The organism is Streptomyces sp. G45 (genome assembly GCF_049542095.1).
In the GTDB taxonomy this organism is placed as follows: Bacteria; Actinomycetota; Actinomycetes; order Streptomycetales; family Streptomycetaceae; genus Streptomyces.
In genome coordinates this window covers 4,483,090-4,940,211 of record NZ_JBMUZU010000001.1, presented here as the reverse complement: position 1 = coordinate 4,940,211, position 457,122 = coordinate 4,483,090, and the positions used below count along the sequence as shown (strand labels likewise).

Genomic DNA, 457,122 nt, shown 5'->3' with positions numbered 1-457,122 from the left:
GCCGCCTCGTGGGCCGCCGCCAGGTGCCCGGCCGTGATGATCGCCAGCGCGCTGGACGCCACGGTCGCCATCAGGCCGTACATGCGCTCGTCGGCGCCCGCGCGGCTGCGCAGCTGCAGCACCAGGACGAGCAGCACCCAGACGCCGAGCGTGCCGAGGATGGCCGCCGGGGCCTTGCCCTCGCCGGTGGCGAGCAGCGCGACGTCGGCGACGACCCCACCGAGGAACGCGAGCGCGATGCCCTGCCGGGCGGGCCACATCCCATTCAGCCGGAACCATCCGGCGGCCGTCACGGCCTGGAGCACCACCAGCGGTACGAGCAGCGCGTACTGCCCGGCGGCGGCACCCCCCGCGAGCAGCAGGGCAAGGAGCGCGGTGAGCAGGGCGGGCTGCATCCCCGGCTCTATGATCGGCGACCGCCCCTCGGCCCGCGCCCGCTGCGCGTCGGTGATCCGGGCGTTCCCGGTGGTGGTGGCGGGCCCGTAGGCGGGCTCGGGTTCGGGTGCCGCTTCCTCTGCGGGCACCGGCGGTTCGCCCGTCCCCGCTGTGGGCGGCTGGTCCGCCCAGAGGGCGGAACGGGCGGGCACAGCCTGAGCGCCGGGTTCCGTGTAATAGGCCTCGGGGGAAGGGGCAGGGGCGGGCGCGGGCGCGGGCGCAGCCTCCGGCACCCACTGCGCCGCCGCCTGCGAAGGCAAGTACGCGGTCTCGGTCACGTCGACCGCGGGCACCGGCGGCTGGATCTGCGTCTCCCAGGTCTGCCCCACCCACTGCTGGGTGTGGTCCTCCTGCTGCTGCCCCGCGTAAGGGTCCTGGTACCCCCACTGCTGCGGCGCCTGCTGCTGGTACGGGTCATAGGGGTCGTACCCCTGATGCTCCTGATACCCCTGCGGCTGGCCCTGCTGCCCCTGGTACCCGGGGTACCCGGCGTACCCGTCGTACCCCTGGTGCGGCTGGTCGCTCAACGTCATCCTCCTGCGAACGGCGGGAGCACCTCGACCGTGCCGCCCTCGGCCAGGCGTACCGTCTCATGCGCGCGAGTGCCCACGGGGTCACCGTCGACGAGGAACGAGCACCGCAGCAGGACGCGGTCCAGCTCCCCGGGGTGCCGGGACCGCGCCGCGGTCAGCGCGTCGGCCAGCGTGGCCTCGGCGTACGGCTCCTCGGCGACGCCCGCCGCGGCCTTGGCGGCGGCCCAGTACCGGATCGTCCCGGACGCCATGCGTGCCCTCCTCCCACTCGTCACTCGGCGGTTGCCGACGTCCATGATGCCGTGACCCACGCGGCGATCCGCCCCAGGAGCGCGTCGTCCGCCGCGTGCTCGGCGTGCCCCATGCCCGCTTCCAGCCACAGCTCGGCGGCGCCGCCCGCCGCGGCGGCCAGCATGCGGGGGTGGTCCAGGGGGAAGTACGGGTCCCGGTCGCCGTGTACGACGAGCAGCGGGACCGGCGCGATCAGCGGCACGGCCTCGGTGGGCGACAGCGGCACCGGGTCCCACGCGCGGTGGTGGATGCGGGTGCGCAGGCCGAGGCGGCCCACGGCGCGGCCCGCGGGCCGGGTGACCAGCCAGTGCAGCCGCCGCATCGGCGCCGTCCCCCGGTAGAACCAGCGGGCGGGCGCACTGACCGACACGACCGCGTCAACCCGCGCTTCCGTGCGCCCCCTGTGCAACGCCGCCTGCCGCAGCACCACCGAGCCGCCCATGGAGAACCCGACCGTCGCCACCCGCGCGTGCCCCAGCGAGCGCGCCCAGGCCACCGCCGCCGCCAGGTCCAGCACCTCGCGGTCGCCGACCGTGGACCGCCCGCCGGACTCCCCGTGCCCCCGGAACGAGAACGTGATCACGGCCGCACGCTGCGCGAACACCGCCGCGGCCCGGCGCACGTGCGGGCGCGCCCGGTCCCCGGTGAAGCCGTGCGCGAGCACGATCGCGGGCCCGCCCACGGGCCCGGGACCCGGGTCGTACGCGGCGTCGATCCGTACCCCGTCCGCCGTACGGAGCACGGTACGGAGCGTGGCGCCCCGATGAACAGGAGTGATCTCAGGCACAGCGGACGGTGCCGTTCGACCTGCCGGACCGGAAGTCATGTGGGCTATTCTGCTGGGCAGAGGATCCGGGCAACGCAGCCCCCGGGTCCTTTCGTGCTTTCCGGAGCCTTCGCCGAACCGACGCCGACCCGTCGGTGACCGTAGCCTCGACAGCGGCGAGCGCGTACGCCTCCCCGGGCGCGGGAGGCGTAGCACCGTACGAAGCAGTGCCCCCACGTCCTCGCACGGGACCCGAGGAGGAACCGACGTAATGGGCGAGCGAAACGTGCACGGCGGCCGGACGCACCGGCCCGTCCCCAGGGCAGGTGGGGAGCGATGAGTTCGCTGCTGCTCCTGACCAACGCCCTCCAGCCGTCGACGGAGGTGCTCCCCGCGCTCGGCCTGCTCCTGCACAACGTGCGCGTGGCACCCGCGGAGGGCCCCGCCCTCGTCGACACCCCCGGCGCCGACGTCATCATGATCGACGGCCGCCGCGACCTGCCGCAGGTGCGCAGCCTGTGCCAGCTGCTGCGCTCCACCGGACCCGGCAGCCCGCTGCTCCTGGTCGTCACCGAGGGCGGCCTCGCCGCCGTCACCGCCGACTGGGGCATCGACGACGTGCTGCTCGACACCGCGGGCCCCGCGGAGGTCGAGGCGCGGCTGCGGCTCGCCATGGGCCGCAAGGAGATCGCCACCGACGACTCCCCCATGGAGATCCGCAACGGCGACCTCTCCGTGGACGAGGCGACCTACAGCGCGAAGCTCAAGGGCCGGGTCCTCGACCTGACCTTCAAGGAGTTCGAGCTGCTGAAGTACCTGGCGCAGCACCCCGGCCGGGTCTTCACCCGCGCCCAGCTCCTCCAGGAGGTCTGGGGGTACGACTACTTCGGCGGGACGCGGACGGTCGACGTCCACGTGCGGCGGCTGCGGGCCAAGCTCGGCGTCGAGCACGAGTCGCTCATCGGCACCGTCCGGAACGTGGGCTACCGCTTCGTGGTGCCGGAGAAGGTGGACCGCGGCGCCGACGAGGAGACCGCGACGGCGGCCCGGCCCCGGGCCGAGGGCGACCGGCCGGACCCGCGGCCGGTGACGCGGACGGACGCGCGGGCGGGCGGGCGGACGGACGCGCGGACGGCCGCCAAGGCCACCGCCGTCGCCGCCGCGGCGGCCGCCGCCGAGGAAGCCGCCGCACGGCCCGCTCAGGGCTGACTCCATCCGCGTAGACTGCGCGCGTGGCCAAGGTGACGCGGGACGATGTGGCGCGACTGGCGGGTACTTCGACCGCGGTCGTGAGCTATGTCATCAACAATGGACCCCGGCCGGTCGCCCCGGCCACGCGCGAGCGTGTCCTCGCCGCGATCAAGGAGCTGGGCTACCGCCCGGACCGGGTCGCCCAGGCCATGGCGTCCCGCCGCACGGACCTCATAGGCATGATCGTGCCGGACGCGCGCCAGCCGTTCTTCGCCGAGCTGACGCACGCCGTGGAGCAGGCGGCGTCCGAGCGCGGGAAGATGGTCCTCGTCGGCAACGCCGACTACGTCGAGGAGCGCGAGACGCACTACCTGCGCGCCTTCCTCGGCATGCGGGTCTCCGGCCTGATCCTGGTCAGCCACGGCCTGTCCGACCAGGCCGCCGCCGAGATCGACGCCTGGGACGCGCGGGTGGTGCTGCTGCACGAGCGCCCCGAGGCCATCGACGACGTCGCCGTCGTCACCGACGACATCGGCGGCGCCCAGCTCGTCACGCGCCACCTGCTGGAACACGGCCACGAGTACGTCGCCTGCGTCGGCGGCACCGCCGAGACCCCGACCGTCGGCGACCCCGTCTCCGACCACGTCGAGGGCTGGCGCCGCGCGATGCGCGAGGCGGGCCGCGCCACCGAGGGCCGCCTCATCGAAGCCCCGTACAACCGGTACGACGTCTACCGGCTCGCCCTCGGCTTCCTCTCCGGCCCCGACCGCCCCACCGCGATCTTCTGCTCCACCGACGACCAGGCCATCGGCGTGCTGCGGGCCGCGCGCGAGCTGCGCATCGACGTGCCGGGGGAGCTGGCCGTCGCCGGTTTTGACGACGTCAAGGAAGCCGCCCTCACCGACCCGCCGCTCACCACGGTCGCCTCCGACCGCCCGGCGATGGCCCGCGCCGCGGTCGACCTCGTCCTGGACGACGGCCTGCGGGTCGCGGGGTCCCGGCGGGAGCGGCTGCGGCAGTTCCCTTCGCGACTGGTGGTGCGGCGCTCCTGCGGCTGCGCTTTTCCGGCGGGGCGCCCTGAGCGGTGATCGGCGCTCCGCGCCTCGTCCTCAGGCGCCGGACGGGCTGGCTCCTGGCTCCTCGCCGTCGTCGGCTCTCCGTGATCCACGGGGAATAAGCCCGTCCGGCGTTTGAGGACGAGGCCGCCAGGCCGATGAACGGGGGTGCCAGGGGGCGGAGCCCCATGGTTTCGGTGAAGGGGCGGGGTTGGGGGCCTCCCGGCAGGGGCCTTATGCGCGGTGAACACCGTTCTGGTCGGGTTCTCAGCGGCACCTCAGGGCGTTCTCATATACGGGCGCGACGCTCAACGGCATGACAGAACCCCTCACCGCGCCAACGCGGCGCCGAGCCAAGGCCCCCGTAGCCCTGATCTCCGCCGTGGCCCTGGCCGCCGCGGCCATCGGCGGCGGCACCGCCTACGCCGTCGGCACCCTCACCGGCGGCGGCCACGCCAGCGACAGCGGTGCCAGGAACGTCAACGGCACCAGCGTCTCCACCGGCAGCAAGGGCACCGTCGCCGGGGTCGCCGAGGCCGTCACCCCCAGCGTCGTGGAGATCAACGCCAAGACCACCGCGGGCAAGTCCACCGGCTCCGGAGTGATCGTCACCTCCGACGGCGAGATCGTCACCAACAACCACGTCGTCTCCGGCGCCACCTCGATCTCCGTACGCACCAGCGACGGCAGGACGTACCGCGCGAAGACCGTCGGCACCGACAGCGGGAAGGACCTCGCGCTGATCAAGCTGGAGGGCGCGTCCGGGCTGCGGGCCGCGACCCTCGGCGACTCCGACGGCGTCCAGGTCGGCGACGAGGTCGTCGCCATCGGCTCCCCCGAGGGCCTCACCGGCACCGTCACCAGCGGCATCGTCTCCGCGCTCGACCGCGACGTGACCGTCTCCGCGGATCCCGGCCGGGGGCAGGAGCAGGGGCCGCGCGGGGAGGGCGGCGGCTGGCCCTTCGAGTTCGGCGGGCAGGAGTTCAACGGGGACACCGGGTCGTCGAAGACCACGTACAAGGCGTTGCAGACCGACGCCTCGCTCAACCCCGGGAACTCCGGGGGCGCGCTCATCGACATGAACGGGAACGTCATCGGCATCAACTCCGCGATGTACGCGCCCAGCTCGGCGGCGTCCTCCGGGGACTCCGGCAGCGTGGGGCTCGGCTTCGCCATCCCGGTCAACACGGTGAAGGCCGACCTGGCGAAGCTGCGGTCCGGCGCCGACGGCTGACCCTCGCGGGTGCGCCCCTGACCCGCCCCTTCCCGAACCAAGGGGCCAGCCCCCTGGCACCCCCGAGAATCGGCCTTCGGCCTCGTCCTCAAACGCCGGACGGGCTGAAACTCTGGCGCCGCCCCTGGTTCGGGAAGGGGCGGGTCCCGGGCGCACCCGCGAGGGCCGCGTGCGACGCTGAGAGGCGCAGCCCAGCCGACACCCACCCACCCCACCGAGGAAGCCCACCCCCATGACCCCCGCCGAAGGCGACCCGCGCATCCTGATCGTGGACGACGAACCCGCCGTACGAGAGGCCCTCCAACGCAGCCTCGCCTTCGAGGGCTACGGCACCGAGGTCGCCGTGGACGGCGCCGACGCCCTGGAGAAGGCCGCGGCGTACCGCCCCGACCTGGTGGTCCTGGACATCCAGATGCCCCGCATGGACGGCCTGACCGCGGCCCGCCGCCTGCGCGCGACCGGTTCGACGACCCCGATCCTGATGCTGACGGCCCGCGACACCGTGGGCGACCGCGTCACCGGCCTGGACGCGGGGGCGGACGACTACCTGGTCAAGCCGTTCGAGCTGGACGAGCTGTTCGCCCGGATCCGCGCCCTGCTGCGCCGCAGCTCCTACGCGGCGGCCACGGGCCAGGCCCCCGAGGGCGACGTGCTCTCCTTCGGCGACCTGCGGATGAACCTGGCGACGCGCGAGGTGACGCGCGGCACGCGCACGGTGGAGCTGACCCGCACGGAGTTCACGCTCCTTGAGCTGTTCCTGGCGCACCCGCGCCAGGTGCTGACGCGCGAGCAGATCCTCAAGGCGGTGTGGGGCTTCGACTTCGAGCCGACGTCGAACTCCCTCGACGTGTACGTGATGTACCTGCGCCGCAAGACGGAGGCGGGCGGCGAACCGCGCCTGGTGCACACCGTGCGGGGCGTGGGCTACGTCCTGCGCGCGGAACCCGCGGGGACCGGCGGTCGCGAGTGAGGCGCCTGCTCCACCGCTTCCGGGCCCTCCCGCTGCGCTCCCGCCTGGCGCTGCTCGTGGCGACGGCGGTTGCCGTGGCCGTCGCCGCGGCGGCGGTGACGTGCTGGTTCGTGGTGCGGAACGTGCTGGTCAGCTCGTTGGACGACGCGCTGAGCGACCGCCGCGGCATCGTGTCCGACAGCGACGTGCGCAAGATGATCAACCCCGTCACCCAGGAGTGCGGTCGCGCGTCCGTCGAGCGGACCGTCAACCCCGACCTGTACCAGCAGATCGTCCAGGTGGTCGACCAGCAGGGCAACGGCTGCATCATCATCGGCAAGCTGGGCATCACGCTCCAGCTCAAGAAGGCCGACACCGAGGTCGCCCGGCGCGAGCGGGACGAGGCGTTCCACGACGCCACCACGTCCGACGGCGTCAAGTACCGCGTCTTCACCTACCCGCAGCCCGACCAGCCGTACGCCATCTCCGTCGCCCGCCCCCTCAACGAGGTCCAGGACACCCTCAGCAACCTGGTCCTGGTCCTGTCCCTGGTCGCCGGGGCGGGTGTCGTGGGCGCCGGGATCGCGGGCCTGTGGGTGGCCCGCACCGGGCTGCGCCCCGTGGACGAGCTGACCGCCGCCGTCGAGCACGTCGCCCGTACCGAGGACCTGAGCCTGCGCATCCCCACGGACGACGGCAGCGACGACGAGATCGCCCGCCTGTCCCGCTCGTTCAACGCGATGACGTCCGCACTGGCCTCGTCCCGCGATCTCCAGCAGCAGCTGATCGCCGACGCGGGCCACGAGCTGCGCACGCCCCTGACCTCGCTGCGGACGAACATCGAACTCCTGGCCCGCAGCGAGGACACGGGCCGGGCCATCCCGCCCGACGACCGCAGGGCGCTGCTGGCGTCGGTGAAGGCGCAGATGACCGAACTCGCCTCGCTCATCGGCGACTTGCAGGAGCTGTCGAGGCCCGACGCGGCGCCGGGCGGCAAGGTGCAGGTGGTGGCGCTGCACGACATCGTGGACACCGCCCTGGAGCGGGCCCGCCTGCGCGGCCCGGACCTGACGTTCGAGGCGTCCCTGTCCCCCTGGTACGTGCGGGCCGAGCCGCCCGCCCTGGAGCGGGCGATCGTGAACGTCCTGGACAACGCGGTGAAGTTCGGCCCTGCGGGCTCCGCCATCGAGGTCGCCCTGAAGGACGGCGTCCTGACGGTCCGCGACCACGGCCCGGGCATCGCGGCCGACGAACTCCCGCACGTCTTCGACCGCTTCTGGCGCTCCCCCACGGCCCGGGGCCTGCCCGGCTCGGGCCTGGGCCTGTCGATCGTGGCCCGCACGGTCCGCCAGGCGGGCGGCGAGGTAACGCTGGGCCCGGCGGACGGCGACGGCACGGTGGCGACGATCCGCCTACCGGGGGCACCGCAGCCGCCGCCTGCGGCGCCGTAAGGCGGGGCCAGGGCGGTCGAGCTGGCGGACGTACGAGTGCCGGGGCGGCTCGCGCTGGACTCCCTGCATGTGCCCGCCGGTGGGCGACTGCTCGTGACCGGCCCGAACGGCACGGGCAAGTCCACGCTCCTGCGCGTCCTCGCGGGCGAACTCGACCCGGCGCCGGGCGCGCTCGTGCGCCACCCCGCCCGGGTCGGCCTGCTGCGGCAGGAGGCGGCGCCCCTGTCGTACGCGAAGGGGTCGCGTTCGCTGCTGTCCGCGTTCGGCGAGGACCGTGCCGACGAACTGCTCGCGCTCGGGCTCTTCGCCGAGCGGGACCTGGCCCGTCCCGTGCGGGACCTGTCCACCGGCCAGCTCCGCCGCCTTGAGCTGGCCCGCCTCCTGACGCGCCCCCACGGCCTCCTCCTGCTCGACGAGCCGACGAACCACCTGTCGCCGTCCCTGGTGGAGGACCTGGAGGCGGCCCTGGCCACCTACGCGGGCACGCTGGTCGTGGTCACCCACGACCGGCGGCTTCGGGCCTCGTTCACAGGGCCGGTGCTGCCCCTTGGCACCCGCTGACGGCGCGGACCCTACTTCCCTTCGGCAGTGGGAAGGCCAGGGAGAGGCGGCCGACATCCGAACGAACCTCCGGCCGCCGTCAGGGCCGTGCGCTCACGAGACGGCCGCGCCCGCCCCCACCGCCGCGACGAACACCGCCCACGCCGGGGCGGCGAAGATCAGGGCGGGGCCCTGTGGGGCCGTTTTGCTGTCGCGGACCGGGATGAGGTCGGGGTAGCCGTGGGCTACCTCGACGCAGTTGTTGTCGCCGCCGTCGCTGTACGACGACTTGCGCCACGTAGCGGTGGTGAGGTCGGGGGTCACGCCGACTCCCGTATCTCGTTCACGAACGCGGACCAGGACGCGGCAGAGAAGACCAGCGGGCGGGTGGTGGGGGACTTGCTGTCGCGGACCGGGACAAGGCCGTCGTAGTGGTCGGCGACTTCAACGCAGTTCGTTTGGCCGCCGTCGCTGTACGACGACTTGCGCCACACAGCGGTGGTGAGGTCGGGGGTGCGATTCATGATCGGTGCTCCTTCAGGACTCCCCGGATAAACGCCGCCGACTCCAAGGGCGGCAGCGCCATGTCTCGTACGCGATCGTAGGACAAGCGGTAGCCCAGGACTCTGTCCGGTTCCTCGATCAGCTCTCCAACTCCGTTGCCTTCCACATAGGCAACAGGGTCCCCGGTCCGCTGCCACAACAGCGACACGTGACTGCCCATGAGGCTGTGAAGGCCAGCAGCGAGCGGGAGCACCTGCAACGCGATCGACGGCTGTTCCGCTGCCTCGACCAGTCGCGACAACTGGTTCTCCCACACCAAGGGCTCCCGCGCCACACGCCGCAGCGCACCCTCGTCCAGGATGATGCGGATACTCGGCGGCGGATCGCGGTACAGCAGTTCCTGACGCCCGATGCGCGCGGCCACGTCCTCCTCAACCTTCTCGGAGTTCAGGCTTGTTGTCTGGTCAGCGGACAACACCTCACGAGCGAAGTCCTCGGTCTGCAACAGGCCCGGCACAGCCAACTGGAACATCCACATGACCCTCGCCGTCGCCTCCAGCCGCATGTACTCCTTGTACTGATCCTTGAACGCCTCCCTCCGCGCCCCCTTCCAATGCGTCACCAGCAAGTCCCCGGACCCGTAGTACCGATCAAGGTCCTCCATGACCGCCAGCTTGGACAGGCGCTCGCCGCTCTCCAGGCGGGACAGGTAGCTCTTGTCGTACGCGGTGTCCTCCGCCAGCTTGCCCAGGGATATGCCCGCCTTCTCGCGCAGGAACCGGAGCGTGCGCGCGAGCGACGCGCGGCCCGACTCCCCTTCCACGGCTTGCTGTTCGGACATCGCACGCCCCTCCTGTTGCCGCCCGCGAGGGCAACTCGCCGTCTCTGTCGCAGCGTACGCCGGAGCCGTAATCATCGGAACACGAACGGTAATCACCGGAATCCGGCACCGACGAGAGAAGCCTCCACCATGCGACTCCTCCCCTGGCCCAACCCTGACGGCGGGCCGTGCTACCTGAGCACGGACGACCCGACGAGTGTGATCTCCCGCCTCGCCGATGACATCGAGGAGGCCCAACTCGCCTCCGGGCGCCAGGTGTTGACCATCTCCGAGGCGATCCTCGCGGACGCCGCCGCCGGGGACCGGACGGTCCGCTTCGCGCTCACCCGTACCGTCGAGTCCCTGCGGGACGCACTCCGCGTCGCGGACAGCAGGGGCGACCGCATCGACCGCTGGCAGCCGAATCCGCCCGCTGCCGAAAATGACTGAGAATTCCGCCTGCCGACCGTGACAATTTGAGGGATACATCCAGCACCTCTAGGGGCACTCAATCGAAACGCTCCGCGCGTTCGCGCCGCACCCAGTGGATCCGGGAATCGGAATCCAGCCTACCTGGATCTTGAGATCGCAAATCTCCCATAACAGGTGCGCAAACATCCGCGCGGGGCGACACATGCGCTCCCACCCAGGCAATCTTGCTTGACGGTATAACTACTTTGCTGGCACAAAGTACAGCTTGGCCCAGCGGCACCCCTGCCAGCAATGCGGAACCCTCTCCCCCATTAACTCCGCGACTTCCCACCATCCCCGCACAAAAGGCACCGCAATCTTGATCGAGGTGGTTGGCTGAACACGCGCCCCTCGGAGGGTCCGAGGAACGTGGAAGGACACAATTGTGCCTAGATTAACCAGGCGCGCTATAGGAAGCGCCGCCGCGACAGCCGCCCTGGCGACTCTCGGCGTAACCGCCGCCATGGCCGACAGCCCCGCCACAAGCCTGCCGCCCGTATCGGGGGCTGACGAACGGCCCGCCGTCCGTGCCCTCACCCCTGACCAGCGCCAAGAGCTGCAATCCGAGATCGACGCAAGCCTCGCCAACTCGCAGGGTGGGCAGCAGGTGTCGGCGAACGAGATCGCGTTCCCCGGCAACGGAGCCGTCCTCGCCCTCCCGCTGCCGGGACAGGAAACCGCCCCGCCCTCCAGCGAAAGCACGCTCCGTGCGGTCGGCGGCGACACCTCTGAACCCTTGGCCGACTGGGAGGGGTGCCCCGCGGGGCAGGACGACAATCGCTGGTACTGCTTCTACCAGCACAAGGATTTCGGCGGTCGCCGGTTGCGGTGGAACTACGCGCACTGCCGGGAAGTCGTCAAGTTCAAGGACTTCGACTTCAAGAACCGCACCTCGTCTTGGGTCAACACCACGAGGAACATCGCCCACTGGGGCATGATCGTCAAGGTGTGGCAGGCGGACGGTCCCGACCGCCTGTTGTGGACGGAGAGGCCGTGGTCGAAGTCCTCCTACGTCGGGGACGATGACAACGACAAGGCTGATCATTTCGAGGCGTGCCGTAGATGACGTCTGAGCCACTCGGCGCATGAGCGGGGCCGGAGGAACGGTAAGGGTTCCTCCGGCCCACGGCCGGGATCCTACGGCCTCGACTCCGCGTCCCGCACGGGCCCGCGCGCGAGGGTTTCGCGGACGGAGAGCGTGGCCGGGACCTGTTTTACGTTGATCTTCAGGGGGTCGCCGAAGACGGCCTCCTCGCTGCCCATGACGGCCCCGGTCTCGGGGTTGAGGAGCAGCGTCTCGCGTGCGTAGTGCTTCGGGTAGTCGGGGTCGTGGCCGGGCTTCTGCTCCGTCACCACCGCCAGGGCCTGCTGGCCCTGCCACGTGCGTGTCGTGTACGTCTTCACCGGCCCGTAGCCCTCCGCCGAGGTCCCGAAGTCGAAGTACCGGTCGGGTTCGGCCAGCAGACGCAGCAGTGCCGCCCGCTGCCGTCCGGACAACTGCTGCGCGCTGTCCCCGCCCATCTTGGCCTCGCCCGCCCATTCGGCGAGGGCGACCAGGAGTTCGCGGTACCCGTTCTCCTCCACCGCCGGTGCCTTCGCCTTGATGAGCTTGGCGAGGGCGTACGGGTCGTCGGGGACCGGCCGGGGCGTGTCGTAGTGGCCGGGGCCGTACGTGTGGTCCCGCACCCCCGTGCCCGCGATCAGGCCGCGCTCACGAGCCGCTTCCTCCGTGTCGGGGTTGGGGAAGACGGGTTCGCCGAACTCGGACCGGTCGCGCCCGGAGCCGTCCTGGTTGAGCCACAGCTCCGACACCGTGGGGACAGCGGCTGTCGCGGCGCCCAGCGGCGCGTCGGCGTCGATGTTGAGGGACCAGCCCCACGTCTTCGTGTAGATCCACTGCGACGCTCGGGGTGCGGACTGCCTCCCGGCCTTCGCGGCGAGACCGAGCAGGGTGGGCTCGGCCGCCTCCGGCGTCGGGGTGAGCCGCAGCACCGGAGGGGTGACGGAGGCGACGTACCGGTATCCGTCCACGTTCTCGCGGCGGGGCAGTTCACCGAGGACCACTACGGCGGCCACCGCCGTCGCGGTCATGGCGGCCAGGCCGATGACGGACCGTCGGCGCACGAAGCTGCGCACCGGCGCATCAGCTCCGCCCACGTGTTCCGAAACGTCGGCGGCGCCGTCGAGGCGGGCCATGACGCGCGCTTCCACGCGTGTGCCGACGGCAGCGGTGTCGAGGTCCCTGGCGGGGTCGGGAGGCATCGTCATGTGCGGGTCCTCTCGGAACGGGCGGGGTAGGGGGGCTGAGCCGTCAGGTGCTGGGCGAGTCGTTTGCGGGCACGGTGGAGGCGTACGAGGAAGGCGGCACGGTTGCACCCGGTCACCGTGGCGGCCGCGGCGGGGGTCAGGCCGTCCCAGGTGGTGAGCATCAGTGCCTCGCGGTCGCTGGGGGACAGCGCGGCAAGGGCGTGGTAGGCGTGGACGCGGTCGACCGCGCCTTCCTCGGCCGACTGCACGACGGCGTCCTGCCACGTCGTGCGCATCAGGTCGAGGGAGTCCCGGACGCGCTCGTGCTGCGCCAGGTGATCGGCGATCTGATGGCGGGCGATGGTGTACAGCCAGGGCAGGGGGTCGTTGCCGCGGCGCTGTGCCCGAGCGTGCCACGCGCGGACGAATACGTCGGCGCAGACGTCCTCCACCTCGTCGAGCGGAAGACGGCGGGCGAGGTAGCGCAGGACGTGGGGGTGGAAGGTGCGGTACAACGCGGCGAACCGTTCACGCTCGTCCATCCGGCGGCCCTTCGTCGGGATGCGTCTGCATCGTGTATGACGCCTGGGCGGAGCCGGAATTACACCTGACGGCGAGCGCACCCGCGAGGCTCAGCCGAACCCGATGCCGTAGCCCTCCACGCCCACCCGGATGCCGTCGCCGCGCACCGTGACCCCGCTCAGCCGCACCGCGCCCTCGCCCGGCAGCTTCGGCAGTTCGAAGGAGAGGGAGAGGCGGTCGGTGAGGACGGGGCGGGTGAGGCCGTCGAGGCCCTTGAGGAGGGCGGGGTCGAGGCCGAGGCGGCGCAGCAGGGCGGGGTGCTCCATGGCGACGTCGAGGAGGTTGAGGCGCGTCACGTCGTCGACGAAGCGGGGCGAGCCGGTGAGCTCGTTGAGCTTGGCGTCGCTCTTCAGGGCCTCGCGTACGGCCGGTTCGGGGACGCCGAGGCGGTACGCGATCGCCGGGACGGCGAGGAGGGCCTTGGCGCGGGCCGACTCGCGCGCCACGCGCTCGGCGGACTTCCGGCTCAGGTGCAGGCCCTCGGCGGGGCGGCCGCCGGGCCGGTAGGTGGCCAGGTCGCCGATGTCGAGGCGCATCCGGTCGATGTCGGTGGCGACGCCGCGGTCACCGGTGCGCTCGATGCGGGCGTCGGCGCGCACCCGCAGGTCGTGCCCGGCGACCGGCAGGGTGCCGCGGGCGAGCACCTGGTCGTGGCCGTGACCGGTGAACGTGACCTGGGAGGCGCCGAGTTCGCGGTTCAGGTCGTCGAAGGAGAGCAGCACCTCGCCGCGCATGCGGTCGATGACGGCGCCGGTCAGGGAGGTGGGGCCGTCGCCCTTGAGGGTCACGTCGGTGGCGGTCGCGGAGACCCTGGCGAGCGAGACGCGGTCGGCGGCGACGTCCGGGACGGTGACCTCGACGCGGTCGAGCCGCTGGTCGAGGACCTGGGTGAGGAAGGGGAAGCCCGCGATGTCGACCTCGGGCGCCGCGCTGAGCCTCAGCTGGTCCTTGAGCTTGTCGGCGGCCTCGTGCTCGGCGTACAGCAGCGCCCAGCGGTCGGCGAGGACGAGGAAGGCGGCGCCGACGGCGAGCGCGATCAGCAGCTTCGCGGCCAGCGGGAGCGCGGCGAGGCGGTTGCGGCGGCGACGGCTGCGGCGGCGGTGGTTGGGGGAGACCACGGCTCGTCGGCGTCGGCGGCCTCGCTGCCCTCGGCGTCCTCGGCGTCGGCCTTCAGGAACTCGTCCAGCGGGTTCGGCGCCAGCTCAGCCAGTTCGTCGTACGGATTCGGCTTGGTTACGGGATCGGTGGTGACTATGCGGTGGGGGAACGCATCCGGTGATCTCACCATACGTTCACACCCCACCCCAAGCCTGTTCTCGGAGAGTTAGTTCACAACTGCTACGGCAGAAGTGTCTGCCTCGGACGCGCTACTTCACGACCGTGACGCGGTCCGCCTTCGGCGGTGCGATCGGCTTGTCCGCCGAGGAGTTGGCGGCGAAGTAGTCGTTGAGCGCCTTCAGGTCGTCCGAGCCGACCAGCGGGTTCTTGCCCTTGCCCAGCTCGGCGAAGCCGTCGCCGCCGCCGGTGAGGAAGGAGTTCATCGCGACGCGGTAGGTGGCGTTCGGGTCGAGCGCCTTGCCGTTGAGCTTCACGGAGTCGGTGACGATCCGGTCCGCGCCCTTCTTCGTCATGTCCAGGGTGTACGTGAGCCCCTGGGAGATCTGGAGGATCTTCGGGGACGCCTCGTTGGGGCCGCTGACCTGCTGGCGCAGGGCGGTCAGGAGCTGCGCGCCGGTCAGGTCGACCAGGTTCACGGTGTTGGCGAACGGCTGCACGGTGAACGCCTCGCCGTACGTCACCACGCCGTCGCCCTCGTCGCCGCTCGCCTTGTGGACCAGGTCGGAGCGGATGCCGCCCGGGTTCATCAGGGCCAGCTCGGCCTTCGGGTCCAGGGACTTGGCGTGGGCGAGCTGCGCGTCGGCGATCAGGTCGCCGAGCGGGGACTCGGGGGTGCCCGCGCCGCGGCCGGGGATGTCGCCGGAGATGTAGCCGACGGGCTTGTTGGCGATGGGCGCGGCCAGCTTGTTCCAGCGGTCGATCAGCCGGGTCATGTCGGCGGCCTTGGGCTGGGTCCGGCTGACGACGTGGTTCGCGGACTTCACGCTGGTCCGCACGATGTCACGGGTCTTGCGGTCGTACGTCAGCGTCGTGTCGGTGTAGAGCTTCCCGTACGAGGACGCCGACGTCACCATGCGCGGCTTGCCCGCGGGGTCCGGGATGGTGCACACGTACGCCTGGTGGGTGTGGCCGGTGACGAACGCGTCGACCTTCGGGGAGGCGCCCTTGGCGATCGCGGCGATCGGGCCGGAGATGCCGTCGCCGGGGCCCGGCGAGTCGCAGTCGTAGTTGTACGCCTGGCTGGCCGGGGAGCCGCCCTCGTGGATGAGGGTGACGATCGACTTCACGCCCTGCTTGTCGAGGACCTTCGCGTACTTGTTGATGGTCTCGACCTCGTCGTGGAACTTCAGGCCCTTGATGCCGTCCGCCGAGACGATGTCCGGGGTGCCCTCCAGGGTCAGGCCGATGAAGCCGATCTTCACGCCCTTGTGCTTCCACACCCAGTAGGGCTTCAGGAGGGGCTTGCCGGTCTTCTCGTCCGTCACGTTCGCCGTGAGGTACGGGAAGTCGGCGCCCTTGAACTTCTTCGGCTTGCCGTGCCGGTCCTTCTCGTAGCAGCCGTCCTTGGGGTGGCAGCCGCCGTTCTGGATGCGGGCCAGTTCCCTCGCGCCCTCGTCGAACTCGTGGTTGCCGACGCTGGAGACGTCGAGGTCCATCTTGTTCAGGGCCTCGACGGTGGGCTCGTCGTGGAAGAGCCCGGAGAGCAGCGGGCTGGCGCCGATGAGGTCGCCCGCCGCCGCGGTCACGGAGTACGGGTGGCCCTGGCGGGCCGTGCGCAGCGACGACGCCAGGTACTCGACGCCGCCCGCGTCGATCTTCTTCTCCGTGCCGTCCGGCTGCTTCTCGGTGACCTGGCCGGAGGAGCCCGCGGGCGGCTGGAGGTTGCCGTGGAAGTCGTTGAACGACAGCAGCTGTACGTCGACCGTGCGCTTCTTGGCGTGGCCCGCGGCCTGCATCCGGTCCCGGCTCGGGCTCTGGTCCTGGCCCGCGGTGGCGGGCAGCGCGGCGGTGAGCGCACCGACGGTGGCGAGCCCCGCCGCGACCGCGAGTACGCGGGCGGATCGCCGCCGGGGCCTGCGGGGCTGGGGTATGGCTGACACGGTCTCCCCTGGGGTGGTGTCGACGACTGGGGCCGACGCGAAGCCTATGGTCAACGCGCGTAGCGCAACAGGGCTTCGCCGGTTACAGCCTGATAGCCATTCACTGGCGTGGGCGCCGCCGCGGGGTTAAACCCCCGCGCCCCCCACCGGGCGTTCCCTCCGCGCGCCGACGCTCTGGGCGCGCCCTCTGCTCCCACCCACCCGCCCTTCATCAGCGCTCCGCGCCTCGTCCTCAAACGCCGGACGGGCTTCTCCCCCACCCACCCGCCCTTCGTCGCGCTGACGCGCTCGCCCTCAAACGCCGGGCGGGCTTCTCCCTCACCCACCCTTCGTCGCGCTGACGCGCTCGCCCTCAAACGCCGGGCGGGCTCGATCCCACGCGCTCGCCCCCGAGGGGCGCGGGTAGCCGACGACGGCGAGGGGGCGGGCGTTCCAGCCTGCCCGGCGTTTGAGGGCGAGGCGCGGAGCGCCGATCCGGGCGGGCGGGTGGGCACGACACGGAAGGCCGACGACGGCGCAGACGCGGACGTTCCAGCCTGCCCGGCGTTTGAGGGCGAGGCGCGGAGCGCTGAAGGAGGGCGGGTGGGTGGGGGAAGAGGGCGCGCCCAGCAGCCGAGGGCAGGGGTGAACCGCCCAGGGCCCAGGGGCCAGAAGAGGGCGCGCCCAGCAGCCGAGGGCAGGGGTGAACCGCCCAGGGCCCAGGGGCCAGCAGAGCGTATGGTCGCCGTATGACCGACGAGACCCCCGCCCAAGCCGCCGCCTCCCTCCGGCAGATCGACACCTACGACGCGCTCACGGCCGACCAGGCCACCGCCGTGCTCGGGCTGCTCTCCGACGCCGCCCGCACCGACGGCCAGCAGGCCGTGAGCGAGCAGGGGCGGCTCCAGTTGCGCGGCGGCGCCCGGCCCGGCGTACGGCACCTGCTGCTCACGGTCGGCGGCGAACTCACCGGCTACGCGCAGTTGGAGGACACCGACCCGGTCGAGGCCCCGGCCGCCGAGCTGGTGGTGCACCCGGCCCGCCGGGGGCACGGGCACGGGCGGGCGCTGGGCACGGCCCTGCTGGCGGAGTCCGGCAGGCGCCTTCGGGTGTGGGCGCACGGCGGGCACGCGGCCGCCCGGCACCTGGCCCAGGTGCTCGGCCTCACCCTGTTCCGCGAACTGCGGCAGATGCGGCGCCCGTTGACCGACCTGGACCTGCCGGACCCGGTGCTCCCGGACGGCGTACGCGTACGGACCTTCGTGCCCGGCGCGGACGACGCGGCGTGGCTCGCGGTGAACGCCGAGGCGTTCGCGCACCACCCCGAGCAGGGCTCGCTCACCCAGCGCGACCTCGACGACCGCAAGGCGGAGCCGTGGTTCGACCCGGCGGGGTTCTTCCTGGCGGAGCGCGCGGCCGACGGGGAGATCGTCGGCTTCCACTGGACGAAGGTGCACGCGGCGGAGCAGCTCGGCGAGGTGTACGTGGTCGGGGTGCGCCCCGGCGCGCAGGGCGGCGGCCTCGGCAAGGCGCTCACCACGGTGGGCCTGCGCCACCTGGCGGCGGCGGGCCTGCCCACGGCGATGCTGTACGTGGACGCGGACAACAAGGCGGCCGTGAAGGTGTACGAGCGGCTGGGGTTCGTGACGCACGAGACGGACCTGATGTACCGGACGGAGTCCTGAGGCACCGCGTGAGGCCCCGGCGGCGAACGGGGCCTGACGTACCGGGCGGAGCCCCAAGGCCCCGGACGAAGCCCACGGCACCGGGCGCGGCGCCGACGTACCCGACCGGAGGCCTGAGGGCGCCGAACGGAGGTCCCCAGGCATCGGCGAAGCCCCCGGCACCGGACGGAGTCCCGGCGTACCGGAGGCCCGCCCGGCGGGGTCACAAGCCGCCGGGCGGAGTCCCGACCCTCCCGGTTCGCGCTGGCGAAAGCCGCCGGGCGCCCCGGCGTTCCCAGGCGAACCCCCAGGCGTCATGTCGGCGTAACCAATGATTCAGACAGGCTTGCGACGCTCAGGCAATGCAGCCCCCCACCGTGCCCGACCCGGCGCCGGGCCGAGCGCGCCAGAACGGCCGGGCCCGCCCCGTGCCCCCGCCTTCCGGCGCGCCCGCGACGGGTGGAGCGCGGAAGAATAAGACCATGAGCGAGCCCACCGCGCAGACCGAAGTGACCAGCCCCGACGCCGACGGCATCCGGCACGCCCAGCCGTCCGTAGGCTCCCTGGCGGCCCACCGCCCGCACACGATCTCCGCCACGGTCTCCGACCTGGACCCCGACATCGACGCCGACCTGGACGCGTACGACGAGGACGCGCAGACCGGGGCCGACGGCACGGCCCTGCCGCAGGGCCGCTTCCTGGACCGGGAGCGCAGCTGGCTCGCCTTCAACGAACGCGTCCTGGAGCTGGCCGAGGACCCGAACACGCCCCTGCTCGAACGGGCGAACTTCCTGGCGATCTTCGCGTCGAACCTGGACGAGTTCTTCATGGTCCGGGTGGCGGGCCTCAAGCGCCGCATCGCGACGGGCGTCGCCACCCGTTCGGCCTCCGGCCTCCAGCCCCGCGAGGTCCTGGAGCTGATCTGGAACCGCTCGCGCGAGCTGATGGCCCGGCACGCCGCCTGCTACCAGGAGGAGGTCGCCCCGGCCCTGGCCGACGAGGGCATCCACGTGGTGCGCTGGCACGAGCTGACCGACAAGGAGCAGTCCCGGCTCTACACGCTGTTCATGCAGCGGATCTTCCCGGTGCTCACGCCGCTGGCCGTGGACCCCGCGCACCCCTTCCCGTACATCTCGGGCCTGTCCCTGAACCTCGCCGTGGTGATCGAGAACCCGGTCACCGGGCACGAGCACTTCGCCCGCGTCAAGGTGCCGCCCCTGCTGTCCCGCTTCCTGGAGGCGTCCCCGCAGCGGTACGTGCCCATCGAGGACGTCATCGCCGCGCCCAAGCACCTCCAGGAGCTGTTCCCGGGGATGAACATCCGGGAGCACCACATGTTCCGGCTCACCCGGAACGAGGACCTGGAGGTGGAGGAGGACGACGCGGAGAACCTGCTCCAGGCCCTGGAGAAGGAGCTGATGCGGCGCCGCTTCGGGCCGCCGGTGCGCCTGGAGGTCGAGGAGTCCATCGACAAGGACGTCCTGGACCTGCTTGTGCGCGAGCTGAAGATCAGCGAGTCCGAGGTGTACCCGCTGCCGGGGCCGCTCGACCTCACCGGCCTGTTCGCCATCGCGGGCCTGGACCGGCCCGAGCTGAAGTACCCGAAGTTCGTCGCGGGCACCCACCGGGACCTGGCCGAGGTGGAGTCGGCGTCCGCGCCGGACATCTTCGCCGCCCTGCGCGGCGGGCACGACGTGCTGCTGCACCACCCGTACGACTCGTTCTCCACGTCCGTGCAGGCCTTCCTCGAACAGGCCGCCGCCGACGACGACGTCCTCGCCATCAAGCAGACGCTGTACCGCACGTCCGGCGACTCCCCGATAGTCGACGCCCTCATCGACGCCGCCGAGTCCGGCAAGCAGGTCCTCGTCCTGGTCGAGCTGAAGGCCCGCTTCGACGAGCAGGCCAACATCAAGTGGGCGCGGAAGCTGGAGGAGGCGGGCTGCCACGTCGTCTACGGCCTGGTCGGCCTGAAGACGCACTGCAAGCTGTCGCTCGTGGTCCGCCAGGAGGGCGACCAGCTGGTGCGCTACTCGCACGTGGGCACCGGCAACTACCACCCGAAGACCGCACGCCTGTACGAGGACCTGGGGCTGCTCACCGCCAACCAGGAGGTCGGCGCGGACCTCTCCGACCTCTTCAACCGGCTCTCCGGCTACTCGCGCCGCGAGACCTACCGCCGCCTGCTCGTGGCGCCCCGGTCCCTGCGCGACGGCCTGGTCACCCGCGTCAACCGGGAGATCCAGCACCACCGCGCGGGCCGCCCCGCCTATGTGCGTATCAAGGTCAACTCGATCGTCGACGAGGCCGTCATCGACGCGCTGTACCGGGCCTCGCAGGCGGGCGTCACCGTGGACGTGTGGGTGCGCGGCATCTGCGCCGTCCGGCCCGGTGTCGCGGGCCTGTCCGAGAACATACGGGTGCGCTCCGTGCTCGGCCGCTTCCTGGAGCACTCCCGGGTCTTCGCCTTCGGCAACGGCGGCGAACCGGAGGTGTGGATCGGCAGCGCCGACATGATGCACCGCAATCTCGACCGCCGCATCGAGGCCCTGGTCCGGGTCACCGACCCGAACCACCGGGCGACCCTGAACCGGCTCCTCGAAACCGGCATGTCGGACACCACGGCCTCGTGGCACCTGGGGGCGGACGGCAACTGGACGCGGCACGCCACGGACCCGGAAGGCCAGCCCCTGCGGAACGTACAGGAGATGCTCATAGACGCCCGGAGGCGCCGGCGTGGCACAGCAACACCATGAGATGACGGCGGGCGAGGTCCTGTCGGTCTACCTTCAGCAGCAGGCGACCGACTTCCTCCGCTCGCTGCGGCTGCACCGCGAGTCCACCACGGACGCGCAGGGAGCCGAGGAGTCCCTGGCGGCGGCGCGCTCGCTGCGGCGCGCCGCCCGCCGCGTGGGCGCGACGCTGCACACCTTCCGGCCCCTCCTCGACCCGGAGTGGACGGAGTCCCTCCGCCCCGAGCTGGCGTGGCTCTCCGGCACGCTGGCCCGCGAGCACGCGTACGCCGCGCGGCTCGACCGGCTGCTCGGCGCGCTGCACCGCCTCTCGACCCCGGCCCCGGTCCCGGCGCCCGCCGCGGCCGTGCCCGCCGGGGGCGGCCGCCCCACGGGGCGGGACGAGTGGACCGGGGCCCCGGCGCCGGGCGCGGGGAAGCCCCGGGCGGGGCAGGGCGCCAAGAAGCCGAGCGGTCCCCTGGCGGTGGGCGCCGCCAAGGCCGCCGCGCTCCTCGAACGCCAGCTCACGCTGGCCCGCACCCGGGCCCACTCCGCCGCCCTCCAGGCCTTCGGCTCGTCCCGCTTCCACGCCGTCGCGGACAACGTCGCCGTCCTGGCCAGCGAGGTCCCCCTCCACCCCGCCCCCGAGGCCGACCTCAAACCGCTGGCCGCGGCGGCCGAGGCGCACCTGATGGAGGCGGTCGCGGCGCTGCCCCTGCTGCGGGCGGGGCACCCGTACAACGCGGAGGCCCTCGTCCACGGCCTGGCCGCCGACACGGCGCCGGAGGCCCAGGACGCGCCCTGGCTGAAGGTCCGCTCCCTGCTGCGGCTGCACCGGTACGCCCAGGAGGTCCTCCTCGGCGACGCCCCGCCGGACGCCCGGCTGCTCCAGGCGGGGCAGGCCCTCGACCACCACCGGGAGGCCGCGGACGCGGCAGCCGCGGCGGCGTCCGCCGCGCGCACGCCCCGCATCGCTCCCGCCACCGCGTACGCCCTCGGCGTGCTGCACGCCGACCAGCGCCACGAGGTGGAGGCGGCGAGATTCGCCTTCCAACGCGCCTGGCTCCGCGAGACGATCACGACCTAGCCCTGGCGTGGGCGCCCTTCACCGCCCTGATCGGCGCTCCGCGCCTCGCCCTCAAACGCCGGGCAGGCTGGATCGTCCCGCTTGCTCGCCGTCGTCGGCTTTCTGTGATCCGCCGCTGACGCGGCGGGGAAAGCCCGTCCGGCGCACTCACGGGGGTGCCAGGGGGCGGAGCCCCATGGTTTCGGAGAAGGGACGGGTCTGGGGCGCCCCCCCGCGAGGGACACCCGCCGCCCGAGGACAAGCACACAGCGCAACGATCCAGCCCGCCCGCCGCCCGAGGACAAGGCGCGCAGCGCAAGACTCAGCCCGCCCGGCGCTTGAGGACGAGCCGCGAAGCGGCAATTCACGGGGGTGCCAGGGGGCGGAGCCCCATGGTTTCGGAGAAGGGGCGGGTCTGGGGCGCCCCCCGCGAGGGACACCCGCCGCCCGAGGACAAGCACACAGCGCGACGATCCAGCCCGTCCGGCGCTTGAGGACGAGCGCGTAGCGCGAAGACTCAGCCCGTCCGGCGTTTGAGGACGAGGCGCGGAGCGCCGATCGAGGGCGGCCCAGGGCGCCCCCGCCAGAAAACGGCGCGCAGACACCCCCGCACGCCCCCACGACCTTCACGCGCCCGTAGCCGTAATCAGCCCGTGACCTAACCACAAAGTCCGCGTAGGTTCACCGCTCGTTCACTTACGACAATCGACCGCTTCACCTGTTCTGCCTAATTTCGGCCTTACGCGATGCGTGGCGCGACCGCCCAGATCGCCCCGGCACCGCGTATGGAACACAGCGACGACGCGTCGAAACCCGTGGCCGCCCAAGGCCTCCCGAACCACTTCGCACGCCGCCACCACAGGCCAGCCAACGGCCAGGCGGCTCCCGGAAGGAACTCCCGAAAGTGAAGCTTCAGCGCATGAACCGGCGGGCCCTCACCCTCGGTGCTCTCGCCGTCTCCGGCGCCCTGGCCCTCACGGCGTGCGGCTCGGACGACACCGGAGACAAGGACGGCGGCACCAAGACCTCCGCCAACAGCAACATCGACTGCGAGGGCGCCAAGGGCCAGCTCATGGCCTCGGGCTCGTCGGCGCAGAAGGGCGCGATCGACGCCTGGGTCAAGCAGTACCGCGCGTCCTGCAAGGAAGTGCAGCTCAACTACAAGCCGGACGGCTCCGGCGCGGGCATCACCGCCTTCCTCCAGGGCCAGACCGCCTTCGCGGGCTCCGACTCGGCGCTGAAGCCGGAGGAGATCGAGAAGTCGAAGGAGGTCTGCAAGGACAGCCAGGCCATCGACCTGCCGATGGTCGGCGGCCCGATCGCGGTCGGCTACAACGTCCCGGGCGTCGACACGCTGGTCCTGGACGCCAAGACCATCGCCGAGATCTTCAACAACAAGATCAAGACCTGGGACGACAAGGCCATCAAGAAGCTCAACCCCGAGGCCAAGCTCCCCAGCACCAAGATCCAGGCCTTCCACCGCTCCGACGAGTCCGGCACCACGGACAACTTCACCAAGTACCTGAAGGGCGCCGCCCCCTCCGCCTGGCCCTACGAGCCGAGCAAGAGCTGGGAGGCCAAGGGCGGCCAGTCCGCGAGCGGCTCCTCCGGCGTGGCCCAGCAGGTGAAGCAGACCGAGGGCGCCATCTCCTACATGGAGCTGTCGTACGCCAAGGAAGGCATCAAGACCGTCGACCTGAAGACGGACGCCAAGGAGCCGGTCAAGGCCACCGTCGACAACGCCTCCAAGGCCATCTCCGAGGCCAAGACCGTCGGCAAGGGCAACGACCTCGCCCTGGAGCTGAACTACAAGCCCACCGCCGAGGGCGCGTACCCGATCACCCTGGTGACGTACGAAATCCTCTGCGAGAAGGGCAACAAGAAGGACACGCTCGACACCGTCAAGTCCTTCCTGACCTACACGGCGGGTGACGACGGCCAGGCGGTCCTCAAGGAGAAGGACTACGCCCCCATCCCCACCGAGATCAACACCAAGGTCCGCGAGATCGTCAAGAACCTCAGCTGACCTGAGCGCGCGGCCCGCCTCCCGGCGGGCCGCGCCGTCCGGTGCACCGCCGCCAGGAGCCGCTCCCCGCCCCACCAGGGCCGGTCGGCTCCGCAGACCGGAGAATCCCATGGACATACCCACCGACACGACACCACCCTCCCCTCCCGTCGAAGACGCCAAGCCCACGACCGGCGAGCAGAAGCGCGCCGCCCGCGGCGCCACCCGCCCCGGTGACCGGGTCTTCCTCGCGCTCTCCCGCGGCTCCGGCATCGCCGTACTGGTGATCATGGCCGCGATCGCGGTCTTCCTCGCCTACCGCGCGTCCGTCGCCCTCTCGGACAACACCGGCAACTTCCTCACCACCTTCGAGTGGGACCCCGCCGGTGTCACCCACGACGGCAAGCCCTACTTCGGCATCGCCGTCCTGGTCTTCGGCACCATCGTCAGCTCGATCATCGCGCTCGCCATCGCCGTGCCCGTGGCCATCGGCATCGCGCTGTTCATCTCGCACTACGCGCCCCGCAGGCTGGCCACGCCGATCGCCTTCGTGATCGACCTGCTGGCCGCCGTGCCCTCGATCGTGTACGGCCTCTGGGGCGCCCTCGTGGTCGCCCCGCACCTCACCGGGCTCTACAGCTGGCTCGACGACTACTTCGGCTGGACCGGCATCTTCGAGTACGAGGGCGGCGCCCCGCGCTCCCTGATGACCGTCGGCATCCTGCTCGCGATCATGATCCTGCCGATCATCACCAACGTGAGCCGCGAGGTCTTCCTCCAGGTCCCGCGGATGCACGAGGAGGCCGCCCTGGCCCTCGGCGCCACGCGCTGGGAGGTCATCCGCATGTCGGTGCTGCCCTTCGGCCGCTCCGGCATCATCTCCGCCTCGATGCTGGGCCTCGGCCGCGCGCTCGGCGAGACCATCGCCGTGGCCACCGTGCTCTCCCCGAGCTTCGTGATCCAGGCCTCCGTGCTCGACTACGGCGGCGGCACGTTCGCGCAGAACATCGCCAGCAAGTTCAGCGAGGCCAGCGAGTACGGCCAGGACGCCCTCATCGCCTCCGGCCTCGTCCTGTTCGTCATCACGCTGCTGGTCAACGGCGCGGCCCGGATGATCATCGCCCGCCGCAAGGAGTACTCGGGGGCCAACGCATGAGCACCACGCCTGTCATCGAGCACGCGGGCCTCAAGACCGCCCGCCTGCCCCGCTGGACCCCGTACGCCGTCGCGGCCGGATCCGTGGCCGTCGCCGTGGGCATCGGCCTCGCCGCGGGCCTCGACTCCCGCGTCCAGTGGGGCCTGATCGCCGCGCTGCTGTTCGTCGGCGTCTCCTACGCCCTCGCCGCCTCCGTGGAGGGCACCCGCCAGGCCAAGGACCGCCTCGCCACCTCGGTGGTGTGGGTGATGTTCCTGCTGGCCGTGGTGCCGCTCGCGTCGCTGATCTACGAGACCGTCAAGCGCGGCACCAAGGTCTTCGACACCTACTTCCTGACCCACTCCATGGGCGTCGTCGCCGACGAGGAGCCGGGCGGCGGCATCTACCACGCCATCGTCGGCACCGGCCAGCAGGTGGGCCTCGCCTGCCTGATCGCCGTGCCGATCGGCCTGCTCACCGCGATCTACCTCGTCGAGTACGGACGCGGCAAGCTCGCCAAGGCCGTCACCTTCTTCGTCGACGTCATGACGGGCATTCCGTCCATCGTCGCGGGTCTGTTCGTCCTCAGCTTCTGGATCCTGATCCTGGGCTTCGACTTCTCCGGCTGGGCCGGTGCCATGGCACTGTCCATCCTGATGATGCCGGTGGTCGTGCGCTCCACCGAGGAGATGCTGAAGCTCGTCCCGAACGAGCTGCGCGAGGCCTCCCTCGCGCTCGGCGTGCCGAAGTGGCGCACCATCCTGAAGGTGGTCCTGCCCACCGCGATCGGCGGCATCACGACCGGCGTCATGCTGGCCGTCGCCCGCATCGCCGGTGAGACGGCGCCCGTCCTGCTCCTGGTGTGGACGACCCCGTTCATCAACACGAACCCGTTCGAGGACGCCCAGGGCTCACTGCCGCTGTACATCTACCAGCAGTACGCGTCGGGCTACAAGGCCGGTTACGACCGTGCCTGGGCGGCGGCGCTCGCCCTGATCGGCTTCATCATGATCCTCAACCTCGTGGCCCGCGCCATCGCCCGCTGGAAGGCCCCGAAGACCGGTCGCTGAGGCGGCCATGCAGCGACCGACAGCAGTACCCCTTCTTTTCCCGAAAGCAGTGATCCCCATGGCCAAGCGAATCGACGTCTCCGGCCTCAACGCCTTCTACGGGTCCCACAAGGCCATCGAGGACATCTCGATGACCGTCGAGCCCCGTTCCGTGACGGCCTTCATCGGCCCCTCCGGCTGCGGCAAGTCCACGTTCCTGCGCACCCTGAACCGCATGCACGAGGTCACGCCGGGCGGCCGCGTCGAGGGCAAGGTCCTCCTCGACGGCGACGACCTGTACGGCTCGGGCGTGGACCCGGTGAACGTGCGCCGCACCGTCGGCATGGTCTTCCAGCGCCCCAACCCCTTCCCCACGATGTCGATCTTCGACAACGTGGCGGCGGGCCTGCGGCTCAACGGCTCGTACAAGAAGTCCGAGCTGAACGACGTGGTCGAGAAGTCCCTCAAGGGCGCGAACCTCTGGAACGAGGTCAAGGACCGCCTGAACAAGCCCGGCTCCGGACTCTCCGGCGGTCAGCAGCAGCGCCTGTGCATCGCCCGCGCCATCGCGGTCGAGCCGCAGGTCCTGCTGATGGACGAGCCCTGCTCGGCCCTCGACCCGATCTCGACCCTCGCCATCGAGGACCTGATCGGCGAGCTGAAGGAACGGTTCACGATCGTCATCGTGACGCACAACATGCAGCAGGCGGCCCGCGTCTCGGACCGCACCGCCTTCTTCAACCTCGCGGCGGTCGGCCAGCCCGGCAAGCTCGTCGAGATCGACGAGACCGAGCGCATCTTCTCCAACCCGTCGGTCCAGGCCACCGAGGACTACATCTCGGGCCGCTTCGGCTGAGCCGTCACCCGACTCCCCGCGGTGCTGCATGGCGGTGCCACCGCAGGGGACGCAGAAGGGCCCGCCCCCTGGCTCCCGGGGGGCGGGCCCCGCCCGTTCCGGCCCCGGCACCCGGGCCTGACGTAACCCACGTCACACCAACTTTCGGCCTCCCCCAGCGGTCAACCCAGCATCGGGATCAGGCCACGCACGCCCTGCGGCCTGACACACACCTGGGGGGATCCCTCTCTTGCGCAGAACCACCTTCCTCGCGGCCGCCGCCTGCGCCGCCGCCCTGCTGAGCGTCACCGCCCCGGCCCAGGCCGCCCCCGCCGCCCCGAAGGCGGCCCCGGCCGAGCCCGCCGCCGACTTCAACGGCGACGGCTACCCCGACCTGGCGATCGGCGCGCCCAACGCCAAGATCAACGGCATCAAGCGGGCCGGGCTCGTCTCCATCGTCTACGGCTCCGCCGACGGCCTGAAGTACGACAAGCAGCAGCTGATCAGCCGGGCCACCCCCGGCGTCCCGGGCGAGCCCAGGCCCAGCGACTACGGCTGGGGCACCAAGGCCGACCACGGCGACCTCGACGCCGACGGCTACGACGACCTGCTGGTCAGCGACGGCGACGACCTGCTCGTGCTGTGGGGCGGCAAGGACGGCGTCTCCGGCGGCACCCAGGCCAGGGGCGGCGACGGCACCTCCCAGAAGTCCCCCGCCTTCCGCTCGGCCTGGCACGGCGTCGGCGACGTCAACGGCGACGGCAAGGACGACATCGTCGGCGCCGCCCAGGTCGGCCCGGAGAGCGACGCCCAGTGGGGCGTGGGCATGATGTACGGCCCGATCAGCCGCGCCACCGGCAAGCCCGCCGCGCTCGCCTTCCGGGACACCGAGGCCAAGGACGGGGTGTCCGTCAGCGGCGCCGAGATCGGCGACATGACCGGCGACGGCATCGACGACGTCGTGGCCATGGGCTCCGCCCCCGCCCCCGACTGGAGCGACCAGGCCCGCGTCCTCAAGGGCACCCGCGACGGCCTGGTCCCCGGCGGCAAGCTCAACTCCCGGCACACCGGCACCTTCGGCGACCTCAACGGCGACGGCTACCAGGACTTCGTCGGCACCCCGCAGGAGTACGACGCCGACAACAGCGGCGCGATCAGCGTCACCTACGGCGGCCCCGACGGCGTGAGCCGGACCCTGCCCGCGCGCGTCTACGACCAGGACAGCCCCGGCGTACCCGGCGTCGACGAGAAGGGCGACCGCTGGGGCACCGACGTGGCCATCGGCGACCTGGACAAGGACGGCTACGGCGACCTCGTGGTCGGCGCCTCCTGGGAGTCCGCCACGGACCCGGCCACGGCCGTGTCCGGCTCGGTGACCATGCTGCGCGGCAGCGCGTCCGGCGTGACCACCAAGGGCGCCAAGGTCCTCACGCAGAACTCCAAGGGGGTGCCCAGCACCTCGGAGAAGTCGGACCACTTCGGTGAGGCGGTCACCGTCGTCGACGCCGACAAGAACGGCGCGCCCGAGGTCTACGTGGGCGGCATGGGCGAGGACACCTGGGTCGGCCGCACCTGGCAGCTCCCGACCGGCCCCACCGGGATGACCGGCACTGGCGCCAAGAGCTTCAACCTGGGCGGCGGCTACGGCTCGGCCCACTTCGGCCAGTACTTCGGCAAGTAGCCCGTACCGGGGTGAGGGGTCTTTGCCGGGGTGAGGGGCCTCTGCCGAGGTGAGGGGCCTCTGCCGAGGTGAGGGGCCTCTGCCGAGGTGAGGGGCCTCTGCCAGAGTGAGGGGCTCTTACTGAGGTGAGTAGCCCTTACCCAGTGAGTGGCGCTTACCGAGGTGAGTAGCCCTTACCGGATGAGGGTCGCTTACTGGGGTGAGTGGTTCTCGCTGCAGTAAGTGCCCCTCACTGGGTGAGTAGCCCTCACTGCAGTAAGCGGCCCTCACCGGGTGAGTAGCCCTCACTGCGGTGAGGGACTCCCGCTCCGGCAAGAGGCACCCCGTACGGCTCCACACACGGCCGTGCCCCCGGCGGATCAGCCGATCCGGCGGGGGCACGGTCGTACCGGGAACCCGGGCCCTACAGGAAGGCCAGGTTCACGATCCAGAAGCTCACCGCGGCCACCAGGGCAGCCGCGGGCATGGTGATGAACCAGCCGAGGATGATGTTCTTGGCGACGCCCCAGCGCACGGCGTTGACCCGCTTGGTGGCGCCCACGCCCATGATCGCCGAGGTGATCACATGGGTGGTGGAGATCGGCGCGTGGAACATGAACGCGGTGGTGAACATGATCCCGGCGCCGGTCGTCTCGGCGGCGAAGCCCTGCGGCGGGTCCAGCTCGATGATCTTCCGGCCGAGGGTGCGCATGATGCGCCAGCCACCGGCGTACGTCCCGAGCGAGAGCATCACCGCGCAGGAGAGCTTCACCCACACCGGGATCGGGTCGCCGGGGTCCTCCACATCGGCGATGACCAGGGCCATCACCACGATGCCCATGGTCTTCTGGGCGTCCTGGAGGCCGTGCCCGAGCGCCATGCCCGCGGCCGACACGGTCTGCGCGATGCGGAAGCCCCGCTTGGCCTTGTGCGGGTTGGCCTTGCGGAACATCCACATGATCGCGCACATCACCAGATAGCCGACCACGAGGCCGACGATCGGCGACAGGAACATCGGGATGACGATCTTCTCGACGACGCCCGACCAGATGACGCCGATGCCGCCCGCGAGGGCCGCGCCCACCAGGCCGCCGAACAGCGCGTGCGACGAGGACGAGGGCAGCCCGAAGTACCAGGTGACGAGGTTCCACACCACGGCGCCGACGAGCCCGGCGAAGAGGATCCACATCCCCTTGGTGCCCTCGGGCGTCTCGATGAGCCCCTCGCTGACGGTCTTGGCGATGCCGCTGCCCAGGAAGGCGCCCGCGAGGTTCATCACCGCGGCCATGGCGAGCGCCGCGCGGGGCGTCAGGGCCCGCGTGGAGACGGAGGTGGCGATGGCGTTCGCGGAGTCGTGAAAGCCATTCGTGTACGTGAAACCGAGCGCGACGCCAATGGTCACGATCAACGCGAAGGTGTCCATGGACTGACTCAGGACTCCTTGACCGCGATGGTCTCCACGGTGTTGGCGACGTGCTCGAACGCGTCGGCCGCCTCCTCGAGGACGTCCACGATCTGCTTGAGCTTGAGCACCTCGATCGCGTCGTACTTGCCGTTGAAGAGGTGGGCGAGCAGCTTGCGGTGGATCTGGTCGGCCTGGTTCTCCAGGCGGTTGACCTCGATCCAGTATTCGGTGAGGTTGTCCATGGTGCGCAGGTTCGGCATCGCCTCGGCCGTCAGCTCGGCGGCCCGGGCGAGCACCTCGATCTGCTGCTCCACTCCCTTGGGAAGCTCCTCGACCTGGTACAGGACGACCAGGTCGACGGCCTCCTCCATGAAGTCCATGATGTCGTCGAGCGACGACGCGAGGGAGTAGATGTCCTCACGGTCGAACGGCGTGATGAACGAGGAGTTCAGCTGGTGGAAGATCGCATGCGTCGCGTCGTCCCCCGCGTGTTCCGCGGCCCGCATACGCTCTGCGATCTCGGCTCGGGCCGAGGCGTCGGCCCCGAGCAGTTCCATCAGGAGCTTGGAGCCCGTGACGATGTTGTCCGCGGATGCGGCGAACATGTCGTAGAAGCTCGTCTCCCTGGGGGTCAGACGAAATCGCACGTGGGGTCCTCGGGGTGCTCTGGATGCGGTCAGGCTGATGCTAGGCGCATCATCCGGCCACGGCTAACCGGCCAGACCCCAGTGTCGCCCATCAGGCACAGTGATCAGCACACCACCCGAGAAATCCGGTACCATATACCCACCCAGGGTATACGCCGGGGGATGCACAGGAGGACGCGATGACGACCACGGAGGCGGCGGCCGCGCCCGGCGGCGACCTCGGCGAGCAGCCGCAGGAGCAGTCCGCCCACCAGACGCACGGCTACCACAAGCAGAAGGACGAGCACCTCAAGCGGCTGCGCCGCATCGAGGGCCAGATCCGCGGCCTCCAGCGCATGGTCGAGGAGGACGTCTACTGCATCGACATACTCACGCAGGTCTCGGCGGGCACGAAGGCGCTCCAGTCCTTCGCGCTCCAGCTCCTGGAGGAGCACCTGCGGCACTGCGTCGCGGACGCGGCTCTCAAGGGCGGCGACGAGATCGACGCGAAGGTGGAGGAGGCGACGAAGGCGATCGGGCGGATGCTCCGCACGTGACGCCTGCCGGCGGGGCCCGCGGGATCCCCTGCCCCGCCGCGGCCTGTCTCCCACCCGCCCACCCGTGACCTCGCGCCCCGCAGTGGCCGCGTTCCCGGCCGTCGGGTCGTGCGGGGTAGCGGGCGGGAGACGAGCCGCGGCGGGGCGGGGGGTCAGAACCCCGGTGGGGGTTCGGTCGGGTCTCCGGTGCCGTCGGAGACCCTGAGCACCTCGTCGATCCGGTCCGCACTGAGCCGCTCACCACGCGCGGCGGACGCCGCGATGATCAGTTCACCGCACAGCTCGATCTCGGCGAGGGCAACGTGGTCCTGAACCGCTGTGCCGCCGATGGGAGCCACGTTCACCACCTCTTCCTGACCACGGTCGTGCCGGTACCGGCTTTCCAGAGTAGGGAGCGCCCTACGTACCGCGCATGACACGGACGGACCATATTCCGACTAGCGCTCGGCGATCTTCCCGGCGTAGATGTTCCGCTCCGCGGGCAGCCGCACGCCGACGCGGACCCCGAACCCGTACAGCGACGTCGTCGACGCCACGTCGGCGTCGGCGACCGCGAACCGGTGCCGGATCCGGCGCGGCAGGCCCCCCTCGTCGACGTACGCGTCGAACCGCACCCCGCCCTTGCTGAACCCTTTCGCCGCCGCGACCCGCAGCGCCCGGCCGTGGTCCGGTGCCGCGCCCTTCGCGGCGCGGGCCAGGTCGGCGACGCCGCGGTAGTGCCGGACGTCGACGCCGTCGAGCCGGGTCCGGCCCGCGTACGTCACCCGGCGGGCGCCGCGCAGGAGTTCGGCGGCGACGAGGGGGTCGGTGGCGCCGCCGGTGACGAGGTTCCCGTCGGACAGGGTGGCCGTCTCGACGTGCACCCACTTGTCGGCGGGGACTCCGGCGCCGCGGTTCTTCATGTACAGGTCGCCGCCCGCCATCACCTCGGTGACCGGCGGCTTGTGCCTGCCGCCGTCCGCCGGGTCCTGGGGCAGCACGACCTCGAACCGGCCGAGGCGCCGCGCGTAGTCGTACGCTCCCCGGCCGGTGATCGTCACGCGCGTGCCGCCGCTGGCCATCTCCATGGACGTACGGGCCTCGGAACTCCCCGCGCGCACCAGCGAGTCGGCGAGGCGGCGCACCGTGCCCGCCGGGTCGGCCGCCCTCGGGTCGTCGCTCGCCGCCGCGCCGCCGCCGGAGCAGCCCGTGACGAGCGCCATGAGCCCCGCCACGGCGGCCCCGACGGCCAGGCCGCCGCCCGTGTGCCTGCGCTGTCGCCCCATCGCCCTGCCGACCCCCAGCCTCTCCCGGCGTCAACCTGCCGTGTCGTCTCGACTAACGACCGGTACGGGGTGTTGTCACGCGGGGGTGTGTTCACCCGTTGGGCGTACGGTGGGGGTGTGCCCGAGTCGCGATCGCCCGAAGTCACGCATCGGACCTCCACCGTCGAGAACGGCCGCTTCTGCGCCGCGCGCTGTACGTGCGGCTGGCGGGGGCCCGCGCGGCGGGCCCGCAGCAAGGCCCGTACGGACGCCACCGCCCACGCCCTCCAGGAGGACGCGCCCTCCTGACGGCCTTGCCTTCACCCACCCACGGACCGGCAGACGCCGACGGCGGGCAACCCCCGCCAGGAGCGCCCACCTCGCGCAGCTGGGGGGTAACGGGCGGGCGGGTGGGAAAGGCAACCACCCACGGAGTGGCAGACGCCGACGGTGGGCAACCCCCACGAGGGGCGGTCCCGCGCAGCCAGGGGGAAACGGGCGGGTGGGCAAGGGGCCCCCGAGGGGGAACCCCGCGCGGCGCGGGGCCGTCTCGTTGGGCGGGAAGCAACGGGAGGGTTCCATGCAACGACGTACGTTCATCGGCGCGGCAACCGCACTGGCGGCGGCAGCCACCGCCGCCTGCACCAGCGGCACCAACGGCGGCCCCAAGGGCGGCACCAGCCCCACCGGCACAGCCCGCGCGGCGACCCGTACCACGCCCCTGAAGACCGCCGCGGCCACCGCCCCCGCCAGCCTCGCCGCCCTGGCCAGGGACCTGGACGGCACGCTGGTCCGCCCGAACGAGGCCGCGTGGGCCACCGCCCGCCAGCTCTACAACACCCGCTTCGACGACCTGAAGCCCACCGCCGTCGCGTACGTCGCGCACCCCGACGACATCCGCACCACGCTCGCCTACGCCCGCGCGCACGACATACGCGTGGCGATCCGCAACGGCGGCCACTCCTACGCGGGCTGGTCCTCCGGCACCGGCAGGCTCGTCGTCGACGTGTCGAAGCTCAACCGCGTCCGCGCCAGCGGCCGGACCGCCACCATCGGCGGCGGCGCCAAGCTCATCGACGTCTACCGCTCCCTGGCCGCGAAGGGCGTCACGATCCCCGCGGGCTCCTGCCCGACGGTCGGCATCAGCGGCCTGACGCTGGGCGGCGGCCACGGCGTGGTCTCCCGCGCGTACGGCCTGACCTGCGACAGCCTCACCTCCGCGACCCTGGTCACCGCGGACGGCAAGCTGATCACCGCCGACAAGTCGCGGCACAAGGACCTCTTCTGGGCGCTGCGCGGCGCGGGCAACGGCAACTTCGGCGTCGTCACGGAGCTGACGTTCCGCACGCACCCGGCGCCGCAGGCCGTGTCGGCGTACCTGACCTGGCCGTGGTCGAAGGCCGCGGCCGTGCTGAAGGCGTGGCAGGAGTGGGGCCCGGCGCAGCCGGACGAGATCTGGTCGTCGCTGCACCTCGCGGCGGTGCCCGGCGGCACGCCGACCATCTCCGTCGCCGCGTTCTCGCTCGGCACGTACGGCGGCCTGCAGAACGCGGTGGACCGGCTCGCCGACAAGGCGGGCTCCTCGGCCCGCAGCGTCTCCCTGAAGCGGCGGAGCTACGAGCAGGCGATGGAGGTGTACGCGGGCTGCGCGTCGTTCGCGTCGGACGCCCAGTGCCACCTGCCGGGTACGACGCCGGGCCGCACCCCGAGCGGCGCGCTCGGCCGGGAGACGTACGCGGCCCGCTCGGACTTCTTCGACCGCTCGCTGTCGGCGGCCGGGATCCGCGCGCTGCTCAACCAGGTCGAGAATGTGCGCGGCGCCCGCGGCACCGCGGGCAGCGTCGCCCTGACCGCGCTCGGCGGCGCCGTGAACCGGGTCGACCCGACGGCCACCGCGTTCGTGCACCGGCGCTCGCGGATGCTGGCCCAGTACATCGTGTCGTGGCGCGCGGGCACCTCCGGCACCACTTCGCAGGCGTGGCTGGCGTCGGCGCACGGCGCGATGCGGCGGTACGCGTCCGGGGCGGCGTACCAGAACTACACGGACGCGAGCCTGACCAACTGGCGCGAGGCGTACTACGGCCAGGCGGCGCCCCGGCTGAAGAAGGTCAAGAAGACGTACGACCCGACGCGGTTCTTCACCTTCCCGCAGGCCCTGTAGCGACGGCCTCCCGAGCACCTGGGGCACCCGGGGCACCCGGACGGCCCTCCCCGGAACCCGATCGGCCGCACCGGACCGGCTCCCGGGTGGCCCCGCACCCGTCGGCCCGCTGGCCTGGGGGCATGAACCCACACATAGCGAGGGGCGCCGCCCGGCTGCGGCGGGCGCTCCGCCGCGCGGCCATGCGCGGTGGGCACTGCGCCGCCCCGGACGCGTCTACGCCGCGAGGTCCTTCTCGTCCGACCCCGCGGACTCCGGCTCCGGAAGCGCCGCGACCGGCGCCGCCCCACGCGCCCGGCGCCACACGAGGCCAGAGCCCCTCGCGGAGCGCCCCACCGCCTTGGTGAGCGGCGTGAGCAGCGCCATGGCGAGCGGCGAGAGCAGCAGCGCCACGGCCGTGCCGAGCGCGAAGCCGCCGACGACGTCGGTCGGGTAGTGCACGCCCATGAAGACCCGGCAGAAGCCCTCGGCGACGGCGAGGGCGATCCCGGCGATGCCGAACCTGCGGTTCGCGACGAACAGGCCGACGCCGATGGCCATGGCGAGCGTGGCGTGGTCGCTGACGAAGGAGTAGTCGGTCTTGCCCTTGACGAGGACGTCGAGGTCCTGGTGGTCGACGAAGGGGCGGGGGCGCTCCACGAAGCCGCGTATCGGCACGTTCACCAGGACGGCGAGGGCGGCGGCGAGCGGTGCCCACACGACGGCGGCGACGGACGTCGCGGCGTCGTCGAGGGTGCCGCGCTTCCGCGCGCCCCACCAGCACCAGAGCACGAGCAGGACGAGGGCGAGCAGGATGCCGTACTCGCCGACGAACTCCATGGCGCGGGCGAACCAGCGCGGGGAGTCCTCGGCGAGGCCGTTGATGTCGTAGAGCAGGCTGACGTCGGGGTTCGACCCGGATTCATCGAGTCCAGCCATGGTGCCGCGGCCCCTTGTCCTCATCGCTCATGAGCGCGCTCCGCCGCGCGCCCTGCCACCAACCCCCGTGGTCCGTGCCGTACCAGTCAAAGGAACGCGCGGTCCCCTTCACTACGTTCCACTCTCCACCGAAAGATCACTCAGACGTTATCGAAGAGAGACTCATCACCGCAGCTCAGGGGGGTGCTTTGGCGCAGAGTTCAAGCCAGACCACACGGCGCGCGCGCCGGGCGCACGCCTCCGCTCCGCCGGGCGGTCACACCTCGGTGCCGGGGTCCGCGCCGGGTCCGTCGGGGTCGGCGGACGGCTCTCCGGGGGGCCGACCCGAGGGCCTGCCGGAGGGCTCCCCGGCGGGATCACCCGAGGGATCGCCGGAAGGCCGCTCCGCGGGCTCCCCCGACGGCCCGTCGGACGCCCCGCCCGAGGGCCTGTCCGAGGGCCTGTCCGACGGCTCCTCCGCGGGCCGCTCCACCCGCTTCTTCGGGGGCTTCGCGGGCAGCGCTTTTGCGCCATCTTCCGTGACACGGGTGGCACCGAAGTAGTCAGGGGTGTCAATGGGGTCGAAGCGGATCACCGCTCCCGGGCGCGGCGCGTCGATCATGTACCCGCCGCCCACGTAGATCCCGACGTGCCGGATGGCCCGCGGGTTGCTCAGGTCGTCGGAGAAGAAGACGAGGTCGCCGGGGAGCAGCTCGTCGCGCTTGGGGTGCGGCCCCGCGTTGTACTGGTCGTTGGCGACGCGCGGCAGGTCGACCCCGACGCTGCGGTACGCGGCGAGCGTGAGCCCCGAGCAGTCGAACCGGCCGCCCTGCTCGGGCGTCCCGTTCCCGCCCCACAGGTACTTGGTGCCGAGCTTCTTCTGCGCGTAGTAGATGGCGCCCGCCGCCTGCTGCGAGGGCCGCACCCGGCCGAGCGGCCGCGCGAAGCTCTTCTCCAGGGTCGTGATGATGCGCACGTAGTTCTGCGTCTCGCGGTACGGCGGCACGCCCCCGTACTTGATCACGGCGTACGCGCCCGCGTTGTACGCGGCGAGCATGTTCTTGGTCGGGTCGCCGGGCGCGTCCTTCACGTACTGGGCGAGCTTGCAGTCGTACGAGGCCGCCGACGGGATGGCGTCCTTCGGGTCCCACACGTCCCGGTCCCCGTCGCCGTCCCCGTCGACGCCGTGCGTCGCCCACGTGCCCGGGATGAACTGCGCTATGCCCTGCGCCGCGGCCGGGCTCTTCGCGCGCGGGTTGAAGCCGCTCTCCTGGTAGAGCTGCGCGGCGAGCAGCGCCGGGTTGATGGCCTTGCAGAGGTTGCCCCACTTCTGCACCAGCGGCTGGTACGAGGCGGGCACCGCCCCCTTGGCGAGCCCCACGGACCCACCACCGCCCCCACCCGCGAGGCTCCCCGCGGCGATGAACGTGCCCAGCACCAGCAACCCGATGAACCCCAGCGACCCCCCGAACGCCAAAGAAGCGAGCAGCCACGCCTTACGCACCGTCAACCACCCCTCGCCACCCGGCAGTCCACCGCGCTCAGTGTAGAGGCGGGGCCCCTGACGAGGGGCCTCTGAGCGCCCAGCTCACAGGCGTTTCCCGCCGAGCCCGGACGCGCGCCCGCGTCGGCGCGGGTTCACCGGTTGTAACGGATCGTTATAAAACAACGCAGAGTAACGAGTTATCCCTCAAGATCCGCCAAAGCGGCCGCAATCCTCGTGTGCACGGCATGCGCCGCCCACGCCGCGTAAAAGCGGAACGTTACGTTCAGATGGTCGCGCCCGCTCACCGGTTTGACCCCGCCACCTTCGTGATCAAAAGTGATGCCCGGCCTCTGACCAGCGCAAATGGCCAGAGACCGGGCATCACACACGTGGCTCGCCGTGCGGCAACACGGCGCGACCACCGCCACCGATCACCACGTTGGAGGACTCACGGTGACGAGAATGGGAAGCACGTTCCGGAAGCGGACCGGGGCCGTCATCGCCCTCGCGGCCGCCGCCACGCTGGCAGGCAGCGTACCCGCACACGCCGAGGGCAGCCGGACGTCGTACATCCAGGGCTGGAAGTTCGACCAGGAGTCCAGCCGCTGGCACGACGGCCACAAGGACGGCAACGCCACCAAGGTCCAGTTCAAGGGCTGCGACTCGGACCAGTCCAGCGGCTTCAAGGCGAACCTCAGCCTCTACCGGGCCAAGTCCCTCGCCCCCGACCCGAGCTACGGCAAGAAGCTCAACACGTGCAACACCAGCAACTGGGGCACGATGAAGACCGCCGGTGACTACTACTTCAAGTACCACGGGGCCGGTTACGTGATCTCCGTCAAGACGGTCAAGATCTCCTGGTGACCTCCTGGTGATCTCCGCACGCTGATCCCCCGACCGGGGGCGGCCCCGCGGCGCGGGGCCGCCCCCGGCTTCGCTTCACGAGGCCCCATGACTCTGGACATATCCCGCTGCACGTTCGGCTACCGGCGCGGCGGCACCGTACTCAACCGGCTCTCCCTCACCCTCGACCCGGGCTGCACCGTGCTGCTCGGGCCCAACGGCGCCGGGAAGTCGACCCTGCTCGGCATCGCCGCGACGGCGCTCACACCCCAGAAGGGGCGGGTGAGCCTGCGCGGGCTCACGCCCGACTCCCCCGCGCGCACCAAGGAGTACCGGCGCCGGGTCGGCTGGCTGCCGCAGCAGGTGCGCCCCGTGGCCGGGCTGCGGCTGCGCGAGCAGGTCGCGTACGCGGGGTGGCTGAAGGGCATGTCCCGGCGGGCCGCCTGGGACGCGGCCGGGCCCGCCCTGCACAGGGTGGGCCTGGGCGAGCTGTCCGGCCGGACGGGACGGCAGTTGTCCGGGGGCCAGTTGAGGCGCCTCGGCATCGCCCAGACCCTCGTCCACCAGGCCGAGGTCGTCCTCCTGGACGAACCGACGGCCGGGCTCGACCCCCATCAGCGCGGGGTGTTCCGGGACCTGCTCGCCGACCTCGCGCCCGAGACGAGCTTCGTCGTGTCCACCCACCAGACCGAGGACCTCGCCGAGATCTTCGACTCCGTGGTGGTGCTCGACCGGGGGACGGTCCGCTTCCAGGGGTCGGTGCCCGACTTCCTGGGCGCGGCGCCCCCGGACGCCGCGCCGGGACGCCTCGCCGAGGCGGCGTACGCCGGTTTCGTGCGCGGGGAGGTCTGACGATGCCCTGGCGCGCGCTGCTGCGTACCTCGGGGGCGGTGTGGGGGCTGCTGCCCGTCTGCCTGTGGATGTGGGTGTTCGCCCACCAGCCCGACTTCCCCGTCACGGACCGGTACTGGGAGGCCGCGACCGCGCAGATCACGTCGGTCGGCATCATCCCGGTCTCGCTGTGCGCCGCCGCCGGGGCGTGGGAGGGGGCCCGCCTCAAGCGCTCGCGCCTCGCCTCCGGAGCGGCTGCCCGCACCCCCCTGGTGGTGGCGCTCGCACAGCTCCGCGTGGTGGGGGGCGTCGGGCTCGCCTGCGTGCTGTGGGCGCTGGCGTGCGTGGCCGGGCGGGCGACCGGCGGCCCGACGGGACCGGATCTCCGCGTCGTCGGCCTGCTGTGTCTGCTCCTCGTCGCGTACACGGCGGTCGGGTACGCCGCCGGCTGGCTGTTCCCCGGAGTGCTCGCGGTCCCGGCGGTCGCCGTGGCCACGTTCCTGTGGCTGTCGTACCCCGTCGCCTTCGAGCCGTTCTGGCTGCGCCAACTCAACGGCACGAACCTCACCGAGTGCTGCGCCTACGACCGCACCCTCGATCCCCGCGCCCTCGTCGCCCCCGCCCTGGTCGCCACCGGGCTGCTCATCGCGGCGGTCGTCGCCGTCGCCGCCCGCGCCTGGACCACCCGGCTCGCGGGGCTGCTGCCGCTGGCCCTCGCCGTGCTCGTCGCCGTCCCCCTCGTGGACCCGCTCGGCTTCGACCCGACGAAGAGCCGCGACACCGCCGCCCTCACCTGTACCGGCGCCGCCCCGCGGGTGTGCCTGTGGCCGGAACAGGCCGACGACGCCGAGAAGTTCCGCACCTGGGTCGGCCAGAGCTCCGCGCGCCTGCGGACGGCGGGAGTGCCGCTGCCCAAGACGTACACGCCGACCTTCTCCCGCCCCACCCGTGCCGACGTCGCCGCCTCCTTCGTCAGCGCCCTGATGCCGTCCTCGCCACCGGCGTGCGCCGAACGCCGCCCCTGGGCGGGCGAGTCCGCGTACGGCCCCGTGGCCGCCTGGCTGGAATGGACGGCGGGTGCCCGCGAGTCCGACGTCGCCCAGCGGTTCGACGACGGCGGCAGGACGCTCGCCCTCGTCCGCGCCGTGCGGGAACTCCCGCCGCGCGCGCAACAGCGCTGGTACGACATCAACCGCGCCGCACTCACCCGCTGCGACCGCGAGCCGAAGCTGAGCCCCAAGGCGTTCACCGGTGATGCCGCGTGATCTGGTGGCTGCGCGTCCGGAGCGTACCCGCGCTCGTCGTCTCGCTCGCCGTCGTCTGCTGCACGGCGGCCCTCCTCCCCACCTCCAGCGTGCCGGTGCCCTCCCTCGTGGGCGGTCTCGCGGGCGGCCTGCCCTTCCGCTACCTCGTTCCCCTGCTGCCCGCCCTCCTCATCCTGCACGGCCAGGCACGGGCCGACCGCCTCTCCGAGAGCGTCGCCGCACGGCCCGTACGGCTGCTGGACTCCGGTGCCGCCATCGGCACCGTCGGTGCGCTGCTGCTCGCCTCACCCGTCGTGCCGGACTCCGTCGCGCTCGCCCGCAATCTCGCCGGGTACCTGGGCTTCGCCCTGATCCTGCGCTGGCTGTCGGCACCGCGGCTGGCCACGGCCGTGACGGCCTTCCTGCCGTTCGCCGCGGCCTCGCTCGGCGGCGGCGCCCACCCCGCGTGGTGGGCCTGGCCGCTGCACGACGGGCGCGCCCCGCTCGCGGCGGCCTGCGCCGCCACCCTGTTCGCGGCCGGTCTCGCTCTGTCCCTCCGCCCGCCGCTGCTGGGCGACCGGCACGACGCGGACGGCGACGACTAGGGCAGAGGCGGGTGGGCGCGGAGGCGGGGCGCACCCAGGCGCGGTCGGTGACGTCGCCGACGAGCGGCGGGTCCCTCGTCTTGCACCGGCGGCTGGACGGCGCCCGCTGACGGGGACGTGCCCAGGAGCGGCGGAAAACCGTCGCAAGGAGGCCGGAAGCAGACCGTCACGGGTGATGGACGGAGCGATAGCGTTGCCGGACCGTAAGGGAGTTGCGGGAGCCGGGCGTCTGGGGAGACGCCGCGCTCCGCTTCTCCGGGTGCTTCGGGTACCTCGGGCACTTCGGGTGCTTCAGGCACTTCGGGTACTTCGGTTGTTTCGTTCGGCGATCTACGTTCTACGTTGTTCTACGGCTGGGGGAAGCCGCCGGTGGGGTCCAACGAACCCAGAGACGAGCACAGAGGCGAGCCCGAGGACGCCCACGGCGGCGCGCCCGCTGAGCGGCGGGCCGGGGAGCAGCAGGCCGGGGGCCCGCCCGGCGCCCAGGCAGAGGGCCAGCCCGGAAGCACGCCCAGCGACCAGGCAGGCGCCCAGCCCGGCGCCTTCGGCCCACCGCCCTCCGCCTGGCCCCCGCCCACACCCACGCCACCGCCCCCGCCCGCCCGGGACCCCCGCCAGCCCGCGCCCCCGGCGCAGCCCGCACCCCCGGCAGCTCCCGCCGCCCAGCCCGCCCCGCCCGGCTACCCGCCGCCCGCGTACACCGCCCCTCCGCCGCCGCACCAGCCCCCCGCGGCCCCGCCCGCCACCCCCTTCGGCCCCCCGGAGCTGCTCGAACCCCCGGTCGCCGGACCCCGCCCCGAGCCCGCGCCGCCCGAGCCTCTGCGGGGCGTCGCCGCCGCGCTGCTCAACCTCACCGGGCTCGGCCTCGGCTATCTGCTGCTGCGCGCCTGGCTGCCCGCCCTCGTGTGCTGGGCGGCGACCGCCGGGCTGCTCGTGATCGCCCTGCCCGCCGACGTCGACGGCGTCCCCGGCGGCGTCCTCATCGGCTACGGGGCACTCCTCGTGCTCGCCGCCGCCGACGCCGCCCGCCGCGCCCGCCGCACCGCCATCGGCTGGCCCCGGCTGCGCGCGCCGCTCGCCGCCGGGCTCGGCGTGCTGCTGCTCGCCGTCCCGGCCTCCGGCGCCTTCGCCTACGAGGCCGCGCAGGACGAGGCCGTCGAGGACATGCTGCTCGACCGGCTCGACACCGCCGACGCCCTCGTCAAGCGGCAGGACGGCCGCCCCTTCACCGAGGCCCAGAGCGACTACCGCACCGCCCTCGGCATCTACCGCCGCCTCCTCGACGACCACGGCGGCTCCCGGGCCGCCGACCGCGTCCCCGACCGCCTCCGCGCGTACTACGAGTCCGTGGCCGCCCCGTACTCCGACCGGCAGTACTGCTCGGCGATCGCCCCCCTGAAGTACCTGCGCACCCTGCCCGGCAGCGTCGGCAAGGACCGCCTCGGCCGCCTCGCCACCTGGCCCGACGACCGGCTCGCCACATCCCTGTACGAGTGCGGCACCACCAAGCTCGCCCAGGGCGACGGCAGCGACTTCCTGGAGCTGACCGAGACCTTCCCGCGCTCCGCAGCCGCCGCGAAGGTCGTCCCCGCCCTCCGCGTCGCCATCGACGAGCAGCGGTCCGCGCTCCGGGGCGCCGAGCCCTGCCGGGCCACCGAACGGCTCAAGAGCCTCGGCCCCATCGCCCGCTCCCTGCCCGACCGCACCGGCGCCTCCCTGGAGTCCCGCGCCGACGACGCCGTGGAGTCCGGCGCGTACGCCTGCGGCGTCGACCGGTTCGAGGACGGCCGCTTCAGCGAGGCCGCCCGGCAGCTCAGGGACTTCGCCAAGGACTACCCGAAGAGCGGCAGGCGCGACCGCGCCCGGACCATCGCCATCGCCGCCGAGGTCGCCGCCGACCGCCCCCAGGCGGGCCGGAGGCTGCCCGCGCAGCGCGGACCCGGCTCCGGCCAGGAGTTCGTGGTCAAGAACGACGGGCCGAGCGCCGTCGAGGTCCTGTTCACCGGGCCGGCCACCGGCAGCGTCAGGCTCGGCGCGTGCGCGGGCTGCTCGACGTACCGCAGCAAGACCGAGGGCAAGGCCAAGGCCTGCAAGGCCAGCGGCAGGAGCTACCCGCAGCGCACGCTGCGGCTGCCGCCCGGCGAGTACCACTTCCTCTACAAGCGCGGCACCAGCGGCAGCGGCCTGGTCCGCGACCACAGCGACGGCGCCCGCGTGCAGAGCGGCTACCGCTACACCGACTGCACCTACGTCGTCAGCGGCGGCATCGGCGACCTCGGCGGCATCGGCCCGCGGACCTGACACCCCGTCCGACCGCCCGCCCCCAGGGGTGCCTGAATCGACGTCAGAGGCCACGCCGGGCATTCATTGCCCGGCGTCTAGTCGCGTGATACACAGAGTGACCATACGTTCCTTCGTACGCCGTTCCGCGCACCACGCGGCACGGCTACGCGGGTCGCGTACGACGAAACGTACGAAGTCGGCCAACGAAATGGCGTCAACGCGGCACGCTCCGGCCCGATTGTCGGCGACAATGAGCACCGTCCTCTGTCTGCGGCAGACAGAGGTGGGCAGAGGTGCACGAACAACCCACTAGGGGCGGTGAGTTACACATGCTTATGGCAGCCGAGAAGGGCGACATCACCACCATCATCGGTGGGATCGCCCCCGACTGGGGTCCCTTCGGGAGCCTGGGCAACGAGGCGCGCGTGATGATCGAGGTCGTGATGGCCGTCGCCATCCTGCTGTGCCTGGGGATCGCGATCTGGGGAGCGGCCAAGCAGCGCATCGGCGCGACCGCGCTGCGCGACACGTTCAGCGCGGAGCAGGGCAAAGGCCTGATCATCGCCGGGCTGACCGGCGTCTTCATCATCGGCTCGCTCGGCACGCTGTTCACCATCGTGTACGGCATGGCGGTCTGACCCCCGACTCCCCCCGTCCGTCATGCCCACCGGCTGAGGTAGCAACTCCCTGATGTCGAGTCACCACACCGCGCCCGCGCGGGAACCAGCACGGCTACCGTCGTACCTGGCGCACCTGGCGGACTCGGCGGTCGCGGTCAAGGAAGAGGTTGAGGGGACGTGCCCGGCATGAGCGATGACGATGACCTCTTCGGCGGCACCGGCGAGACCCGGACACGGCTTCCGCACAGCGAGGACGGCCGCAGACCGGGCCGCGGCGGACGCTCGTCCTCGCGCAGCCTCATCACCGTCGTGGGCGTCGTCGTCCTGCTCATCGCGGCCATCGCCTTCGCCAACCAGGACGACTCGTCGTCCGACGGCGACGAAGGCCGCGGGGGCGGCAAGGGCGCACAGGCCGCCCCCACCGCCCCCTCCGGGGAGCGACCGGTGAGCGGGAAGAACGGGGGGATTCCGGGGGGTACGCGAAGACCGAGCAGGGGGTGCAGAGCGCGGCCGCGAACTACGCGGTGGCACTCGGCTCCGCCGAGATGTTCGACAAGGACAAGCGCGAGGGCATCCTGGGGGCCATCATGGCGCCCGCCAGCGTCGGCCGGTTCAAGGAGTCCCTCGACAAGGCGTACACCGCGGACTTCTTCACGAAGGTGGGTCTGAACAAGGACGGCTCCACCCCGAGCGGCTACCAGTTCGTCTCCCGCACCAGCCCGATCGGCACCAAGGTCACCGCCTTCTCCGGCGGCAAGGCTACCGTGGAGACCTGGTGCGGCGGCCTGCTCGGGCTCGCGGGCGAGAACTCCACCAAGCCCGTCACCAGCAGCTGGTTCACCATCACCATGAAGCTGGTGTGGGTCGACGGCGACTGGAAGATCACCACGCACTCCCAGAAGGACGGTCCCGCCCCGGTCCCGGGCGACGACCGCGCGTCCGGCTCCGACGAGATCGCCAAGGCCGTCGAAGGGTACGGAGGGTTCACCTATGCCCGGTAGTCGTCGCTCCGTACTCAGGCTCGGCGCGGTCCTCGCCGCCGTACAGACCGTGGTGCTCCTCCACGCGGCCCGGGCCACCGCCGATCCCGACAACCCCTGCGAACTGATCCACGGCCCCGCCAAGAAGTACTGCGAGCAGGGCGACCGCGGCGGCGGTGGCGGCGGAGGCACCCCCAAGTCCCCCGACAGCGGGGCGCTGTCCGAGTTGGACCCGCTGACCTCGCTCGCCCGCGGCTTCGGTGACGCCGCGTCCTGGATCGTCAACAAGCTCACGGAGTACGTGAACGACACCGCCGCGGTGGACTTCACCAACCAGAAGTTCCTCCAGCAGTACGCCGTGGTGTTCGCGGCGTCGACCGTGCTCACGCTCATCGTGTGGCTGCTCGCGGTCACCAAGCGCGCCGTGCGCGGCGTGCCGCTGCTGACCGCGCTGTCGGAGGCCATCGGGTTCCTGTGGCTGACGGTGCTCGCATCGGCGTTCACCCCGCTGATCCTGTCCACCGTCGTGTCCGCGACCGACGGGATCTCCGAGGTGCTCGCCAAATCCGTCGGCGGCGAGACCGACCAGTTCTTCGGCACGTTCTCGCAGGCCCTCGACAAGGGCACGGACATCGGCGGCGGCCCCATCATGCTGATCGTCGTGTCCGCCGTGTCGATCGCCGCCGCGGGCATCCTCTGCCTCGAACTGGTGATCCGCGCCGCCATGCTCTACGTCGGCGCGCTCCTCGGCACCGTCGTGTACTCGGGGCTCGTCGACAAGAACACCTGGGGCCGCATCCGCCGCTGGGCCGGGCTGATGGTCGCGATCATCCTGGTGAAGCCCATCATCGTGATCGTGCTCGGCGTCGCCGGGGCGCTCCAGGGCGAGGACGGGCCGGACTCGCTGTCCGCCGTCGTCTCCGGGCTCTCCGTCATCCTGCTCGCCATCTTCGCCAGCGCCTCCATCTACCGCTTCATCCCGGGCTTCGGCGACGACATCATGGCCACCCGCAACAACCGCCTGATGCGGGGCGCCGAGAACCGCGCCGCCACCGCCCTGAACTCCCCCGCCGCCTGGGTCGCCCAGGGCATCCGCACCCACAGCGCCCGCCCGGGCGGCAAGGCGGGCGGCGGCAAGGCGGGCGGCGGCGACACCCCGCCGCAGCCCGCCGCGGCCCACGCCGTCGGCAGCGGCCTGTCCTCGCACGCCCACCGGCAGCCGGGCCCCGCCCAGAACGGCGGCGGAACTGTCCCCTCCGCCGCTCCCCCACCCCGTACCAGCCCGTCCAACACCCCGCACGCGGGCGACCGCGGCGGCAGTACCAACAGCACAGGAGGTGAAGGGCGGTGACGACCCAGTCCCATGTGTCCCCACCGGTCACGCCCCGCCGCACCTATCTGATCGGCCGCGCCCGGCCGAACGCCGTCATCGGCCGCAACCGCGAGACCGGCGAGATCGCCCTGATCATCGGCGGCGCCTTCCTCGGCATGATGTGCGGCATCCTCATCCCGTTCCTCGCGCTGCGCATCGTGCTGCTCATGGGCTTCCCGCTGCTCGCGATCGCCGCGGTGTACCTGCCGTACAAGGGCCGCACGTTCTACAAGTGGTTCGAGATCAACCGCAGCTACAAGCGGTCCCTGCGGCGCGGCACCACCTACCGCTCGGCCGCCGCCGAGGCGGGCGTACGCCTCGACGGGCGCGAGATCGAGATCGGCCCGCCGCCCGGCATCGGCCGCATCAGCTGGCTCGCCGCGCCCTTCGGCCCCGACGAGATCGCCGTACTGCTCCACGCCGACCGGCGCACCGTCACCGCCGCCATCGAGATCGAGGGCCCCGGCGTCGGCCTGCGCGACAGCGAGGACCAGGAGGCGCTGGTCGACCGCTTCGGCACGCTCCTCAAGCACGTCGCCAACGGCGACGGCTTCGTGACGCGCCTTCAGATGCTGGCCCGCACGCTGCCCGCCGACCCCGACGCGCACGCCAAGGACGTCACCGCCCGCGGCGACGACCGCGCCCTGCCCTGGCTCCAGCACAGCTACGACCAGCTCCAGTCGATGGTCTCCACCAGCAGCGAGCAGCACCGCGCCTACCTGGTCGCCTGCATGCACTACTCCCGCGACCTGGCCGCCGAGGCCCAGGCCATGGCCCGCGCCGCGCGCCCGCAGGGCGGCCGGAAGCTCGACCGCGACGCCGGACTCGCCGTCGTCATGGCCCGCGAGCTGACCGACATCTGCTCGCGCCTCCAGGAGGCCGACATCCGGGTGCGCCAGCCCCTCGGCCAGGGCCGCCTCGCCTCGCTCATCCACTCCATGTACGACCCGGACCACCCCATCGACCACATCCAGGCGATGACGAAACGCAACGCCTGGCCCGCCGAGCTGGACGCGGTGGAGCCCACCTACCTCCAGGCGAAGACCCGCGAGTCCGCCACCCGCGCCCCCTGGTGCCACGCCACGGCCTGGATCAAGGAGTGGCCGATGACGCCCGTCGGCGTGAACTTCCTCGCGCCGCTGCTCGTCCACACCCCGGACGTCATCCGCACCGTCGCCGTCACCATGGACCTGGAGCCCACCGAGGTCGCCATCGAGCGGATGCTCACGGAGAAGACCAACGACGAGGCGGAGGCCAGCCGCCAGGCCAAGATGAACCGCACCGTCGACCCCCGCGACATCGCCTCCCACTCCCGCCTCGACCAGCGCGGCGAGGACCTGGCGAGCGGCGCCGCCGGAGTGAACCTCGTCGGCTACATCACCGTGTCGTCCCGCTCCCCGGAGGCTCTGGCACGTGACAAGCGCACGATCAGGGCGTCCGCGGGGAAGTCCTATCTGAAGCTGGAGTGGTGCGACCGCGAGCACCACAGGGCGTTCGTGAACACACTGCCGTTCGCGACCGGCATCCGGCGTTGACGACGATGACGGCCACGACGACGGCCACGACGACGGTGATGGTGACGGTGACCGCTGCGGCGGCGCGGGCCACCGGTCCGAGGCGTAAGGGTGTGAAGGTGCCATGCGGGACCCGCTGACCGTCCTCACGGACGCGTTCACGTCCTTCCTCTTCGGGAAGGTCGAGACGACGCGCCTGCCGGTGCGCACGTCCACGGGCCAGGCCCAGGCGGTCTACCTGCCGACGGCCGCGCCCGGCCTCGGCGACTCCGGCGTGATCATCGGCCGCGAGGTGTACTCCGGCAAGGGGTACATCTACGACCCGTTCCAGCTGTACGGCCAGCAGCTCCCCGCCCCGCACTGGCTGGTCCTCGGCGAGTCCGGCAACGGCAAGTCCGCCCTGGAGAAGACGTACGTCCTGCGCCAGCTCCGCTTCAAGGACCGCCAGGTCGTCGTCCTCGACGCCCAGGGCGAGGACGGCGTCGGCGAGTGGAACCTGATCGCGCAGGAGCTGGGCATAACGCCCATCCGGCTCGACCCGACGGCCGCCCTCGACATGGGCATCCGCCTGAACCCGCTGGACCCGGCGATCACCACCACCGGCCAGCTCGCGCTGCTGCGCACCATCATCGAGGTGGCCATGGGCCACGGCCTCGACGAGCGCTCCGGCTTCGCCCTGAAGGTCGCGCACGCGTATGTGAACGAGACCATCGTCGAGCGCCAGCCCGTCCTCACCGACATCGTCGAGCAGCTGCGCCACCCCGAGCCGGAGTCCGCCGAGGCGATGAACGTCGACATAGACGACGTACGGGCCTGGGGCCTGGACGTCGCGCTCGTCCTCGACCGCCTGGTCGACGGCGACCTGCGCGGCATGTTCGACGGCCCGACGACGGTCGGCATCGACCTGGACGCGCCGCTCATCGTCTTCGACCTGTCGCACATCGACCGCAACTCCATCGCCATGCCGATCCTCATGGCGATCGTCGGCGTCTGGCTGGAGCACACCTGGATCCGCCCCGACCGGAAGAAGCGCATCTTCCTCGTCGAGGAGGCCTGGCACATCATCAACTCGCCCTTCGTGGCGCAGCTGTTCCAGCGCCTGCTGAAGTTCGGCCGACGCCTCGGCCTGTCCTTCGTGGCGGTGGTCCACCACCTCTCGGACGTCGTGGACGGCGCGGCGGCCAAGGAGGCGGCGGCCATCCTGAAGATGGCCTCCACCCGCACCATCTACGCCCAGAAGGCCGACGAGGCCCGCGCCACCGGCCGCGTGCTCGGCCTGCCCCGCTGGGCCGTCGAGATCATCCCCACGTTGACCCCCGGCATCGCCGTGTGGGACGTCAACGGCAACGTCCAGGTCGTGAAGCACCTGGTCACCGACACCGAGCGCCCCCTGGTCTTCACCGACCGCGCCATGACGGAGTCCGCGAGCGACCTGCTCGCCGACGACCCGATGGCGGCGGCCGAACGGGAGGCGGAGGAAAGGGCGGCGTACATGGAGCAGCAGATGGGCGAAGGCCCCGGGGCGTCCCGGTCGACGGTGGCCTGACATGCGGCAGGACCCTCGCCACGAGGACCGGCGCGGCGCGGGCGGCGGCGTCCCGGACGGACTGCTCATCGGCGCCCTGGCGTTCGTGGTCGGCATGGTCGTGCTCATGTGGTCGGCGACGGGCATCGCCGGTTGGTGGGCGCACGGCTCCTGGCCCGACCACGTGTCCTTCACCAACACCCCGCCCGCCGTGCGCCACCTGGTCCAGGAGCCCCACGACGTCGCGGGCGCCTGGCCCCGCACCCCCCGCGCCCAGCTCTCCGGCTACGGCCTGCTGTGGGGGTTCTTCATCGGCCAGGTGATGGTGCTGATCGTTCTGGCGATCTTCGTGCTGGGTACGGTGGCGCGGTTCAGGGCGGTGCGGCGAGCACGGCGGGCTCAGGGTCGGGCTCAGGACCGGGCTCAGGGCCGCGGGGCCGTGGAGCAGGAGGTGGCGGAACGGGAGCCTGAGGGGCCTGATCCAGCTGTGGGCGGGCGTCCCCCGTGCGGGAGGGGTGGGCACGGCCCACTCCGGTGCCGGGCGCCTCTTCGCCGGGCGCCTCTCCGCCGGACGGCCGCCCCGCCACCCAGCCCGCCGCACTCGCGGCCGAAACGGTCCCCGACCCGGCCCCGGCCTCGGACGCCCCGCCGTCACCGGCCCCCACCCCCACGCTCACCAAGCCCCCCACCGTCCCCACCCCCCGCACCCCCTTGGTCCTCGGCACCCCCGAGACCCGCCGCCCTCTGGCCGCCCAGGCCATCGCGGACGCCGAGTCGGCCGCCCTCATCGTCACCTCCGACCCCACCCTGTGGGAGGAGACCAAGGACGCCCGCGCCAAGCTCGGCCCCGTCCTCGTCTACGACCCCTCGCACCTGTGCGACACCCCGGCCCGCCTCCACTGGTCTCCCACCGCGGGCTGCGAGGACAACCCGACGGCCGCCCAGCGCGCCCGCGCCCTCCTCGCCCCCATAAGACCGAGCGCCAAGCTGGACACGGCCGTCGCGGACACCGCCGAGACCCTGCTGCGCAGCTTCCTGCACGCCGCCGCCGTGGACGGCCGCTCCGTCAAGCATGTGCACCGCTGGGCGCAGGGCACGCAGGTGCAGGACGCGGTGCGGATCCTGCGTACGCATCCGAAGGCGACGTCGGGCGCCGCGGGCGAGCTGGAGTCCGCGCTCACCGCGCACACCGAGCGCCGCGACGTCGCGCAGGAGCTGACGGCGCGGGCCCTGTCGGCGCTGTTCACGGTGAACGTACGGGAGTCCTGCACCCCGAACCGGGGGACGCCCTCGCGCTCGACTCCTTCGTCGACGAAGGGGGCACGCTGTTCGTGGTCGGCGAGGCCATCGAGGACCCCAAGGCGAACCCCGGCGCGATGCCGCTGCTCACGGCGCTCGCCTCCAGCGTGGTCGAGCGGGGGCGGCGCATGGCCGAGCGTTCGCCGTCCGGTCGGCTCGACCCGCCCATGACGCTCGTCCTGGACGACGTCGCCGCGGTGGCTCCGCTGCCGCAGGTGCCGGAGCTGCTCGCCACGGGGGCGGACCGGGGGATGCCGACGCTGGCACTCCTGAGGTCGCGCGAACAGGGGCGGGCGCGGTGGCCCCACGAGGAACTCCGGGGCTGACCTCGCCACCGCGCCTGCCTGCGGCGCCATCGGGGTGACTCGGGCCGTCGCCCACCTGCGGCTCCGCCGTGGTCGCTCGCGCAGTTCCCCGCGCCCCTTAAGGGCACTCCCCGCACCGGCCCCGAGCACGCGAGCCGCGGCCGCCATGCCCTCGCCCACCCGCGGCACCATCGTGGTTGCTCGCGCAGTTCCCCGCGCCCCTTAAGGGCACTCCCCGCACCGGCCCCGAGCACGCGAGCCGCGCCCGCCGCGCCCTCGCTCACCCGCGGCTCCGCCGTGGTTGCTCGCGCAGTTCCCCGCGCCCCTTAAGGGCGCTCCCCGCACCGGCCCCTTAAGGAGTTTCCCGGTCCAGCACCATCTCGTACTCCCGGGCGGCCGGATCGTCCGGTACCGGGGCGTGCTGGCCGCTGCGGGTGAAGCCGTATCTGCGGTAGAAGGCCTCGGCTCGGGGGTTGTCCTGGTGGACGAAGAGCCGTACGCGTTCGGCCGCGGCGCCGTCGGGGGCGAAGGCCCAGGTGACCGCCGCGTCGAACAGGTCCTCGGTGAGGCCCGTGCCGCGCGCCTCGGGGCGGACGTACACCCCCACCAGGTGCGCCTGCCGCCGGTCGATGGGCGCGCCGAGCAGGGTCGGCGTCCCCGGTTCCTCCACGAGCGCGGTCACCGAGCCCGCCCACGCGCCGTCGGGCCCCTCCGCGACGAACTGGAGCATCGCCCCGTCCCGCGCGGCGGCGGAGGCGGTGCGGTCCTTCCAGTACGCGTCGGGCCGGGCGGCAGCCCTCTCGTACGTCTCCAGGAACGCGACCCCCGCCGCGGGATCCCGCAGCGCGGCCAGCCGCAGCTCCCGTACCCGCCGCCACTCGTCAGCCCGCACGGTCCGTATGAGGTGTCCCATACAGCGATCTTAGGCAGCCGGGACGGCACAGGCCTGGGGAGCACCGCGCGGCGTCGTACCCCGGTACCACCCCGCCCCCGCCGGAAGGCCCCCCAGTCCGACGCCCCACCCCCCGCTCCCCGGCGACGATCGACCCATGATTCGGGCACACGCACTCACCAAGCGCTACGGCGGCAAAACCCCGAAGACCGCCGTCGACGACCTCACCTTCGAGGTCCACCCCGGCACGGTCACCGGCTTCCTCGGCCCCAACGGCGCGGGCAAGTCCACCACCATGCGCATGCTGGTGGGCCTGGACGCCCCCACCTCCGGCCGCTGCACCATCGGCGGCCGCGCCTACGCGAGCCACCCCGCCCCGCTCACCGAGGTGGGCGCGCTCCTGGAGGCCCGCGCCGTCCACCCGGGCCGCTCCGCCTACCACCACCTGATGGCGCTGGCGCACACCCACGGTGTCCCCCGCTCCCGCGTCCAGGAGGTCCTGGACCTGACGGGCCTCGGGGATGTCGCGGGCCGCCGCGTGAAGGGCTTCTCCCTCGGCATGGGCCAGCGCCTCGGCATCGCGGCGGCCCTGCTGGGCGACCCGGCGACGCTGATCCTGGACGAGCCGGTCAACGGCCTCGACCCGGAGGGCGTCCTGTGGATCCGCAACCTCCTCAAGGCACAGGCCGCCGAGGGCCGTACCGTCCTGGTCTCCTCGCACCTGATGAGCGAGATGGCCCTCACCGCCCACCACCTGATCATCGTCGGCCGGGGCCGCCTCCTCGCCGACACGACCGTCGAACGCTTCGTCCGCGACTCCGGCACCGGCTCCGTCAAGGTCGTCTCGCCCGAGGCGGCCCGCCTCGCCGAGCTGCTCGCGGGCCCCGGCACCACCGTCACCAGCGACACCCCCGGCACCCTCGACGTCCGCGGCGCCGACGCCGAGCACATCGGCCGCACCGCCGCCGCCCACGCCATCCCCCTGTTCGAACTCACCCCGCAGACCGCGTCCCTTGAGCAGGCCTTCATGGACCTGACGCACGACTCCGTGGAGTACGCCATGACGCCCGCGCCCCAGGAAGGAGCCGCGGCATGACCACCGCGCCCACCCCCACCGCGTCCACCGCGCCCGCCGAGCCCGCCGAGCCCGCCGCGCCCCGCACGCCCGCCGCCTACCGCGTCACCCCCGCCCGCGTCCTGCGCTCCGAGTGGCACAAGCTGTGGACGCTGCGCACCACCTGGATCACCCTGCTCACGGCGAGCGCCCTCGTCGTCGCCGTCGGCATCACCATGGGCTCCACCTACGACGGCGACGACTCCGACGTCGACACGGTCGTGTTCGTCCTCTTCGGCACCCAGCTCTCCCAGATCTGCCTGGCCGTCCTCGGCATCCTGGTGACCGCGGGCGAGTACGCGACGGGCCTGGTCCGCGCCTCGCTGACCGCCGTGCCGCGCCGGGTGCCCGTGCTGTGGTCGAAGGCCGCCGTGTTCGGCGCCGTCGCGTTCGCCTTCACCTTCGTCACGAACGTCGTCACGTTCCTCGTCGCCCAGTTCTGGCTCGACGGCACCGACAAGGAACTCGCCCTCACCGACTCCGGCGTCCTCGGCGCCCTCGCGGGCAGCGCCGCGGGCATCACCCTGATGAGCCTGATCGCGCTGGGCCTGGGCGCGCTGCTGCGGTCGGTGCCCGGCGCCATCGGCGCGTTCGTGGCGTGCGTCCTGGTGCTGCCGGAGGTCCTGACGACGCTGCCGTTCGACGCGGTCGAGACGGCCCTGCGGTACTTCCCCGCCCAGGCCGCCTCGTCGCTCGGTTCGATCGCCCGCGTCGACGACACGGTCGCCCCGGGCGTGGGCCTGCTCACCCTGGCGGTGTGGGCGGCCGCCGTCCTGGCCGCCGCGGCGGCGCTGCTGAAGCGCCGTGACGTGTAGCGGACGCGGATCCGCCGTGGCGCACACCGTGCCGTATAAGGGAGAGATGGCCGACCAGCACCCGCTCACCCAGCACGTCCAGCGCCTGGTCCAGCGGGTGCGCGCCGTCGACACGCGCCGCCCGCTGGTCTGGGACCTGCTGGTGACCGGCTTCTTCGTGACGGCCGCGATCGTCGACTACGGGAGCGGCGGCTGGCGCACCATCGCCCACAACACGGACGTCCCCGACTGGCTCGTCTTCCACCTGAGCCTGGGCCTCACCGTGCCGCTGCTGTGGCGCCGCCGCCACCCCCTGGCGGTCCTCGCCGTGATGCTGGCGTTCGGCACGGTCAACAGCGCCACCGGCGCCATGCTCCAGGCCGCCCTGGTCCAGCTGATCGTCCTGTTCAACATCGCGCTGCGGCTGCCGCTGCGGCGCCTCGGCTGGGCGGGCGCCATGATGCTCGTACCGCTGGTGGTGGGCACGGTCCGCTACCCGCGGGGCAGTTGGGACCAGCAGATCGTCCCGCAGGTGTGGGCGTACGCGATCGTGGCGCTCCTCGGCATCGCCGTCCGCTCCCGGCAGGACTACACGGCGGCCCTCGTGGAGCGCGCCCGCCAGCTGGAGGTGGAGCGCGACCAGCAGGCCCAGCTCGCGGCGGCCGCCGAACGCACCCGCATCGCCCGCGAGATGCACGACATCATCGGCCACAACCTGTCGGTCATCACGGGCCTCGCCGACGGCGGCAAGTACGCGGCGGCCAAGTCCCCCGAGCACGCCGCGCAGGCCCTGGACGCCATCGGCTCCACCAGCCGCCAGGCCCTCGCGGAGCTGCGCCGACTGCTCGACGTGCTGCGCGAGGACACCCCCGGCGCCGCCGATCTGACGCCGCAGCCCGCGCTCGCCGACCTGGACCGGCTCATCGACGGCGTCCGCGCGGCGGGCCTGCCCGTCCGCTCCACCGTGCGGGGCCGCCTCGACGGCCTTCCCCAGGGCCAGCAGCTCACCGTCTACCGCGTGGTCCAGGAGGCCCTGACGAACACCCTGAAACACGGCGGCCCCCAGGTGACAGCCACGGTCGAGGTGTCCTACGACGACGAGGACGGCGTGGCGGTGACGGTCACCGACACCGGTGTCGGCGCCCCCGCCCCGCCCTCCGGCACGGGCCGCGGCCTGACCGGGATGCGTGAGCGAACGTCCCTGTACGCGGGCACACTTGAGGCCGGACCGCTGCCCGCCCCGCAGGGCGGCTGGCGGGTCCACCTCCAGCTGCCGAGACCCAAGGAATCCACCCGGTGACGACGACCGTCCTCATAGTCGACGACCAGCCGCTCCAGCGCTTCGGCTTCCGCATGCTCCTGGAGAGCCAGGACGACATGAAGGTGGTGGGCGAGGCGGGCAACGGCTCCGACGCGGTCCGCATGACGGCGGCCCTGCGCCCGGACGTCGTCCTGATGGACATCCGCATGCCCGACCTGGACGGCATCGAGGCCACCCGCCGGATCGTCGCGGACGGCTCCCCGTCGCGGGTCCTCATCCTCACCACGTTCGACCTGGACGAGTATGCGTACGCGGGCCTGCGCGCGGGCGCCTCGGGGTTCCTCATCAAGGATGCCCTGCCGGAGGAACTCCTCTCCGGCATCCGCGCGGTCGCCACGGGCGACGCGGTCGTCGCACCCCGCCTGACCCGCCGTCTCCTGGACGCCTTCGCCGACCACCTGCCGACCGGTACGGAGGCCGAGACCACCGTGGACCCCTCCCAAGACCCCCGCCTGTCCGCCCTCACGGACCGGGAGCGCCAGATCCTCACCGTCATCGGCCAGGGCTGGACCAATGCGGAGATCTCCGCCCGTCTGCACCTCGCCGAGTCCACGGTGAAGACCCATGTGGGCCGCATCCTCGCCAAGACGGGCGCCCGCGACCGGGTGCAGGCGGTGATTCTGGCGTACGACACGAAGCTGGTACGCCCGTCCTGATACGCGAACCTGATATGCGAAAGGGGTGCTCGCCCTCCGGGTGAGCACCCCTGAATGCCTGAACGCAGAAAAGCCTCGATCCCCGAGCGGAACTCGGGGATCGAGGCTTTATCACATTTAGTTCGGCGGCGTCCTACTCTCCCACAGGGTCCCCCCTGCAGTACCATCGGCGCTGTAAGGCTTAGCTTCCGGGTTCGGAATGTAACCGGGCGTTTCCCTCACGCTATGACCACCGAAACACTATGAAACTGTGAACTACCGCACCACACACGCACGCGCGTGTGGGGTTGTTCGTGGTTTCAGAACCAACACAGTGAACGCGAGCAACTGAGGACAAGCCCTCGGCCTATTAGTACCAGTCAACTCCACCCCTCACGAGGCTTCCATATCTGGCCTATCAACCCAGTCGTCTACTGGGAGCCTTACCCCATCAAGTGGGTGGGAGCCCTCATCTCGAAGCAGGCTTCCCGCTTAGATGCTTTCAGCGGTTATCCCTCCCGAACGTAGCCAACCAGCCATGCCCTTGGCAGAACAACTGGCACACCAGAGGTTCGTCCGTCCCGGTCCTCTCGTACTAGGGACAGCCCTTCTCAAGACTCCTACGCGCACAGCGGATAGGGACCGAACTGTCTCACGACGTTCTAAACCCAGCTCGCGTACCGCTTTAATGGGCGAACAGCCCAACCCTTGGGACCGACTCCAGCCCCAGGATGCGACGAGCCGACATCGAGGTGCCAAACCATCCCGTCGATATGGACTCTTGGGGAAGATCAGCCTGTTATCCCCGGGGTACCTTTTATCCGTTGAGCGACGGCGCTTCCACAAGCCACCGCCGGATCACTAGTCCCGACTTTCGTCCCTGCTCGACCCGTCAGTCTCACAGTCAAGCTCCCTTGTGCACTTACACTCAACACCTGATTACCAACCAGGCTGAGGGAACCTTTGGGCGCCTCCGTTACCCTTTGGGAGGCAACCGCCCCAGTTAAACTACCCATCAGACACTGTCCCTGATCCGGATCACGGACCCAGGTTAGACATCCAGCACGACCAGAGTGGTATTTCAACGACGACTCCACACACACTGGCGTGCATGCTTCACAGTCTCCCACCTATCCTACACAAGCCGAACCGAACACCAATATCAAACTGTAGTAAAGGTCCCGGGGTCTTTCCGTCCTGCTGCGCGAAACGAGCATCTTTACTCGTAGTGCAATTTCACCGGGCCTATGGTTGAGACAGTCGAGAAGTCGTTACGCCATTCGTGCAGGTCGGAACTTACCCGACAAGGAATTTCGCTACCTTAGGATGGTTATAGTTACCACCGCCGTTTACTGGCGCTTAAGTTCTCAGCTTCGCCCCACCGAAATGGAGCTAACCGGTCCCCTTAACGTTCCAGCACCGGGCAGGCGTCAGTCCGTATACATCGCCTTACGGCTTCGCACGGACCTGTGTTTTTAGTAAACAGTCGCTTCTCGCTGGTCTCTGCGGCCACCCCCAGCTCCAGAGGTAAACTCCATCACCGGGTGTGGCCCCCCTTCTCCCGAAGTTACGGGGGCATTTTGCCGAGTTCCTTAACCATAGTTCACCCGAACGCCTCGGTATTCTCTACCTGACCACCTGAGTCGGTTTAGGGTACGGGCCGCCATGAAACTCGCTAGAGGCTTTTCTCGACAGCATAGGATCATCCACTTCACCACAATCGGCTCGGCATCAGGTCTCACCCTCCATGCGCGACGGATTTACCTACCGCGCGGGCTACACCCTTACCCCGGGACAACCACCGCCCGGGCTGGACTACCTTCCTGCGTCACCCCATCACTCACCTACTACCAGCTTGGATCAGCGGCTCCACCACTCCGAGATCACCCGAAGGATCACCCGGCGGCTTCACGGCCTTAGCATCACTGGATTCGATGTTTGGCGCTCCATAGCGGGTACCGGAATATCAACCGGTTATCCATCGACTACGCCTGTCGGCCTCGCCTTAGGTCCCGACTTACCCTGGGCAGATCAGCTTGACCCAGGAACCCTTAGTCAATCGGCGCACACGTTTCTCACGTATGTATCGCTACTCATGCCTGCATTCTCACTCGTGAACCGTCCACCACTGCCTTCCGGCGCAGCTTCACCCGGCACACGACGCTCCCCTACCCATCACAGTCCCCGTTAGAGGTATATACTGCAATGACACGACTTCGGCGGTACGCTTGAGCCCCGCTACATTGTCGGCGCGGAATCACTAGACCAGTGAGCTATTACGCACTCTTTCAAGGGTGGCTGCTTCTAAGCCAACCTCCTGGTTGTCTCTGCGACTCCACATCCTTTCCCACTTAGCGTACGCTTAGGGGCCTTAGTCGATGCTCTGGGCTGTTTCCCTCTCGACCATGGAGCTTATCCCCCACAGTCTCACTGCCGCGCTCTCACTTACCGGCATTCGGAGTTTGGCTAAGGTCAGTAACCCGGTAGGGCCCATCGCCTATCCAGTGCTCTACCTCCGGCAAGAAACACACGACGCTGCACCTAAATGCATTTCGGGGAGAACCAGCTATCACGGAGTTTGATTGGCCTTTCACCCCTAACCACAGGTCATCCCCCAGGTTTTCAACCCTGGTGGGTTCGGCCCTCCACGACCTCTTACAGCCGCTTCAGCCTGCCCATGGCTAGATCACTCCGCTTCGGGTCTTGAGCGCGCTACTGAACCGCCCTATTCGGACTCGCTTTCGCTACGGCTTCCCCACACGGGTTAACCTCGCAACACACCGCAAACTCGCAGGCTCATTCTTCAAAAGGCACGCAGTCACGACGTTGCATGCAAGCATGCAACGCGACGCTCCCACGGCTTGTAGGCACACGGTTTCAGGTACTATTTCACTCCGCTCCCGCGGTACTTTTCACCATTCCCTCACGGTACTATCCGCTATCGGTCACCAGGGAATATTTAGGCTTAACGGGTGGTCCCGCCAGATTCACACGGGATTTCTCGGGCCCCGTGCTACTTGGGTGTCTCACAAGCAAGCCGCTGACATTTCGACTACGGGGGTCTTACCCTCTACGCCGGACCTTTCGCATGTCCTTCGCCTACATCAACGGTTTATAACTCGCCTCATGACCGGCAGATCATGAAAGTGAGATCCCACAACCCCCCAAGCGCAACCCCTGCCGGGTCTCACACGCTTGAGGTTTGGCCTCATCCAGTTTCGCTCGCCACTACTCCCGGAATCACGGTTGTTTTCTCTTCCTGCGGGTACTGAGATGTTTCACTTCCCCGCGTTCCCTCCACACCGCCTATATATTCAGCGGCGGGTGACAGCCCATGACGACTGCCGGGTTTCCCCATTCGGAAACCCCCGGATCAAAGCCTGGTTGACGACTCCCCGGGGACTATCGCGGCCTCCCACGTCCTTCATCGGTTCCTGGTGCCAAGGCATCCACCGTGCGCCCTTAAAAACTTGGCCACAGATGCTCGCGTTCACTGTGCAGTTCTCAAACAACGACCAACCACCCACCACCCTGCTAGACAAGCCAGCAAGTTCACTGGGGTCGGCATTGAGGACGGGAACAAGTCCGTACCCTCAGACACCCAACAGCGTGCCCGACACCCTCAGCCTCTCCCCGTTCCGTTCCACGCCGAAGCAGTACTAGGAAGAGAAGCAAACCAAGTGTGCCGAGTAGTCAACGTTCCACCCATGAGCAACCAGCATCAGACGTTCGCTGATGTACTGGCCTCTGACCTCACCCCGAAGGGATCGGTAAGAAGTGCTCCTTAGAAAGGAGGTGATCCAGCCGCACCTTCCGGTACGGCTACCTTGTTACGACTTCGTCCCAATCGCCAGTCCCACCTTCGACAGCTCCCTCCCACAAGGGGTTGGGCCACCGGCTTCGGGTGTTACCGACTTTCGTGACGTGACGGGCGGTGTGTACAAGGCCCGGGAACGTATTCACCGCAGCAATGCTGATCTGCGATTACTAGCGACTCCGACTTCATGGGGTCGAGTTGCAGACCCCAATCCGAACTGAGACCGGCTTTTTGAGATTCGCTCCACCTCGCGGTATCGCAGCTCATTGTACCGGCCATTGTAGCACGTGTGCAGCCCAAGACATAAGGGGCATGATGACTTGACGTCGTCCCCACCTTCCTCCGAGTTGACCCCGGCGGTCTCCCGTGAGTCCCCACCACCCACAAGGGGCGTGCTGGCAACACGGGACAAGGGTTGCGCTCGTTGCGGGACTTAACCCAACATCTCACGACACGAGCTGACGACAGCCATGCACCACCTGTACACCGACCACAAGGGGGCGACCATCTCTGGCCGTTTCCGGTGTATGTCAAGCCTTGGTAAGGTTCTTCGCGTTGCGTCGAATTAAGCCACATGCTCCGCCGCTTGTGCGGGCCCCCGTCAATTCCTTTGAGTTTTAGCCTTGCGGCCGTACTCCCCAGGCGGGGCACTTAATGCGTTAGCTGCGGCACGGACAACGTGGAATGTTGCCCACACCTAGTGCCCACCGTTTACGGCGTGGACTACCAGGGTATCTAATCCTGTTCGCTCCCCACGCTTTCGCTCCTCAGCGTCAGTATCGGCCCAGAGATCCGCCTTCGCCACCGGTGTTCCTCCTGATATCTGCGCATTTCACCGCTACACCAGGAATTCCGATCTCCCCTACCGAACTCTAGCCTGCCCGTATCGACTGCAGACCCGGGGTTAAGCCCCGGGCTTTCACAACCGACGCGACAAGCCGCCTACGAGCTCTTTACGCCCAATAATTCCGGACAACGCTCGCGCCCTACGTATTACCGCGGCTGCTGGCACGTAGTTAGCCGGCGCTTCTTCTGCAGGTACCGTCACTTGCGCTTCTTCCCTGCTGAAAGAGGTTTACAACCCGAAGGCCGTCATCCCTCACGCGGCGTCGCTGCATCAGGCTTTCGCCCATTGTGCAATATTCCCCACTGCTGCCTCCCGTAGGAGTCTGGGCCGTGTCTCAGTCCCAGTGTGGCCGGTCGCCCTCTCAGGCCGGCTACCCGTCGTCGCCTTGGTGAGCCACTACCTCACCAACAAGCTGATAGGCCGCGGGCTCATCCTGCACCGCCGGAGCTTTCCACCACCAGACCATGCGGTCAGTGGTTGTATCCGGTATTAGACCCCGTTTCCAGGGCTTGTCCCAGAGTGCAGGGCAGATTGCCCACGTGTTACTCACCCGTTCGCCACTAATCCACCCCGAAGGGCTTCATCGTTCGACTTGCATGTGTTAAGCACGCCGCCAGCGTTCGTCCTGAGCCAGGATCAAACTCTCCGTGAATGTGAACCCGTAATCGGGTGCAACACCACGAGAGCGGAACAACCAGGAGGAATAATCCCGGTCGTTCACAGCGTCCTCGCTGTGCGCCTCCCCCAACGATTCGCGGGGAAGGACTTTTTCAAAGGAACCTCGTCCCAACCGGTGATCCGGCCGGAGACGGGGTATCAACATATCTGGCGTTGACTTTTGGCACGCTGTTGAGTTCTCAAGGAACGGACGCTTCCTTTGTACTCACCCTCGCGGGCTTTCCTCCGGGCGCTTCCCTTCGATATTTCGTGTTTCCGACTCTATCAGATCTTTCCGGCTTCCCGGTCCGTTCCGATTTCCTCGGTGCTTTCCGGCCTTTCGGCCTTCCGGCGGTGTTGACTCTATCAGATCCTTTCGGGCCTGATTCCCGGTCAACTTGGGGTGTCTTCCCGGCCGTTGGCGGGCCGTTCCGACGTCCCAAACTTTAGCGGAATCTCGCCGCGATTCATAATCGCGTCCTGGAATTCGAATTCGGGCACGCCGAAATCGACCCCGTTGGGAGATCGTGCTGGTGGTTTGGGTGCCGCCTCAGCGGCGAGAGTCGCTGTCGCAGAACCGTTACGGCCCCGCGACAACTCGAAGTACCTTACGGACCCGGCGGGGCGCTGTCAACCCCCGACTCCGTGAACAGGTCGGAACGCTTCAGTCCAGGTCGTTGAGGCGGCCGCCCGCGTCCGGCTGGGAGTCCTCCACCCGGCGCAGCAGGCGCGTCAGGACCTCGCCGAGGATGCCGCGCTCGGCGGACGTCAGGTCCTGGAGGAGGTCCTCTTCGAAGACCGTGGCGAGACGCATCGCCTCCAGCCACTTCTCCCGGCCCTCGGCGGTCAGCTCCACGATCACGCGGACGCGGTTGGACTCGTCGCGCTCGCGGGTGACCAGGCCCTCGCTGACCATGCGGTCGATGCGGTGGGTCATCGCGGCCGGGGTGAGGCCGAGGCGCTTGGCCAGCTCGCCGGGGCCCATCCGGTAGGGGGCGCCGGAGAGGACGAGGGCCTTGAGCACCTCCCACTCGGCGTTGCTGATGCCGAGGGTGGCGGTCTGGCGGCCGTAGGCGACGTTCATGCGGCGGTTGAGCCTGCCGAGCGCCGAGACGATCTTCTCGACCTGGGGGTCGAGGTCCTGGAACTCCCGCTGATAGGCGGCGATCTGCTCTTCGAGTGTCGGCTCCGTGGGGCCGGGGGTGTCGCCCATGGCCGCAGTATGGCACGGCCGTGGTTGGCGTCGAAGTCCTTCGGTGTGTATTGTTAAGGTCCTAACTTTAGCTTCGAAGTCTTCACTCCTAAGGTAGGTGAAAGTGACCATGGCGATGGGCGCCGCGATGCGCCGGATCCACGTGGGCAACGCGCTGAGCGCGTTCGGCCTCGGCTTTACCGTCCCCTTCCTGTACGTGTACGTGGCTCAGGTCAGGGACCTCGGCGCCGTGACGGCGGGCCTCGTGCTCGCCGCGTTCGCCGTGGCCGCGCTCGTGGTGCTGCCCTTCTCGGGCCGCGCCATCGACCGGCGGGGCCCGCTGCCCGTCCTCATCGCCGCCCTGCTCACCGCCGCCGTCGGAGCCATGAGCCTCGGCCTGTCGAGCAGCGCGCCGCTGGTGCTGCTGTCCGCGGGCGCGCTCGGCGCGGGGCAGGCCGTGATGCAGCCCGCGCTGGCGACGATGATCGTGGAGTGCTCCACTCCGCAGACGCGGACGCGCGCGTTCGCCATGCAGTTCTTCCTGCAGAACCTGGGCCTCGGCGTCGGCGGCCTGATCGGCGGCCAGCTCGTGAAGCACGAGCGGCCGAGTGACTTCACACTCCTGTTCGCCATCGAGACCGCCATCTTCCTGCTGCTGATCGTGGTCATGGTGAGCGCGCGCCTGCCGCGGTCCCAGCGGATGGCCGAGACGGCGCCGCAGGCCTCGGGCAGCATCAGGGACGTCTTCCGCAACCCGGTGATGCTCCAGCTCTGCGTGCTCGGCTTCGTGCTGTTCTTCGCCTGCTACGGCCAGTTCGAGTCCGGCCTGTCGGCGTACGGCGTGGAGGCGGCCGGGATATCCCCGTCGACGCTCGGCATCGCGCTCGCCGCCAACACGGGCGCGATCGTGCTCGCCCAGTTCGCGGTCCTGAAGTTCGTCGAGCGCCGCAGGCGCTCGCAGGTCATCGCGGCCGTGGGCCTCATCTGGGCCGTCGCCTGGATGGCCGCGGGGTACGCGGGCCTCGGGCACGGCAGCCAGGCCATGGCGACCGCCGCGTTCATCTCGACGTACGCGCTGTTCGGCATCGGCGAGACCATGCTCGCGCCGACCGTCGCGCCGCTGGTCGCCGACCTGGCGCCGGAGTCCATGGTCGGGCGGTACAACTCGGCGTTCGCCCTGGTCAAGCAGCTCGCCCTGGCGGTCGGCCCGGCCGTGGGCGGCCCCATGGGCGCCACGCTGCACGCTCCGTACATCGTGACGTTCCTGCTCTTCTCGCTCGGCATCACGGTGCTCGCGCTGCGCCTCGGCAAGCGCCTCACCCCGGCGCAGAACCACCCGTACGCGCAGAAGAGCCGGATCGTCGCGCAGGGCGCTCCGGAGGCCGTCGCCCCGCAGCACTCCTGAGCGAGTGCCACACCCCCGCCGGGGCCGTCCTTGACGTACGAGACAGACGAGACGTACGAAGGGCGGCCCCGTTCGCTCACGCGCGCGGCAGGGCGAACTCGCACCAGACGGCCTTGCCGCCGCCGGGCGTGCGGCGCGAGCCCCAGTTCGAGGCGATCGTGGCGACGATGGCGATGCCCCGGCCCGCCTCGTCCGCGGGCTCGGCGCGGCGGCGCCGCGGCAGGTGGTCGTCGCCGTCCGTCACCTCGATGATCAGGCGGCGGTCGGTGCGGCGCAGCCGCAGGCGCATCGGCGGCGTGCCGTGCTGGAGGGAGTTGGCGACCAGCTCGCTGGCGGCGAGGACGCCCAGGTCGTGCAGGTCCGGCGGGAAGCGCCAGCTGGTGAGGACGCCGCTGGCGAAGGCGCGTGCCCGCGGGGCGGCCTCCACACCGCCGAGCAGTTCCAGGGCGGCGTTGCGGAACACCTCCGCGTCCGTGCCCGTGCGGGCGGGCTGCTGGAGGACCAGGACGGCCACGTCGTCGTCGTGGTCGGCTGTCACTCCGAGGGCGCGGATGAGGCGGTCGCAGACCACCTGGGGCGTGCCGGTGGCGCCGCCCAGGGCGCGCTCCAGGGCGGCGACGCCCTCGTCGATGTCCTCGCTGCGCCGCTCCACCAGGCCGTCCGTGTAGAGCACGGCGGTGGAGCCGGGGCCGAGCGGGACGGAGCCGGAGGCGTGCAGCCAGCCGCCGGTGCCCAGCGGCGGGCCCGTGGGTTCCTCGGCGCGGTGGATCGTGCCGTTCTCGTCGCGCACCAGGATCGGCAGGTGGCCCGCGGAGGCGTACGTCAGGCTGCCCTCGTTCGGGTCGTGGACGGCGTACACGCACGTGGCGATCTGGCTGGCGTCGATCTCCGCGGCGAGGCCGTCCAGGAGCTGGAGGACCTCGTGCGGCGGCAGGTCGAGCCGGGCGTAGGCGCGCACGGCGGTGCGGAGCTGGCCCATGACGGCGGCGGCGCGCACCCCGCGCCCCATGACGTCGCCGATGACGAGGGCGGTGCGGCCGCCGCCGAGGGTGATCACGTCGTACCAGTCGCCGCCGACGGCGGTCTCCGTGCCGCCCGGCTGGTACGTGGCGGCGATGCGCAGGTCGTCGGGCTGCTCCAACTCCTGGGGCAGGAGGGAGCGTTGCAGCGTCACGGCGGTCTCGCGCTGGGTGCGCTCGCTGGCGCGCAGGCGCTCGGCGGCCTCCGCGTGGTCGGTGACGTCGGCGGCGAAGACGAGGACGCCCGCTCCGGAGTCGGCGCCGGGGCCGCCCAGGGGCAGCGCGACGGGCGTGCAGGTGAACGTGTACGACCGGCCGCCGGGGGCCTTGCGGGACTTGACGGTGCGGGGCCTGGAGCTGCGCAGGACCTGGTCGAGGAGCGGCAGCAGGCCGACCTCCGCCAGCTCGGGCAGCGCCTCGCGCGCGGGCGCGCCCATGGGGCGGGTGCCGAACGCCGTGGTGTAGGCGTCGTTGACGTAGGTGACGCGGTGGTCGGGGCCGTGCACCAGGGCGACGAGGGCGGGGACGCTGTCGAGGACCTCGCGGGCGGGCAGGGCGTCGACGCCTCTGGCGCCGCCGCCGTCGTCGTCCCCGGGGTCCTGCGCCGTCTGCTCGGCGCGGGCCGCGGGGACGGAGCCCTCGCCCCGCTGTGCCGGGGAGCCGCCGGTCTCGGTGCGCGCCGCGGCGCGGCGCTGTGTTCCGGGGAGCCGGGCGCTCCAGCGCGTGAAGTTCACTGCGGTAGGCCTCGTGGGTCGCTTCTGGATCGGGCGGGGGTGCGGCCGGGGGTCCGGCCCGTGACTCGGCGGCGTGCGGCGCCGCCTCCCGGGAAGGCGCAGCGTCACGGCGTGCGGCGGGCCTGTCGCTGTCCCGCGCCCGCTCATGGTCACACGTCCAGTCTGGCCGACCGGACTGACATCCGTCAGACGCCGGTCCTGTTCGGGGAGTTCCTGCCGCCGCCGGTGAGGACTCTTTCAGGACGCCATCAGGACCCCTTCGGGCGCTCGCCTCCGGCCGCGAGTTCGAACTCCGCGCGCGGATGTTCCAGCGACCCCAGGGAGACGATCTCGCGTTTGAACAGTCCGGACAGGGTCCATTCGGCGAGCACGCGGGACTTGCGGTTGACGGTCGGCACCCTGCTGAGGTGGTAGACGCGGTGCATGAACCAGGCAGGGTAGCCCTTCAGCTTGCGGCCGTAGACGTGTGCGACGCCCTTGTGCAGGCCGAGGGACGCCACGGAGCCCACGTACTTGTGCCGGTACTCCTGGAGGGGCCGCTTCCGCAGGGAGGCGGCGATGTTGTCGCCGAGGAGCCGGGCCTGGCGCACGGCGTGCTGGGCGTTGGGCGCGCACTCCTTGCCGGGCTCTTCGGAGGTGACGTCGGGGACGGCGGCCGCGTCTCCGGCTCCCCACGCGTGGGGGGCGCCCTCGACGGTGAGGTGGGCGGTGCAGGTGAGGCGGCCGCGGTCGTTGCGCGGCAGGTCGGTGGCGGCGAGCAGGGGGTGCGGTTTGACGCCCGCGGTCCACACGACGGTGCGGGTGGGGAAGCGGGCGCCGTCGCTGAGGACGGCGACGCGGTCCTCGCAGGAGTCGAGGCGGGTCTCCAGGCGTACGTCGATGTTGCGGCGGCGCAGCTCGCGGACGGTGTACCGGCCCATCTCCTCGCCGACCTCGGGCAGGATCCGGCCGGAGGCCTCGACGAGGATCCACTTCATGTCCTCGGCCGTGACGTTGTGGTAGTAGCGCGCGGCGTAGCGGGCCATGTCCTCCAGCTCGCCGAGCGCCTCCACGCCCGCGTATCCGCCTCCTACGAAGACGAAGGTGAGGGCGGCGTCGCGGACGGCGGGGTCGCGGGTGGAGGAGGCGATGTCCATCTGCTCGATGACGTGGTTGCGCAGGCCGATGGCTTCCTCGACGGTCTTGAAGCCGATGCCGTGGTCGGCGAGTCCGGGGACCGGCAGGGTGCGGGAGACGGAGCCGGGGGCCAGGACCAGTTCGTCGTACCTGAGGGAGAGGGGGCCGGTGCCCTCCTCCTCGGTGGCGAGGGTGGTGTAGGACGCGGTGCGCTTGGCGTGGTCGACGGACCGGACCTCGCCGACGACGACGCGGCACTTGTCGAGGACGCGGCGCAGCGGCACGACGACGTGGCGCGGGGAGATCGACCCGGCCGCCGCTTCGGGCAGGAACGGCTGGTACGTCATGTACGGATCGGGGGAGATCACGACGATCTCCGCCGTGCCGCGCCTCAGCTCCGGCTTGAGTTTCCGCTGGAGCCGCAGCGCGGTGTACATCCCGACGTAGCCACCGCCGACAACGAGAATGCGCACAGGTTCCGTCACCATCCCATGACGCACCCGCACTTCGTGTTTGTCCACAGGCTCAGCAATTTGTATGACAGGAAGCGACCGGCGGCACAGGCGGCTCCGCTTCCCCGACCGGGTGGAATGTGCGCAGGTCAGAGGGGGGAGGTGGGGGCGTAGTGACGGGTGCAATCAGGTCGGAACCGGTGCGTACTCCGATCGGGGGGCACCCCGTGCGGAACCCGCCTCTTCTGAATTGACCCTGGCTCAACTATGTTCGTGTGACGTCGGGGTGTAGGGGGATGCGCTCAGCGGATCCGGCTTGTCGGATTTGCCGGTTTCGCTCGACGGGCTCGCTCCCCACACGCCCGTACTTCGATGGCGGGGAGTGTCTCCGGGGGGAGACGTCATTACCGGGGGAACACATATGCACATTCAGGACTCTCACTGGACTTCCGCGACCGCGCAGGCGACCACGGTCGCCGCGGGCGGGACCGGACGCGACACGGGGGACGGAGGGCGAACAACACCGCTGCGCGTGGACGCGCAGCGAAATCTTGAGCACGTCCTGCGCGCGGCACGCGAAGTGTTCGGGGAACTGGGGTACGGGGCGCCGATGGAGGACGTGGCCCGCCGGGCCCGCGTCGGCGTCGGCACGGTCTACCGCCGCTTCCCCAGCAAGGACGTACTGGTACGGCGCATAGCCGAGGAGGAGACCTCCCGGCTCACCGAGCAGGCCCGCGCGGCGCTCGGACAGGAGGACGAGCCGTGGTCGGCGCTCTCGCGCTTCCTGCGGACGTCCGTGGCCTCGGGCGCCGGGCGGCTGCTGCCGCCGCAGGTGCTGCGCGTCAGCGTGGACGAGGCGGCCGAGGCCGCCGAGGCCAGCGAGGCCGCCGAGGCGGTCGACGGCATCGGGGCCGCCGACGCCGTGGAGCACGGGGCCCGGGTGCCGCAGCAGCGGCAGGTGCCCACGCCCGAGCTGCGGCTGGTCGAGCAGCGGCCCGCACCGGCCGAGGAGAGCGACGACGCGGGCGCCGCGGCGCTGCTCGACGTCGTCGGCCGCCTGGTCGAGCGGGCCCGGACGGCGGGCGAGCTGCGCGCCGACGTGACCGTCTCGGACGTGCTGCTCGTCATCGCCACGGCGGCACCCTCGCTGCCGGACGCGGCGCAGCAGGCGGCGGCCTCGTCGCGGCTCCTGGACATCCTGCTCGAAGGGCTGCGGTCGCGGCCCGCGTAGCGGTTCGCCGGGAGCCTCGCGCAACGGCTCACCGGGGTTCTCCGGGGTTTGCCCAAGGTTCTCCGGGGTTCTCCGGGGTTCTCCGGGGGACGCGCCTCGCGGTCTCCGGGGGACGCACGCGACGGTCCTCCAGGGGGCACGCGTGACCGTTCCCCGGGGGGCGCGGGTAACGGTTCTCCGGGGGGGCGCGGGTAACGGTTCTCCGGGAGTCGCGTCGGCGCGGATTCCGGGCCCGGACCGTCGCGCAACCTCGCGGAATGCTCAACTCCCCTTTTCTTCACGGGAGTTGAGCATTCCCCGCGGGGATGAACACTAGTGCTTGATTCCGGGAACTCGCCCCGGACGGGTGGTTGCTTGTCGGCGCTATTCGGCGGAGCGCGACCGTGTGGCACTCTTTCCCGGTGTCCGGGTCAGAGCGTGCGTGCGGGGGCTTTCCGCGATGAGTGTTGACGGGCGGGACGAACCCAGCTCCACCGGTGGTGAGTCGGGCGGACCGCCCCCTCGGCAGGTGCCGAACCAAGGCGGGCCCGGCAAGGGCGGCAAGAGCGCCACCGGCTCCTCAGGCGTGCCCGCGCAGTCCGGACCGCCCGAGCCGTCCGAGCCGCCCGCCCAGCCCGTCCAGCCCGTCCAGGCCCCTCAGGAAGCGGCGCCCGACCCCAGCGTGCCGCCGCAGCGCGAGGGCGGCTCGCTGGGGTCGGGCGCCGACGGCTCCCTGGCCAGCGCCCTGCTCGGCGAGGTGCCGCCGTCCGACGCCGACCTCATCGAGCGGATGCGCGCCGGTGACGACACGGCGTACGAGGAGCTGTACCGCAGGCACGCGGAGGCCGTCCGCCGCTACGCCCGCACCTGCTGCCGCGACGCGCACACAGCGGACGACCTCACGGCCGAGGTGTTCGCCCGCATGCTGGGCGCCGTGCGCTCCGGCTCCGGGCCCGAGCACGCGGTGCGCGCCTACCTGCTGACCACCGTGCGCCGCGTCGCCGCCGGGTGGACCAAGTCGGCCAAGCGGGAGCAGCTGGTCGACGACTTCGCGGTGTTCGCCGCGCAGGCCGCCCGCGGCTCCGAGGTCACCGGCGACACGGCGCCCGACGGCTCCTTCGGAGCGGGCCTCGACCTCGGCGCCGACGTGCGCGCCATGCACGAGGCCGAGCAGTCGCTGGCCATGCAGGCCTTCCGCAGCCTGCCCGAGCGCTGGCAGGCCGTGCTGTGGCACACCGAGGTCGAGGACGAGTCGCCGAGCGAGGTCGCCACGCTCTTCGGCCTCGACGCCAACGGCACCCGCGTCCTCGCCAGCCGCGCCCGCGAGGGCCTCAAGCAGGCCTACCTCCAGGCCCACGTCAGCGCCACCCTCACCGAGAGCGAGGAGTGCGCCCGCTACGCCGACCGGCTCGGCGCCTACGCCCGCGGCGGGCTGCGCACCCGCGCCGAGCGCGGCCTGCGCAAGCACCTGGAGGAGTGCGCCAAGTGCCGCCTGGCCGCGGGCCAGATCAAGGAAGTCGCCAGCGGCATCCCCGCGGTCGTGCCGGTCGCCGTCATCGGCTGGTTCGGTGCCGCCGGGTACGGCAAGGTGGCCGCGCTCATCGGCGGCGGCGCCGCGGGCGCGGGCGCGGCGGGAGCCGCGAGCGCCGCGGCGGGCGGCGGCGGCTCGGCCGGGAGCGCCGGAGCCGGGGGCGCCGCCTCCGAAGGCCTCGGCGCGCCCGCGAAGATCGGCATCGCGGCGGGCGTGGTCGTCGCCGCGGGCATCGGCCTCGCCCTCGCGCTCACCGGCGGCGACGACAAGAAGCCGCAGGCCCGGCCGACCGCCAGCGCGAGCCAGCCGCCGCAGCCGCCCTCCCTCGCGCCCGTCGAGCCCCGCAAGCCCTCCCCAAGCCGCCCGCGCCGAAGCCGCCCGCCCCGGCGCCGCCCGCGGCCAAGCCGCAGCCCAAGCCCACGCCGAAGCCGAAGCCGAAGCCGCCCGCGGCCAAGCCCAAGCCGCCGCCCGAGCCCCGGCCGAAGCCGCCCGCCCCGAAGCCCACGCCACCGCCCAAGCCCAAGCCCACGCCGCCCCGGCCGACCCCCAGGCCCCCGGAGCCGCCGCGGCCGAGCCCCACGCCGCCGCCCGCGCCCCGGGACTTCCCGTGGAACCGGCTGGAGTACGGCCTCACCGGCGACGGCACCAAGCCCGAGATGCGGCTCGGCGAGAGCAGCTGGGTCTGGCAGCGCTGGGGACTCTCCATCGGGGACAAGCCGTACGAGCACGGGGTGACCGTCCACGGACGCTCCTCGGTCACCATCGACCTCAACCGCGAGTGCACCGCCTACGAAGCGCTCGTCGGGGTCGACGACATGACGCTCGGCCTGGGGAAGGTGCGGTTCTCCGTGTACGGGGACGGGGTGCGGCTGTGGCGCTCGCCGCTGATCTCCGGCGGGGACCCGGCCGTGCCCATGCGGGTCGGGCTGACCGGGCGCAAGACGATCCGCCTCGTCGTCGAGCCGCACACGCCGTTCGACGGGGTGACGCTGGCGGACTGGGCCCAGTCCCGGTTCCGGTGCGTGTAGCCGCTCGTACGGGTGCGACGCCCGAGGGTCGCGCGGGTGGCCGTTGGCGCGGGTGCGCCGCTGGCCGTGCGCACGGATGCACGGGCAAGCCGGTCCCGCGCGTACGGATGCGACGCCCGCAGGTCGCGCCGGTGGCCGTTGGCGCAGGTGCCACAGGCCGCCGTTGGCGCGGGTGTGCGGTCGAGGGGCCGTGAGGGACCCGGCGGCCGGGCTCAGGGTCCGGGCGGCGGCGTCAGCAGGGCCAGCGCCTCCGTAGGGGACAGCTGGGCCTGCCGGGTCTGCCGCGCGTACGCACGCGGGCCCAGCGCGGCGCGCGCCTCGCGCTCCGCCCGGTCCGCCTTGGCCCGCGCCGGGTGGGGCCGCTCCAGGCCCCCGCGCCAGGCCGTCGCCACGGCGAGCAGCCGGGCCGCGCGGGCGTGGTCGCCGAGGCGGGCGAACAGCAGCGCCGCCTCGTCGAGCAGGGACGCCGTGACGGCCTCCGAGCAGCGCGTGCGCAGCGCCTGGCGCAGCGTGTCGGCGAGCCGCGCGATCCCGGCGGCGGGGCCCGACTCGGCGGCGACGACCAGGGCGTCCACCCGGCCCACGGCCGCGGCGAACTGCGGCGGCAGCGTGCCGTTGCGCCCCTCCGCGCGGGCCGCGTCGCACGCCTCGCGGGCCCGTGCGGCGTCCCCGTCGTCGAGGGCCATCTCGGCGTGCAGCAGCCGGATGAAGGCCCGGGAGTCCGCCACCCCGTACCGCTCGGACTCGACGCTCGCCTCGTCCAGGGCCTTCGCGGCCAGCTCCCGGTCGCCCTCGCGGTAGGCGATCTCGGCGAGGCGGGCCAGCAGGAACGGCGCCTCCGCGTACGCCCCCACCTCGTGGGCGAGCCGCAGCGCGTCCTCGTACCGTGCGCGGGCCTCCTGGTGGTGGCAGCGCACCATCGCCGCCTCGCCCGCCGCGCTGGATACCTGCGCGCGCAGCCAGCGGTCGCCCACGCGGGTGCTCAGCTCGCGCAGTTCGGCCAGGTCGTCGTCGACACCGGCGAGGTGGCCGGGCTGGTCGATGGCGGTGTGCACCCGGAACATCAGCGTGATCGCCACCTCCCAGTCGCCGCCGAAGCGACGGCACTGGGCGACGGCCTGGTCCAGGTGCGGCAAGTGCGCTCCGGGGCTGCCGTCCACGAAGAGCAGCGTGAACGGCCAGACGAGCCCCGGGAAGCGGCCGCTGGCGGGCACGGGCCGCGCGAAGACGTCCCGGACGCGCGCGATGTACTCCCCGTCCCGGCCGTCGACCTGGACGTCCGACGGGCGGGACTCCACCGTCATGAACAGGTGCAGCATCCGCAGGGACATCCGCGGCCAGTACAGCGGGTGCTCCTCGTCAGCGAGGACGGCGTCAAGGCCCAGGGCGCCCGCGGCGAACGCCGACCCCGTGGCCGTGTCCGTGGGGCCCTCGGGGAGCGGCATCGCGAGGACGCGGGCGACCCAGTCCAGGCCCTCGGCGCGGTAGTTGCGCAGCCACCAGAACCAGCCCATGCCGAGGGCGAGCGCGACGGCGCACTCCTCGTCGCCGCGCTCGATGGCGCGCTGGAGCGCCGCGCGGAAGTTGTCCAGCTCGGTCTCCAGGCGGCGGATCCACGGAAGCTGCTCCCGGGAGCGCAGCAGCGGCTCGGCGCGCTCCACGAGCGCGCGCACATACGCCCCGTGGCGGCGCTCGGCGGCGGCGCGCGGGCCCGGCGTCTCGGCGGCGCGCTCGGACGCGTACTCGTGGATGGTCTCCAGCATGCGGTAGCGCATGCCGTCGTCTTCGGGGGCGGGGGTGGCGACGACGAGGGACTTGTCCACGAGGGCGCCGACGACGTCCGCGGCGGGCCCGGTGCACACGGCCTCGGCGGCCTCCAGGTCCCAGCCGCCCGCGAAGACCGACACTTCGCGCAGCACGGTGCGCTCGGCCTCGTCTAGGAGGTCCCAGGACCAGTCGACGACGGCCCGCAGGGTCTGCTGGCGGGGCAGGGCCGTGCGCGAGCCGCTGGTCAGCAGGCGGAAGCGGTCGTCGAGGCGGTCGGCGATCTGCCGGGGCGTGAGCAGCCGCAGGCGGGCGGCGGCCAGCTCGATGGCCAGGGGCAGGCCGTCGAGGCGGCGGCAGATCTCGTCGACGGCGGCGGCGTCCCGCGCGGCGTCGAACCCGGGGCGGACCGCCGCGGCCCGCTCGGCGAACAGGCGGTGCGCCGGGTCCGGCGGCAGCGGCTCCACCGGGCGCACCGACTCCCCCGGCACGCCCAGGGGCTCCCGGCTGGTGGCGAGGACGGTGAGGCCCGGGCAGCGCGTGAGGAGGGTCTCGGCCAGCTCGGCGGCGGCGCCGATGACGTGCTCGCAGTTGTCAAGGATCAGGAGCAGGCTGCGCTGGGCGCAGTACTCGACCAGGAGGGTGACCGGGTCCTCCTGGTGGGCCGTCAGCTCACTGGTCATCAGCACGGTCTCGCGCAGGCCGAGCGCGCTGACGACGGCGCCGGGGACCGCCTCGGGCCGGTCGAGCGGGGCCAGCTCGGCCAGCCACGCGCTCGGATGCCCGGCGGCGGCTTCCTCGGCGAGGCGGGTCTTGCCGGAGCCGCCCGGTCCGGTGAGCGTGACGAGGCGGGCTCTTCTCATGTCCGAACGGATGGCGTCGAGTTCGGGTTCCCGCCCGACGAACGACGTCAGCCGGGGCCGCAGATTGCCCTGGCGCGCGCCTTGGCGCGCACCTTGGCGCGCGCCTTGGCCGCGCGGGTCGCGGGCGCCGGAGCGCGGGCCGCCGCCCTGGGCGTCCCGGTCCGGGGCGGCCAGCAGTTCCCCGTGCAGCGCCCGCAGTTCGGGGCCGGGGTCCGCGCCGAGGCCCTCGGCCAGGGCGCGGCGCGTCTCCTCGTACGCCGCGAGGGCGTCCGCGCCGCGGCCCGCGTCCCGCAGGGCGCGGATGAGCAGGGCGCGCAGCGCCTCGTCGTAGGGCTGGGCCGCGGTCAGCTCGCGCAGCTCCGGTACGACGTCCGGGGCGCGGCCGAGCAGCAGGTCCGCCTCGATCCGCGCGCGGGTCGCCTCCGCGCGCCGGGCCTCCGGGCGGGTGGCGGCCGTGCGGTCGGGCAGGTCGGCGAGCGCCGGTCCGCGCCACAGGGCCAGGGCCTCGCGCAGGGTGCGGGCGGCCGTCTCCGGGTCGCCGCGGTCGAGGGCGGCGGTGCCTTCGCGGGCCAGGCGCTCGAAGCGGTGCAGGTCGACGTCGTCGGGGGTGGCGGTGAGGCGGTAGCCGCCGGGTTCCGAGGCGATGGCGTCCTTGCCGAGGGCTCGGCGGAGGCGGCCCACGAGGGCCTGGAGGGCGGCGGGGGCGTCCGCGGGCGGGGCGTCCGGCCAGATCTCGTCGATGAGGGCGGCCACGGGGGTGGTGCGGCCGGGGTGGACGGCGAGCGCGGTCAGGAGGGCGCGCAGGCGGGCGCCGCCCACCTGGAGGGGTGCTCCCCGCTCGTCGTACGCCTGTGTGGCGCCCAGCACTCGATACCGCACGGGTTCATTCTGACGGGTGACGCGGGGCGCCGCGGAGAGCCGAGGGCGGCGGGCAGGCGGATGGTCCCGTCCGCGGGGGCTAGCGCGGGAGGGAGTGCGGGGTGCGGCCCGCGCCCAGGGTGCCCTGCTGGGGGACCACCGTCCCCGTGGGCACCGCCCGCTGCCGGGCGGGCGTCCCCGTCCAGCAGGTGCCGCGCCGCGACAGCAGCCGCCGCAGCCACACCTCTACGGAGACGAGGTCGGCGAGCCCGTCGAGCGGCACCTGCTCCCCCGCGGCGGCGGCCCGCAGCGCCTTGCGGACGACGCGCGCCTCGACGAGCCCCGCCTGGGCGAGCAGAGGGGTGTCGAAGAGCCCCACCAGACCGTCGACGGCGACGCGCAGCCCGGTGCGGGCGGCGGCAGCGGACGAGGCGTGGGAGGGGGCGCCCCAGCCGGGCGGCAGCTCGGTGACCCCGGCGCCTTCGAGGACGGAGCGCAGGATCTCCGCGCGGGCCCCGGGGCGCACCCGCAGGGACTCGGGCAGGGCGCGGCAGGCGCGCACCACCTGGTTGTCGAGGAACGGCGCGTGCAGCCGCTGGGAGCGGACCTCGGCGGCCTGTTCGAGGATGCGGAGGTCCGCGGCGTGCCGGTGGAGCGCCGCCCGGGCGCGGAACTCCCCGGGGCGCTGCCCGGGTCCCGGACCGGGGCGGGTCGTCGTCTCCTGAAGGCGAACCGATACTTCAGCGAGCGCCTCCCCGGTGAGCCAGCGCGCGGCGGGTCCGGGTCTGGCCCAGGCGAGGGCGGCGAGGGAGGCGCCGACGGCCCCGCCGGGCTCTTCGAAGCGGCGGTGCAGCAGCCGGTCGGCGAGGGACTCGACGCCCGCGCGGTGCGTGGTGCGGGCCAGGCGCCGCGCGGCGCCGTACACGCGGGCGGGCACCAGGACGGACCCCTCGGCCTTCGCGAGCGCGGTCACCGGCCGCACCAGGTGGCGCCGCTTGCGGTCCATCAACAGGTCGGCGAGGCGCGCGGGGTGGGCGTCGAGCACCTGCCGTGCGCCGTACCCGGTGAAGTGGTCGGCGCTGCCCGAGGCGAGGCGGGCGCGGTGGCGCTGGGCGGCGGCGAGCACGCCGCTCGGCTCGTCGGTGAGCGGCACGTCCAGGTCGGCGTACGGCAGCGCCTCCTCGCCCGCGGCGACGACGACGTGGTGCAGGCGCGGGTTGGCGGCGATGGCGCCCGCGCGCTCCATCTCGGTCTCCCGGCCCCCGGTGGCGAGGTCGTTGAAGGTGACGGCGAGGAGCCGCTCGCCCGCGCCGGTGCCGTGCCCGAGGACGGTGCCGGGCACTCCGGGGAGTCCGGCCGCCAGGAGGGCGAGGGTGCTCGACGCGGGCCCTCCGGAGAGGTCGGCGCCGATGCCGGGCACCGGCATGCCGCGGGCGGCGCGCCGCTCGGCGGGCCCCATTCCGGGGACGGGGCCGGGGTCGATGTCCGGCACGTGCCGCGGCGCCCTGAGGCGGGCGCGCACGGCCTCCACGAGGGCGTCGCGGACGCCGTCCAGGGCACCGGCCTCGTCCACGGGGGGCGCGGCGACGGCGAGGGAGGCGACGGGTTCGTACCCGGCGATCTCGCGGGCGCCCGCGCGCAGGACGAGGGCGTGCCCCGGAGGGACGCGGCACACTCCTTGGTACGGCGTCGAGTCCTGGAGGGCCTCGGGGACGTCGGGGGCGGCGAGGAGCGCCGCGAGGTGCCCGATGTCCAGGTCGGCCTCGATGAGGTCGGCGAGCGGCAGGGCGGCGGTGGCGTAGGCGGTGCCGCCCGCCCAAGGGGTGTAGAACACGGGCCGGGCGCCCGCGAGGTCCCCGGCGATCATGACGCGGCGGCCGACCTGGACGACCGCCGTGTAGCTGCCGGGCCAGGCCGTGAGGTGGCGCAGGGCGCCGCCGCGGGCGGCGAACAGGCTGACCCTCAGCTCCTCGTCGCTGGCGCCGCAGGTGCCGAGCACGGCGATGCGGGTCTGCTCGTCGGCCTCGACCGTGCGCACCTCGTCCGGGCGCCAGTCGCCGACCGCCCACAGGGGGTCGGGGTCGCCCCACAGGAGCTGGGATCCCACGGGGTGCACGGTCTCGCCGTCGTCGCCGGTGGCCCCTGCCGTGCCGAGGGCGGCTGAGGGCCTCGTGGTGGTACTGCTCCACCCCACCAACCACCGCATCGCCGCCTCCACAGGCTGTGGACCACCAGTGCACCTCATGAGCGAGGGCTCAGTACACCCGTATCACCCAGGGACTGGGGACCCATGCTGCCACGAAGGAGGCGCGCGAGAGGGACTGCGACGGCGCTCTCAAGGGCGCGAACACGCCCGCGAAGATCGGTCGTTGAGGCGGCAACGACATCAACAAGGGGACGTAGAAGGGCTGGCGAGCGCTAAGGAGGGGGCGATTTTCGGTCAAAGTGAGCGTGGCCGAACACGCCGCACGGCGGCTCGGCGGCCCCGTACGGCGCGCCTACAGCCCGGGAGGCGGTTGGGCGCCTCCCGGACCGCTCCGCCGCCCGCGGGGATGGAGGCGGCGGTGTCCCCCAGCCCACTGACTCCAGCGCAGCGGGCCGACCCACGCAGCACCCATGGAAACGCCCCCGGGGTGGCCGCAGAAGAGCGCACGCACGGGCGCACGGCACCACAACGGGAGCACGCCCGGGGGCCGCCGCACCTCCGTACGCACAACAATCTCGCCATACGGAACTGTGCCTCTTAACGCTTGGGATTCGCCGAACTACGCTGGGTGTGCTGATGTTTTCGCGGAGGCATATACCTGGGGGCTCGGCCAGCTGCTCTTGCGGCCGGGGAATCCGGGCCACGGCGCGCGACACGCCGAGGGACCGGTCCCCCGTCGACGCCCCCGGGGAACGCAGCACGAATGCCGCGCGGTCGAGCCACTGCCCGGCAGCCGTCTGTGTCGAGGGGTGGCGCATGTCCAGGGAGCAACGCGGGCCGAACGAAAAGCTCGGCACCGTTCTCGCCCTCGCGGGAATCAGCAACGCGGGCCTCGCGCGCCGGGTCAACGACCTGGGCGCACAACGCGGGTTGACCCTGCGCTACGACAAGACGTCGGTGGCCCGATGGGTGTCCAAGGGCATGGTGCCGCAGGGCGCCGCGCCGCACCTCATCGCCGCCGCCATCGGGCAGAAGCTGGGCCGCCCGGTGCCGCTGCACGAGATCGGCCTCGCCGACGCCGACCCGGCGCCCGAGGTGGGCCTCGCCTTCCCGCGCGACGTGGGCGCCGCCGTGAAGTCGGCCACCGAGCTGTACCGCCTGGACCTGGCGGGCCGCCGCGGGGGCGGCGGCATCTGGCAGTCCCTCGCGGGCTCCTTCGCCGTCAGCGCGTACGCCACGCCCGCGTCCCGCTGGCTCATAACCCCGGCCGACAGCTCCGTCGCGCGCGACGCCGGCGGCTCGGGGCCCCGGGACACGGCCCGCCCCGAGGACGGCGCCGCCCCGATGAGGGTCGGCCACAGCGACGTACTGAAGCTGCGGGAGGCCGCCGAGGACGCGCGCCGCTGGGACTCCAAGTACGGCGGCGGGGACTGGCGTTCGTCGATGGTCCCCGAGTGCCTGCGGGTCGAGGCCGCGCCGCTGCTCCTCGGCTCGTACTCGGACGAGGTGGGCCGCGCCCTCTTCGGAGCGACGGCCGAGCTGACCCGGCTCGCCGGGTGGATGGCCTTCGACACGGGCCAGCAGGAGGCCGCCCAGCGGTACTACATCCAGGCGCTGCGCCTCGCCCGCGCCGCCGCCGACGTCCCCCTCGGGGGGTATGTGCTGGCGTCCATGTCCCTCCAGGCGACGTACCGCGGCTTCGGAGACGAGGGCGTCGACCTCGCGCAGGCCGCCCTGGAGCGCAACCGCGGCCTGGCCACCGCGCGCACCATGAGCTTCTTCCGGCTCGTGGAGGCCCGCGCGCACGCGCGCTCCAACGACGCACCGGCCGCGGGCGCCGCGCTGCGCGCCGCCGAGGGCTGGCTTGAGCGGTCCCGCGAGGGCGACCACGACCCGTCCTGGCTCGGCTTCTACGGCTACGACCGGTTCGCCGCCGACGCCGCCGAGTGCTACCGCGACCTGAAGGCGCCCCGCCAGGTCCGCCGCTTCACCGAGAAGGCCCTCTCCCGGCCCACCGAGGAATTCGTCCGCTCCCACGGCCTGCGCCTGGTCGTCTCCGCCGTCGCCGAGCTGGAGTCCGGCAACCTGGACGCGGCCTGCGAGCAGGGCGTGCGCGCCGTGGAGGTCGCCGGACGGATCTCCTCCGCCCGCACCACGGAGTACGTGAAGGACCTGCTGCACCGCCTGGAGCCGTACGGCGACGAGCCGCGGGTCGTGGAGCTGCGCGAGCGGGCCCGGCCCCTCCTCGTGGCACCCGCCTAGCCCGGCCCCGGGCGGCGGGCGCCCGCCGTTCGGCGGCGGTTCCACGGCCGTTCGGCCAGGGTTGGGCGGCGGTTCGGCGGCCGCGGAAACCGGCCGCCGTCCCCGGCCGTCCACAGGTTTGGCGGCGTTGTCAGTGGTGCAGGGCAGTATCGGGGGTGGGAGGTGGAGGGTGATGGGTGTGGCGTACGACTGTGACGTGCTCGTCGTCGGGGGCGGGATCGTCGGCCTGTCGTCGGCGTACGCCCTGACGCGCGCCGCTCCCGGCACCCGCGTGACCGTCCTGGAGAAGGAGCCGGGCCCCGCCCGCCACCAGACCGGGCGCAACAGCGGCGTCATCCACAGCGGGATCTACTACCGCCCCGGCTCCCTGAAGGCCCGCTTCGCCACGCGGGGCGCCGCCGAGACGGTCAAGTTCTGCGCGGAGTACGGCATCGCGCACGAGGTCACCGGCAAGCTGATCGTCGCCACCGAGCGCGCCGAGCTGCCCCGCCTGCACGCCCTGGTCCAGCGCGGCCGGGAGAACGGCATCCCGGTCCGCGAGCTGGGCCCCGCCCAGATCGCCGCGTACGAGCCGGACGTGCGCGGCCTCGCCGCCATCCACGTCGGCACCACCGGCATCTGCGACTACGGCGCCGTCGCCGCGCAGCTCGCCCGCGCCTCCGGGATCGAGGTGCGGTACGACTCCGAGGTGGTCCGCGTCGACCGCCGCCCCGAGCGCGGCGTCGCCGTCCGCACGGCCCGGGGCGACGTCGTGCGCGGCCGGGTCCTGGTGAACTGCGCCGGGCTCCACTGCGACGAGGTCGCCCGGCTCACCGGCGACGACCCCGGCATGCGGATCGTGCCCTTCCGCGGGGAGTACTTCACGCTGGCGCGGCCCGAGCTGGTCCGCGGCCTGGTCTATCCCGTGCCGGACCCGGCCTTCCCCTTCCTCGGCGTCCACCTCACGCGCGGCGTGGACGGCGGCGTCCACGTCGGCCCGAACGCGGTGCCCGCGCTCGCCCGCGAGGGGTACGACTGGTCGGTGGTCCGGCCCCGGGAGCTGGCCCGCACGCTCGCCTGGCCGGGTTCCTGGCGCATCGCCCGGCAGCACTGGCGGTACGGGGCGGGAGAGCTGCGGCGGTCGCTCTCCAAGGAGGCGTTCACCGAGGCCGTGCGGCGGCTGCTGCCCGCGGTGCGGGCGGAGGACCTGGTGCCCGCGGACGCGGGGGTGCGGGCGCAGGCCGTGCTGCGGGACGGGACACTCGTCGACGACTTCCTCATACGGCAGGGGCCGCGGGCGGTGCACGTCCTGAACGCGCCCTCGCCCGCGGCGACGGCGGCGCTGCCGATCGGGCGGGAGATCGCCCGCCGGGTGCTGGCCGCCCTGTGACCTCGCGGGGGGCGCCCCAGTCCCACCCCTTCACCGAAACCATGGGGCTCCGCCCCTGGCACCCCCGTCGATCGGCCTTCGGCCTCGTCCTCAAACGCCGGACGGGCTAGAACTCTGCCGCACCGGCAGACTCCAGCCCAGCCCGCGAAGATCAAGCCCGTCCGGCGTTTGAGGACGAGGCGCGAAGCGCCGATGAAGCGGGGTGCCAGGGGCAGCCGCCCCTGGTTCGGGAAGGGGCGGGTCTGGGGCGCCCCGCGAGGGCCCACTGGACGCGCGGGCCCACTAAAATCGGGGCACTGTGTCTGAGAACTCCCGCCCGAAGGGCACCCCCCGCTTTCCCGAAGGCCCGGCGCCCGACCCCACCGGGAACCGCCACGAGCGCCGCATCCGCAGCTTCACCCCGCGCCGAAGCCGGGTGACCACGGCCCAGGGCGACGCCCTGCGCCGCCTGTGGCCCAAGTGGGGGCTGGACATCGACGGGGAGGGCACCCTCGACCTCGCCGAGCTGTTCGGCACCGACGCCCCCGTCGTCCTGGAGATCGGCTTCGGCATGGGCGAGGCCACCGCGCAGATGGCCGCCGCCGACCCGGACACGAACATCCTCGCCGTCGACGTCCACACCCCGGGCCAGGGCAACCTGCTGAATCTCGCGGACCGGAACGGCCTGTCCAACATCCGGGTGGCCAACGGCGACGCGGTGATCCTGCTGCGCGAGATGCTCGCGCCCGAGTCCCTCGCGGGCGCCCGGGTGTACTTCCCGGACCCCTGGCCCAAGGCCCGCCACCACAAGCGGCGCCTGATCCAGCCGGACTTCCTCACGCTGCTCGCGCCCCGCCTCAAGCCCGGCGCGGTGCTGCACTGCGCCACGGACTGGGAGCCGTACGCCGAGCACATGCTGGAGGTGCTCAGCGCGCACCCCGACTTCGAGAACACCCAGGAGGACGGGGGCTACGCGCCGCGCCCCGACTTCCGGCCGCTGACCCGCTTCGAGGGCCAGGGCCTGCGCAAGGGCCACGTCGTGCACGACCTGCTGTTCCGCCGCGCGGCCACGCTCGGCGGCGCCTGACGGGGCCGGACCGGGCCTGACCGGGCCGGACGGCGCCCGGCCCGGCCAAGCCGCGCCCCTGACAAGGCCAAAGGCACCGTCGCGGCCCGCCCCGCCCCTCGTTAGGGTCAAAGCCGTGGCCACCAGTCCCCCGTACCCGACCCACCCGACGCCACCCGGCGGCCCCGCCGGGGCGGACGGGTCGGCCGGGCTCGCCGGGGCACCCGGGCCGCGCTGGTGGCAGCGGGGCGCCATCCGGGCCACCGCGCTCGTCACGCTGCTGACCCTGTCCGGCCTCGTCATCCTCGCCCTGGTGCGCCAGCAGACCGGCACCGAGGGCTTCCTGGTCGGGCTGGGCCTGGCGACGCTGCCGGTGCCGCTGCTCATCGCCGCGTTCCGCTGGCTGGACCGGGTCGCTCCCGGGCCCTGGCGGAACCTGCTGTTCTCATTCTCCTGGGGGGCCTGCGCGGCGGCGCTGATAGCGATCGTCGCCAATAGCTTCGCGACCCGCTGGATAGCCACCGCCACCGCCGACCCCACCAGCGCCGACACCCTCGGCGCGACCGTCATCGCGCCCGTCGTCGAGGAGACGGCGAAGGCCGCGGCCGTGCTGCTGGTGTTCCTGTTCCGCAGAGCCGACTTCACCGGCGTCGTCGACGGCTTCGTGATAGCGGGCGTCACCGCCACCGGCTTCGCGTTCACCGAGAACATCCTCTACCTCGGCAACGCCTTCGGCACCGACCAGCTCAGCGGCGAGAGCGGTCTGGCCTCCGTGACCGCCGCGACGTTCTTCGTCCGCGTGGTGATGTCGCCCTTCGCGCACCCGCTGTTCACCGTGCTCACCGGCATCGGCTTCGGCATCGCCGCCACCGCCGCCGAGCGCCACACCGCGCGCCGCGTGCTGCTGCCCTGCGCGGGCCTGCTCCTCGCCATGGGCCTGCACGCCTTCTGGAACGGCTCGGCGGGCCTCGGCGAGTACGGCTTCTTCGTCGTCTACGCGGCGTTCATGCTGCCCCTGTTCGGGCTGCTCACCTGGCTCGCCGTCTGGCTGCGCCAGCGCGAGCTGCGCCTGGTCCGCGAGGTGCTGCCGCTGTACGTGGCGGCGGGCTGGTTCGCCCTGCCCGAGCCGTACGCGCTCGGCTCGATGCGCGCCCGCACCCTGGCCCGCGACTACGCCGCGCACCACCTCGGCAGACCCGCCGGGCGCACCGTCGTCGAGTACGAGACGTACGCGACGGCCCTGGCGCTGCTGCGCCACCGCGGCCGGGAGGGCCGGGCCGGGGCCGACTTCGTGACCCGGGAGCGGGCGCTGCTGCGGGCCCTGCTGACCCGGCGCGCCGTGGCGGGCCCCGCCCTGGTGTACGCGGCGCGGGCGACGGCGCCGGTCCTGGTGCCGCCGCCGTACGCCCCGTACGCGTACCACCATCCGTACGCGTACGCCCCGGCCGGGCCGCCGTACAACCCCTACCGCACCTGACGTCAGGCGGCGGCCGACGTCAGGGCGGCCAGCTCGTCCGGCGTCAGCTCCAGGTCGCCGACGGCGAGGAGCGCGGGGAGCTGCGCGGCGGTGCGGGCCGAGGCGAGCGGCGCCGCGACGGTCGGCTGGGCGGCGAGCCAGGCCAGGGCGACCGTGGCGACCTCGGCGCCGCGGGCCTCGGCGACCGTGGCGAGGGCGGCCAGGACCCGGCGGCCCCGCTCGGTCGCCAGGTACTCCCCGGCCTTGCCCGCGCGGGCGCTGTCGACCTGGGTGCCCGGGCGGTACTTGCCGGTGAGGAAGCCGGAGGCGAGCGCGTAGTACGGGACGGCGGCGAGCCCGGAGCGGGAGGCGATCTCCTGGAGCGGGCCCTCGTAGGTGTCGCGCGAGACCAGGTTGTAGTGCGGCTGGATCGCCACGTACCGCACCAGGCCCTCGCGGTCGGAGAAGTCCAGGAACTCCTGGAGGCGCTCGGCGGTGATGTTCGACGCGGCGATGGCGCGCACCTTGCCCGCGCGCACCAGTTCGTCGAGGGCGGTGAGGACCTCCTCGACGGGCACGGACGGGTCGTCGTAGTGCGTGTAGTACAGGTCGATGTAGTCGGTGCCGAGGCGGCGCAGGGACTCCTCCGCCGCGGACTTGATGGTGGCCGCGGCGAGGCCCTTGTGGTCGGGGTGGGCGCCGACCTTGGTGGCGATGACGACGTCGGAGCGGTTGCCGCGCGCGGCCAGCCACCGGCCGAGTATGGTCTCGGACTCGCCGCCCTGGTTGCCGTCCACCCAGGCGGAGTAGACGTCGGCGGTGTCGACGAAGTTGCCGCCCGCGGCCGTGTAGGCGTCGAGCACGGCGAAGGACTCCGCCTGGTCGGCGGTCCAGCCGAAGACGTTGCCGCCGAGGGCGAGGGGAAGACTTCGAGGTCGGACGGGCCCAGTGGGCGAAGAGTGGTCATACGGGTGATCAACGCCCTTGCGGACAGCGGAATTCCGGTGTCCGGCGCGGGAAGCGGGGCGGGGCGGGGCGGAGGGCGGCGCGGGTGTCGGGGCGCGGGGGCGTGACCGACGGCCCTGACGTCGGGGGGTCGTCGCCAGGGCCGCCGGAACCTGGGAGGGCCTTGGGGGCCGGGAGTCCCTTGGGGGGCCGGAAGGCCCTTAGAGGGTGAGGCCTTAGGGGGTGAGGCCCTTGTCGCGCAGCCACGCGAGGGGGTCGACGGTGCCGCCGCCGCTCGTGTGGACCTCCATGTGGAGGTGCGCGCCGGTGACGTTGCCGGTGGCGCCGACGCGGCCGATGACCTGGCCGGTGGTGACCTTCTGGCCGACGCTGACGCTCATCGAGGACTGGTGGCAGTACCAGATCTCGGTGCCGTCCTCCAGCTCCAGGACCGTGCGGTAGCCGTAGGCACCGGCGAGGCCCGCCTCCTTGATGGTGCCGGTGTGGACGGCCTTGAGGAGGGTACCCGCGGGGGCGGCGAAGTCGAGGCCGGTGTGGTGGCCGGAGGACCACATGGTGCCGGAGTCGCCGAAGTGGGAGGTGAGGGTGTACGACGAGGTGGGCAGCGCGTAGCTCTTGGCGAGCTTGGCGAGGCGCTCGGCCTCGCGCTTCTTGCGGGCCGCCTCCTCCTTCTTCCGCTTCTCCTCGGCGGCCTTGGCCTTGGCGGCGGCCTCCGCCTTGCCCTGCTGGGCCCTGGCCTGCTCGGCGGCCTTCTGCACGGCGGCGTCCTGGGCCTGCTGGCGCAGGGCGTCGTCGGCCTGGTGCCGCTGGTTCTCGGCCTGCTGGAGGATGCGGGCGCGCAGCGCCTCACCGGCGTCGGTGCCGCCCCGCTGGGCGTCGGCGTCGGGGACGCCCGCGGAGCTGAGGGGCGCGGCCGCGGCGGCCGTCTCCGGCGCCGACGGCGCGTCGTCGGATATCAGGGAGCCCACGCCGGGCAGCGACTCGGCGGCGGACGCCACGTCCGGCAGCGAGATGGAGACCGGCGGCTTGCCGCCCTGCGCCGTGGCGATGCCGCCCGCGCCGACGGCGGCGATGACGCCGACGCCGAGGACGGTGGAGCTGCGGGCGAGGCCGCCGCCGCCCTTCTTGTGGATGCGGTGCTTGCCGCGCACCGGCCGGACGGACTCCGCGGTGGGGTTCCACTCCTCCCAGGGCTGATCGGGCCCGGGGTAGGCGGCGTAGGGGGCGGTGTCGGCGAAGCCGGGGTAGTCACCGGGACCGGCGGTGGCCGGGTCGTCGTTCGGCACCTGAAGCGCTTGCGGAGCAGGCCGGTTGGACGCCACTGGGGCGCACTCCTTTCCTTCCTTCTCGCCTACCGGGTTAGCTGACGGGTTCGGAGCAGGAAGGTCTCCTACGGGCAGGCCGCGCGGACGCGGGGGCCTACGGGGGACGTAGACCGCGTACGCGAGAAGAGCCCGATTCACCCCAAGATGGTGGTTCCCCGGCTCCCTTGCGGGATTAGGCGTGTGCGCACGGAGCCGTCTCTCGTGACGGCTGGGACGACCGCGCTGCGTTATCGAACGTTAATAGACAGCGGGGCCGTATTCCAAGCCGTTCCGGTTGATCGTTAACGCTTACGCCACGAACACAACGGGACATCAGCGCCTGGAACGGGGCGAGTTGAGCCGCCCTCGTGACGCTGCGCGCCGGACTCGATCTCCGTACGCGGCTGACGCCCCGTCAAGTGCGGAGCACAGGGGCGTGGATCAGTCACGGGCTGTGACGGGGCCGCCGTACCGCGAGCAGCGCGAGATCGTCCGTGGCGCCGCCCCCGGTGTGTGCGATGACCTCCGCCACGAGCGTCGAGACGAGCGCCTCGGGGGCGTCGTCGCCCGCGAAGACCCGGCCGCCGAGCCGGGCCACGGGGTCGTAGAAGACGCCGTGCGCGTCGCGTGCCTCGGTGAGCCCGTCGGTGTACAGCAGCAGCGTGGAGCCGGGCGGGAACTCCGTCTCGTCGGCTCGGTCGGGCCAGCCGCCCAGCTCGCCCATGCCGAGCGGCAGCGCGGGCTCGGACGGCGCCAGGACGCACATCCGCCCGTCGTCGCGCAGCACCAGCGGCTCGGGGTGGCCGCGGTTGAGGACGCGTACGACGCCGTCGCCGCGCGGGATCTCGGCGAGCACGGCGGTGGTGAACCCCTCGAAGGCGTCCAGGCCGTCGCGCCGTGTGCCCTCCCGGGCGAGCGCCCGCTCCAGGCGCTGCGCGACCGCCTCCAGGGTGGCCTCCTGCTCGGCCGCCTCCCGGAAGGCGCCGATGACGACGGCGACCGCCGCCACCGCGCCCATGCCCTTGCCGCGTACGTCGCCGACGATGACGCGGACGCCGTGCGCGGTGTCCTGCACCGCGTACAGGTCGCCGCCGATGAACGCGTCGGCCTGCGCGGCCTCGTAGCGCGCGGCGACGTCCAGGCCGCCGATGCGGGCCTCCGGCTGGGGCAGCACGGCGCGCTGGGCGGCCTCGGCGATGGAGCGGGCGGAGGCGAGCCGGGCGTCGCCGCGGCGGACGACGCGGTTGATGACGACGGCGAGCGCGCCCACGGTCAGCATCGTCGCGAGCCCGGTGAGCACCTCCACGTCGCCGTCGGCGCCGCTGTTCAGGCGCAGCGCGAGCACGGCCGCGCAGGACACCAGGGCGGTCACGAGCGTGCCGCGCAGCGAGGAGAACGGGGCCGCGATCAGCGGCGCGGCGGCGAACAGCGGGGAGGCGGTGAACTCGGGCGGGGTGAGGGCTTCGAAGACGACGCCCGCGGTGATGAGCAGCGGGGGCAGGGCCCGCACGAGGGCCCGCTCCCGAGGGAGGGTGCGACGCTCAGCCCCCACGGCGCCCCCCTGGCCGGGGGCCCCGGAGGAGGGGCGGTCTGCGCCGGGAGGGCGTGCGCCGGGAGGGCGTGCGCCGGGCACGGGTGGAGGAGGGCCCGCGCCAAGAGGGGGACCCGCGCCGAGATCGTGACCCGCGCCGAGATGGTGACCGCACCCGTACCAGCTTCCCGTCCCGCCGCCGCGAGGCGACCGGGCGTACGCCGTACGGGTGAGCGCGCGGTGAGCGCGCCTTCACAGGCGTACGGAGAGACGGCACACGGCGTGCGGAGACACGGCGCGCGGAGACACGGCGCACGGCGTGCGGAAAAGGCGGAGGCCCGGAATCACGATCGGTTCCGGGCCTCCGGCCATCAGTAGCGGGGACAGGATTTGAACCTGCGACCTCTGGGTTATGAGCCCAGCGAGCTACCGAGCTGCTCCACCCCGCGTCGGTGAACCCAACAGTACGCCATCGGGGGTACCGAAAGCGAACCGCTCGTGAGAACCGGCCTCGCGCACCGCCCGAGCGCGCTCCGGGCGCTCGCGGATACTCATGGCGCCCAGGGCGCTCAGGTGCTCTCGGCGTGCGTCAGCGTCTCCCAGGCCACGAAGAGGTCGTCCGTGCCCTCAGGCCGCGCCTTCGCGGTCAGCTCCTGGGTGCGCGGCAGGTCCATGCCGAGGCGTCCGCGCAGGTGGTTGAGGGCGACCTCGGTGTCGGGGCCCAGGTCGCGCTGGACCCGGCCGCCGCACAGCCAGGCGGGCGGCGCGGCGCCGAGCTGGTACCGGGCGTGGAACTCGAGGGCGGCCCGCAGCCGGTCCTTGACCTCGTCGTACAGGTCGACGCCCTGGTGCCAGGCGGTCTCGGCGATGTGCGCGGTGGCGGCCAGCGAGTACCCGGCGTGCTTGAAGTTGCGGCAGGTCTCCTGCGCGAGTCCGTCCTTGAACGTCGTCTGCCCGAACCAGTAGCGGCTCAGCTCGGCGGCCGTGTCGATGCCGCTGCCGCGCGGCGCCACCGGGAGCGGCCCGTCGGACGTCAGGTAGAAGTACGCGGGCACGCGCGTGCGGAAGTGCCGCACCGCCTGCTCGAACGCCTCGTGGTCGTCGAGGAACACCGCCATGCCGATGGCCGCGTCGGCCTTCACGAGGTCCCAGTTGCCGTTGAAGTCGGCGGAGTCGGCGAGGACCTGCGGCAGGTAGGCGGTGCGCAGCATCCGCTCGAAGCGCAGCAGCTCGCCGTCGCTCCAGCCGTCGTAGGTGTAGCGCACGGCCTCGGCGGCGCGCGCCCAGGAGGAGGCGGCCCAGGCGGTCTGGAGCCCGGCGTTGGCCTCGGTGTGCCGGGTGATCACGCGGGACCAGGCGTCCATGATCTGCACGGCCTTCACGGCGTGGGCGCGCTCGCCGGTGATGTTGTAGAGCAGGGCCTGGGTGTACGCGGCCAGGGCGTCCTCGCGCTCCTCGACGCAGCCCCGCCCGGGGCGGGCGCCGGGCGGGCAGGCGACCGTCGCGTACGGGGTGGCCCGGTAGCCGTACGAGGCGTACTTGCTGGCCTCCAGCTGGCGGAACGCGTTCAGCCAGGGCTGGCGGTGGGCGGCGACGCGGGCGCGGACGCGGGCGAGCTGGGCCCTGCTGGTGAGGACGCCGGGGTGGGTGAAGGGGCGGTCGGCGGGGCGGGCCGCCCGGGTCGCGGGGTCGGTGGGGCCGCCGGAGCCGCCGCAGGCCGTCAGGGCCGGGGTGAGGGCGAGGCCGAGGGTGAGGGCGAGGCCGATGAGCAGGGCCGTCGGGCCCGTCGCGGGCCGGTGCCGCCGCCCGCCACCACCTGATCCAGCCGCCATGCCGCACCTCCGATCGGGTTACTGGCAGCGTGGCCCCCGGGCGGCGCGGGCGCAGGATCTGTTGGGCCGGTCGTGGTGACGTACGGCTCTGACGTGGCGATATGCGCCGCGCAGCGCCGTGACGCGCTGTGACGCGCTGTGACGCGCATCACCGTGCTCCGGGGCGGCCCGTGTCATCCGGATGCGGTCCGGGCGGCGTATGCCTGGTGAGACCGAGGAGATCCGGGAGCCATCTGTTGACCGTCGAGGAGTTCGAGGAGTTCTATGCGCGCGCGGCCGGGCGCCTGACGGGCCAGTTGTACGTGATGCTCGGCGATCTGCACGAGGCGCAGGACGTGGTGCAGGAGGCCTTCGTCAAGGGCTGGAGCCGCCGGAGCAGGCTGGACCGCGACGGGCAGCCGGAGGCCTGGATCCGCACGGTCGCGTGGCGGCTCGCGGTGAGCCGGTGGCGGGGCCTTCGCCGGTCGGCGGCGGCCTGGCAGCGCAGCGGCGCGCCACCGCACGCGGACGGGCCGGGGCCCGAGTCGGTCGCCCTGGTCGAACTGCTCCGGGAGCTGCCGCCGCAGCAGCGCCGCACGCTCGCGCTGCACTACATGTGCGACCTGACCGTTGAGCAGATCGCCGCTGAGACCGGGCTCTCCCCCGGAACCGTCAAGACCCATCTGTCCCGCGGCCGGGCCTCGCTCGCGCGCCGCCTCACCGACCCGCGTACCGAGGAGGTCTCCGGTGTCTGACCGCCACGACCCGCTGCGCTCCCTGTTCCAGGAGGCCGCGGCCACCGGGCAGGCCCGCGCCGAGCTGCCGCCGGTGGCGGAGATCGCCCGGCGCGGCCGCCGGGCCCACCGGGCGTTCGTCACGGCGGTCGCCGTCACGGCGACGCTGGTCGTCGCGGGCGCGGGCGCGGCGGCGCTGGCGCACCGCTCGCAGGCTCCGACGCCGCCCGCCACGGTGCCGTCGCCGCCCAGGCTGTCGCCGGAGTCGCCGAAGCCGCCGGAGCCGTCGCAGACGTCGCCCGAGTCGTCCGGGCCGCCGGACGCTTCGGGGACGCGGGACGCTTCGGGCACGCGGGGCGGCTCGGGCGCGCGGGAGGGCTTGGGCAGGCCGGACGCCTCGGGTACGCGGGATGACTCGGGCGCGCGGGATGCCTCGGGCGCGGCTGGGGAACCGGAGTCGCCCGAGTCGACCGCGCCGGGTCCGCCCACGACCTCGCCGTCGTTCACGCCGACGTCCACGCTGGTGCCGACGCACCCGTCGGGGTCGCGGCCGTCCACGGGGCGGGCCCTGCCGCCGCCGACGAGGAGCACCCCGCCGCTCACCTAGACCGCGCCCACCTCCCGCCCTGACCTCGTGTCGTACGGATTTCCTCATGCCGTACGGAGTTTCCCGTGTCGTACGGAGTGTCGTACGGACGACCGCCACGAGGCGATCCCGCACACCCCGACCGCCTCCGGAGGCACCCGTATGCCCGTTTCCTCCCCGCCGAGGCCGCCGAGGCCGGAGACCTGGAGCCACCTCCGCACCCCCAGGAACAACACCCGCTGCACGCAACGCACCAAGCGCCCCCACCCCACCCACCGCACACCGCACCGCGCCGGGCGGCACCCGCGCCCCCGCCTGACGGACCGCCTGCCCGCTCTCCTGCCCTCCCGCCTGGCCAGCCGCCTCACCCCCACCGCCCGCGACGACCTGGCCGTCCTCGCCGTCTACCTCCTCACCCGCGCGCTCCTCTGGGCCACGGCGTACTGCGCCACCCACCTCTTCCCGCGCGACCCGAGGACCCGCCGCGCCGCGTCCACGCTGTCGGCCTGGGAGCAGTGGGACTGGTGGCACTACCTGCGCATAGCGCAGGAGGGCTACTTCCCGGACGGCAGGGGCCCGTGGTCCGAGGAGTGGGACAACAGGGAGGCGTTCTTCCCCGGCTTCCCGCTGGCGCTGCGCGCGGTCCACACGGTGGTGCCCGACTGGGCGGCGGCCGGGCTGCTCGTCTCGTTCGTCTCCGGGGCGGTCGCGGTGCTCGCGCTGGCCCGCATCGCGCGGGAACGGCTGCCGGGCGTCACCGGCACGGGCCGCCGGGCGGTCCTGTACTTCCTGCTGTCGCCGTGCGCGGTGTTCCTGGCGGCGGGGTACACCGAGGCGCTGTTCCTGGCGTTCGCGCTGCCCGCGTGGCTGGCGGCACGGCACCGGGCCTGGCCGCGGGCGGCGCTGCTCGCCTGCCTGGCCACCACGGTCCGCGTCAGCGGTCTCTTCCTCGCCGCGGCGCTGCTCACGCACTTCCTGACCACCGTGCGCGTCCACCGCGACGGGCGCGCCCTGCCGTGGCTGGCGCTGCCCGCGCTGCCGCTGCTCGCCCACACCTGCTACCTGTACGTCCACACCGGCGACTGGATGGCCTGGAAACACGCCGAACAGCGCGGCTGGTACCGGGATTTCCACGACCCGCGGGAGACCTGGAGCAACACCTGGGACGCCGCGTTCGGCCACACCGTCGGCACCGGGTACGCCCTGGAGTTCCAGGCCGAACTCCTCGCCATGGTCCTCGGCCTGCTCCTGACGGCGTTCCTCCTGTACCGCCGCCACTGGCCCGAGGCCGTGTACACCGGCCTGACCCTGTGCGCCCTGGGCACGTCCTACTGGTACATGTCCCTGCCCCGCGCCACCCTCCTGTGGTGGCCCGTCTGGACCCTCCTGGCCGTCTGGACCCACCGCACCCCCCGGGCCCACACCCCCTATCTCTGCCTGACCATCCCCCTGACCACCCTCTGCGCCCTCACGTTCCTCACAGGCCGCTGGGCAGGCTGACCGGGGCCCTGAGAACCATACGGGCCCAGCTCGCGTGACCTACCGGGCGTCGCGTCGTTGGCTGGCCGTGAAAAAGATGATCACAGCAGCAGTGCTGGTGCTCGCCGGACTCGGTCCCGCCGCACCCGCCCACGCGGACAACGACAGCAACTTCGGCGGCGGAGTCAACGCGGCCAACAACTGGAACTTCACCGCCGCCGCTGTCTGCCTGCAAGAAGTGGCCGTGGTGCCCGTACTGGGCGACTGGACCGGCGACCACGTCAACAACTGCTCCAACGGCAACGTCATCGACCACAGCAAGAACTGAGTTCCCACACCCCTGCGGGCGCCACCCTCGCGGTCGCCCGCAGGGAGGAGGCTCAGGGCAACGCGAGGAGTTCCGCGAGGAAGGCCATGTTGTCCTCAGAGGCCGAGGGCGTCGAGCAGGCCCACGCCGATGGCGGCGGCGGAGGGCCAGGGGAGGACGCGGACGCCGTCGCCGTCGGGGCGGACGAGGACGCGGTCGTCGGCGAGGAGGCGCCATCCGGCGCGGTGCGTCGCCGACGCACCTGGGAGCACCGCCTCCCGACCCGAGCGGTCCTCGCACACCGCGGTGGTGGCGCCGCGGTCAGCGCTCAGCAGCTCCCAGAAGGCTCCAAGTACGACGCTGGGAAAGCCGGGAAGCCGGGAACGTGTCTGGTGCGGCCCGTCAGGTGGTCTGGAAACCCACTGTCTCCACGAGCTGGGCGCGGTTCCTGACACGCATCTTGCGGTAGACGCGGGTCAGATGTTGTTCCACCGTGCTGACGGTGATGAACAGCTTGTCGGCGATCTCGCGGTTGGCGTACCCCTGTGTCGCGAGTGCCGCGACGCGCTGCTCGGACGCGCTGAGGCCGCCGAAGGCGCCCTGGGCAACGCCCTCCTCGCTGCCCTTGCTGCCCTTGAGACCTGCGGCGTCCGCCGCCCCGACGAGCCGCCTGGGCACGGACGTCGGCAGCTGCGGACGGTATCTCGCCTCCGCCCCGCAGCTCTTGGCCAGCAGCCACGCCCGCCGGGCGGTCTGTCGTGCTTGGGTGGTCATGCCCAGCCCGTAGTACGCGCGGCTCAGGTCGGCCAGGACCGCGGCGGCCGCGTCGCGCGCGCCGACGGCGTTCAGTACGGCGAACGCCTCCTGAAGGGCGGCTGGTTGTTCGGGGGCGGGCTGGACGAGGGCCGAGAGGTGCAGGGCCTTTCCCCGCGAGCGGGTGAGTTCCGCGTCCGACATGGCCAGTTGTGCCTCGACGGCCCGGGCCGCCCGACCGCGCTCGCCCAGCCGCAACCGGGCCTCTGCCTCGCCCAGGCGCCAGGGCACGACGGTGGGCGTGTCGATCTTCCAGCGCCGCATCAGCGCACCGCACTCCAGAAAGTCCGACAGCGCCATGCGGGCACTGCCGGTCTCCAGGCGGTGGCGACCCCGCGCGTACAGGTAGTGCAGACCCGAGAGAGTGAGGAACAGCTCGGGCGGTGGTTCGGGGGCCAAGTACGCCGCGGCGGCCTGATAGTTGCCCATGGAGGTGTGGGACTCCACGAGGATCGCCACGGCCAGGGCGCCGCTGATGTTCCACCTGGGGCCGGACAGGCGGTCGTGGGCGGCCTGCGCGAGGCGTGCGGCGTCGGCCAGCTGCCCGCGCCGCAGCGAGAGGTGAGCACCGGTGCACTGGAGCAGCCCCTGCCAGGCCGACTCGGCATAGGTGTGCACCTTGGGTTCGAGCGCGTCGAACCATCGGGCGGCGGAACAGGGTTGATCGGCGTAGCAGAGGGCCGTCAGCGCCGCCAGCTGGCCCTTGAGCTGCCATGCCGACGGAGCCTGGCATCCCTGAAGCACCTGCTCGGCGGCGGCGATGGCATGCGCGTCCGCCCCTCGCTCAAGGGTGTGTGCGAGGGCCTGCCTGGCGCGCAGGTCGGAAGAGGAGGTGGCCGACAGACCGGTCGTGGGGAGCGGGCGGCGGGGCCGGTCGAGGAGCCCGAGGAATTCCGAAGCCAGGTACAGCCGGGTGCCGTTCAGCGCCGATACCGGTCCCTGGTCGCCGTTGTTGACGCGATCGATGATCTCAAGGGCGTTGTCGAAGTCGAGGTGGAACATCATTCCCTCCGCGACCTGCAGCGCATCGGCCGCCGCGAGCCTTCCTTCGAGGGCTGGCTGTTTGAGGTTGAGGAAGTGCTGGGCGGAGTGGGCGGGCCTGAACTGCCACTGGGCGGCGGCGTAGCGGGCCTTCACCAGGAGGCGCTCGGTCTCGTCCTGGCAGGATTCGCGGGCCAGGGCCAAGTACCGGCTGCTCTGTCCGGGGTCGCCGTCGATGAGTGCCTGGTGGGCGGCCTCCTGCAGGACAGGCACCACCCAGTCCTCATGCAGGGGGTCGATGCCGAGCAGGTGGGCGGCGACGGCCCGATACGGCGCTCCGGTGTCGTAGAGCAGGCGAGCGGCGCGGGCGCGCAGTTCGGCGGCCTCGTCGTGCGGCATCTCGGCGAGGACTGCCTGGCGGACGCTCGCGGATCGCAACAGGGGCCCGTCGAGGAGGCCGACGCTTGCGAGCAGCGACAGATGACGTTTGACCAGTTCTCCCTCGATGCCGCTCAACCGGCTGACCAGAAGTGGGGTGGTTGCTTCCGCCAGCAGGGCCACACACCGGGCCAGGCGGACCGATGCGGAGCCGAGCCGGTGCAGGCACGCGAGGACTGCCTGGTGGAAGACGGGACTGGCCGCCAGCCCTTCCTCGGGGTTCGGCGTGCTGGCAGGGGGTACGTCGGAGGTCGGCGCGGGCCCCGGTCTCGTTTCGAGCAGGGTGAGCCGGTGTCCCTCGATGAGTGAGGGGACGAGGAGCGGGTTCCCGCCGCTCAAGGTGCGGATCTCGGCGGCGATGGCCTCGTCCGACAGCAGCGCGGGGGCGTGGTGTGCGACCGACTCCCTGATGGCGGCGTACGAGAGCGGTCCCAGATGGAAGCGCCGCACGTTCGTCCGGTACAGCAGGTCCTCCAGGACCGGCGACGGCTCGTTGATGGGCGTGCGGTGGGTGAGCACAAGGGAAAGCGGAAGCTGAGCCAGACGTTGGGCGAGGTGGTACAGGCAGCGGAGCGTGGCCTCGTCCGTGTGCTGGACGTCGTCCACCGTGATCACCAGATGATGGTGAGCGGTGTGATCGACGATCAGCCGGTGCAGATGCTGCGCGACGGACAGAGGATGGTCACAAGGAGCCGGTGAGGCGAGCGCCGAGGCCGGTGTGTCTGGGGCGCGGTCCTGCCATCCGCGCTGCGGCACCTCGATTCCTGGGCTGTCACGCGCTGGTTCCTTACGGAACATGAGCGTGTCCTTGCGGAACATGAGCGTGTTCGTGGAGTGCAGGAGCTGGACGAGCGTGCTGTAGGGGGTGCGGCGACCGTTGGGGGAACTCACCGCGCTGAGTACGGTGCGCTTGGCCATGACGGCCCGCTCCACCACGGCGTTGAGCAGCGCGCTCTTCCCCATAGTGGGCAATCCACTGATGACGGCGACTCTCCCTCTTCCGTCTACGGACTGGAACAGGAGGTCGTCAAGTTGTTCGAGAATCTCTCCTCGCTCCACTAACATCAGTGAGCTTTTCCCTCGCTGGATACGCACGACCGGGCCGCCCTTTCCCGGATGGCCGGGCATGGGGGCGGGTCTGTCGTTGCAGAGGTTTCATGACGATATGTGAGTGGCCGGAGTTCGAGCGAGAAGCCCGTACCGCACCCTGGACGGAAGCCCGTACCGCACCCTGGATGGCGGTGAGCGGGCCGACCTGGGCAGCCGGATTCGTCGCCGCAGGTATGCGAGGGCAGGCCGGAACCGGCCTTTATCCCTCAGGGAGCGGCCCGACGGGAAACGCGTCACTTCCGTGGCGGTTCAGGACGGAAAGCAGTGTGGTGACGGCCGTGCCACAGGTCGCTCGCATTGCGCATCGAAGAACCAAGGAGCCGCCCGACGCTCCGTGTCGGGCGGCTCTTCGGTTGGCAGTCTCAGCAGCCGCCCTGTCGTAGTTCTCAGGAGACCGAGCTGAACGGGTCGCGGCCGACGAGGTGTTCGAGCACGGCCTTCTGCCACTCGTCGATCGAGACTCGGCCATCGTTGTCGGTGTCGATCAGGCTCAACACCTGCTGCGGCACATCACCGGTATGTCCGTAGAGCTGGATCATCTTGGTGAACTCGTGGGTGTCGAGGTAGCCGTCGCCGTCGGCGTCCGCCAGCGAGAACTCCAGCGCCGCGCGCTTCGCGGCACGCTCGAAGCCGACGCGAGGGGTGTTCTCAAGGGACGCGCGGAACTCGTCCTGCGTGACGCGGCCGTCGTTGTCGGAGTCCGCGGCCGCGGCCAGGTCGTCCCAGAGGGACGCGTACGCCTGCTTTACGGCCTGGACCTTTTCCGGGTCCGCCTGAGGGAATGAGCTGGTGATGTGGTCACTCAACTGCGTGAAGTCTTCTGCTGTGATCGAGCCGTCCCCGTCCCGGTCGAGCTTGGCGAACCAGAATTCCGACCGGCGCTGAACGTCGTTCATCGTTGCCATTTCCGACACCCTTCTCGAAGTTCACGGAAATTTCCCGAGCTGCGAAAGCTAGCCCATCGAAGTGCAGCACCGCGCTTCCATGGAGTTTTAACGCAACCCGGACTCTGTCCATAGAGTAGGCTTTGAGAGATCCCTCTGCATTCCCTCAAAAGAGTGAGAATATTGTCGAGAATCCATTTGGCATGACTTCTTCGGGCCTGGCGTTACCTTTCGACGGGCAGATCTTTCGACTGCGGGCAAACGGCAGTGAAGCAGCCATATCGATCTACGGGACGGTTTCGGCCAGCCTTCGAGAACCGCGGCACTTTCCCGTGCCCGCGAGGGCACCCCGGAGCATGAGTGGGCTCCGGCGTTGAAGCTCGGATGTGGGGCTATCGCCTCGCGTGAGGACGATGTGACGTGACCACGCCTGGCGCCAAGAGGTCGACCGCGCATGGGCCGCTGGTGAGAGAGAGCCGCCCGTCGGCTGAATGAACACGCTGAGCGTTACGGAGGGGCCTCTCCAGACGAATGCCTGGCCTGGTCTGGCGCGGCGGGCAACGCCGTGCGGATCGGAAGAGGCTCAGCTCAGCCATCAGACGGCAGAGCAAGCTCATACACGCCACACTGCTTGGTTCCCACGTAGAGGCTTTCTCTGTCGGAGGATAGGGACACCACGTCGAGATCAGAAGTTTCAGAAGAAAAGTCCAGCCACGACGCTCCATCATCCGTCGAGCGCAGCACACCCCTCGAAGTCCCTGCGTAAAGAGACGCTCCACTCCTCAGCAAGGAACGCACCAGAAGCGGGGCGCCACCTGTCCAGGCATCCCTGAAAGGGCCACCGCTCACACTGTATTGAATTTTCTTTCCACCGAGGATCATTCGATTGCCCCCATCCAGGAGAATCGCAGTAACCTCGCCCTCAAGGAGCTTTACCGCCGTCGCCCCGAAGTCATCCGAATAGTACAGTCCGTCCCGGCCGCCGAGCCACATACGATCCTGCTCGAAGGCCAATGCGGTGAACAGGTCGACCACCGGCCCATGAGGACCGTACGGCTCATCATTGGTCCAGCTTTCGCCACCGTCGTCTGTCTGCAGAAGTCCAGCAGAACAGCGACCATCCCTGTACGCAGACCAACTGACGACCACGCGGTAGGGGTCATCTGAATGCACCGCAATACCCTGTGGCATTAGCCCTAGGCGCAGTGGGGACTTATCGAGCCAAGTGACCCCGCCATCCCTGCTGAGCTGCATTCTCAGACCGGAAAGAATCCCGCCCGCGACACGCCAGACCACTGCTGGATCACTGGGAGACGCTTGAATCAGTCTCGGTCGCGGCGACGCATGAGCCGCGGAGCGGTCCATGCAGAGAAGCGCATTCCGTCGGGTGTCATGCGGGCCAACCGACTTGCCCTTGCCTTCCTTCTCGCCTGACACAACTCCCCCCGTTTTCTGGAACCACATCAGTGGCCATCCGTACAGCCAAATAGCGCCTGAGCCCAGCTGACGTCCTGATTTCAGCAGCCATTGGATGCACTCACCACATCAGCCCCGGATGCCGACCGGAAAGCCCGCCGGGACACATTCCCAGCTCCACTAGCGTGACACGCCAGAACATCCCGATCACCTGATCGGGGGATCACATTTTCGCCATCAGAACAGCGCGCTGGTGTCTGCATAAACGATTCTCTGCCCGCGTAAGCTCAGAAAGAGGATCAGCCCGCCGCTGCTACTGCAGCGCCCCCCCACACACAGACACCGGCGAACCGCTCGGCAAGCGGTGCCCCCAGCTCTCCAGCCTGACCCGAGGGGCGGGCTCATGACGCGCGGGCAGCTCCGGGCCGAGGGGCGGCGGTGGCGCCGCGGGCCGAGACGGCGCGGCCGGGAAGGACGGCGGGCCCGGGCCGAGCGGCGCGCCGGTGCTCCCGGAGCGCCGGGGGCCGACGGCGAGGGCGGCGCGGCTGGCCCGGCGGGTCCGCCTGGGCCGCAGGGCGAGCAGGGGCCAGCGGGTCCGCGGGGCGAGCCGGGGCCGCCGGGAGAGCCCGGCGAGCCTGGCCGCGATGGGCCAGACCTGGCCTGACGGCTATGGCCTCCAGCCTCCGCCTGACGACCCCGACGCCCTCATCTGTCGACGCCAGGGCGCGCCGAGCCCCGATCCCACCCCGAGCGCCGAAGCCCGCGGGCAGCCGCGCTCGATCCCAGCCGACGCCGGTACGCGTGAACGCGCCCCGATCCTCGCCTTCGTGGCAGGGGTTGGGGCGCTTCGTCGTGTCCGGGGTCAGGCGGCGGTGGCGATGTCGGCGCGCATGGCGGTGGCCCACTCCGTCAGAAGCCGCTCGTACGCGGCGCGTTGCTCGATGGTCAGGCCGACGCGGGGGGCTCGGGTGCGCCAGAGGGCGCGGATGTCCTCGTTCACGGCCGCGGCAGGGCGCACGGCGGCCCGAGGGCGGGAGTTGGGGGACGTGCCTGCCAGCGTAGGCGGAGGCACTGACAGCGGCCACGGGTCAGCCGCACACCGCCCGTGCAACGCCCTAGGCTCACAGGGGTGATTGAGACCATCGTCTTCGACGTAGGCGAGACCATCACCCGAGATGATCGCTACTGGGGATCGTGGGCGGACTGGCTCGGCATCCCCCGCCATACCCTCTCCGCGCTCGTCGGCGCCGTCGTCGCACAGGGCCGCGACAACGCGGACGCCGTGCGCCTGGCCCGCCCCGGCATCGACATCACCGCCGAGTACGCGGCACGCGAAGCCGCCGGGCACGGCGAGGCCCTCGACGAGACCGACCTCTATGACGACGTCAGACCAGCCCTCTCCGGGCTCCGGAAGCTTGGCGTACGCGTCATCATCGCCGGAAATCAGACCGGCCGCGCGGGCGAGCTCCTGCGCGGCCTGGATCTCCCCGCCGACGTGATCGTGACCTCGGGCGACTGGGGAGTGGCCAAGCCTGACCCGGAGTTCTTCGCCCGGGTGCTGGAGATCTCCCAGGCGGCCCCGCACGAGACCGTGTACGTGGGCGACCACCCCGCCAACGACGTGTTTCCGGCCAAGGCCGCGGGCCTGCGGGCCGCGCACCTCCGCCGCGGGCCCTGGGGCCATCTGTGGGCGGACGACGCGGACGTCGTGGCGGCCGCGGACTGGCGCATCGACAGCCTCACCGAACTGACGACCCTCATCGCCGACTGACGGCCGAGGAAACGGCCCCACCTACACAGGCAGGCGGGGCCATTCACGTATCCGGCACGTAGTCGCGCGGGTACGGTTCGGAGTGGACGCCCCGAACTGGAGCCCGTATGCCCGCCGACAGCAAGCGCGAAGTAGGCCGCCGCATCGCGACCATCCGCCACGCGCGCCGGATGACCCAGACAGACCTCGCCCGCACCGCGTACCTCTCCCTCGCCACGATCAAGGCGATCGAGCGCGGCGCCCGCGCGCCCAGCGATGGATCTCTCGAATCCATCGCGGCCGCGCTCGGCGTGGACCCTGGGCGCCTCATCACCGGCGACACCATCACCCTCAGCCGCATCCGTATGGCCATGCCCGCCATCTCCGCATCCATCGCCGCATACGACATCCCCATGAGCCCGCCACGCCGTACGCTCTCCGAGCTACACGCCGCAGCCGACGAGGCCGTCAACTGGCGCCTCGCCGCGCAGTACACCCGCATCGCCAAGCACGCCCCCACGCTGCTCGACGACGCCCTCCGGTCCCTGCACCACACGACGGGCCCCGACCAGCGGCACGCTGCACGCTTACTCGTCGGGATCGCACGAGCCGCCGACGCCGTCGCCTACAAGTACGGGCACCACGACCTCTCCGCGCGCCTCATCGAGCTGATGCGCTGGGCAGCACGCCACGCCGAGGACCCGCTCGTCGACGCCAGTACCGCCTACGTGCGCACCGAGACGTTCTTCGCCGCTCACGCCTACGCCCCCGGCTTGCTTGCCCTGGAGCAGGCCATCGACGCCAGTTCGTCGCCGACCGGCCCGGAAGGGCAGGCTGTCCTGGGCGCTCTGCACATGCGCGCCGCGGTCATCGCCGGGCGCGCCCAGGACGCTGACGCTGCGGACACGCACCTCACGGAGGCCCGCCGTCTCGGTGACGCTGTGCCTGAGGACGAGTACCACGGCACCGCGTTCGGCCCCGACTCCGTGCGCATCCACGAGGTGTCGGTGGCCGTAAGCCTCGGTAGCGACCACGTCGGCCGCGCCCTTGATGTGGCCAGCGAGTGGACCCCTCCCGGTGACCTACCGGCCGAGCGGCAGTCCAGCTTCTGGATCGAACTTGCGCGCGCCCAGCTCTGGGCCGGGCTGACCGACGACGCGTGGGAAAGCTTGCAGGTCGCCCGCCTTGTCGCCCCGCAGCACACCCGCGGGCACCCGTGGGCCCGAGAGACCGCGGCCACGCTACGGCGCCTGCGCCGTGCAGACGCTGAGGAACTGACGGCCTTCGCCGAGTGGATCGGCGCCGTGTAGGGCACCGGACGGGGGACTGGAAGGGATACACCCTGTAGTCCTTGTGGCCCTTGCAGGCGCCCATCATCTGTCTGTCCACGGACGTCAGGCAGATGGGAGTGGGGATGACCAGGGCGAAAGCCGTCGCGCCGATCCGGGTCGAAGGACGGGTGAGTATCGCTCGTCAGCACGGCCGCGCGTGCTGGGACTGCGGCACCGTCAGCAGGCGCCTCGTACCGGCCGGGCACGTCATGCTCCGCAGCAGCAGCCGTACATGGCCCATCGTGAGCTGCCGCTGGTGCCTCGCAGGAGGTGCCGCGTGAGAGCCGCCGTGAGAGCGCAACTCCCGTGGCTGCCGCCCACGGGCATGGTCTGGCACGTCGAGGCAGGCGTCCACTTCGACGCTGTCCGCACGCCCCGCACGCTCGGGCTGCGGACCATGGACACACTGGGCGATGCGTGCGGGGCCGTGATCTGCGACCCGTGGACGCGCATCCACTACTTCCTCGTGCCGCCTCAGTCGACTGAGGGCTGGGCATTGCCTCAGACCGTGCCGTGCGGAATGGCCACCTACATCGTCGTGCCTCCGCTGGGCGCGTCGGAGCCTGCCCTGCACTGGGCGGCGGAGCCGTCGACCCCACGCGTACTGACCGATGTGGAGCGGCTGCGAGGAGCGGTGCAGCAGGCGCTCAACACTCAGAGGAGGGCGGACTGATGACGGCCGCCGACCTGCCCGCGCTGGAGGACCGCGCCCAGCGCGCGTACGACGACCTCATGGCCCACCTGAAGGCCTGCTCCGAGTGCGCCCACAGCCCGAACGGCTGCCGCACCGGCGCCCTCCTGCGTCGAACGGCGCGCGACGCCAAGAACGTCGTACTGCGCGTCCGCCGCCTCGCGAGGCGGCGGTGACCAGTGCGCACATCGTGGCGAGCCTGCTGCTGACCATCGTGGAGCGCGGTCCCGCGCTCACCCTTCTCCAGACCCAGGGCAACCAGTGCGTGTGGTGCCCACAGCAGCTGCTGCCTGGCCGAGGTGTCGACCTCGGAGGTGACCAGGGCTGGCGCCCCCACGCCTGCCGACGGTGCCACGCTCTGCGCACCCGGGTCGTGGCCACCTATGTCGCCTGGAACGACCACATAGTGGACTGCGCGGTCTGCACGCACGGATGCTGCGCGACGGCGGCCACGCTCCGCATCGCGCACCTGGCGGCCCGCCAGCGCATCGACCGCAGCTCGGCCTGGTGCCTGCACTGCGAGACGCTGATCCGCGACGGCGCCTTCCGGCCGTACCTCTGGAAGAGCCAGCGCGGCCCCGTGCTCAGCTACGCGCACGCCCGCTCGTGCCCGGCGCCCCCCGCTGAAGCGCGTGCCTCCCACCCCGTGTGACGCCAGCGGAAGAGGTCAGCGAGCGGGATTCCGAGCGCGTCAGCGAGGCGGAAGAGGTAGTCGAGGTAGTCGAGCTAGTCGAGGCGCGGGCTTACGTGCCCCTGCTCCAGGCGGTTGACCGACTGACGGTCCAGCCCAACTCGCTCGGCGAGCTTCTCCTGGGTCAGGTCCGCGTGCAGCGGCGCGGCACGGTGCGCGGCCGCCCGCACAGACGCGGGCCCACCTGGAGGCACCCCGATCAGGCCGGTTCTCCATGATCCCCGGCACTTCGGCCGAGCACGGGCCGAGCCAACGATCTCCAAGGCCTCGAATTCAGCAGAAGGCCCCAGGTCATGTACCTCTGACCCGGGGCCTCGCCGTAGACCGTGTGGGACTCGAACCCACAACCAATGGATTAAAAGTCCACTGCTCTGCCAATTGAGCTAACGGTCCTCGCCGACACGGTGTCGGCGCACCCCTGAGCATAGCCGCCGCGCCTTCGGCATCCGATGGGGTATCGGATACTGCCCGGGCGCGTCGCCCGGCGGGGCTCGGGGCTCCGCCGGGCGGTGGGGGTGTCAGGAGAGGCGCTGGTACGCCCCCCAGCGGTCGGCGATCTTCGTGCGGGTGGTGAACGTGCCGTCGCCGCGGCCGTCGAAGCGGTAGAGCGCGCCGGAGGTGTGGCGGGCGACCAGGTCGGCGCGGCCGTCGGACGTGAGGTCACCGGCGCCGACGACGGCGTCGTACGCGCCCCAGGCCGAGGACAGCCGGACGCGGTCCTTCAGCGTGCCGTCGCCGCGGCCGTCGTAGCGGTACAGCGTGCCGTTCCTGTGCACGGCGAGGACGTCGCCGACGCCGTCGCCGTTCAGGTCGCCCGCGCCGACCAGCCCGCTGTACGACGACCAGGACGAGCGGATCTTCCTGCCGGGGGCCAGGCCGCCGTTCGCGGTGGCCGCGAAGACGTGGACGTCACCGGTGGACGCCTTGCGCGCGAGCAGGTCGGCGCGGCCGTCGCCGGTGAGGTCTCCGGGGGAGGTGAGGACGTCGTAGGCGTTCCAGCCGGTGCCGAGCGCGGTGTGGCGGGTCGACGGGGTGAGGGGCTGCCCGCACGCGGGGAGGTAGGCCCGCAGGGAGCCGTTGGGCATGCGGACCAGGACGTCGTTGCAGCGGTCCTTGTCGAGGTCGCCGACGGGCACGGCGAGCGTCTTCGCGGGCCAGCCGGGGCCCGGGACCTTCCCGGAGAGGCCGCCCCTGCCGTTGCCGGTGTGGAAGGTCAGCGTGCCCGAGGCGTTGAGCGTGAGCAGGTCGCCGGTCCCGTCGGGGTCGGCGGGCAGGCCCGGGCCCGTGTGGTCGTGGCGCACGGGCTGCCCGTGGCGCAGCCCGACGGTGCCCGTGACCGTCAGGGGCTCCCGCGGTCCGGTGGCGGGGCGCAGGGACAGCGTCCATCCGTACGCCCCGTTGGGGAGGTACCGCGAGCCCGGAGCGCGGTCGTCGGTGCCGTGCCAGCCGACGCTCAGGCGGCCCCGCGCCGGGCCGCCACGGCCGGTGTGCACGACGGTGCCGGTGGCCTTGTCGCGGACGGTCAGCTCCCAGTCGGCCACGGGCCGGGACGGCAGCACCTCGGTGAGCGTCTGCGGGGTGGCGTCCGCCTTGGTCGCGTACAGCCGCTCGGCGCTGTCCGCCGGTGCCAGCAGGCCCAGCGGCTGCGCGGGCCCGCCGGTGGTCACCACGTGCACCCGCTCCCGCGCGTCGACGTACGCGGCGAGGCCGCCGGTCCTGTCGACGGTCCAGCGCACGTGGCGCTGGGAGGCGCCGGTGTCGGGCAGGTCCCCGAGGGGCCGCGTGACGGCGGTGCCGCCCGTCACGGAGGTGAGGCGCAGCTTCCCGGCCTCCTTGTCGTGCGTGACGACGTGGCCGTCGCCCAGGAGTGCCTCTCCGGCGGGGACGGCGACCGACTTGTTCCTCGTGCGGTCGAACACGCCCGCCGGGCCGTCCGCGCCGCAGCTCCAGTACAGGAAGCGGCCCACCGCCTGGAGTTCGTCCGGCGAGCAGGGGGCGTCGGTGGTGAGGCCCGGCGCGGGCTTCCTCGCCGTCAGGTCGTACGCGTCGATCGCGCCCGGGGCGCGGCCCGCGGTCCACAGCACGTCGCCCCAGAGGGCCGCGGCGCCCGGGGCGCGCTTCACCACCGGGTCGGCGTGGTTGCCGAGGCGGTAGACGTGCTGCTCTCGGTCCGCCGTGTAGATCACGTACGCCCCTGAGGTGTCCGTGAGGGCGCCGCCGTCCGGGACACGGTGCTCGAAGAAGTCGGTGCGGCCCGGTCCGTTGGCCCGGAACCGGTCGCCGGTGCCCTCTCCCCGCGACACCCAGGCGATGCGGCCGTCGGTCAGGCCGTGGAGCTGGCGGCAGCCCACGTCCCGTACGGAGCAGTGGCCGTTCGGAGTCGGCGAGCCGTCCCTCAGGAAGCGGGAGCGGCCGCCGACCTCGGGGGCCCCGCCGGACGGCCGGGCGGTCACCTCGCGCACGTACGGATGCCAGTCGCCGCTCGACGCGTCGGCGGTGAGGAGCCTGCCCTGCGCGAGGGCCAGGCCGGAGATCGCGGCCGCCGGGCGGGGCAGCTCCCTGGCCACCGCCGCCTCGGGGCGTGCGGCGCCGTCCGCGGTGATCCGCCGCAGGGCCCGGCCGTCGCTGTCCTCGCTGATGACGACGGCCGTGCCGCCGGGGCCGTTGGCGAGGGCGGGGCCGTGCGCCCGGGGCACCAGCGTCACGGGGGTGCCGCCGCCGATCGGGACCGCTCTGACCGTGCTGGCGACCCGGCCGTCGGGGGTCAGGTACACCAGCCAGTCGCCCACGACCGCGAGGTCGTTCCCGACGGCGAAGGCCGGGGTCTCCATCCGGGTCGGCACGGGAGCCGCGGCCAGGTCGGAGCGGTCGAGGACGAGGGCGGTGGGGTCGTCGCGGCGGTACAGCGCGACGTGCTCCCCGACCAGGCCGCGTGGTACGGAGCGCCGCCGGGCAGCGGCGCCGACACGGCCCCGACCTCGCCGGTCCGCGCGTCGACACCGATCAGCCGGGCGGTGCCGCCGACCTCGCCGCGGAAAAACAGGGACGTCGCGTCCCCGCCCACCAGCTCGCCGAACGCGCCGCCCTCGGGCAGGCCGCGCACGGTGACGTCGCGCGTGGCGCCGTCCTCCCCGGGGGTCAGCAGGTGGTGGCGGGCGCCCGCCTCGGCAGCGGTCGGCGCCGTGGAGGTGACGACCGTCGTGCCGTACGCCTCCACGTAGTGCTGTCCCTGGGGGATCCGCAGCGTGCGCGACGTGCGGCGCACCGCGTCCCACAGCTCCACCTCAGAGTCGCGGGTCTGGCGTACGAGGGTGTCGCTGCCGGTGCCACGGGCGGCGGGCGGGGTCATGCCCTCGGGCGCGGGGAACGTCTCACCGTCCGCGTAGCGCGTCCAGACGAGGCCGCGGTGGCCCTCCAGCCTGTGGAACACGCCCTGGGCACCCGCGCCCTCCGCTCCCCTGCCGTTGTTCGCGGCGAAGAGGCTGACGGACACATGGCCGACCCGCCGCGCCGCCGGGACCACGGTCTCGTCGCCCGGTGGCTCCGGCGCCGCCGCCGCGGTGGGCGACAGCGGTCCGAGCGTGGCCGCGAGGGCGGCGCAGGCCGTGGCGGCGACGCCGAAGCGCCGGGCTGCTCGACGGCCGACGCGTCCGACGCTTCCGACGCGTCCGGCTCGACGGCGTACTAAGGCCACGAGGGCATAGCGGTGCACGAGGTCCCCTCCCTGCGGCCCGGCTCCCCACCAGGCCGTGAACTCACTGTGCACAGACAGTAACAAGCGGCACTGACAACGGCACGGGAATTTGACGCGGCAAGGTCAAAGACCGACGCGGCGAGCCCCCAGCGAAAGGCCCCCACGGCGAAGGCCCCCGCGGCAGGTGAGCCGTGGGGGCCTTCGTCAGGTCGGCGTGTCAGCCGTTGCGCTTCCAGCGGGGCTTGTCGTCGCGGCGGCCGAAGGAGCCGCCGGAGCGGTGGTCGTCGCGGCGGTTGTACGACGGGCGGTCGTGGCCGCCGGAGCGGTAGCCGCCCGAGGGGCGGTCGTCGCGGCGGTCGCGGTTGTACGGGCGGTCGCTGCCGCGGTGGCCGGACGGGCGGTCGTCGCGGCGGAAGCCACCGCCGCGGTTGTCGTCCCGGCGGAAGCCACCGCGGTCGTCACGGCGGTCCCGGTCGAAGGGGCGGCCGCCACGGTCGTCGCGGCGGAAACCGCCACCACGGCTGTCGTCCCGACGGAAACCACCACGGTCGTCACGACGGTCCCGGTCACGGTCACGGTCGCGGTCCCGGTCGAAGGAACGGGCCCCGCGGTTGTCGTCCCGGCGGAAGCCACCGCGGTCATCGCGACGGTCCCGGTCGAAGGGGCGGCCGCCACGGTCGTCGCGGCGGAAACCGCCACCACGGCTGTCGTCCCGACGGAAACCACCACGGTCGTCACGACGGTCCCGGTCACGGTCACGGTCGCGGTCCCGGTCGAAGGAGCGGGCCCCGCGGTCGTCGCCCCGGCGGTCGCGCTCGTAGTTGCCGCGCTCGTCGCGCTGCGGGCGGCGCTCCTCGCGGAACGACGGGCGCTCGGCGCGGTCCGCGTGCTCGGTGCGGTCGGCGGCGGCCGACTGCTCCGGCACCGACGCGTCGGCCTCGGCGATCGCCTGCTCGGCGGCCTCGGCCACGGCGGCCACCGCGGCCTCCGGGTCCTCGCCGCGCTCGCGGGCGGCGCGCGCCGTCAGGCGGTCGGCCTCCTCGCGCAGCTCGCTGGCGCGGCGCTGGGCGCGCTCCAGCTCCTTGGTGAGCTGGCGCACCTCGCGCTCGGCCTGCGAGGCCGCGTTGCCCGCGGACTCGGCCTGCACCTCGGTCATGGAGCGGGCGCCGGTGATCTCGGCGACCTCCGGGTCGAACGCGCCGCCGCTGTTGATGATGTGGCGCGAGGCGTCGACGCCCGCGTCCTCCATGAGGCGGAAGATCTGGCGGCGCTGGTGCGGCAGGGAGAGCGAGACGACCGTGCCCGCGCGCCCGGCGCGCGCCGTGCGGCCCGCGCGGTGCAGGTAGTCCTTGTGGTCACCGGCCGGGTCCACGTTCAGGACCAGGTCGATGCCGTCGACGTGGATGCCGCGGGCGGCGACGTCGGTGGCGACGAGGACGTTGACGTACCCGTCCTTGAAGTCCGCGAGGGTGCGGGTGCGGGCGCCCTGCGTCATGCCGCCGTGCAGCGCGTCGGCCTTCACGCCGGAGTCGCGCAGCTGCTCGGCGACGCGGTCCGCGCCGAGCTGGGTGCGGACGAAGATGATGGTGCGGCCCTTGCGGGAGGCGATCGCGGAGGTGACCGGCGCCTTGTCGCGGGGCTTCACGATCAGGATGTGGTGCGTCATCGTCGTGACGGCGCCCTGCGCGGCGTCGACCTCGTGCGAGACCGGGTCGTTCAGGTAGCGGTCGACGAGGGTCTTGATCTCGTTCTCCATGGTCGCGGAGAACAGCATGCGCTGGCCGCCCGCCGGGACCTGGTCGAGCAGCTCGGTGACCTCGGGCAGGAAGCCCAGGTCGGACATCTGGTCGGCCTCGTCGAGTACGGCGATCTGCACGTTCTCCAGCGAGCAGGCGCCGCGGTTGATGATGTCGCGCAGGCGGCCAGGGGTGGCGACGAGGATGTCGACGCCCTTCTCCAGGGCGTAGATCTGGTTGCCCATGGACGTGCCGCCGCAGACGACCTTCATCTTCAGGCCGAGCACGTCGCCGTACGGCTGGAGCGCGTCCGCGACCTGCATCGCCAGCTCGCGGGTCGGGGTGAGGATGACGGCGCGGGGCTTCTTCTTCTCCGTGTGGCCGCCCGCGAGGGTGGCCAGGGTCGGCAGGCCGAAGGAGAGGGTCTTGCCGGAGCCGGTGCGGCCACGGCCGAGGATGTCCTTGCCCGCCAGGGCGTCCGGGATGGTCGCGGCCTGGATCGGGAACGGGGTGTGCACGCCGTTGCGGGCGAGCTTGCGGACGACGGCGTCGGGCAGGCCGAGGTCGGCGAAGGTGATGCCGGGCTCGTCCTCGGAGTCCGAAGCGCCCTCGGCGGCGTCAGAGGTCTCCACGACCTCTTCAGCCTGCACGGCCTCTACGGCCTCTACGGCGTCTGCGGCCTCTACGGCCTCGGTGGTCTCAGGGGCCTCAGTGATCACGACGGCCTCGGGGGCCTCGTCCTGAACCTGGGCAGCGTCGACGTCAAAACTGGAAACGGACATGCGAAATGCGAAACCTTCCGGAGTCTCGGCACGCGCCCACAACTCCGTGATTTCGCAATGGACCGCCTCTATGCGGTCAGCCACGGCAAGGGAGAGTACGCGCCACGCGGCGCTCTCTTCGACGGCGCCGGGCAAATGGGATCAAACGATCTACCACCATACGCACCCACCACCCTGCTTGGCAAATCCCCCTCCCCTCCACAACGACGCAGGGCACGCACAGCCCGCCCGACAGGGGATAAGCCCGTCCGGCGCTTGAGGACAAGCGCACCAGCGCGATGAGGGACAGCCGGGCGGGAAGCCAGCCCACCCAGCGGGGCACGAAGCCCGCCCGGCAGGTGACGAAGCCCCCGCCAGGAGAAAAAGCCCGTCCGGCGCTTGAGGACAAGCGCGCCAGCGCGATGAGGGACGGCCGGGCGGGAAGCCAGCCCATCCGGCGGAGGAGGAAGCCCGCCCGGCGGGGGAAGAAGCCCCCGGCAGGTGACGAAGCCCGCCAGGGCACGAAGCCCGCCCCGCAGGAGAAGAAGCCCCCGCCAGGAGAAAAAGCCCGTCCGGCGCTTGAGGACAAGCGCGCCAGCGCGATGAGGGGCGGGTGGGCGGGGAGCAAGCCCGCCCGGCAGGGGACGACGCCCCACGGCAGGGGACGAAGCCCGTCCGGCGTTTGAGGACGAGGCGCGCCAGCGCCGACGGCGGCTCAAGGCGCCCCGCCAGCCTACGCAGGGCCCGCCTCAGGCGACGGCTCCCCCTGCCCCACCGGCCCCGCCGCCTCCCCGTGCGCGGACGACGACGGCTGCGGCGACGGCGGATCGGGGGACGGCGAGGGCGGGTCGGGGGACGGATCGGGCGTCGGCGTGGTCCTCGTGGGCCGCGGCCCCGGCTTCGTACGGGTCGGAGCGGGCCGCCCCCTGGTGGGCTCGGCGGTGGCTCCGGTGGTCCGCGAGGGCTTGGTGCCGGGCGACGCGCCGCCGTCGTCGCCGGGTTCGGCGGAGGCCCTGCCCTCGGACTCCTCGGCGCCCTCGCCACCCTCGCCGCGCTTGTCGCCCGCGCCGCGCCCACCGCCCTTGCCACCCTTGCCGTCGGCGGCCCGGCGCCCCCCGTCCTCGTCGGGCAGCACCGTCCCCCCGTCGGGGGCGGCGGCCCCGCTGCGTCCCCCGGCGGACTTGGCGGGCACGGGGCCGCCGCTGCCGTCGTCGCCGATGCTCATACAGCCCGCGGTCGCCACGACGGCCACCACGGTCGCGGCCCATCGGACGGAAACGTAGACATGGCGCACGGCCGAGCACCTCCGAGGCGCAAGGGGAAGGGACGCCCTGCCCAACTCCCGCGCACCACAAGAGGACACGGACCCGGAACTCACGCCCCCGAGCACCGCCCACCGGCGCGACGCCCCACCGGCGCGACGCCCCACCGAGGCGGCACCCCACCCGCGCGGCACCCCACCAGCGCGACGCCCGCGCCCGTCACCCGTACCCCAGCGCGTGCAGCCTCTCGTCATCGATCCCGAAGTGATGCGCCACCTCGTGCACCACGGTGATCTCCGTCTCCGCCACGACGTCCTCGCGGGACTCGCACATCCGCAGCGTCGGCCCCCGGTAGACGGTGATCCGGTCGGGCAGCACCCCGGCGTACCACTCGCCGCGGTCGGTCAGCGGGGTGCCCTCGTAGAGCCCGAGCAGCTCGGGGTCGTCGCTCGGGGGCTCGTCCTCGACGAACACCGCCACGTTGTCCATGAGCCTCGTCAGCTCGGGCGGGATCCGGTCGAGCGCCTCGGCCACCAGTTCCTCGAACTCCTCGCGCGTCATCTCCAGCACAGGACCATTGTCGACCGTCGATCACCGACAGGCATAGCCACCTCTCCGCCTGGGCATACGCGCCCAATGGGGCGCGACGTCACGGTCGTTCTGCGGATCCCGCGCAGCCTGTGCGGGCCTCCCCGCGCCGCCCTCGGCCGCCTGGTGAGCCGCCTGAGCCGGCTCCGGTCCCGCCGGGGCCACCCGGGCCGCCCGGGCCGCCGGGCCCGCCGGGGCCCGGACAAGGAGCAGCCGCCCCTCGCCCTCACCGCCGCCCCCGGCCCCCCGCACCCGTACGCCCGCGCCCTCGGCCTCTGCGTGACCGTCGTGCTCGGCGCCTGGCTCGGCCTCCTGGTCGTCGGCAGCGTGCACACGCCCGTGGGGCCGATGGAGACGCGCATGCAGCTGCGCCCCTCCCTCACCGGCGGCACGAAGATCGACGTCTCCCCGCTCGGCTCCCTGGAGCTGCGCTCGCACACCGCGCCCATCCGCCTGGACGTCGACGTGGACCGCCTGGACCCGGTGCGCTCCGAGGCCCTGGTCAACCACCCCGAGCGGCTCTCCGGCCTCCAGGAGGAGGTCGCCGACGACGTGGTGCACGGCACGGTCGAGCTGGCCGTGCGCTCCTGCGTCGCCGTCGTCTCCGGAGCCACCGCTCTCGGCCTCGCCGTCTACCGCCGCCCCCGCCGCGCCCTCGCCGCGGGCGGCCTCGCGCTCGCCCTGCTCGCGGCCTCCGGCACGGCCGCGTACGCCACCTGGAACCCGAAGTCCGTCCTGGAGCCCCGGTTCTCCGGCCTGCTCAGCAGCGCGCCCTCCGTCGTCGGCAACGCCCGCAACATCGTCAGCGAGTTCGACGTCTACCAGCGGGAGCTGGCCCGCCTCGTCACCAACGTCACCAAGCTGTACGACGCGACGTCCACGCTCCCCGCGTACGAGCCCGACCCGTCCACGATCCGGCTGCTGCACGTCTCCGACATCCACCTCAACCCCGCGAGCTGGAAGATCATCGCCTCGCTCGTCGAGCAGTACGACATCGACGTGATCGTCGACTCCGGCGACACCATGGACCACGGCACCGCCGCCGAGAACGCCTTCCTCGACCCCATCGAGGACCTCGGGGCGCCCTATGTGTGGGTGCGCGGCAACCACGACTCGCGCACCACGCAGCGGTACATCGAGAAGCTCGACAACACCCACGTCCTGGACGACGGCAGGCCCGTGAACGTCGCGGGCCTGCGCTTCGCCGGGATCGGCGACCCCCAGTTCACGCCCGACCGCTCCACGAAGCCGGAGGGCAACCCGGCGGAGGAGGTGGCGGGCATCACCCTCGCCTCCTCGCTGCGCGCCCAGGCCGCTGAGGGCACCCCCGTCGACATCGCCGTCGCCCACAACCCGGCGGCCGCGCGCGAGACCGACGGGGCCGTGCCGCTCGTCCTCGCCGGACACGTCCACCACCAGGAGATGGAGGTCATGGAGAAGGGCACCCGGCTGCGCGTCGAGGGCTCCACCGGCGGCAGCGGACTGCGCGCCGTGGAGGGCGAGCACCCCGATCCCGTGGAGACCTCCGTGCTCTACCTGGACCGGGCCACCAAGCGGCTCCAGGCCTGGGACGAGATCAAACTCGGTGGGCTGGGCCTGACGAAGGCCGAGGTCAGCCGCCATCTGCCGAAGGAGAACCAGCCCGGAGCCGAGCCGTCCACACCCCCGCCCGCACCTCCGCCGTAAACCGTTTTGGCGATCCATCCCCGCATCCCATATGCTTCTCACGTCCCCGACGCGCTGCGAAGCGCCCACGGCGGGCCTCTTAGCCCTCATCGTCTAGTGGCCCAGGACGCCGCCCTTTCAAGGCGGTAGCACGGGTTCGAATCCCGTTGGGGGCACGCAACACCTTGTGCGAGACTGGTTCCCGCACAAACGCTTGGTCCTGTGGAGCAGTTTGGAGTGCTCGCCACCCTGTCAAGGTGGAGGCCGCGGGTTCAAATCCCGTCAGGACCGCTGGAGTTTTGTTTCACGTGAAACTCCGTGGCTGGGTAGCTCAGTTGGTACGAGCGTCCGCCTGAAAAGCGGAAGGTCGCCGGTTCGACCCCGGCCCCAGCCACCGCCGAAAGGCCCCGTCCCTCGGACGGGGCCTTTCGCATGTCCCGGATCGAGACATGGGTACGGGGGTGAGGTGGGCGCCCCCTGCGAGGGCGCCCACCGCGGGCAGCGGAGAGCCGCCCAGGTCAGCGGTCGCGCACCCGGCGCGCGACCACCGCTCCCGCGATCGCCACCACCACGACCAGGACCAGCCAGTCCGGCACGCCGTCCCCCACGCGCCCCACCCACTCCTGCACCGCGAACGACTCGTCCACGCCGACCGGTGACGGGAGGGCCGCCGCGCCGTCGTACAGCAGGAAAAGGGAGCCGAGCAGCACGAAGAACAGGCCGGACAGCACGGACGTGGTGTGCAGCTCGAAGCGGCCCACGCGGAACACCCGCCCCCGCAGCCACCTGCGCCGCCCCAGGTCGAACCGCTCCCACAGCACGGCCAGCACGAACAGCGGCACCGCCATGCCCAGCGCGTACACGGCGAGCAGCGCGCCCCCGTACACGGGGCTCCCGCTGTACGCCGCCACGGTCAGCACGCTGCCGAGGATCGGCCCGGCGCAGAACCCGGCGAAGCCGTACACCGCGCCCAGCGCGTACACCGACACCGCCGTCGTCGGCCGGATGCGCCCCGACAGCTCGGCGAGCCTGCGGGAGGCGAAGCCGAGGCCCACCACCTGGGCGACGCCCAGCGCGATGATCAGCCAGCCCGCCCAGAGCACCAGCTCCTGGCGGTGCCCGAAGAAGAAGCGCCCCGCGGTGGACCCGGCGACGCCCAGCGGCACGAGCGTCGTGGCGAGCCCGGCGTAGAAGATCCCGGTGCGGGCGACCAGCTTCGACGTGGAGTCGATGGAGTACGCGAAGAACGCGGGGAGCAGCAGCGCGCTACAGGGGCTGATCAGGGCGAGCAGCCCGGCGAGGAACGCGGCGAAGTACCCGACGTCGGCACTCACTTCGCGCCGCCGTCACCGTCGCCGCCGTCCTTGCCAGCCTCTTCGGCCTTGCCGCCCTTGCCGTCGCCTCCGCCGCCGTCGCCGTCGTCCTTCCCTGAGGGCTTCGGCGCCACGGCCGCCGCCATGTCGATGGCCCGCTCAAACACCGACCGCGGCTGCGCCCCGGCGATGGGCTGCCCGTTGACCAGGAACGACGGCGTGGACGTGGCGCCGATCCGGTAGCCCTCCTCCTGGTCCTTCTTCACGGCCGCCTTCGCCGCGTCGCTGTCCGCGTCCTTCAGGAAGCGCTCCACGTCCTTGACCCCGGCCTCGCGCGCGAGCGCCTTCAGGCGGTCGTCGCCGAAGCCCTTCTCCTTGGCGCCCTCGGCGTACGCAGCCTCGTGGAACTGCCAGAACCTGCCCTGGCGGCCCGCCGCCCAGGCGCCGCGCGCCGCCCGCTCGGAGTCCTCGCCGAAGATCGGGAAGTTGCGCCACTCGATGCGCAGGACGCCCTCGTCGACGTACTTCTTCACCAGGGCGGGCTCGGTGTCGCGGGCGAACTTGCCGCAGAAGCCGCACTTGAAGTCCGCGAACTCGATCATGACGACGGGCGCGTCCGGGCGGCCCTGCGCGAGCGGGTCGCCCGCGTCCCGGCGGGCGAGCTTCTCCAGCTCCGGGTAGACGCCCTCGCGCTCCTTCCCGGCGCCCGCGCCCTTCTCGGCGGAGGCGACGGACGGGGTGTCCGGCTTGGTGGCGGTGTACGAGGCGACGCCGAGCGCCCCGGCGGCCACGGCCACGAGGGCGACGAGCGCGACATTCCTCTTGGCGTTGCCCCGGGCGTTCTTCTTGGCCGCACCCGCGGCCGCGGGCTTCTTGCTGCTCGTGGACATGCTGACGCAGTTCTCCTGTTGTTGCGTACGACGATGAGGGGACCCTGAAGACAGGGGTCCCTACACCCGCAGCACGGAGAGGCCCACCGGCGTCGGCGGCGCGACCGGCGGCGGCGCCCGCAGCGCCCGCGCGACGGCGATCACGTCCTGGTCGGCGCCCCACGCACCCCAGTCGCCGGACAGGGCACGGGCGTCGTACGGCGCGGGCAGCAGCTCGGACGCGGGGCCGGGGCGCGGCGGGACGGCGGGCCGCTGCCCGGAGTCCGCCTTGCCGCCCGGACCGCAGCCGGGCGCCCCGCTCCCGTCGGCGTCCTGGGCGAACACGGCCGCCGGGGGCGCCGCCCGTTCGGCCGCCACCGCCGACGCCCGCTCGGCGGCCACCGCCGGGCCGCACACCGACCCGAGCACCGCGAGCAGCACCGCCACCAGGGGGCACCACCGCGTACGCGCTCGGGACAACATGCCCGGAATGGTACGTGCCGGGGTGTGCGCCCCGGGAAGCACGGGACGCGCCCCGCGAAATCGGTTCGCCACCTCCGAGCGCCGGGTGAGATCCTGGATCGCGTATGTCTACGCATCCCGCCCTCACCCTCGACGCCCTCGCCCCCCGCCTGTCGGCGCTCTCGCTGCGCGATGAGCACCGCATCGGCAGGCGGCTCGAAGGTGCGCGCCGGATCCGCAAGCCCGAGGCCCGCGCGGCCGTCCTCGCCGAGATCGCGCGGGACGTCGAGCAGGCCGAGGCCAGGATGGCGGGCCGCGCCGACGGCGTGCCCGCGATCACGTACCCCGAGCAGCTGCCCGTCAGCCAGAAGAAGGACGCGATCCTGGCGGCGATCCGCGACCACCAGGTGGTGATCGTCGCGGGCGAGACCGGCTCCGGCAAGACCACGCAGATCCCGAAGATCTGCCTGGAGCTGGGCCGCGGCGTGCGCGGTCTGATCGGGCACACGCAGCCGCGCCGCATCGCCGCCCGCACGGTCGCCGAGCGCGTCGCCGACGAGCTGGACACGCCGCTCGGCGAGGCCGTCGGCTGGAAGGTCCGCTTCACCGACCAGGTCAGCGGCGACACGTACGTGAAGCTGATGACGGACGGCATCCTGCTGGCCGAGATCCAGACGGACCGCGAGCTGCGCGCGTACGACACGATCATCATCGACGAGGCCCACGAGCGCAGCCTCAACATCGACTTCCTGCTCGGCTATCTCGCCCAGCTGCTGCCGAAGCGCCCGGACCTGAAGGTCGTCATCACCTCCGCGACCATCGACCCGGAGCGCTTCTCGCGGCACTTCGGCGACGCCCCGATCGTCGAGGTCAGCGGGCGCACGTATCCGGTGGAGGTGCGCTACCGCCCGCTGTTGGAGGAGGACGGCGACGACCCCGACCGCGACCAGATCACCGCGATCACGGACGCCGTCGAGGAGCTGATGGCCGAGGGCAAGGGCGACATCCTGGTCTTCCTCTCCGGCGAGCGCGAGATCCGCGACACGGCGGACGCGCTGGAGAAGAAGAAGTATCGGTTCACGGAAGTGCTGCCCTTGTACGCGCGGCTCTCGCACGCCGAGCAGCACCGCGTGTTCCAGCCGCACACGGGCAGACGCATCGTGCTCGCCACGAACGTCGCCGAGACCTCCCTCACCGTCCCGGGCATCAAGTTCGTCATCGACCCGGGCACGGCCCGCATCTCCCGCTACAGCCACCGCACCAAGGTGCAGCGGCTGCCCATCGAGCCGATCAGCCAGGCCAGCGCCAACCAGCGCAAGGGCCGCTGCGGCCGCACCAGCGACGGCATCTGCATCCGGCTGTACTCCGAAGACGACTTCAACGCCCGGCCCGAGTTCACGGACGCGGAGATCCTCCGGACGAACCTGGCCTCCGTCATCCTCCAGATGACCGCCGCGGGGCTCGGCGACATCGAGAAGTTCCCCTTCATCGACCCGCCGGACCACCGCAACATCCGCGACGGCGTGCAGCTCCTCCAGGAGCTGGGCGCCCTCGACCCCGCGCAGAAGGACCCGCGCAAGCGCCTCACGCAGGCGGGCCGCAAGCTGGCACAGCTGCCCGTGGACCCGCGCCTGGCCCGGATGGTCCTGGAGGCCGACAAGAACGGCTGCGTCCGCGAGGTCATGGTGATCGCCGCCGCCCTGTCCATCCAGGACCCGCGCGAGCGCCCCGCCGACAAGCAGACCCAGGCCGACCAGCAGCACGCCCGGTTCAAGGACGAGACCTCGGACTTCCTGGCGTACCTGAACCTGTGGCGGTACGTGCGCGAGCAGCAGAAGGAGCTGGGCTCGTCCGCGTTCCGCCGCATGTGCAAGCGGGAGTTCCTGAACTTCCTGCGCATCCGCGAGTGGCAGGACATCTACACCCAGCTGCGGACGGTCGCCAAGCAGATGGGCATCCACCTGAACGACAGCGACGCCCCCGAGAAGCAGGTGCACATCTCGCTGCTCGCCGGGCTGCTGTCCCACGTGGGCATGAAGGACGTCAAGGACGGCGCGAAGAACGAGTACCTGGGCGCGCGGAACGCCAAGTTCGCGATCTTCCCGGGCTCCGCGCTCTTCAAGAAGCCGCCGCGCTTCGTGATGTCCGCCGAGCTGGTGGAGACCTCACGCCTGTGGGCGCGGGTGAACGCGCGCATCGAGCCGGAGTGGGTCGAGCCGCTCGCCCAGCACCTGCTCAAGCGCACCTACAGCGAGCCGCACTGGGAGAAGGACCAGGCGGCCGTGATGGCGTACGAGAAGGTGACGCTGTACGGCGTCCCGCTCGTCACCGACCGCAAGGTGAACTACGGGCGGATCGACCCCGAGGTCTCCCGCGACCTGTTCATCCGCAACGCGCTCGTCGAGGGCGACTGGCGCACGCACCACAAGTTCTTCGCCGACAACCGCAAGCTGCTCACCGAGGTCGAGGAGCTGGAGCACCGGGCGCGGCGCCGCGACATCCTCGTCGACGACGAGACCCTCTTCGACTTCTACGACCAGCGCGTCCCCGAGCACGTGGTGTCGGGCGCGCACTTCGACTCCTGGTGGAAGAAGAAGCGGCAGGAGGAGCCGGAACTGCTCGACTTCGAGCGGTCCATGCTCATCAACGAGCGCGCCGGGGACGTCTCCAAGGACGACTATCCGGACTCCTGGCGTCAGGGGCCGCTGAAGTTCAGGGTGACGTACCAGTTCGAGCCGGGCGCGGACGCGGACGGCGTGACCGTCCACATCCCGCTCCAGGTGCTCAACCAGGTCTCCCCGGAGGGCTTCGACTGGCAGATCCCGGGCCTGCGCGAGGAGGTCGTCACGGAGCTGATCCGCTCCCTGCCGAAGCCGATCCGCCGCCACTACGTCCCGGCGCCGAACTACGCGAAGGCGTTCCTGGAGCGGGCCGTGCCCCTCCAGGAGCCGCTGCACGTGACGCTGGCGCGGGAGCTGCAGCGGATGGTCGGCGTCCCGGTCCACGGCGACGACTTCGACCTGAGCCGCGTACCCGACCACCTGAAGATCACGTTCCGGATCACCGACGAGCGGCGCCGCAAGCTCGCCGAGGACAAGGACCTGGAGTCCCTGAAGCTCCGCCTGAAGCCGAAGGCCCGCAAGGCCCTCTCCCAGGCCGCGGCGGCCACGGCGGAGCGCACCGGCGGCACCTCCGTCGAGCGCACGGGGATCACGGACTGGACGATAGGCACCCTCTCCCGCGTCTTCGAGACCCGGCGCGCGGGCCAGCCCGTGAAGGCCTACCCGGCCCTCGTCGACGACGGCGACACCGTCTCCGTACGCCTCTTCGACACCGAGGCCGAGCAGGCGCAGGCCATGTGGAAGGGCACCCGCCGCCTGATCCTGCGGAACATCCCGGTGAACCCCGCCAAGTTCGCCCAGGACAAGCTCACCAACCAGCAGAAGCTCGCCCTGTCCGCGAACCCGCACGGCTCCATGCAGGCCCTGTTCGACGACTGCGCGACCGCCGCCGCGGACCGGCTCATCGCGGACTTCGGCGGCCCCGTCTGGGACGAGGAGTCCTACCGCAAGCTGTACGACAAGGTGCGCGCCGAGATCGTCGACACGACGGTCCGCGCGGTCGCCCAGGCCCAGCAGGTCCTCGCCGCCTGGCAGGCCTGTGAGCGGCGCCTGAAGGCCACGCGCAGCCCGGCCCTGCTGGCGAACCTGACCGACGTCCGCGAGCAGCTCGACGCGCTCGTCAAGCCGGGCTTCGTCACGGAGACGGGGCTGCGGCGCCTGCCCGACCTGGTGCGCTATCTGGTCGCCGCGGACCGCCGCCTCCAGCAGATGCCGACGAACGCGCAGCGGGACACCACGCGCATGGAGAAGGTCCGCGAGATGCGCGACGAGTACGCGTGGCTCCTGGAGCAGTTCCCGCAGGGGCGGCCCGTCCCCCGGGAGGCCCTCGACATCCGCTGGATGATCGAGGAGCTGCGCGTCAGCTACTTCGCGCACGCGCTCGGCACGGCGCACCCCGTCTCGGACAAGCGGATCGTGAAGGCGATCGACGCGCTGGTTCCGTAGCCGCCGGAGCGGTGACGGGTAGCCGCCGGACCGGTGGTGAGCCGGTGACGGGCCGCTCACGCAGAGCGAGTTCGACCCGGGCGCGCACCTGCTGTACAGTCTCTTCTCGCAGCACAGAGCAACATTCGGAGCTGCGAAACCTGGTCCTGTGGAGCAGTTTGGAGTGCTCGCCACCCTGTCAAGGTGGAGGCCGCGGGTTCAAATCCCGTCAGGACCGCGTCAGCGGGTTGCCCCCTCGGGGGCAACCCGCTTTTCGTGTGCCCGCTCCTCGTAGGGGCGTTCGCCGTCGGCGGGCGCGGGGGCTCGTGTCGGCCTGTGCGGCTCGTTCCCGTGGGGCTCGGCTTGACGGGGTCACATTCCGCCGGTACCCCAGACAGCAGGGCGAGGGCCGAGGAGAGCGGGCCCACCGCCCCTGTGGAGGTGGGCCGATGACCGCACCCGCACGACCCGAGCGACCCGTGCGCCACGAGACCCGCGCCCTGTTGCGCGCGCACCTCGCGGCGGCGTCCGGCTATCGCCATCTGACCCGGCACTGCCCGATCTGTCACCGCCTGCTGCGGCTCGCCATGGAGACGGCCGTGGAGACGTCCGCGCGGGCACCCAGGAGGGCGCCCGGGGAGCCGCCCCAGAGGCGGCCATGGAGACGGCCGTGGAGACCGCCGAGGGCCCCGGAGAGCCCGAGAGGCGACCCGAGAGGCAATACGAGGACGAAAGTCCCCCCAAGGCATGACCAAAGCCGACGCGTGACCCACCCCGGCGATGGGAAGCTGACAGCCAGAACGGAATGTTCCCACTAGCGCAAGAGCGGCAAGGGCAACAAGATACGGAACGTGTGACGGTAGTCACCGGCCGGGTTTCCAAAAGTACGGAACTTACCCCCTGCCTACAACAGGTCAATCTAATATGTGCAATTGCACCACCCGGCCCATGCGCCGGTGGCGCACCGCTTCGGGAACGGCCTCAGGGATCAACAAGGCGGCGCACAGAGCCCCGGAACAGCACATGCGCGCACAGCAAAATCGCGCTGGACCCGGCGGAGTCCAGCGCGATCGACGACGTACCCAAGTGGTGCGGGCATGGGCCCCGTTGGGGCGGGATCCGTGTCGTATGGAGCTGTGTGTCGGACGGTACGGCCGGATTGGGGGACCCGGCTGCGGTGGAACCCTTCGCCCGATGTGGTGCTTTTACTGCGCTTTCACGGCGAAAACGCCGTGCCTCAGGCCTCGCTGCGCTGCTGCGGAATGCCCGCGAGCAGGGCGCGGACCTCGGCCTCGCGGTAGCGGCGGTGCCCGCCGAGCGTGCGAATCGACGTGAGCTTGCCAGCCTTGGCCCAGCGCGTGACCGTCTTGGGGTCGACGCGGAACATCGTGGCGACCTCAGCCGGGGTCAGCAGCGGCTCGGCATCAGGGGTGCGAGCGGTCATGAGCGGCCTCCTCGGGAGAACCGAACCTTCTCGGTTCATTCCTCTAAATTCTGCACCTTGACCCGCGTTGCCCGAAATGGCGGACGCGAGTCGAGTCGGTTATAGGACGAACGGCTTGTCCTCGGCACTACAACTACACCATCCGTCCAGCCGCGTCGGCCAAACCGATGGAATTGCCCTCCCAGGTGTCCATCAGCGACGGAAGCCGATGGACCATGCCATAGCGGACAGTCACGCCACAGTGACGATCAGTCACAGAGCGATCAGGAGTCAACAGACCCCCCATAGCGTGCAATGCTGAGCATTCCGCCCTTAGTTGGACGGATGGAGCCCTGTCCGGACTCCTTGTCCTATTTTGGCATGAGGAAGGCCGATCGGCGCAAGGGTCAGTTAAGTGCGGTCCATCACGCTTGAGGCAAAGGCCCGGATCGGGACCTACGTCCCGGCGGCGGGACACGCCGCGCCGCAGCACCCCGGGACGGCCCCGGACAAGGGGGAACGCCCAGGATGCACCAGACCGGCGGCAGTTGCCCCGGTCGAAGAGTCAAGGAAACGTCAAGGGAAGCCGACGTCAGTTCGAGAACTGCCGCTCGCGGACCGCGCGCCAGCGCTCCACGAGCCGCGCGTACGCCTCGCCCGCGCCCACCCCGTCGCCGTCGCGCAGCGCCTCGATCCCGGCCGCCACGTCCGCCGCCGAGTGGTCGCCGTCCAGGAACTCCTGCGGCAGCGCGTGCACCAGGCCGCCGTAGTCCAGCTCGACGAGGGAGCGCGGGTGGAACTCCTCCAGCCAGCGGCCCACGTCCACCAGGCCGTCGATCAGCGGCCCCTCGTCCATCGCCTCCCGCAGCGCCTTGAGGCCCCGCGCCACCCGGCGCCGCGCCTGCACCATCGGCGTGCGGTAGCGCAGCACCGGCGCCGCGCCGTCCCCGGCCCCCTCGTCGTAGAACCGCTCCTCGTCGGTGACGAGCACGAACCAGTTCAGCGGCACGTGCCAGGTGGCCGACCTGATCCACGGGCGGGCGTCGGGGTTCTCGGTGAGCCAGGCCTCGTAGTCCGCGGTGGCCTGGCGGCGCACCACCGGCGGCAGGACCGCGTCCAGGACCGGAGCGGGCAGCTGCCCGGCGAGGTCGCCGAGGGCCTGCCAGCCGCGCAGCCGGGTCCGCCACGGGCAGACGCACACCACGCCGTCGCTCTCCACCACGAACGCGTCCCGGCTCTCGTGCACCGGCACCGGGATCGGCGGCGTGGGCACCAAGTCCGCCAGAGAGGCCCGCAGTTCGTCCTGGTACGAGGGGCGCTCGGCGCGCCGCGCGTAGCGCGCCCAGTGGCTGCGCTCGGGCTCGGGGAAGGCGGCGAGGGGCTCGTACACGCGCAAGTACGACGCGTACGGGACGACCACCGATGACACCTTGGGCACGGCTCCTCCCCTCCCCCGCGCAGCGGCCGGAAAACACTGCGCATCGTGCCATGGCCGAACCCCGCCGCACTCCGTCGCGCACGTGCCGCCCCCGCGCCGGGTCGCCGCCGCGCACTCCGGGCGAGTGATCCTCCCGGGGACGGGACAGAGTGAAGCCGGGCACCGTGCGGCGGGAGGGACCCGACAGGCTCTACTCTCATGCCCAACGGGGCCCGCCACCCGCACGGGCAACCCGCCCAACCGCCGCTACGTAACCGGGAGTCACCACCGTGACCGATGTAACCGACGGCGTCCTGCACACCCTGTTCCACTCGGACCAGGGTGGCCACGAACAGGTCGTGCTCTGCCAGGACCGCGCCAGCGGCCTCAAGGCCGTCATCGCCATTCACTCCACCGCCCTGGGCCCCGCCCTGGGCGGTACGCGCTTCTACCCGTACGCCACCGAGGAGGAGGCCGTCGCCGACGCGCTGAACCTCGCGCGCGGGATGTCGTACAAGAACGCCATGGCCGGTCTCGACCACGGCGGCGGCAAGGCCGTCATCATCGGCGACCCGGACCGCGTCAAAAGCGAGGAACTGCTGCTCGCCTACGGCCGGTTCGTCGCCTCGCTCGGCGGCCGCTACGTGACGGCCTGCGACGTCGGCACGTACGTGGCGGACATGGACGTCGTGGCGCGCGAGTGCCGCTGGACGACCGGCCGCTCGCCCGAGAACGGCGGCGCGGGCGACTCGTCCGTGCTCACCGCCTACGGCGTCTTCCAGGGCATGCGGGCCTCCGCCGAGACGCTGTGGGGCGAGCCCACGCTGCGCGGCCGCACGGTCGGCGTCGCGGGCGTCGGCAAGGTCGGGCACATCCTCGTGGAGCACCTCGTCGAGGACGGCGCCGACGTCGTGATCACGGATGTGCGCGAGGACTCGGTGCTGCGGATCACGCAGAAGTACCCGCAGGTCACGGCGGTCGCCGACACCGAGACGCTGATCCGCCACGAGGGCCTGGACGTGTACGCGCCGTGCGCGCTCGGCGGCGCCCTCGACGACGACACCGTCCCGGTCCTCACCGCGAAGGTGGTGTGCGGCGCGGCCAACAACCAGCTCGCGCACCCCGGCGTCGAGAAGGACCTCGCCGACCGCGGCATCCTCTACGCGCCGGACTACGTGGTGAACGCGGGCGGCGTGATCCAGGTCGCCGACGAGCTGCACGGCTTCGACTTCGACCGCTGCAAGGCCAAGGCGTCGAAGATCTTCGACACCACGCTCGCCATCTTCGCGCGCGCGAAGGAAGACGGAATTCCGCCCGCCGCCGCGGCCGACAGGATCGCCGAGCAGCGGATGGCGGAGGCCCGCACGGCCCGCTGACGGACACCGCGGCCACGCGGGGGCGCCCTCGCGACTCTCGGGAAATCGACCGAAAAGCGCCCCTCGGCGCGTCCCTCGGATTTCCGGCCTTCCCGCGCCTTACGGGCGGGAATCCGGGGGGTGCGCGTTTCCGCCACCTCAGTCGTGGCGGCGGAAAAACCGGTGTGACGAGACGAGACTCACGCCCGCCGCCGTGTCGTCTGCCAAGAAGAGGTTAAAATCGCTGCTGACCAGCGAGGAAGGGGCTCCCCGCCGGTCGTGCGCCAAGGCGCGTCCTGCGGGCGACGTACCGTATGGCCGCAGGAACAGGTACCGTGGAAGCCCTACGGATCGGTCTCTCCATGGAGAGTCCGTTCCAGATCATGAACGCGTGTCAAGACTCTGGGGCCATGAGCCCCGATACCGAGGGGGTCGAGCCATGGGGCGCGGCCGGGCCAAGGCCAAGCAGACGAAGGTCGCCCGCCAGCTGAAGTACAACAGCGGTGGGACTGACCTGTCGCGTCTGGCCAACGAGCTGGGCGCTTCGACTTCGCAGCAGCCGCCGAATGGCGAGCCGTTCGAGGACGAGGACGAAGAAGACCCGTACGCGCGGTACGCGGAGCTGTACAACACCGACGACGAGGACGACGAGGACGCGGACGAGTCCGGCCCGTCGCCACAGCGCCGCGGCGCCTGACCTCGTACATCCGGTACGTCCCGCGGATTCCTCCGTTCGTCCCGCGGACAGCGGAACTCCAGAGGACGACAGCGATACATCGCACTCACCCGGTCCGGGGTGTCACGCCGGACCGGGTTTTGTGCTGTCCGGACTGCCCGAGCGGTCCGGGCCGTCCGGACAGCCCGAGCGGCCCGAGCGGCCCGGTCAGCCCGGGGCGGCCTACCGGGCGTAGTCACCCGTGAGCTCGGCGCCCGTCGCGCGGTCGCCGCGGTCGGTGATCTCGCCCGCGACCCAGGCGTCGACGCCGCGGTCGGCGAGGGTGGCCAGGGCCACGTCGACGGAGTCCTCGGGCACGACGGCGATCATGCCGACGCCCATGTTCAGGGTCTTCTCCAGCTCCAGGCGCTCGACCTGACCGGCGGTGCCGACGAGGTCGAAGACCGCGCCGGGCGTCCAGGTGGAGCGGTCGACCGTGGCGTGCAGGCCGTCCGGGATCACCCGGGCCAGGTTGGCGGCGAGGCCGCCGCCGGTGACGTGGCTGAAGGCGTGCACATCGGTGGTGCGGGTGAGCGCCAGGCAGTCCAGGGAGTAGATCCGGGTGGGCTCCAGGAGTTCCTCGCCGAGGGTGCGGCCGAACTCCTCGACCTGCTGGTCGAGGGTCATCTTGGCGCGGTCGAAGACCACGTGCCGGACCAGCGAGTACCCGTTGGAGTGAAGGCCGGAGGACGCCATCGCGATGACCGCGTCACCCTTGCGGATGCGATCCGCGCCGAGCACGCGGTCGGCCTCGACCGCGCCGGTGCCCGCGCCCGCGACGTCGAAGTCGTCGGGTCCGAGCAGGCCCGGGTGCTCGGCCGTCTCGCCGCCGACGAGGGCGCAGCCCGCGAGCACACAGCCCTCGGCGATGCCCTTGACGATGGCGGCGACGCGCTCCGGGTGGACCTTGCCGACGCAGATGTAGTCGGTCATGAACAGCGGCTCGGCGCCGCACACCACGATGTCGTCCATGACCATGGCGACCAGGTCGCGGCCGATCGTGTCGTACACGCCGAGCTGCCGGGCCAGGTCGACCTTGGTGCCCACGCCGTCGGTGGCGGAGGCGAGCAGCGGGCGCTCGAAGCGCTTGAGGGCGGAGGCGTCGAACAGCCCGGCGAAGCCGCCGAGGCCGCCGAGACCGGCCGTCTCGGGGCGCTGGGTCTTCTTCACCCAGTCCTTCATCAGCTCGACGGCGCGGTCGCCCGCCTCGATGTCCACGCCCGCCGCCGCGTAGGAGGCACCGGTACCAGCAGTTGTCTCAGACATTGCCTGGGGTCTTTCGGGGTTGGTGAGAGGGCTCAGGGGCGACGGATCGCGTCGGCCGCGGCCGTGGCCGCGGGGCCCGCGGCCAGCTCGGTCTCCAGGAGCTGCTTGCCGAGGAGCTCCGGGTCGGGCAGCTCCATCGGGTACTCGCCGTCGAAGCAGGCGCGACACAGGTTCGGCTTGTCGATGGTGGTGGCCTCGATCATGCCGTCGATCGAGATGTACGACAGGGAGTCGGCGCCGAGGGAGGTGCCGATCTCGTCGATGGTCATGCCGTTGGCGATCAGCTCGGCGCGGGTGGCGAAGTCGATGCCGAAGAAGCACGGCCACTTCACGGGCGGCGAGGAGATCCGGACGTGGACCTCGGCGGCGCCCGCCTCGCGGAGCATCTTGACCAGGGCGCGCTGGGTGTTGCCGCGGACGATGGAGTCGTCGACGACCACCAGGCGCTTGCCCTTGATGACTTCCTTGAGCGGGTTCAGCTTCAGGCGGATGCCGAGCTGGCGGATGGTCTGGGAGGGCTGGATGAAGGTCCGGCCGACGTACGCGTTCTTGACGAGGCCCGCGCCGAAGGGGATGCCGGAGGCCTCCGCGTAGCCGATGGCGGCGGGGGTGCCGGACTCCGGCGTCGCTATGACCAGGTCGGCGTCGACCGGCGCCTCTTTGGCCAGTTTCCGCCCCATCTCGACGCGCGAGAGGTAGACGTTGCGGCCCGCGATGTCGGTGTCGGGCCGGGCCAGGTAGACATACTCGAAGACACAGCCCTTGGGCTTCGCTTCCGCGAAGCGGGAGGTGCGCAGGCCGTTCTCGTCGACAGCGATGAACTCGCCCGGCTCGACCTCGCGGACGAAGCTGGCGCCGCAGATGTCGAGGGCGGCGGTCTCGGAGGCGATGACCCAGCCGCGCTCCAGGCGGCCGAGGACCAGGGGGCGGATGCCCTGCGGGTCACGGGCCGCGTACAGCGTGTGCTCGTCCATGAAGACCAGGCTGAAGGCGCCCTTGACCTGCGGCAGGACCACCGCGGCGGCCTCTTCCAGGGTCAGCGGCTTGCCGTCGGTGTCGGTCTGGCCCGCGAGCAGGGCGGTGACCAGGTCCGTGTCGTTGGTCGCGGCGACCTGGGTGGCGCGGCCGTTCTCCTTCGGCAGGTCGGCGACCAGCTCGGCGAGGTGGGCCGTGTTGACCAGGTTGCCGTTGTGGCCGAGGGCGATGGAGCCGCGGGCCGTGGCACGGAACGTGGGCTGGGCGTTCTCCCAGACGGAGGCTCCGGTGGTCGAGTAGCGGGCGTGTCCGACCGCGATGTGACCCTGGAGGGAACCGAGGGAGGTCTCGTCGAAGACCTGCGAGACGAGGCCCATGTCCTTGAAGACGAGGATCTGGGAGCCGTTGCTGACCGCGATACCCGCGGATTCCTGGCCCCGATGCTGGAGGGCGTAGAGCCCGAAGTACGTGAGCTTTGCGACCTCTTCACCCGGCGCCCAGACCCCGAAGACGCCACACGCGTCCTGGGGGCCTTTCTCGCCGGGGAGCAGGTCGTGATTGAGTCGACCGTCACCACGTGGCACGGCACCGAGTGTAGGCGAGATCGACCACTGGTCCGAATTCGGGATCGGAGGGTACCGGGGAGTAGGCGGTGGGCCCGCGCGGGGGCGCCGTCGGCCCGCCTCTCCCCGGAACCTGGGGCTTCGCCCCCTGGAACCCCCATTTCCCGCAGCTTCGCGGCTGGTCCTCGGGCGCCGGGCGGGCTAGCCCTTGTCGGCGGTCGCGGTGACGACGGTGCCGTCGTCGGCGGTCAGAGTGAGTCCTTTGTCACTCACCTCGTAGCGGGTCCTGCCGTCGAACAGCTTCAGCAGGGCCCGTTCCGTCGTGCCCTTGGCGCCCTGGCACATCATGCGGGTCGTCTTCGGGGCGCCGAAGGCGATCGCGCCGTCGCCCGGCTTGGCCGTGGCGTTGACGTCGTTGCAGCCGAGGTTGCCGCGGACCGTGCCGTTCTTGGCGAAGGTCAGCTCGGCCTTGCCCGCGACCTGCTTCGGCAGCGGCCGGGCCGCCTGGCCCTTGCCCACGGACCTGACGGTCCAGGTGGTGCCCTGGAGCGGGGCGGGCGGCTCGACGGGCTCGGAGGTCAGGTCGATGCGGTCGCCCTTGCTGGTGGTGAGCGTCAGGCGGCCGTCGTCGAGCCCGGCGCGGTCCGCCTTGAGCCTGCCGTCGAGGGCGCGGGCGAGGCGGTTCTCGAAGTCGAGGGCGTCACAGGCGATCTCGGTGTGGGCGCCGGGTGTGAAGTCGACGGTGTCGCCCTTGACGGAGACGTCGGCGCCGTAGCCGTTGCAGCCGAAGTGGCCGCCGGTGCCGCCCTTGCCGCCGAGCCGGACGTAGGCGCCGCTCGGGGCGTCGTGCTTCTTGCCGTCGACGGTCAGGCTGACGACGTTCCAGCGCACGCCGGTCAGGGGCGCCTTGGAGCCGCCCGAGCCGGAGCCGGACTTGGCGTCGTCCCCCGACTCCGAGCCGCAGGCAGCGAGCAGCCCGGCGGTGGCGAGAACGGTGAGGGTCTGGGTCACGCGCTGCTTGTACATGTCGCTGTGACGGGGCGGGGCGGGCTCTGGTTCCGGGGGTGCGCCGCCGGGCGGGGCAGGGCCGCCGGGTCAGCTCATCAGGGGCAGCAGCGCCGCCAGGTCGGCCCGCTCTCCGCTCGCCAAGACCCGCGCGGCGTCGCGTTCCGCCGCCCAGGTCGCGCGGCCCGTGGCGAGGCGGATCCAGGTGAGGGGGTCGGTCTCGACGACGTTGGGCGGGGTGCCGCGGGTGTGCCGGGGGCCCTCGACGCACTGCACGACGGCGTACGGCGGAACGCGGAACTCCACCGCGCCGCCGGGAGCCTTCAGGGCGAGCGTGTCGGCGAGGAGGCGGGTGCAGGCGGCCAGGGCCTGGCGGTCGTACGGCACGTCGAGGCCCGGCACGGCGGCGTTCAGGTCGTCGGTGTGGACGATCAGTTCGACGGTGCGGGTGACCATGAAATCACCGAGCGCCATGCCGCCGAACCGCATGGGGACGACGCGGGTGGCGGGGATGCCCGGCAGTTCCGCGGTGAGCCGGTCCAGGGGGCGCGCGAACAGGGCGTCGAGGTCGGGGTGCGCGGCGACGATGCCACGGACGTCGTCGTCGACCTGGTCCGCGGCGGCCGAGGTCTGGAACGCCCAGTTCTGGAGCGTGACCTCGGCCTTGGCGGGCGCGGGCGCGTCCAGGGCGCGGACGACCGCGGCGAGCGCCATGGTCAGGTGCGCGGCCAGCTCCCGCACGGTCCAGTCGCCGAGCCGGGTGGGCCGGGCGAACTGCTCGTCGGTGAGGGAGGCGACCGCCTGGCGCACGGCCGCGTACTGGGTGAGGACGGCGGTGCGGATCTTCGTCGGGTCGTACGCGCGCGGGCGCTTCCTGGCCGGGGGCATGAGCGGAGCCTAAGCCTTCACCGCGTATCCGCTGAGGCCTTTTTCGACGAGGTCGAAGGCGTCGTGGGCGAGGCGCACGACGTCCTCGGCGATGCGGTCGAGCGGTTCGCCCGCCTTGCGGCGGCGCACGATCTCCGCGCACACCGCGTTGCGCACGCCGAGGAGTTGGGCGGCGGCGACCTGGGCGAGGACGCCCTCGCCGGTCTCCTCGGCGAGCACGTCGGCGAGCAGCCCCTGGCTGCGTACGTGGAAGTCGTGCGCGCGCTTGAGCAGCACCGGCGTCTCGACGATGAGCTGCATGGTCCGCATCAGATGGCCGCTGTCGCTCAGGCCGACGGAGGCGTCGCGGGCCTCGATCTGGGTGAGCAGCAGACGGCGCAGCGCGTCGGCGGCGGACTCCCCGGCGGCGCGGGCGCGCACGGCGTCCGCCGCGTCGCCGACGTGCTGTTCCATCGGGCCGAGGAGCAGGTCCTCCTTGGTGCCGAAGTAGTTGAAGACCGTCATCTTGGACACGTCGGCGGCGGCGGCGATCTCGGCCACGGACACCTTCTCGAAGCCGCGCTCGGCGAACAGGTCGACGGCGGTCCGCCAGATCCGCGCCGCGGTCTGCCGCTTCTTGCGCTCGCGCAGGCCGAGCTCCGGCCCGGCGCCGTCCTGTGCCGCCATGGCCGCACCGTACCAGGGCGGATTTTCGCCCCTTACGCACGCGCGACCGGTCGCCGAGGGGCGTTCGCCGCTGGTCAGGCGGCCGGGGCGGACTCCTCGGCGACCGTGAACTCCTCGCCGTTGGCGGGCACCCCGACGCCCGCCCAGCGGAAGGGGACGCCACGCGCGGAGTCCAGGTCGGGGCCGTCCATCAGCTGGAAGTGGACGTGCGGCTCGGAGGAGTTGCCGGAGTTCCCGCAGCGGCCGATGGTCTGCCCGGCGCGCACCCGCTCCCCGGGGCGCACGGCGAGCGATCCGCGCTGCACGTGGGCGTACGCGGCGTACGTGCCGTCGCCGAGGTCGAGGATGACGTGGTTGCCGACGACCCGGCGGGCCCCGGCGAGGCCGCGCAGCTCGCCCTCGGCGAGGAGCAGGTAGAGCACGCCGAACAGCGAGCTGCGGCTGAGGTGGTCGCGCTGGCCGTCCTCGGCGCGGACGACGGTGGCGTCGGCGACGGCGACGAGGTCCGCGCCGAACGCCGGGTAGCGCTCGGGGCGGCGGGCCAGCGGCCACAGCCAGGTGAAGCCGGGCCGGGGGTGCCGCTCGTCCTCGGCCACGATGTCGATCGCGTACGTCTGGCCGTAGACGTGCACGCCGTGGCTCGGGATCTTGTCGGCGGGGCTGTTGAGCGCGGACCAACGGCCGGTGACGGGGGCGCGGACCTCGACGGGCGCGCGCGGGGCGACGGCCAGCTCGCGGCTGGCGGACCGGCCCGCGGCGATGCCCGCGGCCCAGGACAGCACCAGCGGGGCGAAGAGCAGCCACCAGGCGAAGGGGTAGTCGACGAAGAAGCCGCCGATGACGAGCGCGAAGAAGACGTACACCAGCAGGCGCTGGAGTATCGAGCAGAGCTTGCGGACGGTCATGGTATGTGTCCCCCAGTCGTACGGTGTCCGGCGGGCGCCCGGGTCACGGCGCGCCCTGAGTCGGAGCGCCCCCTCAGTCGCGGGGGCTCCTGGCCATGTGGTCGCGGCCGGTCACGGTGTGGCCGGTCACGGTGGGCCGGTCACGGTGTGGCCGCCGAGAGCGCCACGAGCAGGGGCACCACCCGCCCCGCGGGCACCTCGTGCCGCCCGCGTCCGCCGGTCTGGAGCCAGCCCGCGCCGGTCAGTTGGCGCAGGTGGTGGTAGATCTGCCCGGTCGTGCCGAGGTCGTCCAGCTCGGCCAGCTCGGCGGCGGTGCGGCGGCCGCCGAGGATCTCGCGGAGCAGGCGGAGCCGCACCGGGTGGCCGAGCGCGGCGAACGACTCGGCGGCCGCCGCCAGGTCCTCGCCGAGGACGTCCGGGGTGACCTGGCCGTACTGCCATTCGTACCGCTGCCCGGTGGGCAGGCGCACCGCGCCCGTGAACAGGACGCCGCCGTCGGCCGCGCCGAGGCCCGCGAGCTGCGCCTTCAGCCCGTCGAGCGCCCAGAAGGCGCCGTCCACCGCCTCGGGTGACGGCGGCCGGGCGCCTTCAGGGCCCTCAGCGACTTCGAGCGCCGCCACGCGCCGCTCCAGCTCGGCGACCCGCTCCTCAAGATCCATGACCAGAGCTTACGTAATTACGTAATTCCGCACAACAGTGGGGCGCCGGTGAAGGACGCCCAGGCAGGAGATGAGGTGCGGGGAACGCCGGGAACGCGGCGTGAGCGGCGGCGAGCGAGATGCCCTCATCAGGGTGAGCCTCCCGGGAACCGCCCCGCCCGGCCCGCACCGCCTGATCAACACTGACCTGGTCTAGATCAACGCCGGTCCGGATCGCCTCGGTCCGGACCAGGTCCGGTGCCCGGGAAGGGATGCGCCATGTCGGTCATAGCCGAGCCGCCGCAGTTGCCCGTCGAGGAGTTCGAGGCGATCGAGAGAACCGTCGCCGCCGCGTCGGCGTCGGTGCGCCTGGAGTTCATCGACGGCCGGATCGGTGTCAAGGGCTTACCGGACAGCGAGCACGGCGAGATCATCGCCTGGCTGCGGCGGCAGTGCGAGCGGCAACGCCGTGACCTGCGGCTCTACAGCGCCCGGCACGGACTGACCGTCGAGGAGTGGCAGTGCCCCACGGGCCGCGCCCGGCCGGACGGCTCCCTCGCGCCGGAGGGCTACTTCCGGGGCAAGCCCGACTGGGCCGATGCGAGCGGCGTGTTCATGACCGTCGAGGTCACCTCGTACGACTCCGACACGCACCGCAGGAACCGCGAGGTCAAGCCCGGCGCCTACGCGGGCGCGGGGATCCCGGTGTACCTGCTGATCGACCGGCACAGCCGCACGGTCGTCGTGCACAGCGAGCCGGACCCCGAGGCGGGGGAGTACGCGCTCACGCAGACCGCCCGCTTCGGCGCGAAGGTGGCGCTGCCGGAGCTCATCGGGGTCACCCTCTACACCGCTGAGCTGCGGGGGTACGCCCACTGAGGGCTCGGTGCGCCTTCGGTCCCTTCATCCGCGGGCTCGTCGTGGCTGGTCGCGCAGTTCCCCGCGCCCCTTCGGGGCGCTCCGGCCCGTGCCGCGGAGGGGCCCCGCCCCACAGCGGGACGGGGCCCGAAGGCGTACGTCGGCGGATCAGCCGAACAGCGCCGGGATCGTCCGCTCGTGGGCGGTCCGCAGTTCGGCCAGGTCGAGGGTGAACTCGCCCTGGACCTCGACCGCTTCGCCGTCCACCACGCCGATGCGCGTGACCGGCAGGCCCCGCGCGCCGCACATGTCGGTGAACCGCAGCTCCTCGCTGCGCGGCACGGACACGACCGCGCGGCCCGCCGACTCGGAGAACAGGAACGTGAACGCGTCGAGCCCGTCGGGCACGACGAGCCGGGCGCCGTTGCCGCCGCGCAGGCAGGACTCCACGACCGCCTGGACGAGACCGCCGTCGGACAGGTCGTGCGCGGCGTCGATCATGCCGTCGCGCGAGGCGGAGATCAGGATCTCGGCGAGCAGCCGCTCCCGCTCCAGGTCGACCTTGGGCGGCAGGCCGCCGAGGTGGTCGTGGACGACCTGGGACCAGGCGGAGCCGCCGAACTCCTCGCGGGTGTCGCCCAGCAGGTAGAGGAGCTGGCCCTCTTCCCTGAAGGCGATGGGCGTGCGGCGCGTGACGTCGTCGATGACGCCGAGCACGGCCACGACCGGCGTCGGGTGGATGGCCGTCTCGCCGGTCTGGTTGTACAGGGAGACGTTGCCCCCGGTGACCGGGGTGCCCAACTGCTGGCAGGCGTCGGCGAGTCCGCGCGTGGCCTCGGCGAACTGCCACATCACGCCCGGGTCCTCGGGCGAGCCGAAGTTCAGGCAGTCGGAGACCGCGAGCGGCTTGGCGCCGGACGCGGCGACGTTGCGGTACGCCTCGGCGAGCGCGAGCTGGGCGCCCGCGTACGGGTCGAGCTTCGCGTACCGGCCGTTGCCGTCGGTGGCCATGGCCACGCCGAGGTTGGACTCCTCGTCGACGCGGACCATGCCCGCGTCCTCGGGCTGGGCGAGGACCGTGTTGCCCTGCACGAAGCGGTCGTACTGGTCGGTGATCCACGCCTTGGAGGCCTGGTTCGGCGACGCGACGACCTTCAGGACCTGGGCCTTCAGCTCCTCGGCGGTCGCCGGGCGCGGCAGCTTGCCCGCGTCGTCGGCCTGGAGGGCGTCCTGCCAGCTGGGACGCTCGTAGGGGCGGTGGTAGACCGGGCCCTCGTGGGCGACCGTGCGCGGCGGCACGTCCACGATCTGCTCGCCGTGCCAGTAGATCTCCAGGCGCTCGCCGTCCGTCACCTCACCGATGACGGTGGCGATGACGTCCCACTTCTCGCAGATCTCCAGGAACCGGCCGACCTTGTCGGGCTCGACGATCGCGCACATGCGTTCCTGCGACTCGCTCATGAGGATTTCCTCAGGGGAGAGGGTCGCGTCGCGCAGCGGGACGGTGTCCAGGTCGACGCGCATGCCGCCCGAACCGGCCGACGCCAGCTCGCTGGTGGCGCAGGAGAGCCCGGCGCCGCCGAGGTCCTGGATGCCCGCGACCAGCTTCTCCTTGAAGATCTCCAGGGTGCACTCGATGAGGAGCTTCTCCTGGAAGGGGTCGCCGACCTGGACGGCCGGGCGCTTGGCGGGCCCGGTCGACTCGAAGGTCTCGCTCGCCAGGACCGAGACGCCGCCGATGCCGTCGCCGCCCGTGCGGGCGCCGTACAGGATGACCTTGTTGCCCGCGCCGGAGGCCTTCGCGAGGTGGATGTCCTCGTGCTTCATCACGCCGATGCACCCGGCGTTGACCAGCGGGTTGCCCTGGTAGCAGGGGTCGAAGACGACCTCGCCGCCGATGTTCGGCAGGCCCAGGCAGTTGCCGTAGCCGCCGATTCCGGCGACGACGCCGGGCAGGACGCGCTTGGTGTCGGGGTGGTCGGCGGCGCCGAAGCGCAGCGGGTCGACGACCGCGACCGGGCGGGCGCCCATGGCGAGGATGTCGCGCACGATGCCGCCGACGCCGGTGGCGGCGCCCTGGTACGGCTCGATGTACGAGGGGTGGTTGTGCGACTCGACCTTGAAGGTCACGGCGTAGCCCTGGCCCACGTCGACGACGCCCGCGTTCTCGCCGATGCCGACGAGCATCGCGTCGTTCTCGGGAGCCTTCTCGCCGAACTGCTTCAGATGGACCTTGCTGCTCTTGTACGAGCAGTGCTCGGACCACATGACGGAGTACATGGCCAGCTCGGCGCCGGTCGGGCGGCGGCCGAGGATCTCGCGGATCCGGGCGTACTCGTCCTCCTTGAGGCCGAGTTCCTTCCAGGGCTGCGCGGCCTCGGGGGTCTCCGTCGCGTGCTTGACGGTGTCGAGGGTCATCGGGCGTCCACCAGTTTCTTCAGGATGGAGGTGAAGAATCCCAGGCCGTCCGTGCGGCCGGTCCCGATCAGCGGCTCGACCGCGTGCTCGGGGTGCGGCATGAGGCCGACGACGTTCCCGGCCTCGTTGGTGATGCCCGCGATGTCGCGCAGCGAGCCGTTCGGGTTCACGTCCAGGTAGCGGAAGGCGACGCGGCCCTCCGCCTCCAGCATGTCGAGGGTGCGCTCGTCGGCGACATAGCGACCGTCGATGTTCTTCAGGGGGATGGAGATCTCCTGGCCCGGCGTGTAGTCGGCGGTCCAGGCGGTCCTGTCGGTCTCCACCCGCAGCTTCTGGTCGCGGCAGATGAAGTGCAGGTGGTTGTTGCGCAGCATCGCGCCGGGCAGCAGGTGCGTCTCGGTCAGGACCTGGAAGCCGTTGCAGATGCCGAGGACCGGCATTCCCGCCTTGGCCTGGTCGATGACCGACTCCATCACGGGCGAGAAACGGGAGATCGCCCCGGCCCGCAGATAGTCGCCGTAACTGAAACCGCCGGGCAGCACGACGGCGTCGACCTGCTTGAGGTCCTTGTCGCGGTGCCACAGCGGCACCGGCTCGGCGCCCGCGACGCGCACGGCGCGCTGGGTGTCGCGGTCGTCGAGGGTGCCCGGAAAAGTGACGACGCCGATTCGGGCCGTCACTTGTCGGCTCCCGCTGCTCCCTCGGAGGCCTCGACCTTTACGACGAAGTCCTCGATCACGGTGTTGGCGAGGAAGGTTTCCGCCATCTCGTGGATACGGGCGAGCGCGGCGTCGTCCACCGGCCCGTCCACTTCGAGTTCGAAGCGCTTTCCCTGACGTACATCGGAGATGCCCTGGAATCCGAGGCGCGGCAGTGCACGCTGCACCGCCTGTCCCTGGGGGTCGAGGATCTCCGGCTTGAGCATGACGTCGACTACGACGCGTGCCACTGGCACTCCCGGTGTGTGGTGCTTGCGTGTGCTGCTGGCGGGTGCGGCGTGCGTGCCCTCCGAGCAGGGTTCCTTCAGACTACCCGCACAAAATTTCTACCCGCGTAGATTCGTAGCAACGTACGTGACCGCAGTCACGTTGGTGATCGTCCCCGCCGGTGCGGCGGGCGGCGCACGGGAGACGTGCGCGAAAAATCCTGGAAAAGATCACAGTCCGGCATTGCGCCGGGCCCTCCGGCCCGTGCACGCTCCCCTGCGAGCGGGGCCGATCCGCATTCCGCGGCTTGCCAGGGCTTCCCGCGGCTTCCCACCGGATCCCGCCGGATCCCGCCACCGGAACACGCGGTCAGTTTTCGTCGGCTTCCCCATTCAATGCCGGGCACTGTACAAAGGAATTGGCAATAGCCGATACTTCGTCCCCAAACTGCCGGACAGTCGGCATCAGCGCATGTCATATGCGGTGGCGTCGCACGAAAGGACCGATATTCGTGGCGCAGCGTGTCGTGGTCACTCTCTATGACGACATCGACGGCTCAGAAGCGGCGGAAACGGTCGCCTTCGGTCTCGACGGAAGGTCGTACGAGATCGACCTCAACGAAACCAATGCCGAGAAACTCCGCAAGGAGCTGGCCCCCTACCTCAAGGCGGCCCGCAAGCAGGCGAAGTCCGGCAAGGCCTACCGGCACACGGCGGTGACGCCGGACCCGGCGGCCGTGCGCGCGTGGGCGCGGTCGCACCAGATGGACGTGCCGCCGCGCGGGCGGATCCCTAAGAGGGTGTACGAGGCTTTCGCCGCCGCCAACTAATGGCCGCCTGGCCTTGAGCGGGGCCCTGGGGTTGCCCCGGGGGCCCCGTCCCGCCGCTGCGCGGCAGCCTCCCTGCGGCCAGTACCCCTGCCGCTGCGCGGCAGCTTCCCGCCCGCCCGCCCGGGACTCCCAGGCGGCGCGCCTCGCCCCACAACCGCCCCGCCGCTGCGCGGCGGCTTCCCGCCCGCCCGCCCGGTACTCCCAGGCCGTGCGCATCCCGGGCGCAGACGCCGACGGCGGCGGCACCCCGCAACCGGGCAGGCACGGTTGGGCGGGTGGGAAAGGCCCCGTCAAAGGCGCCGGGCGGAACCGACTTGCGTTGCACCCCTGATCATCCGCTAGAGTCTGGAGCACGCCGAGGGGGCGGGGCCGAAAGGCCAAGACCTCGAAGCCACGCGGGTGTAGTTCAGTAGCAGAACATCCCCCTTCCAGGGGGAAGGCGCAGTGTGCAATTCCTGTCACCCGCTCCGCACCGCTCACCAACCACCCCTCCGGGTGAGGTAAGCTGGTGCTCGCGCCGATCGGTGAGAGCCGGTCGGAGGCAATGCGGACGTAGCTCAGTTGGTAGAGCGCAACCTTGCCAAGGTTGAGGTCGCCAGTTCGAACCTGGTCGTCCGCTCCAGAGAGAAAGGCCCCGGTCATCGACCGGGGCCTTTGTCGTGCCCCGCCCGCACCGCCCGCCCCGGCGGGCCCGGCGTCTGACATTTGTCACGGCCAGTGGTGACAGCGCGCACTGCCCCGGCCCCGCCCCCGGGACGACGCTGGAAGCATGACTGACCAAGTGATCGACGTCACCGATCTGCGACGCACCTACGCGGGCGGATTTGAGGCGGTCCGGGGAATCTCGTTCACCGTGCCCCGCGGTGAGCTGTTCGCTCTGCTCGGCACGAACGGCGCGGGCAAGACCTCCACCGTCGAGCTGCTCGAAGGGCTCGCGGCCCCCGCGGGCGGCCGCGTCCGCGTGCTCGGACACGACCCGTACACCGAGCGGACCACGGTGCGCCCCCGCATCGGCGTCATGCTCCAGGAAGGCGGCTTCCCCTCCGAGCTGACCGTCAGCGAGACCGTGCGCATGTGGGCCGGGTGCACCAGCGGGGCCCGCCCCGTCGGCGAGGCCCTGGACGCCGTCGGACTCGGCAAGCGCGGCGGCGTACGCGTCAAACAGCTCTCCGGCGGTGAGAAGCGCCGCCTCGACCTCGCCATGGCCCTCATCGGCGACCCCGAGGTGCTGTTCCTCGACGAACCCACCACCGGACTCGACGCCGAAGGGCGCCGCGAGACCTGGGACCTGGTCCGCACCCTGCGCGAACAAGGCACCACCGTGCTGCTCACCACCCACTACCTCGAAGAGGCCGAGCAGCTCGCCGACCGCCTGGCGATCCTGCACGAGGGCCGCATCGCCACCACCGGCCGCGTCGCCGACGTCGTCGCCACCCAGCCCTCCCACATCTCCTTCGAGCTGCCCGACGGCTACCACGTCGGCGACCTGCCGCCGCTGCCCGAACTCGGCGTCACCGGACACGAACTGCGCGGCCGCACCCTGCGGCTGCGCACCGGCGAACTCCAGCGCGCCGCCACCGCCCTCCTCGTCTGGGCCGAGCGCAGCCGCGTCGAACTGCGCGGACTCGACGTCAGAGCCGCGTCCCTGGAAGAGGCCTTCCTGCGCATCGCCCGCGAGGCCAACGGGGCTGACGGGACCGACGGGGCCGACGGGGCCGACATGACGTACGAGGCCGGAGTGTCAGCCGAAGAAGCACAGGAGACCGCCGCATGAGCACCCCCGCCAGCACCCCGGCCAGCACCCCGGCCGACGCACGCACCGTGCCCGGCCGCTCCCCCGCCGTCACCACCCCCGCCCGGCGCATGGCGGCGCTCGCGCGCGCCGAGCTGACGCTGCTCGGGCGCAGCAAGGGCGTCCTGTTCACGGCCGTCGCCGTGCCGCTCGTGCTGCCGTTCAGCCTGCGGGCCAGCGCCGAGGACATGGACCTCGAGGAGCACGGGCTATCCGTCGGGTCGGTGCTGCTCCCGGCGGCGATCGGCTTCTCGCTGCTCTTCGCCGTGTACGCGGCACTGGTCAGCGTGTACGCGGCCCGGCGCGAGGAACTCGTACTCAAGCGGCTGCGCACCGGGGAGCTGCGGGACCCGGAGATCCTCGCGGGCGCCGCGCTGCCGTCCGTCGCCATCGGCCTCGTACAGAGTCTGCTGCTCGTCGGCGCCTGCGCCGCGCTGCTCGACGTGGGCGCGCCCAGCGCGCCGCACTACGCCGTCGTCGGCATGCTGCTCGGCCTCGTGATGTGGCCGCTGCTCGCCGCCGCCACGTCCAGCTTCAGCCGGAGCGTGGAGAGCGCGCAGGTCGCGGCCATGCCGCTGCTGATCGTCTCGATGATCGGCTCGGGCACCGTGATGCCGCTCGAAGTCATGCCGGACAAGCTGGCGTCCGTCGCCGAACTGCTCCCGCTGACGCCCGTCGTCGAGCTCATCCGGGGCGGCTGGACCGGCAACCTCTCCGCCCCGGACGCGCTGCGGGCGATCGCCACCGCGGTGGCCTGGATCGCGCTCGGCGTGTTTGCTGTACAGCGGTGGTTCCGCTGGGAGCCCCGGCGCTGAGGAGGGGATCGAAGTGGTCGGCCGCATCAGGGGCTTGCCGCGCGCCTGGCGCGAGCGCAGCAAGATAGAACGGGTCGAACTCCAGTCGGTGGCCGTCTGGCACGGCATGCCCTGGCTGCTGTACCTGAGCTGGGGCTCGCTGCCGCTCGGCCTCGGCCTGCGGCCCGGGGCGTCCGCGCAGGCGCTCGGCTGGGCGCTGATCGTGACCGGCGCCCTCCAGTGCCTCCAGGTCAACCACGGCCTGCGCCGGGGCCTCGACCACTACCTGGGGCGTGCCCCGCTGCCCGCGCGGGACATCGCCGTCTCCCGCGCCCTGATGGTGCTGGCCCTCGTCCTCGCCTTCGTCCTGGAGGCCACCGACAGCGTCGAGGACGGCATGATCGGGCCCGTCACCGCGTTCCTCGTCATCCCGCACTGCGACGCGCTCGCCTTCGCCTACCCGCTGCGGCAGTTCGGCGTCCGGCTGCTGTTCGTCGAGGCGTTCGCCGTGGGCGGCTTCGCCGCGGCGGGCGTGCGCGACGGGCGGCTGCTCGGCGTGGCCCTTCTCGTCGCCTTCGGCGCGGCCGTCGCCCTGTTCAGCACGCGCGGCGGGGCCTGGACGCTGGCCGTGATGTGGGAGGCCGACCGGGCCCGCGAGGTGGAGGCGCGGCTCGCCGTCGCCGAGGAGCGGCTGCGCTTCGGCCGCGACCTGCACGACGTGATGGGGCGCAACCTCGCCGTCATCGCGCTCAAGAGCGAACTCGCCGTGCAGCTCGCCCGGCGCGAGCGGCCCGAGGCCGTGGACCAGATGGTCGAGGTCCAGCGGATCGCCCAGCAGTGCCAGCGGGAGATACGGGAGGTCGTCCGCGGCTACCGCGAGGCCGAGCTGGGCGCCGAACTCACCGGCGCCCAGGGCGTCCTCGAAGCCGCCGGGATCGTCTGCCGGGTCACCGGACCGGCCGCCGACCTGCCGCTGCCCGTGCGGTCGGCGCTCGCCTGGGTCGTACGGGAAGGCACCACGAACGTGCTGCGGCACGGCGACGCCCGGCACTGCGCCATCACCCTGGAGCTGACGACCGAGTCCGCGGACACCCAGGGGTACGCGGAGTTGACCATCGAGAACGACGGGGCGCCCGAGAGCGGCCCCGCCCCCGGCGGATCGGGGCTCGCGGGCCTGCGCGAGCGCCTCACCGCCGTGGACGGCACGCTGGAGCACACGACGGCGGGGCGCCGCTTCCGGCTCACCGCGCGGATCCCGCTGCCCGCGGCGGACACCGGGCAGGCGGACACCGGGCAGGCGGAGGCCGGGCGGACGGACACCGCGCGAGGGGGCGCCACCCGACAGGACGCCGCTCGGCAGGACACCGCCCGGCCGGACACCGTGCGGGCGGGCGAGGCGGGGCGGGAAGTGGGGGTGTCATGACCGTGCGGGTGCTGCTCGCCGACGACGAGCATCTGATCCGGGGCGCGCTCGCCGCCCTGCTCGGCCTGGAGGACGACCTCGTCGTCGTCGCCGAGGCCGCGTCCGGGCCCGAGGCGCTCGCCATGGCCCGCGCCCACCGCCCCGACGTCGCCGTCCTCGACCTCCAGATGCCCGGCGCCGACGGTGTGAGTGTCGCCACATCCCTCCGGGGTGAACTCCCCGACTGCCGGACCATGATCGTGACCAGCCACGGCCGCCCCGGGCACCTCAAGCGGGCCCTCGCGGTCGGTGTGCGGGGGTTCGTCCCGAAGACGGTCAGCGCCCAGCGCCTCGCGGAGATCATCCGTACCGTGCACGCCGGAAACCGCTACGTCGACCCGGAGTTGGCCGCCGACGCGATCTCCGCCGGGGACTCCCCGCTGACCGCCCGCGAGGCCGAGGTGCTCGAACTCGCCGCCGACGGCGCGCCCGTCGCGGAGATCGCCGAGCGGGCCGCGCTGTCCCAGGGCACCGTCCGCAACTACCTCTCCTCGGCGGTCACCAAGATCGGTGCGGAGAACCGGCACGCGGCCGTGCGTCTCGCGCGCCAGCGGGGTTGGGTATAGTAGCTACCGCGCCACGGCGCAGCGCGGACGTAGCTCAGTTGGTAGAGCGCAACCTTGCCAAGGTTGAGGTCGCCAGTTCGAACCTGGTCGTCCGCTCCAGCGAAAGCCCCCCAGTTTCCGAACTGGGGGGCTTTGTCGTGCCGTTGGGCCCGGGGGGCCGGGGGCCGGGACACGGGCGGGCTGCTCCCAGCCCGCCCCGCGCTCACGGCCGAGGCCGGTCTACGGCCAGGTCGTGCCGGTCAGCCGCTCGTACGCCTCCACATACTTCGCCCGTGTGGCGTCCACCACGTCCTGCGGCAGCGGCGGGGGCGGCTGCTCGCTCGCGCGGTCCCAGCCGGACGCCGGTGAGGTCAGCCAGTCGCGCACGAACTGCTTGTCGTACGACGGCTGGGCGCGGCCCGGCTGCCAGCGGTCGGCGGGCCAGAAGCGGGACGAGTCCGGCGTGAGGACCTCGTCGGCGATCACCAGGTCCGCGCCGTCGAAGCCGAACTCGAACTTGGTGTCCGCGAGGATCAGGCCGCGCTCGCGCGCGATGTCCCGGGCCCGGCCGTACACGGCGAGCGTCGTCTGGCGGAGCTGCGCCGCGGTCTCCGCGCCGACCTGGCGGGCCACCTCCTCGTAGCTCACGTTCTCGTCGTGCTCGCCGACCTCCGCCTTCGTGGCGGGCGTGAAGATCGGCGCGGGCAGCTCCGAGCCGTCGCTGAGGCCCTCGGGCAGGGCCAGGCCGCAGACCGTGCGGGACTCGCGGTACTCGGCCAGGCCCGAGCCGGTCAGATAGCCGCGGGCGACGCATTCGACCGGGACCATCTCCAGGCGCTTGCAGACCAGGGTGCGGCCCGCCCAGTCGGCGGGCGCGCCGGGCGGCAGCTCACCGGAGAGGACATGGTTCGGGACCAGGTCGGCAAGCTGGTCGAACCACCACAGCGAGAGCTGGGTCAGGACGCGCCCCTTGTCGGGGATCTCCGTCGGCAGCACCCAGTCGTAGGCGGACATGCGGTCGCTGGCGACCATCACGAGGTCGCCCGCCTCGTTCTGGTACAGCTCGCGCACCTTCCCGGTGTGCAGATGCACCAGACCCGGAACCTGGATCGGTTCGGGCTTTTCAACGAATCCGGACACGGTTCCTCCCCGTGGTTATGTCCCAGTGCCTCGATTCTCCCGTATGCGGAGGGCGGTCTTGGCCATGGGTTGGCCGAGACCTGGCTGGTTGCGGGCGTACGGCGTCAGTCGCGCTTGCAGATCCGGTCGAGGAGGTTGGCGGTGGCGCGCTGCACGCGGGGGTCCACATGGCCCGGCCGGTCGAGCGCCGGGGACCAGGCGAACGTCCCGGAGGCGAACACCAGGGCGCCGGACGGGGCGCGGTACAGCGAGGTCTCCTGGTGGCGCGGGGTGCCCTCGCCGTCGCGGTAGGGGGAGTGGGCCAGCAGGATGCGGTCCTGGTGCTCGGGCAGCGCCGTGCGCGGGAAGTAGCGGTCGGCCTCGCCCGCGACCAGGCCCTCAATGGGGTCGCCCTCGTGCGCTCCGGTCGCCTCCCACAGCCAGTGGTCGGCGTTGCGCACGATGAGCGGGTGCGGCTCGGGGACGCGGCCCGCGTACTGGATGCCGATGAGCTGCTGCTCGGGCACGTCGATCTCCCGCCACAGCGCGGCCCTGCCGGGGCCCCGGCGCTTGCGGCAGGTCAGCAGGCGGTCCGGGACGCCGGACGGGGACGGGCCCAACTCGACCTGCCAGTACATGGTGTTGGCCGACAGGAAGACCAGGGACGTGCCGTGGTCGCGGGCCAGTTCGGTGGTGCGGCGCATCGCCACGGACCAGTACTCGTCGTGGCCGGGGAAGACCAGGCCGCGGTAGCGGGCGGGGTCGATGTGGCCCGCGTGCAGGTCGCGGGCGTCGGCGTACGCCAGGTCGTAGCCGTACCGCTCGGCCCAGCGGATGAAATCGTAGGCGTGGCCCACGTGCAGGGGCAGGCCCGCGCCCGCGTACGGGCGGTCGAAGGAGACCGTGACCGCGGCCTCGCTCTCGCCGAGCAGACGGCCGTGCTCGTCCCACGCGTGGTACAGGCTGGCGCCCGTGCGGCCGTCCTCCGGGTACAGGTTGTACGCCTGCCAGGTCACGTCCGGCAGGATCACCAACAGGTCGGCCGCCGGGGCCTCGCCCAGCTCGCCGCGGGCCGCCGGGAGGCTGTCGCGGACCGTGAAGGGCACGTGCGAGCGGTAGCCGTCGACGGTGGTGAGGACCGCGACGTACGCCCCCACGTTCCAGTAGCTGGGGATCTGGAGCCGCCAGGACAGCCACCAGTGGTGGCAGGAGACCGTGCGGTCGGCGGCGAGCGGCGGCGGCTGCACGATGCCCGCGAGCCGGGGGCTGGTGGTGATCTGGGCGGCGCCGTCGCCCCCGTAGTGCCCGATGCGGTAGATGTCGACACTGAACTGCTGGGGCGGGTCGACCGTGATGTGGAAGTCGAGCGCCTCCCCGGGGGCGGCGGCTCCGGTGCTCGTGAAGCCCTTGATCTGGCGGTGGACGTCGTCGGCGGTGCGGGGGCCGCCGCCGGGGCGCCGGGCGGGCACCGTCCGCCCGGTGGCTCCTGGGGTGGTGTCGGGGTCCACGTACCAGGGCACGACCTGGCCCGTGTCGTCGAAGTAGTGCTCCGCGCCGCGGAGCCAGGGCAGCGGGCCCTGGCCGAAGGGGTCGGTCACGGCGTGGGCGAGCGCGCCCGACTCCCAGCGGCGGATCGGCTCCGGTCCCATGGCGTCTACGTCCCCTCCCTCGCTCCCCCGACTGGTTCGGTGCCTCTGCGCCGGGGCGGAGGCGGTGCCCGTCCGCTTGGACGGCGGGCTTTCCCCTGCGTGGCGGTCGCTTCCACGGTGTGGGGTGGTCTGCGTGCGGTCCGTGCTGGTGCGTGGTGGTGCGTGCTGGCCGTGCTGCGCGCGGGCCGTTCGCCCGCCGTTCACTGCGCGTGCCCGCCAGAGCGGCGTGTCCGCCGTGTCGGCCACCGATCCCAGCACATCACATTACGCACGCGGACCGTCACCGTTCGTCGTGAATTGACGTGACCGGAACGTTTCCCTGCCGGGGTGGGGTGGGGGTGGGCGCGGCTAGGGGGTCACGGGTGGGCGGGGCGCGCACAGCCAGGGAGCCACGGGCGGACGGGGTACGCGCAGCCAGGGAGCCACAGGCGGACGGGGTACGCGAAGCTAGGGAGTCACGGGCGGGCGGGTGGGAAGCCGCCGCGCAGCGGCGGGGCGTCAGCGGGCGGGGCGCGCGCAGCCAGGGAGCCACAGGCGGGCGGGTACGCGAAGCCAGGGAGTCACGGGCGGGCGGGTGGGAAGCCGCCGCGCAGCGGCAGGGGCAGGCCCGCCAGGGGGGCAGGGGGCGTCCCCGGCGGCGGAGGGGGTCGGCCTCGTGTTCAGACGAGGCGAAGCGGCTTCTCCGGGCGCACACCCTGCTCCGTGAGCCACGCCCGCAAGGGCCCCGCGTCACCGTCCTCCACCAGCGTGAGCACCCGCGGCGCGAGGTCCGCCGCGCGCTCGCCCCCTATCAGGAGCGAGGGCCCGTCCAGCCAGTCGAGCCCGGGCGCGGCCCCCGCCGTGTCGACGGCCGCGCAGCACACCATGGCCGTGACGTGGTCGGCCAGCAGCTCCCGGCCGGAGCGGGGCGGCTGGAGCGGGAACAGCGGCAGTGCCCGGTCGTCCCAGAGCGCGTCGTCCGGCCCCTGTCCGGCCGGGGCGGGCCGGGGCGGCGCCGCGGCCTCCTCGCGGGCGATCTCGGCGGTGAGCCCGGCGGCGAGGGCACCACCGCGGCCTTCGGAGCCGTCGCTGTCGTCGCTGTCGTCACCGTCGTCACGGGGGCCGGAAGCGTCACCGTCCAGGGCGTCCGGGGCGTCCAGGGCGTCCGAGGCATCCGGGGCGCCCCCGCCGCGTACGCCCCCCGGGCTCCCCCGGCGCCCGTGGCGCCGCCACCGGCGCCCTCCGCCCGCGGATCCGTCAGGTGGTCCAGGATCCGGCCGAGGGTCGGGCCCTCGGGGTCGGGGGCCGTGGGGTCGAAGGAGCGGCTGACGCCCAGGGCGTCAAGGACGCGGTGGAGGCGGGCGGCGTCCATGCGCCACTTGCGGTCGACGATTTCGTCCGGATACTCCTGCCAGGCCACCGGCGCCCAGCCGGGGCCGGGCTCGGCCGGGCCGCCGTGGAAGAGCCGGGCGGCGAGCAGCGACGCGGCCTCGTCGACGAGGCCGGGCTCCTCCAGGAGGTCGCACGCGGGGCGCTCGCCGAGCCGGGAGGCGAAGCCCTCGGCGAGGCGGTCGCGGCGGGAGAGTTCGGTGAGCGCGGAGACGACGCCCGCGTCGAGCCGCGAGGGCCAGCGGCCCATGCGCCAGGCGGGCAGCGCGACCCGCGTCAGCAGCCGGTCCCAGCCCGCGTACGCGAGGCCGACCTGCTCCTGGGCGACGATCCGCACCCCGTAGTCCACGGTCTGGGCGCGCTCGGCGGCGGCAGCGGCGACGCCCCGCTCCATCTCCGCGGCGTGCACCCGGCAGCCGCGCAGCAGCAGCCGGGCCACCCAGCCGACCCCGCCGAGGACGGCGCGCCCGAGCGGCCCGCGGCCGGGTGTCGACGCGACGGCCACGGCGGCGTCCAGGCCGCGCACGAAGCGGCGGGCGGCGGCTATGTCCGGGTGCGCCGAGGGTCCCGTACCCGCGACGACCGGGGCGAGGACGGCGCGCAGCTCGCCGACGCGCATCCACCACAGGAACGGCGAGCCGATGACGAGCACCGGGGCGGCGGGGGCCCTGCGCTGGGCGGCGCGTGCTCCCGGGGCCGCGGGGTCGCCGTCGGGGGGCACGAGGGCGTCGGAGGACGGCGGGGCGCTCTCCGGGGCGTGGGCCGGGTGGGTGCGGTCCTCCAGCCAGCTGTCGCAGTCCGGCGTGAGCGCTATCGCCGAGGGGGCCGGGACGTCCAGGCGGTCGGCGAGGTCGCGCACCAGGCGGTACAGATCGGGGGCGGCGGCCTCGCTGATGGGGACCGTCGGGCTGACGGCGGGCCGGGCGCGGGCGACGACCAGCGCAACGGCTCCGGCGGCGAGCAGCACGAGCACGGCGAGCACGGTCACGGCCCAGCGCGCGGCGGCCCAACTCGCGCCCCCGACATGCCCGGTGGCCATCGCGGCGAGCAGCACGACGGCGACGGCCGCGGGCAGCAGGGCGACGGCCAGCGCCCTGCTGCGGATGCGCAGCACGGCGAGGGCCCGGGAGCGCGCGGCCCGCGCGCCCGCCTCCACACCCATCCCTGACACGACCGAAGTCACCCCCTGCTGCCTCTACGGCCCGGCCGACGGCCGGAGCCGACGGCGCATGTCGATGGCGTTGCTCACTCCCCCCACTGTGGCACCCGCCACTGACATCGCAATGCCGGTGGGCTGTTTGGCTTCCGGGTGCCTGAACGCCTGCGCCGAACCCTAGTTGGGCCGCTGGTCAACGTCAGCCGGATGGGTCAGCGCTCACCCGATGGAATGGCTTTGGGTAAAGCTCGCCCGGTGCAGCAGTTTCGTCAGGGAGGCGGAGAGATCCCTGGCGAAGGCCCGCCGGACGTCCTCGCCGACGAGGTCGAGGGAGAGATACGGATTGAGGTCTTCCAGTTCAACGAGGAGCAGCGTGCCGTCGGGCGCCCGGCAGGCGTCGACGCGCTGGATCCCGTACTCCAGGGTGTTCCACGCCACGAACCGGCGCGCGAAGTCCAGGTCGGCGGCCGTCGGGGCGTAGGGCTCCAGCTCCCAGCGCCGCTCGGGGTCGGGGGCGTACAGCGCGTACTGGAAGGCGTCGTCCACGAAGTAGAAGGACACCTCGTAGCGGAAGTCGATCCGCGGCTGCGCGAGCAGCCCGCCGCCCTCGCCGAAGTCCAGGTCCGCCAGCTCCTGGCGGTCGACGAACCGCAGCCCTATGGAGTCGGCGCCGAGCTTCGGCTTCACTACGTAGGACCCGGTTTCCGGCAGGCGCCCCAGGTCAGCGCGGCGGTCGACGGTCGGGATGACGGGCAGGCCCGCGGCGGTCAGATCGAGCAGATAGCCCTTGCCCGCCATGTCGCCGCGGCCCGTCAACTCGTTGTAGACGCGCACGCCGTCGCGCAGGGCGCGGGCGCGGAACGCGTCGTACGCCTCCTGGTAGTGGAGGACGGGCCCGCTGTTGCGGACGATGACCAGGTCGTGGCCGTCCATCAGGGCGGCGGCGTCCAGCGGGTGGCACAGGGCGACGTCGAACTCGGCGCGCAGGCGCGCGGAGAGGTGGATGTCCTCGTCGCAGTAGCGCCGCCCGCGGGCCTCGTAGGTGAGGTCGGTGACGTACAGCAGCCGGGGACGGCGGGAGCGGATTGAGGCCATGGCGTTACGGTACGTCACGACCTGGTCGCCCCCGGCCGTCCGGTGGGCTTCGGCTAGCCCTGGCGGGCGGCCTTCTCGGCGATGTCGGTGCGGTGCTGGGAGCCGTCGAGGCGGATGCGGGAGACGGCCGCGTAGGCGCGCTCGCGGGCCTCGTTGAGGTCGGTGCCGGTCGCCGTCACGGACAGCACGCGGCCGCCCGCGCTGACGATCGCCTCGCCGTCGCGCTTCGTCCCGGCGTGCAGGACGTACGCGTGCGGGGCGTCCTGGCGCTTGACGGCGTCGAGGCCGTCGATCCGGTCGCCGGTGCGGGGGGTGCCCGGGTAGTTGTGCGAGGCGACGACAACGGTGACGGCCGCGTCGTCGCTCCAGCGCAGCGGCGGCAGGTCGGCGAGCGTTCCGTTCGCGGCGGCGAGCAGCACACCGGCGAGCGGCGTCCTGAGGCGGGCGAGGACGACCTGCGTCTCGGGGTCGCCGAAGCGGGCGTTGAACTCGATGACCCGCACGCCCCTGCTGGTGATCGCGAGGCCCGCGTAGAGCAGCCCGGAGAACGGCGTGCCGCGCCGCCGCAGTTCGTCGACGGTCGGCTGGAGCACCGTGCGCAGCACGTCGTCCACGAGCTTCGGGTCGGCCCACGGCAGCGGCGAATAGGCGCCCATGCCGCCGGTGTTGGGCCCCTCGTCGCCGTCGAGGGCGCGCTTGAAGTCCTGCGCGGGGCGCAGCGGCACGACCGTCTCGCCGTCGGTGACGGCGAACAGCGACACCTCGGGCCCGTCGAGGAACTCCTCGATCACGACGCGGCCGCAGGCGCGGGCGTGCGCGCGGGCCTGCTCGATGTCGTCGGTCACGACGACGCCCTTGCCCGCGGCGAGCCCGTCGTCCTTCACGACGTACGGCGCCCCGAAGGCGTCCAGCGCCTCGTCGACCTCCGCCTCGTTCACGCACACGTAGCTGCGGGCCGTGGGCACCCCGGCGGCCGCCATCACGTCCTTGGCGAACGCCTTGGAGCCTTCGAGGCGGGCGGCCTCCCGGGACGGGCCGAAGCAGGGGATGCCCGCCTCGCGCACGGCGTCGGCGACGCCCGCGACGAGCGGCGCCTCCGGGCCCACGACGACGAGGTCCGCGCCCAGCTTCCGGGCGAGCCCGGCCACGGCGGCGCCGTCGAGGGCGTCCACCGGGTGCAGCTCCGCCACCTCCGCGATACCGGCGTTGCCGGGCGCGCAGTGCAGGGCGGTGACCGCCGGGTCGAGGGACAGGGAGCGGCACAGGGCGTGTTCGCGGGCGCCGCTGCCGATGACGAGGACGTTCACGGGGCCAGCCTAGCCCGGCGGGGCGGGCGGCTTTGTTCGGGTGTCCAGGTGGGGGGCGGCGGGGGTTTGTGGGTTCGTACGAGAGCCGGGGGCGGTGCCTTCGCGGGGCGCCCCAGACCCGCCCCTTTCCCGAAACCATGGGGCTCCGCCCCCTGGCACCCCCGAAGATCGGCCTGGCGGCCTCGTCCTCAAACGCCGGACGGGCTGGATCCTGCCGGTCGCGGCAGAGTTTCAAGGGCCCCCGCGAGGGCTACTCGTTCGGGTACTCCTCGACCACCGTCGCGCCCAGTTCCCGGACGATCAGTTCGTGCCCCGACAGTGCCGAGTCGACAAGATCCGGATCGTCATCCTCCGGAATGTCATCCTCCGGCGCCACGTGCTCGGCGGCGCGAGCCGGAGGCGCGGGCGTCGGGGCCGCAGGCGCGGACGGCGCCACCGGCGGCGCGGGTGCCGGGGCGGGCGCGGCCGCGGGGGCGGGCCGCGGGGCGGCGGCCGGGGCCCCGCCGTACCCCGAGGACCCGTACTGCCCGGAGGGCGGGGCCTGCGGAGGCGCGGGCCGCCCGCCGCCGAACCCGCCCGCCGCGGGCGGCGGCGCCGAGCCCCCGGAGGGGTCGACGATCGCCTCGACCTTCCACTGCACGCCGAACTGCTCGGACAGCGCCTGCTTCAGCACGTCCTCGCTGCCGCTGCTGGCGAAGTTGTCCCGGGCCCCGGCGTTGACGAAACCGAGCTGGAGCGTGGTGCCGTCGAAGCCCGCGACCTGCGCGTTCTGGCTGAGCAGGATCCAGGTGAACCGGCGGCGGTTCTTGACCGCCTCCAGGATGTTCGGCCAGAGGCTGCGGGGGTCGGGGCCGCCGGGCACGGGGGCGTAGGCGGGCGCCGCGGGCGCCGGGGCCGGGGCGGAGGGGGCGGGCGCCGGGGCGGCGGGCTTGGCCGGGGGCGCGGCGGGCGCGGGGGCGCCGCCGCCCGCCGGGGCGGCCGTGGGCCAGCTGCCGGGACGGGACGCCCCGGAGGCGGGCGCGGCACCGCCTCCGGGCGCGGAGGCGGTGGGCCAGCTGCCGGGACGGCTGGCGGCGGGGGCGGCCTCCGGGGCGGCGGGAGGAGCCGGGGGAGCCTGGGGAGGCTGAGGGGCCGGGGGGACCGGCGGCGCCGGGGGGGCCTGAGCTGCCGACGGAGCCTGAGGCGCCGCGGCCTCGGCGCCCCCGGAGCCCCCGGCTCCGCGCACGGCCGCCCGCGCGGCGGCCGCCCCGCCCCCGGGCGGAACGTCCACCCCGCCCGGCGGCACGGCGACACCCGGCTGCTGCACCCCGGCGTGGGCCTCGGGCCCGGGCACGTACCCCATCGCGGGCGCCGAGGCGGGTCCCTGGGCCATGAAGTGCCCGCCGCGCTCCAGGCGGTCGAGGCGCGCCATGACGGAGCGCTCGTCGTCGTACGCGGCGGGCAGCAGCACGCGCGCGCAGATCAGCTCCAGCTGGAGCCGGGGCGAGGTGGCGCCCCGCATCTCCGTGAGGCCCTCGTTGACGAGGTCGGCGGCGCGGCTGAGCTCGGCGGCGCCGAAGACCCCGGCCTGCGCCTGCATCCGCTCGACGACGTCGGCCGGGGCGTCGATGAGCCCCTTCTCGGCGGCGTCCGGCACGGCGGCGAGGATCACCAGGTCCCGCAGCCGCTCAAGCAGGTCGGCGACGAACCGCCGCGGGTCGTTCCCCCCTCGATGACGCGGTCCACGACCTCGAAGGCGGCCGCGCCGTCCCCGGAGGCGAAGGCCTCCACCACGGAGTCGAGGAGCGAGCCGTCCGTGTACCCCAGCAGGCCCGTCGCCATGGCGTACGTCACACCGTCCTCGCGCGCACCGGCGAGGAGCTGGTCCATCACGGACATGGAGTCACGCACGGACCCGGCACCGGCGCGCACCACGAGCGGCAGCACGCCGTCCTCGACGGCGATGCCCTCGCGCCCGCACACCTCGGCCAGATAGTCCCGCAGCGTGCCCGGCGGCACGAGCCGGAACGGATAGTGGTGCGTCCGCGACCGGATGGTCCCGATGACCTTCTCCGGCTCGGTGGTCGCGAAGATGAACTTGAGGTGCTCCGGGGGCTCCTCGACGACCTTCAGCAGGGCGTTGAACCCCGCCGAGGTGACCATGTGGGCCTCGTCGATGATGTAGATCTTGTACCGGCTGCTCGCGGGCCCGAAGAATGCCTTCTCGCGCAGGTCACGGGCGTCGTCCACACCACCGTGGGAGGCGGCGTCGATCTCGATGACGTCGATCGAACCCGGGCCGTTCCTGGCCAGGTCACGGCAGCTCTGGCACTCCCCGCAGGGCGTGGGAGTGGGACCTTGCTCACAGTTCAGGCACCGCGCCAGGATGCGCGCGCTCGTCGTCTTGCCGCAGCCGCGCGGGCCGCTGAACAGGTACGCGTGATTGACCCGGTTGTTCCGCAGCGCCTGCTGCAGCGGGTCGGTTACATGCTCCTGCCCGATGACCTCGGCGAACGACTCCGGGCGATAACGGCGGTACAGCGCGAGAGACGACACGCCTACGAGGTTATAGGCGCCCACTGACAACCCGGACCGCCCGCGGCCAACCCGCCCCCCAACGCAAAGCGCCCCTCACGCACCCGCCAGAGCCGACCTACCCTTGCTGCCTTCCGGCCCTGGGGGAGTTCAGTCAGATAGCGCCACGTGAGGGGCTGGCCCCCACAGTAGCCGATCCCCGCCCCTGGGAACGAGTTCGCGAGCACTCCTCAACGTCTTGTATTGTTTGCCGCGGAGGATTCGCCTAGAGGCCTAGGGCGCACGCTTGGAAAGCGTGTTGGGGGCAACCCCTCACGAGTTCGAATCTCGTATCCTCCGCAGTCGCCTGAGCAGGCGAAACGAGAACCCCGGACCGCTTCGGCGGCCGGGGTTCTCGGCATGCCTTGGTCTCAGTTGCAGTTTCATTCATTTCCGACATATGCGGCATTCTGTACGGCATGACGACGCGCCTCCGGCGACGACGGTGGTCGCCGTCCAAGCGTTCGTTCGCCGACTTGCACTCTGAAGGCCGACGGCCAAGATCAGCATCAGGTGGCGCTTACCCCACATCGCAGGACGCGCCCCCAGAAGCAACCCGCAGCCGCGTAGTGGACTGACCGTCCACGTCCGCCCTATCAGCCCCTTCCATGTCGCACGCCGCCCCAGCGGGGCCGAGCCGTTTGCGCGGCCCGACCCTCTGACCTTGCACTCAGCCTCCGGCGACCGACCCTCAGTCCCATCGCCCCGCGAACTCAGCACCGGCCAGCAAGTCGCCCGTCCGCACGATCGGATCATCGATCCCCAGAGCCACCATCACATCGGCGGGAAGGGCCACGTATTTTCCCTTCAACTTCGTGACACGGCAGGGAAAGCGGTTCGCCCTCACCAGCCCGGATGCCTTCGATGGGTCGACCCCGAGGAGATCTGCCACCTTGCGCAGGGGCATTGGCTCGGCCAGCCACTGCGACAGTCGCCTTACGCTTGGGCTCACTCGGCTTCCTTCTGCGGTCCGTCGAGCTCGTCGGACTCACCCTCGGGCACCTGCTCCGAACCCAAGGCGAGGAACTCGCCCAAGAGCCCGAGGCGATGCAAGGTAGCGCCCATGCGTTCGCCGCTGATGCGCCCCCACAACAAAGGGTCCATCTCGTCGACCACCTGGATGTCCGACTCGTTGCGGATGGGCGAGTAGCCGTCATCACATCGGCTCGCGCGGTCGACAAGGCTGTGCGGATCCGTCGTGCGCTCGGCCGGATCAGCCCGTTCCACCGCCCAGCCGGCCGCGTTGGCGGATCGGACAACCTGGTCACGGACATCGTCGCCTTCGGTGGCCAGCGCCAGACCGTACAACGCACCGAACACCATGGCCGACCTCACCTCGGCGACGTCAACGCAGAGCCTCCTCGACACTCTCCCGGCCGACTTCCGGAGGTAGGGGATGACGAAATACAGCGCGAGCAACTGGCTACGCTGAGCCAAGTTCGGCAGGTCACTACGGGCATCGCGGCCTACGCAGCGCCACAGCGCGTCCCGAAGAGCAACGTCGGTGGCTTCTCGCGCCGCCGCATCCTTCGCCTCCGAGAGCGTGAGGTGTTCACCCACTGAACACCTCTCCCCGGGCACATGTGGACACACCAACTGCCCACCGAGCAACTGCGAAACCTTTAGCTCGATCGATCTAAAGACGTCTGCCGAAGGCAGCAGGGACACGGCCCCTCCTCTTGTGGTTCCGCCAACGGCAGGAGGCTCACCGCGTCGAAGGGCGACTATCCGCACCAGCTGATGCATGCGCTGGCGGGAGTGAACGACACGGGGTGACTGAGTGAAACGGTGTGTCCCAGCGATCAACATCAGGAAGACTCCGGGGTCGACCATCCGCATCCTGAGCCTGACTGGTTCAGCGACCCTGGTAAGGGTACTTATACCAGGAGTATGGTCTCTTGTATGGCGACGAAAAAAGTCACAGTGACGATCCCCGAAGATCTCCTCGACGAGATCCGCGTCGACGCGGCTGAGCGGGGACTTTCGGCGTACGTAGCCGAGGCGTTGCGATTCAAGCGCGATCGGGACCGGCTGCTGGAGCTGGTCGACTGGCTGCAGGAGGAACACGGGCCGGTCACCGAGGACGAGCGCGCGGCAGCCCTCGCGGAACTGGACGATCTCGACGCCGAGCACGAGCGCCGTCGCACCGCCGGAGGACACGATGCCGGAGAAGCCGCGTGAAGAAGCGCGCCGGTGAGCAGAGGCAGCGGCCACTGCGCGTCTTCGTACTCGACTGCGAAGCCCTGTCCCTGGCCGTGCGCGGCGACCGCAGGATGATCGCCTGGCTCGACCTCGCGGCCGGGGGTGAGGCCGAAGTGGTGACGTCTCCCATGACGCTGGTCGAGGCGTACGACGGCAGGACCACCGAGCAGCGCTGGGACTGGGTGCTCTCCCGGCTCAAGGTCGCCGATATCGGAAAGGACGAGGCCCGCCAGGCCCGGCGTCTCCTGGGCGACACCAAGCTGCACGGTCACAAGTACGCGATCGATGCCGTGCTCGCTGTCATCGCACGCCAGCAGAAAGGCCAGGTCACAGTCTTCACGTCGGACGTAGACGACTTGGAGAAGCTCCTCCCGGACACCATCGTCGTCAAGAAGGTATGACCCGGCGCCCTGGTCTCAGTTCTGGTCTCATTCATCCCCGTCCAGCGTCGAAGGGCCGCTGCTTGCAGCGGGGCCCTTCGCCGTACCGGGGCCGCGCGCCGTGCCGGGGCGCAGAGGTTCCGGGCGTCGGGTGGGGTCAGTCGAAGTCCGGCCACTCCCCCGCGTGCAGGGATCTCAGGGAGCGTTCGTACTCCGTGAGGACGTGGAGGAAGGCGGGCTCGCCCCAGAGGGACTGGCCCAGGGCGGTGAGGAAGACGGCCGCCACGTGGAGGGTGGCCAGGGGGTCCTGGGCGGCCGCTTCGGGGGCGCGGGCGGGGTCCAGGGCGGCCCAGGCGCGCACCGCCTCGGTGATGGCGAACTCGTAGTGCGGGGGCGCCGCCGGGGCGAGGGCGTCGGCGCGGCGCACCACCTCGTCGGCGTGGATCTCGCGGGCCGCCACCTCCGCGACGCTCAGCGTGGAGCGCAGCAGCACGCCGAGCGCCGCGTGCGTGTCCGCGCGCGCCGTCTCGTCCAGGGGCGCGACGGCCCGGCTCACCGCCCCCGCGTCCCCCGTGGCGTACGCCCGCACCAGCGCGAGCGCGCTGTCCGGCCACACCTGCCCTGCCGCGCTCAACTGGCGCTCAGGGTGCGGGCGAACAGGGACAGCAGCCGGTCCCAGTGGCGGTCGCGCCCGGCGGGGCTGTAGGCCGCCGTGTCGGACATCGTGAAGCCGTGCACCGTGTCGGGGTACACCTCGGTCTCGTGGCGCACGCCCGCCGCGTCCAGCGCCTTCGTCCACTCCTCGATCGCCTCCGGCGGCATCCCGTCGTCCCGCGCCGCCAGGCCGACGTGGAGTTCGGCGGCGAGCGCGCCCGCGAGGCGGTGCGGGCTGTCCGCCGCGTCGGTGACCAGCGGCCCCGGGTGGAAGGCCCCGACCGCCGCCACCCGCTCCGGGAACGCCGCCGCCGTCCGCACCGCGAGCACCGCGCCCATGCAGTAGCCGGTGACCCCGACCGGGCCCGAGCGCACCTCCGGACGCGCGGCGAGATACTCCAGGTACGCCTCGGCGTCGCGCGCCGCGCGCTCCGGCGTGTGCGCCTCGATGAGCGGCATCACCCGGGAGATGAACGCCGCCCGTTCCTCCGGCACCTCCAGGTCCGGCAGGTCGAGCACGGGCGCCGGGCCGGTGCGGTAGAAGACGTTGGGCGCGAGGACGCAGTAGCCGTGCGCGGCGAGGCGCTCGGCCATCTCCTCGATCACCGGGCGCAGCCCGAAGGCGTCCATGTAGAGCAGGACGGCCGGGTGACCGCCGCCGCCCTCCGGGGCGGCCACGATCGCGTCCGCCGTGCCGTCGGGAGTGGGGATGGCGACGGTCCTGGTGGGCATGGGGTGCTCCTCCTGCGAGTGCGGCACGTGAGGATGTACGTCGGGAGGCATGTCGGGAGGCATGGGGAGGGACGGCTGTGCGTCGGCGCTCCGCGCGCCACGGTAGTGGCCGGGCCCGGTCGGCGGATCGGTCCAGGGGCGCTTTTCCGCTGGGCATAAAGCACTAGGACCCCGCCCGCCCTTCAGGCCGCCGGTACCGAGCCCACCAGGCCCCCGTCCACCACCAAGTCCTGCCCGGTGACGTACGACGCGTCGGGCGACGCCAGGAAGGCCACCGCCGCCGCCACCTCCTCGGCGCGGCCGACCGTGCCGAGGGGGACGTCCGCGGCGTTGGCGGCCTCGGCCCCGGGGTCCGGGTTGGCGTCGCGGTACATCTCGGTGTCGATGTAGCCGGGGCTGACGGAGTTGACGCGGATGCCGCGCGGGGCGAGGTCGGCGCCGAGGGTGCGGGCCAGGTTGTGCACGGCGGCCTTCGTCGCGGAGTACACCGACGCGACGGACAGGCCCCGGTGCAGCGTCCAGGAGGCGTTGAGCACCACGGCCGCGCCCTCCCCGAGCAGCGGCAGCGCCTTGTGGACGGTGAAGAAGACGCCCTTGAAGTTGACGTCGACGACGTGGTCGAAGTCCGCCTCGGTGAACTCGGCGGCCGGTTTGAAGACGCCGACACCCGCGTTGGCGAAGACCACGTCGAGGCCGCCCCGCCACTCCTCCACGCGCCGCATCAGCTCGTCCAGGTCCGCCAGGGAGCCCGCGTCCGCGCGGACCGCGAGGACGCGCCCGGCCGGGTCCCCGAGGGACGCCGCGGCCGCGTCCAGGCGCTCCTGGCTCCGGCCCGTGATCACCACGTACGCCCCCTCGTCGAGGAACCGCCGCGCCGCCGCGTACCCCATCCCGCTCGTACCGCCCGTGATGAGCACCGTCCTGTCCGTGAAGCGCCGCCCCGTACCCGTGCCCACAGCCGTGTTCGTGTTCGTCATGGGGAGATCGTCCGCCGGGCTCCCGGCGCGTGGCAGTGTCAGGTGAACCTGGGTGTGGCACCACCACCCTCGGCGGGCGGCAGGGGGCCTAGGTACACCCCCAGGACGCCACCTCGCCCCATGCCGTCCGGCCCGCGCACGCAGCAGAGTTGAGGTCGTCAGCACGGCACACGTCCCCACCACGCAGCAGACGAACGCGAGGCCCGCCATGACCACGACGCTCCCCTACGCCGTCCGGCCCGCCGAGCGCGCCGAGCGCGCCGCCGGAACGCCCGGCGCGCGGCCCGGCTTCTGGCGGGCGCCCCTCTCCCCGCCACCTTCCGGGAGTTCGGCTACACGCTCACCAACCTGCCGGTCGCGATCGCCGGTTTCGTCTTCGGCGTGACGCTGCTGGCGCTGGGCGCGGGCCTGGCGGTGACACTGCTCGGCGTTCCCGTGTACGCGGCGATGCTGGCCGGGGCGCGCGGCCTCGGGGCGGTGGAGCGCCGCCGGGCGCGGGACCGGCTCGGTCTGGCCGTGGCGGAACCGGAGGCCGCGCGGATCCCGGAGGCGGGCGGCGCCTTCGCGCGGATGTGGGCGCGGCTCGGGGACGGGGCGGGCTGGCGGGCCCTGGTGTTCCAGGTCGTGATGTTCCCGTGGCGCGTGGTGAGCTTCGCGCTGGCGGTGGCGCTGTGGGTGACGAGCTGGGCCGTCGCGCTGTTCCCCGCGTACTCCTGGGTCTTCGCCCGCTACACGGACTGGCCGGGCTACCGCCTCTACGACTACACCTCCGGCGGCGAGCACCACGCGTACTACATCGAGTCGCCGTGGCAGGTCGCCGGTGTCAGCGCGGTCGGCGTCCTGTTCGTCCTCCTCACGCCGCTGGTGATCCGGGCGCTGAACCGGGTGGACCGGGCGGCGGTGCGCTCGCTGCTCGGCCGGTAGCCCTGGCACGGGCGGTACGGGACCACCCGGGCAGCCGACTTCCCCCGCGGCTGCCCGGGTTCACCCATGCCCGGCCCGTCCCGCGGGCCCGCCCGCTCAGGCCAGCGCCACCAGCTCCCGGTACTCCGCGCTCCACAGGTCCTCCGTCCCGTCCGGCAGCAGCAGCACCCGGTCGGGCCGCAGCGCGTCGAGCGCGCCCTCGTCGTGGGTGACCATGACGATCGCGCCGGGGTAGGTGCCGACGGCCGCGAGGACCTCGTCCCGGGACGCCGGGTCGAGGTTGTTGGTCGGCTCGTCGAGCAGCAGCACGTTCGCGCCGGAGTGGACGAGTCCGGCGAGCGCCAGCCGGGTCTTCTCGCCGCCGGACAGCACCCGCACCGGCTTGTCCGCGTCGTCCCCGGTGAACAGGAACGCCCCGAGCACCTGCCGCACCTCGCCGTCCGTCAGCCGGGGCGCGGCGGCGGCGAGCTGGGCGCGGACGCTCACCGCGCCGTCCAGGGTGTCGTGCTCCTGCGCGAAGTAGCCGAGCCGCAGGCCGTGCCCGCGCACCACCCGGCCGCCGTCGGGCCGCTCGCGCCCGGCGAGCAGCTTCAGGAGGGTGGTCTTCCCGGCGCCGTTGGACCCGAGGACGACCAGCCTGCTGCCGCGGTCGACGGCCAGGTCGACGCCGCTGAGCACCCGCAGGTCCCCGTACGCCTTCTCCAGGCTGATCGCGCCGAGCGGTGTCCGGCCGCACGGGGCGGGCTCGGGCAGGCGGATCCGGGCGACCTTCTCGCCGCGCCGCACCGGCTCGGTGGCGGTGAGCAGCCGCTCGGCGCGCCGGGCCATGTTCTTCGCGGCGGTGGCGGTGGCGACGTTGGCGCGCATCCGGTCGGCCTGGGTGCGCAGCGCGGCGGCCTTCCGCTCGGCGTTGGCGCGCTCGCGGGCGCGGCGGCGCTCGTCGGCGGCGCGCTGCGCGAGGTAGGCGCTCCAGGTGGTGTTGTGTACGTCGAGGGCGGCGCGCGCCGGGTCGAGGTGGAAGACGCGGTTGACGACGTCGCCGAGCAGCCCGGTGTCGTGGCTGATGAGCACGGAGCCGCCGGGGTGGCCGCTCAGGTGGTCGCGCAGCCAGGCCACCGAGTCCCGGTCGAGGTGGTTGGTCGGCTCGTCGAGCAGCAGTACGTCGTGGCGGGAGAAGAGGATGCGGGCCAGCTCGACGCGGCGCCGCTGGCCGCCGGACAGCTCGCCCACGGGCCGCGCGAGCACCCGGTCGGGCAGGCCGAGACCGGCGGCGACGCGGGCGGCCTCCGCCTCGGCCGCGTAGCCGCCGCGGGCCTGGAAGGCGTCGTCGGCGCGCGCGTACGCGGCCATCGCCGCCCGCTGGCGCCGGGGGCCGTCCGCCGCGGCCAGCGCGGCCTCGGCGGCCCGCAGCGCGCGCACCGCCTCGTCGAGGCCGCGGGCGGACAGGATGCGGTCGCTGACGGTGGCCGCCGGGTCGGCGGCGGCCGGGTCCTGGGCGAGGTGGCCGAGCGAGCCGGTCAGCGTGACGCTGCCCGCCGCGTACGGAGTCTGCCCGGCGAGGGCCTTCAGGAGGGTGGACTTTCCGGCGCCGTTGCGCCCGACGAGCCCGACGCGGTCGCCGGGGCCGACGTGGAAGGAGGCTCCGGACAGCAGGGTCCGGGCGCCGACGCGCAGATCGAGGTCACGTACAGAGATCAAGGGAATACGCTCCGCGAAGCGAAAAGGACACACGGGTGACGTGGAGGCGTGTGTCCTTGCTAGGAAATGCGGGGCGTCGACATGGGGCCGAGCGTAAGGGGAGGGGCGGCCGCGGCGCACCCGGTTTTCCCCGGCGGGCGGGTCACGGCCTGCGCCGCGCGCCGGGCCGGGGGATGATCACCCCATGGACAAGGACGTCACCCTGCGTCTCGCGCAGCAGGAGGAGGCCGACGCGCTCCTCAGCCGCAGCCCGCTGGCCGCGCTCGTCGGGATGCTCCTCGACCAGCAGGTGCCCATGGAGTGGGCGTTCTCGGGCCCGTACACCATCGCCCGGCGCATGGGCGCCGACGACCTGGACGCGCACGACATCGCCGCGTACGACCCCGAGGCGTTCGCCGCGCTGCTGTCCGCGAAGCCCGCCGTGCACCGCTATCCGGGGTCCATGGCGGGGCGGGTGCAGAAGCTGTGCCAGTACCTCGTGGAGCACTACGACGGCGACGCGGCCGGGGTCTGGCGGGGCGCCGCCAGCGGCAAGGAACTCCTGGCCCGGCTCACCGACCTGCCCGGCTTCGGCAAGCAGAAGGCGCAGATCTTCCTCGCCCTCCTCGGCAAGCAGCTGGGCGTGCGCCCCACCGGCTGGCGCGAGGCCGCGGGCGCGTACGGCGAACCCAAGACGTACCGCTCGGTCGCGGACATCACGGGACCGGAGTCGCTGCGGCGGGTGCGGGCGTACAAGCAGGAGCAGAAGCGGGCCGCTCGGCCTTGAGCGGTCCCTCTCCCACCCGCCCACCCGTCACTGCCTAGCGACCAGGCGGGCGCCCCCTGCGGGGGTTGATCACCGCCGCCGTCTCGCCGTCCCGAAGAGGGAGCGGGAGATCTCCCGCCCCAGCTGCGTGCCCACCGACCGCAGCAGGGACTTCACCATGCCGCTGCCCATGACCTGGCCCACCACGGAGTCGGGCTGCTCCTTCGCCTTCCCCCGCGCGGGCGGCGGGGGCGCCGCCGTCTCCCGCTGCGGGGCGGCGGCCAGCCGCTCGTACGCCGACTCGCGGTCCACCGCCTCTCCGTAGCGCCCGTACAGCGGCGAGGCCCGCACCGCCCGCTCCAGCTCCGCCGCCTCGACGGGCCCCATCAGGGACTGCGGCGCCCGCAGCCGCGTCACCGCGACCGGGGTGGGCGCGCCGTGTTCGCTGAGCACGGTCACCACGGCCTCGCCGGTGCCGAGGGAGGTGAGGGTCTCCTCCAGGTCGTACGCGGAGTCGGGGAAGGTCCGCACGGTCGCCTTCAGGGCCTTCTGGTCCTCGGGGGTGAAGGCGCGCAACGCGTGCTGGACGCGGTTGCCGAGTTGGGCGAGGACGTCGGCGGGCACGTCCTTCGGGGTCTGGGTGACGAAGAAGACGCCGACGCCCTTGGAGCGGATCAGCCGCACGGTCTGGGTGATCGACTCCAGGAACGCCTTCGAGGCCCCGCTGAACAACAGGTGCGCCTCGTCGAAGAAGAAGACCAGCTTCGGCTTGTCGAGGTCACCGACCTCCGGGAGGTCGTGGTAGAGGTCCGCGAGCAGCCACATCAGGAACGTGGAGAACAGCGCGGGCTTGTCCTGGACCCGGGGCAGCTCCAGTACGGAGACCAGGCCCTGCCCGTCGTCCGCCTGCCGCAGCAGTTCGCTCGTGTCGAACTCCGGCTCTCCGAAGAAGGGGCTCATGCCCTGCGCCTCGAAGGCGGTGAGCGTACGCAGGATCACCCCGGCGGTGGCGGTGGACAGGCCGCCGACGGTCTTCAGCTCCGCCTTGCCCTCGTCGGAGGTGAGGAAGGTGACCACGGCCCGCAGGTCCTTCAGGTCGACGAGTTCCAGGCCCTTCTGGTCGGCGTAGTGGAAGATCAGGCCGAGCGACTGCTCCTGGGTCTGGTTCAGGCCGAGGACCTTCGCGAGCAGCACGGGCCCGAAGCTGGTCACCGTGGCGCGCACGGGTACGCCGGTGCCGATGCCGCCGAGCGCGTAGAACGCGCAGGGGAAGCCGCGCGGCGCCCACTCCTGACCGACGTCCCGGGCCCGCCCGGTCACCTTGTCGCCGCCCTGGCCGGGCGCGGAGATGCCGGACACGTCGCCCTTGATGTCGGCGAGGAAGACGGGCACGCCCTGCGCGGCCAGCTGCTCGGCGATGAGCTGGAGCGTCTTGGTCTTGCCGGTGCCGGTGGCGCCCGCGACCAGGCCGTGCCGGTTGAGCATGGCCAGCGGGATGCGCACCGGCGCGTCCGCGTGGCAGCGGCCGTCCCACAGCAGCGCGCCCAGGTCGAGCGCGGGGCCCTCGAAGGCGTACCCGGCGGCGATCTCCGCGGCCTGCGGCGGCAGCGCGGCGGCGGTCTCCTCGGCCCGCGGCGGCAACGCGTCGGGCGCGTCGGACTCGTTCGGGCGGTTTGTGCCGTCGGGTGTGGACGGCGTCCCCTGGCTGTCGCTCACTTCGGCCCCTGCTCCCGACTGGACACTTCCGGGTTTGCCCCGATTTCTTGCGGCATTTCCCAGGGTCGCACTGCGTCTCCATGGCTGCGCCCGGAGAGCCTTGACCGGTAGGCTTTCCGTGTGATCTTCAAGCGCATCGGAAACGGCCGGCCGTACCCCGACCACGGCCGGGAAAGCACCCGGCAGTGGGCGGACGTCGCGCCGCGCCCGGTCCGCCTCGATCAGCTCGTGACGACCAAGGGCCAGCTCGACCTGGAGACGCTGCTCGCCGAGGACTCGACGTTCTACGGCGACCTCTTCGCGCACGTCGTGAAGTGGCAGGGCGACCTGTACCTGGAGGACGGCCTGCACCGCGCGGTCCGCGCCGCGCTCCAGCAGCGCCAGGTGCTGCACGCCCGGGTGCTCGAACTGGGCTGACGCCCGCGACGCCCGCGACGCCCGAACGGGGCGGGACCCGCGTTGGCCCTTTCGGGTTGGACTGCGCGGCCGATGATGATCATCTAGTAGGCATTGCGCCCGGGCCGCACTACGCTGCGCCCATGAGCATGCTCACTCCCCCCGGCATGGGCGGCAAGTACCGCATCACGGGGGACAAGTACCCCCGCATGCGCCGCCCGAGCGGCCGCCGCAGGATCGTGCTCGTGAGCGCCGCGGGCCTCGCCGCGGTGGGGCTGCTCGGCTGGGGCGGCGTCCAGCTCTACGACGTGTTCACTGGCGACGAGGCCTCGGCGGCGTCCGGAACCGGCGGCCGCGGATGCGCGACGACGCCCCCGGCTCGGGCCGCGGCCGAGCCGAAGCCGAAGCCGCTGCCCGAGCCCCGGCAGATCACCGTGAACGTCTACAACGCCACGCCCCGCGGCGGCCTCGCCCAGGAGACCGCCGACGAGCTGAAGAAGCGGGGCTTCGCCATCGGCGACGTCGACAACGCGACGAAGGCGTACGACAAGAAGGTCAAGGGCACCGGCATACTGCTCGGCCCCAAGAAGGCCCTGGACACCGCGCTGCCGGTGCTGCGCACGCAGGTCGCGGGGGCCCAGCTGCGCACCGACGGGCGCCGGGGCGCCGAGGTCGACCTCATCATCGGCGACCGCTTCCGGAAACTGGCGCCGAAACGGGACGCCGCGCGAGCCCTGACGGCCCTCACCCAGCCGAAGCCCCGGCCTTCGACCACGGCACACTCCTGCTGAGCGAGGGGGACACCACCTCCTGGCAGCCGCCGACGGCGAAGGCCCCCCACAGGGGGCGCTCACCTGCGACTGGGCAGCAACGGGCGGGCGGGTGGGCGAGCCCCCCACCCACCGGCAGCCGCCGACGGCGAACAACCCCCGCAAGGGGCGGTCACGTCCTGCGAGGGCGGTAACGGGCGGGCGGGTGGGCGAGGAACCGCTTAAGCGCCGCCGCCACTCCCCCGCGCCGCCGCCTACTCCGCCGCGCCGTACATCCGGTCGCCCGCGTCGCCGAGCCCCGGCACGATGTACCCGTTCTCGTTCAGCCGCTCGTCCACCGCGGCGGTCACCACGGTCACCGGCGTCCCCGCCAGCTCCCGCTCCATGACCTCCACGCCCTCCGGCGCGGCGAGCAGCACCACGGCGGTCACGTCGTCCGCGCCGCGCTTGATGAGTTCCTGGATGGCGGCGACCAGTGTGCCGCCCGTGGCCAGCATCGGGTCGAGCACGTACACCTGCCGCCCGGAGAGGTCCTCCGGCATGCGGGTCGCGTACGTGGACGCCTGGAGCGTCTCCTCGTTGCGGATCATGCCGAGGAAGCCGACCTCGGCGGTGGGCAGCAGCCGCACCATGCCGTCGAGCATGCCGAGCCCGGCCCGCAGGATCGGCACCACCAGGGGCCGCGGCCGGGACAGCTTCACGCCGGTCGTCCGGGTGACCGGGGTGTCGATGTCGATCTGCTCGGTGCGCACGTCCCGGGTGGCCTCGTACGCGAGCAGGGTGACCAGCTCGTCGGCCAGGCGCCGGAAGGTCGGGGAGTCGGTGCGCTTGTCGCGCAGCGTGGTGAGTTTGTGCGCCACCAGCGGGTGGTCGACGACATGGATCCGCATTGTTCAACAGTAACCGGGCGAAGCACCCCCTTCGCCCCCTCGTCCCCGCCCGGGCACCACGGGGCACCCGCGCCGCGCCCCCGCGTGCCCGCGCCAGGCGTGCGCCCGCGCCTCCGGTGGCATCAAAGCCTTCCCACGAGGGAAGGTGGAGGGACGGACCGGGGTGGTGTTGCCTATGCCGGAGAGGGAAGAGCGCGAGACGGACGCCGAGCGCCGACGGCGCCGCGCCCAGTTCCTGCACGAGCTGGCCGAGGCCCGTGAACTGCGGGCCCGGGTGACACCACGCCGTGCACGGGCGGCAAGAATGCGACAGGCGATGCGTATGCGTACGTTCCGCTGGTGAGCCGCGAAGGGGGCCGGGACACCGGCGCGGCATGTGATTCGCAACGCGACGCGGACACAGCGGCCGGAAGACCTCTCCTGAAGCCGTTGTTTCTGCCACGATTCCGAGTGGGCGGGGCTAGGCACGGCACTCCCGCCCCCGACGTCCGCCGGGGGGATCCCCAACCGGCGCCTATGAACAGTGGGAGAGTCACGGTGTACTTCGCCGCACTGCTCGCGCGCACCGAAGACGGGTGGGAAGCGAGCGACACGGAGCTCGACGATGTGGAGACCCTGTCGGATCTGACCGACCTGGCCCGTGAGGCCGCCGCCGAGGCGAGCGGTTCCGAGGACGAGACGGTGCTCGTCTTCATCGAGCAGGAAGACGCGTGGTTCGGTGTCGTCCGCGTGGACGGCGAGGACGACCCGCGCATCTACGTCTCGGACGCGGCCGCCGCCGCGCGCAGCGCCTACGGCGAGATCCTGCTCACCGACGAGATGCTGGGCCGCGACCCGGACGACGGCGCGGACGACCTGGACGCGCTCGACCTCGACGGAACGGAGGACGGCGAGGACGAGTCCGGCGACGACGAGGCGGACAGCGGCGACGCCGTGCCCGCGGGACCGCTGGGGGACCGGCAGCTCCTCAGCGACCTCGGAGTCTCGGAGAAGGAGCTGCTTGCCCTGGAGAGCGGCGACGCCCTCAACGAGATCGCCGACGTCCTCGGCGCCGCGGAGGTCCTCGAAGCGGTCCGCTAGGTTCGCCGCGTGACGCGAGTGACACATCTCCCAGATCCGGTACGGGACCGCTGGCGGGCGCCGATGCGACTCGCCCTGGACGCGGCCGAACAGGCCGTCCGGGGCGGTGACGTGCCCGTCGGCGCCGTCGTGCTGTCCGCGGACGGCGAGACGGTACTCGCCACCGCGCACAACGAGCGCGAGGCGGTCGGCGACCCCACCGCGCACGCCGAGGTCCTCGCCCTGCGCCGGGCCGCCGAGCGGCTCGGCTCGTGGCGGCTGCCCGGATGCACCCTCGTCGTCACGCTCGAACCGTGCGTGATGTGCGCGGGCGCGCTCGTGCAGTCCCGGGTCGACCGGGTCGTCTACGGCGCCCGCGACGAGAAGGCGGGCGCCGCGGGCTCCCTGTGGGACCTCGTCCGCGACCGGAGGCTCAACCACCGGCCCGAGGTGATCGAGGGCGTCCTCGCCGACGACTGCGCGCGACTCCTCACGGACTTCTTCCGGGACCGGTAGGGGTCCCGCCCGGAACGGATTTCAGAGCACGGCCCACCTTGGGCTAGGATCTCTCTCGGTAGCGTGTCCGAGCGGCCGAAGGAGCTCGCCTCGAAAGCGAGTGTGGCGCAAGTCACCGAGGGTTCAAATCCCTCCGCTACCGCTCTCGATACGAAGGGTCCCGTCCACCAGGACGGGACCCTTCGCGCGTGCCGGGGCTCCCCGCCGCCGTACGACCCCGCCGCCGTACGACGAGGCCAGCGGCGTACGGCGGCACAAGAAGGCCCCGGCGCCGCCACAGCGCCGGGGCCTCTCCCGATGGGCCGGAGGAGGCGGCAAACGGGGGACAAGCCGCCTCCCCCGATGAGGACCGGAACCCCCAAGTCGGCGCCGCCGTCAGGGGGAAGCTGACGGCGCCGACCCCGCAGTGGGGTCCAGTCCCGGGCCCGCGGACTCCTGCCAGATCCTCGCGGGCTCACCCCCATCCTGCTCCTCCGCAAAGCCCGTACAGCCAGTCCAAGGGCCTGCGAGCATGGGTCGTTGGTCCTTAAAAACCAGGTGAGTTCGCGCCACGTTAGACTCGCCCGGCACAGGCGACTCGGCGAACCACGGGGTACGGGGATGCGCGGGCAGGGGACGGGCGGGCACGGGGAGGCCACAGCATGAAGGACCCGAAGAAGATCGTGCTCTTCGTCGTCGTGGTGTTCGTCCTCTACGTGATCATCACCGACCCCGCCAAGGCCGCCGACTACGTCCAGGTAGGGTTCGAGGGAATCTCGAACGGCGCCAAGGCCATCGGCGACTTCATGACCTGGGTCGCCAACGGCGGCAAGGACGACTGACGGCCGAGGACGACCCACGGCCGCCTGACGGCCGTCGGCGCGCACGAACGAGTGCCGACCCGACCACTAGGGACGACTGGGAGCGCCTGTGATCCGCCATCTGGTCCTCTTCAAGCTGAACGAGGGCGTCGAGCGGGACGATCCGCGCGTCGTCGCGGGCGTCAGGGCCTTCGCGGAGCTGGGCACCCTCATCCCGGACCTGGAGTCCTGGGAGTGCGCCTGGAACATCTCCGACCGCCCCATCGCGTACGACTACGCCATCAACTCCGCCGTCGCCGACGCCGACGCGCTCAAGCGCTACCTGGAACACCCGGCGCACCAGGCGGGCGTCGCGCTGTGGCGCGAGTTCGCCACGTGGGTGATCGCCGACTACGAGTTCTGAGCCGAGCCCGGCCCCCACAGCCCCGCACCCCGCTGGTGCGGGGCTTTTCCATGCCGTTTTTCCCAACTTGTCCCTCAACACGGAGTTATGGGGTGCTTGCACACAGTGCACATGTCTTGTGATGCTATGACCGCTTTTGACGGATGAGTTGACCGAGTCGAACTAGGGGTGGCGTTGACCGTGCCGGCCAGTTCTGCGCCTGAAGCGCCGCCCGCGAAGGCGAACGGAAGCACCCGGGGCGCCGACACGCGGGCCCTCACCCAGGTCCTGTTCGCCCAGCTCAAGAAGCTGGAGCCGGGGACGCCGGAACACGGCAGGGTGCGCGGCGCGCTCATCGAGGCCAACCTGCCGCTCGTGCGGTACGCGGCCGCGCGCTTCCGCGGCCGCAGCGAGCCGATGGAGGACGTCGTCCAGGTCGGCACGATCGGGCTCATCAACGCGATCGACCGCTTCGACCCCGACCGGGGCGTGCAGTTCCCCACCTTCGCCATGCCGACCGTCGTCGGCGAGATCAAGCGGTACTTCCGCGACAACGTGCGCACCGTGCACGTGCCGCGGCGGCTGCACGAGCTGTGGGTGCAGGTCACCGGCGCCACCGAGGACCTCACCACGTCCTTCGGGCGCTCCCCCACCACCGCCGAGATCGCCGAGCGGCTGCGGATCACCGAGGAGGAGGTGCTCGCCTGCATCGAGGCCGGGCGCTCCTACCACGCGACCTCCCTGGAGGCCGCGCAGGAGGGCGACGGGCTGCCGGGGCTCCTCGACCGGCTCGGGTACGAGGACCCCGCCCTCGACGGCGTCGAGCACCGCGACCTCGTACGGCACCTGCTGGTGCAGCTGCCCGAGCGGGAGCAGCGGATCCTTCTCCTGCGGTACTACAGCAACTTGACGCAGTCCCAGATCAGCGCGGAGCTGGGCGTCTCCCAGATGCATGTCTCCCGCCTGCTCGCCCGCAGCTTCGCCCGCCTCCGCTCCGCCAACCGCGTCGAGGCGTAGCCCTCGCGGGGTGCGCCGCAGACGGCTACAAGTCTGCCGCGACCGGCACCATCCAGCCCGTCCGGCGTTTGAGGACGAGGCCGAAGGCCGATGGACGGGGGTGCCAGGGGCGGCAGCCCCATGGTTTCGGAGAAGGGGCGGGTCTGGGGCGCCCCCCTGCGAGGGCTATCCGCAAGCCGGATCGACGCGTAACCGTATCGAGCGAAACCGCCTTCCGGCCGTTACCGACGGAAGCGTGGCAGGTAGTGCCCGAGACCCCTTCCTTCCTGCGTGTACGTCACCCTCACTTGTCGACAAGTCACTACAGCGTGTTGCCGACATGTGACATTCTGCTGGAACCGCGTTTGCCGCAGCTCCGCCTCCGGTATTCAGGTGGAGGCTGCGTTCCTCGACGGGAGCGGCAGCCGCGACCGTCCGCGACCTCAAGGGGGTGGCATGTCCGCAGACCAGGGCAGCTCGAAGGTGCTCACGCTCACGCTCGACGACAGCGAGGGCGAGACCGCGCCCGACGCGCTGCACGCCGCCGAGGCCGCGCCCGCGGCCCCGGACGCCATCGACACCCGCACCCTGTCCCGCTCCCTCTTCCTGCGGCTCGCCGCGCTCGACCAGGACAGCCCCGAGCGCGTGTACGTCAGAGACACGCTGATCGAGCTGAACCTCCCGCTCGTGCGGTACGCCGCGGCGCGCTTCCGCAGCCGCAACGAGCCGATGGAGGACATCGTCCAGGTCGGAACCATCGGACTGATCAAGGCGATCGACCGGTTCGACTGCGAACGCGGCGTGGAGTTCCCGACGTTCGCCATGCCGACCGTCGTCGGGGAGATCAAGCGGTTCTTCCGGGACACCAGTTGGTCGGTGCGAGTGCCCCGGCGGCTCCAGGAGCTGCGCCTCGCGCTCACCAAGGCGAGCGACGACCTGGCGCAGCGGCTCGACCGGTCGCCGACGGTGCCGGAGCTGGCGGCCGTCCTCGGGGTCTCCGAGGAGGACGTGGTCGACGGCCTCGCCGTGGGGAACGCGTACACGGCGTCCTCGCTGGACTCCCCCGCCCCCGAGGACGACGGCGGCGAGGGATCGCTCGCGGACCGGCTGGGGTACGAGGACTCCGCCCTGGAGGGCGTGGAGTACCGCGAGTCGCTGAAGCCGCTGCTCGCGAAGCTGCCGCCCCGGGAGCGGCGGATCATCATGCTCCGGTTCTTCGCCAATATGACGCAGTCGCAGATCGGCGAGGAGGTCGGGATCTCGCAGATGCACGTGTCGCGGCTGCTCACCCGGACGCTCGCGCAGCTCCGGGAGGGGCTCATCGCGGACTGAGCCCGTCAGCCGGTCTGTCGGCCGGTGAGCCAGGCGGCCAGTCAGCCAGTGATCGTCGGCGGCCTTCCCCTCGTGCGGGGATGCGCCGCCCGCGGTCTTTTCCGGGGCGGGCCGCGGAAGGCGCCGCGGAGTTCCGGCGGGCGGAGTGCGGAACGGTGGCGGCGCCCCCGCCCGGGTGGACTGGGGCACCGCCACGAGGACTTGGCCGGTTCCGTGTCCGGAAGTCGGCCTTACGTCAGGTTCCGCGTCCGGAAGAGGGCCTTACTTCAGGGCCAGCCAGGCCACCGCCGCGACGATCACGACCGCCGCGACCACGCCGAGGATCACACCCACGCGCGGGCCCGCGGGCGCCGCCTGCTGGCGGGCCCGGCCCTGCGGGGCGTCATCGACGAACGCGCGGAACATCTGCGTGGAGCCTGCGGGGTCGTGCTGGCCCTCGGGACCCTGCGGGGCATGGGGGTTGTGTGCCATGGAGCAGGACCCTAGCGAATGCCCGGCGCTCGGCCCAACCCCCCTCTGACCGGGGGCTTTAAGGAGCCAGGACAAGGGCTTTGCCGGAGTTTTAGGCGGCCGCGCCCAATTTCGTTTGCCTGTGGCAACCAACCGCTTTTATCGTTGCCCTAAGCAACGAAAGTGAGGTGCCGTGGCCGCACAGCGTCAGTACGAGGAGCTGGCCCGTCAGCTCAGCGCCATCGGCGCCGTCAAGCGCGGGCTCGCGCGCAGCCTGCCGCACGACTGCCCCGCGGGCTCCGCGGCGGTGCTCACGCTGCTCGGCCGGTACGGCGAGATGCGTATGAGCAGGCTCGCCGAGCTGCTCGCCGTCGACATGTCGGTGACCAGTCGGCACGTGGCCCACGTCGCGGACCGGGGCTGGATCGAGCGGTCCCCCGACCCCGCCGACCGGCGCTCGCGCATCCTGCGCCTGACGCCCGCCGGTGAGCGGCAGATCGAGGTCCTCTCCGACGCCACCACGCGGCTGCTCGCCGAGCGGATGAGCGACTGGTCCGACGCCGAGGTCGGGCAGCTGATCACGCTCATGGCCCGGCTCCGCGACAGCTTCGGCGACTGCCGGGCGACGGCCGCCCCGCGGCCCGCGGCACCCACCACCCGTACACCCGCGTAACACCGTAAGAAAAGGAAACCCATGGCAACATCCACACCGTCCGGTGTGCGGGGCAGCCATGCCAGGCACGGAGCCCAGCACGACAGCGGTGGCCCCATGACGCACCGGCAGATCATGGAGGCCCTCTCCGGCCTGCTGCTCGGCATGTTCGTCGCGATCCTGTCGTCGACGATCGTCTCCAACGCCCTGCCCGAGATCATCGGCGACCTCGGCGGCGGACAGTCCGCGTACACCTGGGTCGTGACCGCCGCGCTGCTGTCGATGACGGCCAGCACCCCCCTGTGGGGCAAGCTGTCCGACCTCTTCAGCAAGAAGGCGCTCGTCCAGATAGCCCTCGTCATCTATGTGCTGGGGTCGGTCGTCGCCGGGCTCTCGCAGAACGCGGGCATGCTGATCGCCTGCCGCGTGGTGCAGGGCATCGGCGTCGGCGGTCTCTCCGCGCTCGCCCAGATCGTCATGGCGGCGATGATCTCCCCGCGTGAGCGCGGGCGTTACTCCGGCTACCTGGGCGCCACCTTCGCCGTCGCCACCGTCGGCGGCCCGCTGCTCGGCGGCGTCATCACCGACACCTCCTGGCTCGGCTGGCGCTGGTGCTTCTACGTCGGCGTGCCCTTCGCGGTCATCGCGCTCATCGTGCTCCAGAAGACGCTGCGCCTGCCCGTCGTGAAGCGGGACGTGAAGGTCGACTGGGCCGGTGCCCTGCTGATCACCGCCGCCGTCTCGCTGCTGCTGATCTGGATCACCTTCGCGGGCAGCGGCTCCGGCAAGAAGTACGAGTGGCTGTCCTGGCAGACGTACACCATGGTCGGTGGCGCGGTCGTGCTCGGACTGCTCTTCCTGCTCGTGGAGTCGCGCGCGAGTGAGCCGATCATTCCGCTGCGGCTGTTCCGGAACCGGACGATCACGCTCGCCTCGGCGGCCTCGCTGTTCGTGGGCGTCGCGATGTTCGCGGGCACGGTGTTCTTCAGCCAGTACTTCCAGCTGGCGCGCGGTGAGTCGCCGACCATGTCCGGTGTCCTGACCATCCCGATGATCGGTGGCCTGTTCGTCTCGTCCACCGTCTCGGGGCAGTTGATCACCAAGACCGGCAAGTGGAAGGCCTGGCTGGTCAGCGGCGGCGTGCTGCTGACCGCGGGCCTCGGACTCCTCGGCACCATGCGGTACGACACCCCGTACTGGCACATCGCCGTCTACATGGCCCTGATGGGGCTCGGCATCGGCATGATGATGCAGAACCTGGTGCTCTGCACGCAGAACCAGGTGGATCCGCAGGACATCGGCGCCGCCAGCTCCGTGGTGACCTTCTTCCGGTCGCTGGGCGGTGCGATGGGCGTGTCCGCGCTGGGCGCGGTGATGTCCACGCGGATCACCGACTACGTCAAGGACGGCATCGCCGACCTCGGGCCCAAGGGCGCCGCGTTCGGGCACGGCGGCACCGCGGGCGGCGGCATCCCGGATCTGGACAAGCTGCCCGAGCCGTTCCGGACCGTGATGGAGAGCGCGTACGGGCACGGCATCGCCGATGTCTTCCTGATCGCCGCGCCGATCGCGTTCGTGGCCTTCCTGATCACGCTGTTCATCAAGGAGGTGCCGCTGCGGACGGCGGGGGCCATGGCTCAGGCCGCCGCGGACACCGCCTCGGACTCCGCTTCGGACTCCGCTTCGGACCCGGTGTCCTCCGGGGCCGCCGGTGCGGCCGCCGCGGTCGAGGACGCGCCGGTGCTCGCGTCCGTCGCCGCCCGTGGGGAGGAGAGGGCCGAGGTGGTCGCTTCCGCTTCCGCTTCTGAGGGCGCTCCGGCCGCCGGGGGCGGTGTGCCCGTACGCGGCTTCGTCCGGGGCGCCGAGAGCGCGCCCGTGCCGCACGCCGCCGTCACCCTGATCTCGCTCAGCGGGCGGCAGCTGGGCCGCGCGGTCGCGGGCGGCGACGGGGCGTACGCCCTGGACGCCCCGGGCGCCGGTTCGTACGTCCTGATCGCCTCCGCCGACGGGTTCCAGCCGCAGGCCGCCACCGTCGTCGTCGGTGCCGAGCCGCTCGCGTACGACGTGCTGCTCAGCGGCACCAGCGGGCTCAGCGGCCTGGTGCGCACCGCCGAGGGCAAGCAGCCGGTGTCCGGCGCCGTGGTCGTGGTGACCGACGTGCGCGGGGACGTGCTGGCCAGCGGGGCCTCCGACGAGCAGGGCGCGTTCGGCTTCACCGACCTCGTGCCGGGGCCCGTGACCGTGGCCGTGAACGCCGCCGGGCACCGGCCGGTGGCCCTGCCCGTGGAGGTGGCCGCCACCGGCGTCACACGGGTCGAGGCCGACCTGCGGCCCGGCGCGCGGGTCCTCGGCACCGTACGGGCCGGGGGCGCGCCGCTGAACGACGCGCGCGTGACGCTGGTGGACGCGGCGGGCAACGTCGTGGCCACGGCGACGACCGGCGCGGACGGGGCGTACGCCTTCACGGACCTGGACGGCGGCGAGTACACGGTCATCGCGACCGGCTATCCGCCCGTGGCCACGGGGATCTCCGTCCTCGGCGACGGCGTCGACGGCCACGACATCGAACTCGCCCACCCGGGCGAGTGACCGGGCTCCCCGCCACGGGCCGCGCGTCGAGCGGACGCGACCCGTGGCGGGGACGGGCCCCGGAACGGCGGCGACACACTACGGCAGGGGACGGCCGGTCGCCGCCTTCCGGTGGCCCATATGCGCCGCCCAGGCGGGGGCGGGCCGTGGGCTGCCGCCCAGGTGGGAGGCGGTCTGTTGGCTGCCGCCCGGGCGGGGGCGGGCCCTTGGCTGTCGGGGCGCGGTTCGTCGGCGCTGGGAGCGGGGTGCCGGGTGCCGGGTGCGGCCCAAGCCCCGCTCGCGGGCCAGTGGCCCCGGCGCACCCATCGATCAAGCAATCACCGCGGCCAGCAGGGGGCCGCGAGCAGCGGCGCCGGTTCAGGCGCGAGGAGGAGCCATGGGGATCAGCGCGCGGATTCGTACGCGGGACGGGTGGGCGGTGCCGCACGCCGTCGTCACCGTCACGGACATGACGGGCGCTCAGGTGCTGCGCGCCGACGCCGACGCGGAGGGCGTGGTGCGGGACGCGACGGGGCTCGCCCCCGGGCCGTACACCGTCATCGTGACCGCCGTCGGCTACGCGCCCGCCGCGGCCACCGCCCTGGTCACCGCCAGCGGCCGCGCCGACGCCGAGACCGTGGTGCTGGCCCGCGCGGGCGGCACCGAACTGCCGCCGCCCGGCCCGTGGACCGTCGACCCGGTGCACTCGTCGGTGGGCGCGGTCGCCCAGCACCTGGGGATCTCCAGCGTGCGCGGGCGGTTCACCGAGTTCTCCGGGCGGGTGGAGATCGCCGAGGACGTGGCGCGGTCCCGCGTCGACGCGGTCATCGACGCCGCCTCCATCGACACCGGGAACGCCCTGCGGGACAAGCACCTGAAGTCCCCGGACTTCCTCGACGTGGAGACGTACCCGGAGATCACCTACCGCTCCACGGGCCTCGTCCCCGCCGGGACCGACCGGTGGACCGTGCGCGGCGACCTCTCCCTGCACGGCGTGGTCAGGCCCGTCGACCTCGACCTGGCGTACCTGGGCACCGGCGCCGACCCGTGGGGCGGCACGCGGGCCGCGTTCCGCGCCACCGCCGAGCTGCGGCGCGAGGACTTCGCCATGAACTACAACCAGGTGGTGCGGGCGGGCATCTCCGCGATCGGTACGACGCTGCGGGTGGAGCTGGACATCCAGGCGGTGCGGGGAGGAGCTGCCGCGGGGGTAGGGGCGCGGGACCCCGGCCTGTGAGAGGCGGCGGTGGTGGTGCCGGACCCGTGCCGTCAGGCGCGCGAGCGCACCACCTCGATGCCCGCGATCAGCACGTCGAGCGCGAACGCGAAGTCCCGCTCCCACATCTCGGTGACCGTCGGCTCCCTGCGCAGGTCGATCAGCTCCCGCGCGGTCCTGATCGTCTCGTTGAACGGCAGCTCCTGCGCCACCGTGCCGATGGCGTCCCGGAAGAACTCCTCCTGGGTCATCCCCGCCGCCGCCGACCGCGCGACGAGGATGCCCTCGGTGGTCCCGAACCCGTACACGAACTGGAACACGGCGGACACCGCGCCGCTCACCCGGTCCCCCGGCAGCCCGCTGGCGCGCAGGGTCTGCTGGACGGCCTGGGCGAACCGCAGCCAGTTCGGCCCGATGTTCAGGAACTGCCCGACGAGCGGTGACACCCAGGGGTGGCGGACCAGCAGGCGCCGGTAGCCGATGGCCAGTTCGCGCAGGCGCTGCTGCCACTCGTCGGGGCCCGGCGGCACGTCCGTGTCGGGCGGGTCCATCTCGCCGCAGACCGCGTCCAGGGCCAGCTCCAGCAGGTCGTCCTTGGTGTCCACGTACCAGTAGACGGACATCGCGGTGACCTTCAGCTCCGCGGCGAGGCGGCGCATCGAGAACTTGGCGAGCCCCTCCGCGTCCAGGAGGCGGACGGTGGCCTCGGTGATGCGCTGGCGGTCGAGGCCCGACGGCTGGTCGCCCTTGCGCCCCGAGCCGCGCGGCGCCCTGCCCTCCAGCCAGACGCTCGCCCGCGCCGGTTCCTTCGCGCGGTCGGCTGCCTTCACCATGGCGCACCTTCCTGGTCCTCGTACTGAGCCGGGGCCCGGCCCGGGCCCTGGTACCGGCCGGTCCATCCTGGGCCCGCGCACCGGCCGGTGCGTCCCGGGCCCGCCTACCGGCCGGTCCGTCCTGGGTCCGCGCACCGGCCGGTCCGTCCTGGGTCCGCGCACCAGCCGATCCGCCCCGGGCCCTCGTACCGGCGGCCCGGGGCGGGCCGGATGCTCGCCCCGTCCCTTGACTGACGGTGCTGATGCTATGCGGACGCCTTCGGCTCGGAGTCCGCCGCGCGCTGCGTGGATTCTGCCCGCTCCGCCCGCCACAGCAACGCCGCGGCGAGCGCGCCGCCCGCGAACACCCCGCAGGCGCCGACGAGCTGGCTCGTCTCCAGGCCGGAAGCGAACGCGTCGGCGACGCGCTCCCGCTCGCCCGCCGAACCCGCCGCCGCGAGCGCCGCCGGGAACGACGTCGCGGACACCGCGGCGAGCGCCGCGAAGCGGGAGTTGAGGACCGCGCCCAGCACGGCCACGCCCAGGCCGTTGCCGAACTCGGCGAGCGTGCCGTTGACGCCCGCGCCCACGCCCGCCTTCTCCGGCGGAATCGCGCTCATGATGGCGTTGGCCATCGCGGGCATGGCGAACGAGATACCCGCGCCCATGACCACCAGGCCGATGAGCATGCCCGTGTAGTCGTCGCCGCCGAACAGCGCGATCACGGCGAGGCCCGCCGACATCATGGTCATGCCGGTCATGATCGTCTTGGGGGTGCCGAGCGCCGCGTACACGCGCGCGCCGATGCCCGCGAGGTTCAGGGCGACCACGCTGACCGCGAGCGGCGCCGTGCGCAGGCCCGCCTCCAGCGGCTCGTACCCGAGGACGAACTGGAGGTGCTGGGTGAGCAGGAAGAGCGAGCCGCCCATGCCGAAGGCGACCAGGATCGCGCCCGTCACCGCGCCCACGAACCGGCGGTTCCGGAAGAAGTGCATGTCCAGCATCGGGTACGGGATGCGCAGCTCCCACAGCGCGAACGCGCCGAGCACCACCACGCCCACGCCCGCGGCCACCAGGACCCGCGCCGAGGTCCAGCCGTGCTCGGGGCCCGAGATGATCGCGAACACGACCGAGGCCATGCCGATCGTGGACAGCAGCGCGCCGAGCAGGTCGGGGCGGTCGCCCTGCGGGTTCTTGGACTCCGGCACCATGCGCACCACGGCGACGACGCCGATCAGCGCCACCGGGATGTTGATCAGGAAGATCGAGCCCCACCAGAAGTGGTTCAGCATGAAGCCGCCGAGCAGCGGACCGGCCGCGAAGCCGAGGCTGTTGACGGTCGCCCACAGGCCGATCGCCTTGACCCGCTCGGCGTCGTCGAAGACCTGGACGACGACGGCGAGCGTGGTCGTCATCAGCAGCGCGCCGCCGACGCCCATGCCCGCGCGGGCGGCGATGAGCTGCGCCGAGGTCTGCGCGAGCCCCGCGGCGAGCGAGCCGACGCCGAACAGGAGCAGGCCCGCGGTCAGCATCTTCTTGCGGCCGTAGCGGTCCGCGGCACTGCCCGCGGTGAGCAGCAGGCCGGACTGGACGAGCGAGTACGCGTTGATCATCCACTGGATGTCGGACGACGACGCGTCCAGCTCACGCGTGAGCGAGGGGATCGCGACGCTCAGGACGGTGTTGTCGAGCAGCACCGTGAGTTGGGCGAGACAGATGACGCCGAGGATCAGCCAGCGTTGTGGATGGCGGTCGCCGGGATCGGCGACCGCCTCGGGGTTCTCGGCGGTGGTCGCCGTCATAGGGGGCTCCTTCTGTGGTACGTCTCCGGGACGTCTCTTGTACGGTGTACGTCAGTCAGCGGCGTACACCGTAGAGGAAGCCCCTTACGCCGTACAACGATTTTTCGCCCCCGACACACCCCTCCACGCCCCAGGCCCTACTCCGGGGCCCCTGCCCGGATCTCTCTCCGGGCCTCTCCCCGGGTCTCTCTCCGGGCCCTCCGGGCCCCCCGGTCCCCTCCCCGGGTCTCTCTCCGAGCCTCTTCCCGGATCTCTCCCTGGCCCTCTCCCCGAATCTCTCTCGGGCCTCTTCCCGAGCCTCTCCCTGGCCCTCTCCCCTGATCGCTCCCCGGTCCCCTCCCTGAATCTCTCCCCGGGCCTCTCTCCAGATCTCTCTCCGGGCCCCTCCCCTGATCTCTCCCTGGCCCTCTCCCCTGATCTCTCTCCGGGCCCCACCCCTGATCTCTCCCTGGCCCTCTCCCCCCTGATCTCTCCCCGGCCCCCTCCCGGGCCTTTCTGCGCCTCTCCCTGGGCGCCTTTCCTCGCTTCTCCCCTCCTTGCTTCCCGCCTCGCCTCGCCTCTCCTTCGCCTCCCCTCGCCTCTACTCGGCGGTGGCGGCGGGTCTACTCGGCGGTGGCGGCGGGCTTGATGAGGTACCCCGCGCCCCTGCGGGTGTGGATCATCGGCTCCCGTCCGGCGTCGATCTTCCGGCGCAGATACGAGATGTACAGCTCGACGACGTTGGCCCGGCCCCCGAAGTCATAGCTCCACACCCGGTCGAGGATCTGTGCCTTGCTGAGCACCCGCTTCGGATTGCGCATCAGATAGCGCAGCAGCTCGAACTCGGTGGCGGTGAGGTGGATCGGCTCACCGCCGCGCGTGACCTCGTGGCTGTCCTCGTCGAGCGTGAGGTCGCCGACGGCGAGCACCGACTCGCTGCGCCGCCCCTGCGCCCCCGCCCGTCGGATGAGCCCGCGGAGCCGGGCGATGACCTCCTCCAGGCTGAACGGCTTCGTCACGTAGTCGTCGCCGCCCGCGGTGAGCCCCGCGATGCGGTCCGCGACGGAGTCCTTCGCCGTCAGAAACAGCACCGGCACCTCTGGCAACTCCCGGCGCAACCGCCCGAGCAGGGAGAGGCCGTCCATGTCCGGCAGCATCACGTCGATCACGACGACGTCGGGGCGGAAGCTGCGCGCGGCCCGCACGGCCCCCGCGCCGTCCTCGGCGCTGCGGATCTCCCAGCCCTCGTAGCGCAGCGCCATCGAGAGGAGTTCGGTGAGCGACACCTCGTCGTCCACCACGAGCACGCGGACGGGACTCCCATCCGCCCTGAGCAGTTCACTACGCCCCTGGGGCAAGGTCGTGGTCATCCCCCCAGCGTCACGACGAGTCGTGAGAACGACCTTGCCCTGATCTGTGAATTCCCTGAGAACGCCCGCCGGTACGAGGGTTCGGTTCCAGCCCCTCCGGCGTTTGAGGGTTTCAGCCCGTCCGGCGTTCGAGGACGAGCCGCGAAGCGGCGAAAGGGGGGTGCCAGGGGGCGCAGCCCCCTGGTTCCGGGAAGGGGCGGGCCTGGGGCGCCCCCGCGAGGCCCCTCACCCGCCCCCCGCCCGCCCTTCACCCATGGCCATAGCTCCGCTCGACCTTGCCGATGTGCACCACGTACTGCTCGAACCACTCCTCCCGCCCCCGCTTGCGCGCCTCCCGGTGCTCCGGGTCGTCCCGCCAGGCCTTGATGGCGTCGAGGTCGCGGAAGTACGCCACGGTGATGCCGAGCCCGCCGGGCGTCCGCGCCGAGTCCGCCCCGAGGAAGCCGGGGACGGACGCGACCAGTTCCTCCATGCGCTCGGCGGTCGCCCCGTACCCGTGGTCGCCTTCCGTGCGGGTGCCGCTGAACACCACGGAGTAGTACGGCGGTTGGAAGGGTCCCGCCGGGGCGGGCGCATTTGCTGTCTGCTTTCCCATGGCCCCCACACTCACTGCCTCGACAGCGCCATGTCCACCGTGAACGGCTCTTCTTACCCAACGGGCAGCCAGTCTTGACCTTCCGGTCAGCAAACAGAGCTGCTTCTCCCCTGGAGCGCCCTCCGTTCAGCGTTCAGAACGGCCTGGAGCGCCTCCCTTCAGAACAGCCCGCCCTGCACCGCGGGTATCTCCCGCACCGGCACCGTCACCCCCGCCCGAGCCCTCGCGCCCGCCCCTTCGCCCCCGGCTCCCGCGTCCCCCCACGCCTCCAGCCGCCACCCCGCCAGCAACCGGCTGTCCACCACGAGCCCCCCGCTCAGATGCAGATCCGGCCCGGCGGCCCCGACCAGCGTCCCTACGACCGCCCCGCCGTCGGTCAGCTCGCCCACCACCCCCGTCACACCCCCGGCGGCGACGACGCCGTCGATCCCGAACCGCTCCGCGTGGTCGACGACCCGGCACGGAAGCCGCTCCAGGGACTCGGGCCACCCCGCGAGCCCGAGCGCGTCCCCGTGCACCCGCGCCACCTCGGCCGCCCGCTCGTCGGCCCCGGGCAGCCGCGCCCGCTGGGCCCGCTTGTCCCCGTACGGAACGCGGTCGGGCACGCCGAGCGCCGTGCGCAGCAACTCCTCGGCCCTGCGCGCCGCCATCAGCGGGCCCCGCCCGAGCCAGCTGAACGCCACCGCCCCCTGCTCCAGGAGCCGGACACCGCCCCGGACGACGCCCGTGATGCCGACCTTGACCAGGCCGGGGCCGAACCACGCCACGTACACGTGATACGGCCGGGGGTCGTCGGCGAACGTGTCGGCCGCGACCGAGTGCGCCCGGTCGACGCGCGCGCACTCCTCGCACTGCGCGCGCGTGGCCCGCCCCGGCACGCCCGCGCCGTGCGGGCACGGCGTCCGCCGACCGCCGCGCCACACCCCGAGGCAGCGCCGCTCGCCCCGCGCCCGGAAGGCGAGCGCGGTGCCGTACACCAGCGGGCTCTCCCGCGGGTCCCGTCCGTGCGCGTACCAGCACAGCGCGGGCCCGCCCGCCGCGTGCCACCGCACCCCCGTGCACCACCAGGTCATGAGAACGAGCATGGCGCACACCACTGACACTCCCGTTCTTGACCCTCAGGTCCAGAACCCTTTACGCTGCTTCGCATGGGACGCCCCAAGCAGTTCGACCCGGACACCGCCGTGACGCGGGCCATGGAGGTCTTCTGGCGCAAGGGGTACGCGAGCACGACCCCGCAGGACCTCGTCGACGCGCTCGGCATCGGCAAGGGCAGCCTGTACAACGCCTTCGGCTCCAAGCACGCCCTGTTCCAGCGCGCGCTGCGGCGCTACCGCGACAGCCAGGACCAGTTCCTGCTCGATCTGCTCGGCCGCGAGGGCCCGGTCAAGGAGCGGCTGCGCGCCGCGCTCGAGCACCTCGCGGACGTGGACCTCACCGACCCGGACCGGCGCGGCTGCATGGCCGTGAACACGGCGGCGGAGCTCGCGACCGCGGACCAGGCGGCGGCCGACCAGGTCCGGGCGATGTTCGCGCGCACCGAACGGGCCTTCCGCGAGCTGATCGAGGAGGGCAAGCGCGCGGGCGAGATCGCCGCGGACCGCGACGCCGCGGACGTCGGCAGCCTGCTGCTCAGCACGGTGATCGGGCTGCGCCTGACCGCGCGGGTCGCGGACGGCCCGGACCGCCACCAGCGCGCGATCCGAGCGGTCCTCGCCCTCCTCTGACCACCCGCACCCGCCTCAATCCCCCTCTGCGAAAACCCACTTACCACCCCATAGCCAGCCGTACCCATTTTCTGTACCTCCAGGTCAAAAACCACACCCCGAACCCGAAGGAAAGAACCCCATGGACCTCCGCCTCACCGGCAAGACCGCCGTCGTCACGGGCGCCAGCCGCGGCATCGGCCTCGCCACCGTCCGCGCCCTGGTCGCCGAGGGCGTCCGCGTGGTCGGCGCCGCCCGCACGGTCACTCCGGAGCTGAAGGACTCCGGCGCGCTGCCGTACGCCGTGGACCTCGGCACTCCGGAGGGGCCCGCCGCGCTCATCGCGTACGCAACCGCCGAACTCGGCGGCGTGGACTTCCTCGTCAACAACGTCGGCGCGGGCGACGACGTCCACCTCGGCGGCTTCCTCAGCACCGACGACGCGCACTGGCAGGGCACCCTGGACATCAACCTGCTGAGCGCGGTCCGCGCCGCCCGCGCCGCACTGCCGGGCCTCGTCGAGCGGCGGGGCGCGATCGTGAACGTCTCCTCGATCGGCGCCCGCCAGCCGGGCCTCGGCCCGGTCGCCTACGCCGTCGCGAAGGCCGGGCTCACCGCGTTCAGCAAGGTCCTCGCCGAGGAGTTCGGCCCGCAGGGCGTCCGCGTCAACACCGTCTCACCGGGCCCCGTACGGACCGCGATCTGGGAGGACCCGGACGGCTTCGGCGCCCAGCTGGCAGCGGCGCACGGCGCCGAGCACGCCACCTTCCTCGCCGACCTGCCACAGTCCTTCGGCATCACCTCGGGCCGCATCACGGAGCCCGAGGAGGTCGCCGCCCTGATCACGTTCCTGATGTCGGACGTCGCGGGCAACATCACGGGCGCGGACCACCTGATCGACGGCGGCGTGGTGAAGACCGTGTGACCCCACACGCGCCCACCCCCGCACAAAGGCGCCCCCGGACCAGGCACACGCCCCGGGGGCACGCCTTTGCGCTTCCAGAACACGCGAGAGACCCCGGACACACGGTCCGGGGCCTCTCATCACTGTGCACTCGGCAGGATTCGAACCTGCAACCTTCTGATCCGTAGTCAGATGCTCTATCCGTTAAGCTACGAGTGCTTGTTTTGTTTTTCGTCTCCGCTTCCCGGTCCTTTCGGCCCGCTCGCGGCGACAGGAAGAACATTACATGACTGCCGCCGCCATGTGAAATCCATTGGCCACACCCTTTGTGACCTGCGGAAACGTCTCCGCACCCCGGGGTGCGCGGCTTCGCGCACCGGAGCGAACCGAACGGCTCGGAACTGCTCGGAACGGCTCCGAACGGCTCCGAACGGCTCCGAAGGACTCGGAACGGCTCCGCGCGACCTCGAACGCACTGAAGCCCCGGTCCTCAGGACCGGGGCTTCAGTGATCAGTGCGGAGGCGGAGGGATTTGAACCCTCGATCAGGGGGTTACCCCGAAACCGCATTAGCAGTGCGGCGCCATAGACCGGACTAGGCGACGCCTCCAACCCGACACCCGCGCGAGCGAGGGTGTGCGTGCAGATGATGACACAGCCAGGGGGCGCGTCACCAATCGCGTCCCCCACGGTACTAGGGCGGCGGCCCCCAGGGCAAAGCACAAACGGGGGCCGCAACGTCGTGCGCGCGACGGCGTTAGAGGCGGTAGGCGCCGGTGCTGCCCGCCCGGCGCGAGCCGGACACCGCGCACTGCCGCGAGCCGGACACCGCGCACTCCTAGGAGAGACCCCCGTGACCCTCACCGCCCCGCGCCGCCTCTTCCTGGGCGCCGCCGTCGCCGCGCTGACCGCGCTGCCCGCCGCCGCCCACGCCTGCCCCCTGAAGCCCGCCGACCGCGCCGCGGGGGACCGGCTGACGATCACCGTCGCCGGTTCCGGAAGCGCCGACGGCACGTACGAACTGCGCTGCGGCGCGGCGGGCAGCACCCACCCTTCGCCCCGTGACGCCTGCGAACGCCTGGACCAGCTCGCGGCGGACGGCGAGAACCCGTTCAAGCCGGTGCCGCCGGGCACCATGTGCACGCAGATCCACGGCGGCGACGCGACCGCCCGCGTAACGGGCACCTGGCAGGGCCGACACGTCGACGGCTCCTTCAAGCGCACCGACGGCTGCGAGATCGCGCGCTGGAACGCCCTGGGGAAGGTGCTGCCGTCCGGCGGCGCGTGACCCCGGGGAGCGCCAGCGACCCGCGCGCGGGGGCCCGTTCCGGGGCCCGTCGGGGGCCGCGCGCCTCGCGCCCCTTGGGTGACCGGTCGGCGCCCCGGCCACGGCCCGTGCGCTGACCAGGCACTACGGAAGGCGCACAGCTTCTGCGTGCGACCTCCCTCTCATCCGGCGTCGCGCCCGCAACCGCTCCCCGTAGACTCCCTCCCGTGACACGCCGCGAGCAGAGGGGCAAGATGGCTCGGGCGGTCGGCAAGGTGCGGTAATCAGGGAGGAAGCGTCGTCGTGAGCAGCAGGCCATCCCGAGGCGCTGCTCGCCTCGCAGCCATACTCGACGCGCTCCCGGACGCGCTGGTGCTGGTCAACGCCAACGGGACCGTCGTGAACGCGAACGCGATCGCGCTAGAGGCCTTCGAGGCGCCCGGCACCGCGCTCGTGGGGCGCGGACTGCTCGATCTGCTGCCGGAGTTCGACTCCCGGCTCATCCCCGGTTCGATGCGCAGACCGGACAGCACGGACGAACGCGGACGCACCAAGCCGAAGCGGATGATCGCCCGCCGCACGGACGGCGTCGAGTTCCCGGTCGAGGTCACCAGCTCCAGCCTGGAGGACAGCCGGAACGCCTACGACGAGCGCTACGGCCACGGCGGTTACGGCGGCTACAGCGGCGACGAGATGCTGATGATCGTCGTCCGCGACCTGTCGGGCGCGCTCAACACCGAGGCCGAGCTGGCGCGTTCGCAGCGGCAGACGGAGATGATCCTGCGGGCCGCGGCCGAGGGCGTCGTCGGCACGGACACCGACGGCCGGGTCGTCCTCGTCAACCCCGCCGCCGCGCAGATACTCGGCTTCCGCGCGAGCGACCTCGGCGGCCAGGAGCTGCACCCCCTGGTGCTGCACTCCCGTGCCGACGGCGAACCCTTCCCCTACGAAGAGTCGCCTCTCGCGGACACGTTGCGCTCCGGACGCAAGCACCGCGTCCGCGGGCAGGTCCTGTGGGCCAAGAGCGGCGAGCAGGTCCCCGTGGACCTCACGACCGCCCCCGTGCGCGACGGCGACCAGCTCGTCGGCGCCGTCATGACGTTCACCGACCGGCGGCCCTACGACGCGCTGGCCGCGAAGTACGAGAAGGCGCTCGCCGAGCACGCCGAGGAGCTGCGGGCGGTCGCCGAGCGGCGCGAGGAGGAACTCGCCGCCGAGCAGGAGCGGTACGCGGCGCTCGCCGAGCGCGAGAAGGACCGCTACGAGGCCCTCGCGGAGCGCGAACAGCAGCGCTACGAAGAGCTGGCCGAGCACGAGCAGACGCGCTACGAAGCGCTCGCCGCCCGGCACGCGCAGCTCGTCGCCGTCCTGGACCGGTCGCTGCGCGGCCCCTTGGACGAGCTGCGCCGCGAGCTGGCCGCGCTCGCCGCCGACGACGCGGGGCAGTTGTGGCCCGAGGCCAACCAGGTCCTGCACCACCTGTCCGCCGGGTACGGGCGGATGACGACGCTCGTCGACGACGTGCTCGGCTTCCAGCGCCTCGAAGCGGGCGAGGAGGGGCTCTCCCGTACGCCCGTGCCGCTGGACGCCGTCGTGGCCGCGGGCGTCGACGGGGCGGTCGAGCTGATCGGGCCGGGGCGGGCCCAGTTCGCCGTGCACGCGCCGCCGATCGAGGTCGAGGTCGACGCCCGGCGGCTCGCCACGGCCCTCGCGCATCTGATCGCGGACGTCGCCGGAATCGACGCGACCGGCAACACGCGCGTGGACGCAGTGCCTTCGGAGGGCCCGGCCGCGGGCGGGTACGTGGACGCGACCATCGTCGTCGCCGCGGCCCAGCGCGGTGACGTCGTACGCATCGAGGTCCGCGGCCCCTACGCCGGAGGGGACCCGGTGCACGAGCCGATCGTCCGGGGCATCGTGCGGGCGCACGGCGGCGTGCTCCAGACGCACGAGGTGCCGGGCACGAGCGGCAGCGCGTTCGTGCTGGAGGTGCCGATCGGCGCGGGCACCGGCGCGGCTGGCGGTGACGGCTCCCGTCCCCGTTCTCAGGCGGTCTCTTCGGAGAGTACGGATACGGGGTCGGGCCCGGACGCGGGCACGGCCGCGGCTTCGGCCGGTGCGGGCGCTGGTGTTCCGGTGCCCGAGCAGGCTTCGGGGACGTCGGGGGCGGGCGCCGACGGGCGCGCCGCTCCTCGGTGGACTCCTTCCTGGACAGCGGTGTGACGGGCGACGGGTCCTCCGGAGACACCTCGGGTGCCGGGAGCGCGGCGGGCGCCGACGGCACGGCGGGCGGTGGCACCGGTGGCACGGGGCGGCGTCGGCGGCGTGCGGTCGCCGCGGGCGTTTCCGAGGTCCCCGGGGACGCGGCTATCGCGGCGGCCTCCTCCGGAGACACGTCCGGTGGCGCGTCCGCGGGTACGGGGCGCCGCCGGGGACGGCCGAGCCCCGCCGAGGGTGCCGTGGTGACGGCGGCGGAGCATGCTGCCGGATCGGCCGCCCTCGGAGAGACGGTTCCGCCCCAGGGAGTGCCGCCGCAGAGCGTGCCGCCGCAGGGCACCGCGGGTCCGTCCGGGGCCCCGGTTCCAACGGGGCGGCGGGCCCGGCGGGCAGGGGATCAGCAGGCGCTGGCGTTGCCTTCGGGGACGGGTGCCGGGGACGGCGCCCCTGTGCCCGGTCAGGGTGCGCCGGGTGACGAGGCGCCGCGCCCCGGTGGGCGCCGTGCGCGGCGTGCGCTGGCGGCCGCCAAGGAGCGGGCCGCGGCGGAAGAGGCGTCCAACGGACGGGTGTTCGCGCTGCCTCCGGCCGAGGCCGACCGTGAGGCGGGCAGCGGCACGCAAGGGGGTGCCGAGCAGGTCGGGACGGGGCCGGTGGCGGTGCCTCAGGGGGCGGGTGCTCAGGCGGGAGCGGTGCCCCAGGGTGCTGGTGCTCAGGCGGGAGCGGTGCCCCAGGGCGCGGGTGCCCAGGCGGGCGCGGTGCCTGGTCCCCACGGTGGCCCCGGTCCGCAGGGTGGCCCCGGCCCGCAGGGCGGCCCTGGTGCGCCCGGGCAGCCAGGTGCCGCCCCTGTCGCCGCGCAGGGCGGTGCCACGCCGCTGGGTGCCGCACAGGTCGGCGCCTCGGTGAGCGTGCCCGCGGGGGTGCAGGCCGGGCTTCAGGCCGCCTCCCGTGGCGGCGTGCCCGCGCAGAGCGGTGGTCCGGCCCGGACCGCGAGTGCCCGCGGCAGCGTGCCTCCGGCGCCCCAGGGCGGCGTACCCGGCATGCCCCCGATGCCCGCCCCCGCACCGGGCGGTGTGCCCGGCGGCCAGGACGACACCGGGCAGCACGCCGCCGCGCCGCAGGACCCGGCCGACGACCACACCCCGCCCCAGCCGCACCCGGCGCAGGCCCCCACGCCGTCCCCCGCGCTGCCCGCGCAGGCCCAGGCTCCGGTGCCCCCGGGGGCGCAGCAGCAGGCGCCGACAGGCCGCCGCCGCGCACGGCAGGCTCCCGTAGCGGCGGGGCACGAGGCGGCACAGGGCGCAACCCCCTCCCAGGGGGCGCCGGTTCAGGACCCCCAGGGCACGTCGGTGCCGGGCGCGCAGCCGGGCACCCCTGCCCACGGCGTGCAGCACGGGGTACAGCCCGGAGTGCCGCCGCAGGGCGCCCCGCACTCCGGAGCGACGCCCGCCCACGGGGTCCCGCCCCAGGGGACGCAGCCGCCCTCCGGAGGCGCGGCCCTTCCCCCGGAGCGTGACCCGCGCGAGCGCGATCCACGCGTGCGTGCCGCCCAGCCGCTGCCCGCCGAGGCCGCACCGGTCGACCCCAACTCGACGCAGGGCCGCGCGATCAGCGTACGAACGCTGGGGCAGGGCGTGCCGTTCGGCCGCCAGGCCCAGCAGCAGGCACAGCCCCGGCAGGCGCACCCGTTGCCGCAGGCACAGCAGCCGGAGGCCCCGGGCCAGGCCGCGCCCGGGGGTTCCGGCCGCCGCCGCAGGCTGGCCACGCCGCCCGAGCCCGGCACGGACGACCGCCCGGACACCGCGGCCCGGCCGCACTCCGGGGGGCCGCTCCCCGGGGGACCGGCGCAGGCCAAGCCGCAGCCTTCGGCGCAGTCGGCGTCGTCGCGCCTGTCGCCGACCACCGAGGGCACGGGCCGCGCGTACGCGATCGGCGCCCCGGACGAGAACGCCGACGAAGGCCCGGAGCCGCTGGACGGCCCCGGTGGCGCCGTCGAGGTCACGAACCAGCCGCAGCCGCGCCCCATGGACGACGAGCTGCCGCCCGAGCCGCTCGACAACCCGCGGCGGCTGCTCGTGTGGCCCGCACCGGACGTCACCACGCAGCAGGCGCTCAGCGACCGCGGCTACCGGCCCGTCATCGTGCACTCGCGCGAGGAGGTCGACGCGCAGATCGCCGCGTTCCCCGCGGCCCTGTTCGTCGACCCGCTGACGGGGCCGATCACGCGCACGGCACTCCAGTCACTGCGCCAGGCCGCCGTCGCCGCGGAAGTGCCCGTGCTCGTCACCGCGGGACTCGGCCAGGCGTCGCGCGAAGCGGCGTACGGCGCGGACCCCGCCGTCCTCCTGAAGGCCCTCGCGCCGCGCGACAGCGAGCAGCACCCGCCGCGCGTACTGCTCATCGAGGAGCACGAGGAGATCGCGCTCGCCCTGACCGCCGCCCTGGAGCGGCGCGGCATGCAGGTCGCGCGGGCCGAGAGCGACGCGGACGCGGTGACGCTCGCCGCGCAGACGCGGCCGAACCTGGTGGTGATGGACCTGCACCAGGTACGCCGCCGACGCGCCGGGATCATCGACTGGCTGCGCGCCAACGGGCAGCTCAACCGCACCCCGCTGGTCGTCTACACGGCGGCCGTCGACGAAACCGACCTGCCGAAGCTCGCGGCGGGCGAGACCGTGCTTTTCCTCGCCGAGCGGTCCACGAGCGCGGAGGTCCAGACCCGGATCGTGGACCTGCTGGCGAAGATCGGTACGAACTAGGAAGTCCGGTACGAGTTGGGCGGAGCCGCCGTCCAGGCCGGAACCGGCGATCAGGCCGGGGCCGCCGTCCAGCTCGGGGCCGCCGTCCAGCCCGAGGCTGCCGTCCAGCCCGAGGCCGCCATCCAGCCCGGCGCCGTCTTGGGTGGAGCCGCCCCGCTCGGGGCCGGGCGGCGTGCCCCTGCCCGCTCTCCGGGCTAGTCGCGCCCGCGCGCGTCGGCCTCGTCGCGCGTGCCCACCGCCGTGATGCGGCACGCCGCCGCGCGGATCGACGCGCGCAGCCGCTCGCGGTCCTCGTCCCCGCCGCCGACGAGGATCCGCCGCATCTGCGGCACCACCGAGGCCCAACCGGCGAGGGCGACCAGCATGAACAGCAGGTCCGTCGCCGGGATCTCATCGGTGATCACACCCCTGGCCTGGGCGTCCTTGAAGGCCCTGACCTTCCGGTCGTAGTGCTCCCGGCGCTCGTGCTCGTACGGGAGCTCCTCGGTGTCGCCGTACTCGACGCCCTCCCAGAACAGCAGGCGCAGGACCTCCGGATGGGCCGCGTGGTACTCCATCAGGCGCTGCATCCAGCCGTCTATGTCGTCGGCGTCGACGGGGATCGCGACGGCCAGGTCGAGCATGCGCTTCTCCAGGACCTGGGCGAACAGCTCCGCCTTGTTGCCGAAATAGGCGTAGATGAGCTGCTTGTTGGCCTTCGCCTCGCGCGCGATGCGGTCGATGCGGGCGCCCGCGATGCCGAAGCGGGCGAACTCCGCGACCGCCGCGTCGAAGATCCGGGCTTTGGTGGCCTCGGGGTCTCTCACTCCCATGAGGACAGCGTAAGGGAATTTCCTCGATAACCAACCGTTTGGTTGCTTGACAGGTCTCACGCGGCGGGCGCAGACTCGTTACAACCAACCAGTTAGTTGGCACGGGCTGGCGATGCGATCACGACTGCGCACCGGCCGCCAGGACGACGTGCAGAGGAGTCATGTCCCCCATGTCTTCAGCAACACCCACGCCAGCGTCACCCACGCCATCGTCGGCGCGACCCCAACCGCAATCACAACCACAACCCCAACCACAACCGCGATCTCGCCCACACTCGCGCCCGAACCCGAACCCGAACCTGCACCCGCACCCGCAAACGCCCCCGCACACCCGGCCGGACACCCGGCCGGACACCCGACCGCACCCCCGCCCGACCACACGTCCGGACTCGCGCGCGGCGGCCGACCCGACCCCCAAGCCCACCGACCGTGTACCTCCCGGCCTCTTCCTCGTCCTGATAGCGGTCTGCACGGCCGTGACCGCGGCGAACATCTACGTCGCGGCCCCGCTGCTCCCCCTCATAGCCCGGGACTTCGGCTCCACGTCGTCGGCCGTCGCCTGGATCGCCTCGGTCGCCCAGTTCGGGTACGCGGCCGGACTGCTGTTCTTCGCCCCGCTGGGCGACCGGGTGAACCGCCGCGTGCTCGTCGGCGGCCTGTCCGTGGTGACCGCGGCCGCCCTGGTCGTCGGCGCCGCCTCGACCGGAGCGGCCATGCTGGCCGCGGCCGTCCTCGTCGCCTCCGCGGCGACCGTCGTGCCGCAGCTGCTGGTGCCGCTCGTCGCCGCTCGGGCCCCCGCCCACCGGCGGGCCAGCCATGTCGCGGCCGTGATAGCCGGGCTCTTCGCGGGCGTCGTCGCCGCCCGGGTCCTGGGCGGCCTCGCGGGGCAGGCCTTCGGCTGGCGGGCGGTCTTCCTCGGCGCGGCCGGGCTCACGGCGCTGCTCGGCCTGGCCTCCGCGGCCGCGCTGCCCCAGGAGGGCCGCAGGAGTTCGGGTTCGCTGTTCGCGGGACTCGCTCAACTCCCCGGCGTGGTCCGGATGTCACCGGAGCTGCGGCGCGCCTGCCTCCGGCAGGCGGGGATGTACGGCGCCTGGAGTGCCCTGTGGACCTCGCTCGCCCTGCTCCTCACCGGCCACGGCGACGAGGGGTACGGCATGACGACCGGCGCCGCCGGGCTCTTCGGGCTCTTCGGACTCGCGGCGAGCATGGTCGCGCCGGTAGCGGGAGGCCTCGTGGACCGGTTCGGCGTGGCCAAGGTGGTGTCGTTCGCGTACGTGCTCGCGGCCGTGTCCGTGCCGCTGTTCTGGCTCGGCGGCGCCCAGCTGTGGGCCCTGTGCGCGGCCGCGGTGGCCGTCCACGCGGCCCTGGTGGCCAGCCACGTCGCCAACCAGACGCTGGCCCTGACCACGACGTCCACCCCGGCCGTGGCCAACACCGCCTATGTGGTGGCCGGTTTCGCGGGCGGCGCGCTCGCCTCGGCGTTCGCGGGCCCGGCGTTCACCCAGTGGGGCTGGGCGGGCGTGTGCGCGGTCGCGGGCATCTGGCTGGGGCTCGGCTGGGGGGCGGGCGCGATACGCCGGAAGTGAGGCGGGGACAGGGCCCGGAAGGCCTCACCCCACGCCCGCCGGGCCGCGGCGGCGGCTCAGCCGCGCGTCACGTCCGTGACCTCCAGTTCCCCCTCCGCGTACTGCCTGCGCAGCACCTTCTTGTCGAACTTGCCGACGCTGGTCTTGGGCACGGCCGGGACCAGGGCCCAGCGCTCGGGGAGCTGCCACTTGGCGACGCGGGTGGCGAGGAAGTCGCGCAGGGCCCGGTAGTCGGCGGTGGCGTCCTCCTTGAGGACGACCGTGGCGAGCGGGCGTTCGCCCCACTTCTCGTCGGGGACGGCGACGACGGCGGCTTCGGCGACGTCCGGGTGGGACATCAGGGCGTTCTCCAGCTCGACCGAGGAGATCCACTCACCGCCGGACTTGATGACGTCCTTGGCGCGGTCGGTGAGGGTGAGGAAGCCGTCGGCGGTGATGACGCCCACGTCACCGGTCTTCAGCCAGCCGTCCTCGCTGAACTTGTCCTCGGGCTTGAGGGCCTCGCCCGCGGCGCCGCCGTAGTAGGCGGCGGCGATCCAGGGGCCGCGGACCTCCAGCTCGCCCGCGGACTCGCCGTCCCACGGCAGGTGTTCACCGCCGGGGCCGACCAGGCGGGCCTCGACGCCCGCGGGGAAGCGGCCCTGGGTGAGGCGGTAGGCGAACTCCTCGTCGGTGCCGACCACATGGGCCGGAGGCCGCGAGACCGTGCCCAGCGGAGAGGTCTCCGTCATGCCCCAGGCATGGCAGACGCGGACGCCGAGCCGGTCGAAGGCCTCCATGAGGGAAGGGGGACAGGCGGCGCCGCCGATGGTGACCTGCCGCAGACAGCTCACGTCGCGGGGCCTGGCGGTGAGTTCGCTGAGCAGGCCCTGCCAGATGGTGGGGACGGCCGCGGCGTGCGTGGGGCGCACGGTGTCGATCATCTCGGCCAGCGGCGCGGGCTGGAGGAAGCGGTCCGGCATCAGCATGCTGACGCCGGTCATGAAGGTGGCGTGCGGCAGCCCCCAGGCGTTGACGTGGAACTGCGGGACGACCACGAGGCTGGTGTCGGCGTCCGTCAGGCCCATGGACTGGGCCATGTTGACCTGCATGGAGTGGAGGTAGATGGAGCGGTGGGAGTAGACGACGCCCTTGGGGTCGCCGGTGGTGCCGGAGGTGTAGCACATGGCGGCGGCGCGGCGCTCGTCCAGCTCGGGCCAGGCGTAGTCGGTGGGCTTGCCCGCGATCAGCTCTTCGTAGTCGTGGACGCGGACGCGGGCGCCGTCGAGGAGGGAGCGGTCGCCGGGGCCGGAGACGACGAGGTGCTCGACGGTCGGCATGCGGTCCAGGAGCGGCGCGAGCAGGCCGAGCAGGGAGCCGTTGACGATGATGACGCGGTCGGCGGCGTGGCCCACGATCCAGGTGAGCTGCTCGGCGGGGAGGCGCAGATTGAGGGTGTGCAGGACGGCGCCCATGCAGGGGACGGCGAAGTAGGCCTCGACGTGCTCGGCGTTGTTCCACATGAAGGTGGCCACACGCTCGTCGTCGGCGATGCCGAGGTCGTCGTGGAGGGCGTGGGCGAGCTGAGCGGCGCGGGCGCCGATCTCGCGGAAGCTGCGGCGCTGCGGGGCGCTGTCGCCGGTCCAGGTGGTGACCTGTGCGGTCCCGTGCACGGTGGTGCCGTGCCGCAGGATGCGGGACACGGTCAGCGGTACGTCCTGCATGGTGCTCAGCACGGCGTCCTCCCGGTGGGCGCAGGGCGGCGTCCGGGCGTTCCCGGCGCTCTACCTGGCGGTAGGCCCAGATTCTCGCCGCATACCGAGCGGTATGTCACTAGGGAGAAGCGGAAGGAGGCAAATTGAGCACGACGGTCCGCCACCCTGGCGTGCCCCTGTCAGCCAGAGCCGAACCACCGCGGTGGGGCTCAGCGGACCGGGGTCAGCTCCGGGTCCTCGCGGAGCTTGCCGAGCGCGCGGGACACGGCGCTCTTGACGGTGCCGATGGACACGCCGAGCACCTCGGCGGTCTGGGCCTCGCTCAGGTCCTCGTAGTACCGCAGGACGACCATCGCCCGCTGCCGCGCGGGCAGCTTCATGATCGCGCGCCACATCGCGTCGTGGAGCGCCTGCTGCTCGGCCGGGTCACCGGCCGGGACGGTCTCGGGCTCGGGCAGCTCGTCGCAGGCGAACTCGTCGACCTTGCGCTTGCGCCACTGCGACGTGCGCGTGTTCAGCAGGGCCCGGCGGACGTAGCCGTCGAGCGCCCGGTGGTCCTCGATCCGGTCCCAGGCCACATACGTCTTGGTCAGGGCCGTCTGGAGCAGGTCCTCGGCATCGCTCGGGTTCGCCGTCAGCGAGCGGGCGGTGCGCAGCAGCACGGGCTGGCGGGCCCGGACGTAGGAGGCGAACGACGGATAGGCGGAAGGTCCCGCGCTCCGCGTCGCGGCCTTCGATGCGCTGGTGCACACGGACACCATGGATGCGGTCATGGCTCCACGCTAGAAGCGACCCCTACATCAGCGGATCGGCCGCAGGTCCCGAAGCCGTGTCCGCCTCAGGTTGTACGAGGGGAGCCAGCCTCACCTCCTGAAGGTGGAGGAGGCGGAGCGCACCCCTGAGGGTTCAACCCTGAGGTGTACGAAACCGCTTGCCGTCGGCGGGCGCGCCGGTTCAGCCCACGTGTGCCACGGGTGCGTCCACGAGATCCCGGTCGATCACCAGGGTGCGACCACCGTGCCGCTCGCGCACGTCGCCCGCGTACTGGTGGATCCGCCCGCCCTCGGGCCAGCCCGCCCAGGGCAGCGCGGGCTCGGCGTACAGATCGGGCCGGGTGCGCCAGCGGGCGAACCACAGCACGGAGGGCAGGTCCGCCGCGCCCGCCCGCCGGGCGGCCGCCATGTGCCGTACGCCGGATTCGGCACTGCTGTAGAAGCCAGGCACGTAGTCGTGGCTGCGTACTTCGCGGTTCCAGGCGCGTACGAAGCTGAGCGTGGCGCGCGCGCATTTCTGCTTCCGGTACGTGTACGCCTCCATGTCGAGGTAGAGCGGACTGCCCGGCCGGATGCCGTGGGCCTCGGCGCGGCGCACCGCGTCATGGCCCTCCCGGGTGCCCTGCCGCCAGGGTCGGCCACCGATGCGGACGTGCCGCTTGCGGTCGGCGACGACGCAGGGGGACTGGGAGCCGACGTATACCGGCAGCACCCGCCAGCCCAGGGCGTCGACCGCGCGCAGCCAGGCGCGGGAGAGGTGCGGCTGGTCCCGGCAGGCGCGGCCCCGCCCGCCGTAGTAGACGCCGACGGCCCCGTAGGGGGATGCCCGCCAGCGGCGCATGGTGTCGAGCGGCGGCGCCCAGCAGGTGTCGAAGGCCTTGCCGCGGAAGTACGCGGCCTCGGAGGGCGTGGCGGCCGCGTCAGGGCCGAAGGAGGCGCCCGGGGGCCGGTCGGATCCGTGGGCGGGACCGTGGGCGGGGCCATGGGCGGGGCCATGGACGGTCCCGTGTGCGGGCCCTAGCGCGGGCCCAAGCGCAGGTGTCGGCGTGTCCAGGCCCAAGGTGGCCAGGGCGAGGGTGAGGAGGAGTCCGGTGATCGGCGTGCGAGGGCGCATGGGGCGAGTGAAGGGGCACGGCGGGGCGCGCGCCGCGACGCACACGCCGGGTTCAGCCGTCCGCCGTCAGGATCAGCCCCGATGTGGGGACGCCGGTGCCCGCCGTGACGAGGGTGCGGGCGGCGCCCGGTATCTGGTTCACCGCGGTGCCGCGGAGCTGGCGTACGGCCTCGGCGATGCCGTTCATGCCGTGCAGATACGCCTCGCCGAGCTGCCCGCCGTGGGTGTTCAGCGGCAGCCGGTCCTCGGCGACGAACTCCGCCGCCTCCCCCGGCCCGCAGAATCCGAACTCCTCCAGCTGCATCAGCACGAACGGGGTGAAGTGGTCGTACAGGACGCCGACGTCGATGTCTCCCGGTGCGAGTCCCGAGGTGCGCCACAACTGCCGCGCCACGACGCCCATTTCGGGAAGGCCGGTCAGGTCGTCGCGGTAGAAGCTGGTCATCTGCTCCTGCGCGCGGCCCGCGCCCTGGGCCGCCGCGGTGATCACGGCGGGCGGTCGCGGCAGGTCGCGGGCCCGTTCCACGCTGGTCACCACGAGCGCCTGGCCGCCGTCGGTCTCCTGGCAGCAGTCGAGCAGCCGCAGCGGTTCGACGATCCACCGGGACGCCGCGTGGTCCCGGAGGGTGATGGGGCGGCCGTGGAAGTACGCCACCGGGTTGGTCGCCGCGTGTCTGCGGGCGGTGACCGCGACGTGGCCGAGGGCCTCCGGGGCCAGGCCGTGGACGTGCAGATAGCGCTGGGCGGCCATCGCCACCCAGGACGCGGGCGTGAGCAGTCCGAACGGCAGCGCCCAGCCGAGCGCGACGCCCTCCGCCGTCGGCTCCCGGTGGCGCACGCCGGAGCCGAAGCGCCGCCCCGAGCGCTCGTTGAACGCCCGGTAGCAGACGACGACTTCGGCCACCCCCGTCGCCACGGCGAGCGCCGCCTGCTGCACGGTGGCGCAGGCCGCGCCGCCGCCGTAGTGCACACGGGAGAAGAAGGACAGCTCGCCGATGCCCGCCGCCTGCGCGACCGTGATCTCCGGGCTGGTGTCCATCGTGAAGGTGACCAGGCCGTCGACGTCCCCGGGGCCGAGCCCGGCGTCGTCGAGCGCGGCCCGCACCGCCTCCACCGCCAGCGTCAGCTCGCTGCGCCCCGAGTCCTTGGAGAACTCCGTGGCGCCGATCCCCACGATCGCCGCCCGCCCACCGAGCCGGTCCCTCGTCCGTACGCTCATGCCCCGCCCTCCGCCGCCGCGTCCGCCCCGGTGGGCACGGCGGGCACGGTGACGGTCACCCGGCCGGTGACGTGCGTGCCGATGCCGTTGGCCCCGACGACCTTGACGGTGACCGTGACCGTGGGCGCGCCCCCGCGCCCGCACCTGTCGCCCCGCTCGCCCCCCTCGCCCCTCTCAGCACGCTCGACCCGCTCGACCCGCTCGACCGTTCCGGTCAACACCAGGGTGTCGCCCGGGTAGTTGGGCGCGCCCAGCCGAATCGCCACCTTGCGCAGAACGGCGCGCGGGCCGAAGTGGTCGGTGATGTAGCGGCCGACCAGGCCGTTGGTCGTCAGGATGTTCATGAACACATCGGGGGAACCCCGGTCCCTCGCCAGCTCCGGATCGTGGTGCACGTCCTGGTAGTCCCGTGAGGCGATGGCCCCGGCGACGATCAGCGTGCGGGTGACGGGGATCTCCAGAGGCGGCAGCGCGTCGCCCGCGCGCGGCCCGACGGCGTACGCGCCCCCCATGTCAGCGCACGCCCCCGTCCACGGAAACCGCCCGGAACAGCGGCAGTTCGAGGTCCTCGTCGACCCGCCGGAACTCCAGGCGCACCGGCATCCCGATCCGCACCCGGTCGTGCGGCACGCCCACCACCTGGCTGATCATCCGCACTCCCTCGGCCAGTTCGACGAGCACCACCGCGTACGGGCCCGCCCCCACGCCCCCGACAGCACCCTCCGCGCCCTCCGCGCCCTCCGCACCCCCGTCGCCCTCCTCGCCCTCCGGCACAGCACAGGCCGGAAACGGAGGATGGTGCATCACAACGTACGAAGAGACGGTGCCGTCGCCGCGCGCCTCGACCGTGTCCCACCTCGGCGAACCGCAGGCGTTGCACCCCGGGAGCCAGGGGAAGCGGAGCCGGGCGCAGTCGCCGCAGCGCTGGATGAGCAGACGGTGGCGGGCCACCCCCTCCCAGAAACCGGCGTTGTCCCGATTGATGACGGGGCGGGGACGGCTGGCCACGGGCTCGGGGCGGCTGATCGCGGAGCGGGGGCGGCTGGTGGTCGCGGGCCGGGGACTGGCGGCCGGAACCGAAGCCGCCGCCTCCGCGGCCTTCTCCGTGGTCGCCCCGCGCCGCCTCGGCGCGTACTTGAGGATCCGGAAGCGGTGCGTGCCCGCGAGTGCGCCGCCCGCGCGGACGTCCATCCGCGTCGTCACGAAGTACCCCGGGCCCAGCTTGGTGGTCTTGCGCTCGGACACCGCCTCGATCACCGCGTCGAACGTGATCTCGTCCCCCGGCCGCAGCGGACGCGCGTACTCCTGTTCGCAGTCCGTGGCCACCACGGACGTGTATCCGGCGGCGTCGAGAAGGCCGAGCAGGTCGTCGTACGCCGCCGCGCGGCCCGCGTGGCCGGACAGGCCGCCCATCGTCCAGGCCTGGAGCATCGTCGGGGGCGCGATGGCGTCGGGGCCGGTGTACGCGGGGTTGGTGTCGCCCAGGGCCTCGCACCAGTGCCGGATCATCGGGGCGTTGACGGGGTCCTTGCCGCGCCCCCGCTCGGCGGCGGCGCGGCCCTCGTACCGCTTCAGCCGCGCGTACAGCGCGTCCGCCGCCTCCGTCACAGCCGCCCCTCGCGCATCCCGAGCCCCTCCGTCCCATACCCGCACGCCTTTCTGACTGTCCGTCAGATACGGTACGAGTGTCAAGAGCCCCGCAGGGCAGGGCGGACGACCCACGGAGACCGGCGAGCCGCGCGCCCCCGCCCCCCTCGACCCGCCCCCTCGACCCACGCGCCCCGCCCCCCGGGAACCAGACCCCGGAACCCGCCCCCACCGCACAAACAGCTGCGCGGCGGGCCCAGGGCACCGCCGCGCAAACCGTCACATCACCCCACGGAACCGGCCCCGGGGATCACTCCCCAGTGGGGCCCGGGCTCACCACAGCTCGCTGAAGTTGATGGCCACGTTGGCGTTCGTCTGCTCGATCGCCGTGAAGGCGGAGCCGTTCACCTGAGCGGTGTTGCTCTGGTTGGAGGCGCCGTTGCCGACGGCCTGCTGCTGCGTGGTGGACGAGTTGCCGTTGTTGTCGTCGCCGACGCCGCTGCCGTTCACGACCGCCACACCCGCGTTCGATCCGTTGTCCGCGATCGCACCGTTGTCGGCCGTGGCGACGCCGGAGAACAGGGCGACGGCCAGGGGCAGGGCGGCGACGGCGGCGAGGGCGCGGGCGGTACGGATGCTTGCCATGTCTATTCCTCCAGAAACGGGAGGTACGTACCGGCGCTGCACCGGAAGTACCTCAAGTACGGCTTATTCCAAGGCAGTTGGCCGACCGCCTCGGCATCTGTACGACGTCGCGAGACCAGAGTTGCCCACGGAATCCCCCCACAACCACCCCGGAAGGCTCGATTCCCCCTCAAGCGTGATGACAAGTCGATAAACCCGCTATGCGCCCCACCGCCGCAGCTCAGCGGCCCCGGAAGGCGTCGCACCCAAGCGCCGCACGGGCTGAAGCGTTCCGCCAAAACCCCGGCAAAGGGGGCGCTTTTGTCGTACGACCGCCCGGACCCGCCCCACCCCCTTCCCTTCATCGAACGTCAGTACGAAAATGACGGCATGGCCTCCATCGACCGCCATGCCGCAGACCGCGACTCCCCTGGCCCCGGCGGCCCGGACCACGGCCCTGGCCCCGGCCCCGCCCCCCGCTCCCGGGCGCGGCACGCCGCCGACCGGCACACCGCGACGCTCGCGCTCGCCCACGCCCTGTCCGCCGCCGAGCGCGGCCTCGCCGTCATCCCGCTCTCCCGCACCAAGCTCCCGGCCCTGCGCTCCCCGCACCACGACGAGCCCCGCCACGGCGAGGCCCGCCACGGCGAGGCCCGCCACTTCACGCCGTCCCCCTCCGAGCCCCGCCACTCCGCACCCCGCGCCGAGGCGCTGCCCCACCAGCCCGCGGCCCCCTGCCGGGGCGAGTGCGGACGGCTCGGGCACGGGGTGTACGACGCCTCGTCGGACCCGCTGCGCATCCGGCAGATGTTCGCCGCCGCGCCCTGGGCCTCGGGCTACGGCATCGCCTGCGGACTGCCGCCGTACCACCTGATCGGCATCGACCTGGACACCAAGTCCGGCGCCGACGCCCCGGCGGCCCTGCGCGAACTCGCGCTGCGGCACCTGTTCACCATCCCGGACACCGTCGTCGTGACCACGCCCAGCGGCGGTCGGCACATCTGGCTGTCCGGTCCGCCCGACACGGTGGTGCCCAACTCGGCGGGGCGCCTCGCGCCCGGCATCGACATCCGGGGCGCGGGCGGCTATCTCGTAGGCCCCGGCTCCCGCACCGAGCACGGCGTCTACAGCACCGTCCCGGGCACGGCCCATCTGCCGCCAGCCGCCTGCCCCACGGCGCTGCTGCGCCTCCTGGTCCCGCCGCGCCGCCACCGCGCGCAGCACCGCGCGGACGGCCCGCCGAGCCCCCAACAGGGCCATGGCCTGGTCCAGTTCGTCCTCGCCGCCCACGAGGGGCAGCGCAACACCCGCCTCTTCTGGGCGGCTTGCCGCGCCTACGAGAACGGTCTGGGCGACACCCTGAAGGGACCCCTCACCGACGCGGCCGTCCGCGTCGGCCTCACCCTCCGCGAGGCCCGCTCCACCATCGCCTCAGCGGCCCGCCTCACGGGCCACGCCTGACAGTCCACGCCTCACACCCCCCGTCGGGCCCCACCGGGCCTCATCGGCCCCATGGAGCGCCCGCCACAACTCGCCCCGCCCACCACACAGACAAAACGAAGCGGGGCACTCGGAAGTTCCAAGCACCCCGCTCCATCAGGCCCATGGCCAGTTCCCGCGGTGGGTGTGGGATTTGAACCCACGGTGACTCGCGCCACGACGGTTTTCAAGACCGTTCCCTTAGGCCGCTCGGGCAACCCACCCCGCGCCCGTGGTCGGAAGTCCGGCCGTGGCGCGGGGTCAAGAGTAGCGGGTCAGCTGTCGCCCTTGCGTGCGGCCAGGGTCACGTCGACCGTGTGCTCCTTGCCGTCGCGCTCGTAGGTGATCTTGACGGTGTCACCCGGCTTGTGGGTCCAGATCTGGCCGATCAGGGTGGGGCCGCTGTCGATCACCGTGTCGTCCAGCTTCGTGATGACGTCGCCGGGCTTCAGGCCCGCCTTGGCCGCCGGGCCGTTCGGCTCGACTCCCGGGCCGGAGCCGCCCGCGCCCTGGTCGGAGATGACCGCGCCGCTCGCGCCGTCCGCCATGGAGACCGAGGCGCCGATCTTCGGATACGTGGCCTCGCCCGTCTTGATCAGCTGCTTGGCGACGCTGTCGGCCTGGTTCACCGGGATGGCGAAGCCGAGGCCGATGGAGCCGGACTGGCCGCCGCCGAGGCCGCCGCTGTCCGCGGGCTTGATCGCGGAGTTGATGCCGATGACCGCGCCCCGCGCGTCCAGGAGGGGGCCGCCGGAGTTGCCCGGGTTGATGGACGCGTCGGTCTGCAGGGCGCTCATGTACGAGTTCTTGCTGGCGCCGTCGCTGGAGGTCACGGGGCGGTTCTTGGCGCTGACGATGCCGGTCGTGACCGTGTTCGACAGGCCGAAGGGGGCGCCGATCGCGATCGTCGCGTCGCCCACGGCGACCTTGTCGGAGTCGGCGAGCGGCAGCGGGCGCAGGTCCGCGGGCTTGTGCTTGAGCTTGATCACCGCGACGTCGTACCCCTGGGCGCGGCCGACGACCTCAGCCTCGTACTTCTTGCCGTTCGAGAACGTGGCCGACAGCTTGCCGCCGTCCGCGGCGGACGCCACCACGTGGTTATTGGTCAGTATGTGGCCCTGCTTGTCGTATACGAAGCCCGTGCCCGTGCCGCCCTCGCCGCTGCCGCTCTGGGCCTCCAGGGTGACGACGCTCGGCAGCGCCCTGTTGGCGATGCCTGCGACGGAGCCCGGGTCGCGCTTGAGGTCGGCGGGGGTGTCCGACGCGGTGACCGTCGTGGAGTCCGTGCTTCCGCTGTCGTCGCGGTCGGCGGCCCAGAAGCCGATGCCGCCGCCGACGCCGCCCGCGATGAGCGCCGCCGCGAGCACCGCCGCGACCAGGCCGCCGCGGCGGGCGCCGCCCGGCTTCGGCGCGGACGGCTGCTCGGCCGTCCAGGACGAACCCCAACCAGAGCCTCCGCCCTGCCCGTCCTGGGTGTACGAGGGCACGGCGGGCGGCGGGGGCGGGGGCCAGGCCCCGGCCGCGGCGGGCTGCGGGGCGTGCTGGCCGGGCTGCGCGTGCTGGCCGGGCGCGGTGCCCGCGCCGTGCGGCGCGTGTGCCGTGGACGTGCCGTGCGGCGTGGCCACCGGCGGCTTCGTGTGCGCGTACGGGTCGGGGGGCTGGGGGGTCGCCGTCTGCGCGGGGGCCGGGGCCGCGGGGGGCGCGTCCGCCGGGACCGCGTCCGCCGGGGGCGCGGGGCGGGCGGGGGGCTCGGGCGTCTCCGGCGCCGCCGACGGCTCCGATGCCTCCGGAGCGGGGGGCGGCGCCGCCGACGGGGCGGGGGCGGGAGCAGCGGGAGCGTCCACCGGCACAGGAGGTGCGGACGGGGCCGGGGGTACCGCGTTGCCCTCGTTCTCGGTGCTCACAGCTTTCCTCTCCTCGGTCCACGCTGTCGTGCTCGGTCACGGCCAAAGGTCGGGCGGTCACCGCCGGAAGGTCGGTCCCGTCAACCGTTCAGTTGTCTGTCGTCTGCGGTCAGCTTTTCCCATGACCTGTCAGGTCACCATAAGCCGACCCTGTGCGTTCACGGTGGGCGAAACCACCCGATTCGGATGGCTCTCCCTGAGCCTCACAGACAAGTCACAGAACCGGCTGAGAGGCAGGTGAGAGGAGTCTGAGAAAGCCGGGTCCCCACGGAGCCGCGAAGAATCCCCGGACCGTGCCGGGTCCCCGGCACGGTCCTGCCGGGGACCCTGAGGGGCGCCCCGGCGCCTCGAAGCCCCCGCCGAAGCCCCCGCCGAGGCTCCAACCGATGTCCCCGCCGAGGCCCCCGCCGAGGCCCCGACCGACACCGCCCGGCGCGTCCGGAGCGCCGGACGGTGACACCATGACGCGGTGACCCACGCACGACAGCACCCCATCCAGGTCGTCGCCCACCGAGGGGCCTCCGAGGACGCTCCGGAGCACACGCTCGCCGCGTACGAGAAGGCGGTCGCGGACGGCGCCGACGCCCTCGAATGCGATGTGCGGCTCACCGCGGACGGCCATCTCGTCTGCGTCCACGACCGCCGCGTCAACCGCACCTCGAACGGCCGGGGCGCCGTCTCCGCCCTGGAGCTCGCCGACCTCGCCGCCCTCGACTTCGGCTCCTGGAAGAACGGCGACGACGGCCTCTACGGAGAGGGGCCCGACTGGGAGGAGGGCCCGGGACCGGCGGCCACCTCGGTCCTCACCCTGGAGCGGCTCCTTGAGCTGGTGGCCGACAACAACGCCTCCGGGCGGCGGATCCAGCTCGCCATCGAGACCAAGCACCCCACCCGCTGGGCGGGCCAGGTGGAGGAGCGGCTGCTGCTCCTGCTCAAGCGCTTCGGCCTGGACGCGCCGCCCGCCGACGGCCCGTCCCCGGTGCGGGTGATGAGCTTCTCGGCCCGGTCGCTGCACCGGGTGCGGGCGGCGTCGCCGACCCTGCCGACGGTCTACCTGATGCAGTTCGTCTCGCCGCGCCACCGCGACGGCCGCCTCCCGCGCGGGGTGCGGATCGCCGGGCCGAGCATGCGAATCGTACGGAGTCATCCGGGGTACGTCGGCAAGCTCAGGCGCGCCGGGCACCAGGTGCACGTGTGGACCGTGAACGAGCCCGAAGACGTCGCCCTGTGCGCCCGGCTCGGCGTGGACGCCATCATCACCAACCGCCCGAAGCAGGTCCTGTCCCAACTGGGCCGCGACTGACTCCCGTTACAGGGAGTGCACCGGCGCGTTCGGTCCGTATTCGATCGTGTCGAATGCGTCACCATCCCGTGAGTGGCCGGTTTCCGGTCCAGTCCATTGGGGCATCCACACCGTGGCGTGGGGCAAAGGAGGTCTCGGGGGTGGCGTTTGTGGTGGCACGGGAGGTGCCCGCGTCGTCGAGCATGGCCGTACCCCATGGTCCTGCGGGCGTGGGGGAAGCCAGGCACCGGATGCGCGATCAGCTCCGCGTCAGCGGGGTGGCGGAGTCCGTCATCGACGACGCCGTACTGATCCTTTCCGAACTGCTCAGCAACGCCTGCCGACACGGCAGGCCCCTGGGCAGCGGCCTGAAGGGCGGCGACGGCAGCGTGGACGGCGACGTGCGGGCCGCGTGGCGCGTCGACAAGGCCGGACGGCTCACCGTGGAGGTGACCGACGGCGGCGGCCCGACCCGCCCGGTCCCGGCCACCCCCTCGGTCACGGCGCACGGCGGCCGCGGCCTCAACATCATCACCGCCCTCGCCGAGTCCTGGGGAGTGCGGGACGACGACCGCGGCGAGGTCACCGTGTGGGCCCTCGTCCACGCCGGGCACCGCCGCGAGGACTTCGCTACGCGCGTCGCCGCACCCTCGGCCTCCGCGATATCCGACCTGGGCCTCTCCGACCCGTTCGACGACGTCGACTGACGCCCCTCGGAGGGACGGCCTCTCCAGCGCCACCGGCACCCCCGGGCCACCGGCGCCACCGGCACCCCGCGCCCCCGGCGAGCGACCGCACCGGGCCCGCGCCCGGTGAACGGCTAGGCTCGCGCCCGTACGCAAGCGAGCCGTAACCGGGAGACACCCAGATGGCCAAGAAGCGCCCGCAGACCAAGGGCACCAAGGGCAAGCAGTCCCAGCTCAAGGACCACGAGGTCCCGGTGGTCGGCGCCCGGGAACCCTGCCCCTGCGGTTCGGGCCGCCGCTACAAGGCCTGCCACGGCCGCGCCGCCGCGCACGCGGTGACCGAGCTGGTGCAGCGCCCCTTCGAGGGCCTGCCCGGCGAGTGCGACTGGGTGGCCCTGCGCGAGCTGGTCCCGGCCGCGACGGCCGAGCTGACCCTCCAGGGCGGCCTGCCCGACGGCGTGCCCTCCGTGACCCTCGCGACCGTGCTGCCCATGGCCTGGCCCGCGCTGCGCCGCGACGACGGCTCCGTCCTGCTCGGCCTCCAGAACGACACCTCCTCCGGAGACATCAGCCGCGACCTCGCCGACACCCTCCAGCGGGCGCTCACCACGGAGCCGGGCCAGCCGGTGCCGGGCCGCCGCGCGCCCGCCGACGGCCCCCGCCTCCAGGACCTCCTCGACGCCACGGCGCCCTTCGAGCCGGTGGTGCACGAGGGCTTCGAGTTCTGGGTGCCGGACGCGGAGAACGCCACTCCGGAGGTGACCGCCTCCCTGGAGCGAGCGAACGCCGCCGCCATCCCCACCGTGAAGCTCGCCGGGGTGGACTCCGCGTACTGGTGCGAGACCCCGGAGAAGAACCACCTGCGCTGGGTCATGCCGCACGGCGAGGAACAGCTCCTCGACGCGCTCGCCCGGCTGCACGCCGCCGGTGCGTCGAGCCTCGGCGAGGGCACGCGCCTGGTCGGCTCCTTCCGCGCGCACGGCCTGACCGTGCCGGTGTGGGACCTGCCGAGCGGCATGGGCGCGCAGGACGTCGAGAAGCCCGCCGCCGAGTTCGCCGAGCGCCTTGCGACGGCCCTCACGGCCACGGAGCCGCTCTCTCCGGAGGAGCGGCGCGCCCGCGGCGGCCTCACCAACCGCCAGGTCACCCTCAGCTAGCGGTACGAGGACAAGGGGGCCGGGGCGGGCGGCGGAGACGGCACGGTACGCGCCGTGCACGCCCCGGCGCGCGCCCCCGTGCGCGCTCCCTCGGGACAGCGCTTCGCCGCGCGCCCGTAGCCCGCTCCACAAGGGGTCCCGCGCACCGCGTTTCGAACCGACGGATGACATTCGGCTGACGTTCCGGCGGCGTTACGTGCCGGATTCCGAACGGGCGGCGGTGACGCGTACCGGCGAGCGGCCTTCGGCCGCCGCGTTGTCACACATTCTTAACCGCCGGACCGCGCCGGGTGGCGGGTGGGACGCCGCACGGCCGCCCCACCTCGCCCTCACTGACCCACCAGTCAGTCGGTTCCGGAGGCGTGACTCCTGTCACAACTCCCCGTGGACAGAGGTAAATCCCTGTCTGGATAACTGAGATCGAATTTGCCATGCGCCGATCTCTTGTTACCGTTCAGGTAGCCCGGTTGCTGGTGCATCCCCCGTCGCCAGCAACCGGGCGTTTCCATGCCCGCGGGATTGCTCCCGGGTCAACTGCCCCGTGCGGCGGACGAGTTGCTGCCGGACCGCAGCAGCAGGGCGCCCCCGCTTCCCCGCGCGAACTCCGCGACCGCCGTGTAGTGCGCCACCGGCCCCGCCGTGCGCTCCCTCGGGGTGTCGCACGCCCCCGGCTCGTCGTCGGCGCCCACCGCGCAGTGCATCTGTACGGTGCGCCCCTTGGGGCCCATGGCGCTGAGGACGGCGTCAAGGGCCTCGCCGGTCGCGTTGCGGTAGTAGGTGCGGGCCCAGGTGAGCTTCCCCTGGGTGAGGACGCAGGTCTGGGCCTCGACTCCCTCGGGTGAGGACAGCTCGGGTCCGCAGTGGGCGGTGGTGTCCTGCGGCCGGGACGGGTGGTGGGCGCCGGACCGGGAGCCCGCACGACCATCGGCCGCCCCTTCGGAGACGCTCCCTTCGGAGACGCCCCCCTCAGAGGCACCCTCTTCAGAGACTCCCCCTCCGGAGACCGCCTCCCCAGAGGCCGCCCCTTCGGAGGCGGTGCCTTCAGCAGCGGTCCCTTCGGAGCCGCCGGAGTTCCGGTCGTCGGTCGTCCCGGCGGCGCCCGTGGCCCCGGCGGTCCCCGTGGACCCGGCCGTGCCCCGCGCGGCGGCGCGCGGGTCCGCCGCCCGCTCCGCGTCCCCCAGGACGGGCCCCGCGGCGGCCCCGGCGAGCGGCACGAGGGCCGCCACGGCCACGACGCCCAGGAGCGCGAGCAGGCGGGGGTTCAGGGCCGGGCGCGGGTGCATGGCCCGAAGATAACGACCTTGGGCGCCCGGCTCGTTCGCCGCGCGCCCAACTCGCTCAGAACTCGGGCGCGCTCACACCCGTACGAGTGAGCGCGTCCACCACCGCGTCCACCACCGCCTCGACGTCCGGCACCCAGGGGGCGGCCGAGCCGGGCAGCGGCGCGCGCTCCCAGCGGGCCGGTCCGGGGCCGGTCTCGGAGGGGGGCAGCGGGATGTACCCGCCGTCCCCGTGGAAGCGCAGCGAGCCGGGGACGCGGTCCTTCGCGTACAGCAGCTCGCCCAACTGCTCCATGGAGTACGGCGCGACGAGCACGAAGAGGCGGTCCGGGGTCGCGACGACCGGGCCGAGGCGGATGCCCGCCTCGTCGAGCGCGACCAGCGCCCGCGCGCCCGCGACCGCGGGCAGGCTCACGGCGCACGGGGCGCGCGTGCCGGTGGCGAGGAGCACCGGTGCGCCGGGCCGGTTGGTCCACCACCAGCGGACCATGCGCTCGTCGGTGGTCGCGGCGAGCAGGCCGGGGTCGAGCGGGTGGGCGCCCGGGGCCGCGCAGTCGGGGTCGGGGCAGGCGCAGCGCGCGGGGCCGCCGCGCGGGCGCCCCGCACCGCCCTGCCGCTTGCCGCTCTTCCCGGCGTCCTTGCCGCGCGCCGCTCGCCGGTCACCGCGTGCACCCCGGCCGCCGCGCGAGCCCCCACCGCCACGCGGACCCCCGCTGCCGGGAGCGCCGTCGAGGGTGCCGTCGGATGTGTCGCCCGGCCCGCCGCCGAGGGCGTCGAGGCCGTCGAGGGCATCGAGGGTGCCGAGCCCGCCGTAGCCGTTCCTGCCGGAGCCCTCGGTGCCGACACCGGGCACCACGGGCCAGCGCCATTCCGTAGCGAAGGTCAGGGCCGCGCCGATCAGAGGGGGACTCTGGTCAGACTTCCTACCGGGCCGCCAGGACAGGAGCCTGCGTCGCCTTCCGAGGATCTCGCGCATGTGCGCTCGTTCCTTTCCGTTACACGCAGAGGGACACTTCGGGCCACATCACACCATGAGTGGATCTCTATCGCTGTGCGTACGAGGTGCGCGTACAGGGTGCATGCGCGGTGCATGCGCGGTGCGGACAAGCTGTGTGCAAGGTGCGTACAAAAGTGCGTACTAGCTGCGTACGTGCTGGCGCGTCACACCCCAGCCTGCGGCATGGGGATCCCCTATGGGCCGAGCCTTGACGTGGCGTGGGGTGGCGGCGCATGGCGTTTGCCGTCCCGCGTATTTCTTGCCCCCGGTGCCACGGGAGGATGGGGTGCGGCCGTCGTGGGTTAAGACGCCCGGGTCCGGCGGCAGGTTCCGGGCGTGGTGCAACTGCCCCTGGCCATCACCGAGTACGTACCCCGCACGACCGCTGTGACGCTCCTTCGAACAATGTCAGTCGACCGCAATATGCCGTTCCCCGCAACAGTTTTCGGCCAACTTCTCAAGATCACTTGGTGAACCCGGAATTCACCCTCCGCCCCCTGGACACCAGGAATCCCCGCAGGACAATGCTGGACATCCCCTCTCCAGTGCGTGTAGATGTGGAGACATTGCTAGCGGCGCAGCATGACAGGGGGTTTGCGATGCTATTGAGCAATACGCGCTGGCCGGAAAGCCGTCAGCCATGAGCGCCCCTCACCTGCCGAAAGTGGCCGGAATCGATTCCACTGTTCCCGCACCCGCGCACACTGCCCCACCAGCGCCTTTCCTTCAGGGCGCCCCGGCCGCGCTGATCCAGGACCGCCTCGCGGGCTGGGTCTCCGACCTCACCACGCTGCACGAACTCACCGAGCGGCTGTCCCGCACGACCACGCTCGACGGCGCGTTGACCGAGCTGCTGCGCGCCGGAGCCGCCCTCGGGGGCGCGCGCCGCGGCCTTGCCGTCGCCGAACCCGCCGACGGGCTCGGCCCCGACACCACCGTCGGCCTGGGCCTCGCCCGCGCGGACCTCGGGCACATCGAGACGGTGCCGCGCGCCGCCACCGCGCTCGGGCGCCTGCTGGAGGCGCACGCCACCGCGGGCGCGCCTCCCCCGCCCCGGACGCCGACAGCCCGAGCGCCGACGGCACCGACCCCGTCGCCGGGCCCCCGCCGCCGCTCACCGAGATCGTGCAGCCGGACCTGCTCGCCGACGAGGCTCTCGACCCGCGCCACCGCGAGGTCGCCGTCCACCTCGGGTACGCCGCGAGCTACGCGCTGCCGCTGGCCACCCGCGCGGCGGGCGGCATCGGCGCGGCGGTCTGGCTGTACGACGAGCCCGCCGCGCCCACCGACCGGCAGCGGCACCTGCTCGGCCTGTACGTCCAGCACGCCGCCGAGCACCTGGCCCGCCTGGTCGAGCTGGCCCGCGCCCGCACGACGGTGGCGACGCTCCGCGAGGAGCTGCTGCCCGCGCGGCTGCCGCGGGTCGCGGGCGTGCAGCTCGCCGCCCGGCACCGCACCGCCGCGCGCGGCGGCGGCGACTGGTACGACGCGCTGCCGCTGCCCGACGCGGCGCTCGGCCTCGCCGTGGGCTCCGTCACCGGCTCGGGGCCGAGCGCGGTCGCCGCGATGGGGCGGCTGCGGGCCTCCCTGCGGGCGTACGCGGTGATGGAGGGCGAGGACCCCGTCGCCGTCCTGTCCGACCTGGAGCTGCTGCTGCGGCTCACCGAGCCCGCGCGCTCGGCGACCGCCCTGTTCGCGTACTGCGAACCCGCCCTGCGCAAGGTCGTCCTGGCCGGTGCCGGGCACAGCCCGCCGCTGCTGGTCGGCGAGCGGCGCACGGAGTTCGTGGAGACGTCCCTGTCGGCGCCGCTCGGCATGCTCGCCTGCTGGGAGGCGCCGAGCGTGGAGATCCGCCCGGAGCCAGGAGAAACGCTGCTTCTCTACACCGACGGGCTCCTTCACCGCACCGGCGACGCCATGGACCGGGCCTTCGCCCGGCTGCACGCGGCGGCCGCGAGCGCGCCCAGGGGCGCGCGCGAGGACCCGGGCGCCCTCGCCGACCACGTGCTGCGCACCGTCCTGCCGGACGGGCTCGACACCGCGGACAGCGAGGAGGACGTGGTGCTGCTCGCCGCCCGGTTCGCGTGAGCCGGGCGCGCTTCCACCCGCCGCCCGGTCGCATCCCCACCCCGCGCCCGGTCGTGCTCCCGCTCCGCGCCCGGTCATGCTCCCGCGTGATCCTCCGGCTGCGCTGTGTAAGGGGCCTTCCGCCTCTGGAACCCCTTCCTGACGGCCGTACGATGAGGAGGGTCCGTTGTCGTACAGAGGAGGCACGCCGTGTCGGACGCTCTCAATCCGGGGACCCCGGAAGAGACCGAGGAAGAGCCGATCAAGCAGCGGAAGAACGGCCTGTACCCGGGCGTGTCCGACGAGCTGGCCGAGAACATGAAGTCCGGCTGGGCCGACACGGAGCTGCGTGACCTGGAGCCCGTCCCGCAGGCCGAGCGCACCGCCGCCCGCCGCGCCGCGCTGTCCGCGCGCTTCCCGGGCGAGCGCCTGGTGATCCCCGCGGGCAACCTGAAGACCCGCTCGAACGACACGGAGTACGCGTTCCGCTCCTCCGTCGAGTACGCCTACCTCACCGGCAACCAGACCGAGGACGGCGTCCTCGTTTTGGAGCCCGTCGCCGACGGCCACCGGGCCACGATCTACCTGCTGCCGCGCTCCAACCGCGAGAACGGCGAGTTCTGGCTCGACGGCCAGGGCGAGCTGTGGGTGGGCCGCCGCAACTCGCTCGCCGAGGCGGAGCAGCTGTACGGCATCCCCGCGTCGGACGTGCGCGAGCTGACCGGCAAGCTCCGCGAGGCCACCGGCCCGGTCCGCGTGGTGCGCGGCTACGACGCCGGGATCGAGGCGGCCCTGACCGACAAGGTCACCGCCGAGCGCGACGAGGAGCTGCGGGTCTTCCTCTCCGAGCTGCGCCTGGTCAAGGACGAGTTCGAGATCGGCGAGCTGCAGAAGGCCGTGGACTCCACGGTGCGCGGCTTCGAGGACGTCGTGAAGGTCCTCGACAAGGCCGAGGCGACCAGCGAGCGCTACATCGAGGGCACGTTCTTCCTGCGCGCCCGCGTCGAGGGCAACGACGTCGGCTACGGCTCCATCTGCGCCGCGGGCCCGCACGCCACCACCCTGCACTGGGTGCGCAACGACGGCGCCGTGCGCTCCGGCGACCTGCTCCTGCTGGACGCGGGCGTCGAGACGCACACGTACTACACCGCGGACGTCACGCGCACGCTGCCCATCAACGGCCGCTTCAACGAGTTGCAGCGCAAGATCTACGACGCCGTGTACGACGCCCAGGAGGCCGGTATCGCGGCGGTGAAGCCCGGCGCGAAGTACCGCGACTTCCACGACGCCGCGCAGCGCGTGCTCGCCGAGCGGCTCGTCGAGTGGGGCCTGGTCGAGGGCCCCGTCGAGCGCGTCCTCGAACTGGGCCTCCAGCGCCGCTGGACCCTGCACGGCACCGGCCACATGCTCGGCATGGACGTCCACGACTGCGCGGTCGCCCGCACCGAGACCTATGTGGACGGCACCCTGGAGCCGGGCATGTGCCTGACCGTCGAGCCCGGCCTGTACTTCCAGGCGGACGACCTGACGGTGCCGGAGGAGTACCGGGGCATCGGCGTGCGGATCGAGGACGACATCCTCGTGACGGAGGACGGCAACCGGAACCTGTCCGCGGCGCTGCCGCGGCGCTCGGCCGACGTCGAGCGGTGGATGGCCGAGCTCAAGGGCTGACCGCCGGTGGGTGCGGGCGCCGTCTGACCGCGCTGCGCGCTCGTCCTCGAACGCCGGACGGGCTGGATACCTCCAGCCCGTCCGGCGTTTTCGCGTTCGCCCCTCCGCGTTCGCGCTGTCCCCTCGCTGTCCCCGCGTTGTCCCTGTACGCGGGCGAAGTGGCCCAGGAACCGGGTCGGGAAATGGACCACTTGGGTGCGCCACCCCGTTCCTAGTGTTCCGGGCATGACGACTTCCCGTCTCCTTCCCGGCCGCGGCCCCCTGCGCCTCCTCGCCCTCGCCCAGCTCAGCAACTCCGTCGGCGACGGCGCGTACTACGTGACGTCCGCCCTGTACTTCACGCACGTCGTCGGGCTCGCCCCCGCGAAGATCGGGCTCGGGCTGACCGCGGCCTGGGCGGTGGGCTCGGTGGTGGGCGTGCCGCTGGGGCGGTTCGCGGACCGCCGCGGGCCGCGCGGGACGGCCGTGCTGCTGGCGCTCGCGACCGGCGCGGCGGTGGCGTCCTTTCTGGTCGTCCGCGGCTTCGTGCCGTTCGTCGCCGCCGCGCTCGTGTACGCCACGGCCCAGTCGGGGCTCGCCGCCGCGCGGCAGGCGCTGCTCGCGGGCCTGGTCGGCGCGGCGGAGCGCACCGGGGCGCTCGCACACCTCCAGTCGACGCTCAACGCCGGGCTCGCGGTGGGTGCCGTGCTCGGCGGTGTCGCCCTGCACCAGGGCACCCGGACCGCGTACCTGTCGGTGTTCGCCCTGGACGCGGCGGCCTTCGCGGTGTGCGCGGCGGTGCTGTGGCGGCTTCCGGCCGTCGCGCCGGTGGCGGCGGGCGGGGGCGAGCGGCTCGCCGTGCTCCGGGACCGCCCGTACGTGGCGGTCGCGCTGCTCAACACCGTGCTGCTGCTGCGGATGCCGCTGCTCAGCCTGGGCGTTCCGCTGTGGCTGACCGAGCGCACACAGGCGCCCGCCTGGCTGGTGTCGGCGCTGTTCGTGCTCAACACCCTCGGCGTGATGGCCTTCCAGGTGCGCACCGCCCGATCGGTGTCCGGGATTCCGACGGCGGTACGGGCCGTGCGCCGGTCGGGGGTGCTGATGCTGGTGAGCTGCGCGGTGTTCGCACTGTCGGCGCTCGACGCCGGGGCGTGGGCGGCGGGCGGGATCCTGGTCGCCGGGTCCGTGGTGCTGCTCGCCGCCGAGATGCTCCAGTCCGCCGGGTCCTGGCAGCTCGGCTTCGACCTGGCCCCGGCCGGGCGGATCGGCGAGTACCAGGGCCTCTTCGGCACCGGCGTCACCGTGGCCCGCACCCTCGGCCCGCTGGTCCTGACCGCGCTCCTGGTGGAGTGGGGCACTCCGGGGTGGCTGGTGCTCGGCGGGATGATCCTGGCGGCCTCGTACGCGATGGGGCCCGCGGCGCGCTGGGCTCAGAGGTCCGCCGGGACTACCGGAACTGCCGGGACCGCCGGGACCGCCGGGGCCGTCGGACGGGCGGTGTCCGGCCCGTCCGGCGGCTGAGGACGAGGCCGCGGGCCGATGGACGGCCGTGCGGGGCGCGCTCAGCCCTGGCGCTCGTCCGTCCCCGCGACCTTGGCCGTCGCCAGGGCGATCCGGTTCCACGTGTTGATCGCGAGGATCAGGGACAGCACCTGCGCCAGCTCGGCGTCCTCGAAGTGCGCGGCGGCCTCGGCGTACACGGCGTCGGGGACGCCCGCGTCACAGAGGCGGGTCACGGCGTCCGTCAGGGCGAGCGCCGCCTGCTCCTTGGGCGAGAAGAAGTTCCGGGCCTCGCGCCAGACGGCCACCATGTGGAGGCGGTCCTCGCTCTCGCCCGCCTTGCGCGCGTCGTTGGTGTGCATGTGCAGGCAGTACGCGCAGCCGTTGAGGTGCGAGGCACGGATCTGGATCAGCTCGACCAGGGCCGGGTCGAGGCCGTCGCGGGCGGCGGCGTCCAGGCCGATGACGGCCTTGAAGACCTTCGGCGCGGTCTTCGCGAAGTTCAGGCGGGGGAGCGGCTGGCGGGTGGCGGCGGCGGTCTCGGCGACCGTGGTGTCGTTCGTCATGACCATGAATCTAGGCAGCGGAAAGACCTTGGGTAGGGTGCATTTCCATGGCGGATTCACGGGTCAATTCGGCGTCACGGATCACTTCTGCTTCACGGATCACTTCTGCTTCACGGATCAATTCGGCTTCACGGGTCACTCCTGCGGACGGCGCCGCCCCGGGCGCGGGCGCCGACACCCCCACCACCCCGGGCACCGACACCAGCCCGGCCTCGGGCACGGGCACCGCCACCAGCACGGCCCCGGGCACCAGCACCGGTGCCGACCTCCACCTGGACCTGTCCCCCACCGGCAGCCGCCGCGCCGCCGTCATCCGCGCCCTGCGCGACGCCGTCCGCTCCGGGCGCCTCGCCCCCGGCACCCGCCTGCCGCCCTACCGCTCGCTCGCCGCCGACCTCGGCGTGGCCCGCAACACCGTCGCCGACGCCTACGCCGAACTGGTCGCCGAGGGCTGGCTCACCGCCCGCCAGGGCTCCGGCACCCGGGTCGCCGAGCGCGCCGCCCCGCCCCCGCGCGTGCGCGTCCCCAAGCGGGCGCCCAGCCAGCGGCACGCGCCCCCGCCGCACCCCCTCGTGCAGGGCCAGCCCGACGCGGGCTCCTTCCCCGCACCGCCTGGCTCGCCGCCGCCCGGCGCGCCCTGACCGCCGCGCCCAACGAGGCCTTCGGGCCCGGCGACCCGCGCGGCCGGGCCGAGCTGCGCCGCGCGCTCGCCGACTACCTGGCGCGGGCCCGCGGGGTGCGCACCGACCCGGAGCGGATCGTGGTCTGCTCGGGGTTCGCGCACGCGCTGCGGCTGCTGTTCGGCACCGCCACCGGCACCGGCGTCCTGCACGGCCCCCTCGCCGTGGAGGCGTACGGGCTGCCCTTCCACCGCTCGCTCCTGGAGGCCGCGGGCGTGCGGACCGTGCCGCTGGGCCTCGACGAACACGGCGCCCGCGTGGAGGAGTTGGCGACCGCGCGCGAGCAGGCGCGCGCGGTGCTGCTCACGCCCGCGCACCAGTTCCCGACCGGCGGCCCCCTGCACCCCGCGCGCCGGGCCGCCGCCGTCGACTGGGCCCGTACGCACGACGGGCTGATCCTGGAGGACGACTACGACGGCGAGTTCCGCTACGACCGGGAGCCCGTCGGCGCGGTGCAGGGCCTGGACCCCGAACGCGTCGTCCACCTGGGCTCGGTGAGCAAGAGCCTGTCCCCGCCGTGCGGCTCGGCTGGCTGGCGCTGCCCGAGCACCTCGTGGACGCGGTCGTCGCCGCCAAGGGCGAGCGGGAGGCCTGGGCGAGCGTCCTCGACCAGCTCACGCTCGCCGAGTTCATCGAGTCGGGTCAGTACGACCGCCATGTGCGCCGCATGCGGCAGCGCTACCGGCGCCGCCGCGACCAGCTCGTCGCCGCGCTCGCCGAGCGCGCCCCGCACATCACCGTCACCGGCATCGCGGCGGGCCTGCACGCCGTGCTCCGGCTCCCGCCCGGAACCGAGGCGTCCGCCGTGAAGGCCGCCGCGTGGCACGGCGTCGGCCTGGAGGGCCTCGGCGACTACCGGCACCCGCGGGCACCGATGACGGCGCCCGACGGGCTCGTGGTCGGCTACGCGACGCCCGCCGAGCACGCGTACGCGGCGGCCGTCGACGCCCTGTGCCGGGCGCTGCCGCCCGCCGCGGACGCCTGAGCCCTCAGGCCCTGGGCACCTCCTGGAGCTGGTACAGCTCGGGCACCGACACCTTGATCGGCTCCTGCGTGGTGCGGGCGATCACGACGACCACGGGCTCGTCCTCGGAGGGGTTCTCCTCGCGGTGCGGGACGAACGGCGGTACGAGGAAGAAGTCGCCGGGCGCCCCGGAGACCCGTACCTCCTTCTCGCCGTCGTGGTAGACGAACACGGGGTGCCCGCTGACCACGAAGATCCCCGCCTCGGAGTCGCCGTGGTGGTGGTTGTCCGTCATGCTCAGCGGCGGGTTCTCCACCCGGCCCATCCACAGCCGCCGGGAGCCGACGGTGCCGCCGCTGAGGGCCGCGTAGCCGTCGAGCTGGTCGGAACGGACGTGGTGGACGCGGTTGTTGAGCGGCGCCTTGGCTTCCGTGGCCGCACTAGGGGTCATGACAGGGCCTCCTGACGGTGTGTCGCGCACCTCTGACGTGACCCCAGGCTGCGCCCGCACCCCATCGAGCGGCAATCGTTGTTGCCGGATCGGCAAAGCGCTCGCCGTCACCGGGAGCCGTCGGCGCCCTCGCGCGTCCCGGCGGCCGCCGTGTCGTACGCCGCCCGCGCCGCCGCGATCGCCGGGCGGTGCTCGATCGACCAGTCGGCGAGGGACTTGATGAGGTGCGTGAGGCTGTGGCCCAGCTCCGTCAGCTCGTACTCGACCTGCGGCGGGATCGTCGGGTACACCGTCCGCTTCACCAGGCCGTCGCGCTCCAGGCGGCGCACGGTCAGGGTGAGCATCCGCTGCGAGATGCCGCCGTGGACGCGGCGCTGGAGCTCCTTGAACCGCAGGACGCCGCCCGCGAGTTCGACCACCACGTACACCGACCACTTGTCGCCGAGCCGGTCCAGGACGTCCCTGACCCCGCACTCGTCCTGCGGCGTCTCGCACCTGACCACCGGCTCCCGCACCGGCTCAGGGGTGGTTACCGCCATGTGCCCCGCTGACATCGAAGTGCCTCCTTACGCGATCACCCGCCGTTGATCACGATGGTTCCGTACCGGGCGGCGCCCCAGCGGCCCCGCCCGTCGTTCACGGCAACCGCTCACCACGGGGGGATCGTTCCCATGCTCATGATCACCGGAGCCACCGGCGCGCTCGGCACGCTCATCGCCGCGAAGCTGGCGGACCGCGACGACGTCGTCGTCGGCACCCGCGGGCCGGGGCCCGGACAGCGCCGGATCGACTTCGACGACCCGGCGTCCCTGGACTTCACCGGCGTCGACACGCTGCTCGTGATCTCCGCGGGCGCCGCCGAGGACGACGTGGTGACCGCCCGGCACGAGAACGTGATCACCGCCGCCGAGAAGGCGGGCGTCGGCCACCTCGTCTACACCAGCCTCAGCGGCGACGGCGACCACCTCGCCTACGCCCTCGCCCACCGCTGGACCGAGCGCAGGCTCGCCCGCTCCTCGCTGAACTGGACCGTGCTGCGCAACGGCCTGTACGCCGAGTTCCTCGCCGCGATCGCCGCGCCGGGCCCGGACGGGACCATCGCCGCGCCGCTCGGCGGGGGACGGCTCGCCGCGGTCGCCCGCGAGGACCTGGCGGACGTCGCCGTGCGCGTCGCCACCGACCCCGCCGCGCACGCGGGCCGCACCTACGAACTCGTCGGCGAACAGGCCCTGGGCGGCGCCGAACTGGCCGCCGCGGTCGGCGGCTCGTACGAACCCGGCGCGCTCGCCGCGACCCGCGAGGCCCTCACCGCGGCCGGTGACCTGCTGCCCTTCCAGGTGCCGATGCTGCTCAGCACGTACGCGGCGATCGCGGGCGGCTTCCTCGACGGCACGTCCGTGGCGGACAACCGGCTCCGGGCGCTGCTGGGGCGGGAGCCGAGGTCGGCGCTCGACGTGTACGTGGCGGCGGTGCGCGGCTGACGCGGGGGCGCGCTGCCGCGCTGCCGCGCTGCCGCGGGGGCGCGGGCGGGGGCGGGTCCCGTGGCGGAGTGGGGCAGGGCCAGTGGCGGGGCGGCCCCGGCGGCGGGGCAGGGCCGGTGGCGGGGTGAGGGCGGTGGCGGGGTGGGGCGGGTCCGGTGGCGGGCGGGACCGGTGGCGGGGTGGGTCCGGTGGCAGGGTGTTACGACACCATCAGCGGCGCGTCCTCGCGCCACTTGAGGATCTTGTCGAAGCTGATCACCGCGCCGCCCCTGCCCGGCCTGTTGCGGAAGTGCACGTGGTCCGCCAGCTCGTGGATCAGACACAGGCCGCGCCCGCTCTCCGCGGTCTCCGGCGGCGGGGCCGGGACGGGGGCGGGCGCGGGGGTGCGGCGCCGGGCGCGGCGGCCGCGGCGCGAGCGGCCGGGCGCCGCGGTCCTGGCCCGCCCCGGCGGGAAGCCCGGCCCGGAGTCCGACACCTCGATGCGGCACTTCTCGCCGTCCAGATACGCCGTGACCCGATAGGCGCCGGGGGCCGCTCCGGGGCTGGAGCCGCCGTGCTCCACCGCGTTCGCGCAGGCCTCGGTGAGGGCGAGGGACAGGTCGTACGACACCTCGGGGTCGACGCCCGCGGTCTCCATCGTGCCGATGAGCAGGCGGCGGGCGAGCGGGACGCTCGCGGCCTCGCGGCGAAGCTGGAGGGACCACCAGATGCTCATGCTCCCGCCTCCTGGCTTGCTCCAGCCTTCCGGCCGCGGCTCGACATACCGATACGTATTGCCGCGAGTGCCCTGCCATAAGCCCCCAGTTGACGTGATGCCGCCCATACGGCGGACGCGGCCCAGGGCATGTCCGGTGTAGCAGGACAACGACAACAACGACAACAACGACAACAACGACAACAACGCACCAAATCGCGACAAGGGGCGCCCGGCGCGGCGGATCGGGTGGTTCCGGTAGGCGGGGAGCTTGTGGACCTGCCGTATCGGTGAGGGCGGCCCAGTGCGATGATGGCCCGGCCATGACTGCCCCCCACCAGCGCCAGGCGCGCGCCGGAGCCGACCTCCGGCTGCTGCGGGCCGCGACGTTCGCCGCGGTCTGCGTCGTGCTGTCCGCGGGGGGCCATGTGCTCGCCTCGTGCGCCGCCGTCCCGCTGTGGACGCTCGGCGTCGGCTTCCTCGCCGTGCTCGCCGTCGCGGTGCCGCTCGCCGGACGCGCCCGGTCCCTTCCGGGCATCGCCGGGGCGCTCGCGGCCGGACAGCTCGGCCTGCACGCCCTGTTCGGGCTCGGCCAGCACGGCACGGCCATGGCGGCCGCCCCCGCGGGCGGCACGGACGCCGCGTCGCTCGTCGAGCGCGCCGCCCGGATCGTGTGCGGCGCGAGCGGGGCGACCATCACGCCCGTCCAGGCCCGGCAGATCATCGAGACCGCGGGCGGCGGTGGTGCCGGAGCCCACGCGGTCCACGCCCACGCGGGCACCGAGGCCGCCGGGCACGCCACCGCCATGGGCGGCATGAACGGCCTGAACGGCATGGACGCCATGGCGGCGCCCGGACTGCTGCCGTCGCTGCCCATGCTGCTCGCGCACCTCCTCGCGGCGCTGGCCGGTGGCTGGCTGCTGCGCCGCGGCGACCTCGCGCTCGCCCGCCTGGTGCGGCTCTCCGCGCACGGCGCCCACGAGGTCGCCCAGGGGGCGCTCGTACGGTCGCTGCGCGCGGCCCTGACCCTGGTGCGCGCCCTGCGTGCCGGGCTCCCCGGCGCGCCCGCCACCGGGCCGGTGCGTGCCGAGTGCGCCCTGGTGCCGCCGAAGCTCCAGGCCGCCACGCTCCAGCACACGGTGATCCGGCGCGGCCCGCCCGCCGCGCTCGCCCTCGCCGCCTGACGCGGACCGCTCCCCGACGCCGTACCGCGCGCGTACGCACCCAGCGGGGTGCCCACCACGGGAACGTGCCCGGCACTCCCCGGCACCTCGGCGTACGCACGCCCCGTACCGCACGGCCTCCCGGCCTTCGGAGAAGCACCGCGTGGCGCCGTCGCATCCGCTCGCGCACCGGGCCCTGGGCCCGCCGCGCCGCGACACCTCCGTGACGTCCGAAGCCCCGTACGCCCGGCTCTGGCCCCCTCGGGCCCGGCCGCCGTACCCACCTGCCGAAAAAACTGGAGCATTCCGCCATGAAGTCCCTGACCCGTGCCTCCGTCGTCGTAGTCGGCGCCGCCGCCTCCGCCGTGCTGCTGTCCGCCCCCGCCTTCGCGCACGTCAGCGTCAGCCCCGAGGGCCAGGCCGCCAAGGGCGGCTACGCCACCGTCAACTTCAAGGTCCCCAACGAGCGCGACGACGCCGCCACCGTCAAGCTGGAGGTCACCTTCCCGGCCGACCACCCGCTCGCGTCCGTGATGCCGCAGCCCGTACCCGGCTGGAAGGCGAAGGTCACCAAGGCCAAGCTCGACAAGCCCCTCGAGATCCACGGCGAGAAGATCGACGAGGCCGTCTCCAAGGTCACCTGGACCGCCGACGGCAAGGGCGTCGAGCCGGGCTACTTCCAGAAGTTCCCGCTCTCCCTCGGCCAGCTGCCCGAGGACACCGACCAGCTCGTCTTCAAGGCCCTCCAGACGTACGACAACAAGGAGGTCGTCCGCTGGATCGAGCCGCAGCAGAAGGGCCAGGACGAGCCCGAGTTCCCGGCGCCCGCGCTGCAGCTCACCGCCGCCTCCGACGGCCACGGCGCCGCCGCCGACGACGACAAGGCCGACGACGACAAGGCCGCCAAGGCCGGGGCCGAGTCCGGCGGCAAGGAGGAGAGCGCCTCCGGCGACAGCGACAGCAGCGACACCACCGCGCGCACCCTCGGCATCGTCGGCATCGTCGTCGGCGCCGCGGGCGTGGCCTTCGGGGTGTTCGCCAGCCGTCGCCGCGCCGACGGCTGACCCGCTCCCGGGCGCGGCGCCGGGCGACCGGCCGGGCACCCGGCCCGGCCGCGACCCCGGCGCACCCCGGCCCCCTCACATCTGGGACATTTTCGTATGCGCAAGTTCAGCAAGCTCAGCACGCACAGCACGCACAGCGCCGTCGGCCCCCTCCGCCCGGTGGCTCCGAAGGCCGCGCGGACCAGCGCGCGCCGGACCACCGTCGCGGCCGCCGCCCTGCTCGCCGCCGCGGGCCTCACCCTGACCGCCTGCGGCGGCGGGAACGGCGACGGGGACAAGAAGAAGCCGGTCGTGGAGGTGTCCACCGAGGCCGAGGCCAAGCAGGCCGCGACCGTCCTCGACACGCCCTTCAAGAAGCCGGACCTGGTCCTCACCGACACCCACGGCAAGAAGTACGACCTGCGCGAGCGGACCAAGGGCAAGCCGGTGCTGCTCTACTTCGGCTACACCAACTGCCCGGACGTGTGCCCGCTGACGATGAGCAACATCGCCGTCGCCAAGAAGGACCTGCTGCGCAAGAAGGCCGTCACCAAGGCCCAGCTCGACCAGCTCCAGGTCGTCTTCGTCACCACCGACCCCGAGCGGGACACCCCGAAGGAACTCGGCAAGTGGCTCAAGGCCCAGGACCCCGAGTTCATCGGCCTGACCGGCGACTTCGCCACCATCCAGGCCAGCGCCCGCACCGTCGGCATCAGCATCGAGCCGTCCAAGAAGCTCAAGAACGGCAAGATCGAGTCGATGCACGGCACGCAGGTCGTCGCGTTCTCCCCGAAGACCGACGCCGGATACGTCGTCTACAACGGCCAGGACACCCGGGCCGAGGAGTACGCACAGGACCTCCCCAAGATCATCAAGGGACAGAACCCGTGAACCACCGCACCACCCGGCGCCGTCTGCTCACCGGCAGCGCCATAGTCCTGACCGCGGCCCTGGCCCTGACGGGCTGCTCCGACGACAAGGACACCAAGAACCCCGCCGACGCCACCGCCGCCGCTGACAAGCCCGACCTCAAGGTCAGCGGCGCCTACGTGCCCGTTCCCGCCATGGCCGACATGGCGGGCGGCTTCTTCACGCTCACCAACAAGGGCGCCGCCGACACCCTCGTCTCGGCGTCCAGCCCGCTCGCGGGCAGCGTCACCCTGCACGCCACCAAGGGCTCCACCATGAAGGAGCAGAAGTCGTTCGCCGTACCCGCGAACGGCCAGCTCGTCTTCGCGCGCGGCGGCAACCACATCATGCTGGAGAAGCTGAAGCGCAAGCCGAAGCAGGGCGACACGGTGGAGGTCACGCTCCGCTTCGAGAAGTCCGCGCCGATCACCGTCGAGATGCCGGTGAAGCCCGCGACGTACAACCCGAAGGCGGGCGCGAAGACGCACATGGCCCAGGAACAGCACGCCTCGCACTCCGCGAACTCGTCGCGGGAACCGTCGAGGGAGCCGTCGCGGGAGCCGTCGCGGGACTCGTCACAGCACTCTTCGCAGCACTCTTCGCAGCACCCGTCGCAGCACTCGTCGCACTGAGGGGACTGAAGACCTGATGCGCACCACCGCTCCCCGCCCGGGGCCCACCGGCCTCGGACGGCTGCTGCTCGTCGTGACCGCCCTGCTCGGCACCGTCCTCGGCGCCGTCCTGGCCACGGCGGCGCCCGCCGACGCGCACGCCGCGCTGACCGGCAGCGACCCCAAGCGGGGGTCGGTGGTCGCCAAGGCACCCGAGCAGGTCTCCCTGACCTTCTCCGAGAAGGTCGCCATGTCCGACGGCTCCGTCCGGGTCCTCGACCCCAAGGGCAAGCGCGTCGACGACGGCAAGACCAGCGACCTCGGCAAGAACACCTACGGCGTCAAGCTCAAGCCCGGCCTGCCCGACGGCACCTTCACCGTCGCCTACCAGGTCGTCTCCGCCGACAGCCACCCCATCGCCGGGGCCTTCACCTTCTCCATCGGCGCCCCGTCCGCGACCACCGTCTCGCTGCCCGACCAGGAGGTCGGCGGCGGGGTCGTCGGCACGCTCTACGGCTTCGCGCGCTATGTGTCGTACGCCGGTTTCATCGTCGTCGTCGGCGGCGCCGCCTTCGTCCTCGGCTGCTGGCAGCGCGGCGCCGGGGTCCGGCCGCTGCAGCGCCTCGTCGTCTCCGGCTGGCTCGCCCTCACCGGCGCCACCCTCGCCATGCTCCTGCTGCGCGCCCCGTACACCGGCTCGGGGAAGCTCGGCGACGCCTTCGACCTCGCCAAGCTGGGCGACGTCCTCCAGACCAAGACCGGCGCGGCGCTCGTGTCGCGGCTGCTGCTGCTCGCCGCCGCCGCGCTGTTCATCGCCGTGCTCTTCGGGGCGTACGAGCGGCGCGAGGACCCCAAGGAGAAGCGGGACCTCGCCTTCGGCCTGGCCCTCGGCGGCGGGGTCGTCGCCATCGGCATCGCGGCCACCTGGGCGCTGGCCGAGCACGCCTCCACCGGCATCCAGGCCGGGCTCGCCATGCCCGTCGACGTGCTGCACCTGCTGGCCGTCGCCGCCTGGCTCGGCGGGCTCGCCGCGCTGCTGCTGTGCCTGTACCGCGCGCCGCACATCGACGCGGCCGCCGTGCGCCGCTTCTCGCAGGTCGCCTTCGGCAGCGTCGTCGCGCTCGCCGTGACCGGGCTCTACCAGTCGTGGCGGCAGGTGGGCTCCTGGACCGCGCTCGTCGAGACCGGGTACGGACAGCTCCTCATGGTCAAGGTCGGGCTGGTCGCCGTCCTCGTCGGCATCGCCTTCTTCTCCCGGCGCTGGACCGGGCGGATCGCCGCCGAGGCGGGCGGCCTTGCGCCCGAGGCGGCGGCAGCGGCGGTGGTGGAGCAGCGGGCCGCCGCCTCCGCCGAGGCCGCCTCCACCAAGAACGCATCCGCCAAGAACGCCAAGGCCGCCTCCACCAAGAAGAAGAAGCCCGTCGCGCTGGCGCACAGCTCCAAGGCGGGCGTCTCCGCACGGACCGACGCGGACGGCGGCAGCGGCAACGACAAGAAGAGCGGCACCGACGCCAAGGCCGTCGGCCAGGACGCGCGGGCCGCTCAGCTCGCCCGGCAGCGGGCCGCCATGGACGCCGCCCGCGCCAAGCGCGTCCGCGACGCCGACCCGCACCGCTCGGGGCTGCGCCGCTCGGTGCTCGCCGAGGCGGGCGTCGCCGTCGTTCTGCTCGCCGTGACCACCGCCCTGACCAGCACCGAACCGGGCCGCACCGAGGAGGAGGCGAAGAACGTCTCCTCGGCGGTGCAGCAGCCCGCGGGCCCCGTCAAGGTCTCCCTGCCGTTCGACACCGGCGGCCAGGACGGCAAGGGCACCGTGCGCCTGGAGCTGGACCCGGGCCGCCCCGGCGGCAACGACGTCCACGTCTTCGCGAACCGGCCCAACGGCAGCGCCTTCGACCTGCCCGAGGTGAAGATCTCCTTCACTCTCAAGGCCAAGGACCTCGGCCCCCTGCCGGTCGCCCCCGACCGCATCGCCACCGGACACTGGAGCGCGAGCGGCGTACAGATTCCCATGGCCGGTGACTGGAAGGTCGCGGTGACCGTCCGCACCTCCGACATCGACCAGGTCACCCTCACCAAGAACGTGCAGATCGGCTGAACCACCATGGCGGACCACACCATTTCGCGACGGCGCCTGCTGGGCACGGCGGGCGCCACCGGTCTGGCGCTCGGCGCGGCGGGCGGCGCCGCCGGGTACGCCGTCGCGTCCTCCGGCTCCGACTCCGGCTCGTCCGGCTCCTCGGGCGCGGCGCGGACGCCGCTGACGGAACTCGGCGCCGACCGGGTGATGTTTCACGGGAAACATCAGCCCGGCATCACCACGCCGGTCCAGTCCCGCGGCCATCTGATCGCCTTCGACCTCGCCCCGGGCGCCGGGCGCAAGGAGGCGGCGGCGCTGCTGCGGCGCTGGTCGGCCGCCGCCGAGCGCCTGATGGCGGGCGAGCCCGTGGACGGCCACGACCGGGACACCGACATCGCCCGGGACGCGGGCCCCTCCTCGCTGACGGTCACCTTCGGCTTCGGCCACAGCTTCTTCGGCCGCACCGGCCTGGAGAAGCGGCGGCCCGCCGCCCTCGACCCGCTGCCCGAGTTCTCCTCCGACCGCCTGGACAAGGCCCGCAGCAACGGCGACCTATGGGTACAGATCGGCGCCAACGACCCGCTCGTCGCCTTCCACGCCCTGCGCGCCCTCCAGAAGGAGGCGGGCGCGGCGGCGAAGGTCCGCTGGCAGATGAACGGCTTCAACCGCTCGCCCGGCGCCACCGCCCGCCCCATGACCACCCGCAACCTGATGGGCCAGGTCGACGGCACCAACAACCCGAAGCCGTCCGACGACGACTTCGCCCGGCGCGTCTTCGTGCCCGACGCCGGTGACGGCGCCGACCCGGACTGGATGGCGGGCGGCTCCTACGCCGTCGTACGCCGCATCAGGATGCTCCTCGACGACTGGGAGGCGCTCTCCACCCGGGCCCAGGAGGAGGTCATCGGCCGCCGCAAGGCGAACGGCGCGCCCCTCACCGGCGGTACCGAGACCACCGAGATGAAGCTGGAGCAGACCCGCGCCGACGGCCAGCTCGTCGTGCCGCTCAACGCCCACGCCCGCATCAGCCGCCCCGACCAGAACGGCGGCGCCGCGATGCTGCGCCGCCCCTTCTCGTACCACGACGGCTACGACGCCAAGGGGAACCCGGACGCGGGCCTGCTGTTCATCTGCTGGCAGGCCGATCCGCTGCGCGGCTTCGTGCCCGTGCAGCGCAAGCTCGACCGGGGCGACGCCCTGTCGAAGTTCATCCGGCACGAGGCGAGCGGGGTGTTCGCGGTGCCGGGGGCGCGGGGGCCAAGGAGTATGTGGGGCAGGCGTTGCTGGAAGGGTGACCCGGGGGTGAGCGGCGCCCACTAGGGTGATCCCATGTCGGCGACGCGCTACACCTATCTCGGCCCCGAAGGCACCTTCACCGAAGCCGCCCTGCGCACGCTGCCGGAGGCGGCCACCCGCGAGCTGGTGCCGATGGTGTCGGTTCCGGCCACCCTGGACGCGGTGCGCTCGGGTGAGGCCGCGGCGGCGCTGGTGCCGATCGAGAACTCGGTGGAGGGCGGCGTCACCACGACCGTCGACGAGCTGGCCAAGGGCGAGCCGTTGATGATCTACCGCGAGGTCGTGCTGCCCATCGCGTTCGCGCTGCTCGTGCGTCCCGGCACGAAGCTCAAGGACATCAAGACGGTGACCGGCCACCCGGTGGCGCAGCCGCAGGTGCGCAACTGGCTCGCGGCCCATCTGCCGGACGCGCTGTGGGAGTCCGCGGCGTCCAACGCCGACGGCGCGCGCCTGGTGCAGGAGGGCCGGTACGACGCCGCGTTCGCGGGCGAGTTCGCCGCGGCGACGTACGGCCTCGAACCGCTGGTCACCGACATCCACGACGCGGTGAACGCCGCGACGCGGTTCGTGCTCGTGGGCCGCCCGGCCCGACCCGCCGCGCCGACGGGCGCGGACAAGACGTCGGTGGTCATCTGGCTCGGCGACGACCACCCCGGCGCGCTGCTCGAACTGCTCCAGGAGTTCGCGGTGCGCGGCGTCAACCTGATGCGGATCGAGTCGCGGCCGACGGGCCAGGGCATCGGCAAGTACTGCTTCTCCGTGGACGCGGAGGGCCACATCACGGACCGCCGGGTGGGCGAGGCCCTGATGGGCCTGAAGCGGATCAGCCCGAACGTGCGGTTCCTCGGGTCCTATCCGCGGGCGGGCGTCGCGGTGGCGGACGTGCGGCCGCTGCGCCCGGGGACGTCCGACGAGGAGTTCATGGCGGCGTCGGACTGGCTGGCCCGCTGCCAGGACGGCCGATTCTGAGCGTTTGAGCGCCGTCGGGGGCCGCTGGACGCCCCTGAGCGCCGCCGGGGCGGTGTGTCCCCAGTCCTACCTGCACATTTATCGTGTCCACCGGCTTGTCCACAGAAGTTATCCACAGGTGCCCTTCTCGACCTGGGGACAAGTCGACACAGCCATCCGACAGAGTCGACAAATCTGCACTCACCACATAAGTCGGTCACCTGTCCCACACGTCACGCTTCGTCCATCAGTTTCCATTGATCAACTCTTTGGGGTTAACCAATTCCACCCGAAAGTTGGCGCGGAGTTGGTTTGGGCAGGAATCCCTCGCCCCGGTGAGGTTTTCGGAAGGCCCACTTCCGGTGTCCACAGATCTTTCGCACAGCCTGTGGATAACTCTGCGGGGGAACGCATTCCTGTGGACAACCCGCGCCCCAAGTCCCGTTCTCCACAAGGGGATCAGGTCAAGTCGGCACGTTCGGTCTGCCCCGTTTCGGGGAATCGCGCCCCTTTTATTGACTGCGGACACCGCCGTCGAACTCGCGCCAGACCCCCCGCCGCGGACCCCCGCCGCGGACCCCGCGGCCCGTACGGCGCCCCCAGGAATTCACATTCCGGCAAAACGGTCATAACGCCGAGAAGATCGTCGTCGCCACGGAAATCGCGTCGTGGGCCGGAAGCGCGCACCGGTAGCCTGGAGGGGTGATTGACCTTCGCCTGCTCCGTGAGGACCCCGACCGTGTTCGCGCGTCTCAGCGCGCCCGTGGAGAGGACGTCGGCCTCGTCGACTCCCTGCTCTCCGCCGACGAGCGGCGCAGGTCGTCCGGTGTCCGCTTCGACGAGCTGCGCTCCGAGCAGAAGGCGCTCGGCAAGCTCATCCCCAAGGCCTCCGGCGACGAGAAGGCCGAGCTGCTGAAGAAGGCGGGCGAGCTGGCCGCCGCGGTCAAGGCCGCGAACGCCGACCAGGACGAGGCCGACGAGGAGACCAAGCGCCTGCTGCTGCGCCTCGGCAACCTGGTGCACCCGGACGTCCCGGTCGGCGGCGAGGAGGACTTCGTCGTCCTGGAGACGCACGGCACGGTCCGCGACTTCGCCGCCGAGGGCTTTGAGCCCAAGGACCACCTGGAGCTGGGCCAGGCCCTCGGCGCCATCGACGTCGAGCGCGCCGCCAAGGTCTCCGGCTCCCGCTTCTACTACCTGACGGGCATCGGCGCGCTCCTGGAGCTGGCCCTGGTCAACGCGGCGATCGCGCAGGCCACCGAGGCCGGGTTCACGCCGATGCTGACCCCCGCCCTGGTCCGCCCGCACGCCATGGAGGGCACGGGCTTCCTCGGCCAGGCCGCCGAGAACGTGTACCACCTGGAGAAGGACGACTTCTACCTGGTCGGCACCTCCGAGGTCCCCCTCGCGGCGTACCACATGGACGAGATCATCGACGCCGACAAGCTCCCCCTGCGGTACGCGGGCTTCTCCCCCTGCTTCCGCCGCGAGGCGGGCACGTACGGCAAGGACACCCGCGGCATCTTCCGGGTGCACCAGTTCGACAAGGTCGAGATGTTCTCGTACGTGGCTCCGGAGGACGCCGAGAACGAGCACAAGCGCCTCCTGGACTGGGAGAAGCAGTGGCTGACCAGCCTGGAGCTGCCCTTCCAGGTCATCGACGTCGCCACGGCCGACCTGGGCGCCTCCGCCTCGCGCAAGTTCGACTGCGAGGCCTGGATCCCCACCCAGGGCAAGTACCGCGAGCTGACCTCCGCCTCGAACTGCGACGGCTTCCAGGCCCGCCGCCTGTCCGTGCGCATGCGCGAGGAGAAGGACGGCAAGAAGCACGTGCAGCCGCTGTCCACGCTGAACGGCACGCTCTGCGCGGTGCCGCGCACGATCGTGGCGCTCCTTGAGAACCACCAGCTCGCCGACGGCTCCGTCCGCGTCCCCGAGGTGCTCCGTCCGTACCTGGGCGGCCGGGAGATCCTGGAGCCCACCGCCAAGTGAGCACCGCTCCTGCCGACCGCGTCGGCCCCGCCCTGCCGTACCGGCTCGTCGCGACCGACCTCGACGGGACGCTCCTGCGCCCCGACGACACGGTCTCGGCGCGCACGCGCGACGCGCTCGCCGCGGCCACCGCGGCGGGCGCGGCCCACCTCATCGTCACAGGCCGCTCGGTGCCCTGGACCCGCCACGTCCTGGAGGACCTCGGCTACGAGGGCCTCGCGGTCTGCGGCCAGGGCGCGCAGGTCTACCACGCGGGCGAGCGGCGCCTGCTGACGTCCGTGACGCTCGACCGGCAGCTCGCGGGCCTGGCCCTGTCGAAGATAGAGGCGGAGGTCGGCCCGCTGGCGCTCGCCGCGAGCCGCGACGGGCTCGACGGCGAGGTCCTGGTCGGCCCGGGCTATGTGGTCCAGGACGGCCCGCTGCCGGTCACCCCGCTGGGGGACCCGGCCGACCTGTGGGCCGCCCCGCTCAACAAGCTGTACGTGCAGCACCCGGGCCTGGACGACGACGCCCTGGCGGCCGTGGCGCGCGACACGGCGGGCGACCTCGTGGGCGTCACGATGGCGGGCGAGGGCATAGTGGAGCTGCTGCCGCTCGGCCTGACCAAGGCGACGGGGCTGTCCCTCGCGGCGCGCCGCCTGGGCGTGAAGGCTGCGGACACCATCGCCTTCGGTGACATGCCGAACGACATCCCCATGTTCGCCTGGGCCGCGCACGGCGTGGCCATGGCCAACGCCCACGACGACCTCAAGGCCGTGGCGAACGAGGTGACGGCGTCCAACGAGGACGACGGCATCGCGGTCGTCCTGGAGCGGATGCTGGGCCGGGTCTGAGGGAGGAGCGGCTCAGGCCGCCCCGGGGAGGCCCAGGGCGGCCCGGGCGGTTGATCCGGCGGCGGGTGGTTGCCGGAGCTTCGGACGCGAGGGCGTCGGCCACAGGAGCGTACGGCTGCGGGGCTTCGGCCGCGGGGGCTTCGGGCCGCGGGGCCGCACGGCTGCCGGGTCGCCGGGAGCCAGGGCTTAGGGAGGGGCGGCCCGCGCAGCGATGCGCGCTCGAAGCGGCCGCCCCGGGCAGTCTCCCCCGTGGCGGGGCTCTACGGAGCGGGTACTACTCCGGAGCCTGCCGCGGACTGCCCAGTCGGGAGCGCGACGGACCGTGAACCGGTCGGTCAGCTCCACTCCCGGTCGGTGAGCGCCGGGGCTTCGAGTGCCCGGCGCGCTGACAGCAACTACTCTGCCTCCGGGCGGAGTTGACCCGCCACTGATTTATTGGCGGCCCGGCGGCGCCTGGCGGGCCTGCCGCCACCGGCACCGCACATGCCGCCTGCCGCCTGCCGCCTGCCGCTACCAGCATCGCGCGTACCGCCTGTCGCTACCGGCGCCCCCCTACCGGCGCCGCCGTCTGCGTCGTCGGCCGCGGCTGAAGAACCATCCGGCGGGCGGCTCGTCGGACCGCCACGGCTGCGGCTCGGGCGCCCGCTCCCGCCAGCGGGCGGTGAGCATCCGGGCCCGCGCGGACGGCTCGGTGGTCTCCGCCGAGCGTATGAAGTCGTCGTCCAGGACCAGCTCGTCCCAGGCGTCCGCAGCCTCGCCCTCGCCCGTTCCGTCCCGCTCGTCCCGCCTGTCCTGCGATGCCATCGCGGCACCTCCCAGCCACTGCTGCGCATCCCCCTCCCACCAGTGTCCCGGCGGGAGGGTGAAGGCGCCGTCAAGAGGTCCCCTAGGGGATCACTCGTCCCCGGCCAGCGTCAGCGTCCGCAGCTTCTGACCCGCGTACCAGGTGGCCCCGGCCGTGACCACGACCAGCAGGATCACCGCGGCGGGCAGACCCACGTCGGAGGTGACCAGGTCACCGCCGTCCGCCACCTTGTGCGCCACGGCCAGGGACCACTGCTGGACGCTGAGCGTGCGCGCCCCGGAGACCAGGGAGCCGAACAGCGCCTCCCACACCAGCGCGTACACGAGCCCGAACACCACGGCGTGCTTGGTGACGGTGCCGAGCAGCAGGAAGATCGCCGCGTACGCGATGGAGGAGACCAGGGCGGCGATCGTGTAGGCGACGGCGACCTGCTGGCCGTTGCCGTTGAGGATCATGCCCGCGACGAACGTCGGGAGGGCGGAGAACGCCATGGTCACGGCGATGGCGACGGTCAGCTTGGTGACGATGACGGTGGGCCGCTTGACCGGCTTGGACAGCAGGTACAGCACGGAGCCGTCGTCGATCTCGGGACCGATCGCGCCGGTGCCCGCGATCACGCCGATGATCGGCACCATGGTGGCGAGGGCGAAGCCGCCGAGCAGGTCGGAGGCGACCTGGTCGTCGGCGCCGCTGAAGCCGCGCACCGCCGCGGAGATCACGACGAGCAGCAGCGGCAGGGCGAAGAGGATCAGTGCCCGGCGTCGGCCGAGCAGGGCCCGGTAGGTGAGCCGGGCGACAGTGGGGTCGTACACGGTGGCTCCCTTCAGGCCGCGACGAGGTAGGAGAAGACCGACTCGAGGGACTCGTCCGAGGGCGAGACCGTGAGGAGCCGGATGCCGTGGTCCCGCGCGATGCGGGGCAGCAGGGTGGTGAAGCGGCCGAAGTCGACGGCCTGGACGCGCAGAGCGCCCTCCTTGAGGTCGACCTCGATGCCCGCGGTGGACGGGTCGGCGATCAGTACGGCCGCGAGAGCGCGGTCGTCGCTGGAGCGCACCAGGTAGCGGTGCGGCCGGTCCGTCATCAGGCGGCGGATCCTGCGGAAGTCGCCGCTGGCGGCGTGCCGCCCCGCGACGATCACCTCGATGTGCGAGGCGAGCTGTTCGACCTCTTCGAGGATGTGCGAGGAGAACAGGACGGTGCGGCCCTCGTCGCCCATCTTCCGCAGCAGGTCCATGAGTTGCATGCGCTGGCGCGGGTCCATGCCGTTGAAGGGCTCGTCGAGGAGCAGCACGGACGGCTCGTGGACCAGCGCGGAGGCCATCTTGACGCGCTGCCGCATGCCCTTGGAGTACGTGGAGATCTTGCGGTCCTGCGCGTACTCCATCTCGACGGTGGCCAGCGCCCGTTGGGCGGCCTTCGCGCCGAGGCCGTGCAACTCGGCGTTGGCGACGACGAATTCGCGGCCGGTGAGGAAGTCGTACATGCCCTCGCGCTCGGGGACGATGCCGAGGTGCCGGTAGATCTCCTCGTTGCGCCAAGTGGGCTTCCCGTCGAGGGTGACGGTGCCGGTGGAGGGGGCGAGGAAGCCGCCCATCATGCTGATGAGGGTGGACTTCCCGGCGCCGTTGGGGCCGAGCAGGCCGGTCACTCCGGGGCCGATGGTCATCGTGATGTCGTTGACGGCCACCACGTTGCCGAACCACCTGGAGACGTGGTCAATGCTGATCGTTGTCACAGTCCGGCCTTCCGGTAGCGGCGCATCAGGGCGGCGTAGCTGCCCGCGACAAGGGCGAGGACGACCACTACGTAGACGACGCCCACGCCCGTGGTGGGGCCGACCTCCCCGGGGAACGAGGACGTCGCACCGAGGAACGCGGTCTGGACGCCGTCGATGAGGGTGATGGGGGAGAACAGGCCGAGCCACTGGATGGCGGTGTCGTTGCCGCCCTGCTCCTGCGCGATGGCCTGGACGGTGGACACCGCTCCGTAGGAAATGGTCAGGACGGCGATGACGGCGGCGATGCCGAAGCCGCGGCGGGGCGTGACGGCGGAGATGACGAGCGCGATGCCGGAGAACAGCAGCGAGAGCAGCGCCACGGAGACCAGCCCCTGGGCGAACCCCTTGGTCTGCTCCGCGAAGTCCAGCTTCGCCAGCAACGCCCCTACGTAGAGCACGATCAGCGGGGTCGCGGTCAGGATGAACAGGGCGGACGCCATGGCCGCGTACTTCGCGCGGACGTAGTCGACGCGCTCGATGGGGCGGGAGAAGTACAGGGGCACCGTCTTGAACCGCAGGTCCCTGGACACGGTCTGCGGGGCCTGGGCCGCCAGGTAGAGGCCGATGACGGCCTGGAGGAGCACGGCGTAGCGCGTGTAGTCCACGGGCAGGTCGTTGGCCTTGGTGGCGACGGCGACCGCGACCATGATCAGCGCGGGGGCGCACATCACTCCGAAGAGGATCATCGGGAGCACCTTGGACTTGGCCGAGCGGCCGAAGCCGTAGGCGCCGCGCAGGCTCTGCGAGTACAGCGAGCGGGTCGCGTAGGCGCGGCCGAGGCGGGGGCCGTCGTAGCTGCGGTATCCGATGTTGTGGATCTGTGTGGAGTCAGCGGTCATCGCGGCCGCCTCCCGTCTGCTCGGCGGTGCCCGCGGTCGCGGCCCAGGCGGCGGCGCGCGCGGCGTCCTGCCGCGCCCCCTGGTCCGGCTCGGCCGTCTCCTCCTGGGAGCGGAAGACCTCCGCGATGTGGTGCCTGCGCTGTTCCATGCGGACCAAGCCGAGCCCGAGGTCGGCCACGGTGTCGCGGATGAGGTCGTACGTCGTCTCGTCCGCGGCGTCGAGCAGCAGGGTGTGCCCGGCGCCGGGGAGGCCGCTGCCGTCGTCGTGGGTGGCGACGCCGCGGGCGTCCAGGGCAGCGCGCAGCGCGGCGGTGCCGTCCGGGTGCTCGTCGCTGTCGGTGACCTCGATCGCCAGGGTGGTGGTGGTCTGGGTGAAGTCCGTGGTGGAGCTGGAGCGCAGCAGCTTGCCGCCGTCGATGACGACGATGTGGTCGCAGGTGCGCTCCAGTTCGCCGAGGAGGTGCGAGGTGACCAGGACCGAGATGCCGAAGTCGGTGTGGACGCGGCGGATCAGGCCCAGCATCTCGTCGCGGCCGACCGGGTCGAGGCCGTTGGTCGGCTCGTCGAGGAAGACCAGCTGCGGGTCGTGGACGAGGGCCTGGGCGAGCTTCACGCGCTGCTTCATGCCGGTGGAGTAGCCGCCGATGGGGCGGTACCGCTCTTCGTAGAGGCCGACGTGGCGCAGCGTGTCCGCGGTGCGCTCGCGGGCCGCGGCGGGCGGCAGGCCCGACATGCGCGCCATGTGGACGACGAACTCGGTGGCCGAGACGTCGGGGGGCAGGCAGTCGTGCTCGGGCATGTAGCCCACCCGTTCACGGATCCGCCCGCCGTCGGTCGCGACGTCGAGGCCGAGCACCGAGGCGCGGCCCTCCGTGGCGGGGGACAGGCCGAGCAGGATCTTGATCATGGTGGACTTGCCAGCTCCGTTGGCTCCGACGAGTCCGGTCACACCGGGCCCTATGTCCATGGAGAGCCGGTCAAGAGCGGTCACCCTCGGGAACCGCTTGCTCAGGCTTTCGGTCGCGATCACAGTCACGCTTCGACGGTAGTGGCGCAGACCACAACGGGCGTCAGCCCAAGGGCTCGTTCCGCCGTCACTCTGGAGTATTACGGGCCCGTAGGGGTCGTCCGGAAGTCGGCCCCTCGGGGATCTTCCGGACGACTCCTCGGGGTTCTCCCGGAGCTGTCCCGTGGTCTCGCGCAGACCTATTGACGCAGCCGTCAAGCATTGTCACATTCATCAGTGTCACGTTACGGGCGCGTACGGCGAGGGCCGGGCGCGCGCGGACGGGCTTGGACGAGCGCGGACGAGCGCGGACGGGTGCGGACCGGACAGGGACGGACGGTGGCATGACCTCAGCGATGAGTGCGGCAGTGACCCAGGCCGCGCGGGGTGGACTCGCCGCGGAGCTGCGGGGGTTCCGACGCGTGCAGACCCTGGCGTACGAGTGCGCGGAAGCCGTCGCCGCCCAGCTCAGGCCGGGCGTGACGGAGCGCGAGGCAGCGCGGATGCAGCGGCGGTGGCTGCGCGAGCGGGGGGTGCGGGACTGGTTCCACCTGCCGTTCGCCTGGTTCGGCGACCGCACGGCGTTCGTCGGCTTCCGCATACCGCTCCAGTTCTTCCCCACGAACCGCCGACTTGAGCCGGGCATGCCGTTCATCCTCGACCTGGCCCCGGTGTACGAGGGCTTCACGGCCGACATCGGCTACTCGGGCTGCCTCGGCCTGAACCCGGTGCACGACAAGCTCCTCGCCGACCTGGAGGCGCACCGCGAGCTGATCCTGCGCGAGGTCCGCGAGCGCCGCCCGCTGCGGGAGATCTACGAGGACGTGGACCGTCTCATGGTCCGCCAGGGGTATGCCAACCGCCATCGCGCGTATCCGTTCGGCGTGATCGCGCACAAGGTCGACCGGGTCAGGGAGCGCCGCTTCTCCCCGCATGTGTTCGGCTTCGGCACGCAGTCCCTGAAGGGCCTCGCGAGCGACGCCCTGCGCGGGCACCGGGACGGCTGGTCCCCCCTGTGGTCGCCGTACCGGTTCTCCGACCATCCGCCGCGGCCGGGCCTGTGGGCGGTGGAGCCGCACCTCGGATTCCGGGGCACGGGCGCGAAGTTCGAGGAGATCCTGGTCGTCACGGACTCCAGGGACCCCGAGGAGAGCGCGTTCTGGCTGGACGACGACCTGCCGCACGTGCGGCGCTGGGCCGAGGACAACGCCGCGAGGGCCGCCGCATGACGAGCGTGGACCGCATGGACCGGGTGGACCGCACCGACCGCATGGAGCAGGAGGGGCTGACGGTGGAGCTGACGGGGGCGCGTGAGCGCTGGGTGCGCTCGGGGGACGTGGAGCTGTGCGTCGCCGAGCTGGGTGACTCCGACGACGGAGCCCGGCCCACCGTGGTGCTGGTGCACGGCTATCCGGACTCCAAGGAGGTGTGGTCGCGGGTCGCCGCGCGCCTGGCGGAGCGGTTCCACGTGGTGCTGTACGACGTGCGCGGCCACGGCAGGTCGACGGCGCCGAAGCCGCTGCGCGGCGGCTTCACCCTGGAGAAGCTGACCGATGACTTCCTCGCCGTGGTGGACGCGGTCAGCCCGGACCGGCCGGTGCACCTGGTGGGGCACGACTGGGGCTCGGTGCAGTCCTGGGAGTTCGTGACGGTCGAGCGCACGCAGGGGCGCGTCGCGTCGTTCACCTCGATGTCCGGCCCGTCCCTCGACCACTTCGGGCACTGGATCAAGCAGCGCGTGAGCCGCCCGACCCCGCGCCGCGCCGCCCAGCTCATCGCCCAGGGCGCCAAGTCCTGGTACGTGTACATGCTGCACACGCCCGCCCTGCCCGAGCTGGCCTGGCGCGGCCCGCTCGGCAAGAGCTGGCCGGGGCTGCTGCGCCGCCTGGAGAAGGTCCCCGCGGACGGCTATCCCACGCTGTCGCTGTCCTCGGACGCCGCGCACGGCGCCTGGCTCTACCGGGACAACGTCCGCGCCCGCCTCCGCCGCCCCCGCCAGGACGCGTACGCCCACGTCCCGGTCCAGCTCATCACGCCCTCCGGTGACGTCTTCCTGTCGGAGCGGCTGTACGACGACCTGGAGCGCTGGGCGCCCCGGCTCACCCGCCGCTCCCTCCCGGCCAAGCACTGGGCGCCCCGCACCCGACCCGACCAACTGGCCGTGTGGATCACCGAGTTCGTGATCGCCCACGAGGACGGCGGCCCCACGCTGACCAGCGGCACGGGCGCCACCGGCCGGTACGCCGAGCGGTTCGCGGGCCAGTTGGTCCTGGTCACGGGCGCGGGCAGCGGCATCGGCCGGGCCACGGCGTTCGCGTTCGCCGAGGCCGGGGCGCGGGTGGTGGCCGTGGACCGGGACGCGGAGGCCGCCGCGCGCACCGCCGAGATGTCCCGGCTGATCGGGGCCCCCGCCGCCTGGCCGGAGACCGCCGACGTCAGCGACGAGCAGGCCATGGAGAAGCTCGCCGAGAAGGTCGCCACGGAGTACGGCGTGGTGGACGTCCTGGTGAACAACGCGGGCATCGGCCTCTCCGGCGCCTTCCTCGACACCAGCACGGACGACTGGAAGAAGGTTCTCGACGTCAACCTGTGGGGCGTCATCCACGGCTGCCGTCTCTTCGGCAGGCAGATGGCGGAGCGCGGCCAGGGCGGCCACATCGTCAACACGGCGTCCGCGGCGGCCTATCAGCCCTCCCGCGCCCTGCCCGCGTACAGCACGTCGAAGGCCGCCGTCCTGATGCTCAGCGAGTGCCTGCGCGCGGAGCTGGCGGGCCAGGGCATCGGCGTCTCCGCGATCTGCCCGGGCTTCGTGAACACGAACATCACGGCGACCGCCCGTTTCGCCGGTGTCTCCGCCGACGAGGAGAAGCGCCGCCAGAAGCGGTCCGCCCGCCTGTACGGCCTGCGGAACTATCCGCCGGAGAAGGTCGCCGACGCCGTCCTGAGCGCCGTCGTCCGCAACCAGGCGGTGGTGCCCGTCACTCCGGAGGCCCGCGGCGCCCGTCTCCTGTCCCGCTTCGCTCCCAAGGCCCTGCGCGCGATAGCCCGGGTGGAGCCGCGGCTGTAGCGCCGGAAGCGGCGGTACGGGGCGGTGTGCGGGGCTGTTGACCGGCTGGCGGGGCCCGCTGTCCGCGGCGGCCGTACCATCCGTCGCAGGAGGGTCCGCTGTGCGGGGCCGTCGAGTGTCTGGCGCGGTCTCCGGCGGCGCGCGCCGCGGCGGGCCGCGTGGCCGTCGCTCAGCGAGGGGTGACCGGGATGGACGGGGGAGCGTTGGACGAGCAGCGTGCGCGGAAGGGTCAGGGACCGGTGCGGACCGGCCGGGTCCCGGCGTCGGCCACCCGGCAAGCGGCGGCGTCGGCGGCCCCGGATCCGGTGCTGGCCACCGAGGCCCCGGAGCGGACCGCCGAGGACGCCGAGCAGACCGCTCGGGAAGCCGCCCCGGTCTTCAGGGAACCGGCCGAGGAACCGGCGTCGGCGCCCCGGGTCGAGTACCGCATAGAGGACCTCGCCCACCACAGCGGCGCCACCGTGCGCACGATCCGGGCCTACCAGGACCGCGGGCTGCTCCCCCGGCCGGAGCGGCGCGGCCGGTCCAATGTGTACGGGGACGCGCATCTGGCACGGCTGCGGCAGATCGCCGACCTCCTGGACCGGGGGTACACCCTGGCCTCCATCAAGGAACTCCTGGAGGCATGGGACGCGGGCCGTGGCCTGGGAGGCGTCCTGGGCCTGGTCGCGGAGGTCGATGGCCCCTGGACGGACGAGAAGGCCGACCGGATCACCAGGGCGGAGCTGAACGCGGCCTTCGGCGGCGCCCCGGACGACGCGGCGGTGGCGGACGCCGTGGCGCTCGGCGTGCTCGAACCGCTGCCGGGCAAGGACGACGAGTTCCTGGTGCCGAGCCCTCAAGAGCTGGCGGTGGCGGTGGAGTTGCACGCGGCGGGCGTTCCGTTGTCGGCGATCTCCAGTCATGTAAGGGAGTTGCGCGGGCAGGTCGAGCACATTGCGGCGCGTTTCCTGGAGTTCACGAATGAGCACGTCTTCGCGCGGTATCTGGGAAACCATCCGCCGAGCGAGGCGGACGCGGCCGAAGCGGCGGCGCTGATCCGCAGGCTCCGCCCGCTCGCGCAGCAGTCGGTCGACGCCGAACTGGCCCGCGCGATGCGCCTGTTCGCCACCCGCTCCCTACGACGGCACCTGACCGCGGAGGAGTCACCCCATCCGGGCGATCAGGTGCGGTACGTGGCGCTCCCGGCGAGCACAATGGCGCGGGTCCAGGCGCTGGTTGGTGAGGAGAACGCGGCGACGTTCATCGCGGCCGCGGCCGAACGCGAGGTACAGAGCAGGACATTGGACGCACTCGCCGCAACACATGGGAATGAGGAGTAAGTTGCCCAAATACCCCTTTCTCCAGTGAGTTGTCCACAGAAATCCCAAGTCGCCTGTGGATAACCACACTTACTTGTGGATCAAACCTCGGAAGCCGTATTCCTCGATGAAAAGTCGATGGCGAAAAACGGAGTGCGGGAAGAACGGAGAGCCACGACGCTGAAGAGATGAAAGAACGACAAAGCGCGGGAGCCGAAGCGAAGCTCGCCGCCACGGAAGTGAGGCGCACCACGGAAGAGGGCGGCGCCAGGGAAGCGGAGAACGCCACGGCAACGAGCCGCACCACGGAAGAGAGCCGCGCCAAGGAAGCGGAGAACGCCACGGAAGTGAGGCGCACGGCGGAAGAGAGCCGCGCGGCGGAAGAGAGGAAGATCGCAGCCGACCGGCGGACGGTAAAGGTGTCGAAATACCTGTCGAAACACCTGCGGCACCAGCCCGAGCGCATCGGCCTCACCCTCGACGAGAGCGGCTGGGTCGAGATCGACGCCCTCATCGCGGCCGCCGCGGCCCACGGCTTCCCCTTCACCCGGGCCGAGCTGGACCACGTGGTGGCGGTGAACGACAAGCGGAGGTTCGCGGTCGAGGGCGACCGGATCCGCGCGAACCAGGGCCACACCGTGGCCGTGGACCTCAAGCTGCCCCGGCGACCCCGCCCGCGTACCTGTACCACGGCACGGTCGCCCGCCACCTGCCCGCGATCCGCGCCGAGGGCCTGCGGCCCATGGACCGGCACGCCGTGCACCTCTCGCCCGACCGCGAGACGGCGGCCCGCGTCGGCGCCCGCAGGGGCCGCCCCGTCGTCCTGTCCGTCGACGCGGGCGCGATGCACCGCGACGGCCACGTCTTCCGGGTCAGCGCCAACGGCGTCTGGCTCACCGACGCCGTGCCCCCACGCTATCTGCGGTTTCCGGCACCGCGCTGACCAGGCATGATCGATGCGCATGGAGCATCTGCACAGCACCGAGGCCGCCGTCGCCGCCCTGCGCACGCTCGCCCGCGAGTACGAGCGGGAGATCGAGGTCAGCCATGACATCGGTGCCGATCAGACCTCCCGCCGCACCGCCGCGGGCTTCGAGGTGACCACCGACCCGGACGGATCTCTTCCGCATGAGGCGTTCGTGGAGTTCGGCGGCTCACCGCGGCTCTCCGTGCGGCTCTATCCGGATGACGACGCACTGATCACCGTCGAGACCGTCCCGTGCCACGACGTGCCGCGCGACGACGTGCCCGGCTTCGTGCAGTCGGTGCTCAGCGGGCTCGCCCACGTCAGAGGCCGCCGCTTTCCGCCCGGGTACTGGCTGATCGTGCCGCTTCCCGGCGACAGGACATACAAGGAACTCATCCCCATGATCGCGCTGACGCCCTGGCTGAACGCACGCGTCCGCTGACCGGCCACCCGCCACCCCCTCACCTCCCCCGGCCCGCCTTCCCCTGTTCCCGGCCGCCTGCCCACCGGTTCCGGCCCGTCGGGCCCGTACGCTCGGGGCATGAGTCTGCGTCTGAGCACCGTGATCCTGCCCGTACGCCGCTGGCACGACGGCGGCCGGGAACGCTGGCAGCGCGCCGAGGAGCTGGGCTTCCACGCCGCGTACACCTACGACCACCTGTCCTGGCGGACCTTCCGCGACGGCCCGTGGTTCGGCGCGGTGCCCACGCTGACCGCCGCCGCGGCCGCCACCGAGCGGATACGCCTGGGCACCCTCGTCACCTCGCCCAACTTCAGGCACCCCGTGACGCTCGCCAAGGAACTGATCACCCTGGACGACGTGTCGAACGGCCGCGTCACGCTCGGCATCGGCGCAGGCGGCGACGGCTTCGACGCCTCCACCCTGCGCCGCTCCGGCGAGGCGCCCTGGACGCCCCGCGAGCGCGCCGACCACTTCGGCGAGTTCCTGCCGCTGCTCGACCGGCTGCTCACCGAGGACTCCGTGACGTACGAGGGCGAGCGCTACGCGGCGTACGAGGCGCGGAACATCCCGGGCTGCGTGCAGCGCCCCCGGCTGCCGTTCGCGGTGGCCGCCACCGGGCCGCGTGGGCTCAGGCTCGCGGCGCGGCACGGCCAGGCGTGGGTCACCACGGGCGACCCGAAGATCTCCGCGACCGGCACCCCCGAGCAGTCCCTCGAAGCCATCCGCGGGCAGATCGAGCGGCTCGGCGCGGCCTGCGCCGCCGAGGGCCGGGACGTCGACGAGCTCGACAAGATCCTGCTCGCCGACTTCACGCCGGACCGGCCGATGGAGTCCTTCGACGCGTTCGTGGAGTTCGCGGGCAAGCACGCCGCGCTCGGCATCACCGAGATCGTGCTGCACTGGCCGCTGCCCGACACGGTCTTCGCCGCCGACCAGAAGGTCTTCGAGCGCATCGCGACGGAGGCGCTGGCGCAGCTGTAGGAGCACCGGGCACCGGTACGGGAGGGACCGGAGCCGTTACAGGAGGGGCGGTAGGGGCGTTGAGGGGCGCCTGGGGACGCACCGTACTCAGATGTGCGCCCCGCCACACACCCGTGCGCGCATATGCGGGACAATCCCGTGTGTGACCTCAGTGACCGCTCGGCCCCGGAACCCGGCCCCCTCCGTCCCGCCCCGGCTGATCGCCACCGACCTGGACGGCACCCTGCTGAGAGACGACAAGTCCGTCTCCGACCGCACGGTGGCCGCCCTCGCCGCCGCCGAGGAGGCCGGGATCGAGGTCTTCTTCGTCACCGGCCGCCCGGCGCGCTGGATGGACGTCGTCAGCGACCACGTCCACGGCCACGGCCTGGCGATCTGCGCGAACGGCGCCGCGGTCGTCGACCTGCACGGCGGCCCCGGCGGCCACCGCTTCATCAAGGTGCGCGGCCTGGCCACGGACGACGCCCTCGAGGTGGTCCGCCTGCTGCGCGCGGCCGCCCCGGGCACCTCGTTCGCCGTCGACCGGACCGGAGGGGTGCACCACGAAGCGGAGTACCCGCCGCTGCGGCTCGACCCCGCCATCAGCGTGGCGCCCGCGGAGAAGCTGCTCAGCACGGACTGCGACGCCGCGGACGAGCCCGTGCTCAAGGTGCTCGCCAACCACCCCGAGCTGACGCCGGACGCCTTCCTCGCCCTGGCCCGCGACGCGGTCGGCGCCCGCGCCGAGATCACCCGCTCCAGCCCGACGGCGCTCCTCGAAATCAGCGCCCCCGGTGTCACCAAGGCGGGCACCCTCGCCCTGTGCTGCGCCGAGCGCGGCATCTCCCCGGACGAGGTCGTCGCCTTCGGAGACATGCCGAACGACATCGAGATGCTCACCTGGGCCGGTACGTCGTACGCGATGGACAACGCCCACCCCGACGTGATCGCCGCCGCCTCCGGACGCACGGTCGCGAACAACGACGACGGCGTCGCGGTCGTCATCGAACGCATCCTGGCGGACCGCCTCTCCGTAGAGGCGGGTTAGCGGCACCGCGTCCCCGCCCCCGCCCCCGTAGAGGCGGCCGGTCTCCGTAAGGGCGCCTCCTCCACAGAGTCCCGCCTCCACAGAGTCCCGCCTCCGCAGAGACCCACCTCCGCAGGGCCTCACCCTGTAGAGACCCCTCTCCGTAGAGACCCCTCTCCGTAGTGACCGGAGAGACCCCCTCTCCGTAGAGACCGGTCAGAGCCTCACCCCGTGCTCCGCCAGCCACTTCTCCGGATTGACGCCCGAGCCCAGATCGGGCGTCAGCCGCACCTCGAAGTGCAGGTGCGGCCCCGTCGAGTTGCCGGTGGTGCCCGCCTGGCCGACCCACTGCCCGGTGCGCACCCGCTCCCCCTGGTCGACGGTGACGGCCGCCAGGTGGGCGTACTGCGTGTAGTAGCCGTTCGGATGGCGGACCACGACCTCGATGCCGAAGGCGCCGCCGCACGACACGCGCTCCACGCGGCCCTCGCCCACCGCCCGTACGGGCGCGCCGATGTCGACGGCGAAGTCCTGCCCCGTGTGCCGGTGCGCCCAGCGCTCCCCGCGCTGTCGAAGCCCGCGGACAGCTCGTATGTCTCCACCGGCGGCACCCAGGGGCGCGCCTCGGACCGCTCCGGCTGCGCGAGCCGCACCGCGCCCCGGCACCGGCCCGCCGCGACCGCCTCGTCCGCCTCCCCCTGGAGGGCCCACCGGGCCGTCTCCAGCTTCGCCGCGATGTCCCGCTTGAGCCGGGCCAGGCGCGCGGTCTCGCGGTCGAGGGCGTCCCGGGCGCGCTCGGCCGACCGCTTGGCCGTGGCGACCCTGGTGGCGGCCTTCTGGGTCTTGGCGACGGCGTTGGTGACGGCGAGGTCCGCCTGGCCCAGGGCGCGTCTGCCGCGCAGGACGGCGTCGGGGCTCTCGGCGAGCAGCAGGCGTGCGGTGAGCGACAGGCCGCCGCCGTTGCGGTACTGGGCGCTGGCGAGCCGCCCCAGGTCCTCGTGCAGCACGGAGACCTGGTCCTGCTCCCTGGCGAGCAGCCGGTCGAGGTCCTGGACGCGGGCGCGCTGCGCGGCGGCGGCGCGGCGCCCCGTCTCGTAGCGCTGGGCGGCGGCCGACGCCTCTTCGTAGAGCCGGGCCACCTCCGCACCGGCGCTCGGCCCGTCGTTCCCGCCGCCATCCTCCGAAGCCGCCGCGGGCGGGCTCACGACGACGGCGAGCGCGCACAGCAGGACCCATACGAGGACCGGGCCGCGACGGGGGCGGCGGGAAGGGCGGGGACGTGAGCGCATGTCTCGGATCGTTGCCCGCGGGCGCGGACGGCTCCCAGGGGACTCGTACGCGCGGGGGACCGGGTGACTCCGTACGGCGCAGGCGCGTACCGCCGAACAGCGGTCCCTCTGGGCGGGCCCGCCCGGCCGGACCGTCAGCGCCCCCGCCCTGACCCAGCGCCCCTCAGCCTGACCCACCGCCCCTCAGCACGGCCCACCGCCCCTCAGCACGGCCGACCCACCGCGGCTCACGTGCGGCCCGCCGCGGCTCAGTGCGGCGCCTGCCACACCACCGTCGTGCCGCCGCCGTCCGGGCCGATGCCCGGCCCGTACCAGCTGTCGCCGCCCAGGGACTCGGCCCGGCGCTTGAGGTTCCGCAGGCCGCTGCGGCGGCCGCCCTCGGTGATGCCGACGCCGTCGTCCGCGACGGTCAGGCGCACGCCCTGGCGGCCGTCCGGCAGTTCGTGCGTGGCGTCGACGACCACGTCGATGCGGGAGGCCCGCGCGTGCCGGAACGCGTTCGACAGGGCCTCGCGCAGCGCCGCGATGAGGTTCTTGCCGGTCAGCTCGCCGACCACGGTGTCGACGGGGCCCACGAAGCGGTGGGTGGGCTTGAAGCCGAGCGGCACGGCCGCCATGTTGATCTCGCGCAGGACCCGGGTGCGCAGCCCCGAGGGTGCCTCCGCAGGGCCCTGCTGGAGCGCGAAGATCGCCGTGCGGATCTCCTGGATGGTCACGTCCAGCTCGTCCACGGCCTTGCCGACGCCCTGCCGCACCTCGGGCACGTCCGACCTGCGCTGGGCGCTCTCCAGCATCATCCCCGTGGCGAACAGCCGCTGGATGACCAGGTCGTGCAGATCGCGGGCGATGCGGTCCCGGTCCTCGTAGACCGCGAGCCGCTCCCGGTCGCGCTGCGCCTCGGCCATCATCAGGGCGAGCGCCGCCTGCGAGGCGAACTGCGTCGCCAGCGTCCGCTCGGCCTCCGTGAACGGGCGCCCGCCCCGCGTGCGCGGCGTGACCAGCGTCCCCAGGACACGGCCGTCGCTCTGGAGGGGCAGCATCATGACGGGGCCGTAGGCGCGCGCGAGATCCGTCATGATGCGCGGGTCGGTCGCCGCGTCCTCGACGAACACCGCCTGCCCGTCAAGGAGGTCGGCGACGATCCGGCTCTCCGGAGGGACGGACACCCCCAGGGCGCCGTTCGGCCGCTCCGAGGAGACGGCGACGACCTCCATGCCGCCCTCGTCGTCCGGCAGCAGCACGATCCCGGCCGCCGAGTCCGCGAGGTGCCGCGCCTGCTCCGCGACCACCGCCAGCGCGTCCTCCGCGTCGGAGCCCGAAAGCAGCGCCGTGGTGACGGCCACCGAGCCGTCGATCCACCGCTCGCGCTGCTTGGCCGCCTCGTACAGGCGGGCGTTGCCGATGGCGATGCCCGCCTCCGTGGCGAGCACGCGCACCATGTGGACGTCGTAGTCGTTGAACGCGCCCCCGCCCCGCTTCTCCGTGAGGTACAGGTTCCCGAAGATCTCGCCCTGGACCCGGATCGGCACCCCGAGGAAGCCGCGCATCGGCGGGTGGTGGGCGGGGAAGCCGCAGGAGCGCGGATCGGCGGACAGATCGGCGAGGCGCAGCGTCTCCGGCTGGTGGATGAGCGCCCCGAGCAGCCCGCGGTGGCCGTCGGGAAGGCGCCCGATGCGCCGCGCCGTGGCCTCGTCGATGCCGTGGTAGACGAAGTCGGAGAGCCCGTCGCCGTCCTCGGCGACGACACCGATCGCCGCGTAGCGGGCGTCCGTCAGCTGGGCCGCGGTCTCACAGATGCGGTCCAGGGTGGTGTGCAGTTCGAGCCCGGTGCCCACGGACCGCATCGCCTCCAGGAGCTGGGGCACGCGGGCCGTCAGCTCGGTGGCGAGCCCCTGCAGGCTCCGGGTGGCCTCCGCGGCGGTCTGAGCGGGGTCGGCCGGGTCCTGCGGCGCGTCATGCGAAGCCCGCGGGTCCTGCGGCGGGTCCTGCGAAGCAGGCGGGTTCCGCGGGGCATGCGAAGCCTGCGGATCCCGCGAAGCAGGCGGGTCCTGCGAGTGCCGTACGTCGGCGGGGGGCTCCGCAGCCCGGTCCGGCGCGCCCTCGGAGGGCGGCGGGGCGGCGGGGGCCGGGGGGACGGACATGCCTTGAGCGTAGTAAGTCCGATTTACAGGGGAAAGTCGGACCGAAGGGCGAGCCGTGCCATCCGACGTGCCCGCCGTACGGTCCGACGTGCCCACCGCACGGTCCGACGTGCCCGCTGCACGGTCCGACGTGCCCGCTGCACGATCGGCCGTACTCCCCGCACGGTCGGCCGTACCCGCCGCACGACCCGCCGTACCCGCCGCACGGTCCGAGCGGGCGGAACCACCGCGGGTCACGGCGTCAGCCCGCCGCCGTCAGCAGATCCGCGGCCTCCTCGCGCTCCCGCATCCGCCGCAGCGGCCCGTCGACCGCCACCAGGTCGCCGTACGTACCGCGCTGCACCACGCGACCGGCCTCCAGGACGAGCACCTCGTCAACTTTGTCCAGTCCGGCGAGACGGTGGGTGATCAGCAGCGTGGTGCGTCCCTCGGTGGCCGCGAGGAGGTCGGCGGTGAGGGCGTCGGCGGTCGGCAGGTCGAGGTGCTCGGCGGGCTCGTCGAGCACCAGGACGGGGAAGTCGGCGAGCAGCGCCCGCGCCAGCGCGAGCCGCTGGCGCTGCCCTCCGGAGAGCCGGGCGCCGTGCTCCCCGACGAGCGTGTCGAGCCCGTCGGGCAGGGACCGCACCCAGCCGTCGAGACGGGCCCGCGCCAGGGCCCCGTACAGTTCGTCGTCGGTGGCGTCCCTGCGGGCGAGCAGCAGGTTCTCGCGCACCGAGCTGTCGAATACGTGGGCGTCCTGGGCGCAGAGGCCGACCAGCCGCCGCACGCCGTCGTCGTCGAGCGCCGTGGCGTCCGTGCCCGCCAGCGTGTACGTCCCGTCGTACGCGTCCAGGAAGCGCAGCAGCACCTGGGCGAGAGTGGTCTTGCCGGACCCGGAGGGGCCGACGACGGCGACGCGGCGGCCGCGGTCCAGGGTCAGGGAGACACCGGCGAGGGCGTCCTGCTCCTGCCCGGCGTGGCGGGCCCGCAGACCGTCGAGGCGGAGCGGGAAGGGCGCGTCGGGGGCGGCGGCGGGCACGGCGGGGGCCGGGACGGGTTCGGGGGCGTCGAGGACCTCGTGGACCCGCTCGGCGCTCTTCTTGACGCGCTGGCGGTACTGCACGGCGAGCGGCAGCCCGAGCACCGCCTCGAACGCGGCCAGCGGCGTGAGCACCACCACGGCGAGCGCGACGCCGTCGAGCCGCCCGTCGTGCACCCCCTGGACGCCGACCAGCGCGGCGGCGGCCACCGTGAGACCCGTGGCGAGCGCGCCGAGGCCGTCGCCGAGCGCGGTGGCGCTCGCCGCACGGGACGCGATCCGGGTCAGCTCGGCGTCGGCGTCCTTGACCTGCGCGGTGCGCCGCCGCAGCGCGCCCGCGACCGTCAGCTCGGCGGTGCCGGTCAGCAGGTCCGCCACCCGGGTGGCGAGGACCCCGCGGGTGGGGGCGAGCCTCCGCTCGGCGCGGCGGGCGACGGCGCCGCTCAGCAGGGGCACCCCGACCCCGGCCGCCAGCAGGCCGACGGCGAGCACGGCGCCCGCCTCCGGCAGCAGCCACCCGGTGAAGCCGACCGCCCCGGCGCTCACGGCGACCGCGGCGCCGACCGGCAGCAGCCAGCGCAGCCAGTAGTCCTGGAGCGCGTCCACGTCGGCGACGAGCCGGGTGAGCAGATCGCCGCGCCGGGTGGCGCGCAGGCCCGCGGGCGCGAGCCGCTCCAGGCGCCGGAAGACGGTGACCCGCATGTCGGCCAGCATCCGCAGCACCGCGTCGTGCGACACGAGCCGCTCGGCGTAGCGGAAGCAGGCCCGTCCGATGCCGAACGCGCGGGTGGCCGTCACGGCGATCATCAGGTACATCACCGGCGGCTGCTCCGAGGCCCGCGAGATCAGCCACCCCGAGGTGGCCATCAGGCCCACGGCGCTGCCGAGGGCGAGGCTGCCCAGCAGCAGCGCCAGGGCGAGCCGCCCCCGGCGGGGCCGGGCCACGGCCCGCACCCGCGCGAGGACCCCGCCCTTCGCACGGGCCTGTTCCCACCCATCCGCCTCTGCCGTGGCGTCGCCCCCACGGGCACCGCTGTCGGCGACCGCCCCGTCCCCAGAGCGCGCGGGCTCGCCCCCAGGGCCCATGGGCCCGTCCACAGGGCACGCGAACCCGTCCCCAAGCCCCGTGGACCCGTCGCCAAGCCCCGTGGACCCGTCCGCAGGGCGCGCGGCCCCGTGCACAGGGCACGCGGGCGCTCCCCCGCCGCGGAGCCGAGCGCCCGGGGAGGGCCGGGCGCCGGTCGCGGCCGCCGCGTCACCGTCCCGCGGCCCGCCCACCCGGACCACCCGGTCGGCGACGGCCAGCAGCGCGGGCCGGTGGACCACCATCACCACCGTGCGGCCCACGGCCAGGCGGCGCACCGCGTCGACGATGCCCGCCTCGGTCGCCCCGTCCAGGGCGGCCGTCGGCTCGTCGAGCAGCACCACGGGCCGGTCGGCCAGGAACGCCCGCGCCAGCGCGATCCGCTGCCGCTGCCCCGCGGAGAGCCCGGCGCCGTCCTCCCCGAGGACGGTCTGGTCGCCCAGAGGCAGCGCGTTCACGAACTCCAGCGCCCCCGCCGCGCGCAGCGCGTCCCGCACGGCCGCGTCCGGCGCGTCCGGCGCGTCCGGCCGGGCGAGCCGTACGTTGTCCGCGATGGTCCCGGCGAACAGATGCGGCCGCTGCGGCACCCACGCGACCCGCTCCCGCCACTGCTCAAGCGATACGTCGGCCAGGTCCGCGTCCCCGACGCACACCCGCCCCCGCGTGGGCGCCACGAACCCGAGGAGCACATTCAGGAGCGTCGACTTGCCGCCGCCGCTCGGCCCCACCAGGGCCACCGTCTCCCCGCTGCCGACACTGAACGACACCCCGGACACGGCGTCCACATCACGCCCCGGGTACCGGACCGTCACGTCCTCCACCCGCAGCGCGCCCCCGGCGGGCACCGGCGCCGTCCCGGCAGCCGGGGCCGGGGCCTCCAGCACCCCGAAGATCTCCTCCGCCGCGGCGAGCCCTTCCGCCGCCGCGTGGTAGCGCGCCCCGACCTGCCGCAGCGGCAGATAGGCCTCGGGCGCCAGGATCAGGATGACCAGGCCGTCGTACAGCGCCATGTCGCCATGGACGAGCCGCATGCCGATGGTGACCGCGACCAGCGCGACCGAGATCGTCGCCAGCAGTTCGAGCGCGAACGACGACAGGAAGGCGATGCGCAGCGTCCGCATCGTCGCCCGCCGGTACTCGGCGGTGATCGTGCGGATCGACTCGGCCTGTGCCTTGGCGCGACCGAAGACCTTCAGCGTCGGCAGGCCCGCCACCACGTCCAGGAAGTGACCGGAGAGCCGGGAGAGCAGCCGCCACTGGCGGTCCATGCGGTTCTGCGTGGCCCAGCCGATCAGAACCATGAAGATCGGGATCAGCGGCAGCGTCCCGGCGATGATCGCCGCCGACACCCAGTCCTCGGTGACGATCCGCGCGAGCACCGCCACCGGGACCACCACCGCGAGCCCCAACTGCGGCAGATAGCGCGAGAAGTAGTCGTCGAGCGCGTCCACGCCCCGCGTGGCCAGCGTGACCAGCGCACCCGTCCGCTGCTCCGTCAGCCAGCCGGGCCCGAGCGCCCCCGCCCGCTCCACCAGGCGGCCGCGCAGCTCCGACTTGACCGCCGCGCTCGCCCGGTGCGCGGCCAGCTCCGTCAGCCAGGCCACCAGGGCCCGGCCGACGGCGACCGCCACGAGCAGCGCCAGCGGACGCCCCAGGTCCCCGACGCCCAGGCCCTCCTGGAAGGACCCCACGACCACCTCGGCGATGAGCATCGCCTGGGCGACCGCCAGGCCCGCCCCGAGAAGGCCGAGCCCCACCACCGCGACGAGGAAGAAGCGCGTCGCACGTGCGTACCTGAGCAGTCGCGGGTCGACTGGTTTCACGTGAAACACTCCCTGCCAAGGGCCATGGACGGACGAAGAGTTGGCTCAAGCCACAGAGCTTGCCGCACGGCGATCAGTGCCCGGGGTCCGTGCACGGCTGTCAGCGCGCGGCATCAGTGCCCGGCGCTCAGTGCGCGGCGTCGACCGGAAGGTCCGGCGCGATGTGCTGCGTACCGATGCGCTTGCGGAACACCCAGTAGGTCCACGACTGGTAGAGCAGCACGACGGGCGTGGCGATGCCCGCGCACCAGGTCATGATCTTCAGGGTGTACGGGGTCGACGAGGCGTTGGTGACCGTGAGGCTCCAGTCCTCGTTCAGCGACGACGGCATGACGTTCGGGAAGAGTGTCAGGAAGAGCATCGCTACGGCCGCGACGATCGTGACGCCGGACAGCGCGAACGCCCAGCCCTCGCGTCCGAGTTGGTTCGCCCCGAGCGCGGCGACGAGCGCCACCACCGCGATGACCAGAGCGACCAGGCTCGCCCCGTCGCCGTTGTCGGCCTGCGTCCAGCCGAGGAAGCCGAGCGCGAGCGCCGCGGTGACCAGGCCGAGGACGAGCGCCAGCTTCCGCGCCCGTGTCCGGATGTCGCCCACCGTCTTGAGCGCCGTGAACACCGCGCCGTGGAAGGTGAAGAGCGTCAGCGTGACCAGACCGCCGAGGATCGCGTACGGGTTCAGCAGATCCCAGACGTTGCCCACGTACTCCTTGTCCGCGTCGATCTTCACGCCGCGCACGATGTTGCCGAAGGCCACGCCCCACAGGAACGCCGGGATCAGCGAGGTCCAGAAGATCGCGTGCTCCCAGTTGGTCTGCCAGCGCTCCTCGGGCCGCTTCGCCCGGTACTCGAAGGCCACACCACGCACGATCAGGCAGAGCAGGATGAGCAGCAGCGGCAGGTAGAAGCCGGAGAACAGCGTCGCGTACCACTCGGGGAAGGCGGCGAAGGTCGCGCCGCCCGCCGAGAGCAGCCACACCTCGTTGCCGTCCCAGACGGGCCCGATGGTGTTGATGAGCACCCGCTTCTCGGGCCGGTCCCGGGCGAGCAGCTTGGTGAGGACACCGACCCCGAAGTCGAAGCCCTCCAGGAAGAAGTAGCCGATCCACAGGACGGCGATCAGGACGAACCAGACGTCGTGCAGTTCCATGTGCGCCCAGCTCCTTAGTACGAGAAGGCCATGGGCCGGTCGGCGTCGGCGTCGGCGTCCGCCGCGGTGCCGCCACCGGGCGGGCCGCCGATCTTGGTGGGCGGGTTGAGGTCGGCCTCGGTCAGCTCGGGCGGGCCCTTGCGGACGTACTTGAGCAGCAGCTTGACCTCGACGACGGCGAGGATCGCGTAGATCAGCGTGAAGACGATCAGCGAGGTGAGCACCTCACCCTGCGAGACACCGGGGGAGACCGCGTCCTCGGTCTTCAGGACGCCGTAGACGACCCAGGGCTGCCGCCCCGTCTCGGTGAAGATCCAACCCCAGGCGGTGCCGATGAGCGGGAAGATCAGCGTCCACTGCGACAGGCGCCACCACCAGACGCCCAGCTTCGGGGCCAGCTCCTTGTTCTTGGTGAGCATCAGCTTGGGCACGTCCCCGTCGCCCGTGCGGTGCTCCGGGGCGAGCCAGAGCTTGCGCCGGGTGAGCCAGAGCCCGGCCGTGCACAGGGCCATGGAGACGCCGCCGAAGCCGATCATCCAGCGGTAGGACCAGTAGGCGGTGGGGATGTTGGGCCGGTAGTCACCGGGCCCGAACTTGTCCTGCGCCTCCTTGTTGAGGTCGTTGATACCGGGGATCTCCGCGCTGAAGTTGTTCTTGGCGAGGAAGGAGAGGACCCGGGGATCTCTATGGCGACCTCGTTGTGGCCCTTGGCGACATCGCCGTACGCGAACAGCGAGAACGGCGCGGGCTTCTCCGACTCCCACAGGGCCTCGGCGGCCGACATCTTCATCGGCTGCTGCTCGTACATGACCTTGCCGAGGGTGTCGGCGCTGATCACGGTGAGCAGGGTGCCGACGAACGCGGTGACCAGACCGAGCCGCAGCGACATGCGCATCGTGCGGACGTGCCGCTTCTTGCGCAGGTGGAAGATGGCGATGCCCGTCATGAAGGCGCCGCCGACCAGGATCGTCGCCGCGATGACATGGAAGAAGTTGACGAGCGTCGTCTCCTGGAACAGCACCTTGGAGAAGTCGGTGAGCTCCGCGCGCTCCTTGCCGTCCCGCTCGGTGATCTTGTAGCCGACCGGGTGCTGCATAAAGGCGTTGGCCGCGATGATGAAGTACGCGGACAGGACCGTGCCGATCGACACCATCCAGATCGTGGCGCAGTGCAGCTTCTTCGGCAGCTTGTCCCAGCCGAAGATCCACAGACCGATGAAGGTCGACTCGAAGAAGAAGGCGATCAGGGCCTCGAAGGCGAGCGGGGCGCCGAAGACATCGCCGACGAAGCGCGAGTAGTCGGACCAGTTCATGCCGAACTGGAACTCCTGCACGATGCCGGTGACCACGCCCATCGCGATGTTGATCAGGAACAGCTTGCCCCAGAACTTGGTGGCTCTGAGGTAGTGCTCCTTGCCCGTCCGCACCCAGGCCGTCTCGAGGATCGCCGTGAGGGCGGCCAGGGAGATGGTCAGGGGGACGAAGAGGAAGTGGTAGACGGTGGTGATGCCGAACTGCCAGCGCGCCAGTGTTTCCGGCGCTAGAGCCAGGTCCACGTCGACTTCTCCTTACGTGCCGTCGTCATAGCGGCAGTGTGCCCCTTATGTCACAGACATCCCCGGAGCAACCAGGACACGCTTGTGAACGCGTTCACATTCACAAGCATTATGTCGTACCGATTCTCGACGCTCGCAGGAGGGTCCCCCTTACCGTCGGAAACCCGCGGAGAGCCAGGGTTCGGCGGGCATCCGGCGCGGCCTCGGGGGGCCTCGGGGGGCCTCCGGGTGCAGGAGTGCGGCCTTCGGGTCCTCGGGCATGCGTAAGGGGCACCCCGCAATGGAGAGTGCCCCTTACGCCGACCACCCAGGGACCGTACGTCCCGAAGGCCAGCCCTACAGCTCCTTGAGGCCGGACCTACAGCTCCTTGTGGAACGCCTCCGCCGTCTTCAGGAAGATGTCGTTGGCCTCGGTCTCCCCGATCGTGACGCGGACGCCCTCGCCCGGGTACGGCCGCACGATCACACCGGCCTGCTCGCACGCGGCGGCGAAGTCCGCCGTCCGGTCGCCGAGACGCAGCCAGACGAAGTTCGCCTGCGTGTCCGGGACGGTCCAGCCCTGGCCGCGCAGCGCCTCCAGGACCCGGGCGCGCTCGGTGACCAGGGAGCCGACGCGGCCGAGCAGCTCGTCCTCCGAGCGCAGCGAGGCCACCGCCGCGTCCTGCGCGAGCTGGTTCACGCCGAACGGCACCGCGGTCTTGCGCAGCGCCGCCGCCACCGGCGGGTGCGCGATCGCGAAGCCGACGCGCAGCCCCGCGAGGCCGTACGCCTTCGAGAAGGTGCGCAGCACGCAGACGTTCGGGCGGTCGCGGTACAGGTCGATGCCGTTCGGCGTCTCGGGGTCGCGGACGAACTCCACGTACGCCTCGTCGATCACGACCAGGATGTCGCTGGGCACGCGGTCCAGGAAACGCTCCAGGTCGGCGCGCGTGACGACGGTGCCGGTCGGGTTGTTCGGGTTGCAGACGAAGATCAGCCGGGTGCGGTCGGTGATCGCGTCGGCCATCGCGTCGAGGTCGTGCTTCTCCTCCGGCGTCAGCGGCACCATCACCGACGTGCCGCCGCCGACCGTGGTGACCACCGGGTAGCCCTCGAAGGACCGCCACGCGTACAGCACCTCGTCGCCCGGGGTGACCGTCGCCGTGACGAGCTGCTGGGAGAGGCCGACCGAGCCGACGCCGGTGGCGACGTGGTCCACCGGCACGCCGAAGCGCTCCGCGATCTCACGCATCAGGGCGTCGCACCCGTAGTCCGGGTAGCGGTTGAAGGACCCCGCCGCGGCGACCGCCTTCTCCATCACGCCCGGCAGCGGGGGGTAGGGGTTCTCGTTGGAGGACAGCTTGTAGACGACGGGGCCGCCGCCCTCGCCGCTCTCGGCGTTCCTGCCCGGCTTGTAGGCGGGAATCGCGTCCAGCTCGGCACGCAGCCTCGGGCTCGTCTCGCTCACCGCGGTCCTCCTCGTGATCATGCAGCCTTCAATGATTCTTACCCTATGAGGATTAACCTCCCCTGCGAAGAGCTGGCGGGGCGCCCGGAGCCCCACCCGCACCCCGCCGACGGCGGCGAAGAGCCCCGCGGCAGCGGACGGCGGCGTACCCCCACGGCACACCCCCACCCGGCGCACCCGACAGGGGGAGCGCTTCGGGAGGGAGCGCACGCCGGTGGCTCACTCCGTGGCGCGCATCCCTCGTCAAGGTGAGTTGAGACCTCTTCGATACCTGGCTGATTTGGCAGGCCCCCACACGACGACAAGGGCGCGATGCCCGGCTATCCGCCCAACTACCTTGGTTTCCAAGGCGATTGACCCTCATTCGCCATGCAGAATCGTGCCTGTCAACGGGTGAATATGCGCCCGCACTACCCACCCCCATGAGCCCTACTATCGGCTCGCCATGACAGCAGCAGGGAAGCACCAGGTGAGCCGAGCGGAGACCTCCCGCCGGGGCAACCGGCAGAGTCGAGCGGGCATCAGAGACGTCGCCGCCGCAGCCGGTGTCTCCATCACGACCGTGTCCGACGCGCTCAACGGCAAGGGGCGATTGCCCGACGCCACGCGACGCCACGTGCGCGAGGTCGCCGACCGCCTGGGCTACCGCCCGTCGGCCGCGGCCCGCACGCTGCGTACGGGCAAGTCGGGACTCATCGGCCTGACCGTGACGACATACGGGGATGAACCTTTCACCTTCACGGAGTTCGCGTACTTCGCGGAGATGGCGAGAGCCGCCACCTCCGCCGCGCTCGCCCGGGGATACGCCCTGGTGATCCTGCCCGCGACCTCCCGCCGCAGCCCCGTCGACGTGTGGTCGAACGTGGCGCTCGACGGCACCGTCGTCGTCGACCCCTCCGACCACGACCCGGTGGTCAGCGAGCTGGTCCGCCAGGGCCTGCCGGTGGTCTCCGACGGCCGCCCGGCCGGGTCGCTCCCGGTCACGGCCTGGGTCGACAACGACCACGAGGCCGCCGTCCTGGAGATCCTGGAGCACCTCGCCGCCGCCGGTGCCCGCCGCATCGGCCTGCTCACCGGCACCACCACCGACACGTACACCCATCTGTCCACGACCGCCTACCTGCGCTGGTGCGAGCGCGTCGGCCAGGACCCGGTGTACGAGTCCTACCCGGCGCACGACCCCTGCGCGGGCGCCGTCGCCGCCGACCGGCTGCTCGCCCGCCCGGACCGGCCCGACGCCGTCTACGGCCTGTTCGACCCGAACGGCACCGACCTGCTGGCCGCCGCCCGCCGCTACGGCCTGCGCGTCCCCGACGACCTGCTCCTGGTGTGCTGCAGCGAGTCGACCGTGTACGCCACCACCGAGCCGCCCATCACCACCCTCTCCCTGAAGCCGCGCCGCATCGGCACCGCCGTCGTCCAGCTCCTGATCGACGCCATCGAGGGCCTCGACACCGGCCGCCCGGTCGAGCAGGTGATACCGACCGAGCTGATCGTGCGCACCTCGTCCGAGCGACGTCCACCCCGTACGACCGTCAGCCCGCCCCGCTCACCCGGTCACGGCTGACCCGCCCCGCCCCCGTAGGCCGCCCCCGCGACCTGCGGGGAAACCTCGGGCCAATTCGGGAGAAAACCGTGGTGAACTGGGCTCGCTCATCGATTCACCACCCCTGGTGCACCACACAGCGACAGCCGCATTCCTATGATGGGCGGACGACACCGCGGGCCGCTGCGACCAGGCAGTCCGATCCCGGTGCAGATGCGGCGCAATGGTGGTGGAGGGGTCGATGACTCAGGGGGCCGGTCAGGGACCCGAGGTGCGGACGGCGACGCTGCGCGACTTCCGCGTGCCCGCGTACGTCTATGAGGGCGTCCGTGAGACCGGCCACGGCGTCGAGCAGGCCCCGGAGCACTCTTCGGAGCACCCTTCGGGGGACCTCCCGGAGCACCTTGCCGGGAACGTCCCGGAGCACCCCTCAGGGAACCTCCCGGAGCACCCCTCAGGGGAGCCGCACGGGCAGCGCGTGCCCGCGCAGGGCAGCCCGCACCAGGGCGCCCCGGTCCAGGCCCCCGGCGGCCCCGTCCAGGGCGCTCCAGGGCCCGTTCCCGGCGCCCCGGTCGGCGGCGGCGAGTTCCCGGTGCCCCCCGGCGCCCCGGGCCAGGCGCCCACCGGAGCGGCGCCGGTCGCCCCCGCCCCGTACGCGCACCAGCCCGCCCCCCTGGGCGAGCCCCACCCCGGCGCCCCCCTCGGCGCCCACCCCGGCTCCGCGGGCGAGCCCCCCGAGGGCTACACGCCCACCGAGCGCGACCTGCCCGTCATCAGCCGCCGCGGCGACACCGTGCAGGTCGAGGTGCGCGAGATGCCCGAGCCGCCGCCCGCGCCCGGCGCGGAGGAGCACGGTCCGCTGTACGTCGTCGGGGACGTGCACGGCTACCTGGACGAGCTGATCGCGGCGCTCCAGGCCGAGCGGCTGATCGACGCCGACCTGACGTGGTGCGCGGGCAACACCCGGCTGTGGTTCCTCGGCGACTTCACCGACCGCGGGCCCGACGGCATCGGCGTGATCGACCTCGTGATGCGCCTGTCCGCGGAGGCCGCCGCCGCGGGCGGCTACTGCAAGGCGCTCATGGGCAACCACGAGCTGCTGCTCATCGGCGCCAAGCGATTCGGCGACACCCCGGTCAACTCGGGCGCGGGCACCGCCACGTTCCAGGCCGCCTGGCTGCTGAACGGCGGCCAGAAGACCGACATGGAGCGCCTGGAGGACCACCACCTGCAGTGGATGGCCCGCCTCGACGCGATCGTGGAGGCGGACGGCCACCTGCTGGTGCACTCCGACACCACCGCCTACCTCGACTACGGCGACTCGATCGAGGCGGTCAACGACACCATCCACGAGGCGCTGACGCGCAACGACGCGGACGAGTACTGGGACCTGTTCCGCAAGTTCACCAAGCGCTTCGCCTTCCGCGACGACTCCGGCCCGGCCGCCGTGCGCGAGCTGCTCGACGTCTACGGCGGCAGCCGCATCGTCCACGGCCACAGCCCGATCCCGTATCTGCTCGGCGAGGTCGGCTCCGAGTACGACGCGGACGACGGCCGCCCGGTGATCGAGGGGCCGCACGTCTACGCCGACGGCCTCGCCATCGCCATGGACGGCGGCGTGACCATGGCCGGAAAGCTGTTGGTCTGCCAACTTCCGCTCAGTAACTGAGCGTTTAGCAGGCGGACCCGTCCGTACCGGATATCGCTGGCCAGGGGGCCAATTCTGGAAACCCCCTGTCACCGCGTGCCGTCACGGCTCTACCATCGCTCTATCCGTAGCAGGCTCCCCTCCGTTTCTGCCCGACGGCTCGTGACCATGCGAGCCCCAAGCCCTACGGAGCATCGGGGGATGCACATGAACAGCGCTCCACACCTGCTCAATGAGGACCGCCCCCAGTACGAGCGGATCCTCGACGAGGCGCTGCGCACCGCACCGAACCGCCCGGAGCTGGCCGCGGTGGGCCAGCGACTCAACCCCGAGCAGCTGCGCACGATGGCTCTCAACGCCACCGCACTGATCACGGCCGCGGCGGCGGCCGAATACCACCACTATGTGAGGGTCCGCGAGGAGCAGCGCGGCTCCGGACCTTCCTCGTCCGCGTCGATGAGTGAAGGGAGCGGATCCAGCTCCACCCCGGCCGAGTCCGGTTCCGGCGGCATCGGCCTCGCCACGACCATGGGCGAGGTCACCGAGACCGCGGGCGCCGGAGCGGTCGCCGTGGTCGCGGTGCTCGCACCGGTCCTCGCCGGGGCGGCCGCCGCGATCTTCCTGCTCGTCGGCTACATCCTGAAGATGCTCGATCCCGAGCCCGCCTTCGCGGACACCCTGCTCACCGCCGGGTGGGTGTTCGGCGCGCTGACGGCGGGCGCGATCCTGGTCGCCGCGGTCGGTCTGCTCCTGACCGCCCTGCGCAACGGCTCCACCTCCCTCCAGGCAGGCTCGGACCACGAGCGGAACGCGGAGGTGGAACGGGCCAGGGAGGCCTGGCACCAGGCGCTCCTGGAGCGCGGAGTACTGCCCTTCCTGCGGGAGGCGCTCGCGGAGCCGGGCCCGGCGTCCGCGAGCCGTGCGCCATCGCCGGGTCCCGCGACCGGGCGCATGCCGCAACTCGGCTATCACCGGCCGGGGTTCAGCAGCCCCGAGGGCGGCTCCACCACCGGCACCCGGCCGAGCTTCTCCAGCCCGGACTTCTCCAGTCCGGACTACGGCGGGCCCGAGCACAAACCGGAGTAGCCCACCGAGCGCCACGTACACGAGTAGGCGCACTCCGGCAAGGCCAGGCGCGGCCGGATACGGCCCGCACGCGTGCGGGCATTCCACCGGCCGACGCCAGACCGGCCGACGGAATGCCCAGGGTGGGCCTCGGCACGCCCTGGAAGCCCTCCACGGCCCCGGAAGCCCGCCGCGGAAGGCCCTTCTCGCCCGGCCTGCCGCCTCGGCCGCCGCCCGGGTTCCGCCCGGGTTCCGCTCAGCTCAGCTCGGCTTCCCCGGCTTCCGCCGCTTCCGGTCGGCTTCCGGTCGGCTTCCGCTCAGTCGGCGATCGGCAGATACACGCGGTTGCCCGCCGCCGCGAACTCCTTCGACTTCTGCGCCATGCCCTCCTCGATCTCCGCCTGACTGCCGCCGTGTTCCCGGCGGATGTCCTGGGAGATCTTCATCGAGCAGAACTTCGGCCCGCACATCGAGCAGAAGTGCGCCGTCTTCGCGGGCTCCGCGGGCAGGGTCTCGTCGTGGAACTCCCGCGCCGTGTCCGGGTCGAGCGCCAGGTTGAACTGGTCCTCCCAGCGGAACTCGAAGCGCGCGTCCGACAGCGCGTCGTCCCACTCCTGCGCGCCCGGGTGCCCCTTGGCGAGGTCCGCCGCGTGCGCCGCGATCTTGTACGTGATGACGCCGGTCTTCACGTCATCGCGGTTGGGCAGGCCCAGGTGCTCCTTCGGCGTGACGTAGCAGAGCATCGCCGTGCCCCACCAGCCGATCATCGCGGCGCCGATGCCGGAGGTGATGTGGTCGTAGGCGGGCGCGATGTCCGTGGTCAGCGGGCCCAGCGTGTAGAACGGCGCCTCCTCGCAGATCTCCTGCTGAAGGTCGATGTTCTCCTTGATCTTGTGCATCGGGACGTGCCCCGGGCCCTCGATCATCGTCTGTACGTGGTGCCGCTTGGCGATCTTGTTCAGCTCGCCCAGGGTCTCCAGCTCGGCGAACTGCGCGCGGTCGTTGGCGTCCGCGATCGAGCCCGGCCGCAGGCCGTCTCCCAGGGAGTACGTCACGTCGTACGCCGCGAGGATCTCGCAGAGCTCCTCGAAGTGCTCGTAGAGGAAGCTCTCCTTGTGGTGCGCCAGGCACCAGGCCGCCATGATCGAACCGCCGCGCGAGACGATGCCGGTCTTGCGGTTCGCGGTGAGCGGGACGTACGGCAGGCGGACGCCCGCGTGCACCGTCATGTAGTCCACGCCCTGCTCGGCCTGCTCGATGACCGTGTCCTTGTAGATCTCCCAGCTCAGCTCCTCGGCCTTGCCGTCGACCTTCTCCAGGGCCTGGTAGAGCGGCACGGTGCCGATGGGCACGGGGGAGTTGCGCAGGACCCACTCGCGGGTGGTGTGGATGTTGCGACCGGTGGACAAGTCCATGACCGTGTCGGCGCCCCAGCGCGTCGCCCAGGTCATCTTCTCGACCTCCTCCTCGATGGAGGAGGTGACCGCGGAGTTGCCGATGTTGGCATTGACCTTCACCAGGAACTTCTTGCCGATGATCATCGGCTCGATCTCCGGGTGGTTCACATTCGCGGGCAGCACCGCGCGCCCCGCCGCGATCTCCGCGCGGACGACCTCGGGCTCCATGTTCTCCCGGATGGCCACGTACTCCATCTCCGGCGTGATCTCCCCACGCCGCGCGTACGCGAGCTGCGTCACCGTTTGGCCCGCGCGGGCCCGGCGCGGCTGACGCGGACGGCCGGGGAACACCGCGTCCAGATTCCGCAGGCCCCCGCGCGGCGAGGTGTGCTTGATGCCGTCGTCCTCGGGGCGGACCGGGCGGCCCGCGTACTCCTCGGTGTCGCCGCGGGCGACGATCCAGTTCTCCCGCAGCGGGGTGAGCCCCCGGCGGACGTCGGTGTCGATCGACGGGTCGGTGTACGGGCCCGAGGTGTCGTACAGCGTCACGGCCGTGCCGTTGGTGAGGTGCACCTGGCGGACCGGCACCCGCAGATCGGGGCGCGAACCCTCGATGTACGCCTTGTGCCAGCCGATGGACTTCCCGGCCTCGTCCAGGCTCTCGCCCTGGTCGGAGGCAGGCGTGCGTGTGTCCGATGTGGTCATGAGACCTACTCCCTACGCCGGCATTACCCGGTAACAGGTTCGGCGGTCGACGCAGCGGTGTCCGCCCCTCGATGTTTCATGTGAAACATCGCCGAGGCGAAGGTCAGCGCCCTCTCAGCCCGGTGCTCCGAGCTCCCGCGTGTGCAAAGGTGCCTCCACGCTAGCGTCATGTCTGGCGCGGTGAACAGAGGGCCCCGGTCGTTCTTGCGATGATCGGGCTGTGACCACAGAGCCCCCCACACCGCAGCCCCCGCCGGACCACCACGGGCACGGGCACAGCCACGCGCACAGCCATGGCCCCGCCGCGCCCGTCTCCCTACATCTGCGCAAGGTCATCGCCGCCGTCCTCATCCCCTTCGCCACGGCCGTCGTCGTCGGTCTCGTGGTGCTGTGGCCCGGCGGCACCCCCGCCCACGAGCGCACCGGCGTCGGCTTCGACCGCCAGACCCAGTCGGCGACCGTGGCGAAGCTGGAGAAGGTGCCCTGCAAGGACGTCAACGCCTCCCAGACCCCGCCCAACGGCGACACCTCCACCGCTGAGGGCCAGTCCGCGCAGTCCCGCACCCAGGGCGTCTGCGGGAAGGCGACCATCAAGGTCACCAGCGGCCCCAACAAGGGCCACACCTTCACCGAGATCGTCCAGCCCGACTCCCCCGGCAGCTGAAGCAGGGTCAGGGCGTAGTGGTCGCCTACGAGCCCAAGGCCCCCGAGGGCCTTCAGTACTCCGTCGCCGACGTGAACCGGAAGCTGCCCATGGCGCTGCTCGCCGCCGTCTTCGCCCTGGCGGTCGTCGTCGTGGGGCGACTGCGGGGCGTCATGGCCCTGGTCGCCCTCGCGGTGTCCTTCCTCGTCCTGACCTTCTTCATCCTGCCCGCGATCCTCCAGGGCTCGAATCCGCTGGTCGTCGCCGTGGTCGGCGCGAGCGCCATCATGCTGATCGCCCTCTATATGTGCCACGGCCTGACGGCCCGCACCTCAGTCGCGGTCCTCGGCACCCTGATCTCCCTCCTCCTGATCGGCCTGCTCGGCTCCCTGTTCATCGGCTGGGCCTATCTCACCGGCAACACCGACGACAACACCGGTCTGATCCACGGCCTCTACCCCGACATCGACATGAGCGGCCTGCTGCTCGCAGGCGTCATCATCGGCTCGCTCGGCGTGCTCGACGACGTCACCGTCACCCAGACGTCCGCCGTCTGGGAGCTGCACCAGGCCAACCCGACGATGGGCTGGCGCGGCCTGTACCGCGCGGGCATCCGCATCGGCCGCGACCACATCGCGTCCGTCGTCAACACCCTGGTCCTCGCCTACGCGGGCGCCGCCCTGCCCCTTCTGCTGCTGTTCTCCATCGCCCAGAGCAGCGTGGGCACCGTGGCCAACAGCGAGCTGGTGGCCGAGGAAATCGTCCGCACCCTGATCGGTTCGATCGGCCTCGTCGCCTCCGTCCCCGTCACCACGGCTCTCGCGGCCCTGGTCGTCTCCGCCGACCGCAAGGGGACCGCGAGCCCTGCGGGCACCACGGGGGCTGCGGGAGCCCCGGGTGCCACCGCAGGGGCTACGGGTGCCGCAGGTGCCGCCGCAGGGCACACCGCTGCCGGTGCCCCCGCTGGGAACCGCCCGGTCCCGGCCCCGTCCCGGCCCCGGCTTCCCCTCAGCGGCAAGGGCCGCCGCCGCAAGCCGTGAGCCCCCACCCCGAACTCCCGGGGCATGGATACCGGCACGAGCCACGGGCACGGGCACGAGACAGCACGGCACGGCACGGCTCACGGCGAAATGCCCTAATCTGCCATCCCGTTGCGCAGGACCACCCCTGGCTCGGGGGTCACCCCGCGCTCTGCTCCTCCGCGAGGATCCGGTGCAGCGCGTCGTCGAGGTGCGTCTCGAAGTCCGCGAGCGCCCGCTCCTGCCCCAGCGGCACCAGCCTGTCCGTACGGTCGAGGAAGGCGAGCAGCGGCGGGATGCCCACCTTGAACAGCGCCTGGTCCCCTCCCACTTGAAGCCTGATCAGTGCCTCGTCCAGCTCGGTGACGTCCGTGGGCGCGATGTGCACATCGCCGTCCCCGCACGCCCTGCCCACCCCTTCGACCAGCAGGTCCCTGCCGAACGTCCAGGTCACCGGGGCATCACCGGGCAGATGGAAGGTCAGCCGCACGGCATAGGGATCGCTCGCCTCGTACCCCAGCTCCACCGGGATGCGGAACGACAGCTCCTCCGAAACGAGGAAGCTCATCATGACCTCTGCCTGGACCGACTCGCGCATCGCCGCCTACCCCGTCACTCGCCCTGGGTGGCCAGGAACCAACTCCCTGACGCTCATGGCATCTTGCTCAACGTACACATCAGATCACAAGGAGTGAGTTTTCAGATGCTGATAGAGAAGGCGAATGTCCTGAGCAGTCTGCCGAGCTCCTCCTGCAAGGTACGCGCCGCGGGCAGGAGCCGGTCCACCTGGCACAACGGCAGGGAGATGGCCATCGTGGCCGCCGTGGTGCCCACCGTGATCGGGATGGCGGCGCACACCGTACCCAGCGCGTACTCCTGGTGTTCCACCACCAGAGCCATCCGTTCCATCCCTTCGAGGCGCCGCAGGAACGTCCGCTCGTCACTCACCGTGTTCGGCGTGAGGGGGCGCACCGGGTAGCGGTCGAGGTGCTCGCGCTGTGCCTCGCGGTCGAGTTGGGACAGCAGGCACTGGCCGATCGCGTGCGCGTGGCCCGTCTCGCGGAAGTCGGCCCACTCCTCCACGGCTGGTTTGCCGGTGGTGTCGGCGATGGAGACGACCTCGATCTCCCCGTCACGGTAGATCGCGAAGTAGACCGGCACACCGATGGCATCGCGCCAGTGGGCCAAGGTCTCCCCGATCATGGCGCGCCGGTTCTGCCGTGCCGCGCTCGCCCCCAGCCGCTCGGCCGCGTCGCCGAGCAGGAACACCCCCTTCTCCCGGCGCAGATAGCCCTCGTGGGTCAGCGTCCGCAGCAGGTGGTACGCCGTCGGGAGCGCGAGCCCCGACTCACGGGCCAGCTGCTTGGCGGGTGCCCCGGCCTCGTGCGAGGCGACGGCGTCGAGGAGGCGCATGGCGCGCTGCACGGAGCCGATGAGGGTGGGGCCGACGCCGGTGGGTCCAGCACCGGTGGGTCCAGCGCCGGTGGGTCCAGCGCCTGGAGGACTGGTACCGGTGGAACCGGCGCCCGAGGAGCCCGTACCAGCGGATCCGGCACTGGCAGGGACCGTGGCGCCCGGAGGGGCTTCGCGTGCGCGGGCAGTGGGCTGGACGTCGCCAGGTGTCGCGTCAACCGTGGCCATGGGTCACTCCCGTTGCGCATGGGGTCCGCCCGTGTCCGGGGAGCACGGGGAGGGCAGTGGTCCCGCCTGCGGGGGCGCCCCCGCGTCGGTTTTCGGACTCTAACCCTTGGCCACCGCTCTACGGTCGTTGCCGGGAAAACTTCCCCCTCGGGAGGGAACCGGCGCGTGACATCACCAGTCGCTGCGGGACGAGGACGAGCCGGATATGAACTTCCGTACGACGTAGATGAGTCCACCGACCAGCGCCACGAACAGCAGCAGTTTGAAGAGCAGGCCGAACACGAAGCCGACCACGCTCGCTATCAGGCCGCCGAAGACGACCAGGGCGATGACCGGCACCGCGATCCACTTCACCCACCACGGCATGCCCGCGAAGATCTCTCGCATTGCCTCGCCCTTTCCTTCCTGTCAGCCCTGTCAGCTCAGTGAGCACGACGCTCCGAACTCCGATGGTTCCGAGTCCGCACGGCCCGCACGGCCCGCACGGCCCGCCCGGTGCGCACAGTCCGCGCGGTTGGCGCGGTTGGCGCGGTTCGCACGCTGGCCCGGCTCACACAGTCCGCGCGGTTCGCGCAGCTTTCGTAGTTCTCACATTCGATGCTAGGTCGGAAAAGGGCGGTTCGGGGCGTCCGGACCCCTTGTCCTCCCCTGATCCGTCCCCTAGGGATCCCCGAGACCGAAGCGGCACCGAACCCTGAGGGGGCGCCCAGCGGCACCCGGTCGCCGCTCCTCCACCGCCCCCCGGGTCAAGGCCCGGCACCTCCGGTCAGCGCTCCGGCGGCGAGAACACCACGAGAACCCGCAGGTCCTCGGTGATGTGGTGGAACTTGTGCGGCACCCCGGCCGGGACGTACACCACGCTGCCGCGCGCGACCGACGTCGTCTCCATCCCCACCGTGATCGACGCCCGGCCGCTCACCACCATGTACACCTCATCCTGCCGGTGCGGCTGCTGCGGGTCGGTCTCACCGGCGTTCAGCGCGTAGAGGCCGACCGACATGTTCCGCTCGCGGAGAAACTGCAGGTACGCGCCGTCGTTCGCGGCGCGCTCCACGTCCAGCTCGTCCAGTCGGAATGCCTTCATCGCTGCTGTACGCCCCTTGCCCAGGTCGCGGGCCGACCGTCATCGGCCTCCGTCTGCCACGATCAGACACATGAAGAATTTCGTAGTCAAGACGATCGCCAACGCGGTGGCCCTGGCCGTCGCGGTCTGGCTGCTTGACAAGATCACGCTCACCGGAGACAGCACCGGCTCCAAGACCCTCACGCTGCTCGTCGTCGCACTGCTCTTCGGCCTGGTGAACTCCCTGGTCAAGCCGGTCGTCCAAGTGCTCACCTTCCCCTTGTTCATCCTGACTCTCGGCCTGATCACCCTGGTGGTCAACGCCCTGATGCTGCTGCTGACCTCCTGGCTGGCCGACAAGCTGGACGTCAGCTTCCACGTCGAGGGCTTCTGGACCGCCGTACTGGGTGGCCTGATCATCTCGATCGTCTCCTGGGCGCTGAACGTCGCCCTGCCCGACCACAAGGACTGATTCCCCCATGCATGCCGCTCCCGCGTCCTCCCGCTCCTCCGGCTCACGTCCCTCCGGTCCGCCGTTCTCGGTGTGCTTCGTGTGCACGGGCAACATCTGCCGCTCGCCCATGGCCGCGTCGGTCTTCCGCGCGCGGGTGCGCGAGGCGGGCCTCGACGGGCTCGTCCTGGTGGACAGCGCGGGCACCGACGGCTGGCACGAGGGCGAAGGCGCCGACCCGCGCACCGTCGCCGTCCTGGAGGCCGCGGGCTTCGACGGCACGCATGTGGCCCGGCAGTTCCGCTCCGACTGGTTCGCCGGGCGCGACCTGGTGATCGCCCTCGACCACGGTCATCAGCGGGCGCTGCGCCGCCTCGCGCCGACCCCGGCGGACGCCGCCAAGGTGCGCCTGCTGCGCTCGTACGACCCCGCACTCCTGGCAGGCGGCGACCTGGACGTCCCCGACCCCTACTACGGCGGCGTCGAGGGCTTCGAGGAGTGCCTGACCATGGTCGAGGCGGCGAGCGAGGGCCTGCTCGACGCCGTACGCGAAGCGGTGGAGGGACGCGCGGCATGACGCAGCACACGGAGCCCAAGCGGCACCCGGTGCCTAAGGGACACCCGGAGCCTCAGGGCCACCCGGAGCCCGGCGGCCCCACTGAGCCTCAGCGGCAACCGGAGCCTCAAGGCAGAGCGGAGCCCCAAGGCGCGGCGGCCAGGGCGACGGCCGATGGCCGACCGGCCCCGAACGGACTCGAAGGCTCCGGATCGCTCGGCCCCGGAGACGGCACCCTCGCGGTCCGGGCCGGGCTTCCCGAGGCGATACCGTACGAGCCCGCCCTTCCGGGCCCGGTCTTCGCCGCCCACTTCCATCTGCCGGGCGAGCCCACCGGCCCGTACACCTACGGCCGCGACGAGAACCCGACCTGGACGCTCCTGGAGCGCGCCATCGGCGAACTCGAAGCGCCGGGCGACGACGTGGAGACGCTGGCCTTCGCCTCCGGCATGGCCGCGATCTCCGCGGTCCTCTTCTCCCAGGTGCGCGCCGGTGACACCGTGGTGCTGCCGGACGACGGCTACCAGGCGCTGCCCCTGCTCCGCGAGCAGCTCACGGCGTACGGAATCGAGGTCCGCACCGCCCCGACCCGCGGCGACGCCCAGCTCGACGTGCTGGACGGGGCCCGCCTGCTGTGGCTGGAGACCCCGTCGAACCCGGGCCTGGACGTCTGTGACGTGCGCCGTCTCGCCGCCGCGGCCCACGAACGCGGCGCCCTCGTCGCCGTCGACAACACCCTCGCCACCCCGCTCGGCCAGCGCCCCCTGGACCTCGGCGCCGACTTCTCCGTGGCGAGCGGCACCAAGCAGCTCACCGGCCACGGGGACCTGCTGCTCGGGTACGTGGTCTGCCGCGACGCGGCCCTCGCGGCGGGCGTCCGGCGCTGGCGCAAGATCGTCGGGGCCATTCCGGGGCCGATGGAGGCCTGGCTCGCGCACCGCTCCCTCGCCACACTGCACCTGCGGGCCGACCGGCAGAGCGCCAACGCCCTGGCCCTCGCCGAGGTCCTGCGCGATCACGCCGACGTCACCGGCGTGCGCTACCCCGGGCTGCCCGACGACCCGGCGCACGAGATCGCCGCTCGGCAGATGCGGCGCTTCGGGTGCGTGGTCTCGTTCGAGCTGCCCTCACGCGCGCGGGCCGAGCGCTTCCTTGAGGCGCTGCGGCTCGTGGACGACGCGACGAGCTTCGGCGGCGTACGGTCCACGGCCGAGCGGCGCGGGCGGTGGGGCGGGGACGCCGTTCCGGAGGGCTTCATTCGCCTCTCCGCGGGCGCTGAGGACACCGACGACCTCGTGGCGGATGTACTGCGTGCGCTGGCGGAGACAGCGGACTGAGGCCCTCCACGGCCTCCCACGCGAGCTGCCCGTCGACGCCACAGCTCCCGTGCACCACCGCGCCCGTGCACCAGTTGCGTCGCATGCACCCACCGCGTCCCGTACGCCCGCTGCGCCCCACGCGCCGCGCCCTCGTACGCCTGGGTACGCGGCTTCCTAGTACGCCGCTACGCACAACGGACGGTCCGAGCCTCCCCCTCGTGGCTCGGACCGCCCTCGGTTCTCCGCGCGAAGAACCGCGCGAACAAGGCTAGTTGACTCTGTGTCAGTGTCCAATCACAGTAGCGACAGAAACCTATCGACAAATTTATAGTTGGGCGGCGCCGGGGGCCGAAGCGGAAGAGAAGGTGACGACATGGATCTGGCCCTGCTGCGCACATTTGTGACGGTGCACCGGGCCGGTTCCTTCACCCGCGCCGCCGCGCTCCTCGGCCTCTCACAACCGGCGGTGACCTCCCAGATCCGCACGCTGGAGCGCCAGCTCGGCCGCCCCCTCTTCCTGCGCCAGGCCCGTGGCGTCACCCCGACGACCATCGGCGATGAGCTCGCCCACAAGGCCGCCCCGCATCTGGACGCGCTGGTGGAGATCGCGGAGGCAGGGCTCGACGAGGACTCCTCGGTCCGGACGCTCCATCTGGCGGGACCGCCCGAGTTCACGGCTGAGCGCGCCCTTCCGGCCCTCACCGCCCTCACCAGAAGCGACGGCCAGAGCTTCGCGCTGCGTGCGTCGTTCGGCAACGCCGAAGAGGTTCTGGAGGGACTCGCCGCCGGGCACCACGACCTGGCCATCTCCACGGCCCGCCCAAGAGGGGCGCTGCTCACCGCGACCCCGCTGTGCGACGAGGAGCACGTCCTGGTGGCGGCGCCGCGCTGGGCCAGCCGCATCGGACCGGGCAAGTTGCGGCGCAAGGGCAGACCGGCTCTGGAGAACCTGCCGGTCGTCGAGGTCCATGAGTCGCTGCCTCTGGTCTCGCGCTACTGGGCCTCGGTCTTCGACTCCCGTCCGGCCACGTCAGGCGCCGTCATCGTGCCGGATCTGCGAGCGGTGCTGGCGTGTGTGGCCACCGGCGCCGGGGTCGCCGTCCTGCCCCGCTATCTGTGCGCGCCCGCCCTGGAGCGCGGCGAGATCGCGGCCCTGCTCGATCCGGTCGTGCCACCGCTGCGGACGTACTTCCTCGTCGTACGCACCGGCACACTCGCCATGCCCCACATCGCACGGGCGCACGAGTGGCTGCTGCGTGCTGCCGTCGACTGGGCATGAGACGGGGACCGGCTGATTCGCGATGTTTCACGTGGAACAGTGCGGGCCACATTTCACCCATGACCGTCCGACCCGTGGTCAAGCGCACCGCCCGTGCCGTTCTCCTCGACGGAGACCATCTGATCCTGATCAAGCGCACTAAGCCCGGCGTCGATCCGTACTGGGTCACGCCGGGGGGCGGGGTCGAGGCGGAGGACGCCACGGTGGTCGACGCGCTCCACCGCGAGGTGCACGAGGAACTCGGCGCCAAGATCACCGACGTGGTGCCCTGCTTCGTGGACACCGTCGAGCACATCGGCGACGACGGCGGCGCCACGGGCGTGAAGGTGCAGCACTTCTTCGTCTGCCGTCTGGAGTCCATGGACCCGGCCCTGCGGCACGGCCCCGAGGTCGAGGAGCCCACGGGGGAGTACGAGATCGTCCGGGTGCCGTTCACACGCGTGGGCATCGCATCGGTCCACCTCGTCCCGCTGTCCTTGCGGCACTATCTGGACGGCAACATCGAGGGCATCCGGGCGATGCACGCACCGGATCTGGGCTGATCCAGCGGCAAGGGGGGTGTGGCGCTGAGGCAGGACCGTGGGCGCGCGGCCCAGGCGAGGCTGGAGGCATGGCTGAGCGACGGCGCGGGGCACGGCTGGGGGGCAGGGCTCAGGGCACGGCGCAAGGCGCGGCTGAGGGCACGGCGCGGCGGCCAAGCCGAGGGCGGCGCGGCGGGAGTGCGGCGGAGGCGCGGCGCGGGAGCGGCTGGCTCGGTCAGCTTCCCGCAGTGACCAGTTCCTCCACCGAGTCGTGGCGTATCCGCCCTTCCGGTATCCCCACCTCGCGCAGCGCGTCGACCCCGCTGCGGATCATCCCGGGCGGACCCGAGAGGTACGCGTCGTACTCGTTCCACGGGCCGTACTCGCGCACCGCGTCCGGCAGCTGCGCCCGGTCGTCGACGACGGGGCGGACGGACAGCCAGGCGTGGTTCTGCTGGAGCCGCAGCATGGTGTCGATGTCGTAGAGGTCGTGGTCGGTGCGGGCGCCGTAGAAGACCTCGACCGGGCGGCGCCTGCCGTGCTCGGCGATGTCCTCCACCAGCGCCTTGATGGGCGCGATGCCGGTGCCTCCCCCAGACAGAGCAGTCCGCTGTCGGTCGTGTGGTCCACGGTCATCGAACCGGTGGCGGGCCCGAGGCGCAGGATGTCGCCCACGCGGGCGCGGTGCACCAGGGCATTGGAGACCCATCCGGCGGGGACCGCCTTGACGTGGAAGGAGAGCAGCCCGTCGGAGCGCGGCGCGGACGCGAACGAATAGTGCCGCCAGATGCGCGGCCACCAGGGGGTTTCCAGGCTCGTGTACTGCCCGGCGAGGAACGGGTACGGCTGGTCGGGGCGGACGGTGATGACGGCGATGTCCGGCGTCCGCACATCGTGCGAGACGACTTCGGCGTACCACCAGGCGGGCGCGCGCAGCTCGTCCTCGGCGGCCGCGTCGATCATGACCTGGGAGACGGTGGTGTACGTCCGTACCCACGCGCCCTCGGTCTCCTCGTCCCAGACCGCGCTCGCGTACCGGCTCAGGGCGCCGATCAGGCACTCGCCGACGGCCGGGTAGTGCTCGGCCCGCGTGCCGTACTTGCGGTGCCCCCGGCCGAGGTTTCGCAGGTAGTCGAAGAGGACGTCGGTGTGGTCGATGTGCTGGGCGGCGGTCAGCAGGGCCTTGAGCAGGCGGTCGCGCTGGGTGTCCATCGCCACCGGGAACAGCGCGCGCAGGTCCGGATGCCGGGTGAACAGCAGCGCGTAGAAGTACGAGGTCACCTTGTCGGCGATCGGGGCTATCTCGGCCATCGTGCGCTGGACCAGGACCGCGTCGGGGGACGCCGTTCGGGGGGCGGGTTCCAGAGACGCGCGCTCCAGGGACCCGGGCGCCACGGAGGCGCGCTCCGCGGAGGCGGGTTCCAGCGAGGCGGGTTCCAGCGAGGCGGGTTCCAGGGATGTCCGTTCCAGGGCTGCGGTGGGCGCCGAGGAGCGCCGCTCGGAGGGAGGCGTTACCTCCCACACCTCCCGCACCTCCCGCACCTCCCGCGCGGCGGAAGCGGCGGGCGGTACGTGAGCGTCCAGCGGTATGCGAGCGGCGGGCGGCATTCGCGTGGGCGTCGCCTCTTCAGCCCCGGCAGCCCCAGTCGCCCCGCTTTCCCCGGAGGGTCTCGCGGGCTCCGCCGCCGGTCTCCCCAGGGGCCGTATCGATGCCAGGCGCCGCCCCGGAGCGGCCTCACGGGCAGTCTCCGGTTCGGCTTCCGCTTCCGCCGTGCTCTCCGCGTTCTCCGGCTGCGGTGGCGTCGCCCTGGCCGACTCCTTCGGCAGCTTGCGCGGCGTGAACCAGCCGCTACCGCCGTCACCGTTCTCCCCGGAAGTGCCCTTGCCCGCCGACGTGGTGGTCGGAGCGTCCATGCCTGTGCCCTCGCCTCGAACATCTCTCAGTCGGTCCGCGCACCTCCTCAGCGGAAGATGCCTGTCTTCCCCGCGCTGTTCTTCCCCGTTCCAGCCCGACAGCCGATGTCGACCACAGTGAGCACTGGCGCTCCACACCCCATGGACAAGCAGGGATGGAACATGACATTGGCCGCAGTCACCTCACCCGCAGCATCCCACTCCAGCCCATGACAAAGGGCCTTTAGCCAGAACTGAGGGCTGTCGATCTCTTGCCTCGTTAAGCTCTACTGCTCTCTGCGTGCGCGCCCCCGCTGTGCGTCTCCCCACGCACACGGTACGAACCGGAGTCGACACTACCGAGAGACGTTCAGTGCACAAGTGCCGTTCCTTCATTCGGAATTCCAAGGTCCGGGCCACCCATTGCCTTCAATACCGGCGCGCCTACCCCATCGGGCGCCTTCCGCACATCGCGCCCGGCATGGGCTACGCGGAGCCAAGACCTCTGGCCTCGGACCAGTGCTGACCTCAGACGAAGCAGCCGTCGCAGTGCGCGACTCCCGACCGAACAAGCACCCGCGCAGCTGACACCACGGGCACACCATGCCTCGAACCCTTCACAGAGCCGGTTCGCGACCTTCACCGCGACCCCTCCGCCACGGGCACCTTCACCGCGGCCCCGGACTGCAGACGCCTGCGCCGTGCGGGCCTTCACCTCGCACGCCTTCACCGCGCACGCCTTCACCGCGAGCGCCGTCGCCGAAGGCACCTTCGCCATGGAGGCCGCGTACGCCGACGCTAGTAGTCGCGGCTACTCCCGCTGTCAGACGCCGCGGCGCGCTTCTCGCGGCACGGTGTTTCACGTGAAACTACGACGCCCCGCTCGCCGGGCCACCCTCGCTGTCCATGTGGCCGCCTCGGCCTGCTGGCTCGGGCTCACGCTCGGGCTTCTCGGACTCGCCACGGCCGCTCTCACCACCGATTCCGATCCGACCATCGAAGCCTCCGTCCGCTCGATGAAGGTCTTCACCGACTGGCTCGTGCTTCCGCTGGCCTTCCTCACCCTGGTGAGCGGGCTGCTGCTCTCGCTCGGCACCTCCTGGGGGCTGGCCCGGCACCGCTGGGTCTACACGAAGTTCTGGCTGACCCTGGTGACCATCGCCGCGTCGACCTTCGCACTGCGCCCCGGGGTCAACGAAGCCATGACGGCCCTCTCCGCCGGGGAGCCGCTGCCCAGCCCGAGCGATCTCATCGCGGGGCCCATCGTCTCGCTCAGCGCATACCTGTTCATGACGGTCATCTCCGTGCTCAAGCCCTGGGGCCTGACCCGGCGAGGCCGTCGGCTCCGCGGCCAGGAAGGGCGTGACCAGAGGAAACTTGGCCAAAAGCAGAGTGCTTCTCCCCACAAAGAGGTGGACGCCGAGGTCATGCGTCAGACAGCCTGACCCGCGTGTCGACACCTACCCTCTCCGCTCTTCCCATCCGCCGACTCACACCCCGTGACCTCACGGCCTGCGCCGACCTGTCCGAGGACCGCGGCTGGCCCCGCGAAGAACACAAGTGGGGGCTGTTGCTCTCGGCTGGCACGGGCTACGGCATCGACGACCCCCAGGGCCAGGGACTCATCGCCGCCTGTGTCGTGACCCAGTACGGACCACACGAAAACCCCGGGCTCTCGGCGATCGGCATGGTGCTGGTCGCCGAGCGCCATGCCCGCCAGGGCCTCGGCCGCCGTCTCATGCGGTACGTCATCGAATCCGCGGGCACCACCCCGCTCACCCTCCACGCGACGCCCAACGGCCGCCCCCTGTACGAACAGCTCGGCTTCAAGGTGATCGGACGCGCCGAGATGGTCCGAGGCTCCTTCAACCCCGGCGGCACGGTCGGACCCGTACCCGGCATCACCACCCGGGCGGCGACGGCGGAGGACCTGACGGCCCTCATCAGGCTCGACACCGAGGTCTTCGGCCTCGACCGCACCCACATGATCACCCGCCTCCCCGCCTTCACCGACCGCCTCCATGTCGCGGAGGCCAACGGCGAGATCATCGGGTACGCGGGGATGTGGCCGAACATGGACACCCATGTCGTCGGCCCGCTGGTCGCCCGGGACACGGACACGGCGAAGGCGCTCATCGCCTCCCTGGGCGGCCACACCGACCGGCCGCTGCGCACCGACATCGACGTCCGCCACGAGGAGCTGCTCGCCTGGGTGAAGGCGAACGGCCTGGCGCCAGTGGCCTTCAACGCCGTGATGGCCTCCGGGATCCCGGAGCTGCCCGGCGACTGGACGCGCCGCTTCGCCCCGCTGACGGTGGCGGCGGGCTGACGACGCCGAGGGCCCGCCCTCACGCACCGGGAACCCCAGGGAACTGACGTGGGGATTCCGGGGAGCGTGAGGGCGGGCCCTCGTCCTGCTCGGGCGGGTTGCCCTCAGGGCGCGGCCCTGGTGGCAGGCGCCCTGTCGGGCGGGCTCTGTGCGGGCGTCGAGGGTGGCCTCAGACCAGCGCGGCCACGGCCGTCGTCGCGAACCCGTGGTCCTGCTCGGGCGCGCCGCCGCCGACGCCGATCGCGCCGATCAGTCGCCCGTCGCGGTGGACGGGCACGCCGCCCGCGATGAAGAGCAGCGGCCGGTCGAGGGCCGTGGGCAGGGTGTGGAAGAGGGCGCCGGGCTGGACCGCGTCGACCAGATCAGCGGTCGGGGCATTGAGCTGGAGGGCCGTGTACGCCTTGCGGGTGCTGGTCTCGCCGGAGATCAGCACAGCCCGGTCATCGCGCCGGAAGGCGAGCAGATGGCCCCCCGCGTCGAGGACGGTGACGCTGACGGTGACACCGGCGGCCTCGGCGGCGCTGCGGGCGGCGTCCACGAGGGCCTCCGCGTCCGCGGTGGTCAGCGGGGCGACAGCGGGGGTGGTGGTGCTCATGAGGGGTTCTCCTTGGTGCGGTGTTGCGTGGTGCTTGACGGGTGGTCCGTGTCGCGGCCGCTGGCGTGCGGCGCGCTGGGCCCGGTGCCCCTGGCCGGGGCCGGAGGGCTTGGCCAGGGGCGGTGGTGAAGGTCAGTGGTGGACGGGCATCGCCGTCTCGGCGGCCGGGGCCGCGGAGGGGGACCCCGCGACGACCCGGGTGGTCGCCGGAGTGCGGCGCTCCAGGGCGGCCGCCAGCACGGCGAGCACGAGGGCAGCGGCAGCGAGCAGGGCACCCACCCAGTTCGGGGCGGTGTAGCCGAGACCCGCGGCGATCACGATGCCGCCGAGCCAGGCCGACAGGGCGTTGCCGAGGTTGAAGGCGCCGACGTTGACGGCCGAGGCGAGGGTGGGAGCACCGGAGGCCTGATCGAGGACCCGCTTCTGGAGCGGCGGCACGGTCGCGAAGCCCAGGGCGCCGATGAGCATGATGGTCACGGCCGCCGCGATCTTGTTGTGGGCGGTGAGGGTGAAGAGACCGAGCACGAGGGCCAGGCCACCCAGCGAGGCGTACAGCATCGGCATCAGAGCACGGTCGGCGAACCGGCCGCCAACGAGGTTGCCGACCACCATGCCGATGCCGAACAGGACGAGCAGCCAGGTCACGGAGCCGTCCGCGTAGCCCGCGACCTCGGTCATCATCGGCGTGATGTAGGTGATGGCCGCGAAGACGCCGCCGAAGCCGAGGACGGTCATCGCCATGGCGAGCAGCACCTGGGCGTTGCGGAAGGCGCCGATCTCGTCCCGCAGCCGCACGCCCTCGGGCCTGGGCAGGTCCGGTACGAGCTTGGCGATGCCCGCGAGGCCGATGACGCCCAGGGCGGCGACGATGACGAAGGTGGTCCGCCAGCCGACGACCTGGCCGACGAACGTGCCCAGCGGCACCCCGACGACGTTGGCGATGGTCAGGCCCGAGAACATCATGGCGATGGCTCCGGCCTTCTTCTCGGGGGCGACGAGTTCCGCCGCGACGACGGAGCCGATGCCGAAGAACGCTCCGTGCGCGAACGAGGCGACGACGCGGCCCGCCAGCATCACGCCGAAGGCCGGTGCGACGGCCGAGAGCAGATTGCCCGCGATGAACAGGCCCATCAGGAGCATGAGCATCCGCTTGCGCGAGATGCGGGTGCCGAGGGCGGTCATCAGCGGGGCCCCGAGCACGACGCCCAGGGCGTAGCCGGTCACGAGGAGTCCGGCCGTGGGGATGGAGACGTCGAAGTCACCCGCGACCTCGGGCAGCAGTCCCATGATCACGAATTCTGTGGTGCCGATTCCGAAGGCCCCGATCGCGAGGGCCAGAAGCGCGAGAGGCATGGAGCCGCCTTCCAGACGATTGCAGGTGCGCTTAACGTGCTTACACAATAGTTGCACACGCTCGATAATTGCAAGCGCTGGATATTGCACCGGTGGACTATCCTGGACGCAGCCGCTCTGGGAAGCAGGAAAACGGAGGAACAGTCATGACAGCGACCGACCCCGCACTCACCGCCCTCGCCCAGGGCTGGTGCGCTCTCTCGCTGCTCCACGGGAAGATCGAGGCCCATGTCGAGCGGGCCCTCCAGGCGAAGCACGGCCTGAGCGTCCGGGAGTACAGCCTTCTCGACGTCCTCAGCCGTCAGCACGACGGGGACGGTGGCCACCTTCAGATGAAGCAGGTCGCCGACGCCGTCGTCCTCAGCCAGAGCGCGACGACCCGCCTAGTCACCCGCCTTGAGGACCGGGGCCTGCTGTCGCGCTACCTGTGCCCCACCGACCGGCGCGGCATCTACACCAACGTCACCGAGAGCGGCGCCAAGCTCCTCGCCGAGGCCCGTCCCACCAACGACGCGGCCCTGCGCGAGGCCCTGGACGAGGCGGCAAAGAACCCGGAGCTGGCCCCGCTGGTCAGGGCCGTGGAGACGGTACGCACCCCGGCGTAGCGCACCGAGCCCCGCCGTGGCGGGGCTCGGGCAGCCCGGCTCCATGGGGCTGCGCATAGGCTGCGGCCATGGGAGATCTTGAGATACGCCCCGCCGTCGCCGATGACATCCCCGCGATCGTGGCCATGCTGGCCGACGATCCCCTCGGTTCCCAGCGCGAGTCGCTGGACGACCTGACCCCCTACCTCGCGGCCTACACACGGCTCGCCGAGGATCCGAACCAGAACCTGGTCGTCGCCGTACGCGAAGGCCGGGTGGTCGGCACGCTCCAGCTCACCATCATCCCCGGCCTGTCGCGGAAGGGCGCCACCCGGTCGATCATCGAAGGCGTCCGAGTACACGCCGACGAACGCGGCAGCGGCCTCGGCACCCGGTTCATCGAGTGGGCCGTCGAGGAGTCCCGCCGACAGGGCTGCCAGTTGGTGCAACTGACCTCGGACGCCTCCCGCACCGATGCGCACCGCTTCTACGAGCGCTTGGGCTTCGAGGCCTCACACGTCGGCTTCAAGCGCCAGCTCTGACGGCACGCGGACACCCCCGCTACGAGAAGGTGCCCTGTTTCACGTGAAACGGGGCACCTCGGGCTCAAGGGCAAGGATTCAGGCGGACCCTCACCGGCTCAGGCGGGCCCTCACCGCTTCAGGAGGGCACGCTCTGGTTCAGGAGAGCCCCCGCCACCCCTCCGGGTCCACCCCACCCGGCACCGGCGCCTCAGGGTCGTACGGTTCGCGCGTGAAGACGAACGACCCCAGGTCGAGGTGGCTCACCGAGCCGTCGGGCCGCCGGACCGCACGCAGCAACTCCCCCGCGTAGTACCCGTCGAGACCCGTCCACGTCCCGTCACCGTTCGGCCGGAACCGCGAGGCCCGGCCGCCCCCGGCCAGCGGACCGAGCTGGACGACACCACCCGGCGCGAGCCGCAGCACCTGGGCGCTCGTCCCCCAGTACCAGGCGCCGGTCAGCTCCAGAAGGTCCTGGTCGACCTCGGGCAGCGGACGCCACGGCTCGGGGATGCGCGGCTCCGCCTCCGCCACGGCCAGCAGCAGTTCGGCGGCCACCGCGGACACCGCGGGTCCACTGGTGCAGTTGGCGAGGACCACCGCCGCGACGTCCTCCTCCTCACAGGTCCACAGGCTGGCGAGGAAGCCGGGAAGCGACCCGGAGTGACCCGCGAAGGTCCGCCCGCCACCGCTTACGACGATGACGCCGAAGCCATACGTCTGGTCCTCGTCACCGGAGTCCGCGACGGCCGCTGGCGTCTTCATCTCGTGAACCGATTCCGCACTCAGCACACGGTCGTCCCCCTGCATCAGGAACACGGCGAAGCGCGCCAAGTCCGCGGCGGTCGACCAGAGTTGCCCGGCTGGTGCCATCAGCCCCAGGTCCTCGGCGGGCTCGGGCAGCAGAGCATCGGCCCATGGGTGCACGGCCCAGCCGTCGGCGTGCGGAGCCATGGGCTGACGGCTCGTGCGGTGCATCCCCAGCGGTTCGAGGACCTCGCGCCGCAGCACGTCCTCCCAGGGTTCACCACGCACCGCCTCGACCAGCGAACCGAGCAACGTGTACCCGGGGTTCGAGTAGTGGAAGCGGCGGCCCACGGGGTGCTTGAACGGCTCCTCCCCGAGCACGTCTCGCAGCTCGGGCCGGAGAGAGGCGGGCGTGCGCTCCCACCACGGCCCCGGCGTCTCGGCCGCTAGCCCGCCTCGGTGCGAGAGCAGATCGGCGATCGTGATCTCACCGACGCCCGTCCCCGGCAGGTGCTTCTCCAGTGGGTCGGACAGATCGAGCAGTCCCTCGTCCCGCAGACGCATCACCAGGACGGCCGTGAAGGTCTTGGTGATCGAACCGATGCGGTACTGGACGTTCTCGTCCGGCGCGTGGCCGTCGACCGAGGTGCGGCTCCCTGTCCACACTAGCTCCCCGCCACGGACGACGGCGCCGACGAGAGACGGCGCGCGTCCCTCGGCCTGAGCGGTGGCCAGGCGATGGATGAGGGTCCTGCGCGTCGTGGGAAGCAGCTCTTCATTCGTCATGGGACCAGTCCATACGGGCGCCCGCCCAACGTCGAGTCAATTCCCGCCAGGACCCGACAAGGTCGCGGCATGTTTCACGTGAAACGCTGAGCGGCATGTCGGTGAACAAGCTGGCCACGTTCGAGGAGAACCGCACGCGGCTGTTCGGCCTCGCCTACCGACTGCTCGGCGAGGCCACCGAGGCCGATGACGTGCTCCAAGACGCCTATCTGCGCTGGGCGGACAGCGACTCCGTGGACGTTCCCGCGGCCTGGCTGACCAAGGTGGTGACGAACCTCTGCCTGACCCGGCTGAGTTCGGCCCGCGCCCGGCGCGAACGGTATGTGGGTCCCTGGCTTCCCGAACCGGTGTTCACCGATGACGGACGACTCGGGCCGTTGGAGACGGTCGAGCAGCGGGATTCCGTGTCGGTCGGCCTGCTCCTGCTGCTGGAGCGGCTGACGCCCGCGGAACGCGCGGCGTTCGTCCTGCGCGAGGCCTTCGGCTATCCGCACGCCGACATCGCGGAGGTGCTGAACGTACCCGAGCCCCGGGTGCGTCAGCTCTACCGCCGGGCCCGTGAGCATGTACGGCAGTCCCAGCGCCGCTTCAACGCGGATCCTCAGCAGTGCACGGAGATGGTGCGCCGCTTCCTCGCCGCGGCGGCGGACGGCGACGTGGCGGGGCTCGAACGCATGCTCGCCAAGGACGTCGTCTCGTGGTCGGACGGCGGCGGCGAGGTCTCGGCGGCGCGACGCCCGGTCATGGGCGCGGACCGGGTGTCCCGCCTCCTCATCGGATTCGCCAGCCACCCGCGAGCGACCGGTGCCGTCATCGACATCCGCATGGTCAACGGCGCTCCGGCGATCGTGGCCCGCCGGGAAGGAACGCTGATCGCCGTGCTGCACCTGGAGATCGAGGCCGGGAGGGTACGGGCCGTCCACAACGTGGTGAGCCCGACCAAGCTGGCTTTCGCCACAGCCCAGCAGAAGTGAGAACCCGCCGGGGAACGTCGGCTCCTGTGGTTCGCCCACGGCTGCCTGACACGGCTTCTGACACGACTGCCTGACACAGAGCGAACCGTCCCGGCACGGGTGTGACTCACGTCTCGCCGAGGGTTGTCACGGACGGGCGTGCCTGTCCAGTCAACCCTCTGACGCCATCTCGCCGTCAGGGCGTCAGGAGGAGAGCGTGATGACAGCGCACATCGTCGTGCTGGGCGCGGGCTACGCGGGAACCATCGCGGCCAAGGCGATCGCCAAGCAGTCCGGGACGCGCGTGACCCTGGTCAACGCCGACGACCGGTTCGTGGAGCGGGTGCGGATGCATCAGGTCGCCGCGGGCCAGGTCGTGCGGCAACGGCCGATCGCCCAGCTGCTCGCCGGGGACCCGGTGGCGTTCGTCGTCGACCGGGTCGTGGGGATCGATGCCGACCGCCGTGAGGTCCTCTTCGCTGACGGGGCGCCCCTCGCGTACGACACGCTCGTCTACGCCCTGGGCAGCAGCGCCCAGCACGACGCCGTCCCGGGGGCGGTGGAGCACGCCTATCCCCTCGCGACGGGTCCCGACGCGGCGCGGCTCAGGGAACGGCTGACCAAGGGCGGCCATGTCACGGTCGTCGGCGGCGGCCTCACGGGTATCGAGGTGGCGGCCGAACTCGCCGATACCCGACCGGAGTTGAAGACCCGCCTGATCACCGGTGAGGCGCTCGGCGCCGCTCTGTCCGAGCGGGGTCGACGGCATGTGCGCCGGGTCTTCGACCGGCTCGGTGTGGACGTACGCGACCGGGTGCGGGTCGCCGAGGTCCGCGCGGACGGCGTCGTGCTCGGCGACGGCGACTTCCTCGCCTCGGACACGGTGGTGTGGACGACGGGCTTCCGTGTGCCGGGCACAGCCCGTGCGGCCGGGTTCGCGGTGGACGCGCACGGCCGGATGGTCGTCGACCGGACGCTGCGCTCCGTGTCGCACCCGGAGGTCTACGCGATCGGTGACGCGGCGGCGGTCCAGCGGCAGGGCGGCCAGGAACTGCGCATGGCCTGCGCCACCGGGCTGCCGTCGGCCGCCCACTGCGCCCGCGCGATCAGCGACCGCCTCGCGGGGCGCACCCCTCGCCCGCTGCGCTTCCGCTACCTCAACCAGTGCGTCAGCCTGGGCCGCCGCGACGGGCTCATCCAGTTCGTGCGCGCCGACGACAGCCCGGTCGAGCGCGTCCTCACCGGTCGGGCCGCCGCTCTCTACAAGGAGTTCATCGTCCGTGGCGCCCTGTTGTCCCAGCGCCACCCGGCCCTGGTCGCCCTCACCCCGCGCGGCCGCGAACGGCAGGGCTGACAAGGCTGGCCCCCTGGCCGTGCTACGTCTGCGCCATGTCGACGAAGCGCGAGTAGTGACCCTGGAAGGCGACCGTGATCGTCGCCGTGGGGCCGTTACGGTGCTTGCCGACGATGATGTCCGCCTCGCCCGCGCGCGGTGACTCCTTCTCGTAGGCGTCCTCGCGGTGCAGCAGGATCACCATGTCGGCGTCCTGCTCGATGGAGCCGGATTCACGCAGGTCGGAGACCTGGGGCTTCTTGTCCGTGCGCTGCTCGGGGCCTCGGTTGAGCTGCGACAGCGCGATCACCGGCACCTCCAGCTCCTTGGCCAGCAGCTTCAGGTTTCGCGACATGTCCGAGACCTCCTGCTGGCGGCTCTCGGCGCGCTTCGAGCCGCCGGACTGCATGAGCTGGAGGTAGTCGATGATCACGAGTCTGATGTCGCTGCGCTGCTTGAGGCGGCGGCACTTCGCGCGGATCTCCATCATCGACAGGTTCGGGGAGTCGTCGATGTAGAGCGGCGCCGCCGAGACCTCCGGCATCCGGCGGGCGAGCCGCGTCCAGTCCTCGTCCGTCATCGTGCCGGAGCGCATGTGGTGCAGCGCCACGCGGGCCTCCGCGGACAGCAGGCGCATCGCGATCTCGTTGCGCCCCATCTCCAGGGAGAAGATGACGCTGGGCAGGTTGTGCTTGATGGAGGCGGCGCGCGCGAAGTCGAGGGCCAGGGTGGACTTACCCATGGCGGGGCGGGCCGCGATGACGATCATCTGGCCGGGGTGCAGGCCGTTGGTGAGGGAGTCGAAGTCGGTGAAGCCCGTGGGCACGCCCGTCATCTCGCCGCTGCGGGAGCCGATCGCCTCGATCTCGTCGAGGGCGCCCTCCATGATGTCGGCGAGCGGCAGATAGTCCTCGCTGGTGCGCTGCTCGGTGACGGCGTAGATCTCGGCCTGGGCGCTGTTGACGATCTCGTCCACATCGCCGTCGGCCGCGTATCCCATCTGCGTGATGCGCGTTCCGGCCTCGACCAGGCGGCGCAGGACCGCGCGCTCGTGGACGATCTCCGCGTAGTACTCGGCGTTCGCGGCGGTCGGAACCGTCTGGACCAGCGAGTGCAGATACGAGGCGCCGCCGACCTTGGTGATCTCGCCGCGCTTGGTGAGCTCGGCGGCGACGGTGATGGGGTCGGCGGGCTCGCCCCGTGCGTACAGGTCGAGGATCGAGGAGAAGATCGTCTCGTGGGCCGGGCGGTAGAAGTCATGGCCTTTGAGGACCTCTACGACGTCCGCGATGGCGTCCTTCGACAGCAGCATGCCGCCGAGCACCGACTGCTCGGCGTCGAGGTCCTGCGGCGGGACGCGCTCGAAGGAGGGACCGCCGTCCCAGCCGCGCTCGTGCTGCTCCTCGCGGCCCCGGCCACCGTCGCGAGGCGGCCGGGACACGGGCAGACGATCACTGGGCCCGCTGTCGGCCCACGGGTCGTCCAAGGGCTCGGAAATGCTCACCGGGCCGCCTCCTCCCGTCCGCCGCGCGGACCTCGCCGTGCCCCTCATTCCTACGGCACGACACTGACAAATAAGGGGGCCCAACTCCGGTTCTGACGCGTCGGATTTGCGTGGTTTCCGCGATGGCAGGACGAGGCGGGCGCCGGACTACGGTAGGCCCGCGGGCACCGTCAGCCAATCTGGTTATCCACAGGCGGTGTGGATGACTGCCCCGATGCTGTGGAGAACCCCGCCAAACCTGTGCACGGTCCGGTGGACAGCCCTGTGAACAAGCCCTCAGGAGACCTTATCCACAGGGTCTGACCTGCAACTTTCCCATCCACCGGCTGTGCAGAAGAAAAACTTCCCCAGTCGGCCCAAGATCGTGACGAATGGCACGCGGATCGATGCGCACACACAACCCAGGTAAGGACCCTAGGCCCGTTGCATCTCTTACCTGTGGAAGATTAGATTGGTGCACATGACACAGGCTCCCGCGGCGCCCAAGGCCGCCCGGCGACGACACGACCGAGAGATCGTCGCGCTCGCCGTCCCCGCCTTCGGCGCACTCGTGGCCGAGCCGCTCTTCGTCATGGCGGACAGTGCCATTGTCGGCCATCTCGGCACCGCGCAACTCGCCGGTCTCGGCGTCGCCTCGGCCCTGCTGATGACGGCCGTCAGCGTCTTCGTCTTCCTCGCGTACGCCACCACGGCCGCCGTCGCCCGCCGCGTCGGCGCCGGTGACCTCCAGGCCGCCATCCGGCAGGGCATGGACGGCATCTGGCTCGCCCTGCTCCTGGGCGCCGCCGTGATCGCTGTCGCCCTGCCCACCGCGCCCGCGCTCGTGGACCTCTTCGGCGCCTCCGACTCCGCCGCGCCCTACGCGGTCACCTACCTCCGGGTCTCCGTCCTCGGCATCCCCGCGATGCTGGTGGTGCTCGCCGCCACCGGTGTGCTGCGCGGCCTCCAGGACACCAGGACCCCGCTGTATGTGGCCGTCGGCGGCTTCGTCGCCAACGCCGCCCTGAACGCGCTCCTCGTCTACGGCGCGGGCCTCGGCATCGCCGGATCCGCGTGGGGCACCGTCCTGGCCCAGTGCGGCATGGCGGCGGTCTACCTGTATGTCGTCGTCCGGGGCGCCCGGCGCCATGGCGCTTCCCTGCGCCCGGACGCCGCCGGAATCAGGGCCTGCGCCCAGGCGGGCGTCCCGCTCCTCGTCCGTACGCTCTCCCTGCGGGCCATCGTCATGATCGCGACCGCCGTGGCCGCTCGCCTGGGCGACGCCGACATCGCGGCCCACCAGATCGTGCTGTCCCTGTGGAGCCTGCTGTCCTTCGCCCTCGACGCCATCGCGATCGCCGGGCAGGCCATCATCGGCCGATATCTCGGCGCCAACGACCCCGACGGTGCCCGCGCGGTCTGCCGTCGCATGATGCAGTGGGGCTTCGCCTCCGGCATCGTGCTCGGCCTGCTGGTCGTCGCCGCCCGACCGGTGTTCGTCCCGCTCTTCACCGGCGACGCCCCCGTCCAGGACGCGGCCCTGCCCGCCCTGATGGTGATAGCCGCCGCCCAGCCGATCTGCGGCGTCGTCTATGTCCTGGACGGCGTACTGATGGGCGCGGGAGACGGCCCGTATCTGGCCTGGGCCATGCTGATCACCCTCGCGGTGTTCGCGCCGGTCGCGCTGCTCGTACCGACGCTCGGCGGCGGACTGACCGGGCTGTGGGGCGCCATGACGCTGATGATGACCATGCGCCTGCTCACCCTGTGGCTGCGCTCACGCTCGGGCCGCTGGATCGTCACGGGCGCCACCCGCTGACGCGATGTTTCACGTGAAACCACGTGAAACGCTCCGCCGCCCAGGACTGCATGACGCCTGACGGTACGCCTCGCGCCCAGCGCTCCCGCATCGCACGGCGTACCGCACAGCCCTCCGCATCGCACCCGTACCGCACAGCAAAGAGGCCGCACCCAGTGGGTACGGCCTCTTCACTCAGTCCTGCGAGCGTGATGCTCAGGCAGCGACGACCTCGACGTTGACCTTGGCGGCAACCTCGGGGTGCAGACGCACGGACGTCGCGTGGGCGCCCAGCGTCTTGATCGGCGCGGTCAGCTCGACGCGGCGCTTGTCGACCTTCGGGCCACCGGCAGCCTCGATCGCCGAAGCGATGTCAGCCGGGGTGACGGAGCCGAAGAGACGACCGGCGTCGCCGGAGCGAACGGCCAGACGGACCTTGACGCCCTCGAGCTGGGCCTTGATCTCGTTGGCCTGCTCGATGGTTGCGATCTCGTGGATCTTGCGAGCACGGCGGATCTGCTCGACGTCCTTCTCGCCACCCTTGGTCCAGCGGATCGCGAAGTTCCGCGGGATCAGGTAGTTACGGGCGTACCCGTCCTTGACGTCGACGACGTCACCGGCGGCACCGAGGCCGGAGACCTCGTGGGTGAGGATGATCTTCATGAGTCGGTCACCCTTCCCTTATCGCGCGGTGGACGTGTAGGGCAGCAGCGCCATCTCACGGCTGTTCTTCACGGCCGTGGCGACGTCACGCTGGTGCTGCGTGCAGTTGCCGGTCACGCGGCGGGCACGGATCTTGCCGCGGTCGGAAATGAACTTCCGCAGCATGTTCGTGTCCTTGTAGTCCACGTACGTGACCTTGTCCTTGCAGAAAGCGCAGACCTTCTTCTTCGGCTTGCGCACAGGCGGCTTCGCCATGGTGTTTCTCCTGTGTGATCAAGAAGTGTGGGTGCGACCCGCCTTCTCGCCCTCCAGGCCAGGGGCCTGGGGCTTAGAAGGGGGGCTCGTCCGAGTAGCCGCCACCGGAGCCGCCGGAGCTTCCGCCCCAGCCGCCACCGCCACCGCCGCCGCCCTGCTGGCCGCCACCGGCCGGCGCGCCGGTCGCCCACGGGTCGTCGGCGGGAGCCCCGCCGCCACCCTGCTGGCCACCGCCGGGGCCACCGCCCCAGCCGCCGCCCTGCTGGCCGCCACCGCCGCCGTACCCACCCTGGCCACCGCGGCCCGAGGTCTTGGTGACCTTGGCCGTGGCGTTCCGCAGGCTGGCGCCGACCTCGTCGACGTCCAGCTCGTAGACCGTGCGCTTGATGCCCTCACGGTCCTCGTAGGACCGCTGCTTCAGTCGGCCCTGCACGATGACGCGCATGCCTCGCTGAAGCGACTCGGCGACGTTCTCCGCCGCCTGACGCCAGACCGAGCAGGTCAGGAACAGGCTCTCGCCGTCCTTCCACTCATTGGTCTGCCGGTCGAAGGTGCGGGGAGTGGACGCGACGCGGAACTTCGCGACCGCCGCACCGGACGGGGTGAAGCGCAGCTCGGGGTCGTCGACAAGATTGCCGACGACCGTGATGACGGTCTCGCCTGCCATTGGGGAACCTCTCGGCGGGTTTGCTGCTGGCTGCTTGTGCTGCTACTCGAATCCCGAGTGCCGCCGAGCCTTACGGCTCAACGGGTCTGAGCCAGGGGGCTCAGTGGGTCTCGGGACGGAGGACCTTGGTCCGGAGGACCGACTCGTTCAGGTTCATCTGGCGGTCGAGCTCCTTGACGACCGCAGGCTCGGCCTGCAGGTCGATGACCGAGTAGATGCCCTCGGGCTTCTTCTTGATCTCGTACGAGAGACGACGACGGCCCCAGGTGTCGACCTTCTCGACCTTTCCGTTGCCCTCGCGGACGACGGAGAGGAAGTTCTCGATCAGGGGAGAGACAGCGCGCTCCTCAAGATCGGGGTCGAGGATGACCATCACCTCGTAGTGACGCATGTGGAACCCACCTCCTTTGGACTCAGCGGCCACGGTCGTTCCGTGGCAGGAGGGTCGTGATGCGTACGCAACGGTATCGGCCGCCACTGACAATCGGGCGCCCCGACCGGAGAAATCCGAGGGTTCGGAGATCCGAGGGGGAGTCCCTGCCGTTTCGGCTGCCGCATGGCTGTGTCAGCCCGGATGCGGTCGGTGACCGATCCGTGACTGCTCAGGGCAGACACCGGTGCAGACGGTACAGAGTACCCGCACAGTGGCTTGCGGTTGAAATCCGGCGGCGGACGGGCAGAATCTGTACACATCGGGTGTGTACGGCGCTACGATGCGCCGCCTTCCGCAGGAGGTGCCTCCATGGCACAGGCAATGCGACGCGACACCGCGGGATCCCTCTTCGCCACCGACGGCAAGCCCCACCCGCTCCAGGACACGCTGGTCGGCGTGACGCTGGTGCTCGGTGCGATCGCCTTCGTGACCGCGATGTTCCACCACCTCCATCTGCTCAGCTCCTGGACCGGCCTGGTCGGGATCTTCTCGGGCGCCTACGGACAGTTCATCTCCGTGACGACCCGGGAGCGCTTCTTCCTGGTCCTCGGCCTCGGCGCCTCGGCCGTGGGCTTCTTCCTCGGCATGGCGCACGGCGGTCTCTTCGGCGGCCTGTGGTGATCCCCCGGCGGCCGCGTGCCGCCGTGCGGACCGCTCGCTGACCGTCCGCGCCACCCCTGGTCGAAGCCCGGCCGGGGGCGAAGGTTGCATACGCCCAATCGGGGCGCTCGCAGGGCACAGTAGGCTTCGGCGCTAGAGCCGGAGCCCCTGTATCCATGGGGACACACCAGCCCGAGGAGCGCCGCGAATGAGCCTGACCCTGAGGACCATCAGCCGAGAGCAACATCTGGCGTACATCCAGAGCCTGCCGTCGGCGAGCCATTGCCAGGTCCCGGCATGGGCTGATGTGAAGAGCGAATGGCGCTCGGAGAACCTCGGCTGGTTCGACGACAGGACCGGTCAGCTCGTGGGTGTGGGCCTGGTGCTCTACCGGCAGTTGCCGAAGGTCAAGCGCTATCTCGCGTATCTGCCCGAGGGCCCGGTCATCAACTGGTACGCCCCGAACCTGGACGACTGGCTCCAGCCGATGCTCGCGCATCTGAAGAAGCAGGGCGCCTTCTCCGTGAAGATGGGCCCGCCGGTGGTCATCCGGCGCTGGAACGCCGCCGCGATCAAGGCGGGCATCCAGAACCCCGATGTGAAGCGGCTGCGCGACGTCGAGGCCACGACCATCGAGCCGCGCGCCTTCGAGGTGTCCGACAAGCTGCGCCGCATGGGCTGGCAGCAGGGCGAGGACGGCGGCGCCGGGTTCGGCGACGTCCAGCCCCGCTATGTCTTCCAGGTGCCGCTGGCCAACCGCTCGCTGGACGAGGTCCTGAAGAACTTCAACCAGTTGTGGCGGCGCAACATCAAGAAGGCCGAGAAGGCCGGTGTCGAGGTCGTCCAGGGCGGCTACCACGACCTGCCCGAGTGGCAGCGGCTCTACGAGATCACGGCGATCCGGGACAAGTTCCGCCCGCGGCCGCTGAGCTACTTCCAGCAGCAGTGGCGGGCCCTCAACTCCGAGGACCCCAACCGCATGCGGCTGTACTTCGCGCGGCACAACGGCGTGAACCTGTCGGCGGCGACGATGCTCGTCGTGGGCGGGCACGTCTGGTACTCCTACGGCGCGTCCGACAACATCGGGCGCGAGGTCCGGCCCTCGAACGCGATGCAGTGGCGGATGCTGCGCGACGCCTACGCGCTCGGCGCGTCCGTCTACGACCTGCGCGGCATCTCCGACTCGCTGGACGAGACCGACCACCTCTTCGGCCTGATCCAGTTCAAGGTCGGCACCGGCGGCGAGGCCGTCGAGTACGTCGGTGAGTGGGACTTCCCGCTGAACAAGCTGCTGCACAAGGCGCTCGACATCTACATGTCGCGTCGCTGATTCCACACGGCCTTCTGTCTCCATTCCATCCACACCCCTGATACACCGCCGCTACCAGAAAGGTTCCGGGACCAGCCATGGCGCTCACGCTGTATGTCGACACCGCGCGCTGGCGGGCGCACCAGAAGCACGTGCTCGACCAGTTCCCCGGCATCGTCCCGGTCTGCAAGGGCAACGGCTACGGCTTCGGCCACGAGCGCCTGGCGGACGAGGCGACCCGTTTCGGCGCCGATGTCCTCGCCGTCGGCACGACGTACGAGGCCGCTCGGATCAAGGACTGGTTCGGCGGTGACCTGCTGGTCCTGACGCCGTTCCGGCGCGGCGAGGAGCCCGTTCCGCTGCCCGACCGCGTGATCCGCTCGGTGTCGTCGATCGACGGCGTCCGCGGCCTCGTGGGCGCCCGCGTCGTCATCGAGGTGATGTCCTCGATGAAGCGCCACGGCGTCAGCGAGCAGGACCTGCCGCAGCTGCACGCCGCGATCGAGGACGTGCGCCTGGAGGGCTTCGCGATCCATCTGCCCCTGGACCGCCCCGACGGCTCGGACGCCGTCGAGGAGGTCATCGCGTGGATGGAGCGGCTGCGCGCCGCCCGGCTGCCGCTGCACACGATGTTCGTCAGCCACCTCAAGGCCCCGGAACTCGCGCGGCTCCAGCAGCAGTTCCCGCAGACCCGCTTCCGCGCGCGGATCGGCACGCACCTGTGGCTGGGCGACCACCACGCGACCGAGTACCGGGGCTCGATCCTGGACGTCACGCGCGTCGCCAAGGGGGACCGTTTCGGCTACCGCCAGCAGAAGGCGGCGTCCGACGGCTGGCTGGTCGTCGTCGCGGGCGGCACCTCGCACGGCGTCGGCCTGGAGGCCCCGAAGGCGCTGCACGGCATGATGCCGCGCGCCAAGGGCGTGGCCCGCGCGGGCCTCGCGACGGTCAACCGGAACCTGTCGCCGTTCGTCTGGGGCGGCAAGCAGCGCTGGTTCGCCGAGCCGCCGCACATGCAGGTGTCGATCCTCTTCGTACCGGCGGACGCGCCCGAGCCGACGGTAGGCGAGGAGTTGGTGGCCCATCTGCGGCACACGACGACGACGTTCGACCGGATCGTCGACCGCTGACCCACGACGGCCGAGGGGGCCGCTGAGAAGCCCACAGGGCCGCTCACAGCGGCTACGACGCGCGGTGAGCGCGTTGACACCGCCCCGCTCTCCCTGAGCCCTCACCGCGCCGTTCACGAGAAAGGGCCGGGCCCGCGACGCAGTCCGCGGGCCCGGCCCTTCGCTTGCTCGTCCCCTCCGAGCGGCGTGTTCGCTCAGGGTGAACCGTCGCCCGCGGCACCCCACTTCACGAACGGCCCGCCCTCCACGACGTGCTCCGGCGGCCGTGCCGCGGGCCCGAGCACGAACACGTCCGGCGCTCCGTCGAGCACCCCGCCCGACGGATCGTCCTGCCCGGCCTTGCGGACCACGTCCCGCTCCGGCATGAGGACGTCCCGCACGACCACGGCGCACAGGTACAGCGTCCCCAGCAGATGGACCGCGATGGCCAGTTGGTAGCCCTCGGTGGGCAGCCCCTTGTGGGCGTCTCCGCTGGTCGTGTAAGCGAGGTACATCCAGATGCCCAGGAAGTACGCCACCTCGCACACCTGCCAGATCAGGAAGTCCCGCCAGCGCGGCCGGGCGAGGGCGGCCAGGGGGACCAGCCACAGCACGTACTGCGGCGAGTAGACCTTGTTGGTGAGGATGAAGGCGGCGACGATCAGGAACGCCAGCTGTGCGAAGCGCGGGCGGCGCGGCGCGGTGAAGGCCAGTGCGGCCACGCCCAGGCAGGCGAGCAGCATCAGCGCCATGGCCAGCTTGTTCACCGTGTCCGTGGTCAAGGAGTCGTCCATGCGCTGGGAGAGGATCAGCCAGAACGACCCGAAGTCGACGCCCCGCTCGCGGCTGAAGCTGTAGAACTTGGCCCAGCCGTCCGGCGCGAGCCGCATCACCGGCAGGTTCACGGCCAGCCAGGCCACGGCCGTGCCGACGAGCGCGAGGAGGAACTTCCAGAGCTTGCCCGCCCGCCAGCACAGGACGAGCAACGGGCCGAGCAGCAGGGCCGGGTAGAGTTTGGCGGCCGTGGCGAGCCCGAGCAGCACACCGAAGGCGAGGGCCCGGCCGCGCGACCACATCAGCATGGCGGCCGCGGTGAGCGCCACGGCGAAGAGGTCCCAGTTGATGGTGGCCGTCAGGGCGAAGGCCGGGGCCAGGGCGACGAGCAGGGCGTCCCAGGGGCGGCCGCGGTGGATACGGGTCACGCAGACCGCGATGACGGCCGTGCAGACCATCAGCATCCCCGCGTTGACCATCCAGTAGACCTTCTCCTGGTGCTGGAGGCTGCCGCTGCCCGGTGTCAGCCAGGAGGCCACTTCCATGAACAGGCCGGTGAGGACCGGGTACTCCAGGTACTCCATGTCGCCGGGCAGCTTGTCGAAGTACGGCACGAGTCCGTCGGCGAAGCCGCGTCCCTTGTAGAGGTGCGGGATGTCGGAGTAGCAGGCGTGTGTGTACTGCGAGCTGGCGCCGAAGAACCAGGCGCCGTTGTAGCAGGGCATCTTCTGCACCATGCCGAGCGCGAACATGCCGATGGCGACGAGGGCGATGATGCGCACGGGCGTCCACCAGCTCGCCGACAGCAGCGCTCTGCGGCCGATGGGGCCGCCGATCAGTTCGCTTCCGGCCGCGGCGACCTCGTCCTGCCGTGTCGGCAGCACGGGCTGCGGCTCTTGTGCGCTCGCGGACTGCTGCGCGCGCGTGGGGGGCGTCATCTCTGCGCTGGGCATGGCGCACATCCTGCCGTACGGGTCCGGGAACTCCGGACGGACTTGCCTGAAGGCCCCTCGTACGCCTCAGCCGGGCCTCCGTGAGCTCCCTCCGCCGCGGGCTTCTGAACCACACCGGGGGCTTCCGCGGACCCGTCACACGCGCTGGTAGGCGCGCCGGTGCCCACGGAGACGGGCGAGGCCGCCGCACCGGGTTGGTGCGGCGGCCTCGTTTCACGTGAAACACAGTCGGTCGCCCAGCACGCGCTGTTTCACGTGAAACACCCGCAGCCGTGCCTTGTGGCGAGGTCCGGCCTATCCGGTCGGCCCGGCGAAGATCCCTCCTCCGTGACCGTTGCCGTTCCCATTGCCGTTCTCGTTGCCCCCGTCCGGATCGCCGGTGGGTGGGGGTGACTCACCGCCCGGGTCTCCGATGACACCGCCATTGTCGTTGCCACCGTTGTCGTTTCCGCCGTTGTCGTTGCCACCGTCGTCCTCGCACCGCGGGTCGCCCTCGGAGCACGTCTCGGTGGGGTCGGGAGTCTTCGACGGCGGAGGCTCGGCGGACTTCGTCTCGGTCGGGGTCGGCGTCGGGGAGTCGCTGGGCTCCTCCGGCTCCTTGGTCTGCGTCGGCGGGGGAGCCACGGGCTCGCCCACGACCTTGCCGATCGGCTCCGGCGTCGGGAACGTCTCGACCGGCTTCCCCTTGAGCGCTTCCGCCATGTAGTCGTGCCAGATCTGCGCGGGGAACGAGGCGCCGTGGATCTTCTCCTCGCCACCCGTGCCGAACATCTCCAGGAACTCGCGCTTCTTGTTGTTCTCGTCGTCGTCGAGCCGGTACATGCTGACGGCCGTCGACAGCTGCGGCGTGTAGCCGACGAACCAGGCCGACTTGTTGCCGTCCGTGGTACCGGTCTTGCCCGCCACCTGACGGCCGGGAAGCTTGGCCGCCGTGCCGGTGCCCTTGTCGACGACGGTCCTCAGCACGTCAGTGACGTTGTCCGCGACGTTCTCCTCGAAGGCGCGCTTCGTCTTCGCCTGGTGCTGGAAGATCGGCTCGCCCTCCTTCTTGACTTCCTTGACCGAGTACGGGTCGTTCTGCTTGCCGCTGGCCGCGAAGGTCGCGTAGGCGCCCGCCATGCGGATCGCGCTGGGCGAGGAGGTGCCGAGGGAGAAGGACGGGTAGGTGGCGCCCGCCATCGATCCGTCGTCCCGCAGGCCCGCGTCTATGGCCGCCTGCTTCACCTTGTCCAGGCCTACGTCCATGCCGAGCTGGACGTAGGCCGAGTTGACCGACTGCCGCATCGCCTCACGCAGGTCGATCTTGTAGGTCGGCGGGTTGTAGGACTCGTGACCGTCGTTGGTCTGGAGCCACTCCTTGCCGTCCTTGTCCTGCCAGACCGTGCCGTCGTAGTTCTTGATCTTGAGCTTGTTCTTGCCGCTGTACTTGCTCTTCGGGTTGATGATGGTGCGCTCGGCGTCGCTCTGGACCTCCGGGCCGTCCTTGGCTCGGACGCCGTTCCTGAAGGCCGCCGCGAGCACGAAGGGCTTGTACGTGGAGCCGACCTGGGCGCCGGTGGTGTCGGCGTTGTTGGTGAAGTGCTTCGTCGCGTCCTCACCGCCGTAGATGGCCACGATCGCGCCGGTCTTCGGATCCACCGAGGCGCCGCCGAACTGGACGTGCGTGTCCTTGTCCGGGCGCAGCCTGGGCTTGATCTTGGCCTTGCGGACCTTCTCGACCGACTTCTCCAGCTCCTTGACCTTCTTCTTGTCGAAGGTCGTGTGGATCTCGTAGCCGCCCTGTTCGAGCTGCTGCTTGGTGATGTGCGCGTTGTTGATCACGTACGCGTTGGCGAGGGAGACCAGGTAGCCGATCTGCCCGCTGAGCTTGACGTTGGAGCGCGGGCTCTGGAGCTTCGGGAACTCGGTGTACTTGTCCCGTACGGAGGCCTCCATGCGGCCGTCCTTGACCTGCTCGTCAAGGATCCACTTCCACCGCTTGATCGCCCGCGCCCGGTTGTCCTTCGGGTTGGCCGCGGGGTCGATCTCGGGGTAGCCCGCCGGGTCGTAGTACGTGGCGCCCTTGAGCACGGCCGCAAGCAGGGCGCACTCGCTCGGGTTCATCTCCGCCGCGTCCTTGCCGAAGTAGGCGCGGGCCGCGGCCTGGATGCCGTACGCGTTGCGGCCGTAGTAGGCGGTGTTGAGGTACCCCGCCATGATCTCTTCCTTGGGGACCGTCCGGCCGACCTTTATGGAGATGAAGAGCTCTTTGAACTTGCGGCTGAGCGTCTGCGACTGGTCGTCGAGGCGGGCGTTCTTCACGTACTGCTGCGTGATGGTCGAGCCGCCCTGGGTCTGACCGCCCTTCGCCATGTTGACCACGGCGCGGGCGATGCCCATCGGGTCGACGCCCTTGTCCTTCTCGAAGGTCTTGTTCTCCGCCGAGATGACGGCGTTGCGCATCGCCTCGGGGATGTCCTCGTACTTGATGATCTGGCGGTTGGTCTCGCCGCCGGTGGCGACCATCTGGGAGCCGTCGGCCCAGTAGTAGACGTTGTTCTGCGCCTTGGCCGCGTCAGCGACGTTCGGCACCTCCACCAGGGCGTACGCGATGCCCGCGGCCGCCATCAGACCGCCGAGGAAGCCCACGAACAGGCCGGTCACCAGGCGCCACGACGGAATCCAGCGCCGGGCCCCGGTACGGCCCGCGCGCGGATAGTCGATGAAGCGCTTCTTGGCCGGAGCCCCGGAGCCCCGCCCCCTGGCGCGCCCGCCCCCGTCCACGGCAGCCCTGCGGCGCCCGCCACCGCTCCCCCGGAGCCGTTGCGGGCGGCGCGCCTGGCCTCGGCCCGCCCCCCGTACGGGCGCTCGGCGCCCTCGGGAGCCCCGGCCCCCGGAGAGGCCGGTGCGGACCCGTATGACGAAGACGGCGATCCAGTGGAGCCACGCGGTGCTGCGCGGCGCCCTGGCGGCGCGCCGGATGCGCCACGCCTGGCCGCGGCGCGTCCGCCGCCCTGCGGCGGTTTGCGACGGTGCTCGCTCATCGAACGACTACTCCTCGGGCAGGCGCGGTGGTCCGCACCTGGAAACGGCAGTTGGCTTCCGGTCCCCCCGACGTACGGACGCGCCTGTTCCGGCACTCATCCGCACTGCGCCCGGGATGGTGACGCCACCCCACGTCACTTGGCTCCCGGCGGTATGCATGGCGCACAGACTACGCACCGTCAAAACCCACTTAGGACCGAAGTTCACCCCAAAACAGGCAAGTTACTTCCTACGAATCGGTGATGTGACGCCGTTCACCGTTCCCCCTCTTGTCGCAGCAAGCACGTCGTTCTATCGTCGTGATGTATCGAGCCGATACATCAGCTCGACACAATGGGTCGGGACCGACGGACCGGGACAGACGGGAGGCGGCGATGAGCAGGCGCTCCGGCATCCTTGAGTTCGCCGTGCTCGGCCTGCTCCGCGAGTCCCCGATGCACGGCTACGAGCTGCGCAAACGGCTCAACACCTCACTGGGTGTGTTCCGCGCCTTCAGCTACGGGTCGCTCTACCCGTGTCTGAAGACACTGGTGGCGAACGGCTGGTTGATCGAGGAGTCGGGCACAGCCGCCGCGGACGCTCTGGCCGCGCCCCTGTCAGGGCGCCGCGCCAAGATCGTCTACCGCCTGACAGCGGAAGGTAAGGAGCACTTCGAGGAGCTGCTCTCGCAGACCGGCCCGGACGCGTACGAGGACGAGCACTTCGCCGCGCGCTTCGCCTTCTTCGGGCAGACCTCGCGGGACGTGCGGATGCGTGTGCTCGAAGGGCGCCGCAGCCGCCTTGAGGAGCGCCTCGAGAAGATGCGCGCCTCCCTGGCCCGCACCCGGGAGCGCCTCGACGATTACACGCTTGAGCTGCAGCGGCACGGAATGGAGTCCGTGGAGCGCGAAGTGCGCTGGCTGAACGAGCTCATCGAGAGCGAGCGCGCGGGACGCGACCAGCACCGGTCCGGCCCCGAGGGCTCCGCTCAGCAGAACAGCACATCTGGGGAGTCGGGCGTCCTGCCCCGGCGGCGGGGAAGCAACCCGCCGCCGGATGCGTCCGACGACACCGCCAAGTGAGGCCCCGCGCTCCGCGGGGTTTCATCCGGAATACCGAGATCACACAGGGAGCAACCGGAATGGGTTCGGTTCGCGTAGCCATCGTCGGCGTGGGCAACTGCGCCGCCTCGCTGGTCCAGGGCGTCGAGTTCTACAAGGACGCCGACCCGGACACCAAGGTCCCGGGCCTGATGCACGTCCAGTTCGGCGACTACCACGTCGGTGACGTCGAGTTCGTCGCCGCCTTCGACGTCGACGCGAAGAAGGTCGGCCTCGACCTCGCGGACGCCATCGGCGCCAGCGAGAACAACACCATCAAGATCTGCGACGTGCCGACCACTGGTGTGCAGGTCCAGCGCGGCCACACCCTCGACGGCCTGGGCAAGTACTACCGCGAGACCATCGAGGAGTCCTCCGAGGCCCCGGTCGACGTCGTCCAGGTCCTCAAGGACAAGCAGGTCGACGTCCTCGTCTGCTACCTGCCCGTCGGCTCCGAGGACGCGGCGAAGTTCTACGCCCAGTGCGCCATCGACGCCAAGGTCGCCTTCGTCAACGCCCTCCCGGTCTTCATCGCCGGGACCAAGGAGTGGGCGGACAAGTTCACCGAGGCGGGCGTCCCGATCGTCGGTGACGACATCAAGTCGCAGGTCGGCGCCACCATCACGCACCGCGTCATGGCGAAGCTGTTCGAGGACCGCGGTGTCCGCCTGGAGCGCACCATGCAGCTCAACGTCGGCGGCAACATGGACTTCAAGAACATGCTGGAGCGCGACCGCCTGGAGTCCAAGAAGATCTCCAAGACGCAGGCCGTCACCTCGCAGATCCCCGACCGCGAGCTGGGCGAGAAGAACGTCCACATCGGCCCGTCCGACTACGTGGCGTGGCTCGACGACCGCAAGTGGGCGTACGTCCGCCTCGAGGGCCGTGCCTTCGGTGAGGTCCCGCTGAACCTGGAGTACAAGCTGGAGGTCTGGGACTCCCCGAACTCCGCGGGTGTCATCATCGACGCCCTGCGCGCCGCGAAGATCGCCAAGGACCGCGGCGTCGGCGGCCCGATCCTGTCGGCGTCCTCGTACTTCATGAAGTCCCCGCCGGTCCAGTACTTCGACGACGAGGCCTACGACAACGTCGAGAAGTTCATCAAGGGCGAGGTCGAGCGCTAAGCACACCGGGCGTTCACGGAACGCCGAGCGGTCGGGGCCGAGGGGCGCCCGGCCGCTGGGGCGGGGCCGCCACCCCGTCCGTCTGCCGAGGGTCCCCGGGCCGCCTGCGCCCGGGGACCCTTCTCGTATGTGAGGCTGTGCCCCATGGCTGTCGTCGGTGACCTGCGCGTTCTGCTGCGGCTGCGGGACTTCCGGCGCCTGCTGGCCGTGCGGCTGCTCTCCCAGGGCGCGGACGGCGTCTACCAGGTCGCGCTCGCCACGTACGTCGTCTTCTCTCCGGAGAAGCAGACCTCGCCCGGCGCGATCGCCTCCGCTATGGCGGTGCTGCTCCTTCCGTACTCCGTCGTCGGGCCCTTCGCGGGCGTCCTGCTCGACCGCTGGCGGCGGCGCCAGGTGCTGTTGTACGGCAACGTGCTGCGGGCAGCGCTCGCCTCCCTGACGGCCGTGCTCATGTTCAGCGACGTACCGGACGGGCTGTTCTACGCCTCCGCGCTGTGCGTCACGGCCGTCAACCGGTTCGTCCTCGCCGGTCTCTCCGCGGCGCTGCCGCGCGTCGTCGACGCCGACCGGCTCGTCCTGGCCAACTCCCTGTCGCCGACCGCGGGCACGCTCGCCGCCACGGCGGGCGGCGGCCTCGCCTTCGTCGTGCGCATCGTGGTGGCGGACTCCGATGCCGCCGTGGTGCTGCTCGGCGCCGCGCTCTACCTGTGCTCGGCGTTCGCGTCCCTGACCATGACGCGTGAGCTGCTCGGGCCCGATCAGGAGTTGGTGCAGCCCCGCCTGGGGACGGCGCTCGCCGGTACCGCGCGCGGTCTTCTGATGGGCGTACGCCATCTCGCCGCGCGACGCCCGGCCGCGGGGGCCCTCGTGTCGATGACCCTGATGCGGTTCTGCTTCGGGGCCCTGACGGTCATGGTGCTGATGCTGTGCCGGTACGCCTGGTCGTCGAGCGAGTCGGACGGGCTCGCGCTGCTGGGCCTCGCCGTGGGCTTCTCCGGGGCCGGGTTCTTCGCGGCGGCCGTGGTGACGCCGTGGGCGGTGGGGCGGTGGGGTCCGCGGGGCTGGATGACCGGCTGTGCGGGGGCCGCCGCCGTCCTGGTGCCCGCCCTCGGGCTGCCCTTCGCGCCCGCTCCGATACTGGTCGCCGCGTTCGTCCTCGGGCTCACCACCCAGGGCGCGAAGATCGCCACCGACACGGTCGTGCAGGCGACGGTGGACGACGGCTACCGCGGCCGAATCTTCTCCCTGTACGACGTGCTGTTCAATGTCGCCTTTGTCGGTGCGGCGGGAGTCGCGGCCCTGATGCTGCCCCCTGATGGAAAATCGACCGTGTTGGTTGCCTCGGTCGCGGTGCTCTACTCGGCGATTGCGGTGACTATGACCCGGTTTGACGGTCAGTAAGTGTCACATCAGTGCCACAGAGGCTTGCTGAGCTTCAGTCCGCGCGCAGGAGATGGATAACTTACGGGGGTTGTTTCGCGCCATCGCGCCTCTCGCATCCCATGCCTGAGCCTTCCTCACGCCTTCCTCTAGGGGGATACCCGTGTCCACTCCGCCGCCCCAGGGCCAGAACCCGTTCGCCCAAGGCCAGCCGCCCGTCGGCCCGCCGCAGGGTGGTGCACCGTATGGCCAGCCCCAGGGCGCCCCGTACGGCCAGACTCCCCCCACCGGCCAGGCCCCGTACCCGACGCATCCGGGCGCACCGCAGCCGGGCATGCCCATGTACCAGGGCGGCCCGGACACCGTGGCACCGCGCAGGAGCAAGAAGAAGTTCATATTCCTCGGCGTGGCCGTGGTAGCCGTCGCCGCCATCGCGGGCGCCGCCGTCCTGGCGGGCAAGGACGAGGCCGCGGCGGCCGAGGTCGGCGACTGCATGAGCATCGGCAACCCGAACAGTTCCTCCGACCCTGACCTGAAGATCGTGGACTGCGGTGACTCCAAGGCCAAGTACAAGGTCGCGGAGCGGAAGAGCGGCGACAACGCCACGTGCGACCGCCGCAAGTACGCCCAGTACAACCAGTCAGGCAGCGGTGAGGACTTCACGCTCTGCCTGGAGCCGCTGAAGAAGTAGCTGACGCCGTCGACGGAGTCGCTGGCGCCGTTGAAGGGGTCAGCGGGCGCTGTTGACGGAGTCAGCGGGCGCGCAGCCGCGAGGGGCGATGTTTCACGTGAAACATCGCCCCTCGGCATATCGGGCGGGTGGTGGTGTTTCACGTGAAACACCACCACCCGCCCGTCTCCTGCGTCAGCGTCCAGGCCGCCGCGTCCCCGGACCTCGATTCATCGGCCCTCGCCTCATCGGCGGCTACGCCTCCTGCGCGGCCCACCACTCCCGCAGTGCCGCGACCGCCGCGTCCCGTTCCATCGGGCCGTTCTCCAAGCGCAGCTCCAGCAGGAACTTGTAGGCCTTGCCGATCACCGGGCCGGGGCCGACGCCGAGGATCTCCATGATCTCGTTGCCGTCCAGGTCGGGGCGGATCGCGTCCAGCTCCTCCTGCTCCTTCAGCCGCGCGATGCGCTCCTCAAGGCCGTCATAGGCCCGGGAGAGGGCGTTGGCCTTGCGCTTGTTGCGGGTCGTGCAGTCGGAGCGGGTCAGTTTGTGGAGCCGGTCGAGGAGCGGGCCCGCGTCGCGGACATAGCGGCGCACCGCCGAGTCAGTCCACTCTCCCGTGCCGTACCCGTGGAAGCGCAGATGCAGCTCCACCAAGCGCGAGACGTCCTTGACCAGCTCGTTGGAGTACTTGAGCGCCGTCATCCTCTTCTTGGTCATCTTGGCGCCGACCACCTCGTGGTGGTGGAAGGAGACCCGGCCGTCCTTCTCGAAGCGGCGCGTCCTCGGCTTGCCGATGTCGTGCAGCAGGGCGGCGAGCCGCAGGGTCAGGTCGGGGCCATCCGTCTCCAGGGCCATGGCCTGCTCAAGGACGATCAAGGTGTGGTCGTAGACGTCCTTGTGGCGGTGGTGCTCGTCGCGCTCCAGGCGCAGCGCGGGCAGCTCCGGCAGGACGCGCTCGGCCAGGCCCGTGTCGACGAGCAGGGCGAGGCCCTTGCGGGGGTGCGCGGCGAGGATCAGCTTGTTCAGCTCGTCCCGGACGCGCTCGGCGGAGACGATCTCGATGCGCTCGGCCATCGCCTTCATGGCGGCGACGACGTCCGGGGCCACCTCGAAGTCCAGCTGGGCGGCGAAGCGCGCGGCCCGCATCATCCGCAGCGGATCGTCCGAGAAGGACTCCTCGGGGGTGCCGGGCGTGCGCAGGACTCGCTCCGCCAGGTCCTCCAGGCCGCCGTGCGGGTCGATGAACTCCTTCTCCGGGAGTGCCACGGCCATCGCGTTCACGGTGAAGTCACGGCGCACGAGGTCGTCCTCGATGGACTCGCCGTAGGACACCTCGGGCTTGCGCGAGGTCCTGTCGTACGCCTCCGATCGATATGTCGTCACCTCGATCTGGAAGCGCTGGTCGACGCCGTCCACGCGGGCGTCCTTCTGGCAGCCCACCGTGCCGAAGGCGATCCCGACCTCCCACACCGCGTCCGCCCAGGGCCGGACGATCTTCAGTACGTCCTCGGGGCGGGCGTCCGTCGTGAAGTCCAGGTCGTTGCCGAGCCTGCCGAGGAGCGCGTCCCGGACCGAGCCGCCGACCAGGGCGAGGGAGAACCCGGCCTCCTGGAATCGGCGGGCGAGGTCGTCCGCGACAGGGGACACGCGCAGCAGTTCACTCACGGCGCGGCGCTGCACCTGGCTCAGGGCACGGGGATTGTCTTCGTTGGCGTTCGGCACAACAGAAAAGGGTACGTGCCCCGGCGGACCCCGGCCGCCGGGATTTCGCCCGCCCTCCCCGCGGCCGTCCACGGTGCTCACCACGGCCGTCGTGGCCGCGGTGGCCGATTCTCGCGATCTTGTGGAGCAGTCCGCGGCACTTAGCCCCGGCGCGCCTCGTTACCATGCCTGGACGCAGCAACCGAGAACCACCACAAGCTGACGACGACGAGGGACGGGCGACGCGTGGCCGAGGCGGCAGACTTCCCGGGGACCAGCCCCTCACCTGCCCGCCGGTGGCTCCGGCGGACAGCGGGACTGCTGGCCGGAGCGACGCTGCTGGCCGGGCTCCCCCACGTGGCCGCGACGGCGCCCGCGTACGCCGCCACCCCCGAGCTGAAGACCGGCGCCCCGACCGCGAAGACGGCCGTGAGCGGCCCTGGAGGGGCCGCTGAGGGCCTGAAGGCCGCCGCCACCCGTTCCGGGACCGTCGACGTCTCCCTGGACTCGCTCACGCCCAGCGCGCCCCGCGAGGGTGACACCGTCACCGTCTCCGGCACGGTCACCAACGAGGGCAGGCAGCCCATCACCGGCGCCCACGTGGGGCTGCACCTCGGCTCCGTCCTCGGCGGCCGCACGGAGATCGACACCGCCGCGAAGAGCAGCACGTTCCAGCCGGGCGTCGACGGCGCGGAGATCGGCGGCAAGTACGTCGAGAAGATCAGCAAGCTCGCCCCGGGCGTCCCGCGCGACTTCCGCATCTCGGTACCCGTCAGCGCCCTGGACCTCGGCATGGACGGCGTCTACCGGCTCGGCGTCACGCTGACGGGCCAGACCGCCGCCCGGCCCTACCCGCAGGTCCTCGGCTTCGAGCGGACGTTCCTGCCGTGGCAGGACGGCGCCGCCGAGACGAAGACCAAGACCGCGTACCTGTGGCCGCTGATCTCCTCCACGCACCTCACCGCGCGGACCCGCTCCGACGAGGAGCAGACGCCCGTCTTCGAGAACGAGGACCTCGCCAAGGAGCTCCGGCCGGGCGGGCGCCTGGAGCAGCTCGTGACGCTCGGCGGCCAGCTCGACGTCACCTGGGTCATCGACCCGGACCTGCTGGTGTCGGTCCAGGCGATGACGACGGAGTACGACGTCGAGGGCCCGGACGACACCACGGTGCCCGGCAAGAACCAGGCGGTCGCGAAGCAGTGGCTGAACCAGCTGCAGACCGCCGTCAAGGACAAGAAGGTCGTCGCGCTGCCGTTCGCCGACCCCGACCTCGCCTCCCTCGCGCACACGGGCAAGGCGGTCTCCGGCTCGCTCGGCCACCTCAAGGAGGCCACCGAGGTCGGCTCCAAGGCGGTCGGCGACATCCTCATGCTGAAGCCGAGCTCGGACTTCGCCTGGCCCGCGGACGGCGCCATCGACCCGTCGATCGTCGACGTCGCCACGTCCGCGGGCGCCCACAAGGTGATCGCCCGCAGCGACAGCCTCCGGGAGACCGCCGGTCTGTCGTACACGCCGAACGCGGCGCGGCCCATCGGCGGCGGCACGACGGCCGTGGTCGCCGACGCCCGCCTCTCCACCGGTTTCCAGGGCGACATGACGGACGCCGAGAACTCCACGCTCGCCGTGCAGCGGTTCCTCGCCCAGAGCCTCATGATCACGCTTCAGGAACCGTCGAAGCAGCGCACCATCGTCGTCGCCCCGCAGCGCATGCCCACCGCCAGCCAGGCCCAGACGATGGCCAAGGCGCTGACCGCGCTCGACGACAAGCGCTGGTCGCAGCCCGAGGACCTGGCGGCCGCGGCGAAGGCCAAGCCCGACCCGTCCGCCACCACCCAGGTCCCGTCGGCCGCCGCCTACCCCGCGTCCCTGCGCAAGCGGGAGCTGCCGCGCTCGGCCTTCGAGGAGATCCGCAGCACGCAGGACAAGCTGGAGCGCTTCACCAAGATCCTCTCCCAGCCGGACCGCGTGATCACCCCGTTCGCGCGGGCCATGGACCGGGAGATGTCCACGTCCTGGCGCGGCCGCCCTGATCAGGCGCTGGGCTACCGCGGCGGCGTGGAGGGATATCTGACCGACCTCGCCCAGCAGGTGCGGTTGATCAAGAAGTCCGACGCCAAGCTCTCGGGGCGCAGCGCGACGATCCCGGTGACAGTCCAGAACAACCTCGTCCAGGGCGTCGACCACCTCACGCTGCGGCTGACGTCCACCAACCCCACGCGTCTGAAGATCGGCGACGGGCTCTACGAGGAGCAGCCGGTCAAGATCACGGGCGGGGGCCACACCCAGTCCGTGAAGTTCACCACCACGGCCAACGCCAATGGCCCGGTCCGGGTCTACGCCCAGCTCTTCACCGAGGACAACGAGCCGTACGGCCCGCCGGTCTACTTCGACGTCAACGTCACCGAGTTCACCGTCACGGTGATGCTGGTCATCGGCGGCGGTGTCCTCCTCCTCGTCCTGGCCGGGTTCCGCATGTACACCCAGCGGAAGCGGGCGGCGCGGCTCCAGGCCGAGGCGGGCCCGGACAGCGGTCCGCAGGACGGCCCCGAGGACAGCCCCGAGGACGGTCCCGGCGGCGGCTCCGGCGAGGACCCCGACACGGCGTCCGACCCCACCCCCGGAGCGGGCCCCGACACCGCGGAACCCGAGCAGCCGAGTGACCCGACACCGGACACCGCTGCGGAAAGCGCCGAGCCGTCGCACACGGGTGAGAGAGTGGACCGTTGAGCGATGTCGTGGCCGGCGGGCCCGGGACCATGAGGTGGGGTAGACCATGAACGCGCCGTACGACGGTGAGCGCGGCCAGGGCGCGGGCGGCTCCGGTGCGGCCGGAGGCCGGCCCCCCGGCCCCGAGGACGGCCAGGTGCCGCCCCAGCACGCCCCGGACGCCTACCTCCAGGACGCCTACGCGCAGGACCCCTACCGGGCCCAGGACCTCTCGGCCCAGGACCCGGTGGCCGAGGCGCTCTACGACCGCGCCGCGCACCCCCCGCCGCCCCCCGGCACGTACCAGGACCCCCAGCAGCTCTACGGCCAGCCGCCGTCGTCGCCGCACGCCCCGGACCCCCGCGTGTGGGCCCAGACCCCGCCGCCGGAGCCGGACGGCCCGACGCGGCACCTGCCGTACGGCGATGACCCCCGCACGACGCAGTACGTCGGCGTGGACGACCTGGTGACGCAGGCCGGTGAGGAGCGCCATCAGCCGGACGCGTTCGCGCACCTCTTCCGGGACCAGCAGGGCAGCGGCTACCCCGACCCGCGGGCCGGGGCGCACCAGCAGGACCCCCACCTCGGCGACCCCCACCTGGGAGACGGCTACCCGCGCGACCCTCGCGGCGAGGCGTACCAGGCCGGTGGCTACCCCGCCCAGGGCCAGCCGCAGGGCGGTCACCAGGGCCAGCACGGGCACCCCGGCGCGGGCTACCAGGACCCGAACGCCGGGTACCAGGACCCGCGGGCCGCCGGGTACCACGGCCAGCAGGGCGCGGGCTACCAGGACCAGGGCGGCGCTTACCCCTACCAGCAGCAGTACGCCGACCAGCAGGGCGGCGCCCCCTACGACCAGCACGGCGGCGCGCCGTACGCGGACCCGCAGGGCGGCGCCCCGTACGCGTATCCGCAGCACGATCCCCAGTACCACCCCCAGAGCGGCACCCCGTACGTGAACCACCAGAACGCCCCGTACGCGAACCAGCAGGCGGGCGGCTACTACCAGGATCCGAACCAGCAGGACGGCCAGTACCAGGACCCGCAGCAGTACCAGATCTCGCGCCCGCCCGCGGAGCCCGCGGCCGTTCCGGCGCCCTCGCAGGAGCCCGCGCCCGCCCCGGCGGCGCCCGCGAAGTCCGGTGGCCGCGCGTCCAGCCTGCTGAAGTCCAGCGCGGTGATGGCCGCGGGCACGATGGTGTCCCGGCTCACCGGCTTCGTCCGCTCCGCCATGATCGTCTCGGCGCTCGGCATCGGCCTGCTCGGCGACACCTTCCAGGTCGCCTACCAGCTCCCAACGATGATCTACATCCTCACCGTGGGCGGCGGCCTCAACTCGGTCTTCGTGCCGCAGCTCGTCCGCGCCATGAAGGACGACGAGGACGGCGGCCAGGCGTACGCCAACCGGCTGCTCACGCTCGTCATGGTGGCGCTCGGCATCCTCACCGTCGTCGGCTGGTTCGCCGCGCCCGTCCTGGTGCACCTGCTGTCGACTCCGGTCGCCAGCGACCCGGCAGCCAACGAGGTGGCGATCACCTTTGTCCGCTACTTCCTGCCCTCGATCTTCTTCATGGGCATCCACGTCGTCATGGGGCAGATCCTCAACGCGCGCGGGAAGTTCGGCGCGATGATGTGGACGCCGGTCCTCAACAACATCGTCATCATCGCCACGCTCGGCATGTTCCTGTGGGTGTACGGCACCTCGGAGAAGTCGGGCATGCGCGTCACGTCGATCCCCGACGACGGCGTGCGCCTCCTCGGCGTCGGCGTCCTGCTCGGCATGGTCGTCCAGTCGCTCGCGATGTTCCCCTACCTGCGGGAGACGGGCTTCAAGCCGCGGCTGCGCTTCGACTGGAAGGGCCAGGGCCTCGGCAAGGCGGCGATGCTGGCCAAGTGGACGATGCTCTTCGTCCTCGCCAACCAGGCAGGCGCGATCGTCGTGTCCCAGCTCGGCACCGCGGCGGTCAAGCACTCCGGCATGGACGGCACCGGCTTCTCCGCCTACTCCAACGCCCAGCTCATCTGGGGGCTCCCGCAGGCCATCATCACCGTCTCGCTGATGGCGGCCCTGCTGCCCCGCCTGGCACGCTCCGCCCACGAGGGCGACACGGGCGCGGTCCGCGACGACATCTCCCAGGGACTGCGCACCTCGGCCGTGGCGATCGTGCCGATCGCCTTCAGCTTCCTCGCGCTCGGCATCCCGATGTGCACCCTGATGTTCGGCTCCTCCGGCGTCAACGGCGCGACGCGCATGGGCTACATGCTGATGGCCTTCGGCCTCGGCCTGATTCCGTACTCCGTGCAGTACGTCGTGCTCCGCGCCTTCTACGCCTACGAAGACACCCGCACCCCCTTCTACAACACGGTCATCGTGGCCGCCTTCAACGCGGCGGCCTCCGGGCTCTGCTACCTGGTGCTGCCCGCCCGCTGGGCCGTGGCGGGCATGGCCCTCTCCTACGGCCTCGCCTACGCGATCGGTGTGGGCGTCGCCTGGCAGCGGCTGCGCAAGCGGCTGGGGGAGACCTGGACGGTGCGAACGTGGTGCGTACGTACGCACGGCTCACGCTCGCCTCGGTGCCGGGGGCGATTCTGGGCGCGGGGGCCGGGTACGCGATCACCAAGGCGCTCGGACAGGGCGTCTTCGGCTCGCTGGCGGCGCTGGTCGTCGGCTGTGGAGTGCTGTTCGGAGTCTTCTTCCTGGCCGCGCGCCGCATGCGCATCCAGGAGCTCAACTCACTGGTCGGCACGGTGCGCGGCCGCTTGGGGCGCTGACCCGCCCGGGTCCGCACAACCATCGTCGGCCACCGTGTGTCGTGCATAGCGGCGGACTGTGGGCACAATTGGCTTTGGCGTCTGACGAAGCGCAACGGATGGGGAGGCAGGAACGACGGTGGCGGAACGGAGCACGGCTGCCGTCGACGTGGCAGACAACAGCGGTGACAAGCCGCTGACCGCGCAGGCGGAGCAGTCCACGGCCGACGGGGTGGCCCAGAGCCGGGAGCGGGACACGGCGGACGACAGCACGGCGGAGGCGAACGGGACGACGAGCCCGCCCGGGGCGACCACACCCCCAGAACTGCACAGCGGCCACAAACTCGCCAGACGCTATCGCCTCGAAGAGTGCGTCACCCGTCTGGACGGATTCAGTAGCTGGCGCGCGGTCGACGAGAAGCTCCGCCGCGCCGTGGGCGTGCACGTGCTGCCCTCCGACCACGCCCGTGGCCGTTCCGTGCTGGCCGCCGCCCGTTCCGCGGCCCTGCTCGGTGACCCCCGCTTCGTCCAGGTCCTGGACGCGGTCGAGGAGAACGACCTCGTCTACGTCGTCCACGAGTGGCTCCCCGACGCCACGGAGCTCACCACGCTGCTCGCCTCCGGCCCGCTGGAGGCGCACGACGCCTATCAGCTCGTCAGCCAGGTCACCCAGGCCATGGCCGCCGCCCACCGCGAGGGCCTCGCTCACCTGCGCCTCAACCCCAGCGCCGTCCTGCGCACCTCGTCGGGCCAGTACCGCATCCGCGGCCTCGCCGTGAACGCCGCGCTGCGCGGGATCAGCTCCGAGACCCCGCAGCGCACCGACACCGAAGCCATCGGCGCCCTGCTGTACGCGTCGCTGACCCAGCGCTGGCCGTACGAGAACGACGCCCACGGCCTGTCCGGGCTGCCCAAGGACGTCGGCCTGATCCCGCCGGACCAGGTCCGCGCCGGAGTGCACCGCGGACTGTCCGAGCTCGCCATGCGCGCGCTCGCCAACGACGGCGCCACGGCTTCCCGCCAGGAGCCCGCCTGCACGACACCGGACGACCTGGCCAAGGCCATCGCCGAGATGCCGCGCATCCGCCCCCCGGAGCCCGCCTTCACGGCGCCGCCGGAGTACCAGCGCACGACCTACCAGCAGGGTTCGTACGGCCGCACAGCGCAGCCCCCGGGCGTCACGCAGCCCGTGCCCGCCCCGCCGCCCCCGCTCCAGAGCCGCACCGGCCGGGCCCTGAAGTGGGCGGTCTCGGCGCTGCTGATCGCCGCGCTGGGCCTGGGAAGCTGGCAGCTCGCGGACGCCCTCATGGACCGGGGCAACTCCGGTGACTCGAGCACGACGAAGACCACGGACGGCGACGAGAAGAACCGGCCCAAGCCCCTGAGGCCGATCGCCATCCAGGGCGCTCAGGAGTTCGTCGCCGAGGGCAGCGCCCAGGACCCGGAGAGCGTGGACAACACCTTCGACAAGGACCCGTCCTCGCTGTGGCGGACGAAGACCTACAACGAGGGTCCGCGACTCGCTCCGTACAAGCCCGGCGTCGGCATCATGTACGACCTCGGCTCGGCCAAGGACGTCTCGGCGGCGTCGATAAAGCTGCACTACTCGGGCCCGAATACCACGGTCGAGCTGCGCGCGGCGGACTCCATGGCGTCGGCGGGCTCGGTCTCCTCCACGGAGAAGTTCGCCGAGGGCTCGACCTCGGGCACCTCCCTGAAGATCAAGGCGAAGAAGCCCGCGAAGACGCGGTACGTCCTGCTGTGGGTGACCCACGTACCGAACTCCGGACAGGACGGGTACTACCGGGCCGGGTGGAAGCAGGCCATCACGGACGTGAAGTTCTCGGGCTGACCGGCACGCGACGACACGGTTGAGGGGAGGGGATCCAGGGTGGACGCTGTCGAGCTCGGTGACCTGAGCGACCAGGACCTCCTCGCCCGCCATGTCGGCGGCGACAAGGACGCCTTCGGCGAACTCGTCCGCCGCCATCGCGACCGGCTCTGGGCGGTCGCCCTGCGCACCCTCGGAGACCGCGAGGAGGCCGCCGACGCCGTCCAGGACGCACTGGTCTCCGCCTACCGCGCCGCGCACACCTTCCGCGGCCAGTCCGCCGTGACGACCTGGCTGCACCGCATCACCGTGAACGCCTGCCTGGACCGGGCGCGCAAGACGGCCTCCCGCAAGACTTCGCCCGTCGAGGACACCGAGCGCCTGGAACAGCTCCTCGAACCGCACGAGTCGGCGGCGGCCCCCGTCGAGCGCGGCGATCTGCACCGCGAACTCCTCCAAGCCCTCCACACCCTTCCGCCCGACCAGCGTGCCGTGCTCGTCCTGGTGGACATGCAGGGCTATCCCGTGGCCGAGGCCGCCCGGGTGCTCGACATTCCCACCGGCACGGTGAAGAGCCGCTGCGCCCGGGGCCGAGCCAGGCTCCTGCCCCTCCTCGCGCATCTGCGGACCCCGTCACCACCGCAGGGCTCCCCGGCACTCTCAGCGGGCCAGTCTGAGGCGCCCCTGCCTGATCAGCCCCCGGCATCACCGCCGCGCCAGGCCGACCAGGGCACCCCGCCCGACGACCAGCGTGGCAGCAGAAAGTCCGGCCGGGGACGGAACCGGACGCAGGGGACAACCGTCCCACCGGCAGCGGATCCCCCGGATACGGGATCTCAGGACGCGGGACCCGGCGACTCAGCGGCAATGAAGGGCGGAGGTGGGCGAGCGTGACCACGACGACTGACTCAGCTGGGCACCCGGACGTCGACGAACTCTCCGACCTCACCGAAGGGCTGCTCTCCCCGTCCCGCACCCGCGACGTACGCGAGCACCTGGACGACTGCGCGCTCTGTACCGACGTCTACGACTCCCTGGAGGAGATCCGCGGCCTGCTCGGCACGCTGCCGGGTGCGCCACGCATGCCCGCCGACGTCGCGGAGCGCATCGACGCGGCCCTGGCGGCCGAGGCACTGCTGGATGCCACGGCGCCCGACGCCGATGTTTCACGTGAAACATCGACCGCAGCGCCGAGCGAACCGGCCGCTGCGGGCTCCGCGCCTAGCGCGGGATCCGCAACCGCCAGCGTGACGGCCTCAGAGTCCGTGCCGAGCGGGTCCGACACCGACGAGTCCACGACCATCGGGGCCACCACGGCGGGCGCTTCCCCGTCCGACACCTCCAGCGGTGCCGCGGCCAGTGGGCCCTCCTCCCGAGCCACCGCCGACCGTCCCGCCGGGCACGCACGCGGAGCCACCGGCCCTGGCCGGGGGCGCCGCGAACGGGCGAGGCGCCGCACGGCCGTCCTCGGCACCGTGTTCACCGTGGCGGCGCTGGGTCTCGGCTCCCTCCTTGTGCTCCAGCCGTGGGAGAGCGACTCCAAGGGCTCGAAGGAGACGGCCTCCAGCCGGACGGACGGCCCCCACACCTTCACCGAGGGCAAGCTCAAGGGCCAGGTCGCCAAGCTGCTCGACCAAGGCCCGTCGAAGCAGGGCGCGGGCAAGCCCACCACCAGCTTCGGCACCCAGACCGACCCGGGGTCCCCGCGACGGGGCCCGTCCGAGAAGGGTCCGGACAGCGGGGGCGAGGGGTATCCGACGCTGCCCGTCTGCATCGAGCAGGGCCTCGACCTCGACGGCCGTGCACCCCTCGCCGTCGACCAGGGCACCTACGAAGGCAAGGACGCCTATCTCGTCGTCGCCACCCACGAGACCGACGGCTCGAAGGTCTCCGCCTATATCGTCGACGCCGCCTGCGTGAAGGCGTCCTCGGCACCCGGCACCGTGGCCAAGGTCCTGCTGACCCAGTCCTACCCTCGGGGCTAACCGACCGCCCTGTGACCGGCGGCCTTCCCCGCACCCAGCCCGTAGGCGTACGCGTACCGCTGCTTCCGTGTGCTCGGACACGTTGGGAATGCGCGCCCCGTAGGATCCGTTGGGTGGGGTGAGAACCCTGAGACAGGCCCCCGCCAGCAGTAGCCAGCAGTCCAGAGACGAGGAATCAAGCCGTGACCGACGTCCGTAACGTGATCATCATCGGCTCCGGGCCCGCCGGGTACACGGCGGCGCTCTACACCGCGCGCGCGTCCCTGAAGCCCCTGGTGTTCGAGGGCGCCGTCACCGCCGGTGGCGCGCTGATGAACACCACTGAGGTGGAGAACTTCCCGGGCTTCCGCGACGGCATCATGGGCCCCGACCTCATGGACAACATGCGCGCCCAGGCCGAGCGCTTCGGCGCCGAGCTGGTCCCGGACGACGTCGTGGCCGTCGACCTCACCGGAGAGATCAAGACCGTGACGGACACCGCGGGCACCGTGCACCGCGCGAAGGCCGTCATCGTCACCACGGGCTCCCAGCACCGCAAGCTGGGCCTCCCGAACGAGGACGCCCTCTCCGGCCGTGGCGTCTCCTGGTGCGCGACCTGCGACGGGTTCTTCTTCAAGGATCAGGACATCGCCGTGATCGGCGGCGGTGACACGGCGATGGAGGAGGCCACCTTCCTCTCCCGCTTCGCCAAGTCCGTGACGATCGTCCACCGCCGTGACAGCCTCCGCGCCTCCAAGGCGATGCAGGAGCGCGCCTTCGCCGACCCGAAGATCAAGTTCATTTGGGACAGCGAGGTCGCCCAGATCAACGGGGACCAGAAGCTCGCTGGCCTCACCCTGCGCAACGTCAAGACGGGGGAGACCTCGGAGCTGCCGGTGACCGGCCTGTTCATCGCGATCGGCCATGACCCGCGCACGGAGCTCTTCAAGGGCCAGCTGGAGCTGGACGGCGAGGGCTACCTGAAGGTCGAGGCGCCGTCGACCCGGACGAACCTGACCGGTGTCTTCGCCGCCGGCGACGTCGTCGACCACACCTACCGCCAGGCGATCACGGCCGCGGGCACGGGCTGCTCCGCCGCTCTCGACGCCGAGCGCTTCCTCGCCGCCCTGGCGGACAGCGAGACCGCTGCCGCCACCGCAGTCTGACCCCTTCGCCCCACCCGCACCATCAAGTGAGGAGCCCGTTGTGGCCAACCTGAAGAACGTGACCGACGCCTCCTTCGAGGAAGACGTCCTGAAGAGCAGCAAGCCCGTCCTGGTGGACTTCTGGGCCGCCTGGTGCGGCCCGTGCCGCCAGATCGCCCCGTCGCTGGAGGCGATCGCGGCCGAGCACGGCGACAAGATCGAGGTCGTCAAGCTCAACATCGACGAGAACCCGGGTACGGCCGCGAAGTACGGCGTCATGTCGATCCCGACCCTGAACGTCTACCAGAACGGCGAGGTCGCCAAGACGATCGTCGGCGCCAAGCCGAAGGCCGCGATCGAGAAGGACCTGGCGGACTTCATCGCGGAGTGACCCACCGCCGCCGCGGACGCGGCGCGCGATGTTTCACGTGAAACACGGATGGGCCAGCCCTGTGGGGCTGGCCCATCCGTGTGTGCATGGGAGCGCTAGAGCGGCCGAAGCGCCGGTTCCTTCTGTACCGCGCCCAGGAGCCGATCGAGGGCCATCTCCACGTCCTCCTTCCACGACAGCGTCGTCCGCAGCTCAAGCCGGAGCCGCGGGTACGCCGGATGCGGCCGCACCGTCTTGAAGCCCACCGCGAGCAAATGGTCCGCGGGCAGCACACAGGCGGGCTTCTCCCAGCGCGCGTCACCGAATGCCTCGATGGCCTTGAAGCCCCGGCGGAGCAGGTCCTTGGCGACCGTCTGCACGATGACCCGGCCCAGGCCCTGGCCCTGATAGCCCGGCATGATCCAGGCGGTCATCAGCTGCACGGCGTCCGGCGAGACGGGACTCGTGGGGAAGGCCGTGGACCGCGGGACATAGGCCGGGGGCGCGTAGAGCACAAAGCCCACCGGCACGTCATCGACGTAGACGACCCGGCCGCAGGACCCCCATTCCAGCAGGACGGCGGAGATCCACGCTTCCTTCTCCAGGTCCGGAGTTCCAGCCTTCAGCGCGGCTTCGCCGCTGACTGGGTCCAGCTCCCAGAAGACACACGCGCGGCAACGCTTGGGAAGGTCCGGAAGGTTGTCCAGCGTGAGCGGTACGAGCCGTCGCCCCATGAAGGCGGTTCCTCACTTCCTTCGCCCGCGGCGCCACGGGCGGCCGTCAGTGCGCTCCGGTCCCTGAGCAGGCTGCCGACGAACCCACCGACCGCGCCCAGGCCAAGCCCCGCGGTCATCAGTCCGGTGCGGCTCACCGTTCGCATGGCCCTCGCCTCCCCCAAGAGGTGCCCTTCAGGTGGATGCGCCATACCCGATCGCATCGTAGCCCGCGATGTGATTGCCCCGATACCGTAAGAAAGGAAAGAGCAGGCCGTGTTCCGGCATACACCGGACACGGCCTGCTCTCGTGGAATGCCCCTGGGGGTCAGTCCTCCTGGTCCTCCGAGCCGTCGTCGGCCGACGCCTCCGCCAGCTTCTTCTTGAAGACCGGGGCCTCCTCCGGTGCCAGGGTGGCGAGGATGCGCTCCAGGTCCACCGGCGAGGCGAAGTCGATGACGATCTTGCCCTTCTTCTGGCCCAGGTCGACCCGTACCCGCGTCTCGAAGCGGTCCGAGAGCCGCGTAGCGAGCTGGGACAGCTCCGGCGCCACCCGCGCTCCCGCGCGCGGCCCCTTGGCCTTCGGCTTGGCCTGCGGGCGCGACCCCATGAGGGTGACGATCTCCTCCACGGACCGCACCGAGAGCCCCTCGGCCACGATCCGGTACGCGAGGCGATCCTGCTCCTCCGGGTCCTCCACCGACAGCAGCGCCCGCGCGTGCCCGGCGGACAGGACCCCGGCGGCGACCCGGCTCTGCACCTTCGCCGACAGCTTCAGGAGGCGCAGCGTGTTGGAGACCTGCGGCCGCGAACGGCCGATACGGTCCGCCAACTGGTCATGCGTGCACTTGAAGTCCTTGAGCAGCTGGTCGTAGGCCGCGGCCTCTTCCAGCGGGTTGAGCTGAGCGCGGTGCAGGTTCTCCAGGAGGGCGTCCAGGAGGAGCTTGTCGTCCTCCGTGGCCCGCACGATCGCCGGGATGCGCTCCAGGCCCGCCTGACGGCAGGCACGCCAGCGGCGCTCGCCCATGATGAGCTCATAGCGCGCGGGCCCGACCTGTCGTACGACGACCGGCTGGAGCAGCCCGACCTCCTTGATGGAGGTCACCAGCTCCGCGAGCGCGTCCTCGTCGAACACCTCACGCGGCTGGCGGGGGTTGGGGGTGATGGAATCGAGGGGCACCTCGGCGAAGTGCGCCCCGGCGGGGCTCACCAGCTGCTCTTCGGCCGGGGCGGCCGACGTCGGCTCCGATGTTTCCCGTGAAACGGGGTTCTGCGGCAGGGAAGTCACCTTCGCGGCGGCCACGCCTCGCTCGGCGGTGAGCACCGGCACCGCGGTGGGTGAGGTGGAAGCTCCCGCGGCCGGGGCCGCCGTCTTCTCCGTGGGAGCCGCAGGGATCAGAGCGCCGAGGCCACGGCCCAGCCCTCTCCGTCGCTCGCTCACTGAATCCCCTCCGTCAAGTTCTGCTGGTCGTTCTGAACGCTCGCGTGGGCGTGCTGGACGTCGTAACGCACACCCACACCCCGCAGCGCGATCTCGCGTGCCGCTTCGAAGTACGACAGGGCACCGCTCGATCCTGGATCGTAGGTGAGCACCGTCTGCCCATAGCTCGGCGCCTCCGAGATCCGCACCGAGCGCGGGATGCTGGTGCGCAGCACCTCGTCGCCGAAGTGGTTGCGCACCTCTTCCGCCACCTGGGAGGCGAGCCGGGTCCGGCCGTCGTACATGGTGAGCAGGATCGTCGATACCCGCAGGCGGGGGTTGAGGTGGCCACGCACCAGGTCGACGTTGCGCAGGAGCTGGCCGAGGCCCTCCAGCGCGTAGTACTCGCACTGGATGGGGATCATCACTTCCGCGCCCGCGACCAGCGCGTTGACTGTCAACAGGCCAAGGGATGGCGGGCAGTCGATGAGGATGTAGTCCAAGGGCTGCTCGTACGCCTGAATCGCGCGCTGGAGTCGGCTCTCCCGCGCGACCAGCGAGACCAGCTCGATCTCCGCACCGGCGAGATCGATCGTGGCCGGGGCGCAGAAGAGACCCTCGACGTCGGGGACGGGCTGGACGACCTCGGCGAGAGGCTTGCTCTCCACCAACACGTCGTAGATGGAGGGGACTTCAGCGTGGTGGTCAATACCAAGGGCCGTGGAGGCATTGCCCTGTGGATCGAGGTCGATCACCAGGACGCGGGCGCCGTGCAGGGCCAGCGAGGCGGCAAGGTTGACGGTGGTCGTCGTCTTGCCCACTCCGCCCTTCTGGTTGGCGACCACCATGACTCGGGTCTGCTCGGGACGTGGCAGGCCCTCACCTGCGCGGCCAAGAGCTTCCACCGCTAGTTGGGCAGCACGACCGATGGGGGTGTCGTCCATCGGGCTCGGTGTTTCACGTGAAACATCCTCCCCCGCCGACTCGGTACGGGGACCGGGGACCGGATCGGTCATCGGTCCCGCGATGTTGGCGTCGGACCGCAAGGATTCACTCTCCTCGACTTCAGGCTCGCAATGAACAGAGCCTCCCATGCTTTCGGGGTCGTGAACCAGCGAGGCCCGGTCTTCTGTGGACGAATGCCGTTCTGTGGACAACTCCGTTCCCTTATCGAGGGAACCGAGTGGCCGACGCTCGCGAGGTCCCGCAGCGCGGCCGCGACTGATGATGCCATGCAGCAGTGAGCGACGTTTCACGTGAAACACGATGCACGGCAACCGGGGTGCCGCTGGTGCGACACCCCGGTCTGCGTACGTTTGGCAGCTTCTGAGGAGTACGGCTCGTCGTCAGGACGGATCAGTGACTCGGAGCAGTTCGTATCAGCGTCGGCGGCGGGCCCGGCCCGTACGGGCGGCCTTGGCCCGCTTGGCCGCGAAGCGCACACCGCCCGGGCTCTCGCCCACCTCGACCCGCACGACAGTGGACAGCGGATCGACCACGCCCTCACCGACCTGGACCACGGAGACGGCCTCCGCACCGAGCTTGCTGAGGGCGGCACCGGCCGCCTTGACCTCTTCCTCGGCGGTGTCGCCCTTGAGCGCCAGCATCTGGCCATAGGGACGCAGCAGCGGGACGCCCCAGCCCGCGAGGCGGTCGAGCGGCGCGACGGCCCGGGCGGTCACCACGTGCACGGGCGGCAGCTTGCCCAGGACCTCCTCGGCGCGGCCGCGCACGACCGTCACATGGTCGAGGCCGAGCAGTTCCACGACCTCGGTCAGGAAGTTGGTGCGCCGCAGCAGCGGCTCAAGGAGCGTGATCTTCAGGTCGTCACGGACGAGAGCGAGGGGGATGCCGGGCAGGCCTGCGCCAGAGCCGACGTCACACACGGTGACGCCCTCGGGCACCACCTCGGACAGCACGGCACAGTTCAGCAGGTGCCGCTCCCACAGCCGGGGAACCTCACGGGGACCGATCAGGCCCCGCCGCACTCCGGCCTCGGCGAGCAGCTCCGCGTACCGGACCGCGTCCGGAAACCGCTCGCCGAAAACCGTCCGTGCCTGTTCCGGCGCCGGGGAGCTCCGCTTCCTCCGTCACGGGGACCGTCCTTCCGTACCGCACTGGGTCAGTGACTATCAGGCTGACAAAGACCGGCCCCGTCTGCGAACAGACGGGGCCGGAAAGGGGGTGGGCTCAGGCAGGGAGCACGACGACGAAGCGCTGCGGCTCCTCGCCCTCCGACTCGCTGCGCAGTCCCGCGGCCTTGACCGCGTCGTGCACGACCTTGCGCTCGAAGGGCGTCATCGGCTTGAGCTTGACCGGCTCGCCGGAGCTCTTCACATCGGCGGCGGCCTTGGCGCCCAGCTCGGACAGCTCCTCGCGCTTCTTGGCGCGGTAGCCGCCGATGTCCAGCATCAGGCGGCTGCGGTCGCCCGTCTCGCGGTGCACGGCGAGCCGGGTCAGCTCCTGGAGCGCCTCCAGGACCTCGCCGTCGCGGCCCACCAGCTTCTGGAGGTCGCGGCTGCCAGTGTCGCTGATGATCGAGACCGCGGCACGGTCGGCCTCGACGTCCATGTCGATGTCGCCGTCGAGGTCGGCGATGTCCAGCAGACCCTCAAGGTAGTCCGCCGCGATCTCACCCTCCTGCTCAAGGCGGGTGAGGGCGTCTCCGGCCTCAGGTGCGGCGGAGGTGGTGGTGCCTTCCGTCACGGGATGGACTCCTTACTTCTTGGACGGGTGCTTGGGCCGCTGCTGACCCTTGCGCTGTCCGGACTTGGCTTTGCTGCGGGTGCCCTGGCCGGGCTGCTGACCGCCCGTGGCGCCGCCCGACTTGGCCTTGGGCGCGGCGTCCTCCGGCTTGTCCGCGGGCCCGTCGGACTTGGTCAGGGACGGCTTGGCACCACCGTCGGTCTTCGCGGCACCGCCCGTGGTGCTCGCGGACTGGCGCTTGGCCTTGCTCTGGCGCTTGGGCTGCTGCCGCTTGGGGGCACCGGCCGTCGGCGTGCCGTCCTCGGTGACGGTGGCGACGGTGTCGCTGACCACCACGGTGCCGTCCGCCTGGGCGGCGAGGCCCGCCTTGTTCAGGCCGTTGATGAACTTGCGCTCGTACTCGTTGCGGTCGCGGCCCTTGGCGACGATGGCCTTGACGGCGCGGGTCTGGCCACGGCTGCGGGTCTTCTTGTGCTCCGTGATGTGCTTCTGGAGGCGCTCCAGGTACGCGGCCTGGGCCTTGGAGCCGGGGGTCGGGTTCTGGCGGATCACATACATCTGCTGGCCCATGGTCCACACGTTGGTGGTCAGCCAGTAGACGAGGACACCGACCGGGAAGTTGATGCCGAAGACGGCGAACATGATGGGGAAGACGTACATCAGCATCTTCTGCTGCTGCATGAACGGCGTCTTCACCGTCGTGTCGACGTTCTTCGTCATGAGCTGGCGCTGCGTGAAGAACTGCGAGGCCGACATCAGGATGATCATGAGCGCGGTCACCACGCGCACATCCGTCAGCGTGGCGCCGAGCGAGGCGACCTTGTCGGCGCTGTCGGTGAACTTCACCGCGAGCGGGGCACCGAAGATGTGGGCGTCACGGGCGCTGTCCAGCAGCTGCTGGTCGATGACGCCGACCTTCTTGTTGGACGCGATGCCGTTGAGCACGTGGTACAGCGCGAAGAAGAACGGCGACTGCGCCAGGATGGGAAGGCACGAGGAGAGCGGGTTGGTGCCCGACTCCTTGTACAGCTTCATCATCTCTTCGGACTGACGCTGCTTGTCGCTCTTGTAGCGTTCCTGGATCTTCTTCATCTCGGGCTGCAGCGTCTGCATGGCCCGGGTCGCCTTGATCTGCTTCACGAAGAGCGGGATCAGGCAGATTCGGATCAGGATCACCAGGGACACGATCGACAGGCCCCAGGCCCAGCCCGTGTCCGGGCCGAAGAGCGCACCGTACAGCTTGTGGAACTGGACGATGACCCAGGAGACGGGTGTCGTGATGAAGCTGAAGAGACTGGCAATCGTGTCCACTAATCAGGCTCCTTGAGCATGGGACGGGGTCTCGGCGGCCGGGCTCAGGGGAGCCGGGGGAACGTCCCCGGACGGCACGCCAGCGGCGGAGGGCCCGCCCTTGCGTTCGCGCCAGGCGGCGCGCAGCATCTCGTGCCAGCGCGGGCGCTTGCGCTGCGGAACGTGGTCGACTCCACCGAGCGACCAGGGGTTGCAGCGCAGGATGCGCCAGGCTGTCAGTGCCGTTCCCTTGATCGCGCCGTGGCGGTCGATGGCCAGGTAGCCGTAGTGGGAGCACGACGGGTAGTACTTGCACACCGGGCCGAGGAGTGGACTGATCGTCCACTGGTACAGCTTGATCAGCGCCAGCAGCGGGTACTTCATCGTGCGCCCCCTCCAAGGAGGCGCCGCAGGGCGGCGTCCAGGTCTTGGGCCAGATGTGCGTAGGTGGCATCGCCCGCGTCGGGCAAGGCACGTACGACTACCAGGCTACCGGGGGGCACCAGGGCCAGTCGGTCGCGCATGAGGTGGCGGAGTCTGCGCTTGACCTTGTTGCGTACGACGGCTCCACCCACGGCCTTGCTCACGACGAAACCCGCACGTGTCGGGGGAACACTCTCCCCCGGCACGTGCGGGTCCGTTGCACCGCTGCGTAGGTGGACGACGAGAAGCGGGCGTCCGGCCCGGCGTCCTCGGCGAACCGCGGTCGCGAAGTCCTCGCGCCGCCTCAGCCGATGCTCGGTAGGCAGCACGACGTCATGACCTAAGGCGCTTAGGCGGACAGACGGGCGCGACCCTTGCTGCGGCGGGACGCCAGGACGGCGCGGCCGGCACGGGTGCGCATCCGCAGCCGGAAGCCGTGGGTCTTCGCGCGACGACGGTTGTTCGGCTGGAAGGTGCGCTTGCTCACTCGGGGGCTCCAGAAATGACTCGTGTGGTGGCGGGGTATCGCCTGGCTGTCACCGTGCGCCCACGAGAAGCTCTCTGAAGCTCGCGTATACGCACCGAGTGCACCGCTTCACAATCACTGATCGTGATCTTTGCCCATCGGAGGCAGGCGGCAGCAGCCATCGACAACTCGACCTGGTTACGGTACGCGGGGCTACGCCATCCGGTCAAACCAGCGGCCGGGGGAGACACTGTGCACAGGCTGTGGACAACAACTTGAACCGCACCCGTCGCCCTGACTACCGTGGCTGAACTCCGATTCGTTCCCTTCCCCCTGCCCATCCCGATTTCCGTCCCGACCCGTCCCAAGAACCACACCTTCGTGGGACCTGTGAGAGAGCGTGCCCTGTGGCTGACGTACCTGCCGATCTTGCCGCAGTGTGGCCAAGGGTTCTGGAGCAGCTTCTGGGCGAAGGGCGGGGGCAGGGCGTCGAGGCGAAGGACGAGCACTGGATCCGGCGCTGTCAGCCGCTCGCGCTCGTCGCCGACACCGCGCTGCTCGCCGTGCCGAACGAGTTCGCCAAGGGCGTCCTGGAGGGCCGCCTGGCCCCGGTGGTCAGCGAGACCCTGAGCCGCGAGTGCGGCCGCCCGATCCGCATCGCGATCACCGTCGACGACTCCGTGGGCGAGCCGCAGACCCCGCCCGCGCCGCCGGTCCAGCAACAGCAGCCGCGGTACGAGGAGGGGCCCACTCGCTACGAGGAGGGGCCGTCCCGCTACGAAGAGTCGGCCCCCCGCTACGAGGAGCAGGAGCTGCCACCCCCCGCCGGTCAGGGGCATGACACGTATGACGGGTACGGCCGTCGCTCCGGAGACGAGCACCCCGGGGCCCCGCGCCCCGACCAGCTCCCGACGGCTCGCCCGGCCTACCCGGACTACCAGCGTCCGGGTGCGTGGCCGCAGCAGCCGCAGGACGACTACGGCTGGCAGCAGCAGCGGCTCGGCTTCCCCGAGCGCGACCCGTACGCGAGCCCCGGCCAGCCGCCGCAGCACGACTACCGCCCGCAGCCGCCGCAGGAGCGCACGCCGTACGAGCAGCAGCTCTCCGAGCGGCAGGCGCAGGACCGGCACGAGCGCCACGAGCGCCACGATCGGCGGGGCCGCCACGAGCTGCCCGACCCGCCCGGCGGTGCGGGCTCCGGTGGGGGACCGCACGGCGGCCCTGGCGGGCCCGGGGGCCCGGGCGGCCCCGTCGGCCGCGGCGGCAGCCCCCTGCCGTCCTCCAGCGGCGCCCCCGGCCCGCTGGCCGCGCAGCCCGCGCCCGCGACCGGCCCCGGCGAGCCCACGGCCCGGCTGAACCCGAAGTACCTCTTCGACACCTTCGTCATCGGCGCGTCGAACCGCTTCGCGCACGCGGCGGCCGTCGCCGTCGCCGAGGCGCCCGCGAAGGCGTACAACCCCTTGTTCATCTACGGGGAGTCGGGCCTCGGCAAAACGCATCTGCTGCACGCGATCGGGCACTACGCCCGCAGCCTGTACCCCGGCACGCGGGTGCGGTACGTGAGCTCCGAGGAGTTCACCAACGAGTTCATCAACTCCATCCGCGACGGCAAGGGCGACAGCTTCCGCAAGCGCTACCGCGAGATGGACATCCTGCTCGTCGACGACATCCAGTTCCTCGCGGACAAGGAGTCGACGCAGGAGGAGTTCTTCCACACCTTCAACACGCTGCACAACGCGAACAAGCAGATCGTGCTCTCCAGCGACCGGCCGCCCAAGCAGCTGGTCACCCTGGAGGACCGGCTGCGCAACCGCTTCGAGTGGGGCCTGATCACGGACGTCCAGCCGCCCGAGCTGGAGACCCGGATCGCGATCCTCCGCAAGAAGGCGGTGCAGGAGCAGCTCAACGCGCCGCCGGAGGTCCTGGAGTTCATCGCTTCCCGCATCTCGCGGAACATCCGCGAGCTGGAGGGCGCGCTGATCCGCGTCACGGCGTTCGCTTCGCTCAACCGGCAGCCCGTGGACCTCGGCCTCACCGAGATCGTCCTCAAGGACCTCATCCCGGGCGGCGAGGACGCGGCTCCGGAGATCACGGCGACGGCCATCATGGCGGCGACCGCCGACTACTTCGGCCTCACGGTGGACGACCTGTGCGGATCGTCGCGCAGCCGCGTCCTGGTGACGGCCCGCCAGATCGCCATGTACCTGTGCCGGGAGCTGACCGACCTCTCCCTGCCGAAGATCGGCGCCCAGTTCGGCGGCCGCGACCACACCACCGTCATGCATGCGGACCGCAAGATCCGTGCCCTGATGGCGGAGCGCCGCTCCATCTACAACCAGGTCACCGAGCTCACCAACCGCATCAAGAACGGCTGACGGCCGCCGCGTTACGCCGACTTACGACGACTCGCCGACTTACGCCGCGTCAGGGCGCTCTGGGAGTACGCCTCCCGGGGCGCCCTCTCCGTTTCCACCACAGCGGTCACACGGCCCCGGCCGCTTCGGGCCCACGCGTCGCCCACAAGCACCCCAGAGCAGCCTCAGCACAGCCTCCAGTGCAGCCCCAGAACGGCCCCGGAACGGCCCCAGAACGGCCCCAGAACCGCCCTAGAGCATCCGCAGGGCAGCCCCAGAACGCCCCACGCTCCCCAAACCCCGCGACCTCTTCGTCATCTTCTGTTCGATTCATGGTCGCCCTGGGTGGGTTCTCCACAGATCTGGGGTCTTTGCCGCGTCCACACCCTGGGGACTGGGAAGTTGTCCAGATCGTGTCCACAGGGGACGCTGCTGAATGGTCATCAGAGCTGGTCAGATGGTTGTGGATTCGTGGAAGAACGTCGTCCACAGACTGTGGATGAAGAACCTGTCCACAGGGGGCGCCGACCGTTGTCCACCGGCGACCCACAGGCTGGGGGCGGTTGTGCACAGCTTCTCCCCAGGCCTGTCCACTGTTCGGCAACGCGACGCGCCCTCTCACCGGCGAGAGTGAAAGGCATCACACAAAGGTGCCGGGTTGGCCTGTGGGGAAGCTGGGTAAAGCTGGGGACAGGGCTGGGGAGAAGTACCCCTCTCCTGTGCATCGGGTGTGCAGAACTTTCGCCCGTCCACAGATCCCCCGAGTTGTCCACGGCTGCCACCCACAGGCCCGGTGGACAAAAAACGGGTAGTGACCTGGGCTTTCGCGGTTATCCACGGTTTCCACAAGCCCTACTACTACTCCCGACTAGAGAGAGTCCGGTTTTCGCTTTGAAGCGGGGGCTGTGCACAACTCGCCGCTCGGCCCGTCTCGACCTCTCGGCACGACTTGACCCCGACAGGCACCGGCTGTCAGTGCGGTGCGTCAGACTGGTCCCCAGTGCCAGCAACAGCAGGAGGGCGGCTAAGTGAAGATCCGGGTGGAACGCGACGTACTCGCGGAGGCGGTGGCGTGGGCGGCACGCAGCCTCCCGGCTAGGCCGCCCGCGCCCGTCCTCGCGGGCCTGCTGCTGAAGGCCGAGGAGGGCGCCCTCTCCCTGTCGAGCTTCGACTACGAGGTCTCGGCCCGCGTCTCCGTGGACGCCGAGGTCGACGAGGAGGGCACGGTCCTCGTCTCCGGGCGCCTGCTCGCCGACATCTGCCGCGCCCTGCCCAACCGTCCGGTGGAGATTTCCACAGACGGTGTGCGGGCGACGGTGGTCTGCGGCTCCTCGCGCTTCACCCTCCACACCCTGCCGGTGGAGGAGTACCCGGCGCTGCCGCAGATGCCCACGGCCACGGGCACGGTCCCCGGTGAGGTCTTCGCCTCGGCGGCCTCCCAGGTCGCCATCGCCGCGGGCCGCGACGACACGCTGCCGGTCCTCACCGGCGTACGCATCGAGATCGAGGGCGACACGGTCACGCTCGCCTCCACCGACCGCTACCGCTTCGCGGTCCGCGAGTTCCTGTGGAAGCCGGAGAACCCGGACGCCTCCGCGGTCGCCCTGGTGCCCGCCAAGACGCTCCTGGACACCGCCAAGGCCCTCACGAGCGGCGACACGGTCACGCTGGCCCTGTCCGGCTCCGGCGCGGGCGAGGGCCTCATCGGCTTCGAGGGCGCGGGCCGCCGTACGACCACGCGCCTGCTGGAAGGCGACCTGCCGAAGTACCGCACGCTGTTCCCGACGGAGTTCAACAGCGTCGCCGTGATCGAGACCGCCCCCTTCGTGGAGGCCGTCAAGCGCGTCGCCCTCGTCGCCGAGCGGAACACCCCGGTGCGGCTCAGCTTCGAGCAGGGCGTGCTCATCCTGGAGGCCGGTTCCAGCGACGACGCACAGGCTGTGGAAAGGGTCGACGCCCAGCTGGAGGGCGACGACATCTCGATCGCCTTCAATCCGACGTTCCTGCTCGACGGCCTGAGCGCGATCGACTCCCCGGTCGCCCAGCTGTCGTTCACGACGTCGACGAAGCCCGCGCTCCTGAGCGGCAAGCCCGCCCTCGACGCCGAGGCCGACGAGGCGTACAAGTACCTGATCATGCCCGTACGTCTGAGCGGCTGAGCCCACAGGTGTGTGGCCGCGTCCGGGCGTAGGCTCGGACGCGGGTACGAACGTGCCGCGGGTACGCGGCGCCGCTCAGCGCCGAGCGGCCGTCGACGTGCCTCCACGCCACATCGCTAGTAAGGAACGCACTGATGGAGCTCGGTCTCGTCGGTCTCGGCAAGATGGGCGGCAACATGCGCGAGCGCATCCGCCGCGCAGGCCACACCGTCATCGGATACGACCGCAATCCGGACCTCGCGGACGTCCACAGCCTCGAAGAGCTGGTGAGCAGGCTCAAGGGCCCCCGCGTGGTGTGGGTGATGGTCCCGGCCGGGCCCGCGACCCAGTCCACCATCGACGAACTGGCCGAGCTGCTCTCGCCCGGCGACGTCGTCGTGGACGGCGGGAACTCCCGCTGGACCGACGACGAGAAGCACGCCGAGGAGCTCGCCGCCAAGGGCATCGGCTTCGTCGACTGCGGCGTCTCCGGCGGCGTCTGGGGCCTGAAGAACGGCTACGCGCTGATGTACGGCGGCACCGAGGAGAACGTCGCCAAGGTGCAGCCGATCTTCGACGCGCTCAAGCCGGAGGGCGACTTCGGCTCGGTGCACGCGGGCAAGGTCGGCGCGGGCCACTTCGCGAAGATGGTCCACAACGGCATCGAGTACGCGATGATGCAGGCCTACGCCGAGGGCTGGGAGCTGCTCGAGGCCGTGGACTCCGTGGAGAACGTCCGCGAGGTCTTCCGCTCCTGGCAGGAGGGCACGGTCATCCGCTCCTGGCTGCTCGACCTGGCCGTCAACGCCCTGGACGACGACGAGCACTTGGACAAGCTGCGCGGCTACGCGGCGGACTCCGGCGAGGGCCGGTGGACCGTCGAGGCCGCCATCGACAACGCGGTGCCGCTGCCCGCGATCACGGCGTCGCTGTTCGCCCGCTTCGCCTCGCGGCAGGAGGACTCGCCGCAGATGAAGATGATCGCGGCGCTGCGCAACCAGTTCGGCGGCCACGCCGTCGAGTCGAAGAGCGAGCACTGAGCAGGAGGTGCGCGCCCCGCGCTTTTGAGCGTCCCCGCTCCTGAGCAGCGGGGCGAGCACTGATCCACAGCGTGTGGACCGCGCCCGGCGGTCCGCGCGCACCGTCCACAGCCCCCGCGCCCCCGTCCACAGCCTGTGCGGGCCGCGGGGGACGGGACCGCACGTAGGGAAGTAGGCCGGGGGAGGTCGGCGCACACCATGCACGTCACGCATCTGTCCCTGGCCGACTTCCGCTCGTACGCCCGGGTCGAGGTGCCGCTCGACCCGGGCGTCACCGCGTTCGTGGGCCCCAACGGGCAGGGGAAGACCAACCTCGTCGAAGCCGTCGGCTACCTCGCGACCCTCGGCAGCCACCGGGTCTCCTCGGACGCGCCCCTGGTGCGCATGGGCGCCGACCGCGCCGTCGTCCGGGCCGCCGTCCGCCAGGGCGAGCGCCAGCAGCTCATCGAGCTCGAACTGAACCCGGGCCGCGCCAACCGCGCCCGCGTCAACCGATCGTCGCAGGTCAGACCCCGTGACATCCTCGGCATCGTCCGCACGGTGCTGTTCGCGCCCGAGGACCTGGCGCTGGTCAAGGGCGACCCCGGAGAGCGGCGGCGCTTCCTCGACGAGCTGATCACCGCCCGCTCCCCGCGCATGGCGGGCGTCCGCTCCGACTACGACCGGGTCCTCAAGCAGCGCAACACACTGCTGAAGTCGGCCGCCCTGGCCCGCCGCCACGGCGGCCGCTCCATGGACCTGACCACCCTCGACGTCTGGGACCAGCACCTCGCCCGCGCGGGCGCCGAGCTGCTCGCCCAGCGCCTCGACCTGATCGCCGCCCTCCAGCCGCTCGCCGACAAGGCCTACGAGCAGCTGGCCCCCGGCGGCGGCCCCGTCGCCCTGGAGTACAAGCCGTCCGCACCGGGCCCGGCCCAGGAGCGCGAAGCCCTCTACGAACAGCTGATGGCGGCCCTCGCCGACGCCCGCAAGCAGGAGATCGAGCGCGGCGTCACCCTCGTGGGACCCCACAGGGACGACCTTCTCCTCAAGCTCGGCCAGCTGCCCGCCAAGGGATACGCCTCCCACGGAGAGTCCTGGTCGTACGCGCTCGCCCTGCGCCTCGCCTCGTACGACCTGCTGCGGGCGGAGGGCAACGAGCCGGTCCTCGTCCTCGACGACGTCTTCGCCGAGCTGGACGCCCGCCGCCGCGAGCGCCTCGCGGAGCTGGTCGCCCCCGGCGAGCAGGTCCTGGTGACGGCCGCCGTCGACGACGACGTGCCCGGCGTCCTCACCGGCACCCGCTACGCCGTCTCCGAAGGTGAGGTGCGCCGCGTATGACCGACCCCTCCGCGCCCGGCGCCGACGCTCCGAAGACACCGAGCACCCCGCGCCCGCCCCGGACCCCGGCCACCCCCGGCTCTCCGGAGACGCCGGGCACCGCACGCCCCGCGCCCCCCGAGCCCTCCGGCGTCGACCTCGCCCGGGTCGCCCTGCGCGCCGCCAAGGAGCAGGCCCGCGCCCGCGGCGACGCGACCCGGCAGAAGAAGCAGGCCCGCCGCGGTGGACTGCGCTCGGGCGCCCGCGCCGACGGCCGCGACCCGCTGCCCCTCGGCTCCGCCATCAACCGCCTGATCACCGAGCGCGGCTGGGAGACCCCCGCGGCCGTCGGCGGCGTCATGGGCCGCTGGCCGCAGATCGTCGGCGAGGACCTGGCCAAGCACTGCGTGCCGCAGCGGTACGACGAGGGCGAGCGCGTCCTCACCGTCCTGTGCGACTCCACGGCCTGGGCGACCAACCTGCGGCTGCTCGCCCCCCAGCTCGTCGCCCGCCTCAACGAGGACCTGGGCCACGGCACCGTCCGCCTCATCAAGGTCCTCGGACCCGGGGGTCCCGCGCGCCGCTTCGGACCCCTGCGCGCCCCCGGAAGCACGGGCCCCGGCGACACCTACGGATGACCGGGCGGACGACCGGGCGGCGCCCTGATCGCGACGGGATCCGGCCAGCAACAGGTGGTTGATCTTCCGAAGCGCTGAGTGCCGCTGTGAGCCTCTTGGAGCCCGGTCCCGAATATGGGGAGTCGGCTGATGCCGGTTCAGGGCGGCACATGCGGACTCAGGTACCGGCAAACCCCCATCACTGTCGGCGCTACCGGTAGACTGGAAGCCAATCCCGCCCCAGTCGTGGGGAGCACCGGGAGAAGCTGAGCAAGAGCTGAACCAGGCTTACCAACGCAACACGCCGCAGCCGCTCCGGCCAGCGCCGGGAGCTTGGCTTGTGCTGTGCCAGAAAGGGCGCTTCGTGGCCGATTCCGGCAACCCCAACGAGAACATCCCGTCCACCGCCGCCGGCGACACCGGCGCCGTACCTCCCGAGGCCCCCGACGCCTCCGGTGAGGCCGCCGCGTCGTACGACGCGAGTGCCATCACCGTCCTTGAGGGGCTGGACGCGGTCCGCAAGCGGCCCGGCATGTACATCGGCTCGACCGGTGAGCGCGGTCTGCACCACCTGGTCCAGGAAGTCGTCGACAACTCCGTCGACGAGGCCATGGCCGGGCACGCGGACACCATCGACGTGACGATCCTGGCCGACGGCGGCGTGCGCGTCGTCGACAACGGCCGCGGCATCCCGGTGGGCATCCACCCCGTCGAGAAGAAGCCCGCCGTCGAGGTCGTGCTCACCGTGCTGCACGCGGGCGGCAAGTTCGGCGGCGGAGGGTACGCCGTCTCCGGCGGTCTGCACGGCGTGGGTGTCTCGGTGGTGAACGCGCTCTCCACCAAGCTGTCCGTGGAGATCAAGACCGACGGCTACCGCTGGACGCAGGACTACAAGGGCGGCGCCCCCACGGCCCCCCTGGAGCGGCACGAGGCCACCGAGGAGACGGGCACGTCCGTCACCTTCTGGGCCGACGGCGACATCTTCGAGACGACCGAGTACTCCTTCGAGACGCTGTCGCGGCGCTTCCAGGAGATGGCCTTCCTCAACAAGGGCCTGACGATCAGGCTCACCGACGAGCGGGAGTCGGCCAAGGCCACGGCGGGCGCCGACAGCGCCGAGGCCACCGACGACCAGGCCACCGAGGCCCGCACCGTCACGTACCACTACGAAGGCGGCATCGTCGACTTCGTGAAGTACCTCAACTCCCGCAAGGGCGAGGTCGTCCACCCCACCGTCATCGACGTCGAGGCGGAGGACAAGGAGCGCCTGCTCTCCGTAGAGATCGCGATGCAGTGGAACTCGCAGTACAGCGAGGGTGTCTACTCCTTCGCCAACACGATCCACACGCACGAGGGCGGCACCCACGAAGAGGGCTTCAGGGCCGCCCTCACCGGTCTGGTGAACCGTTACGCGCGCGACAAGAAGCTGCTGCGCGAGAAGGACGACAACCTCACGGGCGAGGACATCCGCGAGGGTCTGACCGCGATCATCTCCGTCAAGCTCGGCGAGCCGCAGTTCGAGGGCCAGACGAAGACGAAGCTGGGCAACACGGAGGCGAAGACCTTCGTCCAGAAGGTCGTGCACGAGCACCTGACGGACTGGTTCGACCGCAACCCGAACGAGGCGGCCGACATCATCCGCAAGGGCATCGCCGCCGCCACCGCGCGCGTGGCCGCCCGCAAGGCGCGCGACCTCACCCGCCGCAAGGGCCTCCTGGAGACCGCGTCCCTGCCGGGCAAGCTCTCCGACTGCCAGTCGAACGACCCCACCAAGTGCGAGATCTTCATCGTCGAGGGTGACTCCGCCGGTGGCTCCGCCAAGTCCGGCCGCGACCCGGAGTACCAGGCCATCCTGCCCATCCGCGGCAAGATCCTGAACGTGGAGAAGGCCCGCGTCGACAAGATCCTCCAGAACCAGGAGATCCAGGCGCTGATCTCGGCCTTCGGCACCGGGGTCCACGAGGACTTCGACATCGAGAAGCTCCGCTACCACAAGATCATCCTGATGGCGGACGCCGACGTCGACGGCCAGCACATCAACACGCTGCTGCTGACGTTCCTCTTCCGGTTCATGCGCCCGCTCGTCGAGGCGGGCCACGTCTTCCTGTCCCGCCCGCCGCTCTACAAGATCAAGTGGGGCAAGGACGACTTCGAGTACGCCTACTCGGACCGCGAGCGCGACGCGCTGATCGAGCTCGGCCGCCAGAACGGCAAGCGGATCAGGGACGACTCCGTCCAGCGCTTCAAGGGTCTCGGCGAGATGAACGCCGAGGAGCTGCGCGTCACCACGATGGACATCGAGCACCGGGTCCTCGGCCAGGTCACGCTCGACGACGCCGCCCAGGCCGACGACCTGTTCTCCGTCCTCATGGGCGAGGACGTCGAGGCGCGCCGCTCGTTCATCCAGCGCAACGCCAAGGACGTCCGCTTCCTCGACATCTGAGCCGGTCAGGCGCCCCGACGGCTGCTGACTGACGTACGAAAGGATCTTGACCGGCCATGGCCGACGAGAACAACCCCACCCCTGCCGCGGACGACGGCCAGACCCTGCGCATCGAGCCCGTCGGGCTCGAGACGGAGATGCAGCGCTCGTACCTCGACTACGCGATGTCCGTCATCGTGTCCCGAGCGCTGCCGGACGTCCGCGACGGCCTCAAGCCCGTGCACCGCCGCGTCCTGTACGCGATGTACGACGGCGGGTACCGCCCCGAGAAGGGCTTCTACAAGTGCGCCCGCGTCGTCGGCGACGTCATGGGCAACTACCACCCGCACGGCGACTCCTCGATCTACGACGCCCTGGTCCGCCTCGCCCAGCCCTGGTCGATGCGGATGCCGCTGGTCGACTCCAACGGCAACTTCGGCTCCCCGGGCAACGACCCGGCGGCCGCCATGCGCTACACCGAGTGCAAGATGGCGCCGCTGTCGATGGAGATGGTCCGCGACATCGACGAGGAGACCGTCGACTTCACGGACAACTACGACGGCCGCTCCCAGGAGCCCACCGTCCTGCCGTCCCGCTTCCCGAACCTGCTGATCAACGGCTCGGCGGGCATCGCGGTCGGCATGGCGACCAACATCCCGCCGCACAACCTGCGCGAGGTCGCCGCGGGCGCGCAGTGGGCCCTGGAGCACCCGGACGCCTCGCACGAGGAGCTGCTCGACGCGCTGATCGAGCGCATCAAGGGCCCGGACTTCCCGACCGGCGCGCTCGTCGTCGGCCGCAAGGGCATCGAGGAGGCGTACCGCACGGGCCGCGGCTCCATCACGATGCGCGCGGTCGTCGAGGTCGAGGAGATCCAGAACCGCCAGTGCCTGGTGGTCACCGAGCTTCCGTACCAGGTCAACCCGGACAACCTCGCGCAGAAGATCGCCGACCTGGTCAAGGACGGCAAGATCGGCGGCATCGCGGACGTCCGTGACGAAACGTCTTCTCGCACGGGCCAGCGCCTGGTCATCGTCCTGAAGCGGGACGCGGTCGCCAAGGTCGTCCTCAACAACCTCTACAAGCACACCGACCTCCAGACGAACTTCGGCGCCAACATGCTGGCGCTGGTCGACGGCGTGCCGCGCACGCTGTCCCTCGACGCGTTCATCCGCCACTGGGTGAGCCACCAGATCGAGGTCATCGTCCGGCGTACGAAGTTCCGGCTGCGCAAGGCCGAGGAGCGCGCCCACATCCTGCGCGGCCTGCTGAAGGCCCTGGACGCCATCGACGAGGTCATCGCGCTCATCCGGCGCAGCGACACCGTCGACGTCGCCCGCGAGGGCCTGATGGGCCTGCTCCAGATCGACGAGATCCAGGCCAACGCGATCCTGGAGATGCAGCTCCGCAGGCTCGCCGCCCTGGAGCGCCAGAAGATCATCCAGGAGCACGACGAGCTCCAGCAGAAGATCGACGAGTACAACTCGATCCTCGCCTCGCCCGCCAAGCAGCGCGGCATCGTCAGCGAGGAACTGGCCGCGCTCGTCGAGAAGTACGGCGACGACCGCCGCTCCCAGCTGGTGCCGTTCGACGGCGACATGTCCATCGAGGACCTGATCGCCGAGGAGGACATCGTCGTCACGATCACCCGCGGCGGCTACGTCAAGCGGACCAAGACGGACGACTACCGCTCGCAGAAGCGCGGCGGCAAGGGCGTGCGCGGCACGAAGCTGAAGGAAGACGACATCGTCGACCACTTCTTCGTCTCGACCACGCACCACTGGCTGCTGTTCTTCACCAACAAGGGCCGCGTCTACCGCGCCAAGGCCTACGAGCTCCCGGACGCCGGACGCGACGCCCGCGGCCAGCACGTGGCGAACCTGCTCGCCTTCCAGCCGGACGAGGCCATCGCCGAGATCCTCGCGATCCGGGACTACGAGGCGGCGCCCTACCTGGTCCTCGCGACCAAGGGCGGTCTGGTCAAGAAGACGCCACTGAAGGATTACGATTCGCCTCGCTCCGGCGGCGTCATCGCCATCAACCTGCGCGAGACGGACGACGGTTCGGACGACGAGCTGATCGGCGCCGAACTGGTCTCCGCCGAGGACGACCTGCTTCTGATCAGCAAGAAGGCGCAGTCGATCCGCTTCACGGCGACGGACGACGCGCTGCGCCCGATGGGCCGCGCGACCTCCGGCGTCAAGGGCATGAGCTTCCGCGACGGCGACCAGCTGCTCTCGATGAATGTGGTGCGGCCCGGTACGTTCGTGTTCACCGCCACCGACGGTGGGTACGCGAAGCGGACCGCCGTCGACGAGTACCGCGTCCAGGGGCGCGGCGGTCTCGGCATCAAGGCCGCCAAGATCGTCGAGGACCGCGGTGAGCTGGTCGGCGCGCTGGTGGTCGAGGAGAGCGACGAGATCCTCGCCATCACCCTGTCCGGCGGTGTGATTCGCACGCGAGTCAACGAGGTCAGGGAGACGGGCCGTGACACCATGGGCGTCCAACTGATCAACCTGGGCAAGCGCGACGCCGTGGTCGGCATCGCGCGCAACGCCGAGGCGGGGCGCGAGGCCGAGGAGGTCGACGGTGACGACGTCGACGAATCGTCCGACGTGGCCGTCGGTACGGACGAGGGCACGGGGTCCCCGGCCGAGTAGCGCGAGGAGTGATTCATGGTGAGTGGGGCCACGGGCGCCGGAGCCGCTGGAGCGAGTGGAACCGGCACGGACGGTGCCCGTGGACCCGCCACCGATGGATCGGACTCCCACGAGTCTCATGGATCCCAGGGGGGACTGTGACAGACACCCGAGGCCGCGGCACGAAGATCGCCGAGAGTGCCACGACCAAGGCCAGTGCCACGACCAAGACCGGGGGCACGGCCGAGGCGGAGGAGGGCGGGGCCGCCAGCGCCCTGCCCGGGGAGCGGCCGCCGCAGCAGGGCGGCAGCCAGCCGTACCACCCGCCGCAGGCCTACCAGGCCGGTGCGGTCCGCCGCCCGCGCACGGGGGCGCGCACCACCCCGCGCACGCGCAAGGCCAGGCTGCGGGTCGCCAAGGCCGACCCCTGGTCGGTGATGAAGGTGAGCTTCCTGCTCTCCATCGCGCTCGGCATCTGCACGATCGTCGCGGCGGCCGTCCTGTGGATGGTCATGGACGCGATGGGCGTCTTCTCCACGGTCGGCGGCACCATCTCCGAAGCGACGGGCTCCAACGAGTCCAACGGCTTCGACCTCCAGGCGTTCCTGTCGCTGCCGCGCGTGCTGATCTTCACCACGATCATCGCGGTCATCGACGTGGTCCTCGCCACGGCGCTCGCGACCCTCGGCGCGTTCATCTACAACCTGTCGGCGGGCTTCGTCGGCGGCGTCGAGCTGACGCTGGCCGAGGACGAGTAGCCGCGGCGCGGCTGCCGGGGGCGTCTTGACGGACGGTCCCGGTGTCGTTCCCGGCGCCCCTTCGGGGTGCCTCGGGGAGGACGCCGGGGCCGTTTCGTGTGCCCTGGGGGTGCGGGTGAGGGGTCGACCGTGCGGGTGCGGGGGCTGGCCGGGGGCCGCTCAGGGCCCGCTTGGGGCCGCGCTCAGGTCAGCTCGGGGTCCGCTCAGGGTTGGGGCAGGGGCCTCGCCAGGGCCGTGGTCGGGCCTGCTCAGGACCCTCGGGACTATCGATTTTGGGACTGGCCCCGACGTGCGCTAATCTTCAGAGGTCAGCGCGCGGGGCACACCCCGCAGAGCGCGGCGGGGCTATAGCTCAGTTGGTTAGAGCGCATCCCTGATAAGGATGAGGTCACTGGTTCAAATCCAGTTAGCCCCACAGCGAGAAGACCCCCAGCCAGTAGCGGCTGGGGGTCTTCTGTGTGAGTACGGGGTGTACGCCGCTTCGAAGGCGTACGGGGCGCACGGGGTGCCCGGCGCGTACGGGGCGCCCGTGCCGGGGGCTACGGCTCGGCGGCGAGGCTCGCGCCGGTCAGCGCGCCGGTGTCCGCGGAGGCTTCGGCGTCCGTGCTGGGCAGATGGCGGCAGCTCGGGGTCGCGCCATGCGCCTCGGCGCGGATGCGTTGCTTCATCGTGGGGGGCAGGGAGCGTTCGTACGCCGCCGTCCAGGCCGCGAGTACGGGCGCCGTCACGCTCGTCGTACCCGTCGTGTCCCTGGTGTCCGTCGTGCCCTCGCACGTCGTCGTGGCCTGCTGTACGGGAGCCGCGGCGGCCGCCGGGCCGAAGCCGAGCGCGGCGAACAGCGCGAGAACGGCGGAGACGAGCGTGGTCCACAGCTTCGTGGCCTGGATGGCGAGCATGGCCCCTCACATTCGGGTTGGGCGATTTGCGTACTTTCCTCATGATGTGTATGGGGGGCGGATAGTGGGGGACCGACGCTCCCGTCGCGCCGATGTTCAGATGAACACCACTCGGATGGGTGCAAGAGCCCTGAGAAACCCCGGAAGCGGGGCAAGGGCGGCGAACGTCGTGATGGACGGAGCGTAGGCGGAGCACTCCGATCCGTTTCTACTGCGGTGCCGGGGCGGGGAGTTGGGCCAGATCCAGATCACCGATCGGTATCGGTCGGTGTGTATAGTCGGGCGCCAGAAGTCCCCTACGTCAAGGAAAGACGAGGTCGCGCGGTGAAGAAGCTTCTCCTGGTCGCACTGGCCGCCATCGGCGGGCTCCTCGTGTACCGCCAGATCCAGGCGGATCGCGCCGAGCAGGATCTGTGGACGGAGGCGACTGACTCCGTGCCCACGGGTTCGTGAGTATCGACAGCAGTCTCGTCACAGGACCCCGGTCGCCAGAGCGGTCGGGGTCCTGTGCTGTGTGAGGAGGCTTTTGTCCCGCTTCTTCGGCTTCCTCGGCTTCCTCGGTCTCTTCAGCCTCTTCGGCCTCTTCAGGCCTTGGCGGGGGCCTTTCCCGAGGACGCCTGTGTGCCGCGCTGACGCGTGCCGTGCCTCCCCGCCGTCTTGATTCGCTTGCGCGATGTCGTTCCTTGCTTGAGTAAATCTCTGCTGAGGGAGAGCACTCGTGGGTGAGAGGGAGGCCTCGATGCCGGGTGGGGCACGGGACCGGCTGGACGGGCAGGACGGGCGGGACAGGCGGGACGGGCTTCGGCGGGGTCCCTGGGCCGCCGCCGCAGGAGTCGCGGCGCTGGCCGCCGTCCTGTATACGACGGCCCCGCCGGGCACCGCCAGGGCGGCGGAGAAACCCCAGCCGTACGCCTTCGCCGAGGACGCGCCGACCGTCCCCGGGACGCCGAGCGGCACCGGCAGCCGGACCCTGCTCCCCGGTTCGTACCGAAGCGCCATCAAGCACCCCGGCCCCACGGGCACCACCGAGCTGTACTACCGGCTCGAACTCAACCGCACGGACAACGCGTACGTCTCCGTCACCGCGCTCCCCAGCCTCGGCAGCCGGGTCGGCTACGCGGACGGCATCACGGTGTCCGTCCAGGATGCCAACGGATTCCTCTGCGACTCCGGAGAGGCGCACTTCGGGTCCTCGCGCAGCCCGCGCCCGCTGACCGCCTCGGCCCTGCGCGACGCCGGGGGCGACAGCCGGTGCGCGAGGGCGGGCACGTACTACCTGGTCGTCGAGCGCACGACCCCCTCCAGGACGCCCGGTTCGACCTCTACGGAGAAGCCGTCCACTCCGGAGGAGTGGGACCTGGAGCTGTACGTGGCGTCCGAGCCCGGTCTGGCGCGGCCCGCCGCGACCACCGCCCCTCTGGAGGCGGACCCGGAGAACCCCCCGTCACCCGCTCCCCCGACGGGCGCGGCGAGACCCCGCGCGGGCGGCACCAGCTTCGCCTCGGCGCCCGCCCTCGCCAAGGGGGTCTGGGACGACCGCGTGAAGCCCGGGCAGACCCGCTACTACCGGGTGCCCGTCGACTGGGGGCAGCGGCTCTCGGCCACCGTCGAACTCGGCGGCTCGGCCGAGCCCCGCACCGGCGCGAGCGGCGGCCGGACCGCCCGGGGCACCCGAGGCGACGACTTCGTGTCCGGCGGCCTGGTGGTGTCCCTCTTCAACCCCGCCCGCCGCCCCGTGGACGACGTGCAGGCCTCGTACGACGGCCGCCAGCGGTCGGCCGACCTGCCCGCCCTGCCACCCGTTGCGTACGAGAACCGCTACGCGCGCCTGACCCGGGCCTCCGAAGTGCGGTTCGCCGGGTGGTACTACCTCGCCGTGCACCTCTCCCCGGACGTGGCCCCGCTCTTCGGAGACGACCCCGTCGGCCTGACCCTGCGCGTGGACGTCTCCGGGAAGCCCCGGCGGGGTCCGGCGTACGCGGGGGAGGCGCGGCCCGAGAACGAGTTCGCCGTCACCGAGCGGGACGAGGACGCGGCGCGTGAGGGGAGCGCGGCGGACGGTCCCGCGAAGCAGGCCAGTGGGGTGGCGAGCGACGCCGGTGACGATGCCGGTGACGAGGCCATGATGATCGTCGCCGCGGCGGGGATCGGCACGGGGACGGTGCTGGTCGCGGTACTGGGGGTGTGGACGCTGGTGGCTCGGCGGGGGCGGTCGGCGTAGGGGCGACGGGCCTGTGCGGGCCTGTGCGGGCCTGTGCGGCTGGCCCGCTGAGCGCACGTCAGATCTGGGTCAGGGCCCAGAAACCCACGGCGAAGCAGAGCAGCGCCGCCAGCAGCATCGGCAGCGCGACCTTGGCGGGCGGACCGGTGCGAGGGGAGCGCGCGGCGTGGGAGCCGGTGGTGCGGGAGCCAGTGGTGCGGGCGCGCGGGCGCTCCGGTGCTACCGCCTGCTCCGGCGGGAGGGGCTCCACCTTGGCCTGAACGTGGTGCGGGAAGGCCGGAATTGGCGTGCCGGGGGAGGGAACCCGCGCGACCTGGCCGGTGTATTGAGAAGCAGGAGCGTGCGCGTAGGCGGGCTGGGGTGTGGACACCAGGGGCGGCTGCGGCGGGGCCTGGGCCGGAGGGGCGGGCGGGGGCGGAGTGGGTGTGGGTGGCGGGGGCGGTGTTGGTGTGGGCGGCGGGGCCGCGGCGGACGCCGGAAGGGGCGTAGGAGTGGGGGGAGTTGGCGGTTGCGTGGGCTGAGGCGGCGGTTGCCGCGGTGGGGCCAGGTGGAAGCTGCCGGTCTCCTGCGCGGCCGGGCGCGGCGGGGCGGACGGCGGCGGCCCGGGCGGCGGAGTGCCGGGCAGGGGCGTGCCGGTGGAGGCGCCGGGCGGGGCGGGCGGCAGCGACCCGGAGGGCAGCATGCCGGAGGGCGGCGTGGCGGGCTGCTGTGGGGCGGCCTGCCGGGGCGCTGGCGGCGAGGCCGGTGGCGGCTGCGGCGCCCGCGTGAGCGGCCCGTCGGGGCCGAACCCAGTGGGCAGCGGCCCGAGTTGGTCGAAGATCTCGACGAGCTCGTCGTCGGGCCCGGGCTCCGGGAGCACCTCGGCGGCGGACGCGAGGGCCTTGCGCGCCCCGGTCGCCGTGCGGAAGCGCGCCTGCGGATCGGGCTGGAGCAGCGTGGCGATGACCTGCCACAGCGGCTCCGGGACGCCCTCCGGGGCCCCCGGGGTGCCGTGCTCCGCGAAGTGCTCGATGAGCGCCTTGGCGTCCGGCTTGGCCCCTTGGAGCAGATGCAGGGCGACGAGCCCGACGGCGAAGAGGTCGGCGGTGAAGTCCGGCTCGGCGCCCATCATTTGCTCGGGCGCGAAGTAGCCGGGCGTGCCCACGACGTAGTCGGTCTTGGTCAGCCGCGGCTCGCCCTTGCGCATCGCGATGCCGAAGTCGGACAGGCGCAGATGCGGTCGGCCGGTGCCGGTGGCTTCGAGGAGGATGTTGGCGGGCTTGATGTCGCGGTGCACGACGTTCTCGGCGTGCACGGCCGCGAGACCGGCGAGCAACTGGTCGAGCAGCGTGCAGCAGAAGCGCGGCGGCAGCGCTCCGTAGTCGCCGATCACATGCGCGAGGGAGCCGCCGGTGACCAGGTCCATGGTGAACAGGACCTGGTCGTCGTCCGCGGCCCAGCTCGCGGGAGCGAGCACGTGCGGATGGTCGATCCGCAGCGCCTGCTCCCGCACGAAGCGCAGAAGGGTGTGCGCGTCGCGCTGTTGCAGGACCTTGGCGGCCACATACCGGCGCCGCCGATGGTCCCAGGCACGCCATACGGCGCCGACTCCCCCGCGACCGACCGGGTCGACGAGTTCGTACCGCCCGGCGAAGACCTCACCCATGGTCGTGCCCCGCTCCCCTTCCGGGCCGCCCGGCAGCGGCCCGGCTGGACGGCTCAGTTCTGGTGCGCCTCGTAGTGGGCGACGGCGTCCGCGGTGCGGCCCGCTCCGTACACCCGGAGGAACTCTGCCAGCTCCGGGTGCGTCGGGGCGAGCGAGTCCGCGGCATCGATGATGTCGCCCGCCGCCGCGACGGAGCGCATCAGCGACTGGATCTCACGCACCACCCGCTTCACGGTCGGCGCGCCCGAACTCGACGTCGACTGGGCCGTGTTGGTCAGCACGGAACCGCCCTGCGACTTCTTGATCTCGTCCATGCGGTCCGTCGCCTCGGCGGCGCTCACACTGCCGTCCGCGACCTGCCCCGCCAGCTCCTGGAGCAACTGGACGCGCTGGACGACGGCTGGGTTGCCGATCTTGGCGCGCTGGCCACTCATGAGCTGGGAGAGCATCGGCGCGGACAGCCCGAGCACCCCGGCGAGCCGGGCCTGGTTCAGCCCCAGATCGTCGATGAGACGGCGGAACAGCGCCCCGAGCGGCTCCCCGTACCAGTTCCGCTGGAGCTCTCGTGCTCTTGCGGTCGATTCCTGTTGTGCAGCGTCCATGTTGCGTCTCCCCATCGCTTCCCCATTGGACCGTGGTTCGCTCGCGCGAACCACGTCGAGCATCTTACGGAGAGTGGTCGCGCACGGGGACCCCCAATCCTTTTGCGAGATCCCCGGGGTGACCCGGTACTCTGGTCTGCGACGCTCACCGGAACGTGATTTTTCCGCACCGGTGGCTCCCCCACGGGGCCTTAGCTCAGTTGGTAGAGCGCTGTCTTTGCATGGCAGATGTCAGGGGTTCGACTCCCCTAGGCTCCACGTGATGAATCCCCTCTGACCTGCGGAAACGCGGGCAGGGGGGATTTTTTCGTGCTGAGGGTGCCGGGGGGGCGCGGTGGGCTCGGTGGGCTCGGTGGGCTCGGTGGGCTCGGTGGGTGCGGTCGGCGCGATCGACGTGGTGCGGGCGGTGGCGGGTGGCGCCGGGGGATGCCGGGGGATGCCCGGGGCACCCGGCGGCTAGCGGTGTCGTCGCCTGCTGCCGTCGTTTTCCGTCGTCGTCCGCGCAGGGGGGCGCCGTGGCGCTCTGTCTTTGGGCTTGCCCAGCCGTGGAGCGAGGGGCCGTGGGCCGTGGCAGGTGTGGGCAAAGGGAGTGTGGGGGTGCAAACCAGGCTGTGGGTGGCCTGACCTTCTGCTCTCCGGGCGGGACGGGTGTGCGATTCGCGGAATGGAACCGGTTGATCGGTGGACGACCGAGGTGCCGCCGTGTGGGTGAGGGACGGTGACGATCGGATTGCGGTCCACGGGGACGGGGTTCCCCGGGTCACGCGGGGTCGTTGCACGAGTATGGGCAGTGTCGAAGAACGTGGTCGGGAACCCGTCGTCCACGCCGAGCTCCTCGGGGCCTACTGGCTGGAGGCGGCGGGAGACGCGCTGAGCGAGTGCCAGTGGTGCTGTCGCCAGCCGGATGCGCGTGCGCCGCGCACGGTCGGTGGCGTCGGGCTCCGGGGCCCGAGTCTGCGCGTCGTGATGGTCGGGGCCGCCGTGCTGACGTTCGTCGCGGCGCTGGTGTCGCTCGCTCGCGGCTGACTCCCGGGGGTGCCCCCTCCGGGCTGAGCTGCCGTCACCTGGGGCCGAGTCGGGGTGACTCGGCCCGGTGACCCGCGGGCGTACGGCGAACCGTGACGCCGTGTCGGAAGGCCGCTCGGCCGCCTACGGCGCCGTTGGCCGCAGGGCGCCGTCAGCGGATGCCGCAGCGGCGCTGTCCGTCACGCTCGGGCGCCGAACTTGCGGTTGAAGCGGCGTACGAGGATTCCGGCGCCGATGAGGAGACCGCTCGCGCCGATCAGGGCCAGGGAGTCGCCCGGACCGGTGTTCGGCAGGTGCGGCGGCTTCGACGGGCTCGGGCTCGACGGGCTCGACGGGGTCGAGGGGCTCGACGGAGTCGTCGGAGCCGTCGGTGTGGACGGAGTAGACGGCGTGGATGGCGTCGTCGTGGGCGTGGAGGGGCTCGGTGTCGACGGAGCTGTCGGTGTCGACGGGGTGGATGGGGTGGATGGGGTGGTGGGTGGCGTCGTCGGGGTTGAGGGCGACGGCGTCGGCGTCGGCGGCTTCGTGTCGGAGTTGGGCGGCGGTGTGGACGCAGCCGGGCTCGGCGGTGTGTCGTCGCCGTACCCCGGGGGCGGAGGCGTCTGGGGGGAGTCCTCTCCGTAGCCGGAGCTTCCGTGGTCCTCGTCTCCGTAGCCGGTGTCTCCGTAGCCGGTGTCTCCGGAGCTGGTGTCTCCGTAGCCGGTGTCTCCGTAGGCCGTGGTGCTCCCGTGGTCCCCGTCTCCGTACCCGGTGTCTCCGTACCCGGTGTCTCCGGAGCCGGAGTCCTCAGGGCCAGCGTCTCCGTAGTCGGCGTCCCCGTCGTCGCCGTCTCCGTAGCCGGGCGCTGGCTTCGGGGTGTCGCCTCCGTAGCCGGTCGCCGGTTTCTCGGGGGTTGGGGTGTCGCCGTACCCGGACGCGGGTTCCTCGTGGCTGCTGTCCCCTCGGGCGGTGGTGGCCGAGAGCGCTTCGGCCGCCTTACTGGTGCGGTCGGCGGTGCCCGTGTCGGCGGCGGCCTTGGCCAGGGCCTTGTCAGCGGCCGAGCGTGCCGACGCTGCCGCGTGGGCCGCCGTGGACTCCGAGGTCCGGTCGGCGTCGCCCGCCACGGCGGAGCCACAGGTCACGCCGACGACGCAGACGGTGCCCACGGCCAGGACCGTGGCCATGCCGGGCTTTCTCAGTACTCGCATGTGGTGTCCCTCCAAGCAGACAGATCACACAATCTGGTAAATCCGCATACAAACAGGGGACGAAAGCGCCACGGTGATGACTCGCTGGGCGCCGACACGCGGCGGTCGCCCTTCACTCGACCGGAAGAGGCCTCCCCGCACCCCTCGTGCGCGCGCCCGGCGCCGGACGCACGCGGGGCCAGCCGCGGCGGCGGCTGGCCCCGGGAGCCGATGACGGCGGAGACGTCAGTGGTTGCCCTTGCCGTTGCCCGCGAGGACGGAGATGTCGTCCAGGATGTGCGACAGCGGCTCGTCGCCCTTGGCCTGCGTCGAGTTCTCGACGCACTGCTGGTTCTGCGGGGACGACAGGATCGGGATGTCCTGGACGCTGATCGGCACGAGGCCGACCACGGAGCCCACGTTGCCCTTGACCGGCAGGCCGATGCAGGGCTTGTTGAACGAGCCCTGGATGAGCGCCATCTGCGGGCTCATGTTGCCGTACGTGGCGGAGTTGCCGTAGATCTGCGAGGCGCCGTTGCCGCTCTGGGTGTGGGTGCCGCCGTCGTTGCCGATGGCCATGGCCTGGGGGGCCGCGGCGGCCGCCAGGCCGGTGACGGAGGCAGCGACGGCCGCGGAGGCCAGAAGCTTCTTCATGGTGATGGATTCCCTTCGAAGAGGGCCCCGGTGGTACGGAGCCTCGTGTTGCTCGGCTGGGTGGTGGCGCGGCAGCCGCGCCCGATGGCGCGCCCGACGCCCCGGTCACTCGACGCCCTGGTCAGCCGATGCCCCGGTCAGCCGACGCCCCGGTCAGCCGAGGGCGACGAATGGACCCGCGCGAACGCGTTTCCGGATTCCGGTGGGCCAGTGCGGTACGAAAAGCTGTACGCAGGGGCCGCGCCGGTTTTGTCCGGCGAGTGATCAGGTACGTAAAGCAGCGAAGCCGTTCACCGCTTTTATGGAGTCACCGCTTTTATGGAGGGAAAATGGCCGACGCCAACGGGAAATGGAAACGACAGGGCGTCATTCCGGTGAGCCGGAGGCCGCCGGAGGGCCTCGCGGAGCCGATCTACGCCTCGCTCCTCACCCGGTGGAGCGCCCAGGGGAGGACGGTCCCCGGCCGACCGGACCAGGAGTGGAACAGCCTGGTGGCCGGGGACTGCTGGCCGCGCCACTGACGTCCGGGCCACCGCCCCGCAGCCGCGCCCCGCGCCGCGGGACGCCAGCGGGGCGTCCCGGACGGCGCAACGGGCCGCCGAGGAGAGCGCGGCGGCCCGCTGGGACCTCGGGGTGGTGTCAGTGGTTGCCCACGCCGTTGCCCGAGAGGGCGGAGATGTCGCTCAGGATGTGCGACAGCGGCTCGTCGCCCTTGGCCTGCGTGGAGTTCGTCGCGCACTGCTGGTTCTGCGGGGACGACAGGACCGGGATGTCCTGGACGGTGATCGGCACGACGCCGACCACGGAGCCGACGTTGACCTTGGCGGGCAGGCCCACGCACAGCTTGTTCAGCGAGTCGTCCATCAGCGACATCTGCGGGCTCTTGTCGCCAGCGGTGAGGGCGTTGCCGAACGCCTCCGTCGCGCCGTTTCCGCTGGCCGAGGTGGTGCCGGTGTCGTCACCGATGGCCAGGGCGGAGGGCGCCATCGCGGCGGACGCGCCGACCACGGAAGCCGACAGCGCCGCGGCGGTCATTACCTTCTTGAGCACGGGATTTCCCTTCTTGAAGTCAGCCCCGTTCAGCACCGTCCGGGACACCCTGAGCAACTGTGTGGGCGACAGGTGGTTGCTCGGGTTCACCCGATCGGTCTGCCCGGGACGATAATGCGATCAATCGTCCCTGGTTCCCTCGTCCCCTCGTTTGTTTCCTCGTTTATGCCGCCATTCATATCGTCGTTCTGTCGTCGTTCATGTCGCCGTTCTGTCGTCGTTCGCGTCATCGTTCGTGTCGCCGTTCAGCTCGCCGTTCTTCCGCATGGGTTTGTATGACGATTTCGCGGGTGCTTGGCCATGGGTTTCGCCATGCGTTGACCCGATGCGTTTGCCCGCGTGTTTGCCTGGGTGTTTGCCGGGTCGTTTGTCTGGGGCGTAGGGTGCGCGTCCCTGGCGTGCTTCTTCCGCGCCTCCGACTATCTGAATAGTCGTACGCAAGGTCCGTGCGGCGCTTCACTAGGGGCCGATGGGGTGAATGTGCGCAACCGCACACCGGATCGGTCTGTTGATCAGGCTGAAGCAAGCCGTGTCTCTGTCCAGAAAAGGAACAGGAAATGCTGAAGAAGTCAATGGCTGCGGCCGCGGTCGCCGCGTCCGTCGTCGGAATCTCTGCCGCCGCCGCGCCCGCCGCGCTGGCCATTGGTGACGACAACGGCACCACGTCGGCCAGCGGCAACCACGCCACGTCGGCGTTCGGCAACTCGGTCACCAAGGGCGACATGAGCCCGCAGCTCTCCGCCGTCCAGGGTTCGCTGAACAAGCCGTGCATCGGCCTGCCGGCCAAGCTCAACGTCGGCTCCGTGGTCGGCCTCGTGCCGATCACCGTCCAGGACATCAACGTGCTCTCGTCCCCGCAGAACCAGCAGTGCGTCGAGAACTCGACGCAGGCCAAGGGCGACGAGCCGCTGTCGCACATCCTGGACGACATCTCCGTCCTCGCGGGCAACGGCGCGCACAACGGCTGACCCGGCCGCGCACCGGGAACCGCCCGGGCTGTCCGCGGTCCTCGCCGGACGGCCCGGGCGTTTCCATGCCCGCTGCCGACCGCCCCTGCGGCCCGCCCATCTGCTTTTCCGCGCCATGTGCCAGGTGTTTCCGTGCGCCGCTTGTGGGTGCTCTGTTCCGCGTTTGGTTTCGTGGATTTCGGACATTCGCACTCGGCTCAGCGAGTGAACTTCCACAAATCTTCCATATTTCGGTTTCCTTTGGCTTCTGTCACTCGTTGACAGGACTCAGGTCGCGGTGCGGGAAGCGAAATTTGACCGCCCGGGTGCATACCCGCCGTTAAGGCGTGACCCGACAGAAGGGAAATGAAGAGATGCTCAAGAAGAGCGTGACCATCGCTGCCGGCGCGATGCTGGCCCTTGGCATGGCGGCCCCGGCGTTCGCCGACGCCGACGCGCAGGGCGGCGCCCACGGCTCCCCGGGTGTCCTCTCCGGCAATGTCATCCAGGTTCCCGTCCACGTTCCCGTCAACGTGTGCGGCAACAGCGTCAACCTCATCGCGCTGCTGAACCCGGCGTTCGGCAACACCTGCGTCAACGACTGACGCGACCGCTCAGCCACTCGGGCTGCGCCTCCGCTGGCCTTGGCACCCCTTGGGTGCCAGGGCCAGCTCCACCGCACAGAGGAAGATCACTAGATTGCGCCAGGCCTTCAGCAAGGGAGTGCTCTCCGCCGCCGCGGCGACGAGCATCCTGTCCCTGTCCGGCTCATCGGCCCTCGCTGCCGAAGCGAGCGGGCAGGCCCATGATTCCCCGGCCTCCTGTCGGGCAACAGCGTGCAGGCGCCGGTGGACGTGCCGGTGAACGCCTGTGGCAACACCGTGGACGCGGCGGCGGCCCTCAACCCGTCGTTCGGCAACCGCTGCGGAAACAAGGCCCCGGACCAGGGCGCCGCCGCGCGGTCCGACCAGACCGCCCCCGGCTACGGCGAAACGGACCGCGCCGAGCGCTCCGTCCCGAGCGCCACGCGGGCCACCCCGTCCGGGACCACGCCGCACGGCTCCTCGTCCCCGGGGCCGGGCGCGTCGGCACAGAGTGACGCCTCGGGCTCGCCCGGCGTGCTCTCGGGGAACAGCGTGCAGGCGCCCGTCGAGGTGCCGGTGAACGCGTGCGGCAACACCGTGGACGCGGCGGCCGCGCTCAACCCGGCGTTCGGCAACGAGTGCGCCAACGCCCCGGAGCCCGTGGCCGAGCCGCCGCGCCCGCCGCTCCCGCCGCGGGCTCAGCCGCCGAAGTCTCCGGAGCGGCCGTCGAAGCCGTCGGCTCCGCGCCCCGAGGAGCACGTCCCGGCGCCTCGGCCCGCGCAGCCGCCCACGCGGGGCACCGCGCACACCCCGCAGCAGGCGCCCGCCGAGGCCCGCCCGGTGGCACCGCGGCTCGCGGCGACCGGCGCGGACGCGGACCTCGCCGCCGCGGCGGCCGTCAGCGTGGGCCTGCTGGCCGGGGGCATGGTCCTCTACCGGCGCGGGCGGGCGGGAGCCGGTCGCTGACGATCTGAGCCGCGGCACGCGGCGCGCGACGCACGTGAAGCGTGGTGCGGAGGCCCTGGTCCGGGTCCTCCACACCACGCTTCGTTTCGTGTGCCCCCGCAGTTCTCGCGGTTCTCGCGGTCCTCGCTGATTCCGATGTTTCCGCTGTACTCCGTGTCCCCCGTTCTACGGGCTCTCCTGCGTACTGCGGGTTCTACGTGCTCTGCGGTGCTCTACGTGCTCTACGGAGTGACGAGGTGTCACCGGCCCACGGCACGGGCGTGCCGACGGCTGGCGGGCGGTGACGGGCCGTCCAGGAGGTGCCGCACCGGATCTGGTGCACCGGCAACTCTGCCAGGGGAACCGGTCGTTCCAGGAACGCCTTCACCCGTTCGCTCATGGCATCACCCCTAGGAGAGCGAGACCGCCGTCCTGCCGTTCTCACTCCCCCGTTCCTCCCGGGCCCCTCCTTCGGCCAAACGGTGCGTTCTGGCCGTACGGAGGATTAGGGCCTCGTTTGGCGCAAAAGGAATACATATGACTGAGCGTCGACAGCCGGAACGCCCGGAGGCGGAAACGAGGAACGGTCATGACCCTACGCAGTCGCCGCGCCACACGCGCGGCCTTGGTCACGGCAGTGATCGTCATGTCGGCGTTGCTCGCCTCCGGGCCGGGGTACACGACGGGGGTCGCTCGCGACCGTGACGTGCCGCCGCCGTCGGCATCCCCCTCGGCGCCGCCCCCGCCCGCGGTGCCCTCGGCCTCCGCTTCTCCGTCTCCCTCCCCGTCTCCGTCTCCGTCCGTCGCCCCGTCCGCGTCCCCCTCCCCGTCCGCGCCCGCCCCCACCCCGGATCCTCCGGAGAAGTGGCCCGCCTTCGGTGCGTACCTCGCCTACGACTCCGAAGGCGTCGAGCGCATCGACGAGCTGAGCGAGTGGCTCGGCGGGGCGCGTCTGACCGTCGGGCACACCTATCTGCCGGGGGACCGGTGGAGCAACATCGAGGGCGCGCCCGACTTCCTGGAGAGCTGGGCGAAGTGGCGCCGCGCCCAGGGCGACCGGCTCTTCGTGCTGAACGTGCCCATGCAGGAGCGCAACGAGGACGGCGTCGGCGACTACGTCGTGCGGTCGCTGCTGCGCAGGGGCGCGGCGGGCGAGTTCGACGAGCACTACCGGGTGCTCGCGCGGCGCCTGGTCGACCTCGGCGTTCCGGACACGGTGGTCGTCCTCGGCTGGGAGATGAACGGCACGACGTACACCCACCGCTGCGGTCCCGACCCGCAGTCGTGGAAGGCGTACTGGCGGCGCATCGTCACGGCGATGCGTTCGGTGCCGGGGCAGAAGTTCCGCTTCGACTTCACGCCGAGCCGCGGCCGGGACGCCGTCCCGTGGCCGGAGTGCTACCCCGGTGACGACGTCGTCGACGTCATCGGCATGGACTCGTACGACCAGCCGCGCGGCATGAGCTTCGACGAGCAGGTCTCCGAGCCGTACGGGCTGAAGTTCCACGTCGATTTCGCGAGGGCGCACAAGAAGCCCGTGTCGTATCCGGAGTGGGGCCTGTTCCGCAACGGTGACAACGCGGAGTACATGCGCCGCATGCTGGCCTGGATGGATGAGCACCAACCCCTCTACAACACGCTCACCGACTACTGCCCGCACGGCGTGTGGCAGTGCGAGGACAACCCCAGGTCCGCCGACGTCTACCGGTCCCTGCTGAAGGGCCGGGGCCAGGAGCAGGCGCCGAAGCCGACCGAGCCCGTGCGGCCGACCGAGCCGGTGAAGCCCACCGAGCCCGCGAAGCCCCCGGCGTGCTCGCCGCTCGACCTCGGGGACTGGGTCGAGTACTGGCTGGGCGGGAAGCTCTGCCTCCGCTTCGACTGGTGGCAGGGGGACGACACGGCGGACGCGGGCAAGGGGGCGGGCGGAGCGGCAGGCCGTTAGCCCGCCGCTCCGTAGAGCGGGGTTCTCGCTTGGCCCGCCGCTCCGTAGAACGGGGTTCTCGCCTGATCCGTCGCTCCGTAGAGCGGGTTGTGGACCCGGTGGCGCGTCACTGCTCCGGTGGCGCGTCGCCGCGGCGCGTGCGGCGGGCCTCCAGCAGCCGCTTGCCGACCCGGCGGGCCGCGTCCCCGGTGACGGCGGCGGCGAGCAGGGGGGCCGTCGGCGTCCGGGCGAGGAGATAGCGGCGGTTGACCACGGGGTCGGGGCGCCAGTGCTGCTTGTAGGGCTCGGTGCCGCGCAACAGGCTGAGCGTGCGCGGCCGTTCCCCGCGGTGTGCCGGGTGCAGGCGTCCAGGAGCATCGTGGCCACGTCCGCCTTGCGCTCGCGCAGCAGCGGGTGCGCCCCGTACAGGTAGCCGCCCGCGAGCTGCCCGGACAGCAGCGTCAGATCGGCCGCGAGGACCTCGCCGTCGAGCCGGAACTCGGTGACGACCGCCTCGCCCGCTGCGACCATCGGCTGCACCGAGCGGATCAAGTGCTCGCGGAAGCGCGGCCGCAGGTGCTCCGACGTCACCTTGCGGCCCTGCCACTGGAGTTGGTGCAGGCGCAGCAGGGTGCGCAGCGCCTCCGGGACGTCGGTGGCGGGTACGGTGCGGGGCTGCACGCCGAGCTTCGCGAGCTTGCGCAGCTTGGCCCGGGTGCGCTGGGCGCGGGGCGTGGGCAGGCGGGCGAGCAGCTCCTCCATGGGGAGCGCGGGCAGTTCGAGGCACGGGGAGTCGGTCAGGACGCGCCGGGGGCCGCGCCAGCGCTCGTACACGCGCTCCACGCACGCGCCCGGGCGCACCTCGCGGAAGTCGAGCAGGGCGCCGCCCGCGAGCGCCGCGAGGCCCCCCGTGAGGGCGGGCAGGGCGTCGTCCGCGGCGTCGTCGACGAGGACGTCGGTGAAGTCGGAGATGGCACCGCCCAGCGGGGTGAGGACGGGCAGCGGGCCGCGGGCCCGCATGAGGGGCGCCGCCGCGACCAGCTCTCCGGAGGCGCGGTCGCGCACGAGCAGCACCCGCAGCCGCCCCTGGGCGCCGTACGACTGCCACCAGGAGGAGAGCCAGGCGTGGCTCTGGAACGGGGTCGCCGCGCGGCACGAGCGGTACAGGCGCCCCCAGGGGGCGCTGAGGAGTGCGAACCGCTCCTGGTGTACGCAGAGTTCGACCGTGAACCGTCCGGACGCCGCCGGACGTCGGCGCCCCGTGGTCACCGCGTGTCCCCCACCAGCTCCTCGGCCCGGTCCGGCACCTGCCCGGTCGGCCCCCCAGCGGGTGCGGGCACCGTCCCCGTAGCGGCCCGTTCGGCGCGCCGGGGCCGCACGAGCAGCGCGAGGCCGCCGACGAGGCCGCCCGCGCAGGTGCCGACGAGCGTGCTGACGGACGCGGACACCGACGAGGGCGCCGTCGGCCGCAGGGCGCGTGAGAAGGGGAGCAGCTTGACCTGGGTGCTCTTCTTGGCGTGCTGGGCGCTGGTGGTCAGCGAGCGGGCCACGGCGTTGGCGGTGGCGGCGGCCTCGGCGGGGCGCGGCGACGACGCGGAGATCGCGATCATCGGGGCGTCGGGCGAGGTCGCCACCCGCACGCTGGAGCGCAGCCGCTCGGCGGACATGCCCGCCTCGACCTGGGCGTCGCCGAGGACGGCGAGCTGGGTCGCGACGCGCCCGTAAGCCTGGGCGAAGCCGAGGGCGGTCGCCGGGTCCGAGCGCTCCTGGGGGACGGCGATGACATAGCTCGTCGCCGTGTACTCGGGGGTGTGCAGCACCCCGTACCCGCCTCCTACGGCGGCGCCGAGCAGCGCGCAGGCCGGGAGCGGCCACCAGCGGGGCAGGCGCGCGAGCCGGGCACGCGCGCCGCCGGTCCGGTCCTGTGCGCGGGGGGATTCACTCATCAGGGTTCACCTCCGGGGTCGGGCCGCTGAGGGCCGACGCGTAGACGTTCATGAGCTGGGCGGCGCTGCGGGCGATGGCGTAGTGGCGGGCGACGGCGGGGGCCGTGCGGGGCGGGAGGCCGTCGGCGCGCAGGGCGTGCAGGGCGCCCGCGAAGGCATCCGGTTCGCCGACGCACGGCACGGCGGGGCCGCGCTCGCCGGGGGGCCGGGCGTCGATGGCGGGGCAGTCGGCGTAGAGCACGGGCAGACCGGCGGCCAGGCCCTCGACGAGGGCGAGCCCGAAGGCCTCTTCGGGGGAGGGCGAGGCGAGGGTGTCCATGGCGGACAGGAGGGAGGGCAGGTCGATGGGACCGCCGAGGGGACCGGGGCGCGTGGCTGTGCCGACGCCGCCCGCGGGGGCGACCGCGCCTCCGGGACCGCCGGGGCCGCCAGTGCCACCAATGCCTCCGGGGCCGCCAGTGTCTCCGGGGTCAGCAGTGCCTCCGGGGCCAGCAGCGCCTCCGAGGCCGCCAGTGTCTCCGGGACCGCCAGCGCCGCCGAGGCTTCCAGTGCCGCCGGGGTCAGCAGGGCTTCCGCACGCCGTGCCGCCCCGCTCACGGCCCGCCGCGTCCCCTGACGCCCGGCCCGCCGCGTCCCCCGACACCCGGCCCGCCCCGTCCCCCGCTCGTGGCTCGCCTCCCCCACGAACCGCACCCGGTCCCCGATGTGCAGCCGCCGCGCCAGCTCGCGCAGCGCCGCCTCCTCGGGCCCGGTGCCCACGAGGACGGCGACGACGTCCTGGGGGAGCTGGGCGACGGCGCGCAGCAGCACGTCGAAGCGCTTGCCGGGCACGAGCCGCCCCACGCCCCCGACGGCGAACGCCCCGTCGGGCAGGTGGAGGAGACGCCGCGTCCGCTCGCGCGCCACGGGGTCGAAGCGGAACCGGTCGGCGTCGATGCCGTTCGGCACGACCCGGATGCGCTGCCGGGGCACGCCCCACCGGTGCAGCCGCGTGGCCACGGCGGGGGAGACGGCGACGGTGACGCGGCCCAGGCGCTCGCCCGCGAGGTACAGGGCGCGCACCGGGGCGGTCAGCGGCCGCCCCTCCATCTGCGAGGCGCCAAGGGAGTGCTCGGTGGCCACGACCGCGCGGACCCCGGCGACGCGGGCGGCGATCCTGCCGTACAGACAGGCCCGGTACAGATGGGTGTGCACGACGTCGTAGCGCCCGGCGCGGATCAGCCTGGTCAGGCGGGGCAGCGCGGACAGGTCGCGGTTGCCGGACATGCCGAGGTGGTGGACGCGGACGCCGTCGGCGGTGAGCTGCCGGGCCACGGCTCCGGGGTTGGTGAGGGTGACGACGTCGCAGGCGGCGGGCAGGTGGCGCAGCAGCAGCCGCAGTTGCTGCTCGGCGCCGCCCGTGCCGAGCCCGGTGATGACGTGCAGGGCTCTCACTGGGGCACCGCCGTCGACGGCAGGGACCGGCCGCGCCGCCGGTTCAGGCGCTCCTTGAGCCACAGGCGCGGCGGGGTGTCCCGCTGCCCGATGTGGACGCGTGGCAGCGCGAGGTCACTGGAGAGCGGCCCCGGGGCGATGGCGCAGGCGTACCGGTACCCGGCGTCGCGCACGGCCGCGACGACCCGCGCGTCCACGTACCCGTAGGGGTAGCAGAAGCCCTCCACGGCGGCGCCGGTCAGCTCGGTCAGGGCTCTTCGGCTGCCGTGCACCTCGCGGGTGAGTGTCTCGTCGTCGGCGTGGACCAGGTCGACGTGGGTGAGGCTGTGCGAGGCCACCTCCATGCCGTGTGCGGCGGCGTGCCGGATGCCGTCGCCGTCCAGGAGCGGTTTGCGGGGGCCGAGCGGGTCCCAGGCGTTGACGCCGCCCAGGCGGCCGGGCAGGACGAACAGGGTGGCCGTGCAGTCGTGCTGGCGCAGCAGCGGCAGCGCGTGGTCGACGAAGTCGCGGTAGCCGTCGTCGAAGGTGAGGCCCACGAGCCCGGTCGCCCGCCCGGCGGCGCGGGCCCGCAGCAGCTCGCTCATGGACACCCCGCGCAGGCCGCGGCGGCGCAGCCGGGCGAGCTGCGCGTCGAGCCGGTCGGGCGTGACGGTGATCTGGTACGGGTCGTCGGCGCACTCGGCGTACGGGGCCACCGAGTGGTACATCGCGATCCACGCGGGGGCGGCGGAGCGGGAGCAGGCGGCGGTCGGGCGGCTGGTGTCAACGGACATGGCGGTGCGTCAGCTTTCGTGTGGCGGGGCGGGGGCCGACTCCCGTGCGACGGGGGTCGGCTCGCGGGTCGCGGAACCCGACGCGCACGCCCCCGGGGCTTCCCCTGGGGCTCGCGTGCCGGGGTCCCGGTCTCGGGGGGAGGGCGCTGGGGCTGGGGTCGGGGCTGGGGGGCGCACGCCGACACCTGGGTGCCGGTCGACGGCATCCGAGTGCCGGACGCCGGGGTCCTGCTGCCGTGCGCCGGAGTTCGGGGCGCGCACGCCGGACACCAGCGCGCCCACCGACGCGAACGCCATGACCAGGGGAGCCGCCCGCAGGGCCCAGCCGAGGGCGGCGAAGGCGGCGAGCACGGTGGGCCCGCACAGCGCGAGCGCGAGCGCCGGAGAGGACACCGCGCCTGCGCACGCCGCGCCCGCCAGGGCCGCCCCGGCGGCGGCCAGGACGAGGCGGCTCAGCTCGACGACGATGCGGCGGGTGCGCAGGGGCACCGTCCGCGGGCCCATGCCGCGCAGCAGCAGGACGGCGGTGACGCTGATGCCGGTGGCGTTGGCGGCGGCGATGCCGTGCACGCCCCACGTGCCGACGGTCAGGAAGCCGATCCCGGCGGTGGCGACGATGCCGATGCCCATGGCGGCGACCGGCGACCAGGTGACCCGGCCCGCGGAGAAGTACGACCGGGCGAGGGCGCCCACCAGGGTGTGGCCGAGGAGCCCGAGGGAGTACACCCGCATCACGGACGCCGTGGCGGCCGTGTCCGCGGGCGTGAACGCGCCGCGTTCGAAGAGCAGCCGGATCAGCGGGTACGCGCCCGCGATCACCCCGGCGGCGCCGAGGAGCACCACGCACCCCGCGAGCACCACGTCCCGCTCGACACGCTCCCGCGCCCGCTCGGTCTGCCCCTCCGCGAGCGCCCGCGCCACCACGGGGAAGGTGACCGTGCACAGCATCAGGGACAGCGCCATCGGCATCTGCGCGACCTTCTGCGCGTAGTTCAGGTGCGAGATCGCCCCGGCGGGCAGCCCGGAGGCCAGGAACCGCTCGATGAGCACCTGCGACTGCCGCAGCAGCGCGAACAGCAGCACGGTCGCGATGACCGCCGTCCCCAGGCGCGCCGCGCCCTCGTCCGGCGCGGGCCGCCCCGCGTCGGGCCGCCCGCGCAACTGCCGCCACAGCGACGGCACCTGCGCCACCACCATGAACGCGCCCCCCAGCGCGACCCCGGCCGCCGCCGCCCGCACCCCCCACCGCCCGGCGAGCAGCACGAGGGTGGTGATGATGACGGCGTTGTAGACCACGTAGATGGTGGCCGGGGCGGTGAAGCGCTGGTGGGCGCGGAGGGCGGCGCTGCAGTACCCGGCGAGGCCGAACGACAGCGCGCAGGTCGCGGTGAGCCGGGTGCAGTCGACGGCCGCCCCCGGGTCGGGCAGGCCGGGGGCGAGCACGGCCACCACCCAGGGCGCGGCCAGCACCAGGGCGCCCGTGGCGGCGGCGAAGCACAGGGTCATCCGGGGCAGCGAGGCGGCGACGAGGGCGCGTACCGGGTCGCGGTCGCCGCCGCGCCCCCGGTGCGCGAGGGCGAGGCTGAACGCCGGTACGAGGAAGAAGGCGAGGCCGTCCTCGATGAGCAGCGTCGCCGCCATCTCCGGCAGCGTCCACGCCACCAGGAAGGCGTCGGTGTCCGTCCCGGCCCCGAAGAAGTGCGCGAGCGCCTGGTCGCGGGCGAGCCCGAGCAGGGAGCCCGCGACGGACAGCAGGGCGGTCACCAGGGCGGCCTTGGCGAGGAAGCCGTTGCTGGGGAAGCCGCGCCCCGGGGAGCCCTCCGCGGGCGGCGCCTTCGGAGGTGCGGGGGCGCCGACCGGTCCCCTGCCCGTGGTGTCGGGGGCCGCGGTCATGTCTGGGCCGCCTCCCAGGGGCGCACGCCGTCCCTCCGTGGACCGTGGCTCGGCACGTCACTGCGTGGACCGCCGCCCGGCACGTCACTCCGTGGACCCCTGCTCGGCACGTCACTGCGTGGACCGCCGTCCCGCACGTCACTCCGTACGCGACCAGTTGGTACGTCACTCCGTAGCGGACCGGTCCGTACGCGCCGGTGCACGTGGTCCCCGACCGCCCACCACCCGGCCGCCCCGAGCATCACCGCTGTCAGGACCGTGGACGGCCCGCCGATGTCGGCGTACAGGAAGTCCACCACCTGCCAGACGAGCAGCCCGCAGGCGATCAGGGCGCAGTCCAGGGACCGGTGGCGCAGGCGCGCCCACCGGCGCACGGCGCACGTGAGGAGCCCCGCCCAGCAGCCCACGAGCGCGCACAGCCCGAGCAGGCCCTGCTCGCTGAGGACCAGCAGGTACATGTTGTGCGGGGACAGCAGCGGCTGGCGGCGGAAGCCCTGGCCCGCGCCCGCGATGTCGCTCCCGGAGGACAGGGCGACGGAGGCACGGCTGTCGCGGTACTCGGGGAAGCCCTTCAGGCCGACGCCGGTCACGGGCCGCTCCTGCCACATGGCGACGGCGGCGGCCCACATCGTGTACCGGTCGGTGACTGACTGGTCGGGCGCGTCCGTGACCTGGGTGATGCTGTCGAGCCGTTCCTGGAGGGCGCCCGAGCCCACGCCGAACCCGCCCACCAGGACGACGGCGGCCGCCGCCGCGGCCGCCAGGACGGCAAGGGCGCGGCGCACCCCGGCGAGGGCGAGGACGGTGCCGCAGGCGGCCGCCGTCGCGATCCACGCGCCCCGGCTGAACGACAGCGCGAGCGGCACCAGGAGCGCGCCCGCGCACACGCACGCCGCGATCCGCTGCCGGGGCGCCCCCGCCCGGAAGGCGAGCCCGAGCGCGCAGATGACGCCGTACGACACGACGGTGGCCATCCCCATGACGTCCGTCGGCCCGAAGGTGCCCACGGCCCGGATGTCTTCACCCATGTACGAGGCGCCCGTCCCGGTGAGGTACTGGTGCGCGCCGATGCCGCCCTGCCACAGGGCGAGCCCCACGAACGCCCAGGCCACCAGGCGCAGGTCGCGGGTGTCCCGCAGCAGGGCGAGCACCGCGAGCGGTACGAGGACGAAGACCTGGAGGTAGCGGGCGGCACCGGCGAGCGCGGCACCGCCGGTGGGCGCGGCGCACGCGGCCACGGTCACGCCGAGCACCGGGAGGCCGAACAGCAGCGCGGCGGTGCGCGTCAGGGGGCGCCGGGCGGTGCGCACGGCGGCGGCGACGCAGTACGCCACGAGCAGCCCGGACGCGGCGTCGGCGGCCGTCACCTGGGGGGCGCCCTCCTCCCCGGGGAGACGGGCAGGGCGAGCAGCGCCAGCAGGGCGACCACGGGCAGCACCGGGGCGGCACGGCGCAGGGCGTCCAGGGGGGCGTCCAGGGGGTGCGGGGCGCGGTCGGCGAGGGACACGGCGGTCAGCTCCCCGAGTGCCGTACGAGACAGCCGACGGTGCGCGCGAGGATGCACAGGTCCTGCCAGAACGACCAGCCGTCGATGTACGCGTTGTCGAAGCGGCACCGGTCCTCGATGGAGGTGTCGCCGCGCAGGCCGTGGATCTGGGCGAGCCCGGTGATGCCGGTCGGCATGCGGTGCCGCCGCGCGTAGTCGGGGTACTGCTGGCTGAACTGCGCCACGAAGTACGGGCGTTCGGGGCGCGGCCCGACGAGGCTCATGTCGCCCCGGAGCACGTTCCACAGCTGCGGCAGCTCGTCCAGGGAGGTGCGCCGCAGGAACCGGCAGTAGGCGCTCATCCGGTCCTCGTCGGCCACGCTCCAACGGGTGGCCGCCTCCTTCGGGTCGGCGGGCCGGTGGGTGCGGAACTTCAGCAGCGTGAACCGGCGGCCGTCCATGCCGACGCGCTCCTGGCGGAACACGATCCCGGGCCCCTCCTTGGCGCGCAGCAGGGCGGCGCACACCAGCAGCACCGGCGCGGCCATCAGCAGCAGTACGGCGGAGACGGCGACGTCCAGGGCCCGCTTGCGTAGACTCCGGCCGCCGCGCGCGGTGGTGGTGAGCGGGCGGCACAGGAACCCGGCGACGTGCCGGGCGTGCCCGGCGGCCCCCGTGGCGCTGACGGCACCCAGGGCGCCCGTGGTGCCGGTGGACCCGGTGGTGCCGCTGGTCCCGGGGACCAGCTCCCAGAGGTCGCAGCCGAGCGCGTGCAGGGCGGGCAGCCAGCGTTCGCGCCCGTCCGCCGGACCGCTCGCGATCAGGACGGTGCGTACGTCGTTCTGGACGGCGGCGCGGTGCAACGCGTCCGCGCTGGAGAGCACCGGCAGTCCGGGCGCGGCGTCCTGACCCCCTGTCGGCTCGGCCGCGCACACCACGCCGACCGGGCGCAGGCCGCACCGGGGGTGGCGCAGCAGCCCCGCGGCGACCGCTCGGGCCTGCGCGGCGCCGCCGAGCACCAGCACGGGGCGCGGCTCCCGCGCGAGGAGCGCACGGCGGCGCCAGTACACCAGGGCCCGCCCCCCGGCGCTCACCAAGCAGTGCCCGGCGCACGCGACCAGCAACGCGCCGGGGGCGAGCGGCATCACCGGCGCGGGGGAACCGGCACCGGTGATGCCGCTCTCTCCGGAGGCCCCTCTCAGGGCCTCTCCGAAGAAGCCCGACACGGCCGTCGCGGACGTCAGCGCCAGGCACCACGCGAGCGCCACCCGCCCGCACAGCGCGGGCAGTTCCTCCAGCACCCCGGGCAGCCGAGCGGGCCGGTACAGGCCCCCGTGCGCGTTGAGCGCGACGGCGGCCACGGCGAGCAGCACCGCGAACGGCGCCAGCACGAGCGGCGCCACACCCGGCGGCACCGGGGAACGCCCCGCGACGTCCGCCCCGTACACCGCGTACAGCCCGTATACCCCGTACACCAGCGCCCCGGCGCCCGCCGCGACGCCGTCGGCCGCCAGCAGCAGCGCCGCGGAACTCCGGCGGTACGGCCGCCGGGAGCCCGGTCGGACACGCGGTCCCCGCGCGCCCCGCGGCGCCACGACGACGGCCGCGGTGGCGTCCTGCTGCCCCTGTCTCGCCTCCGCCGACGCGGTGGCGGTTCGTTCCGCACTCACGGGTTGCTGCACTCCCTGTGCTCGGTGGCTGCCGCGTACGGATACGCCGTGCTCTCCGGGGACGCGGCTGCCGGGAACGTGCTCTCCGGGAACACGCTCTCCGGGGACGCGCTCCCCGAAGGCGCGGCCAGAAGCTCGCGGTAGACCTCCGCGACCGCCGCCGCGGTGTGCCGCACGTCGTGGTGGGCGCGCACATGGGTGTGCGCCCGCCCGCCGAGCCGGTCGCGCAGCTCGGGGTCCCGCAGCAGTGCGACAAGGGCGCGGGTCAGGGCCCCGGGGTCCTCCGGCGGCACCAGGGCGTGCGGGACCAGGGCGGGCGGCAGGCTCTCCCGGGCGCCGTCGACCTCGGTGACCACGACGGGGCGCGCGCACGCCATGGCCTCCAGCGGGGCCAGCGCCATGCCCTCCCAGCGCGACGGCAGCACGACCACGTCGGCGGCCCGGTACCAGGGCACCGCGTCCGCTGCCGCCCCGGCGAACAGCACGGACGGGTCGGCCGCGGCCCGCAGCGCGGCGGCGTCGGGACCGTCCCCGACCAGGGCGAGCCGGGCGTCGGGCAGCGCCGCCGTCACGGCGGGCCAGGCCCGCAGCAGCACGTCCTGCCCCTTCTGGCGGCACAGCCGCCCCACGCACACCACCAGGGGCGTGGCCGGGTCGCGCACGGAGTCGGGCAGGGGCAGCGCCGCGCGGGCGTCCGAGGCGGGGGCGGGCCGGTAGCGGTCCAGGTCGACGCCGTTGGGCACGACACGCGACGCGCCCCCGACGCCCGCCCGCAGGCCGGTGCGCCGCTCCGCCTCGCTCACGCACACCAGCCGCGCCGTCCAGCGCGCCCCGTACCGCTCCCAGGTCCGCGCCAGCGCCGCCGTCACTCCGCCGACGGCCTCGAACGACCAGGCGTGCGGCTGGAAGACGGTGGGCAGGCGCCCGCGCACGGCGAGCCGCGCGGCCAGGCCCGCCTTCGCGCTGTGGGCGTGCACGAGGTCGGGCCGTACGGCGTCGACGACCCGGGCGATGGCGCGTACTTCGGAGCGCAGCCGCGGCCCCGGGGACCGGGTCGCCGCCCACGGGTGCACGTGCGCCCGCGGCACCGGGAACCCGTCGGCCGCCCCTGTGGGGCAGGCGACGTGCACATCGATGCCAGCGGCGGCCTGGGCGGCGACGAGGTCCCGCACCACGCGCGCCACGCCGCCGTCCACGGGCTGGCTGACGTGCAGGACACGCGGGCGCGGGATGGGCGAGACCAGTTGCATTGCGCGATTCCCCTAGGTCTGGGCGCGGTGACGGGTGCGCTGGACTGCGCTACCGCCGCACGTCGACGGCGGCGAGGACGGCCCCGGCCCGTGGCCCGGCGGTCCGCCGCGCCCCGGGACGGGCCACCGCCGTCCGGGACAGCGCGCGACGGCAGGTGATCGTGGTGTCGGCGGCGCGTACGACCCCGCCGTGCCGCACGGCGTGATACCTCTTGGCGAACGCGATCCGGGGCTGCTCCCGCCGCTCGGCCACGCCCGGCGGAGCGGCCACCGCGGGCGCGTGCGCGGTCATGGACGCGGCGCACGACGGGTGGACGGCGAGGACGCGACGCAGGCCCGTGGAGTGGCGCATGAGGCGGTGGCCTTCCGGAGGGTGCGGGACTCGGTGGTCAGGAACTCGGGGCGGGGGAGCCCTGAGGGCTCGGGGGATCTCTGAGGACTCTTGGGCCTCGGGCGGCGGTGACCTCGGATGACGATCTGGGGTGGCGGTCTGGGCGGCGGTCTGGAGTGGCGGTCTCCTGACGGCGATCTCCTGGCGGTGATCTCCGGAGGAGATTCCTGGCGGACGACACAACTGGCGGACGACACAACACGCGAGCGGCAACCAACTGCGCGAACATGCACGAATATGGCTGAACTTCCCTCAAGGGGAAGCGCAACTGTAGCGGGCGCCGAGAGCCTTCCCGGCTACCCCGATGCGTGTGTCGAATATGTGAAGCCCGGGGTCAACCACCCCCTGTGTGGGGGGTGCTGAGGCGTGATTGAGCAGGTCCGGGCCTCGGCCGCGACAACAGCGGAACGTGCTCCTCACTGGAATGGCCCTAGGGGATCCATCACCCGTCCGGGGCACAACCGACGGTCAGCCTTGCCCGTTGATCCTCGCGCCGGGCATCCCGTTCGGCACAAGCGTCATATGACCAAGGAGCAACTCTCCATGTCGCGTACCACCAAGGCTCTCGCCATCTCCGCCGTCGCCGCGGCCGCCGTGGCCGGCGGTGCCGGTGTCGCCGCCGCCGACAGCGGCGCGCAGGGGCGGCCACCAACTCCCCCGGTGTCGTCTCGGGCAACGTCATCCAGGTGCCGGTGCACGTTCCGGTGAACGTGTGCGGCAACACGATCGACGTCATCGGCCTGCTGAACCCGGCGTTCGGCAACACCTGCGTCAACGACTGACCCGACGCGTCCGCCGCGACGGCCGCCCCGCGCTCCGCGGGGCGGCCGTCGCCGTGCCGGGGTCGGCGGACTCGCCCCGCACCCCGCCGCCCCCCTACCCGAATGGCGGGCTCCGCAATGCCCCCCTCGCACCCCGCACTTCCGCTCCCGACCTGCGTAAACGTAGGTGCCGCGGAATGCGTCCGACAGCGGAACGTATTCGCTCGGTTGCGGAGTGCGTTCGCCCCTTTCAGGGTGATCACAAGATCTGACGGATCACCTGAAGGGAACACCCATGCGTGCTCTGCCCGCACGGCGGATAGCCACCACAGCACTCTGCGCCACGCTCCTCATCGGCACGGCAGGACCGGCCATGGCCCTGGAGTCGCAGGCCCGCCCCCAGGCGGCCGCCGCCAAGGAGGCCCCCGTCCCCGGGGCGGACGCGCTGCTCGGCCAGGTGAAGGCCCTCGGCGACCTCGGCGGCGTCCTCACGCCGGTCACCGACCTGCTGAACGCGGCCCTGGCGGCCGACAACGGCCAGCTGCCCCCGCCGACGCGGCGAAGCTCGCCGACGCGGTGAAGGCCGCGATCGCCAAGGTCACCGCGGGCGCCCCGGTCGCCCCGCCCGCCGCGCTGCCCGCCGTGCCGCAGGTCCCCCAGGTCCCGGCGGTTCCGCAGGTACCGGCCGTGCCGCAGGTACCGGCCGTGCCCGCCGCCCCGCAGGCCGGGCCGCAGGCCGTCAAGGCCGCCCCGCTCGACGTCAAGGACGACGCCCTCAAGGCGCTCCAGAGCGCCGTCGACACCCTGGTCAAGGCCGTCACCAGCGGCGACCCGACGCAGGTCGTCCCGGCCGCCACCGGTGTCCTCACCGGCCTGGTCAACGTGGTCGTCGCCACGGTGCTCGGCGGCGGCCTGCCCGCCCCGACCCTGCCGGGCCTGCCGCCCCTGCCCAAGCTCCCGACGGACGGCCTGCCGGTGCCGGTGCCGAAGCCGCCGCTGCCGCTCCCCGTCGAGGAGTAGGCACCCCCGTACGACGGCGGGTAGCGAACCCCCGTACCCTCCGTACCCCCCGTCCCCCGTACTCCCGTACGAATCCGCCGCACCGGCGCACGACCGGCGCGGCGGATTCGTCGCGTCCGGCGCGCGCCCAGCAGGCTCGGCACGCCCCGGAAATCCGCCGGGCTCGCCGGAATACCGTCGCGCCCTCCGTGTCCGTCGACCCGGTCCGGGAATTCTCCAGTTGATATGAGAATGCGGCGCGGCCAGCTTCGGCGCCGGTTCGGGGTGGGTTCGGGTTCAGGTTCAGGTTCGGGGAAGTTTGTGTTCCAGGGGGTTTCCGCGTCGAGTTCCGCTCGTTACTCCGGTGGGATACCTGAGTTGCCTGAGAAAGGAACACGATGAAGCCTCTGAAGGCTGCCGCCGTCCTCGCCGGGTCGATGGCCATCGCCGGTGCCGCCGCGCCCGCTTTCGCCCAGGAGCCGGTGCCCACCAGCCTCAACGGCGGCGTGGACGCGATTCTCCGCCAGCCCCTCGCCGCCCAGCCGCTCAGCACCAACATGCTCGACACGGAGAACGAGAACTCCGTCGTCAACGCGGTCAAGCAGGCCACGGACGCGCTGAACGCGAATGGCGGACCCACGCAGCTCCTCGGCGGGCTTCCGCTCGCCAAGTAGTTCTCCCTTTCCCGCCGCCGCGCGCTCCGCTCGGCGGGCCGAAGGGAAACCCGGAACGGCCGGGCGTGTATTTCCGCTACTTTCGTGGGCGCGCCCCTAGGCTGCGATGAAACCCAAGGATTAACCCAAGGGAAGGTTTGATGATGAACACTGCAAAGAAGGCCGCTCTCGCTTTCGCCGCCGCCGGTCTCGCCGCGGGTGCCGCGTCCGGCACCGCCGCCGCCGACAGCAGCGCCCAGGGCGGGGCCGCGAACTCCCCCGGCGTCGGCTCGGGCAACGTCGGCCAGATCCCGGTGCACATCCCGGTGAACGTGTGCGGCAACACCGCCAACCTCGTCGGCGTCCTGAACCCGGCGTTCGGCAACACCTGCGTCAACGACTGACGGCGCGCCACCGCGCGAGGCCGGTCCGCGAAGGTTCCCGCGGACCGGCCTTTCGCTCGTACGGGGGATGCGTGCGGGCGTCCGATCCGGTCACCCCATCGGGTGCGGCAGGAGCGGCGGCTCGCCCAGTCAGGTGACACGGGCCGAAATCCGGCTCCCCCGAGGCCTACGGTTCCGCCCATGACCTCAACACCGAGCGAGCAGCGCCCCTTCAAGGCGTCCGACATGGGCACCCTCGGAGTGATCGCCTGGAGCGGCGAACACCCCGAGGAGGAAAAGGACATGGCCTTCCTGATGGCCTACTCCCTCGGGGACACCGAGGGCGGCCCCGAGGCCACGGCGGACGCCGTCGGCGCGCTGCTGCACAACGCGGGCCTGCCGGTCGGCGGTCCCGTCCTCGACGGCTCGCGGAACCCGAGCCTGCCGGTGAGCCTGCTCGTCGAGGCCGGGCAGGCGGTCGTCAACATGCCGCACGTCAACGCCCAGTGCGTCGTGCCGCCGGAGTGGCTCGCGGCCGTGCACGACCGGGGGCACGCGTACTTCATGATGACCACGCGCGCCTGGCCGGACGCGGCGCCGGGCACGCCCGTGTCGGAGGAGAGCCTGCGCGCCTTCGCGGGTTCCGAGGAGACCCTGACGAACGCCGTGCACTGCGTCCTCCCGGTGCAGCGGCTGCGCGGCTGATGCCGGGCCCGACCGCACCCGCCGGTGCCGCCGAGGCACCGCCCCGTACCGTCCCGGCGCAGTCGAGCCGGGACGCCGCCAGGACCGCCGCCGGCCGCGTGACCCCTTCGCGCGCAGCCGGCGGCAGTCGCGCGCTCGCCCTGCTCCTGGTGGTCACGGGTGCGGCGGGGCTGCTCGCGTCGTGGGTGATCACGCTCGACAAGTTCGAGCTGCTGAAGGACCCGAACTTCCAGCCGGGGTGCAGCATCAACCCGGTCGTGGCGTGCGGCAGCATCATGAAGAGCGACCAGGCCGAGGCGTTCGGGTTCCCCAACCCGATGCTGGGGCTCGCGGCGTACGCCGTGGTCATCGGCGTCGGCATGAGCCTGCTGGCCGGGGCCCGCTTCCCGCGCTGGTACTGGCTGACGCTGAACGCGGGCACGCTGTTCGGGGTCGGCTTCTGCACGTGGCTGCAGTTCCAGTCCCTGTACCGGATCAACGCGCTGTGCCTGTGGTGCTGCCTGGCCTGGGCCGCGACCATCCTGATGTTCTGGTACGTCACGTCCGCCAATGTGCGCAACGGATTCCTGCCCGCGCCGAGTTGGCTCAGGACGTATCTCGGCGAATTCACCTGGACCCTTCCCGTGGTGCACGTCGGCGCGATCGGAATGCTCATCCTGACCCGCTGGTGGGAATTCTGGACGGCCTGACCCAGCGGCCTGGACCGGATTCCCGAACCAGCGGCCTGGACCGGATTCCCGAACCAGCGGCCGGAAACCAGCGGCCCGAACCGGTGTGATCCGATGACGATCCGCTGAGGTCACCATTGGGATGCTCGGGCGAATTTCGTGCCGGATCCCCGCTGGTGCGGAATCGCGGCTCGTTGAGCCGGTGCGAACCGTGTGGTCGCCGTGACCGAAAGGAACCGAGCCCATGAAGCACACCACCCGAGGGGCCGTCGCCGCCGCCCTCGCCTGCACCGCGGCCGCCTGCGCGGCGTCGACGGCGTCCGCGGCGTCCGTGGCGGACCAGCCCAGCGTGCCCGTGCCCCTCGACGGCGTGGAGAGGTCCCTCGGCCTCCAGGCGCCCCGCATCAGCAGCACCCTGCCGATGCCGATGCCCGGTGACGGCTTCGAGGGGCCGCGGTACGTCGAGGGCAAGCTGCTGCCGGAGCGGGCCGTGCCGCGCGTCCCGCTCAGCCACACGCTGCCCGACGTGAGCGCCGCCGTGCCGCTGTCCGACCTGGTGGGCGAGAACAGCCTGGACACCGTCGGCGTCGTAGCGAAGGGCTCGGACGTCCACACCGCGACGCCTGGCGCCACCCTGGAGGCGCCGCTGGCCGAGCCCAGCGGCCCCGCGCCGCTGCCGCCGCTCACGATGCCTGCGGCGGGCCTCGACTCGCCGCTGCTGACCGCGCACCCGGCGGCCGCCCTGGGCCTCACCTGACACCCCGGCCGCCCGCGGGGCCCCGCGCGACGCGCCACGCACCGGAAGCCGGAAGCCGGAAGCCGGAAGAGGGAGCACATGACAGCAGCGAACCGCACGCCGCTGACGCACCGGGTGCGGCGGCGCCACCTCCTGGGGACCGCGGCGGTGGCCACGCTCGCCGCCGCCGGGGTCCTGCGGGTGGCGCCCACCTGGGCACGGGCCGCGCGCCAGGAGGACGGCCGCGAGGGCGCGTTCGACGAGATGTACCGGGGGCGGCGCATCCAGGGCGACCCGGTCGTCGGCGACGACGGCCGGGCCACCGGCGACTGGCGGGTCACCGTCGACGGCAGGCGCCTCGGCCTGATGCGCCGCGCGGACGGCAGCTACCTCAGCATGGTCGACCACTACGGGTCGTACGGAACACCGCTCGCGGCGACCCGCGGGGCCGTCGACGAACTCGGCGCGACCGAGGCCCTGCGCGGCCACACGCACTGACCGCCCACAGGCCCCGGGGCCCCGGGGGCCGCAGGGATCGGACCGGAAGCACGCGGACCGGACGGACGCGGACCGGACGGACGCGGACCGGACGGACGCGGACCGGACGGACGCGGACCGGACGGACGCGGACCGGAAGCGGAAGCACGCGGAACGGAAGAGCGCAGACCGGAAGCGGAAGCACGCGGACCGGGAGCACCCGGACCGGAAGGGGAAGGGGAACGTGGTCTCCACACGCAAGAACCAGAACCGGCTCACCCGCGCCGAGCGGCGCAGGTTCGTCGACGCCGTGCTGCGCCTGAAGCGCCGCGGCGAGTACGACGAATTCGTCCGCATCCACATCGACTTCTACGTCGCCGACGGCGAGCGCGGCCTGCGGGTCGCCCACATGGCGCCGTCGTTCTTCCCGTGGCACCGCCGCTTCCTGCTCGACTTCGAGCGGGCCCTCCAGCGCGTCGACCCGGCGGTGACCGTGCCCTACTGGGACTGGACGCGCGACCGCAGCCCCGCCGCGTCGCTGTGGGGCGAGGACTTCATGGGCGGCGACGGGCGCTCCGGCGACCGCCAGGTGCGCACGGGCCCGTTCGCGTACCGCAACGGGCAGTGGACCATCAAGGAGAGCGTCACCGACGGCGAGTTCCTCACCCGCGCGTTCGGCAACCCCGCGAACCCGATCGACCTGCCCACCCCCGCCGACGTGGAGCGGTCCCTGAAGGAGACCCGCTACGACGTGGAGCCCTGGGACTCCACGTCACACGGCGGCTTCCGCAACACCCTGGAGGGCTGGGCGCCGGGCCGCGGCACCGACCGGTGGCGCAACCACAACCGGGTGCACCGCTGGGTCGGCGGCCACATGCTCGGCGGCGGCTCCGTGAACGACCCCGTCTTCTGGCTGAACCACGCCTTCGTCGACCTGCTGTGGACCCGCTGGCAGCGCCGCCACCCGGACGCGGCCCCCTACCTCCCGGCCCGCCCGCCGGAACTGGGCGATCCGGGGTACGAGCGCGTCGTCGCCCGCCACGAGCCGATGCCGCCGTGGCGGACGACACCGGACGAGATGACCAGCCATCGGGGGAGCTACCGGTACGAGGAGTGAGAGCGGCCGGGGGCGGGCGCGGAGAAGCCCCCGGCGATGGACTCACCGAGGGCTTCGCGAGGGGGGCGTCCGATCAGTGGCCGTACCCGGCGCCACCGCCGCCGTTGTTGACGCAGGTGTTGCCGAACGCCGGGTTCAGCACGCCGATGACGTTGATGGTGTTGCCGCAGAAGTTCACGGGCACGTTGACCGGGACCTGGATCAGGTTGCCGGAGAGCACACCGGGGGAGTTGGTGGCCTTACCCGACGCATCGGCGTCCGCCATGGCCATCCCGGAACCACCGAGCACGACGGCCCCGGCGCTGAGCGTGAGGGCGGCTGCCTTCGCGATGCGAGACATCACGTTCTCCTTCGACTTGGTAACTGCGGCCGCGTGGGTGTGGCCGCAATTCCCTAACGCCGTCACCCGTAGTGAAGTCACGGCGGTGAATTCACGAAGAGGCGTACCTGGTACGAATGTAGGAATGCGTGCGGCCGGGTGCGTGTTCGCGGGCGACGGCCGGTTTTAGCCGCGGGCGTGTGGTTTCCGCCGCGCTGCCTTATGCCGTACTGGTTCCCGTCGTGCGCCACGCGGTTTACGAGGGCCGGTATTCCGATGGCTGTTCCGGCGGGCCGGTGTTTCTGCGCTTGTCGGGTGAGAGGGAGCGCGGGGCCGTGTCCCCGTGGGAGCCCGTGCCGTTGCTGAGGGCATGACTTCAGCACGCCGACTCATGGCCGCCGTCTCCCTCGCCGCCGGTGCCGCCGCGCTCGCGGTGCCCTCGGCCCACGCGGCCGCCGACACCCACGAAGCCCCGAAGCTCAACCCCGTCACCGTCCTCGACGACCTCGGCCGGGCGCCGATCCCGGCTTCGCACCAGGACCAGCTCCCGACCGTGTCCAGCCAGCTCTCCGGCCTCAACCAGCTCAACGAGCTGAACCAGCTGCACCAGCTCACCGACCTGGTCGCCCCGGTGACGGGCCTGGTCCCCGCGGTGCAGTAGCCCCCGCGATGTGACCGGCCGCCGGGGTGCGGCCGGTCACACCAGCCGCACCCCGTGCCGGGCCAGGTAGCGGACCGGGTTGATGTCCGAGCCGTAGCCGCGGCGCCTGCGGATCTCCAGGTGCAGGTGGGGCCCGGTGGCGCGCCCGGTCCTGCCGCTGCTGCCCACGCGGGCACCGGCGCGCAGCCGCGCGCCCTGGCGTACGGAGATCCGCGACAGGTGCGCGTACAGCGCGTAGTGGCCGTCGGCCATCCGGACGGTCACGGCCTTTCCGTACGCGCCGGACCAGCGGGCGAGGACCACGACGCCCGCGCCGACGGCGTACACCGGCGTCCCCTGTGGCACGGCCAGGTCGATGCCGGTGTGGTGGCCCGCGAGCCAGTTGCCGCGGATGCCGTAGCGGGCGCTGACCCGGTAGCGGCGGCGCAGCGGCATGGTCCGTCTGCCGGGCGGGCCGAGGGGGGCGAGGGCGCGGGTGGAGGAGGGCTCGACTCGGGCGTCGGCCGCCGCGAGCAGCGACTCGAACTCCTCGTCGTAGTCGGCCACGCAGGTGTCCAGGGCCCCGTCGGGGTCAGCGAGGTCGTGGGGGTCGTGGAGGTCGTGGGGGTCGTCGAGGGCGTGGTGGGCATGGGGGTCGTGGGGGCTTGGGGGTGTGGGGGGCGTCGAGGGTGTCGTACGGATCGTCCGCGGCGGTGAACTCGTCCCGGCCGTCCCGCTGGTCCCGCCTCTCGCGGGTCGGGGGTGCCATGCCGAGCGCCCCCGAGGCCAGCAGGATCACGCCGATGCCCAGCGCGTCGCGTCGCGTGCTGCCCGCTGTCTGCGGGCCGTCTATGTGGTAGCCCATGCCCGCCAGCAGAACGGCGGCGGGCCGCCCGCGCACGCCCGGTTGCGCCAGCTGGCGTAACGCGCCCCGGGGCCCGGGGACATGGGCGGCGTACGGACTGAAGGAGGGCGCCGCGCGGTGCGGGCGGGGCGGGCCCGGACAGCAGAGGTGCGGGCGGCAACCCTGCCCGCCCGCACCTGAATCCCGCCCGGCCGCCGGTCCCGCCTTCGGGCGTCGCCGCTCAGGGCTTCTCGTCGCGGCCCTCGGCCTCCGCCTCCGCCTGCTTCGCCCGTACCTCCGGGTCCAGGGACGCCTGGCCGCTGCCGTCCACCGACGTCAGGGGGAGCGGTCGGGGATCTCGGTGGCGGCGGGGGGTTCCACCAGCCACTCCGGGTTGGCCTGCTTGTCCCACCACTTCCAGATGGCGACCGCGGCGGCGCCGAGCACGCCGAGGACGGCCAGGCGCTTGGCGAGCCGCCCCGCGCGCGCCCGGCGCTCGTGCTTGCGCGACAGGCGCTGGATCTCTTCGGCCGACACCTGGCCGCGCAGCGCGGCGAGCGCGGCGGCGCCGCGGGCGGCGGCCTCCTCGCGGACCGGGCCCGCGGCGGCCACGGCGCTCTCGATGCGGGGCTTGGAGAAGTCGGCGGCCTGCCGGGCGGCCCTGCGGGTGCGGACGGCGGCCTGCTGCGCGGCGTGGTCGACCTTCGGCGGCACGTGCGTCCGCGCCTGTTCGAGCCGCGGCGCGACATGGGCCTCGTACTGGGCGCGAGCCTGCCCGGCCGCTCCGTGGGCCGCCCCCGTCACCTTCGGCGCGAGTCGCTCGCGGGCCTCGTGCGCGTAGTGCACCGCGGCGTCCTTGGCCGTTCCGGCGTAGGGCGCCACCACGTCCGCGGCGTGACGCACGCTGTCCTTGGCCGTGCTCGTCGCGGCGCGCACGCTGTCTTTGCGGGTCACGGTTCCTCCTCCTCGGTGGCGTTATAGGTATGTCGCCTTTCCGCCCTTTCAGGGATCATGCCTGTGATGTGGGGGCACGGCATGTGCGGGCGGGCATCCGGGGCAAACGGGAGAGGGCGGTCCTCTCGCCGACGATGCCACGGTTTCCCGGCGGGGGAGCCCTTCATGCGGTCGCTCGTCCGCTACTCGTCCCGTTCCCGTCCGTGCGAGGATCGGAGCGTCACAGAGGACAACGGAAGGCAGATCGTGGCTGAGCAGCTCTATGCCACTCTCAAGACCAACCAGGGCGACATCGAGATCCGGCTCCTGCCGAACCACGCGCCCAAAACGGTCAGGAACTTCGTCGAACTCGCCAAGGGCGAGCGTGAGTGGACCCACCCCGCCACCGGCAAGAAGTCCACGGACAAGCTGTACGACGGCACGGTCTTCCACCGGGTGATCAGCGGCTTCATGATCCAGGGCGGTGACCCGCTGGGCAACGGCACCGGCGGCCCGGGCTACGAGTTCGCCGACGAGTTCCACCCGGACCTCGCCTTCACCAAGCCCTACCTGCTGGCCATGGCCAACGCGGGTCCGGGCACCAACGGCTCCCAGTTCTTCGTGACCGTCGCGCCGACCGCCTGGCTGACCGGCAAGCACACCATCTTCGGCGAGGTCACCAACGACGCCAGCAAGAAGGTCGTGGACGCCATCGCGGGCACGCAGACCAACCCGCGTACGGACCGCCCGGTCAACGACGTGGTCATCGAGACCGTCGTCGTGGAGACGCGCGAGGGCTGAGCGCCACCGGCGAGGATGCCCACAAGGGAACAAAACCGCCCCGCCCGTCCGTAGAGGAGGGCGGGGCGGCGTGTGAGAGGAGGGCGGGGCGGCGCGTCGCGGCGCATCCGCCGTGCCGCCTTCGTTCGGAGATTGAGGGGACCGTGATGGACCAGGCGCCAGGCAGCCCGCAGGGGCCCAAGGACGCGCAGAGCCTGCCGTGCTGCTACCGCCACCCGGACCGCGAGACGGGCATCACCTGTACGCGGTGCGAGCGGCCGATCTGCCCGGAGTGCATGATCAGCGCCTCGGTCGGCTTCCAGTGCCCGGAGTGCGTGCGCGGCGGTTCCGGCACGGGCCACTCCCCGGCGGCGAGCCAGCCCCGCACGCTCGCGGGCGGCACCCTCACCCAGGACCCCCGGCTGCTCACGAAGATCATCCTGGCGGTCAACGTCCTGGTGTTCCTGGCCGTGCGGGTGCGCGGCGACAGCCTCCTGGACGACCTGGTCCTGATCGGCCAGTGGCCCCCGTATCCGTACGTGCCCACGGAGGGCGTCGCCGACGGCCAGGCGTACCGGCTGGTCACGGCGATGTTCACGCACCAGGAGATCTGGCACATCGCGTTCAACATGCTGGGTCTGTGGTGGCTCGGCGGCCCTCTGGAGGCGGCGCTCGGCCGGGCCCGCTACCTCGCGCTGTACCTGCTGTCCGGTCTCGGCGGCAGCGCCCTGACGTATCTGATCGAGGACGCGGACAAGGCCTCGCTCGGCGCGTCCGGCGCGATCTTCGGTCTGCTCGGCGCGACGGCCGTCCTGATGCGGCGGCTGAACTACGACATGCGGCCGGTCATCGCGCTCCTCGCGCTGAACCTGCTGTTCACGTTCACCTGGAGCGGCATCGCCTGGCAGGCGCACGTCGGCGGCCTGGCCGCGGGCGTCGCCATCGCGTACGGGATGGTGCACGCGCCCCGCGAGCGGCGGTCCCTGGTGCAGTGGGGCACGTGTGCGCTGGTGTTCGCCGTGATCGTGGTGGTCGTCGTGGCGCGCACGGCGCAGCTCACCTGATCCGGGCTGACCGCGTCGGTCCGGGGCGGCCCGCGTCGGTCCGGGTCCGCCTGGGTCCGCTCGGGCTGGTCCGGGTCCGCCCGGGTCCGCCCGGGTCCGCTCGGGTCGGTCCGGGTCCGCTCGGGCCGACGCGTTTTCTGGACGCCGGTGCGGCGGAACGGTCCCGGAGTTGTCCACAGTCTGTGCCCGATCTTGTGCACGATGTGGGGAACGGGTGTTCCTGGCGGTGGCGGATCGGGTTTTCCCAGGCGGGACGCGGTGTGACCGGGCGGTCGCGTGCGGTCGGCCAGTCACACCGGCGTCAACATCCCGAGAGTTATCCACAGATCTTCAGACCTTTCCCCAGGTCTGTGGATGGAAGCGCTCGCGCTGTGGATAACTCAGGCCAGGGCTTGCGCTCCGCCCTCCGAACGCCCTGCCCTCGGCGTTGAGCCGTGCGCTACTTCCACTGCGTGGAGACGCCGAAGCCCGCCGCGATGAAGCCGAACCCGACCACGATGTTCCAGTTGCCCAGCGGATCGATGGGAAGCTTGCCGTCCGTGACGTAGAAGACCACGATCCAGGCGAGGCCGATCAGGAACAACGCCAGCATCACGGGAGCCACCCAGCTACGGCTGGTCAGCTTGATGTTGGTCGCCTTCTTGGACGACGGCGGCGTGTAGTCGTCTGCCTTCTTGCGGATACGTGACTTCGGCACGAGGGTCTCTCCTGTCGATGCGCTGCGTGGCCGCGCAGGTAACTGGGTCAGGCCGCCTGGGCGGGACGCTCCGTCGCTACAGCGCGCGAAGTCTTCCCCGGGCGTCCGTTAGCGTAGTGCTTCCGCGGCGGTGAAGGAGTAAGGGTACGTTGAGCAATTCTGCCGACTTCCCAGCGGGTACGGGCCCACGGCGCCGCCGGTGGCCGCTGCGCGTGCTGACCGCCGCCGTCTTCGCCCTCGCCGGGCTGATCTTCATGACCAGCTTCAACACCGCCAAGGGCACCAACATCCGCACCGACGCCTCCCTGCTCAAGCTCTCCGACCTCATCCAGGAGCGCAGCCGCAAGAACAAGGACCTCGACGAGTCCAACGGCTCCCTGCGCGACGACGTGGAGTCCCTCACCCAGCGCGACCACCCCGGCACCAAGGCCGACGAGGCCCGGCTGCGCGCCCTGGAGCGGAACGCGGGCACCAAGAAGCTGACCGGCGAGGCCGTCACGGTCACCCTCACCGACGCCCCGCCCGACGCCACCGCCAAGCTCCCCGGCTACCCCGAGCCCCAGCCCAACGACCTGGTCATCCACCAGCAGGACCTCCAGGCCGTGGTGAACGCCCTGTGGCAGGGCGGCGCCGAGGGCATCCGGGTCATGGACCAGCGCCTGATCTCCACCAGTGCGGTGCGCTGCGTCGGCAACACCCTGATCCTCCAGGGCCGCGTCTACTCACCGCCGTACAAGGTGACCGCCGTCGGCGACCCCGACAAGCTCAAGGACGCCCTCGCCGCCTCCCCCGAGATCCAGAACTACATGCTGTACGTCAACGCCTACGGGCTCGGCTGGAAAGTCGACGACGACGGAGCGGTGACTCTTCCCGGCTACTCGGGCACAGTGGATCTCCACTACGCGAAGCCCCTGGAGTAGCCCTCGCTCGGGAGGTCCCTGTGGTGTCGGTCCGCGTGCTGCTGAGGACGTTCAGCGAACTGTGCCTCACCGTCGGCACCGTGATCGTGCTCTTCGTGGTGTACGTGATGTTCTGGACCGGCGTGAAGGCCGACCGCGCGATGGAGCAGCAGATCGACCGCCTCCAGGACAAGTGGGCCTCCGGATCCCTGACCGCCGGTACGGACGACAAGGTCGGCGGCACGCGCGGTGACGGCGGCGGCGCGGCCGCACCCCCCAGGCCCGCCCCCTACGAGGACGGCGAACCCTTCGCCGTCATGTACGTTCCCCGCTTTGGTTTCACGTGGAACAAGCCCGTGCTCCAGGGCACTGCCACCGGCACCCTGAAGAAGGGCCTCGGCCACTACGCCCGCACCGCCCAGCTCGGCCAGCGCGGCAACTTCGCCGTCGCCGGGCACCGCCGCACCTACGGCGACCCGTTCAAGGACTTCCCCGAGCTGCGCCGCGGCGACGCGGTCGTCCTCACCGACGGCACCACCTGGTTCACGTACCGCATCACCAGGAAGCCGTACAAAACCCTCCCCACCGACACCGGCGTCATCGACCCCGTCCCCCGCAAGTCCGGCTTCCGGAAACCCGGCCGCTATCTCACCCTCACCACCTGCGAACCCGAGTGGGGCCACAGCCACCGGCTGATCGCCTGGGCCCATCTGGACGCCACCCAGCCCGTGGAGGCAGGCAAACCGAAGGCCCTGCGCCGTTAGTCTGGTGCCGTACGGCGACGGAAGGGACGGCATGTACGGCTGGATCTGGCGGCATCTGCCGGGGAACGCATGGGTGAAGGCGCTGCTCTCGCTGGTGCTGTTCCTCGTGGTCGTCTACGTGCTCTTCCAGTACGTCTTCCCCTGGGCCGAGCCGCTTCTTCCCTTCAACGACGTGACGGTGGACAACTAGTGGGCGCGCGCATTCTCGTCGTCGACAACTACGACAGCTTCGTCTTCAACCTCGTCCAGTACCTGTACCAGCTGGGCGCCGAGTGCGAGGTGCTCCGCAACGACGAGGTCGAGCTGAGGCACGCACAGGACGGCTTCGACGGCGTCCTCCTCTCGCCGGGGCCCGGCGCCCCCGAGCAGGCCGGGGTCTGCGTCGACATGGTGCGCCACTGCGCCGCGACCGGCGTGCCCGTGTTCGGGGTGTGCCTGGGCATGCAGTCCCTGCAGGTCGCGTACGGCGGTGTGGTCGACCGCGCCCCGGAGCTGCTGCACGGCAAGACCTCGCCGGTCACCCACGAGGGCAAGGGCGTCTTCGCGGGCCTGCCGTCGCCGTTCACCGCGACCCGCTACCACTCGCTCGCCGCCGAGCCCGGCACCGTCCCCGCCGACCTCGAGGTCACCGCCCGCACCCACGACGGCATCATCATGGGCCTGCGCCACCGCGAACTGCCCGTCGAGGGCGTGCAGTTCCACCCGGAGTCGGTGCTCACCGAGCACGGCCACCGGATGCTCGCCAACTGGCTCGCCGAGTGCGGCGACCCGGGGGCCGTCGCACGATCGAGCGGGCTGGCCCCGGTGGTGGGCAGGGCCACGGCGTGACCGTGGTCGGCGGTGCCTCCGGGAGGGAGGGGAGCATCCGTCGCCGTGGTTCCGCGCGGGCGCGCCGCCGGGCCCGACCCCGGAGGACGTGCCGTCGGCTCCGGCTCAGGGGGGTGAGCCTCCGGGCCCGTCCCAGGAGGGCGCGCCTCCGGGCGCGGGGCGCGTCTCCTCGTACGCGTACGAGGACGCGTACGAGGACGCCGACGACGAGACCATCGCCCTGCGGACGGCGGACACCCGTCGAATAGCGGGCCTGCCCCCGGACCCGGGCCGCCGGGAGGGCGCCCCGCCGGGCGAGGGCCGGGCCGCGCGGCGCAAGGCCGCCAAGCACAGGGGGCCCCGGCGGGGAAAGCCCCCGGCCAAGGCGCCCGCCGAAGCGGCGCCGGGACGCCCGCTGACCCGGCTGGAGGCGCGCCGCGCCGAGCGGGCCCGCCGACCGAGCCCGGCGACGATCGCGAGCCGCGCCGTGGGCGAACTGTTCATCACCGTGGGCGTCCTGATGCTCCTCTTCGTCACCTACCAGCTGTGGTGGACGAACATACGGGCCCAGCAGCAGGCCAACGAAGCCGCCCGGGACCTGCAGGAGGACTGGGCGAACGGCAAGGGCAAGCCCGGCGCCTTCGAGCCGGGGCAGGGCTTCGCGCTCCTGCACATCCCGAAGCTCGACGTGGTCACACCGGTCGCCGAGGGCATCGACAAGCACAAGGTCCTCGACCGGGGCATGGTCGGCCACTACAACGAGGGCGGCACCAAGACCCCGATGCCCGACGCGAACCCCGGGAACTTCGCGGTCGCCGGACACCGCAACACGCACGGCGAGCCGTTCCGTTACATCAACCGGCTCAAGCCGGGCGACCCCATCGTGGTCGAGACCCAGGACCGGTACTTCGTCTACAAGATGGCGAGCATCCTCCCCCAGACCAGCCCCGGCAACACGGCGGTCCTCGACCCCGTCCCACCCGGCTCGGGCTTCACCAAACCGGGCCGCTACATCACACTGACCACCTGTACCCCCGAGTTCACGAGTAAGTACCGCATGATCGTGTGGGGCAAGATGGTCGAAGACCGGCCACGCGCGCAGGGAAAACCAGCCGCGCTGGTCGACTAGGCGGCGAGACAGCCGGGGCACGAGACAGACGGGGCAGGTGCAGTGGCAGCCACCACCGAAGAGGACGAGCAGGAGCGGGCCGAGAAGTCCGCGCCCGCGCCCGCGCGACGCCCACGAGGGCGCGGCCGAGGGAAGATCGCCATGGCCGTCAGCGTCTTCGGTGAACTCCTCATCACCGCGGGCCTGGTGCTCGGCCTGTTCGTCGTCTACTCGCTGTGGTGGACCAATGTGATAGCGGACCGCGAGGCCAAGAAGCAGGGCGACGCGGTGCGCGACCACTGGGCCGACGGCCCCGGCGCCCTGAACACCCGGGACGGCATCGGCTTCCTGCACGTACCGTCGATGAGCGGCGGCGAGATCCTGGTCAAGAAGGGCACCGACCCCAAGACCCTCAACGACGGCATCGCCGGGTACTACACGGAGCCGGTCAAGTCCGCGCTGCCGCAGGACGAGAAGGGCAACTTCTCGCTGGCCGCGCACCGCGACGGGCACGGCGCGAAGTTCCACAGGATCGACAAGATCGACGAGGGCGACCCGATCGTCTTCGAGTCCCGCGACAAGTGGTACGTGTACAAGGTCTACAAGACCCTCCCCGAGACCTCGAAGTACAACGTCCGCGTCCTCGACCCCATCCCCAAGCAGTCGGGCGTGAAGCAGCCCGGCCGCTACATCACCCTGACGACCTGCACGCCGGTCTACACCTCCACGTACCGGTATGTGGTGTGGGGCAAGCTGGAGCGGGTGGAGAAGGTCGACAGCAAGCGGACACCGCCGCCCGAACTGCGGTGACCGGCGGGCCGGTCGCCGGTCACCGGTGCGCGCCAGGGCCCTGACGCTGGCGCGCACCCGGTTTACGAAGCCCATGAGGATCCCGGCGCCCGCGTTACGAAGCCCCTGAGGCTCCCGGCGCCCGCGCGAGCCCCGGAGGCTTCCCGCGCACACGAGGGCCCCGGCACCATCCCTGGTGCCGGGGCCCTCGTCTGTCGCCTCGCGCCGGACGGCGCTCCGGTCGCGCCGGGCGTCAGTCCCGGCTGTGGCGGCCGAAGCCGGTGGCGCCCTCGATGAAGCCGCCGCCTCCGTTGTCACCGCCGCCCTGGTCGCCGCCGCCCGGGGTGCCGCCCCCGCCGCCGACGGTCGTCAGGTTGATCGCGGTGCCGGTCTTGACCTTCTGGCCGACGTTCGGAACGGAGAGGACCACCCGGGCGTCGTCGTCCTGCGGCCCGGTGATGTTGCCGACCGTCAGATCGGCGTCCTCGATGAGGTCACGGGCCTCGGACAGCGTCCGACCGGCGACGGCCGGGACGGAGACCTCTTCCTCCTCTTCCTCCTCGGGCTTCTTGGCGACCTGGACGGTCACCGTGGAGTTCGGGTCCACCTTCGTGTTCGCGGCGGGCGTGGTCGCGATGACCTTGCCCTCCTCGACGCTGTCGCTCTCCACGTCCTGCCGCACGGCGACGAGGTTGTTGGCCTCGATCTGGCTCTTCGCGTCGTCCCAGGACTTGCCGGTGACGTCCGGGACGGTGTACTGGACCTTCTTCTTGGCGACCGTCAGCGTGATCGTCGAGCCCCGCTCCACCTCGGTCTCGCCCGAGGGGTCCTGGCTGATCACGACGTTCGGGTTCTGGTCGGACTCCTGCGTCTTCTTGTCGACGCTGAAGCCCTTGTCCTCCAGCTTGCTCTTCGCCGTGGAGTACTGGAGGCCCTCGACGTCCGGGACGGTGACCTTCGGCGCGCCCGTCGACACGACCACGTTGATCGTGTCGCCCTTCTCGACCTTGGTCCCCTCGGTCGGGTCCTGCGAGCAGATCTTCCCCGCGGGGAACTTCTCGCACGGCTCGCGCTTGGAGACCGCGATCTCCAGGTCGACGTTCTTCGCCGAGCGCTGGGCCTCCTTCAGCGTCTCGCCGACGAAATTGGGTGCCTTCTTGTCGTCGGACCCGGCGTCGCCGCTGAACGCCCACTTGCCGATCAGGATCGCCCCGACCAGGACCAGGACACCCGCGACGACCAGGAGGATCGTCGACGTGTTGCTCTTCTTCTGGCGGCCGCGGCGGCCGTTCTCGTCGTAGCCGTACCCGCCGTCGTCCGGGTTGACCGGGGGCAGCATCGACGTCTGGGCCTGGCCGGGGGCGCCGTTCTGCGGGCGCAGCATGGCCGTGGCCTGGTCGTCGGGGTGGCCGCCGTAGCCGACGGCGCCCATCGCGGCGGTCGCGGCGACGGGCTGGCCGTCGAGGCAGGCCTCGATGTCGGCGCGCATCTCGTCCGCCGACTGGTAGCGGTAGTCCGGGTCCTTGGTGAGCGCCTTGAGGACGATCGCGTCCATCTCGGGCGTGATCTCGTTGTCGAAGACGCTCGGCGCCTGCGGCTCCTCCCGCACGTGCTGGTAGGCGACCGCGACCGGCGAGTCACCCACGAACGGCGGGCGGACGGTGAGGAGTTCGTACAGCAGACAGCCCGTGGAGTACAGGTCGCTCCGGGCGTCGACCTGCTCGCCCTTGGCCTGCTCCGGCGACAGGTACTGCGCGGTGCCGATCACGGCGGCCGTCTGCGTCATCGTCATGCCGGACTCGCCCATGGCGCGGGCGATGCCGAAGTCCATGACCTTGACCTGGCCGTTGCGCGTCAGCATGACGTTCGCGGGCTTGATGTCGCGGTGGACGATGCCGTTGCGGTGCGAGTACTCCAGGGCCTGGAGGATGCCGATGGTCATCTCCATGGCCCGCTCGGGCAGCAGCTTCCGCCCGGAGTGCAGCAGCTCCCGCAGCGTGGAGCCGTCGACGTACTCCATGACGATGTACGGGATGGAGACCCCGTCGACGTAGTCCTCGCCGGTGTCGTAGACCGCGACGATCGCGGGATGGTTGAGCGAGGCGGCCGACTGGGCCTCACGGCGGAACCGGGCCTGGAACGACGGATCACGCGCGAGGTCCACCCGCAGCGTCTTCACCGCCACGGTGCGGCCGAGGCGGGTGTCGTGCGCGAGGTAGACCTCCGCCATGCCACCGCGGCCGAGCACCTGGCCCAGCTCGTACCGGCCGCCGAGGCGACGCGGCTCTTCCATAGCTAATCCAGCCCTCTCCGTCGGTCCCGACCGCACCGTGTTGCGCGGTCCGGCGGTGTGCTGTCCGGGCATACCGTACCCGGCTCGGCTAACGTGACCCGGCCGCAACCGTCACCCGATACAGGACCGGTATCGCAACGTGCACCGATGAGGAGTGGCCGTGACATGGGTCACTTCTTGCTGTCGAGAACCGCCTTCATCACGTCCCTCGCGATCGGCGCCGCCAGACCGCCACCGGAGATGTCGTCACGGCTCGCGCTGCTGTCCTCGACCACCACGGCGACCGCCACCGGGGAACCCGAGTCGGTCTTCGCGTAGCTGATGAACCAGGCGTACGGGTTCTTGCTGTTGTTGAGACCGTGCTGCGCGGTACCGGTCTTGCCGCCCACGGTGACGCCCGGGATCTTGGCCCTGGTTCCCGTGCCCTCCTCGACCACGGTCTCCATCATCTCCTGGAGCTTCTGCGCGTTCTCCTTGGACAGCGGCTCGCTCATCTCCTTCGGCGAGTGCTTCTCCACCACGTCCAGGTTCGGCGCCTGGAGCTCGCTGACCATGTACGGCTCCATGAGCTTGCCGTCGTTGGCGATCGCGGAGGTCACCATCGCCATCTGCAGCGGCGTCGCGGCCGTCTCGAACTGGCCGATGGACGACAGCGCCGTCTGCGGCTTGTCCATCTCCTTCGGGAAGTTCGACGCGTTGGAGCGGACCGGGATGAACTGCTCCTCGTTGAAGCCGAACTTCTCCGCCGTCTCCAGCATCTTGTCCTTGCCGAGGTCCGAGCCGATCTTGCCGAAGACCGTGTTGCACGACACCCGCAGCGCCTGCCGCAGCGAGGCGTTCTTGCAGGGGATGTTGCCCTCGTTCTTCAGCTCGGTGCGGGTGTTCGGCATGGTCCACGGAAGCGGGGAGTCCGTCTTGCCGTCGATGTCCGTGTACAGGCCGTGCTCCATCGCCGCCGCGGCCGTGACGACCTTGAACGTCGAGCCCGGCGGATAGGTCTCGCGCAGCGCCCGGTTCACCATCGGCTTGTCCGGGTCCTTGTCGAGCTTCTGGAAGACCTCGGCTTCCTTGTTGGTGTTGCCCGCGAAGCGCGACGGGTCGTACGACGGGGTCGACGCCAGCGCCAGGATCGCGCCGGTGCTCGGGTCGATCGCCGCGACGGCGCCCTTGCCGAGGCCCTTCAGACCGTTGTACGCGGCCTTCTGCGCGGCCGCGTTCAGCGTCGTGACGACGTTGCCACCCTCCTTCTTCTTGCCGGTCAGCATGTCGAGGCTGCGGCGGAAGAAGAGCCGGTCGTCGTTGCCGGTGAGGATGCGGTCCTCGATCGACTCGATCTGCGTGGCACCGATGCGCTGCGAGGCGAAGCCGGTGACCGGCGACCACATCGGGCCGTTCTTGTACGTGCGCTTGTACTTGAAGTCGTCGCCGTCGACCTTCTTCGAGCCGGTGATCGACTTGCCGTCCACGATGATGTTGCCGCGCGGCTGCGCGTACCGCTCGATGGGCACCCGGCGGTTCATGTCGTGCTCGGCGAGGTGGTCGGCCTTCACGTACTGGAGCCAGTTGTCACGGATGAGCAGCGCCAGGACGAGCAGCCCGCAGAAGATCGCGATGCGGCGCAGGGGCTTGTTCACGGCCGTACCACCTGGGTCATCTCGGCGTCGGGGTTCGGAGCGGGCGAGGGCGCCGGGCGGCGCGCGGTGTCGCTGATGCGCAGCAGGATGCCCACCAGCGCCCAGTTCGCGATCACCGACGAACCGCCGTACGCGATGAACGGCATCGTCATACCGGTCAGCGGGATCAGGCCCATCACACCACCGGCGACGACGAACACCTGGAGCGCGAACGCCCCGGACAGGCCGATCGCCAGCAGCTTGCCGAACGGGTCGCGGGCCGCGAGCGCCGTGCGCACCCCGCGCTCCACGATCAGCCCGTACACGAGCAGCAGCGCCATGATCCCGGCCAGGCCCAGCTCCTCGCCGTACGTCGCGAGGATGAAGTCGGAGTTGGCGGCGAAGCCGATCAGGTCGGAGTGGCCCTGGCCGAGCCCCGTGCCCATCACGCCGCCGGAGCCGAACGCCATCAGGGACTGGGCGATCTGGTCCGTGCCCGTCCGCGCGATGACCTCCTGCGAGAACGGGTCCAGCCAGGCGTCCACACGCACCTTGACGTGCGACTCGAACGACGCCACCGTCACGGCGCCCACGGCCGACATCAGCAGACCGAACACGATCCAGCTGGTGCGCTCCGTGGCCACGTACAGCATCACCACGAACATGCCGAAGAACAGCAGCGACGTACCCAGGTCGGTCTCGAAGACCAGGATCAGGATGGACATCGCCCACACGGCCAGGATCGGACCGAGGTCACGGCCACGCGGCAGATACAGGCCCATGAAGCGGCGGCTGGCCAGCGCGAGCGCGTCCCGCTTCACCATCAGATAGCCCGCGAAGAACACCGCGATCACGATCTTCGCGAACTCGCCCGGCTGGATGGAGAACCCGCCGACCTGGATCCAGATCTTCGCGCCATAGATGTTCTTCCCCAGGCCCGGCACCAGCGGCAGCAGCAGCAGGAAGATCGCCGCGACCATCGAGATGTACGTGTACCGCTGCAGGACGCGGTGGTCCTTCAGGAACAGCATGACCACGACGAACAGCGCGATGCCCACCGCCGTGTACAGCAGCTGCTTGGGCGCGGACGGGCTGAACGCCCCGAACTGGATCTTCGCCAGGTCCTGGAGCCGCTCCGACTGGTCGAGCCGCCAGATCACCACCAGGCCCAGGCCGTTGAGCAGCGTCGCCAGCGGCAGCAGCAGCGGATCGGCGTACGGCGCGAACTTGCGCACCACCAGGTGCGCGACCCCCGCGAGCAGACCGAGCCCCAGGCCGTAGCCGAGCATGCCCGGGGGCAGCTCGCCGGAGATGGCCAGGCCCACGTTCATGTACGCGAACAGCGGGATGACGACGGCGAACACCAGGAGCGCCAGCTCGGTGTTGCGCCGACTCGGCGCGCCGATGGCGCCGATCGTCGACGTGTGTGTGGTGCTACTACTGCTCATGGCGTACGAGGGCCCCCAACGGCTGCTTACTGCTTACCGCACTGCTTGGCCAACTGCTTCTCCTGCTCGGAGAAGGTCGGGCCCGGCTTGGGAGTCGGTGCGGTGGTGGACTTGGACGGGTCGTCCTTCACGTTCTTCCCGGGGTCGCCGTCGGCGCCGGGCGTGGGGGTCGGCTTGACGGTCTGGCCGCTCAGGCCTCCCGTCTCGCCCTCACCCGGCTTGGCTCCCGGCTTGGCGCTGCTCTCGCTGCGCTCCCGGTTCTCCCGTTCGATCTTGCGTCGCTCGGCGTCCTTCTTGCATGCCGATGCCTGGAGCCCCAGCTCCGCGATCTTGCTCTCGGCCTCGTCGAGGCTGCCCTCTTCGATGGCGGCCTCGACCTGCTTGCGCTGATACGGCGGCAGGTACTTGAGTTCGATCCCGGGGTAGTCCTTCTCGACCTTGGACAGGCTCACCCACGCCAGGTCCTGGTCGATGCCCCGGTACAGCGCCACGTGCTCGTCCTTCGTGCCCACGTAGTACTGCGACTGCGTCCAGCGATAGCCCCCGTAGAGGCCGCCGCCGACGACGGCGAGCGCGAGCGCCGTGTACAGCGATCTCTTGAGCCACTTGCGGCCGCCGCCGGACTTCACGAAGTCGTCATCGCCGTACGCCCCGAAGGAGCCCTCCGGGGCGTACTCCGCGGTGTCGCCGCTGCCGGGCGGGCCGAAGCCGCCACCGGACGGCGGCGCGGGACGGCCGAGGCCCGACGCGCGGCCCGCCGGGGTCTGCATGGCCCCGCCGTCGTTCGTCTGCAACTGGTTCTCGGCGACCGCGCCGACCACCACCGGGGTGTCGGACAGCTGACCCGCGAGCGTGTCTCCGGTGTCGATGTCCAGGACGTCGGCCACGATCACCGTGATGTTGTCCGGGCCGCCGCCGCGCAGCGCGAGCTGGATCAGCTCCTGCACGGTCTCCTGCGGGCCCTGATAGCTGGCGAGGGTGTCCTCCATCGTCTGGTGCGACACCACGCCCGACAGGCCGTCGGAGCAGATCAAGTACCGGTCGCCCGCGCGGACTTCGCGGATCGACAGGTCCGGCTCCACGTGGTCGCCGCTGCCGAGCGCCCGCATCAGCAGCGACCGCTGCGGATGCGTCGTCGCCTCCTCCTCGGTGATGCGGCCCTCGTCGACGAGCCGCTGCACCCAGGTGTGGTCCTGCGTGATCTGCGTCAGCACACCGTCACGCAGCAGATACGCGCGCGAGTCACCGACGTGGACGAGGCCGAGCCGCTGCCCGGTCCACAGCAGGGCGGTCAGGGTCGTCCCCATGCCCTCCAGCTGCGGGTCCTCCTCGACCATCAGCCGCAGCTGGTCGTTGGCCCGCTGCACGGCCGTACCGAGCGACGTCAGGATGTCCGAGCCCGGCACGTCGTCGTCGAGCGTGACCAGCGTCGAGATCACCTCGGAACTCGCGACCTCGCCCGCCGCCTGGCCCCCCATGCCGTCGGCGATCGCGAGAAGCCGCGGACCGGCGTAACCGGAGTCCTCGTTCCCCTCCCGGATCATGCCTTTGTGCGATCCGGCGGCGAAGCGCAGTGACAGACTCATGCGCACCTCGCCCGTCGGCTCCGGGTACATCCGCACGGTGCCCACCCTCCGGTCGGGAGCGCGCTGGCGTCCTGTGTCTGGACCGCGTCGGCTCGCTCGCTCCGCTCGCTCATTGTCGTACTACTTCCGCAGCTCGATGACGGTCTTGCCGATGCGGATCGGCGCGCCCAGCGGAACCGGCGTCGGGGTGGTCAGGCGGGTCCGGTCGAGATACGTGCCGTTGGTGGACCCGAGGTCCTCGACGATCCACTGGCCGTCGCGGTCCGGATAGATCCTGGCATGCCGACTGGAGGCGTAGTCGTCGTCGAGGACGATCGTCGAGTCGTGTGCCCGGCCGAGGGTGATGGTCTGGCCCTGGAGCGCGACCGTCGTGCCCGTGAGCGTGCCCTCCGAGACGATCAGCTTCGTCGGGGCGCCGCGGCGCTGGCGGCCGCCGCCCTGCCGTCCGCCCCCGCTCTGCTGCTGACGCTGCTGCGGCGGCGCGGCCTGCCGCGCCGCCTGGCGGCCGCCCTCACGGCGGGAGCCGCGCTGAGTGACGCGCGTACCGAACAGGTCGCTGCGGATGACCTGGACGGCCACGATCACGAACAGCCACAGAACGGCCAGGAAACCCAGCCGCATGACCGTCAGGGTCAGCTCTGACATTGCCCCCGCTTCACCCTTCGGCTTGCCGGTAAATGATGGTGGTGCTGCCCACGACGATCCGCGAGCCGTCGCGGAGCGTAGCGCGGGTGGTGTGCTGCCCGTCTACCACGATGCCGTTGGTAGACCCGAGATCCTGGATCGTCGAGGGCGTTCCGGTCCGGATCTCACAGTGCCGACGCGAGACGCCGGGGTCGTCGATCCGCACATCGGCGTCGGTGCTGCGGCCCAGCACCAGCGTCGGGCGGGAGATCTGGTGGCGATTGCCGTTGATCTCAATCCAGCGCCGCACTTGCGCGCCCGGAAGGGGGCCCGCGCCCGGCCCCTGCGGTCTGCCCGGGGCCTGCCCGCCGGGGCGGCCCGGAGCCGCGCCGGGAGGCGGCGCGGCGGGCATGGGCGGAGCGTCCGAGACGCCCGGCGGGGGATATCCGTACCCCCCGCGAGCGCCCTGGCCGGGCCCTGCCGGTCCTGCGGGGCCCGCGGGCGCCTGGCCCGGGGCCTGGGAGGTGCTGGACGCCAGCGTGCGGCTACGCACCCGGTACAGGCCCGTGTCGAGGTCCTCGGCCTTCTCCAGATGGACCTTGATCGGCCCCATGAAGCTGTAGCGCTGCTGCTTCGCGTACTCGCGGACCATGCCCGACAGCTCGTCGCCGAGCTGCCCGAGTACGGGCTCAGGCGCTCGTAGTCGGGGGCGCTGAGCTCCACGATGAAATCGTTGGGTACGACGGTCCGGTCGCGGTTCCAGATCGTCGCGTTGTTGTCGCACTCCCGCTGGAGGGCGCCGGCGATCTCGACGGGCTGGACCTCGGACTTGAACACCTTGGCAAAGGTGCCGTTGACCAGACCTTCGAGTCGCTGCTCGAACTTCTTCAGGACTCCCATGGGGCACCTCCTCCGTCGTTCTCATCCTCGTACTGCTTACTGATCGTATCCACGCGCCGGGAAATCAGCTGGTTCCCCCTGTCTGCCCAGACCACGAGTGTCGCCTCTCACAAGGCATGCCCGCACTGCTCTTCAGGGATCCTCCGGGTTCCTTCCGGGACGCCCCGGAGATCCGGCCAGGGGCCCGCCGCCGATCCTCAGGGATCTTTCAGGGCTCCCCCGGGAACCGACGCGACCCCGCCCGCCCGGGTTGACCCGGGGGTCTTCCGGTTGGGCTCCGCTCCTTCCGCGCTCCTTCCCGACCCAGTCGGCGCCCGCCTCGGCGCCCCGCATTAACAGGGATCGTAGAGGGGGCCTCAAGACAGTGTCCCGCACGTGGCTGTGGACCTTGGAGGAGGACTTGACGGGGGGCTTGGTTGCGTCGGGAGGGGGGTGAGGGGTGGGGAGGGGTGGGGGGTGGGGGGTGGCGGTGCGTGTGTGGGGGTGTGGCTGGGGGCGGTGTTTGAGGGCGGGGTCGGGGTGTGGCGGGGTGGGTCGGGGTGGGGGGGCGTGGGGCGGTCGCGGGGCGGTGATCGTGGTGGAGCGCGGTCGTGGTGGACCCGGGGATGGGGGTGGGCGGTCGTGGTGGGGGTGCTCTCCTTCTTGTTACTGGTGCTTTCTGTCGGGGCCTGGGCCTCCGAGCGCTCGTAGGTCTCGTAGGGCTCGCGGGGCTCGCGGGGCTCGAGGGGCGAGGTGGGGCTTGGTGGGGCCTGGGAGGCTTCGTGGGTTCTCGCGGGTCCGCTGCGAGGTCCCCGTGCAGGTGCCCAGCACTACTGATGTGAATCCACCCTCCGCAGCGTGCTAATCTTCTGGATGTCGGCAGGCGCTCGCACCACACAGTGAGAGACCCAAAGACAACACCCATGCGCGGGTGGCGGAATAGGCAGACGCGCTGGATTCAGGTTCCAGTGCCCGAAAGGGCGTGGGGGTTCAACTCCCCCCTCGCGCACAAACGAAAGACCCCAGCTTAGCTGGGGTCTTTCTGCGTTGTCCTGACGCTGTCGCGGCACGTCCCGGTGCCGATTCCGAAGCGGGGGCGACAGTGCGGTGATGTATGTCACTGAGGGGTGCGGGACGGGGGCCGGGCGGGGGTCCGGCAGGTTCCGGCGGGGTTCCGCGAAGTTATCCACAGGCTGTGACGGCGATTCGCTCCCGGCGGTACGGTCGATCCCAGTTGATGTTCGCGAGGCCGGACGCGGAAGCCGCAGAGAACGCGGCGGCCGCAGGGCACTGCGTCAGGCATGCGCGAACGCCGGAACTCGGGGGGATGGCGTGACTGAGACAACGAACACACCAGGCACCAGCACCACGACCACGATGCCCACGACCACGATGCCCACGACCACGATGCCCACGGCCACGGTGCCCACGCCCAGGGAGCAGGACGCACCCCGTCGGCTGCCGCACGTCGACGGCTTCGCGCGGTGGACGGGACACGGCACGGCCGGGCACCCGCAGCCCAAGCAGGAAGGCAAGGCCCTGCGCGACCGCGTCCCGCGCTCCGCGCACGCCGACTGCGCCGACGACGACCACAGGCCCGACCCCGTCTCCGTCATAGAGGACACCAACAGAGACCGGCTCCCCCACCTCACCCCCATCCGCGTCGGCAGAATGGCCGCGTCCCCCTTCGCCTTCCTGCGCGGCACCGCGGGACTCATGGCATACGACCTCGCCCGCACCCCCGTCACCGGCGTCGGTGCCCAGATCTGCGGCGACGCCCACGCGGCCAACTTCGGCCTGTACGCCGACGCCCGCGGCGGCCTCATCATCGACCTCAACGACTTCGACGAGACGGTGCACGGCCCCTGGGAATGGGACGTCAAACGCCTCGCCACCTCCCTCGTCCTCGCGGGACGCGAAGCGGGCGCCACCGAGGAAGCGTGCGAAGAAGCCGCCTACGACGCCGTCGGCGCCTACCGCCGCACGATGCGGCTGCTCGCCAAGCTCCCCGTCCTCGACGCCTGGAACGCGATAGCCGACGAGGAACTGGTCTCCCACACGGACGCGCGCGACCTGCTCGGCACCCTCGACCGCGTCTCCGCGAAAGCACGGCAGAACACCAGCGCCCGCTTCGCCGCCAAGTCCACCGAGCCCGTCCCAGACGCGGCCGACACCCCCGGAGCCATAGCGCCCCGCCGCTTCGTCGACGCGCCCCCGGTCCTGCGCCGCGTGCCGGACGAGGAAGCCGCAGCCGTCACCCTCGCCCTCGGGGAGTACCGCACCACCCTCCCCGAAGACCGGCTTCCCCTGCTCGCGCGGTACTCGATTCAGGACGTCGCCTTCCGCGTCGTCGGCACCGGCAGCGTCGGCCTGCGCTCCTACGTCGTGCTGCTCCTCGACCACCGGGGCGAGCCGCTGGTGCTCCAGGTCAAGGAGGCCTCCCCGTCCGTGCTCCTACCGCACCTGCCGACGGCCGGGTTCAAGGAGCAGGAAGCCCAGCACGAGGGGCGGCGCGTGGTACTCGGCCAGAAGCGCATGCAGGTCGTCAGCGACTTCCTGCTGGGCTGGACGACGATAGCCGGACGGCCGTTCCAGGTACGGCAGTTCAGAAACCGCAAGGGCAGCGTGGACCCGGCAGCCCTCGCCGCCGACCAACTCGACGACTACGGCCGCATGACCGGCGCCCTGCTCGCCCGTGCACACGCGCACAGCGCCGACCCCCGGATCATCGCCGGGTACTGCGGCAAGAACGACGAACTCGACGAGGCGGTGACCCGCTTCGCGGTGACCTACGCCAACAGGACCGAGGCCGACCACGCCCGCCTGGTGGAGGCGGTGCGGAGCGGGAGGGTTCGGGCTGAGGTGGGGGTTTGAGAGGTGGAGGTTTGAGCTGACAGGGGGAGAGGGGGAGGAGGGGAGGGGGCGGGGGGGGAGGGCCCCCGGAGAAGAGGGTTCCGTACAACGGCCGCTACAAGCCGTGGCCTACGCTGGTCAAGTGACGACCCCCGAAGCCGAGCCGACGCCGCAGGAGACGCCCGAAGGGCGGAGCGAGACCTCTGAGGGAGTACCGGGGGGTGCCGCAGGGGCGCGGCCCGAGGAGCGGCTGGAGAAGGCCGTGCGGGCCGCCGAGCAGGCGTTGATCGAGTACGAGATCGCGGTGGAGACGTTCCGCGTCGAGGTGGAGAACTTCTCGCGGCTGCACCATCAGAAGCTCGGCCCGATGTACGCGCGCCTGGACGAGCTGGACGCGCAGATCGCGGAGGCCGTGGCGGCGCGCTCCGGTGATCCGGAGGACCGGCGCAAGGCCGATGAGGCGCGGGCGCGGGTGATGCCGATGCCGGGGGTGGAGGAGCTGTTCCACGGCTGGGTCGACGGTGAGGGGTTGTTGCCGGAGGCCGCCGCGATGCTGACGGATCAGTCGGTGCGGCCGCCGCAGCGGGTGCGGCCGAGCGACGAGGTCCGCAAGCTGTACCGGGAGCTGGCCCGCAGGGCCCATCCCGACCTGGCGCAGGACGAGGCGGAGCGGGCGCGCAGGGACGAGTTCATCACACGGGTCAACGCGGCGTACGGGCGCGGTGACGAGGCGTTGCTGCGGGAACTGCTCGCGGAGTGGGACGCGGGCCCGGTGCCCGAGGAGCGGCGGCCGAGCCCCAGTGAGGAGCTGTACGCGCGGCTTGAGTGGCTGGCTCAGCGCAAGGAGCTGCTGTCGGTGGTGGCGCGGGAACTGGAGGAGAGCGCCATCGGCTCGATGCTGAAGCTGGCTCCGGATGACCCGGACCGGCTGCTTGAGGAGGTCGCGGAGCAGTTGCTCGCGCAGGTGGCCGAGCGTGAGGCGGAGCTGGCGCGGCTCTCGGAGTGATCCGCGGTGACCGCAGTGACCGCAGTGACCGCGGTGACCGCGGTGACCGCGGTGCCTGCGGTGACTGCGGTGATTCGCGACCGTGCCGTGCGGCCGGTTCGCGGCGGGTCGGTGCGGCGTGGGTCGGTTTGATGCGGGTCGGTTCGGTGCGGGTGGGCGGCTTGGGGGCGGGGCGGTCGGGTAGCGTCGGGGCATGCAATTCGGATCTGGTGTTCCCGCGGTTGAGGTCGGCGAGCTCTCGGACGGTGACTTTCTGCTGGACGTCCGCGAGGACGACGAGTGGCAGGCGGGTCACGCGGCGGGTGCGCTGCACATTCCGATGTCTGACTTCGTGGCGCGTTTCGGGGAGCTGACGGAGGCGGCGCCGCAGGACGGCAGGGTGCATGTCATCTGCCGTTCCGGGGGCCGTTCGGCGCAGGTGACGGCGTACCTGGTGCAGCAGGGCATCGACGCGGTGAACGTGGACGGCGGCATGCAGGTCTGGGAGGCCTCCGGCAGGCCCGTCGTCGACGACAAGGGCCAGCCCGGCACGGTGATCTGACCCACGCCGGGCCCTATCGCCCCGTGCCGGGCGGCTATCGGCTGTCAGCTCGGGGTGTGCGCGGCGAGGAGGTCCCCCAGGGCTTCCTCGTGGGCTGCGGCGGGGCCCAGGGACAGCTCCAGGTATTTGGCCCAGGCGTGGTAGCGGTGCAGCGGGTAGTCGGTGTCGGCGCCGAAGCCGCCGTGCAGGTGCTGTGCGGTCTGCACGACGCGGCGTACGCCGTCCGAGGCCCAGATCTTGGCGACCGCGACATCCCCGGACGCGGGGAGCGGCCCGCCGTTGCCCGCGGTGGCGCGCTCCGGGGAGCTGAGGCGCCAGGCGGCCTGCCAGAGGGTGACCTCCATGGCGCGCAGGTCGATGTAGCGGTCGGCGGCCTGCACCGCGACGGCCTGGAACGTGGCCAGCGGGTGCCCGAACTGCTCGCGCTTGCTGGTGTATCCGCTGGTCATGGTGAGGACGGCGGAGCCGATTCCGAGGGCGAGCGCGCAGGTGCCGGTGGTCAGCAGGTCGCGCAGGAAGTCCCAGGCGCCGTTGGCCGTGATGACGTCGCGGGCCGGGAGGCGTACGGAGTCGAGGCGCAGTGCGCCGAGGCGCTCGCCGTGGGTGGCGATCTGTTCGTCGAGGCTGACACCGGGGTGGTCGCGGGGGACGAGCGCGAGGACGGTGCGGCCTTCGGGTGCGGTGGCGGGTACGGCGACGAGGTCGGCGTTGTGCGCCCAGGGCACGGCGGTCTGGTGGCCGTCGAGGAGCCAGTGGCCGCCGTCGGGGTGTGCGGTGACGGCGAGTTCGGCGCCGTCGTGGCCGGTGCGGCCGTGTGCGGCGACGGTGAGGACGAGGTCGCCGCGTCCGGCTCGGGTGAGGGTGTGCTGCTTCAAATCGGTGCTGCCGTAGGTCTGTACGGCGTAGGCGACGGCGCTGGTTTCCAGGAGGGGGACGCGGGCAACGACCTTCGCTGATTCGCGCAGGACGAGGCAGAGCGCGACCGGGTCGAGGCCGGAGCCGCCGTACTCGGGGGTGAGGAGCAGGCTGAGCAGGTCGGCGTCGGCGAGCCTGGCCCAGAGGCGGCGGTCGAAGTCGTCGTCTACGGCGCCGGGGGTGCGTGAAGGGCTGGGTACGCCGTCGGGGGTGACGTCGGCGAAGAGGTTCCTGGCCGCCTCGCACGCCGCCTGCTGCTCTTCGGTGAAGGTGAAGTCCACTGCTTGTCCCTCCGCTTGTCCCTCCGCGCGACCCGGCCCGGTCGTGTGTCGTCCCGTACACCCGCCCCAGGGGCGGTTTCTGACGGAGCGTCAAGATAGAACAGGTACTAAGCGAAGGGAACAGCTACGCCGTGGGGGGAGGAGCGGTGAGGGTCGGCGTGGGCCGGGGCCAGAGGGGTGCCAGGGGTGCGCCAGGAGTGGGGGGCGGCGACGTGGAACCCCTGCCGTGCCGGGGTGCTCGCGTTCTCCGGAGGGCTCTTGGTGCTTGCGGTGTCAGCGGTCGAAGTCCAGTTCCACCTTGTCCGTCGTGGGGTGTGACTGGCAGGCCAGCACATAGCCCGCCTCGGTCTCCTCCGGCTCCAGGGCGAAGTTGCGGTCCATCCGCACCTCTCCCGAGACCTTGAAGGCCCGGCAGGTGCCGCACACCCCGCCCTTGCAGGCGAAGGGCGCGTCCGCGCGGTTGCGCAGCACCGTGTCGAGCAGGGACTCTCCGGAGCGCACCGGCCAGGTGCCGGAGCGGCCGTCCAGGGTGACGGTGACCGTGCTGTGCTCCGGGGCCGGGGTGAGGGCGGGCGCGGTGGGAGCGGCGTCCACGTGGAATATCTCCTCGTGGATGCGCTGCCGCCGCACGCCGAGGGCGCGCAGGGTGCGCTCGGCGCTCTGCACCAGGCCGTACGGACCGCACAGGAACCAGCCGTCGACCTCGTCGACCGGCAGCAGCGCGGGCAGCAGCCGCGTGAGCCGCTCCTCGTCCAGGCGCCCGGAGGTGAGGCCCGCCTGTTGTTCCTCGCGGGAGAGCACCGTCACCAGCTGGAACCGGTCGGGCCAGCGGTCCTTCAGGTCGGCGACCTCTTCCAGGAACATTGTGGACGCCGTGGTGCGGTCGCTGCGGATGAGGCAGAACTCGGCGTCCGGCTCGCGCTCCAGGAGTGTGGTCACGATCGACAGCACCGGTGTGATGCCGCTGCCGCCGACCACCGCGGCGTACCGCCCGGGGGCGGGGTCCAGGGTGAACCGGCCTGCGGGGGTCATGACGTCCAGCTCGTCGCCCGCGGCGATCTCCTTGTGGGCGTATGTGGAGAAGGCGCCGCCGTCCACCGCGCGCACGCCGACGCGCAGCTCGCGCGGGCCCTCCGGGTCGTGGGGGTGGGGGGCGGGTGAGCAGATGGAGTAGGTGCGCCGGATCTCCGTGCCGTCGACGACGCGGCGCAGGGTCAGGTGCTGGCCGGGGGCATGGCGGTAGGCCTCGCGCAGGTCGGGCGGGACGGCGAGGGTGAGGGCCACGGAGTCGTCGGTGAGCTGCTCGACCGCCGCCACGCGGAGCGGGTGGAAGCGCGCCATCACAACTCCTTGAAGTGGTCGAAGGGTTCGCGGCAGCTGACGCAGCGGCGCAGGGCCTTGCAGGCCGTCGACGAGAAGCGGCTGAGCAGCTCGGTGTCGGTGGACCCGCAGTGCGGGCAGCGGACGGTGAGGGCGAGGGGGACGGGGCCGTCGGTCGTGTGCGGGCGGGGCGGCGCTATGCCGAACTCGGCGAGTTTGCGGCGGCCTTCGGCGCTGATGTCGTCCGTGGACCAGGCGGGGGCGAGGACCGTGCGCACCTGGACGTCGGTCATGCCGTGCTCGTGCAGGACGCGCTCTATGTCGGTGGACATGGCCTCGATGGCGGGGCAGCCCGTGTACGTCGGGGTCAGTTCGACCTCGACCCGGCCGGGGCCGCTGACGTGGACGGCGCGGAGCACGCCGAGCTCGGCGAGGGTGAGGACGGGCAGTTCGGGGTCGGGGACCGAGCCCGCCAGGGCGCGCAGTTCCTCTTCGAGGGGGGTGGGGGCGGTGGTCACCATGACGCCCCCGGGTGGCTGCGGTGCAGGTGCTGCATTTCGGCGAGCATCCGGCCGAACGACTCCGTGTGCAGGCCCTCGCGTCCGGCGCCCGCCGTCCAGGCGCCGCTCTGCGGTCCGTCGGGGACGGTGAGCGTGGCTCGCTCGATGACCGCGGTGACCGTCGTGGTCCACTCGTCGCGCAGCGTCTGCCAGTCGAGGTCGAGGTCCGGCAGCGGCTGGAACAGTTCGCCGGTGAAGCGCCACAGCGTGTCGAGGCCGCGCTGCATCCGCTCGTGGCTCTCGGGGGTGCCGTCGCCCAGGCGGAGCGTCCACTGCTCGGCGTGGTCCTGGTGGTAGGCGACTTCCTTGGCGGCCTTCGCGGCCAGGGGGGACAGGTCGGTGTCCGTGGCGGCGAGCCGGTCGTACAGCAGGCTCTGGTAGGTGGAGAAGTAGAGCTGGCGGGCGATGGTGTGGGCGAAGTCGCCGTTGGGCTGCTCCACGAGCTGGGCGTTGCGGAAGGCGCGCTCCTCGCGGAGGTAGGCCAGCTCGTCCTCGTCGCCGACCAGGGACAGCAGGACGCGGGCCTGGCCGAGGAGGTCGAGGGCGATGTTCGCCAGGGCCACTTCTTCTTCGAGGACCGGGGCGTGGCCCGCCCACTCTCCCAGGCGGTGCGACAGCACCAGCGCGTCGTCGCCCAGGGCCAGGGCTGCGGCCGTGGTGCCCGTGGTGCCGGGGGTGCCCGGGGTGCTGGGGGCGGTGAGGGGGCCCGGCGTGGCCGGGGGCGTGGGGGTCACAGGTGCTTCACTCCTTCCGGGATCTCGTAGAACGTGGGGTGGCGGTAGGGCTTGTCGGCCGCGGGCTCGAAGAAGGAGTCCTTCTCGTCCGGCGAGGACGCGGTGATCTCCGCGGAGGGCACGACCCAGATGGAGACGCCCTCGTTCCTGCGCGTGTACAGGTCGCGGGCGTTGCGCAGGGCCATTTCCGCGTCCGGGGCGTGCAGGCTGCCCGCGTGCGTGTGGGAGAGGCCGCGGCGGGAGCGCACGAACACTTCCCACAGGGGCCATTCGGTCGAGCTGCTCATGCGGTCGCCTTCCCGTGCTCGCTGGTCGTCTGGCGGTCGCCGCGGCCTTCGGCGTGCTTGGCCGCGTACGCGGCGGCTGCTTCGCGCACCCAGGCGCCGTCCTCGTGGGCCTTTCTGCGCTGGGTGATGCGCTGTTCGTTGCACGGGCCGTTGCCCTTGAGGACGGACCAGAACTCGGTCCAGTCGATGGGGCCGAAGTCGTGGTGCCCGCGCTCCTCGTTCCAGCGGAGGTCGGGGTCGGGCAGCGTGAGGCCGAGGGACTCGGCCTGAGGGACGCAGATGTCCACGAAGCGCTGGCGCAGCTCGTCGTTCGAGTGGCGCTTGATCTTCCAGGTCATGGACTGCTCGGAGTGCGACGACTCGGCGTCCGGCGGGCCGAACATCATCAGGGACGGCCACCACCAGCGGTTCACCGCGTCCTGGGCCATCTCGTGCTGTGCGGGGGTGCCTTGGCTGAGAGCGAGCAGCAGCTCGTACCCCTGGCGCTGGTGGAAGGACTCCTCCTTGCAGATGCGGACCATGGCGCGGGCGTACGGGCCGTACGAGCAGCGGCACAGGGGGACCTGGTTGGTGATCGCGGCGCCGTCCACGAGCCAGCCGATGGCGCCCACGTCGGCCCAGGTCAGCGTCGGATAGTTGAAGATCGACGAATACTTCTGGCGGCCCCCGTGCAGCTTGTCGAGCAGCTCGTCGCGGCTGGTGCCGAGGGTCTCCGCCGCGCTGTACAGATACAGGCCGTGGCCCGCCTCGTCCTGGACCTTGGCCATGAGGATCGCCTTGCGGCGCAGGGACGGCGCGCGCGTGATCCAGTTGGCCTCGGGCTGCATGCCGATGATCTCGGAGTGGGCGTGCTGGGCGATCTGGCGCACGAGCGTGGCGCGATAGGCGTCGGGCATCCAGTCGCGGGGCTCGATGCGCTCGTCCGCCGCCACCGCCGCGTCGAAGGCGGCTGCGAGCTGGGCGGCGTCCGCCGCGCCGGGCGCGGACTCGTCCGCCGTGGGCGTCTGGTGCGCTGTCGCCATCTCGGTCCCCCTCGACCTCGGGCTGTTCTCGACGTGCTCGGGCGTGCTCGGGCGTGCTCGGCGTGTTCTGTCGACCGCCGACCGACCGATCGTTCGGTTCGTTGGAATTCAATGGTGCGGCGCCCCGCCATAAGGTGTCAACCCTGTGGATAACCTCCGGGACGCTGTGCCGGGCGTGCGGGCCTGAGTACCGTTTCCGGCCGCAGGGTTCGGTACCGGATCGGGAAACGGGGCGGAATGGACACGTACGACGAGGGGCCGCGGGATCGGCCCGTCGGGGCTGACGGGTCCAAGGGGGTGGATGGGGCTGGCCGGTCCAGCAGGGCTGAGGGGGCTGAGGGGGCTGAGGAGCTGGGCAGGTCCTTCGAGCCCGATGAGGTGGATGGGCTGAGCGGGTCCGATGGGGCGGATAAGCCTGATGGGGCAGGCAGGTCTGACGGGACAGACAGGTCTGACGGGACAGGCGAGGTGGATAGGGCCCATGGGGTAGATGGGGCCGTTGGTGTGGCTGGGCTCGGCGGTATCCGTGGTGCTGGTGACGCTGGTAGGGCCGAGGCGGCCCCGGTGCCCGTGCGGGCCAGTGGGCCGCCCATCGCGCCGGGCCAGCAGTTCAGAACCGGCATCGCCGCCCTCCCCCGCGGCTACCAGCTCGCCGCCGCCCTCGCCCTGGCGGTGATCGCCGTCGCCGTATGCGTCCACCTCGGCATGCTGTTCCTGCACGTCGCCCCGGCGAACACCGTGAGCAAGCGGCACGCGAAGGCCATCGACGACTGGGTCTACCCCGAGTTCGAGCAGAACTGGAAGCTGTTCGCGCCCAACCCGCTCCAGCAGAACGTCGCGGTCCAGGCCCGCGCGCAGATCCGCACCGCGGACGGCGGAAGCCGCACCACGCGGTGGTACGACCTGTCCGCGCTGGACGGCGCCGCCATCGACCACAACCCGCTGCCGAGCCACACGCAGCAGAACGAACTGCGCCGCGCCTGGGACTTCTTCGTGTCCACGCACGACGCGCAGAATCGTCCCACCGGTCCGCGCGGCGAGGTGTCCGAGCGCTACGTGCGCCGCATCGCGCTGCTGCGCATCCACCGGCAGGGCCCGCTCGGGCGCGGCGACATGATCGACCAGGTGCAGGTGCGGTCCCGGACCGCGAGCGTGCCACCGCCGAAGTGGAGTGACGAGAAGGTGGCCACCAAGCCCGTGCTGCGGCTGCTCCCGTGGTGGCCGGTGGCGCCCGGTGACCTGCCGCTGGCCGACGCCTCCCGGGCGCGGCGGGACATCGCGTCCGACCGGGCCGACAGCGCTTCCGCCCACCGTTCCGCCAGCGCGTTCACCGGCCGTTCCGCCAGCAGGGGCCGCGACGGGACCGCTGACCGGGTGGCCGACGGAGCCGCCGACGGAATCGAGGGGAGCGCCCGGTGATCCGTCTCGACCCGCTCGCGCGCGGCCTCCAGCGCGTCACCGGCACCGCCCTCGGGCCGTACCAGACCGCCGTGGTCCGGATCGGCTTCTCCGCGACCTGGCTGCTGTTCCTGCTGCGGGAACTCCCGCACCGCAGGGAGCTGTACGGGCCCGACGGCCCCTGGGGCTGGGACATGGCCCGGCAGCTCATCTCCGACAACGGCGCCTTCACGGTCCTGATGTGGTCCGACTCGACGGCCTGGTTCGAGATCGTCTACGGAGTGGCGGTGCTCAGCAGCGCCCTCCTGCTGCTCGGCTGGCGCACCCGCACCATGTCCGTGCTGTTCATGGTCGGTGTCCTGTCGCTCCAGAACCGCAGCATCTTCATGGGCGACGGCGGCGACAACGTCATCCACCTCATGGCCATCTACCTGGTGTTCACGCGGTGCGGTCAGGTCTGGTCCCTGGACGCGCGCCGGGCGGCACACGCGCGTACCGGGCGTACGGACGGCGCGGAGCGCCCCGGACCCGGCGGTCCCCTCGCCTCCGTAGGCGGGCCCGCCCAGCCCCTCCTCTCCGTAGAGCACGCCCTCTCCGTAGAGCACGCCGTTCCCGCCGACCGCGTCGGACCGGTGCTGTGGTGGCCCCTGGGGCTCGTCCTTGCCTTCGCGACGGTCACCCGGGAACTCAGCGCGTTCTGGCAGGTGTTCTTCTGGGGGCTGTGGCTCGTGCACGCCCTGTGGTGGGCCGTCGGGCGGCGCGCGCCCCGAGGCGCGGCGAGGCTGCTGCTCGACGTCGTCGCGAACCTCGCGCACAACGCCGCCCTGCTCGTGATCATGGTTGAGGCGTGTCTGATCTACGCCACGGCCGGTTGGTACAAGATCCAGGGCAGCCGCTGGCAGGACGGCACCGCCGTCTACTACCCGCTGCACCTCGACGCCTTCTCCCCCTGGCCCGCCCTCTCCGAACTCCTCGCCTCCCATGGCGTCATGGTGATGCTCGTGACGTACGGGACGGTCCTCGTGCAGGTCGCCTTCCCGTTCACGCTGCTCAACCGGCGCGTCAAGAACGTCCTGCTCACCGTGATGATCATCGAGCACGTGGGCATCGCGATCGTCCTCGGCCTGCCGTTCTTCTCGCTCGCGATGATCGCGGCGGACGCGGTGTTCCTGCCCACGTCGTTCCTGCGGCGGCTCGGTGGCTGGGCGGCACGCGCGCGCGACGGCGTCGCCGCGTGCCTCCCCCGGCCCCGCCTGCCCCTGGTGCGCCGCTCCGGTGGCGCGCCAGCGGTTCCGGAGCCCGGAGAGGGTACCGGTGAGCAGGCGCCGCAGGGGGCCGAGCATGCGCGCGTAGGCTTCGGTGCATGAGCGGTACGGAGCGGGGCGGCGGTTCGACGGTGGACGCGGTACGGGCGTGGCGCGGGCTCGCCGAGACGTCCGTGCTGCTCGACGGCTTCCACGCCCTCAAGCACGCGCTGCGCTTCGGAGCGCGCGTCCCGGTGGCCCTGACCAGCGACAAGGCTGCCGTCCTCGCCCTGGCGGAGGATCTCGCGCCGGACGTCACGCGGCCCCTGGAGACGCTGCTCGCCGAGACCGACGAGGCGACGCTGCGCGCCCTGGTGCCCCGGCTGCACCCCACGTCGGTCGCCGCCCTCGCCGTACGCCCCTCCCGCGCCGCCCAGCTGGAGACACTGGCGCGGCTGCCGCGGACCGCGCCCGTCGTTGTCCTGGACGAGCCCCGCAACCTCGGCAACGCCGGGGCGGTGATCCGGCTCGCCGCGGGCTTCGGAGCGACGGGCGTGGTGACGACGGGGACGCTCGACCCCTGGCACCCGACCGTCGTACGAGGCGGTGCCGGGCTGCACTTCGCCACCGCCGTGGAGCGCGTCGACGCCGACCGCCTGCCGCCGGGACCCCTGTTCGCCCTCGACGCCGAAGGGGAGGACATCCGCGCGCTGAAGCTGCCCGATGACGCCGTGCTCGCCTTCGGCTCCGAGCGCAGCGGCCTCTCGGAGGGGCTGCGCGCCCGCGCCGAACACCTGGTGTCCCTGCCGATGCGGCCGCAGGTGTCCAGCTACAACCTGGCGACCAGCGTCGGCATGACGCTCTTCCACTGGGCCTCGACGTCGGGGAGACCGCCGGGTACGGGGGCCTAGACCGGCCGGGAGCGGGTGCGTGAGCTTCCGCCGGGGCCCCGGAGCCTGCCCGGCCTCCGCACCCCGCGCCCGGCCCGAGCCGCCCGCATCCCGCCGTTCCGGCCTCCCGGGCGCCCCGGCTCCCGGGCATTCCGGCCTCCCGGGTCAGCCCGGCCTCCTGGGCCAGCCCGACTTGCCGGGCCTCCGGGGGCACCCAAGCACCCCCGGAGCCGCACCCCGCGCACAGGGCCGCCGCGCCAGACCCCGCACAAGGCGCCTACGCCAGGCTCCCGCGCCTACGCCAGGCTCCCGCGCTCACGCCTCCCGGCGGATCTCCACCACCCGGAAGCGGTTGGCGACGAACGCGCTGTCGCACAGGGCGGCGTTCGCCGACGGGTTGCCGCCGGAGCCGTGGAAGTCGGAGAACGCCGCTGTCTGGTTCACATACACCCCGCCCGTCAGGTTCAGCGACAACTGGGCGCTCTCCTCCAGGCAGGCCTCCTCTACGGCGGTGGTCACCTCCTCGGAGGTGGTGTACGCGCCGACGGTCATCGCACCCTTCTCCCGCACCGTGCGCCGCAGCAGGTCCACCGCGTCGGCCGCGGAGTCCACGGCGACGGCGAACGAGACGGGGCCGAAGCACTCGCTCAGATACGCCGCCTCGGCGTCCGGCTTCGCGCCGTCCAGCTTCACGATGACCGGCGTGCGCACCACCGCGTCGGGGAACTCCGGGTTGGTGATCTCCCGGGAGGCCAGGGCGACTTCGCCGATGCCCGGGGCGGCGTCCAGGCGGGCCTTGACGTCCGGGTTGACCAGGGCGCCGAGGATGCCGTTGGCCCGGGCGTCGTCGCCGAGGAGGCCGGAGACCGCGTCCGCGAGGTCGGACACCACCTCGTCGTACGACTTCTCGCCCGCGTCCGTGGTGATGCCGCCGCGGGGGATGAGGAGGTTCTGCGGGGTGGTGCACATCTGGCCGCTGTACAGCGACAGGGAGAAGGCCAGGTTGGACAGCATGCCCTTGTAGTTGTCGGTCGACTCGATGACGACCGTGTTCACCCCGGCCTTCTCCGTGTAGACCTGGGCCTGGCGGGCGTTGGTCTCCAGCCAGTCGCCGAAGGCCGTCGAGCCCGTGTAGTCGATGATCCGGACCTCGGGGCGCAGGGCGAGGGTCTTGGCGATGCCCTCGCCGGGGCGCTCGGCGGCCAGCGCCACCAGGTTCGCGTCGAATCCGGCCTCCGCGAGGACCTCGCGGGCGATCCGCACGGTCAGGGCCAGGGGCAGCACCGCGCGCGGGTGGGGCTTGACCAGGACCGCGTTGCCGGTGGCCAGGGAGGCGAACAGGCCTGGGTAGCCGTTCCACGTCGGGAAGGTGTTGCAGCCGATCAGGAGGGCGATGCCGCGGCCCACCGGGGTGAAGCGCTTGTCCAGGACCAGGGGGTCGCGCTTGCCCTGGGGCTTGGTCCACTCGGCGGTGCCGGGGGTGCGGGCCTGTTCCGCGTACGCGTACGCCACGGCTTCCAGGCCTCGGTCCTGGGCGTGGGGGCCGCCCGCCTGGAAGGCCATCATGAAGGCCTGGCCGCTGGTGTGCATGACGGCGTGGGCGAACTCGTGGGTGCGGGCGCTGACGCGGGCCAGGATCTCCAGGCAGACCGCGGCCCGCGCCTCGGCGCCCGCGTCCCGCCAGGCGGGCATGGCGGCACGCATGGCGGGCAGCAGCGCGTCCACGTCCGGATGCGGATACGTGATGCCCAACTCGGGGCCGAAGGGGGACACTTCGGCGCCCGTCCAGTCGTCCGTGCCCGGCTGGTCCAGGTCGAAGCGGCTGTTCAGCAGGGCTTCGAAGGCGGCTTTGCCTTCGGGGAGGCTCAGGCTGCCGTTCTCCCCATAGGCCTTGGGGTGCTCGGGGTGGGGTGACCAGTACGCGCGCGTACTGATGGCCTCCAGGGCCTGGTCAAGGGTGGGCCGGTGCTTGTCGAGCAACTGCTGCGCGGTGAGTTCGGCGGCCATGGCGGACCAACTCCTCGTCGGGCCAGCTCTCCTTCGAGCTGGCGAGCTGGGCAGGGGCGGTGCGGGGAAAGCCGGACAGAGCTAGAGTAACCGAACGATCGGTCGGGACAAGAGGGTCTGGCGAAGCTGTGGAAAACCTTCCCGGCCACCCCGAACCCCTGGCCAACACTCCTGTGCGGGAGGATCGCGAGCATGACAGCACTCGATCTCAGCAGCCCCGTCGCCGTGGTCGGCGCCGGCACCATGGGCCAGGGCATCGCCCAGGTCGCGCTGGTGGCGGGCCACCCGGTGCGGCTGTACGACGCCGTGCCCGGCCTCGCGGAGAAGGCGGCCGCCGCGGTCACCGCCCGGCTCGACCGGCTCGTGGAGAAGGGCCGCGTCGACCCGGCCGAGCGCGCCGCCGCGGCCGGGCGCCTGACGGCCGTCGAGGACCTGGCGGGGCTCGCGGGGTGCGGCCTCGTGGTCGAGGCCGTCGTCGAGCGCCTGGAGGTCAAGCAGCGGCTGTTCCAGGACCTGGAGGGCGTCGTCGCCGAGGACTGTCTGCTGGCCACGAACACCTCGTCCCTGGCGGTGACCGCCGTCGCCGGGGAGCTGGCGCACCCCGGGCGCCTGGTCGGGCTGCACTTCTTCAACCCCGCTCCCCTGATGCCCCTGGTCGAGGTCGTCAGCGGCTTCGCCACGGAGGAGACGGCCGCACAGCGCGCGTACGACACGGCGGCGGCCTGGGGCAAGACGCCCGTGCGCAGCGCCGACACCCCGGGGTTCATCGTCAACCGCGTCGCCCGCCCCTTCTACGCGGAGGCCCTGCGGGTGTACGAGGAGCGGGTGGCCGACCCGGCCACCATCGACGCCGTGCTGCGCGAGTGCGGCGGCTTCCGCATGGGCCCCTTCGAACTCACCGACCTCATCGGCCAGGACGTGAACGAGGCCGTCACGCGCTCCGTGTGGGAGGCCTTCTTCCACGACCCCAAGTTCACGCCCTCCCTCGCCCAGCGCCGCCTCGTCGAGTCGCGCCGCCTCGGCCGCAAGACCGGGCGGGGCTGGTACGCGTACGGCGACGACGCTCCGAAGGCGCAGCCGCGCACGGAGGAGCCCGCCGACGCCCCCGAGGCCGTCACCGTCTACGGGGACATGGTGCACACGCGCGTGCTGGTGGACCTGATCCAGGAGGCCGGGATCCGCGTCGAGCGCGGCGAGGACCCGAGCGCCCCGCTCACCGGCTGGATCAGGCTCCCCAGTGGCGTCCTGCTCGCCCTCGCCGACGGGCAGGTGCCCGACCTCGCGGCGGAGCCCACGGTCCAGTTCGACCTCGCCCTCGACTACCGCACGGCCACCCGCGTCGCCCTCGCCCCCTCCAGCCGCGTGAGCGAGCGCCAACGCGCGGAAGCCGTGGGCCTCTTCCAGGCGCTCGGCAAGCAGGTCAGCGTCATCGGGCAGACCCCCGGCATGATCGTGGCCCGCACGGTGTGCATGCTGGTCGACTTCGCCCACGACGCCGTCGCCCGGGGCGTGGCCAGCGCCGACGACATCGACACGGCCATGCGCCTGGGCGTCAACTACCCGCGCGGGCCCCTCGCCTGGGGCCGCGATCTGACCGCCCACTGGGTGGCCGACACCCTGGACGACATGAACGGCGAGTACGCCACGGGGCGCTACGCCCCCTCACAGGCGCTGCGCCGGGCCGCCGCGCGGGAGGAGCACGCATGACCACGGCACGGCGCGACACCTACACCCCGGAGACGCTGCTCGACGTCGCGGTGCGGGTCTTCAACGAGCGCGGCTACGACGGCACGTCCATGGAGCACCTCTCCAAGGCGGCGGGCATCTCCAAGTCGTCGATCTACCACCACGTGACGGGCAAGGAGGAGCTGCTGCGGCGCGCGGTGAACCGGGCCCTCGACGGGCTGTTCGCCATCCTCACCGAGGAGCGGGCGCGCTCGGGGCGGGCAGTGGACCGCCTGGAGTACGTCACGCGCCGCACCGTGGAGGTGCTGGTCGCCGAGCTGCCCTATGTGACGCTGCTGCTGCGCGTGCGGGGCAACACCGACACCGAGCGGTGGGCGCTGGACCGGCGCAGGGAGTTCGACTACGAGGTCGCCGAGCTGTTCAAGGAGGCCGTCGCGGACGGCGACCTGCGCTCGGACGTCGAACTGCGCCTCGCCACCCGGCTCCTCTTCGGGATGATCAATTCCATGGTGGAGTGGTACCGGCCGGACAGCCGGGGCGCCGCGAACGCGGGCGAGGTCGCGGACGCCGTCGTACAGCTGGCCTTCACGGGGCTCCGTACGGACCGCTGAGGCGCTCCGGAGGCCGTACCGGCGGGGAAGCCCGGGGCTCGTGCGAGCGGCCCCGAGAAGGCCCGTCAGGGAGGCGGAGGGCTCATCTCTCCGCCTCCAGGTCGTCCTCTTCGAAGACCAGCAGCGTGCGCGTGCTGAGGACCTCCGGCATCGCCTGGAGCCGGGTGAGGACCAGCTCGCGCAGGGCGCGGTTGTCCGGCGTGTGCACCAGGAGCAGCACGTCGAAGTCGCCGCTGACCAGGGCGATGTGGGCGGCGCCCGGCAGGGTGCGCAGCTGCTCGCGGACCGTGCGCCAGGTGTTCTGGACGATCTTCAGGGTGATGTACGCCGACGCGCCCTGCCCCGCGCGCTCGTGGTTGATGCGGGCGCCGAAGCCGCGGATCACGCCGTCGTCGATGAGGCGGTTGATGCGCGCGTAGGCGTTGGCCCGCGACACATGGACGCGCTCGGCCACGGAGCGTATCGAGGCGCGACCGTCCGTGTGCAGGATCTGGAGAATGTCCCGGTCTATGGCGTCCAGCGGACGGGGCAGCGGTTCCGGTCGGGCCCCGTCCTGCCGGTCGGCCATTCGTTCAGATGCCATGTCCCCCCGCCTCCCTACCATGGACGTACTGCGTACATCCCAGGCTGTGGAGAACCGTTTGTCCACAGCCTGGAGGTGCCTGTAGCCAAAATGTGCCGACGACCGAACAATCGGTAGGTGAGGCGCATCACATCGTCGCGCCTCTCTGTTGCCGCTCCCGCGAGGAGTCAGTTCCCGCAGGTTTCCCCAAGGATCCCTCAGGAGGTGCCGTCATGACGGTCATGGAGCAACGGGGCTCCTACCGGCCCGCCCCGCCCCCAGCGTGGCAGCTCAGGACCGACCCCGCGCCGCTGCTGCCGGACGCGGAGCCGTACCGCGTGCTCGGCACCAAGGCCGCGGCCAAGACGGACCCGGAGCTGCTTCTGCGCCTGCACGCCGAGCTGGTCCGCGGCCGCCGGTACAACACGCAGGCGACGGCGCTCACCAAGCAGGGCAGGCTCGCCGTCTACCCGTCGAGCACCGGCCAGGAGGCGTGCGAGATCGCCGCCGCGCTCGCGCTCGAGGAGCGGGATTGGCTGTTTCCCAGCTATCGGGACACGCTCGCGGCCGTCGCCCGCGGCCTCGACCCGGTGCGCGCCCTCACGCTGCTGCGCGGCGACTGGCACACGGGGTACGACCCGCGCGAGCACCGCGTCGCGCCCCTGTGCACCCCCCTCGCGACCCAGTTGCCGCACGCCGTGGGCCTCGCGCACGCCGCCCGCCTCAAGGGTGATGACGTGGTCGCCCTCGCCATGGTCGGCGACGGCGGCACCAGCGAGGGCGACTTCCACGAGGCGCTGAACTTCGCGGCGGTCTGGCAGGCCCCCGCCGTCTTCCTCGTCCAGAACAACGGCTTCGCGATCTCCGTGCCGCTCGCCAAGCAGACGGCCGCGCCGTCCCTCGCGCACAAGGCCGTCGGATACGGCATGCCGGGCCGCCTGGTCGACGGCAACGACGCGGTCGCGGTGCACGAGGTGCTCACGGAGGCCGTGCGCCGCGCCCGCGACGGCGGCGGCCCTACCCTCGTGGAGGCCGTCACCTACCGCCTGGACGCGCACACCAACGCCGACGACGCCACCCGCTACCGCCGCGACGAGGAGGTCGAGGCCTGGCGCGCCCACGACCCGATCCTGCTGGTGGAGCGTGAGTTGACGGCCCGCGGCCTGCTCGACGAGGAGCGCTCGCGCGCGGTGCGCGAGGACGCCGAGGCGATGGCCGCGGACCTGAGGCAGCGGATGAACCAGGACCCGCTGCTCGACCCCATGGACCTGTTCACGCACGTGTACGCCGAGCAGACCGCGCAACTGCGGGAGCAGGCCGAGCAGTTGCGGGCCGAGCTGGCGGCCGAGAACGAGCACGAGCCGGACGGAGCGGCCCGATGACCACAGTCGCCGTGAAACCCGCCACCATGGGGCAGGCCCTCGGCCGCGCCCTGCACGACGCGCTCGCCGACGACCCGTCGGTGTACGTCCTCGGGGAGGACGTCGGCACCCTCGGCGGCGTCTTCCGCGTCACCGACGGCCTCGCCGAGAAGTTCGGCGACGACCGCTGCGCGGACACGCCGCTCGCCGAGGCGGGCATCCTGGGGACGGCGGTCGGCATGGCGATGTACGGCCTGAGGCCCGTCGTCGAGATGCAGTTCGACGCGTTCGCGTACCCCGCCTTCGAGCAGCTGATCTCGCACGTGGCGCGCATGCGCAACCGCACCCGGGGCGCGATGCCGATGCCCCTCACCATCCGCGTCCCCTACGGAGGCGGGATCGGCGGCGTCGAGCACCACAGCGACTCCTCCGAGGCGTACTACATGGCGACGCCGGGCCTGCACGTGGTCACGCCCGCCACCGTCGCCGACGCCTACGGCCTGCTGCGGGCGTCCATCGCCTCCGACGACCCGGTCGTCTTCCTGGAGCCGAAGCGGCTCTACTGGTCCAAGGCCGAGTGGAATCCGGACGCTCCGGAGGCGGTGGCACCCCTCGGCAAGGCGGTGGTGCGGCGCAGCGGGCGCAGCGCGACGCTCATCACGTACGGGCCGTCCGTGCCGGTCTGCCTGGAGGCGGCCGAGGCGGCGCGCGCCGAGGGCTGGGACCTGGAGGTCGTCGACCTGCGCTCCCTGGTGCCCTTCGACGACGAGACGGTGACCGCGTCCGTGCGGCGCACGGGGCGCGCGGTCGTGGTGCACGAGTCGGGCGGCTTCGGCGGACCCGGCGGGGAGATCGCCGCGCGGGTCACCGAGCGCTGCTTCCACCACCTGGAGGCGCCGGTGCTGCGGGTCGCCGGGTTCGACATCCCGTACCCGCCGCCGATGCTGGAGCGCCACCACCTGCCGGGCGTGGACCGCGTCCTGGACGCCGTGGCGCGGCTCCAGTGGGAGGCGGAGAGCTGATGGCCCAGGTCCTGGAGTTCAAGCTGCCCGACCTCGGTGAGGGCCTCACCGAGGCGGAGATCACCCGCTGGCTGGTGCGGGTCGGCGACGTCGTGGCCGTGGACCAGCCGGTCGTCGAGGTCGAGACGGCCAAGGCGATGGTCGAGGTGCCCTGTCCGTACGCGGGTGTCATCACCGCCCGCTTCGGAGAGGAGGGCACGGAACTTCCCGTGGGGGCGCCGCTGTTGACGGTCGCCGTCGGCGCGCCTACCGAAGCCGAGGACGCGCCCCTGAAGGGACAGGGCGCGCCCCCGGAGGGAGGGGGCACTCCCCAGGGCGGGGACGAGTCCTCGGGGAACGTGCTCGTCGGGTACGGCACAGCGGCGGCGCCCGCGCGGCGGCGGCGCGTACGGGGGCCTGGCGTGGGCGCCGGGGCGCGGGCAGGGGGCGCGCGGGAGCCTGGTGCGCCTGGTGTGCCCGGTGGGGCGCCGGACTCCGGGGTGCCGGTCTCCGGTGCGGCGGTGTCCGGGGCGCGGGGCTCCGGGAAGTCGGCGGCCGAGGCGGCTGCCACGGCGGACGCTCCGGAGCGGGCGGCTGCCCCTGGGGACGGGCCGGTGCCGGTCATCTCCCCCCTGGTGCGCAAGCTGGCCCGGGACAACGGCCTGGACCTGCGGGAGTTGACGGGCTCCGGGCCGCACGGCCTGATCCTGCGGTCCGACGTGGAGGCCGCGCTGCGAGCCCCGGCGGGGCCCGTGCGGGAGGCCGCGCCAGTGTCCGCGCCGGTGTCCGGGCAGCGCCCGGCCGCCGCCGCGGGCGGCACGCGCGTCCCGCTGCGCGGAGTCCGCGGAGCCGTCGCCGACAAGCTGTCCCGTAGCCGCCGTGAGATACCGGACGCCACGTGCTGGGTGGACGCCGACGCGACGGAACTGATGCGGACCCGCGCGGCGATGAACGCGGCGGGCGGCCCCAAGGTCTCCCTCCTCGCACTCCTCGCCCGCGTCTGCACCGCCGCGCTCGCCCGGTTCCCCGAGCTGAACTCCACGGTGGACCTGGACGCCCGCGAGGTCGTGCTGCTCGACGAGGTGCACCTCGGCTTCGCCGCGCAGACCGACCGCGGGCTCGTCGTCCCCGTCGTGCGCGACGCGCACGCACGGGACACGGAGTCCCTGAGCGCCGAGCTGGGCCGCCTGTCGGAGGCGGCGCGGACCGGAACGCTGACGCCGGGGAACTCACGGGGTCCACGTTCACGTTGAACAACTACGGGGTGTTCGGGGTCGACGGCTCCACGCCGATCATCAACCACCCCGAGGCCGCGATGCTGGGCGTCGGCCGGATCGTGCCCAAGCCATGGGTGCACCAAGGGGAGTTGGCGGTGCGGCAGGTCGTCCAGCTCTCCCTCACCTTCGACCACCGGGTGTGCGACGGCGGGACGGCGGGCGGCTTCCTGCGGTTCGTGGCGGACTGCGTGGAGCAGCCAGCGGTGCTCCTGCGGAAGGTATGAGCGACGGTGCTTCTGCGGAAGGTATGAGCGGCGGTGCTTCTACGAAAGGTGTGAGCGGGCCGGGGCGGGGCCCGGGGCGGTGGCGTCGGATTGGGGTGCGGCTCCACCGCAGGCGCGGCCGCGCCCCGCGCTGGGTGCGAACCCGCCTGCCGGGTGCGGCCATACTCGGGGGATGACCGCGCACCCCGCACCAGCTGCCACCTCCGTCACGGCGTACGCGGCTTCGGCGACCGCGGCTTCGGCGACGGACAAGGACCCCGAAGGACCGGAAGGACCGCGCGGACCGGAGGGACCGGAGGGTTCCGACGACCCCGAGGACACCGGGTGCCCCGAGGCCCCCAGGAACCCCGATGCCCCCGAGGCCCACAAGGCCCCCGACGGGTCCGGCGCCCCCGGTGCCGCCCCGGGCGCCCCCGACTTCGACGCCGTCGTGCTCGCCGGGGGCCGCGCGGCCCGGCTCGGCGGGGCGGACAAGCCCGGGGTGCGCGTCGGCGGTCGCGCGCTCCTCGACCGGGTCCTCTCCGCCTGCGCGGGCGCCGGGACCACCGTGGTCGTCGCGGCGCCCAGGCCCACCGCGCGCCCCGTGTCATGGGCGCGGGAGGAGCCCCGGGCGGCGGTCCCCTCGCCGCTCTCGACGCCGGACTGCGGCGCACGTCCGCCGAGGTGGTCGTGGTGCTCTCGGCCGACCTGCCGTTCCTGCGGCGGCGGACCGTGCGGGCCCTCGTCGCCGCGGCCCGCGCCGCCGACGTGGACGGCGCGGTCCTCACCGACCCGGAGGGACGGGACCAGCCGCTGGTCGCCGCGTACCGAGTGGCGGCCCTGCGCGCGGAACTCGCACGGCTGGCCGCCGGGGACGGCGCCCGTGACGGCAGGGGCGAGCGCGGCCGTCACGCCGGTGCGGGGCACAGCGATCCCGGCGCGCGCCGGGAGGTCGGTGGGGCGCATCCGGGTGGGGAGCGGCCCCGGAGTCTCGCCGGGCTTCCGCTGCGGTCGCTCACCGCGCGGCTCACGCTGGTTCGGGTCCCCGACGCCCGCGCCGCGTTCGACTGCGACACCTGGGACGACATCGCGGCGGCGCGGGCGCGCATCAGGGAGCATGGGAACGTGTTGGACGAATGGATTTCCGCAGTCAAGGACGAACTGGGTATCGAACTCGACGTCGACACCGGTGTCCTGCTCGACCTCGCCCGCGACGCCGCGCACGGGGTGGCCCGGCCCGCCGCGCCGCTGACCACGTTCCTCGTCGGGTACGCGGCGGCGCGGGCCGGGGCGGAGGGCGGACCGGAAGCCGTCGCTGAGGCCGCGCGCAAGGCGACGGCGCTGGCACTGCGTTGGGCCGACGAGAACGAGACGGAAGCCCCAGCCGCCACCGGGGCTCCAGCCACCCCGGCGACCCCCAAGACCCCCGAGGTCCCCAAGACCCCTGAGGCCTCCAAGACCCTCGAGGCCTCCAAGACCCCTGAGGCCCCCGCCGCCCCGGAGCACCCCACCACCCCCACCCCGGACACCCCGTGAACGCCCGCCACCCGGCCGACGCCGAACTCGACGAGGCCCTCGCCTTGGTGAACGACACCCGTCGCGACACCGCCGAGTCCACCCCGGCCGCCCACCCGCCCCACGGCACGGACCGGCCCGACCCCCCGGACCCCGCCCCGCGCCCCCGCGCCCACCCCGACGCCGACGCCCGCCCGGACTCCCCGAGGCCCCCGGCCACCCCCGGCGCCCCACCCACCACCACCACCCCCACACCAGCCCCCACCACGCACCCGGAAGACGCCCAGCCGGAAGACGCCCACCCAGAAGACGCCCACCCAAAGGGCCCCCACCCCAAGCACCCCCACAACCCCCACCCCCACAACCCCCGCCCCCACCCCGCCACCCCCTGGCCCGAAGCCCGCCGCGTCGCCCGGCGGGCCGGAGACGCCGCCGCGGCGGGTGCCGCCCGGGTGGCCGGGGCGCGGGGAACGGCCCCCGTCGCCCTTCAGCGCGCCCTCGGCCACGTCCTCGCGGCGCCGCTCACCGCGCTCACCGACCTGCCCTCCTTCGACACCTCCGCCATGGACGGCTGGGCCGTGGCGGGGCCGGGCCCCTGGGCGGTGCGGGCCGGGCGGGTGCTCGCCGGGCAGGAGCGGCCCGAGCCGCTGGGCGACGGCGAGGCGGTGCGGATCGCGACGGGCGCCCGCATCCCGCCGGACACCACCGCCGTCATCCGCAGCGAGCACGCCCGCGTGGACGAGCGGGACCGGCTGCACGCCGAGCGCGACGTCGTGCCGGGGCAGGACATCCGGCCCCGCGCCCAGGAGTGCCGTACGGGCGAGGCCCTGCTGCCGCCCGGAACGCTGGTGACCCCGGCCGTGCTGGGCCTCGCCGCGGCGGCCGGGTACGACGCGCTGCCCGTGGCGGCGCGCCCCACCGCCGAAGTGCTCGTCCTGGGCGATGAGTTGCTGACCGAGGGCTTGCCCAGGAGGGGCGGATCCGGGACGCGCTCGGCCCGATGCTGCCGCCCTGGCTGCGCGCGCTCGGCGCGGACGTGACGGCGGTCCGGCGCCTCGGGGACGACGCCGAAGCGCTGTACGAGGCGCTGACGGAGTCCACCGCGGACCTCGTTGTGACGACCGGGGGCACCGCGTCAGGCCCGGTCGACCACGTCCACCCCATCCTGCGCCGCGTCGGCGCGGACCTGCTCGTCGACGGGGTCGCCGTACGCCCCGGCCACCCGATGCTCCTGGCCCGCCTCCCCGAGCACGCCCCCACACCGCCCACCGGCGACACCACCGCACGACCCACCGGCACCGCCCCCGCGCCACCGGACGCCGCCACCGGCCCCGGGGCCCCCGCCACCGGCCCCGCCGACACCCCCGCCCCCACCCGCGCCCCCGAAGCCACCCCCACCCCCCGCCACCTCGTGGGACTCCCCGGCAACCCCCTCGCCGCCGTCTCCGGACTCCTGACGCTGGCGGAGCCGCTGCTGCGCAGGCTCGCGGGCCGCGCCCCCGCCGAGCCCTATACCGCGCCCCTGCGCGACGACGTGCACGGCCACCCCCGTGACACCCGCCTCGTACCGATCGCGCTGCGCGGCGAGAACGCCGTACCGCTGCACTACAACGGACCGGCGATGCTCCGGGGCATCGCCGTCGCCGACGGGCTCGCGGTAGTACCACCCGGGGGTGCGCGCCGGGGGCAGGACCTTGAGATCCTCGATCTGCCCTGGACCGAACCAGGCGGAAGCCATGGTGAGTTGAGCGGCGATGGACTCCCTGGTAGCGAGGTGTGTTTCACGTGAAACAACCCGGCCATGACGCGATCGCGCGCCAAGCCGACGAACATCTGGTGACACACCGGGTCAAACTCCCCCGGCGTGTGGTCGAGCGACCCCTCGTCCAGGTCGGCAAGCGACTGCTGATGGCGCTGTTCGTCCTCGCGCTGACCGTCGTGATCGTCTGGCTGGACCGCGACGGCTACCACGACAACGCGAACGGGAAGGTGGACTTCCTCGACTCCGCGTACTACGCGACGGTGACGCTCTCCACCACGGGATACGGCGACATCGTTCCGCACAGCGACACCGCGCGGCTCGCCAACATCTTCCTGATCACGCCGTTGCGCGTGCTGTTCCTGATCATTCTCGTCGGCACCACGCTCGAAGTGCTGACGGAGCGCACCCGCGAGGAGTGGCGGCTCAACCGCTGGAGGTCCAACTTGCGTGATCACACCGTCGTCGTCGGCTTCGGCACCAAGGGCCGCTCGGCGGTCCAGACCGTGCGGGCGACCGGTCTGAAGCCCGAGCAGATCGTGGTCGTCGACCCCAGTTCGAAGGTGGTCGACGCGGCCACGGCCGAGGGCTACGCGGGCGTCGTCGGGGACGCGACCCGCAGCGACGTACTGCTGCGGGCCGAGTTGCAGCGGGCCCGGCAGATCATCATCGCCACCCAGCGCGACGACACGGCCGTGCTCGTCACGCTGACCGCGCGGCAGCTCAACCGCGGGGCGAAGATCGTGGCCGCCGTGCGTGAGGAGGAGAACGCGCCGCTGCTGCGCCAGTCCGGCGCCGACGCCGTCATCACCAGCGCCAGCGCGGCGGGCCGTCTGCTCGGCCTGTCGGTGCTCAGCCCGAGCGCGGGCCTGGTCATGGAGGATCTGATCCAGCAGGGCAGCGGGCTCGACCTCGTCGAGCGGCCGGTGATAAAGGCCGAGGTCGGCAAGGGGGTGCGCGAGACCAAGGACCTCGTGGTCAGTGTCCTGCGCGGGCACCGGCTGCTCGCGTACGACGATCCGGCGGTCGGCACGCTCCAGCTGACGGACCGGTTGATCACCATCGTGCGGGCGGCGCCGAAGCCGGAGGCGGGGACGGGGGAGGTGCGGCGCGCGGCGGCACGGCCGCTGGACTGACGGCAGCGCGGGTTCGCCTCGCGGCGCGCTGGCGGGTGCGGTGCTCCCCCCGTGCCGGGTGGACCGGCGGCGACCACCGGTGCGTTCCGGCACCTCGGGGCCTCGCATCCGCGCCCCCGAGCCCCCGCCCGGGGCCCGCCCCTCGATTCCCGCTGCCCGGCGTCCCGGCGCGGCGCCTACGGCCCGGCATCCACCGCCCCGCGCCCCAGGCCCGGACCCACCCGTGACACCCGCTGCCCCGCGCCTCATCCCGGGTCGCACCCGTGGCACCCGCTGCCCACCGCCCGGAGCCTCCGGTCCCTGAGCCGCCCCGGCGGCCCCAGCCTTCAGGCGCCCCAGCCCGGGGCCCGCCCAAGCCATCCGCTGCCCCGCGCCCTCGTGCCTCCGGCACCCCCGAGCCCCCGAGCCTCCCCGGGAGTAGCCTCGCCCGCATGTATGCGATCACGATCCCCGAACCCGGTGGGCCCGAGGCGCTTCAGTGGGCCGAGGTCCCCGATCCCGTACCCGGTGAGGGCGAGGTCCTCATCGACGTGGCCGCGAGCGCGGTGAACCGTGCCGACCTGCTTCAGCGCCAGGGCTTCTACGACCCGCCGCCCGGGGCGTCCCCGTACCCCGGTCTGGAGTGCTCCGGCCGGATCGCCGCGCTCGGGCCCGGCGTCGCGGGCCTGGCCGTCGGGGACGAGGTGTGCGCGCTGCTCGCGGGCGGCGGGTACGCGCAGAAGGTCGCCGTCCCGGCGGGGCAGGTGCTGCCGGTGCCCGACGGCGTCGATCTCGTCACGGCGGCGGCGCTGCCGGAGGTCACGGCCACCGTCTGGTCCAACGTGTTCATGGTGGCCCATCTGCGGCCCGGCGAGACGCTGCTCGTGCACGGCGGGGCCAGCGGCATCGGCACGATGGCCATCCAGCTCGCCAGGGCCGTTGGCGCGCGGGTCGCCGTGACGGCGGGGGCAGGGAGAAACTGGCGGTCTGCGGCGAACTCGGCGCGGACGTGCTGATCGACTACCGCGAGCAGGACTTCGTCGAGGAGGTGCGGCGGGCCACGGACGGGGCGGGGGCCGACGTGATCCTGGACATCATGGGCGCCAAGTACCTGGAGCGGAACGTGCGGGCGCTCGCCGTCAGCGGGCGGCTCGCGATCATCGGGATGCAGGGCGGCGTCAAGGGCGAGCTGAACATCGGGGCGCTGCTGCGCAAGCGCGGGGCCATCACCGCGACGTCGCTGCGGGCGCGGCCCGTCGCGGAGAAGGCGTCGATCATGGCGGCCGTGCGGGAGCACGTGTGGCCGTTGATCGGAGCGGGGCAGGTGCGGCCGGTGGTCGACCGGACCTTGCCCCTGCGGGAGGCCGGGGCCGCGCATCGGGTGCTGGAGGAGGGCGGGCATGTGGGGAAGGTGCTGCTGACCGTGTAGGGGTGCGGGTGGGTGCCCTCGCGGGGGGCGCCCCAGACCCGCCCCTTCACCGAAACCAGGGGCTGCCGCCCCTGGCACCCCGCCCCGTCGCCGCTTCGCGGCTCGTCCTCAAACGCCGGACGGGCTCTGGCCCCCGAGATGCCGGACGGCAGGGGGCGTGTGACGCTGGGATCGGTGTGATCTTGGCGGCCCGACGTCGGGAGGGGTCCGTGCGGTGAGGCGTTGGCTGGGGTGTGTCGTGGGGGCGGGCGCGGTGGTGGTCGTGCCGTCCACGGGGCGGGCCGCCGAGCCGACGCCCGCGCCGTCGGCCGCGTACTACGACGAGTCGTCGCTCGCCGGGAGCCGCGCCGGGGAGGGCAGGCCGCGCCCCGGCCGCGCGGAGCCGCCCGCCGTGCCCGACCCGGCGGCCTGGCGGCCGCTGCCGCCCCCGCCCCCGCCGAAGCGCCCCGAGCCCCCGCCGCCCGCCGCCGACGCCGCCGAACCGGTGGGGGCGCGGACGGCGACCGGGCCGCCGTTCCCGGGCCTGCGGGTGCTGCCGCTCGGCGCGGGCCTGGTCCTGATCGGCCTGGGCCTCGGCTTCCTCGGGCTCCGCCTGCGCCGGACCTGAGCGGGCGGGGCGGGTGCGCGCGGTGGATCACGGCCGAACGGGGGCACCACGGATGTGTGAGCAACGGGTACGAGAGAATGGCGGCATGGAGATGCCGAGGAACGAAAGGTCGCCGGAGAACCCCCAGGTCCTGGTCGTCGGCCAGGACGGAATGGCGCTCGGCGGCGGCGGAGGCGACGACGACGCCCGCGAGGTTCCGGTGACGGACATGGTCGAACAGCCCGCGAAGGTCATGCGCATCGGCAGCATGATCAAGCAGCTTCTGGAGGAAGTGCGCGCGGCTCCTCTGGACGAGGCCAGCCGGGTGCGTCTGAAGGAGATCCACGCCAGCTCCGTGAAGGAGCTGGAGGACGGCCTCGCCCCCGAGCTGGTCGAGGAGCTGGAGCGCCTTTCGCTGCCGTTCACCGACGAGACCACGCCGAGCGACGCGGAACTGCGGATCGCCCAGGCCCAGCTGGTGGGCTGGCTGGAGGGTCTCTTCCACGGGATCCAGACGACCCTGTTCGCCCAGCAGATGGCCGCGCGCGCCCAGCTGGAGCAGATGCGCCGCGCGCTGCCGCCGGGCGTCGGCGGCGGAGAGGACGAGGAGGGCGGCCCCGCGGGCCGCACCGGCGGCCCCTACCTGTAGGGGAACCAGGGGAACGCCCAGGACCGCGAAGACGACGGTGGCCCGGTCACGCATCGCGCGTGCCCGGGCCACCGTCGTCGTACGAGCCGCTCGTGGCGGCGCCGGTCGGTCAGGAGGGGTTGCCGGTGGAGACGGTGAGCTGGAACTCCGGCGGGTCCTTCGGGTCGATGTCCGAGTCGGCCTTGGGGTACTGGACCATGACCGTGTCCTCGCCGTAGGTGTTCTCGTCCATCGGCCTCGGGCTGTCGTAGTGCCATCCGGCGGCCTGGAGGCAGGACTTCACCGACTTCCAGTCCTTGAAGACGAAGTTGGGGACCTTGACCTTGTCGGGGTCGTTGTACGACTTGTCCGGCTCGGTGCACTCGGTCGTCTCGATCGTGTTCTCCCGGTCCGGGCCCCGGTGACCGGCCACCGGCTTCTTCGTCTCCTTGTCGCCGCCCTCGCCGTCGTTGCCGTTCAGGGCCATCGCGGCGATCAGGCCGCCGATGGCGAGGAGGGCCACGACGATGGCGCCGACGATCACCGGGAGGTTCCGCTTGCGGGCCGGGGCGGCGGGGGCCGCGGCCGTGGTCGGCTGGGGGAGAGGGTGTACGGCGGCGGGGTCTGGGCCTGCTGCGGGGCGTACGCGTTCGTGGGGGCCGGGGCGGTGTAGCCCGCCTGCGGGTAGCCGTAGCCCGCCTGCGGCGTGGGCGCCGGGGTCGCGGGGCCGTACGGACCGGGCTGGTACGGCGTCTGCACGCTGCCCGAGGCCTGCGGCGCCGACGAGTCGACCGGCGGGAACACGGCCGAGCCGACGCCCGCGCCGCTCGCGGTCGGGGCGCCCGGCACGATGCTCGGGGCCTGGGCCTGGAAGGACTGGGCGACGCGCAGGCACTCGTCGCGCATCGCCTCCGCGGTCGGAAAACGCTCGTTCGGGTTCTTCTTCAGCGCGCGGGCGACCAGCGCGTCCACCGCCGGGGGCAGCGAACGGTTGATCGAGGAGGGGGCGACGGGCTCCTCCTGGACGTGCGCGTACGCGATGGCGAGCGGCGAGTCCGCCTCGAAGGGGAGGCGGCCCGTCACCAGCTGGAACAGCATGATGCCGACCGAGTACAGGTCGGAGCGGGCGTCGACGCCGCGGCCGAGGGCCTGCTCGGGCGACAGGTACTGCGGGGTGCCGACGACCATGCCGGTCTGCGTCATCGACGTGACGCCGGACTGCATGGCGCGGGCGATGCCGAAGTCCATGACCTTGACGACGCCGCGCTTGGTCATCATCACGTTGCCGGGCTTGATGTCGCGGTGGACCAGGCCCATCTCGTGGCTGATCTCCAGGGCCGCGAGGACGTCCGCGGTGATCTTCAGCGCCTGGTCGGTGGGCATCGCGCCGTGCTGGCGCACCGCCGCGTCCAGGACGGAGCCGAGCGGCTGGCCCTCGACGTACTCCATGACGATGTACGGCATGGTCGCGCCGCCCAGGTCGTCCTCGCCGGTGTCGAAGACCGACACGATGTTGGTGTGCGTGAGCTTGGCCACGGCCTGGGCCTCGCGGCGGAAGCGCTCGCGGAAGGACTGCTCGCGGCCCAGCTCGGTGTGGAGTGTCTTGATCGCGACCTGCCGGTCGAGGACCGTGTCATAAGCGAGGTGCACCGAGGCCATGCCGCCCTCGCCGAGCAGATCGCGGAGCTGATAGCGCCCGCCAGCCAGTGAACTGCCCGCGTAGCGGCCCTGAGCGCCGTCCTGGCTCATGTCGTGCGTCCCCCATCGGCGCGGACGCGAGGCGGCGCCGCGGCTGTGACTGTGGCTGTGGGTGCGACCGAAGACGTCGTGGCGACGGTGATCGATCCGCTATTCCTGGCCAAGTCTGCCCGAGGGCCCGGACACGTCAAGCTCGGTGCCCGTTCCGTGACCGTACGCGCAAGAAGCGTCTCGGAAGCGTTACAAGTTTGCCCCATGAGGCCCCCGGCGGGTTTGATGGCCGGTCCACCTCGGACCGGCGTGCCACGAGAAGGCTGTAGCGTGGCACGGCGGAGTACTCCGTACCCCTCTTACCCCCGACCACGTATTCCGGTACACGACGTACCCACGATCAGAAACGACGGCGAGGACTGATGGCACAGACGCAGCGCGCTCAGGGCCCGTCCGACCCCGAGGCGAGCGGCGGCGGTATGTCAGACGCCCCCGAGTTGTGGGGGAACGGTGGACTTGTCGGCGACGGCAGGTACCGCCTGACCCGCAGGCTCGGCCGCGGTGGCATGGCCGAGGTGTTCGCCGCCGAGGACGTGCGTCTGGGGCGTACGGTCGCGGTGAAGCTGCTGCGCGCCGACCTCGCCGAGGACCCGGTGTCCAAGGCCCGCTTCACGCGCGAGGCGCAGTCGGTGGCCGGTCTGAACCACCACGCGGTGGTCGGGGTCTACGACTCCGGTGAGGACCTCATCGGCGGGAACTCCGTCCCGTACATCGTGATGGAGCTGGTCGAGGGCCGCACGATCCGCGATCTGCTGCTCAACGCGGAGGCCCCGGGGCCCGAGCAGGCGCTGATCATCGTCTCCGGTGTCCTGGAGGCCCTCGCCTACTCGCACCAGCACGGCATCGTGCACCGCGACATCAAGCCCGCGAACGTCTCCATCACCAACACCGGCGCGGTCAAGGTGATGGACTTCGGCATCGCCCGCGCCCTGCACGGCGCGTCCACGACGATGACCCAGACCGGCATGGTCATGGGCACGCCCCAGTACCTGTCGCCGGAGCAGGCGCTCGGCAAGGCCGTCGACCACCGCTCCGACCTGTACGCGACGGGCTGCCTGCTGTACGAGCTGCTCGCGCTGCGGCCGCCGTTCACCGGCGAGACCCCGCTGTCGGTGGTGTACCAGCACGTCCAGGACACGCCGATCCCGCCGTCCGAGGTGTCCGACGCGGCGCCGCCGGAGCTGGACGGGCTCGTGATGCGCTCGCTCGCCAAGGACCCCGACGACCGCTTCCAGACCGCCGAGGAGATGCGCGGCCTGGTGCAGTACGGGCTCCAGATGCTCGCCGAGCAGGGCAGCCACACCGGCACCTGGAACACCGGGCACGTGGAGGCCGCCCACGGGCACGAGGGCGCGCACACCCCGGCCATGGGCATGGCGGGTACGGCCGCGATGCCGCACCCCGCGGACAGCAGCGGCACCCAGCAGATCCCGAGCCCGATGCTGCGGCCGCCGGGCGGCGACGACGGCGGCTTCGACGGCGGGCACCGCGACGGCGGCGGGCGGCGCGGGCGGATGTGGATCCTCGCCGTGCTCGCGGTCGTCGCGATCGCGGTGGGCGTGGCGTTCGCGCTGTCCGGGGGCGACGACAAGGGCGGCAAGGACGGCGGTCCCTCGAAGACGCCGTCGACGAAGCAGTCGCAGGAGAAGTCGCCCAGCAAGAGCAAGAAGGACGACGAGGAGACGTCGGACGGGGCGACGCAGCCGGGGGCGGGCACCGGGGACCAGGGGAACACCGGGTACACGCGGCAGCCCACGCGCCAGCCGCAGCAGCCGACGCGGCCCACCGACCAGCCGACGCAGCCCACGGACCCGGCCACGGACCCGACCGATCAGCCGACCGACCCGACGGACCAGCCGACCGATCCGACCGATCCGGCGACCGAGCCGAGCGACCCGCAGTCGCCGCCGGACGAGGGCGGGAATGAGGGGGCCGTCGAGGGCGGCGACGGCACCTCCGACGGCTGACGCGCGGCCCTGGCCGGGGCCAAGGCCGGGGCCCTGCCGGGCCTGGCGGGCGCCCCGGCTTCAACGCGTCCGGCCCCCGGGCTGACGTACGGCGGCTGCGCGGCCCGGCACAGCGGGAGCGGCAGCGGGGACGGCGGCAGGGACGGCGGCGGGAACGGCGGACGTGCTCAGCGTGTGGACCGTCGCCGTCTGCGGGTCCACCCGGAGGTACACCGGGTCGTACGGTTCGCCGTCCACGAAGGCCGGTTCCGGGCCGAAGAGGGACCGCTGCGCCTCCGTCGGCTCGACGGCCTCGCAGCGCCCCACCAGCTGCACGGTCCACATGCCGTCGCGGGCGTCCTCGGTGCCCAGGTTGTCCGCCCCGTACGCGATGACGCTGCCCACGCACGCGTGGTGGTAGCCGAAGCCGCGGTGCATGCGCAGCAGGATGCGGCCGTCGGTGACGACGTGCCGGGCCGCCGCGAGGAACGGCAGCGCGCGCATGCTGGTGGCCACCCGGCCGTACTCGGTGCGCCGCAGCAGCGCGAAGGCGAGTCGTTCGTCGGAGTGGGAGGGCATGCACCTACCGTGCGGCACGCGGGCGCGCGCGGAAAAGAGCCGCCCGCCCCCGAATGACAGGGCCATAAGTCCCACACCGGACGGAAAGCCCCACGGACCGGCGCGCGGCGCCGATCCGCCGGAGGCGCCCCCGCCAGGGTCAGCGGCGCCCCGCCAGGGTCAGCGGCGCTCCGCCTGCATGCGGGCCACGTACGCCGCGGCCTGCGAGCGGCGCTCCATGCCGAGCTTGGACAGCAGGCTGGACACATAGTTCTTGATCGTCTTCTCGGCGAGGTGCAGGCGCTCGCCGATGGCGCGGTTGGTCAGGCCCTCGCCGATCAGGTCGAGGATCTTGCGCTCCTGCTCGGTGAGGTTGGCGAGCCGGTCGTCGCCCTTGGCGCCGCTGCCGTCGCGCAGCCGCTCCAGGACGCGGGCGGTGGCGACCGGGTCGAGCAGGGACTTCCCGGCGGCGACGTCCCGTACCGCGGACAGCAGTTCGTTGCCGCGGATGGCCTTGAGGACATAGCCGGAGGCGCCCGCCATGATGGCGTCGAAGAGGGCCTCGTCATCGGCGAACGACGTCAGCATCAGGCACTTGATGGAGTCGTCCCGCGAGCGGATCTCACGGCAGACCTCGACACCGCTGCCATCCGGAAGGCGAACGTCCAGAACGGCCACGTCCGGGCGCGTGGCCGGAATGCGCACGACAGCGTCGGCCGCGGTCCCCGCCTCGCCGACCACCTCGATGTCGGACTCCACGGAGAGCAGCTCATGGACGCCGCGCCGCACGACCTCGTGATCGTCGAGCAGGAATACCGTGATTTTTCCTTCTTCGCGCACGGTGTCAGTGTCACACATCAAGTCTTCCCGTGCCCGGGGTGGCCGAGATAACGTGCCGGTGTTCCGGCCCCCTGCCAGGCTTGTGATCAGTGCGGTGACCAGGAAGTGTTCCCCCTTCTCGATTTACTTGGATTTCCTAGCGGGATTTACTTGGAAATCCAAGCAAAATTGCAGGTCAGGTGGGGTTTCACAGTTTTGGTACGCACTGGGTACCGTGCTTGGAGAAGGGCGTTCGCCGGGACAACTGTCACGCCTTGTCCCGGCTGAAGCGCACCCACCCCGTGCGACGGGCTGGAATCGGGCGAGCCGTACTGGCCTCCCGGTGGACCCCGGGGGCCGGACCGACGGAGGAGCACACGTGACCGTGGAAAGCACCGCCGCGCGCACGCCGCGCCGCGCAGCAGGCAGCGGCGCCAAGCGCGCCAGTGCGAGCGCGAAGAAGAGTGCGAGCGCCAAGACCGCGCAGGCCGCGAAGACCGGGCAGGCCGCGAAGGAGACCGCCAAGGGCGCGGCCGCGAGCGGCGAGCCCCAGCTCGTCCAGCTGCTGACGCCCGAGGGCGAGCGGGTCTCGAACCCCGAGTACGACAAGTACGTCGCGGACATCACCCCCGACGACCTCCGTGTCCTGTACCGGGACATGGTGCTGACCCGCCGCTTCGACGCCGAGGCCGTCACGCTGCAGCGCCAGGGCGAGCTGGGCCTGTGGCCCTCGCTGCTCGGCCAGGAGGCCGCGCAGGTCGGCTCGGGCCGGGCGACCCGCGACGACGACTACGTCTTCCCGACCTACCGCGAGCACGGCGTGGCCTGGTGCAAGGGCGTCGACCCGACGCTGCTGCTCGGCATGTTCCGGGGCGTCAACAACGGCGGCTGGGACCCCAACAGCAACGGCTTCCAGCTCTACACGATCGTCATCGGCTCGCAGGCGCTGCACGCCACGGGGTACGCGATGGGCGTGGCCAAGGACGGCGCGGACAGCGCGGTGATCGCGTACTTCGGCGACGGCGCCAGCAGCCAGGGCGACGTGGCCGAGGCGTTCACGTTCGCCGCGGTCTACAACGCGCCGGTGGTGTTCTTCTGCCAGAACAACCAGTGGGCGATCTCCGAGCCGACCGAGAAGCAGAGCCGCGTGCCGCTGTACCAGCGCGCGCAGGGCTACGGCTTCCCGGGCGTGCGCGTCGACGGCAACGACGTGCTCGCCTCGCTCGCGGTCACCAAGTGGGCCCTGGAGCGGGCGCGCGCGGGCGAGGGCCCCTCCCTGGTCGAGGCGTTCACCTACCGGATGGGCGCCCACACCACCTCCGACGACCCGACGCGCTACCGGCGCGAGGAGGAGCGCGAGGCGTGGAAGGCCAAGGACCCGATCGCGCGCCTGAAGGCCCACCTGGAGGCCGAAGGTCACGCGGATGAGGGATTCTTCGCGGAACTCGACGCCGAGGCCGAAGCGTTGGGCAAGCGAGTGCGCGAGGTGGTGCGGCAGATGCCGGACCCCGAGCCCATGTCCATCTTCGAGAACATCTACGCGGACGGTCACGCCCTCGTGGACGAGGAGCGCGCCCAGTTCGCCGCCTACCAGGCGTCGTTCGTGGACGCACCGGTGAGCGCCAGCACGGGCGGGGAGGTCAAGTAGTCATGGCCGTACAGAAGTTGCCGATCGCGAAGGCGATCAACGAATCCCTGCGCAGCGCGCTCGACGCCGACCCGAAGGTCCTCGTCATGGGCGAGGACGTCGGCAAGCTCGGCGGCGTCTTCCGCGTCACGGACGGGCTGCAGAAGGACTTCGGCGAAGACCGCGTCATCGACACGCCGCTCGCCGAGTCCGGCATCATCGGCACGGCCATCGGCCTCGCCCTGCGCGGGTACCGGCCGGTGGCGGAGATCCAGTTCGACGGCTTCGTCTTCCCCGCGTACGACCAGATCGTCACGCAGCTCGCCAAGATGCACGCCCGCGCGCTCGGCAAGGTCAAGGTGCCGGTCGTCATCCGCATTCCCTACGGCGGCGGCATCGGCGCCGTGGAGCACCACAGCGAGTCCCCGGAGTCGCTGTTCGCGCACGTCGCGGGCCTGAAGGTGGTCTCCCCCTCGAACGCGTCGGACGCGTACTGGATGCTCCAGCAGGCCATCCAGACCGACGACCCGGTGATCTACTTCGAGCCCAAGCGCCGCTACTGGGACAAGGGCGAGGTCAACAAGGACGCCATCCCGGTCCCGCTGCACAAGGCGACGGTGGCCCGCGAGGGCACGGACGCGACGCTTGTGGCGTACGGCCCGATGGTGAAGACCTGCCTGGAGGCCGCCGCTGCCGCCGCCGACGAGGGCAGGTCCCTTGAGGTCGTCGACCTGCGCTCGATCTCCCCGATCGACTTCGACGCGGTGCAGGCGTCGGTGGAGAAGACCGGCCGCCTCATCGTGGTGCACGAGGCGCCGGTGTTCTTCGGCGCGGGCGCGGAGATCGCCGCCCGCATCACCGAGCGCAGCTTCTACCACCTGGAGGCGCCCGTGCTGCGGGTCGGCGGCTTCCACTCCCCCTATCCGCCCGCCCGGGTGGAGGAGGACTACCTGCCGGGCCTCGACCGGGTGCTCGACGCCGTCGACCGCTCGCTGGCGTACTGAGGAAGAGGATCGTGACGACTATGACTGAGACTGCGTCGGCGGTTCGCGAGTTCAAGATGCCCGACGTGGGCGAGGGACTCACCGAGGCGGAGATCCTCAAGTGGTACGTGGCGGAGGGTGACACGGTCACCGACGGCCAGGTCGTGTGCGAGGTCGAGACGGCCAAGGCGGCCGTCGAGCTGCCGATCCCGTTCGACGGCACGGTCCGGGAGCTGCGCTTCCCGGAGGGCACCACGGTCGACGTCGGCCAGGTGATCATCACGGTGGGCCCGGCGGAGGCTCCGCCCCCGAGCCCGCCGCGGAGCCCGAGGCGGCGCCCGAGCCCGAGCCCGAGGCCCCGAAGGGCCGCCAGCCGGTGCTCGTGGGGTACGGGGTCGCGGAGTCCTCGACCAAGCGGCGCGCCCGCAAGCCGGTGCCGGGCCAGGCCGAGGAGCCGCCCGCGGCCGAGCGGTACGCGGCGGCGGTCCAGGGCGAGCTGAACGGCCACAGCGCCCCGGCGCCCCAGGCCGCCCCGGCCGCGCAGCCCGCCCCGGCCACCGGTGGCCGCCCGCTGGCCAAGCCCCCGTGCGCAAGCTCGCCAAGGACCTCGGCGTGGACCTGGCGACGGTGACGCCGACGGGCCCCGACGGGATCATCACCCGCGAGGACGTGCACGCGGCGGTGGCCGCTCCCGAGGCCGCGCCCGAGCCCGCGTCCGAGCCCGCCCCCGTGGCGGAGCCGGTGGCGGCGGCGCCCGCCCCCGCCGCCGCGCGCGAGACCCGTATCCCCATCAAGGGCGTCCGCAAGGCCACCGCCCAGGCGATGGTCGCCTCGGCCTTCACCGCGCCGCACGTCACGGAGTTCGTGACGGTCGACGTGACGCGCACGACGAAGCTCGTCGAGGAGCTGAAGCAGGACCCGGCCTTCGCGGGCCTCAGGGTCAATCCGCTGCTGCTGATCTCCAAGGCGCTGCTGGTGGCGATCCGCCGCAACCCGGGCATCAACGCCGCCTGGGACGAGGCCAACCAGGAGATCGTCCAGAAGCACTATGTGAACCTGGGCATCGCCGCGGCCACCCCGCGCGGCCTGATCGTGCCGAACATCAAGGACGCGGACGCCAAGACCCTGCCCGAACTGGCCGAGGCGCTCGGCGAGCTGGTGACCACGGCCCGCGAGGGCAGGACGTCCCCGGCCGCCATGCAGGGCGGCACGGTCACGATCACGAACATCGGCGTCTTCGGCATCGACACGGGCACGCCCATCCTGAACCCGGGCGAGTCCGCGATCCTCGCGGTGGGTGCGATCAAGCCCCAGCCGTGGGTGCACAAGGGCAAGGTCAAGCCGCGCCAGGTGACGACCCTCGCCCTGTCCTTCGACCACCGCCTGGTGGACGGGGAGCTGGGCTCGAAGGTCCTCGGCGACGTGGCGGCGATCCTGGAGCAGCCGAAGCGGCTGATGACCTGGTCGTAGCGGCCGATCCGGCACAGCCTCCGTGGCAGCCGCCACGGCTGGCGCACGAGAAGGGGCCCGCCGCGCACCGCGACGGGCCCCGCCTCGTACTGCCTACCGCACGCGCACACGCGTACACACGCGCGCACGCCGGGGGCGTCAGGCGACCTTGAAGCCGTAGTCCAGGATCTTCTTCGCGTCCGTGTACCGGGCGGTCTTGGTCGGGGCCGTCAGGACCGCGCCGACGATGGTCTTGCCGTTGCGGGTCGCGGCGAAGACCAGGTTGTACTTGGCCTGGGCGCCGGAGCCGGTCTTCACACCGATCGCGCCGCGGTAGGAGCCGAGGAGCTGGTTGGTGTTCTTCCACGTGGGCATGCCACGGGTGCCGCCGTTGGGCATCGTGGGCTTCGCCTTGTAGCTCTTGGTCTTGACCACGGAGCGGAACGTGGAGTTCTTCATCGCCTTGACCGTCAGCTTGGTGAGGTCGCGCGGCGAGGAGTAGTTGGCGCCGTTGCTTATGCCGTCGAACGAGTCGAAGTGCGTGTTGCGCAGGCCCAGGTCGCGGGCGGTCTTGTTCATCTTGCCGATGAACGACTTCACGCGGGCGGCGCGCGAGGAGCCCTTGCCGAAGGTGTCGGCGAGGGCGTACGCGGCGTCGCAGCCGGACGGCAGCATCAGGCCGTACAGCAGCTCGCGGACCGTGGCCTTGTCGCCGACGATCAGGCCCTTGGCCGAGGAGGCGCCGTTGCGGACGATGTAGTCGCTGTACGCCTTCTGGTACTTGACCTTGCGGTTCAGGTTCAGATTGGGCTGGTTCAGGACCGTCAGCGCGGTCGCGATCTTCGTGGTGGACCCCGTCTTCAGGCGGGAGTCCGCGCCCTTCGTGAACAGCGTCTTGCCGTTGCCGCTGTTCATCAGGAAGCCGCCCTTGGCCGAGATCTTCGGCTTGGGCGGCGCGGCGGCGTGCGCGGCGGGGGCCGTGAGGACCGTCGTCGTCATGACGGCTCCGGCCGTGACGACGGCTGCCGCCGACATCCGACGCATGCCTGCTGTCCGGATTCTCAAGGTAAACGCTCCATTGTCCCTGATGCGTGAGTTGGGCGGCCCGCGCCCCAAATCCCCCCGAAGCACAGCTGACATGAGGGAGCCGCCGAGAACAAGACTCGCGAGGGGGCGTGAAGGATGCACAGAGATTGAAAAAAGAGACACGAAAGTTGTGGAGGGCGTCTAGGCGTGCGGGGGTGGCGCGAAGCGGCCGCGTACGACACCCGCTGTCCGGATCGTGGACGGAAGATCCCTCGCATACGTGTTGTATCTATGCTGTGCGCATGCCCACCGCCCCCACGGTCCCCCCGTCCGCCACCGCCACCCCCACCGCCACGACCCAGACCGCCCAGGCCGCCCCCGCGTCGCCCCCCGGCCCCGCCTCCGGCAAACAGCCCCCCGCCGCCGAGCGCGTCTACGCCCACGTCAAGGCGGGCGTCCTGGAGCGCCGCTACGAGGGCGGCACGCTGCTGACCGAGGGCGAGCTGGCCGAGGCCGTCGGCGTCTCCCGCACCCCCGTGCGCGAGGCGCTGCTCAAGCTCGAAGTGGAAGGGCTGCTCCGCCTCTACCCGAAGAAGGGCGCGCTCGTCCTGCCGGTCTCCGCGCAGGAGATCGCGGACGTCGTCGAGACCCGCCTCCTGGTGGAGACCCACTCGGTGCGCAAGGCGGTGCCCGCCCCGGCGGGCCTGCTTGAGCGGCTTGCCGAACTCCTGGAGAAGCAGCGCCGACAGGCCGCCACTGGCGACCTGTCCGGCGCCGCGCGCACCGACCGCTGCTTCCACGCCGAGATCGTCCGCAGCGGCGGCAACGAGATCCTGGCGCGCCTCTACGACCAGCTGCGCGACCGGCAGCTGCGCATGGGCGTCGCCGTGATGCACTCCCACCCCGACCGGGTCGCCAAGACCCTCGCCGAGCACGAGGAGATCCTGGCCGCGCTGCGGGCCGAGGACGCCGAGGCGGCGGTGGCCGTGGTCACCCGGCACGTGGGCTGGTTCCAGGACCTGGCCCGGGGGCCACCCGATGACCTCTCCCGCCGTGCGCCTGCCGGGCGATCCACCGGGCGGCAGGCGGGCCGTGCTCGTCTGGTCCGTCGGCGTCGCCGTCTACTTCGTCGCCGTCATCTTCCGCACCTCGCTGGGCGTCGCGGGCCTGGACGCCGCCGACCGCTTCCACGTCAACGCCTCCGCCCTGTCGACGTTCTCCATCCTCCAACTGCTCGTGTACGCGGGCATGCAGATACCCGTCGGCCTGATGGTCGACCGGCTCGGCACCAAGAAGGTCCTCACCCTCGGCGTGGTCCTGTTCACCGTCGGGCAGCTCGGCTTCGCCCTCTCGCCGTCGTACGGCACGGCCCTCGCGTCGCGCGCGCTGCTCGGCTGCGGCGACGCCCTGACCTTCATCAGCGTCCTGCGCCTGGGCACGCGCTGGTTCCCCGCGCGGCGCGGCCCGCTCGTCGCGCAGCTCGCGGGCCTGGTCGGCATGGCGGGCAACCTGGTCTCGACGCTGGTCCTCGCCCGCCTCCTGCACGAGGTCGGCTGGACCGCGGCGTTCGCGGGCAGCTCGCTCGCCGGAGTCGTCGTCCTCGTCCTGATGGCGCTGATCCTCAAGGACCACCCCGAGGGCCACGAACCGGAGCCGCCCGCCGCCAGGGCCGCCGACGGCCCCGGCTTCGTACGCAGGCAGATCGCGCTGTCCTGGCGGGAGCCCGGCACCCGGCTCGGCCTGTGGGTGCACTTCACCACGCAGTTCCCGGCGATGGTGTTCCTGCTCCTGTGGGGCCTGCCGTTCCTGGTCGAGGCGCAGGGCCTGTCCCGGGGCGCGGCGGGCGAGCTGCTGACCCTGGTCGTCCTGTCCAACATGGCGATCGGCCTGGTGTACGGCCAGATCGTGGCCCGGCACCACACGGCACGGCTGCCGCTGGCGCTCGGCACGGTGGCGGCGACCGCGGTGGTGTGGGCGGCCATGCTGGCGTACCCCGGGGAGCACGCGCCGCTGTGGGTGCTGGTCGTGGCCTGTGTCGTCCTGGGGGCCTGCGGGCCCGCCTCGATGATCGGCTTCGACTTCGCCCGGCCCGCGAACCCGCCGGAGCGGCAGGGCACGGCGTCCGGCATCACCAACATGGGCGGCTTCATCGCGTCGATGACGACGTTGCTCGCGATCGGCGTGCTCCTCGACGCGACGGACCAGGACTACCGCGTCGCGTTCGCGGCGGTCTTCGTCCTCCAGGCGCTCGGCGTCAGCCAGATCCTGCGGCTGCGCCGCCGGGCGGCCCGGCGGGAGCGGGAGCGGCTGGTCGCCAGCCGGGTGGAGACGCTGCACGTACCGGCGGCCTGAGGCGCCACCCGCGAGCGGGAGGGGGCGTCCCCTCCCTGCCGCCTGTCAGGGCGTGACCGCGAAGTTCTTCAGGATCGCGTCGCCGAGGTCCGGGTCGCCCTCGACCTTCACCCGGTCCGCCACCGCCGCGTACGACACCCGTCCGCAGGCGAGCCGGTAGTAGGTCTCCCAGTCCATGCCGATGGTGGCCAGCGGGCCGAGCGAGGGGGTGTTGTCCACGGTGCCCTTGCCCGCCGCGTCGACGCGGACCGTGCGCAGGAACTCCACCGGGCCCGCCACGTCGAAGACGACCGCCGAGTTGGCCGGGGCGCCCGCCCGCTGGGCGACGACCTCCGGCAGGTCGGCGAGGAGCACGTCACGGGCCACGTACGCCCCCGGGGACTCCAGGTCTCCGGGCTTCCTCAGAGCCATCCGCAGGTCCTGCTCGTGCACCCACACGTCGAACGCCCGCGTCCGCATGGCCACTTCCAGGGTCAGCTCCGAACCGAGGGGCCCGCGCACCGTCGCCGACGGCTCCCGCGACTCGTTCCGCAGCTGACGGCCGCGGCGGATGATGGTGTACTCCAGCTCCGCGGTCATCTCCGGCGCGGTGTGGTGGCGGCGGACGTCCACCTGCATCTCCATGTACCGCTGGCTGTCGGTGCGCACGTGGTACAGGTCGCGGGGCAGGGTGTGGATGGGGCGGGGGTCGCCGAGCATCTCGCAGTCGAGGCCGATGACGTGGGAGACGATGTCCCGGACCGACCAGCCCGGGCAGGGAGTTGGCTGGTTCCATTCGCCTTCGACGAGCGGGGACACCAGCTCGGATATCGCTTCCACGGCGTGCGTCCAGGCATCGGCGTAGGTTTGCAGGCTGGGATGGAGACTCACGGGACCCCTCGGCGGTCGTACGCGGGCGGTGGGTGTCTTGGGGGCTTAAGTTACGCTGCCCGTGGGCACCCCGGCAGTGCTTTCGTGTGACGATCGTAGGCCTACTTGACGGTTCGAATGCCAGGACGGTGGTACGGTGCGCGCCTCTCTCCTTCAGATCGCCGTGGACGACGGCGAGTCCGTCGCCTCCCGCCGTGCGCGCGTCTCCGCGCTGATCGGTGAGGTCGCCGCGCGGGAGGGCGCCGACCTGCTCGTCCTGCCGGAGCTGTGGACCACCGGGGCGTTCGGGTACGAGGCCTTCGCGGCGGAGGCCGAGCCGCTGGAGGGTCCGACGTACGAGGCGATGGCCAAGGCCGCGAGCGACGCGGGCGTGTGGCTGCACGCCGGGTCCATCCCCGAGCGGGACCCTGAGGGCCCCCTCTACAACACCTCCCTGGTCTTCTCGCCCTCCGGTGAGCTGGCCGCCGCCTACCGCAAGATCCACCGCTTCGGCTTCGACCAGGGCGAGGCGGTGCTGATGAGCGCGGGCACCGAACTGGTCACCGTGCGGGCGGGTGAGACCGTGCTCGGCCTCGCCACCTGCTACGACCTGCGCTTCCCCGAGCTGTTCCGGGGCCTGGTGGACCGGGGCGCGGAGGTGTTCGTGGTGCCCGCGGGCTGGCCCGCGCGGCGCCGCGCCCACTGGTCGCTGCTGGCGCGGGCGCGGGCGGTGGAGGACCAGGCGTTCGTCCTGGCGTGCGGGACGGCGGGGGCGCACGCCGGGGTGGAGCAGGCCGGGGCCAGCGTGGTCGTCGACCCGTGGGGCGAGGTCCTGGCCGAGGCGGACGGCACCGCGGAGCAGGTCCTCACCGTGGACGTCCCGCTGGCGCGGGTCGCCGAAACGCGGGCCCAGTTCCCGGCCCTGAAGGACCGCCAGCTCTGACACCCGCCCGGCACCCGGGCGCACCGCCAGCCATTCCACGCACCCGGCACTCGGGCGGGCTGTGCCCACCCGTCCCGCCCTGCGGGACGCCTGCCCACAGCCGGGACGGCGGTCAGTCGCCGACGGCGGTCAGCCCCCGCGAGGGGCGTTCGCCTGGTAGCAGGGGGTGACGGGTGGGCGGGTGGGAAAGGCCGCGCACCACGCACCCGCAGCCGAGAAGGGACCCCTCACCCCTCACCCCTCACGGGAGTGATCCCGTTCGGTGAGCCGGATGACGCAGACGGTCACGGCCAGCAGCAGCGCCGGATCCGCGTCCTCCCGGACCACCTGGACGCCGTAGGTGTCCCGGACGGTGAACCACCGGCGCGAGACGTCCGCCAGCAGCTCCCCCTCGTACTCGATGGCGAACTCCCGGTCGAGGATCTTGCCGCTGACGTCGAGTTCCGTGCCGTCGACCAGGGACACCCGGTAGTGGTTCCGCAGCAGGGACAGCCGCTTGCGGCGCACCGTGGCGAGCGGCTCGCCCTCCCGCTCGATCACCATGGTGTCGCGGAGGGCGAGCATCTTCGCCCGGATGGTGACGAGCACCCGCCCCCGCGTGTCCTTCAGCTCGAAGGTGTCCCGCAGCCGCATGGCCTTGCCGTCGACGAGGTAGACCTTGCGGCCCCGGTCGTCCTCGATCCAGTAGTCGTCCCCGATGCCGAAGACCCGGTCGCGTACGAGAAGTCTCATACCGCCATGAGTACCCGCGAAGGGGACGTTCTCCCGGGGACTCCCGGGAGGGCCCCGGGCGTCAGCCTTCGAGGAAGGCGCGGAGCGCGTCGGCCAGCATGGGCGGGTCGTCCACGCCGCACAGCTCGCGCGCGCTGTGCATGGACAGGATCGCGACGCCGATGTCGACGGTCTTGATGCCGTGCCGCGCGGCGGTGATGGGGCCGATCGTGGTGCCGCAGGGCATCGCGTTGTTGGACACGAAGGACTGGAACGGCACGCCCGCCTTCTCGCACGCGGCGGCGAACACGGCGCGGCCGCCGCCGTCCGTGGCGTACCGGTTGTTGACGTTCACCTTGAGGATGGGGCCGCGGTTGGCGCGCGGGTGGTGGGTGGGGTCGTGCCGCTCGGCGTAGTTGGGGTGCACGGCGTGACCGGTGTCGGAGGACAGGCAGACCGTGCCCGCGAAGGCCCGCGCCTTGTCCTCGTACCCGCCGCCGCGGGCGAACACCGAGCGCTCCAGGACCCCGCCGAGCAGCGGTCCGTCGGCGCCGGTGTCGGACTGGGAGCCGTTCTCCTCGTGGTCGAAGGCGGCGAGGACCGGGATGTACGGCAGGGCGTCCGCGCCGGGCGCGGTGGCGACGGCGGCGAGCGCCGCCGTACCGGCGTGCACGGACAGCAGGTTGTCCATGCGGGGACCGGCGAGCAGTTCGCGGTCGCGGCCCAGGTAAGCGGGCGGCTCCACGGAGTGCGTCATCAGGTCCCAGCCGGTCGCCTCGCCGGGGGCGAGGCCGCACTCCTCCTCGACGAAGCGGATCAGGTCGCCCTCGCGGACGTCGTCACCGAGGCCCCAGATGGGCTGCATGTGCTTCTGCTTGTCGAGCTTGAGGCCCTCGGTGTGCACCGAACGGTCCATGTGGATGGCCAGTTGGGGCACGCGGAGCAGTGGCCGGTCGACGTTGACCAGGCGGGTCGAGCCGTCGCGGAGGGTGAGGCGCCCGGCGAGGCCGAGGTCGCGGTCGAGCCAGGAGTTGAGCAGCGGCCCGCCGTAGATCTCCACGGCGACCTGGCGCCAGCCGTGCGCGCCCGCGTCCGGCAGCGGCTTCACCCGCAGGTTCGGGGAGTCGGTGTGGGCGCCGACGATCCGGAACGGGGTGTGGGCGGCGGCGCCCTCCGGGACGTACCACGCGATGATCGCGCCACCGCGCAGCACGTACTTGCCGCCGCTGGCGGCCTCCCAGGCGTCGGTCTCCTCGACCTGCCTGAAACCGGCCTTCTCCAGCCGCTCGGCCGCGCTCGCCACGGCGTGGTACGGCGACGGGCTCGCCGCCAGGAAGGACATCAGGTCGTCGGTGTGACCGCGGTCGAAACGGGGGCGTGTGCTCATGCCGTTCAGACTAACCAGGCCCCGGGCGGATCCCCCGTGGGTTCCCACCCTGGCCTTTCCCTGGTCTTTCCCCGCCTGCCCTTCCCTGGAGAACGCCTCCAGCAGGGACGGGCAGGCGGGACGGAAGCGAGCGCGGACCGCGCCCGGCCGGGGTGAGGCCCCGGAAGCCTAGAAGGCCTCCTCCGGCAGCTCCATCAGGTCGAGGGACACGCCCTCGGAGAGGGCGCGCTGCGTGGCGACGCCCGGCAGCACGTTCGCCGCGAAGAACTTCGCCGCGGCGATCTTGCCCTGGTAGAAGGGCACGTCCTTGGCGGCGGCGCCCGCCAGCCGCTCCACGGCCACGGCCGCGCCGCGCAGCAGCAGGTAGCCGACGACGACGTCACCGGAGGCCATCAGCAGGCGGGTGGTGTTGAGGCCGACCTTGTAGATGGACTTGACGTCCTTCTCGGTGGCGGCGAGGTCGGTCAGCATGACGCCGACGATCGCCTCCAGCTCGACGGCGGCCTTGGCCAGCTCCTCGCGGGCCCCGGCCAGCTCGTCGCCGCCGGTGCCGACGGCGAGGAACTTCTTGATCTCCTCGGCCAGCGAGTTCAGCGCGGCGCCCTGGTTGCGGACGATCTTCCGGAAGAAGAAGTCCTGGCCCTGGATGGCCGTGGTGCCCTCGTAGAGGGTGTCGATCTTGGCGTCGCGGATGTACTGCTCGATCGGGTACTCCTGGAGGTACCCGGAGCCGCCGAAGGTCTGGAGGGACTGGGCGAGCTGCTCGTAGGCCTTCTCCGAGCCGTAGCCCTTGACGATCGGCAGGAGGAGGTCGTTGAGGGCGTGCAGGGCGCTCGCGTCCTCGCCCGCCGCCTCCTTGACCGCGATGTCGTCCTGGATCGCCGCGGTGTACAGGACGAGGGCGCGCATGCCCTCCGCGTACGCCTTCTGCGTCATCAGGGAGCGGCGCACGTCCGGGTGGTGAGTGATCGTTACCTTGGGCGCGGTCTTGTCCATGAACTGGGCGAGGTCGGGGCCCTGGACGCGCTCCTTGGCGTACTCCAGGGCGTTCAGGTACCCCGTCGACAGGGTGGAGATCGCCTTCGTGCCGACCATCATGCGGGCGAACTCGATGATGCGGAACATCTGGCGGATGCCGTCGTGCTTGTCGCCGATCAGCCAGCCCTTGGCGGGGTGGCGGTCGCCGAAGGTCATCTCGCACGTGTTGGACGCCTTGAGGCCCATCTTGTGCTCGACGTTCGTCGCGTAGACGCCGTTGCGCTCGCCCAGCTCGCCGGTCTCCCAGTCGAACTCGTACTTCGGTACGAGGAACAGGGACAGGCCCTTGGTGCCGGGGCCCGCGCCCTCGGGGCGGGCGAGGACGTAGTGGAGGATGTTCTCCGACATGTCGTGCTCGCCGGACGTGATGAAGCGCTTCACGCCCTCGATGTGCCAGGAGCCGTCCTCCTGCTCCACGGCCTTGGTGCGGCCCGCGCCCACGTCCGAACCGGCGTCCGGCTCGGTGAGCACCATGGTGGAGCCCCACTGCTTCTCGACGGCTATCTCGGCGATCTTCTTCTGCGCCTCGTTGCCCTCCTCGAAGAGGATTCCGGCGAACGCCGGGCCCGAGGAGTACATCCAGACCGCCGGGTTGGAGCCGAGGAGCAGCTCCGCGTACGACCAGATCAGGGAGCGGGGCGAGGTGGTGCCGCCGATCTCCTCGGGCAGGCCCAGGCGCCAGTACTCGGAGTCCATGAAGGCCTGGTAGCTCTTCTTGAACGAGGCCGGGACGGGCGCGGTGTTGGTCTCCGGGTCGAAGACCGGAGGGTTGCGGTCGGCGTCCTCGAAGGACGCGGCCAGCTCGTTCTCGGCGAGGCGGGCCAGCTCGCTGAGGACGCTCTTGGCGGTGTCGACGTCCATCTCCGCGAACGGGCCGGTGCCGTACAGCTTGTCGCGGCCGAGCACCTCGAAGAGGTTGAACTCGATGTCGCGGAGATTCGACTTGTAGTGCCCCATGGCGACGGCTCCGTTAGTGACTCGGGAGGCAGGACCTCTAGTGCGTACCAGTAAGTAGCAAGTGGGCTCCCATGATGCTACCCACCAGTAATAAGGGGCAACCCCTGATGGGCCAAGTGTGAGCTGGCTCGCCCGCGGGGCCGGGCGGGGTGCGTCGACGCCGCCTTCTGTCACAGTCGCGTCGCGGAGAGTGACGGGCTGTCGGCGGGCAGGCGTTCCTGGATTCCCGATAAACGACCTTTCGACAAACTTCGAAACTCCTTCCAGGTTCGCCGTGGAGACGGTGGAATGGTGCTTGCTCGCGGACGGCGGGCAACAAAAAACGGGAGACAAAATGCGTCGCAGGATTGCCGTGGCACTGGGTGTGTCCGCGCTCGTTTCCATCGGTTCGCTGGGGCTGACCACCACGGCCACCGCCGCGCCCACTCAGCCGTCGGGTGCGTCGGCCGGGGTGTTCCGCGGGTGGGAGCACGACAACTTCACGGGACGCCATGCCGACTTTTACGACACGTTCTCGGAACTGGGTCAAAAGAACTGGGAGGCCACGAATGTGAAGGCCCAGAACGGCATCAGTTCTGTGGAGAACCAGAGCGACAGCAACGTCGTCCTGTACGACATCGGTTCCGCCTGTGTCGGGGACAACTACTTTTCCGCCAAGCACACCAACGACGGGAACCTCACCAACAACGGCTTCGATAACAAGGCGAGCTGCGTCAAGTTCGTCTGATGCGTGAAGTGGCACCGCCGGTGCGTCGGCGGTGCCACTTCCCTTCCGGGAGTTCACCATGCCGCGACGTTGGATTCCGCTCTCGCTGGCCGCACTGGCCACGGCCATGGCGGTCGGCTGTTCCTCCTCGGCCGACACCGAACACGGAGTGCGCACCATCCCGAAACCCGCCCCCATGCCGTGGGCGCCCCCGCCCTCCCAGCAGGTCAGGGAACTCTCCCTGCCGTTCGACCGGTACCAGGTCTCGGTCAACGAGATCTACTACGCGGAGAAGGCCCAGGACGTACTGGTCCGAGCCTGCATGAAGCGGCGCGGATTCGCCTGGCCCACCATCGACAACACCGAGAGGTTCGTGGACCTGCGGAACAGGCGGCGCTACGGAGTCATCGAGAAGGACGTGGCGAAGGCCCTCGGCTACCGGCCCAACCCCACGCTCCTTGGGTCCACGTCGGTGACGGCCAGGAAGTTCGCGCGGGACAGGGCACTGTCCAAGGACCAGCGGGCCGCCGCCGCGGACCCCCGTACGGGGTGCCAGGTGCGGGCGCACCGCCGACTGCGGGCACAGGTCAAGGAGCCGGACGCGTCGAGGCTCAGCGAACTCTCCGGGCGTGGCCTGAAGCAGGCCATGGGGAGCCCGGCCGTGCGGTCGGCCCTGCGCGCCTGGAGGCAGTGCATGGCGGACAGGGGACACCGCTACGCCGATCCGTACGCGGCGTCCGTGGACAAGCGGTGGGGCAAGGGGGACCGGGCCACCAGGGCCGAGAAGTCCGTGGCCGTCGCCGATGTGCTCTGCAAGGAGAAGACGTCCCTGGTCACGAAGTGGGCGGCCGCGGAGCGCGCGTACCAGCGGCAGCAGATACGGAAGCACCCCGGCTACTTCGCGGATCTGCTGCGGGCCAAGGACGGCTACCTCGACGCCGCCCGTGACGTCCTTGAGCGGCGGAGGTCCTAGGGCCGCCCCGGGGCCTCCCGCGGCGGCCGGAAGGCTTCCTCAGTAGGCCGACAGCCGCGTGGCCAGGTAATAGACGCGATTTCCCGCGCGGCGGCGGCTTACGAGGCCCGCGTCGTACAGGCGGCTCAGGTGGTAGGAGACCGTCGACGGGCTCAGATGGTGGGTGCGGGCCAGCTCGGTGGTGGTGCGGGCCTCGGACAGCGACCGCAGCAGCCGCTGCCGGGGCTCGCCCAGCATGCTCCGCCGGTTCTCGTCGCCTGGGCCGCTCACGGCCTCGCCCTCCGTCGAGTAGACGAGCATGAGGCCCGCCCCGGGGATCGACCGCGCCCACACCCCGCTGCGCGCGCAGTTGGCGTGCGGATACAGGAGCACCGGGCCGTCGACCTCGGCGCGGGCCGCCGTCGACAGGCCCCGGGCGGTGAGGGTGAGCCGTCCGCCGTCGTACCGCACGTGGGGGTGGAGGCCGTTCAGCATGCTGGAGATCCCGCGCCGCGCCATGACCCCGGTGTGCCAGCTCGTGTCCCCTTGCAAAAGGCCCTTGAGTCCGGGCCAGGTCTGCTCGGACAGCATGTTCCATAACGACTCGAACTCGAACTTCAACCGGCCCACGACATAGCTTTCACTGCGTTCGAGGAGATCCTGCGTCCGGGACAGCGGAAGCCTTTTCCACGCCCCCGCCGACGGGGTGGCGCGGACGCGCGCCCTGATGATGTGGGCCACCCTTTCGGCATCTCCGTCCAGGAACGCGACCTCTTCTTCGAAGGGCATCTCGAAATCCTCCGCGAGGAGTCCGTTCATATCGGGGAAGAAGACTTCGGGGTGCGGTCTCCCCAGTATCGTTCCGACGGTGATGTCGAGCTGCTCCCGCAGTGCGAACCGCTGCATGAGGTCGCTTTCGGTGTGTCCGCTCCTGGCGTTCTCCTTCGAGAACAGCGAGAGCAGATGGAGGAGCGGCGAGAAGGAAAATCTCGTATGGCCGATCGAATGAGCGCTGAGTGTGTAGTCGAGCATTCTTCCTCCGTGGTCGGTGTGCCGGTGGGGCGGCGCTGGTCCGGGGGGCCGTTCAGACGGTGTGAGCGGACGCGGGACGGAACAGGGGAGGCCCGCGGCGCGTGCCGGGCGGTACGCCGTCCTCCTCGCGCTGACCTGAGGGGTTCTCGATCTGCCGATCCCGGCCCGTGCCATGCGTTTGCGCTTGCGCTTGCCAGGAATATGCCCGCGGGGCTGGTGCTCGACCGCCTGCGAAAGGGCCAGCTTCGGTCGAGTGCGACGGGAGGGGCGACGGGGGTTTCCGGCGTCCCGAACGTTCTTACGTCGTAGTAAAGGCGGCGAAATCACCGACAGGAATGACTTGTTCCGTGCGGTCGCCGAGATTCCGCGGCCCGTTTCGGGTGACCGGAAAGCCGCGTGCCTCGCTGCGGGCCGGGGCTCGATGAGGTGCCGACCAGGGGCCCGGGGCGGGCGGGTGCGAGGCCGGACTCTCCTGGGCCCCCGCGGGGGTCGGTACGCTGGAGGGCATGTACGGCTACGACCAGCACGCCGGTGCCGGGCAGGGGTACGCCCCGCCCCAACAGCCGCCGCAGCATGCGCAGATGCCCGGTGGTTACGGCCAGCAGGCCCCGCTGTATCCCGAGCCGTCGCCGCCCTCGCTCGCGGACGCGGTGCGCGCGTTCACGACGGGGTCGATGTCGGCCGAGGACTTCCAGCAGGTCTTCGCGACGTCGAAGGTGTACTGCCCGCGCGGTGACAACCCGGGCTTCCTCGCGCTGCACAACACGCAGCAGCCGGTCATCCCCATGTTCACGTCGCTCAAGGAGCTGCGCCGGTACGCGGGCAAGGACTCCAAGTACTTCGTGATCACCGGCGCCGAGGTGATCGACCTGCTGCCGACCGGCTACGGCTTCGTCCTCGACATGGAGGGCGAGCACCGCATGGTCTTCGACGCGAAGGCCGTGGAGCAGATGGTCGACTTCGCGATGCGCCGGATGTACGGCTGACCCTGCGGGAAGGCTGGGCGGTTCCGCGTCCCGGCGGTGCCCTGTGCTGGCCTGCCCTGGTGCCGTCTGATCGGCCTGCGGCCTCGTCCTCAAACGCCGGACGGGCTGTTTCGTCTCCTCGTTGTTTGTCAGGTGCATGTCACTGCGTGCGCGTTCCGGTCAGTCGTGTCTTCGGGGCGGCCGGGAGCGGGAATGCCGTCGGGCTGTGCCGCGTTCCCAGTGGCAGAAAGTTCTACGTTCAACTAATCTGAGCGTACAAGGAGGTCCGAACCATGCCTGCAGTGACCGTTGAGAACCCGCTGACCCTGCCCCGGGTCACCGTTCCGGCCGAGGCCAAGGCCCGCCCCGTGCTCGCCGTGACCACCGCGCCGAGCGGCTTCGAGGGCGAGGGGTTCCCGGTGCGCCGGGCGTTCGCCGGGATCAACTACAAGTACCTCGACCCGTTCATCATGATGGACCAGATGGGCGAGGTGGAGTACGCGGCCGGGGAGCCCAAGGGCACGCCCTGGCACCCCCACCGCGGCTTCGAGACCGTCACGTACCTGATCGACGGCACGTTCGTCCACCAGGACTCCAACGGTGGCGGCGGCACCATCCAGAACGGCGACACCCAGTGGATGACCGCGGGCTCGGGCCTGCTGCACATCGAGGCGCCGCCGGAGTCCCTCGTCATGTCCGGCGGCCTCTTCCACGGCCTCCAGCTGTGGGTCAACCTGCCCGCCAAGGACAAGATGATGGACCCCCGCTACCAGGACATCCGCGGCGGCCAGGTCAAGCTGCTGACCTCCCCGGACGGCGGCGCGCTCCTGCGCGTCATCGCCGGTGGGCTCGACGGCCACGAGGGCCCCGGCATCACGCACACCCCGATCACGATGATCCACGCGACCGTGCGCCCCGGCGCCGAGGTCACCCTGCCCTGGCGGGAGGACTTCAACGGCCTCGCGTACGTGCTCGCCGGGCGCGGCACCGTCGGCGCCGAGCGCCGCCCGATCCAGCTCGGCCAGACCGCCGTCTTCGGCTCCGGCGGCTCCCTGACCGTCCGGGCCGACGACAAGCAGGACTCCCACACCCCGGACCTGGAGGTCGTCCTGCTCGGCGGGCTGCCGATCCGGGAGCCGATGGCGCACTACGGGCCGTTCGTCATGAACACCCGCGCCGAGCTGCAGCAGGCCTTCGAGGACTACCAGAAGGGACTGCTCGGCTCGGTGCCCGCGGTGCACGGCATGTCCGGCTCGTGACCCGCTCCTGACCGGCGACGGCAGGTGACACGGCGCCGCCCGGCCGCCCCTCCCGGGCACCCCCGCCCCGTACGGCGTACACCCCCGTGCGGGGCGGGCCGCGCCATGATCCGGTGGAGGCGTGCGCACCCTCCTGCCCCCGCCGGTCCAGCGCGTCGCCGCCTGGTGCGTCGTGATCCTGCTCCTGGCCGGGGTGGCCTGGGTGGGGATCCGGCTGTGCGTCGAGTTCAAGACGGCCGTCACGCCCGTGCTGCTCGCGCTGCTCGGCACGGCCCTGCTCGGGCCGATGCACCGGCGGCTCGTCGCGGCGGGCGTCCACCGGTCGATGGCCGCCGGGGTCACCTGCCTCGCGGTGCTCGCCGTGGTCGGCGGCGCCGTGTACATCGTGGTCGCCGCGCTCATCGACACCGGCGACCAGATCGTCGCCTCCCTCAAGGACGCGGCCCAGTCCCTCGCCGAGCACTTCGGCGCCGCCGGGACCTCCCTCGACGACCTCGCCTCCAACGCCAAGGAACTGCTCGGGAAGTTCGGCGGGACCGCCGCGTCCGGGGTGGTCAGCGGGCTCAGCGTGGTCGGCGAGATGATCGCCACCGCCGTGCTCGCGCTGCTGCTCGTCTTCTTCTTCCTGCGCGACTCCCACAAGGCCGCCGACACGCTGCGCGCCCTGGTGCCCGCGCACTCCGGGGACACCGCGGAGGCCATGGCCCGGCGGGCCTTCACCGCCGTCGAGGGCTTCATGCGCGGCACCACGTTCATCGCGCTCATCGACGCCGTCTGCATCACCGTCGGCCTGCTGGTCCTCGGCGTGCCCGGGGCCGCCGGGCTCGGGGCGCTGGTGTTCGTCGGCGCCTACATCCCGTATCTGGGGGCGTTCCTTTCGGGGGCGATCGCCGTCCTGGTGGCGCTCGCCGACCGGGGCTTCGCCATCGCGCTGTGGGCGCTCGGCGTGGTGCTCGCGGTGCAGGTCCTGGAGGGGCACGTGCTCCAGCCGGTGATCCAGAGCCGGACCGTGCAGATGCACCCGGCGGTGGTGATGCTCGCCATCACCGCGGGCGCGTCCGTCGCCGGGATCATCGGGATGCTGCTGGCGGTGCCGCTGACGGCCGCCGCGTTCGGGGTGATCAGCGAGATGCGCGCCCGCTACGCCGAGAAGGGGCCGCCTTCGCCAGCCGGGGTGTCCGGGGCGCCCGGGCCGTCCGGGGCATCCGGAGTGTCCGGGCCGTCCGGGCCGTCCGGGTCATCTGGTGCATCTGGAGCCTCCGGGGCCTCCGGTGTCTCCGGTGCCGACGCCTCGTAGAGCTCGAACCAGATGCTCTTGCCCTCGCCGCGCGGGTCCACGCCCCAGCGGTCGGCGAGCAGGTCCATCAGGACCAGGCCGCGCCCGGACGAGGCCAGCTCCCCGGGGTGCCGCTTGTGCGGCAGGTCGTCGCTGCCGTCGGCGACCTCCGCGCGCAGCCTGCGGGCGCCCTGGTCGCCGGTGACCTCCGCGACGAGCAGCGCGTCGCCGTCGGTGTGCACCAGGACGTTGGTGATCATCTCGGAGATCAGCAGCACCGCCGAGTCGACCTGGTCGGGGTCCGCCCAGTCGTGCAGCAGGTCGCGCAGGTGCCCCCGGGCGCCCGCGACGCGCTCCGGCTCGGCCTGGGCGATGGTCAGCATGGTGCGCCGGACGCGGGCGCGCTGCTCGGGGCGGCCGGTGCGGCGCAGCAGCAGGAGCGCTATGTCGTCCTCGCGGCGGTCAGCGAGCGGTCCCGTCGTGTGGTGCGACGACGGCCCGTGTACGGCCTGGACGAGGGCGTCGGCGAGCGTTTCGAGCCCGGCGTCGACGGCGGTCCTGGACTCGGGGCCCGCGTAGCCGTCGTAACCGCCGGGCGGCTCGTGGCCCGTGTGGCCCGCGTGGCCCTCTTCGTGGTCCCTGAGGATGCCGTGGATGCGGGACCAGCCCGTGTCCAGGTCGTGGCCGCCGGTCTCGATCAGGCCGTCCGTGCAGATCAGCATGGTCTCGCCGGGCTCCAGGACGAGCCGGGTGGTGGGGTAGTCGGCGTCCGGGTCGATGCCGAGCGGCAGCCCGCCCGCGATGGGCCGCTGGAGGACCGTTCCGTCGGCCATGCGTATGACGGGCTCCGGGTGGCCCGCGCGGGCGATCTCCAGGACGCCGGTCGCCGGATCGGCCTCCACGTAGAGGCAGGTCGCGAAGCGCGGGTCGGTGCCCGTGTGGTCCCGGGTGTCCGTGGAGCCGAAGCTGATGCCGTCCGTGATGCCCGACAGGAAGCGGGTGGCGCGGGACAGCACCGCGTCCGGGCGGTGCCCCTCGGACGCGTACGCCCGCAGCGCGATCCGCAGTTGCCCCATCAGGCCCGCCGCGCGCACGTCGTGGCCCTGGACGTCGCCGATGACGAACGCGATGCGGCCGTTGGGCAGCGGGATCATGTCGTACCAGTCGCCGCCGACCTGGAGCCCGCCGCCCGTTGGCACATAGCGGGCGGCGACGCTCAGGCCGGGGATCTCCGGGCCGAGCGTCGGCATCATGGACCGCTGGAGGCCCTCGGTCAGCTCCCGCTCGGACTCCGCGACCCCGGCCCGCGACAGGGCCTGCGCCAGCATCCGGGCGACCGTCGTCAGGACCGAGCGCTCGTCGGGCGTGAACGACACCGGGTAGGTGAACGCCGCCATCCACGCGCCCATCGTGCGGCCCGCCACCGTCAGCGGCAGGAACGCCCACGACTGCCGCTGGAAGCGCGAGGCCAGCGGCCAGGCCGTGGGATAGCGGCGCCGGTACTCGTCCGGCGACGACAGGTACACCGCGCGGCCCGTGCGCAGCACCTCGGCGGCCGGGTAGTCGGTGTCCAGCGGCATGGAGGCGAGGGGGTCGTCGTCGCCGTACCCGTGGTGGCCGTGGTGGCCGACGACCGTCAGCCGGTCGCCGGTCGCGCCGAACACGGCGAGGCCGTCCGGGGAGAACCCGGGCATCGACAGGCCCGCCGCGACCCGCAGCACCTCCTCCGTGGACCGCGCCTCCGCCAGCGCCCGGCCCGCGTCCAGCAGGAACGCCTCCCGGGAGCGGCGCCAGTCGCCCGTCACGGGCGCGCGGGCGGCGGCGCCCGGGGTGGGCTCGCTGACCTCCTGGAGGGTGCCGATCAGTTCGTACGCGTTCGAGGCGGCGTCGTGCACGATCGGCCTGGTCCGGCTGCGGACCGTCCGCAGGACGCGGCGGCCCTGCGCGTCCATGATCCGCAGGCGGGCCTCGGCGAGGGTGCCCTCGGCGACGGCGAGCTGCACGATGCCGTGGATCTCGTTCCAGTCGACGGGGTGGAAGCGGGAGCGGACGCCGACCTCGGTGGTGGTCTGGGCGTGCGGGGGAGCCCGAGCAGGCGGGCCGCCTCCGCGTCCAGGGTGACCGTGCCGCTGGCGTTGTCCCAGCGCCACAGGCCCGTGGCGATGGCGGCGAGGACGTCCTGGACCGGGGGAGCGGGGGGCCCTCCTGCCGGTCGGGCCGTCCCACCTGGTCCTGATCGCGCATTGCCCCACTGTAAGAAGGCGGGGGGCGCCGCCGCCACCGTGGCCCGGCCCGGTGCCTCGCGCAGTCATCGGCCTGCGGCCTCGTCCTCAAACGCCGGACGGGCTGGAAACAGCCCGTCCGGCGTTTGAGGACGAGCGCGAAGCGCGATCTTCGGGGTGCCAGGGGGCTGGCCCCCTGGTTTCGGAGAAGGGGCGGGTCTGGGGCGCCCCCGCGAGGGCCCGGGAGCGGCGTGGCCGCCCGGTACCCTTGGGAGGTCCGGGCCGTGGTCCCGGGTCCGTCGAGGAGAGCAACCTCGGCCCACCCCATTCGAAAGGTCGATGAACGACGATGCATCGGTACAGGTCCCACACCTGCGGTGAGCTCCGCGCCTCTGACGTCGGCACCGACGTCCGACTGAGCGGCTGGCTGCACAATCGCCGAGACCTGGGCGGCATCCTCTTCATCGATCTCCGCGATCACTACGGCATCACCCAGCTCGTGGCCCGCCCGGGCACCGCCGCGTACGAGGCCCTGGACAAGATCTCCAAGGAGTCCACGGTCCGTGTAGACGGCAAGGTTGTTTCACGTGGAACGGACAACGTGAACCCCGAGCTGCCCACCGGCGAGATCGAGGTCGAGGTCGGCGAGGTCGAGCTGCTCGGCGCCGCCGCCCCGCTGCCCTTCACGATCAACGCGGAGGACGGGGTCAACGAGGAGCGCCGCCTGGAGTACCGCTTCCTCGACCTGCGCCGCGAGCGCATGCACCGCAACATCATGCTGCGCTCGGCGGTCATCGCCGCGATCCGCAGCAAGATGGTCTCCCTCGGCTTCAACGAGATGGCGACGCCGATCCTCACGGCCACCTCCCCCGAGGGCGCCCGCGACTTCGTCGTGCCCTCCCGCCTGAACCCGGGCAAGTTCTACGCCCTGCCGCAGGCCCCGCAGCAGTTCAAGCAGCTGCTGATGATCTCCGGCTTCGACCGGTACTTCCAGATCGCGCCCTGCTTCCGCGACGAGGACGCCCGCGCCGACCGCTCGCCGGGCGAGTTCTACCAGCTCGACGTCGAGATGTCCTTCGTCGAGCAGGAGGACGTCTTCCGCCCGATCGAGCAGCTCATGACCGAGCTGTTCACGGAGTTCGGCGGCGGCCGCGAGGTGACCTCGCCGTTCCCGCGCATCCCGTTCCGCGAGGCGATGCTGAAGTACGGCTCGGACAAGCCGGACCTGCGGGCCAAGCTGGAGCTGGTCGACCTCACGGACGTGTTCGCCGACTCGGGCTTCAAGGCCTTCGCGGGCAAGCACGTGCGGGCCCTGCCGGTGCCGGACACGGCCGGGCAGTCCCGGAAGTTCTTCGACGGGCTCGGCGAGTACGCGGTCGAGCAGGGCGCCAAGGGCCTGGCCTGGGTGCGGGTCGGCGAGGACGGCTCGCTCACCGGGCCGATCGCCAAGTTCCTCACCGAGGCGGACGTCGAGGAGCTGACCAAGCGCCTGTCGCTGGCCCCCGGGCACGCCGTGTTCTTCGGCGCGGGCGAGTTCGACGAGGTCTCCAAGATCATGGGCGCGGTGCGGGTCGAGGCCGCGAAGCGGGCCGGGCACTTCGAGGAGGGCGTGTTCCGGTTCTGCTGGATCGTGGACTTCCCCATGTACGAGAAGGACGAGGAGACCGGGAAGATCGACTTCTCCCACAACCCCTTCTCGATGCCGCAGGGCGGCATGAAGGACCTGGAGGAGAAGGACCCGCTGGACATCCTCGCCTGGCAGTACGACATCGTCTGCAACGGCATCGAGCTGTCCTCCGGCGCCATCCGGAACCACGAGCCGGACATCATGCTCAAGGCCTTCGAGATCGCGGGCTACGACCGCGAGACGGTGGAGCAGGAGTTCGCGGGCATGCTGCGGGCGTTCCGGCTCGGGGCGCCGCCGCACGGGGGCATCGCCCCTGGCGTCGACCGGATCGTGATGCTGCTCGCGGACGAGCCGAACATCCGCGAGACCATCGCGTTCCCGTTGAACGGGAACGCGCAGGATCTGATGATGGGGGCGCCCTCCGTGCTGGAGGAGGCTCGGTTGAAGGAGTTGAACATCGCTCTGCGGAAGCCGGTTGCCTCCGGCAAGGAGCAGTAGGGCGGTGCCGTTTGGAGGGGCCCGGGACCTGGCGGTCCCGGGTCCCTTCGTGTGTCCGTCGGCCCTCGCGGGGCGCCCCAGACCCGCCCCTTTTCCCAAAACCAGGGGGCTGCCGCCCCCTGGCACCCCCGCCCTCATCGCCGCTTCGCGGCTCGTCCTCAAGCGCCGGACGGGCTGAGTCATCGCGCTGCGCGCTCGCCCTCAAGCGCCGGGCGGGCTGGATTGTCGCGCTGCGCGCTCGTCCTCAAACGCCGGACGGGCTGAAGTGTCGCGCTGGCGTGCTTGCCCTCCTGTTCGGCCCGGAGGGGGTGGGTGGGGCGGAGGGGTGGGGGCTGGGTGTGGGGGATTGGGGGGTGTTGGGCTCTCCTCAAGGGGTGGGTGGGTCGCCTACGCTGGCGGTTCTTCACGCGTCGGGGGACGGGGTGTCCGACGATCTGGGGTTCGCGAAGCTGCTGGACGACGACGGTCTGGTCGCCCGGCTGCTCGGCAAGACCCACAAGGGGCGGGGCCGCCCGCTGCTGTACGGGCCCGACCTGCCGGTGGTGTTCCTCACCGGCGGACCCGGCATGGGCAAGGGGCGGCTGCTGCGCTGCGTCCGCGACGAGTTCGGGCGGCACGTCCCGGCCGCGCACCTGGACTGCGCGTCGCCGGTGCTGACCGCCCGGATCGACACCCACACCAGCACCCGCTCGGAGGCCACCGAGGCGCTGCGGGAGCTGGCCGTGCAGTTCGGGGCGTGGAGCGGCGACGGCGGCGCGATCGCCGTCCCGCGCCTGTACGCGGGCCTGGTGGCCGTCGCGGCCGGTGACCCGCTCGCGGGCGCCGCCGACGGGCTCGGCGAGGTCCGCCGCTACGACGAACTGCTGCCGAAGGGCTCCTTCTGGGGCGGGGTGCTGCACCGGGCCTTCCGGGGCTACCTCGCCGCGCTCGGCACGCTCCTCGCCGCGGCGCCGCTGGCGAACCCGCTGATCACCGCCATCCTGGACGAGCTGTTCGAGCGCACCTCGTCGGAGGGCACCGCCGCCCTGGAGCAGTGCTACGGCGCCTACTCCGGCGCCGCCGGGCACCCCCGGCTCGGCCTGCACGCCCTGAGCGTCGACTTCCAGCAGGGCGGCGAGGCCCGCGCCAACGCCGAGAGCTTCCTGTTCCGGGCGCTGCGCGCGGACGTCGAGGCGGCGTACACGTCCGTGCGGGGCCGGATGGCGCGGGCCGGGCGCCCGGCGATCCTGCTCGACCACGCCGACAACGCGCTCGGCCGCCGCCTGGTCCGCTCGGTGCTGCTGGACCGGGAGAGCGGCCACCACGACCGGGTGGTGGTCTTCGCCACCGCCCGGCGCGCGGACGGCGGCCGCTTCCTGTACCGCGCGACGGACGGCGGCGACGACCCGCCGACCGCCTGGGGCCCCGCCGACGGCGGCCTGCCCGACTGGCACCGGCCGCAGGGCGGCGTACCCGGCCTGGCCGCGCCCTGCCGCGGCGCCCTCCTCGTCCGCATGCCCGTGCTGACCACCGAGCAGCAGAACCAGGAGCTGGCCCGGCTCCACGGCCGCGGCGGCCACCCGGTGGGCGAGCACGCGGCGCGGCTGCGCGTGGAGAGCGCCGTGCACCGGCTCAGCGGCGGCCGCCCCCGGTTCGTCACCCGGCTCGGCGAGGCCGCCGCCGCGCTGAGGGTGCGCGAGGCCGCCGGGCTCACCGACTGGGACCTGCTCGACGCCCCCGTACGACCGCACGGCGACGCCGACCCCGTGCCGGTCGGGGAGCTGCTCCTGGACGACCTGGTCGCCCGGCAGCTGCCGGAGGAGTTGCCGCCGGAACAGCGCGGGAACTGGCTGGATCTGCTCAGCCACCTGTCGGCCGCGCACACCGGGCCGTGCGCGCAGCGGCTGATGCGCGCCCGGCAGGAGGGCCGCGACGAGCACCTGTCGGCGTACCGCATCGCGGAACTCCTGCACGACAGCGGCTGGCCGCACTGCCCGCGCCACTTCGTCGGCGACCGCGGCCTGCGCCAGCTCCTGACGCGGCGCCTGTACGAGATGCGGGCACCGGGGGACGCGGGCCAGGAGGCGGCCGCGCCGCCGGGCGCGCTGTGGCGGGCGGACCACGCGCTGCTGCGGGACCACTTCGCGGACCTCGGCGACGACGCCGACGACGAGCTGTTCGGCACGGCCGCCGCGCACGCCGCCCACCACGAGCTGGCCGCCCGCGGCGCCGACGGGCCCGTCGACCACCTCACCCGCACCTTCCCCGCGCGGGACGCCACCCGCGCCATGGACGACTGGTGCGACCAGCTGCTGACCATCGCGGGCGCGCCGTGCGAGGCGCCGCTCGCCGGGGCGCCCGACCAGCGGCACGCCCGCGCGCTCGGCGAGGCCCCGGTGCCCGGCGACGACGTGCTGCGCCGCCGCGTCGACCGGCTGCTGCACGCGGTGTGGCTGTACGAGGACCGCACCAGCCCCGTCGACCACGCCGTCACCGGCACCTGGCGGCAGCTGCTCGACCGGCTCTCGGACGAGCCCGCGCCGGGCATCGAGGTGCTGACGCGCACGGCCGGGCAGTGGGAGCAACGAGCGCGGGAGAAACAGCCGTTGAACCCGTGCGCGTGCACGCGGCACATCGTCGGCTGAGCGGCGGCCGGACGGAGCCGGACAGCACGGGGCACGTCACACGAAGGGGGCGGCGGTGCGGAAGACGAGCGGGCACGGCGGCGGCGGGACGGAGGCACGACGGTGCTGAACTGGCTGTACACCCACGCGTGGGCCACGCCTCTGAAGAAGGCCGTCACGGTCCTGGCGGCCGTGGCGGTGGGCGTCGCCGCGGGCATCCTCGTGCCCCGCACCGTCGGCGGCCCCGACCGGTGCGCCGACGGCGTGGAGCGGCACGGCGGCGAGTGCGTCGGCGTCAACGGATCCGGCTACGACTTCGGCGTCCCCGAGATCACCAAGGTCAGCGCGGCCATCGCCAAGGAGAACCGGCGCGTCGAGGACCAGCCGCACATCACCGTCGCCATGATGCTGCCGCTCCAGCCGGACTCCACCGCCGAGCGGCGGCAGCTGCGCAGCGACCTCCAGGGCGCGTACCTCGCCCAGTACCGCGCGAACCGCGCCGAGCAGAAGCCGCCGCTGCGCCTGGTCCTCGCCAACCCCGGCCGCGACTACGGGCAGCAGGCGCGCGTCGTCGACGAGCTGGCGCGGCTCGCCGACTCCTCCGAGCACAACCTGCGCGCCGTCACCGGCTTCAACCTGTCCCTGCGCAACACCGTCGCCGCCGTGGACCGGCTCACCAACGAGCTGCGCATCCCCGTGCTGATCAGCAGGGCCAGCGCCGACGAGCTGGCCAACGACGAGTCCCGCGACGCCAGGCCGCGCTTCAAGGGCCTCGCCCGGGTGATCCCCACCAACCAGCAGCAGGCGCGGGCGCTCGCCGCCTTCCACGGCGACCTGCGCGACGAGGAGACGGTCCTGGTGCGGGACACGCGCCCCGACGACATCTACGTCGAGTCGCTGGCGCGGGCGTTCGGCAGGGCCGACGAGCGGGCCGCGGGGCCGCCCGGCGCTAAGGACCAGGAGTTCACCTCGCCCTCGATCGGCGACCCCGGCGAGACCGGCAACGACTTCGCGCTGATCAGCCACAACATCTGCCAGTCCCGGGCCAGGGTCGTCTACTTCGCGGGCCGCCCCGTGCACCTGCGGCTCTTCGCCATCAAACTGGCGGAGGTGCCCTGCCGCGGCAAGCGGTACACGGTGGTGAGCGGCTCGGGCGCGGCCACGCTCGACCGCTATATGAGCGACGCGGACTGGGCCAAGCTCCAGGGCGGTCCCGGCGCGAAGGCGCCCACCGTCACCGTGCAGTACGCCGCTCCCGGCCACCCCGCGGCCTGGGCGACCGCCCTGCGCGGGAAGAAGGACCGGCCCGCGTACCTGACGGAGCCGCGGGCCGCGCTCGACGACCTGCGGGCCCTCGTCGGCCGCCAGGGCGCCGGGGACATCGGGCCGGTGCACCTGGACGACTCCCGCACGATGCTGGTGCACGACGGGGTGCGCACCATCGCCCAGGCGGTGTTCCTGGCGAACGCCCAGTCGCGGGGCGCGGTGCCGCCGCGCGAGCGGGTCTCGGCGCAGTGGTCCCGCCTGGAGTCCGCGCACCGGGTGGCCGGAACCAGCGGGTGGATCTGCCTCACGAACGCGGGCAATCCGTACGACAAGCCCGTGGCGATGGTGGAACTCGACCCCCGCACCCGGAAGCTGGCGTTCAAGGGGCTGGCGTGGCCGGAGGGCAAGGCCCAGCCGGGCGACTGCGTCGTGCCCAGCGGGTGACCTGCCGGTGGGGCCCGCGGTTTGGCTGCCGGTGGGGTAAGGGTGGGCCCCTTGCTGGGCGCGCCCTCTATCGCGCTGCGTGCTCGTCCTCAAACGCCGGACGGGCTTGTGCTGTGCCGGGCGGGCTTGTGCTCTGGCGGTCGGGCTAGAGCTTTGCCGGTCGGGCTTGTGCTGTGCCGGAGCGGCTTGAACCTGTGCCGGTTTATGCCGCTTGGGTGGGCGCGCCGTGGGTCTGGGCCTCCGCTTCCGCCCACTCCGTGACCAGCTTCTGGTACTCGCGGCGCTGGTCGGCGCTTAGGCGGCCGCCGCAGCGCAGCCACAGCGCACGGATCTCCTCGTTCACCTCGGCGGCGGTGCGCGTGGACCGCCTGCTCTCGGACGTGGGATTCGTGGCCATGCTGTGAAGCGTACGTGCGCGGGGGTGAAGGCGAAGTGAGACCGGTCACGAAGTGATCAACGGCTCACCGGGACCGCACGGATCAAGCCACCCCCGGGCCGCCCTCCTCGATGACGTCCACCGCGGCTTGAGGGTTGCCCGCCCCGCCCCCCAGGTCACCGGCCGCCCCCGCGTACGGATGGGCGGCGAAGTCTCCGGGACGACTTCAACGAAACGCTTGAAGTCATGGATCACGCAGAACGCACAGAGCCCGTGCAGCCGGTAGGCCGCACCGAGGAAGAGGCGCCCGCCGCCCCCGCCCGGCGGTGGTGGACGCTGCTCGCGGTGAGCGCGGCGCAGCTGCTCGTCGTCCTGGACGGCACGATCGTGAACATCGCGCTGCCCTCCGCGCAGGCCGCGCTCGGCATGTCCGACGCGAGCAGGCAGTGGGCGGTCACCGCGTACGCCCTCGCCTTCGGCGGGCTGCTCCTGATCGGCGGCCGGGTCAGCGGGGCGCTCGGCCACCGCAGGGCCTTCCTCGTCGGCCTGGTCGGCTTCGCCGCCGCGTCGGCGCTCGGCGGCGCCGCCACCGGGCCCGGCATGCTCTTCGGGGCCCGCGCCCTCCAGGGCGTGTTCGCCGCGCTGCTCGCGCCCGCCGGGCTGTCCCTGCTCACCCTCACCTACACCGGGCCGCGCGAACGCGGCCGCGCCTTCGGGGTGTTCGCCGCCGTCGGCGCGGCGGGTTCGGCCGTCGGCCTGGTCGCGGGCGGCCTGCTCACCCAGTACGCGAGCTGGCGCTGGTGCCTGTACGTGAACGTGCCGGTCGCCCTGCTCGCCGTGGCCGGTGCCGCCCTCGTCCCCAAGGACCGGCCCGTCCGCGTCGGCCGCCTCGACGTGCCGGGCGCCCTGCTCAGCACCGGCGGCTTCGGGGCCGTGGTGTACGCCTTCAGCGCGGCGGAGTCGCACGGCTGGGGTTCGGCGCGCGTGCTGGGGCTGCTTGGCGCCGGTGCCGTGCTGCTCGCGGTGTTCGCGGCCGTCGAGAGGCGGGCCGAGCAGCGGGCCGAGCAGCCGCTGCTGCCGCCGCGCGTCCTCCTGGACCGCGCCCGCGGCGCCGCCTTCCTCGCGATCACCCTGCTGTTCGTCGCGATGTTCGGCTTCTACCTGTTCATGAGCTACTACACCCAGACCGTCCTCGGCTACTCGCCCGTCGAGGCGGGCCTGACACTGATCGTGAACGCGGCCGCCGCGCTGGTCGGCGCGACGCTGCTGGCGGGCCGGGCGCACGGCCGCGCCGCGCCCGCCGCGCTGCTCCTGCCGGGGCTGCTCGCGGCGGCGGCCGGGCTGTTCTGGCTGACCTTCCTCACCGCCGACAGCGCCCATGTCCTCGCGCTGTTCCTGCTGCCCGCCCTGGTCCTGACCGGCCTCGGCCTCGGCTGCGTCATGCCGCCGACGGCGAGCCTGGCCACCGCCGGGATGCGGGGCGCGGACACCGGCGCCGCGTCGGCCGCGTACAACGCGGCGCAGCAGCTGGGCGCCGCCCTCGGCACCGCCCTGCTGAACACCGTCGCCGCCAGCGCCGCCGCCTCCCACGCCGGGTCCCCGAAGCGGGCGGCCGTCCACGGCTACACCACCGCCCTGGCCGTGGGCTGCGGCATCGTCCTGGCGGCGGCGTGCCTGACGGCCCCGCTGCTCGTACCGCGCACCCGCCGTGGCCGCACCCGCGGCGGGGCACGCGCGGGCGACGAACACCCGCATGAGTGAAGGGCCCGGGAGCCCAGCCCGCCCGACCTGGCGAACTGCCACGCTCGCGGCATGGCGAAACCCTTCACAAAGCCCGTCACGAAGCCCGTCACGAAGCCCGTCACCAAGGCCGTCGCGGGTGCGGTCCGCGAACGGACGAGCGTCCTGAGCCAGGAGCAGTTCGAGGAGCTGGCCCGGCTCGGGGTGCGGGTGGAGGAGGCCCTGCGCCTGGAGTTCGTCAACGGCAGGATCTTGGAGAAGCCCCCGCCGGACGGCGACCACGGGGAGATCATCGCCTGGCTGACGCGTCGGTGCCTCCAGGCGCACCAGGGCTGGTGGCTCTACCCGGATCAGGGCCTGAGGGCCGACACGTATCGGAAGGGCAACGCCCGCCCGGACGGTGTGCTCGTCCCGAGCGGCACCTTCGCGGGCCAGGGCGAGTGGGCCAGCGCCGACGGCGTGCTCATGGTCGTCGAGGTCACCTCGTACGACGCGGACACCGACCGCCGGGACCGCCGGGAGAAGCCGGGGGCGTACGCGCGGACCGGCATCCCCGTGTACCTGCTCATCGACCGCGAGCGGGGCGAGGTGACGGTCCACTCGCTGCCCGAGGGCGAGCGCTACGGCATGGTCGTGACCGTGCCGTTCGGCAAGACCGTCACCCTGCCCGAGCCCGTCGGCCTGGACCTCGACACCGAGCCGCTCAAGGACTGGGCCCGCTGACCCCGGCCGGGCCAGGGGCCGGTCAGGCCGTCTCGCGGAGCAGGGGCACCAGGCGGCTGGTGCTGTCCCCGCCGTGGCCCGCCTCCTCGGCCTTGCGGAAGGCGTCCAGGACGGCGCGGGGGAAGGCGGCGTCCACGCCCGCGTCGGCGTTGGTGTGGACGACGTGCTCCATGCTGGCCACGCCCATGGAGATGCGGTCCACGTCGCCCCCGTGGTTCCCGGCGTCGATCCGGGGCGCGTAGAAGTCGATGAACTGGCCCATGCCCGCGAAGTTGTGGGTGACGTACGGGGCGATCTCCGAGGCGGAGATGCCGTGCGCGCCCGCGAGGGCGACGGCCTGCCAGTAGGCGAAGATCGCGGGCCAGAAGACGACCATGTTGAGCTGGTACATCAGCGCGGCCAGGCCCGGGTCCTCGCCCCGGTAGTCCGTCTTGCCGGTGATGACCTCAAGCGCCGGGAGGTGCCGGTCGAAGGCCTCCCGGGGGCCGCTGTAGAAGGTCGACATGTCCGGGCTGCCGATGGTGGGCGGCGGGGACAGGACACCGCCGGTGAGGTGGGTGCCGCCCAGCTCGGACACCCAGCGGGCCGCCGCGCGGGCCTTCTCCGGGGTGTCGGAGCTGAGGTTCACCAGGACGCGGCCCGCGACCGCGTCCTCGGCGCCCTTGAGGGTGCCGTACATGGCGTCGTAGTCGATCAGGCTGAGGATCACCAACTCGTTGGCGCGCAGGGCCTGTTCGGGGGAGGCGGCCAGGTGGGCGCCGCGGGCGACGAGGGCGTCGGCGCGGGAGGGGGTGCGGTTCCACACCGTGACCTCGTAGCCCTTGTCCAGGAAGGCGCCCGCCATGGCCTGTCCCATGGGGCCGAGACCGATGACCGTTACGGATCGTGACACAACTGTCCCCTACTCTGCTGAAGCATGACCAAGAGTGACTAGAACGAGCGCTCTATCCAGCGCCTGGGGAGAACGTAGCACAGCTCTAGAACGAACGCTCTACTTAGGGAGTGGTTAAGGTGGGGGCATGAGCATCCACAGCGCGGCCTCCAGCACGCCCTCCAGTGCGCCCCCCAGCACGCGCGAACGCATCGTCGTGGTCGCCGCGCGGCTCATCCAGCGGCAGGGCTACGTCGGCACGGGCATCAAGCAGATCGCCAAGGAGGCGCAGGCCACGCTCGGCTCCGTCTACCACTTCTTTCCCGGCGGCAAGGAGGCCGTGGCCGTCGCCGCGCTGGAGCACGGGGAGCGGGAGTTCACCGTGCTCCTTCAGGACGCGCTCTCCTCCGAGGACGACCCGGCCGCCGCCATCGAGGCCTGCGCCGCCCACCTGGCCGTCGCGCTCCGCGAGTCCGGCTGGACCGACGGCTGCCCCATCACGGCCGCCGCCCTGGAGACCCTCGGCACGGACTCGGAGATCCAGCGGGTGTGCGGCGGGGCCCTGCGCCGCTGGGAGGCCGTCGTCGCCGACAGGCTCCGCGCCTCGGGCTTCTCCGCCGAGGGCGCGGCCGAGGTGGCCACCACGGTCATCAGCACCCTGGAGGGCGCGGAGGTCACCGCCCAGGTCAGCCGCAGCGAGGAGCCGCTGCGGGCGGCGGGGCGGCAACTCGCCCGCCTGGTGCGGACGTACGCGGCCTGACCTGTCGCCGCGTACCCGTATCCCCGTATCCCCGTACCCCCGTATCCGCGTATCCCCGTATCCGTGTACGTGTGTACGCGAGAAGGGCCGGAGCCGCGTCGCGCGGCTCCGGCCCTTCTCGATCAGGTTCCGGTCAGGTTCCGGTCAGCCCTTCGGCTCCTCCAGGCGGGGGAAGAGCACCGCGCCCTTGGTGACCGTGGAGCCCGCCGGGAGCAGGCCCCAGGTGCCCGCGTCCTGGACCCTCTGGTCGGCGAGCGCGCCCAGGCTGGCCTCGGCGCCCAGGGAGTCCCAGAGCTTCTGGGAGGTGTCCGGCATGACCGCGTTCAGCAGCACGGCGACGCCGCGCAGCGACTCGGCGGCCGTGTACAGGATGGTCGCGAGGCGGGCGCGGCCCTCCTCGGAGTCGTCCTTGGCCACCTTCCACGGCTCCTGCTCCGTGATGTAGCCGTTGACCTGCTTGACGAAGTCGAAGACGGCGAGGATGCCGCCCTGGAAGTCGAGGTCGTCGCCGATCTTCCGGTCGGCTTCGGCCACGGCCTTCGCCAGGCCGTCCTTGACCGCCTGCTCGGCCTCGCCGTCGGCCGTCGCCTCGGGCAGCGTGCCGCCGAAGTACTTGCCGACCATGGCGGCCACGCGCGAGGCGAGGTTGCCGTAGTCGTTGGCCAGCTCGCTCGTGTACCGGGCGGTGAAGTCCTCCCAGGAGAAGGAGCCGTCCTGGCCGAAGGCGATGGCGCGCAGGAAGTACCAGCGGTAGGCGTCGACGCCGAAGTGCGAGGTGAGGTCCTGCGGCTTGATGCCGGTCAGGTTCGACTTGGACATCTTCTCGCCGCCGACCATCAGCCAGCCGTTGGCGGCGATCCTGCCGGGCAGCGGCAGGCCCTGGGCCATCAGCATCGCGGGCCAGATGACGGCGTGGAAGCGGAGGATGTCCTTGCCGACGAGGTGCACGTCCGCCGGGAAGGTCTCCGCGAACTTCGCCGGGTTCTCGTTGTACCCGACGGCCGTGGCGTAGTTGAGCAGCGCGTCGACCCACACGTAGATGACGTGCTTGTCGTCCCAGGGGACCTTCACGCCCCAGTCGAAGGTGGAGCGGGAGATCGACAGGTCCTGGAGGCCCTGCTTGACGAAGTTCACGACCTCGTTGCGGGCCGACTCGGGCTGGATGAAGCCGGGGTTCGCGGCGTAGTGCTCCAGCAGCTTGTCGCCGTACTCGCTCAGCTTGAAGAAGTAGTTCTCCTCGCTGAGCAGCTCGACGGGCTTCTTGTGGATGGGGCAGGCTTCTGCCCGGCGTACTCGCCCTCGCCGTCGAGCAGCTCGCCCGGGAGCTTGTACTCCTCGCAGCCGACGCAGTACGGGCCCTCGTAGCCGCCCTTGTAGATCTCGCCCTTGTCGTAGAGGTCCTGGACGAACTCCTGGACGCGGTCGGTGTGCCGCTTCTCCGTCGTACGGATGAAATCGTCGTTCGCGATCTCCAGGTGCTCCCAGAGCGGCCGCCAGGCCTCCTCCACGAGCTTGTCGCACCACTCCTGCGGAGTGACGCCGTTCGCCTCGGCCGTGCGCATGATCTTCTGACCGTGCTCGTCCGTGCCGGTGAGGTACCACACCTTCTCGCCGCGCTGCCGGTGCCAGCGCGTGAGCACGTCGCCTGCGACGGTCGTGTAGGCGTGGCCCAGGTGAGGAGCGTCGTTGACGTAGTAAATGGGGGTCGATACGTAGAACGACTGCACGCCGTTCGCCGCCCCCTGCTTCTCGGATCCAGTGGCCGCCATGGTCGAAATCCTAACGGCCCGACGAAGATCGACTCACCCGCGTATCCGTCGCGGTACCCGGCGTGCGCGGGACGCGGAGACGGGGATGGAGGCGGGGGCGGAGGAGGGGGCGGAGGAGGGCAGGGGCGCGGGGTCGGGAGGGCGGTGAGTGTGGCTGAAAGGTGGGTGAGGCGTGGGTGGGACGTGGGCAGTATGTGGACGAAGCGTGACCACGCGGGGCAGGGGGCTTTCCGGACGAACATGTGCATAAACCCGCCAACCGCCCACGGAAGGGCCCCCTCCGGTCGGTCGCGGGTGCCAGAGTCCGGGTGCGGCGCCCGACCGGGCGCCGCTCGATGAACTGCCTGACTCAAGGAGTTCGTTCCGTGATCGTGAGGAAGAAAGCAAGCACGCTTCTCGCGGCCGTGGCCCTCGCCTCCGTGACCCTCGTCGGCCAGGCGAGCGCGGCCCCCTCGGACCACGCCCCCACGTCCGCGTCCTCCCCGGCGAGCGAAGCGGCCACCCCGGGCACCCGCGCCGACCAGGTGCGCTACGCCCCCTTCACGCTCAACCACAACGAGTCGATCAGCTCCAACACGGCCCGCCTCGTGCAGCAGTCCGACGGCAACCTCGTCGTCTACGACGAGTTCAACCGGGCCCGCTGGGCCTCCAACACCGTCGGCAAGGGCTGGACCACCGTCTTCCAGACGGACGGCAACCTCGTCGTCTACACCCGCAGCGGGCGCGCCGTCTGGGCCTCCAACACCGACGGGCACCCCGGCTCGCGCCTGGTCGTCCAGGACGACGGCAACGTCGTGATCTACGACGGCAGCCGGGCGATCTGGGCCACCGGCACCGACCACTGACGGCGCACCGCCGTTCGTCCGCACGCCTGGCCGGGCCCCCTGACCGGGGCCCGGCCTTCCGCTGTCCGGGCCGCCTACGGGCGCCGGGGGCCGTCTACGGGCGCCAGGCGCCCAGGATCCCCTCGTACAGCTCCTTGTCCGTACGGTCCTTCGGGGCCGGGCCCGCGAGGTGGTGGGCGGCGTTGTCCGCCTTGAGGCGGCGCAGGTAGTCGAAGGCCTTGCTGTCCTCGTCGCCGAAGGCGACGAACGCGAAGAACAGCGGGTGGCGCGCCGCGTCCGCCAGGGCCTGGGTGGCGGGGCCCTTGGTGTCCGGGGCGCCGTCCGTCTGGAAGATCACCAGCGCGGGTTCGCCGACGTGGTCGGACTTCTCGTAGTGGCCTACGACTTCCTCGATGGCCCGGTGGTAGCTGGTGCGGCCCATCCGGCCGCAGGCCGCGTGCAGCTCGTCGACGCGGTCGGCGTGGTCGGTGAGGGTCAGGGTGCCGGTGCCGTCGATGTCCGTGGAGAAGAAGACGACGTGGACGGTGGCGTCCGGGGTGGTGTGCGCGGCGAGCGCGACCGCCTGGTCGGCGAGGTGCTGGGCCGAGCCGTCCTTGTAGTACGGGCGCATGGACCCCGAGCGGTCCAGGACCAGGTACACCTGGGCGCGCCGCCCCGCGAGCCCGTGCTTGCGCAGCGCGGCTCCGGCGGCCTTGTACGCCGCCGCGAGGCCGGGGGCGGCGCCCTTGACGCGGGCGGCGCTCACGGCGGGCTTGACCTTGCCGGTCCCACTTCCACCGCGGGGTGCCGTTTCGGCGGGCGGGGCGTCGGCGGCTTCGCCGGTGGCCGTCGGCTGCGTGGGGTTGCCGTCCGGCGTCTGGGGCTGTGCCCACCCGTCCCGCCCTGCGGGACGATTGCCCACAGCAGGGACGGCTGCGAGGGGCTGTCCGTCGGCGTCGGGCGCCGACACGGCGGGAGCGGCATCGGCGGGCTCGGGTGCCGTTTCGGCGGGCTCGGGCTCGGTGTCGGGCGCCGTTTCGGCAGGGACGGCTTCGATGGGCTGGGCCTCGGCGCCGGGTGCCGTCGCGGCGGGGGCGGCTTCGGCGGGCTCGGGCGCGGGCTCGGCGTCGGGTGCCGTCGCGTCGGGCTCGGGCGCGGGCTCGGCGTCGGGTGCCGTCGCGTCGGGCTCGGGCTCGGCGGTGGTTGCCGTTTCGGTGGGGGTGGCTTCGCGGGGGGCGGGCGGGGCCGTTGGGTGCGGGGTTCGGGTGGGTGGGTGGGAGGCATCCGCCGCGGAGCGGCGGGCCAGGGCATCCACCGTCACATGGTCGAACGCGGCAGCGACAAGCGCCTCCGCGGGAGACGGCTCCGCCACCGCGGGCCCAGGCACGACCGCCGCGGCCTCAGGGGCAGCCCCAGCCCCGGCCTCACGCGCAGCCTCAGCCGCAGCCGCAGCCGGAGCCGCAGGCTCAGGAGTCAGCCCAGGCTCGGGAGCCAGCTCAGGCTCAGGAGCCAGCCCAGGCTCCGCCCCCGTCACCCGTTCCTGCCCAGGCGCAGCCGTACCCGCAGGTTCGGCAACCGCCTGGGGCTCAGGAGCCCGAGTACGGCGGAACGCCTTCCGCAGCCGACCCAGAAAGCCCATGTGCGCGACCCTTCACGTGAGTTGTGTCCCGTGTACCCGTGTCCCGGCCAGAGGGGACACGTAAGCGTAGCCGCCGCCCCCACGGCCCCCGCCGGGGGCCGCCCACGGCCCGGGACCCGGCAATTCACCCCGCGTTCACCCACCGTCCCCCACCCTGCCGACCACCGCCCTTATAAAGCCAAAGCACTCCCATTCGGCCACCCCTGGAGGACCCCGTGCGCAAGCTGCTGCCCCTGATCACCTCGCACCCGGGCGGCTCCGGTGGCCGCTCGGCCATGACGTGCCGGTTCCGCTGCGGCGACGCCTGCTTCCACCCGGTGCCGAACACCAGCGACAACGAGTACGTCGGCGACGTCATAGCCGGTGCCCTGAGCCGCCGTTCGATGATGCGCGCCACGGCCGTGGTGACGGTGGCGGCGTCCGCCGCGGGCGGCGTGGCGCTCGGCCCCGGCGCCGGTGAGGCCTCCGCGGCCGAGGGCGCGGCCCCGGCGGCGTACAAACCCAGAGGCAAGAAGGCCGCCCGCGGCCTGCGCTTCACGCCCGTCGCGCCGAACACCGCCGACAAGGTCACCATCCCCGACGGCTACCGCCAGAACGTGGTGATCCGCTGGGGCGAGCCCATCCTGCGCGGCGCCCCCGCCTTCGACGCGGACAGGCAGTCGGCGAAGGCCCAGGCGGGCCAGTTCGGCTACAACAACGACTTCCTCAGCCTGCTGCCGCTGCGCGGCGAGAGCGAGGAGCACGGCCGCCAGGTCCTCGTGGCCAACCACGAGTACACGGACGAAGTCCTGATGTTCAAGGGGTACGACCCCAAGAACCCCACCCGTGAGCAGGTCGAGATCGCCTGGGCCGCGCACGGCCTGTCCGTGGTCGTCGTCGACGGCGAGCGGAAGACCGGCGCGCTGCGCGCCGTCCCTCGCCACCGCCTCAACCGGCGCCTGACGGCCACCAGCAAGTTCCACCTCACCGGCCCCGCCGCCCGCAGCGAATTCGTCCGCACCAAGGCCGACCCGCGCGGTGTCACCGTCCTCGGCACGCTCAACAACTGCTCCGGCGGCACCACCCCGTGGGGCACCACGCTGCACGGCGAGGAGAACTTCAACCAGTACTTCGCCCACGCCGACAAGGTCACCGACCCCGTCCAGGCCGCCCGCCTGAAGCGCTACGGCGTCGCGGGCGGCGAGTCCGAGCGCAAGTGGGAGCGGTTCGACGACCGCTTCGACCTGACCAAGGAGCCCAACGAGCCCCACCGCTTCGGCTGGGTCGTCGAACTCGACCCGTACGACCCGGACTCCGTGCCGCGCAAGCGCACCGCGCTCGGCCGCTTCAAGCACGAGGGCGCCCAGCCGCGCCTGACCCGCGACGGCCGCCCGGTCGTGTACATGGGCGACGACGAGCGCTTCGACTACGTCTACAAGTTCGTGAGCAGCAAGCGCATGGCCAAGGGGAACTCCCGCTGGGCCCGCGAGCACAACCTCACCCTCCTCGACGAGGGCACCCTGTACGTCGCCAAGTTCACCGGCGACTCCCCGGCCACGGAGATCGACGGCACGGGCAAGCTGCCCAGCGACGGCGAGTTCGACGGCAGCGGCGAGTGGATCCCGCTGGCCACCGCGTACGCGGGCGGCAAGGCCGTCTCGCACGTGGAGGGCATGACCGCCGACGAGGTGTACGTCTTCACGCGCCTCGCCGGTGACAAGGTCGGCGCCACCAAGATGGACCGCCCCGAGGACATCGAGCCCTCGCCGCAGACCGGCAAGGTGTACGTGGCCCTCACCAACAACTCCGACCGCGGCAAGCCCGGCAAGGCCGGTGCCGACGAGGCCAACCCGCGCAACCTCAACAAGCACGGCCAGGTGCTCGAACTGACGGAGTCCCGCAACCGGCCCGAGGCCACGCGCTTCGCCTGGAACCTGTTCCTCGTCGCGGGCGACCCGAACGACCCGTCGACGTACTTCGCGGGCTTCCCCAAGGACAAGGTCAGCCCGATCTCCTGCCCGGACAACGTGGCCTTCGACCCGCACGGCAACCTGTGGATCTCCACCGACGGCAACCAGCTCGGCTCCCACGACGGCCTGTTCGGCGTCGCCACGAAGGGCGAGCGGCGCGGTGAGCTGAAGCAGTTCCTGACGATGCCGACGGGCGCGGAGACCTGCGGTCCGCTGGTGCAGGACCGGCGCGTGCTCGTCGCCGTACAGCACCCGGGCGAGGTCGACGGGGCGTCGGTCGAGAAGCCCGCGAGTGTCTGGCCGGATGGCCCTGGGCGGATCGTGCGTCCGGCGGTCGTGGCGGTGTGGCGCGCGAACGGTGACGACATCGGCGTGTAGCGAGGCTCTCCTCGCGGGGGCGCCCCTGGCCCGCCCCTTCCCGAAACTAGGGGGCTGCGCCCCCTAGCACCCCCCCTTTCGCCGCTGCGCGGCTCGTCCTCAAACGCCGGACGGGCTGAGATACGGGGAGAGCGGGGAGGCCGGGGAGCTGGGGGCGGCTTCGGTGGGGGCCGGGGGCGCCGGGGGTCTCTGTGCGCCGGGGGGTGGTGCGGGGCCCGTGCCGCGGTGGCCGAGGAGCCAGTCCTGGTACGCGGGGGACTCCGCGGCGGCCTCCCAGTACGCGGCCTCCAGGTCGTCGTACACGCCCTCCAGCTCCGCGTCCGTGCGGGCCGCGACGTAGAGGCGGACGCCCAGCGGATCGCCGTGCAGGGGTCTGACCGCCATGTCGGGTCTCGCCACGGACGTCGGCTGGCACACGGTGACGGCCTCGCCGGTGGCGACGAGCGTGGCGGCGGTGAGGTAGTCGCCGTGCAGTACGCGGGGGTTGAGGCCCGCGGCGGTCAGCACCCGGTGCAGGCCGTCCCATTCGCCGTCGACGGTGGGGTCGACCATCCACCGGTCGTCGGCCAGGTCGGCGAGACGGACCACGGGGGAGCGGGCGGCCGGGTGGTCGGCGGCCAGGGACACGAACTGCGGCTCGCGGTCCACCAGCACCCGGCGCCGCAGGCCCTCCGGGAAGCGGAGCGGGCTGCCCTCCACCTCGTGCACGAAGGCGACGTCGAGCTGCCCCTCGGCGACCATCGTCAGGAGCGCGTTCGCGGAGACGTCCATCTGGAGGGACGTCTCCGTGCCGGGTCTGCGGACGCGCAGGCGGCGCAGCCAGCCCGGTATCGCACGGCTCGCCGTGGACCCGATGCGCAGCCGGGGCGGGCCGTCGGGCGCGTGGGCGGCGGCCGCGCGGGCCTCCGTGACCAGGGCGCGCATCTCCACGACGAGGGGCCGGGCGCGGGCCAGGACGGTGCGGCCGAGGGGGGTGGGGCGACATCCGGTCCGCTCGCGGGCGAAGAGTCGGCCACCGATGGCGTGCTCGATGCGGCGCAGCTGGGTGGTCAACGAGGGCTGGCTCATGCCGAGTTGCCGCGCGGCCTTGTGCAGACTGCCGGTGTCGGCGATGGCGCACAGGGCGCGCAGGTGCCTGACCTCGATTTCCATGGCCGTGAGCGTATTGCGGGTTGCGGCGACACACCAGCCACCCAAACTCCTATGGAATCGTACGAGTTGGCCGATTCGTTCGCTGTCCGGAAGGGCCGTGATAGCCCGGCCCTATCGCCACCTGCCATCATCCGCTGGCGGCTTCGCTCCCCGACACTCACGGATACCGAAACGTTCACCTTTCACCGAACGAGTAGGGAGCCCCCCACATGCACAAGCGTTATGTGTCCGTCGCCGCCGCGCTCGGGCTCGCGGTCGCCGCGCTCGGCACGTCCTCCGTCGCGACGGCGGCCCCGTCGTCGTCCGACTCCGCCGCGTCGACGCCCTCGTCGGTCGCCCGGTACGCCGGGTCCGCCGAGGAGGCCGCCGCGAACAAGGCGTTCTTCGAGGCCGTCGTGAAGGCGGTCGCCGAGAAGCGGGCCGCGAACCCCGGCGCGCGGGTCGTCACCGTGACGTACAACGCGTCGCGCGCCCCGTCCTTCCGGCAGCAGATCGCCGCGTCCACCTCCATATGGAACGCGGCCGTCACCAACGTCCAGCTGCGTGAGGGCACCACCGGTGCCAGCTTCTCGTACCGCGAGGGCAACGACCCGCGCGGCTCGTACGCCAGCACCGACGGGCACGGCCGTGGCTACATCTTCCTGGACTACCGGCAGAACCAGCAGTACAACTCCACGCGGGTGACCGCGCACGAGACCGGGCACGTGCTCGGTCTGCCGGACCACTACTCGGGGCCGTGCTCCGAGCTGATGTCCGGCGGCGGCCCCGGCCCGTCCTGCCAGAACGCGCAGCCGAACGCGCAGGAGCGGGCGCGGGTGAACCAGCTCTGGGCCAACGGTCTTGCCAGCGCGATGAAGCAGGTCGAGGCCAAGGGCTGAGGGCGCCCGGCAGCACGGTTCGATCGGCGCTTCGCGCCTCGTCCTCAAACGCCGGACGGGCTGGATCCTGCCAGGGTTCAGCCCCTCCGGCGTTTGAGGTTCAGCGCGGGGTCGCGATGGCTCGGGCCGCGGCCACTTCCTGGCGGAGGGGTTCGAGGACGCTGTCCTCGGGCCCGGTGAACTCGACGGGCACGGGCACCAGGGCCTCCACCTCCTGGAGCCCGGCGGCCAGTTCGCGCAGCTGCTGGGACACCTCCTCGACCTCGGCGCCCCCCGGTTCGGGGGCGCCGTGTCGTACCCGGACCCGTGCCGCCGTCGTCGCGTCGACGATCCGCTCGACGGCCACCACCACCGGCCACCACGCGGCGGCCCGCGCCCCCACCGGCGGCGGTTCGCTGAGCGCCCGCTGGAACTCCGTACGGATGTCGGACAGGTCGCGGTAGAGGCGGCGCCGCATGCGGGCCCGTGCCGCCGGGTCGCCGGTGGCGCCGAACGCGCAGTCCACGTACGCCGCCGTGTCGGCGACGGCGTCGGCGAGCCGGTCGCCGACGCGGGTGTGCCAGCTCTCCGGCCACAGCAGATAGCCCGCGACGAGCGCGATGCCGCAGCCGATGAGGCTGTCGAGGAGCCGGGGCAGGACGAGGCCGAAGCCCTGGTGGTTGAGGACGTCGGACAGCAGCAGGATCACCGGGGTGATGGCGGCCGTCTGGTAGCCGTAGCCGCGCGGGGTGAGCGCGGGCACCAGCGTGGCGAGGACGAGCACCACCGGCACGTCCCACCAGCCGCGCTCCACCGACGCGAGGACGGGCGCGGCGACGAGGAGCCCGGCCGCCGTGCCGACGGCGCGCAGCACGGCGCGCGAGAACACCGAGCCGAAGTCCGGTTTGAGGACGAAGGTGACGGTGAGCGCCACCCAGTACGAGCGGGGCACGTCGATGAGGGACACCAGGGCCTGCGCGACGCCGACGCACAGGGCCAGGCGCAGGCCGTAGCGCCAGGAGGCGCCGGACAGGACGACGTTGCGGGCGGCGCGGCGGGCGCGCACACCGAGGGCGGCGGGGCGGCCGAGCCGGTCGTCGGCGCCGATGGCGCCGAGCGGGTCGGGGTCGGCGAGGGTGTCGGCGGCGTGCCGCAGCGCCTGGTGCACGGCGCGGGCGGCCGGTCCGTGCGGCGTCGTCGGTTCGCCGGGCAGGGCGAGGCCGTCGGGCGGGGTGCCGGGCCCGCGCTCGATGGCGTCGGCCAGGGCCCGTACGGCCGCCGCGAGTTCGGGCGGCAGCTTCTCGCCGTAGCGGTGGGCGGCGGGCGCGGCCTCGACGACCGGGGTGACGGCGTTCAGCTCGGCGACGAGCCGCACCAGGTCGGGGCTGCGGCCGTGGTCGCGGGTGCGGCGGGCCAGGACCAGGTCGTAGGCCTGGTTGAGGGAGGCGGTGACGGCGGCGCGGGCCGTGTCGTACGCGTCGTCGTCGCCTCCGGCGCTGTCCAGGAGCGCGGCGACGCTCCGGTAGGTGGCGGCGACGGCCGCGCGTTCGGGCACCCCCGACCGCAGGGGCCAGGCGAGCAGCGCGAGGACCAGCACGAGCAGTCCGCCGCTGGTCATCAGGGCGGGCGCGAGCCACCAGGCGCCGGGCATCGGCAGGCCCGCGCCGATCACCGCGTTCAGCAGGAGCAGCAGACCGGATACGGAGGCGACGGCGCCGATCGTCGACATCATCCCGGACACCAGCGCGACCAGCGTGACCGCGCCGACCGCGACCCAGCCGTGGCCGAAGACCAGGGCGCCCAGGGTCACGCCGAGCGCGCCGAACAGCTGGGGCACGGCGATGTTCAGGACGCGCATGCGGTAGGCGTCGGCGGTGTCGCCGATGACGCCGGACAGCGCGCCCATGCTGGCGAGGGCGCCGTACGCGGGGTGGCCCGCGGCGGTGCCGACGGCCAGGGGGAGGGACATCGCCACGGCCGCACGCGTGACCGGGGCCCAGGGGATCGGCGGGGCTGGCATGCCGCCATTATGTCCCTGACCTGCGCTGACGCCGGGGAGAAAAAGCCCGTCCGGCGTTTGAGGACGAGCCGCGGAGCGGCGATGAGGCGGGGTGCCAGGGGCGGCGGCCCCTGGTTTCGGTGAAGGGGCGGGTCTGGGGCGCACCGCGAGGGTCACGGCGCGCGGTGGAGGGTCAGGGTCACCAGGAGCGCGCGGTGGTCGGTGTGGGGGACGTCCAGGACGCGGGCGTCGCGCGCGGCGAAGTCCGGCGTGGTGAGGACGTGGTCGATCTGCGTGCCGAAGGGGCGGGGCAGCAGCGAGGGCCAGGTGGGGGTGCGGGCGGCCCCGGCCTGCCGGGCGGCGTCCCGCAGCCCCGCGTCGAGGACGCCCCGGAACGCCGCGTGGTCCTGCGTGGCGTTGAAGTCCCCGGCGAGGATCGTGGCCCGCCCGTCCCCGTCGGCGGCGAAGTCCCGCAGCGCCCCCAGCTCGCGCCGCCACCGCGCGACGCCCCCGGGCGTGGGCGGCATGGGGTGGGCGAGCTGCACCCGCACGGGCACCCCCTTGACGTCGGCGACGGCGCCGGGCATCCCGAGGGTGCCCCGCACCCCGGTGGCGGGCTTCAGCGGCACGGTGGAGAGGATGACGGACCCGTCGGCGCCGTCGCCGTCGGCGGCGACCCGGTAGGGGTAGGCGGACCGGGGCAGCTCCGCCCGCAGCCGCGCCGCGCACCCGCGGTCGCACTCGGGCACGAAGACCAGGTCGGGCCGGTGCTCGCGCACGGCGTCGACCAGGCCCGCCGTGCCGCGCCCGAACTCGACGTTGGCGGTGAGCACCCGCAGTTCGGCGAGGGGCGGCCCGTCGGGGTCGGCGACCTTGCCGTAGGGCTCCATGTACCAGGCGAGCAGGGCGAGCGCGGCCACCGACCACACCAGGCCGGTGCGCCAGCGCCCGTACGCGGCGAGGAGCAGCGCGGCGACGGCGGGCGCGAGCAGCCACGGCAGGAAGGCGAGGGCCTGCGGCACGGGCGTGACCGCGTCGGTGTCGGCGGCCCGGCAGCCGAGGACGGCGCTGACGCCGAGCAGCAGCACCCCGCCGGTCCAGGCGGCGACGCGCTGCCGCCGGGGCCGCCGGGCCCGCACCGCCTCGTCCGCGTGGGCGCCCGCGTCGGGCGCGGGCGCGCCGGGCGGTGCCGTCACGTGCTCCAAGGGGCGGCCTTTCGTCGACGGCGCACTGTCCTCCCTTACAGACGACGGGGCGTGACGGAAGGTTTCCCGCCGACGGGCCGCCGCCCCCACCGCCCCCACGCCCAGGTTCCCGCGGCCACCGCGAGCCCCACCCCCAGCAGCACCCACGCCGTGGTGCGCAGTGTCGCGGTGAGCGCGTCGTAGACGGCGGCCGCGGCGGCGCGGGACACGTGCGGCGGCAGGTCGTCGAGGGTGAGGGCGCGGCCGACGGCGACGGCGGCGGCGAGCAGGGCCGCGCCGAGGGCGGTGCCGAGCGCGGTCGCGGCGACGGCGCGGCGGCGGCGCACGGCGAGGAGGATGCCGCCCGCGGCGAGGACCACCGCGGCGACGGGCAGCCACAGTCCGGCGACCTGGAGCATGCGGAACCCCTTCCGGAAGTCGCCGAGGTCCTCGGCCCTCATCACGGTGATCCTGGTGTGGCGTACGGGGATGCGGTCGGCGAACGGCACGCCGTCGGCGTCGAGTTGCCGCTTGACCTGCTTGGTGATGGGCGCGAGGTCGAGGGTGACGGCGTTGTCGGCGCCGCTCTCCAGGGCGTCGCGCACGGCGGCGTGGGCGGCGCGGTTGGCGGTGTCCCAGGCGGCGCGGTAGGCGGCGGTGCCGGTGAAGGACCGTACGGCGTCGCGGACGAACGACTCGACGGCGGACTGGAGCGGACCGGCGTCGATCTCCTTGGTCACGGAGTCGGTGACGGCGTCGGCGACGGCGGCGCGCACCGCCGCGTCCGAGGCGAGCGGCGCCATCGTGGCCACGTACCGGTCGGTGTCCTCGATCTCGTACCGGGCCCAGGTGGCGACCGCGCCGAACGGCACCAGCAGGCAGGCGAGGGCGAGCAGCGCGGCCGCGAGGGCGGCGCGCGGGCGCGGCGGCAGCCGGGGCCGCGGGGGCGGCGGGGGCACGGGCACGCCATCCAGGCAAGGCCCCGGCCGCGCGGGGCGCCACCGGGGTCACTGCATATGGAGCACAGGCATCACCACCGGCGTCGGCAGCGGCCTCGGCCCCGGCGTCACTTGCGGTTGTACAGCCGCATCGTCACCGGTCCGAAGACGGCCACGAGCAGCGCCGCCCAGCCGAGGCTCCAGGCGATCTCGGCGCTGGGCCAGTCGCCGTCCATGAGGCCGCGGACGGCGGAGGCGAGGTGGGTGATCGGGTTGTTGTTGACGAACGCCTGGAGCCAGCCCGGCATGGTCTGAGGCTTCACGAAGATGTCGCTGAGGAACGTCAGCGGGAACAGCACCATCATGCTGACGCCCATCACGGACTTCTCCGTGCGCAGCAGCAGCCCGAACATCGTCCACACCCAGGAGAAGGCGAACGAGAACACGATCAGCAGGACCACGCCGAGCAGCACGCCGACGGCGCTGTCCGGCCGGAAGCCCATGATGAGGCCGACGCTCAGCATCACCACGGACGCCATGGCGTACCGCAGGGCGTCGCCGAGGAGGTATCCGACCATGGTGGACGGCCGCCAGATGGGCAGCGAGCGGAAGCGGTCGAAGACGCCCTTCTCGATGTCGGTGTTGACCGAGACGCCCGTGTACATCGTGATCATGACGACGGACATCACGAGGATGCCGGGGAGCAGGTACTGGATGTACTCGCGCGGCGACCCGGCGAGCGCCCCTCCGAAGAGGTACGTGTACATCAGCACCATCATGACCGGGAACGCGGTGACGTCGAAGAGCTGCTCCGGCACGTGCTTGATCTTCAGTACGGCGCGCCAGCCGAAGGTCAGGGACGCGGAGAGCGCGCTGGGGCGCCGCGGGCGGTCCCGGGCGATGAGCAGCTCGGCGAGGGAGTCGGTGCGGACGGGCGCGAGGTCCTGGGCCTCGGTGCTGGTCGCGGTGCTCATGCGTGGGCCTCGGCTTCCTTGCGTACCTGCGGGTCCTTCGGGTCCTGCGGGACGGGGCCCTGGTCGGGCACCGGCTTTCCGGTGAGGGCGAGGAAGACCTCGTCCAGGCTGGGCTGGCCGAGCGAGAAGTTGTCGACGGTGATGCCCGCGCGGGCCAGTTCGGCGAGCGCGCGGGACGCCTTCTCGGCGGCGGCCTCCTCGGCGCGGGCCGAGCCGTCGCCGACGCGGGCGGTGAGCGCGACCGGGTCCGGCTCCAGCTGCACCGCCGCGTCGAGGGCGCGGCCGAGCAGGTCGGCGGCCTCCTGGCGCTGGTGCGCGTGGCGCAGCCGGACGTGGACGGAGCCCGCGCCGACCGACGCCTTCAGCTCGCCCTTGGTGCCCTCGGCGATGACCCTGCCCTGGTCGATGACGGCGATACGGGCCGCGAGCTGGTCGGCCTCGTCCAGATACTGCGTGGTCAGCAGCACCGTCGTGCCCTGCGCGACGACCGCGCGGACGATGTCCCACACCTGGTTGCGGCTGCGCGGGTCGAGGCCGGTGGTCGGCTCGTCGAGGAAGAGCAGGTCGGGCGTGTTCAGGATGGAGGCGGCGATGTCGATGCGGCGCCGCATGCCGCCCGAGTAGTTCTTCACCTGGCGTCCGGCGGCCTCGCTGAGCCCGAAGGCGGCGAGCAGCTGCTCGGCCCGCGCGTACGCCGCCTTCTTGGCGTGGCCGGTGAGGCGGCCCAGCAGGACCAGGTTCTCCGTGCCCGTGAGGTCCTCGTCGACCGAGGCGTACTGCCCGGTGAGGCTGACCATGGAGCGGACGGCGTCGGCCTCGCGGACCACGTCGCGGCCGAAGACGCGGGCCTCGCCGCCGTCCGGGCGCAGCAGCGTGGCGAGCATCTTCACCGTCGTCGTCTTGCCCGCGCCGTTCGGCCCGAGCAGGCCGTAGACCGTGCCGGAGGGGATGGCCAGGTCGACGCCGTCCACGGCGCGGTTGTCCCCGAACGTCTTGACCAGGCCCGCGGTCTCGATGGCCAGGCCGTCGGGGCCTGGCCTGCGTGGCGGCTGCTTGCTGCTCATGTCCTTACGCCTTCCGATTGCGGGTCTTCCGTGCGGTTCGGTAGCGGTGCGTCATGAGGGGAGACCGGGCGTGGTACGGAAACTCATCGGTCGGCTCGTTCGAGAGGGGAACAGGTGCGCGACCGGTGCTTCTCAGGGTGGCACGCGCTCGGGTGGAAGGCGGGGTCGAACGGGTGTTTCCTGGGAGGAGGCCGACGCCTCCCGGACAGAGAGGAACCGCCATGGCACTCACCGCGCACGGCACCCCCGGCGTCCGCTCCCTCTCCCACGCGTGGGCGGGGCCCGTCCTGCTCGCCGTCGTCTACGGCGTCTGGGCCGCGGGCATCCACCGCGACGGGGGGCCGATCACGGGCTCCAACGTTCTGTACGGCGTCGTCACCGGCGTCGTCTTCGCCGCGCTGTACGTCGCGGTGCGGCGCCTCGCGCCGGGGCTTCCGCGGGAGCTTCGGGCCGCGGCGTGGGCCGCCTTCGCCGGGGTGTCCTTCGGGTTCCTGTACAGCCTGACGGACGCGAGCGTGCTGCGGTCCGTCGTGATGGCGGGGGTGGTCGCCGCCGGGGTGTTCGCCGCCGCGTTCTACCACTTCTACACCCGGGAGTGACCCCCTGGCTGTGGGTGGGCGCCCCTCTCCCCACCCGCCCGCCCTTCATCGCGCTGGCGCGCTTGCCCTCAATCGCCGGGCGGGCTTTTCCCCACCCGCCCGCCCTTGATCGCGCTGGCGCGCTCGTCCTCAAACGCCGGACGGGCTGGATCGTCGCGCTGCGCGCTCGTGCTCGTGCTCGGGCGGTGGGGTGGGGGGATTCAGCCCGTCCGGCGTTTGAGGACGAGCCGCGGAGCGGTGATGGGGGGCCGGGGCGGAGGCCCGGGGAGGGTGGGTGGGTGGGGGAGTTGGGTTACCGGTCCGTGGTGGGGGTGTCGCCCGCCACGCAGAGGGCCCAGATGACGAACACGCCGAGCGCCAGCGAGATCAGGGCCCACAGCGGCGTGTACGGCAGCCACAGGAACTGGGCGACCATGGCGACCGCGGCGAGCGCGATACCCGTGGCGCGGGCCCACTCGGCGCCCTTGAGGATGCCCCACCCGGTCACGGCGACGAGCACGCCGAGGACGAGGTGGATCCACCCCCAGGCGGTGAGGTTGAACTCGTACACGTAGTCGCCGACGCGCGCGTACACGTCGTCCTTGGCGATGCCCGCGATGCCCGTGAGGACGCCGAGGACCCCGTACACGAGCATCAGGACACCGGCGAAGAGGGCGCCGCCGGTGGCCCAGGGGCTCGCGGGCGGCGCGGGGCGCTGTGGTGAGGTCATGGCCCGAGCGTCCGGCGGCGGGGCGGCGACGGCCACCAGGGGGACCCGTTCGAGCGAGCCCCGGCACCGGAGGGCTCAGCCCCGGCGGGTCTCCAGGCCGTCCAGGAGGCAGGCCAGGCCCTCCTGGAAGTAGTCGGCCCGCGCCTCGGGGGCGTTGGCCCGGGGCCCGGCGGCGTACGCCTTCCGCAGGCGCGGATACCGCTGCACCGCTTCGGCCGCCGCGGGCGTCACCTGCGCCAGCCACTCCTCCTCGGTGCGCCCGCTGCGGGCGAGCGCGGTCAGGTAGGCGGCCTCGGTGGTGGCGGTGCCGATGGCGTACGACCAGATGGTCTTGAGGGCGGTCTCGGAGGTCGCCAGGTCGAAGCCGCCGGTCTCGAAGAGTTCGAGGACGTCCTCGGACAGCCGCATCATGTTGGGGCCGAGGTGGGCCATGCCCAGCTCGCCGAGGACGTTGGCGATCCAGGGGTGGCGCAGCAGCGCGGCGCGGATGTTCCGCGCGTACTCCAGCGTCGCGGCGCGCCAGCCCGCCCGGTCGGCGGCCTTCGGCACCTCGATCTCGCCGTACACCCGGTCCACGGCCAGCTCGATGATCTCGTCCTTGTTGGACACGTGCGTGTAGAGCGAGGTGGCGCCCGCGTTCAGGCGGGTGCCGAGCTTGCGCATGCTCAGGGCCTCGATGCCCTCCGCGTCGAGCAGGGCCAGCGCCTCGGTGACGATCTGGTCGCGGCTGAGCGCGGGCTGCTCGCGGCGCGGGCGCTGCGGCCGGGTCCAGACGGAGATCGCGGTCGGCTTCTCGGTGCGGGGCATGCGGCGGCCACCCTTTCTCTCTGCTGCTCCCGCCCACCCTAGCCCATGATCCGCACGTCGTTCGGGTGTTGCGAACAGCGTGCGGGCTCCGTACAGTGTGCGGAGTCAGCGAACAGTGTACGAAGAGATGAGCGGCGGGTGCTGCGGCACGCGCCGGGGACGGGGAGGTCCGGCGATGGACGGCGGCGGTACGGGAACGACGTCAGTGGACCCGGCGGGCCCGGTGGGCCCGGTCGGCGGGGGCGAGGAGGTGGCGCGCAACCCCCGGCGCTGGCTGATCCTGGTGGTGCTCTGCCTGAGCACGCTGGTCCTGGTCGTGGACAACATGGTCCTGACGGTGGCGGTGCCGCCCATCGCGCGGGACCTGGACGCGAGCGCCTCGGACCTCCAGTGGATCCTCGACTCGTACATGCTGGTCTTCGCGGGGCTGCTGCTCACCTCCGGCTCGCTGTCGGACCGCTTCGGGCGCCGCCGGGTGATGCTGATCGGCCTGGTGGTCTTCGGCGCGGCCTCCCTCCTCGCGACCGTCGCGGACAGCCCCGAGCAGCTGATCGCGGGCCGCGTCCTGATGGGCGTCGGCGGCGCCCTGGTCATGCCGAGCACCCTGTCGATCCTCATCACCGTCTTCGACGAGGACGAGCGGCCCAAGGCGATCGCGGCGTGGAGCGCGGTGGCGATGGTCGGCCTGGTCGGCGGCCCGGTCCTGGGCGGGGCGCTGCTCGATCACTTCTGGTGGGGTTCGGTCTTCCTCATCAACGTGCCCATCGCGGGCCTCGCCATCGTCGCCGCGCTCGTGCTGATGCCGGAGTCCCGGGGGCCCTGGCGCAAGGCCGACCCGTTCGGGATGGTCCTCTCGGTCGTCGGCATGGTCGCGCTGGTGTGGACGATCACCGAGTGGCCGAAGGAGGGCTTCGACGACCCGAAGGTGTACGCCGCGGCGATCTGGGCGGTGTGCGCGCTGGTCGGCTTCGGCTTCTGGGAGGTGCGGGTGGCGTCGCCGATGGTGCCGCTGTCCCTGTTCCGCAACCGGGTGTTCACCGGCGCCAGCTTCTCCATCGTCCTGCTGACCTTCGCCAACGGCGGCCTGATGCTGGTCCTCACCCAGTACCTCCAGTTCGTCCTGGACTACACGCCCACCGACACCGGCTGGGCCTTCGCCCCGCTCGCCGTCGCCTCCCTGGTCTTCAACACCCTCGGCGCGACCCTCGGCCAGAAGCTCGGCAACCGCCTCATGGTGGCCGTGGGCCTCACCGTCATCGCCGCCGGGTTCTTCACCCTCACCACCCTGGAGCGCGGCGACGGTTTCGGCGTCGTCACCCTCGCCATGGTCCTCATGGGCATGGGCGGCGGCCTCGCGATGCCCGCCGCGCAGGCCGCCCTCATGGGCGCGGTGCCCGCCGAGCACGCGGGCGTGGGCTCGGCCCTCAACGACACCGTCCAGCAGGCCGGTGCCGCGCTCGGCGTCGCCGTCCTCGGGTCGATCCTGTCCAGTACGTACGGGAGTGCCATGCCGGACGACGCTCCCGGCAAGGCCGGGGAGTCCATCGTCGAGGCGTTCGCTGAGGCGGGCCGCACCGGGGACGCGGGGCTGCTCGACGCGGCCCGGGACGCCTTCACGGACGCGATGTCCGCGAGCTTCGTCGTCGGCGCCGTGGGTGTCCTCGTCGCCGCGGCCCTCTCCCTCTACTTGATGCGCCCCCGGCCGCCGCGCGGCTGACCCTGC

At 72.2% G+C, this 457,122-nt stretch carries 363 protein-coding genes, 17 tRNA genes, 3 rRNA genes, 1 other RNA gene, 35 pseudogenes and 1 riboswitch (1 of these 420 only partly in view); of the genes and pseudogenes, 226 read left to right on the top strand and 193 right to left on the bottom strand.

Annotated features, from left to right (window positions below; genetic code table 11):
* The 3 genes in view from ACOBQU_RS20675 to ACOBQU_RS20665 are tightly spaced (at most 20 nt apart) and all read right to left on the bottom strand, a layout consistent with a single transcriptional unit that may run on beyond the window.
* On the bottom strand, window positions 1–962 hold the 5' portion of the coding sequence (locus ACOBQU_RS20675) for a hypothetical protein (RefSeq protein WP_423628806.1). 304 nt of this gene lie to the left of the window's left edge; 962 of the gene's 1,266 nt are visible here — the first part of the coding sequence; the start codon lies at window positions 960–962; its stop codon lies off the left edge, out of view.
* 2 nt (window positions 963–964) lie between these two features.
* Entirely contained in the window at window positions 965–1,219 is a 255-nt protein-coding gene (locus tag ACOBQU_RS20670) for a MoaD/ThiS family protein (protein ID WP_423628805.1), read from the bottom strand.
* Between the two features lie 20 nt (window positions 1,220–1,239).
* Complete coding sequence (locus tag ACOBQU_RS20665; protein WP_423628804.1) at window positions 1,240–2,085, bottom strand: alpha/beta hydrolase; 846 nt, start codon at window positions 2,083–2,085, stop codon at window positions 1,240–1,242.
* Window positions 2,086–2,361: 276 nt separating this feature from the next.
* Between ACOBQU_RS20665 and ACOBQU_RS20660 the strand changes: the two genes are divergently transcribed.
* From ACOBQU_RS20660 to ACOBQU_RS20635, 6 genes and pseudogenes are all read left to right on the top strand, one after another.
* Window positions 2,362–3,234, top strand: coding sequence for a winged helix-turn-helix transcriptional regulator (locus ACOBQU_RS20660; RefSeq protein WP_423628803.1), 873 nt, complete (start codon window positions 2,362–2,364; stop codon window positions 3,232–3,234).
* Window positions 3,235–3,257: 23 nt separating this feature from the next.
* Window positions 3,258–4,304, top strand: coding sequence for a LacI family DNA-binding transcriptional regulator (locus ACOBQU_RS20655; protein ID WP_423628802.1), 1,047 nt, complete (start codon window positions 3,258–3,260; stop codon window positions 4,302–4,304).
* Between the two features lie 283 nt (window positions 4,305–4,587).
* Complete coding sequence (locus ACOBQU_RS20650; protein WP_423628801.1) at window positions 4,588–5,505, top strand: S1C family serine protease; 918 nt, start codon at window positions 4,588–4,590, stop codon at window positions 5,503–5,505.
* A gap of 232 nt (window positions 5,506–5,737) precedes the next feature.
* Window positions 5,738–6,475 (top strand): response regulator transcription factor, encoded by a 738-nt coding sequence (locus ACOBQU_RS20645; RefSeq protein WP_423628800.1) that lies wholly within the window; start codon window positions 5,738–5,740, stop codon window positions 6,473–6,475.
* Entirely contained in the window at window positions 6,472–7,905 is a 1,434-nt protein-coding gene (locus ACOBQU_RS20640) for a HAMP domain-containing sensor histidine kinase (protein WP_423628799.1), read from the top strand. Before ACOBQU_RS20645 ends, ACOBQU_RS20640 begins: the two co-directional genes overlap by 4 nt.
* Before the next feature lie 18 nt (window positions 7,906–7,923).
* Window positions 7,924–8,466, top strand: a pseudogene (locus ACOBQU_RS20635) (ATP-binding cassette domain-containing protein); the annotation flags it as partial.
* Window positions 8,467–8,559: 93 nt separating this feature from the next.
* Here the strand turns inward: ACOBQU_RS20635 and ACOBQU_RS20630 are convergent.
* Genes ACOBQU_RS20630 through ACOBQU_RS20620 form a run of 3 tightly spaced genes read right to left on the bottom strand, consistent with a single transcriptional unit; the run spans window position 8,560 to window position 9,790 of the window.
* Window positions 8,560–8,769, bottom strand: a complete 210-nt coding sequence (locus ACOBQU_RS20630; protein ID WP_423628798.1) for a DUF397 domain-containing protein — start codon at window positions 8,767–8,769, stop codon at window positions 8,560–8,562.
* The gene (locus ACOBQU_RS20625; protein WP_423628797.1) at window positions 8,766–8,969 is read right to left on the bottom strand and encodes a DUF397 domain-containing protein; all 204 of its coding nucleotides are present in this window, start codon (window positions 8,967–8,969) and stop codon (window positions 8,766–8,768) included. Before ACOBQU_RS20625 ends, ACOBQU_RS20630 begins: the two co-directional genes overlap by 4 nt.
* On the bottom strand, window positions 8,966–9,790 hold the full coding sequence (locus ACOBQU_RS20620; RefSeq protein ID WP_423628796.1) for a helix-turn-helix domain-containing protein: 825 nt from the start codon (window positions 9,788–9,790) through the stop codon (window positions 8,966–8,968). Before ACOBQU_RS20620 ends, ACOBQU_RS20625 begins: the two co-directional genes overlap by 4 nt.
* 129 nt (window positions 9,791–9,919) lie before the next feature.
* Between ACOBQU_RS20620 and ACOBQU_RS20615 the strand changes: the two genes are divergently transcribed.
* Both ACOBQU_RS20615 and ACOBQU_RS20610 read left to right on the top strand, forming a co-directional pair.
* Window positions 9,920–10,219, top strand: a complete 300-nt coding sequence (locus tag ACOBQU_RS20615) for a hypothetical protein (protein WP_423628795.1) — start codon at window positions 9,920–9,922, stop codon at window positions 10,217–10,219.
* A gap of 484 nt (window positions 10,220–10,703) precedes the next feature.
* The gene (locus ACOBQU_RS20610; RefSeq protein ID WP_423628794.1) at window positions 10,704–11,306 is read left to right on the top strand and encodes a peptidase inhibitor family I36 protein; all 603 of its coding nucleotides are present in this window, start codon (window positions 10,704–10,706) and stop codon (window positions 11,304–11,306) included.
* Window positions 11,307–11,377: 71 nt separating this feature from the next.
* Here ACOBQU_RS20610 and ACOBQU_RS20605 read toward each other — a convergent pair whose 3' ends face one another.
* The 5 genes from ACOBQU_RS20605 to ACOBQU_RS20585 all read right to left on the bottom strand — a co-directional run bounded on the left by ACOBQU_RS20605 (window position 11,378) and on the right by ACOBQU_RS20585 (window position 16,287).
* On the bottom strand, window positions 11,378–12,508 hold the full coding sequence (locus ACOBQU_RS20605; RefSeq protein WP_423628793.1) for a hypothetical protein: 1,131 nt from the start codon (window positions 12,506–12,508) through the stop codon (window positions 11,378–11,380).
* A complete protein-coding gene (locus ACOBQU_RS20600) occupies window positions 12,505–13,029 on the bottom strand; it encodes an RNA polymerase sigma factor (RefSeq protein WP_423628792.1) in 525 nt (174 codons plus the stop codon). Before ACOBQU_RS20600 ends, ACOBQU_RS20605 begins: the two co-directional genes overlap by 4 nt.
* A gap of 90 nt (window positions 13,030–13,119) precedes the next feature.
* Window positions 13,120–14,187 carry a DUF2993 domain-containing protein gene (locus ACOBQU_RS20595; RefSeq protein WP_423628791.1) on the bottom strand — a complete coding sequence of 356 codons (1,068 nt, stop codon included), beginning with the start codon at window positions 14,185–14,187 and terminating at the stop codon, window positions 13,120–13,122.
* Entirely contained in the window at window positions 14,106–14,357 is a 252-nt protein-coding gene (locus ACOBQU_RS20590) for a hypothetical protein (RefSeq protein WP_423628790.1), read from the bottom strand. Before ACOBQU_RS20590 ends, ACOBQU_RS20595 begins: the two co-directional genes overlap by 82 nt.
* 79 nt (window positions 14,358–14,436) lie before the next feature.
* The gene (locus ACOBQU_RS20585; RefSeq protein ID WP_423628789.1) at window positions 14,437–16,287 is read right to left on the bottom strand and encodes a bifunctional metallophosphatase/5'-nucleotidase; all 1,851 of its coding nucleotides are present in this window, start codon (window positions 16,285–16,287) and stop codon (window positions 14,437–14,439) included.
* A 728-nt stretch (window positions 16,288–17,015) separates the two neighbouring features.
* Here ACOBQU_RS20585 and mshD point away from each other — a divergent pair.
* The 8 genes from mshD to ACOBQU_RS20545 all read left to right on the top strand — a co-directional run bounded on the left by mshD (window position 17,016) and on the right by ACOBQU_RS20545 (window position 28,433).
* Window positions 17,016–17,951: a mycothiol synthase gene (gene mshD, locus ACOBQU_RS20580; protein ID WP_423628788.1), complete on the top strand. Its 936-nt coding sequence runs from the start codon at window positions 17,016–17,018 to the stop codon at window positions 17,949–17,951.
* Window positions 17,952–18,412: 461 nt separating this feature from the next.
* Window positions 18,413–20,686 carry an RNA degradosome polyphosphate kinase gene (locus ACOBQU_RS20575; protein ID WP_423628787.1) on the top strand — a complete coding sequence of 758 codons (2,274 nt, stop codon included), beginning with the start codon at window positions 18,413–18,415 and terminating at the stop codon, window positions 20,684–20,686.
* Window positions 20,667–21,749 carry a CHAD domain-containing protein gene (locus ACOBQU_RS20570; protein WP_423628786.1) on the top strand — a complete coding sequence of 361 codons (1,083 nt, stop codon included), beginning with the start codon at window positions 20,667–20,669 and terminating at the stop codon, window positions 21,747–21,749. Before ACOBQU_RS20575 ends, ACOBQU_RS20570 begins: the two co-directional genes overlap by 20 nt.
* An 883-nt stretch (window positions 21,750–22,632) precedes the next feature.
* On the top strand, window positions 22,633–23,754 hold the full coding sequence (gene pstS / locus ACOBQU_RS20565) for a phosphate ABC transporter substrate-binding protein PstS (RefSeq protein WP_423628785.1): 1,122 nt from the start codon (window positions 22,633–22,635) through the stop codon (window positions 23,752–23,754).
* A gap of 109 nt (window positions 23,755–23,863) precedes the next feature.
* Window positions 23,864–24,889 (top strand): phosphate ABC transporter permease subunit PstC, encoded by a 1,026-nt coding sequence (gene pstC, locus ACOBQU_RS20560; RefSeq protein ID WP_423628784.1) that lies wholly within the window; start codon window positions 23,864–23,866, stop codon window positions 24,887–24,889.
* Window positions 24,886–25,938: a phosphate ABC transporter permease PstA gene (gene pstA, locus ACOBQU_RS20555; protein ID WP_423628783.1), complete on the top strand. Its 1,053-nt coding sequence runs from the start codon at window positions 24,886–24,888 to the stop codon at window positions 25,936–25,938. Before pstC ends, pstA begins: the two co-directional genes overlap by 4 nt.
* A gap of 58 nt (window positions 25,939–25,996) precedes the next feature.
* Window positions 25,997–26,773, top strand: a complete 777-nt coding sequence (pstB, locus tag ACOBQU_RS20550; protein WP_423628782.1) for a phosphate ABC transporter ATP-binding protein PstB — start codon at window positions 25,997–25,999, stop codon at window positions 26,771–26,773.
* Between the two features lie 229 nt (window positions 26,774–27,002).
* A complete protein-coding gene (locus ACOBQU_RS20545; RefSeq protein ID WP_423628781.1) occupies window positions 27,003–28,433 on the top strand; it encodes an integrin alpha pat-2 in 1,431 nt (476 codons plus the stop codon).
* Window positions 28,434–28,836: 403 nt separating this feature from the next.
* Here ACOBQU_RS20545 and ACOBQU_RS20540 read toward each other — a convergent pair whose 3' ends face one another.
* Both ACOBQU_RS20540 and ACOBQU_RS20535 read right to left on the bottom strand, forming a co-directional pair.
* Window positions 28,837–29,835, bottom strand: coding sequence for an inorganic phosphate transporter (locus ACOBQU_RS20540; protein WP_423628780.1), 999 nt, complete (start codon window positions 29,833–29,835; stop codon window positions 28,837–28,839).
* Window positions 29,836–29,843: 8 nt separating this feature from the next.
* Window positions 29,844–30,464 carry a DUF47 domain-containing protein gene (locus ACOBQU_RS20535; RefSeq protein ID WP_423628779.1) on the bottom strand — a complete coding sequence of 207 codons (621 nt, stop codon included), beginning with the start codon at window positions 30,462–30,464 and terminating at the stop codon, window positions 29,844–29,846.
* Between the two features lie 179 nt (window positions 30,465–30,643).
* Here ACOBQU_RS20535 and ACOBQU_RS20530 point away from each other — a divergent pair, with 179 nt between their 5' ends.
* On the top strand, window positions 30,644–31,000 hold the full coding sequence (locus ACOBQU_RS20530) for a metal-sensitive transcriptional regulator (protein WP_423628778.1): 357 nt from the start codon (window positions 30,644–30,646) through the stop codon (window positions 30,998–31,000).
* Between the two features lie 152 nt (window positions 31,001–31,152).
* Here the strand turns inward: ACOBQU_RS20530 and ACOBQU_RS20525 are convergent, their stop codons facing one another.
* Window positions 31,153–31,347: a hypothetical protein gene (locus ACOBQU_RS20525; RefSeq protein WP_423628777.1), complete on the bottom strand. Its 195-nt coding sequence runs from the start codon at window positions 31,345–31,347 to the stop codon at window positions 31,153–31,155.
* A 90-nt stretch (window positions 31,348–31,437) separates the two neighbouring features.
* Window positions 31,438–32,265, bottom strand: a complete 828-nt coding sequence (locus tag ACOBQU_RS20520) for a hypothetical protein (protein ID WP_423628776.1) — start codon at window positions 32,263–32,265, stop codon at window positions 31,438–31,440.
* Window positions 32,266–32,382: 117 nt separating this feature from the next.
* Here ACOBQU_RS20520 and ACOBQU_RS20515 point away from each other — a divergent pair, with 117 nt between their 5' ends.
* Both ACOBQU_RS20515 and ACOBQU_RS20510 read left to right on the top strand, forming a co-directional pair.
* Window positions 32,383–32,553: a hypothetical protein gene (locus tag ACOBQU_RS20515; RefSeq protein WP_423628775.1), complete on the top strand. Its 171-nt coding sequence runs from the start codon at window positions 32,383–32,385 to the stop codon at window positions 32,551–32,553.
* A 271-nt stretch (window positions 32,554–32,824) separates the two neighbouring features.
* The gene (locus tag ACOBQU_RS20510; protein WP_423628774.1) at window positions 32,825–34,405 is read left to right on the top strand and encodes an FAD-binding oxidoreductase; all 1,581 of its coding nucleotides are present in this window, start codon (window positions 32,825–32,827) and stop codon (window positions 34,403–34,405) included.
* A gap of 216 nt (window positions 34,406–34,621) precedes the next feature.
* Here the strand turns inward: ACOBQU_RS20510 and ACOBQU_RS20505 are convergent, their stop codons facing one another.
* Both ACOBQU_RS20505 and ACOBQU_RS20500 read right to left on the bottom strand, forming a co-directional pair.
* Complete coding sequence (locus ACOBQU_RS20505; RefSeq protein ID WP_423628773.1) at window positions 34,622–35,323, bottom strand: phosphatase PAP2 family protein; 702 nt, start codon at window positions 35,321–35,323, stop codon at window positions 34,622–34,624.
* 493 nt (window positions 35,324–35,816) lie between these two features.
* A pseudogene (locus ACOBQU_RS20500) lies at window positions 35,817–36,806 on the bottom strand (NlpC/P60 family protein); the annotation flags it as partial.
* Between the two features lie 444 nt (window positions 36,807–37,250).
* On the opposite strand from ACOBQU_RS20500, the gene ACOBQU_RS20495 reads away from it, so the two are divergent.
* From ACOBQU_RS20495 to ACOBQU_RS20445, 11 genes and pseudogenes are all read left to right on the top strand, one after another.
* Window positions 37,251–37,652 (top strand): hypothetical protein, encoded by a 402-nt coding sequence (locus tag ACOBQU_RS20495; RefSeq protein WP_423628772.1) that lies wholly within the window; start codon window positions 37,251–37,253, stop codon window positions 37,650–37,652.
* 87 nt (window positions 37,653–37,739) lie between these two features.
* Window positions 37,740–38,483 carry an ATP-binding cassette domain-containing protein gene (locus tag ACOBQU_RS20490; protein WP_423628771.1) on the top strand — a complete coding sequence of 248 codons (744 nt, stop codon included), beginning with the start codon at window positions 37,740–37,742 and terminating at the stop codon, window positions 38,481–38,483.
* A gap of 2 nt (window positions 38,484–38,485) precedes the next feature.
* Window positions 38,486–39,727: a DUF7224 domain-containing protein gene (locus ACOBQU_RS20485; RefSeq protein WP_423628770.1), complete on the top strand. Its 1,242-nt coding sequence runs from the start codon at window positions 38,486–38,488 to the stop codon at window positions 39,725–39,727.
* The gene (locus ACOBQU_RS20480) at window positions 39,724–40,311 is read left to right on the top strand and encodes a hypothetical protein (protein WP_423628769.1); all 588 of its coding nucleotides are present in this window, start codon (window positions 39,724–39,726) and stop codon (window positions 40,309–40,311) included. The genes ACOBQU_RS20485 and ACOBQU_RS20480 overlap by 4 nt, the downstream gene beginning before the upstream one ends.
* Before the next feature lie 369 nt (window positions 40,312–40,680).
* Complete coding sequence (locus tag ACOBQU_RS20475; RefSeq protein ID WP_423628768.1) at window positions 40,681–42,612, top strand: hypothetical protein; 1,932 nt, start codon at window positions 40,681–40,683, stop codon at window positions 42,610–42,612.
* Between the two features lie 311 nt (window positions 42,613–42,923).
* Entirely contained in the window at window positions 42,924–43,232 is a 309-nt protein-coding gene (locus ACOBQU_RS20470) for a hypothetical protein (protein ID WP_030689133.1), read from the top strand.
* 168 nt (window positions 43,233–43,400) lie between these two features.
* Window positions 43,401–44,215: pseudogene (locus tag ACOBQU_RS20465) on the top strand (hypothetical protein).
* Complete coding sequence (locus tag ACOBQU_RS20460; RefSeq protein WP_423628767.1) at window positions 44,205–45,545, top strand: hypothetical protein; 1,341 nt, start codon at window positions 44,205–44,207, stop codon at window positions 45,543–45,545. Before ACOBQU_RS20465 ends, ACOBQU_RS20460 begins: the two are co-directional and overlap by 11 nt.
* Window positions 45,542–47,101 carry an SCO6880 family protein gene (locus ACOBQU_RS20455; RefSeq protein ID WP_423628766.1) on the top strand — a complete coding sequence of 520 codons (1,560 nt, stop codon included), beginning with the start codon at window positions 45,542–45,544 and terminating at the stop codon, window positions 47,099–47,101. The genes ACOBQU_RS20460 and ACOBQU_RS20455 overlap by 4 nt, the downstream gene beginning before the upstream one ends.
* A gap of 103 nt (window positions 47,102–47,204) precedes the next feature.
* Complete coding sequence (locus ACOBQU_RS20450; RefSeq protein ID WP_423628765.1) at window positions 47,205–48,626, top strand: ATP-binding protein; 1,422 nt, start codon at window positions 47,205–47,207, stop codon at window positions 48,624–48,626.
* A gap of 1 nt (window position 48,627) precedes the next feature.
* Window positions 48,628–50,230, top strand: a pseudogene (locus tag ACOBQU_RS20445) (type IV secretory system conjugative DNA transfer family protein).
* Window positions 50,231–50,561: 331 nt separating this feature from the next.
* Here ACOBQU_RS20445 and ACOBQU_RS20440 read toward each other — a convergent pair.
* The gene (locus tag ACOBQU_RS20440; protein ID WP_423628764.1) at window positions 50,562–51,122 is read right to left on the bottom strand and encodes a GNAT family N-acetyltransferase; all 561 of its coding nucleotides are present in this window, start codon (window positions 51,120–51,122) and stop codon (window positions 50,562–50,564) included.
* Window positions 51,123–51,258: 136 nt separating this feature from the next.
* On the opposite strand from ACOBQU_RS20440, the gene ACOBQU_RS20435 reads away from it, so the two are divergent.
* From ACOBQU_RS20435 to ACOBQU_RS20420, 4 genes are read left to right on the top strand one after another with little or no spacing between them, the layout of a single operon-like run.
* Window positions 51,259–52,197: an ATP-binding cassette domain-containing protein gene (locus tag ACOBQU_RS20435; protein ID WP_423628763.1), complete on the top strand. Its 939-nt coding sequence runs from the start codon at window positions 51,259–51,261 to the stop codon at window positions 52,195–52,197.
* On the top strand, window positions 52,194–53,030 hold the full coding sequence (locus tag ACOBQU_RS20430) for an ABC transporter permease (RefSeq protein ID WP_423628762.1): 837 nt from the start codon (window positions 52,194–52,196) through the stop codon (window positions 53,028–53,030). The genes ACOBQU_RS20435 and ACOBQU_RS20430 overlap by 4 nt, the downstream gene beginning before the upstream one ends.
* Before the next feature lie 46 nt (window positions 53,031–53,076).
* Window positions 53,077–54,309 (top strand): sensor histidine kinase, encoded by a 1,233-nt coding sequence (locus ACOBQU_RS20425; protein ID WP_423628761.1) that lies wholly within the window; start codon window positions 53,077–53,079, stop codon window positions 54,307–54,309.
* Entirely contained in the window at window positions 54,306–54,986 is a 681-nt protein-coding gene (locus ACOBQU_RS20420) for a response regulator (RefSeq protein ID WP_423628760.1), read from the top strand. The genes ACOBQU_RS20425 and ACOBQU_RS20420 overlap by 4 nt, the downstream gene beginning before the upstream one ends.
* A 120-nt stretch (window positions 54,987–55,106) precedes the next feature.
* Here the strand turns inward: ACOBQU_RS20420 and rrf are convergent.
* The 4 genes from rrf to ACOBQU_RS20400 form a co-directional block, all read right to left on the bottom strand.
* Window positions 55,107–55,223, bottom strand: a 5S ribosomal RNA gene (rrf, locus tag ACOBQU_RS20415).
* Between the two features lie 92 nt (window positions 55,224–55,315).
* Window positions 55,316–58,441 (bottom strand): 23S ribosomal RNA (locus ACOBQU_RS20410).
* A gap of 312 nt (window positions 58,442–58,753) precedes the next feature.
* Window positions 58,754–60,281, bottom strand: a 16S ribosomal RNA gene (locus ACOBQU_RS20405).
* The 16S, 23S and 5S rRNA genes sit together here, the layout of an rRNA operon.
* A 669-nt stretch (window positions 60,282–60,950) precedes the next feature.
* Window positions 60,951–61,499, bottom strand: a complete 549-nt coding sequence (locus tag ACOBQU_RS20400) for a MarR family winged helix-turn-helix transcriptional regulator (protein WP_423628759.1) — start codon at window positions 61,497–61,499, stop codon at window positions 60,951–60,953.
* A gap of 115 nt (window positions 61,500–61,614) precedes the next feature.
* Here ACOBQU_RS20400 and ACOBQU_RS20395 point away from each other — a divergent pair, with 115 nt between their 5' ends.
* Entirely contained in the window at window positions 61,615–62,883 is a 1,269-nt protein-coding gene (locus ACOBQU_RS20395; RefSeq protein WP_423634616.1) for an MFS transporter, read from the top strand.
* A gap of 76 nt (window positions 62,884–62,959) precedes the next feature.
* On the opposite strand, the gene ACOBQU_RS20390 is transcribed toward ACOBQU_RS20395, so the two are convergent.
* Both ACOBQU_RS20390 and ACOBQU_RS20385 read right to left on the bottom strand, forming a co-directional pair.
* Window positions 62,960–64,636 carry an ATP-binding SpoIIE family protein phosphatase gene (locus ACOBQU_RS20390; protein WP_423628758.1) on the bottom strand — a complete coding sequence of 559 codons (1,677 nt, stop codon included), beginning with the start codon at window positions 64,634–64,636 and terminating at the stop codon, window positions 62,960–62,962.
* 248 nt (window positions 64,637–64,884) lie between these two features.
* Entirely contained in the window at window positions 64,885–66,240 is a 1,356-nt protein-coding gene (locus tag ACOBQU_RS20385) for an NAD(P)/FAD-dependent oxidoreductase (RefSeq protein WP_423628757.1), read from the bottom strand.
* 385 nt (window positions 66,241–66,625) lie between these two features.
* Between ACOBQU_RS20385 and ACOBQU_RS20380 the strand changes: the two genes are divergently transcribed.
* Both ACOBQU_RS20380 and ACOBQU_RS20375 read left to right on the top strand, forming a co-directional pair.
* Complete coding sequence (locus tag ACOBQU_RS20380; protein WP_423628756.1) at window positions 66,626–67,435, top strand: TetR/AcrR family transcriptional regulator; 810 nt, start codon at window positions 66,626–66,628, stop codon at window positions 67,433–67,435.
* Window positions 67,436–67,874: 439 nt separating this feature from the next.
* Window positions 67,875–69,973 (top strand): annotated as a pseudogene (locus ACOBQU_RS20375) (sigma-70 family RNA polymerase sigma factor).
* A gap of 212 nt (window positions 69,974–70,185) precedes the next feature.
* On the opposite strand, the gene ACOBQU_RS20370 reads toward ACOBQU_RS20375, so the two are convergent.
* Together ACOBQU_RS20370 and ACOBQU_RS20365 are read right to left on the bottom strand one after the other, a co-directional pair.
* Window positions 70,186–73,479, bottom strand: coding sequence for an AfsR/SARP family transcriptional regulator (locus ACOBQU_RS20370; protein WP_423628755.1), 3,294 nt, complete (start codon window positions 73,477–73,479; stop codon window positions 70,186–70,188).
* A 79-nt stretch (window positions 73,480–73,558) separates the two neighbouring features.
* Entirely contained in the window at window positions 73,559–75,664 is a 2,106-nt protein-coding gene (locus ACOBQU_RS20365; protein WP_423628754.1) for an asparagine synthase-related protein, read from the bottom strand.
* A 756-nt stretch (window positions 75,665–76,420) separates the two neighbouring features.
* Between ACOBQU_RS20365 and ACOBQU_RS20360 the strand changes: the two genes are divergently transcribed.
* The 4 genes from ACOBQU_RS20360 to ACOBQU_RS20345 all read left to right on the top strand — a co-directional run bounded on the left by ACOBQU_RS20360 (window position 76,421) and on the right by ACOBQU_RS20345 (window position 81,757).
* Window positions 76,421–77,866, top strand: a complete 1,446-nt coding sequence (locus ACOBQU_RS20360) for an MFS transporter (RefSeq protein WP_423628753.1) — start codon at window positions 76,421–76,423, stop codon at window positions 77,864–77,866.
* A gap of 172 nt (window positions 77,867–78,038) precedes the next feature.
* Window positions 78,039–79,235: an L-2-hydroxyglutarate oxidase gene (gene lhgO / locus ACOBQU_RS20355; protein ID WP_423628752.1), complete on the top strand. Its 1,197-nt coding sequence runs from the start codon at window positions 78,039–78,041 to the stop codon at window positions 79,233–79,235.
* Between the two features lie 298 nt (window positions 79,236–79,533).
* Complete coding sequence (gene trmB / locus ACOBQU_RS20350; protein ID WP_423628751.1) at window positions 79,534–80,301, top strand: tRNA (guanosine(46)-N7)-methyltransferase TrmB; 768 nt, start codon at window positions 79,534–79,536, stop codon at window positions 80,299–80,301.
* Between the two features lie 115 nt (window positions 80,302–80,416).
* The gene (locus ACOBQU_RS20345) at window positions 80,417–81,757 is read left to right on the top strand and encodes a PrsW family intramembrane metalloprotease (protein WP_423628750.1); all 1,341 of its coding nucleotides are present in this window, start codon (window positions 80,417–80,419) and stop codon (window positions 81,755–81,757) included.
* Window positions 81,758–81,759: 2 nt separating this feature from the next.
* Here ACOBQU_RS20345 and ACOBQU_RS20340 read toward each other — a convergent pair.
* The 5 genes and pseudogenes from ACOBQU_RS20340 to ACOBQU_RS20320 form a co-directional block, all read right to left on the bottom strand.
* A pseudogene (locus ACOBQU_RS20340) lies at window positions 81,760–82,703 on the bottom strand (aldo/keto reductase).
* 214 nt (window positions 82,704–82,917) lie between these two features.
* The gene (locus tag ACOBQU_RS20335) at window positions 82,918–84,024 is read right to left on the bottom strand and encodes a M23 family metallopeptidase (RefSeq protein WP_423628749.1); all 1,107 of its coding nucleotides are present in this window, start codon (window positions 84,022–84,024) and stop codon (window positions 82,918–82,920) included.
* Between the two features lie 11 nt (window positions 84,025–84,035).
* A riboswitch (cyclic di-AMP (ydaO/yuaA leader) is annotated at window positions 84,036–84,216 on the bottom strand.
* Window positions 84,217–84,451: 235 nt separating this feature from the next.
* Window positions 84,452–85,639 (bottom strand): PP2C family protein-serine/threonine phosphatase, encoded by a 1,188-nt coding sequence (locus tag ACOBQU_RS20330; protein ID WP_423628748.1) that lies wholly within the window; start codon window positions 85,637–85,639, stop codon window positions 84,452–84,454.
* Between the two features lie 273 nt (window positions 85,640–85,912).
* Window positions 85,913–85,986 (bottom strand) — tRNA-Met (locus ACOBQU_RS20325).
* 120 nt (window positions 85,987–86,106) lie between these two features.
* Window positions 86,107–87,369 (bottom strand): alginate lyase family protein, encoded by a 1,263-nt coding sequence (locus ACOBQU_RS20320; protein WP_423628747.1) that lies wholly within the window; start codon window positions 87,367–87,369, stop codon window positions 86,107–86,109.
* Window positions 87,370–87,605: 236 nt separating this feature from the next.
* Here ACOBQU_RS20320 and ACOBQU_RS20315 point away from each other — a divergent pair, with 236 nt between their 5' ends.
* From ACOBQU_RS20315 to ACOBQU_RS20300, 4 genes are all read left to right on the top strand, one after another.
* Window positions 87,606–88,103 carry a SigE family RNA polymerase sigma factor gene (locus ACOBQU_RS20315; RefSeq protein WP_423628746.1) on the top strand — a complete coding sequence of 166 codons (498 nt, stop codon included), beginning with the start codon at window positions 87,606–87,608 and terminating at the stop codon, window positions 88,101–88,103.
* Window positions 88,096–88,689 carry a hypothetical protein gene (locus ACOBQU_RS20310; RefSeq protein ID WP_423628745.1) on the top strand — a complete coding sequence of 198 codons (594 nt, stop codon included), beginning with the start codon at window positions 88,096–88,098 and terminating at the stop codon, window positions 88,687–88,689. The genes ACOBQU_RS20315 and ACOBQU_RS20310 overlap by 8 nt, the downstream gene beginning before the upstream one ends.
* A gap of 141 nt (window positions 88,690–88,830) precedes the next feature.
* Window positions 88,831–90,168: a mannosyltransferase family protein gene (locus ACOBQU_RS20305; RefSeq protein ID WP_423628744.1), complete on the top strand. Its 1,338-nt coding sequence runs from the start codon at window positions 88,831–88,833 to the stop codon at window positions 90,166–90,168.
* 67 nt (window positions 90,169–90,235) lie between these two features.
* On the top strand, window positions 90,236–90,475 hold the full coding sequence (locus tag ACOBQU_RS20300; RefSeq protein WP_423628743.1) for a hypothetical protein: 240 nt from the start codon (window positions 90,236–90,238) through the stop codon (window positions 90,473–90,475).
* A 95-nt stretch (window positions 90,476–90,570) separates the two neighbouring features.
* Here the strand turns inward: ACOBQU_RS20300 and ACOBQU_RS20295 are convergent, their stop codons facing one another.
* The 5 genes from ACOBQU_RS20295 to ACOBQU_RS20275 all read right to left on the bottom strand — a co-directional run bounded on the left by ACOBQU_RS20295 (window position 90,571) and on the right by ACOBQU_RS20275 (window position 97,096).
* Window positions 90,571–90,726, bottom strand: a complete 156-nt coding sequence (locus ACOBQU_RS20295) for a hypothetical protein (protein WP_423628742.1) — start codon at window positions 90,724–90,726, stop codon at window positions 90,571–90,573.
* A gap of 130 nt (window positions 90,727–90,856) precedes the next feature.
* The gene (locus ACOBQU_RS20290; RefSeq protein WP_423634614.1) at window positions 90,857–93,751 is read right to left on the bottom strand and encodes an AAA family ATPase; all 2,895 of its coding nucleotides are present in this window, start codon (window positions 93,749–93,751) and stop codon (window positions 90,857–90,859) included.
* Window positions 93,752–94,182: 431 nt separating this feature from the next.
* Window positions 94,183–94,701 (bottom strand): EF-hand domain-containing protein, encoded by a 519-nt coding sequence (locus tag ACOBQU_RS20285; RefSeq protein ID WP_423628741.1) that lies wholly within the window; start codon window positions 94,699–94,701, stop codon window positions 94,183–94,185.
* 567 nt (window positions 94,702–95,268) lie between these two features.
* A complete protein-coding gene (locus ACOBQU_RS20280) occupies window positions 95,269–95,715 on the bottom strand; it encodes a hypothetical protein (protein ID WP_423628740.1) in 447 nt (148 codons plus the stop codon).
* Between the two features lie 1,243 nt (window positions 95,716–96,958).
* The gene (locus tag ACOBQU_RS20275; protein WP_423628739.1) at window positions 96,959–97,096 is read right to left on the bottom strand and encodes a hypothetical protein; all 138 of its coding nucleotides are present in this window, start codon (window positions 97,094–97,096) and stop codon (window positions 96,959–96,961) included.
* A gap of 129 nt (window positions 97,097–97,225) precedes the next feature.
* Here ACOBQU_RS20275 and ACOBQU_RS20270 point away from each other — a divergent pair, with 129 nt between their 5' ends.
* From ACOBQU_RS20270 to ACOBQU_RS20250, 5 genes are all read left to right on the top strand, one after another.
* Window positions 97,226–97,867 carry an HAD family hydrolase gene (locus tag ACOBQU_RS20270; protein ID WP_423628738.1) on the top strand — a complete coding sequence of 214 codons (642 nt, stop codon included), beginning with the start codon at window positions 97,226–97,228 and terminating at the stop codon, window positions 97,865–97,867.
* A gap of 107 nt (window positions 97,868–97,974) precedes the next feature.
* Entirely contained in the window at window positions 97,975–99,156 is a 1,182-nt protein-coding gene (locus tag ACOBQU_RS20265; protein WP_423628737.1) for a helix-turn-helix domain-containing protein, read from the top strand.
* A gap of 346 nt (window positions 99,157–99,502) precedes the next feature.
* On the top strand, window positions 99,503–99,850 hold the full coding sequence (locus tag ACOBQU_RS20260; protein WP_423628736.1) for a hypothetical protein: 348 nt from the start codon (window positions 99,503–99,505) through the stop codon (window positions 99,848–99,850).
* Complete coding sequence (locus ACOBQU_RS20255; protein ID WP_423628735.1) at window positions 99,850–100,044, top strand: hypothetical protein; 195 nt, start codon at window positions 99,850–99,852, stop codon at window positions 100,042–100,044. The genes ACOBQU_RS20260 and ACOBQU_RS20255 overlap by 1 nt, the downstream gene beginning before the upstream one ends.
* Window positions 100,041–100,520: a hypothetical protein gene (locus ACOBQU_RS20250; RefSeq protein WP_423628734.1), complete on the top strand. Its 480-nt coding sequence runs from the start codon at window positions 100,041–100,043 to the stop codon at window positions 100,518–100,520. The genes ACOBQU_RS20255 and ACOBQU_RS20250 overlap by 4 nt, the downstream gene beginning before the upstream one ends.
* A 74-nt stretch (window positions 100,521–100,594) precedes the next feature.
* Here ACOBQU_RS20250 and ACOBQU_RS20245 read toward each other — a convergent pair whose 3' ends face one another.
* The 7 genes from ACOBQU_RS20245 to ACOBQU_RS20215 form a co-directional block, all read right to left on the bottom strand.
* Complete coding sequence (locus ACOBQU_RS20245; RefSeq protein ID WP_423634612.1) at window positions 100,595–100,729, bottom strand: helix-turn-helix transcriptional regulator; 135 nt, start codon at window positions 100,727–100,729, stop codon at window positions 100,595–100,597.
* 150 nt (window positions 100,730–100,879) lie between these two features.
* Window positions 100,880–100,952 (bottom strand) — tRNA-Lys (locus tag ACOBQU_RS20240).
* Between the two features lie 125 nt (window positions 100,953–101,077).
* The gene (locus ACOBQU_RS20235) at window positions 101,078–103,390 is read right to left on the bottom strand and encodes an FG-GAP repeat domain-containing protein (protein WP_423628733.1); all 2,313 of its coding nucleotides are present in this window, start codon (window positions 103,388–103,390) and stop codon (window positions 101,078–101,080) included.
* The gene (locus tag ACOBQU_RS20230) at window positions 103,324–104,271 is read right to left on the bottom strand and encodes a hypothetical protein (RefSeq protein ID WP_423628732.1); all 948 of its coding nucleotides are present in this window, start codon (window positions 104,269–104,271) and stop codon (window positions 103,324–103,326) included. Before ACOBQU_RS20230 ends, ACOBQU_RS20235 begins: the two co-directional genes overlap by 67 nt.
* Window positions 104,272–104,470: 199 nt before the next feature.
* On the bottom strand, window positions 104,471–106,771 hold the full coding sequence (locus ACOBQU_RS20225) for a DEAD/DEAH box helicase (protein ID WP_423628731.1): 2,301 nt from the start codon (window positions 106,769–106,771) through the stop codon (window positions 104,471–104,473).
* Between the two features lie 712 nt (window positions 106,772–107,483).
* Window positions 107,484–108,044, bottom strand: coding sequence for a hypothetical protein (locus tag ACOBQU_RS20220; protein ID WP_423628730.1), 561 nt, complete (start codon window positions 108,042–108,044; stop codon window positions 107,484–107,486).
* Between the two features lie 187 nt (window positions 108,045–108,231).
* The gene (locus ACOBQU_RS20215) at window positions 108,232–108,582 is read right to left on the bottom strand and encodes a metallopeptidase family protein (RefSeq protein WP_423628729.1); all 351 of its coding nucleotides are present in this window, start codon (window positions 108,580–108,582) and stop codon (window positions 108,232–108,234) included.
* Window positions 108,583–108,648: 66 nt separating this feature from the next.
* Here ACOBQU_RS20215 and ACOBQU_RS20210 point away from each other — a divergent pair, with 66 nt between their 5' ends.
* From ACOBQU_RS20210 to ACOBQU_RS20195, 4 genes are all read left to right on the top strand, one after another.
* Window positions 108,649–110,286, top strand: coding sequence for a metallophosphoesterase family protein (locus ACOBQU_RS20210; protein ID WP_423628728.1), 1,638 nt, complete (start codon window positions 108,649–108,651; stop codon window positions 110,284–110,286).
* Between the two features lie 82 nt (window positions 110,287–110,368).
* Window positions 110,369–110,441, top strand: a tRNA-Glu gene (locus tag ACOBQU_RS20205).
* Window positions 110,442–110,481: 40 nt separating this feature from the next.
* Window positions 110,482–110,556 (top strand) — tRNA-Asp (locus ACOBQU_RS20200).
* A gap of 29 nt (window positions 110,557–110,585) precedes the next feature.
* Window positions 110,586–110,659: transfer RNA gene (locus tag ACOBQU_RS20195), tRNA-Phe, on the top strand.
* 124 nt (window positions 110,660–110,783) lie between these two features.
* Here ACOBQU_RS20195 and ACOBQU_RS20190 read toward each other — a convergent pair.
* Genes ACOBQU_RS20190 through ACOBQU_RS20180 form a run of 3 tightly spaced genes read right to left on the bottom strand, consistent with a single transcriptional unit; the run spans window position 110,784 to window position 112,930 of the window.
* The gene (locus ACOBQU_RS20190) at window positions 110,784–111,599 is read right to left on the bottom strand and encodes a cytochrome c biogenesis CcdA family protein (protein ID WP_423628727.1); all 816 of its coding nucleotides are present in this window, start codon (window positions 111,597–111,599) and stop codon (window positions 110,784–110,786) included.
* Complete coding sequence (locus tag ACOBQU_RS20185; RefSeq protein WP_423628726.1) at window positions 111,596–112,468, bottom strand: DsbA family protein; 873 nt, start codon at window positions 112,466–112,468, stop codon at window positions 111,596–111,598. The genes ACOBQU_RS20190 and ACOBQU_RS20185 overlap by 4 nt, the downstream gene beginning before the upstream one ends.
* 60 nt (window positions 112,469–112,528) lie before the next feature.
* Window positions 112,529–112,930, bottom strand: coding sequence for a hypothetical protein (locus tag ACOBQU_RS20180; RefSeq protein ID WP_423628725.1), 402 nt, complete (start codon window positions 112,928–112,930; stop codon window positions 112,529–112,531).
* A 104-nt stretch (window positions 112,931–113,034) separates the two neighbouring features.
* Here ACOBQU_RS20180 and hrpA point away from each other — a divergent pair, with 104 nt between their 5' ends.
* From hrpA to ACOBQU_RS20165, 3 genes are all read left to right on the top strand, one after another.
* Complete coding sequence (gene hrpA, locus ACOBQU_RS20175; protein WP_423628724.1) at window positions 113,035–116,976, top strand: ATP-dependent RNA helicase HrpA; 3,942 nt, start codon at window positions 113,035–113,037, stop codon at window positions 116,974–116,976.
* 142 nt (window positions 116,977–117,118) lie between these two features.
* Window positions 117,119–117,193: transfer RNA gene (locus ACOBQU_RS20170), tRNA-Asp, on the top strand.
* 211 nt (window positions 117,194–117,404) lie between these two features.
* Window positions 117,405–117,773 (top strand): DUF6274 family protein, encoded by a 369-nt coding sequence (locus ACOBQU_RS20165; protein ID WP_423628723.1) that lies wholly within the window; start codon window positions 117,405–117,407, stop codon window positions 117,771–117,773.
* Window positions 117,774–118,192: 419 nt separating this feature from the next.
* Here ACOBQU_RS20165 and bldC read toward each other — a convergent pair whose 3' ends face one another.
* The gene (bldC, locus tag ACOBQU_RS20160) at window positions 118,193–118,399 is read right to left on the bottom strand and encodes a developmental transcriptional regulator BldC (protein ID WP_003949541.1); all 207 of its coding nucleotides are present in this window, start codon (window positions 118,397–118,399) and stop codon (window positions 118,193–118,195) included.
* Between the two features lie 571 nt (window positions 118,400–118,970).
* A complete protein-coding gene (locus ACOBQU_RS20155; protein WP_423628722.1) occupies window positions 118,971–119,816 on the bottom strand; it encodes a hypothetical protein in 846 nt (281 codons plus the stop codon).
* Between the two features lie 269 nt (window positions 119,817–120,085).
* On the opposite strand from ACOBQU_RS20155, the gene ACOBQU_RS20150 reads away from it, so the two are divergent.
* Both ACOBQU_RS20150 and ACOBQU_RS20145 read left to right on the top strand, forming a co-directional pair.
* Complete coding sequence (locus tag ACOBQU_RS20150; RefSeq protein WP_423628721.1) at window positions 120,086–121,171, top strand: Leu/Phe/Val dehydrogenase; 1,086 nt, start codon at window positions 120,086–120,088, stop codon at window positions 121,169–121,171.
* A 418-nt stretch (window positions 121,172–121,589) separates the two neighbouring features.
* Entirely contained in the window at window positions 121,590–121,847 is a 258-nt protein-coding gene (locus ACOBQU_RS20145) for a DUF3073 domain-containing protein (protein WP_423628720.1), read from the top strand.
* 201 nt (window positions 121,848–122,048) lie between these two features.
* Here ACOBQU_RS20145 and purM read toward each other — a convergent pair whose 3' ends face one another.
* The 7 genes from purM to ACOBQU_RS20110 all read right to left on the bottom strand — a co-directional run bounded on the left by purM (window position 122,049) and on the right by ACOBQU_RS20110 (window position 128,792).
* The gene (purM, locus tag ACOBQU_RS20140) at window positions 122,049–123,131 is read right to left on the bottom strand and encodes a phosphoribosylformylglycinamidine cyclo-ligase (protein WP_423628719.1); all 1,083 of its coding nucleotides are present in this window, start codon (window positions 123,129–123,131) and stop codon (window positions 122,049–122,051) included.
* A gap of 32 nt (window positions 123,132–123,163) precedes the next feature.
* Window positions 123,164–124,690, bottom strand: coding sequence for an amidophosphoribosyltransferase (gene purF / locus ACOBQU_RS20135; RefSeq protein WP_423628718.1), 1,527 nt, complete (start codon window positions 124,688–124,690; stop codon window positions 123,164–123,166).
* A gap of 180 nt (window positions 124,691–124,870) precedes the next feature.
* A complete protein-coding gene (locus ACOBQU_RS20130; RefSeq protein ID WP_423628717.1) occupies window positions 124,871–125,680 on the bottom strand; it encodes an META domain-containing protein in 810 nt (269 codons plus the stop codon).
* 84 nt (window positions 125,681–125,764) lie between these two features.
* Entirely contained in the window at window positions 125,765–126,562 is a 798-nt protein-coding gene (locus tag ACOBQU_RS20125) for a sterol carrier family protein (protein ID WP_423628716.1), read from the bottom strand.
* A gap of 9 nt (window positions 126,563–126,571) precedes the next feature.
* Window positions 126,572–127,228: a TetR/AcrR family transcriptional regulator gene (locus ACOBQU_RS20120; RefSeq protein WP_423628715.1), complete on the bottom strand. Its 657-nt coding sequence runs from the start codon at window positions 127,226–127,228 to the stop codon at window positions 126,572–126,574.
* A gap of 74 nt (window positions 127,229–127,302) precedes the next feature.
* Entirely contained in the window at window positions 127,303–128,133 is an 831-nt protein-coding gene (locus tag ACOBQU_RS20115; protein WP_423628714.1) for a murein hydrolase activator EnvC family protein, read from the bottom strand.
* 140 nt (window positions 128,134–128,273) lie between these two features.
* Window positions 128,274–128,792, bottom strand: coding sequence for an ArsR/SmtB family transcription factor (locus ACOBQU_RS20110; protein WP_423628713.1), 519 nt, complete (start codon window positions 128,790–128,792; stop codon window positions 128,274–128,276).
* 258 nt (window positions 128,793–129,050) lie between these two features.
* Between ACOBQU_RS20110 and ACOBQU_RS20105 the strand changes: the two genes are divergently transcribed.
* Window positions 129,051–129,650 carry a Uma2 family endonuclease gene (locus ACOBQU_RS20105; RefSeq protein WP_423628712.1) on the top strand — a complete coding sequence of 200 codons (600 nt, stop codon included), beginning with the start codon at window positions 129,051–129,053 and terminating at the stop codon, window positions 129,648–129,650.
* A gap of 147 nt (window positions 129,651–129,797) precedes the next feature.
* Here ACOBQU_RS20105 and purL read toward each other — a convergent pair whose 3' ends face one another.
* Genes purL through purS form a run of 3 tightly spaced genes read right to left on the bottom strand, consistent with a single transcriptional unit; the run spans window position 129,798 to window position 132,996 of the window.
* Entirely contained in the window at window positions 129,798–132,047 is a 2,250-nt protein-coding gene (gene purL, locus ACOBQU_RS20100; RefSeq protein ID WP_423628711.1) for a phosphoribosylformylglycinamidine synthase subunit PurL, read from the bottom strand.
* The gene (purQ, locus tag ACOBQU_RS20095) at window positions 132,044–132,727 is read right to left on the bottom strand and encodes a phosphoribosylformylglycinamidine synthase subunit PurQ (RefSeq protein WP_423628710.1); all 684 of its coding nucleotides are present in this window, start codon (window positions 132,725–132,727) and stop codon (window positions 132,044–132,046) included. The genes purL and purQ overlap by 4 nt, the downstream gene beginning before the upstream one ends.
* Window positions 132,724–132,996 carry a phosphoribosylformylglycinamidine synthase subunit PurS gene (purS, locus tag ACOBQU_RS20090; RefSeq protein WP_423628709.1) on the bottom strand — a complete coding sequence of 91 codons (273 nt, stop codon included), beginning with the start codon at window positions 132,994–132,996 and terminating at the stop codon, window positions 132,724–132,726. The genes purQ and purS overlap by 4 nt, the downstream gene beginning before the upstream one ends.
* A gap of 488 nt (window positions 132,997–133,484) precedes the next feature.
* On the opposite strand from purS, the gene ACOBQU_RS20085 reads away from it, so the two are divergent.
* The 8 genes from ACOBQU_RS20085 to ACOBQU_RS20050 all read left to right on the top strand — a co-directional run bounded on the left by ACOBQU_RS20085 (window position 133,485) and on the right by ACOBQU_RS20050 (window position 138,515).
* Window positions 133,485–133,802 carry a histone-like nucleoid-structuring protein Lsr2 gene (locus tag ACOBQU_RS20085; RefSeq protein ID WP_423628708.1) on the top strand — a complete coding sequence of 106 codons (318 nt, stop codon included), beginning with the start codon at window positions 133,485–133,487 and terminating at the stop codon, window positions 133,800–133,802.
* 395 nt (window positions 133,803–134,197) lie between these two features.
* Window positions 134,198–134,269, top strand: a tRNA-Gly gene (locus ACOBQU_RS20080).
* 79 nt (window positions 134,270–134,348) lie between these two features.
* Window positions 134,349–134,424, top strand: a tRNA-Gly gene (locus ACOBQU_RS20075).
* A 147-nt stretch (window positions 134,425–134,571) separates the two neighbouring features.
* The gene (locus ACOBQU_RS20070; RefSeq protein ID WP_423628707.1) at window positions 134,572–135,576 is read left to right on the top strand and encodes an ABC transporter ATP-binding protein; all 1,005 of its coding nucleotides are present in this window, start codon (window positions 134,572–134,574) and stop codon (window positions 135,574–135,576) included.
* The gene (locus ACOBQU_RS20065) at window positions 135,573–136,409 is read left to right on the top strand and encodes an ABC transporter permease (protein WP_423628706.1); all 837 of its coding nucleotides are present in this window, start codon (window positions 135,573–135,575) and stop codon (window positions 136,407–136,409) included. Before ACOBQU_RS20070 ends, ACOBQU_RS20065 begins: the two co-directional genes overlap by 4 nt.
* A 13-nt stretch (window positions 136,410–136,422) precedes the next feature.
* Window positions 136,423–137,811 (top strand): sensor histidine kinase, encoded by a 1,389-nt coding sequence (locus ACOBQU_RS20060; RefSeq protein WP_423628705.1) that lies wholly within the window; start codon window positions 136,423–136,425, stop codon window positions 137,809–137,811.
* Window positions 137,808–138,416 carry a response regulator gene (locus ACOBQU_RS20055; RefSeq protein ID WP_423628704.1) on the top strand — a complete coding sequence of 203 codons (609 nt, stop codon included), beginning with the start codon at window positions 137,808–137,810 and terminating at the stop codon, window positions 138,414–138,416. Before ACOBQU_RS20060 ends, ACOBQU_RS20055 begins: the two co-directional genes overlap by 4 nt.
* 23 nt (window positions 138,417–138,439) lie before the next feature.
* Window positions 138,440–138,515 (top strand) — tRNA-Gly (locus ACOBQU_RS20050).
* A 120-nt stretch (window positions 138,516–138,635) separates the two neighbouring features.
* Here the strand turns inward: ACOBQU_RS20050 and ACOBQU_RS20045 are convergent.
* The 7 genes and pseudogenes from ACOBQU_RS20045 to ffs all read right to left on the bottom strand — a co-directional run bounded on the left by ACOBQU_RS20045 (window position 138,636) and on the right by ffs (window position 148,784).
* A complete protein-coding gene (locus ACOBQU_RS20045) occupies window positions 138,636–139,535 on the bottom strand; it encodes a phosphoribosylaminoimidazolesuccinocarboxamide synthase (protein ID WP_423628703.1) in 900 nt (299 codons plus the stop codon).
* A 104-nt stretch (window positions 139,536–139,639) separates the two neighbouring features.
* Window positions 139,640–141,163, bottom strand: coding sequence for a N,N-dimethylformamidase beta subunit family domain-containing protein (locus tag ACOBQU_RS20040; RefSeq protein ID WP_423628702.1), 1,524 nt, complete (start codon window positions 141,161–141,163; stop codon window positions 139,640–139,642).
* Window positions 141,164–141,953: 790 nt separating this feature from the next.
* Window positions 141,954–143,693: a hypothetical protein gene (locus tag ACOBQU_RS20035; protein WP_423634610.1), complete on the bottom strand. Its 1,740-nt coding sequence runs from the start codon at window positions 143,691–143,693 to the stop codon at window positions 141,954–141,956.
* 213 nt (window positions 143,694–143,906) lie between these two features.
* On the bottom strand, window positions 143,907–144,782 hold the full coding sequence (locus ACOBQU_RS20030) for a hypothetical protein (protein WP_423628701.1): 876 nt from the start codon (window positions 144,780–144,782) through the stop codon (window positions 143,907–143,909).
* A 53-nt stretch (window positions 144,783–144,835) separates the two neighbouring features.
* Window positions 144,836–146,089 (bottom strand): phosphoribosylamine--glycine ligase, encoded by a 1,254-nt coding sequence (gene purD / locus ACOBQU_RS20025; protein ID WP_423628700.1) that lies wholly within the window; start codon window positions 146,087–146,089, stop codon window positions 144,836–144,838.
* Window positions 146,090–146,339: 250 nt separating this feature from the next.
* A pseudogene (locus ACOBQU_RS20020) lies at window positions 146,340–148,624 on the bottom strand (DNA polymerase III subunit gamma and tau).
* A 61-nt stretch (window positions 148,625–148,685) separates the two neighbouring features.
* Window positions 148,686–148,784, bottom strand: an RNA gene (gene ffs, locus ACOBQU_RS20015) — signal recognition particle sRNA small type.
* Between the two features lie 73 nt (window positions 148,785–148,857).
* On the opposite strand from ffs, the gene ACOBQU_RS20010 reads away from it, so the two are divergent.
* Window positions 148,858–148,942 (top strand) — tRNA-Ser (locus ACOBQU_RS20010).
* A 391-nt stretch (window positions 148,943–149,333) separates the two neighbouring features.
* Here the strand turns inward: ACOBQU_RS20010 and ACOBQU_RS20005 are convergent.
* The gene (locus ACOBQU_RS20005; protein WP_423628699.1) at window positions 149,334–149,594 is read right to left on the bottom strand and encodes a hypothetical protein; all 261 of its coding nucleotides are present in this window, start codon (window positions 149,592–149,594) and stop codon (window positions 149,334–149,336) included.
* Window positions 149,591–150,310: a hypothetical protein gene (locus ACOBQU_RS20000; protein WP_423628698.1), complete on the bottom strand. Its 720-nt coding sequence runs from the start codon at window positions 150,308–150,310 to the stop codon at window positions 149,591–149,593. Before ACOBQU_RS20000 ends, ACOBQU_RS20005 begins: the two co-directional genes overlap by 4 nt.
* A 234-nt stretch (window positions 150,311–150,544) precedes the next feature.
* Here ACOBQU_RS20000 and ACOBQU_RS19995 point away from each other — a divergent pair, with 234 nt between their 5' ends.
* A complete protein-coding gene (locus tag ACOBQU_RS19995; protein ID WP_423628697.1) occupies window positions 150,545–150,823 on the top strand; it encodes a CopG family transcriptional regulator in 279 nt (92 codons plus the stop codon).
* Entirely contained in the window at window positions 150,820–151,245 is a 426-nt protein-coding gene (locus ACOBQU_RS19990) for a hypothetical protein (protein WP_423628696.1), read from the top strand. Before ACOBQU_RS19995 ends, ACOBQU_RS19990 begins: the two co-directional genes overlap by 4 nt.
* Before the next feature lie 136 nt (window positions 151,246–151,381).
* Here the strand turns inward: ACOBQU_RS19990 and ACOBQU_RS19985 are convergent, their stop codons facing one another.
* From ACOBQU_RS19985 to ACOBQU_RS19975, 3 genes are all read right to left on the bottom strand, one after another.
* Entirely contained in the window at window positions 151,382–151,858 is a 477-nt protein-coding gene (locus ACOBQU_RS19985; RefSeq protein WP_423628695.1) for a hypothetical protein, read from the bottom strand.
* Window positions 151,855–152,610, bottom strand: a complete 756-nt coding sequence (locus ACOBQU_RS19980) for a dienelactone hydrolase family protein (protein ID WP_423628694.1) — start codon at window positions 152,608–152,610, stop codon at window positions 151,855–151,857. The genes ACOBQU_RS19985 and ACOBQU_RS19980 overlap by 4 nt, the downstream gene beginning before the upstream one ends.
* A 182-nt stretch (window positions 152,611–152,792) precedes the next feature.
* Window positions 152,793–153,587 (bottom strand): SDR family oxidoreductase, encoded by a 795-nt coding sequence (locus tag ACOBQU_RS19975; protein WP_423628693.1) that lies wholly within the window; start codon window positions 153,585–153,587, stop codon window positions 152,793–152,795.
* A gap of 381 nt (window positions 153,588–153,968) precedes the next feature.
* Between ACOBQU_RS19975 and ACOBQU_RS19970 the strand changes: the two genes are divergently transcribed.
* Entirely contained in the window at window positions 153,969–154,511 is a 543-nt protein-coding gene (locus tag ACOBQU_RS19970) for a sensor domain-containing protein (protein WP_423628692.1), read from the top strand.
* A 96-nt stretch (window positions 154,512–154,607) separates the two neighbouring features.
* Here ACOBQU_RS19970 and ACOBQU_RS19965 read toward each other — a convergent pair whose 3' ends face one another.
* The gene (locus tag ACOBQU_RS19965) at window positions 154,608–156,209 is read right to left on the bottom strand and encodes an ABC-F family ATP-binding cassette domain-containing protein (RefSeq protein WP_423628691.1); all 1,602 of its coding nucleotides are present in this window, start codon (window positions 156,207–156,209) and stop codon (window positions 154,608–154,610) included.
* A gap of 184 nt (window positions 156,210–156,393) precedes the next feature.
* On the opposite strand from ACOBQU_RS19965, the gene ACOBQU_RS19960 reads away from it, so the two are divergent.
* Window positions 156,394–156,975, top strand: coding sequence for an HhH-GPD-type base excision DNA repair protein (locus ACOBQU_RS19960; protein WP_423628690.1), 582 nt, complete (start codon window positions 156,394–156,396; stop codon window positions 156,973–156,975).
* A 69-nt stretch (window positions 156,976–157,044) separates the two neighbouring features.
* Here ACOBQU_RS19960 and ACOBQU_RS19955 read toward each other — a convergent pair whose 3' ends face one another.
* The gene (locus ACOBQU_RS19955; RefSeq protein WP_423634608.1) at window positions 157,045–158,595 is read right to left on the bottom strand and encodes a helicase HerA-like domain-containing protein; all 1,551 of its coding nucleotides are present in this window, start codon (window positions 158,593–158,595) and stop codon (window positions 157,045–157,047) included.
* A 195-nt stretch (window positions 158,596–158,790) separates the two neighbouring features.
* Here ACOBQU_RS19955 and ACOBQU_RS19950 point away from each other — a divergent pair, with 195 nt between their 5' ends.
* Both ACOBQU_RS19950 and ACOBQU_RS19945 read left to right on the top strand, forming a co-directional pair.
* A complete protein-coding gene (locus tag ACOBQU_RS19950) occupies window positions 158,791–159,087 on the top strand; it encodes a type II toxin-antitoxin system VapB family antitoxin (protein ID WP_003955420.1) in 297 nt (98 codons plus the stop codon).
* Window positions 159,088–159,209: 122 nt separating this feature from the next.
* The gene (locus ACOBQU_RS19945; protein ID WP_423628689.1) at window positions 159,210–159,857 is read left to right on the top strand and encodes a LytR C-terminal domain-containing protein; all 648 of its coding nucleotides are present in this window, start codon (window positions 159,210–159,212) and stop codon (window positions 159,855–159,857) included.
* Window positions 159,858–160,090: 233 nt separating this feature from the next.
* On the opposite strand, the gene upp is transcribed toward ACOBQU_RS19945, so the two are convergent.
* Window positions 160,091–160,726, bottom strand: coding sequence for a uracil phosphoribosyltransferase (upp, locus tag ACOBQU_RS19940; protein ID WP_423628688.1), 636 nt, complete (start codon window positions 160,724–160,726; stop codon window positions 160,091–160,093).
* Window positions 160,727–160,901: 175 nt separating this feature from the next.
* Between upp and ACOBQU_RS19935 the strand changes: the two genes are divergently transcribed.
* From ACOBQU_RS19935 to ACOBQU_RS19900, 8 genes are all read left to right on the top strand, one after another.
* Window positions 160,902–161,069 (top strand): hypothetical protein, encoded by a 168-nt coding sequence (locus tag ACOBQU_RS19935; protein WP_423628687.1) that lies wholly within the window; start codon window positions 160,902–160,904, stop codon window positions 161,067–161,069.
* A 194-nt stretch (window positions 161,070–161,263) separates the two neighbouring features.
* Window positions 161,264–161,806 (top strand): hypothetical protein, encoded by a 543-nt coding sequence (locus ACOBQU_RS19930; RefSeq protein WP_423634607.1) that lies wholly within the window; start codon window positions 161,264–161,266, stop codon window positions 161,804–161,806.
* 63 nt (window positions 161,807–161,869) lie between these two features.
* Window positions 161,870–162,301 carry a tRNA adenosine(34) deaminase TadA gene (tadA, locus tag ACOBQU_RS19925; RefSeq protein ID WP_423634605.1) on the top strand — a complete coding sequence of 144 codons (432 nt, stop codon included), beginning with the start codon at window positions 161,870–161,872 and terminating at the stop codon, window positions 162,299–162,301.
* Between the two features lie 57 nt (window positions 162,302–162,358).
* Window positions 162,359–162,443 (top strand) — tRNA-Ser (locus ACOBQU_RS19920).
* A 499-nt stretch (window positions 162,444–162,942) separates the two neighbouring features.
* Complete coding sequence (locus ACOBQU_RS19915) at window positions 162,943–163,122, top strand: hypothetical protein (protein WP_423628686.1); 180 nt, start codon at window positions 162,943–162,945, stop codon at window positions 163,120–163,122.
* A gap of 88 nt (window positions 163,123–163,210) precedes the next feature.
* Window positions 163,211–163,504 carry a Dabb family protein gene (locus ACOBQU_RS19910; protein ID WP_423628685.1) on the top strand — a complete coding sequence of 98 codons (294 nt, stop codon included), beginning with the start codon at window positions 163,211–163,213 and terminating at the stop codon, window positions 163,502–163,504.
* 168 nt (window positions 163,505–163,672) lie between these two features.
* Entirely contained in the window at window positions 163,673–164,500 is an 828-nt protein-coding gene (locus ACOBQU_RS19905; RefSeq protein ID WP_423628684.1) for an RNA polymerase sigma factor SigF, read from the top strand.
* Window positions 164,501–164,935: 435 nt separating this feature from the next.
* The gene (locus ACOBQU_RS19900; RefSeq protein WP_423628683.1) at window positions 164,936–165,811 is read left to right on the top strand and encodes an RNA polymerase sigma factor SigF; all 876 of its coding nucleotides are present in this window, start codon (window positions 164,936–164,938) and stop codon (window positions 165,809–165,811) included.
* 261 nt (window positions 165,812–166,072) lie between these two features.
* Here the strand turns inward: ACOBQU_RS19900 and ACOBQU_RS19895 are convergent, their stop codons facing one another.
* Window positions 166,073–166,282, bottom strand: a complete 210-nt coding sequence (locus tag ACOBQU_RS19895) for a hypothetical protein (RefSeq protein WP_423628682.1) — start codon at window positions 166,280–166,282, stop codon at window positions 166,073–166,075.
* 172 nt (window positions 166,283–166,454) lie between these two features.
* Here ACOBQU_RS19895 and ACOBQU_RS19890 point away from each other — a divergent pair, with 172 nt between their 5' ends.
* The 3 genes from ACOBQU_RS19890 to ACOBQU_RS19880 all read left to right on the top strand — a co-directional run bounded on the left by ACOBQU_RS19890 (window position 166,455) and on the right by ACOBQU_RS19880 (window position 170,718).
* Window positions 166,455–166,934 (top strand): MarR family winged helix-turn-helix transcriptional regulator, encoded by a 480-nt coding sequence (locus ACOBQU_RS19890; RefSeq protein ID WP_423628681.1) that lies wholly within the window; start codon window positions 166,455–166,457, stop codon window positions 166,932–166,934.
* A gap of 21 nt (window positions 166,935–166,955) precedes the next feature.
* Window positions 166,956–169,502, top strand: coding sequence for an MFS transporter (locus tag ACOBQU_RS19885; protein ID WP_423628680.1), 2,547 nt, complete (start codon window positions 166,956–166,958; stop codon window positions 169,500–169,502).
* Between the two features lie 376 nt (window positions 169,503–169,878).
* Window positions 169,879–170,718, top strand: coding sequence for a YceI family protein (locus ACOBQU_RS19880; RefSeq protein WP_423628679.1), 840 nt, complete (start codon window positions 169,879–169,881; stop codon window positions 170,716–170,718).
* Window positions 170,719–170,750: 32 nt separating this feature from the next.
* On the opposite strand, the gene ACOBQU_RS19875 is transcribed toward ACOBQU_RS19880, so the two are convergent.
* From ACOBQU_RS19875 to ACOBQU_RS19855, 5 genes are all read right to left on the bottom strand, one after another.
* Entirely contained in the window at window positions 170,751–171,530 is a 780-nt protein-coding gene (locus ACOBQU_RS19875; protein WP_423628678.1) for a TetR/AcrR family transcriptional regulator, read from the bottom strand.
* 245 nt (window positions 171,531–171,775) lie between these two features.
* A complete protein-coding gene (locus tag ACOBQU_RS19870) occupies window positions 171,776–173,311 on the bottom strand; it encodes an MFS transporter (protein ID WP_423628677.1) in 1,536 nt (511 codons plus the stop codon).
* A gap of 602 nt (window positions 173,312–173,913) precedes the next feature.
* Window positions 173,914–174,660, bottom strand: coding sequence for a response regulator transcription factor (locus ACOBQU_RS19865; RefSeq protein ID WP_423628676.1), 747 nt, complete (start codon window positions 174,658–174,660; stop codon window positions 173,914–173,916).
* 247 nt (window positions 174,661–174,907) lie between these two features.
* A complete protein-coding gene (locus ACOBQU_RS19860) occupies window positions 174,908–175,255 on the bottom strand; it encodes an antibiotic biosynthesis monooxygenase family protein (RefSeq protein ID WP_423628675.1) in 348 nt (115 codons plus the stop codon).
* A 158-nt stretch (window positions 175,256–175,413) separates the two neighbouring features.
* On the bottom strand, window positions 175,414–176,328 hold the full coding sequence (locus tag ACOBQU_RS19855) for a DUF2797 domain-containing protein (protein ID WP_423634603.1): 915 nt from the start codon (window positions 176,326–176,328) through the stop codon (window positions 175,414–175,416).
* 75 nt (window positions 176,329–176,403) lie between these two features.
* On the opposite strand from ACOBQU_RS19855, the gene ACOBQU_RS19850 reads away from it, so the two are divergent.
* Together ACOBQU_RS19850 and ACOBQU_RS19845 are read left to right on the top strand one after the other, a co-directional pair.
* Entirely contained in the window at window positions 176,404–176,982 is a 579-nt protein-coding gene (locus ACOBQU_RS19850; RefSeq protein ID WP_423628674.1) for a TetR/AcrR family transcriptional regulator, read from the top strand.
* 121 nt (window positions 176,983–177,103) lie between these two features.
* Entirely contained in the window at window positions 177,104–177,886 is a 783-nt protein-coding gene (locus ACOBQU_RS19845; protein WP_423628673.1) for an SDR family oxidoreductase, read from the top strand.
* A 125-nt stretch (window positions 177,887–178,011) separates the two neighbouring features.
* Here ACOBQU_RS19845 and ACOBQU_RS19840 read toward each other — a convergent pair.
* Window positions 178,012–178,084, bottom strand: a tRNA-Arg gene (locus ACOBQU_RS19840).
* A gap of 298 nt (window positions 178,085–178,382) precedes the next feature.
* Window positions 178,383–178,474: transfer RNA gene (locus tag ACOBQU_RS19835), tRNA-Ser, on the bottom strand.
* A gap of 243 nt (window positions 178,475–178,717) precedes the next feature.
* On the opposite strand from ACOBQU_RS19835, the gene ACOBQU_RS19830 reads away from it, so the two are divergent.
* Together ACOBQU_RS19830 and ACOBQU_RS19825 are read left to right on the top strand one after the other, a co-directional pair.
* A complete protein-coding gene (locus tag ACOBQU_RS19830; protein WP_423628672.1) occupies window positions 178,718–179,152 on the top strand; it encodes an SSI family serine proteinase inhibitor in 435 nt (144 codons plus the stop codon).
* A 282-nt stretch (window positions 179,153–179,434) separates the two neighbouring features.
* Window positions 179,435–184,104: pseudogene (locus ACOBQU_RS19825) on the top strand (PAS domain-containing protein).
* 194 nt (window positions 184,105–184,298) lie between these two features.
* On the opposite strand, the gene ACOBQU_RS19820 reads toward ACOBQU_RS19825, so the two are convergent.
* Window positions 184,299–184,916: a TetR family transcriptional regulator gene (locus tag ACOBQU_RS19820; RefSeq protein WP_423628671.1), complete on the bottom strand. Its 618-nt coding sequence runs from the start codon at window positions 184,914–184,916 to the stop codon at window positions 184,299–184,301.
* A 299-nt stretch (window positions 184,917–185,215) separates the two neighbouring features.
* Here ACOBQU_RS19820 and ACOBQU_RS19815 point away from each other — a divergent pair, with 299 nt between their 5' ends.
* Complete coding sequence (locus ACOBQU_RS19815) at window positions 185,216–186,502, top strand: MFS transporter (RefSeq protein ID WP_423634601.1); 1,287 nt, start codon at window positions 185,216–185,218, stop codon at window positions 186,500–186,502.
* A gap of 56 nt (window positions 186,503–186,558) precedes the next feature.
* Here ACOBQU_RS19815 and ACOBQU_RS19810 read toward each other — a convergent pair whose 3' ends face one another.
* The 7 genes from ACOBQU_RS19810 to ACOBQU_RS19780 all read right to left on the bottom strand — a co-directional run bounded on the left by ACOBQU_RS19810 (window position 186,559) and on the right by ACOBQU_RS19780 (window position 193,534).
* Window positions 186,559–188,217, bottom strand: a complete 1,659-nt coding sequence (locus ACOBQU_RS19810) for a long-chain fatty acid--CoA ligase (protein ID WP_423628670.1) — start codon at window positions 188,215–188,217, stop codon at window positions 186,559–186,561.
* A 188-nt stretch (window positions 188,218–188,405) separates the two neighbouring features.
* On the bottom strand, window positions 188,406–188,969 hold the full coding sequence (locus ACOBQU_RS19805) for a SigE family RNA polymerase sigma factor (RefSeq protein ID WP_423628669.1): 564 nt from the start codon (window positions 188,967–188,969) through the stop codon (window positions 188,406–188,408).
* A gap of 181 nt (window positions 188,970–189,150) precedes the next feature.
* Entirely contained in the window at window positions 189,151–190,083 is a 933-nt protein-coding gene (locus tag ACOBQU_RS19800; protein WP_423628668.1) for a DUF1906 domain-containing protein, read from the bottom strand.
* Window positions 190,084–190,135: 52 nt separating this feature from the next.
* A complete protein-coding gene (locus ACOBQU_RS19795; RefSeq protein ID WP_423628667.1) occupies window positions 190,136–191,302 on the bottom strand; it encodes a lipid-transfer protein in 1,167 nt (388 codons plus the stop codon).
* A complete protein-coding gene (locus ACOBQU_RS19790; RefSeq protein ID WP_423628666.1) occupies window positions 191,299–191,814 on the bottom strand; it encodes a MaoC/PaaZ C-terminal domain-containing protein in 516 nt (171 codons plus the stop codon). Before ACOBQU_RS19790 ends, ACOBQU_RS19795 begins: the two co-directional genes overlap by 4 nt.
* 1 nt (window position 191,815) lies before the next feature.
* Window positions 191,816–192,910 carry a bifunctional MaoC family dehydratase N-terminal/OB-fold nucleic acid binding domain-containing protein gene (locus ACOBQU_RS19785; RefSeq protein ID WP_423628665.1) on the bottom strand — a complete coding sequence of 365 codons (1,095 nt, stop codon included), beginning with the start codon at window positions 192,908–192,910 and terminating at the stop codon, window positions 191,816–191,818.
* Window positions 192,911–193,222: 312 nt separating this feature from the next.
* The gene (locus tag ACOBQU_RS19780) at window positions 193,223–193,534 is read right to left on the bottom strand and encodes a hypothetical protein (RefSeq protein WP_423628664.1); all 312 of its coding nucleotides are present in this window, start codon (window positions 193,532–193,534) and stop codon (window positions 193,223–193,225) included.
* Window positions 193,535–193,903: 369 nt separating this feature from the next.
* Here ACOBQU_RS19780 and ACOBQU_RS19775 point away from each other — a divergent pair, with 369 nt between their 5' ends.
* Window positions 193,904–194,974: a bifunctional DNA primase/polymerase gene (locus ACOBQU_RS19775; protein WP_423628663.1), complete on the top strand. Its 1,071-nt coding sequence runs from the start codon at window positions 193,904–193,906 to the stop codon at window positions 194,972–194,974.
* Window positions 194,975–195,131: 157 nt separating this feature from the next.
* On the opposite strand, the gene ACOBQU_RS19770 is transcribed toward ACOBQU_RS19775, so the two are convergent.
* Window positions 195,132–195,216 (bottom strand) — tRNA-Ser (locus ACOBQU_RS19770).
* A 51-nt stretch (window positions 195,217–195,267) separates the two neighbouring features.
* A complete protein-coding gene (locus tag ACOBQU_RS19765; RefSeq protein ID WP_423628662.1) occupies window positions 195,268–196,896 on the bottom strand; it encodes a S1C family serine protease in 1,629 nt (542 codons plus the stop codon).
* A gap of 469 nt (window positions 196,897–197,365) precedes the next feature.
* Here ACOBQU_RS19765 and ACOBQU_RS19760 point away from each other — a divergent pair, with 469 nt between their 5' ends.
* The 3 genes from ACOBQU_RS19760 (at window position 197,366) to ACOBQU_RS19750 (ending at window position 200,021) form a co-directional block, all read left to right on the top strand.
* Window positions 197,366–198,199, top strand: coding sequence for a glycerophosphodiester phosphodiesterase (locus tag ACOBQU_RS19760; protein ID WP_423628661.1), 834 nt, complete (start codon window positions 197,366–197,368; stop codon window positions 198,197–198,199).
* 53 nt (window positions 198,200–198,252) lie between these two features.
* Window positions 198,253–198,885 (top strand): ATP-binding protein, encoded by a 633-nt coding sequence (locus ACOBQU_RS19755; protein WP_423628660.1) that lies wholly within the window; start codon window positions 198,253–198,255, stop codon window positions 198,883–198,885.
* Between the two features lie 161 nt (window positions 198,886–199,046).
* Window positions 199,047–200,021, top strand: a complete 975-nt coding sequence (locus ACOBQU_RS19750) for a DUF5926 family protein (RefSeq protein WP_423628659.1) — start codon at window positions 199,047–199,049, stop codon at window positions 200,019–200,021.
* Window positions 200,022–200,551: 530 nt separating this feature from the next.
* Here the strand turns inward: ACOBQU_RS19750 and ACOBQU_RS19745 are convergent.
* From ACOBQU_RS19745 to ACOBQU_RS19735, 3 genes and pseudogenes are all read right to left on the bottom strand, one after another.
* On the bottom strand, window positions 200,552–201,304 hold the full coding sequence (locus tag ACOBQU_RS19745; RefSeq protein WP_423628658.1) for a hypothetical protein: 753 nt from the start codon (window positions 201,302–201,304) through the stop codon (window positions 200,552–200,554).
* A 55-nt stretch (window positions 201,305–201,359) separates the two neighbouring features.
* Window positions 201,360–202,157 carry a bifunctional DNA primase/polymerase gene (locus ACOBQU_RS19740; protein WP_423634599.1) on the bottom strand — a complete coding sequence of 266 codons (798 nt, stop codon included), beginning with the start codon at window positions 202,155–202,157 and terminating at the stop codon, window positions 201,360–201,362.
* A pseudogene (locus tag ACOBQU_RS19735) lies at window positions 202,134–202,277 on the bottom strand (DNA primase); the annotation flags it as partial. The pseudogene ACOBQU_RS19735 and the gene ACOBQU_RS19740, both read right to left, overlap by 24 nt.
* 685 nt (window positions 202,278–202,962) lie before the next feature.
* Between ACOBQU_RS19735 and ACOBQU_RS19730 the strand changes: the two are divergent.
* The 3 genes and pseudogenes from ACOBQU_RS19730 (at window position 202,963) to ACOBQU_RS19720 (ending at window position 207,536) form a co-directional block, all read left to right on the top strand.
* Window positions 202,963–204,386: pseudogene (locus tag ACOBQU_RS19730) on the top strand (PP2C family protein-serine/threonine phosphatase).
* Between the two features lie 189 nt (window positions 204,387–204,575).
* Window positions 204,576–206,036, top strand: a complete 1,461-nt coding sequence (locus ACOBQU_RS19725; protein WP_423628657.1) for an aminopeptidase P family protein — start codon at window positions 204,576–204,578, stop codon at window positions 206,034–206,036.
* Between the two features lie 225 nt (window positions 206,037–206,261).
* Entirely contained in the window at window positions 206,262–207,536 is a 1,275-nt protein-coding gene (locus ACOBQU_RS19720) for an MFS transporter (protein ID WP_423628656.1), read from the top strand.
* Window positions 207,537–207,577: 41 nt separating this feature from the next.
* Here ACOBQU_RS19720 and ACOBQU_RS19715 read toward each other — a convergent pair whose 3' ends face one another.
* Entirely contained in the window at window positions 207,578–208,087 is a 510-nt protein-coding gene (locus ACOBQU_RS19715) for a carboxymuconolactone decarboxylase family protein (protein WP_423628655.1), read from the bottom strand.
* Window positions 208,088–208,128: 41 nt separating this feature from the next.
* Between ACOBQU_RS19715 and ACOBQU_RS19710 the strand changes: the two genes are divergently transcribed.
* Window positions 208,129–208,722 carry a GntR family transcriptional regulator gene (locus ACOBQU_RS19710; RefSeq protein ID WP_423628654.1) on the top strand — a complete coding sequence of 198 codons (594 nt, stop codon included), beginning with the start codon at window positions 208,129–208,131 and terminating at the stop codon, window positions 208,720–208,722.
* Window positions 208,719–209,746: pseudogene (locus tag ACOBQU_RS19705) on the top strand (PLP-dependent aminotransferase family protein). The gene ACOBQU_RS19710 and the pseudogene ACOBQU_RS19705 overlap by 4 nt, the downstream one beginning before the upstream one ends.
* Window positions 209,747–209,750: 4 nt before the next feature.
* Here ACOBQU_RS19705 and ACOBQU_RS19700 read toward each other — a convergent pair.
* Entirely contained in the window at window positions 209,751–210,176 is a 426-nt protein-coding gene (locus ACOBQU_RS19700; protein WP_423628653.1) for a cupin domain-containing protein, read from the bottom strand.
* 107 nt (window positions 210,177–210,283) lie between these two features.
* A complete protein-coding gene (locus tag ACOBQU_RS19695) occupies window positions 210,284–210,730 on the bottom strand; it encodes a winged helix-turn-helix transcriptional regulator (protein WP_423628652.1) in 447 nt (148 codons plus the stop codon).
* 117 nt (window positions 210,731–210,847) lie between these two features.
* Between ACOBQU_RS19695 and ACOBQU_RS19690 the strand changes: the two genes are divergently transcribed.
* On the top strand, window positions 210,848–211,657 hold the full coding sequence (locus ACOBQU_RS19690; protein ID WP_423628651.1) for an NAD(P)H-binding protein: 810 nt from the start codon (window positions 210,848–210,850) through the stop codon (window positions 211,655–211,657).
* Window positions 211,658–211,856: 199 nt separating this feature from the next.
* On the opposite strand, the gene ACOBQU_RS19685 is transcribed toward ACOBQU_RS19690, so the two are convergent.
* A complete protein-coding gene (locus ACOBQU_RS19685; protein ID WP_423628650.1) occupies window positions 211,857–212,372 on the bottom strand; it encodes an ATP-binding protein in 516 nt (171 codons plus the stop codon).
* Between the two features lie 302 nt (window positions 212,373–212,674).
* Here ACOBQU_RS19685 and ACOBQU_RS19680 point away from each other — a divergent pair, with 302 nt between their 5' ends.
* The 9 genes and pseudogenes from ACOBQU_RS19680 to ACOBQU_RS19640 all read left to right on the top strand — a co-directional run bounded on the left by ACOBQU_RS19680 (window position 212,675) and on the right by ACOBQU_RS19640 (window position 223,226).
* Window positions 212,675–213,535 carry a hypothetical protein gene (locus ACOBQU_RS19680; protein ID WP_423628649.1) on the top strand — a complete coding sequence of 287 codons (861 nt, stop codon included), beginning with the start codon at window positions 212,675–212,677 and terminating at the stop codon, window positions 213,533–213,535.
* A 290-nt stretch (window positions 213,536–213,825) separates the two neighbouring features.
* Window positions 213,826–214,578: a YcnI family protein gene (locus ACOBQU_RS19675; RefSeq protein ID WP_423628648.1), complete on the top strand. Its 753-nt coding sequence runs from the start codon at window positions 213,826–213,828 to the stop codon at window positions 214,576–214,578.
* A 96-nt stretch (window positions 214,579–214,674) separates the two neighbouring features.
* Complete coding sequence (locus ACOBQU_RS19670) at window positions 214,675–215,448, top strand: SCO family protein (RefSeq protein WP_423628647.1); 774 nt, start codon at window positions 214,675–214,677, stop codon at window positions 215,446–215,448.
* On the top strand, window positions 215,445–216,098 hold the full coding sequence (locus ACOBQU_RS19665; RefSeq protein WP_423628646.1) for a copper chaperone PCu(A)C: 654 nt from the start codon (window positions 215,445–215,447) through the stop codon (window positions 216,096–216,098). The genes ACOBQU_RS19670 and ACOBQU_RS19665 overlap by 4 nt, the downstream gene beginning before the upstream one ends.
* A 16-nt stretch (window positions 216,099–216,114) precedes the next feature.
* A complete protein-coding gene (locus ACOBQU_RS19660) occupies window positions 216,115–218,175 on the top strand; it encodes a copper resistance CopC/CopD family protein (protein WP_423628645.1) in 2,061 nt (686 codons plus the stop codon).
* 6 nt (window positions 218,176–218,181) lie between these two features.
* Window positions 218,182–219,452: pseudogene (gene efeB / locus ACOBQU_RS19655) on the top strand (iron uptake transporter deferrochelatase/peroxidase subunit).
* Window positions 219,453–219,486: 34 nt separating this feature from the next.
* Window positions 219,487–220,422: a prephenate dehydratase gene (pheA, locus tag ACOBQU_RS19650; protein WP_423628644.1), complete on the top strand. Its 936-nt coding sequence runs from the start codon at window positions 219,487–219,489 to the stop codon at window positions 220,420–220,422.
* A 681-nt stretch (window positions 220,423–221,103) separates the two neighbouring features.
* Complete coding sequence (gene serS / locus ACOBQU_RS19645) at window positions 221,104–222,393, top strand: serine--tRNA ligase (protein WP_423628643.1); 1,290 nt, start codon at window positions 221,104–221,106, stop codon at window positions 222,391–222,393.
* Entirely contained in the window at window positions 222,390–223,226 is an 837-nt protein-coding gene (locus ACOBQU_RS19640; RefSeq protein WP_423628642.1) for an HAD family hydrolase, read from the top strand. The genes serS and ACOBQU_RS19640 overlap by 4 nt, the downstream gene beginning before the upstream one ends.
* 552 nt (window positions 223,227–223,778) lie before the next feature.
* Here the strand turns inward: ACOBQU_RS19640 and ACOBQU_RS19635 are convergent.
* The 5 genes from ACOBQU_RS19635 to ACOBQU_RS19615 form a co-directional block, all read right to left on the bottom strand.
* Window positions 223,779–224,030, bottom strand: coding sequence for a hypothetical protein (locus ACOBQU_RS19635; RefSeq protein ID WP_423628641.1), 252 nt, complete (start codon window positions 224,028–224,030; stop codon window positions 223,779–223,781).
* 90 nt (window positions 224,031–224,120) lie between these two features.
* Window positions 224,121–224,843, bottom strand: a complete 723-nt coding sequence (locus tag ACOBQU_RS19630; RefSeq protein ID WP_423628640.1) for an ABC transporter permease — start codon at window positions 224,841–224,843, stop codon at window positions 224,121–224,123.
* A gap of 11 nt (window positions 224,844–224,854) precedes the next feature.
* Window positions 224,855–225,766, bottom strand: a complete 912-nt coding sequence (locus tag ACOBQU_RS19625) for an ABC transporter ATP-binding protein (protein ID WP_423628639.1) — start codon at window positions 225,764–225,766, stop codon at window positions 224,855–224,857.
* A complete protein-coding gene (locus ACOBQU_RS19620; protein ID WP_423628638.1) occupies window positions 225,763–226,647 on the bottom strand; it encodes an ABC transporter permease in 885 nt (294 codons plus the stop codon). The genes ACOBQU_RS19625 and ACOBQU_RS19620 overlap by 4 nt, the downstream gene beginning before the upstream one ends.
* Window positions 226,637–227,677: an ABC transporter ATP-binding protein gene (locus tag ACOBQU_RS19615; protein WP_423634597.1), complete on the bottom strand. Its 1,041-nt coding sequence runs from the start codon at window positions 227,675–227,677 to the stop codon at window positions 226,637–226,639. The genes ACOBQU_RS19620 and ACOBQU_RS19615 overlap by 11 nt, the downstream gene beginning before the upstream one ends.
* Window positions 227,678–228,009: 332 nt before the next feature.
* On the opposite strand from ACOBQU_RS19615, the gene ACOBQU_RS19610 reads away from it, so the two are divergent.
* From ACOBQU_RS19610 to ACOBQU_RS19580, 7 genes and pseudogenes are all read left to right on the top strand, one after another.
* The gene (locus ACOBQU_RS19610; protein WP_423628637.1) at window positions 228,010–228,882 is read left to right on the top strand and encodes a M24 family metallopeptidase; all 873 of its coding nucleotides are present in this window, start codon (window positions 228,010–228,012) and stop codon (window positions 228,880–228,882) included.
* A 41-nt stretch (window positions 228,883–228,923) separates the two neighbouring features.
* Window positions 228,924–230,720: an SDR family oxidoreductase gene (locus ACOBQU_RS19605; RefSeq protein WP_423634595.1), complete on the top strand. Its 1,797-nt coding sequence runs from the start codon at window positions 228,924–228,926 to the stop codon at window positions 230,718–230,720.
* Window positions 230,721–231,148: 428 nt separating this feature from the next.
* The gene (locus ACOBQU_RS19600; RefSeq protein WP_423634593.1) at window positions 231,149–232,042 is read left to right on the top strand and encodes a MerR family transcriptional regulator; all 894 of its coding nucleotides are present in this window, start codon (window positions 231,149–231,151) and stop codon (window positions 232,040–232,042) included.
* Window positions 232,043–232,413: 371 nt separating this feature from the next.
* Window positions 232,414–232,964, top strand: a pseudogene (locus tag ACOBQU_RS19595) (RNA 2'-phosphotransferase).
* A 19-nt stretch (window positions 232,965–232,983) separates the two neighbouring features.
* A complete protein-coding gene (locus ACOBQU_RS19590; RefSeq protein WP_423628636.1) occupies window positions 232,984–233,430 on the top strand; it encodes a hypothetical protein in 447 nt (148 codons plus the stop codon).
* Between the two features lie 99 nt (window positions 233,431–233,529).
* Window positions 233,530–234,432: an LLM class flavin-dependent oxidoreductase gene (locus ACOBQU_RS19585; RefSeq protein ID WP_423628635.1), complete on the top strand. Its 903-nt coding sequence runs from the start codon at window positions 233,530–233,532 to the stop codon at window positions 234,430–234,432.
* A gap of 142 nt (window positions 234,433–234,574) precedes the next feature.
* The gene (locus ACOBQU_RS19580; protein ID WP_423628634.1) at window positions 234,575–235,459 is read left to right on the top strand and encodes a Cof-type HAD-IIB family hydrolase; all 885 of its coding nucleotides are present in this window, start codon (window positions 234,575–234,577) and stop codon (window positions 235,457–235,459) included.
* A gap of 195 nt (window positions 235,460–235,654) precedes the next feature.
* Here the strand turns inward: ACOBQU_RS19580 and ACOBQU_RS19575 are convergent.
* The 6 genes and pseudogenes from ACOBQU_RS19575 to hisC form a co-directional block, all read right to left on the bottom strand.
* Window positions 235,655–236,727 (bottom strand): annotated as a pseudogene (locus ACOBQU_RS19575) (peptidoglycan DD-metalloendopeptidase family protein).
* Window positions 236,728–236,975: 248 nt separating this feature from the next.
* Window positions 236,976–238,868 (bottom strand): GAF domain-containing protein, encoded by a 1,893-nt coding sequence (locus tag ACOBQU_RS19570; protein ID WP_423628633.1) that lies wholly within the window; start codon window positions 238,866–238,868, stop codon window positions 236,976–236,978.
* 241 nt (window positions 238,869–239,109) lie between these two features.
* Complete coding sequence (gene cydD / locus ACOBQU_RS19565) at window positions 239,110–242,793, bottom strand: thiol reductant ABC exporter subunit CydD (RefSeq protein ID WP_423628632.1); 3,684 nt, start codon at window positions 242,791–242,793, stop codon at window positions 239,110–239,112.
* A gap of 127 nt (window positions 242,794–242,920) precedes the next feature.
* Window positions 242,921–243,940 (bottom strand): cytochrome d ubiquinol oxidase subunit II, encoded by a 1,020-nt coding sequence (gene cydB / locus ACOBQU_RS19560; RefSeq protein WP_423628631.1) that lies wholly within the window; start codon window positions 243,938–243,940, stop codon window positions 242,921–242,923.
* A gap of 14 nt (window positions 243,941–243,954) precedes the next feature.
* A pseudogene (locus tag ACOBQU_RS19555) lies at window positions 243,955–245,495 on the bottom strand (cytochrome ubiquinol oxidase subunit I).
* Between the two features lie 358 nt (window positions 245,496–245,853).
* The gene (gene hisC, locus ACOBQU_RS19550; protein WP_423628630.1) at window positions 245,854–246,942 is read right to left on the bottom strand and encodes a histidinol-phosphate transaminase; all 1,089 of its coding nucleotides are present in this window, start codon (window positions 246,940–246,942) and stop codon (window positions 245,854–245,856) included.
* A gap of 445 nt (window positions 246,943–247,387) precedes the next feature.
* Here hisC and ACOBQU_RS19545 point away from each other — a divergent pair, with 445 nt between their 5' ends.
* The 3 genes from ACOBQU_RS19545 to ACOBQU_RS19535 all read left to right on the top strand — a co-directional run bounded on the left by ACOBQU_RS19545 (window position 247,388) and on the right by ACOBQU_RS19535 (window position 251,222).
* Window positions 247,388–248,509: a LacI family DNA-binding transcriptional regulator gene (locus ACOBQU_RS19545; RefSeq protein WP_384791068.1), complete on the top strand. Its 1,122-nt coding sequence runs from the start codon at window positions 247,388–247,390 to the stop codon at window positions 248,507–248,509.
* Between the two features lie 220 nt (window positions 248,510–248,729).
* Window positions 248,730–250,157 (top strand): metallophosphoesterase, encoded by a 1,428-nt coding sequence (locus tag ACOBQU_RS19540; RefSeq protein ID WP_423628629.1) that lies wholly within the window; start codon window positions 248,730–248,732, stop codon window positions 250,155–250,157.
* Between the two features lie 180 nt (window positions 250,158–250,337).
* The gene (locus ACOBQU_RS19535; RefSeq protein WP_423628628.1) at window positions 250,338–251,222 is read left to right on the top strand and encodes a hypothetical protein; all 885 of its coding nucleotides are present in this window, start codon (window positions 250,338–250,340) and stop codon (window positions 251,220–251,222) included.
* A 296-nt stretch (window positions 251,223–251,518) separates the two neighbouring features.
* On the opposite strand, the gene thiC is transcribed toward ACOBQU_RS19535, so the two are convergent.
* The gene (thiC, locus tag ACOBQU_RS19530) at window positions 251,519–253,303 is read right to left on the bottom strand and encodes a phosphomethylpyrimidine synthase ThiC (RefSeq protein ID WP_423628627.1); all 1,785 of its coding nucleotides are present in this window, start codon (window positions 253,301–253,303) and stop codon (window positions 251,519–251,521) included.
* 220 nt (window positions 253,304–253,523) lie between these two features.
* Between thiC and ACOBQU_RS19525 the strand changes: the two are divergent.
* Window positions 253,524–254,986, top strand: a pseudogene (locus ACOBQU_RS19525) (YibE/F family protein).
* Window positions 254,987–255,125: 139 nt separating this feature from the next.
* Here ACOBQU_RS19525 and ACOBQU_RS19520 read toward each other — a convergent pair.
* The 4 genes from ACOBQU_RS19520 to ACOBQU_RS19505 form a co-directional block, all read right to left on the bottom strand.
* The gene (locus tag ACOBQU_RS19520; protein ID WP_423628626.1) at window positions 255,126–255,563 is read right to left on the bottom strand and encodes an SsgA family sporulation/cell division regulator; all 438 of its coding nucleotides are present in this window, start codon (window positions 255,561–255,563) and stop codon (window positions 255,126–255,128) included.
* 101 nt (window positions 255,564–255,664) lie between these two features.
* Window positions 255,665–256,390 carry an IclR family transcriptional regulator gene (locus ACOBQU_RS19515; protein WP_423628625.1) on the bottom strand — a complete coding sequence of 242 codons (726 nt, stop codon included), beginning with the start codon at window positions 256,388–256,390 and terminating at the stop codon, window positions 255,665–255,667.
* Window positions 256,391–256,777: 387 nt separating this feature from the next.
* A complete protein-coding gene (locus tag ACOBQU_RS19510) occupies window positions 256,778–256,993 on the bottom strand; it encodes a DUF5326 family protein (protein WP_423628624.1) in 216 nt (71 codons plus the stop codon).
* Window positions 256,994–257,372: 379 nt separating this feature from the next.
* Window positions 257,373–257,690 (bottom strand): cupin domain-containing protein, encoded by a 318-nt coding sequence (locus ACOBQU_RS19505; protein WP_423628623.1) that lies wholly within the window; start codon window positions 257,688–257,690, stop codon window positions 257,373–257,375.
* A 70-nt stretch (window positions 257,691–257,760) separates the two neighbouring features.
* Between ACOBQU_RS19505 and ACOBQU_RS19500 the strand changes: the two genes are divergently transcribed.
* The 5 genes from ACOBQU_RS19500 (at window position 257,761) to ACOBQU_RS19480 (ending at window position 261,816) form a co-directional block, all read left to right on the top strand.
* Window positions 257,761–258,141: a phage holin family protein gene (locus tag ACOBQU_RS19500; protein ID WP_423628622.1), complete on the top strand. Its 381-nt coding sequence runs from the start codon at window positions 257,761–257,763 to the stop codon at window positions 258,139–258,141.
* 7 nt (window positions 258,142–258,148) lie between these two features.
* Complete coding sequence (locus ACOBQU_RS19495; RefSeq protein ID WP_423628621.1) at window positions 258,149–258,697, top strand: low molecular weight protein-tyrosine-phosphatase; 549 nt, start codon at window positions 258,149–258,151, stop codon at window positions 258,695–258,697.
* The gene (locus tag ACOBQU_RS19490) at window positions 258,694–260,013 is read left to right on the top strand and encodes a cystathionine gamma-lyase (RefSeq protein WP_423628620.1); all 1,320 of its coding nucleotides are present in this window, start codon (window positions 258,694–258,696) and stop codon (window positions 260,011–260,013) included. Before ACOBQU_RS19495 ends, ACOBQU_RS19490 begins: the two co-directional genes overlap by 4 nt.
* Window positions 260,014–260,368: 355 nt before the next feature.
* Complete coding sequence (locus ACOBQU_RS19485) at window positions 260,369–261,274, top strand: LysR family transcriptional regulator (RefSeq protein ID WP_423628619.1); 906 nt, start codon at window positions 260,369–260,371, stop codon at window positions 261,272–261,274.
* 59 nt (window positions 261,275–261,333) lie between these two features.
* Window positions 261,334–261,816, top strand: a complete 483-nt coding sequence (locus ACOBQU_RS19480) for an NUDIX domain-containing protein (RefSeq protein ID WP_423628618.1) — start codon at window positions 261,334–261,336, stop codon at window positions 261,814–261,816.
* A 214-nt stretch (window positions 261,817–262,030) separates the two neighbouring features.
* Here ACOBQU_RS19480 and ACOBQU_RS19475 read toward each other — a convergent pair.
* Both ACOBQU_RS19475 and ACOBQU_RS19470 read right to left on the bottom strand, forming a co-directional pair.
* Window positions 262,031–263,142: pseudogene (locus ACOBQU_RS19475) on the bottom strand (globin domain-containing protein); the annotation flags it as partial.
* Window positions 263,143–263,197: 55 nt separating this feature from the next.
* Window positions 263,198–263,317: pseudogene (locus ACOBQU_RS19470) on the bottom strand (hypothetical protein); the annotation flags it as partial.
* A gap of 1,234 nt (window positions 263,318–264,551) precedes the next feature.
* On the opposite strand from ACOBQU_RS19470, the gene ACOBQU_RS19465 reads away from it, so the two are divergent.
* Together ACOBQU_RS19465 and ACOBQU_RS19460 are read left to right on the top strand one after the other, a co-directional pair.
* Complete coding sequence (locus ACOBQU_RS19465; RefSeq protein ID WP_423634591.1) at window positions 264,552–265,133, top strand: DUF2269 domain-containing protein; 582 nt, start codon at window positions 264,552–264,554, stop codon at window positions 265,131–265,133.
* A gap of 5 nt (window positions 265,134–265,138) precedes the next feature.
* Window positions 265,139–266,017, top strand: coding sequence for a GNAT family N-acetyltransferase (locus ACOBQU_RS19460; RefSeq protein WP_423628617.1), 879 nt, complete (start codon window positions 265,139–265,141; stop codon window positions 266,015–266,017).
* Window positions 266,018–266,186: 169 nt separating this feature from the next.
* On the opposite strand, the gene ACOBQU_RS19455 is transcribed toward ACOBQU_RS19460, so the two are convergent.
* Complete coding sequence (locus ACOBQU_RS19455; protein WP_423628616.1) at window positions 266,187–266,612, bottom strand: GlcG/HbpS family heme-binding protein; 426 nt, start codon at window positions 266,610–266,612, stop codon at window positions 266,187–266,189.
* 132 nt (window positions 266,613–266,744) lie between these two features.
* Window positions 266,745–267,965, bottom strand: coding sequence for an MFS transporter (locus tag ACOBQU_RS19450; RefSeq protein WP_423628615.1), 1,221 nt, complete (start codon window positions 267,963–267,965; stop codon window positions 266,745–266,747).
* 146 nt (window positions 267,966–268,111) lie between these two features.
* Between ACOBQU_RS19450 and ACOBQU_RS19445 the strand changes: the two genes are divergently transcribed.
* Window positions 268,112–268,570, top strand: a complete 459-nt coding sequence (locus tag ACOBQU_RS19445; RefSeq protein WP_423628614.1) for a MarR family winged helix-turn-helix transcriptional regulator — start codon at window positions 268,112–268,114, stop codon at window positions 268,568–268,570.
* 68 nt (window positions 268,571–268,638) lie between these two features.
* Window positions 268,639–269,091, top strand: coding sequence for a GNAT family N-acetyltransferase (locus ACOBQU_RS19440; RefSeq protein ID WP_423628613.1), 453 nt, complete (start codon window positions 268,639–268,641; stop codon window positions 269,089–269,091).
* A 138-nt stretch (window positions 269,092–269,229) separates the two neighbouring features.
* On the opposite strand, the gene ACOBQU_RS19435 is transcribed toward ACOBQU_RS19440, so the two are convergent.
* Window positions 269,230–270,603, bottom strand: a complete 1,374-nt coding sequence (locus ACOBQU_RS19435) for a serine hydrolase domain-containing protein (RefSeq protein ID WP_423628612.1) — start codon at window positions 270,601–270,603, stop codon at window positions 269,230–269,232.
* Between the two features lie 95 nt (window positions 270,604–270,698).
* Between ACOBQU_RS19435 and sigJ the strand changes: the two genes are divergently transcribed.
* A complete protein-coding gene (sigJ, locus tag ACOBQU_RS19430) occupies window positions 270,699–271,577 on the top strand; it encodes an RNA polymerase sigma factor SigJ (protein WP_423628611.1) in 879 nt (292 codons plus the stop codon).
* A gap of 199 nt (window positions 271,578–271,776) precedes the next feature.
* A complete protein-coding gene (locus ACOBQU_RS19425; RefSeq protein WP_423628610.1) occupies window positions 271,777–272,910 on the top strand; it encodes an NAD(P)/FAD-dependent oxidoreductase in 1,134 nt (377 codons plus the stop codon).
* Window positions 272,911–272,932: 22 nt separating this feature from the next.
* Here the strand turns inward: ACOBQU_RS19425 and dnaB are convergent, their stop codons facing one another.
* Window positions 272,933–274,393: a replicative DNA helicase gene (gene dnaB, locus ACOBQU_RS19420; protein ID WP_423628609.1), complete on the bottom strand. Its 1,461-nt coding sequence runs from the start codon at window positions 274,391–274,393 to the stop codon at window positions 272,933–272,935.
* 460 nt (window positions 274,394–274,853) lie between these two features.
* On the opposite strand from dnaB, the gene ACOBQU_RS19415 reads away from it, so the two are divergent.
* The gene (locus ACOBQU_RS19415) at window positions 274,854–276,191 is read left to right on the top strand and encodes an MATE family efflux transporter (protein WP_423628608.1); all 1,338 of its coding nucleotides are present in this window, start codon (window positions 274,854–274,856) and stop codon (window positions 276,189–276,191) included.
* Between the two features lie 195 nt (window positions 276,192–276,386).
* Here ACOBQU_RS19415 and rplI read toward each other — a convergent pair whose 3' ends face one another.
* From rplI to rpsF, 4 genes are all read right to left on the bottom strand, one after another.
* Window positions 276,387–276,833: a 50S ribosomal protein L9 gene (rplI, locus tag ACOBQU_RS19410; RefSeq protein WP_423628607.1), complete on the bottom strand. Its 447-nt coding sequence runs from the start codon at window positions 276,831–276,833 to the stop codon at window positions 276,387–276,389.
* 18 nt (window positions 276,834–276,851) lie between these two features.
* A complete protein-coding gene (gene rpsR, locus ACOBQU_RS19405) occupies window positions 276,852–277,088 on the bottom strand; it encodes a 30S ribosomal protein S18 (RefSeq protein ID WP_003949403.1) in 237 nt (78 codons plus the stop codon).
* A 73-nt stretch (window positions 277,089–277,161) separates the two neighbouring features.
* Window positions 277,162–277,755, bottom strand: a complete 594-nt coding sequence (locus ACOBQU_RS19400) for a single-stranded DNA-binding protein (protein ID WP_423628606.1) — start codon at window positions 277,753–277,755, stop codon at window positions 277,162–277,164.
* 100 nt (window positions 277,756–277,855) lie between these two features.
* Window positions 277,856–278,146: a 30S ribosomal protein S6 gene (gene rpsF / locus ACOBQU_RS19395; RefSeq protein WP_006604399.1), complete on the bottom strand. Its 291-nt coding sequence runs from the start codon at window positions 278,144–278,146 to the stop codon at window positions 277,856–277,858.
* Between the two features lie 351 nt (window positions 278,147–278,497).
* On the opposite strand from rpsF, the gene ACOBQU_RS19390 reads away from it, so the two are divergent.
* The 3 genes from ACOBQU_RS19390 (at window position 278,498) to ACOBQU_RS19380 (ending at window position 281,227) form a co-directional block, all read left to right on the top strand.
* Window positions 278,498–278,809: a hypothetical protein gene (locus ACOBQU_RS19390; protein WP_423628605.1), complete on the top strand. Its 312-nt coding sequence runs from the start codon at window positions 278,498–278,500 to the stop codon at window positions 278,807–278,809.
* Window positions 278,810–278,996: 187 nt separating this feature from the next.
* Window positions 278,997–280,118: a lipid II:glycine glycyltransferase FemX gene (locus ACOBQU_RS19385; RefSeq protein WP_423628604.1), complete on the top strand. Its 1,122-nt coding sequence runs from the start codon at window positions 278,997–278,999 to the stop codon at window positions 280,116–280,118.
* A gap of 77 nt (window positions 280,119–280,195) precedes the next feature.
* Window positions 280,196–281,227: an alanine racemase gene (locus tag ACOBQU_RS19380; RefSeq protein WP_423628603.1), complete on the top strand. Its 1,032-nt coding sequence runs from the start codon at window positions 280,196–280,198 to the stop codon at window positions 281,225–281,227.
* A gap of 194 nt (window positions 281,228–281,421) precedes the next feature.
* On the opposite strand, the gene ACOBQU_RS19375 is transcribed toward ACOBQU_RS19380, so the two are convergent.
* Together ACOBQU_RS19375 and ACOBQU_RS19370 are read right to left on the bottom strand one after the other, a co-directional pair.
* Window positions 281,422–282,942, bottom strand: coding sequence for a glycosyltransferase family 87 protein (locus tag ACOBQU_RS19375; RefSeq protein WP_423628602.1), 1,521 nt, complete (start codon window positions 282,940–282,942; stop codon window positions 281,422–281,424).
* Window positions 282,943–283,227: 285 nt separating this feature from the next.
* Window positions 283,228–285,956, bottom strand: a pseudogene (locus tag ACOBQU_RS19370) (transglycosylase domain-containing protein).
* A 375-nt stretch (window positions 285,957–286,331) separates the two neighbouring features.
* Between ACOBQU_RS19370 and ACOBQU_RS19365 the strand changes: the two are divergent.
* From ACOBQU_RS19365 to ACOBQU_RS19350, 4 genes are all read left to right on the top strand, one after another.
* Window positions 286,332–287,018 (top strand): helix-turn-helix transcriptional regulator, encoded by a 687-nt coding sequence (locus ACOBQU_RS19365; protein WP_423628601.1) that lies wholly within the window; start codon window positions 286,332–286,334, stop codon window positions 287,016–287,018.
* A gap of 59 nt (window positions 287,019–287,077) precedes the next feature.
* Window positions 287,078–288,160: an inositol-3-phosphate synthase gene (locus ACOBQU_RS19360; RefSeq protein WP_423628600.1), complete on the top strand. Its 1,083-nt coding sequence runs from the start codon at window positions 287,078–287,080 to the stop codon at window positions 288,158–288,160.
* Window positions 288,161–288,304: 144 nt separating this feature from the next.
* Window positions 288,305–289,561, top strand: coding sequence for an MFS transporter (locus ACOBQU_RS19355; RefSeq protein WP_423628599.1), 1,257 nt, complete (start codon window positions 288,305–288,307; stop codon window positions 289,559–289,561).
* Window positions 289,562–289,874: 313 nt separating this feature from the next.
* Window positions 289,875–290,231 carry an LppU/SCO3897 family protein gene (locus ACOBQU_RS19350; protein WP_423628598.1) on the top strand — a complete coding sequence of 119 codons (357 nt, stop codon included), beginning with the start codon at window positions 289,875–289,877 and terminating at the stop codon, window positions 290,229–290,231.
* A gap of 234 nt (window positions 290,232–290,465) precedes the next feature.
* Here ACOBQU_RS19350 and ACOBQU_RS19345 read toward each other — a convergent pair whose 3' ends face one another.
* On the bottom strand, window positions 290,466–291,935 hold the full coding sequence (locus ACOBQU_RS19345) for a CCA tRNA nucleotidyltransferase (RefSeq protein WP_423628597.1): 1,470 nt from the start codon (window positions 291,933–291,935) through the stop codon (window positions 290,466–290,468).
* Between the two features lie 225 nt (window positions 291,936–292,160).
* On the opposite strand from ACOBQU_RS19345, the gene ACOBQU_RS19340 reads away from it, so the two are divergent.
* The 7 genes and pseudogenes from ACOBQU_RS19340 (at window position 292,161) to trxA (ending at window position 302,702) form a co-directional block, all read left to right on the top strand.
* Entirely contained in the window at window positions 292,161–294,641 is a 2,481-nt protein-coding gene (locus ACOBQU_RS19340; RefSeq protein ID WP_423628596.1) for a DUF6049 family protein, read from the top strand.
* A 46-nt stretch (window positions 294,642–294,687) separates the two neighbouring features.
* Window positions 294,688–297,392 (top strand): annotated as a pseudogene (gene murJ, locus ACOBQU_RS19335) (murein biosynthesis integral membrane protein MurJ).
* A 118-nt stretch (window positions 297,393–297,510) separates the two neighbouring features.
* On the top strand, window positions 297,511–299,223 hold the full coding sequence (locus tag ACOBQU_RS19330) for a protein kinase family protein (RefSeq protein WP_423628595.1): 1,713 nt from the start codon (window positions 297,511–297,513) through the stop codon (window positions 299,221–299,223).
* A 39-nt stretch (window positions 299,224–299,262) separates the two neighbouring features.
* Window positions 299,263–300,096: an RNA polymerase sigma factor SigM gene (gene sigM / locus ACOBQU_RS19325; protein WP_423628594.1), complete on the top strand. Its 834-nt coding sequence runs from the start codon at window positions 299,263–299,265 to the stop codon at window positions 300,094–300,096.
* Entirely contained in the window at window positions 300,093–301,187 is a 1,095-nt protein-coding gene (locus ACOBQU_RS19320) for an anti-sigma factor family protein (RefSeq protein ID WP_423628593.1), read from the top strand. The genes sigM and ACOBQU_RS19320 overlap by 4 nt, the downstream gene beginning before the upstream one ends.
* A gap of 182 nt (window positions 301,188–301,369) precedes the next feature.
* Window positions 301,370–302,332, top strand: a complete 963-nt coding sequence (gene trxB, locus ACOBQU_RS19315; RefSeq protein WP_423628592.1) for a thioredoxin-disulfide reductase — start codon at window positions 301,370–301,372, stop codon at window positions 302,330–302,332.
* A 40-nt stretch (window positions 302,333–302,372) separates the two neighbouring features.
* Window positions 302,373–302,702, top strand: coding sequence for a thioredoxin (trxA, locus tag ACOBQU_RS19310; protein ID WP_423628591.1), 330 nt, complete (start codon window positions 302,373–302,375; stop codon window positions 302,700–302,702).
* A gap of 95 nt (window positions 302,703–302,797) precedes the next feature.
* Here the strand turns inward: trxA and ACOBQU_RS19305 are convergent, their stop codons facing one another.
* The 9 genes and pseudogenes from ACOBQU_RS19305 to rpmH form a co-directional block, all read right to left on the bottom strand.
* Entirely contained in the window at window positions 302,798–303,415 is a 618-nt protein-coding gene (locus ACOBQU_RS19305; RefSeq protein ID WP_423628590.1) for a GNAT family N-acetyltransferase, read from the bottom strand.
* 307 nt (window positions 303,416–303,722) lie between these two features.
* Complete coding sequence (locus ACOBQU_RS19300; RefSeq protein WP_423628589.1) at window positions 303,723–304,835, bottom strand: ParB/RepB/Spo0J family partition protein; 1,113 nt, start codon at window positions 304,833–304,835, stop codon at window positions 303,723–303,725.
* A complete protein-coding gene (locus ACOBQU_RS19295) occupies window positions 304,832–305,908 on the bottom strand; it encodes a ParA family protein (protein WP_423634589.1) in 1,077 nt (358 codons plus the stop codon). Before ACOBQU_RS19295 ends, ACOBQU_RS19300 begins: the two co-directional genes overlap by 4 nt.
* Before the next feature lie 285 nt (window positions 305,909–306,193).
* Window positions 306,194–306,908, bottom strand: a pseudogene (gene rsmG, locus ACOBQU_RS19290) (16S rRNA (guanine(527)-N(7))-methyltransferase RsmG).
* A gap of 96 nt (window positions 306,909–307,004) precedes the next feature.
* Window positions 307,005–307,520: a protein jag gene (locus ACOBQU_RS19285; protein WP_423628588.1), complete on the bottom strand. Its 516-nt coding sequence runs from the start codon at window positions 307,518–307,520 to the stop codon at window positions 307,005–307,007.
* 12 nt (window positions 307,521–307,532) lie between these two features.
* Window positions 307,533–308,831 (bottom strand): membrane protein insertase YidC, encoded by a 1,299-nt coding sequence (yidC, locus tag ACOBQU_RS19280; RefSeq protein WP_423628587.1) that lies wholly within the window; start codon window positions 308,829–308,831, stop codon window positions 307,533–307,535.
* 3 nt (window positions 308,832–308,834) lie between these two features.
* Window positions 308,835–309,194: a membrane protein insertion efficiency factor YidD gene (yidD, locus tag ACOBQU_RS19275; RefSeq protein ID WP_423628586.1), complete on the bottom strand. Its 360-nt coding sequence runs from the start codon at window positions 309,192–309,194 to the stop codon at window positions 308,835–308,837.
* A complete protein-coding gene (gene rnpA, locus ACOBQU_RS19270; RefSeq protein ID WP_423628585.1) occupies window positions 309,191–309,562 on the bottom strand; it encodes a ribonuclease P protein component in 372 nt (123 codons plus the stop codon). Before rnpA ends, yidD begins: the two co-directional genes overlap by 4 nt.
* A 20-nt stretch (window positions 309,563–309,582) precedes the next feature.
* Window positions 309,583–309,720, bottom strand: coding sequence for a 50S ribosomal protein L34 (gene rpmH / locus ACOBQU_RS19265; protein WP_016644655.1), 138 nt, complete (start codon window positions 309,718–309,720; stop codon window positions 309,583–309,585).
* A 386-nt stretch (window positions 309,721–310,106) separates the two neighbouring features.
* Here rpmH and dnaA point away from each other — a divergent pair, with 386 nt between their 5' ends.
* The 9 genes from dnaA (at window position 310,107) to ACOBQU_RS19220 (ending at window position 323,381) form a co-directional block, all read left to right on the top strand.
* Entirely contained in the window at window positions 310,107–312,074 is a 1,968-nt protein-coding gene (dnaA, locus tag ACOBQU_RS19260; RefSeq protein WP_423628584.1) for a chromosomal replication initiator protein DnaA, read from the top strand.
* A 1,007-nt stretch (window positions 312,075–313,081) separates the two neighbouring features.
* Window positions 313,082–314,212, top strand: coding sequence for a DNA polymerase III subunit beta (dnaN, locus tag ACOBQU_RS19255; protein ID WP_423628583.1), 1,131 nt, complete (start codon window positions 313,082–313,084; stop codon window positions 314,210–314,212).
* A gap of 134 nt (window positions 314,213–314,346) precedes the next feature.
* Window positions 314,347–315,231 (top strand): phosphogluconate dehydrogenase (NAD(+)-dependent, decarboxylating), encoded by an 885-nt coding sequence (gene gnd, locus ACOBQU_RS19250; protein WP_423628582.1) that lies wholly within the window; start codon window positions 314,347–314,349, stop codon window positions 315,229–315,231.
* 198 nt (window positions 315,232–315,429) lie between these two features.
* A complete protein-coding gene (gene recF, locus ACOBQU_RS19245; RefSeq protein WP_423628581.1) occupies window positions 315,430–316,551 on the top strand; it encodes a DNA replication/repair protein RecF in 1,122 nt (373 codons plus the stop codon).
* Window positions 316,548–317,168, top strand: coding sequence for a DUF721 domain-containing protein (locus tag ACOBQU_RS19240; RefSeq protein WP_423628580.1), 621 nt, complete (start codon window positions 316,548–316,550; stop codon window positions 317,166–317,168). Before recF ends, ACOBQU_RS19240 begins: the two co-directional genes overlap by 4 nt.
* A gap of 319 nt (window positions 317,169–317,487) precedes the next feature.
* Entirely contained in the window at window positions 317,488–319,590 is a 2,103-nt protein-coding gene (gene gyrB / locus ACOBQU_RS19235; RefSeq protein ID WP_423628579.1) for a DNA topoisomerase (ATP-hydrolyzing) subunit B, read from the top strand.
* 56 nt (window positions 319,591–319,646) lie between these two features.
* Window positions 319,647–322,229: a DNA gyrase subunit A gene (gene gyrA / locus ACOBQU_RS19230; protein ID WP_423628578.1), complete on the top strand. Its 2,583-nt coding sequence runs from the start codon at window positions 319,647–319,649 to the stop codon at window positions 322,227–322,229.
* 254 nt (window positions 322,230–322,483) lie between these two features.
* A complete protein-coding gene (locus tag ACOBQU_RS19225) occupies window positions 322,484–322,966 on the top strand; it encodes a DUF3566 domain-containing protein (RefSeq protein WP_423634587.1) in 483 nt (160 codons plus the stop codon).
* A gap of 341 nt (window positions 322,967–323,307) precedes the next feature.
* A tRNA-Ile gene (locus tag ACOBQU_RS19220) sits at window positions 323,308–323,381 on the top strand.
* Window positions 323,382–323,505: 124 nt separating this feature from the next.
* Here ACOBQU_RS19220 and ACOBQU_RS19215 read toward each other — a convergent pair.
* On the bottom strand, window positions 323,506–323,862 hold the full coding sequence (locus tag ACOBQU_RS19215) for a DUF6344 domain-containing protein (protein ID WP_423628577.1): 357 nt from the start codon (window positions 323,860–323,862) through the stop codon (window positions 323,506–323,508).
* A gap of 324 nt (window positions 323,863–324,186) precedes the next feature.
* Here ACOBQU_RS19215 and ACOBQU_RS19210 point away from each other — a divergent pair, with 324 nt between their 5' ends.
* Complete coding sequence (locus tag ACOBQU_RS19210; RefSeq protein WP_003999697.1) at window positions 324,187–324,315, top strand: DLW-39 family protein; 129 nt, start codon at window positions 324,187–324,189, stop codon at window positions 324,313–324,315.
* Window positions 324,316–324,580: 265 nt separating this feature from the next.
* On the top strand, window positions 324,581–326,083 hold the full coding sequence (locus ACOBQU_RS19205; protein ID WP_423628576.1) for a hypothetical protein: 1,503 nt from the start codon (window positions 324,581–324,583) through the stop codon (window positions 326,081–326,083).
* Between the two features lie 58 nt (window positions 326,084–326,141).
* Here ACOBQU_RS19205 and ACOBQU_RS19200 read toward each other — a convergent pair whose 3' ends face one another.
* Both ACOBQU_RS19200 and ACOBQU_RS19195 read right to left on the bottom strand, forming a co-directional pair.
* A complete protein-coding gene (locus tag ACOBQU_RS19200; protein ID WP_423628575.1) occupies window positions 326,142–327,728 on the bottom strand; it encodes a serine/threonine-protein kinase in 1,587 nt (528 codons plus the stop codon).
* A gap of 53 nt (window positions 327,729–327,781) precedes the next feature.
* Window positions 327,782–328,330, bottom strand: a complete 549-nt coding sequence (locus ACOBQU_RS19195) for a helix-turn-helix domain-containing protein (RefSeq protein ID WP_423628574.1) — start codon at window positions 328,328–328,330, stop codon at window positions 327,782–327,784.
* Between the two features lie 185 nt (window positions 328,331–328,515).
* On the opposite strand from ACOBQU_RS19195, the gene ACOBQU_RS19190 reads away from it, so the two are divergent.
* Window positions 328,516–328,588, top strand: a tRNA-Ala gene (locus ACOBQU_RS19190).
* A gap of 525 nt (window positions 328,589–329,113) precedes the next feature.
* The gene (locus tag ACOBQU_RS19185; protein WP_423628573.1) at window positions 329,114–329,356 is read left to right on the top strand and encodes a hypothetical protein; all 243 of its coding nucleotides are present in this window, start codon (window positions 329,114–329,116) and stop codon (window positions 329,354–329,356) included.
* 179 nt (window positions 329,357–329,535) lie between these two features.
* On the opposite strand, the gene ACOBQU_RS19180 is transcribed toward ACOBQU_RS19185, so the two are convergent.
* Window positions 329,536–330,543 (bottom strand): LPXTG cell wall anchor domain-containing protein, encoded by a 1,008-nt coding sequence (locus ACOBQU_RS19180; RefSeq protein WP_423628572.1) that lies wholly within the window; start codon window positions 330,541–330,543, stop codon window positions 329,536–329,538.
* A gap of 225 nt (window positions 330,544–330,768) precedes the next feature.
* Window positions 330,769–331,176: a rodlin gene (locus tag ACOBQU_RS19175; RefSeq protein ID WP_423628571.1), complete on the bottom strand. Its 408-nt coding sequence runs from the start codon at window positions 331,174–331,176 to the stop codon at window positions 330,769–330,771.
* A 329-nt stretch (window positions 331,177–331,505) separates the two neighbouring features.
* On the opposite strand from ACOBQU_RS19175, the gene ACOBQU_RS19170 reads away from it, so the two are divergent.
* Window positions 331,506–331,697, top strand: a complete 192-nt coding sequence (locus ACOBQU_RS19170; protein ID WP_423628570.1) for a hypothetical protein — start codon at window positions 331,506–331,508, stop codon at window positions 331,695–331,697.
* Window positions 331,698–331,815: 118 nt separating this feature from the next.
* Here the strand turns inward: ACOBQU_RS19170 and ACOBQU_RS19165 are convergent, their stop codons facing one another.
* Entirely contained in the window at window positions 331,816–332,226 is a 411-nt protein-coding gene (locus tag ACOBQU_RS19165) for a rodlin (RefSeq protein ID WP_423628569.1), read from the bottom strand.
* Window positions 332,227–332,783: 557 nt separating this feature from the next.
* On the opposite strand from ACOBQU_RS19165, the gene ACOBQU_RS19160 reads away from it, so the two are divergent.
* The 4 genes from ACOBQU_RS19160 to ACOBQU_RS19145 all read left to right on the top strand — a co-directional run bounded on the left by ACOBQU_RS19160 (window position 332,784) and on the right by ACOBQU_RS19145 (window position 336,644).
* Complete coding sequence (locus tag ACOBQU_RS19160; RefSeq protein WP_423628568.1) at window positions 332,784–333,194, top strand: rodlin; 411 nt, start codon at window positions 332,784–332,786, stop codon at window positions 333,192–333,194.
* Window positions 333,195–333,547: 353 nt separating this feature from the next.
* On the top strand, window positions 333,548–333,778 hold the full coding sequence (locus ACOBQU_RS19155) for a chaplin (protein ID WP_423628567.1): 231 nt from the start codon (window positions 333,548–333,550) through the stop codon (window positions 333,776–333,778).
* Between the two features lie 231 nt (window positions 333,779–334,009).
* On the top strand, window positions 334,010–334,723 hold the full coding sequence (locus tag ACOBQU_RS19150; protein WP_423628566.1) for a chaplin family protein: 714 nt from the start codon (window positions 334,010–334,012) through the stop codon (window positions 334,721–334,723).
* A gap of 568 nt (window positions 334,724–335,291) precedes the next feature.
* The gene (locus ACOBQU_RS19145) at window positions 335,292–336,644 is read left to right on the top strand and encodes a glycoside hydrolase family 26 protein (protein ID WP_423628565.1); all 1,353 of its coding nucleotides are present in this window, start codon (window positions 335,292–335,294) and stop codon (window positions 336,642–336,644) included.
* 106 nt (window positions 336,645–336,750) lie between these two features.
* Here the strand turns inward: ACOBQU_RS19145 and ACOBQU_RS19140 are convergent.
* The 10 genes and pseudogenes from ACOBQU_RS19140 to ACOBQU_RS19095 form a co-directional block, all read right to left on the bottom strand.
* Window positions 336,751–337,892: pseudogene (locus ACOBQU_RS19140) on the bottom strand (GNAT family N-acetyltransferase).
* Complete coding sequence (locus tag ACOBQU_RS19135) at window positions 337,889–338,569, bottom strand: lipopolysaccharide biosynthesis protein (RefSeq protein ID WP_423628564.1); 681 nt, start codon at window positions 338,567–338,569, stop codon at window positions 337,889–337,891. Before ACOBQU_RS19135 ends, ACOBQU_RS19140 begins: the two are co-directional and overlap by 4 nt.
* Entirely contained in the window at window positions 338,562–338,888 is a 327-nt protein-coding gene (locus tag ACOBQU_RS19130; RefSeq protein ID WP_423628563.1) for a glycosyltransferase, read from the bottom strand. Before ACOBQU_RS19130 ends, ACOBQU_RS19135 begins: the two co-directional genes overlap by 8 nt.
* A gap of 356 nt (window positions 338,889–339,244) precedes the next feature.
* Window positions 339,245–340,003, bottom strand: a pseudogene (locus ACOBQU_RS19125) (glycosyltransferase); the annotation flags it as partial.
* The gene (locus tag ACOBQU_RS19120) at window positions 340,000–340,776 is read right to left on the bottom strand and encodes a polysaccharide deacetylase family protein (RefSeq protein WP_423628562.1); all 777 of its coding nucleotides are present in this window, start codon (window positions 340,774–340,776) and stop codon (window positions 340,000–340,002) included. The pseudogene ACOBQU_RS19125 and the gene ACOBQU_RS19120, both read right to left, overlap by 4 nt.
* 9 nt (window positions 340,777–340,785) lie before the next feature.
* The gene (gene murJ / locus ACOBQU_RS19115) at window positions 340,786–342,669 is read right to left on the bottom strand and encodes a murein biosynthesis integral membrane protein MurJ (protein WP_423628561.1); all 1,884 of its coding nucleotides are present in this window, start codon (window positions 342,667–342,669) and stop codon (window positions 340,786–340,788) included.
* A 212-nt stretch (window positions 342,670–342,881) separates the two neighbouring features.
* Window positions 342,882–344,125 (bottom strand): annotated as a pseudogene (locus ACOBQU_RS19110) (O-antigen ligase family protein); the annotation flags it as partial.
* A 56-nt stretch (window positions 344,126–344,181) separates the two neighbouring features.
* Complete coding sequence (locus ACOBQU_RS19105; protein WP_423628560.1) at window positions 344,182–345,825, bottom strand: sugar transferase; 1,644 nt, start codon at window positions 345,823–345,825, stop codon at window positions 344,182–344,184.
* A complete protein-coding gene (locus ACOBQU_RS19100) occupies window positions 345,822–347,075 on the bottom strand; it encodes a glycosyltransferase (RefSeq protein ID WP_423628559.1) in 1,254 nt (417 codons plus the stop codon). Before ACOBQU_RS19100 ends, ACOBQU_RS19105 begins: the two co-directional genes overlap by 4 nt.
* Window positions 347,076–347,124: 49 nt before the next feature.
* The gene (locus ACOBQU_RS19095; RefSeq protein WP_423628558.1) at window positions 347,125–347,427 is read right to left on the bottom strand and encodes a hypothetical protein; all 303 of its coding nucleotides are present in this window, start codon (window positions 347,425–347,427) and stop codon (window positions 347,125–347,127) included.
* A gap of 582 nt (window positions 347,428–348,009) precedes the next feature.
* Here ACOBQU_RS19095 and ACOBQU_RS19090 point away from each other — a divergent pair.
* From ACOBQU_RS19090 to ACOBQU_RS19045, 10 genes and pseudogenes are all read left to right on the top strand, one after another.
* Window positions 348,010–348,248, top strand: a pseudogene (locus tag ACOBQU_RS19090) (chaplin).
* Window positions 348,249–348,522: 274 nt separating this feature from the next.
* On the top strand, window positions 348,523–348,807 hold the full coding sequence (locus ACOBQU_RS19085; RefSeq protein ID WP_423628557.1) for a hypothetical protein: 285 nt from the start codon (window positions 348,523–348,525) through the stop codon (window positions 348,805–348,807).
* Window positions 348,804–349,247, top strand: coding sequence for a hypothetical protein (locus tag ACOBQU_RS19080; RefSeq protein ID WP_423628556.1), 444 nt, complete (start codon window positions 348,804–348,806; stop codon window positions 349,245–349,247). The genes ACOBQU_RS19085 and ACOBQU_RS19080 overlap by 4 nt, the downstream gene beginning before the upstream one ends.
* Window positions 349,248–349,624: 377 nt before the next feature.
* Window positions 349,625–349,900, top strand: coding sequence for a hypothetical protein (locus ACOBQU_RS19075; protein ID WP_423628555.1), 276 nt, complete (start codon window positions 349,625–349,627; stop codon window positions 349,898–349,900).
* 143 nt (window positions 349,901–350,043) lie between these two features.
* Window positions 350,044–350,283: a chaplin gene (locus tag ACOBQU_RS19070; protein WP_423634585.1), complete on the top strand. Its 240-nt coding sequence runs from the start codon at window positions 350,044–350,046 to the stop codon at window positions 350,281–350,283.
* A gap of 180 nt (window positions 350,284–350,463) precedes the next feature.
* Window positions 350,464–350,967 (top strand): DUF5949 family protein, encoded by a 504-nt coding sequence (locus tag ACOBQU_RS19065; RefSeq protein WP_423628554.1) that lies wholly within the window; start codon window positions 350,464–350,466, stop codon window positions 350,965–350,967.
* Window positions 350,967–351,656 carry a vitamin K epoxide reductase family protein gene (locus tag ACOBQU_RS19060; RefSeq protein ID WP_423628553.1) on the top strand — a complete coding sequence of 230 codons (690 nt, stop codon included), beginning with the start codon at window positions 350,967–350,969 and terminating at the stop codon, window positions 351,654–351,656. Before ACOBQU_RS19065 ends, ACOBQU_RS19060 begins: the two co-directional genes overlap by 1 nt.
* A gap of 223 nt (window positions 351,657–351,879) precedes the next feature.
* Entirely contained in the window at window positions 351,880–352,392 is a 513-nt protein-coding gene (locus ACOBQU_RS19055; RefSeq protein WP_423628552.1) for a hypothetical protein, read from the top strand.
* Window positions 352,393–352,470: 78 nt separating this feature from the next.
* Complete coding sequence (locus ACOBQU_RS19050) at window positions 352,471–352,869, top strand: tyrosinase family oxidase copper chaperone (RefSeq protein WP_423628551.1); 399 nt, start codon at window positions 352,471–352,473, stop codon at window positions 352,867–352,869.
* 223 nt (window positions 352,870–353,092) lie between these two features.
* The gene (locus ACOBQU_RS19045) at window positions 353,093–353,965 is read left to right on the top strand and encodes a tyrosinase family protein (protein WP_423628549.1); all 873 of its coding nucleotides are present in this window, start codon (window positions 353,093–353,095) and stop codon (window positions 353,963–353,965) included.
* Window positions 353,966–354,038: 73 nt separating this feature from the next.
* Here the strand turns inward: ACOBQU_RS19045 and ACOBQU_RS19040 are convergent, their stop codons facing one another.
* The gene (locus tag ACOBQU_RS19040; RefSeq protein ID WP_423628547.1) at window positions 354,039–354,305 is read right to left on the bottom strand and encodes a chaplin; all 267 of its coding nucleotides are present in this window, start codon (window positions 354,303–354,305) and stop codon (window positions 354,039–354,041) included.
* Between the two features lie 349 nt (window positions 354,306–354,654).
* Between ACOBQU_RS19040 and ACOBQU_RS19035 the strand changes: the two genes are divergently transcribed.
* Window positions 354,655–354,945 (top strand): hypothetical protein, encoded by a 291-nt coding sequence (locus ACOBQU_RS19035; RefSeq protein WP_423628545.1) that lies wholly within the window; start codon window positions 354,655–354,657, stop codon window positions 354,943–354,945.
* Window positions 354,946–354,981: 36 nt separating this feature from the next.
* Here ACOBQU_RS19035 and ACOBQU_RS19030 read toward each other — a convergent pair whose 3' ends face one another.
* The 3 genes and pseudogenes from ACOBQU_RS19030 to ACOBQU_RS19020 all read right to left on the bottom strand — a co-directional run bounded on the left by ACOBQU_RS19030 (window position 354,982) and on the right by ACOBQU_RS19020 (window position 356,722).
* Window positions 354,982–355,491 (bottom strand): M23 family metallopeptidase, encoded by a 510-nt coding sequence (locus ACOBQU_RS19030; protein WP_423628543.1) that lies wholly within the window; start codon window positions 355,489–355,491, stop codon window positions 354,982–354,984.
* 25 nt (window positions 355,492–355,516) lie between these two features.
* The gene (locus ACOBQU_RS19025; RefSeq protein WP_423628541.1) at window positions 355,517–355,789 is read right to left on the bottom strand and encodes a hypothetical protein; all 273 of its coding nucleotides are present in this window, start codon (window positions 355,787–355,789) and stop codon (window positions 355,517–355,519) included.
* A gap of 220 nt (window positions 355,790–356,009) precedes the next feature.
* Window positions 356,010–356,722, bottom strand: a pseudogene (locus ACOBQU_RS19020) (DUF5324 family protein).
* A 246-nt stretch (window positions 356,723–356,968) separates the two neighbouring features.
* On the opposite strand from ACOBQU_RS19020, the gene ACOBQU_RS19015 reads away from it, so the two are divergent.
* Entirely contained in the window at window positions 356,969–357,502 is a 534-nt protein-coding gene (locus ACOBQU_RS19015) for a peptidylprolyl isomerase (RefSeq protein ID WP_423628539.1), read from the top strand.
* Window positions 357,503–357,648: 146 nt separating this feature from the next.
* Entirely contained in the window at window positions 357,649–358,545 is an 897-nt protein-coding gene (locus ACOBQU_RS19010; protein WP_423628537.1) for a rhomboid family intramembrane serine protease, read from the top strand.
* A 439-nt stretch (window positions 358,546–358,984) separates the two neighbouring features.
* Here ACOBQU_RS19010 and crgA read toward each other — a convergent pair whose 3' ends face one another.
* On the bottom strand, window positions 358,985–359,242 hold the full coding sequence (crgA, locus tag ACOBQU_RS19005; RefSeq protein ID WP_423628536.1) for a cell division protein CrgA: 258 nt from the start codon (window positions 359,240–359,242) through the stop codon (window positions 358,985–358,987).
* A 149-nt stretch (window positions 359,243–359,391) separates the two neighbouring features.
* Here crgA and ACOBQU_RS19000 point away from each other — a divergent pair, with 149 nt between their 5' ends.
* The 6 genes from ACOBQU_RS19000 (at window position 359,392) to ACOBQU_RS18975 (ending at window position 363,630) form a co-directional block, all read left to right on the top strand.
* Entirely contained in the window at window positions 359,392–360,162 is a 771-nt protein-coding gene (locus tag ACOBQU_RS19000; RefSeq protein ID WP_423628534.1) for a DUF881 domain-containing protein, read from the top strand.
* 23 nt (window positions 360,163–360,185) lie between these two features.
* Entirely contained in the window at window positions 360,186–360,905 is a 720-nt protein-coding gene (locus ACOBQU_RS18995; protein ID WP_423634583.1) for a class E sortase, read from the top strand.
* A 4-nt stretch (window positions 360,906–360,909) separates the two neighbouring features.
* A complete protein-coding gene (locus ACOBQU_RS18990) occupies window positions 360,910–361,095 on the top strand; it encodes a hypothetical protein (protein ID WP_423635031.1) in 186 nt (61 codons plus the stop codon).
* A complete protein-coding gene (locus tag ACOBQU_RS18985; RefSeq protein ID WP_423628532.1) occupies window positions 361,095–361,733 on the top strand; it encodes an aminodeoxychorismate/anthranilate synthase component II in 639 nt (212 codons plus the stop codon). Before ACOBQU_RS18990 ends, ACOBQU_RS18985 begins: the two co-directional genes overlap by 1 nt.
* An 88-nt stretch (window positions 361,734–361,821) precedes the next feature.
* The gene (locus tag ACOBQU_RS18980; protein WP_423628530.1) at window positions 361,822–362,841 is read left to right on the top strand and encodes a class E sortase; all 1,020 of its coding nucleotides are present in this window, start codon (window positions 361,822–361,824) and stop codon (window positions 362,839–362,841) included.
* Between the two features lie 42 nt (window positions 362,842–362,883).
* Window positions 362,884–363,630 (top strand): class E sortase, encoded by a 747-nt coding sequence (locus ACOBQU_RS18975; RefSeq protein WP_423628528.1) that lies wholly within the window; start codon window positions 362,884–362,886, stop codon window positions 363,628–363,630.
* Window positions 363,631–363,862: 232 nt separating this feature from the next.
* Here ACOBQU_RS18975 and pknB read toward each other — a convergent pair whose 3' ends face one another.
* The 6 genes and pseudogenes from pknB to ACOBQU_RS18945 form a co-directional block, all read right to left on the bottom strand.
* Entirely contained in the window at window positions 363,863–365,902 is a 2,040-nt protein-coding gene (gene pknB, locus ACOBQU_RS18970) for a Stk1 family PASTA domain-containing Ser/Thr kinase (RefSeq protein WP_423628526.1), read from the bottom strand.
* Between the two features lie 170 nt (window positions 365,903–366,072).
* Window positions 366,073–367,536: a peptidoglycan D,D-transpeptidase FtsI family protein gene (locus tag ACOBQU_RS18965; RefSeq protein WP_423628523.1), complete on the bottom strand. Its 1,464-nt coding sequence runs from the start codon at window positions 367,534–367,536 to the stop codon at window positions 366,073–366,075.
* Complete coding sequence (locus ACOBQU_RS18960; protein WP_423628521.1) at window positions 367,533–368,963, bottom strand: FtsW/RodA/SpoVE family cell cycle protein; 1,431 nt, start codon at window positions 368,961–368,963, stop codon at window positions 367,533–367,535. Before ACOBQU_RS18960 ends, ACOBQU_RS18965 begins: the two co-directional genes overlap by 4 nt.
* A gap of 26 nt (window positions 368,964–368,989) precedes the next feature.
* Window positions 368,990–370,549 (bottom strand): Stp1/IreP family PP2C-type Ser/Thr phosphatase, encoded by a 1,560-nt coding sequence (locus ACOBQU_RS18955; protein ID WP_423628519.1) that lies wholly within the window; start codon window positions 370,547–370,549, stop codon window positions 368,990–368,992.
* Window positions 370,550–370,669: 120 nt separating this feature from the next.
* Window positions 370,670–371,194, bottom strand: coding sequence for an FHA domain-containing protein FhaB/FipA (locus ACOBQU_RS18950; protein WP_423628517.1), 525 nt, complete (start codon window positions 371,192–371,194; stop codon window positions 370,670–370,672).
* A gap of 10 nt (window positions 371,195–371,204) precedes the next feature.
* Window positions 371,205–372,073: pseudogene (locus ACOBQU_RS18945) on the bottom strand (FhaA domain-containing protein).
* Between the two features lie 904 nt (window positions 372,074–372,977).
* Between ACOBQU_RS18945 and ACOBQU_RS18940 the strand changes: the two are divergent.
* The 4 genes from ACOBQU_RS18940 to ACOBQU_RS18925 all read left to right on the top strand — a co-directional run bounded on the left by ACOBQU_RS18940 (window position 372,978) and on the right by ACOBQU_RS18925 (window position 376,452).
* Window positions 372,978–373,061 (top strand) — tRNA-Leu (locus ACOBQU_RS18940).
* Window positions 373,062–373,459: 398 nt separating this feature from the next.
* Window positions 373,460–374,926, top strand: a complete 1,467-nt coding sequence (locus tag ACOBQU_RS18935; RefSeq protein ID WP_423634582.1) for a DUF2252 domain-containing protein — start codon at window positions 373,460–373,462, stop codon at window positions 374,924–374,926.
* A 121-nt stretch (window positions 374,927–375,047) separates the two neighbouring features.
* Window positions 375,048–375,911: a hypothetical protein gene (locus ACOBQU_RS18930; RefSeq protein ID WP_423628515.1), complete on the top strand. Its 864-nt coding sequence runs from the start codon at window positions 375,048–375,050 to the stop codon at window positions 375,909–375,911.
* A gap of 193 nt (window positions 375,912–376,104) precedes the next feature.
* The gene (locus tag ACOBQU_RS18925; RefSeq protein ID WP_423628513.1) at window positions 376,105–376,452 is read left to right on the top strand and encodes a rhodanese-like domain-containing protein; all 348 of its coding nucleotides are present in this window, start codon (window positions 376,105–376,107) and stop codon (window positions 376,450–376,452) included.
* 44 nt (window positions 376,453–376,496) lie between these two features.
* On the opposite strand, the gene ACOBQU_RS18920 is transcribed toward ACOBQU_RS18925, so the two are convergent.
* The 6 genes from ACOBQU_RS18920 to paaA all read right to left on the bottom strand — a co-directional run bounded on the left by ACOBQU_RS18920 (window position 376,497) and on the right by paaA (window position 381,571).
* Window positions 376,497–377,648: an acyl-CoA dehydrogenase family protein gene (locus tag ACOBQU_RS18920; protein WP_423628511.1), complete on the bottom strand. Its 1,152-nt coding sequence runs from the start codon at window positions 377,646–377,648 to the stop codon at window positions 376,497–376,499.
* Between the two features lie 273 nt (window positions 377,649–377,921).
* The gene (gene paaE / locus ACOBQU_RS18915) at window positions 377,922–378,989 is read right to left on the bottom strand and encodes a 1,2-phenylacetyl-CoA epoxidase subunit PaaE (protein ID WP_423628509.1); all 1,068 of its coding nucleotides are present in this window, start codon (window positions 378,987–378,989) and stop codon (window positions 377,922–377,924) included.
* On the bottom strand, window positions 378,989–379,489 hold the full coding sequence (gene paaD, locus ACOBQU_RS18910; RefSeq protein ID WP_423628507.1) for a 1,2-phenylacetyl-CoA epoxidase subunit PaaD: 501 nt from the start codon (window positions 379,487–379,489) through the stop codon (window positions 378,989–378,991). The genes paaE and paaD overlap by 1 nt, the downstream gene beginning before the upstream one ends.
* Window positions 379,483–380,262, bottom strand: coding sequence for a 1,2-phenylacetyl-CoA epoxidase subunit PaaC (gene paaC / locus ACOBQU_RS18905; protein ID WP_423628505.1), 780 nt, complete (start codon window positions 380,260–380,262; stop codon window positions 379,483–379,485). Before paaC ends, paaD begins: the two co-directional genes overlap by 7 nt.
* Window positions 380,259–380,549: a 1,2-phenylacetyl-CoA epoxidase subunit PaaB gene (gene paaB, locus ACOBQU_RS18900; RefSeq protein WP_423628503.1), complete on the bottom strand. Its 291-nt coding sequence runs from the start codon at window positions 380,547–380,549 to the stop codon at window positions 380,259–380,261. The genes paaC and paaB overlap by 4 nt, the downstream gene beginning before the upstream one ends.
* Entirely contained in the window at window positions 380,546–381,571 is a 1,026-nt protein-coding gene (gene paaA / locus ACOBQU_RS18895) for a 1,2-phenylacetyl-CoA epoxidase subunit PaaA (protein ID WP_423628501.1), read from the bottom strand. The genes paaB and paaA overlap by 4 nt, the downstream gene beginning before the upstream one ends.
* Before the next feature lie 564 nt (window positions 381,572–382,135).
* Between paaA and ACOBQU_RS18890 the strand changes: the two genes are divergently transcribed.
* Genes ACOBQU_RS18890 through ACOBQU_RS18880 form a run of 3 tightly spaced genes read left to right on the top strand, consistent with a single transcriptional unit; the run spans window position 382,136 to window position 385,124 of the window.
* Window positions 382,136–382,990 (top strand): DUF5819 family protein, encoded by an 855-nt coding sequence (locus ACOBQU_RS18890; protein ID WP_423628499.1) that lies wholly within the window; start codon window positions 382,136–382,138, stop codon window positions 382,988–382,990.
* Window positions 382,987–384,336 carry an HTTM domain-containing protein gene (locus ACOBQU_RS18885; RefSeq protein ID WP_423628497.1) on the top strand — a complete coding sequence of 450 codons (1,350 nt, stop codon included), beginning with the start codon at window positions 382,987–382,989 and terminating at the stop codon, window positions 384,334–384,336. The genes ACOBQU_RS18890 and ACOBQU_RS18885 overlap by 4 nt, the downstream gene beginning before the upstream one ends.
* Window positions 384,333–385,124: a TrmH family RNA methyltransferase gene (locus tag ACOBQU_RS18880; RefSeq protein WP_423628495.1), complete on the top strand. Its 792-nt coding sequence runs from the start codon at window positions 384,333–384,335 to the stop codon at window positions 385,122–385,124. The genes ACOBQU_RS18885 and ACOBQU_RS18880 overlap by 4 nt, the downstream gene beginning before the upstream one ends.
* 294 nt (window positions 385,125–385,418) lie before the next feature.
* On the opposite strand, the gene paaN is transcribed toward ACOBQU_RS18880, so the two are convergent.
* A complete protein-coding gene (gene paaN / locus ACOBQU_RS18875) occupies window positions 385,419–387,110 on the bottom strand; it encodes a phenylacetic acid degradation protein PaaN (protein WP_423628493.1) in 1,692 nt (563 codons plus the stop codon).
* 192 nt (window positions 387,111–387,302) lie between these two features.
* On the opposite strand from paaN, the gene ACOBQU_RS18870 reads away from it, so the two are divergent.
* Window positions 387,303–388,817: a 3-hydroxyacyl-CoA dehydrogenase gene (locus ACOBQU_RS18870; protein ID WP_423628492.1), complete on the top strand. Its 1,515-nt coding sequence runs from the start codon at window positions 387,303–387,305 to the stop codon at window positions 388,815–388,817.
* A complete protein-coding gene (locus ACOBQU_RS18865; protein WP_423628490.1) occupies window positions 388,814–389,407 on the top strand; it encodes a TetR/AcrR family transcriptional regulator in 594 nt (197 codons plus the stop codon). The genes ACOBQU_RS18870 and ACOBQU_RS18865 overlap by 4 nt, the downstream gene beginning before the upstream one ends.
* Before the next feature lie 82 nt (window positions 389,408–389,489).
* Here the strand turns inward: ACOBQU_RS18865 and ACOBQU_RS18860 are convergent, their stop codons facing one another.
* The gene (locus ACOBQU_RS18860; protein ID WP_423634580.1) at window positions 389,490–389,975 is read right to left on the bottom strand and encodes an Lrp/AsnC family transcriptional regulator; all 486 of its coding nucleotides are present in this window, start codon (window positions 389,973–389,975) and stop codon (window positions 389,490–389,492) included.
* A gap of 227 nt (window positions 389,976–390,202) precedes the next feature.
* On the opposite strand from ACOBQU_RS18860, the gene pdhA (ACOBQU_RS18855) reads away from it, so the two are divergent.
* The 10 genes and pseudogenes from pdhA (ACOBQU_RS18855) (at window position 390,203) to ACOBQU_RS18810 (ending at window position 400,864) form a co-directional block, all read left to right on the top strand.
* Entirely contained in the window at window positions 390,203–391,351 is a 1,149-nt protein-coding gene (gene pdhA / locus ACOBQU_RS18855) for a pyruvate dehydrogenase (acetyl-transferring) E1 component subunit alpha (RefSeq protein ID WP_423628489.1), read from the top strand.
* Window positions 391,348–392,352, top strand: a complete 1,005-nt coding sequence (locus ACOBQU_RS18850) for an alpha-ketoacid dehydrogenase subunit beta (RefSeq protein ID WP_423628487.1) — start codon at window positions 391,348–391,350, stop codon at window positions 392,350–392,352. The genes pdhA (ACOBQU_RS18855) and ACOBQU_RS18850 overlap by 4 nt, the downstream gene beginning before the upstream one ends.
* Window positions 392,352–393,832, top strand: a pseudogene (locus tag ACOBQU_RS18845) (dihydrolipoamide acetyltransferase family protein). The gene ACOBQU_RS18850 and the pseudogene ACOBQU_RS18845 overlap by 1 nt, the downstream one beginning before the upstream one ends.
* A 430-nt stretch (window positions 393,833–394,262) precedes the next feature.
* Window positions 394,263–395,347 (top strand): annotated as a pseudogene (locus tag ACOBQU_RS18840) (NTP transferase domain-containing protein).
* Window positions 395,344–396,366 (top strand): hypothetical protein, encoded by a 1,023-nt coding sequence (locus tag ACOBQU_RS18835; RefSeq protein ID WP_423628485.1) that lies wholly within the window; start codon window positions 395,344–395,346, stop codon window positions 396,364–396,366. The pseudogene ACOBQU_RS18840 and the gene ACOBQU_RS18835 overlap by 4 nt, the downstream one beginning before the upstream one ends.
* Window positions 396,327–397,115 (top strand): molybdopterin-binding protein, encoded by a 789-nt coding sequence (locus tag ACOBQU_RS18830; protein WP_423628483.1) that lies wholly within the window; start codon window positions 396,327–396,329, stop codon window positions 397,113–397,115. The genes ACOBQU_RS18835 and ACOBQU_RS18830 overlap by 40 nt, the downstream gene beginning before the upstream one ends.
* On the top strand, window positions 397,112–398,221 hold the full coding sequence (locus ACOBQU_RS18825) for a potassium channel family protein (RefSeq protein WP_423628482.1): 1,110 nt from the start codon (window positions 397,112–397,114) through the stop codon (window positions 398,219–398,221). The genes ACOBQU_RS18830 and ACOBQU_RS18825 overlap by 4 nt, the downstream gene beginning before the upstream one ends.
* A 431-nt stretch (window positions 398,222–398,652) precedes the next feature.
* Window positions 398,653–399,629 (top strand): annotated as a pseudogene (locus tag ACOBQU_RS18820) (NAD(P)H-quinone oxidoreductase).
* Window positions 399,630–399,843: 214 nt separating this feature from the next.
* Window positions 399,844–400,236 carry a hypothetical protein gene (locus ACOBQU_RS18815; protein WP_423628480.1) on the top strand — a complete coding sequence of 131 codons (393 nt, stop codon included), beginning with the start codon at window positions 399,844–399,846 and terminating at the stop codon, window positions 400,234–400,236.
* 85 nt (window positions 400,237–400,321) lie between these two features.
* Entirely contained in the window at window positions 400,322–400,864 is a 543-nt protein-coding gene (locus ACOBQU_RS18810) for a bacterial proteasome activator family protein (RefSeq protein ID WP_423628478.1), read from the top strand.
* Window positions 400,865–400,973: 109 nt separating this feature from the next.
* Here ACOBQU_RS18810 and ACOBQU_RS18805 read toward each other — a convergent pair.
* A pseudogene (locus tag ACOBQU_RS18805) lies at window positions 400,974–402,592 on the bottom strand (protein kinase domain-containing protein).
* 362 nt (window positions 402,593–402,954) lie between these two features.
* On the opposite strand from ACOBQU_RS18805, the gene ACOBQU_RS18800 reads away from it, so the two are divergent.
* Window positions 402,955–404,559 carry a protein kinase domain-containing protein gene (locus ACOBQU_RS18800; RefSeq protein WP_423628476.1) on the top strand — a complete coding sequence of 535 codons (1,605 nt, stop codon included), beginning with the start codon at window positions 402,955–402,957 and terminating at the stop codon, window positions 404,557–404,559.
* A gap of 60 nt (window positions 404,560–404,619) precedes the next feature.
* Here ACOBQU_RS18800 and ACOBQU_RS18795 read toward each other — a convergent pair whose 3' ends face one another.
* Together ACOBQU_RS18795 and ACOBQU_RS18790 are read right to left on the bottom strand one after the other, a co-directional pair.
* Window positions 404,620–405,117 (bottom strand): pyridoxamine 5'-phosphate oxidase family protein, encoded by a 498-nt coding sequence (locus ACOBQU_RS18795; protein WP_423628475.1) that lies wholly within the window; start codon window positions 405,115–405,117, stop codon window positions 404,620–404,622.
* Window positions 405,118–405,276: 159 nt separating this feature from the next.
* A complete protein-coding gene (locus tag ACOBQU_RS18790; RefSeq protein WP_423628473.1) occupies window positions 405,277–405,936 on the bottom strand; it encodes a response regulator in 660 nt (219 codons plus the stop codon).
* A gap of 358 nt (window positions 405,937–406,294) precedes the next feature.
* Here ACOBQU_RS18790 and pdhA (ACOBQU_RS18785) point away from each other — a divergent pair, with 358 nt between their 5' ends.
* From pdhA (ACOBQU_RS18785) to ACOBQU_RS18775, 3 genes and pseudogenes are all read left to right on the top strand, one after another.
* Window positions 406,295–407,563 carry a pyruvate dehydrogenase (acetyl-transferring) E1 component subunit alpha gene (gene pdhA, locus ACOBQU_RS18785; protein ID WP_423628471.1) on the top strand — a complete coding sequence of 423 codons (1,269 nt, stop codon included), beginning with the start codon at window positions 406,295–406,297 and terminating at the stop codon, window positions 407,561–407,563.
* 2 nt (window positions 407,564–407,565) lie between these two features.
* Window positions 407,566–408,546 carry an alpha-ketoacid dehydrogenase subunit beta gene (locus tag ACOBQU_RS18780; RefSeq protein WP_423628469.1) on the top strand — a complete coding sequence of 327 codons (981 nt, stop codon included), beginning with the start codon at window positions 407,566–407,568 and terminating at the stop codon, window positions 408,544–408,546.
* 20 nt (window positions 408,547–408,566) lie between these two features.
* Window positions 408,567–409,995 (top strand): annotated as a pseudogene (locus ACOBQU_RS18775) (dihydrolipoamide acetyltransferase family protein).
* Window positions 409,996–410,133: 138 nt separating this feature from the next.
* On the opposite strand, the gene ACOBQU_RS18770 reads toward ACOBQU_RS18775, so the two are convergent.
* Window positions 410,134–411,018, bottom strand: coding sequence for a D-alanyl-D-alanine carboxypeptidase family protein (locus ACOBQU_RS18770; protein ID WP_423628467.1), 885 nt, complete (start codon window positions 411,016–411,018; stop codon window positions 410,134–410,136).
* 278 nt (window positions 411,019–411,296) lie between these two features.
* On the opposite strand from ACOBQU_RS18770, the pseudogene ACOBQU_RS18765 reads away from it, so the two are divergent.
* Both ACOBQU_RS18765 and ACOBQU_RS18760 read left to right on the top strand, forming a co-directional pair.
* A pseudogene (locus tag ACOBQU_RS18765) lies at window positions 411,297–412,031 on the top strand (GntR family transcriptional regulator); the annotation flags it as partial.
* Window positions 412,032–412,038: 7 nt separating this feature from the next.
* Window positions 412,039–413,352: an MFS transporter gene (locus ACOBQU_RS18760; protein ID WP_423628465.1), complete on the top strand. Its 1,314-nt coding sequence runs from the start codon at window positions 412,039–412,041 to the stop codon at window positions 413,350–413,352.
* 45 nt (window positions 413,353–413,397) lie between these two features.
* Here the strand turns inward: ACOBQU_RS18760 and ACOBQU_RS18755 are convergent, their stop codons facing one another.
* Complete coding sequence (locus ACOBQU_RS18755) at window positions 413,398–414,222, bottom strand: maleylpyruvate isomerase family mycothiol-dependent enzyme (protein WP_423628464.1); 825 nt, start codon at window positions 414,220–414,222, stop codon at window positions 413,398–413,400.
* Between the two features lie 136 nt (window positions 414,223–414,358).
* Between ACOBQU_RS18755 and ACOBQU_RS18750 the strand changes: the two genes are divergently transcribed.
* Entirely contained in the window at window positions 414,359–415,144 is a 786-nt protein-coding gene (locus tag ACOBQU_RS18750; RefSeq protein ID WP_423628462.1) for a carbon-nitrogen family hydrolase, read from the top strand.
* A gap of 234 nt (window positions 415,145–415,378) precedes the next feature.
* Here the strand turns inward: ACOBQU_RS18750 and ACOBQU_RS18745 are convergent, their stop codons facing one another.
* The 3 genes from ACOBQU_RS18745 to ACOBQU_RS18735 all read right to left on the bottom strand — a co-directional run bounded on the left by ACOBQU_RS18745 (window position 415,379) and on the right by ACOBQU_RS18735 (window position 419,237).
* A complete protein-coding gene (locus ACOBQU_RS18745) occupies window positions 415,379–415,876 on the bottom strand; it encodes an LURP-one-related/scramblase family protein (RefSeq protein ID WP_423628461.1) in 498 nt (165 codons plus the stop codon).
* A gap of 61 nt (window positions 415,877–415,937) precedes the next feature.
* A complete protein-coding gene (locus ACOBQU_RS18740; RefSeq protein ID WP_423628459.1) occupies window positions 415,938–417,242 on the bottom strand; it encodes a M18 family aminopeptidase in 1,305 nt (434 codons plus the stop codon).
* 168 nt (window positions 417,243–417,410) lie between these two features.
* The gene (locus ACOBQU_RS18735) at window positions 417,411–419,237 is read right to left on the bottom strand and encodes an acyl-CoA dehydrogenase (protein ID WP_423628457.1); all 1,827 of its coding nucleotides are present in this window, start codon (window positions 419,235–419,237) and stop codon (window positions 417,411–417,413) included.
* 274 nt (window positions 419,238–419,511) lie between these two features.
* Between ACOBQU_RS18735 and ACOBQU_RS18730 the strand changes: the two genes are divergently transcribed.
* Both ACOBQU_RS18730 and ACOBQU_RS18725 read left to right on the top strand, forming a co-directional pair.
* A complete protein-coding gene (locus ACOBQU_RS18730) occupies window positions 419,512–419,964 on the top strand; it encodes a hypothetical protein (RefSeq protein ID WP_423628454.1) in 453 nt (150 codons plus the stop codon).
* Between the two features lie 58 nt (window positions 419,965–420,022).
* Entirely contained in the window at window positions 420,023–420,916 is an 894-nt protein-coding gene (locus ACOBQU_RS18725; RefSeq protein ID WP_423628453.1) for a hypothetical protein, read from the top strand.
* 39 nt (window positions 420,917–420,955) lie between these two features.
* Here ACOBQU_RS18725 and ACOBQU_RS18720 read toward each other — a convergent pair whose 3' ends face one another.
* Window positions 420,956–421,927 carry an ArsR/SmtB family transcription factor gene (locus tag ACOBQU_RS18720; protein ID WP_423628451.1) on the bottom strand — a complete coding sequence of 324 codons (972 nt, stop codon included), beginning with the start codon at window positions 421,925–421,927 and terminating at the stop codon, window positions 420,956–420,958.
* Between the two features lie 506 nt (window positions 421,928–422,433).
* On the opposite strand from ACOBQU_RS18720, the gene ACOBQU_RS18715 reads away from it, so the two are divergent.
* The 3 genes from ACOBQU_RS18715 to ACOBQU_RS18705 all read left to right on the top strand — a co-directional run bounded on the left by ACOBQU_RS18715 (window position 422,434) and on the right by ACOBQU_RS18705 (window position 425,448).
* Complete coding sequence (locus ACOBQU_RS18715; RefSeq protein ID WP_423628450.1) at window positions 422,434–422,913, top strand: SseB family protein; 480 nt, start codon at window positions 422,434–422,436, stop codon at window positions 422,911–422,913.
* Window positions 422,914–423,185: 272 nt separating this feature from the next.
* Window positions 423,186–424,151, top strand: coding sequence for a pirin family protein (locus ACOBQU_RS18710; RefSeq protein WP_423628448.1), 966 nt, complete (start codon window positions 423,186–423,188; stop codon window positions 424,149–424,151).
* Window positions 424,152–424,272: 121 nt separating this feature from the next.
* On the top strand, window positions 424,273–425,448 hold the full coding sequence (locus ACOBQU_RS18705) for an AI-2E family transporter (protein ID WP_423628447.1): 1,176 nt from the start codon (window positions 424,273–424,275) through the stop codon (window positions 425,446–425,448).
* Here the strand turns inward: ACOBQU_RS18705 and ACOBQU_RS18700 are convergent.
* A pseudogene (locus tag ACOBQU_RS18700) lies at window positions 425,430–427,591 on the bottom strand (SpoIIE family protein phosphatase); the annotation flags it as partial. The gene ACOBQU_RS18705 and the pseudogene ACOBQU_RS18700 sit on opposite strands and share 19 nt — an antisense overlap.
* A gap of 407 nt (window positions 427,592–427,998) precedes the next feature.
* Here ACOBQU_RS18700 and aspS point away from each other — a divergent pair.
* The 3 genes from aspS to ACOBQU_RS18685 all read left to right on the top strand — a co-directional run bounded on the left by aspS (window position 427,999) and on the right by ACOBQU_RS18685 (window position 434,087).
* Window positions 427,999–429,774: an aspartate--tRNA ligase gene (aspS, locus tag ACOBQU_RS18695; protein WP_423628445.1), complete on the top strand. Its 1,776-nt coding sequence runs from the start codon at window positions 427,999–428,001 to the stop codon at window positions 429,772–429,774.
* Window positions 429,775–430,196: 422 nt separating this feature from the next.
* Window positions 430,197–432,398 (top strand): hypothetical protein, encoded by a 2,202-nt coding sequence (locus ACOBQU_RS18690; protein WP_423628443.1) that lies wholly within the window; start codon window positions 430,197–430,199, stop codon window positions 432,396–432,398.
* A gap of 102 nt (window positions 432,399–432,500) precedes the next feature.
* The gene (locus tag ACOBQU_RS18685) at window positions 432,501–434,087 is read left to right on the top strand and encodes an amino acid ABC transporter substrate-binding protein (RefSeq protein WP_423628441.1); all 1,587 of its coding nucleotides are present in this window, start codon (window positions 432,501–432,503) and stop codon (window positions 434,085–434,087) included.
* A 202-nt stretch (window positions 434,088–434,289) separates the two neighbouring features.
* Here the strand turns inward: ACOBQU_RS18685 and ACOBQU_RS18680 are convergent, their stop codons facing one another.
* Window positions 434,290–434,484, bottom strand: a complete 195-nt coding sequence (locus tag ACOBQU_RS18680; RefSeq protein ID WP_423628439.1) for a hypothetical protein — start codon at window positions 434,482–434,484, stop codon at window positions 434,290–434,292.
* 225 nt (window positions 434,485–434,709) lie between these two features.
* On the opposite strand from ACOBQU_RS18680, the gene ACOBQU_RS18675 reads away from it, so the two are divergent.
* Both ACOBQU_RS18675 and ACOBQU_RS18670 read left to right on the top strand, forming a co-directional pair.
* A complete protein-coding gene (locus ACOBQU_RS18675; RefSeq protein WP_423628437.1) occupies window positions 434,710–436,224 on the top strand; it encodes an MFS transporter in 1,515 nt (504 codons plus the stop codon).
* A 51-nt stretch (window positions 436,225–436,275) separates the two neighbouring features.
* Complete coding sequence (locus tag ACOBQU_RS18670) at window positions 436,276–436,926, top strand: Uma2 family endonuclease (RefSeq protein WP_423628436.1); 651 nt, start codon at window positions 436,276–436,278, stop codon at window positions 436,924–436,926.
* Between the two features lie 22 nt (window positions 436,927–436,948).
* On the opposite strand, the gene ACOBQU_RS18665 is transcribed toward ACOBQU_RS18670, so the two are convergent.
* On the bottom strand, window positions 436,949–437,818 hold the full coding sequence (locus ACOBQU_RS18665; RefSeq protein ID WP_423628434.1) for an NAD(P)-dependent oxidoreductase: 870 nt from the start codon (window positions 437,816–437,818) through the stop codon (window positions 436,949–436,951).
* A gap of 127 nt (window positions 437,819–437,945) precedes the next feature.
* Between ACOBQU_RS18665 and ACOBQU_RS18660 the strand changes: the two genes are divergently transcribed.
* Window positions 437,946–438,557 (top strand): TetR/AcrR family transcriptional regulator, encoded by a 612-nt coding sequence (locus ACOBQU_RS18660; RefSeq protein ID WP_423628433.1) that lies wholly within the window; start codon window positions 437,946–437,948, stop codon window positions 438,555–438,557.
* 144 nt (window positions 438,558–438,701) lie between these two features.
* Here the strand turns inward: ACOBQU_RS18660 and metG are convergent.
* Window positions 438,702–440,326: pseudogene (metG, locus tag ACOBQU_RS18655) on the bottom strand (methionine--tRNA ligase).
* A gap of 371 nt (window positions 440,327–440,697) precedes the next feature.
* Between metG and ACOBQU_RS18650 the strand changes: the two are divergent.
* Window positions 440,698–441,171 carry a hypothetical protein gene (locus ACOBQU_RS18650; RefSeq protein WP_423628432.1) on the top strand — a complete coding sequence of 158 codons (474 nt, stop codon included), beginning with the start codon at window positions 440,698–440,700 and terminating at the stop codon, window positions 441,169–441,171.
* A 94-nt stretch (window positions 441,172–441,265) separates the two neighbouring features.
* Here the strand turns inward: ACOBQU_RS18650 and ACOBQU_RS18645 are convergent, their stop codons facing one another.
* Window positions 441,266–442,465, bottom strand: coding sequence for a VWA domain-containing protein (locus ACOBQU_RS18645; protein ID WP_423628430.1), 1,200 nt, complete (start codon window positions 442,463–442,465; stop codon window positions 441,266–441,268).
* 539 nt (window positions 442,466–443,004) lie between these two features.
* Here ACOBQU_RS18645 and ACOBQU_RS18640 point away from each other — a divergent pair.
* Window positions 443,005–445,116 carry a PhoX family protein gene (locus tag ACOBQU_RS18640; RefSeq protein ID WP_423628428.1) on the top strand — a complete coding sequence of 704 codons (2,112 nt, stop codon included), beginning with the start codon at window positions 443,005–443,007 and terminating at the stop codon, window positions 445,114–445,116.
* A gap of 99 nt (window positions 445,117–445,215) precedes the next feature.
* On the opposite strand, the gene ACOBQU_RS18635 is transcribed toward ACOBQU_RS18640, so the two are convergent.
* Entirely contained in the window at window positions 445,216–446,268 is a 1,053-nt protein-coding gene (locus ACOBQU_RS18635) for a LysR family transcriptional regulator (protein ID WP_423628426.1), read from the bottom strand.
* 209 nt (window positions 446,269–446,477) lie between these two features.
* Between ACOBQU_RS18635 and snpA the strand changes: the two genes are divergently transcribed.
* A complete protein-coding gene (gene snpA / locus ACOBQU_RS18630; RefSeq protein WP_423628424.1) occupies window positions 446,478–447,146 on the top strand; it encodes a snapalysin in 669 nt (222 codons plus the stop codon).
* 100 nt (window positions 447,147–447,246) lie between these two features.
* On the opposite strand, the gene ACOBQU_RS18625 is transcribed toward snpA, so the two are convergent.
* The 5 genes from ACOBQU_RS18625 to ACOBQU_RS18605 all read right to left on the bottom strand — a co-directional run bounded on the left by ACOBQU_RS18625 (window position 447,247) and on the right by ACOBQU_RS18605 (window position 453,284).
* Window positions 447,247–449,145, bottom strand: a complete 1,899-nt coding sequence (locus ACOBQU_RS18625; protein ID WP_423628423.1) for an FUSC family protein — start codon at window positions 449,143–449,145, stop codon at window positions 447,247–447,249.
* A 152-nt stretch (window positions 449,146–449,297) separates the two neighbouring features.
* On the bottom strand, window positions 449,298–450,329 hold the full coding sequence (locus ACOBQU_RS18620; RefSeq protein WP_423628422.1) for an endonuclease/exonuclease/phosphatase family protein: 1,032 nt from the start codon (window positions 450,327–450,329) through the stop codon (window positions 449,298–449,300).
* Window positions 450,330–450,364: 35 nt separating this feature from the next.
* A complete protein-coding gene (locus tag ACOBQU_RS18615) occupies window positions 450,365–451,273 on the bottom strand; it encodes a hypothetical protein (RefSeq protein WP_423628420.1) in 909 nt (302 codons plus the stop codon).
* Between the two features lie 101 nt (window positions 451,274–451,374).
* Window positions 451,375–452,220: an ABC transporter permease gene (locus ACOBQU_RS18610; RefSeq protein WP_423628418.1), complete on the bottom strand. Its 846-nt coding sequence runs from the start codon at window positions 452,218–452,220 to the stop codon at window positions 451,375–451,377.
* On the bottom strand, window positions 452,217–453,284 hold the full coding sequence (locus tag ACOBQU_RS18605; protein WP_423628417.1) for an ATP-binding cassette domain-containing protein: 1,068 nt from the start codon (window positions 453,282–453,284) through the stop codon (window positions 452,217–452,219). Before ACOBQU_RS18605 ends, ACOBQU_RS18610 begins: the two co-directional genes overlap by 4 nt.
* 221 nt (window positions 453,285–453,505) lie before the next feature.
* On the opposite strand from ACOBQU_RS18605, the gene ACOBQU_RS18600 reads away from it, so the two are divergent.
* Entirely contained in the window at window positions 453,506–453,883 is a 378-nt protein-coding gene (locus tag ACOBQU_RS18600; RefSeq protein WP_423628415.1) for a hypothetical protein, read from the top strand.
* Between the two features lie 292 nt (window positions 453,884–454,175).
* Here the strand turns inward: ACOBQU_RS18600 and ACOBQU_RS18595 are convergent, their stop codons facing one another.
* Both ACOBQU_RS18595 and ACOBQU_RS18590 read right to left on the bottom strand, forming a co-directional pair.
* Window positions 454,176–454,592 (bottom strand): DUF7144 family membrane protein, encoded by a 417-nt coding sequence (locus ACOBQU_RS18595; RefSeq protein WP_423628413.1) that lies wholly within the window; start codon window positions 454,590–454,592, stop codon window positions 454,176–454,178.
* Between the two features lie 75 nt (window positions 454,593–454,667).
* On the bottom strand, window positions 454,668–455,399 hold the full coding sequence (locus tag ACOBQU_RS18590; protein ID WP_423628411.1) for a TetR/AcrR family transcriptional regulator: 732 nt from the start codon (window positions 455,397–455,399) through the stop codon (window positions 454,668–454,670).
* 175 nt (window positions 455,400–455,574) lie between these two features.
* Here ACOBQU_RS18590 and ACOBQU_RS18585 point away from each other — a divergent pair, with 175 nt between their 5' ends.
* On the top strand, window positions 455,575–457,116 hold the full coding sequence (locus tag ACOBQU_RS18585) for an MFS transporter (protein ID WP_423628409.1): 1,542 nt from the start codon (window positions 455,575–455,577) through the stop codon (window positions 457,114–457,116).
* Window positions 457,117–457,122: the final 6 nt, after the last annotated feature.

Bases quoted from the DNA above. Each gene is read 5' to 3' on its own strand.
- purL (WP_423628711.1), bottom strand. From the start codon at position 132,047: ATGACCCTCGACACCGTCAAGCACGCGACGGAGACCCCCGAGGCCGCG.
- ACOBQU_RS19675 (WP_423628648.1), top strand. From the start codon at position 213,826: ATGAAGTCCCTGACCCGTGCCTCCGTCGTCGTAGTCGGCGCCGCCGCC.
- rplI (WP_423628607.1), bottom strand. From the start codon at position 276,833: ATGAAGATCATCCTCACCCACGAGGTCTCCGGCCTCGGTGCCGCCGGT.
- ACOBQU_RS18925 (WP_423628513.1), top strand. From the start codon at position 376,105: ATGCAATTCGGATCTGGTGTTCCCGCGGTTGAGGTCGGCGAGCTCTCG.
- purM (WP_423628719.1), bottom strand. From the start codon at position 123,131: ATGTCTGAGACAACTGCTGGTACCGGTGCCTCCTACGCGGCGGCGGGC.
- ACOBQU_RS20620 (WP_423628796.1), bottom strand. From the start codon at position 9,790: ATGTCCGAACAGCAAGCCGTGGAAGGGGAGTCGGGCCGCGCGTCGCTC.
- ACOBQU_RS19435 (WP_423628612.1), bottom strand. From the start codon at position 270,603: ATGACGAATGAAGAGCTGCTTCCCACGACGCGCAGGACCCTCATCCAT.
- ACOBQU_RS20105 (WP_423628712.1), top strand. From the start codon at position 129,051: ATGTCGGTCATAGCCGAGCCGCCGCAGTTGCCCGTCGAGGAGTTCGAG.
- pstC (WP_423628784.1), top strand. From the start codon at position 23,864: ATGGACATACCCACCGACACGACACCACCCTCCCCTCCCGTCGAAGAC.
- ACOBQU_RS19780 (WP_423628664.1), bottom strand. From the start codon at position 193,534: ATGGCAAGCATCCGTACCGCCCGCGCCCTCGCCGCCGTCGCCGCCCTG.
- ACOBQU_RS19295 (WP_423634589.1), bottom strand. From the start codon at position 305,908: ATGGGAGGCTCTGTTCATTGCGAGCCTGAAGTCGAGGAGAGTGAATCC.
- ACOBQU_RS20625 (WP_423628797.1), bottom strand. From the start codon at position 8,969: ATGAATCGCACCCCCGACCTCACCACCGCTGTGTGGCGCAAGTCGTCG.
- ACOBQU_RS19170 (WP_423628570.1), top strand. From the start codon at position 331,506: ATGGCCGACGCCAACGGGAAATGGAAACGACAGGGCGTCATTCCGGTG.
- ACOBQU_RS19360 (WP_423628600.1), top strand. From the start codon at position 287,078: ATGGGTTCGGTTCGCGTAGCCATCGTCGGCGTGGGCAACTGCGCCGCC.
- ACOBQU_RS19845 (WP_423628673.1), top strand. From the start codon at position 177,104: ATGGACCTCCGCCTCACCGGCAAGACCGCCGTCGTCACGGGCGCCAGC.
- ACOBQU_RS19175 (WP_423628571.1), bottom strand. From the start codon at position 331,176: ATGAAGAAGCTTCTGGCCTCCGCGGCCGTCGCTGCCTCCGTCACCGGC.
- ACOBQU_RS20030 (WP_423628701.1), bottom strand. From the start codon at position 144,782: ATGGCCTCAATCCGCTCCCGCCGTCCCCGGCTGCTGTACGTCACCGAC.
- ACOBQU_RS18610 (WP_423628418.1), bottom strand. From the start codon at position 452,220: ATGAGCACCGCGACCAGCACCGAGGCCCAGGACCTCGCGCCCGTCCGC.
- lhgO (WP_423628752.1), top strand. From the start codon at position 78,039: ATGGGTGTGGCGTACGACTGTGACGTGCTCGTCGTCGGGGGCGGGATC.
- ACOBQU_RS18725 (WP_423628453.1), top strand. From the start codon at position 420,023: ATGCCGCGACGTTGGATTCCGCTCTCGCTGGCCGCACTGGCCACGGCC.
- ACOBQU_RS19510 (WP_423628624.1), bottom strand. From the start codon at position 256,993: ATGCGAGAGATCTTCGCGGGCATGCCGTGGTGGGTGAAGTGGATCGCG.
- ACOBQU_RS19700 (WP_423628653.1), bottom strand. From the start codon at position 210,176: ATGACCCCTAGTGCGGCCACGGAAGCCAAGGCGCCGCTCAACAACCGC.
- ACOBQU_RS19975 (WP_423628693.1), bottom strand. From the start codon at position 153,587: ATGACGAACACGAACACGGCTGTGGGCACGGGTACGGGGCGGCGCTTC.
- ACOBQU_RS20285 (WP_423628741.1), bottom strand. From the start codon at position 94,701: ATGGCAACGATGAACGACGTTCAGCGCCGGTCGGAATTCTGGTTCGCC.
- ACOBQU_RS19915 (WP_423628686.1), top strand. From the start codon at position 162,943: ATGAAGGACCCGAAGAAGATCGTGCTCTTCGTCGTCGTGGTGTTCGTC.
- ACOBQU_RS20065 (WP_423628706.1), top strand. From the start codon at position 135,573: ATGAGCACCCCCGCCAGCACCCCGGCCAGCACCCCGGCCGACGCACGC.
- paaN (WP_423628493.1), bottom strand. From the start codon at position 387,110: ATGGCCGCCGAACTCACCGCGCAGCAGTTGCTCGACAAGCACCGGCCC.
- ACOBQU_RS19820 (WP_423628671.1), bottom strand. From the start codon at position 184,916: ATGGGAGTGAGAGACCCCGAGGCCACCAAAGCCCGGATCTTCGACGCG.
- ACOBQU_RS20320 (WP_423628747.1), bottom strand. From the start codon at position 87,369: ATGGCGGCTGGATCAGGTGGTGGCGGGCGGCGGCACCGGCCCGCGACG.
- ACOBQU_RS19885 (WP_423628680.1), top strand. From the start codon at position 166,956: ATGGCAACATCCACACCGTCCGGTGTGCGGGGCAGCCATGCCAGGCAC.
- ACOBQU_RS18780 (WP_423628469.1), top strand. From the start codon at position 407,566: ATGGCCGTACAGAAGTTGCCGATCGCGAAGGCGATCAACGAATCCCTG.
- ACOBQU_RS20110 (WP_423628713.1), bottom strand. From the start codon at position 128,792: ATGGATCTTGAGGAGCGGGTCGCCGAGCTGGAGCGGCGCGTGGCGGCG.
- ACOBQU_RS20430 (WP_423628762.1), top strand. From the start codon at position 52,194: ATGACCACCGCGCCCACCCCCACCGCGTCCACCGCGCCCGCCGAGCCC.
- ACOBQU_RS19120 (WP_423628562.1), bottom strand. From the start codon at position 340,776: ATGTCCGTTGACACCAGCCGCCCGACCGCCGCCTGCTCCCGCTCCGCC.
- ACOBQU_RS20395 (WP_423634616.1), top strand. From the start codon at position 61,615: ATGGGCGCCGCGATGCGCCGGATCCACGTGGGCAACGCGCTGAGCGCG.
- ACOBQU_RS20600 (WP_423628792.1), bottom strand. From the start codon at position 13,029: ATGGACGAGCGTGAACGGTTCGCCGCGTTGTACCGCACCTTCCACCCC.
- ACOBQU_RS18960 (WP_423628521.1), bottom strand. From the start codon at position 368,963: ATGAGCAGTAGTAGCACCACACACACGTCGACGATCGGCGCCATCGGC.
- ACOBQU_RS20540 (WP_423628780.1), bottom strand. From the start codon at position 29,835: ATGGACACCTTCGCGTTGATCGTGACCATTGGCGTCGCGCTCGGTTTC.
- ACOBQU_RS18595 (WP_423628413.1), bottom strand. From the start codon at position 454,592: ATGACCTCACCACAGCGCCCCGCGCCGCCCGCGAGCCCCTGGGCCACC.
- ACOBQU_RS18830 (WP_423628483.1), top strand. From the start codon at position 396,327: ATGCTGCCGCCCTGGCTGCGCGCGCTCGGCGCGGACGTGACGGCGGTC.
- ACOBQU_RS18880 (WP_423628495.1), top strand. From the start codon at position 384,333: ATGAGCGGTACGGAGCGGGGCGGCGGTTCGACGGTGGACGCGGTACGG.
- upp (WP_423628688.1), bottom strand. From the start codon at position 160,726: ATGCGGATCCATGTCGTCGACCACCCGCTGGTGGCGCACAAACTCACC.
- ACOBQU_RS20645 (WP_423628800.1), top strand. From the start codon at position 5,738: ATGACCCCCGCCGAAGGCGACCCGCGCATCCTGATCGTGGACGACGAA.
- ACOBQU_RS19590 (WP_423628636.1), top strand. From the start codon at position 232,984: ATGGAGCATCTGCACAGCACCGAGGCCGCCGTCGCCGCCCTGCGCACG.
- ACOBQU_RS19775 (WP_423628663.1), top strand. From the start codon at position 193,904: ATGGCCTCCATCGACCGCCATGCCGCAGACCGCGACTCCCCTGGCCCC.
- ACOBQU_RS19055 (WP_423628552.1), top strand. From the start codon at position 351,880: ATGAAGCACACCACCCGAGGGGCCGTCGCCGCCGCCCTCGCCTGCACC.
- ACOBQU_RS19545 (WP_384791068.1), top strand. From the start codon at position 247,388: ATGACAGCAGCAGGGAAGCACCAGGTGAGCCGAGCGGAGACCTCCCGC.
- ACOBQU_RS20180 (WP_423628725.1), bottom strand. From the start codon at position 112,930: ATGTTGTCCCGAGCGCGTACGCGGTGGTGCCCCCTGGTGGCGGTGCTG.
- ACOBQU_RS18850 (WP_423628487.1), top strand. From the start codon at position 391,348: ATGACCACAGTCGCCGTGAAACCCGCCACCATGGGGCAGGCCCTCGGC.
- ACOBQU_RS19895 (WP_423628682.1), bottom strand. From the start codon at position 166,282: ATGGCACACAACCCCCATGCCCCGCAGGGTCCCGAGGGCCAGCACGAC.
- ACOBQU_RS18810 (WP_423628478.1), top strand. From the start codon at position 400,322: ATGGAGATGCCGAGGAACGAAAGGTCGCCGGAGAACCCCCAGGTCCTG.
- hrpA (WP_423628724.1), top strand. From the start codon at position 113,035: ATGTCTACGCATCCCGCCCTCACCCTCGACGCCCTCGCCCCCCGCCTG.
- ACOBQU_RS19085 (WP_423628557.1), top strand. From the start codon at position 348,523: ATGCGTGCTCTGCCCGCACGGCGGATAGCCACCACAGCACTCTGCGCC.
- snpA (WP_423628424.1), top strand. From the start codon at position 446,478: ATGCACAAGCGTTATGTGTCCGTCGCCGCCGCGCTCGGGCTCGCGGTC.
- ACOBQU_RS18760 (WP_423628465.1), top strand. From the start codon at position 412,039: ATGACCTCTCCCGCCGTGCGCCTGCCGGGCGATCCACCGGGCGGCAGG.
- ACOBQU_RS19385 (WP_423628604.1), top strand. From the start codon at position 278,997: ATGAGCCTGACCCTGAGGACCATCAGCCGAGAGCAACATCTGGCGTAC.
- ACOBQU_RS19605 (WP_423634595.1), top strand. From the start codon at position 228,924: ATGGAGCAGGAGGGGCTGACGGTGGAGCTGACGGGGGCGCGTGAGCGC.
- mshD (WP_423628788.1), top strand. From the start codon at position 17,016: ATGACCGACGAGACCCCCGCCCAAGCCGCCGCCTCCCTCCGGCAGATC.
- ACOBQU_RS19800 (WP_423628668.1), bottom strand. From the start codon at position 190,083: ATGCGCCCTCGCACGCCGATCACCGGACTCCTCCTCACCCTCGCCCTG.
- ACOBQU_RS19130 (WP_423628563.1), bottom strand. From the start codon at position 338,888: ATGGACACCCTCGCCTCGCCCTCCCCCGAAGAGGCCTTCGGGCTCGCC.
- ACOBQU_RS19075 (WP_423628555.1), top strand. From the start codon at position 349,625: ATGAAGCCTCTGAAGGCTGCCGCCGTCCTCGCCGGGTCGATGGCCATC.
- ACOBQU_RS19495 (WP_423628621.1), top strand. From the start codon at position 258,149: ATGCATGCCGCTCCCGCGTCCTCCCGCTCCTCCGGCTCACGTCCCTCC.
- ACOBQU_RS20385 (WP_423628757.1), bottom strand. From the start codon at position 66,240: ATGGTGACGGAACCTGTGCGCATTCTCGTTGTCGGCGGTGGCTACGTC.
- sigJ (WP_423628611.1), top strand. From the start codon at position 270,699: ATGTCGGTGAACAAGCTGGCCACGTTCGAGGAGAACCGCACGCGGCTG.
- ACOBQU_RS18720 (WP_423628451.1), bottom strand. From the start codon at position 421,927: ATGCTCGACTACACACTCAGCGCTCATTCGATCGGCCATACGAGATTT.
- pknB (WP_423628526.1), bottom strand. From the start codon at position 365,902: ATGGAAGAGCCGCGTCGCCTCGGCGGCCGGTACGAGCTGGGCCAGGTG.
- ACOBQU_RS20265 (WP_423628737.1), top strand. From the start codon at position 97,975: ATGCCCGCCGACAGCAAGCGCGAAGTAGGCCGCCGCATCGCGACCATC.
- ACOBQU_RS20495 (WP_423628772.1), top strand. From the start codon at position 37,251: ATGGGAAGCACGTTCCGGAAGCGGACCGGGGCCGTCATCGCCCTCGCG.
- ACOBQU_RS18770 (WP_423628467.1), bottom strand. From the start codon at position 411,018: ATGCGTCGGATGTCGGCGGCAGCCGTCGTCACGGCCGGAGCCGTCATG.
- recF (WP_423628581.1), top strand. From the start codon at position 315,430: ATGCACGTCACGCATCTGTCCCTGGCCGACTTCCGCTCGTACGCCCGG.
- ACOBQU_RS18710 (WP_423628448.1), top strand. From the start codon at position 423,186: ATGCCTGCAGTGACCGTTGAGAACCCGCTGACCCTGCCCCGGGTCACC.
- ACOBQU_RS18865 (WP_423628490.1), top strand. From the start codon at position 388,814: ATGACCACGGCACGGCGCGACACCTACACCCCGGAGACGCTGCTCGAC.
- ACOBQU_RS19860 (WP_423628675.1), bottom strand. From the start codon at position 175,255: ATGGGAAAGCAGACAGCAAATGCGCCCGCCCCGGCGGGACCCTTCCAA.
- ACOBQU_RS20235 (WP_423628733.1), bottom strand. From the start codon at position 103,390: ATGGAGACCCCGGCCTTCGCCGTCGGGAACGACCTCGCGGTCGTGGGC.
- ACOBQU_RS19350 (WP_423628598.1), top strand. From the start codon at position 289,875: ATGCCCATGTACCAGGGCGGCCCGGACACCGTGGCACCGCGCAGGAGC.
- ACOBQU_RS19400 (WP_423628606.1), bottom strand. From the start codon at position 277,755: ATGGCAGGCGAGACCGTCATCACGGTCGTCGGCAATCTTGTCGACGAC.
- ACOBQU_RS19100 (WP_423628559.1), bottom strand. From the start codon at position 347,075: ATGCAACTGGTCTCGCCCATCCCGCGCCCGCGTGTCCTGCACGTCAGC.
- ACOBQU_RS19445 (WP_423628614.1), top strand. From the start codon at position 268,112: ATGACAGCGACCGACCCCGCACTCACCGCCCTCGCCCAGGGCTGGTGC.
- ACOBQU_RS19795 (WP_423628667.1), bottom strand. From the start codon at position 191,302: ATGAGCGTACGGACGAGGGACCGGCTCGGTGGGCGGGCGGCGATCGTG.
- ACOBQU_RS19455 (WP_423628616.1), bottom strand. From the start codon at position 266,612: ATGAGCACCACCACCCCCGCTGTCGCCCCGCTGACCACCGCGGACGCG.
- ACOBQU_RS19995 (WP_423628697.1), top strand. From the start codon at position 150,545: ATGGCGACGAAAAAAGTCACAGTGACGATCCCCGAAGATCTCCTCGAC.
- ACOBQU_RS18635 (WP_423628426.1), bottom strand. From the start codon at position 446,268: ATGGAAATCGAGGTCAGGCACCTGCGCGCCCTGTGCGCCATCGCCGAC.
- paaB (WP_423628503.1), bottom strand. From the start codon at position 380,549: ATGAGCAGCTCGACCGAATGGCCCCTGTGGGAAGTGTTCGTGCGCTCC.
- ACOBQU_RS19945 (WP_423628689.1), top strand. From the start codon at position 159,210: ATGAGCATGCTCACTCCCCCCGGCATGGGCGGCAAGTACCGCATCACG.
- ACOBQU_RS19355 (WP_423628599.1), top strand. From the start codon at position 288,305: ATGGCTGTCGTCGGTGACCTGCGCGTTCTGCTGCGGCTGCGGGACTTC.
- cydB (WP_423628631.1), bottom strand. From the start codon at position 243,940: ATGGAACTGCACGACGTCTGGTTCGTCCTGATCGCCGTCCTGTGGATC.
- ACOBQU_RS18955 (WP_423628519.1), bottom strand. From the start codon at position 370,549: ATGAGTCTGTCACTGCGCTTCGCCGCCGGATCGCACAAAGGCATGATC.
- ACOBQU_RS19035 (WP_423628545.1), top strand. From the start codon at position 354,655: ATGACTTCAGCACGCCGACTCATGGCCGCCGTCTCCCTCGCCGCCGGT.
- ACOBQU_RS20450 (WP_423628765.1), top strand. From the start codon at position 47,205: ATGCGGGACCCGCTGACCGTCCTCACGGACGCGTTCACGTCCTTCCTC.
- ACOBQU_RS20610 (WP_423628794.1), top strand. From the start codon at position 10,704: ATGGCCGACAGCCCCGCCACAAGCCTGCCGCCCGTATCGGGGGCTGAC.
- ACOBQU_RS20470 (WP_030689133.1), top strand. From the start codon at position 42,924: ATGCTTATGGCAGCCGAGAAGGGCGACATCACCACCATCATCGGTGGG.
- bldC (WP_003949541.1), bottom strand. From the start codon at position 118,399: ATGACCGCTCGCACCCCTGATGCCGAGCCGCTGCTGACCCCGGCTGAG.
- ACOBQU_RS19440 (WP_423628613.1), top strand. From the start codon at position 268,639: ATGGGAGATCTTGAGATACGCCCCGCCGTCGCCGATGACATCCCCGCG.
- ACOBQU_RS20605 (WP_423628793.1), bottom strand. From the start codon at position 12,508: ATGACGATGCCTCCCGACCCCGCCAGGGACCTCGACACCGCTGCCGTC.
- ACOBQU_RS20185 (WP_423628726.1), bottom strand. From the start codon at position 112,468: ATGTCCACGAGCAGCAAGAAGCCCGCGGCCGCGGGTGCGGCCAAGAAG.
- pheA (WP_423628644.1), top strand. From the start codon at position 219,487: ATGTCGGCGACGCGCTACACCTATCTCGGCCCCGAAGGCACCTTCACC.
- ACOBQU_RS19040 (WP_423628547.1), bottom strand. From the start codon at position 354,305: ATGTCTCGCATCGCGAAGGCAGCCGCCCTCACGCTCAGCGCCGGGGCC.
- ACOBQU_RS19610 (WP_423628637.1), top strand. From the start codon at position 228,010: ATGAGTGCGGCAGTGACCCAGGCCGCGCGGGGTGGACTCGCCGCGGAG.
- ACOBQU_RS19900 (WP_423628683.1), top strand. From the start codon at position 164,936: ATGTCCGCAGACCAGGGCAGCTCGAAGGTGCTCACGCTCACGCTCGAC.
- ACOBQU_RS19535 (WP_423628628.1), top strand. From the start codon at position 250,338: ATGCACATGAACAGCGCTCCACACCTGCTCAATGAGGACCGCCCCCAG.
- paaE (WP_423628509.1), bottom strand. From the start codon at position 378,989: ATGGCGCGCTTCCACCCGCTCCGCGTGGCGGCGGTCGAGCAGCTCACC.
- tadA (WP_423634605.1), top strand. From the start codon at position 161,870: ATGCGACTCGCCCTGGACGCGGCCGAACAGGCCGTCCGGGGCGGTGAC.
- ACOBQU_RS19865 (WP_423628676.1), bottom strand. From the start codon at position 174,660: ATGACCACGACCTTGCCCCAGGGGCGTAGTGAACTGCTCAGGGCGGAT.
- ACOBQU_RS19425 (WP_423628610.1), top strand. From the start codon at position 271,777: ATGACAGCGCACATCGTCGTGCTGGGCGCGGGCTACGCGGGAACCATC.
- ACOBQU_RS19570 (WP_423628633.1), bottom strand. From the start codon at position 238,868: ATGTCCGTCCCCCCGGCCCCCGCCGCCCCGCCGCCCTCCGAGGGCGCG.
- gyrA (WP_423628578.1), top strand. From the start codon at position 319,647: ATGGCCGACGAGAACAACCCCACCCCTGCCGCGGACGACGGCCAGACC.
- paaA (WP_423628501.1), bottom strand. From the start codon at position 381,571: ATGGCGACAGCGCACCAGACGCCCACGGCGGACGAGTCCGCGCCCGGC.
- ACOBQU_RS19855 (WP_423634603.1), bottom strand. From the start codon at position 176,328: ATGACCTGGTGGTGCACGGGGGTGCGGTGGCACGCGGCGGGCGGGCCC.
- ACOBQU_RS18590 (WP_423628411.1), bottom strand. From the start codon at position 455,399: ATGCCCCGCACCGAGAAGCCGACCGCGATCTCCGTCTGGACCCGGCCG.
- ACOBQU_RS19500 (WP_423628622.1), top strand. From the start codon at position 257,761: ATGAAGAATTTCGTAGTCAAGACGATCGCCAACGCGGTGGCCCTGGCC.
- ACOBQU_RS19620 (WP_423628638.1), bottom strand. From the start codon at position 226,647: ATGACCGCTGACTCCACACAGATCCACAACATCGGATACCGCAGCTAC.
- ACOBQU_RS19380 (WP_423628603.1), top strand. From the start codon at position 280,196: ATGGCGCTCACGCTGTATGTCGACACCGCGCGCTGGCGGGCGCACCAG.
- ACOBQU_RS20115 (WP_423628714.1), bottom strand. From the start codon at position 128,133: ATGACCGTCCGCAAGCTCTGCTCGATACTCCAGCGCCTGCTGGTGTAC.
- gnd (WP_423628582.1), top strand. From the start codon at position 314,347: ATGGAGCTCGGTCTCGTCGGTCTCGGCAAGATGGGCGGCAACATGCGC.
- rpsR (WP_003949403.1), bottom strand. From the start codon at position 277,088: ATGGCGAAGCCGCCTGTGCGCAAGCCGAAGAAGAAGGTCTGCGCTTTC.
- pdhA (WP_423628489.1), top strand. From the start codon at position 390,203: ATGACGGTCATGGAGCAACGGGGCTCCTACCGGCCCGCCCCGCCCCCA.
- ACOBQU_RS19635 (WP_423628641.1), bottom strand. From the start codon at position 224,030: ATGGCATCGCAGGACAGGCGGGACGAGCGGGACGGAACGGGCGAGGGC.
- ACOBQU_RS19540 (WP_423628629.1), top strand. From the start codon at position 248,730: ATGACTCAGGGGGCCGGTCAGGGACCCGAGGTGCGGACGGCGACGCTG.
- ACOBQU_RS18680 (WP_423628439.1), bottom strand. From the start codon at position 434,484: ATGGCCACGAATCCCACGTCCGAGAGCAGGCGGTCCACGCGCACCGCC.
- aspS (WP_423628445.1), top strand. From the start codon at position 427,999: ATGCATCGGTACAGGTCCCACACCTGCGGTGAGCTCCGCGCCTCTGAC.
- ACOBQU_RS19135 (WP_423628564.1), bottom strand. From the start codon at position 338,569: ATGAGTGAATCCCCCCGCGCACAGGACCGGACCGGCGGCGCGCGTGCC.
- ACOBQU_RS19660 (WP_423628645.1), top strand. From the start codon at position 216,115: ATGCGCACCACCGCTCCCCGCCCGGGGCCCACCGGCCTCGGACGGCTG.
- ACOBQU_RS20365 (WP_423628754.1), bottom strand. From the start codon at position 75,664: ATGCGGTGGTTGGTGGGGTGGAGCAGTACCACCACGAGGCCCTCAGCC.
- ACOBQU_RS20520 (WP_423628776.1), bottom strand. From the start codon at position 32,265: ATGGGGCGACAGCGCAGGCACACGGGCGGCGGCCTGGCCGTCGGGGCC.
- ACOBQU_RS19160 (WP_423628568.1), top strand. From the start codon at position 332,784: ATGCTGAAGAAGTCAATGGCTGCGGCCGCGGTCGCCGCGTCCGTCGTC.
- ACOBQU_RS19415 (WP_423628608.1), top strand. From the start codon at position 274,854: ATGACACAGGCTCCCGCGGCGCCCAAGGCCGCCCGGCGACGACACGAC.
- ACOBQU_RS19060 (WP_423628553.1), top strand. From the start codon at position 350,967: ATGCCGGGCCCGACCGCACCCGCCGGTGCCGCCGAGGCACCGCCCCGT.
- ACOBQU_RS19710 (WP_423628654.1), top strand. From the start codon at position 208,129: ATGGCGGATTCACGGGTCAATTCGGCGTCACGGATCACTTCTGCTTCA.
- ACOBQU_RS20665 (WP_423628804.1), bottom strand. From the start codon at position 2,085: ATGACTTCCGGTCCGGCAGGTCGAACGGCACCGTCCGCTGTGCCTGAG.
- ACOBQU_RS19375 (WP_423628602.1), bottom strand. From the start codon at position 282,942: ATGTGCGCCATGCCCAGCGCAGAGATGACGCCCCCCACGCGCGCGCAG.
- ACOBQU_RS19875 (WP_423628678.1), bottom strand. From the start codon at position 171,530: ATGGTGAAGGCAGCCGACCGCGCGAAGGAACCGGCGCGGGCGAGCGTC.
- ACOBQU_RS20210 (WP_423628728.1), top strand. From the start codon at position 108,649: ATGGGGCGCGACGTCACGGTCGTTCTGCGGATCCCGCGCAGCCTGTGC.
- ACOBQU_RS19720 (WP_423628656.1), top strand. From the start codon at position 206,262: ATGACGACTTCCCGTCTCCTTCCCGGCCGCGGCCCCCTGCGCCTCCTC.
- ACOBQU_RS20440 (WP_423628764.1), bottom strand. From the start codon at position 51,122: ATGGGACACCTCATACGGACCGTGCGGGCTGACGAGTGGCGGCGGGTA.
- ACOBQU_RS20260 (WP_423628736.1), top strand. From the start codon at position 99,503: ATGGTCTGGCACGTCGAGGCAGGCGTCCACTTCGACGCTGTCCGCACG.
- ACOBQU_RS18625 (WP_423628423.1), bottom strand. From the start codon at position 449,145: ATGCCAGCCCCGCCGATCCCCTGGGCCCCGGTCACGCGTGCGGCCGTG.
- paaD (WP_423628507.1), bottom strand. From the start codon at position 379,489: ATGGTGACCACCGCCCCCACCCCCCTCGAAGAGGAACTGCGCGCCCTG.
- ACOBQU_RS19185 (WP_423628573.1), top strand. From the start codon at position 329,114: ATGGGCAGTGTCGAAGAACGTGGTCGGGAACCCGTCGTCCACGCCGAG.
- ACOBQU_RS19095 (WP_423628558.1), bottom strand. From the start codon at position 347,427: ATGCGCCACTCCACGGGCCTGCGTCGCGTCCTCGCCGTCCACCCGTCG.
- ACOBQU_RS19450 (WP_423628615.1), bottom strand. From the start codon at position 267,965: ATGCCTCTCGCGCTTCTGGCCCTCGCGATCGGGGCCTTCGGAATCGGC.
- ACOBQU_RS20145 (WP_423628720.1), top strand. From the start codon at position 121,590: ATGGGGCGCGGCCGGGCCAAGGCCAAGCAGACGAAGGTCGCCCGCCAG.
- ACOBQU_RS20510 (WP_423628774.1), top strand. From the start codon at position 32,825: ATGCAACGACGTACGTTCATCGGCGCGGCAACCGCACTGGCGGCGGCA.
- rpsF (WP_006604399.1), bottom strand. From the start codon at position 278,146: ATGCGTCACTACGAGGTGATGGTCATCCTCGACCCCGATCTTGAGGAG.
- ACOBQU_RS19155 (WP_423628567.1), top strand. From the start codon at position 333,548: ATGCTCAAGAAGAGCGTGACCATCGCTGCCGGCGCGATGCTGGCCCTT.
- ACOBQU_RS20400 (WP_423628759.1), bottom strand. From the start codon at position 61,499: ATGGGCGACACCCCCGGCCCCACGGAGCCGACACTCGAAGAGCAGATC.
- ACOBQU_RS19480 (WP_423628618.1), top strand. From the start codon at position 261,334: ATGACCGTCCGACCCGTGGTCAAGCGCACCGCCCGTGCCGTTCTCCTC.
- ACOBQU_RS19870 (WP_423628677.1), bottom strand. From the start codon at position 173,311: ATGACGGCGACCACCGCCGAGAACCCCGAGGCGGTCGCCGATCCCGGC.
- ACOBQU_RS20670 (WP_423628805.1), bottom strand. From the start codon at position 1,219: ATGGCGTCCGGGACGATCCGGTACTGGGCCGCCGCCAAGGCCGCGGCG.
- ACOBQU_RS19585 (WP_423628635.1), top strand. From the start codon at position 233,530: ATGAGTCTGCGTCTGAGCACCGTGATCCTGCCCGTACGCCGCTGGCAC.
- ACOBQU_RS19050 (WP_423628551.1), top strand. From the start codon at position 352,471: ATGACAGCAGCGAACCGCACGCCGCTGACGCACCGGGTGCGGCGGCGC.
- ACOBQU_RS19010 (WP_423628537.1), top strand. From the start codon at position 357,649: ATGGACCAGGCGCCAGGCAGCCCGCAGGGGCCCAAGGACGCGCAGAGC.
- ACOBQU_RS20360 (WP_423628753.1), top strand. From the start codon at position 76,421: ATGTCCAGGGAGCAACGCGGGCCGAACGAAAAGCTCGGCACCGTTCTC.
- ACOBQU_RS19145 (WP_423628565.1), top strand. From the start codon at position 335,292: ATGACCCTACGCAGTCGCCGCGCCACACGCGCGGCCTTGGTCACGGCA.
- ACOBQU_RS19195 (WP_423628574.1), bottom strand. From the start codon at position 328,330: ATGGACGCTGCACAACAGGAATCGACCGCAAGAGCACGAGAGCTCCAG.
- ACOBQU_RS19200 (WP_423628575.1), bottom strand. From the start codon at position 327,728: ATGGGTGAGGTCTTCGCCGGGCGGTACGAACTCGTCGACCCGGTCGGT.
- ACOBQU_RS20120 (WP_423628715.1), bottom strand. From the start codon at position 127,228: ATGGCGGCACAGGACGGCGCCGGGCCGGAGCTCGGCCTGCGCGAGCGC.
- ACOBQU_RS18715 (WP_423628450.1), top strand. From the start codon at position 422,434: ATGTACGGCTACGACCAGCACGCCGGTGCCGGGCAGGGGTACGCCCCG.
- ACOBQU_RS18795 (WP_423628475.1), bottom strand. From the start codon at position 405,117: ATGCCCTCCCACTCCGACGAACGACTCGCCTTCGCGCTGCTGCGGCGC.
- thiC (WP_423628627.1), bottom strand. From the start codon at position 253,303: ATGACCACATCGGACACACGCACGCCTGCCTCCGACCAGGGCGAGAGC.
- ACOBQU_RS18935 (WP_423634582.1), top strand. From the start codon at position 373,460: ATGCCCACGGCCACGGTGCCCACGCCCAGGGAGCAGGACGCACCCCGT.
- ACOBQU_RS20070 (WP_423628707.1), top strand. From the start codon at position 134,572: ATGACTGACCAAGTGATCGACGTCACCGATCTGCGACGCACCTACGCG.
- ACOBQU_RS19805 (WP_423628669.1), bottom strand. From the start codon at position 188,969: ATGACCGCATCCATGGTGTCCGTGTGCACCAGCGCATCGAAGGCCGCG.
- ACOBQU_RS20035 (WP_423634610.1), bottom strand. From the start codon at position 143,693: ATGGGTGTGGAGGCGGGCGCGCGGGCCGCGCGCTCCCGGGCCCTCGCC.
- ACOBQU_RS20255 (WP_423628735.1), top strand. From the start codon at position 99,850: ATGACGGCCGCCGACCTGCCCGCGCTGGAGGACCGCGCCCAGCGCGCG.
- ACOBQU_RS20490 (WP_423628771.1), top strand. From the start codon at position 37,740: ATGACTCTGGACATATCCCGCTGCACGTTCGGCTACCGGCGCGGCGGC.
- ACOBQU_RS19680 (WP_423628649.1), top strand. From the start codon at position 212,675: ATGACTGCCCCCCACCAGCGCCAGGCGCGCGCCGGAGCCGACCTCCGG.
- ACOBQU_RS19960 (WP_423628690.1), top strand. From the start codon at position 156,394: ATGGACAAGGACGTCACCCTGCGTCTCGCGCAGCAGGAGGAGGCCGAC.
- ACOBQU_RS19520 (WP_423628626.1), bottom strand. From the start codon at position 255,563: ATGCGCGAGTCGGTCCAGGCAGAGGTCATGATGAGCTTCCTCGTTTCG.
- ACOBQU_RS19755 (WP_423628660.1), top strand. From the start codon at position 198,253: ATGCGTCACCATCCCGTGAGTGGCCGGTTTCCGGTCCAGTCCATTGGG.
- ACOBQU_RS18860 (WP_423634580.1), bottom strand. From the start codon at position 389,975: ATGGCCGACCGGCAGGACGGGGCCCGACCGGAACCGCTGCCCCGTCCG.
- ACOBQU_RS19935 (WP_423628687.1), top strand. From the start codon at position 160,902: ATGCCGGAGAGGGAAGAGCGCGAGACGGACGCCGAGCGCCGACGGCGC.
- ACOBQU_RS19490 (WP_423628620.1), top strand. From the start codon at position 258,694: ATGACGCAGCACACGGAGCCCAAGCGGCACCCGGTGCCTAAGGGACAC.
- ACOBQU_RS20380 (WP_423628756.1), top strand. From the start codon at position 66,626: ATGCACATTCAGGACTCTCACTGGACTTCCGCGACCGCGCAGGCGACC.
- ACOBQU_RS18870 (WP_423628492.1), top strand. From the start codon at position 387,303: ATGACAGCACTCGATCTCAGCAGCCCCGTCGCCGTGGTCGGCGCCGGC.
- ACOBQU_RS18745 (WP_423628461.1), bottom strand. From the start codon at position 415,876: ATGAGACTTCTCGTACGCGACCGGGTCTTCGGCATCGGGGACGACTAC.
- ACOBQU_RS20305 (WP_423628744.1), top strand. From the start codon at position 88,831: ATGCCCGTTTCCTCCCCGCCGAGGCCGCCGAGGCCGGAGACCTGGAGC.
- ACOBQU_RS20225 (WP_423628731.1), bottom strand. From the start codon at position 106,771: ATGTCCGTTTCCAGTTTTGACGTCGACGCTGCCCAGGTTCAGGACGAG.
- murJ (WP_423628561.1), bottom strand. From the start codon at position 342,669: ATGACCGCGGCCCCCGACACCACGGGCAGGGGACCGGTCGGCGCCCCC.
- yidD (WP_423628586.1), bottom strand. From the start codon at position 309,194: ATGAAGTACCCGCTGCTGGCGCTGATCAAGCTGTACCAGTGGACGATC.
- ACOBQU_RS18740 (WP_423628459.1), bottom strand. From the start codon at position 417,242: ATGAGCACACGCCCCCGTTTCGACCGCGGTCACACCGACGACCTGATG.
- ACOBQU_RS19690 (WP_423628651.1), top strand. From the start codon at position 210,848: ATGCTCATGATCACCGGAGCCACCGGCGCGCTCGGCACGCTCATCGCC.
- ACOBQU_RS19980 (WP_423628694.1), bottom strand. From the start codon at position 152,610: ATGCCCACCAGGACCGTCGCCATCCCCACTCCCGACGGCACGGCGGAC.
- ACOBQU_RS19240 (WP_423628580.1), top strand. From the start codon at position 316,548: ATGACCGACCCCTCCGCGCCCGGCGCCGACGCTCCGAAGACACCGAGC.
- pstA (WP_423628783.1), top strand. From the start codon at position 24,886: ATGAGCACCACGCCTGTCATCGAGCACGCGGGCCTCAAGACCGCCCGC.
- ACOBQU_RS19365 (WP_423628601.1), top strand. From the start codon at position 286,332: ATGAGCAGGCGCTCCGGCATCCTTGAGTTCGCCGTGCTCGGCCTGCTC.
- ACOBQU_RS19025 (WP_423628541.1), bottom strand. From the start codon at position 355,789: ATGGGCTACCACATAGACGGCCCGCAGACAGCGGGCAGCACGCGACGC.
- ACOBQU_RS19715 (WP_423628655.1), bottom strand. From the start codon at position 208,087: ATGGTCATGACGAACGACACCACGGTCGCCGAGACCGCCGCCGCCACC.
- ACOBQU_RS20290 (WP_423634614.1), bottom strand. From the start codon at position 93,751: ATGTTAGTGGAGCGAGGAGAGATTCTCGAACAACTTGACGACCTCCTG.
- ACOBQU_RS18950 (WP_423628517.1), bottom strand. From the start codon at position 371,194: ATGTCAGAGCTGACCCTGACGGTCATGCGGCTGGGTTTCCTGGCCGTT.
- ACOBQU_RS20650 (WP_423628801.1), top strand. From the start codon at position 4,588: ATGACAGAACCCCTCACCGCGCCAACGCGGCGCCGAGCCAAGGCCCCC.
- ACOBQU_RS19880 (WP_423628679.1), top strand. From the start codon at position 169,879: ATGGGGATCAGCGCGCGGATTCGTACGCGGGACGGGTGGGCGGTGCCG.
- ACOBQU_RS19695 (WP_423628652.1), bottom strand. From the start codon at position 210,730: ATGTCAGCGGGGCACATGGCGGTAACCACCCCTGAGCCGGTGCGGGAG.
- ACOBQU_RS20575 (WP_423628787.1), top strand. From the start codon at position 18,413: ATGAGCGAGCCCACCGCGCAGACCGAAGTGACCAGCCCCGACGCCGAC.
- ACOBQU_RS19685 (WP_423628650.1), bottom strand. From the start codon at position 212,372: ATGAGCATCTGGTGGTCCCTCCAGCTTCGCCGCGAGGCCGCGAGCGTC.
- ACOBQU_RS19790 (WP_423628666.1), bottom strand. From the start codon at position 191,814: ATGGGGGGCGCGTACGCCGTCGGGCCGCGCGCGGGCGACGCGCTGCCG.
- ACOBQU_RS19070 (WP_423634585.1), top strand. From the start codon at position 350,044: ATGAACACTGCAAAGAAGGCCGCTCTCGCTTTCGCCGCCGCCGGTCTC.
- ACOBQU_RS19390 (WP_423628605.1), top strand. From the start codon at position 278,498: ATGGCACAGGCAATGCGACGCGACACCGCGGGATCCCTCTTCGCCACC.
- ACOBQU_RS19750 (WP_423628659.1), top strand. From the start codon at position 199,047: ATGGCCAAGAAGCGCCCGCAGACCAAGGGCACCAAGGGCAAGCAGTCC.
- ACOBQU_RS18585 (WP_423628409.1), top strand. From the start codon at position 455,575: ATGGACGGCGGCGGTACGGGAACGACGTCAGTGGACCCGGCGGGCCCG.
- ACOBQU_RS20660 (WP_423628803.1), top strand. From the start codon at position 2,362: ATGAGTTCGCTGCTGCTCCTGACCAACGCCCTCCAGCCGTCGACGGAG.
- ACOBQU_RS20485 (WP_423628770.1), top strand. From the start codon at position 38,486: ATGCCCTGGCGCGCGCTGCTGCGTACCTCGGGGGCGGTGTGGGGGCTG.
- ACOBQU_RS20435 (WP_423628763.1), top strand. From the start codon at position 51,259: ATGATTCGGGCACACGCACTCACCAAGCGCTACGGCGGCAAAACCCCG.
- ACOBQU_RS19850 (WP_423628674.1), top strand. From the start codon at position 176,404: ATGGGACGCCCCAAGCAGTTCGACCCGGACACCGCCGTGACGCGGGCC.
- ACOBQU_RS19505 (WP_423628623.1), bottom strand. From the start codon at position 257,690: ATGAAGGCATTCCGACTGGACGAGCTGGACGTGGAGCGCGCCGCGAAC.
- ACOBQU_RS20530 (WP_423628778.1), top strand. From the start codon at position 30,644: ATGACGACCACGGAGGCGGCGGCCGCGCCCGGCGGCGACCTCGGCGAG.
- ACOBQU_RS20615 (WP_423628795.1), top strand. From the start codon at position 9,920: ATGCGACTCCTCCCCTGGCCCAACCCTGACGGCGGGCCGTGCTACCTG.
- ACOBQU_RS18605 (WP_423628417.1), bottom strand. From the start codon at position 453,284: ATGAGCAGCAAGCAGCCGCCACGCAGGCCAGGCCCCGACGGCCTGGCC.
- ACOBQU_RS20460 (WP_423628767.1), top strand. From the start codon at position 44,205: ATGCCCGGTAGTCGTCGCTCCGTACTCAGGCTCGGCGCGGTCCTCGCC.
- pstB (WP_423628782.1), top strand. From the start codon at position 25,997: ATGGCCAAGCGAATCGACGTCTCCGGCCTCAACGCCTTCTACGGGTCC.
- ACOBQU_RS20040 (WP_423628702.1), bottom strand. From the start codon at position 141,163: ATGGGACCGGAGCCGATCCGCCGCTGGGAGTCGGGCGCGCTCGCCCAC.
- ACOBQU_RS19065 (WP_423628554.1), top strand. From the start codon at position 350,464: ATGACCTCAACACCGAGCGAGCAGCGCCCCTTCAAGGCGTCCGACATG.
- ACOBQU_RS19305 (WP_423628590.1), bottom strand. From the start codon at position 303,415: ATGGGGCGACGGCTCGTACCGCTCACGCTGGACAACCTTCCGGACCTT.
- ACOBQU_RS18800 (WP_423628476.1), top strand. From the start codon at position 402,955: ATGGCACAGACGCAGCGCGCTCAGGGCCCGTCCGACCCCGAGGCGAGC.
- ACOBQU_RS19745 (WP_423628658.1), bottom strand. From the start codon at position 201,304: ATGCACCCGCGCCCGGCCCTGAACCCCCGCCTGCTCGCGCTCCTGGGC.
- ACOBQU_RS19180 (WP_423628572.1), bottom strand. From the start codon at position 330,543: ATGCGAGTACTGAGAAAGCCCGGCATGGCCACGGTCCTGGCCGTGGGC.
- ACOBQU_RS20125 (WP_423628716.1), bottom strand. From the start codon at position 126,562: ATGCCCCCGGCCAGGAAGCGCCCGCGCGCGTACGACCCGACGAAGATC.
- ACOBQU_RS19670 (WP_423628647.1), top strand. From the start codon at position 214,675: ATGCGCAAGTTCAGCAAGCTCAGCACGCACAGCACGCACAGCGCCGTC.
- ACOBQU_RS18675 (WP_423628437.1), top strand. From the start codon at position 434,710: ATGGATCACGCAGAACGCACAGAGCCCGTGCAGCCGGTAGGCCGCACC.
- ACOBQU_RS20055 (WP_423628704.1), top strand. From the start codon at position 137,808: ATGACCGTGCGGGTGCTGCTCGCCGACGACGAGCATCTGATCCGGGGC.
- ACOBQU_RS20165 (WP_423628723.1), top strand. From the start codon at position 117,405: ATGACCGCACCCGCACGACCCGAGCGACCCGTGCGCCACGAGACCCGC.
- ACOBQU_RS20590 (WP_423628790.1), bottom strand. From the start codon at position 14,357: ATGGTGAGATCACCGGATGCGTTCCCCCACCGCATAGTCACCACCGAT.
- ACOBQU_RS18600 (WP_423628415.1), top strand. From the start codon at position 453,506: ATGGCACTCACCGCGCACGGCACCCCCGGCGTCCGCTCCCTCTCCCAC.
- ACOBQU_RS19485 (WP_423628619.1), top strand. From the start codon at position 260,369: ATGGATCTGGCCCTGCTGCGCACATTTGTGACGGTGCACCGGGCCGGT.
- ACOBQU_RS18735 (WP_423628457.1), bottom strand. From the start codon at position 419,237: ATGGGGCACTACAAGTCGAATCTCCGCGACATCGAGTTCAACCTCTTC.
- ACOBQU_RS20505 (WP_423628773.1), bottom strand. From the start codon at position 35,323: ATGGCTGGACTCGATGAATCCGGGTCGAACCCCGACGTCAGCCTGCTC.
- ACOBQU_RS18660 (WP_423628433.1), top strand. From the start codon at position 437,946: ATGAGCATCCACAGCGCGGCCTCCAGCACGCCCTCCAGTGCGCCCCCC.
- ACOBQU_RS20425 (WP_423628761.1), top strand. From the start codon at position 53,077: ATGGCCGACCAGCACCCGCTCACCCAGCACGTCCAGCGCCTGGTCCAG.
- ACOBQU_RS19215 (WP_423628577.1), bottom strand. From the start codon at position 323,862: ATGCTCGCCATCCAGGCCACGAAGCTGTGGACCACGCTCGTCTCCGCC.
- ACOBQU_RS18670 (WP_423628436.1), top strand. From the start codon at position 436,276: ATGGCGAAACCCTTCACAAAGCCCGTCACGAAGCCCGTCACGAAGCCC.